The 455,748-nt window shown below is 59.3% G+C and carries 419 protein-coding genes, 5 tRNA genes, 15 pseudogenes and 3 riboswitches (2 of these 442 cut by a window edge); of the genes and pseudogenes, 240 read left to right on the top strand and 199 right to left on the bottom strand.

The genetic code is table 11. The annotated features are described in order from the left end of the window. The 3 genes from AC0V6U_RS11090 to AC0V6U_RS11080 form a co-directional block, all read right to left on the bottom strand. On the bottom strand, window positions 1-965 hold the 5' portion of the coding sequence (locus tag AC0V6U_RS11090) for a DUF4350 domain-containing protein (protein ID WP_472643228.1). 316 nt of this gene lie to the left of the window's left edge; 965 of the gene's 1,281 nt are visible here — the first part of the coding sequence; its start codon is at window positions 963-965; its stop codon lies beyond the left edge, outside the window. Next, window positions 962-1,735, bottom strand: a complete 774-nt coding sequence (locus AC0V6U_RS11085) for a hypothetical protein (protein ID WP_472643227.1) — start codon at window positions 1,733-1,735, stop codon at window positions 962-964. Before AC0V6U_RS11085 ends, AC0V6U_RS11090 begins: the two co-directional genes overlap by 4 nt. A gap of 100 nt (window positions 1,736-1,835) precedes the next feature. Further along, complete coding sequence (locus tag AC0V6U_RS11080) at window positions 1,836-2,735, bottom strand: prephenate dehydratase (protein WP_472643226.1); 900 nt, start codon at window positions 2,733-2,735, stop codon at window positions 1,836-1,838. Between the two features lie 167 nt (window positions 2,736-2,902). On the opposite strand from AC0V6U_RS11080, the gene AC0V6U_RS11075 reads away from it, so the two are divergent. After that, entirely contained in the window at window positions 2,903-3,553 is a 651-nt protein-coding gene (locus tag AC0V6U_RS11075; protein WP_472643225.1) for a c-type cytochrome, read from the top strand. Between the two features lie 50 nt (window positions 3,554-3,603). On the opposite strand, the gene AC0V6U_RS11070 is transcribed toward AC0V6U_RS11075, so the two are convergent. Both AC0V6U_RS11070 and AC0V6U_RS11065 read right to left on the bottom strand, forming a co-directional pair. Further along, a complete protein-coding gene (locus AC0V6U_RS11070) occupies window positions 3,604-4,278 on the bottom strand; it encodes an RlmE family RNA methyltransferase (RefSeq protein WP_472643224.1) in 675 nt (224 codons plus the stop codon). Window positions 4,279-4,281: 3 nt separating this feature from the next. Next, complete coding sequence (locus AC0V6U_RS11065; protein ID WP_472643223.1) at window positions 4,282-5,511, bottom strand: Ppx/GppA phosphatase family protein; 1,230 nt, start codon at window positions 5,509-5,511, stop codon at window positions 4,282-4,284. A 165-nt stretch (window positions 5,512-5,676) separates the two neighbouring features. On the opposite strand from AC0V6U_RS11065, the gene AC0V6U_RS11060 reads away from it, so the two are divergent. Then, window positions 5,677-6,549, top strand: a complete 873-nt coding sequence (locus AC0V6U_RS11060) for an LOG family protein (RefSeq protein WP_472643222.1) — start codon at window positions 5,677-5,679, stop codon at window positions 6,547-6,549. Window positions 6,550-6,575: 26 nt separating this feature from the next. On the opposite strand, the gene AC0V6U_RS11055 is transcribed toward AC0V6U_RS11060, so the two are convergent. From AC0V6U_RS11055 to glmM, 4 genes and pseudogenes are all read right to left on the bottom strand, one after another. Further along, window positions 6,576-7,472 carry an acyl-CoA desaturase gene (locus tag AC0V6U_RS11055; protein WP_472643221.1) on the bottom strand — a complete coding sequence of 299 codons (897 nt, stop codon included), beginning with the start codon at window positions 7,470-7,472 and terminating at the stop codon, window positions 6,576-6,578. Continuing rightward, a pseudogene (gene thiD, locus AC0V6U_RS11050) lies at window positions 7,469-8,286 on the bottom strand (bifunctional hydroxymethylpyrimidine kinase/phosphomethylpyrimidine kinase). The gene AC0V6U_RS11055 and the pseudogene thiD overlap by 4 nt, the downstream one beginning before the upstream one ends. Continuing rightward, window positions 8,283-8,507, bottom strand: a complete 225-nt coding sequence (locus tag AC0V6U_RS11045) for a DUF1272 domain-containing protein (protein ID WP_472643220.1) — start codon at window positions 8,505-8,507, stop codon at window positions 8,283-8,285. The pseudogene thiD and the gene AC0V6U_RS11045 overlap by 4 nt, the downstream one beginning before the upstream one ends. A 24-nt stretch (window positions 8,508-8,531) precedes the next feature. Then, window positions 8,532-9,869: a phosphoglucosamine mutase gene (glmM, locus tag AC0V6U_RS11040; protein WP_472643219.1), complete on the bottom strand. Its 1,338-nt coding sequence runs from the start codon at window positions 9,867-9,869 to the stop codon at window positions 8,532-8,534. 126 nt (window positions 9,870-9,995) lie between these two features. Here glmM and AC0V6U_RS11035 point away from each other — a divergent pair, with 126 nt between their 5' ends. After that, complete coding sequence (locus tag AC0V6U_RS11035; protein ID WP_472643218.1) at window positions 9,996-11,270, top strand: dicarboxylate/amino acid:cation symporter; 1,275 nt, start codon at window positions 9,996-9,998, stop codon at window positions 11,268-11,270. A gap of 12 nt (window positions 11,271-11,282) precedes the next feature. Here the strand turns inward: AC0V6U_RS11035 and AC0V6U_RS11030 are convergent, their stop codons facing one another. The 3 genes from AC0V6U_RS11030 to AC0V6U_RS11020 all read right to left on the bottom strand — a co-directional run bounded on the left by AC0V6U_RS11030 (window position 11,283) and on the right by AC0V6U_RS11020 (window position 13,416). Next, a complete protein-coding gene (locus tag AC0V6U_RS11030) occupies window positions 11,283-12,467 on the bottom strand; it encodes an AI-2E family transporter (protein WP_472643217.1) in 1,185 nt (394 codons plus the stop codon). Window positions 12,468-12,595: 128 nt separating this feature from the next. Continuing rightward, window positions 12,596-13,207 carry a sigma-70 family RNA polymerase sigma factor gene (locus AC0V6U_RS11025; RefSeq protein WP_472643216.1) on the bottom strand — a complete coding sequence of 204 codons (612 nt, stop codon included), beginning with the start codon at window positions 13,205-13,207 and terminating at the stop codon, window positions 12,596-12,598. Next, the gene (locus AC0V6U_RS11020) at window positions 13,207-13,416 is read right to left on the bottom strand and encodes a NepR family anti-sigma factor (protein ID WP_472643215.1); all 210 of its coding nucleotides are present in this window, start codon (window positions 13,414-13,416) and stop codon (window positions 13,207-13,209) included. The genes AC0V6U_RS11025 and AC0V6U_RS11020 overlap by 1 nt, the downstream gene beginning before the upstream one ends. A 139-nt stretch (window positions 13,417-13,555) precedes the next feature. Here AC0V6U_RS11020 and AC0V6U_RS11015 point away from each other — a divergent pair, with 139 nt between their 5' ends. Continuing rightward, a complete protein-coding gene (locus tag AC0V6U_RS11015) occupies window positions 13,556-15,085 on the top strand; it encodes an HWE histidine kinase domain-containing protein (protein ID WP_486169465.1) in 1,530 nt (509 codons plus the stop codon). A gap of 26 nt (window positions 15,086-15,111) precedes the next feature. Here AC0V6U_RS11015 and AC0V6U_RS11010 read toward each other — a convergent pair whose 3' ends face one another. From AC0V6U_RS11010 to AC0V6U_RS11000, 3 genes are all read right to left on the bottom strand, one after another. Next, the gene (locus tag AC0V6U_RS11010; protein WP_472643213.1) at window positions 15,112-15,906 is read right to left on the bottom strand and encodes a response regulator; all 795 of its coding nucleotides are present in this window, start codon (window positions 15,904-15,906) and stop codon (window positions 15,112-15,114) included. 351 nt (window positions 15,907-16,257) lie between these two features. After that, window positions 16,258-16,689, bottom strand: a complete 432-nt coding sequence (locus tag AC0V6U_RS11005; RefSeq protein WP_472643212.1) for a response regulator — start codon at window positions 16,687-16,689, stop codon at window positions 16,258-16,260. A 96-nt stretch (window positions 16,690-16,785) separates the two neighbouring features. After that, the gene (locus AC0V6U_RS11000; RefSeq protein WP_472643211.1) at window positions 16,786-17,946 is read right to left on the bottom strand and encodes an N-acetyltransferase; all 1,161 of its coding nucleotides are present in this window, start codon (window positions 17,944-17,946) and stop codon (window positions 16,786-16,788) included. A 151-nt stretch (window positions 17,947-18,097) separates the two neighbouring features. Here AC0V6U_RS11000 and AC0V6U_RS10995 point away from each other — a divergent pair, with 151 nt between their 5' ends. Further along, entirely contained in the window at window positions 18,098-19,189 is a 1,092-nt protein-coding gene (locus AC0V6U_RS10995; protein WP_472643210.1) for a fatty acid desaturase family protein, read from the top strand. 16 nt (window positions 19,190-19,205) lie between these two features. Here AC0V6U_RS10995 and AC0V6U_RS10990 read toward each other — a convergent pair whose 3' ends face one another. The 7 genes from AC0V6U_RS10990 to AC0V6U_RS10960 all read right to left on the bottom strand — a co-directional run bounded on the left by AC0V6U_RS10990 (window position 19,206) and on the right by AC0V6U_RS10960 (window position 24,399). Beyond that, window positions 19,206-19,553 carry a hypothetical protein gene (locus tag AC0V6U_RS10990; RefSeq protein WP_472643209.1) on the bottom strand — a complete coding sequence of 116 codons (348 nt, stop codon included), beginning with the start codon at window positions 19,551-19,553 and terminating at the stop codon, window positions 19,206-19,208. A gap of 110 nt (window positions 19,554-19,663) precedes the next feature. Then, window positions 19,664-20,182, bottom strand: a complete 519-nt coding sequence (locus AC0V6U_RS10985; protein WP_472643208.1) for a GNAT family N-acetyltransferase — start codon at window positions 20,180-20,182, stop codon at window positions 19,664-19,666. After that, window positions 20,179-21,276 (bottom strand): LPS export ABC transporter permease LptG, encoded by a 1,098-nt coding sequence (lptG, locus tag AC0V6U_RS10980; RefSeq protein ID WP_472643207.1) that lies wholly within the window; start codon window positions 21,274-21,276, stop codon window positions 20,179-20,181. The genes AC0V6U_RS10985 and lptG overlap by 4 nt, the downstream gene beginning before the upstream one ends. Before the next feature lie 18 nt (window positions 21,277-21,294). Next, entirely contained in the window at window positions 21,295-22,542 is a 1,248-nt protein-coding gene (gene lptF, locus AC0V6U_RS10975; RefSeq protein ID WP_472639719.1) for an LPS export ABC transporter permease LptF, read from the bottom strand. A 110-nt stretch (window positions 22,543-22,652) separates the two neighbouring features. Further along, window positions 22,653-23,246, bottom strand: coding sequence for a DUF427 domain-containing protein (locus tag AC0V6U_RS10970; protein WP_472643206.1), 594 nt, complete (start codon window positions 23,244-23,246; stop codon window positions 22,653-22,655). A gap of 39 nt (window positions 23,247-23,285) precedes the next feature. Continuing rightward, window positions 23,286-23,693 carry an ATP-dependent Clp protease adapter ClpS gene (clpS, locus tag AC0V6U_RS10965; RefSeq protein WP_472645754.1) on the bottom strand — a complete coding sequence of 136 codons (408 nt, stop codon included), beginning with the start codon at window positions 23,691-23,693 and terminating at the stop codon, window positions 23,286-23,288. Between the two features lie 265 nt (window positions 23,694-23,958). Further along, window positions 23,959-24,399, bottom strand: coding sequence for a phasin family protein (locus AC0V6U_RS10960; RefSeq protein WP_472643205.1), 441 nt, complete (start codon window positions 24,397-24,399; stop codon window positions 23,959-23,961). Here AC0V6U_RS10960 and AC0V6U_RS10955 point away from each other — a divergent pair. After that, window positions 24,398-24,898, top strand: a complete 501-nt coding sequence (locus AC0V6U_RS10955; RefSeq protein ID WP_472643204.1) for a hypothetical protein — start codon at window positions 24,398-24,400, stop codon at window positions 24,896-24,898. The two genes, AC0V6U_RS10960 and AC0V6U_RS10955, sit on opposite strands and share 2 nt — an antisense overlap. On the opposite strand, the gene AC0V6U_RS10950 is transcribed toward AC0V6U_RS10955, so the two are convergent. After that, on the bottom strand, window positions 24,895-26,838 hold the full coding sequence (locus AC0V6U_RS10950; protein ID WP_472643203.1) for a PHA/PHB synthase family protein: 1,944 nt from the start codon (window positions 26,836-26,838) through the stop codon (window positions 24,895-24,897). The two genes, AC0V6U_RS10955 and AC0V6U_RS10950, sit on opposite strands and share 4 nt — an antisense overlap. 157 nt (window positions 26,839-26,995) lie before the next feature. Between AC0V6U_RS10950 and AC0V6U_RS10945 the strand changes: the two genes are divergently transcribed. The 4 genes from AC0V6U_RS10945 to AC0V6U_RS10930 all read left to right on the top strand — a co-directional run bounded on the left by AC0V6U_RS10945 (window position 26,996) and on the right by AC0V6U_RS10930 (window position 30,422). Continuing rightward, complete coding sequence (locus AC0V6U_RS10945; RefSeq protein WP_472643202.1) at window positions 26,996-28,195, top strand: LL-diaminopimelate aminotransferase; 1,200 nt, start codon at window positions 26,996-26,998, stop codon at window positions 28,193-28,195. 99 nt (window positions 28,196-28,294) lie between these two features. Then, window positions 28,295-28,753, top strand: coding sequence for a helix-turn-helix transcriptional regulator (locus AC0V6U_RS10940; RefSeq protein ID WP_472643201.1), 459 nt, complete (start codon window positions 28,295-28,297; stop codon window positions 28,751-28,753). Between the two features lie 312 nt (window positions 28,754-29,065). Further along, window positions 29,066-29,515: a winged helix-turn-helix domain-containing protein gene (locus AC0V6U_RS10935; protein ID WP_472643200.1), complete on the top strand. Its 450-nt coding sequence runs from the start codon at window positions 29,066-29,068 to the stop codon at window positions 29,513-29,515. Between the two features lie 88 nt (window positions 29,516-29,603). After that, a complete protein-coding gene (locus AC0V6U_RS10930; RefSeq protein ID WP_472643199.1) occupies window positions 29,604-30,422 on the top strand; it encodes a crotonase/enoyl-CoA hydratase family protein in 819 nt (272 codons plus the stop codon). Window positions 30,423-30,541: 119 nt separating this feature from the next. Here the strand turns inward: AC0V6U_RS10930 and AC0V6U_RS10925 are convergent, their stop codons facing one another. Beyond that, the gene (locus tag AC0V6U_RS10925; RefSeq protein ID WP_472643198.1) at window positions 30,542-31,321 is read right to left on the bottom strand and encodes an acyl-CoA thioesterase; all 780 of its coding nucleotides are present in this window, start codon (window positions 31,319-31,321) and stop codon (window positions 30,542-30,544) included. Between the two features lie 149 nt (window positions 31,322-31,470). Between AC0V6U_RS10925 and AC0V6U_RS10920 the strand changes: the two genes are divergently transcribed. The 13 genes from AC0V6U_RS10920 to AC0V6U_RS10860 all read left to right on the top strand — a co-directional run bounded on the left by AC0V6U_RS10920 (window position 31,471) and on the right by AC0V6U_RS10860 (window position 50,104). Then, window positions 31,471-31,544 (top strand) — tRNA-Cys (locus AC0V6U_RS10920). Window positions 31,545-31,598: 54 nt separating this feature from the next. After that, window positions 31,599-31,674, top strand: a tRNA-Thr gene (locus tag AC0V6U_RS10915). A gap of 356 nt (window positions 31,675-32,030) precedes the next feature. Further along, complete coding sequence (locus tag AC0V6U_RS10910) at window positions 32,031-34,997, top strand: TonB-dependent receptor (RefSeq protein WP_472643197.1); 2,967 nt, start codon at window positions 32,031-32,033, stop codon at window positions 34,995-34,997. Window positions 34,998-35,278: 281 nt separating this feature from the next. Then, window positions 35,279-38,407 carry a TonB-dependent receptor gene (locus AC0V6U_RS10905; RefSeq protein ID WP_472643196.1) on the top strand — a complete coding sequence of 1,043 codons (3,129 nt, stop codon included), beginning with the start codon at window positions 35,279-35,281 and terminating at the stop codon, window positions 38,405-38,407. A 126-nt stretch (window positions 38,408-38,533) separates the two neighbouring features. Further along, a complete protein-coding gene (locus AC0V6U_RS10900; RefSeq protein WP_472643195.1) occupies window positions 38,534-39,274 on the top strand; it encodes a FadR/GntR family transcriptional regulator in 741 nt (246 codons plus the stop codon). 106 nt (window positions 39,275-39,380) lie between these two features. Further along, window positions 39,381-41,654, top strand: a complete 2,274-nt coding sequence (locus AC0V6U_RS10895; protein WP_472643194.1) for a polysaccharide lyase 6 family protein — start codon at window positions 39,381-39,383, stop codon at window positions 41,652-41,654. Next, window positions 41,651-43,849, top strand: a complete 2,199-nt coding sequence (locus AC0V6U_RS10890; RefSeq protein WP_472643193.1) for an alginate lyase family protein — start codon at window positions 41,651-41,653, stop codon at window positions 43,847-43,849. Before AC0V6U_RS10895 ends, AC0V6U_RS10890 begins: the two co-directional genes overlap by 4 nt. 14 nt (window positions 43,850-43,863) lie before the next feature. Then, window positions 43,864-44,214, top strand: a complete 351-nt coding sequence (locus AC0V6U_RS10885) for a cupin domain-containing protein (protein WP_472643192.1) — start codon at window positions 43,864-43,866, stop codon at window positions 44,212-44,214. 2 nt (window positions 44,215-44,216) lie between these two features. After that, complete coding sequence (locus tag AC0V6U_RS10880) at window positions 44,217-45,491, top strand: MFS transporter (protein ID WP_472643191.1); 1,275 nt, start codon at window positions 44,217-44,219, stop codon at window positions 45,489-45,491. Window positions 45,492-45,530: 39 nt separating this feature from the next. Next, window positions 45,531-46,283, top strand: a complete 753-nt coding sequence (locus tag AC0V6U_RS10875) for an SDR family NAD(P)-dependent oxidoreductase (RefSeq protein ID WP_472643190.1) — start codon at window positions 45,531-45,533, stop codon at window positions 46,281-46,283. A 43-nt stretch (window positions 46,284-46,326) separates the two neighbouring features. Beyond that, window positions 46,327-47,358 carry a PfkB family carbohydrate kinase gene (locus AC0V6U_RS10870; protein WP_472643189.1) on the top strand — a complete coding sequence of 344 codons (1,032 nt, stop codon included), beginning with the start codon at window positions 46,327-46,329 and terminating at the stop codon, window positions 47,356-47,358. A gap of 77 nt (window positions 47,359-47,435) precedes the next feature. Beyond that, a complete protein-coding gene (locus tag AC0V6U_RS10865) occupies window positions 47,436-48,407 on the top strand; it encodes an SDR family NAD(P)-dependent oxidoreductase (RefSeq protein ID WP_472643188.1) in 972 nt (323 codons plus the stop codon). Continuing rightward, window positions 48,404-50,104, top strand: coding sequence for a solute:sodium symporter family transporter (locus AC0V6U_RS10860; protein WP_472643187.1), 1,701 nt, complete (start codon window positions 48,404-48,406; stop codon window positions 50,102-50,104). Before AC0V6U_RS10865 ends, AC0V6U_RS10860 begins: the two co-directional genes overlap by 4 nt. On the opposite strand, the gene AC0V6U_RS10855 is transcribed toward AC0V6U_RS10860, so the two are convergent. From AC0V6U_RS10855 to AC0V6U_RS10835, 5 genes are read right to left on the bottom strand one after another with little or no spacing between them, the layout of a single operon-like run. Further along, window positions 50,101-50,826 (bottom strand): TauD/TfdA family dioxygenase, encoded by a 726-nt coding sequence (locus AC0V6U_RS10855; protein WP_486169464.1) that lies wholly within the window; start codon window positions 50,824-50,826, stop codon window positions 50,101-50,103. The two genes, AC0V6U_RS10860 and AC0V6U_RS10855, sit on opposite strands and share 4 nt — an antisense overlap. Further along, entirely contained in the window at window positions 50,762-51,019 is a 258-nt protein-coding gene (locus tag AC0V6U_RS10850; protein ID WP_472643185.1) for a hypothetical protein, read from the bottom strand. The genes AC0V6U_RS10855 and AC0V6U_RS10850 overlap by 65 nt, the downstream gene beginning before the upstream one ends. 8 nt (window positions 51,020-51,027) lie before the next feature. Continuing rightward, window positions 51,028-51,981: an aldo/keto reductase gene (locus tag AC0V6U_RS10845; protein ID WP_472643184.1), complete on the bottom strand. Its 954-nt coding sequence runs from the start codon at window positions 51,979-51,981 to the stop codon at window positions 51,028-51,030. 3 nt (window positions 51,982-51,984) lie between these two features. Next, window positions 51,985-53,064, bottom strand: coding sequence for a Gfo/Idh/MocA family protein (locus tag AC0V6U_RS10840; protein WP_472643183.1), 1,080 nt, complete (start codon window positions 53,062-53,064; stop codon window positions 51,985-51,987). 39 nt (window positions 53,065-53,103) lie between these two features. Beyond that, entirely contained in the window at window positions 53,104-55,008 is a 1,905-nt protein-coding gene (locus AC0V6U_RS10835; protein WP_472643182.1) for a beta-galactosidase, read from the bottom strand. A gap of 154 nt (window positions 55,009-55,162) precedes the next feature. On the opposite strand from AC0V6U_RS10835, the gene AC0V6U_RS10830 reads away from it, so the two are divergent. The 10 genes and pseudogenes from AC0V6U_RS10830 (at window position 55,163) to gcvPB (ending at window position 67,236) form a co-directional block, all read left to right on the top strand. Next, complete coding sequence (locus AC0V6U_RS10830; RefSeq protein ID WP_472643181.1) at window positions 55,163-56,149, top strand: ArsR/SmtB family transcription factor; 987 nt, start codon at window positions 55,163-55,165, stop codon at window positions 56,147-56,149. Window positions 56,150-56,166: 17 nt separating this feature from the next. Further along, window positions 56,167-57,075, top strand: coding sequence for a methylenetetrahydrofolate reductase [NAD(P)H] (gene metF, locus AC0V6U_RS10825; RefSeq protein WP_472645753.1), 909 nt, complete (start codon window positions 56,167-56,169; stop codon window positions 57,073-57,075). Then, entirely contained in the window at window positions 57,072-58,142 is a 1,071-nt protein-coding gene (locus AC0V6U_RS10820) for a homocysteine S-methyltransferase family protein (RefSeq protein WP_472643180.1), read from the top strand. The genes metF and AC0V6U_RS10820 overlap by 4 nt, the downstream gene beginning before the upstream one ends. Then, window positions 58,142-60,785: pseudogene (metH, locus tag AC0V6U_RS10815) on the top strand (methionine synthase). Before AC0V6U_RS10820 ends, metH begins: the two are co-directional and overlap by 1 nt. A 31-nt stretch (window positions 60,786-60,816) precedes the next feature. Next, on the top strand, window positions 60,817-62,028 hold the full coding sequence (locus tag AC0V6U_RS10810) for a serine hydrolase domain-containing protein (protein ID WP_472643179.1): 1,212 nt from the start codon (window positions 60,817-60,819) through the stop codon (window positions 62,026-62,028). 99 nt (window positions 62,029-62,127) lie between these two features. Beyond that, a riboswitch (glycine riboswitch) is annotated at window positions 62,128-62,237 on the top strand. Between the two features lie 2 nt (window positions 62,238-62,239). After that, window positions 62,240-62,345: riboswitch (glycine riboswitch) on the top strand. Between the two features lie 92 nt (window positions 62,346-62,437). Beyond that, window positions 62,438-63,562, top strand: a complete 1,125-nt coding sequence (gene gcvT / locus AC0V6U_RS10805; protein WP_472643178.1) for a glycine cleavage system aminomethyltransferase GcvT — start codon at window positions 62,438-62,440, stop codon at window positions 63,560-63,562. A 5-nt stretch (window positions 63,563-63,567) separates the two neighbouring features. Further along, on the top strand, window positions 63,568-63,939 hold the full coding sequence (gcvH, locus tag AC0V6U_RS10800) for a glycine cleavage system protein GcvH (RefSeq protein ID WP_472643177.1): 372 nt from the start codon (window positions 63,568-63,570) through the stop codon (window positions 63,937-63,939). Then, a complete protein-coding gene (locus tag AC0V6U_RS10795; RefSeq protein WP_486169463.1) occupies window positions 63,936-64,298 on the top strand; it encodes a hypothetical protein in 363 nt (120 codons plus the stop codon). Before gcvH ends, AC0V6U_RS10795 begins: the two co-directional genes overlap by 4 nt. A 5-nt stretch (window positions 64,299-64,303) precedes the next feature. Next, entirely contained in the window at window positions 64,304-65,668 is a 1,365-nt protein-coding gene (gene gcvPA / locus AC0V6U_RS10790) for an aminomethyl-transferring glycine dehydrogenase subunit GcvPA (protein ID WP_472643175.1), read from the top strand. After that, complete coding sequence (gene gcvPB, locus AC0V6U_RS10785; protein WP_472643174.1) at window positions 65,665-67,236, top strand: aminomethyl-transferring glycine dehydrogenase subunit GcvPB; 1,572 nt, start codon at window positions 65,665-65,667, stop codon at window positions 67,234-67,236. The genes gcvPA and gcvPB overlap by 4 nt, the downstream gene beginning before the upstream one ends. On the opposite strand, the gene AC0V6U_RS10780 is transcribed toward gcvPB, so the two are convergent. Further along, the gene (locus AC0V6U_RS10780; protein ID WP_472643173.1) at window positions 67,228-68,535 is read right to left on the bottom strand and encodes a lipopolysaccharide biosynthesis protein; all 1,308 of its coding nucleotides are present in this window, start codon (window positions 68,533-68,535) and stop codon (window positions 67,228-67,230) included. The genes gcvPB and AC0V6U_RS10780 overlap by 9 nt on opposite strands. Before the next feature lie 18 nt (window positions 68,536-68,553). Continuing rightward, window positions 68,554-69,294, bottom strand: a complete 741-nt coding sequence (locus AC0V6U_RS10775) for an NTP transferase domain-containing protein (protein WP_472643172.1) — start codon at window positions 69,292-69,294, stop codon at window positions 68,554-68,556. Window positions 69,295-69,451: 157 nt separating this feature from the next. On the opposite strand from AC0V6U_RS10775, the gene AC0V6U_RS10770 reads away from it, so the two are divergent. Further along, the gene (locus AC0V6U_RS10770) at window positions 69,452-70,189 is read left to right on the top strand and encodes an Nmad3 family putative nucleotide modification protein (RefSeq protein ID WP_472643171.1); all 738 of its coding nucleotides are present in this window, start codon (window positions 69,452-69,454) and stop codon (window positions 70,187-70,189) included. Here AC0V6U_RS10770 and mmsB read toward each other — a convergent pair. The 4 genes and pseudogenes from mmsB to AC0V6U_RS10750 all read right to left on the bottom strand — a co-directional run bounded on the left by mmsB (window position 70,164) and on the right by AC0V6U_RS10750 (window position 74,320). Beyond that, window positions 70,164-71,045: a 3-hydroxyisobutyrate dehydrogenase gene (gene mmsB, locus AC0V6U_RS10765; RefSeq protein ID WP_472643170.1), complete on the bottom strand. Its 882-nt coding sequence runs from the start codon at window positions 71,043-71,045 to the stop codon at window positions 70,164-70,166. The genes AC0V6U_RS10770 and mmsB overlap by 26 nt on opposite strands. 128 nt (window positions 71,046-71,173) lie before the next feature. Next, window positions 71,174-71,968, bottom strand: a complete 795-nt coding sequence (locus AC0V6U_RS10760) for an enoyl-CoA hydratase-related protein (protein ID WP_472643169.1) — start codon at window positions 71,966-71,968, stop codon at window positions 71,174-71,176. Between the two features lie 102 nt (window positions 71,969-72,070). Continuing rightward, a pseudogene (locus AC0V6U_RS10755) lies at window positions 72,071-73,146 on the bottom strand (enoyl-CoA hydratase/isomerase family protein). 28 nt (window positions 73,147-73,174) lie between these two features. After that, window positions 73,175-74,320, bottom strand: a complete 1,146-nt coding sequence (locus AC0V6U_RS10750; RefSeq protein ID WP_472643168.1) for an acyl-CoA dehydrogenase family protein — start codon at window positions 74,318-74,320, stop codon at window positions 73,175-73,177. 113 nt (window positions 74,321-74,433) lie between these two features. On the opposite strand from AC0V6U_RS10750, the gene AC0V6U_RS10745 reads away from it, so the two are divergent. Beyond that, window positions 74,434-74,826: a hypothetical protein gene (locus AC0V6U_RS10745; RefSeq protein ID WP_472643167.1), complete on the top strand. Its 393-nt coding sequence runs from the start codon at window positions 74,434-74,436 to the stop codon at window positions 74,824-74,826. On the opposite strand, the gene AC0V6U_RS10740 is transcribed toward AC0V6U_RS10745, so the two are convergent. From AC0V6U_RS10740 to AC0V6U_RS10715, 6 genes are all read right to left on the bottom strand, one after another. After that, on the bottom strand, window positions 74,823-75,206 hold the full coding sequence (locus AC0V6U_RS10740; RefSeq protein WP_472643166.1) for a RidA family protein: 384 nt from the start codon (window positions 75,204-75,206) through the stop codon (window positions 74,823-74,825). The genes AC0V6U_RS10745 and AC0V6U_RS10740 overlap by 4 nt on opposite strands. Continuing rightward, window positions 75,203-75,685: a DUF1254 domain-containing protein gene (locus AC0V6U_RS10735; protein ID WP_472643165.1), complete on the bottom strand. Its 483-nt coding sequence runs from the start codon at window positions 75,683-75,685 to the stop codon at window positions 75,203-75,205. Before AC0V6U_RS10735 ends, AC0V6U_RS10740 begins: the two co-directional genes overlap by 4 nt. After that, window positions 75,682-76,296, bottom strand: coding sequence for a DUF1214 domain-containing protein (locus AC0V6U_RS10730; protein WP_472643164.1), 615 nt, complete (start codon window positions 76,294-76,296; stop codon window positions 75,682-75,684). Before AC0V6U_RS10730 ends, AC0V6U_RS10735 begins: the two co-directional genes overlap by 4 nt. Next, window positions 76,293-77,183: a polysaccharide deacetylase family protein gene (locus tag AC0V6U_RS10725; RefSeq protein ID WP_486169462.1), complete on the bottom strand. Its 891-nt coding sequence runs from the start codon at window positions 77,181-77,183 to the stop codon at window positions 76,293-76,295. The genes AC0V6U_RS10730 and AC0V6U_RS10725 overlap by 4 nt, the downstream gene beginning before the upstream one ends. 110 nt (window positions 77,184-77,293) lie before the next feature. After that, the gene (locus AC0V6U_RS10720; RefSeq protein WP_472643162.1) at window positions 77,294-77,794 is read right to left on the bottom strand and encodes a hypothetical protein; all 501 of its coding nucleotides are present in this window, start codon (window positions 77,792-77,794) and stop codon (window positions 77,294-77,296) included. After that, window positions 77,772-79,268 carry a CoA-acylating methylmalonate-semialdehyde dehydrogenase gene (locus tag AC0V6U_RS10715; RefSeq protein WP_472643161.1) on the bottom strand — a complete coding sequence of 499 codons (1,497 nt, stop codon included), beginning with the start codon at window positions 79,266-79,268 and terminating at the stop codon, window positions 77,772-77,774. Before AC0V6U_RS10715 ends, AC0V6U_RS10720 begins: the two co-directional genes overlap by 23 nt. Before the next feature lie 162 nt (window positions 79,269-79,430). Here AC0V6U_RS10715 and AC0V6U_RS10710 point away from each other — a divergent pair, with 162 nt between their 5' ends. From AC0V6U_RS10710 to AC0V6U_RS10700, 3 genes are all read left to right on the top strand, one after another. Further along, window positions 79,431-80,069 carry a hypothetical protein gene (locus tag AC0V6U_RS10710; RefSeq protein WP_472643160.1) on the top strand — a complete coding sequence of 213 codons (639 nt, stop codon included), beginning with the start codon at window positions 79,431-79,433 and terminating at the stop codon, window positions 80,067-80,069. A gap of 134 nt (window positions 80,070-80,203) precedes the next feature. After that, a tRNA-Gly gene (locus AC0V6U_RS10705) sits at window positions 80,204-80,277 on the top strand. A 408-nt stretch (window positions 80,278-80,685) separates the two neighbouring features. Then, complete coding sequence (locus AC0V6U_RS10700) at window positions 80,686-80,799, top strand: enoyl-CoA hydratase (RefSeq protein ID WP_472640666.1); 114 nt, start codon at window positions 80,686-80,688, stop codon at window positions 80,797-80,799. An 88-nt stretch (window positions 80,800-80,887) separates the two neighbouring features. Here AC0V6U_RS10700 and AC0V6U_RS10695 read toward each other — a convergent pair whose 3' ends face one another. Beyond that, window positions 80,888-81,646 carry an enoyl-CoA hydratase gene (locus tag AC0V6U_RS10695; RefSeq protein ID WP_472643158.1) on the bottom strand — a complete coding sequence of 253 codons (759 nt, stop codon included), beginning with the start codon at window positions 81,644-81,646 and terminating at the stop codon, window positions 80,888-80,890. A 92-nt stretch (window positions 81,647-81,738) separates the two neighbouring features. After that, the gene (locus tag AC0V6U_RS10690) at window positions 81,739-82,533 is read right to left on the bottom strand and encodes an SDR family oxidoreductase (RefSeq protein ID WP_472643157.1); all 795 of its coding nucleotides are present in this window, start codon (window positions 82,531-82,533) and stop codon (window positions 81,739-81,741) included. Between the two features lie 113 nt (window positions 82,534-82,646). Here AC0V6U_RS10690 and AC0V6U_RS10685 point away from each other — a divergent pair, with 113 nt between their 5' ends. The 3 genes from AC0V6U_RS10685 to AC0V6U_RS10675 all read left to right on the top strand — a co-directional run bounded on the left by AC0V6U_RS10685 (window position 82,647) and on the right by AC0V6U_RS10675 (window position 84,473). Next, complete coding sequence (locus AC0V6U_RS10685; RefSeq protein WP_472643156.1) at window positions 82,647-83,210, top strand: TMEM165/GDT1 family protein; 564 nt, start codon at window positions 82,647-82,649, stop codon at window positions 83,208-83,210. 121 nt (window positions 83,211-83,331) lie between these two features. Next, window positions 83,332-83,979, top strand: coding sequence for a 6-phosphogluconolactonase (locus tag AC0V6U_RS10680; RefSeq protein ID WP_472643155.1), 648 nt, complete (start codon window positions 83,332-83,334; stop codon window positions 83,977-83,979). After that, window positions 83,976-84,473: an NUDIX domain-containing protein gene (locus tag AC0V6U_RS10675; protein WP_472643153.1), complete on the top strand. Its 498-nt coding sequence runs from the start codon at window positions 83,976-83,978 to the stop codon at window positions 84,471-84,473. Before AC0V6U_RS10680 ends, AC0V6U_RS10675 begins: the two co-directional genes overlap by 4 nt. On the opposite strand, the gene dinB is transcribed toward AC0V6U_RS10675, so the two are convergent. Then, window positions 84,470-85,594 (bottom strand): DNA polymerase IV, encoded by a 1,125-nt coding sequence (gene dinB / locus AC0V6U_RS10670; protein WP_472643152.1) that lies wholly within the window; start codon window positions 85,592-85,594, stop codon window positions 84,470-84,472. The two genes, AC0V6U_RS10675 and dinB, sit on opposite strands and share 4 nt — an antisense overlap. 113 nt (window positions 85,595-85,707) lie before the next feature. Here dinB and AC0V6U_RS10665 point away from each other — a divergent pair, with 113 nt between their 5' ends. Beyond that, entirely contained in the window at window positions 85,708-86,991 is a 1,284-nt protein-coding gene (locus tag AC0V6U_RS10665) for a multidrug effflux MFS transporter (RefSeq protein ID WP_472645752.1), read from the top strand. A 113-nt stretch (window positions 86,992-87,104) separates the two neighbouring features. Here the strand turns inward: AC0V6U_RS10665 and AC0V6U_RS10660 are convergent, their stop codons facing one another. The 7 genes and pseudogenes from AC0V6U_RS10660 to crtY form a co-directional block, all read right to left on the bottom strand. Beyond that, window positions 87,105-88,670, bottom strand: a complete 1,566-nt coding sequence (locus tag AC0V6U_RS10660) for an acyl-CoA carboxylase subunit beta (protein WP_472643151.1) — start codon at window positions 88,668-88,670, stop codon at window positions 87,105-87,107. A gap of 112 nt (window positions 88,671-88,782) precedes the next feature. After that, window positions 88,783-90,684: an acetyl/propionyl/methylcrotonyl-CoA carboxylase subunit alpha gene (locus AC0V6U_RS10655; RefSeq protein ID WP_472643150.1), complete on the bottom strand. Its 1,902-nt coding sequence runs from the start codon at window positions 90,682-90,684 to the stop codon at window positions 88,783-88,785. A 31-nt stretch (window positions 90,685-90,715) separates the two neighbouring features. After that, window positions 90,716-91,666 (bottom strand): phytoene/squalene synthase family protein, encoded by a 951-nt coding sequence (locus AC0V6U_RS10650; RefSeq protein WP_472643149.1) that lies wholly within the window; start codon window positions 91,664-91,666, stop codon window positions 90,716-90,718. A gap of 162 nt (window positions 91,667-91,828) precedes the next feature. Further along, a pseudogene (locus AC0V6U_RS10645) lies at window positions 91,829-92,411 on the bottom strand (LOG family protein). Next, window positions 92,408-92,689, bottom strand: a complete 282-nt coding sequence (locus tag AC0V6U_RS10640) for an endonuclease domain-containing protein (RefSeq protein WP_472643148.1) — start codon at window positions 92,687-92,689, stop codon at window positions 92,408-92,410. The pseudogene AC0V6U_RS10645 and the gene AC0V6U_RS10640 overlap by 4 nt, the downstream one beginning before the upstream one ends. Before the next feature lie 194 nt (window positions 92,690-92,883). After that, window positions 92,884-94,473, bottom strand: a complete 1,590-nt coding sequence (locus AC0V6U_RS10635; protein ID WP_472643147.1) for a phytoene desaturase — start codon at window positions 94,471-94,473, stop codon at window positions 92,884-92,886. Then, a complete protein-coding gene (gene crtY / locus AC0V6U_RS10630) occupies window positions 94,470-95,690 on the bottom strand; it encodes a lycopene beta-cyclase CrtY (RefSeq protein WP_472643145.1) in 1,221 nt (406 codons plus the stop codon). Before crtY ends, AC0V6U_RS10635 begins: the two co-directional genes overlap by 4 nt. 159 nt (window positions 95,691-95,849) lie before the next feature. Between crtY and AC0V6U_RS10625 the strand changes: the two genes are divergently transcribed. Both AC0V6U_RS10625 and AC0V6U_RS10620 read left to right on the top strand, forming a co-directional pair. After that, on the top strand, window positions 95,850-96,443 hold the full coding sequence (locus AC0V6U_RS10625; protein WP_472643144.1) for a DUF2585 family protein: 594 nt from the start codon (window positions 95,850-95,852) through the stop codon (window positions 96,441-96,443). A gap of 55 nt (window positions 96,444-96,498) precedes the next feature. Further along, entirely contained in the window at window positions 96,499-97,470 is a 972-nt protein-coding gene (locus tag AC0V6U_RS10620) for a MipA/OmpV family protein (RefSeq protein ID WP_472643142.1), read from the top strand. A 178-nt stretch (window positions 97,471-97,648) separates the two neighbouring features. Here AC0V6U_RS10620 and AC0V6U_RS10615 read toward each other — a convergent pair whose 3' ends face one another. Then, on the bottom strand, window positions 97,649-99,724 hold the full coding sequence (locus AC0V6U_RS10615) for a S9 family peptidase (protein WP_486169461.1): 2,076 nt from the start codon (window positions 99,722-99,724) through the stop codon (window positions 97,649-97,651). Window positions 99,725-99,879: 155 nt separating this feature from the next. On the opposite strand from AC0V6U_RS10615, the gene AC0V6U_RS10610 reads away from it, so the two are divergent. The 4 genes from AC0V6U_RS10610 (at window position 99,880) to AC0V6U_RS10595 (ending at window position 105,121) form a co-directional block, all read left to right on the top strand. Beyond that, window positions 99,880-101,172 (top strand): metal-dependent hydrolase family protein, encoded by a 1,293-nt coding sequence (locus AC0V6U_RS10610; protein WP_472645751.1) that lies wholly within the window; start codon window positions 99,880-99,882, stop codon window positions 101,170-101,172. 116 nt (window positions 101,173-101,288) lie between these two features. After that, window positions 101,289-103,112 carry a DUF885 domain-containing protein gene (locus tag AC0V6U_RS10605; protein ID WP_472643139.1) on the top strand — a complete coding sequence of 608 codons (1,824 nt, stop codon included), beginning with the start codon at window positions 101,289-101,291 and terminating at the stop codon, window positions 103,110-103,112. A 127-nt stretch (window positions 103,113-103,239) separates the two neighbouring features. After that, window positions 103,240-103,593, top strand: a complete 354-nt coding sequence (locus AC0V6U_RS10600) for a hypothetical protein (RefSeq protein ID WP_472643138.1) — start codon at window positions 103,240-103,242, stop codon at window positions 103,591-103,593. After that, a complete protein-coding gene (locus tag AC0V6U_RS10595) occupies window positions 103,583-105,121 on the top strand; it encodes an FAD-binding protein (protein WP_472643137.1) in 1,539 nt (512 codons plus the stop codon). Before AC0V6U_RS10600 ends, AC0V6U_RS10595 begins: the two co-directional genes overlap by 11 nt. 33 nt (window positions 105,122-105,154) lie before the next feature. Here the strand turns inward: AC0V6U_RS10595 and AC0V6U_RS10590 are convergent, their stop codons facing one another. Next, a complete protein-coding gene (locus AC0V6U_RS10590; RefSeq protein WP_486169460.1) occupies window positions 105,155-106,273 on the bottom strand; it encodes an NAD(P)H-dependent flavin oxidoreductase in 1,119 nt (372 codons plus the stop codon). A gap of 166 nt (window positions 106,274-106,439) precedes the next feature. Here AC0V6U_RS10590 and AC0V6U_RS10585 point away from each other — a divergent pair, with 166 nt between their 5' ends. After that, on the top strand, window positions 106,440-107,276 hold the full coding sequence (locus AC0V6U_RS10585; RefSeq protein WP_472643135.1) for an MBL fold metallo-hydrolase: 837 nt from the start codon (window positions 106,440-106,442) through the stop codon (window positions 107,274-107,276). Window positions 107,277-107,328: 52 nt separating this feature from the next. Here the strand turns inward: AC0V6U_RS10585 and AC0V6U_RS10580 are convergent, their stop codons facing one another. The 3 genes from AC0V6U_RS10580 to AC0V6U_RS10570 form a co-directional block, all read right to left on the bottom strand. Further along, window positions 107,329-108,675 (bottom strand): hypothetical protein, encoded by a 1,347-nt coding sequence (locus AC0V6U_RS10580; RefSeq protein ID WP_472643134.1) that lies wholly within the window; start codon window positions 108,673-108,675, stop codon window positions 107,329-107,331. A gap of 19 nt (window positions 108,676-108,694) precedes the next feature. Then, window positions 108,695-110,017, bottom strand: coding sequence for a DUF1036 domain-containing protein (locus AC0V6U_RS10575; protein ID WP_472643133.1), 1,323 nt, complete (start codon window positions 110,015-110,017; stop codon window positions 108,695-108,697). A 151-nt stretch (window positions 110,018-110,168) separates the two neighbouring features. Then, entirely contained in the window at window positions 110,169-110,870 is a 702-nt protein-coding gene (locus AC0V6U_RS10570; RefSeq protein ID WP_472643132.1) for an SOS response-associated peptidase family protein, read from the bottom strand. An 84-nt stretch (window positions 110,871-110,954) separates the two neighbouring features. Here AC0V6U_RS10570 and AC0V6U_RS10565 point away from each other — a divergent pair, with 84 nt between their 5' ends. The 4 genes from AC0V6U_RS10565 to AC0V6U_RS10550 all read left to right on the top strand — a co-directional run bounded on the left by AC0V6U_RS10565 (window position 110,955) and on the right by AC0V6U_RS10550 (window position 115,437). After that, window positions 110,955-111,554, top strand: coding sequence for a thiamine biosynthesis protein ThiC (locus AC0V6U_RS10565; protein WP_472643131.1), 600 nt, complete (start codon window positions 110,955-110,957; stop codon window positions 111,552-111,554). Between the two features lie 151 nt (window positions 111,555-111,705). Next, entirely contained in the window at window positions 111,706-112,836 is a 1,131-nt protein-coding gene (locus AC0V6U_RS10560; protein ID WP_472643130.1) for a glycoside hydrolase family 5 protein, read from the top strand. A 36-nt stretch (window positions 112,837-112,872) separates the two neighbouring features. Then, window positions 112,873-112,998: riboswitch (TPP riboswitch) on the top strand. 58 nt (window positions 112,999-113,056) lie between these two features. Then, complete coding sequence (gene thiC / locus AC0V6U_RS10555) at window positions 113,057-114,952, top strand: phosphomethylpyrimidine synthase ThiC (protein ID WP_472643129.1); 1,896 nt, start codon at window positions 113,057-113,059, stop codon at window positions 114,950-114,952. After that, window positions 114,949-115,437, top strand: coding sequence for a RidA family protein (locus tag AC0V6U_RS10550; RefSeq protein WP_472643128.1), 489 nt, complete (start codon window positions 114,949-114,951; stop codon window positions 115,435-115,437). Before thiC ends, AC0V6U_RS10550 begins: the two co-directional genes overlap by 4 nt. 277 nt (window positions 115,438-115,714) lie before the next feature. On the opposite strand, the gene AC0V6U_RS10545 is transcribed toward AC0V6U_RS10550, so the two are convergent. Continuing rightward, the gene (locus AC0V6U_RS10545; protein WP_486169542.1) at window positions 115,715-115,849 is read right to left on the bottom strand and encodes a hypothetical protein; all 135 of its coding nucleotides are present in this window, start codon (window positions 115,847-115,849) and stop codon (window positions 115,715-115,717) included. Between the two features lie 253 nt (window positions 115,850-116,102). Here AC0V6U_RS10545 and AC0V6U_RS10540 point away from each other — a divergent pair, with 253 nt between their 5' ends. The 3 genes from AC0V6U_RS10540 (at window position 116,103) to AC0V6U_RS10530 (ending at window position 116,863) form a co-directional block, all read left to right on the top strand. Further along, the gene (locus AC0V6U_RS10540) at window positions 116,103-116,360 is read left to right on the top strand and encodes a cold-shock protein (protein ID WP_472643127.1); all 258 of its coding nucleotides are present in this window, start codon (window positions 116,103-116,105) and stop codon (window positions 116,358-116,360) included. A gap of 84 nt (window positions 116,361-116,444) precedes the next feature. Then, window positions 116,445-116,648, top strand: a complete 204-nt coding sequence (locus tag AC0V6U_RS10535) for a hypothetical protein (protein ID WP_472643126.1) — start codon at window positions 116,445-116,447, stop codon at window positions 116,646-116,648. After that, on the top strand, window positions 116,645-116,863 hold the full coding sequence (locus tag AC0V6U_RS10530; RefSeq protein WP_472643125.1) for a hypothetical protein: 219 nt from the start codon (window positions 116,645-116,647) through the stop codon (window positions 116,861-116,863). Before AC0V6U_RS10535 ends, AC0V6U_RS10530 begins: the two co-directional genes overlap by 4 nt. Before the next feature lie 12 nt (window positions 116,864-116,875). Here the strand turns inward: AC0V6U_RS10530 and AC0V6U_RS10525 are convergent. Beyond that, a pseudogene (locus AC0V6U_RS10525) lies at window positions 116,876-117,443 on the bottom strand (YaiI/YqxD family protein). 464 nt (window positions 117,444-117,907) lie between these two features. On the opposite strand from AC0V6U_RS10525, the gene AC0V6U_RS10520 reads away from it, so the two are divergent. Both AC0V6U_RS10520 and AC0V6U_RS10515 read left to right on the top strand, forming a co-directional pair. Further along, window positions 117,908-118,270, top strand: a complete 363-nt coding sequence (locus AC0V6U_RS10520) for an HPF/RaiA family ribosome-associated protein (protein WP_472643124.1) — start codon at window positions 117,908-117,910, stop codon at window positions 118,268-118,270. 225 nt (window positions 118,271-118,495) lie between these two features. Beyond that, the gene (locus tag AC0V6U_RS10515) at window positions 118,496-118,795 is read left to right on the top strand and encodes a GIY-YIG nuclease family protein (RefSeq protein WP_472643123.1); all 300 of its coding nucleotides are present in this window, start codon (window positions 118,496-118,498) and stop codon (window positions 118,793-118,795) included. 29 nt (window positions 118,796-118,824) lie between these two features. On the opposite strand, the gene AC0V6U_RS10510 is transcribed toward AC0V6U_RS10515, so the two are convergent. Further along, window positions 118,825-119,409 (bottom strand): lipocalin family protein, encoded by a 585-nt coding sequence (locus AC0V6U_RS10510; RefSeq protein WP_472643122.1) that lies wholly within the window; start codon window positions 119,407-119,409, stop codon window positions 118,825-118,827. A 533-nt stretch (window positions 119,410-119,942) separates the two neighbouring features. Here AC0V6U_RS10510 and AC0V6U_RS10505 point away from each other — a divergent pair. The 3 genes from AC0V6U_RS10505 to AC0V6U_RS10495 all read left to right on the top strand — a co-directional run bounded on the left by AC0V6U_RS10505 (window position 119,943) and on the right by AC0V6U_RS10495 (window position 121,835). Continuing rightward, a complete protein-coding gene (locus tag AC0V6U_RS10505) occupies window positions 119,943-120,155 on the top strand; it encodes a cold-shock protein (RefSeq protein ID WP_472640701.1) in 213 nt (70 codons plus the stop codon). Between the two features lie 304 nt (window positions 120,156-120,459). Then, on the top strand, window positions 120,460-121,383 hold the full coding sequence (locus tag AC0V6U_RS10500) for a hypothetical protein (RefSeq protein WP_472643121.1): 924 nt from the start codon (window positions 120,460-120,462) through the stop codon (window positions 121,381-121,383). A 215-nt stretch (window positions 121,384-121,598) separates the two neighbouring features. Beyond that, window positions 121,599-121,835: a hypothetical protein gene (locus tag AC0V6U_RS10495; RefSeq protein ID WP_472643120.1), complete on the top strand. Its 237-nt coding sequence runs from the start codon at window positions 121,599-121,601 to the stop codon at window positions 121,833-121,835. 66 nt (window positions 121,836-121,901) lie between these two features. On the opposite strand, the gene AC0V6U_RS10490 is transcribed toward AC0V6U_RS10495, so the two are convergent. Both AC0V6U_RS10490 and AC0V6U_RS10485 read right to left on the bottom strand, forming a co-directional pair. Then, window positions 121,902-123,104, bottom strand: coding sequence for a hypothetical protein (locus tag AC0V6U_RS10490; protein ID WP_472643119.1), 1,203 nt, complete (start codon window positions 123,102-123,104; stop codon window positions 121,902-121,904). 85 nt (window positions 123,105-123,189) lie between these two features. Then, complete coding sequence (locus AC0V6U_RS10485; RefSeq protein ID WP_472643118.1) at window positions 123,190-124,407, bottom strand: FAD-binding domain-containing protein; 1,218 nt, start codon at window positions 124,405-124,407, stop codon at window positions 123,190-123,192. 211 nt (window positions 124,408-124,618) lie between these two features. Here AC0V6U_RS10485 and AC0V6U_RS10480 point away from each other — a divergent pair, with 211 nt between their 5' ends. The 5 genes from AC0V6U_RS10480 (at window position 124,619) to AC0V6U_RS10460 (ending at window position 127,949) form a co-directional block, all read left to right on the top strand. Beyond that, window positions 124,619-125,185, top strand: a complete 567-nt coding sequence (locus AC0V6U_RS10480; RefSeq protein WP_472643117.1) for a fasciclin domain-containing protein — start codon at window positions 124,619-124,621, stop codon at window positions 125,183-125,185. Window positions 125,186-125,372: 187 nt separating this feature from the next. Next, window positions 125,373-125,807 (top strand): COG3650 family protein, encoded by a 435-nt coding sequence (locus AC0V6U_RS10475; RefSeq protein ID WP_472643116.1) that lies wholly within the window; start codon window positions 125,373-125,375, stop codon window positions 125,805-125,807. Next, window positions 125,804-126,238, top strand: a complete 435-nt coding sequence (locus AC0V6U_RS10470; RefSeq protein ID WP_472643115.1) for a hypothetical protein — start codon at window positions 125,804-125,806, stop codon at window positions 126,236-126,238. The genes AC0V6U_RS10475 and AC0V6U_RS10470 overlap by 4 nt, the downstream gene beginning before the upstream one ends. A gap of 230 nt (window positions 126,239-126,468) precedes the next feature. Continuing rightward, window positions 126,469-127,551: a PAS domain-containing protein gene (locus AC0V6U_RS10465; RefSeq protein WP_472643114.1), complete on the top strand. Its 1,083-nt coding sequence runs from the start codon at window positions 126,469-126,471 to the stop codon at window positions 127,549-127,551. Next, a complete protein-coding gene (locus AC0V6U_RS10460; protein ID WP_472643113.1) occupies window positions 127,551-127,949 on the top strand; it encodes a response regulator in 399 nt (132 codons plus the stop codon). The genes AC0V6U_RS10465 and AC0V6U_RS10460 overlap by 1 nt, the downstream gene beginning before the upstream one ends. A gap of 27 nt (window positions 127,950-127,976) precedes the next feature. On the opposite strand, the gene AC0V6U_RS10455 is transcribed toward AC0V6U_RS10460, so the two are convergent. Next, a complete protein-coding gene (locus tag AC0V6U_RS10455; protein WP_472643112.1) occupies window positions 127,977-129,428 on the bottom strand; it encodes a S41 family peptidase in 1,452 nt (483 codons plus the stop codon). Between the two features lie 289 nt (window positions 129,429-129,717). Here AC0V6U_RS10455 and AC0V6U_RS10450 point away from each other — a divergent pair, with 289 nt between their 5' ends. Both AC0V6U_RS10450 and AC0V6U_RS10445 read left to right on the top strand, forming a co-directional pair. Beyond that, a complete protein-coding gene (locus AC0V6U_RS10450; protein ID WP_472643111.1) occupies window positions 129,718-130,308 on the top strand; it encodes a YbhB/YbcL family Raf kinase inhibitor-like protein in 591 nt (196 codons plus the stop codon). Between the two features lie 57 nt (window positions 130,309-130,365). Further along, window positions 130,366-130,617, top strand: a complete 252-nt coding sequence (locus AC0V6U_RS10445; RefSeq protein WP_472640715.1) for an SWIB/MDM2 domain-containing protein — start codon at window positions 130,366-130,368, stop codon at window positions 130,615-130,617. A gap of 29 nt (window positions 130,618-130,646) precedes the next feature. Here the strand turns inward: AC0V6U_RS10445 and AC0V6U_RS10440 are convergent, their stop codons facing one another. Next, window positions 130,647-131,024 (bottom strand): DoxX family protein, encoded by a 378-nt coding sequence (locus AC0V6U_RS10440; protein WP_472643110.1) that lies wholly within the window; start codon window positions 131,022-131,024, stop codon window positions 130,647-130,649. Window positions 131,025-131,214: 190 nt separating this feature from the next. On the opposite strand from AC0V6U_RS10440, the gene AC0V6U_RS10435 reads away from it, so the two are divergent. Next, complete coding sequence (locus AC0V6U_RS10435; protein WP_472643109.1) at window positions 131,215-132,441, top strand: dipeptidase; 1,227 nt, start codon at window positions 131,215-131,217, stop codon at window positions 132,439-132,441. A 108-nt stretch (window positions 132,442-132,549) separates the two neighbouring features. On the opposite strand, the gene AC0V6U_RS10430 is transcribed toward AC0V6U_RS10435, so the two are convergent. Both AC0V6U_RS10430 and dapD read right to left on the bottom strand, forming a co-directional pair. Further along, window positions 132,550-132,702, bottom strand: coding sequence for a hypothetical protein (locus tag AC0V6U_RS10430; protein ID WP_472643108.1), 153 nt, complete (start codon window positions 132,700-132,702; stop codon window positions 132,550-132,552). A gap of 87 nt (window positions 132,703-132,789) precedes the next feature. Beyond that, window positions 132,790-133,626 (bottom strand): 2,3,4,5-tetrahydropyridine-2,6-dicarboxylate N-succinyltransferase, encoded by an 837-nt coding sequence (gene dapD, locus AC0V6U_RS10425; protein WP_472643107.1) that lies wholly within the window; start codon window positions 133,624-133,626, stop codon window positions 132,790-132,792. 227 nt (window positions 133,627-133,853) lie between these two features. On the opposite strand from dapD, the gene AC0V6U_RS10420 reads away from it, so the two are divergent. Beyond that, the gene (locus AC0V6U_RS10420; protein ID WP_486169459.1) at window positions 133,854-136,247 is read left to right on the top strand and encodes a S8 family peptidase; all 2,394 of its coding nucleotides are present in this window, start codon (window positions 133,854-133,856) and stop codon (window positions 136,245-136,247) included. A 70-nt stretch (window positions 136,248-136,317) separates the two neighbouring features. Here AC0V6U_RS10420 and AC0V6U_RS10415 read toward each other — a convergent pair whose 3' ends face one another. From AC0V6U_RS10415 to AC0V6U_RS10400, 4 genes are all read right to left on the bottom strand, one after another. Next, the gene (locus AC0V6U_RS10415) at window positions 136,318-137,406 is read right to left on the bottom strand and encodes a phosphotransferase family protein (protein ID WP_472643105.1); all 1,089 of its coding nucleotides are present in this window, start codon (window positions 137,404-137,406) and stop codon (window positions 136,318-136,320) included. Continuing rightward, a complete protein-coding gene (locus tag AC0V6U_RS10410; RefSeq protein ID WP_472643104.1) occupies window positions 137,406-138,494 on the bottom strand; it encodes a Zn-dependent alcohol dehydrogenase in 1,089 nt (362 codons plus the stop codon). Before AC0V6U_RS10410 ends, AC0V6U_RS10415 begins: the two co-directional genes overlap by 1 nt. A 27-nt stretch (window positions 138,495-138,521) precedes the next feature. After that, entirely contained in the window at window positions 138,522-139,859 is a 1,338-nt protein-coding gene (locus AC0V6U_RS10405) for an acyl-CoA dehydrogenase family protein (RefSeq protein ID WP_472643103.1), read from the bottom strand. 93 nt (window positions 139,860-139,952) lie between these two features. Then, window positions 139,953-141,416, bottom strand: a complete 1,464-nt coding sequence (locus AC0V6U_RS10400) for an MFS transporter (RefSeq protein ID WP_472643102.1) — start codon at window positions 141,414-141,416, stop codon at window positions 139,953-139,955. 259 nt (window positions 141,417-141,675) lie between these two features. Here AC0V6U_RS10400 and AC0V6U_RS10395 point away from each other — a divergent pair, with 259 nt between their 5' ends. The 4 genes from AC0V6U_RS10395 (at window position 141,676) to AC0V6U_RS10380 (ending at window position 145,641) form a co-directional block, all read left to right on the top strand. Then, complete coding sequence (locus AC0V6U_RS10395) at window positions 141,676-142,854, top strand: acyl-CoA dehydrogenase family protein (RefSeq protein WP_472643101.1); 1,179 nt, start codon at window positions 141,676-141,678, stop codon at window positions 142,852-142,854. Window positions 142,855-142,936: 82 nt separating this feature from the next. Continuing rightward, window positions 142,937-144,076, top strand: coding sequence for an acyl-CoA dehydrogenase family protein (locus AC0V6U_RS10390; RefSeq protein WP_472643100.1), 1,140 nt, complete (start codon window positions 142,937-142,939; stop codon window positions 144,074-144,076). A 26-nt stretch (window positions 144,077-144,102) separates the two neighbouring features. Next, window positions 144,103-144,906, top strand: a complete 804-nt coding sequence (locus AC0V6U_RS10385) for an SDR family oxidoreductase (protein ID WP_472645749.1) — start codon at window positions 144,103-144,105, stop codon at window positions 144,904-144,906. A gap of 90 nt (window positions 144,907-144,996) precedes the next feature. Then, window positions 144,997-145,641, top strand: a complete 645-nt coding sequence (locus tag AC0V6U_RS10380) for a hypothetical protein (protein WP_472643099.1) — start codon at window positions 144,997-144,999, stop codon at window positions 145,639-145,641. A 323-nt stretch (window positions 145,642-145,964) separates the two neighbouring features. On the opposite strand, the gene gmk is transcribed toward AC0V6U_RS10380, so the two are convergent. The 3 genes from gmk to AC0V6U_RS10365 all read right to left on the bottom strand — a co-directional run bounded on the left by gmk (window position 145,965) and on the right by AC0V6U_RS10365 (window position 147,655). Continuing rightward, a complete protein-coding gene (gmk, locus tag AC0V6U_RS10375; RefSeq protein ID WP_472643098.1) occupies window positions 145,965-146,624 on the bottom strand; it encodes a guanylate kinase in 660 nt (219 codons plus the stop codon). A 66-nt stretch (window positions 146,625-146,690) separates the two neighbouring features. Beyond that, window positions 146,691-147,095: a hypothetical protein gene (locus AC0V6U_RS10370; RefSeq protein WP_486169458.1), complete on the bottom strand. Its 405-nt coding sequence runs from the start codon at window positions 147,093-147,095 to the stop codon at window positions 146,691-146,693. A gap of 56 nt (window positions 147,096-147,151) precedes the next feature. Then, window positions 147,152-147,655, bottom strand: coding sequence for an SspB family protein (locus tag AC0V6U_RS10365; RefSeq protein WP_472643096.1), 504 nt, complete (start codon window positions 147,653-147,655; stop codon window positions 147,152-147,154). A gap of 122 nt (window positions 147,656-147,777) precedes the next feature. Between AC0V6U_RS10365 and hisB the strand changes: the two genes are divergently transcribed. From hisB to pal, 15 genes are all read left to right on the top strand, one after another. After that, a complete protein-coding gene (hisB, locus tag AC0V6U_RS10360; protein WP_472643095.1) occupies window positions 147,778-148,383 on the top strand; it encodes an imidazoleglycerol-phosphate dehydratase HisB in 606 nt (201 codons plus the stop codon). Window positions 148,384-148,506: 123 nt separating this feature from the next. Beyond that, window positions 148,507-149,136, top strand: coding sequence for an imidazole glycerol phosphate synthase subunit HisH (gene hisH / locus AC0V6U_RS10355; RefSeq protein WP_472643094.1), 630 nt, complete (start codon window positions 148,507-148,509; stop codon window positions 149,134-149,136). 132 nt (window positions 149,137-149,268) lie between these two features. Next, complete coding sequence (gene hisA / locus AC0V6U_RS10350) at window positions 149,269-150,003, top strand: 1-(5-phosphoribosyl)-5-[(5-phosphoribosylamino)methylideneamino]imidazole-4-carboxamide isomerase (RefSeq protein WP_472643093.1); 735 nt, start codon at window positions 149,269-149,271, stop codon at window positions 150,001-150,003. Next, window positions 150,000-150,281: a hypothetical protein gene (locus AC0V6U_RS10345; RefSeq protein WP_472643092.1), complete on the top strand. Its 282-nt coding sequence runs from the start codon at window positions 150,000-150,002 to the stop codon at window positions 150,279-150,281. Before hisA ends, AC0V6U_RS10345 begins: the two co-directional genes overlap by 4 nt. Then, window positions 150,278-150,577: a hypothetical protein gene (locus tag AC0V6U_RS10340; RefSeq protein WP_472643091.1), complete on the top strand. Its 300-nt coding sequence runs from the start codon at window positions 150,278-150,280 to the stop codon at window positions 150,575-150,577. The genes AC0V6U_RS10345 and AC0V6U_RS10340 overlap by 4 nt, the downstream gene beginning before the upstream one ends. A gap of 115 nt (window positions 150,578-150,692) precedes the next feature. Further along, the gene (locus AC0V6U_RS10335) at window positions 150,693-150,872 is read left to right on the top strand and encodes a hypothetical protein (RefSeq protein WP_472643090.1); all 180 of its coding nucleotides are present in this window, start codon (window positions 150,693-150,695) and stop codon (window positions 150,870-150,872) included. Beyond that, window positions 150,869-151,651, top strand: coding sequence for an imidazole glycerol phosphate synthase subunit HisF (hisF, locus tag AC0V6U_RS10330; protein WP_472643089.1), 783 nt, complete (start codon window positions 150,869-150,871; stop codon window positions 151,649-151,651). Before AC0V6U_RS10335 ends, hisF begins: the two co-directional genes overlap by 4 nt. A 16-nt stretch (window positions 151,652-151,667) precedes the next feature. Next, the gene (locus tag AC0V6U_RS10325; protein WP_472643088.1) at window positions 151,668-151,988 is read left to right on the top strand and encodes a phosphoribosyl-ATP diphosphatase; all 321 of its coding nucleotides are present in this window, start codon (window positions 151,668-151,670) and stop codon (window positions 151,986-151,988) included. Between the two features lie 4 nt (window positions 151,989-151,992). Beyond that, window positions 151,993-152,370, top strand: a complete 378-nt coding sequence (locus tag AC0V6U_RS10320) for a histidine triad nucleotide-binding protein (protein ID WP_472643087.1) — start codon at window positions 151,993-151,995, stop codon at window positions 152,368-152,370. 100 nt (window positions 152,371-152,470) lie between these two features. After that, the gene (locus AC0V6U_RS10315; RefSeq protein ID WP_472643086.1) at window positions 152,471-152,938 is read left to right on the top strand and encodes a YbgC/FadM family acyl-CoA thioesterase; all 468 of its coding nucleotides are present in this window, start codon (window positions 152,471-152,473) and stop codon (window positions 152,936-152,938) included. Further along, window positions 152,935-153,645 (top strand): protein TolQ, encoded by a 711-nt coding sequence (gene tolQ / locus AC0V6U_RS10310; protein ID WP_472643085.1) that lies wholly within the window; start codon window positions 152,935-152,937, stop codon window positions 153,643-153,645. The genes AC0V6U_RS10315 and tolQ overlap by 4 nt, the downstream gene beginning before the upstream one ends. 146 nt (window positions 153,646-153,791) lie before the next feature. Then, window positions 153,792-154,235, top strand: coding sequence for an ExbD/TolR family protein (locus AC0V6U_RS10305; protein ID WP_472643084.1), 444 nt, complete (start codon window positions 153,792-153,794; stop codon window positions 154,233-154,235). A gap of 12 nt (window positions 154,236-154,247) precedes the next feature. Further along, window positions 154,248-155,057: an energy transducer TonB gene (locus AC0V6U_RS10300; protein ID WP_472643083.1), complete on the top strand. Its 810-nt coding sequence runs from the start codon at window positions 154,248-154,250 to the stop codon at window positions 155,055-155,057. Next, a complete protein-coding gene (gene tolB / locus AC0V6U_RS10295; RefSeq protein WP_472643082.1) occupies window positions 155,054-156,469 on the top strand; it encodes a Tol-Pal system beta propeller repeat protein TolB in 1,416 nt (471 codons plus the stop codon). Before AC0V6U_RS10300 ends, tolB begins: the two co-directional genes overlap by 4 nt. 60 nt (window positions 156,470-156,529) lie before the next feature. After that, window positions 156,530-157,057: a peptidoglycan-associated lipoprotein Pal gene (gene pal, locus AC0V6U_RS10290; RefSeq protein ID WP_472643081.1), complete on the top strand. Its 528-nt coding sequence runs from the start codon at window positions 156,530-156,532 to the stop codon at window positions 157,055-157,057. Window positions 157,058-157,109: 52 nt separating this feature from the next. On the opposite strand, the gene AC0V6U_RS10285 is transcribed toward pal, so the two are convergent. Beyond that, a complete protein-coding gene (locus AC0V6U_RS10285; RefSeq protein ID WP_472643080.1) occupies window positions 157,110-157,280 on the bottom strand; it encodes a hypothetical protein in 171 nt (56 codons plus the stop codon). Window positions 157,281-157,498: 218 nt separating this feature from the next. Between AC0V6U_RS10285 and AC0V6U_RS10280 the strand changes: the two genes are divergently transcribed. From AC0V6U_RS10280 to AC0V6U_RS10270, 3 genes are read left to right on the top strand one after another with little or no spacing between them, the layout of a single operon-like run. Continuing rightward, window positions 157,499-158,032 carry a J domain-containing protein gene (locus tag AC0V6U_RS10280; RefSeq protein ID WP_472643079.1) on the top strand — a complete coding sequence of 178 codons (534 nt, stop codon included), beginning with the start codon at window positions 157,499-157,501 and terminating at the stop codon, window positions 158,030-158,032. Between the two features lie 3 nt (window positions 158,033-158,035). Further along, a complete protein-coding gene (locus AC0V6U_RS10275; RefSeq protein WP_486169457.1) occupies window positions 158,036-159,118 on the top strand; it encodes a serine hydrolase domain-containing protein in 1,083 nt (360 codons plus the stop codon). Continuing rightward, window positions 159,087-159,734 carry a hypothetical protein gene (locus AC0V6U_RS10270; protein WP_472643077.1) on the top strand — a complete coding sequence of 216 codons (648 nt, stop codon included), beginning with the start codon at window positions 159,087-159,089 and terminating at the stop codon, window positions 159,732-159,734. Before AC0V6U_RS10275 ends, AC0V6U_RS10270 begins: the two co-directional genes overlap by 32 nt. Window positions 159,735-159,739: 5 nt before the next feature. On the opposite strand, the gene AC0V6U_RS10265 is transcribed toward AC0V6U_RS10270, so the two are convergent. Beyond that, window positions 159,740-160,534: an SDR family NAD(P)-dependent oxidoreductase gene (locus AC0V6U_RS10265; protein ID WP_472643076.1), complete on the bottom strand. Its 795-nt coding sequence runs from the start codon at window positions 160,532-160,534 to the stop codon at window positions 159,740-159,742. 13 nt (window positions 160,535-160,547) lie between these two features. Further along, a complete protein-coding gene (locus tag AC0V6U_RS10260; protein ID WP_472643075.1) occupies window positions 160,548-161,864 on the bottom strand; it encodes a cystathionine gamma-synthase family protein in 1,317 nt (438 codons plus the stop codon). Between the two features lie 965 nt (window positions 161,865-162,829). On the opposite strand from AC0V6U_RS10260, the gene AC0V6U_RS10255 reads away from it, so the two are divergent. Beyond that, window positions 162,830-163,510, top strand: coding sequence for a hypothetical protein (locus AC0V6U_RS10255; RefSeq protein ID WP_472643074.1), 681 nt, complete (start codon window positions 162,830-162,832; stop codon window positions 163,508-163,510). Window positions 163,511-163,639: 129 nt separating this feature from the next. Here the strand turns inward: AC0V6U_RS10255 and AC0V6U_RS10250 are convergent, their stop codons facing one another. The 3 genes from AC0V6U_RS10250 to pdeM form a co-directional block, all read right to left on the bottom strand. Next, entirely contained in the window at window positions 163,640-165,163 is a 1,524-nt protein-coding gene (locus AC0V6U_RS10250) for an SLC13 family permease (protein ID WP_472643073.1), read from the bottom strand. Window positions 165,164-165,360: 197 nt separating this feature from the next. Continuing rightward, window positions 165,361-165,879: a translation initiation factor IF-3 gene (gene infC, locus AC0V6U_RS10245; RefSeq protein WP_472643072.1), complete on the bottom strand. Its 519-nt coding sequence runs from the start codon at window positions 165,877-165,879 to the stop codon at window positions 165,361-165,363. 276 nt (window positions 165,880-166,155) lie between these two features. Further along, entirely contained in the window at window positions 166,156-166,878 is a 723-nt protein-coding gene (gene pdeM / locus AC0V6U_RS10240; RefSeq protein ID WP_472643071.1) for a ligase-associated DNA damage response endonuclease PdeM, read from the bottom strand. Between the two features lie 167 nt (window positions 166,879-167,045). On the opposite strand from pdeM, the pseudogene hemF reads away from it, so the two are divergent. Beyond that, window positions 167,046-167,901 (top strand): annotated as a pseudogene (hemF, locus tag AC0V6U_RS10235) (oxygen-dependent coproporphyrinogen oxidase). Here hemF and AC0V6U_RS10230 read toward each other — a convergent pair. Continuing rightward, window positions 167,902-168,480 carry a Crp/Fnr family transcriptional regulator gene (locus tag AC0V6U_RS10230; protein WP_472643070.1) on the bottom strand — a complete coding sequence of 193 codons (579 nt, stop codon included), beginning with the start codon at window positions 168,478-168,480 and terminating at the stop codon, window positions 167,902-167,904. Window positions 168,481-168,550: 70 nt separating this feature from the next. On the opposite strand from AC0V6U_RS10230, the gene AC0V6U_RS10225 reads away from it, so the two are divergent. After that, a complete protein-coding gene (locus AC0V6U_RS10225; RefSeq protein WP_472643069.1) occupies window positions 168,551-169,297 on the top strand; it encodes an SDR family oxidoreductase in 747 nt (248 codons plus the stop codon). 118 nt (window positions 169,298-169,415) lie between these two features. Further along, window positions 169,416-169,865 carry a hypothetical protein gene (locus AC0V6U_RS10220; RefSeq protein WP_472643068.1) on the top strand — a complete coding sequence of 150 codons (450 nt, stop codon included), beginning with the start codon at window positions 169,416-169,418 and terminating at the stop codon, window positions 169,863-169,865. Between the two features lie 56 nt (window positions 169,866-169,921). Here AC0V6U_RS10220 and AC0V6U_RS10215 read toward each other — a convergent pair whose 3' ends face one another. From AC0V6U_RS10215 to AC0V6U_RS10205, 3 genes are all read right to left on the bottom strand, one after another. Then, window positions 169,922-171,724 carry a PAS domain-containing hybrid sensor histidine kinase/response regulator gene (locus AC0V6U_RS10215; RefSeq protein ID WP_472643067.1) on the bottom strand — a complete coding sequence of 601 codons (1,803 nt, stop codon included), beginning with the start codon at window positions 171,722-171,724 and terminating at the stop codon, window positions 169,922-169,924. A gap of 150 nt (window positions 171,725-171,874) precedes the next feature. Beyond that, window positions 171,875-172,300 carry a hypothetical protein gene (locus tag AC0V6U_RS10210; protein WP_472643066.1) on the bottom strand — a complete coding sequence of 142 codons (426 nt, stop codon included), beginning with the start codon at window positions 172,298-172,300 and terminating at the stop codon, window positions 171,875-171,877. Then, window positions 172,297-173,280 carry a patatin-like phospholipase family protein gene (locus AC0V6U_RS10205; RefSeq protein ID WP_472643065.1) on the bottom strand — a complete coding sequence of 328 codons (984 nt, stop codon included), beginning with the start codon at window positions 173,278-173,280 and terminating at the stop codon, window positions 172,297-172,299. The genes AC0V6U_RS10210 and AC0V6U_RS10205 overlap by 4 nt, the downstream gene beginning before the upstream one ends. A gap of 123 nt (window positions 173,281-173,403) precedes the next feature. Between AC0V6U_RS10205 and AC0V6U_RS10200 the strand changes: the two are divergent. From AC0V6U_RS10200 to AC0V6U_RS10185, 4 genes and pseudogenes are all read left to right on the top strand, one after another. After that, window positions 173,404-175,495 (top strand): annotated as a pseudogene (locus AC0V6U_RS10200) (RelA/SpoT family protein). A 9-nt stretch (window positions 175,496-175,504) separates the two neighbouring features. Then, on the top strand, window positions 175,505-175,861 hold the full coding sequence (locus AC0V6U_RS10195; RefSeq protein WP_472643064.1) for a VOC family protein: 357 nt from the start codon (window positions 175,505-175,507) through the stop codon (window positions 175,859-175,861). 99 nt (window positions 175,862-175,960) lie between these two features. After that, a complete protein-coding gene (locus AC0V6U_RS10190; RefSeq protein ID WP_472643063.1) occupies window positions 175,961-177,814 on the top strand; it encodes a methyl-accepting chemotaxis protein in 1,854 nt (617 codons plus the stop codon). Between the two features lie 101 nt (window positions 177,815-177,915). Further along, the gene (locus AC0V6U_RS10185; protein ID WP_472643062.1) at window positions 177,916-179,718 is read left to right on the top strand and encodes a methyl-accepting chemotaxis protein; all 1,803 of its coding nucleotides are present in this window, start codon (window positions 177,916-177,918) and stop codon (window positions 179,716-179,718) included. A 39-nt stretch (window positions 179,719-179,757) separates the two neighbouring features. Here the strand turns inward: AC0V6U_RS10185 and AC0V6U_RS10180 are convergent, their stop codons facing one another. Beyond that, entirely contained in the window at window positions 179,758-180,078 is a 321-nt protein-coding gene (locus AC0V6U_RS10180; protein ID WP_472643061.1) for a DUF1905 domain-containing protein, read from the bottom strand. Continuing rightward, window positions 180,075-181,187 (bottom strand): peptidylprolyl isomerase, encoded by a 1,113-nt coding sequence (locus tag AC0V6U_RS10175; protein ID WP_472643060.1) that lies wholly within the window; start codon window positions 181,185-181,187, stop codon window positions 180,075-180,077. The genes AC0V6U_RS10180 and AC0V6U_RS10175 overlap by 4 nt, the downstream gene beginning before the upstream one ends. Before the next feature lie 82 nt (window positions 181,188-181,269). Here AC0V6U_RS10175 and AC0V6U_RS10170 point away from each other — a divergent pair. The 11 genes from AC0V6U_RS10170 (at window position 181,270) to AC0V6U_RS10120 (ending at window position 189,128) form a co-directional block, all read left to right on the top strand. After that, window positions 181,270-181,359 (top strand) — tRNA-Ser (locus AC0V6U_RS10170). A gap of 262 nt (window positions 181,360-181,621) precedes the next feature. Then, window positions 181,622-182,707 carry a zinc-dependent alcohol dehydrogenase gene (locus AC0V6U_RS10165; RefSeq protein WP_472643059.1) on the top strand — a complete coding sequence of 362 codons (1,086 nt, stop codon included), beginning with the start codon at window positions 181,622-181,624 and terminating at the stop codon, window positions 182,705-182,707. Between the two features lie 240 nt (window positions 182,708-182,947). After that, complete coding sequence (locus AC0V6U_RS10160) at window positions 182,948-183,910, top strand: quinone oxidoreductase family protein (RefSeq protein WP_472643058.1); 963 nt, start codon at window positions 182,948-182,950, stop codon at window positions 183,908-183,910. Window positions 183,911-184,073: 163 nt separating this feature from the next. Next, window positions 184,074-185,021, top strand: coding sequence for an alkene reductase (locus AC0V6U_RS10155; RefSeq protein WP_472643057.1), 948 nt, complete (start codon window positions 184,074-184,076; stop codon window positions 185,019-185,021). Further along, complete coding sequence (locus AC0V6U_RS10150; protein ID WP_486169456.1) at window positions 184,993-185,181, top strand: hypothetical protein; 189 nt, start codon at window positions 184,993-184,995, stop codon at window positions 185,179-185,181. The genes AC0V6U_RS10155 and AC0V6U_RS10150 overlap by 29 nt, the downstream gene beginning before the upstream one ends. A gap of 400 nt (window positions 185,182-185,581) precedes the next feature. Next, window positions 185,582-186,115 (top strand): TetR/AcrR family transcriptional regulator, encoded by a 534-nt coding sequence (locus tag AC0V6U_RS10145; protein ID WP_472643055.1) that lies wholly within the window; start codon window positions 185,582-185,584, stop codon window positions 186,113-186,115. Window positions 186,116-186,258: 143 nt separating this feature from the next. Then, window positions 186,259-186,669: a nuclear transport factor 2 family protein gene (locus AC0V6U_RS10140; RefSeq protein WP_472643054.1), complete on the top strand. Its 411-nt coding sequence runs from the start codon at window positions 186,259-186,261 to the stop codon at window positions 186,667-186,669. A gap of 46 nt (window positions 186,670-186,715) precedes the next feature. Next, on the top strand, window positions 186,716-187,282 hold the full coding sequence (locus AC0V6U_RS10135; protein WP_472643053.1) for a carboxymuconolactone decarboxylase family protein: 567 nt from the start codon (window positions 186,716-186,718) through the stop codon (window positions 187,280-187,282). Between the two features lie 149 nt (window positions 187,283-187,431). Further along, entirely contained in the window at window positions 187,432-187,866 is a 435-nt protein-coding gene (locus tag AC0V6U_RS10130) for a VOC family protein (RefSeq protein WP_472643052.1), read from the top strand. A 91-nt stretch (window positions 187,867-187,957) separates the two neighbouring features. Beyond that, the gene (locus tag AC0V6U_RS10125; protein ID WP_472643051.1) at window positions 187,958-188,584 is read left to right on the top strand and encodes a glutathione S-transferase family protein; all 627 of its coding nucleotides are present in this window, start codon (window positions 187,958-187,960) and stop codon (window positions 188,582-188,584) included. A 52-nt stretch (window positions 188,585-188,636) separates the two neighbouring features. Beyond that, window positions 188,637-189,128: a GNAT family N-acetyltransferase gene (locus AC0V6U_RS10120; protein ID WP_472643050.1), complete on the top strand. Its 492-nt coding sequence runs from the start codon at window positions 188,637-188,639 to the stop codon at window positions 189,126-189,128. Between the two features lie 187 nt (window positions 189,129-189,315). On the opposite strand, the gene AC0V6U_RS10115 is transcribed toward AC0V6U_RS10120, so the two are convergent. The 5 genes from AC0V6U_RS10115 to AC0V6U_RS10095 form a co-directional block, all read right to left on the bottom strand. After that, on the bottom strand, window positions 189,316-190,131 hold the full coding sequence (locus AC0V6U_RS10115; RefSeq protein ID WP_472643049.1) for a PAN domain-containing protein: 816 nt from the start codon (window positions 190,129-190,131) through the stop codon (window positions 189,316-189,318). 24 nt (window positions 190,132-190,155) lie between these two features. Beyond that, entirely contained in the window at window positions 190,156-190,602 is a 447-nt protein-coding gene (locus AC0V6U_RS10110) for a hypothetical protein (protein ID WP_472643048.1), read from the bottom strand. A 321-nt stretch (window positions 190,603-190,923) separates the two neighbouring features. Next, complete coding sequence (locus AC0V6U_RS10105; protein ID WP_486169455.1) at window positions 190,924-191,724, bottom strand: hypothetical protein; 801 nt, start codon at window positions 191,722-191,724, stop codon at window positions 190,924-190,926. An 81-nt stretch (window positions 191,725-191,805) separates the two neighbouring features. Beyond that, a complete protein-coding gene (locus AC0V6U_RS10100) occupies window positions 191,806-192,564 on the bottom strand; it encodes a hypothetical protein (protein ID WP_472643046.1) in 759 nt (252 codons plus the stop codon). Then, window positions 192,494-192,829, bottom strand: coding sequence for a hypothetical protein (locus tag AC0V6U_RS10095; RefSeq protein ID WP_472643045.1), 336 nt, complete (start codon window positions 192,827-192,829; stop codon window positions 192,494-192,496). Before AC0V6U_RS10095 ends, AC0V6U_RS10100 begins: the two co-directional genes overlap by 71 nt. A gap of 557 nt (window positions 192,830-193,386) precedes the next feature. Here AC0V6U_RS10095 and AC0V6U_RS10090 point away from each other — a divergent pair. The 4 genes from AC0V6U_RS10090 (at window position 193,387) to AC0V6U_RS10075 (ending at window position 198,485) form a co-directional block, all read left to right on the top strand. Further along, window positions 193,387-194,469, top strand: coding sequence for a lipase family protein (locus AC0V6U_RS10090; RefSeq protein WP_472643044.1), 1,083 nt, complete (start codon window positions 193,387-193,389; stop codon window positions 194,467-194,469). Continuing rightward, window positions 194,466-196,145, top strand: a complete 1,680-nt coding sequence (locus AC0V6U_RS10085; protein ID WP_472643043.1) for a bifunctional helix-turn-helix transcriptional regulator/alpha/beta hydrolase — start codon at window positions 194,466-194,468, stop codon at window positions 196,143-196,145. Before AC0V6U_RS10090 ends, AC0V6U_RS10085 begins: the two co-directional genes overlap by 4 nt. Window positions 196,146-196,356: 211 nt before the next feature. Further along, window positions 196,357-197,607 carry a methylaspartate ammonia-lyase gene (locus AC0V6U_RS10080; RefSeq protein ID WP_472643042.1) on the top strand — a complete coding sequence of 417 codons (1,251 nt, stop codon included), beginning with the start codon at window positions 196,357-196,359 and terminating at the stop codon, window positions 197,605-197,607. Between the two features lie 86 nt (window positions 197,608-197,693). Further along, window positions 197,694-198,485 carry an IclR family transcriptional regulator domain-containing protein gene (locus tag AC0V6U_RS10075; protein ID WP_472643041.1) on the top strand — a complete coding sequence of 264 codons (792 nt, stop codon included), beginning with the start codon at window positions 197,694-197,696 and terminating at the stop codon, window positions 198,483-198,485. A gap of 25 nt (window positions 198,486-198,510) precedes the next feature. On the opposite strand, the gene AC0V6U_RS10070 is transcribed toward AC0V6U_RS10075, so the two are convergent. Genes AC0V6U_RS10070 through AC0V6U_RS10055 form a run of 4 tightly spaced genes read right to left on the bottom strand, consistent with a single transcriptional unit; the run spans window position 198,511 to window position 201,906 of the window. Continuing rightward, the gene (locus AC0V6U_RS10070; protein WP_486169454.1) at window positions 198,511-198,798 is read right to left on the bottom strand and encodes an FAD-binding protein; all 288 of its coding nucleotides are present in this window, start codon (window positions 198,796-198,798) and stop codon (window positions 198,511-198,513) included. Continuing rightward, a complete protein-coding gene (locus AC0V6U_RS10065; protein ID WP_472643039.1) occupies window positions 198,779-199,921 on the bottom strand; it encodes an FAD-dependent oxidoreductase in 1,143 nt (380 codons plus the stop codon). The genes AC0V6U_RS10070 and AC0V6U_RS10065 overlap by 20 nt, the downstream gene beginning before the upstream one ends. Before the next feature lie 6 nt (window positions 199,922-199,927). Next, complete coding sequence (locus AC0V6U_RS10060; protein WP_472643038.1) at window positions 199,928-201,031, bottom strand: NAD(P)-dependent alcohol dehydrogenase; 1,104 nt, start codon at window positions 201,029-201,031, stop codon at window positions 199,928-199,930. Continuing rightward, complete coding sequence (locus tag AC0V6U_RS10055; protein WP_472643037.1) at window positions 201,031-201,906, bottom strand: isocitrate lyase/PEP mutase family protein; 876 nt, start codon at window positions 201,904-201,906, stop codon at window positions 201,031-201,033. Before AC0V6U_RS10055 ends, AC0V6U_RS10060 begins: the two co-directional genes overlap by 1 nt. 142 nt (window positions 201,907-202,048) lie before the next feature. Here AC0V6U_RS10055 and AC0V6U_RS10050 point away from each other — a divergent pair, with 142 nt between their 5' ends. Both AC0V6U_RS10050 and AC0V6U_RS10045 read left to right on the top strand, forming a co-directional pair. Next, a complete protein-coding gene (locus AC0V6U_RS10050; protein WP_472643036.1) occupies window positions 202,049-202,396 on the top strand; it encodes a hypothetical protein in 348 nt (115 codons plus the stop codon). Between the two features lie 4 nt (window positions 202,397-202,400). Then, window positions 202,401-203,498 carry a class I SAM-dependent methyltransferase gene (locus tag AC0V6U_RS10045; protein ID WP_486169453.1) on the top strand — a complete coding sequence of 366 codons (1,098 nt, stop codon included), beginning with the start codon at window positions 202,401-202,403 and terminating at the stop codon, window positions 203,496-203,498. A gap of 4 nt (window positions 203,499-203,502) precedes the next feature. On the opposite strand, the gene AC0V6U_RS10040 is transcribed toward AC0V6U_RS10045, so the two are convergent. From AC0V6U_RS10040 to AC0V6U_RS10030, 3 genes are read right to left on the bottom strand one after another with little or no spacing between them, the layout of a single operon-like run. Beyond that, the gene (locus AC0V6U_RS10040) at window positions 203,503-204,663 is read right to left on the bottom strand and encodes an FAD-dependent monooxygenase (protein ID WP_472643034.1); all 1,161 of its coding nucleotides are present in this window, start codon (window positions 204,661-204,663) and stop codon (window positions 203,503-203,505) included. Next, entirely contained in the window at window positions 204,660-205,022 is a 363-nt protein-coding gene (locus tag AC0V6U_RS10035) for an FAD-binding oxidoreductase (protein ID WP_472643033.1), read from the bottom strand. The genes AC0V6U_RS10040 and AC0V6U_RS10035 overlap by 4 nt, the downstream gene beginning before the upstream one ends. Window positions 205,023-205,026: 4 nt before the next feature. Next, entirely contained in the window at window positions 205,027-206,259 is a 1,233-nt protein-coding gene (locus AC0V6U_RS10030; protein ID WP_472643032.1) for an FAD-binding oxidoreductase, read from the bottom strand. Between the two features lie 119 nt (window positions 206,260-206,378). On the opposite strand from AC0V6U_RS10030, the gene AC0V6U_RS10025 reads away from it, so the two are divergent. From AC0V6U_RS10025 to AC0V6U_RS09975, 11 genes are all read left to right on the top strand, one after another. Beyond that, window positions 206,379-207,725, top strand: coding sequence for a spinster family MFS transporter (locus AC0V6U_RS10025; protein WP_472643031.1), 1,347 nt, complete (start codon window positions 206,379-206,381; stop codon window positions 207,723-207,725). Window positions 207,726-207,728: 3 nt separating this feature from the next. Then, on the top strand, window positions 207,729-209,207 hold the full coding sequence (locus tag AC0V6U_RS10020; RefSeq protein WP_472643030.1) for an aldehyde dehydrogenase family protein: 1,479 nt from the start codon (window positions 207,729-207,731) through the stop codon (window positions 209,205-209,207). Next, window positions 209,204-210,019 carry an alpha/beta fold hydrolase gene (locus tag AC0V6U_RS10015; protein ID WP_486169452.1) on the top strand — a complete coding sequence of 272 codons (816 nt, stop codon included), beginning with the start codon at window positions 209,204-209,206 and terminating at the stop codon, window positions 210,017-210,019. The genes AC0V6U_RS10020 and AC0V6U_RS10015 overlap by 4 nt, the downstream gene beginning before the upstream one ends. 10 nt (window positions 210,020-210,029) lie before the next feature. Beyond that, complete coding sequence (locus AC0V6U_RS10010; protein ID WP_472643028.1) at window positions 210,030-210,578, top strand: cupin domain-containing protein; 549 nt, start codon at window positions 210,030-210,032, stop codon at window positions 210,576-210,578. Further along, window positions 210,550-211,560: an ornithine cyclodeaminase family protein gene (locus AC0V6U_RS10005; protein ID WP_472643027.1), complete on the top strand. Its 1,011-nt coding sequence runs from the start codon at window positions 210,550-210,552 to the stop codon at window positions 211,558-211,560. The genes AC0V6U_RS10010 and AC0V6U_RS10005 overlap by 29 nt, the downstream gene beginning before the upstream one ends. Window positions 211,561-211,639: 79 nt before the next feature. After that, window positions 211,640-212,941: a serine hydrolase domain-containing protein gene (locus AC0V6U_RS10000; RefSeq protein ID WP_486169451.1), complete on the top strand. Its 1,302-nt coding sequence runs from the start codon at window positions 211,640-211,642 to the stop codon at window positions 212,939-212,941. After that, window positions 212,938-214,344: an MFS transporter gene (locus AC0V6U_RS09995; RefSeq protein WP_472643025.1), complete on the top strand. Its 1,407-nt coding sequence runs from the start codon at window positions 212,938-212,940 to the stop codon at window positions 214,342-214,344. The genes AC0V6U_RS10000 and AC0V6U_RS09995 overlap by 4 nt, the downstream gene beginning before the upstream one ends. Before the next feature lie 10 nt (window positions 214,345-214,354). Continuing rightward, entirely contained in the window at window positions 214,355-215,401 is a 1,047-nt protein-coding gene (locus tag AC0V6U_RS09990) for a class I SAM-dependent methyltransferase (protein ID WP_472643024.1), read from the top strand. Continuing rightward, window positions 215,398-215,679: a hypothetical protein gene (locus AC0V6U_RS09985; protein WP_472643023.1), complete on the top strand. Its 282-nt coding sequence runs from the start codon at window positions 215,398-215,400 to the stop codon at window positions 215,677-215,679. Before AC0V6U_RS09990 ends, AC0V6U_RS09985 begins: the two co-directional genes overlap by 4 nt. Before the next feature lie 9 nt (window positions 215,680-215,688). After that, complete coding sequence (locus AC0V6U_RS09980; RefSeq protein ID WP_486169450.1) at window positions 215,689-216,645, top strand: alpha/beta hydrolase family protein; 957 nt, start codon at window positions 215,689-215,691, stop codon at window positions 216,643-216,645. A gap of 247 nt (window positions 216,646-216,892) precedes the next feature. After that, window positions 216,893-217,837 carry a serine hydrolase domain-containing protein gene (locus AC0V6U_RS09975; RefSeq protein ID WP_472643021.1) on the top strand — a complete coding sequence of 315 codons (945 nt, stop codon included), beginning with the start codon at window positions 216,893-216,895 and terminating at the stop codon, window positions 217,835-217,837. Here the strand turns inward: AC0V6U_RS09975 and AC0V6U_RS09970 are convergent, their stop codons facing one another. Genes AC0V6U_RS09970 through AC0V6U_RS09955 form a run of 4 tightly spaced genes read right to left on the bottom strand, consistent with a single transcriptional unit; the run spans window position 217,838 to window position 220,280 of the window. Then, on the bottom strand, window positions 217,838-218,527 hold the full coding sequence (locus AC0V6U_RS09970; RefSeq protein WP_472643020.1) for a glutathione S-transferase family protein: 690 nt from the start codon (window positions 218,525-218,527) through the stop codon (window positions 217,838-217,840). Then, window positions 218,524-219,258, bottom strand: a complete 735-nt coding sequence (locus AC0V6U_RS09965) for a glutathione S-transferase family protein (protein WP_472643019.1) — start codon at window positions 219,256-219,258, stop codon at window positions 218,524-218,526. The genes AC0V6U_RS09970 and AC0V6U_RS09965 overlap by 4 nt, the downstream gene beginning before the upstream one ends. A gap of 40 nt (window positions 219,259-219,298) precedes the next feature. After that, a complete protein-coding gene (locus AC0V6U_RS09960; protein WP_472643018.1) occupies window positions 219,299-220,018 on the bottom strand; it encodes a phytanoyl-CoA dioxygenase family protein in 720 nt (239 codons plus the stop codon). Then, window positions 219,984-220,280 (bottom strand): hypothetical protein, encoded by a 297-nt coding sequence (locus tag AC0V6U_RS09955; RefSeq protein WP_472643017.1) that lies wholly within the window; start codon window positions 220,278-220,280, stop codon window positions 219,984-219,986. The genes AC0V6U_RS09960 and AC0V6U_RS09955 overlap by 35 nt, the downstream gene beginning before the upstream one ends. A 191-nt stretch (window positions 220,281-220,471) precedes the next feature. Between AC0V6U_RS09955 and AC0V6U_RS09950 the strand changes: the two genes are divergently transcribed. From AC0V6U_RS09950 to AC0V6U_RS09930, 5 genes are read left to right on the top strand one after another with little or no spacing between them, the layout of a single operon-like run. Next, the gene (locus AC0V6U_RS09950) at window positions 220,472-221,677 is read left to right on the top strand and encodes an FAD-dependent oxidoreductase (protein ID WP_472643016.1); all 1,206 of its coding nucleotides are present in this window, start codon (window positions 220,472-220,474) and stop codon (window positions 221,675-221,677) included. Next, on the top strand, window positions 221,677-222,447 hold the full coding sequence (locus AC0V6U_RS09945) for a maleate cis-trans isomerase family protein (RefSeq protein WP_472643015.1): 771 nt from the start codon (window positions 221,677-221,679) through the stop codon (window positions 222,445-222,447). The genes AC0V6U_RS09950 and AC0V6U_RS09945 overlap by 1 nt, the downstream gene beginning before the upstream one ends. 20 nt (window positions 222,448-222,467) lie before the next feature. After that, on the top strand, window positions 222,468-223,391 hold the full coding sequence (locus AC0V6U_RS09940; protein ID WP_472643014.1) for a polysaccharide deacetylase family protein: 924 nt from the start codon (window positions 222,468-222,470) through the stop codon (window positions 223,389-223,391). A gap of 7 nt (window positions 223,392-223,398) precedes the next feature. Continuing rightward, window positions 223,399-224,247 (top strand): alpha/beta fold hydrolase, encoded by an 849-nt coding sequence (locus tag AC0V6U_RS09935; RefSeq protein ID WP_472643013.1) that lies wholly within the window; start codon window positions 223,399-223,401, stop codon window positions 224,245-224,247. Beyond that, window positions 224,240-224,986, top strand: coding sequence for an SDR family NAD(P)-dependent oxidoreductase (locus AC0V6U_RS09930; protein WP_472643012.1), 747 nt, complete (start codon window positions 224,240-224,242; stop codon window positions 224,984-224,986). The genes AC0V6U_RS09935 and AC0V6U_RS09930 overlap by 8 nt, the downstream gene beginning before the upstream one ends. Before the next feature lie 25 nt (window positions 224,987-225,011). On the opposite strand, the gene AC0V6U_RS09925 is transcribed toward AC0V6U_RS09930, so the two are convergent. Further along, window positions 225,012-226,526, bottom strand: coding sequence for an aldehyde dehydrogenase family protein (locus tag AC0V6U_RS09925; protein ID WP_472643011.1), 1,515 nt, complete (start codon window positions 226,524-226,526; stop codon window positions 225,012-225,014). A gap of 242 nt (window positions 226,527-226,768) precedes the next feature. On the opposite strand from AC0V6U_RS09925, the gene AC0V6U_RS09920 reads away from it, so the two are divergent. Both AC0V6U_RS09920 and AC0V6U_RS09915 read left to right on the top strand, forming a co-directional pair. Continuing rightward, window positions 226,769-229,225, top strand: coding sequence for a TonB-dependent receptor (locus tag AC0V6U_RS09920; protein WP_472643010.1), 2,457 nt, complete (start codon window positions 226,769-226,771; stop codon window positions 229,223-229,225). Window positions 229,226-229,354: 129 nt separating this feature from the next. Continuing rightward, window positions 229,355-231,226: an AMP-binding protein gene (locus AC0V6U_RS09915; RefSeq protein ID WP_472643009.1), complete on the top strand. Its 1,872-nt coding sequence runs from the start codon at window positions 229,355-229,357 to the stop codon at window positions 231,224-231,226. Between the two features lie 5 nt (window positions 231,227-231,231). On the opposite strand, the gene AC0V6U_RS09910 is transcribed toward AC0V6U_RS09915, so the two are convergent. Together AC0V6U_RS09910 and AC0V6U_RS09905 are read right to left on the bottom strand one after the other, a co-directional pair. Next, complete coding sequence (locus AC0V6U_RS09910; RefSeq protein WP_472643008.1) at window positions 231,232-231,852, bottom strand: isochorismatase family protein; 621 nt, start codon at window positions 231,850-231,852, stop codon at window positions 231,232-231,234. Window positions 231,853-231,892: 40 nt separating this feature from the next. After that, a complete protein-coding gene (locus AC0V6U_RS09905; protein ID WP_472643007.1) occupies window positions 231,893-234,415 on the bottom strand; it encodes a TonB-dependent receptor in 2,523 nt (840 codons plus the stop codon). 156 nt (window positions 234,416-234,571) lie between these two features. Between AC0V6U_RS09905 and AC0V6U_RS09900 the strand changes: the two genes are divergently transcribed. The 8 genes from AC0V6U_RS09900 to AC0V6U_RS09865 all read left to right on the top strand — a co-directional run bounded on the left by AC0V6U_RS09900 (window position 234,572) and on the right by AC0V6U_RS09865 (window position 244,967). Beyond that, on the top strand, window positions 234,572-234,724 hold the full coding sequence (locus AC0V6U_RS09900) for a GntR family transcriptional regulator (protein ID WP_472643006.1): 153 nt from the start codon (window positions 234,572-234,574) through the stop codon (window positions 234,722-234,724). Between the two features lie 7 nt (window positions 234,725-234,731). Beyond that, window positions 234,732-235,253 carry a GntR family transcriptional regulator gene (locus AC0V6U_RS09895; RefSeq protein ID WP_472643005.1) on the top strand — a complete coding sequence of 174 codons (522 nt, stop codon included), beginning with the start codon at window positions 234,732-234,734 and terminating at the stop codon, window positions 235,251-235,253. 5 nt (window positions 235,254-235,258) lie between these two features. Next, on the top strand, window positions 235,259-236,191 hold the full coding sequence (locus AC0V6U_RS09890; RefSeq protein WP_472643004.1) for a hydroxymethylglutaryl-CoA lyase: 933 nt from the start codon (window positions 235,259-235,261) through the stop codon (window positions 236,189-236,191). Beyond that, entirely contained in the window at window positions 236,191-238,248 is a 2,058-nt protein-coding gene (locus AC0V6U_RS09885) for a hydantoinase/oxoprolinase family protein (RefSeq protein ID WP_472643003.1), read from the top strand. Before AC0V6U_RS09890 ends, AC0V6U_RS09885 begins: the two co-directional genes overlap by 1 nt. A 4-nt stretch (window positions 238,249-238,252) precedes the next feature. Beyond that, window positions 238,253-240,148 carry a hydantoinase B/oxoprolinase family protein gene (locus AC0V6U_RS09880; protein WP_472643002.1) on the top strand — a complete coding sequence of 632 codons (1,896 nt, stop codon included), beginning with the start codon at window positions 238,253-238,255 and terminating at the stop codon, window positions 240,146-240,148. Further along, on the top strand, window positions 240,145-241,344 hold the full coding sequence (locus AC0V6U_RS09875; RefSeq protein WP_472643001.1) for a CaiB/BaiF CoA transferase family protein: 1,200 nt from the start codon (window positions 240,145-240,147) through the stop codon (window positions 241,342-241,344). The genes AC0V6U_RS09880 and AC0V6U_RS09875 overlap by 4 nt, the downstream gene beginning before the upstream one ends. A gap of 106 nt (window positions 241,345-241,450) precedes the next feature. Then, complete coding sequence (locus AC0V6U_RS09870; RefSeq protein WP_472643000.1) at window positions 241,451-242,755, top strand: FecR family protein; 1,305 nt, start codon at window positions 241,451-241,453, stop codon at window positions 242,753-242,755. Window positions 242,756-242,786: 31 nt separating this feature from the next. Beyond that, window positions 242,787-244,967 carry a CHASE2 domain-containing protein gene (locus AC0V6U_RS09865; RefSeq protein ID WP_472642999.1) on the top strand — a complete coding sequence of 727 codons (2,181 nt, stop codon included), beginning with the start codon at window positions 242,787-242,789 and terminating at the stop codon, window positions 244,965-244,967. On the opposite strand, the gene AC0V6U_RS09860 is transcribed toward AC0V6U_RS09865, so the two are convergent. Further along, on the bottom strand, window positions 244,964-245,485 hold the full coding sequence (locus AC0V6U_RS09860; RefSeq protein WP_472642998.1) for a hypothetical protein: 522 nt from the start codon (window positions 245,483-245,485) through the stop codon (window positions 244,964-244,966). The two genes, AC0V6U_RS09865 and AC0V6U_RS09860, sit on opposite strands and share 4 nt — an antisense overlap. 3 nt (window positions 245,486-245,488) lie before the next feature. Next, a complete protein-coding gene (locus AC0V6U_RS09855) occupies window positions 245,489-246,193 on the bottom strand; it encodes a response regulator transcription factor (RefSeq protein WP_472642997.1) in 705 nt (234 codons plus the stop codon). Window positions 246,194-246,397: 204 nt separating this feature from the next. Here AC0V6U_RS09855 and phhA point away from each other — a divergent pair, with 204 nt between their 5' ends. The 6 genes from phhA (at window position 246,398) to AC0V6U_RS09825 (ending at window position 252,323) form a co-directional block, all read left to right on the top strand. Beyond that, on the top strand, window positions 246,398-247,225 hold the full coding sequence (phhA, locus tag AC0V6U_RS09850; protein WP_472642996.1) for a phenylalanine 4-monooxygenase: 828 nt from the start codon (window positions 246,398-246,400) through the stop codon (window positions 247,223-247,225). Next, the gene (locus tag AC0V6U_RS09845) at window positions 247,222-248,169 is read left to right on the top strand and encodes a tryptophan 2,3-dioxygenase (RefSeq protein WP_472642995.1); all 948 of its coding nucleotides are present in this window, start codon (window positions 247,222-247,224) and stop codon (window positions 248,167-248,169) included. The genes phhA and AC0V6U_RS09845 overlap by 4 nt, the downstream gene beginning before the upstream one ends. Beyond that, complete coding sequence (gene kynB / locus AC0V6U_RS09840; protein WP_472642994.1) at window positions 248,166-248,804, top strand: arylformamidase; 639 nt, start codon at window positions 248,166-248,168, stop codon at window positions 248,802-248,804. Before AC0V6U_RS09845 ends, kynB begins: the two co-directional genes overlap by 4 nt. Continuing rightward, window positions 248,801-250,036, top strand: a complete 1,236-nt coding sequence (gene kynU / locus AC0V6U_RS09835; protein WP_472642993.1) for a kynureninase — start codon at window positions 248,801-248,803, stop codon at window positions 250,034-250,036. Before kynB ends, kynU begins: the two co-directional genes overlap by 4 nt. A gap of 197 nt (window positions 250,037-250,233) precedes the next feature. Beyond that, the gene (gene yaaA, locus AC0V6U_RS09830) at window positions 250,234-251,019 is read left to right on the top strand and encodes a peroxide stress protein YaaA (RefSeq protein WP_472642992.1); all 786 of its coding nucleotides are present in this window, start codon (window positions 250,234-250,236) and stop codon (window positions 251,017-251,019) included. Window positions 251,020-251,186: 167 nt separating this feature from the next. Beyond that, on the top strand, window positions 251,187-252,323 hold the full coding sequence (locus tag AC0V6U_RS09825; protein WP_472642991.1) for a hypothetical protein: 1,137 nt from the start codon (window positions 251,187-251,189) through the stop codon (window positions 252,321-252,323). On the opposite strand, the gene AC0V6U_RS09820 is transcribed toward AC0V6U_RS09825, so the two are convergent. Then, window positions 252,320-253,972, bottom strand: a complete 1,653-nt coding sequence (locus AC0V6U_RS09820) for an acyl-CoA dehydrogenase family protein (protein ID WP_472642990.1) — start codon at window positions 253,970-253,972, stop codon at window positions 252,320-252,322. The genes AC0V6U_RS09825 and AC0V6U_RS09820 overlap by 4 nt on opposite strands. 184 nt (window positions 253,973-254,156) lie before the next feature. Between AC0V6U_RS09820 and AC0V6U_RS09815 the strand changes: the two genes are divergently transcribed. Genes AC0V6U_RS09815 through AC0V6U_RS09805 form a run of 3 tightly spaced genes read left to right on the top strand, consistent with a single transcriptional unit; the run spans window position 254,157 to window position 257,883 of the window. Beyond that, window positions 254,157-254,654: a cupin domain-containing protein gene (locus AC0V6U_RS09815; RefSeq protein ID WP_472642989.1), complete on the top strand. Its 498-nt coding sequence runs from the start codon at window positions 254,157-254,159 to the stop codon at window positions 254,652-254,654. A 6-nt stretch (window positions 254,655-254,660) separates the two neighbouring features. After that, window positions 254,661-256,511, top strand: coding sequence for a DUF5060 domain-containing protein (locus tag AC0V6U_RS09810; protein WP_472642988.1), 1,851 nt, complete (start codon window positions 254,661-254,663; stop codon window positions 256,509-256,511). A 22-nt stretch (window positions 256,512-256,533) separates the two neighbouring features. Beyond that, window positions 256,534-257,883 carry a GntP family permease gene (locus tag AC0V6U_RS09805; protein WP_472642987.1) on the top strand — a complete coding sequence of 450 codons (1,350 nt, stop codon included), beginning with the start codon at window positions 256,534-256,536 and terminating at the stop codon, window positions 257,881-257,883. On the opposite strand, the gene AC0V6U_RS09800 is transcribed toward AC0V6U_RS09805, so the two are convergent. From AC0V6U_RS09800 to AC0V6U_RS09790, 3 genes are read right to left on the bottom strand one after another with little or no spacing between them, the layout of a single operon-like run. Next, window positions 257,872-258,363, bottom strand: coding sequence for a gluconokinase (locus AC0V6U_RS09800; protein ID WP_472642986.1), 492 nt, complete (start codon window positions 258,361-258,363; stop codon window positions 257,872-257,874). The genes AC0V6U_RS09805 and AC0V6U_RS09800 overlap by 12 nt on opposite strands. 18 nt (window positions 258,364-258,381) lie before the next feature. Further along, a complete protein-coding gene (locus tag AC0V6U_RS09795) occupies window positions 258,382-259,197 on the bottom strand; it encodes a putative glycoside hydrolase (protein ID WP_472642985.1) in 816 nt (271 codons plus the stop codon). Window positions 259,198-259,201: 4 nt separating this feature from the next. Continuing rightward, entirely contained in the window at window positions 259,202-260,908 is a 1,707-nt protein-coding gene (locus AC0V6U_RS09790; protein ID WP_472642984.1) for a glycoside hydrolase family 3 protein, read from the bottom strand. A 130-nt stretch (window positions 260,909-261,038) separates the two neighbouring features. Here AC0V6U_RS09790 and AC0V6U_RS09785 point away from each other — a divergent pair, with 130 nt between their 5' ends. The 5 genes from AC0V6U_RS09785 to AC0V6U_RS09765 are packed head-to-tail and all read left to right on the top strand — an operon-like array spanning window position 261,039 to window position 265,621. Next, window positions 261,039-262,094 carry an SMP-30/gluconolactonase/LRE family protein gene (locus tag AC0V6U_RS09785; protein ID WP_472642983.1) on the top strand — a complete coding sequence of 352 codons (1,056 nt, stop codon included), beginning with the start codon at window positions 261,039-261,041 and terminating at the stop codon, window positions 262,092-262,094. A 1-nt stretch (window position 262,095) separates the two neighbouring features. Then, on the top strand, window positions 262,096-262,281 hold the full coding sequence (locus AC0V6U_RS09780; RefSeq protein ID WP_472642982.1) for a hypothetical protein: 186 nt from the start codon (window positions 262,096-262,098) through the stop codon (window positions 262,279-262,281). Beyond that, entirely contained in the window at window positions 262,274-263,488 is a 1,215-nt protein-coding gene (locus tag AC0V6U_RS09775; protein ID WP_472642981.1) for an MFS transporter, read from the top strand. Before AC0V6U_RS09780 ends, AC0V6U_RS09775 begins: the two co-directional genes overlap by 8 nt. An 11-nt stretch (window positions 263,489-263,499) precedes the next feature. Further along, window positions 263,500-264,552, top strand: a complete 1,053-nt coding sequence (locus tag AC0V6U_RS09770; RefSeq protein WP_472642980.1) for a LacI family DNA-binding transcriptional regulator — start codon at window positions 263,500-263,502, stop codon at window positions 264,550-264,552. A gap of 28 nt (window positions 264,553-264,580) precedes the next feature. Next, the gene (locus tag AC0V6U_RS09765; protein WP_472642979.1) at window positions 264,581-265,621 is read left to right on the top strand and encodes a glycoside hydrolase family 5 protein; all 1,041 of its coding nucleotides are present in this window, start codon (window positions 264,581-264,583) and stop codon (window positions 265,619-265,621) included. 124 nt (window positions 265,622-265,745) lie between these two features. On the opposite strand, the gene AC0V6U_RS09760 is transcribed toward AC0V6U_RS09765, so the two are convergent. The 6 genes from AC0V6U_RS09760 to AC0V6U_RS09735 are packed head-to-tail and all read right to left on the bottom strand — an operon-like array spanning window position 265,746 to window position 272,509. Then, the gene (locus AC0V6U_RS09760) at window positions 265,746-266,522 is read right to left on the bottom strand and encodes a sugar phosphate isomerase/epimerase family protein (protein ID WP_472642978.1); all 777 of its coding nucleotides are present in this window, start codon (window positions 266,520-266,522) and stop codon (window positions 265,746-265,748) included. Beyond that, window positions 266,522-268,231, bottom strand: coding sequence for a GMC oxidoreductase (locus tag AC0V6U_RS09755; protein WP_472642977.1), 1,710 nt, complete (start codon window positions 268,229-268,231; stop codon window positions 266,522-266,524). Before AC0V6U_RS09755 ends, AC0V6U_RS09760 begins: the two co-directional genes overlap by 1 nt. Window positions 268,232-268,258: 27 nt before the next feature. After that, window positions 268,259-268,822 (bottom strand): gluconate 2-dehydrogenase subunit 3 family protein, encoded by a 564-nt coding sequence (locus AC0V6U_RS09750; protein ID WP_472642976.1) that lies wholly within the window; start codon window positions 268,820-268,822, stop codon window positions 268,259-268,261. Then, a complete protein-coding gene (locus AC0V6U_RS09745; RefSeq protein ID WP_472642975.1) occupies window positions 268,819-270,231 on the bottom strand; it encodes an MFS transporter in 1,413 nt (470 codons plus the stop codon). Before AC0V6U_RS09745 ends, AC0V6U_RS09750 begins: the two co-directional genes overlap by 4 nt. 23 nt (window positions 270,232-270,254) lie before the next feature. Beyond that, window positions 270,255-271,313, bottom strand: a complete 1,059-nt coding sequence (locus tag AC0V6U_RS09740; RefSeq protein WP_472642974.1) for a sugar phosphate isomerase/epimerase family protein — start codon at window positions 271,311-271,313, stop codon at window positions 270,255-270,257. Next, window positions 271,310-272,509: a Gfo/Idh/MocA family protein gene (locus AC0V6U_RS09735; protein ID WP_472642973.1), complete on the bottom strand. Its 1,200-nt coding sequence runs from the start codon at window positions 272,507-272,509 to the stop codon at window positions 271,310-271,312. Before AC0V6U_RS09735 ends, AC0V6U_RS09740 begins: the two co-directional genes overlap by 4 nt. A 249-nt stretch (window positions 272,510-272,758) precedes the next feature. Between AC0V6U_RS09735 and AC0V6U_RS09730 the strand changes: the two genes are divergently transcribed. From AC0V6U_RS09730 to AC0V6U_RS09690, 9 genes and pseudogenes are all read left to right on the top strand, one after another. Continuing rightward, the gene (locus AC0V6U_RS09730) at window positions 272,759-274,216 is read left to right on the top strand and encodes a tryptophan halogenase family protein (RefSeq protein ID WP_472642972.1); all 1,458 of its coding nucleotides are present in this window, start codon (window positions 272,759-272,761) and stop codon (window positions 274,214-274,216) included. After that, on the top strand, window positions 274,213-275,259 hold the full coding sequence (locus tag AC0V6U_RS09725; RefSeq protein ID WP_472642971.1) for a tryptophan 7-halogenase: 1,047 nt from the start codon (window positions 274,213-274,215) through the stop codon (window positions 275,257-275,259). The genes AC0V6U_RS09730 and AC0V6U_RS09725 overlap by 4 nt, the downstream gene beginning before the upstream one ends. After that, complete coding sequence (locus AC0V6U_RS09720; protein ID WP_472642970.1) at window positions 275,256-276,788, top strand: tryptophan halogenase family protein; 1,533 nt, start codon at window positions 275,256-275,258, stop codon at window positions 276,786-276,788. The genes AC0V6U_RS09725 and AC0V6U_RS09720 overlap by 4 nt, the downstream gene beginning before the upstream one ends. Continuing rightward, window positions 276,785-278,302: a tryptophan halogenase family protein gene (locus tag AC0V6U_RS09715; RefSeq protein ID WP_472642969.1), complete on the top strand. Its 1,518-nt coding sequence runs from the start codon at window positions 276,785-276,787 to the stop codon at window positions 278,300-278,302. The genes AC0V6U_RS09720 and AC0V6U_RS09715 overlap by 4 nt, the downstream gene beginning before the upstream one ends. 234 nt (window positions 278,303-278,536) lie before the next feature. Then, window positions 278,537-279,499: a TonB-dependent receptor plug domain-containing protein gene (locus AC0V6U_RS09710; protein WP_472642968.1), complete on the top strand. Its 963-nt coding sequence runs from the start codon at window positions 278,537-278,539 to the stop codon at window positions 279,497-279,499. 31 nt (window positions 279,500-279,530) lie between these two features. Beyond that, a pseudogene (locus AC0V6U_RS09705) lies at window positions 279,531-281,606 on the top strand (TonB-dependent receptor); the annotation flags it as partial. Window positions 281,607-281,880: 274 nt separating this feature from the next. Further along, window positions 281,881-283,329 carry a sodium:solute symporter family transporter gene (locus AC0V6U_RS09700; RefSeq protein ID WP_472642967.1) on the top strand — a complete coding sequence of 483 codons (1,449 nt, stop codon included), beginning with the start codon at window positions 281,881-281,883 and terminating at the stop codon, window positions 283,327-283,329. A gap of 133 nt (window positions 283,330-283,462) precedes the next feature. Next, window positions 283,463-284,659, top strand: a complete 1,197-nt coding sequence (locus AC0V6U_RS09695) for an acyl-CoA dehydrogenase family protein (protein WP_472642966.1) — start codon at window positions 283,463-283,465, stop codon at window positions 284,657-284,659. 27 nt (window positions 284,660-284,686) lie between these two features. Next, window positions 284,687-285,823, top strand: coding sequence for an acyl-CoA dehydrogenase family protein (locus AC0V6U_RS09690; RefSeq protein WP_472642965.1), 1,137 nt, complete (start codon window positions 284,687-284,689; stop codon window positions 285,821-285,823). Window positions 285,824-285,903: 80 nt separating this feature from the next. Here the strand turns inward: AC0V6U_RS09690 and AC0V6U_RS09685 are convergent, their stop codons facing one another. The 3 genes from AC0V6U_RS09685 to AC0V6U_RS09675 are packed head-to-tail and all read right to left on the bottom strand — an operon-like array spanning window position 285,904 to window position 288,969. After that, a complete protein-coding gene (locus tag AC0V6U_RS09685) occupies window positions 285,904-287,127 on the bottom strand; it encodes a DUF1501 domain-containing protein (RefSeq protein ID WP_472645747.1) in 1,224 nt (407 codons plus the stop codon). After that, on the bottom strand, window positions 287,127-287,330 hold the full coding sequence (locus tag AC0V6U_RS09680) for a hypothetical protein (RefSeq protein WP_472642964.1): 204 nt from the start codon (window positions 287,328-287,330) through the stop codon (window positions 287,127-287,129). The genes AC0V6U_RS09685 and AC0V6U_RS09680 overlap by 1 nt, the downstream gene beginning before the upstream one ends. Window positions 287,331-287,340: 10 nt before the next feature. Then, window positions 287,341-288,969 (bottom strand): DUF1800 domain-containing protein, encoded by a 1,629-nt coding sequence (locus AC0V6U_RS09675; RefSeq protein WP_472642963.1) that lies wholly within the window; start codon window positions 288,967-288,969, stop codon window positions 287,341-287,343. 907 nt (window positions 288,970-289,876) lie between these two features. Between AC0V6U_RS09675 and AC0V6U_RS09670 the strand changes: the two genes are divergently transcribed. The 5 genes from AC0V6U_RS09670 to AC0V6U_RS09650 are packed head-to-tail and all read left to right on the top strand — an operon-like array spanning window position 289,877 to window position 310,037. After that, entirely contained in the window at window positions 289,877-303,982 is a 14,106-nt protein-coding gene (locus AC0V6U_RS09670) for an Ig-like domain-containing protein (RefSeq protein ID WP_472642962.1), read from the top strand. Between the two features lie 25 nt (window positions 303,983-304,007). Next, on the top strand, window positions 304,008-305,504 hold the full coding sequence (locus AC0V6U_RS09665; RefSeq protein ID WP_472642961.1) for a TolC family protein: 1,497 nt from the start codon (window positions 304,008-304,010) through the stop codon (window positions 305,502-305,504). Between the two features lie 3 nt (window positions 305,505-305,507). Next, window positions 305,508-306,509 (top strand): efflux RND transporter periplasmic adaptor subunit, encoded by a 1,002-nt coding sequence (locus AC0V6U_RS09660; protein ID WP_472642960.1) that lies wholly within the window; start codon window positions 305,508-305,510, stop codon window positions 306,507-306,509. Beyond that, window positions 306,490-307,881 (top strand): efflux RND transporter periplasmic adaptor subunit, encoded by a 1,392-nt coding sequence (locus tag AC0V6U_RS09655; RefSeq protein ID WP_472642959.1) that lies wholly within the window; start codon window positions 306,490-306,492, stop codon window positions 307,879-307,881. The genes AC0V6U_RS09660 and AC0V6U_RS09655 overlap by 20 nt, the downstream gene beginning before the upstream one ends. Before the next feature lie 32 nt (window positions 307,882-307,913). Next, on the top strand, window positions 307,914-310,037 hold the full coding sequence (locus AC0V6U_RS09650) for a site-2 protease family protein (protein ID WP_486169449.1): 2,124 nt from the start codon (window positions 307,914-307,916) through the stop codon (window positions 310,035-310,037). A 2-nt stretch (window positions 310,038-310,039) separates the two neighbouring features. Here the strand turns inward: AC0V6U_RS09650 and AC0V6U_RS09645 are convergent, their stop codons facing one another. Beyond that, window positions 310,040-311,098, bottom strand: coding sequence for a response regulator (locus AC0V6U_RS09645; protein ID WP_486169448.1), 1,059 nt, complete (start codon window positions 311,096-311,098; stop codon window positions 310,040-310,042). 224 nt (window positions 311,099-311,322) lie between these two features. Here AC0V6U_RS09645 and AC0V6U_RS09640 point away from each other — a divergent pair, with 224 nt between their 5' ends. From AC0V6U_RS09640 to AC0V6U_RS09580, 13 genes are read left to right on the top strand one after another with little or no spacing between them, the layout of a single operon-like run. Next, the gene (locus AC0V6U_RS09640) at window positions 311,323-313,173 is read left to right on the top strand and encodes a methyl-accepting chemotaxis protein (protein WP_472642956.1); all 1,851 of its coding nucleotides are present in this window, start codon (window positions 311,323-311,325) and stop codon (window positions 313,171-313,173) included. Between the two features lie 28 nt (window positions 313,174-313,201). Then, the gene (locus AC0V6U_RS09635) at window positions 313,202-313,477 is read left to right on the top strand and encodes an STAS domain-containing protein (RefSeq protein ID WP_472642955.1); all 276 of its coding nucleotides are present in this window, start codon (window positions 313,202-313,204) and stop codon (window positions 313,475-313,477) included. Further along, complete coding sequence (locus AC0V6U_RS09630; protein WP_472642954.1) at window positions 313,474-315,720, top strand: chemotaxis protein CheA; 2,247 nt, start codon at window positions 313,474-313,476, stop codon at window positions 315,718-315,720. Before AC0V6U_RS09635 ends, AC0V6U_RS09630 begins: the two co-directional genes overlap by 4 nt. Continuing rightward, window positions 315,717-316,601 (top strand): CheR family methyltransferase, encoded by an 885-nt coding sequence (locus AC0V6U_RS09625; RefSeq protein ID WP_472642953.1) that lies wholly within the window; start codon window positions 315,717-315,719, stop codon window positions 316,599-316,601. Before AC0V6U_RS09630 ends, AC0V6U_RS09625 begins: the two co-directional genes overlap by 4 nt. Then, complete coding sequence (locus tag AC0V6U_RS09620) at window positions 316,598-317,635, top strand: protein-glutamate methylesterase/protein-glutamine glutaminase (RefSeq protein WP_472642952.1); 1,038 nt, start codon at window positions 316,598-316,600, stop codon at window positions 317,633-317,635. The genes AC0V6U_RS09625 and AC0V6U_RS09620 overlap by 4 nt, the downstream gene beginning before the upstream one ends. Beyond that, window positions 317,632-318,201, top strand: coding sequence for a chemotaxis protein CheD (locus tag AC0V6U_RS09615; protein WP_472642951.1), 570 nt, complete (start codon window positions 317,632-317,634; stop codon window positions 318,199-318,201). The genes AC0V6U_RS09620 and AC0V6U_RS09615 overlap by 4 nt, the downstream gene beginning before the upstream one ends. 22 nt (window positions 318,202-318,223) lie before the next feature. Then, complete coding sequence (locus tag AC0V6U_RS09610) at window positions 318,224-318,595, top strand: response regulator (RefSeq protein ID WP_472642950.1); 372 nt, start codon at window positions 318,224-318,226, stop codon at window positions 318,593-318,595. A gap of 21 nt (window positions 318,596-318,616) precedes the next feature. After that, entirely contained in the window at window positions 318,617-319,057 is a 441-nt protein-coding gene (locus AC0V6U_RS09605; RefSeq protein ID WP_472642949.1) for a chemotaxis protein CheW, read from the top strand. After that, a complete protein-coding gene (locus tag AC0V6U_RS09600) occupies window positions 319,054-319,332 on the top strand; it encodes a hypothetical protein (protein WP_472642948.1) in 279 nt (92 codons plus the stop codon). Before AC0V6U_RS09605 ends, AC0V6U_RS09600 begins: the two co-directional genes overlap by 4 nt. A gap of 45 nt (window positions 319,333-319,377) precedes the next feature. Next, the gene (locus AC0V6U_RS09595) at window positions 319,378-320,499 is read left to right on the top strand and encodes an FAD-dependent oxidoreductase (protein ID WP_472642947.1); all 1,122 of its coding nucleotides are present in this window, start codon (window positions 319,378-319,380) and stop codon (window positions 320,497-320,499) included. Between the two features lie 46 nt (window positions 320,500-320,545). Beyond that, the gene (locus tag AC0V6U_RS09590; RefSeq protein ID WP_472642946.1) at window positions 320,546-322,687 is read left to right on the top strand and encodes an FAD-dependent oxidoreductase; all 2,142 of its coding nucleotides are present in this window, start codon (window positions 320,546-320,548) and stop codon (window positions 322,685-322,687) included. Between the two features lie 5 nt (window positions 322,688-322,692). Continuing rightward, on the top strand, window positions 322,693-323,973 hold the full coding sequence (locus AC0V6U_RS09585) for a NupC/NupG family nucleoside CNT transporter (RefSeq protein ID WP_472642944.1): 1,281 nt from the start codon (window positions 322,693-322,695) through the stop codon (window positions 323,971-323,973). Between the two features lie 12 nt (window positions 323,974-323,985). Continuing rightward, the gene (locus AC0V6U_RS09580) at window positions 323,986-324,591 is read left to right on the top strand and encodes a CDP-alcohol phosphatidyltransferase family protein (protein ID WP_472642943.1); all 606 of its coding nucleotides are present in this window, start codon (window positions 323,986-323,988) and stop codon (window positions 324,589-324,591) included. On the opposite strand, the gene AC0V6U_RS09575 is transcribed toward AC0V6U_RS09580, so the two are convergent. Then, on the bottom strand, window positions 324,581-325,378 hold the full coding sequence (locus tag AC0V6U_RS09575; RefSeq protein ID WP_472642942.1) for a DUF1499 domain-containing protein: 798 nt from the start codon (window positions 325,376-325,378) through the stop codon (window positions 324,581-324,583). The two genes, AC0V6U_RS09580 and AC0V6U_RS09575, sit on opposite strands and share 11 nt — an antisense overlap. Window positions 325,379-325,523: 145 nt before the next feature. On the opposite strand from AC0V6U_RS09575, the gene AC0V6U_RS09570 reads away from it, so the two are divergent. From AC0V6U_RS09570 to AC0V6U_RS09555, 4 genes are all read left to right on the top strand, one after another. After that, window positions 325,524-326,714 carry an FAD-dependent monooxygenase gene (locus AC0V6U_RS09570; protein ID WP_472642941.1) on the top strand — a complete coding sequence of 397 codons (1,191 nt, stop codon included), beginning with the start codon at window positions 325,524-325,526 and terminating at the stop codon, window positions 326,712-326,714. 139 nt (window positions 326,715-326,853) lie between these two features. Further along, the gene (eda, locus tag AC0V6U_RS09565) at window positions 326,854-327,486 is read left to right on the top strand and encodes a bifunctional 4-hydroxy-2-oxoglutarate aldolase/2-dehydro-3-deoxy-phosphogluconate aldolase (protein WP_472642940.1); all 633 of its coding nucleotides are present in this window, start codon (window positions 326,854-326,856) and stop codon (window positions 327,484-327,486) included. 70 nt (window positions 327,487-327,556) lie between these two features. After that, window positions 327,557-331,195, top strand: coding sequence for a hydantoinase B/oxoprolinase family protein (locus AC0V6U_RS09560; protein WP_472642939.1), 3,639 nt, complete (start codon window positions 327,557-327,559; stop codon window positions 331,193-331,195). Continuing rightward, window positions 331,192-332,421, top strand: coding sequence for an Nramp family divalent metal transporter (locus AC0V6U_RS09555; RefSeq protein WP_472642938.1), 1,230 nt, complete (start codon window positions 331,192-331,194; stop codon window positions 332,419-332,421). The genes AC0V6U_RS09560 and AC0V6U_RS09555 overlap by 4 nt, the downstream gene beginning before the upstream one ends. Before the next feature lie 65 nt (window positions 332,422-332,486). On the opposite strand, the gene AC0V6U_RS09550 is transcribed toward AC0V6U_RS09555, so the two are convergent. The 7 genes from AC0V6U_RS09550 to AC0V6U_RS09520 all read right to left on the bottom strand — a co-directional run bounded on the left by AC0V6U_RS09550 (window position 332,487) and on the right by AC0V6U_RS09520 (window position 339,384). After that, window positions 332,487-332,987 (bottom strand): nucleotidyltransferase family protein, encoded by a 501-nt coding sequence (locus tag AC0V6U_RS09550; RefSeq protein ID WP_486169447.1) that lies wholly within the window; start codon window positions 332,985-332,987, stop codon window positions 332,487-332,489. Between the two features lie 13 nt (window positions 332,988-333,000). Beyond that, the gene (locus AC0V6U_RS09545) at window positions 333,001-333,945 is read right to left on the bottom strand and encodes an XdhC family protein (RefSeq protein WP_472642936.1); all 945 of its coding nucleotides are present in this window, start codon (window positions 333,943-333,945) and stop codon (window positions 333,001-333,003) included. A gap of 9 nt (window positions 333,946-333,954) precedes the next feature. After that, window positions 333,955-334,131, bottom strand: a complete 177-nt coding sequence (locus AC0V6U_RS09540) for a hypothetical protein (RefSeq protein ID WP_472642935.1) — start codon at window positions 334,129-334,131, stop codon at window positions 333,955-333,957. Between the two features lie 22 nt (window positions 334,132-334,153). Further along, a complete protein-coding gene (locus tag AC0V6U_RS09535; RefSeq protein WP_472642933.1) occupies window positions 334,154-336,442 on the bottom strand; it encodes a xanthine dehydrogenase family protein molybdopterin-binding subunit in 2,289 nt (762 codons plus the stop codon). After that, window positions 336,439-336,936: a (2Fe-2S)-binding protein gene (locus AC0V6U_RS09530; protein ID WP_472642932.1), complete on the bottom strand. Its 498-nt coding sequence runs from the start codon at window positions 336,934-336,936 to the stop codon at window positions 336,439-336,441. Before AC0V6U_RS09530 ends, AC0V6U_RS09535 begins: the two co-directional genes overlap by 4 nt. A 127-nt stretch (window positions 336,937-337,063) precedes the next feature. Beyond that, window positions 337,064-338,581 carry a tryptophan halogenase family protein gene (locus AC0V6U_RS09525; RefSeq protein ID WP_472642931.1) on the bottom strand — a complete coding sequence of 506 codons (1,518 nt, stop codon included), beginning with the start codon at window positions 338,579-338,581 and terminating at the stop codon, window positions 337,064-337,066. Then, window positions 338,578-339,384 carry a DUF6445 family protein gene (locus AC0V6U_RS09520; protein WP_472642930.1) on the bottom strand — a complete coding sequence of 269 codons (807 nt, stop codon included), beginning with the start codon at window positions 339,382-339,384 and terminating at the stop codon, window positions 338,578-338,580. Before AC0V6U_RS09520 ends, AC0V6U_RS09525 begins: the two co-directional genes overlap by 4 nt. 405 nt (window positions 339,385-339,789) lie before the next feature. Between AC0V6U_RS09520 and AC0V6U_RS09515 the strand changes: the two genes are divergently transcribed. Next, window positions 339,790-342,564, top strand: coding sequence for a TonB-dependent receptor (locus AC0V6U_RS09515; protein ID WP_472642929.1), 2,775 nt, complete (start codon window positions 339,790-339,792; stop codon window positions 342,562-342,564). A 123-nt stretch (window positions 342,565-342,687) separates the two neighbouring features. Here the strand turns inward: AC0V6U_RS09515 and AC0V6U_RS09510 are convergent, their stop codons facing one another. The 5 genes from AC0V6U_RS09510 to AC0V6U_RS09490 all read right to left on the bottom strand — a co-directional run bounded on the left by AC0V6U_RS09510 (window position 342,688) and on the right by AC0V6U_RS09490 (window position 349,290). Further along, the gene (locus tag AC0V6U_RS09510; protein ID WP_472645746.1) at window positions 342,688-344,214 is read right to left on the bottom strand and encodes a tryptophan halogenase family protein; all 1,527 of its coding nucleotides are present in this window, start codon (window positions 344,212-344,214) and stop codon (window positions 342,688-342,690) included. Further along, window positions 344,211-345,242, bottom strand: coding sequence for a substrate-binding domain-containing protein (locus AC0V6U_RS09505; protein ID WP_472642927.1), 1,032 nt, complete (start codon window positions 345,240-345,242; stop codon window positions 344,211-344,213). Before AC0V6U_RS09505 ends, AC0V6U_RS09510 begins: the two co-directional genes overlap by 4 nt. Window positions 345,243-345,262: 20 nt before the next feature. Beyond that, on the bottom strand, window positions 345,263-346,915 hold the full coding sequence (locus AC0V6U_RS09500) for an alpha-glucosidase family protein (protein WP_472645745.1): 1,653 nt from the start codon (window positions 346,913-346,915) through the stop codon (window positions 345,263-345,265). A gap of 5 nt (window positions 346,916-346,920) precedes the next feature. After that, window positions 346,921-348,747 carry an alpha-amylase family glycosyl hydrolase gene (locus AC0V6U_RS09495; protein ID WP_472642925.1) on the bottom strand — a complete coding sequence of 609 codons (1,827 nt, stop codon included), beginning with the start codon at window positions 348,745-348,747 and terminating at the stop codon, window positions 346,921-346,923. A gap of 189 nt (window positions 348,748-348,936) precedes the next feature. Beyond that, the gene (locus tag AC0V6U_RS09490; RefSeq protein WP_472642924.1) at window positions 348,937-349,290 is read right to left on the bottom strand and encodes a hypothetical protein; all 354 of its coding nucleotides are present in this window, start codon (window positions 349,288-349,290) and stop codon (window positions 348,937-348,939) included. Between AC0V6U_RS09490 and AC0V6U_RS09485 the strand changes: the two genes are divergently transcribed. The 5 genes from AC0V6U_RS09485 to AC0V6U_RS09465 all read left to right on the top strand — a co-directional run bounded on the left by AC0V6U_RS09485 (window position 349,283) and on the right by AC0V6U_RS09465 (window position 354,883). Then, window positions 349,283-349,909 (top strand): hypothetical protein, encoded by a 627-nt coding sequence (locus AC0V6U_RS09485; protein WP_486169446.1) that lies wholly within the window; start codon window positions 349,283-349,285, stop codon window positions 349,907-349,909. The genes AC0V6U_RS09490 and AC0V6U_RS09485 overlap by 8 nt on opposite strands. Next, on the top strand, window positions 349,821-350,651 hold the full coding sequence (locus AC0V6U_RS09480; protein WP_472642922.1) for an MFS transporter: 831 nt from the start codon (window positions 349,821-349,823) through the stop codon (window positions 350,649-350,651). Before AC0V6U_RS09485 ends, AC0V6U_RS09480 begins: the two co-directional genes overlap by 89 nt. Then, window positions 350,648-352,042: an alpha-amylase family glycosyl hydrolase gene (locus AC0V6U_RS09475; protein ID WP_472642921.1), complete on the top strand. Its 1,395-nt coding sequence runs from the start codon at window positions 350,648-350,650 to the stop codon at window positions 352,040-352,042. The genes AC0V6U_RS09480 and AC0V6U_RS09475 overlap by 4 nt, the downstream gene beginning before the upstream one ends. Before the next feature lie 57 nt (window positions 352,043-352,099). Next, window positions 352,100-354,178, top strand: a complete 2,079-nt coding sequence (locus AC0V6U_RS09470) for a glycoside hydrolase family 97 protein (RefSeq protein ID WP_486169445.1) — start codon at window positions 352,100-352,102, stop codon at window positions 354,176-354,178. A gap of 210 nt (window positions 354,179-354,388) precedes the next feature. Continuing rightward, complete coding sequence (locus tag AC0V6U_RS09465) at window positions 354,389-354,883, top strand: c-type cytochrome (RefSeq protein WP_472642918.1); 495 nt, start codon at window positions 354,389-354,391, stop codon at window positions 354,881-354,883. A 222-nt stretch (window positions 354,884-355,105) separates the two neighbouring features. Here the strand turns inward: AC0V6U_RS09465 and hemA are convergent, their stop codons facing one another. The 16 genes from hemA to bchF are packed head-to-tail and all read right to left on the bottom strand — an operon-like array spanning window position 355,106 to window position 370,488. Then, window positions 355,106-356,326, bottom strand: coding sequence for a 5-aminolevulinate synthase (hemA, locus tag AC0V6U_RS09460; RefSeq protein ID WP_472642917.1), 1,221 nt, complete (start codon window positions 356,324-356,326; stop codon window positions 355,106-355,108). Continuing rightward, window positions 356,316-356,930 (bottom strand): putative photosynthetic complex assembly protein PuhE, encoded by a 615-nt coding sequence (gene puhE, locus AC0V6U_RS09455; RefSeq protein ID WP_472642916.1) that lies wholly within the window; start codon window positions 356,928-356,930, stop codon window positions 356,316-356,318. The genes hemA and puhE overlap by 11 nt, the downstream gene beginning before the upstream one ends. Before the next feature lie 8 nt (window positions 356,931-356,938). Then, the gene (locus AC0V6U_RS09450; RefSeq protein WP_472642915.1) at window positions 356,939-357,154 is read right to left on the bottom strand and encodes a DUF3623 family protein; all 216 of its coding nucleotides are present in this window, start codon (window positions 357,152-357,154) and stop codon (window positions 356,939-356,941) included. Beyond that, the gene (acsF, locus tag AC0V6U_RS09445) at window positions 357,148-358,209 is read right to left on the bottom strand and encodes a magnesium-protoporphyrin IX monomethyl ester (oxidative) cyclase (protein WP_472642914.1); all 1,062 of its coding nucleotides are present in this window, start codon (window positions 358,207-358,209) and stop codon (window positions 357,148-357,150) included. Before acsF ends, AC0V6U_RS09450 begins: the two co-directional genes overlap by 7 nt. Continuing rightward, complete coding sequence (locus AC0V6U_RS09440) at window positions 358,206-358,493, bottom strand: hypothetical protein (RefSeq protein ID WP_472642913.1); 288 nt, start codon at window positions 358,491-358,493, stop codon at window positions 358,206-358,208. Before AC0V6U_RS09440 ends, acsF begins: the two co-directional genes overlap by 4 nt. Continuing rightward, the gene (gene puhC / locus AC0V6U_RS09435) at window positions 358,493-358,978 is read right to left on the bottom strand and encodes a photosynthetic complex assembly protein PuhC (RefSeq protein WP_472642912.1); all 486 of its coding nucleotides are present in this window, start codon (window positions 358,976-358,978) and stop codon (window positions 358,493-358,495) included. The genes AC0V6U_RS09440 and puhC overlap by 1 nt, the downstream gene beginning before the upstream one ends. Next, window positions 358,975-359,619, bottom strand: coding sequence for a photosynthetic complex putative assembly protein PuhB (gene puhB / locus AC0V6U_RS09430; RefSeq protein ID WP_472642911.1), 645 nt, complete (start codon window positions 359,617-359,619; stop codon window positions 358,975-358,977). Before puhB ends, puhC begins: the two co-directional genes overlap by 4 nt. Next, window positions 359,616-360,401 carry a photosynthetic reaction center subunit H gene (puhA, locus tag AC0V6U_RS09425; protein ID WP_472642910.1) on the bottom strand — a complete coding sequence of 262 codons (786 nt, stop codon included), beginning with the start codon at window positions 360,399-360,401 and terminating at the stop codon, window positions 359,616-359,618. The genes puhB and puhA overlap by 4 nt, the downstream gene beginning before the upstream one ends. A gap of 22 nt (window positions 360,402-360,423) precedes the next feature. After that, window positions 360,424-361,851 carry a BCD family MFS transporter gene (locus AC0V6U_RS09420; RefSeq protein WP_472642909.1) on the bottom strand — a complete coding sequence of 476 codons (1,428 nt, stop codon included), beginning with the start codon at window positions 361,849-361,851 and terminating at the stop codon, window positions 360,424-360,426. Next, window positions 361,851-362,408, bottom strand: a complete 558-nt coding sequence (gene bchM / locus AC0V6U_RS09415; protein ID WP_472642908.1) for a magnesium protoporphyrin IX methyltransferase — start codon at window positions 362,406-362,408, stop codon at window positions 361,851-361,853. Before bchM ends, AC0V6U_RS09420 begins: the two co-directional genes overlap by 1 nt. Further along, window positions 362,311-362,556, bottom strand: coding sequence for a class I SAM-dependent methyltransferase (locus tag AC0V6U_RS09410; RefSeq protein ID WP_472645801.1), 246 nt, complete (start codon window positions 362,554-362,556; stop codon window positions 362,311-362,313). The genes bchM and AC0V6U_RS09410 overlap by 98 nt, the downstream gene beginning before the upstream one ends. Further along, window positions 362,553-363,449, bottom strand: a complete 897-nt coding sequence (gene bchL, locus AC0V6U_RS09405) for a ferredoxin:protochlorophyllide reductase (ATP-dependent) iron-sulfur ATP-binding protein (RefSeq protein WP_472645743.1) — start codon at window positions 363,447-363,449, stop codon at window positions 362,553-362,555. Before bchL ends, AC0V6U_RS09410 begins: the two co-directional genes overlap by 4 nt. A gap of 16 nt (window positions 363,450-363,465) precedes the next feature. After that, the gene (locus tag AC0V6U_RS09400) at window positions 363,466-367,080 is read right to left on the bottom strand and encodes a magnesium chelatase subunit H (protein ID WP_472642907.1); all 3,615 of its coding nucleotides are present in this window, start codon (window positions 367,078-367,080) and stop codon (window positions 363,466-363,468) included. Then, window positions 367,070-368,650, bottom strand: a complete 1,581-nt coding sequence (bchB, locus tag AC0V6U_RS09395) for a ferredoxin:protochlorophyllide reductase (ATP-dependent) subunit B (RefSeq protein WP_472642906.1) — start codon at window positions 368,648-368,650, stop codon at window positions 367,070-367,072. The genes AC0V6U_RS09400 and bchB overlap by 11 nt, the downstream gene beginning before the upstream one ends. A 3-nt stretch (window positions 368,651-368,653) precedes the next feature. Further along, window positions 368,654-369,949 carry a ferredoxin:protochlorophyllide reductase (ATP-dependent) subunit N gene (locus AC0V6U_RS09390; protein ID WP_472642905.1) on the bottom strand — a complete coding sequence of 432 codons (1,296 nt, stop codon included), beginning with the start codon at window positions 369,947-369,949 and terminating at the stop codon, window positions 368,654-368,656. Then, window positions 369,946-370,488: a 2-vinyl bacteriochlorophyllide hydratase gene (gene bchF / locus AC0V6U_RS09385; protein WP_472642904.1), complete on the bottom strand. Its 543-nt coding sequence runs from the start codon at window positions 370,486-370,488 to the stop codon at window positions 369,946-369,948. The genes AC0V6U_RS09390 and bchF overlap by 4 nt, the downstream gene beginning before the upstream one ends. Window positions 370,489-370,734: 246 nt before the next feature. Between bchF and AC0V6U_RS09380 the strand changes: the two genes are divergently transcribed. The 7 genes from AC0V6U_RS09380 to AC0V6U_RS09350 all read left to right on the top strand — a co-directional run bounded on the left by AC0V6U_RS09380 (window position 370,735) and on the right by AC0V6U_RS09350 (window position 377,343). Continuing rightward, window positions 370,735-371,631, top strand: a complete 897-nt coding sequence (locus tag AC0V6U_RS09380) for a cobalamin B12-binding domain-containing protein (protein ID WP_472642902.1) — start codon at window positions 370,735-370,737, stop codon at window positions 371,629-371,631. Window positions 371,632-371,643: 12 nt separating this feature from the next. After that, the gene (ppsR, locus tag AC0V6U_RS09375) at window positions 371,644-373,068 is read left to right on the top strand and encodes a transcriptional regulator PpsR (protein WP_472642901.1); all 1,425 of its coding nucleotides are present in this window, start codon (window positions 371,644-371,646) and stop codon (window positions 373,066-373,068) included. Between the two features lie 80 nt (window positions 373,069-373,148). Then, window positions 373,149-374,051 (top strand): chlorophyll synthase ChlG, encoded by a 903-nt coding sequence (gene chlG / locus AC0V6U_RS09370; protein ID WP_472642900.1) that lies wholly within the window; start codon window positions 373,149-373,151, stop codon window positions 374,049-374,051. Next, the gene (locus tag AC0V6U_RS09365; RefSeq protein ID WP_472642899.1) at window positions 374,051-375,394 is read left to right on the top strand and encodes a BCD family MFS transporter; all 1,344 of its coding nucleotides are present in this window, start codon (window positions 374,051-374,053) and stop codon (window positions 375,392-375,394) included. The genes chlG and AC0V6U_RS09365 overlap by 1 nt, the downstream gene beginning before the upstream one ends. Beyond that, window positions 375,391-376,584, top strand: coding sequence for a geranylgeranyl diphosphate reductase (locus AC0V6U_RS09360; protein WP_472642898.1), 1,194 nt, complete (start codon window positions 375,391-375,393; stop codon window positions 376,582-376,584). The genes AC0V6U_RS09365 and AC0V6U_RS09360 overlap by 4 nt, the downstream gene beginning before the upstream one ends. After that, entirely contained in the window at window positions 376,584-377,066 is a 483-nt protein-coding gene (locus AC0V6U_RS09355) for a TspO/MBR family protein (RefSeq protein ID WP_472642897.1), read from the top strand. Before AC0V6U_RS09360 ends, AC0V6U_RS09355 begins: the two co-directional genes overlap by 1 nt. After that, window positions 377,059-377,343 carry a hypothetical protein gene (locus AC0V6U_RS09350; protein ID WP_486169444.1) on the top strand — a complete coding sequence of 95 codons (285 nt, stop codon included), beginning with the start codon at window positions 377,059-377,061 and terminating at the stop codon, window positions 377,341-377,343. The genes AC0V6U_RS09355 and AC0V6U_RS09350 overlap by 8 nt, the downstream gene beginning before the upstream one ends. Window positions 377,344-377,509: 166 nt before the next feature. Here the strand turns inward: AC0V6U_RS09350 and pufM are convergent. From pufM to AC0V6U_RS09305, 9 genes and pseudogenes are all read right to left on the bottom strand, one after another. Continuing rightward, a pseudogene (gene pufM / locus AC0V6U_RS09345) lies at window positions 377,510-378,434 on the bottom strand (photosynthetic reaction center subunit M). Window positions 378,435-378,447: 13 nt separating this feature from the next. Further along, window positions 378,448-379,269, bottom strand: a complete 822-nt coding sequence (pufL, locus tag AC0V6U_RS09340; RefSeq protein WP_472642895.1) for a photosynthetic reaction center subunit L — start codon at window positions 379,267-379,269, stop codon at window positions 378,448-378,450. A gap of 94 nt (window positions 379,270-379,363) precedes the next feature. Continuing rightward, complete coding sequence (gene pufA / locus AC0V6U_RS09335) at window positions 379,364-379,552, bottom strand: light-harvesting antenna LH1, alpha subunit (RefSeq protein WP_472642894.1); 189 nt, start codon at window positions 379,550-379,552, stop codon at window positions 379,364-379,366. 23 nt (window positions 379,553-379,575) lie between these two features. After that, the gene (pufB, locus tag AC0V6U_RS09330; protein ID WP_472642893.1) at window positions 379,576-379,740 is read right to left on the bottom strand and encodes a light-harvesting antenna LH1, beta subunit; all 165 of its coding nucleotides are present in this window, start codon (window positions 379,738-379,740) and stop codon (window positions 379,576-379,578) included. Between the two features lie 133 nt (window positions 379,741-379,873). Continuing rightward, window positions 379,874-381,320: pseudogene (gene bchZ, locus AC0V6U_RS09325) on the bottom strand (chlorophyllide a reductase subunit Z). Next, the gene (gene bchY / locus AC0V6U_RS09320) at window positions 381,317-382,858 is read right to left on the bottom strand and encodes a chlorophyllide a reductase subunit Y (protein ID WP_472642892.1); all 1,542 of its coding nucleotides are present in this window, start codon (window positions 382,856-382,858) and stop codon (window positions 381,317-381,319) included. Before bchY ends, bchZ begins: the two are co-directional and overlap by 4 nt. After that, on the bottom strand, window positions 382,858-383,847 hold the full coding sequence (locus AC0V6U_RS09315) for a chlorophyllide a reductase iron protein subunit X (RefSeq protein WP_472642891.1): 990 nt from the start codon (window positions 383,845-383,847) through the stop codon (window positions 382,858-382,860). The genes bchY and AC0V6U_RS09315 overlap by 1 nt, the downstream gene beginning before the upstream one ends. Then, on the bottom strand, window positions 383,844-384,779 hold the full coding sequence (gene bchC, locus AC0V6U_RS09310; RefSeq protein ID WP_472642890.1) for a chlorophyll synthesis pathway protein BchC: 936 nt from the start codon (window positions 384,777-384,779) through the stop codon (window positions 383,844-383,846). The genes AC0V6U_RS09315 and bchC overlap by 4 nt, the downstream gene beginning before the upstream one ends. Before the next feature lie 114 nt (window positions 384,780-384,893). Then, window positions 384,894-386,015 carry a methyltransferase gene (locus AC0V6U_RS09305; protein ID WP_472642889.1) on the bottom strand — a complete coding sequence of 374 codons (1,122 nt, stop codon included), beginning with the start codon at window positions 386,013-386,015 and terminating at the stop codon, window positions 384,894-384,896. Between the two features lie 88 nt (window positions 386,016-386,103). Between AC0V6U_RS09305 and AC0V6U_RS09300 the strand changes: the two genes are divergently transcribed. After that, window positions 386,104-387,552, top strand: a complete 1,449-nt coding sequence (locus AC0V6U_RS09300) for a phytoene desaturase family protein (RefSeq protein ID WP_472642888.1) — start codon at window positions 386,104-386,106, stop codon at window positions 387,550-387,552. Then, entirely contained in the window at window positions 387,500-388,510 is a 1,011-nt protein-coding gene (locus tag AC0V6U_RS09295) for a hydroxyneurosporene dehydrogenase (RefSeq protein WP_472642886.1), read from the top strand. The genes AC0V6U_RS09300 and AC0V6U_RS09295 overlap by 53 nt, the downstream gene beginning before the upstream one ends. Here AC0V6U_RS09295 and AC0V6U_RS09290 read toward each other — a convergent pair. From AC0V6U_RS09290 to AC0V6U_RS09265, 6 genes are all read right to left on the bottom strand, one after another. After that, window positions 388,507-388,692 (bottom strand): hypothetical protein, encoded by a 186-nt coding sequence (locus AC0V6U_RS09290; protein WP_472642885.1) that lies wholly within the window; start codon window positions 388,690-388,692, stop codon window positions 388,507-388,509. The genes AC0V6U_RS09295 and AC0V6U_RS09290 overlap by 4 nt on opposite strands. 11 nt (window positions 388,693-388,703) lie before the next feature. Continuing rightward, on the bottom strand, window positions 388,704-389,594 hold the full coding sequence (gene bchO, locus AC0V6U_RS09285; protein ID WP_472642884.1) for an alpha/beta fold hydrolase BchO: 891 nt from the start codon (window positions 389,592-389,594) through the stop codon (window positions 388,704-388,706). Next, window positions 389,591-390,541: a VWA domain-containing protein gene (locus tag AC0V6U_RS09280; RefSeq protein ID WP_472642883.1), complete on the bottom strand. Its 951-nt coding sequence runs from the start codon at window positions 390,539-390,541 to the stop codon at window positions 389,591-389,593. The genes bchO and AC0V6U_RS09280 overlap by 4 nt, the downstream gene beginning before the upstream one ends. Beyond that, window positions 390,495-391,334 (bottom strand): hypothetical protein, encoded by an 840-nt coding sequence (locus AC0V6U_RS09275; RefSeq protein WP_472642882.1) that lies wholly within the window; start codon window positions 391,332-391,334, stop codon window positions 390,495-390,497. The genes AC0V6U_RS09280 and AC0V6U_RS09275 overlap by 47 nt, the downstream gene beginning before the upstream one ends. Next, on the bottom strand, window positions 391,331-392,332 hold the full coding sequence (bchI, locus tag AC0V6U_RS09270) for a magnesium chelatase ATPase subunit I (RefSeq protein ID WP_472642881.1): 1,002 nt from the start codon (window positions 392,330-392,332) through the stop codon (window positions 391,331-391,333). Before bchI ends, AC0V6U_RS09275 begins: the two co-directional genes overlap by 4 nt. Before the next feature lie 98 nt (window positions 392,333-392,430). Further along, a complete protein-coding gene (locus tag AC0V6U_RS09265) occupies window positions 392,431-394,104 on the bottom strand; it encodes an ABC transporter permease (RefSeq protein ID WP_472642880.1) in 1,674 nt (557 codons plus the stop codon). A 47-nt stretch (window positions 394,105-394,151) separates the two neighbouring features. On the opposite strand from AC0V6U_RS09265, the gene AC0V6U_RS09260 reads away from it, so the two are divergent. Together AC0V6U_RS09260 and AC0V6U_RS09255 are read left to right on the top strand one after the other, a co-directional pair. Continuing rightward, entirely contained in the window at window positions 394,152-395,201 is a 1,050-nt protein-coding gene (locus AC0V6U_RS09260; RefSeq protein WP_472642879.1) for an ABC transporter ATP-binding protein, read from the top strand. Between the two features lie 77 nt (window positions 395,202-395,278). After that, window positions 395,279-396,337, top strand: a complete 1,059-nt coding sequence (locus AC0V6U_RS09255) for a Fe(3+) ABC transporter substrate-binding protein (protein ID WP_472642878.1) — start codon at window positions 395,279-395,281, stop codon at window positions 396,335-396,337. A 28-nt stretch (window positions 396,338-396,365) separates the two neighbouring features. On the opposite strand, the gene AC0V6U_RS09250 is transcribed toward AC0V6U_RS09255, so the two are convergent. Next, window positions 396,366-396,926, bottom strand: coding sequence for a Fe2+-dependent dioxygenase (locus tag AC0V6U_RS09250; protein WP_486169443.1), 561 nt, complete (start codon window positions 396,924-396,926; stop codon window positions 396,366-396,368). A gap of 296 nt (window positions 396,927-397,222) precedes the next feature. On the opposite strand from AC0V6U_RS09250, the gene AC0V6U_RS09245 reads away from it, so the two are divergent. Both AC0V6U_RS09245 and AC0V6U_RS09240 read left to right on the top strand, forming a co-directional pair. Next, the gene (locus AC0V6U_RS09245) at window positions 397,223-397,930 is read left to right on the top strand and encodes a hypothetical protein (protein WP_472642876.1); all 708 of its coding nucleotides are present in this window, start codon (window positions 397,223-397,225) and stop codon (window positions 397,928-397,930) included. 174 nt (window positions 397,931-398,104) lie between these two features. After that, window positions 398,105-398,920, top strand: coding sequence for a ferredoxin--NADP reductase (locus AC0V6U_RS09240; protein ID WP_472642875.1), 816 nt, complete (start codon window positions 398,105-398,107; stop codon window positions 398,918-398,920). A 44-nt stretch (window positions 398,921-398,964) separates the two neighbouring features. Here the strand turns inward: AC0V6U_RS09240 and AC0V6U_RS09235 are convergent, their stop codons facing one another. Then, window positions 398,965-399,477 carry a flavin reductase family protein gene (locus AC0V6U_RS09235; RefSeq protein ID WP_472642874.1) on the bottom strand — a complete coding sequence of 171 codons (513 nt, stop codon included), beginning with the start codon at window positions 399,475-399,477 and terminating at the stop codon, window positions 398,965-398,967. Window positions 399,478-399,638: 161 nt separating this feature from the next. On the opposite strand from AC0V6U_RS09235, the gene AC0V6U_RS09230 reads away from it, so the two are divergent. The 3 genes from AC0V6U_RS09230 (at window position 399,639) to AC0V6U_RS09220 (ending at window position 402,343) form a co-directional block, all read left to right on the top strand. Further along, on the top strand, window positions 399,639-400,781 hold the full coding sequence (locus AC0V6U_RS09230; RefSeq protein WP_472642873.1) for an acyl-CoA dehydrogenase family protein: 1,143 nt from the start codon (window positions 399,639-399,641) through the stop codon (window positions 400,779-400,781). A gap of 13 nt (window positions 400,782-400,794) precedes the next feature. Then, on the top strand, window positions 400,795-401,535 hold the full coding sequence (locus AC0V6U_RS09225) for an SDR family NAD(P)-dependent oxidoreductase (protein WP_472642872.1): 741 nt from the start codon (window positions 400,795-400,797) through the stop codon (window positions 401,533-401,535). 133 nt (window positions 401,536-401,668) lie between these two features. Then, on the top strand, window positions 401,669-402,343 hold the full coding sequence (locus tag AC0V6U_RS09220; RefSeq protein ID WP_472642871.1) for a response regulator transcription factor: 675 nt from the start codon (window positions 401,669-401,671) through the stop codon (window positions 402,341-402,343). A gap of 106 nt (window positions 402,344-402,449) precedes the next feature. On the opposite strand, the gene AC0V6U_RS09215 is transcribed toward AC0V6U_RS09220, so the two are convergent. Continuing rightward, window positions 402,450-405,149 carry a TonB-dependent receptor domain-containing protein gene (locus tag AC0V6U_RS09215; protein ID WP_472642870.1) on the bottom strand — a complete coding sequence of 900 codons (2,700 nt, stop codon included), beginning with the start codon at window positions 405,147-405,149 and terminating at the stop codon, window positions 402,450-402,452. Between the two features lie 135 nt (window positions 405,150-405,284). Then, a complete protein-coding gene (locus AC0V6U_RS09210; protein WP_472642869.1) occupies window positions 405,285-406,424 on the bottom strand; it encodes a hypothetical protein in 1,140 nt (379 codons plus the stop codon). 731 nt (window positions 406,425-407,155) lie between these two features. Between AC0V6U_RS09210 and AC0V6U_RS09205 the strand changes: the two genes are divergently transcribed. The 11 genes and pseudogenes from AC0V6U_RS09205 (at window position 407,156) to AC0V6U_RS09155 (ending at window position 419,623) form a co-directional block, all read left to right on the top strand. Then, a complete protein-coding gene (locus AC0V6U_RS09205) occupies window positions 407,156-407,554 on the top strand; it encodes a hypothetical protein (protein WP_486169442.1) in 399 nt (132 codons plus the stop codon). Window positions 407,555-407,801: 247 nt separating this feature from the next. Continuing rightward, window positions 407,802-408,443: a lytic transglycosylase domain-containing protein gene (locus AC0V6U_RS09200; protein ID WP_472642866.1), complete on the top strand. Its 642-nt coding sequence runs from the start codon at window positions 407,802-407,804 to the stop codon at window positions 408,441-408,443. An 87-nt stretch (window positions 408,444-408,530) separates the two neighbouring features. After that, on the top strand, window positions 408,531-408,827 hold the full coding sequence (locus tag AC0V6U_RS09195) for a TrbC/VirB2 family protein (RefSeq protein WP_472645742.1): 297 nt from the start codon (window positions 408,531-408,533) through the stop codon (window positions 408,825-408,827). 9 nt (window positions 408,828-408,836) lie between these two features. Beyond that, the gene (locus AC0V6U_RS09190) at window positions 408,837-409,121 is read left to right on the top strand and encodes a VirB3 family type IV secretion system protein (protein ID WP_472638133.1); all 285 of its coding nucleotides are present in this window, start codon (window positions 408,837-408,839) and stop codon (window positions 409,119-409,121) included. 22 nt (window positions 409,122-409,143) lie between these two features. Next, window positions 409,144-411,601, top strand: a pseudogene (locus tag AC0V6U_RS09185) (VirB4 family type IV secretion/conjugal transfer ATPase). Continuing rightward, window positions 411,598-412,770, top strand: a complete 1,173-nt coding sequence (locus AC0V6U_RS09180; protein WP_472642865.1) for a TrbL/VirB6 family protein — start codon at window positions 411,598-411,600, stop codon at window positions 412,768-412,770. Before AC0V6U_RS09185 ends, AC0V6U_RS09180 begins: the two are co-directional and overlap by 4 nt. Further along, entirely contained in the window at window positions 412,767-413,606 is an 840-nt protein-coding gene (locus AC0V6U_RS09175; protein WP_472642864.1) for a TrbG/VirB9 family P-type conjugative transfer protein, read from the top strand. The genes AC0V6U_RS09180 and AC0V6U_RS09175 overlap by 4 nt, the downstream gene beginning before the upstream one ends. Then, window positions 413,606-414,763 (top strand): TraB/TrbI/VirB10 family type IV secretion system protein, encoded by a 1,158-nt coding sequence (locus AC0V6U_RS09170; protein ID WP_472642863.1) that lies wholly within the window; start codon window positions 413,606-413,608, stop codon window positions 414,761-414,763. Before AC0V6U_RS09175 ends, AC0V6U_RS09170 begins: the two co-directional genes overlap by 1 nt. 16 nt (window positions 414,764-414,779) lie before the next feature. Further along, entirely contained in the window at window positions 414,780-415,829 is a 1,050-nt protein-coding gene (virB11, locus tag AC0V6U_RS09165) for a P-type DNA transfer ATPase VirB11 (RefSeq protein WP_472642862.1), read from the top strand. A gap of 78 nt (window positions 415,830-415,907) precedes the next feature. Beyond that, complete coding sequence (locus AC0V6U_RS09160; protein ID WP_472645741.1) at window positions 415,908-418,088, top strand: RNA degradosome polyphosphate kinase; 2,181 nt, start codon at window positions 415,908-415,910, stop codon at window positions 418,086-418,088. Next, a complete protein-coding gene (locus tag AC0V6U_RS09155) occupies window positions 418,085-419,623 on the top strand; it encodes a Ppx/GppA phosphatase family protein (RefSeq protein WP_472642861.1) in 1,539 nt (512 codons plus the stop codon). The genes AC0V6U_RS09160 and AC0V6U_RS09155 overlap by 4 nt, the downstream gene beginning before the upstream one ends. Before the next feature lie 17 nt (window positions 419,624-419,640). On the opposite strand, the gene AC0V6U_RS09150 is transcribed toward AC0V6U_RS09155, so the two are convergent. Then, entirely contained in the window at window positions 419,641-420,480 is an 840-nt protein-coding gene (locus tag AC0V6U_RS09150) for a queuosine precursor transporter (RefSeq protein ID WP_472642860.1), read from the bottom strand. A gap of 74 nt (window positions 420,481-420,554) precedes the next feature. On the opposite strand from AC0V6U_RS09150, the gene AC0V6U_RS09145 reads away from it, so the two are divergent. Both AC0V6U_RS09145 and AC0V6U_RS09140 read left to right on the top strand, forming a co-directional pair. Continuing rightward, window positions 420,555-420,631: transfer RNA gene (locus AC0V6U_RS09145), tRNA-Arg, on the top strand. Between the two features lie 187 nt (window positions 420,632-420,818). Further along, window positions 420,819-421,163 (top strand): hypothetical protein, encoded by a 345-nt coding sequence (locus AC0V6U_RS09140; protein ID WP_472642859.1) that lies wholly within the window; start codon window positions 420,819-420,821, stop codon window positions 421,161-421,163. 46 nt (window positions 421,164-421,209) lie between these two features. Here the strand turns inward: AC0V6U_RS09140 and AC0V6U_RS09135 are convergent, their stop codons facing one another. The 11 genes and pseudogenes from AC0V6U_RS09135 to leuC all read right to left on the bottom strand — a co-directional run bounded on the left by AC0V6U_RS09135 (window position 421,210) and on the right by leuC (window position 429,154). After that, the gene (locus AC0V6U_RS09135) at window positions 421,210-421,992 is read right to left on the bottom strand and encodes an NUDIX hydrolase (RefSeq protein WP_472642858.1); all 783 of its coding nucleotides are present in this window, start codon (window positions 421,990-421,992) and stop codon (window positions 421,210-421,212) included. 418 nt (window positions 421,993-422,410) lie between these two features. Then, entirely contained in the window at window positions 422,411-422,746 is a 336-nt protein-coding gene (gene grxD / locus AC0V6U_RS09130; protein WP_472642857.1) for a Grx4 family monothiol glutaredoxin, read from the bottom strand. Between the two features lie 48 nt (window positions 422,747-422,794). Beyond that, the gene (locus AC0V6U_RS09125; RefSeq protein WP_472642856.1) at window positions 422,795-423,028 is read right to left on the bottom strand and encodes a BolA/IbaG family iron-sulfur metabolism protein; all 234 of its coding nucleotides are present in this window, start codon (window positions 423,026-423,028) and stop codon (window positions 422,795-422,797) included. Window positions 423,029-423,033: 5 nt separating this feature from the next. After that, window positions 423,034-423,357 carry a DUF1476 domain-containing protein gene (locus AC0V6U_RS09120; RefSeq protein ID WP_472642855.1) on the bottom strand — a complete coding sequence of 108 codons (324 nt, stop codon included), beginning with the start codon at window positions 423,355-423,357 and terminating at the stop codon, window positions 423,034-423,036. A 115-nt stretch (window positions 423,358-423,472) separates the two neighbouring features. Beyond that, window positions 423,473-424,472, bottom strand: a pseudogene (locus AC0V6U_RS09115) (NADPH:quinone oxidoreductase family protein). Then, window positions 424,469-425,074 (bottom strand): 3-isopropylmalate dehydratase small subunit, encoded by a 606-nt coding sequence (leuD, locus tag AC0V6U_RS09110; protein WP_472642854.1) that lies wholly within the window; start codon window positions 425,072-425,074, stop codon window positions 424,469-424,471. The pseudogene AC0V6U_RS09115 and the gene leuD overlap by 4 nt, the downstream one beginning before the upstream one ends. After that, the gene (locus AC0V6U_RS09105; protein WP_472642853.1) at window positions 425,074-425,910 is read right to left on the bottom strand and encodes an N-acyl homoserine lactonase family protein; all 837 of its coding nucleotides are present in this window, start codon (window positions 425,908-425,910) and stop codon (window positions 425,074-425,076) included. The genes leuD and AC0V6U_RS09105 overlap by 1 nt, the downstream gene beginning before the upstream one ends. A gap of 29 nt (window positions 425,911-425,939) precedes the next feature. After that, window positions 425,940-426,098, bottom strand: a complete 159-nt coding sequence (locus AC0V6U_RS09100) for an isopropylmalate isomerase (RefSeq protein ID WP_472642852.1) — start codon at window positions 426,096-426,098, stop codon at window positions 425,940-425,942. Window positions 426,099-426,178: 80 nt separating this feature from the next. Next, the gene (locus tag AC0V6U_RS09095) at window positions 426,179-427,243 is read right to left on the bottom strand and encodes a zinc ribbon domain-containing protein (RefSeq protein WP_472642851.1); all 1,065 of its coding nucleotides are present in this window, start codon (window positions 427,241-427,243) and stop codon (window positions 426,179-426,181) included. 76 nt (window positions 427,244-427,319) lie between these two features. Then, window positions 427,320-427,724 (bottom strand): GFA family protein, encoded by a 405-nt coding sequence (locus AC0V6U_RS09090; protein WP_486169539.1) that lies wholly within the window; start codon window positions 427,722-427,724, stop codon window positions 427,320-427,322. Continuing rightward, a complete protein-coding gene (gene leuC, locus AC0V6U_RS09085) occupies window positions 427,724-429,154 on the bottom strand; it encodes a 3-isopropylmalate dehydratase large subunit (protein ID WP_472642849.1) in 1,431 nt (476 codons plus the stop codon). Before leuC ends, AC0V6U_RS09090 begins: the two co-directional genes overlap by 1 nt. 102 nt (window positions 429,155-429,256) lie before the next feature. Here leuC and AC0V6U_RS09080 point away from each other — a divergent pair, with 102 nt between their 5' ends. Further along, on the top strand, window positions 429,257-429,658 hold the full coding sequence (locus AC0V6U_RS09080) for an acyl-CoA thioesterase (protein WP_472642848.1): 402 nt from the start codon (window positions 429,257-429,259) through the stop codon (window positions 429,656-429,658). On the opposite strand, the gene AC0V6U_RS09075 is transcribed toward AC0V6U_RS09080, so the two are convergent. Then, window positions 429,659-430,474 carry a M90 family metallopeptidase gene (locus AC0V6U_RS09075; RefSeq protein WP_486169441.1) on the bottom strand — a complete coding sequence of 272 codons (816 nt, stop codon included), beginning with the start codon at window positions 430,472-430,474 and terminating at the stop codon, window positions 429,659-429,661. Between the two features lie 170 nt (window positions 430,475-430,644). Here AC0V6U_RS09075 and AC0V6U_RS09070 point away from each other — a divergent pair, with 170 nt between their 5' ends. Continuing rightward, complete coding sequence (locus AC0V6U_RS09070) at window positions 430,645-431,403, top strand: fatty acid desaturase (protein ID WP_472642846.1); 759 nt, start codon at window positions 430,645-430,647, stop codon at window positions 431,401-431,403. Next, entirely contained in the window at window positions 431,400-431,900 is a 501-nt protein-coding gene (locus AC0V6U_RS09065) for a sterol desaturase family protein (protein ID WP_472642845.1), read from the top strand. Before AC0V6U_RS09070 ends, AC0V6U_RS09065 begins: the two co-directional genes overlap by 4 nt. 3 nt (window positions 431,901-431,903) lie before the next feature. On the opposite strand, the gene AC0V6U_RS09060 is transcribed toward AC0V6U_RS09065, so the two are convergent. The 13 genes and pseudogenes from AC0V6U_RS09060 to AC0V6U_RS09000 all read right to left on the bottom strand — a co-directional run bounded on the left by AC0V6U_RS09060 (window position 431,904) and on the right by AC0V6U_RS09000 (window position 437,851). Beyond that, window positions 431,904-432,311 carry a SufE family protein gene (locus tag AC0V6U_RS09060; protein ID WP_472642844.1) on the bottom strand — a complete coding sequence of 136 codons (408 nt, stop codon included), beginning with the start codon at window positions 432,309-432,311 and terminating at the stop codon, window positions 431,904-431,906. 45 nt (window positions 432,312-432,356) lie between these two features. Beyond that, window positions 432,357-433,625: a DUF3422 domain-containing protein gene (locus AC0V6U_RS09055; RefSeq protein ID WP_472642843.1), complete on the bottom strand. Its 1,269-nt coding sequence runs from the start codon at window positions 433,623-433,625 to the stop codon at window positions 432,357-432,359. A 107-nt stretch (window positions 433,626-433,732) separates the two neighbouring features. Continuing rightward, on the bottom strand, window positions 433,733-433,996 hold the full coding sequence (locus tag AC0V6U_RS09050; protein WP_472642842.1) for a hypothetical protein: 264 nt from the start codon (window positions 433,994-433,996) through the stop codon (window positions 433,733-433,735). After that, window positions 433,993-434,286, bottom strand: coding sequence for a hypothetical protein (locus AC0V6U_RS09045; protein WP_472642841.1), 294 nt, complete (start codon window positions 434,284-434,286; stop codon window positions 433,993-433,995). Before AC0V6U_RS09045 ends, AC0V6U_RS09050 begins: the two co-directional genes overlap by 4 nt. Continuing rightward, window positions 434,286-434,576, bottom strand: a complete 291-nt coding sequence (locus AC0V6U_RS09040) for a hypothetical protein (protein WP_472642840.1) — start codon at window positions 434,574-434,576, stop codon at window positions 434,286-434,288. Before AC0V6U_RS09040 ends, AC0V6U_RS09045 begins: the two co-directional genes overlap by 1 nt. Continuing rightward, a complete protein-coding gene (locus AC0V6U_RS09035; protein ID WP_472642839.1) occupies window positions 434,576-434,935 on the bottom strand; it encodes a hypothetical protein in 360 nt (119 codons plus the stop codon). The genes AC0V6U_RS09040 and AC0V6U_RS09035 overlap by 1 nt, the downstream gene beginning before the upstream one ends. Before the next feature lie 4 nt (window positions 434,936-434,939). Then, the gene (locus AC0V6U_RS09030) at window positions 434,940-435,251 is read right to left on the bottom strand and encodes a hypothetical protein (RefSeq protein WP_472642838.1); all 312 of its coding nucleotides are present in this window, start codon (window positions 435,249-435,251) and stop codon (window positions 434,940-434,942) included. Continuing rightward, complete coding sequence (locus AC0V6U_RS09025; RefSeq protein WP_472642837.1) at window positions 435,251-435,598, bottom strand: hypothetical protein; 348 nt, start codon at window positions 435,596-435,598, stop codon at window positions 435,251-435,253. The genes AC0V6U_RS09030 and AC0V6U_RS09025 overlap by 1 nt, the downstream gene beginning before the upstream one ends. Beyond that, window positions 435,598-435,858 (bottom strand): hypothetical protein, encoded by a 261-nt coding sequence (locus AC0V6U_RS09020; RefSeq protein ID WP_472645740.1) that lies wholly within the window; start codon window positions 435,856-435,858, stop codon window positions 435,598-435,600. Before AC0V6U_RS09020 ends, AC0V6U_RS09025 begins: the two co-directional genes overlap by 1 nt. 91 nt (window positions 435,859-435,949) lie before the next feature. Next, window positions 435,950-436,280 (bottom strand): annotated as a pseudogene (gene pspC, locus AC0V6U_RS09015) (envelope stress response membrane protein PspC). A 46-nt stretch (window positions 436,281-436,326) separates the two neighbouring features. Next, window positions 436,327-436,623, bottom strand: coding sequence for an envelope stress response membrane protein PspB (pspB, locus tag AC0V6U_RS09010; protein ID WP_472642836.1), 297 nt, complete (start codon window positions 436,621-436,623; stop codon window positions 436,327-436,329). A gap of 5 nt (window positions 436,624-436,628) precedes the next feature. Beyond that, window positions 436,629-437,606: a phage shock protein PspA gene (gene pspA / locus AC0V6U_RS09005; protein WP_472642835.1), complete on the bottom strand. Its 978-nt coding sequence runs from the start codon at window positions 437,604-437,606 to the stop codon at window positions 436,629-436,631. Next, a complete protein-coding gene (locus AC0V6U_RS09000) occupies window positions 437,603-437,851 on the bottom strand; it encodes a hypothetical protein (RefSeq protein WP_486169440.1) in 249 nt (82 codons plus the stop codon). The genes pspA and AC0V6U_RS09000 overlap by 4 nt, the downstream gene beginning before the upstream one ends. A gap of 86 nt (window positions 437,852-437,937) precedes the next feature. Here AC0V6U_RS09000 and pspF point away from each other — a divergent pair, with 86 nt between their 5' ends. The 12 genes and pseudogenes from pspF to AC0V6U_RS08940 all read left to right on the top strand — a co-directional run bounded on the left by pspF (window position 437,938) and on the right by AC0V6U_RS08940 (window position 448,310). Beyond that, a complete protein-coding gene (pspF, locus tag AC0V6U_RS08995; RefSeq protein WP_472642833.1) occupies window positions 437,938-438,999 on the top strand; it encodes a phage shock protein operon transcriptional activator in 1,062 nt (353 codons plus the stop codon). 213 nt (window positions 439,000-439,212) lie between these two features. Then, the gene (locus AC0V6U_RS08990) at window positions 439,213-439,416 is read left to right on the top strand and encodes an ArsR/SmtB family transcription factor (protein WP_472642832.1); all 204 of its coding nucleotides are present in this window, start codon (window positions 439,213-439,215) and stop codon (window positions 439,414-439,416) included. Then, entirely contained in the window at window positions 439,413-439,835 is a 423-nt protein-coding gene (locus AC0V6U_RS08985; RefSeq protein ID WP_472642831.1) for a VOC family protein, read from the top strand. Before AC0V6U_RS08990 ends, AC0V6U_RS08985 begins: the two co-directional genes overlap by 4 nt. A gap of 136 nt (window positions 439,836-439,971) precedes the next feature. After that, entirely contained in the window at window positions 439,972-440,373 is a 402-nt protein-coding gene (locus AC0V6U_RS08980) for a PilZ domain-containing protein (RefSeq protein WP_486169439.1), read from the top strand. A gap of 178 nt (window positions 440,374-440,551) precedes the next feature. Continuing rightward, window positions 440,552-441,112 (top strand): ribosome maturation protein RimP, encoded by a 561-nt coding sequence (gene rimP / locus AC0V6U_RS08975; protein ID WP_472642829.1) that lies wholly within the window; start codon window positions 440,552-440,554, stop codon window positions 441,110-441,112. Further along, window positions 441,112-442,774: pseudogene (gene nusA / locus AC0V6U_RS08970) on the top strand (transcription termination factor NusA). The gene rimP and the pseudogene nusA overlap by 1 nt, the downstream one beginning before the upstream one ends. Next, complete coding sequence (locus AC0V6U_RS08965) at window positions 442,755-443,648, top strand: DUF448 domain-containing protein (RefSeq protein WP_472642828.1); 894 nt, start codon at window positions 442,755-442,757, stop codon at window positions 443,646-443,648. Before nusA ends, AC0V6U_RS08965 begins: the two are co-directional and overlap by 20 nt. Before the next feature lie 9 nt (window positions 443,649-443,657). After that, window positions 443,658-446,194 (top strand): annotated as a pseudogene (gene infB, locus AC0V6U_RS08960) (translation initiation factor IF-2). A 20-nt stretch (window positions 446,195-446,214) separates the two neighbouring features. Then, entirely contained in the window at window positions 446,215-446,637 is a 423-nt protein-coding gene (locus tag AC0V6U_RS08955) for a PaaI family thioesterase (protein WP_472642827.1), read from the top strand. Beyond that, the gene (locus AC0V6U_RS08950) at window positions 446,637-447,182 is read left to right on the top strand and encodes a DUF1697 domain-containing protein (RefSeq protein WP_472642826.1); all 546 of its coding nucleotides are present in this window, start codon (window positions 446,637-446,639) and stop codon (window positions 447,180-447,182) included. The genes AC0V6U_RS08955 and AC0V6U_RS08950 overlap by 1 nt, the downstream gene beginning before the upstream one ends. A 4-nt stretch (window positions 447,183-447,186) precedes the next feature. Next, on the top strand, window positions 447,187-447,603 hold the full coding sequence (gene rbfA / locus AC0V6U_RS08945) for a 30S ribosome-binding factor RbfA (protein ID WP_472642825.1): 417 nt from the start codon (window positions 447,187-447,189) through the stop codon (window positions 447,601-447,603). After that, window positions 447,600-448,310, top strand: a complete 711-nt coding sequence (locus AC0V6U_RS08940) for a hypothetical protein (protein WP_472642824.1) — start codon at window positions 447,600-447,602, stop codon at window positions 448,308-448,310. Before rbfA ends, AC0V6U_RS08940 begins: the two co-directional genes overlap by 4 nt. A gap of 20 nt (window positions 448,311-448,330) precedes the next feature. Here the strand turns inward: AC0V6U_RS08940 and AC0V6U_RS08935 are convergent, their stop codons facing one another. Together AC0V6U_RS08935 and AC0V6U_RS08930 are read right to left on the bottom strand one after the other, a co-directional pair. Further along, a complete protein-coding gene (locus AC0V6U_RS08935) occupies window positions 448,331-448,918 on the bottom strand; it encodes a YceI family protein (RefSeq protein WP_472642823.1) in 588 nt (195 codons plus the stop codon). A 68-nt stretch (window positions 448,919-448,986) separates the two neighbouring features. Further along, window positions 448,987-450,594 (bottom strand): AbgT family transporter, encoded by a 1,608-nt coding sequence (locus AC0V6U_RS08930; protein ID WP_472642822.1) that lies wholly within the window; start codon window positions 450,592-450,594, stop codon window positions 448,987-448,989. 162 nt (window positions 450,595-450,756) lie between these two features. On the opposite strand from AC0V6U_RS08930, the gene AC0V6U_RS08925 reads away from it, so the two are divergent. Then, the gene (locus tag AC0V6U_RS08925; protein ID WP_472642821.1) at window positions 450,757-451,335 is read left to right on the top strand and encodes a thymidine kinase; all 579 of its coding nucleotides are present in this window, start codon (window positions 450,757-450,759) and stop codon (window positions 451,333-451,335) included. A gap of 24 nt (window positions 451,336-451,359) precedes the next feature. Then, window positions 451,360-452,043, top strand: coding sequence for a site-2 protease family protein (locus tag AC0V6U_RS08920; protein WP_472642820.1), 684 nt, complete (start codon window positions 451,360-451,362; stop codon window positions 452,041-452,043). A 1-nt stretch (window position 452,044) separates the two neighbouring features. On the opposite strand, the gene galK is transcribed toward AC0V6U_RS08920, so the two are convergent. The 4 genes in view from galK to AC0V6U_RS08900 are tightly spaced (at most 3 nt apart) and all read right to left on the bottom strand, a layout consistent with a single transcriptional unit that may run on beyond the window. After that, on the bottom strand, window positions 452,045-453,082 hold the full coding sequence (gene galK, locus AC0V6U_RS08915; protein WP_472642819.1) for a galactokinase: 1,038 nt from the start codon (window positions 453,080-453,082) through the stop codon (window positions 452,045-452,047). After that, window positions 453,075-454,166 carry a galactose-1-phosphate uridylyltransferase gene (locus AC0V6U_RS08910; protein ID WP_472642818.1) on the bottom strand — a complete coding sequence of 364 codons (1,092 nt, stop codon included), beginning with the start codon at window positions 454,164-454,166 and terminating at the stop codon, window positions 453,075-453,077. The genes galK and AC0V6U_RS08910 overlap by 8 nt, the downstream gene beginning before the upstream one ends. Beyond that, window positions 454,163-455,698, bottom strand: coding sequence for a glycerol-3-phosphate dehydrogenase (glpD, locus tag AC0V6U_RS08905; protein ID WP_472642817.1), 1,536 nt, complete (start codon window positions 455,696-455,698; stop codon window positions 454,163-454,165). Before glpD ends, AC0V6U_RS08910 begins: the two co-directional genes overlap by 4 nt. 3 nt (window positions 455,699-455,701) lie before the next feature. After that, window positions 455,702-455,748, bottom strand: partial view of an alpha-galactosidase gene (locus tag AC0V6U_RS08900; protein WP_472642816.1) — the final stretch only. 1,054 nt of this gene lie beyond the right edge of the window; the window shows 47 of its 1,101 coding nt (coding positions 1,055-1,101); the start codon falls outside the window, past its right edge — the gene reads right to left on this strand; the stop codon is at window positions 455,702-455,704.

The following is a 455,748-nucleotide window of genomic DNA, read 5'->3' as shown; positions in this document are numbered from 1 at the left end:
GGGCCGAAGCGTTTGAACGCGCGCCAACCGACGATCAGCATGGCCAGGATCAGACACAAGGTAGCGGCCAGAAACGGCGGGCGAAATGCCAAGGTTAAGAGGTTGGTCGAACCGCCAAAGCCATTGAGCGTGAGGTCAAAGACGATTGGATAGTCATAGCCATAGCTCGCCTCGTCAATCAGCGTGAGGGCGAGCGCCGCGCGGCTCGGGTCAGACAGGCCGTAATTGTTGACCAGATCAGGCTCAATAACAAAGACCACCTCTTCATTGTCGCCCGTGTTGCCATATTCGTCCTCGATTTGGAACGAGAGCGCGAGTGGCTCTCCGCTCTGGTTCACCACCAGAGACGCGCCATTGCCTTTGTCTGTCACCACAATGTTCGTGTCCGTTGGCAATGTGCCTTGCAGGCCAAGGCCGGCCCAGCTGTTCGCCCCGTCTTTCGTGTCCTTCAGCTTGGTCTCGATTGCATAATGATCGGGCAGGTTTTTACCCCAATTGAACGGGATCGCGCTCACCAGCTCGACCCAATCATCCTCAATATCCTGCTCCACGCGCTCTTTTGTGCGGTCGGGAAAAGGAGAGGCGAACCATTTGGGCAGGATCACCATGGTTGGCCCGACATAGGCGCGCTTTTGCAGGATCTCGCCGAGTTCTTCCTTGTCGAAATATTGCGGCAGAGCCAGCACCAGCAGGTCTGGCGTCTCCAGCCCGCTTGGCGAGCGTGAGGTGGAGACGTTTTCGCCCTCCAGCTTCAGCAGCTCGACCAAACCCGAATAGCCATTGAGGCCATTGGCCTCCGCGTGGGCGGCGCCATTGTTGCGGCTCCCCTGCGTGTCGCCCGCGCCGATGAAATAGAGCATGGTGATAAAGGCGAGGAAGCCGAACAGCACGAGGCCCAGCACCGTGCGGCGGCTGAAGCTGCTGCCGCCGCGCCGGTTGTTTGCCTGTTGCAGCGCGCCGCTCATGCGCTCGCCTCTGCTGCCGCGTCGCGGTCAATCAAATTGCGTTTCTGGCGGCTGCCTTCGATTTTGGCCAAGGCGAAATCGGCATAGGCTTTGCGGGCGGCCTCCCAATCACCGCCGTCGAGCGAGCGCAGGGCGAACAGGCTTCGCTCCACCCGCTCTGCAATCGTGCGAAAGGCGGCGCGGGCCGCGTCTGACAGGGCGGGTAATGCCGCCAGTTCACGCGCTGTGCTGGATGGGACGACCCAATCGGGCCGTGCCGAAGCAATCTGCCCAACACTGCGCTGCAGCAGCAGGCGCACCGCCTCATCATAATGTCCATCAGCGGCGAGCTTGTCGGCATCCTCTAACAGGGCGAGCGATTGCTCGCGGTCGGGCTGCCATTCAATTTCTTCTTCTGCCTCTGCTGCGCGCGCGGCTAGTCCTGTCAGCGGTCCAAACATCCGCCATAGGATGAACAGCACTGCCGCGACGAGCAGGGCCAGGAACACCCAGCGCAGGATTGGCCAAGCGCCGCCAAACATTCCGCCCAGCGGGGCAAAGAATTCGCCGAGAGATTGCATGACTTCGTCGAGCCAGCTCGGTTCACGCGGCGGAATCGGTGGCACTTCAATCTGTTCAAATTGGATATCATCATTGCCGCGCAATTCGCGCCAGCTGCCCGGCGCATCTGCATTGCTGATGGGATTAAGCGCCGCATTGTTCGCGCCAGCAGCAGAGCCATCGCCGGGGGCCTCCACTGGCCCTGAATTGGTCCCTGTTACGCTCGTCATGCGGGATTGTTGGTGGCACGGGGCGCATCAGGGCGCAACACCCGATCATTAAACAATTGGGTGAGTGCAGGTGTCCCGCGGCGCCAATTTAGCGAATCGCCTAAGTAATTTGGCGCGCGCGGCCCTGTTTATAGGTGCCCAAAATCCGCAATTCTTTGGAATGAAACGCAAGTTCTTCCAGTGCCCGGTCCACCGCCGGATCGCCCGGCGCGCCCAGAATATCGGCGTAAAAGGCGGTGGCGGAAAAGCTTGTGCCCTTTTGGTAGCTTTCCAGCTTGGTCATATTGACGCCGTTGGTCGCAAACCCGCCCATCGCTTTATACAGCGCAGCGGGGATGTTTTTGACCTCGAACACAAAGGTCGTGATCGCCTCGCTGCCCTCCAGCGCTTCGTCGATTTCCGGAGCCTCAGCGAGAATCACAAAGCGGGTCATATTGTCCGCGCTGTCTTCGACATTGTGCTGCGCGATTTCGAGACCGTAAAGCTCGGCTGCAATCGCCGGGGCAATCGCGCCCAGCTTGGGATCGCCGCGCTCTGAAACAAAGGCAGCCGCGCCTGCCGTGTCGGCATAGCTCAGCGGGACAATGCCGCGCTCACGCAGGAAAAAGCGTGATTGGCCAAGCGCTTGCGGGTGGCTGTAGGCGGCCTCAAACGGTCCGGTGCCAAGCCCCATCAGCGCGTGATTGATCGGCATGAAATACTCGCCAACAATCGACAGGCCGCTTTCCGGCAGCAGGAAATGAATGTCGGCCACGCGGCCATGCTGGGAGTTTTCAATCGGTATGATCGCGCGCGCAGCCCGCCCATCTTTCATCGCCTCCAGCGCATCTTCAAAGCTGAAACAGGGCAGCGGCAGATAGTCACCTGCTGCCTCGGTCGCGGCGCGGTGCGAATTGGCCCCCGGCGATCCTTGAAATGCGATTGCGCGCTCCGGCTGCTTGGCGGCGGCGGCGCGCATGGTTTCAACAATGGCGAGGGCAGGAGCGGGAAAACTGTGCATAGAGCCACGCTTGCTAAAGAGGGAGCGGCCCACTCGCAAGCTCGCTGTTGGGCCCGCTTGCATTTGCTGCAATGCGTAATGCTGCTATCACTCTTGCACCAACGGGGATCGGTCATTAGAGCGACCCCAACTTTGACAATAGCAAGATTACCGGATCTCAATTCACCATGGATGATCGTTTTAACACCGCCGCTGGCTGGGTGCTGTTTGCAGGCATTATCGCGCTGGGCTTCTCGATTCTGAGCGGGAAGTATTTCCACTCCGACAATCCGGAGCGTCCGGAGCAATTGGGCTATGAGATCGAAGGCGTGGTGGTCGAAGCCGCTGCGGCTGAGATGACCATGGCTGAAGCGCTCAACATGGCGGAGACCACTGTCGAAAAGGGCGCGCAAGTGTTCGCCAAATGCTCGGCCTGTCACACGGTTGACCAAGGCGGGGCAAACGGTGTTGGTCCGAATCTCTATGACATCATGGGTCAGCCAATCGGTAAGCACGTCCCTGGATTCGCGTACAGTGCTGCGCTGTCAGGCAAAGATGGCGTGTGGGATTGGGATACGATGGATGCCTGGCTGAAGAGCCCGCGGGGCTTTGCCGATGGCACCAAGATGAGCTTTGCTGGCCTGTCGAAGATTGAAGACCGCGCTGCTGTTGCGGTTTACATGAACTCGCTTGGTTCAGGCCTGCCGGTTCCAGCCTATGTCGAAGCGGTTGCTGAAGACAGCGGTGAAGACGCCGCCGAAGGTGAAGCAGGCGAAGTGGCAGAGGCGGAAGCTGAGCAAGACGCCGCTGCTGAAACTGAAGAAGCAGCCGCAGAATAAGCGCCTAGCGCAATGCCGGGCGGCGAGGTGCCGTCCTTTCTTATCAGACGTTAGTCGGCCTCCACGCCGGGCTTAAATCCCTGAGCCACCACATACCATTCCGATGACCCCTTGCGGCTCGCCGGGGGTTTGGCGTGCTTGACGCTCTTGAAATGCTTTTTGAGCAGGTTGAGCAAATCGGTGTCCGTGCCGCCTGCCAGCACCTTGGCAATGAAGGTGCCGCCTTCTTCCAGGTTCTCCGTGGCGAACCACGCCGCCGCCTCGACCAGGCCCATCGTGCGCAAATGGTCGGTCTGTTTATGACCCACCGTATTGGCGGCCATATCCGACATCACCAAATCGGGCTTCCCGTCGAGCTCCGCTTGCAAAGCAGCGGGCGCGTGATCGGCCATGAAATCCATCTCTAGGATCGCGACGCCCTCAATCGGTTCGGTTGGTAGCAGATCAATCCCGACGATCGCGGCGCGCGGGGCTTGCTTGCGCACCACCTGCGCCCAGCCGCCCGGCGCAATCCCCAAATCAACAACGCGCTTGGCGCCCCGGATCAAGCCAAAGCGCTCGTCGAGCTCAATCAGCTTATAGGCCGCGCGGCTGCGATAGCCGTCGGCCTTGGCCTTTTTGACATAAGGATCGTTCAGCTGACGTTCGAGCCAGCGGGTCGATGATGCGGTGCGCTTGCGCGATTTTCGGACCCGTTTTTCGGGGTCGCGGCCAGAGCGTGTCATCGCCTATTGCCCGCCGCTCTTGGCGTCGCCGCCAGCAGCAGGCGCCTCGCCCGCGCGCAGTTTTTGAAGCGCGCGCATACAGCGTTCTCCGTCGCGTTCGGCTGCCATCAGGCTGCGCAAAATGCCCTCGCGAATGCCCCGGTCCGCCACGCCAAGGCAGCTTGCCGGCCATAGGTCGAGGATCGATTCTAGGATCGCGCATCCCGCAACCACCAGATCGGCCCGGTCATTGCCGATACAGGGCAGCTCGCTGCGCTCCTCCGGCGACATGGTCGAAAGCCGGGTGCTGATGTCGCGCATAGAGCGTGATGGCACGATCAGCCCGTCGACCGCCTTGCGATCATAATGCGGCAGCTCAAGATGCAGGCTGGCGAGCGTCGTCACCGTGCCGCTGGTCCCGAGCAGGCGGATGTCCTCATGCGCGGCGGCCTCGCTGACGCGCTTGGCAAAGGGGGCGAAGCTTTCGGACACGCGGCGGCGCATTTCTGCATAGCGCTCGGCCCGGCCCTCGTCAGTGTTCGCGCCGCGCCCGACCGTATCGGTTAGCGAGACAACGCCCCAGGGCACGCTTTGCCAGTCAATGATGCGCGGGACTTTGCCGCCCGGCTCCAGCAGAACCAGTTCGGTAGACCCGCCGCCAATGTCGAAGATGACCGCGGGCCCGTGGCCTTGCTCCAGCAGGATATGGCAACCCAGCACCGCGAGCCGCGCCTCTTCTTCCGCACTGATAATGTCGAGCACGATACCGGTTTCCTGCCGCACGCGTTCGATGAAATCCGCACCATTGCGGGCCCTGCGGCAGGCCTCTGTCGCAACTGAGCGCGCAAGCCGCACCTTGCGGCGGCGCAGCTTGTCCGCGCAAATCGACAGAGCGCCCAGCGCGCGGTCCATCGCCTCATCAGATAAGCGGCCAGTGCTGGCGAGATCCTCGCCCAGTTTCACCACCCGGCTGAACGCGTCGATGACGGTGAAATCCTTGCCCGAAGGGCGCGCGATAAGTAGCCGGCAATTGTTGGTGCCAAGGTCGAGCGCCGCGTAGGCTTCATTGGGGCGATGCGAGCGTCCGCCCGCGTTTTTACCGCGTGAATGTGCACCCGGCCGACCATGGGCGGGGTGACTGCTTTCATTGGGCTGGTGGGCGCGTTTGTAGCGAAAATCGGCTACTTTACCGGACTTGCGTCCCCTTTTTCTGCCAGCCTTTTTAAAACCGTCCGGCGGAGACAGATCCGCCATACTCAACTCTTTCTTTTCCTCTCGCGCGCGTGTTCTCGCGAGGACCTGAAAAGAAAACTAACGGATAGCGCGCCTTAGAGCAAGCGGCGCGGCGCGAGGTGCATCACCCAAATCGGACCGGCGTTGTCCTTGCCCGCGCTTGGCTGTGCGCCTAAGGGCGTTGATATGACTGAAAAAGACCTCACAGATCGCAAGTTTTACCGCGCCGAGCAGGAAACCCGCTTCGCCGAAGAAGCGCCTGACCACACACCTCAGACCGAGCATCCCGCCTATAAGCTGGCGTTTCGCGACGTCGATTTCATGCTGCGCGATGAGCTGCGCCCGGTGCGTTTCCAGCTGGAACTCTTGAAGCCGGAAATGCTGCTGGACGAGGCGCGCGTTGGCTCCACTCTGGTGATGTACGGATCGGCCCGAATTCCTTCACCTGAAGAAGCGGATGCGAAGGTTGAGGCGGCCAAGAACGGCAGCGAATACGAGCAAAAGGTCGCTGCCAGCCTGGCGGCCAAGTCGAAATATTACACCGAGGCGCACAAGCTGGCAAAAATGGTCTCGGAAAAAGGGATCGTTGAAGACGGCAAGCGGCAGTTTGTCGTGTGCTCTGGCGGCGGCCCGTCGATTATGGAAGCGGCCAATCGCGGCGCTTCGGATGCCGGGGCCGAGTCGATCGGGCTGAATATCATTTTGCCGCATGAGCAAGCGCCCAATTCCTATGTGACGCCCTATCTCAGCCTCAATTTTCACTATTTCGCGCTGCGCAAAATGCACTTCTTGATGCGCGCGCGGGCGGTTGCGGTGTTCCCGGGCGGGTTCGGCACATTTGATGAGTTCTTTGAGCTGCTGACCCTGATCCAGACCGGCAAGATGCAGCCCATTCCGATCCTGCTGTTTGGCAAGGATTTCTGGAACCGGGTGGTCAATTTCGAAGCGATCGCCGAGGAAGGCACGATTTCGAAGAAAGACCTCGAGCTGTTCCACTGGTGCGAAACGGCCGATGAGGCGTGGTCGCATATCTCCGACTTTTACGAGCTTAAACGCTAGGGGTGTTGCTGCCTATAAGCAGCGCATCACACACTATTTCGTTCAACCAAGTCTTCGCGGCGGTCGTGCTCGCGCGGGGCTCCAACCTCATGGGCTAGGCCCAGGCGCTCCAAATTGGCGATCACCCACCAGCCTGGATCGGCCTGTCCCGGCTCAATACCGATCCGGGCGGACTCGGGAAAAGCGTGGTGATTGTTGTGCCAGCACTCGCCATAGGTAAGCAGGCCAAGGCCCGGCAGGTTGGAGGCTTGAATGCCCGCATCGCGCACCAGCCAGCGGCCCGGGCCGGGGTTGTGGCAGAAGTAGGTGATGGTCCAATGACCTGCCGTGCTCACAAACACGCGGGCGCATATGCCCCAGAGGAGGAAGGCCCAGCCGCCAATCCAATAGAGTGCGATGGCGAGCGGGATTTGGTGCAATCGCCATGTCGCATCGAGCATTTTGTAGAAGCGATCTTCAGCGATTTCCGGCTCAATTGTCACCTCGGGTGGGCGCTCAAATTCAAATTTGCAAAACAGGTTCCACGCGAGATCTTTTGCCAATGAGCGGCGATGCGCGAAGAAGTCGTGGCAGTGCGGCTCGCGCTGCGCCCAATCTCTGGTGTCATGAATACGGATGATCCCGGATGGGCCGGAAACGCCGACGATGGTGCCGATGTAGATCAACGTTCTGGCGAGCCATTTGGGCGCTCTGAATGTCCGGTGGATCATCATCCGATGCATACCGACGCTGTGACCGATCAGCAGCGTGAAATAGGTGAGCCCAAGGAACAGTGCGATTGCGGGTAGGCTTGCCATGAACAGCGCAGCCACGGTGCCACAAAGCATGCCAGCGTTCCAGAGAGCCTTTGGCCAATCAATCCGCACGTGGCCACGCAATGGGTCAGCGCCTTGGCCATCCACTCGGATGACCGGCTCCATCATAGGCTGCGCACCGCCTGATGGCCGAGCGGCCCATTGCCAAGGCCGTACCCTGGCGCGGCTTCGATTGCCTGCCTCACAAAGCTTTGGCCCAGTCGGACCGCGTTTTGGAGCGGCTGGCCGTGGCCCAGCAGCACCGCAATGGCGGATGACAAAGTGCAGCCTGTGCCATGCGTGTGGGGGTTTCGATCTTAGCTTGGGCAAAGTGTTTGGGCACTTCGCCAGAGCGCACCAGTATATCGATAATGCGCGCATCCTCTGTGTGCCCGCCTTTGGCCAGCACGTCGCAGCCATGGGCCCGGATCAGCTCTTCGGCTGCGCCTTCGATCAGGCGCGTATCGCCAAGATTGCGGCGAACCAGATGCTCAAGCTCCGGCAAGTTTGGAGTGATGATTGTCGCGCGCGGGAACAACCGCTCGCGCATGATCTCAATTGCCTCATCTGCGATCAGGGTCGCCCCGGAGGTTGCGACCATAACCGGGTCCAGCACCACGGGCACCAGGCTGTCGACCAGCTCCAGCGCGCCTGCCACATGGGCGATAATGTCGGCGTCATGCAGCATGCCGATCTTGATCGCATCGACGCCGATGTCGTTGATGCAGCTGGTGATCTGCTTGGCGACAAAGTCCCCAGACAGCGGCATGATCGCTTGCACACCCACGCTGTTTTGCGCGGTTGCGGCGGTAATCGCGGTCATCGCATAGCCGCCCAGCATGGTGATGGTTTTGATATCGGCCTGAATGCCCGCGCCGCCAGAGCAATCGGACCCGGCAATCGCCAAAATGCGCGGCGGGGCATGCGGTGCGTTCTCGCTCATCCTTTAAACTTGCGCTCCGTGCTGGGCGGATATTTCTCTTGCAGAGCCTTGGCGCGGGTGGGTCGGTCCATCAATTCGCCGCCGCAATTGGGGCATTGATCATCCTGCGCGTCCGCGCATTCCGCGCAGAACGTGCATTCAAAGCTGCAGATGAACGCACCGGGTGCTTCGGCAGGCAGATCGGTGCCGCATTTCTCGCAATCGGGGCGCATTTCCAGCATGGTCTTTTCCCTCTCAGCTGAGGCCTATGCGGCGGCGCGCACGGCGTCGCAAATGCGGTCCACCACGGCCTCGACTTGGGCGCTATCATCGCCCTCGGCCATCACGCGGATCACCGGCTCGGTGCCGGATGGGCGGATGACGAGGCGGCCTTTGCCCTCCAGCTCTGCTTCAGCCTCGCTGATCACCTGTTTGACGGCGTCGTTCTCAAGCGGCTTACCGCCAGAATAGCGCACATTCTTGAGCAATTGCGGAACCGGGTCGAACACATGCAGCAGCTCGCTGGCGGGCTTGTCCGCGCGCACCAGACTGGCGAGTACGCGCAGCGCGGCGACCGTACCATCGCCAGTGGTGGCGTGATCGAGCAAGATCATATGGCCCGATTGCTCACCGCCGACATTGAAGCCGCCCTGTTTCATGCGCTCCAGCACATAGCGATCACCAACCTTGGTCCGCTCCAGCGTGAGGCCGTGCGACCGGAGATGCCGCTCCAATCCCAGGTTGGACATAACGGTTGCGACCACGCCGCCGCCGGTCAGCGCGCCCTTTTCGTGCATGCGAGTTGCGATGAGAGCCATAATCTGGTCGCCATCGACCGCGCGGCCTTTCTCGTCCACGACAATCAGTCGGTCTGCATCGCCATCCAAAGCGATGCCAATATGGGCCTGCTCTTCAACGACTTTAGCCTGCAGTGCTTCAATCGCGGTGGAGCCGACGCCGTCATTGATATTGGTGCCATTGGGGTCAACGCCGACCGTGATGACTTGAGCGCCCAGCTCCCAAATCGCCGATGGAGCCACTTCATAGGCCGCGCCATTGGCGCAATCGACCACGACCTTCAGCCCGTCAAAGCTTACCGCGTCAGAGACCGATTGCTTGACCGCGTGGATATAGCGCCCGCGCGCATCCTCGATCCGCCGGGCGCGCCCAATTTGTGAGGCATCGACCAGCGCGGGCTCCATATCCAGCAGCTTCTCGATCTGCATTTCGTCCTCGTCAGACAGTTTAAAGCCGTCTGGGCCGAACAATTTGACGCCATTGTCTTCATAAGGGTTGTGGCTGGCAGAAATCATCACGCCCAGATCAGCGCGCATTTCGCGGGTCAGCAGCGCAATCGCCGGGGTCGGGATCGGGCCGGTCATGATCACGTCCATGCCGACACTGGTGAAGCCTGCGACCAGAGCGCTTTCAATCATATAGCCGGACAGGCGCGTATCCTTGCCGATCACAACCCGGTGGCGGTGCTTGCCGCGCATGAAGTGAGCGCCCGCTGCCTGTCCCACTTTCATCGCCATTTGCGATGTCATCACATCGCTGTTCGTGCGGCCACGGATGCCGTCTGTGCCAAAGAATTTGCGTGCCATGGCTGTTTCTGTTCTCTCCATGAAAGCGCCGCTGCGATTACGCGCGGGGCAAAAGCCGATTTGTCAGGCGCTTCTGGCGCGGTTATCGCACGAATGGAAGGGCGCAAGGCCCAAAGGGGACAGAATTTGAGCGAAGTTGAACGCCAAAGCGCGGCAGCCACGAGCGGGCAGCGTTATGAGCTGGCCTCTATCCGTCTGCCGGTGGCGCTGACATTTGCTGGGCTGGTCGCAGGCTTGCTGCTGGGTATGGTGCTGGCGGGCGGCGGGATCGCTGATTGGCTGCAGCAAATCATCGCGCTCATGGGAAGCCTGTGGCTGCGAGCGCTGCAAATGACGATCATCCCGCTGGTTGCGGCGCTGCTGGTGCTTGGCATTGCGCAAATGGCCGAGGCGGCGCGCGCGGGCGCGGCGGCGCGGCGGTTCTTGGCGCTTGTCTTTGCGGTGCTGATTGCGGGCGGATTGTTCACCGCCCTAATGATGCCGATTGTGCTTGGCGCCTTGCCTATCCCTGACAGCGCGAGCGGATTTTTGGCCGCTGTTCCGGATGGCGAGCAGCAAGTGCCCGGCGTGCTCGAGTTCCTCGCGTCTTTAATCGCGCCCAATATCATCGCAGCGGCGGCGGAAACGGCAATGCTGCCGCTCACCATATTCTTCGCTCTGTTTGCGGTCGCCGTCACACGCCTGCCCAAGGATCAGAGCGAGCGAATGCTCGGCCTTTTCCATGCGCTGGCCAACACTATGCTGATGATCATCGGCTGGGTGCTGTGGATCGCGCCGCTCGGCGTGTTTGCTCTCGCCTTTGGAGTGGGCCTCAAAAGCGGCGGCGGTGCCTTTGCGACGCTGGCGCATTACATTCTGGTCGTCTCCGCAATGGGTGGTTTCATTCTGGTGCTGGCCTATTTGATGGCGTGGGCGCTGGGCGGGATCAGCCCGCTGCGCTTTGCCAAGGCGGTGCTGCCTGCCCAGGCGGTCGCGGTCTCAACCCAAAGCTCGCTCGCCAGCCTGCCAGCCATGCTCGACAGCGCGGCGCGTCTGAACTTGCGGGAGGACACCAGCGAGTTTGTGCTACCGCTGGCGGTGGCGATTTTCCGAGCGACCAGCGTGGCGATGAATATGGCGGTCGCGCTCTATGTCGCCAGCCTTGCGGGGATCGAGGTGTCCTGGCCGCTGATGCTGATCGGTATTGGCGTGGCGGTGATCATCTCCATCGGCTCTGTCAGCCTGCCCGGATCGATCAGCTTTGTGGTGTCGATTGGCCCGATTGCGCTCGCTATGGGCGTGCCGATAGAGCCGCTGGCTTTGCTGGTAGCGGTGGAAATGCTGCCCGATATCATGCGCACTTTGGCCAATGTCACGATGAATGTGGCCGTCACCAGTACGGTCGACCGTTCGAAGGATTGAAGGCTTGTGAGGTTAGCCCGCTGGGTCGGCTTCCTCTTCAAGCCCGCGGTTGAACAGCTCGCTGCCAAACAGAGGTTCGCCAAACACAAAGCCGATCAGATTGGGGCGGCCGATATGGTCGAACAGAGCGGTGAGCGTCAGCAGAATTGGCACCGATAGCAGCGCGCCCGGCACGCCCCAGATCCACGTGAAATAGGACAGCGCGAGCAAGATCATCACCGGGTTCATGGTGAAGCGCGCGCCTAGGATTGATGGGGTGACGACATTCGCCTCAACCGTGTGCAGCACGATGTACGCGGTGACCGGGACCAGTCCGAGAAACACTGTGTCTGCCGTGCCGATGCCGAACATGCCAAGCAGAGCGGCCATGGCGATTGGCCCGATATAGGGCACGAAATTGAGGATCGCGGCGAGCCCTCCCCACATGATCGGCGCCTCCACACCCAGCGCCCATGCGCCGAGCGCGACCACCACACCGACACACGCGTTGATGAAGCCAACAGTGAGAATATAGGCGGCGACCCGGTCCTGCACCTCGCGCAGGACCCTCGCGGCCTTGACGCTGGAGCCGAAGTTGGAGCGATCAAACAGCAAATGCCGCCTCAGCCGCACGCGCGCCTCGATCATGAAGAAGGTCATCAACAAAGTGATCAAGACCTCGATCAGCACGCTGGGCGTCGACCAAGCGATCTGTTCGAGCAGGGTTGGGGTAGCGAGCACGACTTCGCGGGTGCCAGATTCGCCCAGCAATTCGCCCAGTTCGCGGTTGATGATGGCGAGCCATTCGAACTGATCGCGCAGCTCGGCAAAGCGCGCACCCACTTGCTCGGTAATGGCAGGCAGCGTGTCGAACAGGGCGAGGGCAGGCTGAAGCACCAGCGCGAGCGCGAGCAGCACGACGGCTAAGAACGCTAGTAATGAGCCCAAGGATGCAAGCACATTAGGCAGGCCGATCCGCGCCATTCTATCCGCCAGCGGCGACAGCAGGATGGTGAGCAAGATCGCTGTGACCAGCGGCAAGAACACCACCGAACCAATCGATAGAACAAATGGCAGGGCGAGGAACAGGCCAATCCCGATGAGCAAGACCAGCGCCGACACCAGACGCACTTCCTGCTCGGCAAAGGCCAGCCGCCTGCTGGACGCAGGGGTGGCGCTCGGCTCGCTCGCGTTTGGATCGGGTGTTTCGCTCGTCATTTCAGGCAATTCCAGCTGGTTGCTGGCCTTATTGCAGGACTGCAAAGCCGCGCCAAGCGCCGGATGTGCGAAGTTGAGATTTTAGGCCGTTAGCCGCGAGCGGGGCAGACGCAAACAATGCGCCGGAATTAGTCGATCTTCGCGGTCTCGCCATTGCCAGCGGCAACATCGTCCAGTTCTTCAAGGATGGCGCGGTGCGCGGTCTCATCCCCGATTGAGCGCTGCGGGATATTGCCCTCCGCCAACATGTCATTGAGCGTGGAGCGGGCGCGGCCCACGCGGCTCTTAATCGTGCCTACGGCGCATCCGCAGATTTGTGCCGCTTCCTCGTAAGAGAACCCGCCTGCGCCAACGAGCAGCAGAGCCTCGCGCCGTTCGGGCGGCAGCGTCAGCAGCGCGCGGTGCATGTCAGACAGGTGGATCGGTTCCTCCTGTCCGGCGGGCGCAGTCAAAATCCGTTCTGCCACCGTCTCATCATAATCGCCGCGAAAACGGTTGCGCCGCATATCGGTGAGATAGGCATTGCGCAGGATTACAAAGGTCCATGCGCGCATGGATGTGCCGGGCTCAAACCGCTCCTGCGCAGCCCATGCCTTCAGCAGAGTTTCCTGAACCAGATCATCGGCCATATCCGGACGGCCGCACAGGCCGCGCGCAAAGGCGCGCAAATGCGGCACAACCTCGGTTAGCTCGCGCTTAAAGTCGGCTTTCTCAGAGGCGCTGCGGGTCTCGACCGACATTAGCCATTCCCGTTCTGGTTGGCATCATCTGCGTCGGCGGCGTCCAGCTGAGACAACAGGTCCTTAAAGCTGTCAGGCAGCGGTTCTTCGACCACGGAATCGTACAGCTGTTTAAGCCCGTCGGCCCATTGCGGCTGGTCCGCAGCTTTCGCGCTTTTTGTGTTTTGCGCCGCTGCGTCAGTCGGCGATGTTTCTTTACCCGAGGCCATAATTGATCCTGATATACTCCACAGCAGGCGAAAGGCACCGGCATGTTCCGCCATATCGGCGGCATTACTACGTATCAATTTGGGAACGATACGGCCTATGTATTGTTCCCTTGCCACTGACACATAAGAGCTTGGACTGATGCACGCAAAGGCATCTAAACAAAAATACACGGTATCACTCGGAGGAATTCGGCAATGGCTGATTGCCTATCCGAGCGCCGTGCCCGCACTTATCTTCATCGCCATTTCTGCGATCACTTTGCTCAGCGTGTTCGCGATTGAAGCGAGCGCGCGTCACAGCGAGAGCTTGAAAACCCGCAAAATCGCATCGTCCATCGCCTCTGAACTGAGCCATGAGGCCAATATTGCCGTGTCTTACATGCACGCAGGCGCGGTGGTGCTGTCGAGCAGCGGCCAGGCCAAGCCCGACCTATTGCAGCAATTCAGCGCCGAGATGGAGGGTGATTTTGAAGTGCCTGGGGCAGGGCCAATGGACTGGATGCCTCTGACCGATGCTGGCGATGGCGATGAACAAGCAAGCCCTGCGCTGCAAGAAACTCTGGCGGCGGTCCAGGCCAGCGGCGCTCCTTCGGCTTCTGGCAGGTTGATGATCGCTGGCCCCGATGGCGGCGAGGTGCCAGCCTTCGTGATTGTCATGCCGGTCGGCGATGGGGATGCAGCCCAGCCGCAGAGCTTCGTCCACCGCGCGTTCAATGCGAATATGTTTCTGTCATCGGCGCTTGATTTGGCGGATGAGAACGATCTGGCCGTGCGCCTGTTTGACAGGATGGGGGATCAGGCCGCATTGCTCGCAGAGCGCACCTCCACCGCATCCAGCAAAGATGTGATGGAAAACCCGGTCCAGATTGCCAATCGCACCATGCGCTTGGAGGTGGCCGCGCCGACGCCTGCCTTGCTGACCCCATTGTCTGTGGTCACCCTGCTGCTCGGCCTATCGGTGGCCGCCTTGCTTGCCGCGCTCGCCCGAATCCTGACCCGGCAAATGGCGAAGGACAATGCGCGCCTTGAATTCTTCGAAGAGCAGCATTCGATCCGCAATTCGCTCACCCGTGAGCTTAACCACCGCGTGAAGAATACGCTCGCAAATGTCCTTTCACTGCTGTCGTTGACGCGGCGCCGAGCGGACAACCTCGATGATTTTGCGGAAGGGCTCGCTGGCCGGATCAGAGCTCTGTCCGCAACCCATGATTTGCTGACCAATTCGGAATGGGGAACCACGCCGATCGCCTCTGTTGTTAAAGCAGAGCTGGCGCACGTGAGCGCCGCGAGAGAGCACGAAATTGAGATCGAGGGGCCGGATGTGGAGCTTGCCCCCAATGATGCGCTGACGTTTGGTCAGGCGATCCACGAGCTTGCCACCAATGCGGCCAAATATGGCGCGCTGAGCGCTGATGCGGGCCGGGTGTCGATCATATGGTCATTGATAGAGCCGGACTTGGCCGAGGTGGAATGGCTGGAGGCGGGCGGACCAGAGGTGAGCGAGGCGCGCGGGCGCGGCTTTGGCACTGAGCTCATTCAAAAGATCGTCGCTCACGAATTGCGCCATCCAGTCGAGCTGCAATTCGACACCGCCGGGGTGCGCTGCGCCCTGCGCGTACCCGTGCGACCCGCAGGCGAGTTTCAATTGCGCGATCAACCAGAGGGCTGATTGCCTGCTCGCTGCCTTTTAGAAACTTAGTCGAGCGGTTTGCTGGAGCCGAAGAACAAAGCCTGGCTGACCGCTGCGCTAACGGTCCGTTCCTCAAATGGCTTGGTTACCAGATAGGTCGGCTCTGGCCGGTCGCCGGTCAGCAGGCGCTCGGGATAGGCAGTGATGAAGATCACCGGCACATCGCCAATCGCCAGAATGTCATCGACGGCATCAAGACCCGATGAGCCATCGGCCAATTGAATATCGGCCAGCACCAATCCCGGTGTTTTTTCCGCGATGATCTCGCGCGCTTGCGTGCGCGTGGCGGCTGTTCCGCAGATCGTATGGCCCAGCGATTTGACGAGATCCTCAAGCTGCATTGAGATCAGCGGCTCGTCTTCGATGATCAGCACGTCTGTGCTGGTCTCACGGTCAATTTCACTCACCGCCTCTTGCACCAGCTTTTCGACGTCGGCCGGTTCCAGCTCCATGATTTGAGCTGCTTGCGCAGGGGTGAAGTCTTCCAGAGTGGTCAGCAACAAGGCCTGACGATTGAGCGGAGTGATCGCATCCAGCCGCGCTTTGGCCGCTGCCTCATGCTCACCAGCGGGCGCTTCGTCATTGGCGACTTCCATGTAGGCGCTCGACCAGACCTTGTTGAAGGCTGCGTACAAAGCGACCCGGCCGCCTTCGAGCGACTTTTTCAGCGTCTCATCTGCCAGCGCCGCTTCCAATGTGGCGCGCACGAACGCATCGCCTGTGGCCTGCGCGCCGGTCAGCGCCCGGGCATAGCGCCGCAAGTAAGGAAGGTTGGTAGCAATGTCTTGGCCAAGTGGCATTGGTTCGCTTTCATTCGAGGATGTGCGCATCCCTATAACGATTTGGAGCGCCTATTCTATAGCTTGCTTACAGTTACGCGGCGCGCCTCTTCTTGGTTGCAACGGGCGTCATGCAGACGCAGTACATCTTGTCAGGGCAGCCTAAGCAAAGGCCAACCTCGGTTTGCTCCGATATGGAGTCAAATAATCGAAAAAATTTTGAAGTCAGCGGGAACCAGAACTTGGGCGGTGCATTTTGTCTGTATCACCGCCGAGACCCCCTCCCGTCCAAGCGGTTGGTGATACGATCCCAAGGCCTTCACTCACCCGAGTGGAGGCCTTTTTTCGTATCGGGCCAGAGCCTTGCTGGGATCAGCTCTTGCGGCGGAACCGATCAAACATACCTTTGCGCGGCGCCGTCTTCAGCATCGCGATGAGGTCATCAGGGCCATAGGGTTTGGTGAGGACAGGGCCGAGTTTCTGGATCGCAGGCGGGATTTCGGTGGGATCATCGGTTTGAAAAATGATCCGGGTCGCATCGCCGCCCACCGCATCGACCAGTTCTGCAATTTCCCAGCCCATGTCACTGTCGGCCAGATGCACATCGAGAATGATCGCATCGAACGATCCAGACCGCAGCCGCTCCAGCGAGCATGCGGTCGAGGGGCAAATATTCACCTCGTCCACGCCTTCGTGGATTAATGCTTCCTCCAACACGCGGCCATGCTCTGCATGATCTTCAACCACCAGAACGCGCCGGGGCAGGCGGGCTGGTGCGGTTTTGCCTTTGCTAAATGAGAGCATGCTTCACCCTTGGCTGAACGAGATAGCGACAAATGGTCTTACGAACAGATTGGCGCATCCGTTACAGTCTGCAAGGTGCAATGCGCCGGCTAGACCCTACACCAGCGGCTTTTCATAGATCGCATATTCGCGGTTGATCTGAGCCTGGATCGTGTCGGCGATCGCGACCATTCCCTGATTGTCTTCTAGGATCCAGCCGATCTCCGCCCGCTTGGAGGCAAAGGTGGTGTAGGCGCTTTCGCGGATCTCGTTGATCATCATAAACGCCAGCTGGCTCGCCAGCCGCGAGTTCTGCACCTCTTTTAGGACGCCCATTAGCGGCACCCGCATACCCGAGCCCCGCGGCCCGCGCAGCCAGCGCAGCATGTGGAACCAGCCAAACGGCAGCAGCTTGCCATCGATCTTGTCCAGCACATCATTGATGTCCGGAAAGGTCAGCATGAAGGCCACCGGCTTGCCCTCGACCTCGGCGATCATATTGAGCGGTTCAAAGATGATCGTCTTCAGCTTCTTGCCCGCATAGGCGACCTCTTCAGGAGTGAAGGGGGTGAAGCCCCAATTGTCTGACCAGGCATCATTGAGGATCGACAGCACGATCCCTGCGTCCCGGTCCCAATTGGATTTGTCGACGCGGCGAATGGTGATCCGCTCGTTGCGCTTGCCCGATTTCACGATCCGCTGCACCAGCGGTGGGAAGTCTTTCGTGATGTCGAGATCATAGGTGTAGAGCGTCTTGGCGCGGGTGTAGCCTGCGCCTTCGATCCAGCCTTGATAATGCGCGGGATGATGGCCCATCATGATCATCGGCGCATGGTCATGGCCGCTTACCAACAGTCCGGGCTCCTCCCACATGGCCATAGAGATGGGGCCGAGCACGCGCGTCATGCCTTGCTTCGCCAGCCAGCTTTGCGCCTTTTCCAGCAGCGCCGATCCCACCTGTTCGTCAGCCGCGTCGAAATATCCGAACATGCCGGTTCCCAGGCCAAACCCCTGCTCGGCGGGCATGGCCAACGCCAGCTCATCGATCTGCGCGGAAATGCGCCCGACCATTTTTCCATCGCGGTGGGCAATGAACAATTGCGCCTTACCGTGCTTGAAAAACGGGTTTTTGTCCGGATTGATCAGTTCCAGCAATTCGGAACGCAATTGCGGGACGTGGTGCGCTACAGATGCTGCAAATTCGCGTCCCAAATCAACGAATTGCGCCCGTCCGCGCTTGTCGGTTACCGCTTCGATGCTTATTTGCGTATTGGTCACGCAGATCGCCTTGTTCAGTCCATTGCCAAGGCGTCTGTTTGTCCCGGCAGCGGCCAACGCGCAAGAGAATCGATCACTCTTGCCAACAGGATGCGTTTGTCCTCGCCGGTAAGATCGCCTAAATGGCGGAATTGAAAGCACCGTTATGACGATGATTGAGCAACCTCTTGTCCCTGCTAAGGGCGCGCCTGGCGAGACCGCTGGTGTGCCCACGCGCGCGCAGTTCCAGACGAGCGATGACAAAGATATGCTGCGCGCGGCGCGCGATCTGACCAAGGATTTGGGCGAAGCGCGCGCTGGGGTTTACTGGCCTGATATGCTGATTTCGACCGGTGTCGGATATGCTGGCATCGCAGGCGCGATCCTGTCTGGCAATTTGGCGCTTTCAATCCTGTTCGGTCTGGTCGCGGCCTTGGCGCTTTACCGCTCGCTGATGTTCATTCACGAGCTCACCCATATCCACCGTGATGCGCTGCCGGGATTTCGCAAGGGCTGGAACCTGCTGGTCGGCATTCCGCTGCTGACCCCCAGCTTTATGTATGAGGGCGTGCACACGATCCACCACACCCGCACGCGCTATGGCACGATTGAAGATCCTGAATATCTTCCACTGGCGCTGATGAAGCCGTGGAGCTTGCCCGCCTTTGTGTTGGTCGCGTTTCTCGCGCCGATTGCTCTGATCGTGCGCGCGGCAATTCTGGTGCCATTGGGCGCGATTATCCCGCCGGTTCGCACCTTTGTGTGGGAGCGGTTTTCCGCGCTGTCGATCAATCCCGATTTCCGCCGCAAGCCGCCCAAGGGTGAGCTGTCTCGCCAGGTGAAATGGCAAGAGGCGGGCGTGTTCGTCTGGTCATGGGCGCTGCTCGCCAGCACACAGTTTCTCGGCTGGCGGCCGCTGCTGATCGCGCTGGCGATCCTGTCGCTGACGGCGGTACTCAACCAGCTGCGCACTTTGGTGGCGCATTTGTGGGAGAATGAGGGCGAGCCGATGACGGTGACCGCCCAGTTTCTCGACAGTGTGAATGTCCCGCCGCCCGGTCCAATTGCGGAGGTTTGGGCCCCTGTTGGCCTGCGCTATCACGCGCTGCACCACCTGATGCCGTCTATGCCCTATCACGACCTGCCAGAGGCGCACCGGCGCTTGGCGGCGGAGTTTGGCGCAGGCTCAACCTATTCCGGCGCCAACCATCCCGGCTTGCTGCCGCTAGTGGGCCGGATCGCGCGCAGCACTATGATGCGCTGAGCGGACTTGGCTCGGCTTACTGCGCTGGGTCGGCCTTGATCAATTTGGACGTATTGGGATCGATGGCTTGCGAGCTTTCGCCGCGGGTCATTGTGTCAGAACCGCTCGCTGCGTCCCCGCCGTAATCTGGCCCGCTGGTAATGTTGAGGCCTGATGCGGCGTCATCGCTACTGCCGCTCCCATCGCTGCCATCCACCGCATCCTCTGCGCTAGCGCCGAGGGCCATCTCTTCATCGGTGGGCGCATCGACATCCTCTAGCGGGATCAACTCGCGCGAGGCCTCAGCGGTTTCATCGCTGCGATTGCCGCAGGCTGACAGCAGCGCGGCCGCGCCCAATGCGCCGATAAGTTGAATGCACTTCATATTTGTCCTCCCAAGGCTTGGCGCGAAGCCTAGGCGGGAAGGCAGGCGTGTTCAAACCGGCTTGCGGCAGAGCGTTGCTGCGAGGGCGCATCCGCCGCCGCGCGGCCCGATCAATCGAGGAAATGGATCATTGCGCAGCGGCTCTCGGCAGGAATGCCCAAAGCGACGGCACCCTCAAGCGATTCAGCCAAATGCGGACGCCCTTCAAAGTTCTCTACCTCGACGAAACCATGCCGCGCGTAAAATGGCGCATTCCATGCAATTTCACGAAACGTATTGAGCGTGATCGCTCTGAAGCCGGAATTGCGAGCATCAATCTTCAAAGCGCCGAGCAGGGTTGCACCAATCCCTTTCCGTTGGTGTTTTCGCGATACGCTGAGCTCGTGCAAATGCAGTTCCCTGCGGACGGGGCCCGCCTCAGCAAAGCCGACAATCTCTTCCCCAGCCACCGCGGTGAGTGAGCGTCCATGCGCTATCGCTTTGATGTGGTGCTCGATGCTGGATGTAGGCGGGATCGGAATGCCCTCAAGCTCGGGCGCCTGTCTTAGCAGTTCCGCCGCATCGTCTTCGACACGAAAGAAGTGTTCAGCATCCTCTTTTCGCGAGAGGCGAATGGAAAACCCGCTCATTCCTCGGTCCGAATGAGGACAGTTTCACCCACAAGGAAGAACAGGAAAAACGGCGCCCATGCAGCGAGGAAGGGCGGATACCCGCCAAAGCTGCCCATCGCCAGTGCGGCATTGTCGACCACGAAATAGGCAAAGCCCAGACCCATGCCGATGATCGCGCGCACGAACAATTGCCCTGATCGGGCGAGGCCAAAGGCGGCGATTGCGCCCAGCAGCGGCATCAGAAACGCCGACAATGGCCCAGACAATTTGTGCCACCACTTGGCCTTCATTTCTGAGGTGCGCCGACCGGCTGCCTCATAGGCGTCGATTGTCTCGGACAGTTCAAAGAAAGACAGCGCCTCTGGATCGACCGATTCCAAACCAATCCGCTCAGGCGAGATACCTGTCCCGACGGTCAGGCTGTCGAGTGGCTGGCTGTCTGCGCTGCCGACTTCAAAACGAACAGGATTCTCCAGCTTCCAGCCCGGGCTGGCATAGACGGCGCGCGGGGCGCGGACCTGCTGGCGGATGATCCCGCCGGGCGCACGTTCATACCAAGTGACATTGGTCATGGTGATTTGCTCGCCCGTGCCGCTGAGGCTAGCGGCGGACAGTATGCTGGAGCCGTCGGTGAGGTAGACGTTGGCCTTCACGTTGGACGCCTCTGGGACCGGGCCATAATCGGCCGCCTCCCACGCTTTGAGAGTGGCGGTTGCGCGGGTCACGACGCGGTCGTGAAAGCCGAAGCTGATGACCGATACCAGTGCGGCTGTGAGCAGCAGGGGTGAGAGGACTTGGTGCGCAGACAGGCCAGCGGCTTTCATCGCCACGACCTCGCTGTTCTGGTTGAGCGTGACCAATGTGATCAGCGTCGCGAGCAGCACGGAATAGGGCAGGAAGCGCGAGATCAGCTGAGGAATGCGCAGGCTGGCATATTTCCAAACTTCGCTATCGCCATTGCCGGGCACCGCCAGAATGTCGCCGCTGTTCGACAGCAGGTCGAGCATCATCAGCACCAGCACCAGCATCACCAGGACCGCAAGGATTCGCACGATGAACATCTTCGCCAGATAGAGCGTGAGGGTGCGCGAGGGGAAAAAGTCGAGCTGCATAGTGAGGCTATACCCTGCCTATTCCGCTGGCGATGGTTGCGGGTCAGGATCGGGCCCGCGCAGCCGATGCGGCTTGCGCCGGTCAAACAGCTTGCGCAGTCCCTTGCCAATTTTGGCCGTGCCGGTTTCCAGCGCGCCAATCGCTTGCCCGCCGGGCACATGGGCAACGCGGTAATACATCCACAGGATCAGCGCGGCGAACACCACAAACGGGCCCCACAGGGCGATGATCGGATCAATCCGCCCCAATGTCGCGATGTCTTCGCCGTACTGATTGATCTTGTGATAGGCGACCACCATCACGATCGAGACGAACACGCCCAGCGCGCTGGTCGATCGTTTGGGCGGGATCGCCAATGCCACCGCCAGCAGCGGCATCAGGAACATCATCACCACCTCCACCAATCGGAAGTGAAAGCTCGCCTGGCTGGCGTCGCGGTCGAGCTCCGCGACATTGTCATCCGACCACCCGATCCTGAGCAATTCGGGCAGGATATATTCTCGCTCCGCATCGCCGCGCGCGCGAAATTCCTCAATCGCGGGCAGGTCTATCGGCAGGTCATGGCGGCTGAAGGATAGGACACGCGGGGTCTCGCTGCCTGTGTCTTGGACGATGGTGCCTTCCGACAGGCGCAGGATGATGGTGTTGGGATCATCGCTAGTCGCCAGAAATGCGCCTTCACGCGCGCTGATCGACAGAACTTGATCCTGCGAATTGGAGACGCGAGCAAAGATGCCGATCAAGCGCCGCCCTTCGTCTTCGCTTTCCTCAATTCGCAAGGCCATACGGTCGGCCAGAGTGTTGAATTCGCCAACCTTGATCGATGCGCCGAGCGCGCCAGAGCGCAGCTCAAATTCCATCTGCTCGTAATAATACCGGCTGATCGGCTGGACATAGAACACCAGCGCGACATTGATCGCCACCAGAACGCAAGTGATCGCATAGGGAACGCGCAGTAGCCGCCAATAGCTGAGGCCGACGGCGCGCATCACATCGAGCTCGCTAGAGGTCGCGAGCTTTCGGAAAGCGAGCAGAATGCCGAGCAGCAAGCCCAGTGGGATCGCAAGGCTGGCATATTCCGGGATCAGCGCGCCCAGCATCTTGAAAACAACGCCGATCGGGCCGCCTTCTACCGCGACGAAATCGAACAATCGCAGCATTTTGTCGAGCATCAGCAGCGAAGCGGCGAGGGCAAACACGCCCAGCATTGGAAACACCACCAGCCGGAAGATATATCGGTCAATACTGGGAAAAGCGTTGAGCACGGGAGCTTAGCTGGCTTTCACATCCAAAGGTTGCGCGGGGCGTTCGCGGGGGCAATCGCCCGGGCGAAGCGGTGTCTTATCAAGGCCCATAGCGAGGTTTTTGACCGGGGTCATCTGCCGTATGCGTAAGCGCGGTGGATGTATGGCTTCTGACTGACCAGGCGTGGCAGCGGGACCTGCTTTAGCGAAAGCACGCTCACCAGAAGCGGCTGCCGGGGATGCCTTTGAACGGGCTTGGCCTCATATTGGCTGATCCAGCCGCCATAAAATCCGCCGGGCTGCGGCGTGATCTGCTCGCCATCGACCAGGCACTGGTCGAAGAAGTCTGGATAGAAGGCGAGATAGCCCGCGATTGTCTCAAATGCGGGCGTGGGCGAAGGGTAGCACCATGCTGCCGCCTCCAGGCGCTCATCGCTGATGGTGACATCCCAATAGTTTGCCTGCCCCTTCCACTCGCATAGCGAGCGGCGCGGATTGGGGCTGAAATGCTCCATCGCAATGTCTGCTTGCGGCAGGTAATAGGTCGGCGGGTGGCTGGTCTCGAGCGTGCGGAAAGCCGCCGTCGTATCGGCCAATGTGACACCGCGGTGCATGATAGCGATCCGGCGGGTGGTCGGCTCCGCAATCGCCGGGCGCGGGTAATCCCACACGCTTTCCTGATTTTCACCGACGGGATTGGGCTGGGGATGGTGGGGCTGCCTCACCGGCTTAGCGGGCTGCGCGCTTAAAGGGCTTCGCTGAACTCACGCTTTTTCGAGCGTGCATTGCAGCGGATGCTGGTTCTGCTTGGCAAAATCCATCACCTGATTGACCTTTGTCTCGGCCACTTCATAGGGGAAGATACCGCACACGCCGACGCCCTTTTGATGCACATGCAGCATCACCCGCGTCGCTTGTTCCAAATCCATTGAGAAGAAGCGCTTCAGCACCATCACCACGAATTCCATCGGGGTGTAGTCATCGTTCAGCAGCAGCACTTTGTATTGGCTGGGTTTCTTCGGCTTTGTGCGGGTTTTGGTCGCGACACCAACTTCGCTATCCGACCCATCATCGCTATCATTGCCGCCTGCACCGTCATCGCCAGCCGACAATGGCGGGAGCCATAGAGGTGTGGTCGCATCGCTGAGGGTGAGAAGCAGAGTGTCAGTCATCATGGTGTGCAATATCGGAAAGGTTGGTCCATCTGCAAGGTGCCATACGCAACCTTAAGGTTTTACCAAGGCGATTTGCCTGATTACAGCGCAGTTTCGGCGCAATCGCAGCGCTGGCTTGCGCAATTTGTTGCCCAAAAACAAAGGGGCCGGACAAACCATGATGGTCTATCCGGCCCGGCGCTTTCGCGCGTTTTCGAGAGCCAGTTGGGAGAGTGGAGAGGCTGGCTCTGAAAAGCTCTTTGTTCAAATTCGAATATTCGAATTAGGCAGCCTTCGAGACTTTCTCAGCAGCTACGCTAACGCGGTTCGAAATTGGTGCGAATGCTTCGTTGTAGAGCTTCACCCATGCTTCGGTGCGCTTCGAGCCGTAAGAAACAACGGCGTCGAAGTTGCGGCGAGCGAGTTCGCCCTGCATCTGCATCAGTTCGGTTGGCGACTTAACGGAAGTCATCTTCTTCACGTCCTCGGTGACGGTTTCAACAACGGTCTTGCCGGTTTCAACTTGCTCGCGGCCCATGTCTTGCATGCCAGCAAACAGGATCTTGCCTGATTCAACGACGGCATCGACGTTCGCTTTGTTGAACTCGCCAACTTCGCTTGCGAGCTCAGTGCCCTTAGCAGCGGCGGTCTTCACGCGAGTTTGCACGTCAGCAGCCAGTTCTTTGGCGGTTGCGGTGATGTCGGTGTTCTTGGCAGTGGCCATGATGGTGTCCTTCAGTTTGATGACTGGATTGGTCTCTGTGGTCTTCGCTGCGGCTTTCGCTGGTGCCTTCTTGGCAGCCGGCTTCTTCGCAGCGGTCTTTTTAGCGGCGACCTTCTTAGGGGTTGCCTTGCGCGCCGCTGGCTTCTTCTTCGCAGCGGTTTTCTTGGCGGCTGCCTTCTTCTTGGCAGGTGCCTTTTTCGCGGCAGTCTTCTTAGCAGCAGGAGCTGCAACCGCTTTTTTCACGGTGGCTGCTTTTGCAGCAGGCTTCGGAGCGTCGGCGTCAACTGCCTTGGGGGCAGCCTTTTCGCTTACAGTTTTCTGTGCAGCAGCTTCGGCATATGCCTTCTCAGCAGCAGCATCAATCTTAGATGGGGCGTTAGTAGCCATAGTAACCTCACTTTATGTTGCACTGCACAAAATAGTGATTGCAACTGCGAAGTCAAGCATTTTTTGTGCACTGCACAATAACCGGATAAATGGCTTTAAAGCAGACGCTTAACGGGTTTTGACGTAGCGTCCAGGCGCATCTTCGATGACTGTGTCACCGCGCCCGCCGGGCTTGCGCTTGCCTTTTACGGGCACTTTTTCCGGCGCCTGCTGCTCCAGCCAGCTGAGCCAATGCGGCCACCAGCTGCCCGGATGCTCTTCAGCCCCTTCGACGAAGGCCTTGAGTGATCCGGCTTTGCTGTCGCCCAGCCAATATTGGTACTTGCCCGCCGCCGGGGGGTTCACCACGCCAGCGATGTGGCCGGAGCCCGCGAGCAGGAATTCGAGCGGACCGCTGAAATGCTCGGTCAGGCGCCACACGCTTTCCGCAGGCGCGATATGATCCTCTTTGCCGGCTTGAACAAAGCTGGGCGTTTTTACCTGCGTAAGGTCAATTGGCGTGCCGTCGGCTGACAGGGCATCGGGCACCACCAATTTGTTGTCGCGGTAAAGGTCGCGCAGATAATCATTGTGCCATTTGGACGGCAGATTGGTGACATCCCCGTTCCAATGCAGCAGGTCAAAGGCCGGGTAGTCCTCGCCCAGCAGGTAATTGTTGACCACGTAATTCCAGATCAGATCCTTGCCGCGCAGCGCGTTAAAGGTCGCGGCAAGATAGCGTCCATCGAGATAGCCCTTGGGTGAGAGCGTATCGATCATCTCCAAATGGCTCTCTTTGATGAAGTGCTTAAGCTCGCCGCTCTTCTCAAAGTCCACTTGCGCGGTGAAGAACGTCGCTGACTTGACCTTGTCCGCCTCGCCCCGGCGCTCCAGCAGCGCCAATGTCGCGGCCAGCGTCGTGCCAGCCACGCAGTAACCAATGGTGTGCACCGCGGGAACGGACAGGCGCTCTCTTACCAGATCAATCGCTGCAAGCTGCGAGCGGATGTAATCGTCCCAGACAACCTCGCCCATGCTCTCATCAGCAGACTTCCAGCTGACCACAAACACCGTGAGGCCCTGATCGACGGCCCATTTGATGAAGCTCTTTTTCGGCGTCAGATCGAGGATGTAGAACCGGTTGATCCACGGCGGGAAGATCACCAGCGGCACGTCATAGACGTCTTTCGTCGATGGGCTGTATTGGATCAGCTGAAACAGATCGGTTTCATGCACGACCTTGCCGGGGCTCGCCGCCAAATTCTCGCCCAGGGTAAAGGCGTTGGCGTCGGTATGGGTCAGCTGGCCGCGTTTGAGATCGGTGATGAGGTGCTTCATCCCGCGCACCAGATTTTGCCCGCGTGTCTCAACCGTGCGTTTCATCACAACCGGGTTGGTGAGGAGAAAATTGTCCGGGCTCATCGCCTCGGCCAAAGCGGTGACAGCGAATCCCAATTGGCGGCGTTTTTCCTTGTCGACGCCCTTCATCGATTTGACGGAAGCTTGGAAATGCTCCTCCAGCATCAGATAGGTCTGGTGCAGCAGAGCAAAGGCGGGATGCTCGCTCCACGCCGGATCGGCAAAGCGGCGGTCTTTGCGTGGTAGCTGCAGCTCGCCTTCAGACGCGGCCGCGCCGCCGCCTGTCATTGGGGCAACAAAGCGGCCGAGCACGCCCTGCCACAATTGCAGCGATTCCTGGGCTAGCTTGGCCGGAGCCACTAGCGGATTGGTAGGCGCTTGCTTCAGCAGGCTTTGCGTCATCAGCATCCACTGCGCCGGGTCCAGCGGATTGCTGCCTTGGGTTACCTTCTTGGCGGTTTCACTGGCTTGATGGGCGGCAAATTCGAGCCACATCTTTTGCAGCTTCGCACTGGCCTTGCCCCATTCGGCGAGCTCACCAGCGGAGGGCGCTTTGCTGAACAAGCCCCCGCCGTTATCGCCATCTGCGCCCGGCGCGCCGCCATCAGCCCCTTGCGAGAACATTTCTCGCATCGCCTCGCCCTGCATGTCGAAAAAGGCGCGGAATGGTTCACCGCCCCCTAGGAATGTGTTGGAGGGATCATCTTTTGACATGGCTGTTTATGCTCCGCTTTCCCCACCCAACATACGGGCTTTCCCGAGGTTCCCCAGCAGAATAGCGAAATTGCCTTCCCACTTCGACCGTTAATCGCCTAAACTGATTCGTGCGCCTGTTGCTATGATGATTGCGCGAAACTGGGTAGGTATCGCAATGAACGACCAATTTTACCGTATGAAGCGGCTTCCGCCGTACGTAATCGCCGAAGTTAACGCGATGCGTCACGAGGCGCGCTCGGCGGGTAAAGACATTATTGATTTAGGGATGGGCAATCCCGATCAGCCCCCTCCCCAGCACGTAATCGACAAATTGTGTGAAGTTGCCGCGAAGCCCAATGCGCATGGCTATTCGCAGTCCAAGGGTATTCCGGGCCTGCGTAAGGCTCAGGCGAATTATTATGGCCGCCGCTTTGGGGTCGATCTCGATCCTGAGAGCGAAGTCGTTGTCACCATGGGCTCTAAAGAGGGGCTGGGCAGTCTGGCCAATGCGATCACTGCGCCGGGCGATGTGGTGCTCGCGCCCAATCCATCCTATCCAATCCACACCTTTGGCTTCATTATTGCCGGGGCAACGATCCGAGCAATCCCGACGACGCCGGACGAGGATTATTGGCGCTCGCTCGAAAGCGCGATGAACTTCACCGTGCCGCGCCCCAGCGTGCTGGTGGTGAGCTATCCGTCAAACCCAACCGCTGAAGTTGTCGACCTGGCGTTTTACGAGCGGTTGGTCGCGTGGGCGCGCGAGAATAAGGTGTGGGTCTTGTCCGACCTTGCCTATTCAGAGCTGTATTATGACGACAACCCGACCCCGTCGATCATGCAAGTGAAGGGGGCGAAAGACGTCGCGGTAGAGTTTACCAGCATGTCCAAGACATACTCAATGGCTGGCTGGCGCATGGGCTTTGCGGTCGGCAACAAGCAGTTGATTGCCGCCCTGACCCGGGTGAAATCCTATCTTGATTATGGCGCGTTCACGCCGATCCAGGCGGCGGCTTGCGCTGCGCTCAATGGCCCGCAGGACATCGTCGAGAGCAACCGCAACCTTTATCGCAAACGCCGCGATGTGATGGTCGAGGCATTCGGCCGGGCTGGCTGGGACATCCCCTCGCCGTCCGCATCGATGTTCGCTTGGGCGCCTTTGCCGCCAGCGCTGGCGGAAATGGGCAGTCTTGAGTTCTCCAAGAAATTGCTGACCGAGGCAGAAGTCGCTGTCGCACCCGGTGTTGGTTACGGCGAGGAAGGCGAAGGCTTCGTTCGTATTGCGATGGTCGAAAATGAACAAAGGCTGCGGCAAGCGGCTCGAAACATTAAGAAATATTTTGCCTCTCTGGGGCTCAACACTGGCGCTTCGTAAAATGATGGTGGTTCGAAGCAGAATTGTTGAGTTTGGTTCGGAGCGAAATGGCTTGGCGAGCGTTGTTCGCAAAAGCACTGCCGAGTTAAGGAGAGGCATATGCCATCCGCCGACCCACGGCCATTAACCGACCGGCAGCGGGACGTTATCGAGCGGATTGATCGGCGCGTGCCGATTAAGGTTATCGCTCAGGAAATGGGGGTTTCCGAGACCCGCATCAACCAGCATATCCGGGCACTGAAAGACGTCTATGAAGCCGGCAGCCTGAACGAGCTGGTGGAGAAATATCGTGCGACCAAGCCAAAGAGCACTGAGCCGCGATCAGGTGAGAACAATTCAGAACCGAAGCCGTTCATCGGTCCGGTCCAATTCCCTGGGCAGATGGGTTTTCCCGGAGCCGGAGAACACAAGGTCTCGCTCGGCGTCTTTGATGGCCGCTACGGGGTCTTGGCCCGTCTGGCAGCGGTCGTGGCGATCGCCTTCGGCGTGCTGCTCGCTGTTATTTTGGCGCTTACGGCCGCGCAGGCGCTCAGCGATGTGATGGACGTTAGCGTGTAGGGTTCGATCACCAACTGGCCAATCACTTTTAATTTAGGTATCGCGCCCGCCCGCTCGGATGAGGATATTTTGCATTCTACATCTTTATAGTGAATAATACTGTACTCATATCTATATCCAAGCGATTGATAGATTTAGATTTTGAAGAATGCCAATTTAAAATTGGGAACGAATTCATTTCACACTATTTTTAGACGTACAACACTAAAGAAACCAGGAAATGGTCAATGGGGTTAGTATTTCGCCTTTCGCGCGCGATTACCGAAAGAAAAGTAACCGCGCGATACATCTTACTGCTTCGTGGAGGGGTCCGTGAGCTCGATTGCAGTCTACAATTTGGTGCCTGATGGCGATGCGCTAATCCCGCGATTTCGGGAGGCGGGCGACCTGACGCTGGACCTATTCCACCGCGATGGTCGTATCGAGGATCGCTGGCTCGGGCTGCATCCGCGCGAGTTTGAACTGCTATGGCGTCTCGCGGAAGAACCGCGGGTGACATTGTCGCGCGAGCAATTGCTCGCCGATGTTTGGCGCATCATGTACGAGCCAGAGACCAATAGCGTCGCCGTTCACGTCGCGCGTGTTCGGTCAAAATTGGCGGGTTTCGATCTGGCGCATATCTTGGTGACGGATGAAAATCGCGGCTATTTCCTCGATGTCCCGGCCGAGCCCGGCGTGTTTAAGTTCGCCAAACAGGCGCAGGAGCCTGATGAGGCAGAAGCCGAGAGCGAGGACGAAGGCAAAGTCAGCCACAAACGCTAAGGTGTGTCTGGACTCGGCGTGCGCCTTGCGGCAATCTTTTGACAGATGAGGCAGAATGCCCACGTCCAAGGCCTTGAGGGAAAAGACAATGTCCGAAGCTGCTGTGATGACTTCCAACGATCGCATTGCGATTGAGCTGGGTGCTGATGGAGTGGCGCAGGTGCGCTTTACCCGCGGCGATAAAATGAACGCGCTTGATCCGGAGATGTTTCAGCGGATCATTGAAGCCAGCAGCCAGTTGCAGCGGATGAAGGGCCTTCGCGCTGTCGTCCTCTCGGGCGAAGGACGCGCGTTTTGCGCGGGGCTCGACCTGTCGAATTTCTCGCGTCCGCCCAGCCCGGATGAGCCGGAGCTGACCGAGCGGACCTATGGCAATGCCAACAAGTTTCAGCAGGTGGCGATGCAATGGCGCAAGTTGCCTGTGCCGGTGATCGCGGCGGTCCACGGCGTGTGTTTTGGCGGCGGCCTGCAAATTGCTAGCGGTGCGGACATTCGCGTGGTCCATCCCGATACGCGCATGGCGATCATGGAGCTGAAATGGGGTCTTGTGCCGGATATGGGCGGCTATGCGCTGTGGCGCGGGTTGGTCCGTGACGATGTCCTGCGCGAGCTCATTTACACCAATCGCGAGTTTTCAGGGGCGGAGGCGCATGAGCTTGGCCTCGCCACCCACGTTGACGAAAATCCGGTCGCGCGCGCGTCTCTGATTGCGAGCGAGATTGCGGGTCGCAATCCCCATGCGATCCGTGCAGCTAAGCGTCTGCAAGCGGGTATGCTGGAGAATGACACCGATACCATCCTGATGGAGGAGAGCATTGAGCAGCACGGCATCATGCGCACTAAAAATCAGGTTGAGGCGGTGATGGCCGGCATGGAAAAACGCAAAGCCAATTTCGACGACGTTTGAGGCTTTATTTTGATGAACTAGCCGCCCACTCCCTCCACCCTTCCACCCGGAGCATGCCGGGGTATCATCCGGGTGGAAGGGTGGAGGGAGTGGGCGGCTAGGGTAACGCTGCCTAACCTCTAGCCAAACACGGCGACGCATTGCAGCCCGTCGAGCATCTGGCGGCCTTCGCTGTTCCACATCCGCAAGCGCTCTGAGGAATAGCCATTGTCGGCGTGCTGACTGGCGTTTTCGGCCAGATACCAACCATCGGGATTGCTCGCCTCAGGCTCCAGCACATTGAACGACCAGTTGATCGAACTGATCGGCCCCATGCGCTGCATAATCCGCATTGCGCCCGGCGGCATCACATCCCCCATCAGCACCAATTGGCTGACAGTGTCGAGGCTGTGGTCTTCGGTCAGCCGAGCCCAGCGGCGCACGGTCGCGCCGTGATCTTCGCCCTTCGCCTGGCCAAAGCGGACGTCGAAATTGTTCTGGATGAAGGCCGGTGCCTGCCCGGCCATGGCCTTAGCCGCTTCCTCTGGTACGCCTGGCCAATTGTCGGGCGGACTGGAGGGACGCTGCGCATTGGGATCGCGGCTAGTGCCGAACAGCCAGAACCCGGTAAGCGCAACCTTTCCGCCGCTCAGGATTTCGCTGCGCACCTGAGTGACATTGCGCCCCTCGCGGATGATTTCAGCCTTAAGCTCCACCTCTTCACCGATCGGCGCAACAAATCCGACTTGCGCGGCCCTTAGCGGCGGCAGATCAGGAAAAGCGCGCACCGCCATCGTGTATCCGACCAGCGCCGATGCGCCGCCATACAGGGTGCGCCCCTGCATCCAGTCGCTGGCATGTTCCAGACGGGCGGGGCCGGGCTTGCCGGTGATCGGTTCAAGAAGGCTGGCAATAGTCATGGCGTTCATCTCTGCCGCGCGAAAGCGCCTGCGTCCAGATTGCCCTTACGGAAAGTCGCTGGCTTCGCATTAGCGGCACAAGGCGCATTGCCTTTGCCGCCACGAATCGCTAGTGCGCGCGCTCCGCAGGTCGTAAGACCAAAAGGGTTGGCCCGATGGCGGAGTGGTGACGCAGCGGATTGCAAATCCGTGTACGCCGGTTCGATTCCGGCTCGGGCCTCCATCTTTCTCTTTGGAAGATGCACATTTGGGTGGTTCACCACTATCACCCACCGGCGCCGCTTTAGCTCAGGTGGTAGAGCACATCATTCGTAATGATGGGGTCAGAGGTTCGAGTCCTCTAAGCGGCACCACCACTTCAGTTTCATTGCAACTCAAGACGCTCGTTAAGCAGCGGCACTTCCGTTTGCCGCGTCTGGCGGAGGCGCATGAGTTCTGTGTCGGTTCTCCGAAATTGCCTCGCAAGCCAATTGAGGGCCGTGCTCATTGTCTAACCTTGCGCGCCGCGGGGCAGGACGTAGGACTAAGCCACCTTACTAAATTGGTATGACAGAAATTGATCAACAGGCTTGTCCAATAGGTTGACATCAGATCATGCCAATATACAAAGACGGCCAATAACCAAAAGAGTTCACGGGAGAGAGTTATGGGTTATCGGCTTACCGCTGAGGTGCAGTCTTCAAAAAAATCGCGGCTTTTTGCAGGGTTGATGGCTGGTTCAGCGATCATGGCCTTCGCGCCGAGCGCTGCGCTCGCGCAAGATTCGGCGGCGCCCGAATCTGCTGAAGAAGAAAATACAATTATCGTCACCGGCATTCGCAGCTCGCTGCAAAGCGCGCTCAATGAAAAGCGCAATGCGGACAGTCTGGTTGAGGTGATTCAGGCGGAAGACATTGGTAAGCTGCCTGACCAAAACCTTGCTGAGGTTCTTGAGAACGTCACTGGTGTTCAGATCACTCGGACCGCAGGTGTCGGTACCGGGGTTCAAATTCGCGGTACGAACGACAACCAGGTTCTGATCAACGGCGTTAAAACTGTTGCTGCGGGTACGGGCCGCGGCGGCATCAGCTTTGAAGATATCAACCCGGCGATCATCGCCTCGGTTGAAGTGATCAAAGCGCCAACCGCCGACACGATCGAGGGTTCTGTTGGCGGCACCGTTAACCTGCGGACCATTCGTCCGCTCGACATTTCTGACCGTATTTTGAGCTTCCGCGCGCAGGGAGAGTACAGCGAGCTGTCTGACAGCATTACGCCGCGTCTTTCCGGCAGCTTTGGCAATGTCTGGGACACCGGCGCTGGTGAAATCGGCATCGTTCTGAGCGCGAGTTACTCAGAGCAGGAGGCGACCTCTTTCCGTCCGCGTGTTGACCGCGATAACCTGATCAATGCAGGCCAAGCGGTGACCGCCGCTGGTGCACCGGGCCCGGATTTCCCATTCCTCAACATTCAGTTCCTCAATCAGGAGCGCGAGAATTTTGAGTTTGAGACGATCAACTTTGCAGGCTCGCTCGAATGGGCGCCGAGCGACAATTTGATGTTCTTCTTCGACACGATCTACAACGATCAAGAGCGGCGCCAGGACAGCTCGCGCATTCAGGCCTCCGGCGTGAGCGCGGTCGATACCGTTAACGTTCCGGATGGTTTTGAGACTGTCAATTTTGGCTCGCTTGACGGCGTGGCTCTCGGTAGCATCGAGGCTGCTTTGTTTGGCGTGATTGAACCGAATATTGCGCAAGACAGCAATGACCCGAATCTTCGTTTCTCGAGCGATACTGGCGCTCGTGTGACCAAAAGCGAACTCTATCGCTTTGGTACTGAGTTCGAAACCGGTCGCTTAGCGACGCGGGTTGAGTTTGCTCGCTCGACTTCAGATTCTTCAAATCCGAACCTGAGTACCACGCTCAACTTCATCAATCCCAACGCGGTTTTTGATCGGACAAGCAACGACAACCCAGTTCCGTTTATTTACGATCTTCGTGGCGGTGCCCTTACTTTTGGGATCAATTTCGACTCGCCGTTTGCACCGACCGTTGAGCAATTGCTTGACCCGGCCAACACGGTTCTCGACGCAGTTACAAACAGCAACAACCGAACGCAAAACAAGGAAGATGCCTTCCGCATCGATACTACGCTTGATCTGGAAGGTGCTCTTGGTTTTATCACATCGGTCGATGCGGGTTATCGCTACAACGATAGCTCCACTCAATTTGATCAGCTTCGGTCCACTTTTAGTACGGGCAACATCGACAATAGTCCAAGTGGGTCTACCTTTGCGGACCTGATCGTCCCGGGCCCGAGCAATTTTGGTGCATTTGACGGCCGAGCGCTGGCATTTCGCAATTTCGTATTGATTGATCCAAACCGTTCGTTCTCCGATCGGGAGGCAGTTTTTGCGCAGCTTCAGGCTGCGCTTGATGCAACGCCAGGTGGGCAAGCTGAGATCGCCGATGGTGACCGGTTGCTCAATGATCTGGATCCAAATGCTGCTGGAAATTTGGGTGCATCTTTCCGCATTGAGGAGCAAACTCACGCGCTGTATGCGCAAGCCAATTTTGAGGCGGGGCCGGTCCGCGGGAACATCGGGTTCCGCTGGGTCGACACGAGCATCGATTCATTCGGTAATTCGGTGGCGGCAGGGGTGGTTTCGCCAGTCACGTCGTCAGGGGGCTACAGCGAGTTTCTGCCACGCGTAAACGTAATCGCAGATCTTACGGATGATCTCGTGTTCCGTGCAAGCTACACGGAAGATATCAACCGTCCGAACTTCGACGATCTATCACTGTCGATTTCGTTCCCGACTGGCCCGAACAACGCTGTTGAGTTGGGCAATCCGAACCTTGCGCCAGAAACGGTGCAATCGTTCGATGCCTCGCTCTCATGGTACTTTGCGCCATCATCGCTGATCAGCATCGGCTTCTTCCACAAGGACCGCACGAACCTGTTCGTGACCCAAGTGGAAGACGCGGTTGAGGACGCAAATGGCTTCCGCGATATCACCGACCCATGTGAAGGCGGCGGTATCTTCAACCCGGTTCCGGATCGCAACGTTCTCTCGCCCGTGCCCGGCAATGGCCTGTGCGTGCCGCTGCAGACGATCATCAACGATACGGCGAACACCACGCAAACCGGTGTCGAAGTTGCGTTCCAATATGACCTCTCGCAATTTGAGGACACATTGGGCTTTGCGTCGGGCTTTGGCATCCTTGCGAACTACACCTACCAAGACTTTGGTGGCGGTGAGGCGACCAATGAAAACTCGGGCCGCGGGGGAGAAATTTTCCAAGCGATCAATCCGAATATCGTCCTACCAGTCACCGCGGTCCAGGGCCTGCTTGACTTCTCGGAGCATGCCTACAACGCAACGCTCTATTATGAGAAATACGGCATTTCGGCCCGTGCGCGTTACACTTGGCGCGATGCCTTCCGTACGCTGGATACAGCTGGCGGTGCATCGCTCAACTCGACGCTCGGCTTCCCAACTGTGACAGAGGCGAGGGGGCAGCTCAACGCCAGCATCACCTATGATGTGACCGATTATCTCAACATCGGGGTGGAAGGTGTGAACCTGACGAAGTCCAAGATTGAGCAGCGCTGCGTCAACGAAGGTGGGCTCCTATGCTTCCAAGGTCTGCCAGATCGACGGATCACATTTGGTGCGACGCTGAAGCTGTAAAGGCGAGGCTTACTATAGCTCCCTTGGCCGGATCGCAGATGCTATTCCTGATTGGCATTTGGTTCCAGCCAAGGAAGTCTCTTGCAGATCGCCCGTAAGCGGGCGGTCTAGGCACAACAGGCGTCACCGTCTCCCCGGTGGCGCCTGATTTGTATTATGTGACCTGCAGGCAACGCTAAAAATTGGTATGACAGAAAGCAATAAAATGGTCTGATCTAGCGGTTGACATCACGGTCCTGCCCTCTACCTTGCCTCAGACAGACCACCTTGGGAGGGGTATCATGGCATTTCGTGAGAATAGCTCACGCGGATCACTGCGTATTTCATTTTCAATTGCGGCATTGCTTGCGGGCACGGCTTTGGCTTCGGTTCCGGCAATCGCTCAGGACGCAGAAGAGCCTGAAAGTGTCGAAGAGGGTGACGGCGAGATTATCGTCTCTGGCATCCGGGCGACCATTCAGGGTTCGATCGCCGAAAAGCGCAACTCTATCGAAGTGTTCGACGCGCTCTCAGCGGATGAAATTGGCGATATTCCCGCGCTCTCCATCGGTGAGGCGCTTGAAACGCTGACCGGTGCTGGCTCTCACCGCGAGCAAGGCGGCGCGACCGAAATCTCGATCCGGGGCCTTGGTCCTTTCCTAAGCTCTACCGTTATCAATGGCCGCGTTGCCACCAATGGTAGCGGCGATCGCTCGGTGAATTTCAGCCAGTTCCCATCGGAATTGTTCAGCAAAGTCGGCATCTATAAGACGCAGGCCGCCAGCTACATTGAGGGCGGTGTTGCGGGCCAGATCGTGCTCGAGACGATCAAGCCGCTCGATTACGGCAAGCAGCGCATTCAGGGCGATTTCAAGCTCAACATCAACCCGGACAACCTCGATATTGATGCGGACCAGCGCTTCCAAAAGTTCGGCTATCGCGGCACGCTGAGCTATGTTGATCAATATCAGCTGGGCGACGGCGAACTTGGCATTTCGCTCGGGTTTTCGCGCAATGATACGACCAATCCTGAGCAAGAGGCCAATGTCTCAAACACCATCCGCGCCTGTGTGATTGACCCAAGCACGACCAGCGATGGTGTGTTTGATGATGGCAATTGCGACACCAGCGGCAGCACGATCGCTGGCCTGCGCGATGGGAGCGTCAACCTGCCGTTCCTGATTGCTCGCAACAGCTATGCGCTGCGGTCAAACATCACGGACGACACGCGCGATTCCTTCTTTGGCGCGATCCAGTACAAGCCAAGCCCGAATGTCGATATCAACGCCGACTTCCAATATTCCACCCGCCTTTTTCGTGAGCAGCGCAGCGATTTGAACTTTGCTGAAGGCCGCCGGATTGACGGACCGGGTGATCCGAACCGCCTCGACTTCGATCTGATTGTCACCGAAAGCGGGGCTCTGCGCCAGTTCACGAATGAGCAGCGCATTGAAGCGGTCAGCGAATATCTAGAGCGCGACGAGGAATATTACGGCGGCGGTCTGTCGATCGATGTTCAGGCAACCGACCGGCTGCGTTTTTCGCTAGATGGCTCTTATTCGCAAACACGCCGCGTTGAAGAGGCGGTACAAATTCGTTTTCGGACCGAAGACGGTGAAAGCATTTTTGGTGATGTGGATGCCGATGGTAACCCATTCTTCCCTGAGGCATTTGAAAGCGATCAAACGCCCAATGCTGATCGCACAAACGGGACGGATGACCGCGTCGAAACCGGGGTTTTGATCCGCCAGAACGGCTCGCAGGGTCTGAATTTCTTCACACAGAACTTCGACGTCACCGACTACACATTGTTTGCCAATGATCCCCGCCTGCGGGCCGATCTTGAGCAGGATCGCTTCAACAGCGTCTGGGCGATGCGAGGCGATGTCGAATATGAAATGGACGGCTTCTTCAGCTCGATTGAAGCAGGTTTACGCTACCAACAATTGGTCTACCGTGATGTCCCAGGTGCATCAAATGGGACTAGCAGACTGCAAATCAACTACGACGACACCGACGGCTCCGGTGCTCTGTTCGTAGCCAACCAGGAATGCCGCACGGCATTCCCGGAAACTGGCTTTCTCTCGTCAATTTCTGGTGGCAACCCGCTGATCACCAACGTCGATCTGGCTGGAAATGTCATCGGCACGTCGAACACATTCGCGACCTTTGATGCGCGCTGCATTGCGCGTGTGCTTGAGCGTGAAGATCCATCGGGTCTGGAGTTTGATGAGGACGGCAATGTCATCTTCTTGGATGGCAGTTTGCCATCAACTCAAAACAGTGATGTTGAGGAGCGTTCTTGGGCTGGATACATCCAGGCTAACTTTGATAGTGAATTTGGTTCGACCCCAGTCCGGGGCAATGTGGGCCTCCGGATCGTCAATACGAGCGTGTCTTCCATTGGTTTGCGGACATCATTCACGAGTGCACCAGGGGATGATCCGGGCTCAATCTTCCTAATTGAAGACCTCTCTAACTTCACCAGTGAAACGGCGCGGAATTCCTACACTGAATTCCTTCCTAGCGTGAATGTTGTCGCTGAATTTGCTCCTGATTTGCTGGGGCGTGCAGCGGTCTACCGCTCGCTTTCAAGGCCTGATCCTTCCGATATCGGCTTTGGGCGAAACTTTAACGCCACGGCTGATGATGACGATGGCGCTACGACAATTGCCGAGGCACTGGGCGTAGTGTCAGCGATTGGTAACCCGTTCACCGATCCGCTGTTGTCATGGAACGTTGATGCCGGTCTCGAATGGTATCCAAATGACGATACAATTCTTGCCTTTAATGCGTACTACAAGAGCTTCAATGGGGGTTTCGAAACCTTCGCGACCCAAGAAGCTTTCATCGTTGATGGGCAGCCATTTGTGGCTGCTGTCAGCAATATCCGAACAATCGATGACACCAGCACTATCTACGGTATCGAGGTTACTGCGGCTCACCGGTTCAGCTATCTGCCGGCACCGCTCGATGGGCTTGGTTTCAAGGTCAGCTATAATTATGCCGACTCAAATTTTGAGTTTGAGGACGATACGCTCGGCCGCGTCACCAATATCGATATCGATGGCAACAGCACGACCGTCCAGGGCCTGATCCCGCCGACCAACCTGTTTGGTTTTTCCAAGCACGTGCTTGCAGCTCAGGCCTATTACGAAATTGGCCCGTTCGACCTGCAAGGCGTCTACAAATATCGCAGCAGCTACTTCCAGCAGTTCATCTCAACACCGGGCCGGATCCGGACGGTTGATGATGTCAGCGTGTTTGAGGCTCGGATTTCCTATGAGCTTAACAACAATGTGAAGTTCACTCTGGAAGGCATCAACCTGTTCAACGAACCGCGCACCAATTTCCGCGGTGCGCCGGATGATTTTGGGGCGATCCAGGTTTACGGACCGCGCTATTTTGCGGGCGTTCGTTTCAAATTCTAAGCTTTGCTGGCCGCCGATAATTGGAGCAATAATTGGCGGCCAGCGACCTAACTGGAATTAGGAAGGCAAATCGACTAGGGAAATTGGTATAGAACTGTCCCGTCCATCGCGGAGTAACCAGCACCAATGAGCAGCAAGAGACTTTTTCAGGCCGTTGCGGAGCAAATCGCAGAGCTAATCGACCAAGGCGCTTACCCGCCGGGGACCCGGTTGCCTGGTGAACGCGAACTGGCTGAAAAGCTTGGTGTTAGCAGGGTGACCATCCGCGAGGCTGAGATCGCGCTGCAAGCGATTGGCAAGCTGGAAATCAAGACCGGCTCCGGCGTCTATGTCAGCGAAAATCCGCCAGCTTTGGGTGAGGCTTTGCCCAATGCCAGCGCCTTTGAGGTGACTGAAGCTCGCTTGCTCGTCGAATCCGAATCTGCCGCGCTCGCCGCGCACAATATCTCTGATGAAGGCATCGCCAAATTGGAGGTGCTGATCGAGCAAATGCGCCATGGCAGCGAAGAAGAAGCGAATGAGGCGGATGAGCAGTTTCACCTGACCATCGCAGAGGCTTCCAACAACGCCGCAATGGTCCACACGATCACATCCTTGTGGCGGATGCGTGAGGAAATTCCGGCAGTTAAATCGACCTATGAGGCCGTTTGTGTTCACGATGCGGAATCGCGCACCGAGGAACACCGCGCGGTGTTCGATGCGCTGAAAGACCGCGATCCAGCGGGTGCCCGCGCGGCGATGCGAGAGCACTTCCACCGCCTGCTTGAGGCGATGCTGGAGGCCACCGAAAGGCAGGCCTTGGAAGAGGTCCAGCAGCAGGCCAATCAGAGCCGCGAACGCTTTTTGGCATCAGCCAAAATCGGCTAAACCAATTGGTATTACAAAAAATCTAAATCTAACATGCCAGATTGATTGACAGGCGTTCGACTCTCCTTATAGTCACACCCAATAAGAGGACGGGAGAGTTTTGGGGATGTTGTCGAGGCTGTGCCTTGTGGTGTTTGCTGTGTGCCTGGGATCAGTCCCCGCACTCGCAGAAAACCACTTTGTCCGAAATCAAAACGAATATGCCCATGCGCTGAAAGATATTGAGGCGGGGGATGTTATCATCCTGGCCAATGGCGAATGGCGCGACTTTGAGCTGGTGATCACCGGCAAGGGTAAGCCCGGCAAGCCAATTACTGTTATCTCTGAAGAAGCGGGCAAGGTGTTCCTCACCGGCCAGTCCAGCCTGCGCATTGGCGGCGAGCATATTCTTGTAACTGGCCTTGTCTTCAAAGACGGCTACAGCCCGCGCGGCGAAGTGATCTCTTTCCGCCGCACGAAAAAGGACGTCTCGCGCAACAGCCGTGTCACCGAAGTGGTGATCGACAATTTCAGCAAGCCGGATCGTTACGAGTCCGATTACTGGGTCGGCATTTACGGTTCCAACAACCGCTTCGATCACAACCACATGGTCGGCAAGACCAACAAGGGCGTGACCCTGGCGGTGCGGCTCGACAGCGAGGAAAGCCGCGAGAACAACCACCGGATCGAATACAATTACTTCGGTCCGCGCCCGGTGCTCGGCTCGAACGGCGGCGAGACGCTGCGCATCGGGACCAGCAAATATTCGATGTTCAACTCAAACACATTGGTCGCTTACAATGTGTTTGACCGCACCGATGGCGAGGTGGAGATCATCTCATCCAAGTCGGGCGGCAATGTCTTTCGCGGCAATCTGTTCCTGCGCTCTCGCGGCACGCTCACCCTCAGGCATGGCGACAACAATGTCGTCGAGGGCAATGTCTTCATGGGGCACGGCAAGGATTACACCGGCGGTATCCGCGTGATCAATCGCGGCCAGACGGTGCGCGGCAATTACATGGAAGGGTTGCGCGGAACGGCATTTTCCAGCGCGCTCGCGATCATGAACGGCGTGCCCAATTCGCCGGTCAATCGCTATGTCGAGGTTGAGGGCGCCCGGATTGAGAACAACACGATCGTCGATAGCGCGCGGGTTGGCTTCAATGTCGGTGCGGATGAAGAGCGCTCGGCTCCGCCCAGCAATTCCACCTTTGCGAACAATCTGCTGAGCGGTCTTGAGGGCCAGTCATTCCTCGAAGTCTACGACGATATCTCCGGCATTGCGTTTAGCGGCAACCGCGTTGCCCAGGGCGAAGTCCAAGAAAAACTGGCCGCGAAATTAGATCGCGCCCCGGTTGAAATGAAGCGCGGCGAAAATGGCTTGCTCTACCCTGCTGATCCAGAGCTGAAGGCGCTGGGCGCGCCGCGCGACCTTAAGGTCGTCTCGCTCGATCAGGTTGGCGCGAAATGGTATCCAAAGCCAGGCGATGAGCTCGCCTTTGGCTCCTCTGGCCGCGTCATCAAAGTCCAGCCGGGCGAGGGCAGTCTCGCAGAGGCGGCAATGGCCGCCGAAGATGGCGATGTCTTGCAGCTGAGCAGCGGCGATTACACTGTCGATCGCTCCATCCCGCTTGGCAAAACAATCGCCATTCGCGGCGCGTTTGAGGAAGGCGCGGAGCCACCGCGTATCCTGTTCACGCGGCCATCTCTGATTGAGCTGCGCGAAGGCGGCAATCTGCAACTCAGCAACCTTGTGATTGATGGTGAGCTTGCGCCGGACTCGGTTGGTAACTCAGTCATCCGCACCACCACTTTCCCGATCCAGTCGAACATGCGGATTGAGATGGACGGCGTTTCTGTGCGCGGCCTGGTGGTGAACAAATCATTCAACGTCTTAACCCTTGGCAAGAGCGCGCTCGCAGACCGCGTGACGATCCGCAACAGCAATTTTGCGGACATCACGGGCACGGTTGTATCCGCCGCGGCAGAGACCGAAGATTTCGGACAGTACAATGTCGAATATCTCGACATCACGAACAGCAACTTTGCCAATGTGGGCGGCGCGATTGCCGATGTCTATCGCGGCGGCCGTGACGAGAGCACCTTTGGCCCGTTCGTTAATATCTCCGGCAACAATCTGGTGAACGTCGGCAAGGCCGTGACCAATGGCTCAGGCGCTGCGGTCAATTTGCACGGGGTGCAGATCGCCGATGTGGCGCGCAACGCGGTCGATGGTTCTGCCCCGTTCCGAGTGGTTCACACGGTTGGCACACCTAAGACCGCGATCACTGCAAACGCATTTTCGGACACGCCGCAATTGGTGCTGGAAGAGCTCAATTTTGAAGGCGATCACCGCGCCAAGCTGGCCGGGAATATCTTTGACGCGGGAGGCAGCGAATGAAGCGCGCCTTTTGCCTAGCCGCAGCCATTGCCTGCACTACGCTCACGCAGCCGGCCTATGCCGCTGCTCAAGACGAGACCGCCGCGCTTGGGGGAGCTGCGGCGGTCTCGGACTTGCCGCCGCTTTACAAGGCCGAACTGGACCGGGCGCGCAGCTTCGTTGATCAGATGATGGAGCAGGGCGTGGTCCTGCCTCAGCCGAAGGATCCCGGCGGCGGCTACACCCACGAACAGCATAAGCGCAATTACAAGGCGATCTATCTCGCCGGGCAATTGTTTCAGATCACGGGCGAGCAAGCCTATGCCGATTACGCCCGCGATATGTTGCTTGGTTATGCGGACCTGTACCCGACGCTTGGCGAGCACCCAGCGCGGAAAAATCAGGGCCCAGGCCGGATTTTCTGGCAAGTGCTCAACGACGCCGTGTGGCTGGTGCACTCTGTGCAGGGCTACGGCGATATCCGCGATACGCTGAGCGATGCCGACCGTGAGCGGATCGACAATGACGTGTTCCGCCGCGCGGCATATTTTCTCTCGGTTGAATCGCAAGCGACCTTTGACCGCATTCATAACCATGCGACCTGGGCGACCGCCGGCGTTGGTATGACCGGATATCTGCTCGGTGATCGAGACATGGTCGACCGCGCGCTTAAGGGCTCTGACAAGACCGGCAAGGTCGGCTTTCTGCGTCAGACAGAGCTGCTGTTCTCGCCTGAGGGCTATTACAATGAAGGGCCATATTATCAGCGCTATGCGCTGATGCCGTTTATGGTCTTTGCCGATGCGATTGAGCGCAATGACCCAGAGCAAGGCATCTGGGAGCACCGCGACGGCATCCTGCTGAAGGCGCTGCGCACCACTGTTCAGCTGAGCTATGGCGGGTTTTTCTTCCCGTTCAACGATGCGATCCGGGACAAGAGCCTGAAAACCGACGAGCTCTATCACGGCGTCGCCATCGCCTATGCGCAAACTGGCGATCCTTCGCTGCTGTCGATTGCCGAGTTTCAAGACCGCACAATCCTGAGCAAAAACGGGCGTCTGGTTGCGCGCGATTTGGCTGCCGGTAAGGCTGAGCCATTCCCGTTCCGCTCCATGCTGTTCGGTGATGGACCGGAGGGCGATGAGGGCGCTTTGGCGATCCTGCGCCAAGGGCCGATGAACGCCAATGGCGAGCCATCAACCGTTCTAATCGCGAAGAACACCTCGCAAGGTCTGGGGCACGGCCATTTCGACAAGCTCGGATGGCAGCTTTATGACAATGGCAACGAGGTGATCCGCGATTACGGCGCGGCACGCTTCCTCAATATTGAGGCGAAAGAGGGCGGGCGCTATCTGCCGGAAAACACCAGCTGGGCGAAGTCAACGGTCGCGCACAACACCATGGTGGTGGATGAGCGCAGCCATTTCGATGGCAAGGTGAAGATCGGCAATCAGAACGCCCCGACCCAGCTCTATTTCTCCGATGCAGCCGGCCTCCAGGTTAGCAGCGCCAGTATCGACACCGCCTATTACGGCGTTGCGCTGACCCGCACCATTGTGATGCCGGATATTCCCGGTCTCGAAGCTCCGATCGTGCTCGATCTGACGCGCGGCGAGAGTGACAAGCCGCATCTCTACGATCTGCCGCTGCATTACAGCGGGCACATCATAGAGCATGATCTGGCGGTGCAGAATTTCACCGCCGCGCGCCCGGTCTTGGGCGAAGCCAATGGCTATCAGCACATTTGGGCCGATGCGATTGCTCAGGAGAGCGATGGCAAGGGCGCGCTCACCTGGCTGCTCGATGGCCGGTTCTACACTTACCGGTTTGCTGCAGATGGAGCGCTCGACGTGGTGCTGGGCGAGAGCGGGGCGAATGATCCCAATTTCAATCTCCGGCGCGAGCCTCTGATTATGCTGCGCGCGAACCGCCCGACCGGCTCTGTGAGCATTGCGGCGCTGCTCGAAAGCCACGGCAGCTATGACGGTGCGGCGGAGCAGACCGTCTCCAGCCGCAGCCGCATTGCGGGCATGCAGCATGCCCATGTCGATGGGAAAGACCTGGTCGAGATCACCCTTAAAACCGGACAGCGTTTTGCGATCGCTGTCTCACACAACAAAGACGCGCAGGCGGCCCATTCGGTCGTACTTGAGGGAGAGACGATCGCATGGAGCGGCTTTGCCGCCGTGATCCCTCTCAAGGGGGAGGAAAGCTAGAGATGGCAAGTGTGATGAACGCGGCAAGTCCGCCCTTTGTGGTCGCAAAGGATACACCCAAAGAGGATCTGGGAGACGGGATTAGCCGCCAAATCCTGGGCTATGGCCCAGAGATCATGATCGTGCGGGTGTGGTTTGAGGAAGGCGCCGTGGGCCAGGTCCACGCGCACCGCCACAGCCAATCGAGCTATGTCGAAAGCGGCAAGTTCGAAGTGTTCATCGACGGTGAGAAACGCGTGCTTGGGGCGGGTGACTGCTTCTACATCGCGCCGCATCTTGATCACGGCGCAGTGTGTCTGGAGGCGGGCGTTTTGATCGACACCTTCAGCCCGCTGCGCGAAGATTTTTTGAGTGAGGGGGCCTGATCATGCTCAAAGGCAATTTGAGATATGTCATCGTTGTGCTCGTCGCTGTTGCGACGGTCATAAACTACATCGACCGGGGCGCCCTGGGCTTCTTGTGGCCCGAGATATCCAAAGAGCTCGAACTAACCGAGCTCGATTATGCGATCATCCTCAATGTCTTCACCTTTGCTTATGCGTTCGGGCAATCGATCTTCGGCAAGATTTTTGACTGGATCGGGACCCGTTTGGGCTTTGTCCTCTCGATCGTTGTCTGGTCGGCGGCAACCATGCTCCATGCGGTTGCCACGGGACTGACCAGCTTTGCGATTTTCCGCGCGCTGCTTGGCGTGTCGGAGGCGGGCAACTGGCCTGGCGCGACCAAAGCCAATGCCGAATGGTTCCCGATTAACGAGCGGGCACTCGCGCAGGGCATCTTCAACTCCGGCGCTGCGATTGGCGGCATTGTCTCGGCACCAATTATCGGGGTGTTGTTCGTCTGGCTCGGCAGCTGGCAGGCGACATTCGTCGCGATTGGCGCGCTTGGTTTCTTGTGGCTGGTGCCGTGGCTGATTATCTACAAAAGCGGCCCCGATGCGCACCCGTGGATCAGTGCCGAAGAACGAGAATACATCCTCACCGGACAGCGCAATGTCGAGACCAATGAGGTCGCAGACTACGCACCCGACACGGGCGAAATCCTCAGCCGCAAGGAAAGCTGGGGCGTGATCATGGCCTCGTTCTTCCTCGATCCGATCTGGTGGCTGTTCGTTGGTTGGCTGCCGATCTACCTCTTCAAAACCTACGGTTTCGGCGTGGAAGAAATCGCGGTCTATGCATGGATCCCATATTTCGGCGCGATGTTCGGCGCATGGTTTGGCGGCTTGCTCGCAGGCAATCGGATCAAGGCTGGCTGGACGGTCAATCGCACACGCAAAACCGTGATCGCGCTGGGCGGGGTGATTATGCTCCTGTCTCTGCTCGCGACCACTCAGGCCAGCACGCCGCTGTTCGCGGTGATGTTGATGGCGGTGATCCTGTTTGGCTTCCAAACGGCGGTTGGCAATATCCAAACCATGCCGAGCGATTTCTACAGCGGTAAGTCTGTGGGCTCGCTTGCCGGTTTCGCCGGGACAGCCGCGAAATTGGCTGTGGTTGGGCTCAACTTCCTGATCCCGGTCATCACAGTGAACAGTTACACGCCGGCCTTTGTGGTTGGCGCCGGGCTGGCGATCATGACCGTGCTCTCGGTGTTCATTTTGTGCCCAGACATCAAACCTCTCAAACCGAAGACGGCTTAAGCGCCGCTCTCTCCTCCCCAGAAATAGGACGAAAACACAATGAAATTTGCAGGCAAAGTTGCAGTGGTAACCGGGGGCAGCCGCGATATCGGACGCGCCATTTGTGTGAAGCTCGCCAGTGAAGGCGCGCATGTTGTTGTGAACTACAACAGCAATGAGAACGACGCGGATGCGACGCTTGCGGAGATTGAAACCGCTGGCGGTAAAGGCATCAAGGTGAAGGCGGACGTGACCAAGGCAGCCGATGTGGATGCTTTGATTGCAGCCACTCGTGAGGCATTTGGCGATGCGATCCATATTCTGGTGAACAATGCGGGCGGCCTGGTCGCGCGCAAGACGCTGGGCGAGATGGACGAAGAATTCTTCAACTTCGTCATGCAGCTCAACACCACCTCGACTTTCCTCGCTTGCAAAGCTGCCGTGCCGTTCATGGGTGAGGGCAGCGCAATCGTAAACCTGGCATCGCTCGCTGGTCGTGATGGCGGCGGCGGCGGCGCCATCGCTTATGCCACATCTAAGGGCGCGGTGATGACAATGACCCGCGGCCTTGCCAAAGAACTCGGTCCGCAAGGCATTCGCGTAAACGCGCTGTGCCCTGGCATGATCGCGACCACGTTCCACGACAAATTCACACCTGATGCGGCGCGCGAAAACGTGGCCAATTCCACGCCTCTGCGCCGTCAGGGCCGCGCGGAAGAGACCGCCGATGCGGTCGCCTATCTCGCCTCTGAGGATGCCTCGTTCATCACCGGCGCGAACATCGACATCAATGGCGGCCTCGCTTTCTCGTAAGCGAGCTGACCCTTAAATACCTTAGGATTTGGATCTTCTCCCCATGACGCAATTTCTATCATTTGGTGAGATCATGCTGCGGCTGAAAACGCCGGGGCATGAGCGCTTTTTCCAGTCGCCTGGCTTTGAGGCGACCTTTGGCGGCGGCGAAGCAAATGTCGCTGTGGCGCTGTCGAACTATGGCCTTGATGCCGGGTTCGTGAGCGCATTGCCGGACAATGATATCGGCGAAAATGCGATTATGGAGCTGCGCAAGTTCGGCGTCGATACCGCGCATATCAGCCGCTCTGGCGACCGGGTGGGGATCTATTTCCTGGAGACGGGTTCCAACCAGCGCCCCTCCAAAGTTGTCTATGACCGCGCAGGTTCTTCGATCTGCGATGCGGGCATGGATGAGTTTGATTGGCCGGTGATCTTCAAGGGCGCCAAGTGGCTCCACATCACCGGGATCACGCCTGCGCTCAGCCAGTCGGCGGCGGACCTTTCGATGGCCTGCGTGAAGGCTGCGAAGGAGGCGGGTGTTACCGTCTCTTGCGACTTCAACTTCCGCGGCAAGCTGTGGAAGTATGGCAAGACCGCGCCGGAGGTGATGCGCGAGCTCGTCAAATATGTCGACGTCGGCATTGCGAACGAGGAGGACTGCCAGAAATCGCTCGACATTACTGTCGATGTGGATGTCGAAAGCGGTGAGCTTGATACCAAGAAGTATGAAGCGCTGGGCCAGAAGGTGCTCGACATCTATCCCAATATGCACACGATCGCGATCACTCTGCGCGAGAGCCTGAGCGCGGATCGCAACAATTGGTCCGCCTGCCTGCGCACGCGCAATGACGGCTTCATGCTGTCGAAGAAATACGCGCTGACCGATATCGTCGACCGCGTCGGCGGCGGTGATAGCTTTGCCTCCGCGCTGATCTATGGCCTCAACGCTTACGAAGATCGCCAGCAAAGCCTGGAGTTTGCAGTTGCGGCATCCGCGCTTAAGCACACGATCATGGGCGACTTTAACCGCGTGACCGTGCCTGAGGTTGAGAAGCTGATGTCCGGTGACGGCTCCGGGCGCGTGGTGCGCTAAGCTTCAATCCGGGGGCAAACCCAGCTTACGCACAGCAGTGATTTGACCGTTGCGGGCTGCCTGATAGGGTCGTCAGCATGGATGGCCCTCCGCAAATGTGCCCTGAAAAGCGCGTGCTTGTCTTGGGCGCGAGCGGGACGATTGGCCGCGCGGTCGTGGCCGCCCTGTTGTCCGATGGGCATGAAGTGGTCGCGGCCCTGCGGCGCTCACCAGTGGCAGACGCTATCGTTCAAGAGCTCCAGCAAGCAGGCGCCGAGTGCCGCTTTGGCGACGTCACTGACCCTGCATCGATTGAGCGCGACCTTTTCCAAGGCGGTCCGTTCGATGCAGTCATCTCATGCCTCGCCTCTCGCAGCGGCACGGCGAAGGATGCCGAGGCCATTGACTATGGGGCCAATGCAAATGCCCTTGCGGCGGCGAAGGCTGCTGGCACGCGGCATTTCATCTTGCTGTCGGCCATCTGCGTGCAAAAGCCGCTGCTCGCATTTCAGCGCGCGAAGCTGAAGTTCGAGGCGGAGCTTGCCGCGTCGGGCCTCACCTATTCAATCGTTCGTCCAACCGCCTTCTTCAAGTCCCTTTCTGGGCAAGTCAAAGGCTTACAAAACGGCAAGCCATTCATGGTGTTCGGCAATGGTGAGCTGACCCGCTGCAAGCCGATCAGTGACGCGGACCTTGCGCGCTTTATCGCCGATTGCATCTCAGACACTGAGCGGCACAATCGTATTCTGCCAATTGGCGGGCCGGGCCCCGCAATTGGCCCGCTCGACCAAGCCGCCATGCTGAGCGACTTGCTCAGGCGTGAGGTTAAGGTGCGGCGGGTGCCGGTTGGCATGATGAGCGTGTTTGCAAGCCTTTTTGGCCTTGGCGAGCGGTGGTCGAGCTGGTGCGCAGAGAAAGCCGAATACGCCCGGATCGCGCGCTATTATGCGACGGAAAGCATGCTGGTGCTCGACGAGGAAACGGGCCAATATGATCCCGATATGACCCCTGAATTCGGCGAAGATACTTTGCGCGATCACTATGCCCAATTGCTGGAAACCGCCGAGTGAGCTCTGGAAATCTGCTCTTCACCGCGCTCAGCTGCGTGTTCTTTATGGCGCTGGTCGGCTGGATCAGCTGGCTGAAAACACGCGGGACGGCTGATACCAAAGACGGCTATTTCCTTGCAGGACGCGGGCTCGGCGCGACCTTTATCGCAGGCTCCCTGCTGCTCACCAACCTTTCCGCAGAGCAGCTGATCGGGCTGAATGGTTCCGCCTATGGCTACAACATGTCGAGCATGGGCTGGGAGGTAACGGCGGCCGTCGCGACGATTGCGATGGCGCTCATATTCCTGCCGATATATCTCGCGGGCGCCTTCACGACCCTGCCGCAATTCTTAAACGACCGCTTCGATCCAGTGGTCCGCCGCATGTCGGTGGTGCTGTTTATGCTCGGATACGGCCTGGTGACGATCCCTAGCGTTCTCTATTCCGGCTCGGTCGCGGTGCTGTTGTTGTTCGATATGCCCACACTCACTGGCCTCGCATACTTCCCGGCATTGGTGATGACGGTGATTGCGATCGGCGTTACTGGCGCGGTCTATGCAATATTTGGAGGGCTGCGCGCGGTCGCGATTTCCGATACGCTCAATGGCGTGGGCTTGCTCATCATCGGAGTGCTGGTGCCGGTGTTTGGTCTGATCGCGCTGGGAGGAGGCAGCTTTGGCGATGGCCTGACCCAGATCACCACGCAAAATCCGGAGAAACTGAACGCGATTGGCGCAGCGGATGATCCAACGCCGTTCGGCACGATCTTCACCGGTATGATCTTCGCCAACCTGTTTTACTGGTGCACCAATCAATATGTGATCCAGCGCACGCTGGGCGCGCAAAGCCTCGCCGAAGGGCAAAAGGGCGTGCTCTTTTCTGGCTTCTTCAAGATCCTGGTGCCATTCATGATGATGATCCCTGGCGTCATCGCGTTCCACCTTTATGGCCCCGGACTGGGCACGATTGACGAGGCCTATCCGCGGCTGATCCGCGACGTCTTGCCGGTCTATCTGTCTGGCTTCTTCCTTGCGGTGCTGCTGGGCGCGGTGTTCAGTTCTTTCAATTCGCTGCTCAATTCCGCCGCGACCCTGTTTGCCTTGGACGTCTATGCGCCCGCGCGTGGCGGGGAAGCGAGCGATGCAGAATTGGTGCGGGTCGCCAAGATCGCCAGCCTGGTGATCGCGCTGTTCTCTTTCGTGGTCGCGCCGCTGCTCTATTTCTCACCAGAGGGGCTGTGGCAGATCATCCGGGTCTTCACTGGTTTCTACAACATCCCGACCGTGGTGATCGTGATCGTCGGTCTGTTCACATCACGGGTGCCCGCGATGGGTGCGAAGCTGGTGATCATCTTCCATGTGGTCACCTACGGTCTCATCCGCTTCGTGTTTGATGATGTGATCACGCTGCATTTCATCCATCTCTATGCGGTGCTGTTCTGGATCGAGGTGGGCATCATGCTGGCCTGCGGCTGGCTGCGTCCGCGCGCAGAGGCGTGGCAATTCACCCGCAAAGAACAGGTCGATATGACGCCGTGGCGCTTTGCCAAGCCGCTGGCGGTGACGCTGTTCAGCTGCGTCGTGGCGACCTACCTGCTGTTCTCGCCGCTGGGGCTGGCGTCGATCGCGGGGCCGGGCGCGGTTTTCGGATTGCTGATCAGCGCTTTGGTGATCGCGAACCTTGGCGTGTGGGGAATGGCTGCGCGGCGAACCGCTTAGGCGATCAGCGAGGCCAGCACCCGGCGCTTGCCCGCGAATGGCCGCCGACCATGCATCACTTGGTAGTTGTCGAGCAAAGCCACATCGCCCGCCTGCCACACCAGATCATGGGTCAGCTCATCCGCAATACGGATCGCATCGGCCATGTCTTCCGGAGTGATCGGTTCTCCGCCGCCAAAGGTAATTGCGCGGTTGGGATCATTGCGGCTGTCAGCCCAGCCTCTGAACGCGGCGATCAGCTGGTTGAAGAAGCTGGTGCCGTCACCAGCGAGTTCGCGCACCGCAGGCAGAGCCGCCGTGGTGACGCGCAGGCTTTCATCCTCCAGCCATTCCCATGAATAGCCGAGCTCTGACAGCCGCGCCTCTGCGCCCGCCTGGTCGGCCACGCTCAAAGTGCTGCGCCAGCTGCGCCCTTGGCCAGAGTCAGCATCGTCGCGGCCCGGCATGACATTGGTGTAGCGCACGCCCTCGGCCTCGACGCGCGCGACGAATTCCGGATTGGCGGCGCGTAATTGATCGAGCACCCAGTCGGACCGGCACAGCGGCGTCGCCCCACCGCTCTGCGCCGCAATTTCGCAATAGAAGAACAGCTTTGCTGGATAGAGCGGGGTTTGAGCCATTTCGTGATGCAGGAAAATCTCGGTCTCTGGCGGGGCTTCATTGGCTGTGAAGACGCGCGGCGTCACATTGGTGCGCACTGCATTGGAGAGCGAGATCCTCATAGGTGAAGCCAGCCTCACCGTAGGCCTCAATCGCCGCATCGAAAGCGAGAGGATCTGGCACATCAAACCCCCGAAACAGCAGCGCGCCAGCATGGTCCAGCGCCGCATCGACCGCCGGCTTATTCGCGCCGATGAACGCGCTAAGATCGCCGCCGCCGGTGATGATCGCTGGGAATTCGGGGGTCTCACTCATCGCGCCGCTCAATCGTAAATCGGGTGGAAGGTGCCGAACGCGGCCTCTGCGAACATGCCCGGATCATTGAACCGGCGATCCTGATTGAGCGCGCTGATCGCGGCCATCTCAACTTGGCTCAGTTCAAAATCATCAATGCTCAGATTCTCGCGCATCCGCTCTGGCTTGGTTGTCTTTGGGATCACCGCCGTGCCGCGTTGCACGGCCCAGCGCAGCACCACTTGCGCCGCCGTTTTGCCATGTGCCTGAGCCGCCACCATGACAGGAGCAGAGCCGAGAACGCTTTCTTCCTTTTGTGCCATGTCGAGCTCGAAATAGCTTTGCGCGCCCAGCGGGGAAAAAGCGGTGACAGGAATGCCGTAAGCGCCCGCGCAGCGGATCAGCTTTTCCTGCGTCAGGAACGGATGCGATTCCACTTGCAGCATCGCTGGTGCGATCCGGGCATAGCTCATCAAATCATGGATCAGGCCCGTGTTGTAATTGCAAACGCCGATCTGCTTCACGAGACCTTTATCGACCAGAGCCTCCATCGCTGCCCAAGTCGCGTGCAGCGGAACCTTGGCGAGTTTCATGCCAGAGTTTGCGGCGGGATCATGCACCCATTCGGGCGGATAGCGGGTTTCAATCGGCACATATTCCAGCGCAATCGGGAAATGGATCAGATAGAGATCGAGCTGCTCGACGCCGAGGTCATCCTGCGACTTGCGGCAGGCCTCCTCGACATGTTCGGGCGCGTGGAATGTGTTCCACAGTTTTGAGGTGATCCACAGCTCATCGCGAGTCACCAGACCTTCAGAGATCGCCTGCGCGATGCCTTGGCCGGTTTCGATTTCATTGCCGTAATCCGCCGCGCTGTCGAAATGACGGTAGCCTGCGCGGATCGCCTCCAGGACGGTTGCGGCCGTGTCTTCGCGCGGGATTTTCCAAAGGCCAAAACCGATTGGGGGCATGATTTGCGGCATAGTCTAACCTTCGTCTGAGAAATTGAGTTCGACCGGCTGGCCGGTGGCGATGCTTTGCTGGGCTGCGGCGCCGATGACAACCGAGCGATAGCCATCGCGGGCCGTGATCAGCGGTTCGCCGCCGCTCACCAGAGCCGCATGAAAATCGCGCAGCTGATAATAGGTCGCCCCGTGATGATCACCAGCGGCGAGGGCATCGGCAGGGGTGTCGACAGTCTCGCGGTGCGGACCAGACTTGTCGCGCGGAGACCAGATCACTTGGCTACGCGGCAGCTTCACTTCCATCTTGCCGATGGGTCCGACCGCGCTGATTTCTTCCTGCTGCTCAGACCCTTCGGCGAACATGCACAGGTCCAGCACGGCGCGCGCGCCGCCTGCGAAATCCACCATGACAAAGGCATTGTCGATAATGTCTGGCGTCTCGCCGCCATATGTCTCATCGAGGTGGTTTACGTCCTGAGCGCCGCTGGCAAACACGCGCACGGGTTCATCGCGAAGGATGTGCCGCATTAGGTCGAAGAAGTGACAGCATTTCTCCACCAAAGTGCCGCCGGTGTTGCGGTTGAAACGGTTCCAATCGCCGACTTTTTCGAGGAAGGGAAAGCGGTGCTCGCGAATAGCCAGCATTTTGATATCGCCTGCTTCGCCAGAATGAACCCGCTCAATAAAGCGGGTGACCGGCGGCATATAGCGATATTCGAGGCCAACCCAGAAAAGCCCCTCGTAGTCGCGTTCGGCTTTGGCCAGCGCCTCCGCATCATCGACGCTGGTGCACATCGGCTTTTCCAGCAGCACTGCGCAGCCCGCGTCCATGACCGGCGCAACGACGTCGGAATGCGTGAAATTGGGCGATGCGATGATGACGGCATCGGGCTGCGCCTCGCGCAGCATGGCGGCGTTGTCATCATAGCAGGTAATGGTTTGGCCAAGCTTGCTCGCCAGAGCCTCGGCGCCGCTGCGTGATTCGGCATCGGGATCGGCAATTGCGACCAGCTCCGCGCCGGAAACCAGCGCGAGGTTTTGCATATGCTCGCGGCCCATCATGCCGCATCCGATGATCGCGTATCTGCGTGCGGTGCTCATGGCTGGCTCATGTCTGCACGGCGTCGGAATGGCAAGTCATCATGCGCGGCGAGCGATCGCATAGCCTGCGGGCGCAATCTCTTCGCCGGTTTCGGGCCAGACGACTGGCGTGCTGGAATAGTTGAACGCGAAGATGTGCGAGGCGCTGCGCCGGGTGCGCAAACCTTCGGGCAGGGCTGTAAGCGCAACACCGGCTTCGCTGGCCATGCGCGCGACCAGCTGATCGAGTAAAGCGCGATCAGGCCAGATGGAGACATAGCGGCGGCCACCTTGCTTGTAGACCACGCCGCAGCCATCAGCGTCGGCAAATTCAGGCTCTAAATCACTGGCAATATCCTCGCGCCAGCGCGTGATATTAAAGCCTTGACCTGGCTCGCTCACACCATCGCGGATGCTTTCGGTGCGTGTGACTTTGAGCGCGAACAGCTCCTGCAATGTGCCGGGCGCTAGATTGCCAGGAATGCAGAAGCTGCCCGTTTTGCTGCCGGAGCGGGGCCCGATCAGAACGGGGCACTCAAGCACCGCCAGCTTCTCCTCGAAGCCATCGGGCACAATCGGCAGGGTTGGGATGACGACCATTTGGTAATCCGTCAGGTCTGCGGCGGGCGAGACGATATCCACGTCCAAACCAGCGCGGCGCAGCGCGGAATAATGCTCGTACACCAGCTCCAGATAGCGGAAGCTCTTTCCTTGCGGCTGAATACCGCACACCCATGCCGCCTCGTAAGAGAACACCAGAGCGACAGGCGCCTGCGTGGTCTCTTGCGGGCCAATCTCCGCAATCACGCGCGCGGCCTCTCGCACTTCGTCGGCTGCTGGAGCTTCTTCGCTGTCGGGCCTCAGCAGGCCAGCGTGCATTTGCTCCTGTGCAAATGGGGCCTGCCGCCATCGGAAATAGCTGGTGAATTCTGCCCCATGCGCCATCGCCTCCAGCGTCCATAGCACCACCATTCCGGGCAGCGGCGCGGGGTTGAAACGCGCCCAGTTCACCGGGCCAGGTTGCTGCTCCATCACGCCCCAGCGCCCGCCGGTGCAGCCGCGATACAGATCGTGGTGAAAGGCGGCGATATCGGGATGGCCTTGACGCAGGAAGTCTCGCTTTTCGCCTTCGCTGAACCAGAATTGCTCTAGGAAACCAAGCGGGTAAGAATCCCACGTTGCGACGTCCAGATCCTGGCTGATGTCGTAGTGATCGAACTCGGTGAAGAACCCCATGAAATTGTGCGTGATGTCGCGGTTCGGCGTAGCGGCGCGCAGGATTTCGGTTTGCTCAAGGTTGAAGCTGGCGACCTCGTCTGATGCAAACCGGCGGTAGTCGAGCCAATGCGCTGGGTTTGCCTCGGTTACGGTAAGGTGCGGCGGATCGACCTCAGCAAAGGTGCGATATTCCATGCTCCAGAACACATTGCCCCACGCGGCATTCAGCGCATCGACATCGCAATAGCGCGCGGCGAGCCATTCGCGGAAACGCTCAGCGGCGGCCTTTGAGTAGCTCAAAACCGTGTCGTGGCAGCCATATTCATTGTCGGTTTGCCACATGGTTACAGCGGGATGTGCGCCATAGCGCTCTGCCATGGCTGCGGTGATCCGGCGGCTCTCGGCGCGGTATCCCATGTGTGAGAAGCAGTAATGTCGCCGCGAGCCAAAGCCGCGCGCACGGCCCTGCTCATCAATCGCGACCATGTCTGGCATTTGATCGACTAGCCATTTGGGCGGCGTCGCGGTTGGCGTGCCAAGGATGATTTTGAGGCCCGCGTCGGCGAGCGTCTCAATCGCCCGGTCTAGCCAATCCCACTCAAACTTGCCCGGTTGCGGTTCAATCCGGCTCCAGGCAAATTCGCCAATCCGCACCAGCGACAGGCCCATTTCGGCCATGCGCCGGGCATCATCGGCCCAGATATCCTCGGGCCAATGTTCAGGATAATAGCAGCAACCCAGCTTCATTTTGCGCGTCCTTTGACGTTTTCGAACGCGGGGTTTCGCGCCCGGCGGATCAGAATGCAAGTCCGCGCGTTGTTACTGCGAGAAGCTAAGGGCTAACTCCTATGGCCTTGGTGCATTTACAGATATAAAAATATCTTTATATGTCGTCCTCACGATGAATATCGACACAATCTTCCGCGCGCTGGCCGACCCCACTCGGCTGCGCATTATGCGCCTGCTTTCGGCGATGGAATTGGCCGTGGGCGAACTTGCGCAAGTGCTCGGACAGAGCCAGCCGCGCGTCTCTCGCCATGTGGGAATTTTGTGCGATGCGGGCCTGGCAGAGCGCCGGCGCGAGGGCAGCTGGGTATTCCTGCGGATGCAGGGCGGGGCCGAGCAAGCCTCTCCCGTGGTTGAGGCGGTTGCTCGCTTGCTCGCCATTGCCGAGGTGGAAGATCAGGACTTTGGCCAGGCGTGCGCTGAGGATATGCGCAAGCTGGCTGCGATCCGGACCGCCCGCGAAGAGGCCGCCGAGGGTTACTTTGCGCGCCATGCCGGCGAATGGGATGAGCTGCGCCGCTTGCACAGTTCAGACAGCGAGGTCGAGAAGGCTTTGACCCGCGCTTTGGGCGAAGCGCCGCTCGGCACGCTGCTCGATATCGGCACGGGAACAGGCCGCATGGCGGAATTGTTCGCAGGTAGCGCCGAGCGGATTGTAGCGCTGGATAAGAGTCTCGAGATGCTGCGGATCGCGCGGGCTAAGCTGCAACATCTGCCAACCGAGCAAATCGAACTGGTGCAGGGCGATCTCGGCGATCTGCCCCTTGCCGCCGCGAGCTTTGATACGATTGTGATCCACCAAGTGCTTCATTTCGTACAAGACCCTGCGCTTGCACTGCTCGAGGCGGCGCGGGTCACGCGGCCCGGCGGGCGCATCGCGATCGTCGATTTCGCTGCGCATAATCACGAAGAATTGCGCGATCGCCATGCCCACGCACGCCTCGGCTTTTCAGATGCGCAATTGCGCGATTTGCTGTTTGATGCAGGCTTTGAACCCGAAGCGCCGCAAGCGCTCGATGGTGAGCAGCTGACCGTAAAAATCTGGCTCGGCGAACGCCGCAGCAACCCTCTCTCAACCCCCGCTAAGGAACGCACAGCGTGAGCCCGACCCTCGATCAAATGCATGAAGCGCGCACGGCTTTGGATACGCCGCTTTTCTCCGGATTGCCCGGCGACATTGATATCAGCTTTGAATTCTTCCCGCCCAAATCGGAGAAGATGGCAGAGACCTTGTGGAGCAGTGTCGACACGCTCTCACCGCTGGGGCCGCGCTTTGTCTCGGTGACTTATGGTGCCGGTGGATCGACGCGAGAGCGGACCCATGAGCAAGTGGTGCGAATCCAGAACGAAGCGAATATTCCAGCTGCTGCGCACCTGACCTGCGTCAACGCGACCCGTGAAGAGGTCGATGCGGTGGCGCGGCATTATTGGGAAAGCGGCATCCGCCATATCGTTGCCTTGCGCGGAGACCCACCTGAGGATGCGGGCGGATACACGCCGCATCCCGGTGGATACGCCAATGCTGTCGAGCTGATCGCGGGTCTAAAGAAGGTCGCCGATTTTGAGATATCCGTTGCGGCCTATCCAGAGGTTCACCCGGATTCCCCGGATGCGCAGGCCGATATCGACAATCTGAAAGCGAAGTTTGAGGCCGGGGCAACCCGCGCCATCACTCAGTTCTTCTTCGAGCCAGAATGCTTCTTCCGCTTCCGCGACAAGGCGGCGGCGGCCGGGATCAATGGCGAGATTGTACCCGGCATCATGCCGGTGATGAGCTTTGCTGCGGTCCAGCGGATGTCCGGCATGTGCGGCACGGCGATACCGGGCTGGATGGAGGGCCTGTTTGACGGATTGGACGAACGCCCCGCGGCGCGCCAGCTGGTCTCAGCAACGATTGCCGCGGAGCTGTGCCGCAAGCTCTATGCCGGCGGTGTGCGCCAGTTCCATTTTTACACGCTCAACCGTGCAGAGCTCAGCTACGCGATTTGCCACATGCTCGGCAAACGTCCGGTGGGAGAAGCGGCATGACCCATTCGGCAAGCTCAGGGCAGGGCTCGCGGGAAGCGCTGCTGGCGGAAGCTGCAAAGCGCGTGCTGATCTTCGACGGCGCGTTCGGGACGCAAATCCAGGAGCGCAAGCTGACTGAAGAGGACTATGCTGGTGAGCTGGGGCTGAAGGCCGATCAAAAGGGCAATAACGATATTCTCGCCCTGACCCGGCCCGATGTGATTCAAGACATCACGCGCAGCTATTTGGATTCGGGATCGGACGTGATCTCCACCAACACATTCTCAGCCAACCGGATTAGCCAAGCGGATTACGCCGCCGAAGATCAAGTGGCCGCGATCAACATCGCCAGCGGCAAAATCGCCCGCGCATTGGCCGATGAATATGCGGCGAAAGATGGGCGTCCGCGCTTTGTTGCAGGCGCGATTGGCCCGACCAATAAGACTCTGTCGCTCAGCCCCGATGTCGAAGACCCTGGCTTTCGCGAAATCGACTTTGATGAGCTGACCGCCGTCTACAAGGAACAGGCGTCTGCTCTGATCGACGGCGGCTGCGATTTCATCCTGATCGAAACCGTGTTCGATACGCTGAATGCCAAGGCGGGCATCATGGCGGTAAAGCAGCTGGAGAGCGATCTGGGCCGCGAAGTCCCGGTGATGATCTCGATGACGCTCACCGATCTTTCTGGTCGCAATCTGTCAGGCCATACGGTCGAGGCATTTTGGTATGCGGTGCGCCACGCCAATCCGATCACCATCGGCCTCAATTGCAGCTTTGGCGCGGATCAGCTGCGCCCGCATGTTCAGGTTCTCTCAGGCATCGCAGACACTTTGCTGATGGCCTATCCCAATGCGGGCCTGCCCAATGAGCTGGGCGAATATGACGAAATGCCGGAGACCACGGCTGGCCTGGTCAAGCAATGGGCCGAACACGGCCAGGCGAATATTCTGGGCGGTTGCTGCGGCTCTTCACCTGAGCATATTCAGGCGATTGCCGATGCGGTTGCGGGCCTCGCCCCGCGCCAAGTGCCCACGCCCGAAACGGCCATGCGCCTTGCTGGTCTCGAACCCTTCACGGTGGCCGCCTGATGAACCAGCAGAATTCGACAGCGCGCTTCATCAATGTTGGTGAGCGCACCAATGTGACCGGCAGCGCCCGGTTCAAGAAACTCATCATGGCGGATGACTATGCCGCTGCCGTTGAAGTTGCGCGCCAGCAGGTGGAAAACGGCGCTCAGGTGATCGACGTCAATATGGACGAGGGGCTGCTCGATGCGGTTCACGCCATGACGACATTCCTTAAACTGATCGCGGCAGAGCCTGATATCGCCCGCGTCCCAGTGATGATCGACAGTTCCAAATGGGAGGTGATCGAGGCTGGTCTGAAATGCGTCTCTGGCAAACCGATCGTGAACTCAATTTCGATGAAGGAAGGCGAAGAGCCGTTCCTGGAGCAAGCGCGCAAATGCATGGCTTACGGCGCGGCTGTGGTGGTGATGGCGTTTGACGAGACGGGACAGGCGGACACCAAGGCGCGCAAGGTTGAGATTTGCAGCCGCGCTTACGAGCTACTCACCGGCATCGGCTTTCCGCCGGAAGATATCATCTTTGATCCCAACGTCTTTGCGGTCGCCACGGGAATCGAAGAGCATGATCGCTATGGCCTCGACTTCATTGAGGCCGTGCGCGAGATCAAGGCGGCGTGCCCGCATGTGAAGACCAGCGGCGGGCTGTCCAACCTCTCCTTCAGCTTTCGCGGGAATGAGACAGTGCGCCGCGCGATGCACTCCGTCTTCCTCTATCACGCTATCCCTGCGGGGCTCGACATGGCGATCGTGAATGCCGGGCAATTGGATGTCTATGACACGATTGACCCCGTGCTGCGCGATGCGTGCGAGGATGTGATCCTGATGCGCGCCGTGGATGGGGAAGACAGCGCGACCGAGCGGCTGATCAACCTGGCCGAAAGCTTCAAAGGTAAATCAAAAGAAGATGATAAGCAGGCGGCGGAATGGCGCGGCTGGGAAGTTCGCAAGCGGCTGGAGCATGCGTTGGTCAAAGGGATCGATGCGCATATCGTCGATGACACCGAAGAAATGCGCGAGCAAACCGCGAACGCTGGTGGCCGCCCGATCGAAGTGATCGAAGGCCCGCTGATGGACGGCATGAATGTCGTCGGCGATCTGTTTGGCAGCGGCAAAATGTTCCTGCCGCAAGTGGTGAAATCCGCCCGCGTAATGAAAAAGGCCGTCGCCCATCTTATCCCGTTTATCGAGGCGGAGAAAGACCTGCTGCCGGAGGCTGAGCGTAAGGCCAAAGGCAAGATCATCATGGCGACCGTAAAGGGCGACGTGCACGATATCGGCAAAAACATCGTCGGCGTTGTGCTGCAATGCAATGGCTATGAGGTGATCGACCTTGGCGTGATGGTGCCGTGGCCGAAGATCCTCGAAACGGCGAACGACAACAATGTCGATATGATCGGCCTGTCCGGCCTGATCACCCCCTCGCTTGATGAGATGGTGACCGTGGCCGAAGAAATGCAGCGCGCGGAGATGACGATGCCGCTGCTGATCGGCGGGGCGACAACTAGTAAGGTTCACACCGCGCTGAAGATCGATCCAGCCTACGAAGGCCCGGTGATCCATGTGCTCGATGCGAGCCGCGCGGTTGGCGTGGCGTCGAGAACTGCTGTCTGACACCCAGCGCGACGGCTTTGTCGGCGACACCGCCGGTGAATACACCAAGGTTCGCGAAGCGCGGGCGGGCAAAACGCCGAGCGTGCTGCTGTCCCTCGAGGATGCGCGGGCCAATTATTACGACGCCTACCTGAGCGATAAGCCTGCCCCGCCGCTCAATCCCGGCGTGCATGTCTTTGACGATTGGGATCTGGCGGATCTCAGGCAATATATCGATTGGACGCCGTTCTTCCGCGCTTGGGAGCTGCACGGCAATTATCCTGCGATCCTGACGGATGACGTGGTGGGCGAAACCGCTAGCCAGCTGTTCGACGATGCCAACGCCATGCTCGACCAGATCATTGCGGAAAAATGGCTGACCGCGCGCGGCGTTGCGGGTTTTTGGCCCTGCGCACGCGACGGCGATGATGTGACGATCCACCGCGTCCGGCGCGAGGAGCATGTGACCCTGTCCTTCCTGCGCCAGCAGGTGAAGAAATCGCGCGACCGGGCCAATATGTGCCTTGCGGACTTTATCGATCCCGATGGCGATTGGATCGGCGGCTTTGCGGTCGGCATTCACGGGATTGAGCCGCATTCGGCCCGCTTCCAGGCGGATAAGGATGACTATTCCGATATCTTGCTGAAAGCGCTGGCTGACCGATTTGCCGAGGCCTTTGCTGAGCGGCTGCACCTGCACACGCGCACCGATCTGTGGGGCTATGCGCCGGGCGAGCAACTGACCAATGAAGCGCTGATCAAAGAGCAATATCGCGGCATTCGCCCGGCACCGGGCTATCCCGCGTGTCCGGACCACTCGCTTAAGCCGATCCTGTTTGAGCTGCTCGAAGCAGAGAAGAATGTCGGCTTGGAGCTAACCGAGAGTTTTGCGATGTACCCGACGGCGGCGGTCTCTGGCTTCTACTTCGGGCACCCGGAATCGCAATATTTCGGCGTTGCGCGGGTTGGGCGCGATCAGTTGGAGGATTATGCAGCGCGGCGCGGGGTTGATATCGCGACCGCAGAGCGCTGGCTGCGTCCTAATTTGGATTGATTGTGCTGGGTTTAGCGGCAATGCTCGGGCCATGTATGCTCGATTGCTTGCTCCGCTGATCCTTGCCCTGCCGATGACATCGGCCTGCGCGACTATACCGGACATCGACGCCGGTCCGCGGCCCGCGACGGTGGTGGTGGCGTTCGACCGAGAGACGATCACGCCGCTGATTGTCGAGGGCGTGCGCAATCGGGAGCGGGGTGAGGCGGTCGAAGCCAATGACCCGGTGCGCATCGCCAGCATTTCAAAGCTGATCATGGCGCTGGCAACCCTGCGGTTGGTTGATGAGGGCAAGGTCGATCTGGATGCGGATGTGTCGGACTATTTGGGCTGGCAAGTTCGCTCGCCCAATTTCCCCGATGCCAAGGTGACTTTGGCGCAATTGCTGTCCCACCGATCCGGCCTGCGCGACAATGCGGGCTATGTGATCCCGCTCGGCGAAAGCCTGGAGGCGAAATTGGCTGAGCCAGAGGCGTGGTATGCCGACAGCCCGCCCGGAGAGGCTCCGTTTGAATACGCTAACCTTGGCTCGCCTGTTGTGGCGACCGTGCTCGAGGCCGCCACAGGTGAGCGATATGACCGCATTGTGGAGCGCACGGTGTTTGCTCCCTTGAATGTCAAAGCGTGCCTGAATTGGGTGGGCTGCGATGACGAAATGACCTCCCGCGCGGTCACGCTCTATCGCGACACGGGCGAGGTGGCCCGCGATGAGCCAAGCGATCTGCCGCCCAATTGCACTGTTCCCATTGCGGAGGGCACCGCATGCGACCTTGCGAGCTACGTTCCGGGCACCAATGCCTCGATCTTCTCGCCCCAAGGCGGCGTGCGGATCGGCATGATGGATCTGGCGAAGATCGGGCAGGAATTGACCAAACGCCATACCGACAGTTTCCTGTCATTTGACTCACTTGGCATGTTTATTTTTTCGATGATGCATAAACCTGAGCCAGGACAGGAGTTCTTTTGTGTTTACGGACTTGGCGTTCAAATGATTGAGGCCCCCCAAGAAACGTGTTCCGATGGGCTCTTCGATGACGGTTTGTCGCGCATTGGCCATGCAGGTGAAGCCTATGGTCTTCGTTCAGGGCTGTGGCTCGACGCAGTCGGTGGCACGGGAATAGCTTACTTCACCACCGCCGTTCCACCGCGCCAAGGGGCCGAAGACGAGGGCGGGTTCTCACAGCGCGAAAAAGACCTGATGAAGCGCGCTCAGGCGCTGCTCGCGGAGCAAACCTCCAACTGATCGCACGATTGTTTCGCGTTTTCCCGGATAATGCTTGGCGGAGATTGACGCACCCCTTCGCATGCGCAACATGACGGATGCCCGTCAGAAGTGATTCTGGCATCTTTCGCGGGAGAGATTTGGCCGATTTGCCCTCCAAGGCATTCGGACAAGGCGCCGAAGGAGCAACCGCCCCGGAAACTCTCAGGCAAACGGACCGCGCTGGAATGGGCACTCTGGAAAGCGCTCTTGCGAGCTTTCGCAAGGCCACCGAAGGGGAAGGCTCGCCGCGCCGCAAGGCTAGGCTGAGCTAAGCTCTCAGGTTTCCCGACAGAGGGGGCAGGATGAAACGGCGCTTCAATAGTGGAGCGTCGCACGCCTGTGCGGGGACTGATATTGAGCGACGATCAAATCACTGATGATATGGAAGATGGCGCGCCGGCTGACCGCGCAGCTGCCGCTGGATGCCTGGCACCGGGCACGCGGCGCGCGCATGGTGCCGTTCGCAGGCTATGAAATGCCGATCCAATATACGGGTGAGGGCGGCGGTATCGTCGCAGAGCACGAATGGACGCGGACCAGCGCCGGTTTGTTCGATGTGAGCCACATGGGGCAGGTCCTATTGTCAGGCGAAGGGCTCGACGAGGCCGTCGAAGCAATCTTGCCGATCGATCTTTCAACGTTAACACTCGGGCGTCAGCGCTATTCTCTGCTGCTCGATGAAAATGGCGGCGTGCTCGATGATCTGATGGTCTCGCGCTGGCCGGGTAATCTATACCTAGTGGTGAATGGCGCGACCAAATGGGATGACATCGGCCATCTGCGCGAACATCTACCCGATGCAATTACGCTGCACCACATGGACGAGCATGCTCTGCTCGCGCTGCAAGGACCCAAGGCTGTCGATGCGCTCGCGCGTCATGCGACGGGCGAATATGCTCTGTCCGATCTGACCTTCATGCGCTTTGGCCGGTTCGAGATTGCAGGGCATTTGGTGACGATTGCCCGTGCTGGCTACACTGGCGAGGACGGGTTTGAAATCTCGATTCCCGCAGAGGCGGCAGAAGAGATCGCGACCCTGCTGTGCGCGGAGCCAGAGGTTCGCCCGATTGGCCTCGGTGCGCGCGATAGCCTTCGTTTGGAAGCGGGCCTGCCGCTTTACGGTCATGATCTATCGCCGGAAATCAGCCCGATCGAAGCAGGGCTGATCTTTGGAATTAACAAGCGCCGTCGCAGCGAAGGCGGCTTTCTGGGCGCAGAGCGCGTCCAGAGCGAAATCGCGAATGGCCCTGCGAAAACGCGTATCGGCCTGAAAGTCGATGGCCGCTTGCCCGCACGCGAAGGGGCCAAGGTCTTTGCCGCTGACAAGGAAATCGGCGTTGTCACCAGTGGCGGTTTCTCGCCCACGCTTGGGGCTCCAATTGCTATGGCCTATGTCGATCCCGCCCATGCCGGCGAGGGCCAGGCACTAGAGATCGAAGTGCGCTCCAAGCGCCTCTCCGCCACCGTTTCACCTATGCCATTTGTACCCCATAATTATTACCGAGGGAGCTGATCACAATGCCGCGTTACTTCACCGATGAACATGAATGGATTGATGTCGAAGGCGAAACCGCCACGGTTGGCATCACCGATTATGCGCAGGAGCAATTGGGCGATATCGTGTTCGTCGAACTGCCCGATGTCGGCGCAATGGTCGACAAAGGCGGCGAGGCCGCTGTGGTCGAAAGTGTCAAGGCGGCAAGCGATGTCTACGCGCCGATCACTGGCGAAGTGACCGAGACCAATTCAGGCCTCGAAGATGAACCCGCATTGGTCAACACCTCGCCCGAGGAAGAGGGCTGGTTTTTCCGCCTGACCATCAGCGACACCGGCGAGCTTGAGGGCTTGATGGATGACAAAGCGTACAAGGCGTTTGTCGATAATCTGTGATGATGGGTATGCTTTTTCTTGCGGCTACGGCTTTGCTTCACCCAGCTCCGACTGAAGTTGCGTTCGGGGAGCTTGCTGAACGTGCTGAAGAGCTGGATGGACAAGAAATTGTCATCGAAGGCTACATTACAAAATGTGGTGAGACGAAATGCGTCTTGCGCATGAAAAAAGAAGGCCATGGCAATCGCTACTTGGCGATGTCGCAGAAATCACCGGCTTACAGGGACATCCTCGCGAATGCGCCGGGCAAGATCCGTGTGACGGCGCGCCTTGATGCAACCTGCATAATCAACCCCTGCATTGGCTCTGCAACCAACACCTTGTTGGTCTCAAATGTCGAGCGCCTGGAAGAAAGTTGAACTCAATGCGTTACCTGCCTCTCACCGACACTGATCGCGCCGATATGCTGGCGAAAATTGGTGCAAATTTGATTGATGATCTGTTCGTCGATGTGCCCGCCGTGGCGCAGCTTGATGGCCCGATCCGCGAGCTGCCGATGCATGCCTCCGAAATGGCGGTTGAGCGGCATATGAAAGCGCGCGCGAACAAGAACTTGGCCGCTGGCGATGCGCCATTCTTCCTGGGCGCAGGGGCGTATCGCCATCATGTTCCCGCCAGCGTCGATACGGTGATCCAGCGCGGCGAGTTCCTGACCGCGTACACGCCGTATCAGCCTGAGATTGCTCAAGGCACGCTGCAAATGCTGTTCGAATTTCAGAGCCAGGTCGCGCGGCTCTATGGCTGCGCGGTTGCCAACGCCTCCATGTATGACGGCTCGACGGCATGCTGGGAAGCGGTGGCCATGGCTGGCCGGGTCACCCGCCGCCACCGCGCGGTGTTATCCGGCGCGCTGCACCCGCATTACAGCCAAGTGGTTAAAACCATGGCGCAGTTTACCGGCGACACCATCGCCGATGCGATGCCTGCCATTCAAACCGAGCCAGACAATGCTGGCCTGATCAGCCGGATCGATGACGACACTGCCTGCGTTGTTGTGCAATATCCCGATATTCTTGGCCGCATCCCGGACCTCACCGAACTGGCCGACGCTGCGCACGCAAAGGGCGCTTTGCTGGTGGTGGTGAACACAGAGCCAGTGGCGCTGGGCGCGATCAAATCGCCGGGTGAAATGGGCGCGGATATCGTTGTGGGTGAAGGCCAGTCGATCGGCGTAGGCTTGCAATTCGGCGGACCATATCTCGGCCTGTTCGCCGTGCGCGATCCCAAGCATGTGCGGCAAATGCCAGGCCGGCTGTGCGGTGAGACCACAGATGCAGAGGGCAAGCGCGGTTTCGTACTGACGCTTTCCACGCGCGAGCAGCACATTCGCCGGGAAAAGGCGACCTCGAACATCTGCACCAATTCCGGCCTATGTGCGCTGGCGTTCAATGTTCACATGACCTTGCTCGGCGAAAAGGGCCTGCGCGAACTGGCGGCGGAGAACCACCGCTTGGCCTGCATTGCGGCGGACCGGCTGGAGAAAATCGCCGGTGTGAGCCTGCTCAACAGCGCTTTCTTCAACGAATTCACCCTGCAGCTCGGCGGCAATCCAGCGCGTGACGTTGTGCGCAGTCTGGCTGATCGCGGCGTTCTGGGCGGTGTTTCACTCGACCGGCTCTATCCCGGCGTTGCGGGGCTGGAGGATGCTCTGCTGGTTGCCGTTACCGAGACGACGACCGAGGAAGACATCGAAACACTGGCGAAAGAGCTGGAAGGAGTGCTGTCATGAACGCGCCCAATAAATCTGGCTGGAAGCCTGACATGCAAGTGAGCGAAGACGGCCTGCACAATGGCCCATCGACCACGACCGGCAACCGTGCTTTGATGCTCGAAGAGCCGCTGATCTTTGAGATTGGCCACGCGGAGACGACCGGCGTCGATCTGCCAGAGATTGATCCCGACGCGCCCAACCGGCTCGGCGGGTTTGAGCGGAGTGAGCCGATTGGCCTCGTTGGTCTGACGGAGCCAGAGACGGTTCGCCATTACACCCGGCTTAGCCGCCAAAATTACGGCATCGATCTGGGCTTTTTCCCGCTCGGCAGCTGCACGATGAAACACAATCCGCGCCTCAACGAGAAAGTCGCGCGGCTCCCCGGCTTTGCCGATATTCACCCGCTTGCGCCGCAACAATCGGTACAAGGTGCGCTGCAAGTGATCCACGAGCTGGGCGATTGGCTGATGAAGCTGACCGGCATGCCCGGCGTCGCGATGAGCCCGAAAGCGGGCGCGCATGGCGAGCTGTGCGGTATTCTGGCGATCCGCGCTGCGCACACCGCACGCGGCGATGCGCGGCAAGTCGTGCTGGTGCCGGAAAGCGCGCATGGCACCAACCCAGCGACCGCGGCCTTTGCGGGCTACAAGGTGGAGGATATTCCCGCCACCCCAGAGGGGCGCGTGGATCTGGAAGCGATCAAAGCCCGGCTCGCGCCCGATGTGGCGGCGGTGATGATCACCAATCCCAACACCTGCGGATTGTTCGAAAAGGACTTCCGCGAGATTGCCGATGCGGTCCATGCCGTGGGCGGATATGTCTATTGCGACGGCGCGAACTTCAACGCGATTGTCGGCCGGGTTCGCCCGGGCGATCTTGGCGTGGATGCGATGCACATCAACTTGCATAAGACATTCTCCACCCCGCATGGCGGCGGTGGTCCCGGCTCTGGCCCGGTGGTCTTTTCCGAGGCGCTTAAGGACTTTGCCCCGTTGCCGGTGGTGCGCAAAACCGCCGACGACAGCTATGAGCTGGTTGAAGAAGAAGGCCGCAAGCATCGCGGGCAGAGCTTTGGCCGGATGACGGCATTCCACGGCCAGATGGGCATGTTCACCCGCGCGCTCACCTATATGCTGAGTCACGGCGCCGACGGCCTCAAACAAGTCTCCGAAGACGCGGTGCTCAATGCAAATTACGTGCTGCGCAGCCTAGAAGACATCCTGCACGCGCCGTTCGCAGACAGCGGGCCGTGCATGCACGAGGCGCTGTTTGGCGACAAAGACTTTGGCGGCGGTCTCTCAACGCTCGATCTGGCGAAAGCGCTGATCGACGAGGGCTATCACCCGATGACCGTGTACTTCCCACTGGTGGTGCATGGCGCGATGCTGGTCGAGCCGACTGAGACGGAAAGCAAGGCGAGCATTGATCAGTTCATCACCGCGTTCCGCAGTGTGACAGAGCGAGCGCTCGCCGGTGATGAGACGATGAAACAAGCGCCATATTATGCGCCGCGCCGCAGGCTGGATGAGACGCAGGCCGCGCGCAAGCCGAAGCTGGCGTGGCAGGATCCTGAGCCCTCAGCTTAAGCGGTAGAGTCTAAAGGGCGGGGCGATCGGGCTTTTAAGCTCCGCCTCGCCATCGGGCGCGACGGCAATTTTGATCTCGCGCAGGTTCAGCACCACCACGAAGAAGCCAAGTACGGCGAGCGAGCTTGATCCGAGCATGGCAAAGGCTGCGCCTTTCGCGCCATCCCATTCGATCGCTGTGCTGAGCAGGAGCAGAGCGAGGATCGTCGGCACCGCGCGTACGAAAAATGCGGTGTGCGCCTTACCAGCGGAAACCAGCAGCGATTCCAGACTGGCCCCGACCAGCTCCACCGCGCCCGCGATGGATAGGATCACCATCGCCCAGTAAAAGCCGGAGAAATCATCCTCCGCGATGGTCGCGAGGCCCCAGCGTCCAAACAGCAGCGCCATGCCCACCGCCAGCCCGCCTGCGACAACCGCGATATTGGCCATGCGCCGCGCAATTTCGACTGCGTTTTCCTTGTCGTGCACCAGCTCTGGCAGGATCGCTTTCGATATGGTTTGCGCCAATGTGACCAGCGCCTGTCCTAACTGAGCCGCGACCCGGAAGCCGCCTGCCAGCGCCGCTCCGCCGAATGTGCCGACCAGCAGGATGATCACCTGCTTGCCCGCAATCGTGAGGCTGCCCGACATGTTGGTCGACCAGACAAAGCGCCATGCATCGCGGTGCTTGTTCGGAATATTGGTCAGGCTGACTTGCGACAGATCAATCGGCTCCTTGCGGGTGGCGACGATCCATAGGGTGACCGCCACGGCGACTTCTGCCGCCGCCCAGGCCATAATGAACCCAGCAACATTGGGCATGAACATCCAGGCAAGCACCGCGCCCGCCGCGCGGATCGCAGGCTGGACTGCCTCTGCGCCGGTTGCTGTGGCAAACTTGAACCTCAGCCGCAGCAAACCAGTGGGCGTGGTGCGGATCGACAGCAGCGAGACGATGCAATAGCCGAAGGTGAGCCACAGCAGTTCGCTCGGCAGCGGTAGCCACATTTGCGCCGTCCACACCACAAAGGCCGCGATCACCGCGCCCATCACCACCGACAGCAGATCAAGCGCGATGGCAAAGCCGGTTGCCTCTCCCGGGCCATCGCCGTTTGCGCCCCAGCGGATGATGAATTGCCAGGTTTGAAAATTTGCGAGGCCCGTAACGGTCTGGCCCAAAGCAACAATGATCGCAAAATGGCCGAAGCTCTCAATCCCCAGCGTGTGCGTCGCGAGGTAGAGATAGAGCAGGCTCATCGCTGCGTTGAAGCCGCGCCCTCCGAGGAGCCAACCAATATTTTTGAAGAGGCGCGTCATGGCGGCGTGTCCGTATGCTTAGCCGCGTTTGCCTTCGGTCTTGGCCAACAGCCGCTCGGTCACTTCAAAGGTCCGCTCATTATCGACGTCGATGGCATATTGCCCCTTCGACAGCACGATCGGCACCATTTTTAGCCCAAACCGGCGAGAGATTTGCGCGAACAATTTCTCTTTCGAGCCCCAGCCCATGCGGAACCGGATCAGGTTCATAAACCCGAACGCCTTGATGATGCGGCGCGGGAATTTCACAAATTGCCCGCCCTCGCGCATGATCTCTGCGGCTTTCAGTGCCTCAGCGCTGCCCATCCAATACATATTGCAATTGGAATAGCCGCCGTCCAGGAATTGGTAGAACTTCGATTGGCCTTCCGGATCGGCGGCCTGCACGTCTTCCTTGCGCGCTAGCCCAGCGGCGGCGCCAGCGTTTTCGGCCAAGGCCTTGTCGATGAATTCGCCATAACCTTCGGGCGTGACTAGGCAATTGTCAGCGGTGGTGATGAGCATGGGAAACTCCACGCCCTCTGCGCCTGAAAATACGCTGTCGACGATGTTGAACTTGCCTTCTGCAAAGCTCAGGCGTCCTTCTTCGAGCAGTTTTGCCACCACGGGCTGAGCGGCGATTTCGTCCGGCTCATGCGCGACGATGCGAATTTTTCCGACCCGGTCACACGCGGCGACCTGTTCGACCACGCGCGCGACCATCGGGGTGCCATTGACCGGGACAACGCATTTCTGCGCGACACCAGCGCGCTGAGCCAAGGGGTCGAGAACGCCGGAGCGTTTGCCTAGCCATGATGAGAGCTGTTGCTTTGATTGATCCGTCCATGCCCGCGCCTTTAGCGCTAATCGTGGGTACGCGCAAAGTGGTGTGCGATGAGTGTTGTGCAACACCCGTTTGCGCGCCATGGATCAGCGCATGCGAATTATCTTCTCTCGCAAAGGGTTTGACAGCGCGGCAGGCGGCGGAGCGTCTCCGATAATGGACGGCCGCCCGATCAGCCTCCCGATCCCAGCGGGCGCGGCCAGCCAAACGCGCTATGGCGATTTGGGGTTGGGGGATCTGGTATTTGCGGCGAGCAAGGGGAAGCTGGGCGCAGACGATCTGTGCCATCACGACCCAATGTTTCGGGAGGATGGCACATGCTGGTTCGGCCAATGCGGCGCGGCGCAAACCCATCTGGAGCGGCAGGGCGTTGGCCTGGGCGATGTATTCGTGTTCTTCGGGCTGTTTCGTGAGGAGCACGGAGACGGCACGCGCGGCGATCCACACCACCGGATTTTCGGATATTTGCGCGCTGAGGAGATGGTGGCGCTGACCGAAAGTGTCCCAAGCGAGCTGGCGCAAGAGGGGCATCCCCATGCGCTCGCGCTGCATGGTTCCAACGATGTGATCTGGCGCGGGGAAGGGCGCACCGCAAACCATGCGAGCGAGGCGCTGCGGCTGACGCTCCCCGGCGCTTCGCCGAGCGTTTGGCGCAGGCCGGATTGGCTAAGGCGCGGCGGGCTATCCTATCATGATCGGCCAGAACGCTGGGCCAAGCGTGGCCAATTGCAAAGCGTTGCGCGCGGCCAAGAATTCGTCGCCGATATCGGCCGCAGGCATGCCCCGCGCGAATGGCTGGAGCGGATTATCGCTGAGATAAATAGGTCTTGATGATGGCGGAGAAGTCCCTACCGCCGTTGCCCGCGCCGTCGAAGTCCTCATAAAGCGCGGCCGCGCGCGAGCCCATAGGAACGGCGCTATCCGAAGTGTCCGCCGCATCCATTGCAAGGCGCAAATCCTTCAACATCAATGCCGTGGCAAAGCCGCCTTCATAATCATTGTCAGACGGGCTTTGCGGGCCGACGCCGGGAACCGGGCAATAGCTGGTCATCGACCAGTTTTGGCCCGATGAAACCGAGGAGATATCGTAGAAAGTTTGCGGGTCTAACCCAAGCTTTTCAGCCATCGCAAAGGCTTCGCATGTGCCCGCCATATGCACCGCGAGCAGCATGTTGTTGCAGATCTTCGCCGCTTGGCCATTGCCGGCATCGCCTGCGTGGATCACCGCTTTACCCATCGCAGAAAGGACCGGTTCGGCGCGGTCAAACGCGGCCTTCGTGCCGCCGACCATGAAGGTCAGCGTACCGCCATTCGCCGCAGCAATCCCGCCGGATACTGGCGCATCGACCATGTCATAACCGGCCTCCGTGGCGAGTCCGATCACTTCGCGAGCGGTGGCAACATCGATAGTCGAACAATCGAGGAAGACGGCGCCAGCGGGCGCTGTGCCGATGACATCTGCGGTGAAAACCGATTTCACGATGGCGCCATTGGGCAGCATGGAAACAACCGCCTCGGCGCCGGTGCAGGCTTCAGATGCGCTAGTAAAGGTCGCGCAGCCCGCGTCCTTTGCAGCGGCCAAAGCGGCTTCGCTGAGGTCAAAAGCCCGCACATCATGGCCCGCCTTCACCAGGTTCGCGGCCATCCCGCCGCCCATATTGCCAAGGCCGATAAATGCGATTTTCATCTTACAATACTCCGTTCGTCATCGCGAGCGGCGTAGCCGCGCGGCGATCCATGAACCGGACAATGGCGGACCCGTCCCTCCATGGATTGCTTCGTCACTGCGTTCCTCGCAATGACAATATGTGAGGCTTACCGCCCCTTCCAAGTACCCTCACGCTTCTCGATAAACGCCGCCATGCCCTCGGCCTTGTCCTCGCTCGCGGTGAGGATCTGGAAGATCCGGCGTTCCACAATCAAGCCCTGATCCAGCGTCATTTCAAACGCGCTGTTCACCATTTCCTTATTCGCGATCGCGGCCATTGGCGGCATGCTTGCGATGGTGCTCGCGGATTTCAGCGCGTCGGCCAATAGGTCCGCTTGCGGCACGACCCGCACGATCAGGTTTGCACGCTCCGCCTCTTCCGCGCTCATCATTCGGCCGGTCAGGCACATTTCCATGCTCTTTGACTTGCCGATGGCGCGGGTGAGGCGCTGCGATCCGCCCATGCCGGGGGCCACGCCGAGCTTAATTTCAGGTTGGCCAAATTTTGCATTGTCGGACGCAATGATGAAGTCTGCCATCATCGCCAGCTCGCACCCGCCGCCCAGCGCGAAACCGTTAACCGCCGCGATCCACGGCTTGCGGGTCTTCTTCACGATCTCAGATGTCCAAGGCGAAAAGAAGTCGTCGAGATAGAAATCAGCCGCCGCCTTGTCCGACATTTCTTTGATGTCCGCACCAGCGGCAAAGGCTTTCTCGCCAGAACCGGTCAGAACTGCGCACAGCTGACTGTCATCGGCCTGATAGGCGGCGAAAGCATGGATCAGCTCGTCCAGCACTCTGGAGTTGAGCGCGTTCAGTGCCTTCGGGCGGTTGAGCGTCATCAAAGTGACGCCTTTGTTACCCTGCGCGTTGGTTTCGACGGTTAAGGTCTCGTAAGTCACAATCAATCTATCCTATCTCGTCATGCTGAACTCGTTTCAGCATAACCCTGTCAGCTATTCCCCATGCTTGTTATCCTGAAACAAGTTCAGGATGACGCGTACTTATTGAAGCGGCTGCCACTCCTCATCAGCTTCAGCAGCGGAGCAAAGATGCTCTCGATCAATTCGTCTGACACGCCCTCTGGCGTTGCCGGATCCCATTTGGGATCATTGGTTTTGTCGGTGATGACCGCGCGAACGCCCTCGGCAAAGTCGGGCCGGGTCAGCACGCGCGATGCGATGCGATATTCCATCCGCATATTGTCGGCAAAATCGGCCAGGCCTGCGCTGTCCGCCAATTGCCGCAGCGCCACTTTGCAGGTCTGCGGGCTCTTGGTGCCGAGAGTATCGCGCTCTTTCGCGGCCCAATCCGCGCCGCCATTCTCATCAGTCTCGATCGCAGCCTCCAGGCTGGCGAGGATCTCTTCATAGCTGTCGCTGGCGAAATGCTTGGCAATGCGCAGGGCGTTCTTCTCAATCCGCGCATCCGGCGGCGTGCCCACGGGTTCGGACAGAATGCCCGCGATCCGTCCGGGCCGCTCAATGATGCGCGCCTTCAGGTCTTCGAGCATGTCGCTCGGCACGTAGTGAGTTGCTAGCCCGGTCCACACGCATTCTGCCCCGTCGAGCCGCGCGCCGGTAAGCGCGAGGAACTGGCCGATCCGACCGCCGAGCCGCGAGAGATACCATCCGCCGCCAACATCAGGGAACAATCCGATTCCCGTTTCCGGCATGGCAAAGCGGGTGTTCTCCGTCGCCACGCGGAATTTCGCAGGCTGAGAAATACCGACCCCGCCGCCCATTGTGATCCCGTCCATGAAGGCCACAATCGGCTTTGCATAGGTGAACATCTGATGGTTGAGCTGGTATTCGTCGTGAAAGAACTTGCGGCCTGACGCGCCGCCATCATTCAGCGCAGAATCCCGCAGGAAGGCAATATCACCGCCCGCGCAAAACCCGCGCGTGCCCTCAACGTGGTCGAGGATGATGGCCTCAACCGCGTTATCATTGGCCCACTCGGTGAGAGCGGCGCTGATCGCGTGGCACATCTCCAGCGTCAGCGCGTGCAGCGCCTTGGGCCGGTTCAGCGAAATATGGCCGACAGCGCCGGTTTTGCGGGTGAGGACGTCTTGAGTCATTAGCAACTTTCTAAACGCGAAATTGGATTTATTGGCGCAGCAGATCGCGGCCCACGATCATGCGCATCACTTGATTGGTGCCTTCGAGGATCGAATGCACGCGCAGATCGCGCCAGAACCGCTCAATCGGGTAATCCTTGAGATAGCCGTAGCCGCCGAACAATTGCAGCGCATCGTTCACGACCTTGCTGCCGTTGTCGGTCGCCAGCCGTTTGGCCATCGCTGAAAAGCGTGACTTGTCCGGCGCATTGTCGGTGACCTTGGCTGCTGCGAGATAGAGCAGCGCGCGCGCCGCCTCCAGATCGGTGGCCATGTCGGCCAGCATGAACTGCGTATTTTGAAAGTCAGCAATCGGTGTATCGAATTGCTTGCGATCCTTGGTGTAGGCAATCGCCTCGTCGAGACAGCGCTGCGCCCCGCCAAGCGAACAGGCACCGATATTCAGGCGTCCGCCATCGAGCCCCATCATCGCAAAGCGGAAGCCTTCGCCTTCGTCGCCGACCCGGTTGGCTACGGGCACGCGCGCGTCTTCGAAGACGACTTGCGCGGTAGGGGAAGCGTTCCAGCCGAGCTTCTTCTCAGGCGCGCCGAACGAAACGCCCGGCGTGTCCTTGTCGATGACCAGGCAGGTGATGCCTTTGGTCTTGTGCTCTCCCGTGCGCACCATGGTGACATAGATATCGTTGACACCGCCGCCAGAAATGAACTGCTTCGTGCCGTTGAGGACGTAGTGGTCGCCGTCCAGCACAGCATTGGTTTTGAGGCCCGCCGCGTCCGACCCGCTGCCCGGCTCTGTCAGGCAATAGCTGGCAATCTTGTCCATCGTGACGAGGTCAGGGAGATAGCGCTCCTTGATCTCCGCCCCGCCGAACTGGTCAATCATCCAGGCGGCCATATTGTGGATCGAGATAAACGCGCTGGTGGTGGGGCAGCCGTAAGACATCGCCTCCATGATCAGCGCCGCCTCAAGTCGACCAAGCCCGATGCCGCCGCTTTCCTCAGAGACATAGATCGCGCCAAAGCCCAGCTCTGCCGTGCTCTTGATCACGTCTTTAGGGAAGTGATGTTTCTCGTCCCATTCGCCGGCAAATGGCGTGATGTTATCGGCGGTGAAACGCTGCGCCATTTCTTGGATGGCGAGCTGATCTTCGGTGAGTTGAAATTGTCCAGTCATGGGTCATCTCCTACCCCGCTTGTGGGCGCGAGAAAAGGCGTGATCGGCTGCGAATTTTTGCGGAGGCATGCAATTTTTTGTAACTATTTGCTCGCCCGCGCGTAACTATCGGTATGACCCAGACAAAGCCCAAGCTGTTGATCGTGTACAATGCCGATGGCGGCATCCTGAATGCGCTGGTCCATGCGGTGCACAAATCCGTCTTTCCCGCGACCTACCCATGCTCCCTATGCGCGGTGACATATGGCGCGGTGTCGATGCGCAAGGTTTGGCGGCAATTCCTGGATAGTCTGGATATGGAGAAGGTGTTTCATCACCGCGATGATTTCGCCGCCGACTATCCAGGGCACGATTTTGCCCTGCCTGCGATTCTTATCCGCGAGGGTGACGGACAGCCGGAGCTGCTGCTTGGCCCGGAGCAATTGGATCAAATGACCGATGTGGCAGAGCTGATCGCGGCGACGGAATTGGTTTTGTCTCAGCGTCAGAAGGCTGAGGCTGCTTAGTCGACGACCGCTTCGGCCTCGATTTCGACCTTCCAATCTTCCCGGCACAGCCAGGCGATACCGGCCATGGTTGCAGCGGGTGGGTTCGCGCCGAAAAAGCGCGCGTGCACTTCGCCAACCGCGCTTTGATCGGCGGGATCGGTCAGCAGCATCCGGGTGCGCACGACATCGTTCGCGCTTCCGCCCAAATCTTCAATCGCCTTGACGATCAGAGTGAGACACCGCTCGGCCTGCTCGGCGGCTCCGCCCGGTGTCGTCTCGCCATCGTCCTCGATCGGGCCGGTGCCCGCGACGATGATGCGATTGCCTTCGCGAACGGCGCGGCAAAAGCCGAATTGTGCTTCAAAGGGCGAACCAGATGATGTGCGCTGGCGTGTCATTGGACCTCGCAAATGTCGCTCTTCGCGATCTCTGCCACCTTCATGTAATCTTCCTCGGTCGGGGCCAGGCGGCGGATCAGAATGATACCCTTATTCGATGGGCTGTTTTCGTTGGTCAGTGTGACCTCCTGCGCCTCTCCATTCCCGCGGAGGGTCAGGAAATTGTTGGTCTGGGCGTCGAAGAAAGACAAGCTGGAATAGCCATCAAAGGCGGCCATCCGCACCAGCAGACCATCTGGCGCTTGGCTCAGATCGAACCGGCATCCGGAATAGGCGAGGTCGGGCGAGGGACGAACCACGCTCTGCGTATCGGGGCGCATTTGCGGCGATAGCTGGAACCCGTGCACCGGCGTGCCCCGCTCGCCAAGCATGGTGTAGGCGCGGTCCATGATGAATTGCGGCGCGAGATAGATGATCGCGGCATGCACTGCGATTCCGAGCACGGCAGCGACGAGAGCAGGGCCCAAAAAGCGCTTCATGCCGCCTCTCCCCCGCAATCAAGCCGCTCGACCGATGGCGCTTTGATCATGCTGGTTGGATCGCCAAGCACTCCCTCATCGGGCACGTACAATCTGAAGGTGAGATCGAAATTTCCGCCCGCTTTGCTGGAGAGCCAGGCGCTTGCGTCGTCAGGCCGCTCAGCGGAAATGGTCGCGGACCACTGGCCGTCCGCGCCATTTTGGGCCTCCGCGCGGCTGGCATCGAAACTCAACGCGCCGTCTGCATTATCGGGCAGGAAATTTTCGGAATTGTAGAGCGTCACCGACCACCAGCGGGCTGGCATCGCCCCGCCGCTCAATCGGTAATTGCACGCCTCGCTGAACGGGCGGCCATCGTCGTCGACGATGCTGGTGAAATAAATCGCCTCTGTATTGGCGAGGGCCAGCAGACCGTGTCGGGCAATCCTAGTGCGGAAATAGGGGCTGGCGTCTTCCGAGCCCATCGCCAGATCGCCGTACCAATTGCCAAGCACCACCGACCCCTGTGTGCGGCGATCACCGGGCAGCAGGCCTGACATTGCAAGCGCGGTGTATCCGCCAATGGCGATCCCGATCAAAGCGAACAGGATATAGGTCGCGGCGCGCTTCACTGTGCGGGCTCCTGTTGCAATTCGTCTTTGCCCAGAGCTTCGCGATTGAACCTCTCGCCAAGCTTGGCCGTGTCATTGCCGGGATACCAGCGCTGCGATTCGATCCCCTTATGCCATGCGGCGAGCTCCACCAGCGTGCCTTGCGCCGATGGGACATCAGGTGCGGTGAGGAACGCAGGATCAGCGAAGGCTTCATCGGCGGTGATAATCGTCCAGCCCTTCGCCTCTAACGCCGCGACCAAATCGCCAATGAACATCGCTGATAGGTCGGTCTCATGCAGCAGCATGTTGTGAGCAATCGGGCGGCCGTAGGTCTCGCGGGCAAGGCGCTCATAGAACTCAGCGGCCTCGACATGGCTCTCAACGAATATGCGGCCCGCCGCCGCCAAATCGAAGGGTTTGCCGCTGCGCTTGGCGCGGTTCAATTCGTTGTCAGTGAACCAGTCTGAGGCGTCCACAGTCGGGCTGGCATTGAGCAGCCCGCGCGTTTTCAGCGCCGCACGCACGGCGTCGCGCTTGGCGACATCATCGCGGCCCTCGTCGAGATAGGGATAGCGGAACCAAGCGCGGTATCCGGGACGGTCTTTAAGCCATGCGCCCGCGCGGTCGATCTCCGCGATGTACTCGGAGGTTTCCGTTTGTGAGAGGCGCGGGTGGTCCGCCGTATGGTTGGCGATCACGTGCCCAGCGGCAACGTAGGCGGCGATGCGCTTTTCCGCGCCAGGGCGCTCAGCGATCTTGGCTGGGTTTAGGAAGAATGCTGCCTGAGCAACGCCGGCATCGCGCAATTGTTTGACCAACCGCTCCGTGCGCTCGTCGTGATCGAAAAAGGCGCCGGGATGACGCGGTGTGTCATCGAATGTCAGCGCGATCCGTTTGTCGCTCATCGCTTGCACTTCGGGCGCTTCCTGCGCCGAATTCGGACTCGCACAACTGACGAGCAATAGGCCCAAGAGAGCCAGAAGGCCCGACTTCACGATCTGGGCCAAGCTCCCCGTCATTCGCAGCGCTTGCGCGGCATCGGCGTGCCCGCTTGCTCACCGTCAGCGTCAACTGGCGTTAGAATATCGCCGCCATCGGTTAGCGTCAGCCGCGTTCGCTCTGTCCAGCTCTCGCCTTCGCCAGACATGGACAGCTCAACCACTACTTGGTTGTCATTCTCCACCTCAACGCTCTCAACCTCGCCGACGCTTTCGTAGAACATCAGATCGCCAGCGGTGACTTCGAGGCGAAGGTCGGATTCGGGCGCGCAGCTGCCCTCGATATAGTCCCATACGCCGCGAAACCGCTCTGGGATTGCCGCGACGGCTGGAGCCGTGGGTGCTTGCGGGGCCGCTGCTGGCTCAGGTGATGCGGCAATAGGCGCAGCGGGCGCTTCGCCGTCCGCCGCCATGCTTCCCTCCGCGCTCTGGTCCATGCCGGCGAGCAGGCCGCCAGAACAAGAGCAGTGGATCCAATCAGCAGTCGCATCGGTTTTACCCCATGGTTGGAATGACAAAGGCGTTCGCACCATCCGGCGAGCCGTCAGGCCAGCGCTGGGTGACTTTCTTGACCTTCGTCCAGAACTTGAGGCCCTCCATGCCATATTGATCGGTGTCGCCAAAGCCGGAGCGCTTCCAGCCGCCAAAGCTGTGATAGCTGACCGGAACAGGGATCGGCACGTTGATGCCGACCATGCCGACATTGACGCGGCTAGCGAATTCGCGTGCGGCGTGGCCATTGCGGGTGAAGATTGCGACGCCATTGCCATATTGGTGGTCGCTCGGCAGGCGCACGGCCTCTTCAAAATCATTGGCGCGCACAATCTGCAGCACGGGGCCGAAGATTTCCTCTTGGTAGCTTTCCATTTGTGGTGTGACTCGGTCGATCAGAGTCGGGCCGATGAAGAAGCCTTTTTCATGGCCTTGCAGAGTGAAGCCGCGCCCATCGACCACGATTTCGCCGCCTTCGCGCTCTGCTGTATCGATCCAGCCCTCGACCCGCGCCTTATGCTCTGGCGTCACGACTGGGCCGTAATGTGCATCAGGATCGTTCGAGACGCCAATGTTGAGCGCATGGATCGCCGGGATCAGCTTCTCTTTGAGGCGCTCGGCAGTGTCTTCGCCCACTGGCACAACCACTGGCAATGCCATGCAGCGCTCGCCCGCTGAGCCAAAGGCTGCGCCCGAAAGGTCATTCACGACCTGATCAAGATCCGCATCCGGCATCACAATGCCGTGGTTCTTCGCGCCGCCCATGGCCTGCACGCGCTTACCGGCGGCCACGCCGCGCTTGTAGACGTAATGCGCGATGTCGGATGAACCGACAAAGCTGACCGCGCTGATATCTTCATGATCGAGGATCGCATCGACCATTTCCTTGTCGCCATGCACAACCTGCAGCAGGCCCTCTGGCGCGCCTGCCTCAACGAACAATTCGGCCAGGCGAACCGGCACAGATGGATCGCGCTCCGACGGCTTCAGGATAAATGCATTGCCAACCGCAATCGCTATGCCGAACATCCACATCGGGATCATCGCTGGGAAGTTGAACGGGGTGATCCCTGCGCCAATGCCCAGCGGCTGGCGCATGGAATAGACATCAATGCCTGGCCCTGCGCCCTGGGTGTATTCGCCCTTCAGGACCTGCGGAATGCCGCAGGCAAACTCGATCACTTCCAGCCCGCGCTGAACATCGCCCTTGGCATCGTCGATCACCTTGCCATGCTCGGAGGACAATAGCTCTGCCAGCTCCTGCATGTTCGCCTCGATCAGCTCTTTGAACTTGAACATCACTCGGGCGCGTTTTTGCGGATTGGTCGCCGCCCAGGCGGGCTGAACTTCCTTCGCGGTCGCCACGGCTTTTTCGAGCAGCGCGGCATCGCCCAGCGCAACCTCGGCCTGAATCTCGCCGGTTGATGGGTTCCACACTTGGTGCTTACGAGCGGCAGCGGTGTTTGGTCCGCCAACCATGAAGTGATCAATCTGACGCATGGGGTTGGATGCTCCTCTATTGACCGATCAATTGCAGCTCGCCGCGCGCCGCGCAAGCTTAGCAAGCCTCACAAAAACTGCTGAGAATTCTCGCCCCCAAATTGCGACACGATCTGTCTTGCGGTTGTACCTTTGTGAAATTTTGTGCACGCAGATTGCGCAATGCATCTGTTCGAAGCCCTTGTGGTGGTGCACGTCATCGCCGGTACGATTGGCCTGGTGGCCTTTTGGGTGCCGATTGCCGCGCGCAAGGGTGCCCGCCCGCATCGCAAATGGGGCCGCATCGCTTGCTATGGCTTTATCGGTGCGGGCGCACTGGCAATCGCGATGGCGCTGCTGTCGCTCTATGGCTCGGAAGAACGCATACCGACGATTACCGACCGGGAGCTGTTCGCAGGCCTGTTTGGCTGGATGATGCTCTACCTCGGGTGTCTGACGATCGGCTTTGCGGATTATGGACTGGCAACTGTGAAGCACAATCGCGACCGCACGCCGCTTAGGGGCCTGCGTTATCAAGTGGTGATGGCGGCAGTGGTTGTCTCGGCCCTGTGGTGCGGGTATTTCGGCTTTCGCGTCGGCCATCCGCTGATGGTGCTGGTCGCGGCTGTGGGGCTGATTGCCATGGTGATGCAAGAGCGATTTGTCTGGCGCAAAGAGGCCGCGCGCGGTGATTACGTTGGCGAGCATTTTCGCGCCCTGATCGGCATGGGAATTTCCGCCTACACCGCTTTTCTCTCGGTTGGTCTAATCCGTTTGGTGCCAGAGCAAGTGTTTAACCCCGCGATCTGGGCTAAGCCCTAGCGTGATCGGTGTGGGCCTGATCATCTACTTCACGCTGCAAGTGAACCGAAAGCAGGCCGCAAGGGGCTAGCGGTCACAGCGCGGGTACATGTTGACGGCCCAGTGATCCTGGTGTTTACCGCGCAGCGCTTAATGCGGGTGTAGCTCAATGGTAGAGCAGCAGCTTCCCAAGCTGACGACGAGGGTTCGATTCCCTTCACCCGCTCCATCCCCGTCACTCGCTGAATTCGCCCGTTCGCTGCACTCTTTAGGCGAGCGTTGGCTGGCGCGATGATGGCAGCATAAATAGCGATCCCAAGAGTTGGTGTCATTTCCCAATGATGCGCAAATCGTATTTATCTGCGGTTCATCTTCAAGTCTGAAACCCCCAGAACTCTGCCGTTTTTCAAGTTTGGCACGGCTCCTGCAAAGTTGTTTTCATCCAGCGGGATCGCCCCGCCAGATACGAAACAGACCCATAGGAGATTACAAAATGTTCGCTACCGAAACCAACAACGCCGTCCTCGCAGCCGTATTCTCGCTGACCATTTCTGCCGCTCTGTTCGCCACCGCGATCATCCCAGCTAGCCCGGCTCTCTTCGCTTAACAGCGCCAACTCATCCAAAGGAATTTAATCATGTATGCCGACGCCAACAGCACCACGATCCTCGCAGCCGTCCTCTCCGTCGCCATTTCAGCCGTTCTGTTCGCAGGCGCGATTGTTCCAGCCAGCCCCGGCCTGTTTGCTTAAGACGCCTGTTCGCATGATCCCGGCCCGATAAGGCCTCAAGCAAGCGCCCGGTCTCAATATTGGAGGCTGGGCGGTAAAGAAGCGGAGTTTACGGGTAAACCGCTGGACGCTTCGCCATCATAGCGGCCACGCTCTCGCCGAATTCACTCGATTTCAATTGCGCCGCGAAAATCTCACCCTCGACATTCATACATTCGGTGATCGCCTCGTTCTGAGTGCGCACCAGCGCCTTCGAATGCCGCATCGCATTCGGCGCAGCATTGGCAATTAATTGCGCCAGCGCCTGGGTTTCCGCTGCAAACATATCATCCTCAAACACGCGTGAGACCAGCCCCATTCGCAGCGACTCTTCAGACGTCAGCGTGCGCCCGGTCATGAACACATCGTTCGCCGCCGCCATGCCGATGATCGCTGGCAGCAGCATCGAAGACGCCGCCTCTGGCACCAGGCCCAGCTTTACAAATGGAGCGGCAAACGTCGCAGAGGTCGCGCAATAGACCAGATCGCAATGCAGCGTCAGCGTCAGGCCAACGCCAATCGCGGGGCCGTTGACTGCGGCAATCAGCGGCTTTGGACAATCCTTGATCGCATGGAGGAACTGCACAACCGGCGGCATGCCATCGCCGCGCGGCCCCGCGGCGAAATCTTGCAAGTCATTGCCTGAGGTGAAGCAATCGCCAATCCCGGTAAACATCAAAGCGCGCACGCCGTCGTCGCTGGCGTAATCGTTCACCGCATCGGCCATCGCCTGATACATATCCTGCGTGATCGCGTTCTTCTTTTCCGGGCGGTTGAAGGACACCGTCGTCAAACGGTCGGCGGTTTCAATGCGGATATGGTCGGTCATTGGGTCGTTTCCTGAATGCGGTTTCGGGTTCGTCCTTGGCGCAGGTTCTGCCCGCTCGCAAGCTCAGTCGGCCGGTCTCTGCTGGGTTAGACCTATTTCGGCGGCATACGGATTGCGCCGTCCAAGCGGAATTGGTGGCCATTGATATAAGTGTTGCGAGCGATCTCGACGATCAGCGACGCAAACTCCTCTGGCTCGCCCAGGCGCTTGGGGAAGGGGACGCTGGCGTTGAGCTGATCCCACATTTGCGGATTGCGATCCTTCATGCCCAGCATCAGAGGCGTCGCGAAAATGCCCGGCATGACCGAGTTCACCCGGATGCCCAGATCCATCAGATCGCGCGCCATGGGCAGGACCATGCCGTTCACGCCGGATTTGCACGAGCCATAGATCGTTTGACCGATCTGGCCGTCTTGCGCCGCGACGCTGGCGGTGAGGGTGATGGAGCCGCGTTCTCCATCGTCGTTCACGGGTTCGGCGTTCGCCATGCCCAGCGCAGAGATGCTCGCCACCCGGTAGCTCGCGACCAGAATGCCCTGCGCGCCGAACTCATAATCCTCGGTGGAGAGGCGCTTATATCCGCCCTTTTCCTTGTCCCAGCCGATGGTCTTGCCGCGCCGCGATGCCATCGCGCAATGCACGGTGACGCGCTCTTGGCCATTGGCTGCGCGCGCAGCGGCAAAGCCTGCCTCGACCGAGGCTTCATCCATGATGTCGACATGGTGGAAGGTGCCGCCAATCGCCTTTGCGTGCGCCTCACCGTCTTCGTCATTGATGTCGAAAATTGCTACCTTCAGCCCGGTCTGTGCCAAAGCCGCAGCGCTTGCTCGGCCCAAACCCGATGCGCCGCCGGTCACAACCGCGGCCATGCCTTGTGTCAGTTTCATATGCTCTCCCATGTTTCGTATTTGCTTAGACTTGTAAGCGAGCGACGCGCCCCTGCAAGCCTCAGCCGCAGGAGGCGCTGGCGAAACGGTATGAGCGAAGCTAGGACGGGGCGATGGACTCGTTTCTCTTTGCCATGCTGCTGGTGTTCGCGATTGCGCTGGGCGGGCGTGATCAGCTGATCATTGCGCAGTTTTCTGAAGTGCAGAAGCGCAATGTCGGCTTGCTGATCGCGGGCGCCGCCTGCGCCGTGATGAGCGCGGGCGTGATGGCCTATGCCGGGTCGACCATGGCCGCAATCCTGCCCCCACGCGCCGCCGATATGCTGGTTGCTTTCGCGCTTGCCATCGCGGCGTTCGAGCTGTGCTGGCGGGTCAAAGTCAAAACGATGAAGGAGCCGACCCGCTCCTACATTGCGATTGGCGCTGTGATATTGGCGCGCCAAATCGGGGATGCGGCGCGCTTTGCGATCTTCGCGCTCGCGGCGGAGGCGGTCTATCCGACCACGGCCTTTATCGGCGGGGCGATTGGCGGGATTGCGGCGATTGGTCTTGGCTGGACACTTGGCCTTGCGCAATTGCAACGATTTCCGCTGCGCACCATCCGGTTTGCACTGGCCATTTGTTTGATTGTTGCGGCTTTGCTGGTTGGTTTGAACGCTCGTTTCACGTTCCTGTGATCGGCGTCAAAAACTACAGAGCTGCCACTCGCTTTCCCCTGAAAACGGCGAATACGATTGCAAAAAACATCAATGGGCCGTTTCCGCTAGCCGGAGGCGGCCCTTTTGCTATGCGGGTGGAATGAAAGCACACATCATTGATGACGCTGCCCCTGAGGCAATCGCTGAATTTGTAGCCACCCAGCTCAGCGATGCATTGGACTCGCCATTAAATCGTGGAGGTGAATTGGGGTTCTTGCCTATTTCAATAACGGTGCCCGGTGGTTCCACTCCGTTCCCGATATTTGAAGCGCTGGTAAAGCATCCGCTCGATTGGTCGCGCATTATCGTGTGGCCCAATGACGACCGGATCGTGGCCGAGGATCATGCGGCCTCCAACACCGGCAAATTGCGCAGCATTTTTGAGCCCGTTGGTGCGAAAGTGGATGCTTTGCGTGATGTACATGAGACGCCGTATTTCGCGCTTACATGGCTCGGGATGGGGGCAGATGGCCACATTGCCTCGCTGTTCCCGAATACTGATCCGCAGACTGATGACGCGCAGCTGATCCGCCGCCTGACGCCCGATCCCTTGCCGCCAGAGGCTCCATTTGACCGGATCACGCTGACCATTCCTGCTCTGCTCAACAGCGGGCAGTTGATGTTTACGCTCGGCGGTTCGGCGTACAAGCGGAGCGTATTTGAGGCGGCCCTTGCCGGTGATCACAACCTTCCGGTTGCACGTTTGATTGGCGCAGCGGGCGAGCAGACGCTAACCTGTTTCGCATGAAGCTGACCGCACTTATCCCTGCTGGGCTCCACCGGGCGGCGCTGCCGCTGGCGCACAAGGTGCGGCATCGCTGGCGCGGGCTGACGAAACAGCCGCTGGCGGGCTGCTCTGTGATCATCACCGACTTCAATGGAAATTTGCTGCTGCTGCGGCACAGTTATGGCCCGCAAGGTTGGGCGCTGCCTGGCGGGGGCATGGGCAAGAGCGAAGACGCGGGCGAAGCGGCGCTGCGCGAGGTGCATGAGGAGCTGGGGCTGAAGCTCAATTCTGTCACCCTCATCGGAACAATTGACGAGGTCATGTCAGGCGCGCCGCACACGGCCTATCTCTTCACGGCGATTTGCGACGATCATCCGCAGCCGGATCAGCGCGAGGTGCTGGAGGCGCGGTTCTTCCCTCTGCATTCACTGCCAGAGCCGCTGAACGAGCGAACCCGTGCGCGGCTGGAGTTTTGGCGCGCGCAAAAGGGCGCTGGCAGCGCGAACGCTAGCTAAAGCAGCGACAATTGCGCCGTGTCCTTGGGCGGCGATTTGTCTTCTGTGCCCTCTAGATTGGACAAGGTCAGCCCCATCAATCGGATCGGCAGCCTTAGGGGCAAGGCCTCATCCAGCAGTTCCCTACCAATCTCTGCAAACTCTTCTTTACCGGCGACCCAATCGGGCAGAGACTTGGAACGCGTCATCGACTGAAAATCGGTGTATTTCATCTTAAGCGTCACCGTACGCCCGCGCGCCTTGGCGTTCTCAATCCGCTCCCACACGATGTCGGTGATATTGGCCAGGGTCTCGCGCAATTGCGCGCCGCTGGAGATATCCTCGCTAAAGGTCCGCTCTCCGCCAACCGATTTGCGTTCCCGGTGAGCGCGCACAGGGCGCAGGTCGATGCCGCGTGCCGCGCGGTAGAGATAATCGGCAAAGCTGCCAAAGTTCTCGCGCAGGAATGTTATGTCTTTCGCGGCCAGATCCGCGCCGGTCGCTATGCCAAAGCGCTTCATCTTCTCCTCCGCCTTTGGCCCGACCCCGTGGAACCGGCGGATCGGCAGGCCAGCGACAAAGTCCGCGCCTTCGCCCGGCCGGATCACGCACATGCCATCGGGCTTGTTCTGGTCGCTCGCGATCTTGGCGAGGAATTTGTTGTATGAAATACCCGCGCTCGCGGTCAGCTCGGTCTTGGCCTTGATCTCTTGCCGGATGAGCTGAGCGATGCGCGTGGCCGAGCCTATGCCGAGCCGATCCTCGGTCACATCCAGATAGGCCTCGTCCAGGCTAAGCGGTTCGACATGCGGCGTGTGATGCTCAAACACTTTGCGGATCGTCCGGCTGGCCTCTTTATAGGCATCAAAGCGGTGGCGCACGAAGATGAGATCGGGGCACAGGCGCTTGGCCGTGACCGATGGCATCGCGCTGCGCACGCCGAACTTGCGCGCTTCATAGCTGGCCGCTGCAACAACCCCGCGCCCGCCAGAGCCGCCCACAGCCACTGGTTTTCCGCGCAGTTCAGGATGATCGCGCTGCTCCACGCTGGCAAAAAACGCATCCATATCGACATGGATGATCTTGCGCAGACCAGCGGCTTCTTCGCCGTCATTAGGATCAGAGGATGCCGGATCGGACATGCGACGCAAAATAGCCGCTTGCCCTCATGAAAGAAACCAAATCTGCGTGATGCAGGAACATCACCGCTGGCCGAACATTGTGTGCAAATGCGAAAAGAACAGTGGCTATCAAGATGTCCGGCGGGCAAAGGGCGGGCATGATTCCAGCCGCGATCACTCCTGCCCCGACGAAACCGATTGGCGAGACCGAGCTTATCTGGCTGATGGCGCTCCTCATGGCCTTGCAGGCCTTTGGGATCGACGCGATGTTGCCGGCGCTTGATGAGATGGCGCTCGACCTCGGCGTGGAGGGAAATGACCGGCAATTTGTGATCGGCATTTACTTGCTGACGGCGGGTATTGGCGCGCTGGTGCCCGGCGCATTGGCCGACCGATATGGGCGGCGCCCCGTGCTGCTCACCGCAATTGTGATCTACATATTGCTCGCGGTCGCCTGCGCTATGGTCACTACATATGAGCAATTGCTGGCCGTGCGCGCGGCCGCCGGGTTCTTTGCCGCGGGCATTGTTGCGCTGCCCCCGGCGATCATTCGCGACCGGGTGGGCGGCGATAAGATGGCGCGCATGATGAGCCTGATTTTCGTGATCTTTCTGATGGTGCCAGCGATTGCGCCCAGCATTGGAGAGTTGATCCTGCAAGTCGGCGAATGGCGGATGATCTTTGCCGCGATGGCATTGCAGGGGATATTCATTGGCAGCTGGGTCTATTTCCGCCTGCCAGAAAGCCTCGCGCCTGAAAATCGCCAACCGATCCATGCGGCAACCATCGCGCGCAACATGGGCACTGCGCTTAGCGAGCGCTCCGTCATCGGCTATGTCATTGGCAGCACTTTGGTGTTCGGCGCTCTGTTCGGCTTCATCAATTCGTCGCAGCAATTGATCGGCGATGGGTTCGGGCGGCCAGACCTGTTCCCGATTGTTTTCGGCATTTGCGCAGGCACCATGGCGGTTGCCAGTTGGTCCAATTCGCGCATCGTTGAACGCTTCGGCGCGCGCCGGGTCAGCCATACGGCGATGTTCGCCTTTATCGCGGTCGTCGGCCTGCAAGTGGTGTTCGCCTTTGGCGGCGAGGAAAGCCTGTGGCAATTTGTCACATTGATGGCGATCAACATGGCGCTGCTTGGCTTTATCGGCAGCAATTTCGGATCCATCGCGATGAACCCGTTCTTCCATATCGCGGGCGCGGCCAGCTCTGCGCATGGCTTTGTCCGGATGACATCGGCGGCGATTTTGGGCGCGATGATCGGCTATGCGTTTGATGGGACCGCGCGGCCTCTGGCGCTGGCTCTGCTGGCGAGCGGGATCGCCTGTCTGCTGCTGGTGCTGTTCAGTGAAAAGGGCCGCTTGTTCACCCCGCCTCAGGCGCAGCAGCGCTACCCCTCTGGGATGCGGAGTTAGGTTTTTTGCCTAGAGCTCGCTAACGCTCGCGACCTAGCCACCCGCGCCCTCCACCCTTCCACCCGGATGGTATCCCGGCAGGCTCCGGGTGGAAGGGTGGAGGGCGCGGGTGGCTACGGCCTCTGAGGCCCCGCCTCAGCCGCCAACTTCCGCCAGGCCAGCTCTGCAAATTCGCATAGCAAGGGCCGGGTGTCGCGCGGGTCGATAATGTCCTCGACATTGAAGCGTTCAGCGCTGCGGAAGGGTGATGTAACCTTGTCCAGCCGCGCCTTGATCTCCTCTAGCATAGCGGCGGGATCATCAGCTGCCTCCAGCTCGGATTTGTAGGCGACCTCTAATCCGCCCGCGATGGGTAGGCTGCCCCAATCGCCCGAGGGCCAGCAATAGCGATATTGGAATTTGTCGGCATTGCTCATCGCGCTGCCCGCGATCCCATAGGCGCGGCGCATCACAATGCTGGCGAGCGGGACGCTGGCCTTATAGATCGCGTTCATCGCCTGCACGCCGTAGCGGATCGTGCCCGCCATTTCCGCCTCGCGCCCGATCATAAAGCCGGGGTTGTCGACGAGGTGCACGATCGGCAGGCGGAATTGATCGGCGAGTTTTACGAAGCGTTCGACTTTCTCGCTGGTCTTGGCCTCCCAGCTGCCGCCGAGATAGCTCGGATCGCTCGCCACCACGGCCACAGGATAGCCGTCCAGCCGGGCGAGCGCGGTGATCGCGGCGCGGCCCCAATTCTTGCCGATTTCAAACACCGTGCCCGTATCCAGGATTAGGTCCATCGCGCGGCGCATCGAGTAAACTTGTTTGTCATCGCGCGGCACCAGCGACAGCAGCGCTTCTTCGCGGCGGTCCACCGGATCGCTCGGCTGCGCGCGGCGCGCATGCTGGCCGACATGTTCGGGCATAAAGCTCAGGAAATGGCGCGCGCGGGCAAAGGCCTCGGCCTCGCTCGCGACCTCATCATCGACCACGCCATTGCGAGTGTGAATATCGACGCCGCCCAGGTCTTCCTTGGCTTGGCTGTGGTCGGTGGAGCCTTTGTAATTCTCGCCCAGCCCATCCACCACGGCGGGGCCAGCGGCGAACAATTGCGAGAGGCCGCGCACCATGATCGAGTAATGGCTGGCAACAATGCGCGCCGCGCCGAGGCCAGCCGTTGGACCAAGCGCCAGCGCGACAACGGGGACAGTGTCGAGATTTTCGACCACATCGCCCCAGCCAGGAACAGCGGGGATATAGGTCGCTCCGATTTGCTCCAGCGTTTTCACGCTGCCGCCGCCGCCAGTGCCGTCAATCATCTTGACGATCGGCAGCTTCAGCTCGTGAGCCATCTTCTCCGCCTGCACCATCTTGCGGGAAATGCCCGCGTCCGCTGCGCCGCCGCGAATGGTAAAATCATCGGCGGTGGCGACTATGGGGCGGCCATTGACGGTCGCCTTGCCGAACAGGAATGGGGCAGGGGTAACACCGGTCAGATCGCCGTTTTCATCGTAGCGCGCCGCGCCAGAGATCTTGCCGATTTCGCGGAAAGAGCCGGGATCGCACAGCGCCGCCAGCCGCGCGCGGGCGTCCATCTTGCCCCGGCCATGTTGGCGCGCGACTTTGTCTGGCCCGCCCATTTCCTCGGCCAGCGCCTCGCGTGCGCGCAGTTCTTCGAGTTCAGATTGCCAGGTCATAATTCCTCCCCAGAATGGGGAGGGGGACCAGACGCAGTCTGGTGGAGGGGGATATGGCGCGAGTTCCCCTCCGTCAGCGCTTCGCGCTGCCACCTCCCCGAAACGGGGAGGATCATTCTGTAGGCTCCACCACGCACAGCACAGCCTCGACCTGAACCTGCGCATCCTTGCTGGCGGAAAGCTCGGTGACGGTTCCATCAAACGGCGCAGTGAGCGCATGCTCCATCTTCATCGCCTCCAGCACCATCAGGCGGTCGCCCGCTTTGACTGTCTGGCCCTCACTTACATCCACCGCGATAACCTTGCCCGGCATGGGGGCAAGGATCGCGCCGTCAGCGGCGGAGGCGTGGCCGGTGCTTCGGAACCCGTGCTCAAACTCGAAGTACCCGCCGTCAGCAAATACAATGACCTTGTCAGTTGTGTGCCAACCAAAGCCACCCACGCCTGGAACTTTGTGCCGGTCAAGCTCCCTTGCTTCTCCGTTGTGGTCTAACCAAACAGTTTCTCGGCGTTCGGCATTCAGTCGGAAGCCAGCTGCGATTTCAAGTTTCTCGTCATCATCATCTTCCTCAAATTCCAGCATGAGGCGCGCTGCCAGGGCCCAATCGTCCTCGGAAGGCGTTTCATTGGGGATGAGTTCATCACCGAGCCGTTCGATAAAGCTTGTTGTGATTGCCCCGCTAACAAAGTCGTCATGCTCCACAGCCTTGTATAGAAAAGGGGCATTTGATCGGACTGGCCAGATTTCCAATAGGTGTAATTGGCCACTGAGGTCTTCCAGCGCCGTTTTCCTGTCCTCCGAGTGTACAACTAGCTTTGCGATCATCGGGTCATAAAAGGGGCTCACTGGGTCACCTTCCTCGACCCCCGCGTCGATGCGGATCGCACTTCGCGACCATATATCCTTGCAATCTTGATTGAGGTCGAGCCTGACTAACCGCCCCGTGCTCGGCAAAAACCCCTTAGCCGGGTCCTCCGCATAGAGCCGCGCTTCGATGGCATGGCCGTTGATGCTCAGCTCGTCCTGCTTCAGCGGGATGGGCTCGCCGCTCGCCACGCGCAGTTGCCATTCGACCAGATCTACACCTGTGATCTCTTCCGTAACCGGGTGCTCGACCTGAAGCCGCGTGTTCATCTCCATGAAGAAGATGCGGTCCGCGCGTAGGCCTTCGCTGGCGTCCGCAATAAACTCAATCGTGCCTGCGCCCTCGTAATCGACCGCTTTCGCAGCGCGCACGGCGGCGGCGCAGATTTGTGTCCGAGTGGCCTCATCCATGCCGGGGGCGGGGGCTTCCTCGATCACCTTTTGGTGGCGGCGTTGCAGCGAGCAATCGCGTTCAAACAGGTGGACGACATTGCCGTGGCTGTCGCCGAACACTTGCACCTCGATATGGCGGGGCGAGGTGATCCACTTCTCCAGCAGCACCTCATCATTGCCAAAGCTCGCCTTGGCCTCGCGCCTGCAGCTTTCGAGGTCAGCTGCGAAGTTCTCCGAAGCGTCGACCTTGCGCATGCCCTTGCCGCCGCCGCCCGCGACCGCCTTGATCAGAACAGGATATCCAATCGCGTCCGCTTCCTTGGACAGGCGCTCGACCGATTGATCTTCGCCGAGATAGCCCGGAGTGACGGGCACGCCCGCATCCATCATCAGCTGCTTGGCTGCATCTTTCAGGCCCATCGCGCGGATGCTGTCCGGCTTTGGCCCGACCCAGATCAGGCCCGCATCCAGCACGGCCTGCGCAAAGTCGGCGTTCTCTGACAGAAAGCCATAGCCAGGGTGGATCGCCTCGGCTCCGGTCTCCTTCGCCGCGGCAATGATCTTTTCGCCGATCAGATAGCTTTCGGCAGCGGGCGAGGGGCCGATATGCACCGCCTCATCGGCGCTGCGCACATGCAAAGCCTTGGCATCGGCATCAGAATAGACCGCCACCGTGGCGACCCCCATAGCCCGCGCGGTGCGGATGATGCGGCAGGCGATTTCGCCGCGATTGGCGATAAGAAGTTTGCTGATCATTCGGACGGGTTAGTCGCGTGCGCGGCCCGCTTCAAGCGTTTGGCCGGAAATCCTTGATGCCCCAGGTGATCGGGCCGTCGGGGTGTTTCTCCCGGTTGATCAATGCGGATAGAAATGCGCGCGCGCCGTAGAGCGCCTTTTCAGAGCGCGGCACGTACGTGCGCCTGTTCCATGCCTCGGTCCCGCGTGCGCGGACCTTGCGCCCGATTGCGCCGTAAATTCGCGCGGCGGACAGGACGGCCCAGCGGCTGCGGAAGGGCAGGCGGGCGGCGCCCACGCGGGCGGCGGCCTCGTGCTTTTGAACCAAGGCAACCAGCCGCGCGGCCATATCGGCGAGTTCCTCGCGGTGGTGCGGCTTGGTGTGCTGGCCGGGCTCGATATCTTCCTCGACCAGCCACTCCGCTGGCAGATAGCACCGGCCCGCTGCGTCATCCTCGACAATGTCGCGGGCAATGTTGGAGAGTTGAAAGGCGAGGCCAAGGTCGCAGGCCCGATCAAGCGTGTCCTCATCATCCGGGGCGACGCCCATGACCACCGCCATCATGACGCCAACCGCGCCCGCCACGTGATAGCAATAGCGCAGCATATCGGCCTCGGTGCGCGGTCGCCAATCCTGTGCATCGAGCGCAAAGCCTTCGATCACATCCTCGGCCATTTGCGCGGTCAGTCCGCATTCCTCCGCCACCACGCCCAGCGCGTCGAAGGCGGGGTCGCCGGTTGGCTCACCGCTTAGCGCTTTGCCTGTGAGCTTGCGGATCAGGGCCAAGCGTTCCTCGGCGCTCGATTGATCGCCCAGCGGGCCGCCCATGTCCTGATTATCGGCAATGTCATCGGCGCGGCGGCACCAGGCATAGAGCAGCCAGGCGCGCTCGCGGGTTTGCTGATCGAACAGTTTGGATGCGGCGGAGAAGCTTTGCGAGCCGTGCTTGATGGCGCTGCGTGAATGAGCGACGAGGACGGCCCTGCGTTCAGGATCAACCATTTGTTTGCGGCTCGCTAACGCTCGCGCCTGGCCAGCCCGCTCCCTCCACCCTTCCACCCGGATCGTAACCCGGTGTGATAATCCGGGTGGAAGGGTGGAGGGAGCGGGCTGGCCAGGCCAAGGCACGCACGGATGTGCGGGCCGTGCGCAACAAAGGCTCCATCACAGATCCTCAGCCTTCATCCGAAAGATCGGCGTATGCGGCTGGTATGCGGCCATTTTGTCCAGCAGATCGGGCATAGTGTCCGCGTAGATCAGGATGTTCTGATGCGCCGGGCGGACAAAGCCGACATCCGCCATTTTGGCGTTGAACGCGATCAAATCGTCATAGAAACCAAAGGCATTGAGGAGACCCACTGGGTCAGAGTGATAGCCAAGCTGTGCCCAGCTCATCGCTTCCCACAGCTCGTCCATTGTGCCGACCCCGCCGGGGATGGTCACAAAGCCATCGGAGAGATCGGTGAAACGCTGTTTGCGCTCGTGCATGCCGGTGACGGTGATCAGCTCGTCGCAATTGTGGTTGGCGACCTCGGAATTGACGAGCGCCTCTGGGATCACGCCAATCACCTCGCCGCCGGCTGTCTTTCGCGCCATTCGCCACCGCGCCCATCAGGCCGAGCCGTCCGCCGCCATAGACGACGCCAATGCCGCGCGCAGCAAGGCTTTGGCCGACTTCGCGAGCAAGTTCGATATAGCGGGGGTCTTCGGGCGTGGCCGATCCGCAATAGACAGCGAGACGTTTCATCGTTCCTCCCCGAAACGGGGAGGGGGACCAGCCGCAGGCTGGTGGAGGGGCGCGTTCGTCATATCTTCCAATCGTTCATCGCAAATCACAATTAGTCGCCTAACCACTGCGTCCAAATCTGCAAGTATGAGCTTGGCTGTTATGCGAGTTGAGGCAATGCCTTTCCGTCTGAGAAAGGCTGATCGTTTGGCGTCTCTTGCCGACGCTGCGGGGCTGTCGTGAGCCGTTCCATCCACTTCGACGTCCAGTTTTGCCTTGGCGCAATAGAAGTCGAGCACGAAAGGGCCGCATGGGGTGTTGCCGACGAAACTTGTGACCGCCGGGGCGTTTGCGAAGTTCCTGCCACAGCATGACTTCAGGGAGCGACATTTCCCGGCGCAGTTTTCGTGCTAGCTTTACGGTGTAAGCAGGGCCGCTGATCAAGCGCCTATCCCCTCCACCACGACGCGGTGCGCCGCGGTCCCCCTCCCCATCATGGAGAGGATACCTTTGCCAAATCCTCCAGCATCAAGCCTGCCGTTGCTTTTGCGCTGCCGACCACGCCGGGAATGCCTGCGCCCGGGTGGGTGCCTGCGCCGACGAGGTAGAAATTGTCGATCACATCGTCGCGGTTGTGTCCGCGCAGATAAGCGCTCTGCCACAGCACGGGCTCAAGGCTGAAGGCGCTGCCCAGATGCGCGTTGAGATCTTGTGAGAAGTCCTTTGGCGCATAGCTGAATTTTGTCACGATCCGGTCGTGAATGTCCGGGATCAGGCGGCGGCCGACCTCGTCCAGGATGGCCTTTTCCAGCTTCGGCCCTTCGACATCCCAGTCGATCGGCATCTTGCCCATGTGCGCGACCGGAACGAGCGCGTAAAACGTGCTCTTGCCCTTGGGCGCCATGCTGGGATCGGTAACGGTCGGGTGGTGCAGATAGATGCTGAAATCCTGCGGCAGCACGCCGTTTTTATAGATGTCGTCGAGCAGGCCCTTATAGCGCGGGCCGAACAGGATCATGTGATGCGGAATGCCGGGCCATGCGCCCTCCAGCCCGAAATGCACCACGAACAATGACGGGCTAAAGCTCTTGCGCGAGAGCGCTTTCGCCGCCTTCGGCCCGCGCGGAGAGCCGGAAAGCAGATCACGGTAGGAGTGCATGATATCTGCGTTGGAGGCGACCGCATCAAAGCGCTGTTTCCAGCCGCTTTCGGTCTCCACCTCGGTGGCGCGATTGCCGATCGTGTGGACCTGTTTCACCCCATCGCCGACGCGCATGGTGCCGCCGAGCCGCTCAAAATGGCGGATCATGCCCGCGATCAGGCGATTGGTGCCGCCGCGTGCCCACCACACGCCGCCGTCTTTTTCCAGCTTGTGTATGAGCGCATAGATCGCACTGGTGTTCATCGGATTGCCGCCAACCAGCAGCGAGTGGAACGAGAGCGCCTCACGCAGTTTCTCGTTCTTCACATAGCTGGAGACCATGGAATAGACGCTGCGCCAGGCCTGTTTCTTGACCAGCGCCGGGGCGGCTTTCAGCATGCTCTTGAAATCGAGGAACGGCTTGTGGCCGAGCTTGACATAGCCTTCTTCGTGCACGCCCGCGGAATATTCCAGAAAGCGCGCGTAGCCGACCACATCATCGGGATCGAGCTTGGCGATTTCGGCGTTGAGTTCCGCCTCGTCGTTTGAGTAATCGAAATTGGTGCCGTCGGGCCAGTTCAGCCGGTAAAACGGCATGACCTTCATCAGCTCAACATCTTCAGAGATATCGTGCCCGGTCAGCTGCCATAGCTCCTCAAGGCAAGGCGGATCGGTGATTACCGTGGGGCCAGCATCAAAGGTGAAGCCGTCTTTTTCCCAGAAATAGGCCCGGCCGCCCGGTTTGTCGCGCGCTTCCACCACAGTGGTCGCAATACCCGCCGATTGCAGCCGCATAGCGAGCGCCATGCCGCCAAATCCTGCGCCGACCACGCAGGCGGTGCGGCCCTCATATTTCTCTGCCAAGGCCGGGTTGATCCCCTGGCCAGTGGCGGGCGGAGAGGCAAGGTCCAGTCTGTCAGTCTGCGACACGGGGGCATTCATACCGATTTCTCCGATTGCGATTTGGTTGTCAGCGGCTCGCCGCGTTTGATCATGGCGGCGAGCGCGCGCGGGATAGTTACGGGCGGCTTGCCCCAAAGGACGCGCAGCTTATCACGCCGGGTGGAACGCGCGGCATAGAACCGCTCGATCAGGCCCTCGCGAAGGGTGTAGAAGCGCTGGAATATGTCGACCCGGCGGTGCGGCTTTGGCGCGAAGAACAGCATGCGCGCCAGCATCCGGTAATATCCGGTCTTGCGCCAATGCCGCGCGGCCCGCGTCTCAAACAGTGCGGCCAGCTGAGCGCCAGCAAGGTCTGCCTCGGCCGCGATAGTGAGTGCGTTTTCGACCGCGATCACCATGGTGTAGCTGGTGAGCGGATGGACAAATCCGCCACGCGCCCCGGCAATGGCGACCCCGGGAATGCGCACCTCGGCCTGGTAAGCGGCAAAATCGCCGCCGGTCAGCACGGGCAGCAGGCCTGCTTCACTGCCGACAATCGCGCCATCGGCCCAGCCATGCTGGCGGGCATAGGCATCAATGCGAGAGGACAAAGCGCTGCGGTCCATCTTTGGATCGTCGGCGTAATAGGTATCTTCGATAAACACATCATGCGCGCCCAGCGGCAATGTGTAGACAAAGCGGTAGGCTCCGCCATTGCCGTGCGGGGCGTGCTGATCAACGGCGGCGTCCATAATCACCGGTCGCTCCAGCCCGTGAGCCGTATCCAGCCGCATCTGACGGCCCATGAAAATCTGCCAGCCGCCGCGCAAATGCGGGCTGGGTGAGAAGCTGCGGCAGTCAATCACGGCGCGGGCGTTGATCCGCTCCCCATCGGCGAGTGTGACGCCGCGCGCATCGATCGCCTCCGCCGCGCAGCCAAGCCGCATCGCGCCCTCTGGCAGCAGCCGCACAAGACCTTCGTGAAAGTCGGCGCTCGCCATTGAGCGGTAGCCGGTCTTCAGCGTGCGGCGATATTTCGGAAAGGCAACGTCATAGCCGCTGTCCCATTCGGTCTGGCGGAAGGCGGCGAGCAGCTCGCGGCCAGCCTCCGACAAGTCGCTGTCAAACCAGCTCCAGCGGTGGTTGCCGCCAAAGCTCTTGCCGTTTTCGATGATGGAAAGCCGCAATTCGGGCCGCTCGCGGAAAAGCGCCAGCGCGATCAATCCGCCAGCCAGTCCGCCGCCAACAATGGCCACATCGATTGTGTTTCCGCTCATTCTGGCCCCGCCCTAGGGAAAGCGGGGAGGATCGGCAATGGCGCGTTGTAATAGCAGGCATATTGCCGCGCTGCCGCCCCATGCTTTGTGCTGCAATTATGGTTGCTTGCGGTGATCTTTGCTTGCAAGTGGGCGCGCGCTGATTCACACCCGTCGCCAATGGCAAAACTCATCCCCAATCGCACCACGATCCTTGTCTCTATCGGGATTGCAATCGTGGCCGTCGTGATCTTGCTCCTTATGGGCCGCCCGCCGATTTGCGAATGCGGCGATATCAAGCTGTGGCATGGCGATATCAATTCTTCCGGCAACAGCCAGCATATCGCCGATTGGTACACGCCCAGTCATATCATTCATGGCCCGATCTTTTATGCGCTGGGGTGGATGTTGTTTGTGAAATGGAAATTCGGCGGAGAGAGCGCGTTTCGCTGGGGATTGCCGCTCGCGGTGTTCCTTGAGGCGGCATGGGAAGTGCTCGAAAATACGCCCATGGTGATTGAGCGGTTCCGCTCGGTCACGGCCAATTGGGGCTATTCTGGCGACAGCGTGCTTAATTCCTTTGCCGATATCGGTTGGATGGCGTTTGGCTTCTGGCTCGCGATGAAGCTGCCGGTGAAAGTGACAGTCGTTCTTGCCGTGTTCATGGAAGTGCTCGCAGCATACGTGGTGCGCGATGGCTTGACGCTTACCGTCATCATGCTGCTGTTCCCGGTTGAGGCAATTGCCGAGTGGCAAGCGGCAGGTTCCGCTTAAGCCTTCGGGAACTGACCCGAAGGCGGTCGGTTTAATGGCTGAAACGGAGCTGGGAATGTCACGAAAAACAATCGCTTTGGCGCTGGTCGCTGCCGCTAGTTTCGCCAGCACGCCTGCTTATGCGAGCGGTGGTGATGCAGAGGGTGCGTCCCAGCCGGCCGAGCGCGATGTTGATGCTGGTAGCCAGGCCGAGCAACCAGAACGCCAAGGCCCGCCAAGCGGCGCAGGCGGTCCGCCGCCCGGTGTCTTGAACGGCGAGAACGTCTTTGATGAAACATGGGTGACGATCGGCATAGGCGCAGGGCTAGTGCCGAGCTATTCCGGGTCTGATGATTACAATGTCTTTCCGCTGCCGCTGATCGTGGGCCGTGTGGGCGGCGTCGGGATCAGCCCCAATGGCCCCGGTTTCGCCCTCGATCTGCTGTCACAGGCGCCGAGCGCTGCGCCATCTGAGACCAGCGTCTCCTTTGGGCCAGCCTTTCGCCTGCGCAATGACCGCGATGGAGACATCGAAGACCCTGTAGTTGCGCTGACCGAGGATTTGGACACCGCGTTTGAGCTCGGCGTGCAAGGCGGCGTGCGCATTCCCGGCGTGCTCAACCGCTTCGATGCGGTCACCTTCTCAACGCAGGTGCGCTGGGACATATTGGGCGCGCATGACGGGATGCTGATCGAGCCGAGCGTCGGCTATTTCACCCCGGTCGGACGCGGCGCAGTGGTGCAGGTGAGCGCGAGCGCGAGCTTCGTCGATGATAGCTTTGCCGATTATTACTACACCGTCACGCCTCAGCAGAGCGCAGACAGCGGCCTTGCGCAATTCACCGCCGATGGCGGGCTAAACAGCCTCGGCCTGACCGCGATTGTGACTTTTGATCTGGACGGCAATGCGCTCAACGGCGGGCTCAATATCTACGGCATTGGCGGGTACAGCCGCTTGGTCGGAGACGCGGCCGACACGCCGTTTACTTCCGTCCGAGGCAGCGCGGATCAATTCCTGGTCGGCGCAGGCGTGGGTTATACTTTTTAGTTTTTCGCACACTATCCAGCGTGCGGTACCCTCGCGGTTTGCGGACAAGTCCGCACCGCTGCGGGCGGCCGCTTGGCCTTGCGATCGCTGCGCGACCGATTGGTCCAGCGATTGCCAAAGCAAAAAGGGCCGCCGGTTAGGGCAGCCCTCTTCTTAAATGTAGCGCTGACTAAACAACTCAATCCTCGTTGTCGTCATCGTCCTTGGTTGACGGCTTCGCGCCTTTGGCGCCTTCGGCCAATTGCGGGCGCGGGGCGGGTAGGGCTGCTTTACGATCGCCGGTCATCAGATAGGTGTCGAACCATTCGAGCATCCGCAGGCTGTAATCATAGCGGCTGCCGGCGCGGCGGTTTCCGTGTGGCTCACCCGGATACAGCACAAAGCGTACTGGCGTCTCTGGCTTGCGGATTTTCAGCGAGCGATAGAGCTCAAACGATTGGCCCGGATCAACGCGGGTGTCGCTGTCGCCGTGCATGATCAGTATCGGTGTCTCGGCCTTGTCGACGTGGAAGATCGGAGAGACCTCCAGCATCGCCTGCCAATCATCCCATGGCCATTTGCGGCTGTGCACATTGTACATCTCGTATGGGATGTCGCCGGTGCCAAACTTGCTCACCTGATTGGAAATGCCGACGAACATTACGCTGGCGGCGTATTCCGCTGAGTGCGCGGTTGCGCCCCAGGCGCTGGCATAGCCGCCGTATGATCCGCCGGTGATTCCAGTGCGGTCCGCATCGGTGATGCTTTCTGCGACAAGCGCGCGTTTTGCATCGACAATATCGGTGAATTCCGGATCGGTGTAATTGCCCTGATGCTGCTTAGCGAAGGCAACGCCGTATCCGGTTGAGCCGCGATAGTTCGGCAGGAACACGGCATAGCCCTTACCAGCAGCCATTTGACCGGGCTTTGAATAGCCGGTTTGCCAGCCATTGCTTTCATGCGCTTCCGGCCCGCCATGAATGTTCATGATGGTCGGCGCGCCGCCTTCTGGAGCGCCGCCAACCGGCTCAATCAGAACGCCTTCAATCTCTTGGCCATCGCGCGCAGTGTAGGTGTAGGTGCGCTGATTGCCGAAGGAGATATCCGCCAGCCACGGATTGTGCGTGGTCCAGCGAGTGAAGTTGCTGCCGTTTACGGCAAACACTTCATTGGGGTGCTTTGGGCTGTTCGCGGCGACAACCAATTGTCCGCCAGCGGCCTCAACACGGGTCAGGATCAGCTCGCCCGGATCGGTTTCTTGGCGCACGGTGCCGTTAGAATTGTAGATCCGCAGCACGCTTTGCGCGCCAGTGTGAATGATGGTCGCTAGGCGTCCATTGGCGAGCCATTCCGCATCGACTGCGGCTTCCTCAGCGCCCGCATTGAGCGCGCGGTATGCGCCCGTTGCAGTGTCGACGAGGTGCAAAGTGGTCGCCGCCGGGTCGTTCATATCAACGCCCGCGATCAGCGAAAGCTGCGAGCCGTCTGGCGAGATTTCAACGTCGTCGATCTTGCCCGGTGTCTCTACGACAGCGCGGATATTACCAGTGCTGAGGTCAATGATATTGACCCGCTTCTTGGTGTAGCTGTCATCGACCAGCGGGGTCGGAGCGGTCTCAACGATGCCGAACGCACTGCCTGGGGCAATGTCGAATGCGCTGACGAAACCGGGCAGAGCAATCTCGCGCGGTTCCTCGTCCACTGTATCGCCAACCTTGGCGGCGAACATGCGCGCAGGCTTGAACTCTTCCTCGTAAACCCGCGCGTTAAAACCGGCCTTGCGCTGCTTGGTGCGCTGCTTGTCTTCCTCTGCATTGGCGAGCAGGAACAAGGTGCTGCCATCATCGCTCCAGCGGTAGCTGCGGACATTGGCATCTTCAATTTCGGCGAGCTTCTTATACGTGCCGCCGTCCACTGGAACGCCCCAAACGGCGCGTTTCTCGTCTTTCTTCGTCCATAGGAAGCTGACCATTTGGCCGTCGGGCGAAAATGCGACGCCGCCCGGCGATACATCATCGGGCAGGTAAGCGCGGGCATCACCCGGCGCGCTTGCCACTTTCAATTCTTGCGTGAACGATCCGTCCTTCTCGCCCTCGGTCACATCCGGCAGGCTGGAGGTCGTGAAGGCAATGCGCTCACCATCGGGCGAGACGGCCATCGCGCCGACGCTTTCCAGCTTGGCGACGTCTTCTGGCGTCATCGGGCGGGCATGGGCAGCCGCCGTCAATGAGACTGATGCGAACAGTGTGGCGGAAATTAACGAAAGCCTGTTCATGCGAAAATTGTCCCCTTTGAGTGGAAAATTACACGTCTCTCATAACGCTCAGAGCTCCTTTGGCAAATAGTGCGCGACTTCGTTTCTCACCTGGCGGGCTTGCGGCGCAGCTTAGAGCGAGCCTATCAGGGGCAAAACGTAAGAGAGGTGTAATGATGAAATTGCTATCCAAGCTCGCGGTTCCCGTGATCGCTGCTGTGACACTGCTGAGCGCGCCTGCGGCGGCTGAGACGATTGCGATCCGTGCCGGCAATGTGATTATCGACGCGAACAGCGAACCGACCGGGCCGGCCTTGGTGATCGTCAGAGATGGTAAAATCCTCGAGATTGAAGTGTTGGCCAACGCTCCTCCTCGGCCATTGAATGTTGACCGCGTTATCGACCTCTCTGACAAAACCGTCCTGCCCGGCATGATCGATCTGCACACGCATCTGTCCGGCGATCCCAGCGGCGAGTTCTGGCGCGCGGCCACCACGCCGCCAGAATATTACACGCTGATCGCGGCGAAGAACGCCCGCATCACCGCTCTGGCTGGGTTCACCACCGTGCGCGATCTTGGCTCGCGGACCGATCAGGTCACGCAAATGCTGCGCCGCGCCACGGCAGAGGGCATTGTGGCGGGGCCGCGTGTTGTCACATCCGCCCGCACAATCAGCATTGTTGGCGGACACGGCGACACCAATGGCTTTCACAAACATGTGAACGAAGTGCTCGATTCCGGGTTCACCTGCACCGGGCCGGTCGAATGTTCGGAGAAGGTGCGCGAGGCATCCAAATATGGCGCGGATCTGATCAAGATTACCGCCACTGGCGGCGTGCTCAGCCAGCAGGGCCGGGGGCTAGAGGCGCATTTCACCGACGCTGAAATGAAGTCGATTGTCGACACAGCGGAAACGCTCGGCCTGAAAGTCGCTGCTCACGCCCATGGTGCGCGCGGGATCGAAGCGGCGGCGCGCGCCGGCGTGCACACGATTGAGCATGGCACCTATATCGACAAGGCCGCAGCTGACGCGATGAAAGCAAACGGCACGACTTTGGTCCCCACGCTGATGGCGTTTGAAGGGATCAAAACCAACCTCGGCACCGGCTTTTACACCCCAGTGGTGGAGGACAAGATCCGCACAGTCGGCCAGTTTGCTGGCACGATTGTGGAGCGCGCGAACGAATACGGCGTAAAGATCGCGTTCGGCACCGATGCGGGCGTCTTCCCGCATGGTCAGAACGCTGGCGAGCTGGCTCTGATGCGCAAAGGCGGCATGTCAGACCGCGCGGTGCTGGCATCAGCCACCACGGTCGCAGCTGAAGTGCTGGGACTGGAAGATGAGATTGGCCGGATCGCGCCGGGCTTCTCAGCCGATATCATTGCCGTCGATGGCAATCCGCTGGCTGATGTCAGCGTGCTGGAGGATGTCGATTTCGTAATGGTTCGCGGCCGCGTGATCGAATGATTGCGGCCAATTGATCGAACAGGATTGAACGTTGGTCGGGCATGCGCTTGCCCTTGCATTGGGGCAGGGGTAGCGCGGGCTAAGCAATCAAATTTGGTTAAGGGGACTCCCGCATCATGCATATTCGTGCCGCACTTCTCGCCGCGACAGCCTTCGTTCTACCCGCTGCGCCAGCTCTGGCTGACAATCACAGCGCCGCGACGGAAGCCGCCGCTGAGCAGCCGCAGACGGAAGGCGAAAAGCTGTTTGCTCTGTTCGCCGATTCTGACCAGCGCCAGCTCGCGCTCAACCCGCTCTCACGACTGTTTCGCGGGGATGATAAGGACGCGGACAAGCTTGGCGATTTCCTTACTGATGCTCAGTTCCTCGCCGGTCGCACTGACACGCAATTGAACATGGCGCTGCTTGCGCAGATCGACCGGTCGAAACTCTCGGCCACCGATCAGCTCGCCTATGATGTGTTCAAATACAATCAGGAGCAATCGCTCAAAGCCAGCACGGACCGCATTCGCGCGCTGACCGAAGTGCGCCCGGTCAACCATTTCAGCGGCTTTCACACCTTCTACCCCAGCTTCGCCAGCGGTACCGGCGCGGCCCCATTCCGCACGATCGCCAATTACGAAGACAATCTGTCGCGCCATGATGATTACATCGCGATCAATGACCGCGCGATTGAGAAATTCCGCGACGGCATGGAAAGCGGCGTGGTGGAAACCAAGCTGACAATTGGCAATGTCATTTCTCAGCTCGACACGCAGATCGGCATTCCGATTGCGGATTCGCAATTTATGGGCCCAGTGAAAAACTTCCCAGAGGATTTCTCTGAGGAAGACAAAGCGCGCCTGACCGCGGCCTACGAAGCGAAGACCCAGGAAATTTATGCCGCGCACACCCTGATGCGCGATTTCCTGCGCGATGAATATCTCGCCGTTGCCCGCGACAGCGTTGGGCTAAGCCAGATGAAAGGCGGCGAGGAGCTTTATGCGCAGCTAATCGAGAGCACGACGACGCTGCCGCTCGATGCGAATACGATCCATGAGCTTGGCCTCAGAGAAGTCGCGCGGGTCAAATCGGACCTTGAAAAGGTCCAGGCTGAGGTTGGGTTTGAAGGCACGCTCAACGAGTTTTTCGACTATGTCCGCACCGATGAACAATTCAAGCCGGAGAGCCGCGAGGCGCTGACCCAGAGCTATTACGATCTCGGCAAAGAGGTCGATAAGAAGATCGGCGAATATTTCTCGCTGCTCCCTAAGTCGGAGCTGGTGATTAAGCCTTACGATCCCTCGATTGAGCAGTTCAGTGCGGGCGGTTCGTATCAGTCCGGCACCCCCGATGGATCGCGCCCCGGCACGTTCTATTTCAACGCCTATGACCTGCCGAGCCGTCTGACGACCGGCAATATGACGCTCTACCTGCACGAAGGCGCACCGGGCCATCACTTCCAGATCAGCCTGGCACAGGAAAACGAAGCTCTGCCCGCGTTCATGCGCTTTGGCGGGACGACTGCCTTTGTTGAGGGCTGGGCGCTTTATGCTGAGACTTTGGGCTATGAAATGGGCTTCTTTGAAGACCCGTGGAACCGCTATGGCACGCTGCAGGATGAGCAGCTGCGCGCGATGCGTCTGGTGGTCGACACCGGCCTGCACGCCAAGGGTTGGAGCCGGGAGAAGGCGATCGACTTCATGCTGGAAAACTCCGGCATGACCCGGACCGAAGTGGTCTCCGAGGTTGAGCGCTACATCGCTATTCCTTCGCAGGCGCTGGCCTACAAAATCGGCGCGCTGAAAATTCAGGAACTGCGCGCGCGGGCTGAAGAGCAACTGGGCGGAGACTTCGACATCAAGGAATTCCACGCTCAGGTGCTGAACACCGGCGGCCTGCCGCTGGCAGTTCTGGAAGCCAAAATCGACCGCTGGATCGCGGCGCAAAAGGGCGGGTAAACGCCCGCCCAGTTTAATACTGTAATGATTGCATTGCTTTACAGGCTGTGAGCCAAAATTGTCGCGTCGATACTATTGATCGCGGCCCATCGTGATATCCTTCTTTCATCTTTGAGAGGAGGGATTCGTGAATTCACTGCCCAAAGCCGCGTCAGTTCTTGTGCTTGCAGTGCTGGTGTCTGCGTGCAGCACAACCCACTTCTTTGTAGTACAAGAACCCGTGCGGGCTGGCGGACCGGAGCGCGCGAGTGCCGATAGTTTTGGCGGCGCAATCGAGAAGACGGAAGTGCTCGAATGCGAGAGCAATGCGGTGGCCGAAGTGCGCGTGAAGCGCGATTTCTTCAATTCGCTGATCGGCGCGATAACGCTGGGCGCATACCAGTCGACCTCCATCGAATATGTCTGCTCCAAGAGCGAAGATGACGAAGTGCCGGTGCTCGGCGGCTCTGAGCGAGGGGAAGGTGGCCAAGATGGCGACTGATCCCAAGCTTCATCGGCGCAGCTCAAATCGCTGGCAAAATTGGCATGAGACATACGCCGTTGACGCGGGGCGCCGATACGAATTGCATCCGGGGTCTGGCGGGCTTTCACCAGCGAAATTTCGCAAGTCGGCTGAGCTTGTGCTCGACCTGATCGAAGAAGCCAAAGCGGAAGCCAAAGTTCTGCGCGCAGTGGGCGGGACATGGTCCTTCTCGCAGGTGTCGGGCCAGCAGGATGCGTGGATACTCGACACAACTTACGCGAACAGAAAGGCTCGGCTGAGCGCCGGTGCGATGGACGCAGGCTTTGCTGGCGATGCCGACGGTCTACTGCTCGTCCAATGCGGCGTCTCCATTTTCGAGATCAACCGCTATCTTGAGAAGGAACGGGGCCGCTCACTTGCGACAAGCGGGGCCAGCAATGGCCAGACGTTCGTAGGCGCGATGTCCACCGGCACGCATGGTTCGGCAATCGATCACGGCGGCATTCAAAGCCAGGTTGTGGCCATCCAGCTGCTATCGGTTGGTGGCCAGAACCTGTGGATCGAACGCCCTTCAAAGCCGATTGCATCGGCCGCGTTTGTGCAGGATTTCGGTGCGGAGCTCAGGCGGGATGATGACCTGTTCGATGCCGCATTGGTTTCGCTTGGCTTGCTCGGTGTCGTCCATTCGGTGGTAATCGAAACCAGGCCAATCTTCTTGCTCAGCGCGTCTCAATTCGAGCACCCCTATGACGACCGCCTAAAGCAGGCGATGCGCACGCTCGATCTGGCAGGTATCGACATCCCGCCAGAGGTGCAGGTGCCTGCGGGTAACCCGCGACCCTATTTCTTTCAGGTGGTGGTCAACCCGCACAAGCAAGATACACCGACGCGGGTGAAGCTGATGTATGAAGAGCCGTTTCCGGCCACTCATCAGATCGATTATCGCCTGCAAGGAAAATATGGCGCGGGCTTCGACCTGCCGGGCCTCGTGGGCAAATTCCTCGATGCGGTCGATCCGCTCACACCTTTGCTCACCAGCAAACTATTCGACATGCAGCTAAAGCTGTTCGCGAATGAGAAGGGCACTTGGGGTGAAACATTTGATTTCACTACGCCGCGTTCGCAAACCGCTGGAGCATCGCTGGCGGTTCCGGCCGATCGCTGCATAGAAGCGCTCGACCTGGCAATCGAGGCGCATAAGCAATTTGGCCCTGCTCCGATCGTGTTTGCTTGCCGGTTTGTGCAGAAATCACCCGGCCATCTGGCTTTCACCCGGTTTGAGCCAAGCTGCGTGATCGACATGGACGGGCTGAACTCGATGAACACCCATTTGGTCATCGAGCGTGTGCGCAGCGCGCTGGATGCTGCGGGCATTGAATATGCGCAGCATTGGGGCAAATTTCATGATCTCACCGGCGGCCGATTGGCGGCATCTTACGGCGGCGACCTTGAGCGTTTCCGTACAGTGCGCAGTGCATTGCTGCCTACGCCGGAAGATCGCCGGACCTTCTCCCTCGCGGCGCAGGAAACGGTGATCGGGCTTTAGCGGAATGCGGCTCAGCTCGCCTGCTGCCCGCGACTATTCAAGCGCGCCAGCCAGCGCTTCATAGCCGCTGGCGAATTCCTGTTTGAAATCCTGCACCACGCCGCCTGCGCTGCGCACTTCGGTGACAAGGCCAACGCCTTGCCCGACGAAGTAAGAGCATAGCTCGCGTGCTTGTTCATTGCCATTCACCGCCGCCTTGTCGATCGCGCGCAGCACGGGCTCAGACAGCAGCATCATCAGCGGCATCGGCAGGGCGGGCATCCCCGCCTCTTCCCAGCGTGCGTGCCAGCCCGATCGCAGCTGGCGGCTGAATTTGCCGGTGCGGTGTTTGGAGCGGATCGTGTCGCGGCTGGAGGCTGCGATCATCTTCTCGCGGAAAACCTCATGCGTCTCGGCCTCCTGCGTGGCTAGCCACACGCTGCCGCACCATGCGCCTGCTGCGCCCATCGCCATCATCCCGGCCATCTGCCGCCCGTTCATGATCCCGCCTGCCGCGAGCACGGGAATATCCGCGCCAGCTCGCTCAATCGCCTCGATCACCTCCGGCACCAGCACGATCGTGCTGACCTCACCGCAATGCCCGCCGCCTTCACCGCCTTGGGCGATGATCAGATCAACGCCCGCCTCGATTTGCTTCATCGCGTGCTCTTTTGCGCCGACCAATGCGGCCACCGGAATGCCGTGCTTCTTGCCCGCTTCGATCATTGCGGGCGGGGCCGTGCCCAGCGCATTGGCGATCAGGCGGACGGGGTGATTGAAGCTGACCTCCAGCAATTCCTGGCCCAGCGAAGTATTGGGCGCCTGGCTGCCGCCGAGCGGCGCTGTGCCATCCAGGCTGACGCCCGCTTCTTGCAGGATTTTGGTGGTCATATCGCGGTATTCTGCCGGGATCGCGGCGACGATATCGTCAGCGCTCACCGAGTGATCGACCGCCTGCACCTCGGGGATCAACACGTCGATGCCATACGGCTTGCCCTCTACATTGTTGTCGATCCATTTGAGCTCTGTTTCGAGCTGTTCCGGGGTGAAACTGACCGCGCCAAGCACGCCAAATCCGCCAGCGCGGCTGACCGCGGCGACCACATCGCGGCAGTGCGAGAAGGCAAAGAGCGGGAATTCACATCCCACCATATCTGTCATGCGAAATGGCATTATCGGGTCTTTCGTAAGGTTTGCGGTGTGGCCTTAAGGATTGCGGCGCGCAGCGCGCGTGGTCAAGGCTTAGCGGCCTGATCCGATGGAAGTCGCGCCAACTGGACCTGCTGCGGATTGCGGCCTACCGTTTACGCGCGAACGGATGGATGGAAAAGGAATGGGTATGGCTTACGGTGCAGGTCTGACTGCGGCTTTGGGAGCATCTCTGTTGGCGGGGTGCTCCGCCGCACCCGCATCGGAGGCTCCGGCTGGTGAGAGCAGCCGCGTGGATGCCGTCACCTCGATCCTGAACGCCGGGGTCAGCGCGAATATGGGCGGTGCCAAATTTCTGTTTGACCCCTTGTATGACAATCATTTTGGCTCGCTCGCTGAAATGGGCGAGCCTCTGATCGAGGCGATTATCAATGGCAGCGCGCCTTACGATAATGTCGATGCGGTCTTCGTCAGCCACGCGCATGGTGACCATTTCTCCGCCGAATATCTCAACCGCCTGATGGCCGCGCAGCCGGGCGTGCAATTGATCGCGCCCGCTCAGGCTGAAGAGGCAATGCAAGGCCACGAACTGTGGCAGGATGGCTTTGCCGAGCGGATCACCAGCGTCACGCTCAGCAATGGTGAGGCGGCGGAACGGATCGAAGTGTCAGGGGCGGTGGTTGAGGCTCTGCGCACCCCGCATGCAGGCTGGCCAGAGCGGCATAGCGAGGTGCACAACATCACCTTCCGGGTCTCCGCCACCAATGCCGCAGGCGCGCCAATCCGCGTGATGCATATAGGCGATGCCGATCCCGCTGCGCAGCACTTCACCATGAATTCAAAGTTCTTTTGCTGCGCGCGGACGAATTTGGTGATGGTGCCGTTCTGGTTCTTCCAACAGGATGAGGCCGGGCTGCTGATCGACCGCACGCTCAACGCAGAAAAGGCCATTGGCGTGCATGTTCCCGTGCAGACACCCGCATTCCTCGAAGGCAGCGATTGGACCTATTTCACCAAGGCCGCATGAGGAAGTCGCCATCACTCCCATCGCCAAGCCGAGCGAGTGATCACTCCCGCAGCTATTCCCAAGCCGGGCTGTTTTTCTGAAGGTAGACTTTAAGCGGGCTGCCGCTCGCAGCTGCTGCCAAAGCTGACTTGTATTCGGCCGATACGGCGTCACAGGCCAATTCCTCCCAGCGCTGCATGATTTGCTCATTGCGCTCCGTGTCTTCGCTCGTTTCTCCTGCGAAGTGATTGCACAGCGACAAGCGGTCGATCATCGGCGAAACGCCAGGCGCGAGGCTCGGCAAGCGCTCTGCCAGCATATCGGGATTGGCTAGGAAATAGACGACCGGGTCCGAATGCGGCTGGCGTTTCATTGGCGTGTCGACGCCAACTGATCCGCTTGGCAATTGCCCCGCATCACTCGCGATAAAGCGCACCCGTTCTTCATCGACGAAGAAATCGAACCTTGCCTCCCCTGCTGAGCGTGAGAACAAGCCGCCGCGAAATTCCTTGCCAGCATCAGTCGGATTGCCGACAAAACGCAGGACCAGTTCGCCTGCTTCAAGCGAGATTGTGACCCCGTCATCATCGAGCATCGCCATGTAGACGATTTGGTCATTGTCGGTGCAATCGATCTGGCGATCATCGCCTGTGATGCTGGATAGGCCAGCGGTGGCGCTGGGCTGATCTGCCTCGCGCATGCCGGGCGCGATAAAGTTCATGGTCAGGAATTCACCGACGTTATCAGGGTTGCTGATTTTGTAGTGCCGCCCGCCTGCGCTTGCATCAACTTCGCCAATATTGATCGCCAGCGGCCCGTCTTCGGTGATGGCAAAGGCAGGTTCGTCGCCCACCGGCGGGTGGATGGCAAAGAAGCGTTTGCCATTGGTGGTGATGCAGACATTTTCAATCTCGAAATAGGTGGGCGGGGCGGACGGATCGGCGCCGTAGCCCGGTTTGACCTTCGCCCAATAACTGCCATTGCTGGCGATCTGCGTGACCGGATCTGACTTGCCTTCGGAGGCTGGGGCAGGGGGCCCCGTTCGCTCCAATTTGCATGTGCTTGACGGTATCGCCTCGGATTTTGCAGAGGCTTCTGTCCTGAAAATGGCCGTGTCACCCTTTTCGTGGAAACTGGTGATGTCGGAAGCGTATCTGACCCCGCTGCCGGTTTGCGTTGCGGGCAGCAATTGGAGCGCGGCCAAATTGTCGTTACGCCCCGTTGGGAATCCCACCTGCACGGCGCTTTCACCCAGCACTTGGAGCCTGGTCACCGTGATTTTGAAGCCGCCCTCGCAGGCATAAAGCTGCATCTCGCCGCGCTCAAAATCAGGTCCGCCCGGCCCGTGAGATGCTAGCGCTGGCGCAGGCAGAAGAGCGAGCGTTCCGGCTGCCAAAGCCATTGGAATTAAGGTCTTCATCGGTCTGTTCCTCCCAGCATTATTCAAACGGTATCGTGTTGTCGGTGTGAGGGCCGACCACATATCTTTGGCCGGTCATGACATCGCGCGAGTGGCATTTGATCGCTTCGGTTTTTGCAAAATGAAAGGCGCGGCCTGACGGTGCGCATAGCTCCATCCCGCTGCGCGCCTGCCAGCGATCCTCGCCGCTTCTTCCGACGACGAATATCTCGCCATAATAGGCGCTGCCATCGGCTTGATCAGGCAGGCCGACCCACGCACAGCGGCCCCTGTCAATTGTCCACCAGCCCACACTCGACCAATTGGAACGCGGCGAATAATAGCCCCAGTCATAATAGCCAAAAGCGACATGGACTGTTTCGCGTGTGCGGTTGCAGAATTGCACCTCGGTCTGTTGGTCGGCATATTCATATTGCGCGAGGCTGCCCGGTTGGGTTTGCACACGTTTGTAAACGTAAGGGGCCTTTTCTTCGCGCGGCGGAGCGATGTCGCCGCGAGGTGCGATGATGCTTCCAGTGTAGTTCGTGCGCCACACCTCTGTTTCATTGCGGACATAGGCGAAGTCACCGCCCAAGCCCGCTGTGACAGCCACCGTGAGGCCCTGATACGCGCCATCATAGCCGTACCATATGCCGATATCCTTGCCATAGGCTCCGCTGCCGCCATGCGCGGTTCCCGCGATGCCACCTGACCCGGGTTGGTTGCGACCTTTGAAGAACCCAACCACAATTCCGCTTCCGCCGCCTAGAGTCCCGAATTCAAGCGCCTTGGTGCGATAGCGCGAGGCAGGAAGTTGTCCCGCCGTATCGAACGCAAAGCCTTTGTCGAATTCTGCGCCAATCCCAATCCCGCCGCCGCTGACAAAGCCGATGGTGACGGTGCGGTAACCGGCTTCGTCGGCGAGCTGCATCGTCCCTTCGTAGCAATTGGAGGCGAGGATCTTGTCGTGGAAGGCTTTGCTGTGCGGGTTGGCCAAAATGTCTGCGGGAAAGCGGCAACTCGCCCAGGTCGTTGCAATCCTGGCGATCAGATCGGCGGATTGATCCGCTCTTGCCGCAGCCTTTGACAGGATGGATTTGGAGCCACCTGAGGCGCGAACGCAGTAACCGGCATTGGGATCAAGTGCGGTCCTGCTGCGCTCAACCAGACCCTTGTTGCAAGGACGACCAGGCCGCTCCCATACTTTGCAGGCGCGTTGACCGGCACCGCCGCAGGGTGTTCGCGCAGCAGCCGATGCGGCAAAACTGATGTGGCTTGTGGATGTGCTTGGCGCAGGCGATGCGAAAAACGCCAGCGCAGCGCTGATGGCTGAAACCACAATAGCAGACTTAGAAAAGCGCATGGCACTTCCCCCTAAGTGAACAGTCTGCGACCCATGTCTTTTGTTGTTGGTCAGTCTTTCTAATGCGCCGGGTTGAGCGGATCCTGAACGCGATTGTTGTCAAAGGTACAGGAAGATTGAAGGGCGCGAAAGGGCCGCGGACGGTGAGCGGTTAGTCAGGCTGATCTGAACCCAGTTCAACGAGCGGCGTAGGCTGGCTTTGCTCTGCGATGCTGCGCGCCGCGTCCCAGCCGCTGTGGAGCCAAGTTTGCCGCGCCGCCTCGCTATCGGGCACGATCACCGGCATGCTCTTGCATCCTGCATCTCTGGGCGCACCCGCCGCATCGCGGGTTAGGAGGGCGAAGGCGGGCACATCCTCGTCTTTCCAGACGCCCGCCATGGCGAAGATCCCGCCACCTTCCGGCGCGAACCAATGCTTGAGGCGCCGCCCCTCATAATCCGTACCGCTGCCCCACAGCATGACGCTGGTCAAGGGCACTAGGCAGCGGAACTCGCTGTTGCGCAGGTTTCCGATCCAGAACGGGCTGTCGAGATTGCGTACAGAAGCAATGCGCCGGGTCGGATCATCTGACTTGGGAGGGGGCAACACACCCCAAAGGCGCGGCGTCATGCGCGGGCTGAGGCGTCCGCCAGCGGGCCGCGGTCCAGCGATGAATTCGCGCCCTGCAGTGATGACTGGCGCAAAGTTGAGCGGGGCAATATAGCCGCCCGCCCACGGGTCCTCGCCTGGTGCTGCGCCAAATCGCCGCGCCACATCGGCGGCCTTTGCATCAAGGCGGTAGAGCTGGGTCAGGCGCCAGTCCCAGATGCACTGAAAGCGTGGGGCAGCGCGGCGTGATTGCTTAGGCTGCAAAAATTGTTCATCGGGGATGTAACCTTTCGCCTGCCTACTCCGAAGTCAGGCGGATACACCGCATCCATTAAGGGGTCCATTGCAATGGAACTTACACTGAAACGCACCGTCCAGGCCTTGGCCGGGCTGCTCATATTGTCAGCCATAACACAGGCGATCTACACGGGCCTTTACATGGCCGAAGTCGATGTCCCGCGCCAATTGATGTGGGGCGCCGAAGGGTTGATCTTCGTCCTGCTGGCGGCCTTTGCCGGGTCCGCTTTGGTGGATGCAAAGCGCTACAGCCTCGGCTTTTCCGCCATCCTGGTCGCGGGCACGCTCAATGTTGTTCAAGTCGGCGTTGGCCTCACCATGTTCGGTCCATTCTTTGAGGCAGCTGGTGAAGTCGAAGGATTGCAGCCAGCGGCTGGCGCGGTCGTTGCCTTCTCCTTCATGGTCTACAATGCGGCGAAGATCCTGCTGGGTCTCGCGGCGATTGTTTTCGGCATGGCCAAGATGAACGGCGGCGCGAAAGCGCTGGGCGGGCTCACTGCGGTGATTGGCGCGATAGCCATGATCGCGAACACTCTATCCATGGCGCTCGGCCGTGACTTCTCGGGCAGCTTGCCGCTAGCTGGCGGCTCTGGCGTTCTTGCCACGCTGCTGCTCGCGCTCTGCCTGTCGGTCGCGGTCAAAGACGACTGATACTAGCCATCGAAGCGCGGCCGCATTCCGCCAACCTAGCTCGAGGCGGTTGCTCGTTTCGCCTTCCCTGTCGCAGCAGTGGTCGCAACCTGTCTTGAAGGACATACGAAAGGAGTGACAACGTTGACAGTGGTAAGGTCGGGGAGAAGCGATGATGGGTATGGCATCGGGTTGGCGCAGGCATTGGCATAGCGGAGCCGCGATTGCGGTCTTGGCCATGGTGACCGGTCTTACAGGGTGTGGCGGGGGTTCTGGCAGCAGCAACGGACCGGCCGTTACACCGACGCCGACACCCACTGCAACGCCGACACCAACACCGACTGCAACACCCGTTCCCCCGAGCCCCGGCGCACAGCTCACTCAGGCCGACGCGCGGATTGGCGCATGCATCAACATGTCGAACCAGCTGGAGGGCAATCCCACCGAAGGCAGTTGGGGACGCCCGATTGCCGATGATGACTTCGCGCAAATCAGAGCGCAGGGGTTTGAAACCGTGCGCATGCCGGTGCGCTGGTCGACCCATGCGCTCGCCGCTCCGCCTTACACGGTAGATGCGGCCTGGATGGACCGGGTGGAAGAGGTCGTCAATCTGGCCCGCGCATCTGACCTGCGTGTGATCCTGAACGTTCATCATTATGATGAGATTTTCGCCGACCCGGATGGCCATAAGGATCGCTTTGCAGCCTTCTGGTTGCAGATTGCCGATCGGTTTCAGAATGCCGATGACATGGTCTGGTTCGAATTGCTGAATGAGCCGCACAATCAGATCACCGATGCCAATCTGCTCTCGATCCTGGAGCCTGCGCTGGCCAATGTGCGAGCGACGAACCCAACGCGCCCCGTGGTGATTGGGGGAGAAAATTTCAGCGGGATCAATTCGCTGGCGACGCTGCCATTGCCCGATGATCCCTATCTGATCGCCACATTCCACTATTACGATCCGTTTGATTTTACCCATCAGGGCGCCAGCTTTCTGGCCAGTCCGCCGCCCTTTGGCCGCGTGTTCGGCACGCCGCAGGATTTAAGCGAGGTCGATAACAGCGTCGCAAAGGTGCAGGACTTTATGAACCGCACGGGCCGCCCAGTGTTCATGGGCGAATATGGCGCGATCCAAACCATCCCCTCGGCCAATCGCGCGCTCTATTACCAGACTGTGACCGATGCGTTCCGCGCTGCCGATGTAGATCGCTGCGTCTGGGGATACATCAGCTCGTTCAACTTCCGCGAAGATGCCATCGGCGGGGCATGGGATAGCGCGATGTTAAACGCTATCGGCCTTTAGCGCACTGGACGCAGGCCGCTGCGTAGCGTAATTGTGCTTCCATCCCCGGGGAGCCAGCGAGTCTGATTATCAGGCGCAGGCTGAGAGGGGCGCATCGCAGCGCTCGACCCGTTGAACCTGAACCTGTTAATACAGGCGGAGGGAAGGGCTCTTCACCCGCTCATCCTGAGCTCGTCGAAGGGCCGAAGTCCTATCCGCCATTCTTGGAGACTTCGCAGCCATGGCAGACATCAACTCACCAGTCGAAATTGGGGTCACCACCGGGCCCATCCGTGGCAGCCGCAAGGTCCATATCGGCGCGCGCACGGGCAGCGGCATTCAGGTCGCCATGCGCGAGATTGATCTGGAAGGCGGGGAAGAACCGGTGCGCGTCTATGACACCTCCGGCCCCTACACCGACACGAACGTCAACATCGACATCAATGCCGGCCTCGCCGCGAAACGCCGTGACTGGATAATGGCGCGCGGCGATGTCGAGGAATATGACGCCCGCGAGGTGAAGCCAGAGGATAACGGCCAGCTCGGCCCAGACCGCAGCGGCGGCGTCCCGCAATTCCCCAATGCCGTAAAGCGTCCGCTGCGCGCGAAGGCTGGCATGAACGTCAGCCAGATGCACTATGCCCGCAAAGGCATCATCACGCCGGAGATGGAATATGTTGCCGAGCGCGAGAATTTGGGCCGCGAGATTGCCGCTGATCTGGTGCGCGATGGCGAGAGCTGGGGCGCGGAAATCCCAACGGTGATCACCCCGGAATTCGTCCGCGATGAGGTCGCCCGCGGCCGCGCGATCATTCCCAACAACATCAACCACCCGGAAACCGAGCCGATGGCGATCGGTCGCAATTTCCTGGTCAAGATCAACGCCAATATCGGCAATTCCGCCGTCGCATCAGACGTCGCCAATGAAGTTGACAAGATGGTGTGGGCCACTCGCTGGGGCGCGGATACGATCATGGATCTGTCCACCGGCCGCAACATTCACGACACCCGCGAATGGATCATCCGCAATTCCGCCGTACCGGTGGGCACCGTGCCGATTTACCAGGCGCTGGAGAAGGTCGGCGGGGTCGCAGAAGACCTCACCTGGGACATTTTCCGCGACACTCTGATCGAGCAGGCCGAGCAAGGCGTCGACTATTTCACCATCCACGCCGGGGTCCGCCTGGCCTATGTGCCGATGGCCGCGAACCGCGTGACCGGCATTGTGTCGCGCGGCGGCTCTATCATGGCGAAATGGTGCCTCGCGCATCACAAGGAAAGCTTCCTCTACGAACATTTCGACGACATCACCGAGATCATGAAGGCCTATGACATCGCCTATTCACTCGGCGATGGCCTGCGCCCAGGCTCCATCGCGGATGCCAATGACGAGGCGCAATTCGCCGAGCTTTACACCCTGGGCGAGCTGACCCACCGCGCGTGGAAGCATGACGTGCAGGTGATGATCGAGGGGCCGGGCCACGTGCCCATGCACAAGATCAAAGAGAACATGGAAAAACAGCTGCAGGTTTGCGGCGAGGCGCCGTTCTACACCCTCGGCCCGCTCGTCACCGATATCGCGCCGGGATATGATCACATCACCAGCGGCATCGGCGCGGCGCAGATCGGTTGGTACGGCACGGCGATGCTTTGTTACGTCACGCCGAAGGAACACCTTGGCCTGCCCGACCGCGACGATGTGAAAGTCGGGGTTGTGACCTATAAGCTCGCCGCGCACGCAGCCGACCTGGCAAAGGGTCACCCAGCGGCAAAGGTGCGCGATGATGCCCTGTCAAAGGCGCGCTTTGAATTCCGCTGGAGGGATCAGTTTAACCTGTCGCTCGACCCGGAAACGGCCGAGCAATATCACGATCAGACCCTGCCCGCAGAGGGCGCGAAGACAGCGCATTTCTGCTCCATGTGCGGGCCAAAATTCTGCTCGATGCAGATCAGCCAAGAAGTGCGCGATTTCGCCGCAAAGCAAAACGAAAGCCCCGAGACGTTCCTCGCCGCAGAAAAACTGGGCGCGGACACCGCCGAGGCCAGCAAGCAAGCTGCGCTCAAAGGCATGGAAGAAATGAGCGAGAAATATAAGGATATGGGGCAGAAGCTGTATCTGCCGGAGGAAGGCGCATGAAGGCCCTGATCAAATCCATCGCAGTCGCGGGCGCACTTTGCCTCGCGGGTACCGCCGCGCAGGCGGACGATCACTCAGAAGCTTCTTCGAAGAAGCAAACACTCATGCCCGAAGCGGAAGGTCCGCGCGCCTTTATGGAACAGTTCGGTTTTTCCGAAGCGGTAATCCATGGCAACACCGTCTATCTGTCCGGCGTGATCGTCGGCGGGGGACAGGACGGCACATTGAGCGAAGAGGGGCTTGAGAGCACGTTTGAATATCTCGGCAGCGTGCTGGAGCGCGCAGGCTCAAGCTGGGACGATGTGATCGATCTCACCACCTACCACACCGATATCGAAGCCTCGATGCCCGCATTCAGCGCTGTAAAGAACCGCTATATCAAAGCGCCCTTTCCAGCATGGACCGCGATTGACGTGGACCGGCTGTTCTCGCCAGGCGGCGTGATCGAGATCAAGATCACCGCGCGGGTTACGCCTAAGGAGTGAGGCCAGCAAGCAAGCTGCGCTTAAAGGCATGGAAGAAATGAGCGAGAAGCAGTCGAAAAACTGGCACCGAGATTGGAAGTTCAATTTGATCGAGGAAAGCAATCTCGATTGGATTGATCTGGGCGTCGAGTTGGGCTTGCGAGAGTGAATATGCGCAGTCGTTCGTTGTCCTGAAACAAGTTCAGGATGACGTGCGGGGGGGCATGATGACGGAGGGGGCGTGAGGGACGACAGCGCCAAGCGGGATCAGGCTGGGGCCCAATCCCCCTTCGACGGATCAACCGTTCTTCATATTCTCCAGCCCCTTGATCGCTCCGGGCTTTTGGCTCGGCTGCGAGGCGTTGGTTTTGACTTTTTCCTTTTTGGGCTTGCGGGCTTCGCGGCTCTTCTTTTGTTGACCTTTGGCCATCACATTTTCCAATCTCAGCGGAATGCTGAGTGTGAGCTTTTAACAGCGAATATGAAGTTTGCCCAAAATAAAATATTTAATACGAATCAAATTTCAAAGTATTGAAAAATAATATTTTGATCCCACCTAAATAATACTAGCAGTCGAAATTGACGACATATAGTATTTATCAGTATTTCTGTCTTTCTTTTCAGCCTCTTAGTGCATGCACAAGTGGTCGCTTCTGATCGCCTGCGTGGAATAAGGAGACGACCTCATGGCTCACTCAGGAAAAATCAAATCATACGATGTCGCTAAAGGCAGCGGCCTCATCACTCCCGTAAAAGGGGGCGATGCGTTGCCGTTCAACAAGGCTGATCTGCAACAGCAAGCGCAAGAGCCTCGCTCAGGCCAAGACTATGGCTACGAGACGCGCCAAGTGAACGGTGGCGCCACCTATGCAACCAATATGACGCATGGGACAGCTCAGCCAGAACAGAGCCAAGGCGAACAGGCCAGCAAGCAACAAGGCTAAGCCGAAACTTGGCCGGGGGCGTTTTCCAGCGTCTCCGGCTTGGTCCTTGGCTAGGTCTCGACTATCTCAGAAAGGAGCTGGGCCATGGATCTCAATGAACTGCTGCACGCACATCAGCTTGCCGCGATGAAGGCGCGTAAGGCCGACAATGTCGATGAACGCCAGAACCAATTCGACTTGATCACGCTATATGCCAAGCGCATTCGGCTGCTGCGCAAGAGCGACGGATTGCCCCACAACGAGACCCCCTTCGTTTATGGCGAGCCGCCGCGCCCGGACCTGTCATGACACGGCCCGTCGGACCGGGCGAGACCGCGGACAAATTGGCCGAGTGGGACAATGAAGGCGGGGCGCAGAGCGCTTTTGGCAATGCTTTGCCCGGCGGGATTACGACGCGCCTTGTTCGCGAATTTATGGTCGGCCCGTATTGCTACACTGACCTTCAACTCGCGATTGCAGAGAGAGAGCGGCAAAACGCGGCTCCGGGTCCTGGAGCTAAGTAGCCAAAGAGGTCCCTAACCCCGTCCCAGCTTCACCAACACCCGGTCCAGCTCTTGCAGGAAACGCGAGCGGTCTGCCTTTGAAAATGGCGGTGGGCCGCCACCGATGCCGTCCATCCCGGCGCGCAGGTCTTCCATAATTGCGCGGGTTGCGATGGCGCTGCCGATGCTGGCGGCATCGAATGGTTTGCCATTGTGAGACAGCACCGCCGCGCCTGCCTTTAGGCACCGCTCGGCCAGCAGAATATCGGCGGTGATCACCACGCTGCGCGCATTCGCATTTTCCGCGATCCAATCATCCGCCGCGTCATATTTTGGGCCCTCATACGCCGGGCGGTGGGCATCCGCCCACCTTGGCTGCGGCCTAACCGGCCTAGCGCGCGGTCGCGCTTGCGGACGGCTGGTCGCCGTCCGAATATCCATCGACGACAATCCGCTTTATGCGCGGGTGATCGGGGATGCGGAACGGCGAATTGCTGACGATGCGCACCTCAGCCTTAAACCGCTCTGCGACGCGGTAGACCTCTTCCTTCACTGGGCAGGCATCGGCATCGACCAGGATTGTGATGGGGGTTTGTGACATAAGTGGTTGGTAGCTGTGGGAGCGCCTTGGGGCTAGCGGGAGTTTTTTGTTTACACCCTCAGGCGCCGGAGTCTTTGTGTTCCGCATCGCATCCGCGATGCGATATCCTCGCTCACGCGATCATAGATCGCATCGCTGCGGGCGGGCGGGCGCCCTTGCGGTCGCGACGCGACCGTGCTCCGCGACCAAGCCAGCGGAAGCGCACCAAGTATCTTGGAACAACATCCATGACCTGGAATGGCTCGGCGAGCGACCAGCGAGCCGCAAGCGCGACCGCGCGCCTAGCCGGTTAGGCCGAAAGCCAAGCGAACGGATGTGAGCGCCCGGCGTTTGAGGGCGCAAACAAAAAATCGTGCTCCGCGACCAAGCCGCGAAACTCCCACTCCGAAATCCCTCGAAATTCCCGCGCGGCTTCCCATATCCATTACCACAACAAACCCCCTAAGAGAGGAGCGTCGCCCCCGATGCCAAACACCGAAACCATGCAGTTCCAGTTCAACTCTGACAGCAGCGTTATGGGCACTGAAAACGTCGCAGAGCGGATTGAAAACGCCGTGCGGCACAAGCTTGCCCGGTTTGAAAATCGCCTCACCCGGCTCGAGGTTCACGTGCGCGATGACAATGCGCGCAAGGGCGGCGATGACGACAAAGCCTGTATGATCGAAGCGCGCCCGCGCGGGGACAAGCCGATTGGCGTCACCGAACATGCGGGCGATGTGGACACGGCGGCTCGCAAGGCGGCCAACACCATGGCCCAGCGGCTGGAACGCGTGCTGGGCAAGCAAGAAAAGCACAAACACGACCCGCGGCCTGATAAGGAGATGTGAGGGAGCTTTTTTGTTTGCGCCCTCAAACGCCGGGCGCTCACATCCGTTCGCTTGGCTTCCGCGCCATAAGGCGCGACGCCCGTGCGGGCTTGCGGCTCACTGGTCGTTCGCCGAACCATTCCAGGCCGACCACAATCCCTCGTCATCCTGAACTTGTTTCAGGATAACCGCCTCAAAGATGCTTCACTTGTTATGCTGGTGTGAATTCAGCATGACGGTGGGCATATGGCCAAACAACCTTGCGTCTATATCCTAGCGAGCGGCCGCCGCGGCTACATCTATATCGGCGTCACTTCCAATCTCGCTCAGCGCGTGTGGCAACATCGCACTGGCGCAATCGAAGGGTTTGCCAAAAGGCGAAATTGCAAACGTCTCGTCAGGATTGAGATGTTTGAGAGCATGTATGACGCGATCTCGCGCGAGAAGCAGCTGAAGCATTGGCACCGAGAGTGGAAGATCAATTTGGTGGAGGCGGAGAACCCCGATTGGATTGATCTGAGTCTGGAGCTGCGTTTGCGAGAGTGAGGCTTGTGGCTTGTTATCCTGAAACAAGTTCAGGATGACGGGGTGGTGGGCGCTTGCTCGGTAATTCTCACCAAATCCCAGTCATAGCCGAGCTCGCGCACGCGGGCTTCCAGCGCGGCGCGCAGTTCTGCGCTGGGTTGGGCCTCGCGGGTGAGCATCCATAAATAGCGCCCTGATGGCTCACCGACGATCGACCACGGATATTGTCCCTCGGCGTTTGGCTCGCCGCGGTCCAGCACCCAATAATCGCCGTAGAACGGGCCAAAGAAGCTGACTTTCAGCTTGGCGCCGTCTGATCCTTCGACCACTTTGGCGCGGCCCTTGGCTTCGCTGAGTTTGCCATCAAGCCCGCCTTTGCGGCAGGAATTGAGCACCGCGATCTTGCCGTCATCGCGCTCTGAATAGGTTGCGGTGACGCCTTCGCAGCCTTTTTGAAACGGAGCCTCATAGCGGGCATATTCGTGCCAGGTGCCAAGGTAGGATGCGAGCGCGACCGGCTTTGCGGGCTCTGGCACGGCGGTGTTACCGACAGGGCCAGGGGAGCCAGCGCATGCGGCGAGCGTGGCTGCGGCGAGTAGGGGGAAAACCGCGCGCGGGGCGTGTTTGAAGGTCATGCGCTTGGCTGTGCCACAGCGCGGGCGGGAATGCTATTTTGCGGCGGTGAGATGGTCTGCGTAAGGGCTCAGGCTTTCCTACTCATGGGCGCGGCGTTTAGACCATGCGGATGGCCAATTGCCCAGCCCATTGCCGCGATCTCGCGCGCTGTCTTCAATCGATTTTTTCGATCAATAGGCGTGTCTGTGATCGGATGGTTTTTGGCTCTAGACTGTGTTCCAGCTGTTCCAAGCGCCCTGTGCGTGCGGCGAGTGGAGGAATGGGGCCCGTGAGCGCGCGAAAAGCGACCTCACATGGCGGCGCAGAAATTGCGGCTAACTCCTTCAAATTAGGTGATTGCCCAAATGTCTGCTAGTTGCACCTTGCTGACGTCGAGATTTGCGACGGACTTCGAGATTTGCCTTCCGCCGTTTGGCCCCTGTGGCCCCCGGCGTAAACCAGACGACGACTTCCTTTCATTTGACGATTTGACGCACAACCATGCCTCGCATTGGGGCATGGCAATTACCGTTTCGCTTGAAAGGAAACGACTATGTCTAAGACTGGAACCGTAAAGTTCTTCAACACTGACAAGGGCTATGGCTTCATTCAGCCTGACGATGGCTCGAATGACAGCTTCGTCCACATCAGCGCAGTGCAAGCCGCTGGCATGCAATCGCTTGATAAGGACCAACGCGTCAACTTCGACCTCGAAGAAGGCCGCAATGGCAAAGAAAGCGCTGTGAACTTGTCAGCTGCTGACTAAGCGATCCGTGGCGGGGCGGGGCTGTGATGGCTCTGCCCCGCTGCAATCCCCCTGCGCGGGACAATGCGCAAATGGGCTCGGGCACTTTGAGTCAAGAAATGAAGCGCTGATGACGCTGGCTACGGCCGCCACAGCGCTTTCCTACTCGCACTGACCGTGGTTAGAAGCGAGAGAATGAACCACAGTAACCTCCGTATTAACCCTATGGTAGCCATGCACGGTTAACGCGCTGGAAGACTTTCGCTGCATGACAGCGGGGCTGGCCGTTTGCGTCAGTACGGATCGTTACTAAGGGGTTTTGAAAATGCATCAGCTGCAGGAAGTCTTCGCGACTGCCGAAGGGGAAAAGGCTTTTGAGGCGCGCTTGCATGCGCTGTTTGCCGCCTCGGATTTCGATGCCGCTGAGGCAATCCTTGCAGAGCATATCGCGACGATGGACACCCCGGTGGCTGAGCTGTGCCGTCAGCTGGATCATGATGCGATTGAGATCAACGGCCTCGAAGATGTGTATGATTGCGTCGATGGGCTGGAAGGTGAGCCGGTCAGCACGGTGATCATCGTTGCGGCGAATCCGCCAGATCTCGCCTTTGAAAAGGGCAAGACGCATGAGCCCTTCCTCGCGGCCATGCTCTACACCGACGAGGACTATGCCTTCTCCGACAAGCCCGCTGACCAGATTATCGCGGAATGCGGCAATGAAGAGGGTCCGGCCTGGGCTGGCAAAGAAGAGGACATTGAGCTCTATCTTGAGATTGAGGGTTTTGGCCCGCTCAACACTGCGCTGCTATTCCACAAACAGCGCCACTTCTTCCGTGATGACAATCCGCCGCAAGCGCCTTTGCGCTATGTTGAGTACGTAGTTGGCTGTTGGTGGCGCGCGCTTAGGTGTCAGCAGGCCATTGCAGCGTGTGTGAAAAAGCACCTGCATCCCATCGGCATCGGCGCGGTTGTTGCGGTTGAGGACATGCGCCCTGAACTGATCAGCGTGCTTGCGAAGCCCGCGACTGAGCAGGTGGCGGAACGCCGTCCGGCGGCCGAGCTGGCATCGATCGAAGCGGAGACCTTCATTCAGCGCAAAGTCGTTGAAGAAGAGAAGGAATTCTCCGGTGCAGATCTACGCCGGAAGGTCGATGAGATCATGGAAGAGGCGCCTGAGCCGGAGCCAAAGAAGCGTGGTTTCTTCAGCCGCTTGTTCGGACGCGGTCGCTCGGTCGACAAGGCTGCCTAGCCAAACCGGGTGAGCATGGGCGCTGCAGAGCGTGAGTGCTTGCGCGCGCGTTTACCAAGAAAGCCGCGCAAATTAGGTGTTTGCGCATAAATCTGCTAACCTATCGGTCTATCCAAAGAATCTGGCGCCGCTGCGCTTTGCGGGCGGCACGACAGGCCAAGTGCTTGCACGCACTCTGACCCCTGCTGAGCCGGAGCATAAAGAGAGACCATTGCATGGCCCAAACATACGAATTCTACAGCGAACGCGCCGACGAAGCCGCGGCGCAAGCAGAAAAGTCTGATCTCGCCAATGTGCGTGAGCGGCATCTGCGGGCTGAGAAAACCTGGCGTGGTTTGGCTGAGCAGGCTCGCAAGACTGTGCAAGACCGCGCTCGCGCCGATGAAGAGCGCGCTGCACGCCGTGCGGCAGAAGCTGAAGCAGCAGAAGCGGCTGAAGCAGCCAGCGCCTAAAAACGCCTATCTAACGCATTGTGATGAAGTCTCTCAGCCTATGCTGAGGGGCAAAATGCTTGCGCGCTAAATGCCTTTTCGGCCAAACACTTTGGCGCGCAAGCCTTTGCCGCTCAGGCTCGGCATGCCCGGATTGCTAGGCGTTGGCTGGCTGACCTGGGCGGACTTTGGTGTGTCTGGATCAGGGGGCGGTGCACCGCCGTCTCCAATCGCGCGAACTTCAAACCTCCCGCCAATACCCTCGGCCATGGCGCGTTTCTCGGCCCATTCATTGGCAAGCTCGACCTTGGCGTCTTGTTCTTCAGGCATCAGGCCAGCGGGAAAGGACCGGTCGTTGATGGCGTTTTCATCGGGAACGTGGTCGTCGGCCAGAAAACCATGCTCTACGTGCTTGAGCGGAGTGAGCTCATAAAACGCTAAGCCAGCCTCGCCATCTTCCGGGTCAGCATCGCGCCAGTTCACTCGGTATGACAGGCTGCGGTCTTCCGGCCCGAACGTATCGCCATCCGGGATGACATAGCCGTTCTCCACCAGGCTCACATTCATGAAGCTGAGGATAGTTTCAAAATTGGCAGCCCAAGGCAGCACGTTGGGCTTGATCAGGATTTCTCGGCCCAGCCAGTGGCGCGCACCATAGGTGCGAATGCCGAGCTGTTGATCTTCGCCGGGGCCTGCCTGTGGTCCGAACAAATACGGGTGGATATGAAGCGGGCTCGGCGCATCCGTCGCGGCGAAGCTATCAAACATCTCGCCAGAGATCAGCTGATCAGACTGCGTCCAATGGACCGCGGATGGGCTGGCATGGTCAGTGATAATTCGGCTCATCAAGGCCAAAATTTGGAGCCGCCGGTCAAATTGTTCCCGCGTCGCGCCCGCTTGTTTGACGCCGATCTGCTGAAACATCTCGGCGATTTTGGGATCGTCTTCGACACCGCCCATAACGCCATGCGACACTTCCAGCAGGATGTGGCTGCGCGAGCGAGCGATGCGTTCGCGAATGTCTGGGCATAGAAGGCCAGTGACTGTCGATGACAATGCGGCGGTGAATACGTCAGGATTGGCTGGAGCATCGATATATTCAAAGGTCAGCATCAGTTCTTCTGAACCGTTGAATAGCCGGTAGAATTTGCCCGGATTGGCCTCAGGCACGTTGAAAATCGCGCCCGATTTCATCTCTTCGATCCGAGCGAAATCGCGCACCGCCGCCTCTAGAATGTCGTGCGGATGGTCGAACAGCAAAGCGGTTTGCAAACGGTTCGGATATCTCATCGTCTTGGGTCCCGGTTTCCAATTCCGGGACGGTAAGGCAGCAGGCGTAAGTTTCCGGTTAACTATGCACTGCAGGCGGTTTGCATCAGCCTATGCCGAGCTCTCCCAATATGCCCTCGATCTGCTTTTTGACGCCAAAGAAACCAGCCTTAGCATGCGGCCAAGTGGCCCGATCAAGTTCTGGCAGCAGAGTGACGAGATTGCCCGCTGCCTCCAACTCGGCCAGCTCCGGCCACAGCGCATCGCGCGTCCAGCCAATGGGCAAATACGGCGTCACGACCCGCGTGACCCCGGCATCTGAAAGCAGGTCAGCAAGGCTTTGCTCGCTGTCCCAAACGGTGGATTTGCAGCCAAACGCATCGGCCGCCTTGCTGAGCGAATCTGCGACGGCTTCTTCAGCGAAGCTTAGCGCTTTGTCGCCCACCTCGCGCGGTGAGCGCGCGGCGGGACGGGCTGCGCCAATGACCAGGCTTGGCACCTTTGGCAGCGTCAGCGGCGCGTGGCTCGCCGCTTCATCATGCAGCAGCAGAGCGAATGGCTCTGCAAACGCGTGGTCGCTGGGAAGATCGGGCAGGGATAATGGCTGCCTCGAATGGTCATGGGGTTCTTCAAGGGCAGGCGCTTCGGTCGCCAAACCTTCAGCCGGCAGCGGGCCGTCTGGATGATTGACCGTGTAGGTGGCGATATTATCTGGGCGAGCGAGATAGGTCTTGCCCTTGGTGTGTAGACCCGCGACCCAGCGCCAACTTAGCGTATTGGAGGCCGCATCGCCGTCGATCAGGTTCCTTAAGAAAAAGTCCGCGCCAAGCTGCCAATCGAGCTTAAGCGTGAAGATCCAAATGCTGGCGAACCACATGCGGGCGTGATTGTGCAGATAGCCCGTCTCCACGAGCTCGCGCGCCCACACATCGAACGCTTCGATCCCGGTGCGTCCGTCGATCGCCTCGCTATAGGCTTTTTGGATACCGCTGTTGCTACCCAGCCGGGCAAAGGCCGCCTCTCGATCCTCGCAAAACTGCTTCCAGATGCTAGGGCGCTGTTCGAGGTACCCTTTGAAATAGATCCGCCAGAACACCTCGGCGATGAATTTCTCTGATTTTTGCTGGCTGTGCTGCGCCAGCACAGAGGTGCAGATTTCGGTCTCGTTCAGCAGTCCTGCGTGCAGCCACGGAGACAGCAGCGAGACATTGCTGCGCCCTGTTCCATCATCAAAATTGCGCGCATCGGCATAGCGCCGTCCGGCTTTGGGCAGAAAGTTCGCAAATTGCTCAAGGCCAGCGGCGCGAGTGGGTGTCCATTGCATAGAGAGGACAACAAGAGGCGCGCGCGCGGGTTCCAACAAATTGCGCGGTGCAGACCCTGAACTGTGTAATTTTCGTGCTCAAACGCACAATAAATTTCGGAACATCTATTCCGGCGGCTCGTTCGTAACTCTGAGCGAGCAAGCAAAACGGCTTGTTCCCATTCCCCCGCGGATGACACCAAATTTTGTAAAGATTACAAGGATGATCCCTATGAACACCCTTAAAATGGCCTTGGCCTCAACCATCGCTCTGTCGATTGCTGCCTGTTCACCAGAAGCGGCGACCGATGATGTCGCAACCGAAGATGCAATGGCGGTAGAAGAAGCCGCACCGGGCACGATTGTTGACGTCGCCGTTGGCGATGACAACTTCTCGACCCTGGTGGCTGCAGTGACCGCTGCTGAGCTGGGTGAGACCCTGTCGGGCGATGGTCCGTTCACTGTGTTTGCGCCAACCAATGATGCGTTTGCGAAACTGCCAGAAGGCACGGTTGAAACGCTCACCACCGACGACACCGAGACGCTCGGCACGATCCTGACCTACCACGTTGTTGCACAGGCCGTGGATGCGGCCTCACTGATCGGTGCGATTGAAGGCGCGGGCGAGGGCGGATATGAAATCCCAACCGTAAACGGCGGCACGCTGACCGCAAACGTGGTCGACGGCGCCGTAGTGCTGACTGATGCAGCTGGCGGAACGGCGACTGTGACCGCGACCGATGTGGAAGCGTCAAACGGTATGATCCACGTGATCGATTCGGTTCTGATGCCGCAGTAACTCGCGCATCTTTGAACGAAGCTTAGAAAAGGGCGGGTCCTGCGAAGGGCTCGCCTTTTTTCTGTTAGAGCACGCCTAGTTGCCGCACCGCAAAAGAACTTGTCGACTGTGTTCAGACAGATAGTGACGCTCAGAGCGGTTGTCCGTATTGTTAGCCAGAAGCAGGTGGCACAAAGGTGGATGTGTGATGATTGGCGTAAGACGGACTGGCCTAGTGGTGCTGGGGGCATTGAGCCTCGTCGCTTGCACCGCCAGCGGGGACAACCGCGCTGACACGCCTCAGAACTTTACCGGCATTGCTGACGATGAAACGATCACCTTAAGCGGTACCGAGCCATTCTGGAGCATGGCAATCGAAGGCACCAAGCTGACGTATTCCAGCCCGGAAAACCTTGAAGGCGAGGTCGCCGAAGTGCGCCGGTTTGCTGGCAACAATGGCCTTGGCTTCTCAGGCGAGCTTGCCGGTGAGAATCTGCAAATCGCCGTTACGCCGGGCGAATGCAGCGACGGCATGAGCGATTTTGAGTACCCATTCACGGCCACTGTCAATTTGGGTGATGCGACGCTGCTTGGATGCGGCTACACCGACAGCAACCCAATCACTGGAGAAGAATCCGAATGAGCGATGCGCATGATGTCTTGGTGGGCGAGGATCAGGCCACAACCGAGGGTGAAGGCGCTGGCATGGCGAGCGCGTATTCGGTCTCGCGCTATTGGCGGATGTTCTTCTGGGCGGCGGCGGTCTTCAACTTGATCATTGGCCTTGCTGGCATGCTCAGCCCAGAGGCGACGATCGACGCCCGGATCATCGGTCTGTTCATTTTCAGCTTTGGCATCGTCTATTTCCATGTCGCGCGCGAGCCGATGCGCTTTGGCCCAATTTTGTGGGCCGGTATCCTGAGCAAGATTGGCATTTTGGCGCTGCTCGCACCTCAGGTGTTCGGGGCGGCGACCGTTGATCCCATGGTGGCCAGCGGACTGGTGGCAGACGGGATCTTTGCGGTTGGCTTTCTGGTGTTTTTGATGAGCGTGATCGACGATTACGAGATTTGATTTCGGTGCCCCGCAGCACCTCTCTGAGCCCCAAAACCGTAGCTTGCCGCGGCGTTAGACCGAAAAACGGCGGCGTGTGCTCAGCTAAAATCCCTATAGTGCAATAGCTTACCAATCAGCAGATCTTAATCGGCTGAATTTCTCGGAACGCACACGCCTGATTGTCGTTAGGATGGCAACAAACAGATATTGCCGCGGCATCAATTCTTGCCTCGGGAAAGCGGACTACAGTGAGCACCGACGAAGAACGCGATCCTAAGCGATCCGAACAAGCAACTTTGAGTTTTGATGACGCGCCCGACCGGTTTCGGGCGGGGCACAAGGGCGACCAGTTTTCTGGCGCATCAGGCGTCTTGTTTGAGCAAGCCATGGCGCAGACCCGCATGGCGATTTGCCTGTGCGATCCGCATCAGCCTGAGCTGCCTATCGTCTTTGCCAACCGGGCGTTTCGCCGCCTGACCGGTTATGGCGAGGATGAAATCTTAGGTCGCTCGTGCCGGTTCCTGCAGGGCCCTGACACTGATCCAGAGCCGGTCGCTCGGATTCGCGAAGCTCTGGCCAATGAAGATGTGGTGGTGGTTGAGCTGCTCAACTACCGCAAGAACGGGACCACTTTCTGGAACGCTCTGCATCTTGGCCCGATCTACAACAGCGAGGGCGAGCTGGTCTATTTCTTCGGTAGCCAATGGGATGTCTCCGACGTGCGCGCTGCGCGTTCTGAAGGACGCCATGCCAAAGAAATGGCGCGCGAGCTCTCGCACCGCATGAAGAATATGTTCGCAGTGATCTCCGGCATCGTGAATGTCACCGGACGCGTGCGCGGCATTCGCGCCGAGGCGGATGAGATCAACTCGCGCATCCAAGCGCTTGGCCGCGCTTATGAAACAACTTTGGATGATGCCTCGTCCGGCAGCATCGAAATCGGTCAGGCAATCAAGGCTGTCTTATTGCCATACGACCGCGACGAAGAGCGCATGATCTTGCTGGGCAATGGCGTGCGCATGCCGTTCACGATTATCTCCATTGTCGGCCTTATCCTCCACGAACTCGCCGCCAATGCGACCAAGCATGGGGCATGGGCCACCGAAGAAGGCAAGGTCACTGTCAGCTGGATGCCAGCTAAGGACAAAGAAGGCCTCGTTATCGCATGGACGGAAGAAGGCGGGCCGGTTGTCGACCCTGATCAATTTGAAGCGGGGACGGGCACAGCAATTGTCGACCGATTGCTCGCTACGACTGACGGGACGATCGAGCGCAATTGGAACGAAACTGGCCTGAAAGCCGTTATCACATTGCCGGTAAGGAGCGTGTGATGGCTAAGAGCTACACTATATTGCTGCTCGAAGATGAACCTCTGATCCTGATGGATATGGAGTTTGCCGCCGAGGATCTCGGCTGTGAAGTTCTGACCGCAACAAATTGCGATGCCGCAAACCGGCATATTCAATCCCTCGGGCGCAAAATTGATCTGGCAATATTGGACGTCTCGCTTGGCAATGGGCTGACATGCTTCCCAGTTGCGCATGAGCTTGAGCGACTGGACATTCCCTACATCCTGCACTCGGGCGATCTCGATCGCCATAATGAACGCATCCGCGAACTGGACGCGCAGCTGATTGCGAAACCAGCCTCAGCCGACAAGGTTATCGCGGCCGCGATTGCGCATTCACAAGGCGCGGACGCCAGGTCCGTTCACGTCACTGCAGAGTAGTCTCTCCGGGCCCGTGAGCAGCCTGCCTTAAAACAGCCCTGGGATCTCGTACTGCGCCGCATTCGGGCGACTAGGTTGCAGCATCGTTTGCCGCCCAGAGCCCTGAGCTTGCTGGATACCGGCTGCGCCAATGGCGGTGCAGGTACGCCCGCCCAGAAAATCCAGAGCCGCCGCGATAGAGGCCTCGTTCGGATCGCCAAATGGCGTGAAGATGTCATCGTCCGCTCGGCAGGTGTTGGGAACCTCGCTCGCGAGCCCAGTGAAATATTCGCCATTCCCATCGGCATTATTGGTCTGGAACGTCACGGCGCGAACCCTGAGATCGCAGGCCGCGAGGTCAAAGCCAAATTGCCCCACTGGCTTGCCCGAGGTGTCATCCCCGACCAGCGCCAGATTGTTGCCCAAATAGGGGATCATCGAATTGATCACGAGTTCACTGGCAGAGGCGGTGCTTCTGCGGCCGATGAAGGCAATCTTGGTTGGCTGGATCGCATTCGCTTCCGTTTGGAACAGTTCGGTCGAATTCTCAGCGGATTTTGACGGCCGAAGAACGGTCTCGCTGAAAACCTGACCGGTGCGGCCTTGACCCAAAAGGTCGCCGAGCAAATCCGCGACATCGACCAGACCGCCGCCATTATAGCGGAAGTCGATGATGAGTTCGGTCACACCTTCGCTCTGGAACAGAGCAAAGGCATCGCGTAGCTCGTCAGAGGCGCTGGCAACGATGAAGGTGCGCAGGTTGAGATAGCCAACCTTCTTACCAGCATCATCGAGGATCAACGCGCCATATCGATCAGACACTGGATCAAGCGCGAAATCAGCTTTTGTAATGCTCGATTCGCTGGTCGTGTTGGTCGCCGTGCGGAATTGAATCACCCGGGCCGTGCCAGCGGTCGATGGGCCAAGCGCATCGATCACTGCTTGCGGCCCGCCCGATGACATTAGTGAAGAGACGTTCTGCAAATTGCCGCTGCTGGTGCCAATCGCCAGCAATTCGGTGCCGCGATCGATCCCGGCATCAAATCCGGGCGCATTCTCAAAGGCTTCAAGCACGAACACGCGATTATTGACTGTGTCATAGGCGAGCCTGATTCCAAAACCAGCGTTGGAGCCAGAGTTAATCAGCGCGTTCTCTTCGGCGATGGATGTTGCGAAGGTAAAGCCGCGGTCGCGCTGCTGCGCCCGGGCAGGGGCGACCAATGCATCCAGGTAACCCTGAAGGTCGGTAAAGTTGCTAGCCACAACCGTGTTGTCGACGAGATTCGGGAACAGATACCATTCGTCGATCACGTCCTTGGCGAAATCTTGCTGATCAGCGAGCGTGCATCCTGCGGTGCCTCCACCGCCGCCGCCGGTTCCTCCTCCAGTCCCGCCGCCTGCGGTACCACCGCCAGCAGTTTGACCTGATCCTCCACCGCCGCCGCAAGCGGCCAATGAGATTGCGAGGAGGGTAGAAAGGGTAATGCGACCAATGGTCATGCGGTGCGACTCCGACTTACAAAAGCGTCTTTGATGGGTGTTTTCTATACAATCAGCATGGCTGATGAACCCCTAGTGAGCAAGATTACTGTGTTGTTAATGAGCGAATGTCAGGCACGCCTGCTCGCAATGTGCATCTACGAAAGGCGAGAATTCTGCCATTTGGATACAACTTTTCACAAATTTGGATGAGTTTTCCTCAGAAACCGGGGCAAAGCTCAGCTAAAACTCTCGTCTTGGCGATCCGATGCGCCTAGTTTGCATAGAGATTTAGGAGGAAATTGCTTCGATGACTGGTTTGCCTGATTGGCTTAGAACTGCACTGCCTGCGTCCGCGCAGCATGCGGGCTTGGCGATTGCGCAATTGGGCAGCGAACGCAATTTTGCCCGCGGCGGTTTCAAATTGACCAGCCCGGCATTTGGCCCCGGTGAAGAGCTCGATCCTTGCTTCAGCGCTGAAGAAGAGGACGCTGTTGCGCCGCCACTCGAGTGGAATGCGCCGCCTCCAGGCACGCAAGAATTGGTCCTGATCGCGGAAGACGCGACCAGTACCGGGGATGAGCCAGATTGCCATTGGTTGGTCTGGGGGCTGAAAGGCCAAAAAGGCATGCTGCTAGAAGGCGAGACGCCGCCGCGTGCTGGAAAGAATTCAAAAGGCAATTCGGAATGGCTGCTGCCTAATCCGCCAGAGGGCGAGACGCGGCAATATGTGTTCCAATTGTTTGCAACGGAATTGCCGCTGACTTTGATGCCCGGGGCGACCCGCGCGGATTTGTTGGCGACATTAGAAGGGTCGATAGTCGCCAGCACATTGTTGGTCGCCCCATTTACTGGTTCTGCCGCTGAGGATGAAGGCGACTGGGCCGAAGACGATATTTGAAGTTGAATACGTGACTTTGATTTTTTGAAACCTGCCACCACTGAGAAGGAGAGGATCATGGCTGGAAAGACTAATGCACTGCAGAAACCGGTGCAGCTTTCGTCTGAACTTGAAGCTGTCATCGGCAAAGGCCCGATGACGCGCGCACAAGTGACGTCGAAGATTTGGGAGTACATTAAGGGCAACAGCCTGCAAGACAGCAAAGACAAGCGTCAGATCAATCCTGATGGCAAGCTCAGCGCTGTGATCGGTAAAGATCAGATCTCAATGTTCAAAATGACGGCTGCGGTGTCTAAGCACCTCACCTAAGAGTGATCACTGGCGGCGTTGCGCAAACATTACGCGCGGCGCCGCCAGCCCACTTCTCCAGCGAACAGCGCCAACCAGATCAGTATCGGTTGCGCGATCATTCGCGGAATATGATAGCCAAGCCCGAGACCGCCATCGGAGCTCGCCATGTCCATGGCAAAATGGTTGATATTGGCGGGCCATACACACAGCGCATAAAGAGCAAGGCCGATGCCGCCCGCCTGTCTTAGTGGCTTGGAAATGGGCTGAAGCAAGGCGATTGCCCCGGCGATTTCGGCAATTCCCGTCCAATAGACAACCGCTTCTGGTGCCGGCACGAAGCTCGGCATGATCGCCAGAAATGGCCCCGGCGTGGCGATATGGGCATAGCCAGCATAGCCGTAAAACGCGGCCAAAATCACCCGCAAGACCGCACGGCTCCAACGCTTTACGCTGCTTTCCTGCTGGCCCGCAGCGATGGTTTCGCCTTGGCGCTGCTCAATTGAATTGTCGATTGGTCATTCCCCGCCGCTTTGCAGAAAGCCGCTTCCCTTCGCCCTACTGCTTGCTAAGACAAGGCATAGTCGATCTGGACCATGCTTAGGAGCTGTTTTTGCCATGAAATATGCCGCCGCCTTGCTGGCCGCTTCCCTGCTGACATCGCCGCTTGCTGCGCAAGAGGCAGGCGGCGAAGCAGCCGCGCCAGATCCCGCAGAGGCGCTTGTTGCGGCCGCGCTTGAGGCCGCGCCAGTATTTGACGGCCATAACGATGTGCCGATCCAGCTGCGCTCGCGGTTCGACAATCAGATCAACGATTTCGACTTTGTGGATACGACGGGCACGGGCGCGACGCATCCTCAGGGCCGGGCGATGCATTCTGATCTGACCCGTTTGGCGCAGGGTAAAGTCGGCGCGCAATATTGGTCAGTATATGTGCCGACTAATATCAGCGAGCCGGAAGCAGTGCAGATGACGATGGAGCAGATCGACGTGATGAAGCGTCTGATCGCGCGCTACCCAGAGCAATTGCAGCTGACGCTAACCGCTGATCAGGCGGAAAGCGCGATGGCAGAGGGGCGGATCGCTTCGTTCCTGGGAATGGAAGGCGGCCACTCCATCGGCTCCAGCCTTGCGGTCCTGCGGCAAATGTACGCGCTGGGCGCGCGTTATATGACGATCACCCATTCCAGGAATACGCCATGGGCCGACAGCGCGACTGACACGCCTGAGCACGGTGGTTTGACCGATTTCGGCAAAGACTTGATCCGCGAGATGAACCGCATTGGGATGCTGGTCGACCTCAGCCATGTCAGCGAAGACACTATGATGGATGCGCTTGATACGACTCGCGCGCCGGTGATCTTCAGCCACTCTGGCGCGCGTGCAATCAATGGCCATGCGCGCAATGTGCCCGACTCGGTGCTCGAAAGATTGCCTCAAAATGGCGGTATTGTGATGGTCGTTGGTTTGCCCGGTTTCCTCAATGAAGAACGCCGCCAGTGGTTCAGCCAGCGCGCAGCGGAATTGGCCCGGCAGGAATCGCTCTATCAAGGTCAGCCAAGCATTGTTGAGACGGCCCTGGAAGAATGGGATGCGGCCAATCCAGAGCCTCAGACCCCAGTGAGCCAGATGGCCGACCATATCGATCACATCCGCTCTGTCGCAGGCGTTGAGTATATCGGGATTGGGGCGGATTTCGACGGAATGCCAACCGGGCCGATCGGCATGGAAGACAGCGCAGGGTACCCTGCGCTCTTCACCGAGCTTGCCCGGCGCGGCTATTCGCAAACTGAAGCTCGAGCTGATCTCGAGCCTCAATGCGATGCGCGTTCTGCGCGCAGCTGAGCGCTATTCGAGCAGCGTGTCAGGGATGGCGCCAATCGAGACGCTGATTGAGCCTGCCGAGTAACGCCGAAACGCGCCCGCCAGGCTCGAATTGAAAAAAGCCGCGCTTTAGCCGTAAAGCGCAGGAATGACCCAGACGAGGGTCATCGCAATGACCGCTGCTGCTAGGCTGATGCCTAGCACCCAGCGCATCGCGCCAGTTTTTACCGCAGCCGTAGCGTCATCATCTTCGATGTGAATTTCGTCGCCTTCTTTATGCATAAAGCCCTCCGCTAGCTTGGGTTATAGGTAATTTAACGGAGAGCGCCAGCAATCGTTCCACGGCTGCTGGCTTGCTCAGTATGCTGATCAGTCGCGCAGCAGCTCGTTAATGCCTGTTTTAGAGCGAGTTTGCGCATCCACAGTCTTCACGATCACCGCGCAATAGAGCGACGGTCCGGGGCTGCCATCAGCCAAGGGCTTGCCTGGCTGCGCGCCAGGCACGACCACTGCATAGGGCGGAACTTCGCCGCGGTGGACCTCGCCCGTGGCGCGGTCGACGATCTTGGTCGATGCGCCGAGGTAGACCCCCATTGATAGAACAGCGCCTTCGCCAACGCGCACGCCCTCTGCCACTTCACTGCGCGCGCCAATGAATGCGCCGTCGCCAATGATCACGGGTTCTGCCTGCAAAGGCTCCAACACGCCGCCAATGCCAGCGCCGCCTGAGATATGAACATTCTTGCCGATCTGCGCGCACGAACCGACGGTTGCCCAAGTGTCGATCATGGTGCCTTCGTCAACAAATGCGCCGATGTTCACAAAGCTGGGCATCAGGACAACGCCTTTGCCAATATGGCTGCCGCGGCGAACGATTGCGCCCGGGACTACGCGGAAACCTGCATCATTGAAGCGGTTTTCACCCCAGCCAGCAAACTTGGTTGGGACCTTGTCATAGGCTGCCTCGCCGGCGGAGGCCCCTTCCATCACGTGATTGTCGCTGAGGCGGAAAGAGAGCAGCACCGCTTTCTTCAGCCATTGGTTGACGCGCCACCCACCATCGCCATCAGGCTCCGCCACCCGCGCCTGGCCGCTGTCGAGCAAAGCCAGAGCATCGTTCACAGCGTGGCGTACATCGCTACCTGGAGTGATGTCGGCGCGCGCTTCCCATGCAGCTTCGATTTGGGTGATCAACTCTTCAGACATGTTTTCTCCAAAATGACTGCTCTTGAATTTGCCTTCAGCCGGAAAATTCGCCGCAATGCTCTTTCGTTTTTACAAGGTTGATGTGCTGCTAGCCCGCTCGGATCATAGTCACAAGTGCCCGCGGCATTGCTGATGCAATTCGGCGTTTGCCCAAGCAAACGGCTTGCGTTGTTATTAACCTTGGACTTAAGCTTTGTCCTTAGAGGGGCACACGAAGGACGGTCTTGATGAATAAGAAGCCCAATTGCCCGGTCAACTGGAAAATTGTTGTCGCTGCAACTGCTTGCGCAGCGCTTGGTGCGTGCGGCGGGAGCCCAGGCGGTGCTGGTGGAGGCGGGCCAATATCCGCGCCGCCGCCTCCTCCCCCGCCGCCGCCACCTCCTCCTCCTCCGCCCCCACCGCCGCCTCCACCCACGACCAATTTTAACACGGCAGAGTTCCGCCGTTCGGACGGGCCTGAGTTTCATGGCGCTGTCTCAGCTTGGGAGCAGGGGTTCACCGGTGCCGGGGAGATCATAGCGGTGATCGACACGGGTCTGGATACGGACAGTCCTGAATTTGCTGGCCGAGTGAATGCCAACTCTGCGGATGTCGTCGGCAATCGCGGCGTCGATCCAGAAGATGATCATGGCACAAACGTGGCTTTGGTCGCCGCCGGCGGGCGCGACGGGATCGGTGTTCTGGGAATCGCGTTTGACGCGGACATCCTCGCGGTCCGGGCCGACAATATCGGCTCCTGCGGTGTAGACACGCCGTCTGATCCTTCGCTTGGATGCTTGTTTAGCGACAGAAACATCGCCGATGGCATCGATCTCGCGATCAGTTCAGGCGCGAGCGTGGTCAATATAAGCCTCGGCGGCGGTTTCGCATCGCGCGGCCTGCTTGATGCGGTGGAACGGGCCGCCAATGCGGGACTGGTTATTGTCGTGTCGGCTGGCAATTCTGGCGACGGTTCGGATCCGGGTGTTGATCCTGACCAACCCGATCTTTTGGCCTCTAGCCTTCAGCAGGCAGGCAATGGCAATGTGATTATCGTCGGCTCGGTCGATGAAAACGGTGCAATTTCCGATTTTTCAAACCGCGCCGGTGACTTTGCCAGCTCCTATATCAATGCGCGCGGCGAGACCATTTGCTGTGTCTATGACAATGGCGAGCTGTTCGTTGAGAACATCAATGGGGACGAATTCGTCACATTGTTTTCCGGCACCAGCTTCGCAGCGCCTCAAGTGTCGGGCGCGGTGGCTTTGCTGTCGCAGGCTTTCCCGAATTTAACGGGGCAAGAGATCGTGCAGATCCTGCTCGACAGCGCGCGGGATGCTGGCGCGACCGGTCTTGATGCCGTCTTCGGCTCGGGCATCCTCGATATTCAGGCTGCGTTTGCGCCCGCAGGCACCACGACGCTGGGCGGAACCCAGACGAGGCTGGCGCTGGCCGATGACGTCGTGATTGGGTCGGCGGCGATGGGCGATGCTTTGAGCGGCACCAGCCTAACGGCAGTGGTGACTGACAGCTATGACCGAGCATACACCTATGATCTGGGCACGCGCACACGCAATTCTGCGCAGGTTCAGCGGCTTCGCGGCGTGGTCGAGCGCAATGGTATCAGCAAAGGCGGAACGACCGGCGCACTATCGATGGCTTTCACCATCGGAGATAGGGCGCGCACCGGCGAGCTTGCTTGGGCTCAGCAATTGCAGCTTACCCCAGAGGAGGCTCAAGGCGCGCGGGTTCTGGCGGCGCGTGTTGCGGCCAAAATCGCGCCTGACGTCCAGTTAGGCTTTGCGCTCTCACAAGGGGCCGGCGGTCTCGTCGCGCAAATGCAAGGCACAGATCGCCCCGCATTCCGCATCGCGCCGCAAGCGAGCGGTGATGATGGATTTTTCCAAAGCAGCGAGTTTTCACTGGCCGCGCGCCACCAGCTTGGCCCTTGGGGACTGACTGTCTCCGCTGACCGCGGCGATGTGCTGCTGGGCGCGGACAGGCAGGCGGAAGACGTTCTGACCGGCGTGCGCGAAGAGCGGCCGACGCAAAGCTTTGGCCTTGCTGCGGATCGCTCCATCGCGGGCGTGGACGCGATTGTCTCGCTCACATGGATGCAGGAAACGGACACGCTGCTGGGCGCGCATTTCCACGATGCGCTTAGTATCGGCGGGGCGGACACGATGTTTCTGGACGCCGAATTGGGTCATGAATTTGCTCGCGGTTGGCGAGTGGGCGGGGCCTACCGTCAAGGGATCACTCGCCCGCGCGGCGGCTCGCTCCTTGGTGACGGCTCACAATTGCTGAGCGAGGCTTGGTCCTTTGATGTGACGCGCTATGGCGTGCTGACCAACAGCGACAGTCTTGGCCTTCGCTTTAGCCAGCCACTGCGGGTCAGCGGCGGCGGGCTGAACCTCGATCTGCCGGTGGCCTATGACTACGCGACTGAGAGCGCGATCTTTGGAACGCAGCGGCTCTCGCTTTCTCCGGAAGGGCGCGAAGTGATGGGCGAGCTTGCTTGGCAAGGGCCTTTCATGTTCGGATATGCCTCGGCGAGCCTGTTCTATCGCGGCGATCCGGGGCACTTCGCGGCGTCGCGCGACGATGCGGGCGCAGTGGTGAGCTTTAGCGCGGAGTTCTGAGCGCGCTCAGTTAAGAGCTTAGTCGAGCAGGGGGAGGCGACATCGATGCCTCCACCCTGCAAATCTAGACCTATTCTGGCATTCCCGCTTCGACAGCGAATTGATAGGCGCGGGCGACCAGCGGGGCGACCCGGTCGCTCATCGATTTCGCATGAGCGGACGAGGCGGTGCCATCAATCACGCGCTTCTTAATGCCCTGCATAATCCCTGCGAGCCGGAACAGGTTATAGGCAAAGTACCATTCCATTGGCGGCACAGGATAGCCGGTGCGCGCGACATAGCGCTCAACCGCTTCCTTGACTGTCGGAATGCCGAGTTCGCCAAGGTCCAGCCCAAGCAAGCCAGCGCGGCCGTCAGCGGGCTGGAACCAGTTGAGCATCAGATAGCTGAAATCCGCAATCGGATCACCGAGCGTTGAGAGCTCCCAATCGAGCACCGCAATCACGCGGTTCTCTGTCTTGTGAAAGATCACATTGTCGAGCCGGTAATCGCCATGCACCACTGAGCTTTCGTGCTGCGGCGGGATCGTCTTGGGCAGCCATTCAATCAGCCGCTCCATTTGCGGCATATGCTCTGTTTCAGACAGCTTATATTGCTTCGACCAGCGGCTGATTTGACGCGCGCAATAATCATTGGGCTTGCCATAATCCCCAAGCCCAATTTCGGACGGTGTCTTAAGGTGCATGTCCGCGATCGTATCGATCAGCGCATTGTAGAGCTCGCGGCGCTCGTCTGGCGAGCATCCAGGCAAGGCACCATTCCACAGGCTGCGCCCATCAGCCATGCTCATCACGAAGAATTTTGAGCCTAGAACCTCAGGATCTTCACACAGACCATAGGTGCGCGGCACCGGAAAGCCGGTTGGGTAAAGCCCTGTCATTGCCGCATATTCGCGGTCGACCGCGTGTGCGCTTGGCAGCAGTTTGCCAAACGGCTGGCGGCGCAGGACGTAATTCGCGCCAGGCGTCTCAATCTTATAGGTCGGGTTGGACTGCCCGCCTTTGAATTTGGTGTAGCTGATCGGTCCGGCGAAGCCTTCGACATTGGCTTCAAACCACGCCGTCAGCTTATCCATGTCGAGTTTGTCAGCGTCCGCCACTTCGACTGTGCCGACCATTTCCTTGTCGAAATCGATTTGCGGAGCAGAATTGTCAGTCATCAGTCAAACACCACTACACTGCGCGCGGAATTGCTGGCGCGCATCTTGTCAAAGCCAGCATTAATATCATCTAGCGCGATCCGCTCTGCGATAATCGTATCGAGATCGAGCAGACCGCGAAGGTAGAAATCGACGAGGCGGGGAAGATCAACCGGGAAATGGTTCATGCCCATGATTGCGCCCATCAGCTTCTTACCGCCGAGCAGATCCATCGCGCCTAGCCCGACTTTGCAATCGAGTGGCATCATGCCGAGGATCACAGCCGTGCCGCCGCGCCGCAAGGATGCAACCGCGAGGTCGGCGGAGGCCTGACGCCCAACCGCTTCAATGCCAAAGTCGACGCCGCCGTTCGAGATCGCCGTGATCTGCTTGGCTGCATCATCTGCCATGGCGTCAATCGTATGCGTCGCTCCCAAAGCTTCGGCCAAAGCGCGTTTTTCTGGAAGCGGATCAGCGGCGATGATCTGGCCAGCGCCTGCAATCTTGGCCGCATTCACAACCGCAAGACCAACCCCGCCGCAGCCGATAACCGCGACGGTCTGGCCAGGTGTCAGCTTGCAAGCATTGAAAATCGTGCCCGCACCGGTCGTAACCGCGCAGCCAATGATCGCGGCCCGATCAAGCGGCATGTCTTTGTCGATCGAAACGCAGGCATTTTCATGGATCAGCATCTGCTCAGAGAACGCCGACAGGTTGAGCATCTGATTGACAGGTTCGCCGCCATTGCGGGTGATGCGCAATGCATCGCCCTTGCCCCGGCGCGTGTTCCCGCCAAGGCAAAGAGCCATCCGCCCGGTCACACAGAATTCGCAAGTCCCGCAGAAGGCACTGAGGCAAGATACGACGTGATCGCCGGGTTTGACGGAGCGCACTTCGCTGCCCACGGCGCGGACAATGCCCGCTGCCTCATGCCCCGGAATCGCGGGAAGAGGATGCGGATAGGCGCCATCGATAAAGTGGAGATCTGAATGGCACAGGCCGCAGGCCTTGGTGTCAATCAGCACTTCGTGCGGCGCTGGATCAGCCAGTTCAACCTCGCCAATGACGAGACCTTCACCTGGCGTCTCCAGAATTGCTGCCTTTGCCATAACTGGCCTCTCCCCTTTTGCCCCCGCTTAGCGGGTGGCGCCCATGTCGCCTGAGCTGAGCCCGCCAGCATCGTTGGCGGCATTGCCGCTGCGGCCGCGCAGGGCATTTGCGGTTGGCCCTGCTTCTGGAACGTGCTTGCCAAATTCCATCCGGGCGATGGAGCGTGCGTGCACTTCATCGGGACCATCGGCGAGACGCAAAGTGCGCTGATGCGCATAAGCGTTGGCGAGGCCGTAGTCGTTCGACACACCGCCGCCGCCGTGGGCTTGGATCGCATCGTCAATGATCTTCAGAGCCATGTTCGGCGCCTGAACCTTGATCATCGCGATTTCCTGCTTGGCCGATTTGTTGCCGACCTTGTCCATCATGTCAGCAGCCTTGAGGCACAGCAGACGGGTCATGTCGATGTCGATCCGGGCACGCGCGACGCGTTCTTCCCAAACGGAGTGCTTGTAAATTGGCTTACCGAAGGCTTCGCGTTCTTGCAGACGCTTGCACATCTTCGCCAGCGCCTCTTCAGCCACGCCAATGGTGCGCATGCAGTGGTGGATGCGGCCTGGGCCGAGGCGCCCTTGAGCGATCTCGAACCCGCGACCTTCGCCCAGCAGCATGTTGCTGACGGGCACGCGAACGTCCTTCATTTCCACTTCCATATGGCCGTGCGGCGCATCGTCATAACCGAATACAGGCAGGTGACGGATGATGTTCACGCCGGGCGCATCGTTCGGCATGAGCAGCATGGATTGCTGTGCGTGACGGCCCGCGGTTGGGTCAGTTTTACCCATCACAATGGAGACCTTACAGCGCGGATCGCCCAGACCCGACGACCACCACTTGCGGCCATTGATCACATATTCATCGCCGTCGCGTTCAATCCGGGTTTCGATATTGGTCGCGTCAGACGAAGCGGTGAAGGGCTCTGTCATCAGGAAGGCGGAGCGGATTTCACCGTTCATGATCGGCCGCAGCCATTGTTCCTTTTGCTCAATCGTACCGTAGCGGTGGAACACTTCCATGTTGCCGGTGTCAGGTGCAGAACAGTTGAACACTTCCGACGCCCAGCCAATACGGCCCATTTCTTCTGCGCAAAGAGCGTATTCGAGGTTCGTCAGGCCTGGGCCTTCAAATTCGAATGTCTCTTCGACGTGATGGTGGCCGTCATTGCGCGGCGGCATGAAGAGGTTCCAGATACCAGCTTCCTTCGCCAGCTTCTTCTTGTCTTCGATGATCTGGATCACTTTCCAACGATCGCCCTCGGCATCCTGCGCCTTATAGGTGTCCATGTTGGGGCGGACATGCGCCTCGATAAAGTCGCGCACGCGGTCGCGCCAATAGACCTGACGTTCGGTTGGCTGAAAATCCATGGGAAATATCCTCGTTCTAACTTTGAAAGTTTGATTCTGAATTGGTTTGACCGTGGCAGAGGCGGAGGCCTGCGCCAAGTTGTCTTTTTGTGATTATTCGAGTGCTCGGCTGTCTTGAACGACGGTTTTTTGAGCGTTCATTGCCGCCACGCGCGCCTCGTGATCGGCGCGGTTGATCGGAAAACGTCCAAGCCAAAATGCAGCGATCAGAGCCAATACTGCGGTGATCGCTCCGAAGTAGATGACGATGTCGGTGATCACCGTTTCGGGCACTGTGCTCGGGTCAGCCGATGGCGACAATTGCGCGGCTGAAAGGATTTGCCCGCTGATGAATATGCCAAAGCCGGTGGCGCATTTCTGGACCAGCCAATTGCCGGAATAGAACGCTCCCTCAGCCCGCTTGCCAGTGCGTTCCTGATACGCCTCAACGATTTCTGCAATCATTGACGACGCGGAGATCATCACGACGACTGCCAGTGCATTGCCCGGGACCAGCAGCAGATAGAGCCAGCCCGCCGATGCGAGAGTACCGGGCTGAGGCCAGAAGCCTAAGACCAATGCGGCGTATGGGAACAGCAGGATGCACAGGCTGGCAATAGCGCTTAGTGCTGCGCTTTTCGGTTTGCCCAATTTGTCGTGCATCGGCCCAACTATGAAGAACATCACGATCACGGAGAGGAACAGCGCGAACGGATAGAAATTGAGCGCCGTTGCCCCTTCCGAGATGAACGGCAAAGGTGTCGCATCGAGCCGCCAGACGAACACATTGAGATAGTTTGAGAGCGAGAAGCTCATGCCTTGGCTGACATAGGCGGCGAGCCCGCCAGCGGCGAATATCAGGAAGGCCTTTTCGCTGAACGCGTGGGTAATTTCAGAGAAGCACGCCTTGAGGCTGAACGGCTCCGGCTTGGTCGTCGGCAAGTGCGCAACCAATTTGTGCTGCCCAAAGGCCGATCCCAAGACCGAGATGGCCATTAATATCCCACCGAATATTCCAAACCCGACATAGCCATCTTGTTGCAGCAGGCCGTTCTCACCGCCCAGAAACACGGTGTAGGCAAGGACCATCATGAACAATCCGCCGAGCCAGCCTGAAAGATAGCGGTAGCGGAATAGAGTTGTTCGCTCGACATAGTCTGAGGTGATCTCTGGCAAGAGCGAGATTGAAGGCACTTCGCACGCCGAAAGCAGGATGCGCACGACAACCGCGATCCCGACAAGGCCAAGGAACGTTGGTGCTTCGCCGCCCGGCGGTGACCACATCAGCACCCAAGCAAAGGCGAGCGGGATCGGCGCGGCATAGAGCCACGGCAGGCGCCAGCCCCACTTTGTGTAGGTCCGGTCAGAGAGATTGCCGAGGATCGGATCGATAACCGCATCGACCAGCAAGGCGATCAGCAAAGCGGCGCTGACGAGCCCCGCGTCCATGCCCAAGACTTGGTTGTAAAACAGCAATAGAAAGAACGAGAAGCCGGTGTCTTTGACGCCGAAAGCCACCGCGCCAAAGCCGTGGATCAGTTTCAGCCGCAAGGGTAGCGGCCCCTGTACAAGGCTCACGCAGACACCTCGCTGCGGCGGCTATTTCTGGCGAATCTTTGCATTGCAGCTCTCCCAAGCTCTTTACGCAAACGTAAGCGAAGCAGGCGGCGCGTCAATGCAAAGCTGGGGTTTTGGCGTGGGGTCAGTGACTTGACGTTACGGCATTCGTGATTGGTGCTGTGTTCCTTTAAAGCCTAGCATTTGAGCGCTTGCAGCGGACGCGCAAATGACCATAACGTAAGCGTCAAGTGGGAGCGATTAGAGGAGAGTCGGCACCATGCCTGATCTAGATACATTCCGCCAAGAAACCCGCGCGTGGCTGGAGGCAAACTGCCCGGCCGAAATGCGCGAACCTGTCCGCGATGAAGGCGACATCTACTGGGGCGGCCGCCGGGCGACCTTCAAGAACGACGCGCAAAAGGCTTGGTTCGATGCGTGCCTTGCCAAGGGCTACACAGTACCCGCATGGCCGAAGGAATATGGCGGCGCAGGTCTAGCGCCTGAAGAAGCCAAGGTGCTGCGGCAGGAAATGAGCCGCATCAATGCGCGCCCGCCGCTTTCTAGCTTTGGCATTTGGATGCTTGGCCCAGCGCTGCTGCACTTCGGTACGGAAGAGCAAAAGAAGCATTTCCTGGGCGAGATTGCGCGCGGCGAAATCCGCTGGTGCCAGGGCTATTCAGAGCCGGGTTCAGGCAGCGATTTGGTCAGCCTGCAAACCTTTGGCGAGGACAAAGGCGATCACTGGATTGTCAACGGCCAGAAGGTTTGGACCAGCTATGCTGACCAAGCCGACTGGATTTTCTGCCTGGTGCGCACTGACAAAGAGAACAAGTATCAAGGCATTACCTTCATGCTGTTCGACATGGAAAGCGAAGGCTGCTCGACCAAGCCGATCAAGCTGATCAGCGGCAACTCGCCGTTCTGCGAAACCTTCATGGACAATGTGAAGGTGCCAAAGAGCTATGGCGAAGGTCTGCCAGCGCAAGTGGGTGAAGTGAACCGCGGCTGGGACGTGGCGAAATATCTGCTCGGCCACGAGCGTGAGATGATTTCCGGCGCCGACGGCGGCAACACCGGCACGATTGGCGCGGCGATGAAGCGCCACGCTGGCGAGCTGGACCCGGTCCTGCGCGCAGAGCTGGCGATGTTCGACGTTGATGCCTTGGCTTACGGTGCGATGGGCGAGAAATTCCTCGACGAAATCAAGGTTGGCAAGGCGCATCCCGCCCAGCCGAACATGATGAAATATGCGGGAACTGAGCTCAACAAGCGCCGCCACGAGCTGATGATGTCCGCGGGCGGCTCGCGCAGTCTCGAATGGGAAAGCGAAGAAACGAGCGGCGGCAAGCCATCTCGCAACTGGCTGCGGACCAAGGCGAACTCGATCGAGGGCGGCACATCGGAAGTCATGCTCAATGTGATTTCCAAGCGCATTCTCGACCTGCCCGGTTCTTAACCGAGGGCTCAAGCACACTTGGCCGCCCCGCAAATCGCGCGGGCGGCCCGCACGAATAAACGTATGAGAGGATCAAGGGACAATGCCCCTTTACCACAATGACGACCAGGCCATGCTGGCCGACAGCGCCCGCCAATTTATGGCCGAAGAAGGCAATATTGCTAAGCAATTGCGCCATTACCGCGATGGCAATTGCCCCGATGGATTTGGCCATAGGCTGTGGGAGCAGTTTGGCGAAATGGGCTTCACTGGCATCCTAGTTGGCGAAGAAGATGGCGGGCTTGGCATGGGCCATGTCGAGGCTGGCATTGTTCTGGAAGAGATCGGTCGCAACCTGTCGCCTTCGCCGTTCCTGACCAGCTCAGTCTTGGCAGCGACGGCTTTGGGCCACGGTTCCAGCGATCTGCGCGGTCGCTATCTGCCCGGCCTGATCGAAGGCAAAAGCGTGTTTGCCGTGGCGATTGATGAAGGCGCAAAGCACCGCCCTGAGCGTATCAAGATGCGCGCTGAAAAGTCAGGCAATGGCTTCAAGCTCTCCGGCCAGAAAGATTTCGTCATCCACGGCGCAAGCTCTGACATGATCGTTGTCGCGGCTCGCACCAGCGGCAGCGATGATGATGAAGACGGTATCACTCTGTTCGCGGTGCCTAAGGATGCGGCGAATATGAGCCACGATGCGGTTCGCCTGGTCGACAGCTCCGTCGCAACCCACACCACATTTGACGGCGTAGAGCTGGATGGCGACGCGGTCATTGGCGAGGTTGACGGCGGACGCGAAGTGCTGAACGCCATGCTCAAAGCAGGCCGGGTTGGCGCGGCGGCAGAGGGAGTTGGCGTGGCCAGCGGCGCGATGGATATGACCGTGGAATATCTCAAGCAGCGAAAGCAATTCGGCAAGCTAATCGGCGAGTTTCAAGCGCTGCAACACCGCGCAAGCCACCTCTATTCCGAGGTGGAGATCGCGCGCGCTTCTGTGATCAAGGCGCAGCAATTGCTGGATGGTGACAGCGAAAAGGCTGACCTGATGGCTTCCGTTGCCAAGGCGAAGGTTTCGCAAACCGCTGGCCTCGCCGTGCGTGAAGGTGTGCAAATGCACGGCGGCATTGGCATGACCGACGAATATGACATCGGCCTCTATATGAAGCGCGACCGCGCGCTCAGCGAATTCCTTGGCGATGCCTATTACCATGCTGGCCGTGTGGCCGAGATGAGCGGCTACTAAGCCTTCCAATTGGAGCAAGAATTATGATGGATATGAACGCCCTGTTTGGCCTTAACGGCCGCGTTGCTCTGGTGACCGGCGGCAGCCGCGGCATTGGCAAGATGTTTGTCGAGGGCCTGCTGTCCGCGGGCTGCGCACGGGTTTACATCTCGGCGCGCAAGGTTGAGCAAATGCAGGAAACCATCGCCGAGTTTGGCGAAGACAAAGTGATTGGTATTCCTGCGGACCTCAGCCAGATGGATGGCATCCAAAGCCTCGCCGATGAGATGGCAAAGCGCGAGGACAAGCTTGATATTCTGATCAACAACGCTGGCGCGGCTTGGGGCCAGCCTTATTTGGAGTTTAGCGAAGCAGGCTGGCACCGCACGATGGATTTGAACGTCAAAACGCCGTTCTTCCTCACGCAAAAGCTGCATGATCTGCTGGTTGCAGGCGGCAAAGGCGATCACCCAGCAAAGGTGATCCACGTCTCGTCCATTGATGGCCAGCGCATCAACCCGTGGGAAACATATCCGTATCAGGCATCAAAAGCGGCCGTTATTCAGCTGACCAAGCGGATGGCTGCGCGTCTGATCCAAGACAACATTATTGTCACTTCGATTGCGCCCGGCGCCTTCCCAAGTGAGATGAACAAGGCGGCCAAAAACGCGCCTGACGCATCGGCTGCTATGATCCCGTCCAAGCGTGTCGGGACAAAGGAAGACATGGCCGCTGCTGCCATCTACCTGTGCAGCCGCGCCGGCGATTATGTGGTCGGCGACACAGTGACGGTCGATGGCGGGGTGGTGAATGCGTCGCTGCCGAGCATGTTCAACGATCCTGCTGGCTAGTCACAGCCTTTACGGCCTCAAGACTTGTAACCTTCGGCGCGCGCCCCTCGAACTGAGATGTAAGAGACGCGCCTGCCGGAGGATTATACCATGGCCAAACACAAACGACGCTATCAGCTCATCCAGGCGGCATCGCTTGCGATCTTCCTAGGGCTGGGCATTGCTGCGGCGCCCTATGCCGATGCGCAGGACGCGGAACCGGGCCCCGATTTTAGCGAACCCGCGCCTGAAAATGGCGAGACGCCTGAGGCAACTCCAGAGGTTAGCGAAGAGCTCAAGGCCGTGCTTGACCAGATGGATGAGGTGATCGGCGCGCTCGATGGCGACGCGCAGCGCACCGGCAATTCTTGGCAGTTTACACTGCAGGAGCGCAGCATTCTGGTGGTCACTGATACCAGCCAAGGCCGTATGCGAGTGATTACCCCGATCGCCGCCGTTTCCGATTTGCCAGAGGGTGCGATGGAGCGCCTGATGCAGGCGAATTTCGATACCGCTCTTGATGCGCGCTACGCGGTGGCGCAAAATCTGGTGTGGGGCGCCTATATCCATCCGCTCGACACGCTGACCACGCGCGATTTCGCCTCAGGCGTGCTGCAAACTCACGCTCTTGCCGAAACCTTCGGCACCACTTTTTCAAGCGGCGCGCTGAATTACGGCGGCGGGGACAGCGGTGCAATTCTCGGCGAACAGCTGAGGGAACTGCTGGAGCAATTGGAAGACCGCAATACGATTTAGGGTTGGTGTTTTAGAGCTTAGCGTTTGTCGTTTTCGTGAGTTCGCCACGTTAGGATGCAGAGTGCTGCGAAGTATATGCATGTGCTTAGCAAAATCAGTGGCTGAACCATCGATGACAATCCGGCTTGGAACGCGGCGAATGCCCAAAAGGCAACCCAAATCATTGTAGCTATAATGCCAGACCCGATCGCGCGACGCTTGGCAGGTAAGAGGCGACCGACAGTGAAATAGATCAAGGCTAGCATCAGCGCTGCCTGCATGAACGCGATCATGGCGATGCCAAGGATACTACCGGCGTTCAGAAGTAGCGCATCCATAGTTTGCTACCCCATCAGTTCGCGCACAAACGGGATAAGACCCGTCTGCCGCGTGCGGCGCATACGTTCTGCGTCCAGGATTTCGCGGACCTTGGCGAAGCACGCATCGACATCATCATTGATCACGACATAGTCATATTCGGCCCAGTGGCTGATCTCACCGCGCGCGCGCTCCATCCGGCCATCGATCACATCGCCGCTATCGGTGGCGCGTTCTTCCAGGCGGCGGCGCAGTTCTTCTAGACTTGGCGGCAGGATGAACACGCTGACGACGTCCTGTTGGTCCTTTTGATAGAGCTGCTGAGTGCCTTGCCAATCAATGTCGAACAGGAAATCCTGCCCCTCTTTCAAGGCGTTGCGGATCAAACCTTTGGGCGTTCCATAACGGTGATCGAACACCGGGGCCCATTCGTAAAAATCGTCCTCTTCGACCATTTGGTCAAACTTGGCGTCTGAGACGAAATGATAATGCACGCCGTCGATTTCGCCTTTTCGCGGCGGACGCGTGGTGGCTGAGACGGACAAAGCGATTTCGGGATCCGCCTCCAGCAGCATGCGTGACAAAGTCGTCTTGCCTGCGCCCGATGGCGAGGAAAGAATGAACATCAATCCGCGGCGATTAAGATGGCCGGGATCATCATTTGTATGCTGTGGTGTATCGCCCATGCGGCCCGATGCCGCAAACTGGGCGGTTAAATCAAGTCTTGTGACCGCGCGCGGGCAAGATTGGACTCAGTCCAAAGGCTCGCTGGCAGGCTTTTTTGAACGCGCGCTGCGCCGAAGTTCTATCGATTTGCCACGATCATACAGCGTCTTGGCCAGCAATCCGCCCGCCACAATCGCAAGGCCAGGGACAGAGCGCGTAGCCAGCTTGCTCGCGCCGTATAGCGCCAGAGTGGTCAGGATCCCGCGCCCATCCAGCATATCGCGCGCGCCTTGCTCGTCTTGGCTGGTGCTGACGATGCCTTTTTCCGCTTGCTTGCGAAACAGGCTGGAGGCCCCGCGCAGCACAATGTCCGCGATCAGCAGGTTCGTCGCCGGGTTGGTGCTGGGGCCGAGCACGCGCACTTCGCCGCTCTCGTCATCAGATGCCGAGACGGGGACCAAGCCCTGCGATGGTTTTTTCAAGCTGCTCATCATTCACTCAATGCACGGCGCGCGCCATTGATCCGCATTGCCTTTCGGCAGGGCGGCTATTTCTTACGCCCGAAATCCACTGTGACCACGTTCGAGCCATCATCAGCGCCCTCGGCCGGATCTTCGCCGCCGCTTTCGATGAGGTCGTTTTCCGCGTCCTCATGCTCTTCGGGAGCCATATCGGCGACGGTCGCCTGAAACTGCAGGCCGAAATCCACCGCTGGATCGACAAATGCGGTGATCGCAGCAAAAGGTATGGAAAGCTTTGCCGGGATCTGATTGAACGACAGACCGACGGAGAAACCTTCGTCGGTGACCTCCAAATCCCAGAACTTGTTTTGCAGCACGATGGTCATTTCATCAGGGAACCGCTCGCGCAAATGCGGAGGGATCGAGACCCCTGTCGCCTCGGTTTTGAAGGTGATGTAGAAATGATGCGTGCCGGGCAGCTCGCTGCCCCCGGCGACGATTTCGCCAAGCACGCGGCCAACCACGGCGCGCAGTGCCTCTTGGACGATCTCATCATAAGGGATCAGGCTATCGGGGGTGTCTTCGGTCATTATGCTTAAAGGGTGGCGAGCCGCGCCGCGCTGGTCAAGCAAATTGGTAACTTATGTTCGCACTTACGCCCGGCGGCGTGCGAGTGCTTGCGTCAATTTGCGGTGCGCCTATAGCGCGCTTTATGCAAAAAACAGCTCGCACAGGCACGATAGAGCGCAAAACGGCGGAAACCGAGATTGCCATTACGGTGAATCTCGATGGCACTGGCGCTTATGACATCTCCACCGGGATTGGATTTCTCGATCACATGGTCGAGCAATTTTCCAAGCATTCCCTGATCGATGTTTCGATGAAGGTGGTGGGCGATCTGCATGTGGATCAGCACCACACGACCGAAGACAGCGCGATTGCGCTGGGCCAGGCACTATCCGATGCACTCGGCGATAAGGCTGGGATTGGCCGCTATGGGAGCGCCTATTCTCCGATGGACGAGACATTGGCGCGCGTTGCGCTCGACATCTCTGGGCGACCTTATTGCGTATGGAATGCGCAATTCTCGCAAGAGAAGTTGGGCGAATGGGACACTGAGCTGATCCGCCATTGGTTTGAATCAATTGCGCAATCTGCAGGGATCACACTGCACATTGAGCTGCTGTATGGTGAAAACAATCACCACATTTGCGAGGCGATCTACAAGGGCTTTGCCCGCGCAATGCGGACCGCAGTGGAGCAAGACCAACGAAAAGCCGGCGCAATCCCCAGCACCAAGGGACAGCTCGGTGGGTAAAGGCGGGGTTTCGGCTGCGAAGCAACCGCAAGGGCGCCCGCCCGCCCGCAGCGACGCGATTTTCAATCGCATGAGCGAGGATATCGCGCGCCGGATGGCGTGCGGAATTAGGGAGGCATCCTGATGCCGACCGAAAAAGTCGCGCTGATAGACTATGGCGCGGGCAATCTTCATTCCGTCCACAATGCTTTGAAGGCGGTTGGCGCCGCAGTCGATGTGACGGCGGACACAAACACCGTTCGCGCTGCTGACCGGATCGTTCTGCCCGGTGTCGGCTCGTTCAAAGCCTGCGCTGAGGGCCTCCGAGCAATTCCAGGCATGGTTGAGGCTATGACGGAGCGCGTGCAAGTGGGCGGCGCGCCGTTCCTCGGCATTTGTGTGGGCATGCAGTTGCTTTGCACTCGCGGGCTGGAGCACGGTGAGACCGCTGGGCTTGGCTGGATTCCGGGTGAAGTGCGGCTGATCGAACCTACTGACCCGGCAATCAAAGTGCCGCATATGGGCTGGAACGATGTCGCATTGCTGCCGCATGCGCGCGGCCATCATGTTGTTGAAGAGGGCGAGGCCTATTTCCTCCATTCTTACCACTTCGCCGCCGAAGACCCGCAGCACATTGCCGCTCTGACCGACCACGGTGAGGGGCTTGTCGCGGCGGTTGCCAAAGACAATCTGCTCGGCGTGCAATTCCACCCGGAAAAGAGCCAGTCTTATGGGCTGGAAACGCTAGAGAGGTTCTTGCGATGGCGGCCGTGATATCCTCCCCGGAACGGGGAGGGGGACCATGCGCAGCATGGTGGGGGGACTTGCCTTTGTCCCTGCGTTTGAGGGGATTCCCCTCCGTCAGCCGCTTGCAGCGACTGCCACCTCCCCGTACCGGGGAGGATTATGAGCATGATTATCTTTCCTGCCATCGATCTGAAGAACGGCGAAGTCGTGCGCCTGGCTGAGGGCGATATGGACCGCGCGACCGTCTATGGCGACAACCCTGCTGCGCAGGCGCAATTGTTTGCCGAGGCGGGCGCGCAGCACCTGCATGTGGTCGATCTTGACGGCAGTTTTGCCGGCCGGACCGAGAACCGCGAGGCTGTAGAAGCCATCATCGCTGCCTTTCCCGGCCATGTGCAATTGGGCGGGGGCATCCGCGATGCAGCTGGCGTTGAGGGCTGGTTTAAGCTCGGTGTATCGCGAGTGGTGATGGGCTCTGCTGCGCTCAAGAACCCTGAATTCGTAAAAGAGATGGCGCGGGAATGGGAAGGCGGCATTGTCGTGGCGGTCGACGCGAAAGACGGCATGGTCGCGACCGAGGGCTGGTCCGATGTTTCGGATGTGCCGGTGGTCGATCTCGCTCGCCGCTTTGAAGATGCTGGCGTCGCAAGTCTGCTGTTCACCGACATTGGCCGCGATGGCTTGCTGAAAGGCGCGAATATCGATGCGACGTTGGAGCTCGCACGGCAGGTCGACATTCCCGTGATCGCCAGCGGCGGTGTGAAGGGCTTGGACGACATTCACGTGCTCAGCCTGCACGCAAAAGAGGGCATCGAAGGCGTGATTACGGGCCGCGCTTTGTACGAAGGGAAGCTCGATCTCGCGGCGGCAATTGCGATTGGGGCGAAGGCGTGAGCGCGCAAAGAAAGATCAACTCTCCCCTGATCGAGAACACTTCCAGATTTGCTGCTGTAGGAACTTTCCTAGTTGCTCTTTTTGTCGATGCGCGATTTCAGCCGCTCGCCGTCGCCTTCGTTGGAATATGGGTAGCCTTGCATCACTGGCGGAGCCAAGGGACGGGCCTGATAACGCGAGATGGCGATCCCCATCTCTTCTGGTTCGCGATGGTCTTGTTCGCCTCAATGACCATTCTGGCGCTATGGCTGTTCGCAGAAGCGATAACCGTCCAATGAAACTAATGGGCGTCCTCTTCTTGTGCCTCACATTCCTTGCAGGGATCACGGTTGGCACAATTGAGTATGCGCTGATCAATGTCGTCGTGTTTCTCGCACTGGCTTTGGCTGTTGCCAAATTTATCGAGCCGCGCTTAGGGCAGAACGGCTTAGTTTACGGCATGGCGGGCGCGTTTTTCGCAAGCTTCCTGTGGCCTTACGGCTTGATCGCCTTCAAGTCGGGCGAGGATTGTGTCGGCGATGAGTGCCTCGAAATGGGTGTTTTTCTTGCGACTCCTGCGGAGAGCACCCAATGACCGCCCGTATTCGAGTGACCCTCAGCCTGACTAGGTCAAGGTGTGCTAATTCTGTGAGGTTTAAGTGGTCTTGAACTTGCTACTCATCCTACTCTTGGTGGTGCTCGGATTGTGCATGTTTTGGCTGGTCGTCAAAGGCTGGCGAAGTGGCGAGATCGGTTGGGGGCCGAACATCGCTCTAAAAAACCGCTCAGACCAGCCTGTAGGTTTCGCAATTATGCTGATTTTGAACACCGTTCTGGGCGCATACTTCATTTGGCTTTCTTTGATGTTTGCCGGAATGGTTGCACCATGACCGTCCGCATCCGCGTCATCCCTTGCCTCGACGTCGCTGATGGCCGCGTTGTCAAAGGCGTCAATTTTGTCGATCTTAAAGACGCTGGCGATCCCGTTGAGCAAGCGCGCGCCTATGACGCGGCAGGTGCGGATGAGCTTTGCTTTCTAGACATCTCCGCCAGCCACGAAGGGCGCGGGACGCTGCTCGATATGGTGCGTCGCACAGCGGAGGTTTGCTTTATGCCGCTAACCGTGGGCGGCGGGGTACGCAGCGTTGAGGATGCGCGCGAGTTGCTGCTCGCAGGTGCCGACAAGGTTGCGATCAATTCTGCCGCCGTTGCTCGGCCAGAGCTGGTGAGCGAAATCGCCGCGAAGTTTGGCAGCCAGTGCGTTGTCGCCAGCGTGGATGCGCGTCGAGTGATCCTGCCGATTGGTGAGGCGGTTCCGCAGTGGGAGATTTTCATTCATGGCGGGCGCAAGCCAACAGGCATCGATGCCGTCGAATATGCCCAGAAAGTCGCCGATCTGGGCGCAGGCGAACTGCTGGTCACCAGCATGGACGGCGACGGGACCAAGGCCGGATATGATCTGGAATTGATCCGCACAATCGCCGACAAAGTCAGCGTGCCCGTGATCGCAAGCGGCGGGGTGGGCACTCTCGATCATCTGGTCGAGGGCGTCACAAAGGGTCATGCGAGCGCCGTTTTGGCTGCCTCAATCTTCCACTTTGGCGAGCACACCGTCTCTGAAGCGCATGAGGCGCTGAGAGCCGCTGGCTTGCCCGCACGCGGCGTTTAGGCAAAAGGATAGCGTTATGGATACGCCGAGCACTCTTGACCGCCTGGAGCAGACGATCGCCGCGCGCGCGGATGCCGTGCCGGATGCGAGCTATGTCGCCAGCCTCAATGCCAAGGGGCTGGGCAAAATCGCGCAAAAGCTGGGCGAGGAGGCAACCGAGACGATCATTGCTGCGCTCAGCGAAGGCGATGATGCGCTGGTTGGCGAGGCCGCCGATCTGCTGTTCCACCTAATGGTCCTGCTGGGTCATAAGGGCATTGCGATTGGCGATGTGATGGCCGAGCTCGACCGGCGCGAAGGTGTCTCTGGCCTCGATGAAAAAGCCTCTCGGGAGTAGCAACATGCCGATTGATGCAACTTTGCCGTATGATGATGCGAACATCTTCGCCAAAATCCTGCGCGGCGAAATTCCCTCGACTAGAGTCTATGAGGATGAGTGGGCCTTTGCCTTTGAAGACATCAATCCGCAGGCAGAAATCCACACGCTGGTGATCCCCAAGGGCCGCTACGTCAGCTGGGATGATTTTTCGGCCTCGGCATCGGACGCGGAGATTGGCGGATTTGTCCGCGCGGTTGGCGCGGTGGCGCGGGCCAAGGGGCTGGTTGAGCCGGGTTACCGCTTGCTCGCCAATATCGGCGCGCATGGCGGGCAAGAGGTGCCGCATCTGCATGTGCACATTTTTGGCGGCCAGCCGCTTGGCCGAATGATCAGCGCGTAATCGATCTTATCGCAGATAAGACTCGTTTCACCGCCATTCATCACCGAGCGTGAAAAGCCCACTTCCCAGCGAATCCCCGCTGCGTTAGACGGTTTGCACCATGGTTAACCCCAATCCGCAGTCTTTGAATTTTCCGGGCGGCGCCTTCGATGGGCCGCGCCACTTTTATGCGGTGCGCGTCTATTACGAAGACACGGACCTTTCGGGGATCACCTATCACGCGAACTATCTGCGCTGGTTTGAGCGTGCGCGTTCTGACCTGCTGCGTATGCTTGAAATCGATCAGCGTGCCGCGATTGAAGCGGATGAGGGCGCCTATGCGGTGTCTGAGATCAACCTGAAATATCTGCGACCGGCCAAGCTTGATGATGATGTGGTGATTGTGACCACCTGCACAGAGCTGGGCGCGGCGAGTTGCCGCATGCATCAGATCGCAAAGCGCGGCGACGAAACCCTGTGCGAGGCGCATTTGCGCGTCGGCTTTATCTCTCTCGAAGGTCGCCCAAAACGCCAGCCTGGCGCTTGGCGAGCGGCCTTTCAGAACTTCATGGACCAAGAGGTTAAATGACGATTTTTTCATCGCTTGCGGCGAGCGCCGCTGCTGCTGCGCCGACCCGGCTCGACCCGGTAGAGCTGTTTTTGGACGCCGACATTGTTGTGCAATTGGTGATGGCTGGCCTGATCCTAGCCAGCATCTGGGTGTGGATGATCATTGTCTCCTTCAGCCTGCGGATCGGCGGGATGGAGCGCAAGGCGCGCGGCTATGAAGAGGATTTCTTCGAGACCAGCGACCATGAGGCGGTGCTAGGCAAGCGAACGCAGAAAGAGGTCGCCTCTGCGCGGGTTGCGGCCAAGGGCCTGCGCGAATGGAAAATGTCGACCCAATCCTCCAGTGTTGACCGGGATGCTGCGCGCCAGCGGATCGGCGCGGCGATGGAGAGCCAGGTCGCTTTTGAAGCGGATGAGCTGGCCGCGCGGCTGAACTTTCTTGCCACGACCGGATCGGTGGCCCCATTTGTCGGACTGTTCGGCACGGTCTGGGGCATTATGAACAGCTTCTTCCAAATCGGCGCTCAGGAAAGCTCCTCGCTGGCCGTGGTCGCGCCGGGTATCTCAGAGGCGCTGTTTGCAACCGCGATTGGCCTGTTCGCCGCTATCCCTGCAGTTATCGCCTACAACCGCTTTAGCAATCGGGTGAACCGGTTTGAGGCGCGACTGCAGCGCTTTGCAGACCGTTTCCACGCTGGCCTGAGTAGGGAACTGGACAAGGCATGACCCAATTTTTGTCTCATGCACACCCATCCGGGTGTGCGATTTCCTCGCTCATGCGACCTGAAGGTCGCGTCGCTGCGGGCGGGCATGCGCCCTTGCGGCTGCTGCGCAGCCGATTGGCACTTCCCCGTTTGAGAAGGTTCTGAACTTTGGGCGCTTCCCTATCCACGTCAGGCAAATCACGCCGTTCGCGCCGTGCGCCAATGGCGGAAATCAATGTCACGCCGTTTGTCGACGTTATGCTGGTGCTGCTCATCATCTTTATGGTCACAGCGCCGCTGCTTGCCTCTGGCGTGCCAATTGAGCTGCCGGAAAGCCGTGCCAATCCGATTGATCAGACGCCGGAGCAGGTAACGATCTCGGTCGATGGCGCAGGCGTGATCTACATTGACGATGCAGCGGTTGAACCGGGCGGCTTCCCTGAGGCTTTGGCGCGGATTGATCGCGGCGGTGACGGCCAGCGGCCCGCGATTGTGCTGCGCGGCGACCGAACGCTGGATTACGGCAGAGTGATGGCTGTGATGGGTGAGTTGAACCGCGCAGGCTTTTCTTCGATCTCGCTGGTCACCAGCGGTTCAGTTTCGCCGCCATAGCCCGGTGCAGTGATGAGCGAGCAGACCATGCAGCCAGCGCAATTTAGCAGCGAGGAACGGATCGGCCTTCTGGTCGCTCTGGCGTTGCACGTGGGCGTTGTTGCGGTGATGCTGCTGCAGCCAGTGCGCGATGATACAATGCCGATCCCGGAGCGGATGACGGTGAGCCTGGCCAGCGAAGTGAGCCTGGAATCCACCGCGCCTGATCCCGTTGCGGAAAGCCGCGCAGCGATCGCGCCGACCCTCGCCGATGACCCCGCGCCGACAACGGCTGAAGAGCTGCCCAGCGAGGCGCAAAGCGACCCTGAACCGACACGGACGTCCGTGCAGCCGACAACCCGTCCGACCACGCGCCCAACGACCCGCGCGACACAAACACCGCGCACGCCGCCCTCGGCCACTGCGACCCCGCGCGGCGGCAGCCGCATTGGCAGCGATTTCTTGCCCGGTTCAGGCGGCTCAACGACCACGGACGACACCCGCATTCCAGCGTCACAGATTGGCGCGAGTGCCAAGGCATCGCTGAATCAAGCGTTGATTAGGCAAATTAGGCCTCACTGGACCGCTCCGAATGGCGTCGATGTTGATCAACTTGTTACCATTCTGGCCTTCAACCTTGATGAACAGGGACGGCTAAAAGGAAGGCCCAGAGTAATTGGCCATACTGGCGTTAACGCGTCAAATCGCGCACAGTCTGCACTTCATAAGGAGCGTGCCATTCGTGCCGTTCAGCTTGCCGCACCATTCGACCTTCCCGACGAGTATTACAACGCATGGAAGTCGATCCGTGGGGCACGTTTCGATAGGAACCTATCTCGATGAAAACTGATATCTTTGCTCTCATGCTATTTGCTGCCGCTATTCCCAGCGCAGCGTCCGCGCAAAACCAAGATCTGGGTGAACCGGTTGGCGAAGGTGGCTCGGTCGAAACGACCACTACCCAGGCTTCTGGTGAGGAGGCTGAGGGCGGTTTGAGCTTCACTGTCACCGATGAAAGCGATTGGCAGGATCTCGGCATCGCCATCCCGGCCTTTGCCACGGACCGAGAACGTTCGACCCCGGCCAATGCCAGCGGCACGGGCGCGCTGGGCGGAGAGATCGCGCGCGTGATCACCTCTAATCTGCGCAATAATGGCATTTTTAAGCCGACTGGTCCCGACGCTTTGCCCAAGCCGAGCTTTGCTCAGATCACCGCGCCATCATGGGGCAGTTGGAGCGGACGCGGCGCAGAGATGTTGGTGAAGGGCTATGTGAGGGCGCGTGATGATGGCCGCTTGGTCGTCGGCTGCTACCTCTACGACGTTGCCCTACAGGACGAGCTGATCCGTGAAGGTTGGGTCGTAAGGCCAGCGGATTGGCGCCGCGCCGCGCACAAATGCTCTGACCTCATCTATGCCCGGCTGACCGGGGAGAGCCCGTTCTTTGACAGCCGCATCGCCTACATCGCGGAGACCGGCCCCAAGGATAAGCGGGTCAAGCGGCTCGCGATTATGGACAGCGACGGCGCGAACCACCGTTTCCTGACCTTGGGCAGTGCAACCGCGCTCACACCGCGTTATTCGCCGGATTATTCTCAGCTGCTCTATCTGTCCTATGTCGACGGCAATCCGCGTATTTATGTCTATGATATTGGGTCCGGAAAGCAGAAACTGGTGGCGGATACGGGCAATCCCACGCTCGCGCCCCGCTGGTCGCCTGATGGCCGCTCGATCCTCTATTCGATGGCGGTGAACGGCAACACGGATATCTACCGCGTATCGGCCAATGGTGGGCGCAGCGTACGGCTCACCAATACGCCGGGCATTGATGTGGGCGGATCCTATTCCCCCGACGGGCAAAAGATCGTGTTTGAGAGCGATCGTTCCGGTTCTCAGCAATGCTATGTCATGAATGCTGATGGCTCCAATCAACGGCGCATCACCTTCTTTGGCGGGCGCTGCGCCACGCCGGAATGGAGCCCGCGCGGTGATCAGATCGCCTTCACCCGCATTGCCGGGGACTTTAATATTGCCGTCATGACGCCTGCTGGGCGTAACCTTCGGGTGCTGACCAACGGATGGCAAGATGAGGCACCAACTTGGGCACCCAATGGCCGCATCATCCAATTCTTCCGCACGGCGCGCAATTCGGGCCGGTCGGGACTGCATCAGGTTGACTTGACCGGACGCAATGAACGCCGCCTGCCGACCCCGGTTGACGCCTCAGACCCCGCTTGGGGACCCATTCGTCCCTGAGCTATGTTATTCACTATCCGCCGGGCTCCCCGACCCGCCGGCAACCAGAGAGGATTTGCCATGACTATCCCTAATACTCGTATCATCGCGATCGCTGTGCTTTCATCGACTGCCTTGCTCGGCGCCTGCGCCAAAAAGGCACCAGAGGAACTGCCCCCGACGCCGCAAGCAACAGCTACACCAACCACGAGCGATCCCTCGACCACTCCATCCGGCCCAGGTGTTGGAACACAGGGGCATTTCGAACAGGCCGTTGGCAGCAATGCTGTGGTGTACTTCGACACAGACCGCTTCAACATCGACAGCACTGATGCCGCAGCGCTTCAAACACAGGCGCAATATCTTGGTCAGTACGCGCAAGTGACCATCACGATTGAAGGTCATGCGGATGAGCGCGGCACGCGTGAATACAACGTCGCTCTGGGCGAACGCCGGGCCAATTCAGCCAAGAACTATCTGGTCAGCCTGGGCATTGCCGCCAATCGGATCAGCACGGTCAGCTATGGCAAGGAGCGCCCGGTTGCGCTGGGCTCCAATGCAGAGGCATGGGCGCAGAACCGCCGCGCGGCCAGCGTCGTCATCAACTAGACTAAGAATTGCATAGAGGTTTCTGGCCCGGCTTCGCGCCGGGTCAGCGCCTTCATGGCAGCAAGTAATCCGCAGTAGGCAGGTCGAGCGAAGGCATGTCAGCCTGGACCGGCATGAAGGCCGCATCAGACGCGCTGCTGATATTGCCGCCCGCCGACAAGACGCACAGCGCAGCCATCGCGAAGGTGGCGAATGTGCTTGAGATGGCGAGTTGTGGGCTCATGGCGGTCTTGGGTCTCTTACTTACGGTTGATCTTCGGCTGCGCTCTAACGCTCACATATGAACGATTTATTGCAATGCAACATTGCAATCCGCAACTGGTTCCAAAATTTTCCTTCATAAGCAATCTACTGGCTTTGCTTTGTGCGCCAGCGCGCCTAGGTTAAGCGGATAATGGCATCGACAAACAACATTAATCGCGCCGCTGCGGGGCAGCCGGCATGAGCGGCAAAGGACGATCAAACGACTGGGGTTTTCCGCGCTGGAGGTCGTACGATTCCTCGCGTGAGGCGGTGACTCAGCGTGAATGCGATCGCCACGGCTGCGGCGAGCCGGGCCTGTGCCCCGCGCCAAAATCGCCCAACAGTCCGGACCGCTGGCACTTTTGCCAAAAGCACGCGGCGGAATACAATAGGGGTTGGGACTATTTTGAAGGTCTCGACAAAGAGGAAAAGGCCAAGCGCGCCAAGGATGAGCGGCGCGAAAACTCCGGCTATGCTGAGGCGAGCCATTATGGCTGGACCGGCTCTGGCGATGGCAGCCGCAGCGATGACGAAATGCGCGCGCTGGAAGTGTTGGGGCTAGAGGCGGATGCCGATTTCGCGGCGATCAAGAAGGCCTACCGGGCCAAAGCGAAACTGGTCCATCCCGATGTGATGCCGGGCGACGAAGAAGCCGCGCAGCAATTCCAAGCGATCCAGGTTTCCTACGAAGTGCTGCGTCAGGCAGAAGAACGCCGAGAGTGGAAGGGGTAGAATATGCGGTTTATCGGGTGGGTGCTTTGCGGACTGATTGTGACGAGCTTGCACCTCGGTTTATCTCCGAGCGCTCTAGCGCAAGAGGTTGCAGATCCCACAGCGAAAGGTGAAGCGGCCCGGGAATTGCTCGCGAAGTGGGACGATCCTGAAAGCCCTGGTTTGGCAGTGGCTATCGTAGCCAACGGCCAGACAGTCTTTCAAAGGGGATATGGCGCGGCTGATCTAGAGCATGGCATTCCAATCTCTGACCAGACCGCGTTTCACGCCGCCTCTTTGTCAAAGCAGTTTACCGCATTTGCGATTTCAATGCTCATTGATGAGGGCAAGCTGAGCCTCGAAGATGACGTCCGCGAGATATTGCCAGAGCTAAGCGCACTCCCGGAAAAGATCTCGGTCGCACAATTGCTGGATCACACGAGCGGCCTGCGAGAAGTCGGTACATTGCTGTTGATGGCTGGCTGGCTCGAAGACGATATCGTCACCCAGGGTCAGCAATATTCGATGATTGCGCGTCAGCGGGGCCTTAACTTTTCGCCTTCTGAGCAGATCGAATACAGTAATACGGGCTATGCCCTGCTCGCGAAGATCGTTGAGCAGGTGTCGGATCAAGCGTTCGATGCCTATTTGCAGCAGACGATATTCGCGCCGCTTGGCATGGAAAATACATTCGTCCAGAGCAATCGCTCCGCTCTGATACCGAACGTCGCCCAGTCCTATAATGTGTCGCGCCGCGGGACGGCCAAGAGCATTCTCAACCGGGAGATTGTTGGCTCAACAGGGGTGATCACGACGGTCGCCGATCTGATGAAATGGTCTGCAAACTTCAAGCTGATGACTGTCGGTAATGAGCGCGTTTTCGCGCTGATGGAGCAGCGCGGCGTAACCTTAGATGGAGAGGTATCGCTGCTTTCGCACGGGCAAGAATCGCGGATGTATGGCGGGCTTGAAACATGGTCACACGGCGGGCGGATTGCTGGATTTCGGTCGTTCCTTTTGCGAGTGCCTGAGGCGAACTTCACAGTCGTTTTGCTCAGCAACCGCGGTGATTTCGATGCGGCTAAGCACTGCTTTTGCGCTCGCTGATATCTATTTGGCCGGTAATGCCAACTTTGAGAAAGCAGCGAAGCCGGAATGGAGCGAGGCAACGCAGAGCGAGCTCGATAGCTATGCAGGCCAATATGAGCTCTTTCCCGGCGCGGTGTTCGATATCTCAAACGCAGAAGGCAAATTGCAGTTCTCCCCCTATGGGACCGGTCAGCAATTGGCGCTCGCCCAATCGGGCAAAGGCGAATTTGTCTTGAATTCAGCGAGCCAGCTTTCGATCAGGTTCGACAATGAGCCGGGCGAGCAAGCACAAGAGCTCAAATATGTGGTCGGATTGAACGGTGAACTGACGGCTCGCAAAACAGTCATAACACCGGTCGATCCGGAGACGCTGAACCTAGAGGAATTCACTGGGGTTTTCTTCAGCGAAGAATTGCAGACGCGCTATGAATTGCGCGTCGTCGACGGCACGCTCACCGCCTTTCATTTGCGTCTCCATCCGATTGCCATGTCAGCATTCACCGTGGACACCTTCACAGGCCCTGGATCGGGCCTTCAGGAGGTCGTCTTTCAGCGCAACAGCGAAGGTAACGTAACCGGCGCTTTGGTGTCCGCAGCGCTGGCGGAGGGCGTTGTTTTCGAGAAGCTGCGCTAAGCCGCTCACTTCCGATCAATCGCCGCAATCGGATTGTCGTTCCACCACGCGGTGTCGGTCCAGGACCGCGCATCAATCTCATGCGTCCAGCAGTTCTTGGGCTGCTGAGCAAGGTGCCAATAGGTCTCCGCCAGCGCGCCAGGATCGATCACTCCGTCTTCGCCTTTTGATGCTTTATAGGCCTCAAACTTGTCGCCCAGCAGCTTGCCCAGAGTGTCGGGCGCATCGACTGAGCCATCGACCACGATGTGCGCCACGTGCACGCCTTGCGGGCCGAACTCTGCATTGAGCGTTTGGCACAGAATCCGGCGCCCACCCATCGCCGCAGCATGGCTGTGCTGTCCCGCATTGCCGCGCACGGCGGCGGTCGCAGAGGTGACGAGCAGCGTGCCTTTTCCGCGCACAGCCATCGCGGGCAGCACCGCATGGGCGAGCCGGAACAGGCCGTATGTGCCGAGCCTCCAGCCAAGCTCAAAGGCGCGGTGCGGCGTATCGGCCAGCGAGCGATTGCCGATTTGCGCGCCGAGATTGTAGAGCGCGGTGTCGACCGCGCCGATGTCGCGCTCGGTGCGCTCTACCAGTTCCTCAATCGATCCATCCTCGGCGGCGTTGAGCAAGGCGCCGCTCGCTGATCCGCCCGCGTCCTCGATCTGGCTGACCAGCTTTGCAAGACCTTCCTCATCGCTGCGCCGCGCAAGCACGGTGTGATAACCATCAGCGGCAAAGCGCATCGCCGTATGCCCGCCGATCCCAGCGCCTGCTCCGATCACGAGGCATACGGGTTTGCGGGTTTCTGTCATCGGCGGTTTCCCCTCACACGTGCTCCAACGCTTGCTCGAAGTCAGCGATCAGATCGTCCGCATCCTCGATACCGATGCTGATCCGCACCAGGTTGTCTGTGATGCCCAGCGCCGCCTTGCGTTCCGGCGGGACGGACAGGTGCGTCATCGCCGCGGGATGGCTCGCCAGCGTCTCTGTGCCGCCCAGGCTGACCGCGAGTTTCGCGATTGTCAGATTGTCGAGGAAGCGGAAGCTCTCTGCCTCGCCGCCCTTGATGAAGACGCTGAACGTGCTGCCTGCGCCCTTGCAGTGGCGATCATAGATGTCCTGTTGGCGCGGATCGTCGATGAAGCCGAGATAGCCGAGCCCTTCCACCTTGGGATGCGCTTTCAGGAAGGCGCAGACCTTCGCCGCGTTCTCGCCCGCCCGCTGCATCCGCAGTTCAACAGTCTCCAGTGACCGCAGCAGCATCCATGCGGTGTTCGGATCGACAATCCCGCCCATCGTGTTGCGCAGGGCGCGCACCGGATCCATCCACTTCTTCGCGCCGGCAATCGAGCCTGCGACGAGGTCAGAATGGCCGCCGACATACTTGGTCAGCGAGTAGACCACGATGTCTGCGCCGTGATCGAGCGGGCGTTGCCACAGCGGCCCCAGGAAGGTGTTGTCGATCGCGATCGGACAGTCCCATTTGAGATTCGCATCGCGCGCGTCCTTCACCGCCTCGATATCGACCAGAGCATTGGTCGGGTTGGCCGGGCTTTCGAGGTAGATCATCGCCACCTTGCCGCCGCCTGCATTGGCTTGGGCTTTGGCGCGCTTCAGCACCTCGTCCAGCTCCTCGCGGCTCGCACCGGCGGGGAAGTCCACGTAGGTCACGCCGAACTTCGCCAGCACCTTGGCGACGAAGCCCTCCGATGCGGCATAGAGCGGGCCGGAGTGCACGATCACATCGCCTTGGCTCACGCTCGCCAGCATCAGGATGCAGATCGCGGTCATCCCGCTGGAGAAGGTGAGCGCATCCTCCGCCCCGTCCCAGATCGCCAGCCGGTCTTCCAAGATTTCCTGATTGGGCCCGTTGAAGCGCGAATAGACCAGGCCCTCTGCGCCGCCGGGGCGTTGGCCCGTGATGCCTTCGAAATGCCGCTTGCCCGCCGCTGCGTTCTCAAACGCGAAGGTGGAGGTGAGGAAGATCGGCGCCTTCAGCGATCCTTCCGACAGGGCCGGGTCAAAGCCGTAGCCCATCATCTGGGTCGCAGGCTTCATCTCGCGTCCGCCGATCATGGTCTTAGGCTGTTTGGGCTTGCGCCGCGGGGTCGGAGTGTTGGTTGGGTCGATAACGTCGGTCATGATGGTCAGCATCCTTCCTTGATCACGCTCCCAGGAAGGCAGGAGCTGGTCTGATCAGTCCGAGCAGCCCCCGTTCCTAACCTCCGCAGGAACGCCTCTCCACTCGGCCCATGCAATACGCTCTGACTATCGCGCGATGGTTGCACTTGCAACCGGTTCGGAGTCCCAGTTTGTGGACCGTAGCCACCCGCACCCTCCGCCCTTCCACCCGGATGGTATCCCGGTAGGTTCCGGGCGGAAGGGCGGAGGGTGCGGGTGGCTACGGCAGGGTGAACGATCTCACTCAACTCACCGCTGGTGAAGCACGCTTGGAACGGCTGGAACACAGTCTTGGGCCAAAAATCCATTCGATCAAAATGCGCCGTACGATCGATTTTTCCGATTAAGGGGGAGGGGGCTGGCATGGCCTCGTGATAGCCTGCTTGGGGCGAGTAGGAAATGCGATCTGCGCATTGGCCGATTGGGAAAGTCCGGTCCTGCTTCTTCCGCTCCAAACCCTCAATAGCCCCACCGTCATCCTGAACTCGTTTCAGGATAACCCTAGCAGCTCGCACGAGGCCGAGAGTGTTATCCCGGATCAAGTCCGGGATGACGATTGAGGCGGGCTGCTTGCCCTAGAAATGCCAGGTCATTACCCACATCACCCTGAACTTGGTTCAGGGTCCATCCCCAGCGCGACATACTTGGAGTTGGACTAACGATGGATGCTGAACTGAATTCAGCATGAAGAGTTTTTGTGGCTATCTGTCACCCCAGCGAAGGCTGGGGTCTAGGGCCACTCAGTACAGTGTATGGCTGCATGAGACCCCAGCCCTTCGACAGGCTAAGGAGAATGCCTTTCGCCGGGATGACGTTGGATGCGCAAACACCCAAACGAAACGGTAAGACAACACACGTATCGAGAATGTCCGCGAGTGCTGGAGGCAGCGTTTGTCAAAAGCTGGTAGCGCGTAAGGGGTTGGAAGATGTTTTGGTTCATTGGGATTGCTTTGGCGTTTGTTGGTTTGCTCTTCTGGCTTGCCAGAGACACCTCGATCACTGACCGGTACAAGATGATTGTCGTGGTCGATACGCCCGAGGGTGTCCGCAGCGGCTTTGCTGTTCGCGAAGTCAAGGTTGCGAAGCCTGCTACCTGGTTCCCTTTAGGCGAGAGCCGGGGAACGCATTATTACCTAAAGGGCGAAGCTGTCACGGTTGACTTGCCGTCAGGCAAAACCCTGTTTGCCCTGCTTAGCGGGGCCAAGGGCGATGTGGACTATGCGAGCAGCATCTTAACTCTCGCTATAGGCTCGAAGGAGGAGCGGCAGGGGAAACGTGATGCAGTTGAGCTTTGGCCGGACGCGCCACCCAATCCAAAGTTCGAGCACGCCAGTGCGGTCCCCATGCTGGTTACGTTCGGTGATTTGGATGACCCGGCGAGTGTTCAGTTGGTTGATCAGGATGACTTGTCGGCGACATTTGGTGAGGGCGTTACCCTCAAACGCATCACCGTGCGGGTCACCGATGATCTTGTGACTACGGGGATTGAAGGGCGGCTCGGTTGGTTGGAGGAGTCTATTGGATCAATTGTCAAGCGACCGCGAGATGTTCCAATTGGAGAAATGCCAATCGAGCATCGGGTCAACAAGAGTGATTTCCGAAGGTAAGGTGTGCGATGAAACGCGAACTCTGTCCCATCTCTTCTTTTACTCAATGCCCACAATAGAGGATACGGTTAGCGCATCAAAATTTGTTTTAGGGCGATAAATTCGACCACACAGCAACGCGCCCTAGCGTCAAACCAACCACGCAATTCCCCACACCATCCCGACAATCAGAAATATCCCCGCGACATCGAGCACCAGGCCTGCGCCGACCATTCGCTCGATCTTGATCCGTCCGGTGGACCACGCAATCGCGTTTGGCCCGGTTCCGGCGGGCAGCATAAAGCCCCAGCTGGCCGCCAGCGCGGCAGGCATTGCGAGCAGCAGTGGGTCTGCGCCCAGCGCCACCACCAGCGCCGCGATCACCGGGATGATGCCGGTTGCGGTCGCGACATTGCTGGCGAATTCGGTGATCACCACGATCATCGCCACCACGCACAGCGCGACTACGATCAGCGGCAGATTTTCCAGCGGCAACAACGCCTCGCCCAGCCATGTCGCTAGCCCCGAGGCCTGCATCCCGCCGGCCAGCGCCAATCCGCCGCCAAACATCATGATCACGCCCCACGGCGCGCGGTCGGCCTCTTTCCAATTCAGCAGCGCGCGCCCCGTGCCATCGGGCAGCAGGAACAGCGCAAAGCTGGCCAGGATCGCGATGGTGCCATTGGTCCATGACCCGTCCGGCAAATACGGTTTGACCAGCGGCAATGTCATCCACGCGAGGAAGGTGAGGACGGCGACCGGGATCAGCCGTTTTTCCGGCGTGGTCCAGGCCGTGCCCGTCTCAATCGCATCGCGCGCGGCGGCGACGTCAAACGGGTGCTGCGAGACCTTTTGAAACTTGGCGATGATCAGCGCGGCGAGCGGCACGCCAACGATCACAATCGGCAGGCCAAACAGGGTCCACTGCGCAAAACTGATCTCCACCCCGATCATCGTGTCGAGCAGGCCGACGGCAATCGCATTGGTGGGCGATCCGACAATGGTGCCAAGCCCGCCAATGCTGGCGGCAAAGGCAATACCCATCGGGAGCGCGCCGGAGAGGCCGTTTTTATCTAGCGATGTTTCCACGCCACCCGCGCCCTCCACCCTTCCACCCGGAATATTTTCGGATACGATCCGGGTGGAAGGGTGGAGGGCGCGGGTGGCTCCGGCATCCATAGAGGAATCCCGCGCGCCCAACTCACCCCCAGCCAAAACCGCGAGCGCCATGGGCATCATAATCAGGCTGGTCGAGGTGTTGGAAATCAACATTGAGAGCAGCGCGGCAGAGATCATGAATGCGAGCAGCAATTGCGTCTGCCCGCCGCCTTTGCCAACCACGCGCAGGATCGCCAGGCTCAGGCGCTTGTGCAGGCCGGTGCGCTCAATCGCCAGCGCCAGAAACGCGCCGCCCAGGATCAGAAACAGGATCGGTGAATAATACGTGCTGGCCGTCTCGCGCGCGGTCGACACCCCGCTAAAAGGCAGGATCACAAACGGCAGCAGCGCCGTGACCGTCAGCGGCACCGCCTCGGTCATCCACCAGGCCGCCATCCACACGACCAGGCCCGCGACCAGCCACGCTTCGCCCGGCATCCCGGCGGGCGGGGCGGTGATCGCGGTGATGGCAAAGACCAGCGGGCCAAGGATCAGGCCAATCATGCGCGCGCTCATACTGGCTATCGGTCCCTGTACTGCGGCCGCGCGCTGGAATGCTCGCGGCGGTCTCGCATTACTCGCGCGCATCGCCCGCAAGTGCAAGCGGGATCAGAGAAATGCGGTGCGCCGCGGGGTATGACACGCTGGAAAAGCAAAAGGCGAGCGCTCTTTCGAGGGCCCGCCTTTGCGTGTCTTGTCTCGAGTGTTCGCGCCTATTTTGGGGCGAGCACCATCAGCATTTGCCGGCCTTCGAGGCGCGGGAATGCTTCGACCTTGGCGATTTCATCGACGTCAGCCTGCACCTTTTTGAGCAAGTCCATGCCCAGATGCTGGTGCGCCATTTCACGCCCGCGAAAACGCAAAGTGACCTTCACCTTGTCGCCGTTCTCGATGAATTTGTTCACATTGCGCATCTTCACATCATAATCATGCGTGTCGATGTTGGGGCGCATTTTGACTTCTTTAATGTCCTGCGTTTTCTGGGTCTTACGCGCAGCATTGGCCTTCTTCTGGGCCTCATACCGATACTTGCCGACATCCAGGAATTTGCACACGGGCGGGTCTGCATTGGGCGAAACCTCAACCAGGTTGAGACCAACTTCATTGGCCTGCTCGGTGGCTTCAGCCGTGATCATAACGCCGAGATTCTCGCCGTTTTCGTCGATCACGCGGACCTTGGGAACTTGAATGAAATTATCGTAGCGAGGGCCGCTTTTGATTGGCGGGGCCATCGAACGCCGAGGTGGACGGGCTATGTGTGTTCTCCTGTAATAGCCAAAGTGTGCAGCGCGCTATGTAAGGACAAACGCGCAGGATTGCCAGATGAGATTGGATTTAGATTCTTGCGTTTCGCACTCGCATCCGCGAGCGCGATTTCCACGCAGCTTGCGGACAAGTCCGCGCTGCTGCGGGCGGCCGCAAGGGCCTTGCGGTCGCTGGCGCGACCGTGCTCCGCCACCAAGCCATTGGGAAGCGCTGGTTCGACGCCGCAGGTGGCTCAAAGCTCGTCACGCCGCTTCCCTGAATAGCGCAAAGCTCACCAATTTCCCCTTCGCCGGAAGCACAGCGTCAATCTGGCTCGCGGGTTTCAGCGCGTCCAAAATCACCGGATCGTCTGCGTCCATGCCGCCTGTGTAGGCGCCAAAGGCAGGCAGGATCATCCGGTCCGCGCGCGCTTCCCCGCGGCTCACCACGCCGCACGGGCGGGCGATATGGCGGCCTCGCACCCTTAGGCGCATCTTGGGGTGATAATGCCCGGACAGCTCCGGCTGCGTCTCGCCTGCCTTTGCCTCATGCCTGAGCACAATTCCGCCGATCTCCAGCTCCTCGGTCAGCTGCGCGCCGAAAGAGCGCTGCATATTCTCATCATGATTGCCGGTGATCCAAACCCAATCGAGCGCGCGGGTCAGCGATTCCAGCATGCCAGCGGCATAGGGATCGAGCCGGTGCGTGCCGTCATCATCGTGGAAATTGTCGCCCAGAGTGATCACCCGCCGCGCGCCTGTCGCCTTGACGCTATCGGCCAACCGTTCCAGCGTCTCGCGGCTGTCATAGGGCGGCAGCATCTGCCCGTGCTGCGCATAAAAGCTGCCCTTTTCCAGGTGCAGATCCGCGACCAGCAAGGCGCTCTCTCGCGGCCAATACAGCGCATTGTTTTTCAGCAGCACCATTTCCTCGCCCGCAAATTGCATTGCGGCAAAATCAGACGGTGCGAACGAAAGGTGAACCATGGGGTCTCGATGGACGATCCTTGTTTTCGAGGCAACTCAAATTTCCGTCTGCGCTGAACCCTTCGACAGGCTCAGGAGAGCCTTGTCGAAGCGCTGTACTTTCTTCTAGAGCTTCGTGCAGAGTGAAGGACAATCCTTCGACAAGCTCAGGATGAACGGGGATTTGAATGGATCGGACGAATAGCACTGCGCGGGCAAAAGCCTGGTTCGAAAGCCTGCGCGATCAGATCTGCGCCGAGTTCGAGGCGATCGAGCGTGAGGCCGGATCCGATGCAAGCTTTCAATACACCCCGTGGGAGCGGGAGGAAGAAGGCAATTCTGATCCCGGCGGCGGCACCCAAGGCCTGATGAAGGGCAAGGTGTTTGAGAAAGTTGGCGTCAATGTCTCCACCGTGCGCGGCAGCTTCAGCAAGGAATTTGCTTAGCCAAGTGAACGGCGCGAGCGCGGAGAACCCGGGATTTTCCGCAACCGGCATTTCGCTGGTGGCGCATATGACGAACCCGCGCGTGCCCGCCGTGCATATGAACACGCGCTTCCTCACCACGGGCAAGGCCTGGTTTGGCGGCGGGGCGGATCTCAACCCGCCGATCCCTTATGAGGAAGACACAGAGGCTTTCCACGCCAGCCTGCGCGCGGCCTGCATGGCCCACAATCCGACCTATTATGAGAAATACAAGAAATGGGCGGACGACTATTTCTACATCCCCCACCGCGAGAAACATCGCGGCGTTGGCGGGATTTTCTACGACCATCTGGAATGCGAGGACGAGGCCGCGTTTGATCGCAATTTCGCCTTCACACAGGATGTCGGCAAAGCCTTCCTAGACATCTATCCCAAGCTGGTGCGCGCCCGAATGAACAGCGAGTTTAGCGAAGAGGACGTCGCCCAGCAGCTCGAATATCGCGGGCTCTATGCCGAGTTTAACCTCGTCTATGATCGCGGAACACTGTTCGGCCTAAAGACCGGCGGGAATATCGATGCGATCCTGATGAGCCTGCCGCCACGAGCAACCTGGAGCTGATCAGGCTGGGATCTTGCGATCCTGCTTCAGCCGTTTTCTAATCCGGCTCAGCGCAACCGGCGTCACGCGCAGGAACGATGCGATCTCACGCTGTTCCAGGCGCTGGGCGAGTTCCGGCTCGCTGTTCAAGAAGTTCAAATAGCGATCTTCTGCGGACAGGCAGAGCAGGTCTTCTTCGCGTTTGCGCTTGCGCTCAAACAGCCAGTTCTGGAAATCGCTCAAGGCGCCCGAAAGCTGCTCGTCTTGCTGCAATTTCTGGCCCAACCAAGCGAGTGAAATTTGCCCAATCGCGCAATCTTCCAGTGCGCTCGCACCAAATTGTGTGACCTGCGCGCTTGCGGAAGTTGGGCCGAATACGCCCGCATCGATGATGTAGCTTTTTGTCCACTGATCGCCCTCAGCCACCAGATAATAAAGCTTTACCAGACCACTTTTGAGAACGCAGACCGGCGGCGTTTCCGATTGCGGCGCGAAGATGTCCGCCCCGAACGCAAATTCGCGCAATCGCCACTCACCCGCCTCGATCGCGCGGGCTTCCAGTAATGCGGCAAGGCGCGTTCCAGGATTTTTCTGTTCCAATAAACCTCGATCAATCGGTTTGTACAAAAAGCCTGCCAAAGGTTACGCGGCTTGGAAAGAGGAAGAACCGATGAACTTTCAAAATCGAACCATTTGCGTGACTGGCGCTAGCCGAGGGATTGGCCGGGCGCTGTGTGACCAGCTGGCCGAGCGGGGCGCGGCGGCGATCATCTGCGCGGGGCGTTCTCGCGGGGATTTGCCAGACCAGATTGGCGATACGCTGATTAGCTTCGTCGAATGCGATCTGTCGCATTCTGGCGGCGCGGCGCAATTGGCGCAGATTTTGATCGCTGAGCATCCAGAATGCTCGGTGCTGATCAACAATGCCGGAACGCAGGTGATGAATGATTGCGTCGCGCCCGATGCTGGTGAGCATGCCGATATTATCGCGCGCGAGATTGAGCTCAATTTTGCCAGTCCCATTCTGCTTGGATTGCATGTCATGCCAATGCTGCTTCGTCACAAGGAGGCGGCGATCTGCAATGTTACATCCGGCCTTGCACTTGCGCCGAAACAATCTGCGCCGGTCTATTGCGCGACCAAGGCAGGATTGGGCTCGTTCTCGCGTGCGCTGCGCTATCAGGCGGCAGCTCGCGCAAAGAACCTAAAGATATTCGAAGCGCTGCCGCCGCTGGTCGACACCGCCATGACGGAGGGGCGCGGGAGCGGCAAGTTGAGCGCGCGCGAATGTGCGGCACAGATCATCACCGGGATGGAGCGCGGCAAACCGGTGATCGATGTTGGCAAGACCCGTATTTTGCGGGCGATCATGCGGCTGTCACCGTCGCTCGGCTACCGGATTTTGAGCCGTGGGTGAGCGGACGCGCAAGCCGCTCGCTTTGAGAATTGGGCAGTGGGCAGCGCAGCGAGCCCACAAACCTTGGCTCCCACCAGCCGTTTCGGCTTTTCCTGCAGCGGATTTCCTTATCCCGGTCATGCCGAACCAATTGCTGCTTGCTGGATTGTCAATGCTGGCCGCAGCGCGTTGGTGGATATTCACCCTTGTCTTTGCCGTTGGTGCGGCTGTGGGTGCCGGGGCTGTCACCTTGGCGCTGCAAAGCCTGGGAGTGGATCAGAGCCTGTTTCTTGGCGGTGATGAGGCAGGTGGGTCCCTGGCGCAGGCGACCGAGCAATTCCGGCGATATGGCCTGTGGTTCCTGGCCGGAATGGCCATGCTGCCGTGGACGCCGCGCTTAACAGTGGTGGCTTGCGCGCTGCTCGGCTTTGGTCCTCTGGCGGTGCTCGCCGTGGTGTTCACGGCCAGGCTGGTTCCGTGCACTGCACTGGCGTTGATTGGGGCATACGGTCTGCCGCTGGCCGCGCGCATCCCCCTGATCGGCAGATTCAGGGATCGGATCGGAGCGGCATTTGGAGCGCGCGACTAGGGTCAGCTTTTGCCCGAACCAGCGGCGTTCACCTTCGCCTCGTCAGATGAGATCACTCACTGACCGAGGCTCGCCTCATCCTTCTCAGGCAGCCAGCGCTCCAAGGCATCGCGCAAGGTGTCGATGGAAATCGGCTTGGATAGATGCTCCTGCATGCCGCACTCCAGACAAGCCTCAACGTCATCGGCAAAGGCATTGGCGGTGAGCGCAAGGATCGGCAGGGTCGATGGGTCAAAGCCGTCTTTGCGTAAAGTGGCGGTCGCTTGCAAACCGTCCATATTCGGCATGCGAATATCCATCAGCACCAACTCATAGGGTTGATCATCATGGCTCGCATCGCGCACCATCTCGACCGCGTTGGCGCCATCTTTCGCCGCGCTTAGTTCCACGCCCAGGCGCTTAGCCATGTCGGCAAACAGCTCGCGGTTGATATCAAAATCCTCGGCCAGCAAGATGCGTCTTCCGGCCAGGCGTTGTTCGGCTTCGATCATCTTGGAATAGCTTGGCTCCGGCTGCGCTTTGCTGGCCGCCAGCAATGGCAGGGTCAGCGTAAAGGCAGAGCCTCGGCCTGGTTCGCTGTGGACGGATACTGTGCCAGACATCAGCTCGGCCAATTGCTGGCAAATGGCCAGGCCAAGCCCGGTTCCCGCGCGCTCTGTTTGAGAGGATTGATCGACCTGAGCGAAGGCGGCGAAGACATTCTGTTGCATGTCTTGCGAAATGCCGATCCCAGTATCGGCGACGGTGAATTCCAATTGTCCGCCAACATTCAAGGCTGAGAGGCGGATTTTGCCCTGGTCGGTGAAGCGCACGGCATTGTGCATCAGGTTGGTGAGGATTTGACGCAGACGCATGCCATCCACCAGCACAAGCCGCGGCAATGCGGAATCGACGACCCGTTCAACCCTCAGCGCCTTCTCTCCCGCCAGCGGTTCAATCAATTGCGCGACCTGTTGAACCACATCGCCGATATCGGTTGGTTCGGGGGTGATCGACATGTGCCCGGCCTCAATTTTGGTCAGGTCGAGAATATCGTTGAGCAGGGTTTGCAAAGAGCGACCGCATTCGACGATCAGATCGACATGCCGCCTTTGATTCTTGTCCAGCGGGCTGGTCTGCAGCAGCTCGGCGAATCCCAGCACGCCGTTCATCGGAGTGCGGATTTCGTGGCTCATCTTGGCCAGAAACGCGCTTTTTGCGCTGGCCATTGCCTGCGCCTCATCGCGGGCTTTGCGCAGTTCTTGCTGCATTTGTTCTTCGTCGGTGCGGTCGCGGAACACACCGAACAGAGCGGCTGGCTTGCCCGCCTCATCAAATTCGACCCGGGCGATGCTTTGCGTGTGGCGGATTTCGCCATCGCCGCGGATCAGGCGAGCTTGGAAAGTGTAGGGCTTACCCGTCTGCCGCGATTGCTCCACTGATGTCGCAACGAGATCGCGATCATCTTCGTGAAAAAAATTGATGGCATCCTCAAGCCTCGGCAAGTTACCCGGGGCGAGGCCATGAATGGCAAAAGTTTCAGCCGACCATTCCAGCTGATCGGTCTTCAGATCGAGGCGCCAATGGCCGACATGGGCAGAGGCCTCGGTAAGGTTGAGCAGGCGGTTCTTCTCCTCAACCACCTTCATCTGCTCGCGCAGCTCATGCGTTCGGCGGGCGTGATGAAGGTTCGAACTGAACTCGCGCAGGCCAATCGTCAGCAGCAATGCCGCAATGGTCGCCTCTGCGAAATAGAGCTCAGTTTCATTGCCTAGCAATCCAGCGATCAGGACGATGACAGCCGCAAAAGCCGCGGCAAGCGTGACCAAACCGGTTGCGGCGGCAACCCGTTCTTTGGGCGAGGGAGCTGAAAAAGGCATCGCCGAGATGTTAGCGCGGATCGCCTCACATTCTCCTTAGGCCAGGATATGTAAAACCCTCCGGTTTCATGGCTAATATCCCAGCTGCTCCAAGCCCTCTGTGATTGGCCAGGCGAAAGGCCTGGGCCGACGGGTTTATGAGCTTATGGCTTAGCTTTTGCCCCAGCCCGCGGCGCTCACCTTCTCCTCACCGTAAGAGATGAGGCAGCGCATATAGCGTTTGTGGAACTCGATCGGGTCGTCGGTTTCGATATCGACCTGTTGCCATTCGGGGCAGGTCAAGAACTCTTCAAACCCGCCGCCTGCTGGCATGCCATAGACGAATTCGTTCACGTCCGGCTCGATCCGCAGGAAGTTGAAACAGCCCGCTTCCTCGCAGGAATCGGCTTCGACGGCGAGGGCAGAGAAGCGGTATACCTCGTTCACGAGAATGTGTTCAGCATCGAGCGCGAGTTCGAGGATATTCCAATCCTTATGCGCGCCGTCCCTGCCGCCCAGCGGCTTTTCATCGGTGCACAGAGATTTGTCGGCCTTGGGGCAGGGGCGCTTGGGCAGTTCCAGAGTGCCGTCAATCACGGCATAGACCACCGGCGCGAGCGATTGGAGGGGTAGGGGGCATTGTCCTCGGCGTCTGGATCGGTGAGTTCTTCCAGCTCATAGGCGTCCGTCATCCCGTTTTGCCGGCGAAAGAACGCCTCGAACACAGAATCGGCAAACAGGCCAAAGCGCAGGCCGCCATCGACATACATCGTGTTGTCAATGAAGGCGGGCGGGGCAGCGATCGGCGACGATGAGCTGGCGATGATTGCGCTGATGTAGCAATCCTTGAGGGTCTCTTTGCCCTCATCATCGGGCGCAGTGTTCACATAGCGCGTGGCCATATCGCCCAGATCAAACGCCACCGCATCGCCGCTATCGGCGTCGGTTGCCCCCACATACAGCCGCGCGCCAGCGGCATAGCGATCCGCCACCGTTTGCATGACGTCATCGGAGATGAATGTGTGCAGCCGCGCGCGCAGCGGCTCGAGATTGCCGAACGAGCCATGCTCGATCAGCGTCAGGTAATTGGCGAAGTCCGGCTTGCCGTCCTTTGGCTTGGCATAGACGTTGATCAAATCGCTTTCAGAATTGATCGTATAGCCTTCGACCGCGCCCGCCGCGTCATTCACAAAGGCGAAGGTGGCGAGGATGGAGCCGGTGCTGATCCCGGTGACGACTTGGAAGTCTGGCAGGTCGCCTGTGCCGCCCCACCCGGCGAGAATACCTGCGCCATATGCGCCGTGCTCGCTGCCGCCGGAGAGGGAGAGCAGGCTGGCCTTCTCGCCCGATTGCAGCCGGTCATGCGCGCGCAGGCTGGTCTCAATCTCTGCCGCGAGCGCCGACGGTATGCGCTCACGCAGATCGGCTGGACGAGACACGGGCACGCCCACATTCATGCGGATCGTCTTGAAATCGCACATCCGGTTTTCCGGTGTGATCGGCGCTTTCTGACAGCCAGCGGCGGCCAGCGCGCCCAATGTCAGCGCCGCCGCGCTCAGTTTTACCGTAATACTCATGTGCGAATTCCCTCGGTCCACCCCGTATGCTGAAGCCTTATGGTCTCAAGAGTTTGATATTTGATTGCCCAAGTGCCGAATTGCTTTGCAATATTGGGCGTTTTCACCGCATCATAGGAACCTATGCTGAGGCAATATGAACTGGTGGAACGGGTCAAGGAATATGACCCCAATGCGGATGAGGCAGCGCTCAACCGTGCCTATGTCTACACCGTTCAGAAACACGGCACGCAAAAGCGCGCCAGCGGCGATCCCTATTTCTCGCACCCGGTCGAGGTTGCTGAGCTTGATGACTGATCTGCAGCTGGATCAGGAAACGATCATCACCGCACTGCTGCATGATACCGTTGAAGACACGCTAGCAACGATTGACGATATAGAGCAGAATTTCGGGGCTGATGTGGCGCGGCTGGTCGATGGCGTGACCAAGCTGTCAAAGATCGAGGCCATGCCTGAGAACGAGCGGGCGGCGGAGAACTTGCGCAAATTCCTGCTCGCAATGAGCGAGGATATCCGCGTCCTGCTGGTAAAGCTGGCGGACCGGCTGCACAATATGCGCACTCTGCACTTCATCAAGAAGCCAGAGAAGCGCCGCCGGATCGCGCGCGAGACGATGGATATCTATGCCCCGCTGGCAGAGCGGATCGGCATGTATGAATATATGCGCGAGATGCAGGCGCTGGCCTTTGAGCAATTGGAGCCAGAGGCCTTTGCGACCATCACCAACCGGCTGGAGCAATTGCGCAGCCAGGATGGCGGGCAGGTCGATGCAATCGCGCTGAAGGTGAAGCAGGTGCTGGCCGAGGCAGGGCTTCAGGTTGAGGTGATGGGGCGCGAGAAGCACCCCTATTCAATCTGGAAAAAGATGGCGGAGCGCCACGTCAGCTTTGAGCAAGTCACGGACATCATGGCGTTTCGCGTCATTTGTGAGAGCGAGACTGATTGCTATGCCGCGATGGGTGTGCTGCACACCACGTGGCAATTCCTGCCGGGCCGGTTCAAGGATTACATCTCGACGCCCAAGTCGAACGGGTACCGGTCGCTCCACACCTCGCTGATGTATGAGAATTCCATGCGGGTGGAAGTGCAAATCCGCACCCGCGAAATGCACAGCCGCAACGAATTCGGGTTGGCGGCGCATTGGGCTTATAAACAAAGCGATTCCGCCGATGGCCAAGTCGCCTGGCTGCGTGATCTGATCGAGATTGTCGATGCCAGCCACGATGCAGAGGAGCTGCTCGAACACACCCGCATGGCGATCTATCAAGACCGGATTTTCGCCTTCACGCCCAAGGGGGCTTTGTTCCAGCTGCCCAAGGGCGCAAGCTCGGTCGATTTCGCCTTTGCCGTGCATACGGATCTCGGCGCGCAGACGGTCGGCGCGAAGATCAATGGCCGCCACATGCCGCTGCGCACTCCGCTGAACAATGGCGATGTGGTCGAGATCATCAAAGGCAAGAATGCCGAGCCGCAGCTGTCCTGGCTGGGCTTTGTGGTGACGGGCAAGGCGCGCGCTTCCATTCGCCGCTCTGTGCGCCTCAAAGAACGTGCAGAGGTTGCCTCAATAGGCAGCAAATTGTTCGATGAGATCGCCGCAAAAGTGCCCGCGCGGATCGGCAAGAAGGCCATTCGCGAAGCGCTCAAGCGGCTCGAAATGGACGAGCCGGAAGACCTGATGTTCGCGATTGGTGCGGCCAAAATCACCGACCGCGAAGTGATGGAGGCTTTGGTCCCCGGATCAACCGCTGATTTTGAAGATGACGCGGAATGGTCCAAGCGTGAGCGGGTGATCTCGATCCGCGGGTTAACGCCAGAGGTCGGCTATACGCTGGCGACCTGCTGTCACCCGGTGCCCGGCGACCGGATTGTGGGCCTGCGCCGCAAGGATGAACGGGTCGAAGTGCACGCGATTGATTGTCTGGAGCTGGCCAGCGGGATCGATGCCGATTGGCTCGATCTGTCTTGGGGCAAGCGGTCCATCGGCGCGGTCGGCCGCCTCAGGGTGACGCTCTACGACCGTCCCGGAACTCTGGCGGAAATGGCCGGGATTTTTGCGCAGAACAAGACGAACGTGACCAGCCTCAATCAGGTCCAGCTCGACCACCCATTCACCACCTATGAAATCGATTCAGAGGTGCAAGATCTCGCCCACCTCACGCGGATATTGAGCGCGCTGCGCGCCAGCGACGCGGTGGCTCAGGCAGAGCGGATTTAGTGGCAATAATTGGCATTGATCACGTTCAGCTGGCCATTCCAGCCGCACGGCGAGGATCAGGCACGGGCGTTTTTTGTTGGACTGCTGGGCATGCTTGAGGTGCCAAAACCTGCCAATCTCTCGAGCAGCGGATGCTGGTTTGAGGCAGGCGGAGTGAGCCTGCACATTGGGATTGATCCAGATTTCTCTCCGGCGCGCAAAGCTCACCCGGCGTTGCTGGTCGATGACCTTGCAGGCCTGCGCGCGAAATTGCTGGCAGCGGGCATTGAGACGCGCGACGACAAGCCAGTTGAGGGATATTCCCGTTTCTTTACCAGCGACCCTTTCGGCAACCGCATTGAGCTTATGCAGCGCACCCCAAGTTGATGGTTAAACAGGCGTTTACCACTCCTTAAACCCGTCCTCGTATTGCTCCTCATGTAAGAAACCACACGCGCCCGTAAGCGGCGGTATGAGGATACTATTTTGAGCTATTCAGCGCATGATTTTGTGCCCGCCTCTGATGAGGATTTGGACACCAACGACGCGAATCTGAGCGGCGGCGAGGAACGCCGTAAGCGCTGGCTCGAACGCTTTTCTCTGGTCGGCAATCTGCGCATCGCAATTTTCAGCAATGCGGCGATGGTGCTGGTGGTTGCCTTCATCATCCTCAGCGGCTTTGCCTACATCGGCAATCAAGGCGAACGGCAAACCGTGCTCGCCTCTGCCGAAGTGCGCAGCGGCCATGCCGCATTGGCGCTGGGCGATGCCTATGTCTCGCTGCGCGATGTGACGGAACGCGGCGAGCAGGCCGGATATGAGCGCGCCTCTGACAAGCTTGAGGATGCGGCTGAAGATATCAGAACGGCGCTGAACTATGGCGGCGAAATGATGCCAAGCGACATTCGCTCTTCGCTTGAGAAGTACCTTGGGCGGATCGAGGATGCCGATGCCCGCATTGATGCGATTGCGCCCGGCGCTGGCGCCGATACGTCTGCTGTGCGCGAAATCGAACAAGAGGTAGGTTCGCTCTATTCCGAGATGCGCGTTTATGTTGACGATCTGCATGTGTTTGTGAGCGGCAAGGCCGGCGATCTGCTGAACACGGTCGGCAAGACAATCCTGGGCTTTATGGCGCTGCTCGCAGTGACCGTGATCGCTTCCTTCTTTGGCGGCCGCGTGATCATTCGCAATGTCGTGCGCATGATCCGCAGCATCACCGATGCGATGGAGCGCATTGCAAACGGCGAGGATCAGACTGAAATTCTCCATGCAGAGCGTGAGGATGAAATTGGCGATATGGCCCGCGCGCTCGCGGTGTTCCGCCAGGATGCTCTGGAGCTTAGCCAGCTGACCGCTGAACGCGCCAGCGCGGCGGAACGCGAGCTTGCTCAGCAGCAAATCCTCGCGCAGGAATCGAACCGTCTACGCACCGATAAAGGCGAGCTGTTAGAGCGGCTTGCTGGCGGTTTTGAAGTTTCAATCGGGGAAGTGATCGACGCCGTTGGCGCAGCCTCTGCGCAGCTTAAAGAAACCTCTGAGAGCATGGTGAAGCTTGCTGAAAGCTCCGCTCAGCAATCTCAAGAGGCCTCGACTTCCATGCAGGCAACCACCCGCAATGTCACGGCAGCAGCCGCGGCGACGGATGAGTTTGCCTTGTCGATCACAGAGATCAGCAAGCAGGCCAGCGCATCGGCCGCTCTGGCGCGCGAGGCCAGCGAGCTGGTGACCGCCGCGAACAACAAGATGACCAATCTCTCCAGCGCGGCTGATGAAATTGGCAGCATTGTCGAGATGATCCAAACCATCGCTCAGCGCACCAATCTGCTGGCGCTCAACGCCTCGATTGAGGCGGCGCGCGGCGGTGAGGCGGGACGCGGGTTTGCCGTTGTTGCCTCTGAAGTCAAAGAGCTGGCAACCCAGACCAGCAATGCCACCAATAGCGTGACTGAGAAGATCAGCGCGATGCAAAGCTCCACCCAGTCGAGCGTGGCGGACCTCAATTCCATGGTGACGCAGATCGATGAGCTTGAACGCGCCTCTGTCGTCATCGCGACCGCTGTTGATCAGCAGTCAATCTCTGGCGAAGATCTGGCGCGGAATATCGACACGGTTGCCAGTGGCACCTCGCAAGTGGATGCGCAGCTCGGCAAATTGCGCGAGGCATCGCTCGCCACCGGCTCTGCCTCGTCGCAAGTTCTGGCCTCTGCCAGCGAGCTCGATCTTCACGCTGATGCTCTGCGCGAGAAAGCGACAAGCTTCCTCAGCGATGTGCGCCGCAGCGCGAGCGAGCTGGATTCAGCCGATAGCGAATTACTGGCCAAGGCACAGGCTGCCTAAAGCGGCACGTAGTAGGCTTGGTTAAGGGGCCATTTACCCCTCTTTAATGGCGTTCTCGTAAGCACTTAGTTCACAAAGGTTCCGCGCGGAGTACGCATCAAATGGACATGGCGAACAACAATTTCGAACCAGCTGAGACTGGTGCGCATGTTGATGCGCAGTTCTCTGATGCAGCCGATAGCTGGCTCGATAACTACACGGTTGTCGCCAAAATCCGTGCGGCGATTTTTGGCAATATTGTGATTATTATCACTTTGCTAGCGCTTGTTATTGGCTCTGCTTCTTACCTCGGCAGCGAGGCCATTGCGCAAGGTGACAAGGCGTCGACTAGCGAACTGATGTCAGATGCAAATACTGCCCTCAGCGAGGCGCGTTTTCATCTCAATGGGTTTGTGGAGAGCCGTGATCTGGCGGATTTTGCAAGCGCGCAGACCGAGTTGGATCGGGCGTTTACCAATTATGGTTTGTTGACAGAGGATGACCATCCGTTCTCGGACATTATACAGGCAGGAAACACCGCGCGGCTTGAGGAAATTGGCGCAATTCGAGATTCGCTGTCCAATCTGGACGCGCCGGTGACGAATATTTCTGCAGTCGCTGCATTGCAGCAGCGCACCGCTAGTGTTCTGCAATCATCGCGTTCTGAATTTGATAAGGTCGTCGAAGTTGTTGCCGTGGAATTTGCTGATCTGATCGGCGAAATCACTGTCTTGGTCTGGTTTGTAGCGATCTCTGGAGTTGTTCTTCTGGCGGGCGCTATCTGGGGCGGGCGGCAAGTTACGAGCAATATCATTGGCATGATCGGATCGGTTACCAGTGCTACGAAGCGCATCGCTAGCGGCCATTCAGAGACCTGGATACCGGGACAGCAGCGTGGCGACGAATTGGGTGATATGGCGCGTGCACTTGTCGTGTTCCGTGATGCGTCGCAAGAATTGCAGCAGCTCAATGATCAAAGAGCACAGGCAGCGGAACGAGAGCTTATTCAGCAACAGGTGCTGGCCGGGCAATCGAAGCAAATGCAGGTTGAAAAGACCGAACTTCTGCATGGCTTGGCGGACGGCTTTGAAGTGTCAAACGGGGCTGTCATTGCGGAAGTGGGCGCCGCGGCTGAGCAGCTCAAGACAACTTCACAAAGCATGGTAGCCCTTGCAGAAAGCTCGTCGCAGCAATCCTTGGAAGCATCCGATGCGATGCTGGAGGCGACCAAGAATGTGAGCGCTGCCGCAGCAGCGACGGATCAATTCGCTTTATCTATTGCGGAGGTCAGCACCCAGGCAACGAAATCCGCCTCTCTGGCGCGCGACGCCAGCGAGCTGGTGGTGAATGCCAACAGCAAGATGACCGACCTTTCCAGCGCGGCTGATGAGATTGGCGAGATTGCCGAACTGATCCAGAGCATTGCCCAGCGCACCAATCTGCTCGCGCTTAACGCCTCAATTGAGGCGGCGCGCGGCGGCGAGGCGGGACGCGGCTTTGCGGTTGTCGCCTCAGAAGTGAAAGAGCTCGCCAGCCAGACCAGCAATGCGACCAGCAGCGTGGCGGCCAAGATCACCGCGATGCAAAACTCCACCGGCTCCAGCGTCAGCGACCTTACCTCGATTGTTGCGCAGATTGACGAGCTGGAGCAATCCTCAACCATGATCGCAGAGGCCGTGGGGCAGCAGTCCCGTGCAGCTAGCGAACTTGCGCGCAATATCGACAGTGTGGCCTACAGCACGTCCAATGTTGAAGGGCAGTTAGAACAGTTGCACAAGGCATCGTTGATGACCGGAACAGCCTCGACCCAGGTGCAGACATCGGCTGAAGAATTGGGTGCGCATGCAGTTGCAATGCGTGAGAAGGCGGACGAATTTCTCAAAACGGTGCGCAGCAATGCGAGCGATTTGAACACCAAAGATTGAGAGCTGAACGCGAAGGGCAAAGCATTGCTTACTCGGCGTCTAAATCAGCGTCAGGGTGACCCGAACTTCGTCGCCTTCCGCCAATCCCTCAGCTTTGCGAACCGGGGCCTTCACCGGCAGCAACCAGGCGCCATCATCGCTAGGAAAGCACGAGGTTGACCACCGCGTATCGCCGATCTTGGCCTCGACCTTTTGCGAGCGAAAGCCGCGTTTGCGGCCCAGCTCTAACCGCCGCATTGCCTCATAGGCCGCAATGGTCTCACCCGCCTCGCCATCAATCGTGATAAAGTGCCAGCTGACCCCATTGGAGGCGGTCCACAGCCACAGCGGGCCTGTTTGCGTGAGCTGCGCCTCGCTCATTCGCCAGCGGAGACGGGCCGCACCGGGACCGGGATGTTGCAGATATCCGCTCCGCCAGAGGGCACGATAAAGAACGGATCGCGGCGGTTCGCGCGCGCCTCGGCATACCGCGCGAAGCTCTCGCTTTCGGTGGAGAGATACTCGAAATTGGGACGCTCACTGTCCGGCAGATCGGATGCGACGCGAACCGACAGGATCGGCGTGCGTTTGTCTGCTTCCTCTGCGGTGTAGAAGCCCAGAGCGCCGCTGCCGCGCGGCAACGAGGAGAGATGCTCCATGCCGGAAATGATCCGTCCTACGAGAGCAATGTTGCGATCAAGGTGACGCGGCGCATGGCCGATCACGGTGTAGAGCTCCGCACCTGAGCCAGTGTCGGGTGAGTACCCGCGTCCCACGCCGACCATGCTGTAGCAGTGGATGGGCCAGAAACGGTTGCCACTTTGGTCCGTCTCACCGGTAATTGGCCAACCCATCACCACGGACGCCAGAGAGCCGTAATTGTCGCCGATGTCCGGCTTGTGCTCACGCATAGCCTCAAGTTGCTCCTCGGTGGGGACACCTTCAGCGGGGATAGGAAATTCGTCACCCGACGAGATCATGGCATTCCTGACCATCATAGCGCCAAGTGTGTAGTTGATCCGCGGGCGGCCGCGCGGATCGGGAATCGAGAGGATATCCGTCGCTGCGTACTCCTCCTCCCCCATCACGTTCAGCCCCTCGGGCAGCGGCTTTGCCTCGCCTTCGCCTTCGGGATTGTCATAATTGGGATCGCCCCATTGCACGACGTAATTGTCCTGCACGCGGTTGACGGTAATATCGTCATACCACTTCGCGCGGGCGAGCTTGCGGATATTTCCGACCCAGCCTTGGGAAAATGGCGCAGGCATCAGCTGGATCACCACCTCGCGCGCGGTCCCTTGCGCGTCCGGGGCGAGCGTCATCACCAGCAAATCCTCAGGGGCAATCGTCACCCATTCAGCCTGCGGCGCAGCATTAACAATCTGATTGGGGGAGGGCGCACCTTCCGGCTCTTCGGGCGCTTCGGTTTGCGCGTGAGCGGGCAGAGAGAGCGCAAAGGCGCAGGCGGCGGTCAGCAGCAGTTTTTTCATGGGCGATAGCCTGCCATCTTCAAGCGGCTTGCGAAAGGGCAAGCTTGCGTCTATCCGCGCCCTTTCCCGGATATGGGAATGCGGAGACGTGGCCGAGTGGTCGAAGGCGCACGCCTGGAAAGTGTGTAAAGGGGCAACTCTTTCGTGGGTTCGAATCCCACCGTCTCCGCCATTTCAATCTGAATTTCTAAAAATTTTGAGAACTGCTCTTGGGTTCCACCTTGGTGTGTGCCTCTGACTTTGCATGCATTAATGCATAAAAAATAGATGGTTATCGACTTTTTGCAAGCCTCTTCAAAATATCTATTGATATATAGATAGGTAAGGCCTAGATGCTTCGGCGAGGCAGCGGTTGCTGTCTAATTTTAGATTCGGAAGCTCGCAGATTTGGCCTGCAATTCAGGTACGGGCTTCAAACTGAAGGATTAAAAACGATGTTAGGCACTTATTATCACGATCGCGGGCAAGTCAGAGTTGGCAACATCCCTGAACCGCAATTGATTCAAGACAATGACGCAATCGTTCGCGTAACTCTCGCCGGTATTTGCGGCGCTGACTTGGATTTCGTGAACAACGGTCCAGAAGCTGGCGTGGAGCAGGGTATGCGCCTTGGTCATGAATTTGTCGGCGTTGTCGAGGCGGTCGGCAAAGACGTCACCAATGTGAAGGTCGGTGACCGCGTAGTTGCATCAGCAATGTTCGTTGATGGCGAGTGCCACTTCTGCAAGCGCGACTTTAACTCATCGTGTGAACATGGCGGTCTGTTTGGTTCACCCATGTTTGTCGAGCATGGCGGCAGTGACATTCAGGGCGGTCAGTCTGAATATGTCCGCGTCCCTTACGCAAACTCCACATTGTTCACCCTGCCAGAGGGCCTGGCAACCGGCGCAGAAGATGCCCGCGCATTGCCACTCGCAGACAATTTCGCAACCGGATATCACGGTGCATTGAACGCCAATATCCAGGAAGGCGGCACAGTTGTCGTGATTGGTGATGGCGCAGTTGGTCAAAGCGCGGTTCTGGCCAGCAGCAAGCTGTTCAATCCAGAGCAAGTCATCCACGTTGGCCGCCACGATGGGCGCCTCGACTTCAGCCGCAACAAGGCCGGCGCGACCCACACCGTCAATGGCAAGACCGGCGATCCGGTTGAATTCGTCAAGGAATTGACCGGCGGGTATGGCGCGCTCTCGATCATTGATACGGTTGGCAATCAAGCCTCGCTCCAGCAAACACTCGACATGGCGCAGGCTGGCGGCAAGATCAGCGTGCTTGGCTTTGGCCACTTGTTTGCGCCGGTTGATCAGCCTTACTCAGCCTCGCTGTTCCGCAATCTCACCATCCACACCGGCGTTGTGAATGTGCCCGCGTACATGCGCACTCTGCTGCCTCTGGTAGAGGCCGGTAAGATTGATCCGAGCGTTATCTTCACTGACATTCTGCCGCTGGCAGATGCGGCCGAAGGTTACGACCGGATGCTGAAGCGTACCGATGGCACCATCAAGGTGGCTCTGAAGAACTAACGCTTTGCATTGATCCGGCACCAGTGTTCGGGGCGGCTCATCCGCCGCTCATCCTCCCTGCCGCCGTCTTCCCCTGCCTCACTCCCTGAGGCGGCGGGTGGGCGCTGGTGCCGGCATCATCCCAGTTCGATACCATCCGAATAGATCGCGGCGCGCCAGTGTGAAGCCCGCGCTCACAGGAAAGCTGCGCCCATAGCGTTCGCGCTTTCCTGGCCACTTAAAGACTAAGGAACCCAAGCCATGCGTGCCATTGTAGCTGACAGCTTCGGAAGCGCCGAGGTGCTGAACTTGCAAGACATTGCCAAGCCTCAGCCCGGTGTTGGTGAGGTCTTGGTCAAAGTATCCGCCGCAGGTGTGAACCCGATCGATATCCAGACCCGCAGAGGCGATTACTCCGACTATGTCACTGGCCCTTATCAATTGGGCGTTGAGCTATCCGGAGTGATCGAAGCGCTGGGCGAAGGCGTCGACAATTTCGAGATCGGCGATGAAGTTTTCTACAGCGAGCGCGTGCTCGATAACGAAGGTGGATACGCTGAATACCACACAGAAAAAGCCGAATTGCTGGCGCGCAAACCCGCAAAACTCTCCTTCGAAGAGGCAGCTGCCATGCCCATCGCGGCCAGCACAGCATGGGTTTGCCTTGTTGAGCGTGGACGGATCCAGGCTGGAGACCTTGTCCTAGTGCTCGGCGGGTCCGGCGGGGTTGGTCTGTTTGCCCTGCAGATCGCTCGCCTTTCTGGCGCAAGTGCCGTCACCACCAGCAGCAGCGATGCGGCGGGACTTGTAACCGCAAACGGCGCAGACACAGCCATTGATTACCGCGCAGACGACGCGTGGGATTCGCTCAAAGAGGCTTACCAAGGCGGCTTTGATATTATCCTTGATTTGGTTGGTGGCGATTCAATCGAACGCTCCCTGCCATTGCTTGCGCCCGGCGGACGGATGGTCAGTATTGTGGACCAAGACACTCCGCAGAACCTGATGGCTGGTTGGGATTTCAACGCCGAAATCCACCTTGTGTTTCTCCAGCCCAGCGCAGAGCGTCTCACGCGACTTGCTGCTCTTGCTGAGGAGGGCCTGCTAACCGCTAATATCGAGGCGAGCCTGCCGCTGGAGGACGCCGCCAAGGCGCATCAGATGATCGAGGCTGGCGGGCGGAGCGGCAAGATCGTTCTGACAATGAACCAGGATCAGACTTAGCCAAGTTTGCGTCGGAAGGCCTGCCTCCTGCGCTATTTCCAACAAATCTAAAGCTACCAAATCACTGCAAATCCAAAAGACGTTGTACTCACAATTTCAATACCTATCTACATATAGATATTTTTATTCACTCCCAAACCAAGCGAAGAAAGTACCCCCTATTATGACCAATCTTTTTGAACACGGAACCCTTGGCGACATCCAGGTCAAGAACCGCATTTTCATGGCTCCTCTCACCCGCAACCGCGCGCACGGCGATGGTACCCCGCACGAAATGGCGATCAAATATTACACGCAGCGCGCAGGCGCAGGCTTGATCATCACCGAGGGCGCACAAATCAGCCCAATGGGTCAAGGCTATATCAACACGCCGGGCATCTATAACGAACAGCAAAGGGACGCTTGGGCGAAGATCACCCGGTCGGTCCATGCAAATGGCGGCAAGATGGTTGTGCAGCTCTGGCATGTTGGCCGGATCAGCCACACCTCGCTGCTGCCAGGCGGCGCGCAGCCCGTTGCACCATCAGCAATTCAGGCGGCGGCTGACACCTTCACCGAAAACGGCGTAGAAAACGCATCACTGCCAAAGGCTCTGGATATACAAGGGATCAAAGACGTGATTGCCGACTATGTTCATGCAGCGCGCACCGCAATCGATGCGGGCTTTGACGGTGTCGAAGTGCACGCCGCCAATGGCTATTTGCTCAACCAGTTCATCTCTGCCCACACCAATCAGCGCGAAGATGAATATGGCGGCAGCCCCGAAAATCGCGCCCGCCTGTTCCTCGAAGTGGTCGATGCTGTGTCCGCAGAGATCGGTGCTGGCCGGGTAGGTGCACGTGTCTCTCCAACCGGCAAATTCAACGATTTTGCCGATCCAGATGCGGCAGAAAACTATGGCTATATCTATGATGAGCTGGAGCGCCGCAATCTCGCTTACCTGCACGTGGTCGAAGGCTTTCCAGGCCATCCGGTGTCCGAAAGCGAAGACAAATTGCTGAGCGACCTTCGCCGTAATTTCAGCGGCAATTACATCGCCAATGGCAATTACGACAGCGCGGCCGCTTCAGAAGCGATTGCGGGTGACGCCTTCGCTGTCTCTTTCGGCTAAGCCCTATATTGCCAATCCCGATTTGACCGAGCGGTTCAGGGATAATTCCGTCCTGAACGAGGTCGATGAGACGACGCTCTATGACGGGGATGAGAAGGGCTATTCCGACTATCCAACGCAGGACGAAATCTACGTCCGCACTCTCGCTGAGGTTATCTAGCTCTCCGCAATAAGAGAAACTCTTCCAAACAAACCCGGCTGGGTGAACGAGCGATCTAGCAAGCAAGGCGCTCGTTCACCCTCCCAGATTGCCGCAAGGACGGCGCAGGAATTTCACTATGTCACATCACCGCGAAGCGCTGGTTTTCGCACTTCTTGGGTTCATTGTAACGATGACCCTATCGGTGCCACCCATTATCGCTGCACACATCGAAAAGGCTGACAGGATCGAGGCTTATGAGCGCTCGTTTGCTGGCCCGACTGAACCAAGTTCTGACTTCATCAGTTGAAGCTAATAGGTCGCTGTTAGCAAGTCGGTTTTCTATAAAATCTGCACATGTAAGGGCTTGACTCTCAACGCTGAAAGTTTATCTATATACATATAGATTAGAATGAGCATTATGACTGATACAAAGACAAAAATTCTCGACCTTGCAGAAAGCCTTACCCAGACGCGCGGGTTCAACGGCTTTAGCTATATCGATTTGGCAAATGAGATCGGCATTAAGACGGCCAGCATCCATTACCATTTCAAGCTGAAGGATGATCTCGCTGCGGCCTTGGTGGAGCGCCTTCGCGAACAGCATGCGTTAGGTTTTGCCGCAATGGAAGCTGCGAACGAGACGCCGGAAGGGCGCCTGCAGGCTGCCATCGATTACTTCAAAGGCTATCTCGCCAAGGAAGAGTTTTGCATGTGCGGCATGATGGCGGCTGAGCTGCAATCGGTCAGCCCGCGTGTCGCCAGCCTGGTCAAGGCCTATTTCCGCGATTTCGAAGCCTGGCTCCGCAAGCAATTTGAACTCGCAGGTCGAGAAAACGCTGACGAGCTCGCCATCGGCTTTCTCAGCACACTGGAAGGATCGCTCCTCATCGCCCGCCTTACCGGCGATGCCGACGTAATTTCGAAGGCCCTCAAAGGGTATCTCAAAGAATGAGAACCTTTTTCTTCATGGTGACTATTTATATATAGATAGACGCTCTTTACTAAGCTCCATAGAGTTTCTCGGCGCCTCAGGTGCCGCGCGGCTCACCATCCCCCCAGAGGCATCAACGCTTCATTATTGAAAGACCCCAGATCATGTCCAACGCCCCAGCACCTAAAGTCACCAACCCAGAAGAAATCGCTAGCTTTGCGGATTACGAAGCCGTCGCTACTGCGCTGCTGCCCTATATCAAAGCGGCCAAAACAGGTGACGGCGAACTCAGCCGTTCGGCCTTCTACGACCATGCCAATATCGTCGGCTCCATTGGCGGCGAATTTTCGACACCAGATGCCGATGCCTTTGCCGCAGAAGTATCCAAAATCGGCGCATCGCCAGACGTGCAGAGCCGGATCGCATGGATCGATATCTCTGGCCCAGCGGCAGCGGCAAAGGTTGAATTCATCAACTGGGTCGGCCTGCGCTTCACCGACTTTTTCGTCCTCTACAAGCGTGACGATCAGTGGAAGATCAGCGGCAAAGTCTACGATTCCCACTCCAACAACTAACCTCCTTCCCCCTGAAGAAAGCCCCTCAAAAAGGAAACTGAATACAATGACTAACTTTACACAGCACACTCAAGAAACCGCTCCAGAAGGCAGCAAGGAATTGCTCGCTGGCGCTCAGAAAACATATGGCTTTGTGCCCAATCTGATGGCCACTTTGGCCGAGGCACCAACGGCGGTTGATGCCTACATCACGCTGGGCAGAATTTTCGACAAGAGCGATCTCACGCCAACCGAACAGCAGGTCATCCTGATGACGAACAACCGCCTCAACGGCTGCGAATATTGCATGGCGGCTCACACCACCATTTCCTCGATGCAGGGCGTTTCTGCTGATGTGATCGAAGCCCTGCGTGACGGCACCGAACTGGCTGATCCTAAGCTTGAGGCTCTGCGTGTTTTCGCAGCGCAAGTGAACACTCAGCGCGGCTATCTTGAAGATGCGCAGATCGAAGCGTTCCTCGCCGCTGGTTACACCAAGGGCAACCTTCTGGAAGTGATTGTCGGCACCAGCCTCAAGGTGATTTCGAACTACACCAACCATGTGGCTCACACCCCGGTTGACGCGGCTTTCCAGGCCAACACCTGGACCGCTGAGCAACGCGCAGCTGCATAACGACGATAGGCCCGCCGCTTTCCCCTTAGAGCGGCGGGCCTTGCTTTGCGGTTGCTAGCTAGCAAGCACAATCCGTCCCCGTTTTTTCGTGCTCTTTGTTCACGTGTGATGGGGGCAAACCAAAATCCCCGATCACTGAGGAAATACCTTTGACTACTGCAATTGAGCCCTCCGTGGCCCCAAATCGAATTCTGTTCTCAATGCTGCGCGTCAGCGACCTTGAGCGGTCAGTAGCCTTCTATTGCAATCTTTTGGGCATGACCGAACTGGAGCGTGAAACGTTTCCCGATGCCAAATTTACGATCGCCTTGCTCGGATATGGCGACAGAGATCGGCACACCGCCATGGAGTTGACCTGGAACTGGGACAACCAGGGCTACGAGCACGGCACGGCTTATGGGAACATCACCTTGGGGGTAAAAGACGTCTACGCTCTGGAGGCCTTCCTCAAAAAACAGGGCGTCAAAATCCTGCGGCCAGCCGGTGAGATGTCGATGGTTTCAGCTGAAATTGGTCGGACATACACCTTCGCTCATATCGAGGATCCGGATGGGTACCGTGTTGAATTGATGCAAATGCCGTAGTCGCCTCGCGCGAGACTTGGCGGTCTGGCGCGCTCTGTCTTCCGCCAAAGAGCTGGGCTCTTTGGCTCACATTATTTGGAAGCATTTTCTTATGATTGAACTCTACACTTGGGGAACCCCAAACGGTTTCAAGGTCTCGGTTGCCCTTGAAGAAATGGGCTTGGATTACACCGTCAAACCGGTGAACATCGGCGCGGACGAGCAGAAACTGCCTGAGTACCTCTCGATCAATCCGAACGGGCGCATCCCGGCAATTGTTGACCGCGACAATGACGGTTTCGCCGTGTTCGAATCCGGCGCAATCCTGATCTACCTGGCTGAGAAGAGCGGCAAGCTGCTGCCGACAGATGCCAAGGGCCGGTCGGAGGTTCTGCAATGGCTGATGTGGCAAATGGCAGGGCTCGGACCGATGCAGGGTCAAGCCGTCACCTTCCTCAAGTTTTTCCTAGAGCGCATCGAACCAGCGATTGAGCGCTATCAGGCCGAAACGCTGCGGCTGTACGGCGTGCTCGATCAGCACCTTGCGACCCGCGAGTTTCTAGCAGGCGATTATTCCATTGCTGACATCGCCAATTGGTGCTGGGTTCGCTATCACGAATATGCCGAAGTTGAGCTCGATCAATTCCCCAATCTGATCCGCTGGCGTGACCAGATCGAGGCCCGGCCAGCCTCTGCCAAAGGCCTGGCGGTGCCAAATATGGCGGAACCGTCTAAGTAGCGGTGTGCTAGCGTTTTGATGCCTTTGTTTGAAGCTGATCTGAGACTGAGCGATGCCGCCACGGACGTGGAATTTTGAGCCTATAAGCGATGATGATCTGGGCGAAGTGCTTGAGCTTAATCAGCTGTATCAAAAGCAGCTTTCGCCGCTCACAATGGTGCAGCTGCGCGCTCTTCGAGACAGGAGTTCCTACCACCGCAGTGTCGAGGGCGGTAAAGCCTTCATCATCGCTCTCGACGACCAGTCCGCCCACGATGGCGAGAATTTCCGCTGGTTCAAACAGCGCTATGACAGCTTCGTCTATATCGACCGCATTGTCATTGGTGAAAGCCTGCAAAGGCGCGGGCTAGCGGCTGTGCTCTATGAAGACCTCGAGGCCGAGGCGCGTAGCACCGACCGCCAGTATCTTTGCGCAGAGGTAGGCCTAGAGCCGCCCAACGAGGCATCGCTCCAGTTCCACGACCGCCTTGGCTTCGAACGCGTCGGCACCGGCCAAGCGGGCGGCAAGACGGTCCAATACTTTGCAAAAATTATCTCGATTTGAGCCCCAACTAGTTACCTTTGCCTAATCAAAGAATGGCAAGGTGCGAGCAGCGTTCCGATAAGGGAGCTAGTGTTTTCTCATGCCCTTACACATCCGGAGCAATTCTGAATTTGGCTGGCAAACTAAAAGGGGACCCCTTGGAGCCCCCTGATATTGTCTAAGCCAGTTTGCCCCCAAGTCTGTTCGATTACTTGGATTCAGGCTCAAGCATTTCGCCTGGGAACTGCGCATCATCGTCGTCACTCTGAGATGGGTTTTCGTCAGGTGTTTGATCTGGGATTGTGATGGTCTGGCCGCCTGGTCTTTGGAGCACAGGGCGCGGCTTCGGCGTCAAAGTGGCGCGAGGCCTGGGCGCTGTATTGAAGCGCGTTGGCAGACGCGATCCGCGCGGCACGCTAAGCGGGGTTTTGCTGCCCGACAAATAGCCCACCTGCGTATTTGCGGTCAGTGTGCCGTTCTTCGAGAACAGGGTGCACATAGCAGGACCCGACTTGGGCAGAACAGTACGCGGCTTGTGAGTGTAGCCGGTGCAATTGCCATCACGATAACATGCGTCCGAACACGCGATTGGATCTTCATTGAGCACTTTGAAGCTTCTGAGCTTCACCCCGCCTTGAATGGCCCGGCTCGGATAAGGGGTGATTTCATGCACATCGCGCAGAAGGCTTAATTTGGTGCCCGCAACGACTTTGGTGAAGCCATGATCGCGCCGAGCCTGATGGGGAAGCGAAAGCATCCGCAAATAGCAGATTGGCTTACGGTTGGGCGCTTCCTGAAGATACAGATAGGCGTTGCAATTGCTGTCCGCGTCGCATTCTTTTCGGCATGTTGCCGCATCTTGGCCGCGATTGCTCATCGTAATCGTCTTGATGATATTGCCTGGTCGGTAGAGATTGCCCTCTTCGATATAGCCGTTTGAAACGCTGCCGATGGTCTGCGCGACAACTGTGCCGCCTAGGCCGATGCCAATAAGCGCCAGGCAAATTGTGAATAACTTACGCATGATTTCCTCCCTTTGAGGTGAGATTTATTGCTTTGTGATTTGAACGTTTGTGTCGCCGGTCATCTGTGCTTGAGCGACAATCCGGCATTCGCCTTGATCGCCGAGCGTGAGCTGAATTTCGGCGAAGCCCGGAGGGCCGCTAGCGTCAGCGCTGCCGCTGCGCGTCTCCGCCGCAGCCGTGTAAAATGCAGCGACCTGTTCGGGCGTGCTGGCAGTCGTGAAGGTCTTTCCTTCGACATTCATCGGCTGCGCGCTGCTGGCATCGGGGAGCGCAGGCAGATCGCACGGCATGTCGCCGTATTGCGATGCCGCCTCGCGCAATTCCGAGGAGAGCTCTGTTGACGCCTGTTCAATACCCGCCGCCATGTTAGAGGCGTCGTTGATCATGTTCTCTGCCGAAGGTTCGCTTTCGGTGCAGGCGGCAAGGGCGGCAGCGAGCAGCGCGACGGCCGTAATGGCGCGCGCACTCATTGCACGAACCTCACGGTGCCCTTGATGGTCAGACTATCTTGGCTGTAGCCTCGTGCTTGTCCTAGGTTGATTTGGTATCGTGCATTGCTCCCTGAAGTGGCAACCAATTCCATTGAGCCGCCATTCGTGAAGTTGATTGCCTTATCAGTCCCAGCCGAGCTTGGGAGATCACCGACGTAGAAATGAAAGCTCTTATATCCGAATACTTCGTCGCGACTTACCGGATCTTTCTCTTTAAGATTTGTTTGAACTTGCACTTTGATGCGCGACCTCGGGTCATTTAGGCATGCTTGGTCGAGCGGAAAGTCGCGAAGAGCATTGTCACCTAACAATGCAGGTGCTCCTCTGTAGCCAGCCAAAGGTCTGTTTCTCGGTCTGTCGAAAATGCGCGCCGAGCAGCCTCCCAAAAGAGTTCAAAGCACGAGAGCCACTTTGTGTTTCGCAGTATGCATAGATGCCCATCACGCCATAAACGACCGTATCTGCGGTATAGGTTGATCTGATAGTATTGACCGAGACGCGGAACTGACCAGGTTCAAAAGCCGCCGGATAGTCCAACAACTTTGGAAAGCGCCGAGCGAGTGGGTTTCGCTCAGCTTGTCGCTCAGATGCTGCAACTATCCGAGACGTCGACTGTGTCGCCGGCGTCGAACTGCCGGAGTAAAGCGAGCTCGCCCACTTTTGATACTTCGCATTCTGAGTACCCATGAAAGTGCCGATATTACCGTTGCCGCGATAGATGGTGAGGCTTGGTTTAGCAGCGCTTTTTCGCTTACCAGTCCATTGTGTGCCGCTAGTGTTCCAGCTTGGCAGAGCCTGATTGAGCTTTCTCCAGCGGCCGTTGAAGCTCGCGGTTCCGGTCAAGCGCCATTCGAAGTAACCTGAGGTGCCGTCGTCATTGCGGCGATAGACACCGCGCATAGTTTTTCCATCGTCGCTTTTCAGGCCTTCGACGGTGCCCCAACTGCCGTAGTCACCATAGACATATTTGCCGGATTCGTTGAGTTTGACCTCACCATATCTGGTGTCCCATGTGCCCTGCCACTGGGCAAAGGCGCTGGTGCTAGTCATCAATGCCGCGCCGAAGGCAGCGGTCTTCATTATCGTGCGTGCAAGTGTCATCGGATCATCTCCGTTTGATGTTTGTGTTCAGGTTTTTGTGAGAAGGCCCGCAATTCGCCATTGCCGAGCCGCATGCCTCAATCAGTTACCTGAGGGTTCAAGCATTTCGCCGGGGAATTGCTGATCTGCGCCAGGGTCTTCGCCGCCTTGATTATAGTCCTCGTAAACGACCTCTGGCGGGTCACAACTGTCGTAATAGTCGCTGCCCAGAACCCAGCGCCGCTGGCTGTCATCGATGGTGCTCCACATATCGGCAAAGCCCATTTCATTGGCGCGGACATAGACATCCTCGCGCACTTTGGAGTTGGAGCGCGCGCCGCTCCAGTTCACTTTGGAGCTGGATGAAGGAACTCCGCTCTTGGTCCAGGTCCAGGTGCCTTGGAACCCGTCGCCATCGCTGCGAAATTCGACAAAGCCGTGATTGCGGCGCGGGCTGAAATATTGGAACGTCCCGCGCATAGTGGTGCCGCCATCGTGGACGCAGCCTTCAAAATACCCGCGCTTGGCATATTCGCCGAACACACGGCGACCATCCTGGATCAGGCGGATTTCGCCGTAATTCGTATTGAAGGTTCCGGTCCATTCATCGCCGGCAATGCTGAAGCCCGGGCCAAAACCAGTGTCGCCCTCAGTTTCGAAAGCGACGGATTGCGACGGGGTGACGCCTTCAAATGCCCAGCGCGAGGCAGGGCCGTCTTTGACATCCCAGAAATCAGCCCAATAGTTCGCGCGGCCTACCGCATAGACGAGGTTTGGAATTTCCGCAGCTTTAAGAGAACCGCTCCAATTGCCGCGAGTGTAAGAGACAGGTCCATCGCTCGGCCCAGCTCCATCCGCCATCGAAACTGTCTCCGCTGCGGACGAACTCGATATAGCCATTCCGATTGCGGCGAGAATTGTATTGGAAGGTGCCGCGCAGGCGGTTGCCATCGTCTGACACGCGCCCTTCGAAATAGCCGCGCTTGGCGTAGTCGCCATAGACCCGCTCACCCTCTTGGATAAGGCGTAGCTCGCCGTGTTGGCTATCCCACGTGCCGGTCCAGTTGGCATGGGCGACCCCAGTGGTCGACATTAAGATGCCAACGAAAGCGGTAAATTTATACATGGCTCGCATGGTTTATGTCTCCTGTTTAACTGGAACGGAGAGATAGAATCGGCGAGAAAGCGCGTCATACGTCAAATGGTGTATGCGCTTAATTTTGTTGTTGTTTAGTCTGTGATTACAGATCGCAAATCAGGAGCAAAGAAGTGAAACTGCCTTTTCGCATCATGCAAATTTTCGCCCTTGTCGCGGCCAGCCTCATGTCGAGCGCGGCTATGGCGCAGTGGCAGGGCACGTGGGACACTAGATATGGCGATGTGAAACTGCATCAAACCAAAAATCACGTCTACGGTGACTATGGCAGTTGGGGCACAATCGAAGGGCTCGTAAGCAAGGACCGTCGGACGGTTCGCGGAGTTTACCGCCGCAATGATGACGGTTCCTCGGGCTATTTTGAATGGCGGATTGTCACCGCGAAAGGCTTCTCCGGCCGCTGGGCCAGCCCGCAAAAAGCACTACCGGTTTGGAACAAGAGCGGCACAAATTGGACAGGCACGCGTAAGAGCGCTGCCAAACCACGTCTAAGTGTCTATCGCGGGAATGGCAGCATAGGCGATTTTATGGGCGCGCAGCAGGTTAAATACCAGCGCTGGGCACGCGCGCTTTTCAGCGATGATGATAAGCCCGCGCCCTCGCCAGCACGAGCAGTGCCATCACTCCCGGCTGGGTATGACCCAGCTCCTGCCTTCACTCCGAGTAAACTGAAGACTGCATTCGAATTGCAACGGCATGTCCAGGCGATCTCGAAAAAGAACGCAAACGGCAAGACCGGCGAACAGAATGCAAGAGAAGCCTATCAGAGGTTGGGCTGGGAGTTGCTTGGCGGCGGCATTATCAATGAGACAGGTGCAGACAGGTCTAAGCTTCGCGCCGCAGTTGCAAAGAAAGGCAATGCGATCGTTGTCGCTTTTCGCGGCACAGGCGGTGACAACAAATGGGAGTCGTTCAAGACCGGCGTCTTGGTGGATGCGAGGATCAAGTTGGTCTCGCCTTTGCTCATCCCGCAGGATCGCCGCAATAATGCCAAAGTGCACAAAGGCTTCCTGACAGCTTACCAGCAATTACGGCCGCAAATTCTCAATGCTCTCAATGGCCAAAAAGGCCAGCATTTGTTCGTGACCGGACACAGTCTGGGCGGCGCAATGGCGCAGTTGATGGCATGGGATATGGCGGTGAACCACCGCCGAGACTTCAAGACAATAACAAATATCACGTCGGGCGCACCGCGGGTTGGTGATGCGGCGTTCAAACGTGCTTATGAATCCTCAGTCACGGACAACCTTCGGATCATCGTCAACCGTGATCCAGTTCCGACGATCCCTTGGAAAGACGGCGCTTATGTGCATGCCGGCAAAGCGTTGATCATCGGCCTGACAGATGGTGTGTTGCTGCAGCACAAGGATCATCAAGTCCGCGCTTCGTACGCTGGTTTTGGAGACTATCACGACAATGTCGGATATTATCACGCTGTACGCATGCTCTCAGATCGTGCACCCAACAACAGTCGGCTTAGTCCCAATGGAGGACGATGGGCCCGTGACGCGGCGCAAAGCTGGTACGACCTGAGCAAAGAGAAACCCAGCCGCGTTCGTGAACGGGCAAAGGGTGCCGCTAAGAAAATCAAAGGGATTTTCGACAGATGACCGAGCCGCGCAATTCCGATCCGCTTGATACGACCAGCATTCGTATCATTGAGGCAGGGTATCGTAGCATCAATGATCCAACCGCATTTGACGATTTGGTCAGTGCTTGGAAATCGCGCATCGATGCGGTGCGGGATGGGTCAGCAAATCGGCTATTGACACCGGCTCTTGAGCGGCACTGCGATGAGCTGATCAGACTGCTCGATACCTTTCAAAACACCCTTCACTTTAACGAGCACGATACGTTCGTCAGGCAAGCGCTTGGCCCTGCCTTTGTAGTAAGCGCGAGCGGCACGATCATTGCCCTTAACGAAGACGCAGCGACGCATTTCGGCCTTGCAGTCGGTCAACGATCGGACTTCGGCTTTCTGGCACACGAATCCGAAGCGGCGCTCCGATCGATGCGGGACGCCTGCACCAACAGAGGCAATGCTCGGCGAGCGATCTTGCGGACAGAGGGCGATGATGAGCGCCTTCTGCTGCTCGATGCGCAAATGATCTCGGCCGCCAGCAGCAGCGATCCAGCCATCGGCCTGAAGCTGATTGGATTTGATTGGAGTGATGCGGTTCATGATCTGATGATGCTGGCCTTCGACCTCAGTGACGCCGAAGCGCAAGTGGTTGGAATGCTATACAAGCACGCTGATCTATCCTCGGTTGCGAAGGCCCGCGGAACGAGCGTTCGCACAGTCCGCACACAGTTGCATCAGGTGTTCGAAAAGACCGGCGTGAGCGGACAAGTCGAACTGGTGCGAATGGTCTCATTGATCTGCGCGCAGGAAAACAGTCGCAATTCGCCGCTCGCTTCATGGCGCGATCCATTGGACCGCGAGCAGTTCTTTCTCGACAAATCAGGGCGCAAGGTTTGCTGGACGTGGATGGGGGCCGAGGACGGCGAGTCTGCATTGCTGTGCCACGGCCCGCTCACAGGACACATCCTGCTGCCCGAAATTCAGCGCGACTTGGCGGCTGCTGGGATCAAACTCTATGCTATCGTGCGTCCGGGGTTTGGCCACAGCGATCCCGGAGAAAATGACGCAGCGCATCTCGACGGCGCTGACGCCATTATCGCACTGGTCCAACATCTCGGCCTTCGAGGCGTCACGGCCGTGGGATTGGTCAATGGGATCATTCCCCTGCTCTTTGCCAAGCGGCAGGAACCGGGACTGTTTAAGAACCTACTGTGCATCGGATCGAGTACACCGATTGCTGCGCTCAATCAGGAAAGCTTGCCGAAGCTGCAAAGCACAATCTTTCGGCTCGCCAGCTCTTCAAACGAAGCATTCGAAGCCTTTGTGCGCACCGGTTACCGGGCCGTGATGGCAGGCGGCCCGGAATACTTCCTATCGCGCATGTATGATGGTTCTCCGGCGGATCAGCGCATTTTGCAGGATCAGGATGTCTTCGCTCTGTTGAAGGCCTCAACCGCAATGGTCGCGACGCAGGGCCACCGCGCCTTCTACAGCGATATGATCATGTCGATGCTAGATTTTGGCGATTTGATGCAGAATTCCGGTGGCCTCACAATGCTGGCGGGCACTGCAGATCCGGTCTACGAATTTACTTCGGTTAAGGCCTTCGGCCACAGTGCGGGCATCAATGTCGCCCCCATTGAAGGCGCTAAGCCAAACCGTTTGCCACAGCCACCCAGCCCAGACCGCTCAGGCTATTATTGACGCTGTGCAGCGGCGATAGACGATACTTCCTTGCCGAAGGCGGCTTTTTTGGGAATCATTCCCTCGATTATTAGAAATTGGCTTTGACATTGTTCGAAACCACTAACCGACAAGCGAACAGTGCTCCCTCGCTCGCTTTGCTTTGCGGCTGTGTGCTGCGACGCGCGCTGGGTGATGCAATCCGCTGGCCAGCAAGGAGCTTTGAGCGCGCATGTCCCAGATCGTCGATGCTATTTTGGCGCCAGCGTCAGGTTCTTATTTTTACGATGATCAGGCGGCGATCCGTTCGGGGCTGACGCATGATGGCTTTGCTTATGATGGCGCGCCGCTCACGCCTGGTTTTGACAAGGTGCGGATCCCCTCAGCCGCGCTGGGAATTGGTCTGGTGCTGGATGATGGCGCGGTCGTGTGGGGCGATATGGTCAGCGTGCAATATTCCGGCGCCGCGGGGCGCGATCCCTTGTTCGACCGCGATGCCATCGCCGAGATGTGCCGCGAGGTGATCATCCCGCAATTGATCGGCCGGGATAGCGCCGATGTTGCCGGCAATTGCGAGGCCTGTTTTGCGCGGGAAGATGGCGCGCCGGTTCCGATGGCGATCCGTTACGGCGTGAGCCAAGCGCTGATCAGCGCGGCAGCGCATGCGAAGAAATGCACCATGGCCGAGGTGATTTGCGGCGTGTTCGGCGAGCCTTTGCCGAGTGAGCCGATCCCGATTTTCTCGCAAAGCGGGGACGAGCGAAAGCTCAATGTCGACAAGATGATCTTAAAAGAGGTCGATATTCTGCCGCATGGCCTGATCAATTCGCGCGAGAAATTTGGGCAGGATGGTGCGGTGTTCCTCGATTACATCCGCTGGGTCGCGGCGCGCACTCAGGAGCTGGGACAGCCGGGATACAAGCCCAAATTGCACTTTGATCTTTACGGCTGGATCGGGTTGGGGATCAGCAAAGACCCGGTCGAGGTGGCCGCCTTTATGGCGCGCTGCGCCGAGGCGGTGCCGGGCTATGAGCTGCTGATCGAAAGCCCGGTTGATTATGGCGACCGCGCCGAGCAAATCGGGAAATATGCGGAATTGGTGACTGAGCTCGACCGGATCGGCACGCCAGCGCAGGTCGTTGCTGATGAGCATTGCAACAATTTGGCCGATGTGCTCGATTTTTGCGATGCGCGCGCGGCGCATGTGATCCAGGTCAAAACCCCCGACGTTGGCAGCTTGCTCGATACGGCGCGGGCGATTGCCTATGCCAAGGACAGCGGCATTGGCGCCTATTGCGGGGGCACCAGCGCGGAGACGGATTTGTCTGCGCGGATTTGCGTCCATGTCGCGCTGGCGATGCAGGCGACCATGATGCTGGCGAAGCCGGGTATGGGCGTGGACGAAGGCATTTGCATCGTTGGCAATGAGCAGAACCGGGCGCTGGCTCAGCTGCGCCATAAGGCGGCCCAAGCGCAGCGCTGACGCTTCCCGGCGCCGCTCCCAACACAGCTATTGTCTCATTCGCCCAGACGTTCTATCCGCATAGCGGTTAGATTTGGGAGGCATGGATGGAGCGGGGCGTACCAGTCAGAGCGATCAGCCGGGGATTTGCGGTGTTGTCCGCGATCAGCCGCGATGGCCCGATCACATTAATGGGGGTCTCACGCAGCGCCGAGGTGCCCTATGCGACCGCTTGCCGGATCGTTCAGACCTTACTGCACGAAGGGCTGATTGAGCGCGAGCCGGGGCGCAAACGCTACCGGGTTACTGCTCTCGTTCAATCGCTGGCGACGGGCTTCCAACAAGAGGATTTGCTGGCGGCAGTTGCGCGGCCATTCCTTGAGGAATTCTGCCGCGATGTCGGCTGGCCGATCTCCATCGCGACGCGGGTGGGCACGCGGATGATGGTGCGCGAATCGACGCATAAGATGACCTCGCTGACCTTCACCAATTACTATCCCGGCTTCACCCTGCCGATTGCGGAATGCGCGACGGGCAAGGCCTATCTCGCCAATTGCGAGGCGGATGAGCGCGAGATGGTGAAAGATGCGCTGGAGGCGACGGATAACGAATCTGCGCAAACCGGCCTGTTGCTGCTGTCCGACGGGGTGGCTTTGCAGAACATTCGTGAGGCGGGCTATGCGCTGCAGGCGCGCAACCTGTATAATTTTGAGCCGGGCAAGACGTCGTCTCTGGCGGTGCCACTGCGCGATATTGAAGGCCGCCTGATCGGCTCGATGGCGCTGATTTACTTCGCCTCTGCGATCAAGCCGAACGAGGCGATTGAGCAGTTCCTAAGCGGAATGCAGGCGACGGCCAAACAAATCAGCCAAGCGGTTGGCGTGGGCGAGCTCGCTTAAGTCATCAAGCCAACGCCGCCGCGCTCTATTTCTGAGTGATCACCTGCGCGGCGTGTTCGCCTGCAAGCCGCCCCAGCGTGGTCGCGGTCATCAAGCCATTGCCAGCCAGATAGCCATCGGCGCCGGGGCCAGAGATGCCGCGTGCGGCGCCGCCGCCAGCATAGAGGTTGGGGAAGGGGGAGCGGTCGGCGCGCAGCACGCGGGCGTGCTCGTCCACTTCCAACCCGCCTTGTGTGTGGAACAAGGCGCCGGTGACTTTCACCGCGTAAAATGGCGCGGACAGTTTCACTTTGCTAGGCAAAGCTGCGGCCAAATTGGTCGCGCTCCTCGCTGTCGACCAGCCCCCATGTTTCCTCGACCGTTTCGACTAGGCCTGCGGCGTCTATGCCTGCTTTTTCGGCCAATTCCTCAAGCGTGTTTGCAGTGATCAGGCACCCGGCTGATTTGGCCTGCTGATAATCGTCAAACTGCTCCATTATCTCGTGGCGGGCGGCATCGTAAATGCTCCATGCGACGTGGCCCTCTTGCTGGAGGACTTCGACGGCCTGCTCTGAATAACCGGAGGCTTCATTGGCAAAGCGCTTGCCCGCGCGGTTCACTTGGACGCCGCCTTCCGCGATCAGCGGCCACAGGATTGGGATGCCGTAACCGGCGGCGAGCCCGGCGTGCCCTTGATAGGATGACAGATCGGCCATGGCCGCGCCCAAATCGCGGCCCCAGGCAATTGCGTGGCCTTTGTTGCCCGGATGGCCGTGGAAGGTCGCGTGCTCCAGCTCCGGGATCAGCTCGCTGACCATGTCCTGATTGCCTGCAAAGCCGCAGCAAGCGAGGATCAGCGCCTCGCAGCCGATCGTGTCCTCAGAGCCATCAGGGCGGGTACAACCAACCGCTATGATCCGGTCATCTTTGTTCACATAGAGCTTGTCGACGGTGCTTTCGGTGAAGATGTCGACCCCCGCGTCTTCGCAGGCGGAGGACAGCGCACCCATCAATTCACCGCCAGAGCGGCTGGGCATGCCGTGCATGCGGCGCACAGAATGGCCGGGATATGTGAAGCCTTCGACCAAGCTCAGGCCCAGCTTGTGCTTGCCTGCCAGCCAGTCGATTGTCGCGGCGGATGCTTCGGCCAGATGCGTCACCAGCTCGCTATCCACCTGCCCCTTGGTCTTGCCGACAATGTCGCTTGCGAACAGTTCGGGCGTGTCCTCGACCCCGGCGGCGCGCTGGATCGCGCTGCCTGCGGCGGGGATCAGGCCGGTCGACATGGAGGTGGTGCCCAGCGGCTGGCGGTCGCGTTCGACAACCAGCACATCAATGCCCGCATCGCGCACGGCCAGAGCCGCGCACAGGCCGGTGCCGCCGCCTCCCACCACCACGACGGGGATGTCCATAATCGTGTCGGCGTCGTCAGTGCGGATGATTTCGATGGCGCTCATAATGTGTCAGGCTCCAAAGGTAAGGACCGGTTTGATAACGCTTTTATCGCGCATCGCCGCAAAGGCATCGGCGATGTTTTCAAACGGGAATGTCTCAATCAGGCGGTCAAACGGCATCTGACCATTTTGAAAATAATCGATCAAGCGGGGCAGGAATTCATGCGGGACCGCGTCCCCTTCGATCACGCCGACGATCCGTGTGGTGAGGAAGGATATGCCGCCGGGATGCTGGATCGGGTCTTCAAATCCGCCAGGCAAAGTGAGCGTGCCGAGTGTTCCTCCGGGCCGCAAAGCGTGGACCGATTGCTCAAAGGTGTGCTGCGTGCCTGCCGCATCCAGCACGCCCGCTGCGCCCACTGCGGTGATCTGTTTGATCGCGCCGGACAGGTCCGTGATGCTGCCATCCAGAGTGTGCGTCGCGCCCAGCTCCTTGGCGAGTGTCAGCCGGTCTTCCTCCAGGTCAACGCCGATGATCGGATCGCAGCCGATGATCTTTGCCGCCATGATGGCCGCGAGCCCAACCGTGCCGCAGCCGATGATGACGATGGGTTCGCCGGCCTTTACATCGAGCTGGTTGAACACTGCGCCAGCCCCGGTCTGAATGCCGCACCCCAGCGGCGCGGCGGCGACAAAATCGAGAGTGTCCGGAATTTTCACGGCATTGCGTTTTGTCACCAAAGCATGGCTGGCAAAGCAGCTCTGCTGGAAGAACGCGCCGCCAACAGCGCTCCCGTCTGGCCGGGTGAAGACGGGGCGCTGGCAATCGCGCTTCCCCTCTACATTCAGCGCGATTCCATCGACGCAATAGGCTGGCCGTCCGGCGGTGCAGACCGGGCAAGTCCCGCAATAGCCAAAGGTCGCCGCCACTCGGTCGCCAATCGCAAAATCGCTTACGTCCCTGCCGAGCGCGATGACTGTGCCAGCGCCTTCATGCCCGAAAACGCGCGGTTCATTGGACCATTCCGCAATGCCCAGATCAGTGTGGCAAATGCCAGCGGCGGCAACTTTGATCACCATTTCATCGGGCGCGGGATCATCGAGGAGCAGGGTCTCTATGCGCGGCGGCGCACCGCCTCCTTCACACACGGCTGCTTTGATCTCACGCGGCATTACGGGGCTCCGTGGCGATCCTGAAATGCGACCACATCATCCATCCCTAGCAAGCGCGACATTTCTTTAAAGTCGAACATGTCGCTGTGCTCAGTGTTGGGATTGCCAGCGGCGAGGTTCTGATAAAATTGCAGCGCTGCCTGCGCCGCGCTGAGCGGAGCGCCAGCGGGATAGATCACCAATTTGACGCCGAGCTCCTGATAGCGCGCTGGCGAGAGGATCGGGGTGAAGCCGCCATGCGCCGCGTTGAGCAGCAGAGGTTTGTCCACCGCGGCGGCTGCGGCCGCGATTTCTTCTTCGGACTGAGGCGCTTCCAGGAACAGGATATCCGCTCCAGCTGCTGAGTAAGCGTGCAGCCGGTCAATCGCTGCCTCCAGCCCTTCGGTCCTGCGCGCGTCTGTCCGAGCGATCACCAGCATGTCGCCATCGCCGCGCGCCTCAACCGCGACGCGCACGCGCCGCTGCATCTCTTGGGTTGCGACCGATTCCGCCCGCCCGACATGGCCGCAAATCTTGGGAAAGCCTTGATCCTCCAGCTGCATCGCGGCGATCCCGGCGCGCTGATAGGCTGCCACGGCGCGGTCGAGATTGGTGAGGCTGCCAAAGCCTGTGTCGGCATCCGCGATCACGGGAATGCCCGCCTTTTGCGCGAACCGGCCAAAGATTGAGAGAAAGTCGCTCGCCCCGGCGATACCTACATCGGGCTCACCCAAGGCAGAGGCCGTGCCCCAATAGCCGGAGGCATAGACTGCGCTGAAACCCGCCTGTTTCGCCATCAACAGGCTCATATGATCGTAAATGCCCGGCGCGACCACAATGTCGCCGCTCGCCAGCTGGCTGCGCAGGTCGTTCGTCTGGGATTGCTGTGTGCTCATACGAAAGGCTCTTGCGCCAGTGCGGTATCAAATGGGATATTCTGAACGTTGGTATCCATCATGCGGATGAATGGGCGATCTGAGTGGCGTTTCGAACCCGCCCCGGCCAGTGATTTGCATGACACAAAAGGAATGAGCGCAAATGGAAGAACAGCTTCGCGAAACTGAAGTCCCGATCGAGCTCGGAGAAGAGATCACTGGGCGCGGGCGGATCTATTTTGACAATGTCGTGACCGACAATATTCTCGATGCTCTGCTGGAGCTGTCGGCGGCGGTGTGGACCAACCAGGACCGCGTGCTGGTGCTGGAAAAAATCCTTGAGGAAAAGGGCATTTCCGTCTCAGCAGAGATCGAGGCGCATATGCCCGATCAGGAAGAGATCGCCCGCCGCGCAGAAGCGCGCGATGCCTTTGTCGATCAGGTTTTCGGAGCGTTCTTGCGGCGTCCGACCCACAATATTGCCCAAGCGGCTGACACTGAACAGGAGTGAGATGATGGATCGCGGTACAATAGGAGTTTTGCCTCGTCCGACCACTTTGGCCGATGAGAGCTATCTGGAATTCGTCACGTCATTCCGGAAATTCGCCATTCAGCGCGGATTTCCGGTGATGGCGGCTAATGGGGAGGCGGCTCTTAACGAGGCGCTGGAGAAGGGCGAAGTTGCAAAGCCCGCCAATGATGGCGAAGTGCCGCTGAGCGAGATCAAGCGCGTCTTCAAAGAAGTGCCGTTCACGCCGACCTGGCAGCGTTTTGTCCGCTCTCAGCAGGAAATGATGTGGCGCGGCACGCGCAAATCCTTCCTGCGCAAGGCCGACCAGCTGCTCGAAGATATGGATGCCGCTGAGAAGTCTAATCCCGGCAACATTCATTACGATCCGAGTTTTGAGCCGCCCAAATACACTCGCTGCGAAATTCACTGCCAGCCGGGCGGCTATACCGACGATCCGCTGGGCGGGGCGGTCTATCACTACGGCACGAAGATTTTCTACGAAGGCTTCAACGACCAGGATGAGCTGCACATTGAGCTGGCGGAGAAGACCACCAAGCCTGCTGATGGCAAGATTGAGAATGTCCTCGATATTGGTTGCTCCATTGGTCAAGCGACCATGGTTCTTAAAGACCTCTATCCTGATGCAGAAGTTTGGGGCCTCGACGTTGGCCTGCCGCTGATCCGCTATGCGCATATGCTGGCGACAGAGCGCGGCAAGGACGTGCATTTCAAGCAGGCGCTCGCTGAAGACAGCGGCTTTGCTGATGATCAGTTCGACATGATCCTGTCCTACATCCTCTTCCACGAAGTGCCGGTGAAGAAGATGAAGGAAATCCTCGCTGAAATGTTCCGCGTTTTGCGGCCGGGCGGGGTGTTCTCGATCTACGAATTCCCGAACAACAATGACAAAGTTCAGGTGCCAGCAGGCCACCGGTTCATGATCGACAATGACAGCCGTGACAATTGCGAGCCGTACTCGCCTGCCTTCGTCGCGAGCGATTTTAAGGGAATTCTGGAAGATACTGGCTTTGTGATCGAAGAAGGTCCGGCGGTCTCTAACGCCTTCCTGCAATCGCTGATCGCGCGCAAGCCAGAGGCCTAAACCCTCAGGCGCGTGTCAGCGCGACAGTCGCCGGATCATAGGCGAAGATGCCCAGCGCATCTTCGTCCTTGATCGGGGTGTCGCGGAACATGTCCGGGTCGATCGCTTGCAGGCGCTCTCCGCCTAGATTGCTTTCACGCTGCAAGGTTGATGCTCGCTCAATGCGGCTGGCGACATAGCACTCGAGCGCGCTGTCCACGTCTGGGCATTCGGCAAATGCCCGGCCCAGAACCACGCCATCTTCAATCGCGCAGGATGCGCCCTGGCCCATGTATGGCAGCATTGGGTGCGCTGCATCGCCGAGCAAGACCGTACGGCCGGAGCGCCAGTTCTCCAGCGGCTCACGGATGAACAGGCCCCAGCAGAACAGCTCCTCCTCCGGCACCTTCTCCAACACATCGCGCACATAAGGTGCAAAGCCTTCATATTTGGCGAGCAATTGCGCTTTGTCGGCCTTTACTGACCAGCCTTCATCAACCCAGCCATCCGCTTTTGACAGAGCGACAACATTGACCAGCTCCCCTTTGCGAACGGGATAGGTGACCATATTGCGGCCCAGCGCGAGGTGATTGATGTTGAGCGGTTCGGCCGAACGCGCACTGAGCTCGCTGGCGGGAATGAGGCCGCGGTAGGCGATATGCCCGCTAAATTCTGGCGGCTTGGAATCGAACAGTGCATCGCGCACGACCGAGCGCAGACCATCGGCAGCGATCACGGCGTCTGCCTCCGCCACTGCGCCATTTTCGAACGTCAGCGTGACGCCGTCTTCGCGCGAGGCGATGCTTTCCAGCCCATGATCCATCACGCAGTTTTCAGCGCCAAAGGCCTGGATCAATGCCTCCAGCAAGTCTGCCCGGTGCAGCTGCAAATAGGGCGCGCCATAGGTCTCGCGGGTCTTACGGCGGTCAATCGGTTGCAGCAATTCGCCGGTCTCGCCGTGGCAAAGCTGCTGCTCAATCGGCTCGTTAGAATTGCTGTCCAGAAACTCACCCAGGCCCAGCGACCTTAGGCCGTGGACCGCATTGGGCGACATAGAGATGCCTGCGCCCACTTCGCCAAACTCAGGCGCTTTTTCATAAATGCGGACCTGAAACCCGGCCTTTTTGAGAGCAATCCCCGCGGTCAAGCCGCCAATACCCGCACCGATGATGGCGATTTGCGTCATAGTCCAAGGGCTCCAGGATTGATGATATTATCTGGATCAAGCCGGTGTTTCAGATCTTTGAGCAGAGTGGCTTCACCGTCTTTCTTGGCGCTGAGGCAGGGGTAGAGCCGCCCGATCTGGAAGTGACTGCTGCCGTGCTCGCGCATCAGGCTGACGATAGCGGCGATGATCTCTTCGACCAGAGCGCGTGCTTGCGGGTTGGCGGGATAGTCCTGCAATTTGCCGTCCAGATCATCGGGCGTCATTCTTGCGTGATAGCCATATCGCTCATCCGGCCAGTAAAATACGGGTTCGTAGAGCATGCCGATACCGGCGATGGAGGCGAAGAATTCCGCGATCGTGACGCCCGCGGCTTCCATACGCTCAGCAAAGCGGTCTTTCAGCGCTAAATAATCGCGGTGAAATGAGCCAAGAGCAGGGGTGGGGAAGATGCCGTGGATCGGCAGCATCCATGCGGCCATCGGGATGGGTTACTGGCAGGTCGGGGAAGGGCTCTGCCCGCGTCATCAGCGGGACGGTGTTGACGATCTCATCGCCGCCCTTGGCAAAGCTGCGAATGGCCTTGATCCGGCTACCCAGCGCCGCCTTATCGCGCGCCTCAACCACGAAATGCGCGGTGTAATGCGCTTTCTCCATAAACCGCCGCCCGCCCAGCGCGACGCTGGCCATCCGGCTGACTGCGGACAGGGGATTGCCAGCGGACGCGCCGATCCTAAACATCGCCTTCATATCGGACATCAGATCAGGCTGGCCAGCATTTTGCCGCGCAACTTCGGCGTCCATTGCGATCATCTCGCTGGAGAGACGCCGCGCAGTCACCTCGTGGAACATGCGAGCCATGGCATCAAAATCATCGAACGCAAATGACAGGCCGGAGACGACTTCGGCTCGCGGCTCTGTTTCGAGCGTGACGGCGGTTTTGATCCCCATTGCTCCGGCATCATTGGCGAAGATGCCGGTGAGGTCGGGGCCATAGTTGCGATTGTGGGCCGTGGTCGCATGGTGAGCATCAGAGCCGGTGTTCAGCACTTCGCCCGTGCCCGTCACAATCTCAAAGCTTTTGACGGCATTGGCCGATGCGCCGGTGTGGCCCGAGCCGAAGGTGACGGTGCCCTGGCTCATCGATCCGCCTAGCGTCGCTCTGACGCCTGACATCGGTCCCCAAAAGCGCGCGCGGAGGCCGTGCTTTGCGAGCGCCTCATCAAGCTTTGCCCAGGTGCAGCCGGATCCTGCGGTGACATGGCCGGAGGCGGGATCAATCGGCGCAATCTGATCGAGCCGCGAGCTGTCGAGCAGGACAGAGCGGCAGCCGCGCGGCTGAAACGCTTCCGTGTAAGACATTCCTCCACCACGCGGATAAATCGCGATGCCATTTTTGCGGCAGAGTGTCACCAGCTGCGCGACTTCGTCCGTCGTTCTTGGCCGGACAACCGCCAATGGCAGCTCGCCTTGGAAGAACAGGTCTTCGCTGTAGAAACGCCGGTCGCTTTCCTCGGTAAGTGCGCCTTCTTCCCCGCAAATCGCGATGATCGAGGCGACAAAACCATCGGCCTCAGATGCGGCTAGGGGCGGATTTTCTGTTTCAAGCGTTTCCATTCACAGCTCCCTTCCAAAAAGCGGGCAATTCAACGAGGGATGCGACGCGGCTTATCCGATGGTCGGAGATTAAAATGACATCCAGTGCCGACAGAACACCAAATCCATAAGGGAGGCAAATGGCGAGCATACCACTGACCAAGCCGGAAAAGGCGCGATACTCCGATGCACGGGCGTGGTTCACTGTGGCGGTTCTCTCGCTGGCAGCCATTGTCGCTTACATTGATCGCCAAATTATCACTCTGCTGGTGGAACCGATCAAAGCCGATCTGGGCGTGTCGGATGTGCAAATGGGTTTGCTTATGGGCATTTCTTTTGCGCTGTTTTACGCGGTGCTCGCAATCCCGATCGCTTGGGTGGCGGACCGGCACAATCGCAAGTTTGTGATCCTGGTGGGCTTGGTCTGCTGGTCAGCGGCGACTTTCGCCAGCGGACTGGCCGGTGTGTTTATGGCCTTGTTCATCGCGCGCATGTTTATCGGCGTGGGGGAGGCGACCTTATCGCCTGCGGGCTTCTCCATCATCAGCGACTACTTCGCGAAGAATAAGCTGCCCGGCCCGATCAGCGTCTTTACCGGCTCTGGCTTTGTCGGATCGGGCATTGCGCTGATCCTGGGCGGGTATCTCTATGCGACACTCGCTGAGATGGGGCCAACGACGCTGCCATTTGGCACATTTCAGCCGTGGCAATTGACCTTCATGTGCGTGGCCTTGCTGAGCATTCCGCTGTTCTTCCTGATGCTGCTGATCCGAGAGCCCGTTCGCCGGGATAGCGTACCCGCCGCCGTCCAAGCCGAAGCGCCGCCAGCGTTTGAAGTTGCGAGTTTCGTGGGCAAGCATGCGGGTGTTTTCCTGCCGCTGTTCCTCGGCTTTTCATGCCTTGCGGCCGCGCAATATGGCCTGGGCGCCTGGGCGCCGAGCTATTTCATCCGCGTGCATGATTGGACCCAGTTAGAGGTCGGGCAAATGTTTGGCCCGGTCCTGATGATCGCCGGGCCGCTCGGCGTCATTTCTGGCGGCTTTGCGGCAGAGCGGATGCTCGCGCGCGGAATGGGTGATGCGACTTTACGCTTGCCGATGATCGCGGCGCTCGCGGCCTTGCCCTTTGCCATCGCATTTCCTCTGGTAAGCTCGCCGTTTATGGCGCTAGCCTTGCTCGGAGTGGTGACTGTGCTGGGCACCATCCCTTTCGGTGCTGGGGTTGCGACCTTCCCGCTGATCACGCCCAACCGGATGCGCGCGCAGGTGATGGCGGTCTATCTGCTGATCGCCAATCTGATCAGCTATTCGGTAAGCCCGCTGCTGATCGGATGGCTGACCGACGAAGTGTTCGGCGATGAAAAAGCCATCAACCTATCCCTCGCAGTTGCGCCCCCCGTCACGATTGCGGCGGGCGCGCTGCTCATCCTTCTTGCCATGCGTCCCTATCGCAAAATGGCCAATGCCCAATCCAATGGAGAAATTTGAACCATGCCTCTTACTGAACTGATTGCCGACACCTCCTCGTTCCTCGCCAAGGATAAGAAGATCCTGATTGGCGGCACCTGGTATGATGCGGGCAGCGACGCTCAAATCGATGTCGTGAACCCCAGCGACGGCGCCCGGCTGAGCGGCATTGCCGATGCCAGCGAAGCGGATGTGGACCGCGCGGTAGCGGCTGCTCGCAAGGCGTTTGACGAAGGACCATGGCCGAGCATGAAGCCGGGTGAACGCGCCGCGATGATCCATGCCTGCGCTGACAAGATGGCGGCGCATCACGAAGAGCTGGCTCAGCTGGAAACGCTAGACACCGGTAAGCCGATCAATTCTGCACGCGGAGAGATTTTCGCCGCGATTGGCGCCATGCGGTATTATGCGGGCTGGGCGGACAAGATCACCGGCACCACGCACAATATCAACATGCCCGGCGATCACCATGTCTACACGCTGAAAGAGCCTGTAGGTGTGGCCGCTCTGGTGGTGCCGTGGAACTATCCCATCGTGATGGCTGCGATGAAGCTCGGGCCATGCTTGGCGGCGGGCTGCACCGCCGTGCTGAAACCAGCTGAAGACACCTCGCTCACCGCGCTGCGCCTGGGTGAGATTTTCCTTGAGGCTGGCCTACCAGAAGGCGTGCTCAACATCGTCACCGGTTACGGCGCGACCACAGGCAATGCGCTGATCCATCACAAGGCTATCGACAAGATCGCCTTCACCGGCTCCACCGTGACTGGCAAAGTCATCGCCCATGCCGCAGCAGAGGGCCTCAAGAAAGTCAGCCTGGAGCTGGGCGGCAAATCGCCCAACATCATCATGCCGGATGCCGATCTGGAAAAGGCGATCCCTGCCTCTGCCATGAGCATTTTCTGGAACACCGGCCAGACCTGTACGGCGGCATCGCGCCTCTATGTGCATGAGGACATCAAGGATGAAGTGATCGCTGGCGTTGCGGCGGTGGGCAAGTCTCTGAAACTGGGAGCGGGTCTGGATGAGGAAACCCAGATCGGGCCGATCGTTTCAGAAAAACAGTTCGACAAGGTTCAGGATTACATCGAATTGGGCGCGAGCGAAGGCGCTGAAATCGCCAGCGGCGGACAGCGGCACGGCAATAGCGGGTTCTTCATTGAGCCGACTGTCATCGCCAACACAACCAATGATATGCGGGTCGTTCGCGAGGAGATCTTTGGCCCGGTCCTCGTCACCCAGACGTTCAAAACCGAAGACGAAGCCATCGCGCTCGCGAATGACAGCGATTATGGCCTCGCGGGCTCTGTCTGGACTGGCGATGTCGCCACCGCGCACCGCATGGCGCGCCGCATTCGTTCCGGCATTATCGGGATCAACAACGCCTCTGGCGCGGATTGGGATGTGCCGCTGGGCGGCTACAAACAGTCCGGCGTGGGCCGCGAAAACGGGCGCGATGGGTTGGAGCTTTACCTCCAGACGAAATCGGTCTTCACGACGCTATGAGCGAAGTGACAATTCCCACTGAAGTCCAACGCATCGACGTTGGCGATGCGGAGATCCATGTCGAGGTGACCGGCAGCGGGCCAGACCTGCTGCTGGTCGCCGGACTTGGTGGGCGCGGCGCGTTCTGGGCCAATCAGGTTCAGGAATTTGCCCAGCATTTCCGCGTGATCACTTTCGATCATCGCGGCTGCGGCGACAGCACGCCGGATAAGGTGGTCTATGGCGCGGAGCACATGGCGCAGGATGTCCTCGCCATGATGGACGCGATGGGGATCAAGCAGGCGAGCCTGGTGGGCCACTCCACTGGCGGGGCAATTGGCCAGCATATCGCGCTGGAACAGCCAGAGCGGCTCAGCAAACTGGTGCTGTCGTGCAGCTGGGCCGGGCCTGACACCTATCTCACCGAGCTGTTTCGCACCCGGCGCGAGATCCTGATCAGCTGCGGCCCGCTCGCTTACCTTACGATGGGCACATATCTGGCCATGCCGAGCAGTATTTTGCAGCCGCAAATGTCATCGGCGCGCAAGTTTATGGAGGAGCGGCTGGCGGCGTTTCCGGGGCTCGAGGTGGAGCTGTCGCGGATCAACGCGGTCTACACTCACGACCTGCGCAGCCGCCTGCATCACATCAAAGTGCCGACCTTGTGCATTGGTTCGTCCGACGATCAGATCACGCCGCCTGGATTTACGCAGGAAATGGGCGAGCTGATCGAGGGCGCGCAGACCCATTTGCTGGCGCGCGGCGGGCATTTTGCACCGATTGCCGCCACCGCCGATTACAATCCGCGTGTTCTTGAATTTCTAACCGCCTGAGGAAATCGCCATGTCTGTTCATCCACCCGTGGGGCATATCACCAAAGGAAAATCGGTTGTCGTCGGCCCGGACGAGGGGCGATCCCTGTGGCAGCCAATGCCCAGCCGCGGCTATGTGAATGTCAATCTGACGCCGGACAACATGCCTTATGACACCTGGTCCAGCGGCACCCAATTGCTGCCGCCCGGATGCATGGTGCGCGAGCATGGGCACAAGCAAAATCATGAACTTGTATTCGTTTATGAAGGCTCAGGCGTGGTCGATATTGATGGCGAGGAAACCGAATTTGGCCCCGGCACCACGATCCTGTTTGCGCGCAATTGCACCCATTGGATCAAGAACACGGGCACGGAAGACATGAAGATGTTCTGGGTCTTCTTCCCGCCGGGGCTGGAGGATTGGTTCTATGCCATCGGCAAAGACCGCAAGCCGGGTGATCCCATGCCCGAACCATTCGACCGGCCCGATCACGTGCAAGACGTGATGGACAAAATGCGCTTCCTCCCCCACGCAGCGCAGGATAAACAATATGCGAATTATTCCTCAATCAGACGTTGAGCGTCTGCTGCCCGTTGGCGCGTGCGTCGATGTGATGCGCGATGCGATGATCGCCACCTCTGCAGGCGATGTGACCCTGCCGATCAGGCAGTTTATGCCAGTGCCGGGCGCGCCCGGTAAAATGGCGATCATGCCCGGCTCGCTGGGCACGGCGGGCGAGGCAGAGCAAGCCTGCTTCGGGATCAAACTGGTGTGCAAATATGACCGCCCGCTGATCGATGGCAAGCCCGATCCGCTAGGCACGCATGTCGGCATGGTCATGCTGTTTGACAGTGTTAAGGGCGTGCCGCTGGCGATGATCGAAGGGTCTTCGCTGACGGCCATCCGCACCTCTGCGGCGAGCGCGCTGGCGACCCAATTGATGGCGCGCGAAGATGCATCGCGCCTCGCAATTATCGGCAATGGAGAGCAGGCCGCGCGGCATGTCGATGCGATGATGGCCGTGCGCCCGATCAGCGAAATTCATATCTGGGGCCGAGATCTGGCGCGCGCATCGGAGTTTGCTGAGGCAACCGCTGAGCGCACTGGCCTGCCCGCGGCTGCACATGCCAGCCCTGAAGACGCAGCGGCAAATGCCGACATTATCTGCACCACGACATCGGCGAAAGAGCCGGTTTTGCCCGGCTCAGCTCTAAAGCCTGGCCAGCATATCAATCTGGTCGGTGCGGCCATCCCAACCAGCGCAGAGGTCGATAGCGAGGCGGTGGCGCGCAGCCGCTTTGTGGTCGATTACCGCCCTGCAGCGATGGCCGCAGCAGGTGAGCTGCTGAATGCGATTGAGGCGGGTGTGGTCAGTGAAGGCCATATCGCCGGCGAAATTGGCGAGGTCGCAGGCGGCAAGGTTGCAGGTCGAACCAGCGCCGACGAGATCACCATGTACAAATCGCTCGGCGTCGCGGCTCAGGACTTGGCGGCGGCCCAGGCCATATGGGCCGCTGCCGAGGCGGAAGGGGGCGGACAAGAGGTCGACCTGCTAAGCTAACGGGCCCTGTCCAACAGGCGGGTAATCAAGTCCAATCTCGACGCAATGGCGCAAGTGCGCTCTAGTGTTAGGAATGATGTTGAGGACATTGCAGATCCTGCTCAAAGACCGGATGGCGCACGGTGCCAACGCCGCTCTATGCGCTCTCGCGCTGGCAGGTTGCGCCTCAACAGGGCCTGCAGAAATTGCCCCAACTTCAACCAGTTATACAGCCGAGGATGAGGCGCTCTATATGGAGCGGTTCAATCGTTTGGCTGAAGGGGGAAGCGGCGGCGCGGGGCTGGGTGCATACGATACGCTGGAGCCTGTGAGCGGCTCTGAGAAGGTCGAGCCTCTGCCCAATCGCGCCGCTGCAACCCTTTCTCCCGCCGCGCTGGATCAAGCGCGCGGTTATGCCGAGGCGCGCAACAGCTCCGCTTTGCTGGTCTGGCGCGATGGTGCGCTGGAGGCAGAGCATTATTTTGGCGAATTTGCGCAGGACAGCCTGCTGGTCTCAAAATCGCTGGCCAAACCGATCACCGCGATCCTTATCGGGCGGGCTTTGCAGCAGGGTCATATCCAATCGCTCGATCAACCGGTCGCCGATTTCATCACCGAATGGCAGGGCGATCCCAAACGCAGCAAAATCCTTATTCGTCACCTGCTCGACATGCGCACCGGGTTTAAGCCGCAAGGGTTCGCGCCTGATCCCGCCGATGTGCTAAATCGCGCCTATCTCCACCCGCGTCATGACGAAGTGATCATCAATGATTACCCGCTGACCCATGAGCCCGGCACGCGCTATGAATATGCCAATGCGACCTCTGAAATGGTCGCGCCTCTGCTCGAGCGGGCAACGGGCATGCGCTATGGCGATTATCTGACCGAGGCCTTGCTGAAGCCGCTGGGTGCGGCAGGCGGTCAGATCTGGGTGAACCGCCCGGGCGGGACCGCGCATTCCGGCTGCTGCGTTCTGCTGCCCGCGCAGACATTCCTGCGCTTTGGTGTGCTGTTGCTGCAAGATGGCGAATGGGAGGGCATGCGCCTGCTGCCAGAGGGCTATGTCGCGGAAATGCGTCAAGGGACGGAAGAGAACCCCTATTATGGCCTCGGTGTCTGGTTGCCGCACACTTTTCTGGAGCGGCGCGGTTTTGCCCATCCGTCGGTTGAATTTGGCAAGGTGCTCCATTCCGAGCCCTATGCCGACAAGGACATTTTCCTGTTCGATGGCAATGGCAATCAGACGGTCTACATCATCCCCTCCACCAATTCGGTGGTCCTGCGGATGGGCGGCCGTCCGCCGCAAGACGCCGAATGGGACAACACTTTCCTCCCCAATCTGCTGATCCGTGACGCTTACCGCGCCTCAGCTGACGCAATGCCGGAGCCTCAACCACAATGAACGCCACCATCGCCAGCGAGGCGGCTCCGACAGACGGAAAGCCGCAAGGGGAATTGCCGTTTGGCCTGAAATTCGGCTGGTCGACCGGTGCCTTTGGCGTCGCTCTGCTGATGAACGGGATTGCAGGGGTCATCCTGCTGTTCGCGGTCAGCATTCTTGGGATTGATCCCTGGCTCGCGGGCGCGGTGATCACGGTCAGCAAACTGTTTGACGTGGTGACCGATCCCATCGTTGGCATGTGGAGCGACCGGCATCGTTCGCCCAAAGGCCGACGCCGACCTTTCCTGCCTTGGGGCGCGTTCCTGAGCGCCGCCAGTTTCGCCGCCGTTTTCACAGCGCCCGAGTTTGACAATCAGTACATCACCGCGCTCTATCTGTTCGGCGCGCTGTGCGTCTATGCGTTCGGCTATACGCTCTACAATATCCCCTATCTCTCCATGCCTGCCGAGATGACCGACAGCTATCATGAGCGCTCCTCGATCCACGCGTTTCGTATGGTGTTCATCGCGCTGGGCGGGATGGTTGCCGGGGCCGGGGTGAAGTTCCTGCTCGATTACCTTGGCACGAATGAGCCGAGCAGTTGGGCGACCGTTGGCGTGATCGGCGGGGTGATGATCTTCATCTCGATGATGGCCGCCTATTTCACCACCGCGAAGGCCCGTTTTACGGCTCCTGAGGAAGCCAGTGAGAAGAACAAATTTGAGCAATTGAGCGAGGAATTCGGCGCGGTTGTTGGCAACACGCATTTCCTGCGCCTGATCGGGGTGAAGTTCTCGCAATTGATGGGCGTGCAAACGATGGGCGCCGCAATGGCCTATTTCTTTGTGCAATATCTGATGCGCGACTTCACTGCATTGGGCACATTCTTTGTGGTCGTCTCGATTTCGACGATTGTGTTCTCGCCGGTGCTGGTGGCTTTCTCAAAACGCTATGGAAAGAAGGCGGCCTATTACGTCGCAGCGGGCGTCAATATTCTCTACGCGCTCAGCTGGTCTCTCACCGGACCAGACGAACCGATGTGGTCGATCCTGATGCGCGCCGCAGTGGTCGGCATCGCCTTTGGCGGCAATGTGATCATGGCGATGAGCATGCTTACAGATATCATCAATGAAGACGCCAATCGCACAGGCGTTCGCCGCGAAGGCGCCTTCACAGCGCTCTACAGCTTTGTCGAAAAGCTCACCGGGGCGATTGGCCCGCTGATCGTCGGCATTGCACTCAGCTGGGTGGGTTTCAACAAGGACTTACCGCTGGATGCACCGCAAGGCGACGGGGTAAACACAGCTCTGCTTCTCGCCGTGTCCTGGCTGCCTGCGGTGTTCTATATGATCGGCGTTGTGCTGCTTTCGGGCTACAAATTGACCGAAGAAGACCTAAGTCCTCAACCGAAGAATGAAATGTGAAGAGTAACGCATGATGAAACAGGCCCTTGATGATCCGAACCTTCGCCAGCGCGGCCGCGCCTCGGTAGAGTTTATGGTCCAAATGCTGGTTGCCTCGGGCAGTCTGCGCGATGCGGTGAATGCCGATATCGAGGCGGCGGTTCCTGATGCGGACGCTCTGCCGGATGATCTTGACGCGCGTCAGGCGTATATGGACGAGAAGCTGGCAGACAGCGCGGCGTTCGCAACGCAGCAGCTGGTCGGCGATTGGCATGGCCGCAATCACGGCAAGGTCGCAGCTGCAGCGTTCGACGAGATTAAGGGCGATCTCGAGCCAGTGTTTGAGCGCACCGCCAAGGGTGCAGCCACGCTCACTCTCGATCCGAACCTGGTCGCGCCAGACTATTGGGACGGGGTTGATTTTCACCGCACAACCGGCGGCTGGGATAGGCATCCTAACCAAGGCTTCATCCACGGCGAGCTGATCCACCGCAAGATGGTTGCGCGCTTCTTCCCGGGCGGCATTTTTCAGCAGCGCCGTAATGTCGCAGCGATGGCGCCAAAGGATCACTACGAGAAAATTCTCGATATGGGCTGCTCCAGCGGACACTTCACCGTCGCGCTGCAAGAAACCTATCCGGAAGCGAAGGTGTACGGTGTGGAGCTGGCCGCGGAGATGCTCGACCACGCGTGGCGCACGGCCAACGACAATGGCTGGGATTGGCAGCTGTTCCAGCGCTCTGCCGAAGACACAGGTTTTGAAGCGGACAGCTTTGACCTCGTGAGCAGCTATATCCTGCTGCACGAATTGCCAGAGCACGCGATCAAGAACGTGTTTGCCGAGGCATTCCGCGTCTGCAAGCCGGGCGGCGACATGATCATGTCTGATGTCACCCGCTATGCCGATCTCGACAAGCTGTCGGCCTGGAAGGCGGACCGCGGCGCATCCTATGGCGGAGAGCCGCATTGGCGCGCATCGGCCAGTCTCGATCTGGCAGAGATCGCGCGCGCAGCGGGCTTTGTCGATGTGAAGGCAGAGGGCATGTACCCGCATGTTGTGCAGGGCCGCAAACCGTGAGCGGGAAAGACCCAAAGGACTTTAACCTTCCTCAGGCCGATTTTCTAAAGCCTGAGCAGATCGATAATGTCGGCCGCGCGCTGATTTCTTTGATGCGCGAAGTTGCGGTGCTGAATGACCGCGTGCTGGTGCTCGAAGAGCTGCTGGAGCGCGGCGATGGGGTGACGCACGAGGCGGTCGATAGCTTCGTACCAGACGAGGCCTTTACCGCGCGCTCTGAGGCCTCGATGCAGCAGACCATCGAAGGCGTGCTGACCGCGCTGCGCGGCGACGCGTAGATCGTCAGAATGCGGCGATCTCTGCTTCTCGCCGTTCTGACCTCTCTTAGTGCTTGTTCGGCCGGTTCGATTGAAGAGCCGGCTAACCCTGTGCCCGTGTCGGAACCGCCCGATTGCGCCAGCGAGCTTACGGGCAAGAACGGCCTATTTGAGACAAGCATTTTGGCCGATGCAGACCGCGCGGTCCCGATGACGGTGCTGCATCCTGACGCTCCGGGCAAATACCCGCTGATCGCCTTTTCGCACGGAGCGTTTGCTGCGCCTGACCGCTATCTCAAAATGCTCGGTCCGCTGGCAACGGCGGGCAATATTGTGGTTGCTCCGATGCATATTGATAGCGAGGAATTTGGCCGATCAGAGCCCGCCAGCCCGGATGAGGTTTGGCGCACGCGCAATGAGGATATGAAGCTGGCGCTTAGCGAGCTCGGCGGAATCGAAGACAGCCTCGCGCAAAATGGCCTTTCCATCGACCGTACCAAGGTAACCGCGATGGGGCACAGCTATGGTGCGCTGATGGCGCAGCTGGCCGGAGGCGCGCGGGCGATTGAGGATGATGGCAGCACACCCGATCGTCGCGTTCCGGCAGTGGATGCGGTGGTCGCCTGGTCGCCGCCGGGTGTTTTGCCGGGGCGCATGACACAGCAAAGTTGGGGCACTTTGGCCGCGCCTTCGCTGACGATCACGGGCACAGCGGATGTCCTGCCCGGCTTCATCGACAATTGGGAAGACCACACAGCAAGCTATGACAATGCTCCTGCTGGCAGTGCAGAACTGTGGGTGGGCGAGGGCGTGAACCACTATTTCGGCGGTATGTTTGGCCGCGAAAAGCCCGCTGATGAAGCATCAAAAGAGCTGTTTCAGCTCGCCCTCGAACGCACCCTTGCATTTGTGCAGAGGAAAACCGCTGCCCCAGAGGCATGCTTTCCGCAAACGCTATCCGATGGAGAGGTCTATGAATTCCGTTAGATGGTCAAAAGCCGTTTTGGCGATAATAGCGGTTGGCTTACCGCTGATGGCCTGTGCACCGGTTAAGGAAGTTGCCGGGGCCAGCGCATCACATGCCGGATTTGCGCCACTCCTCTTTGCCGATAGCCCGACGACATTGGAGGACATGTCGTCGGCGACCACGCTTCAAACTGAGAAATATCGCCCTCAACGTGTCCTACCCGCTTGTAGCCCGCGCGCGTTGCCCGCGTCGGAGCCAACGCCTAGAATGCGCGATGCTCTGGCACAGGCGCAAGCCTATTCGGATGAGCAGCAGGGCTTTGGCTTGATCGTGTTAAAGGATGGGGCGGTAATCCATCGCGGGTTTGACCCCGGCGTAACCGGAGCGACCAAGACAGTCTCTGCCTCCATGATGAAATCGGTTGTGGCGGTTCTGATCGGTATCGCGATCGATCGCGGCTTCATCGGATCAGTCGACGACCCTGCGGAATTCTACTTGCCGGAATGGCGCGGACAGCCTCGCGGTAAGGTCACTGTGCGCCAATTGCTCACGATGTCGAGCGGGCTGGAGCCAGTGGGGTTTGCCGATCTATTGTTCGCGCCTGACGCAAATAAGGTCGCGCTTGATGCGACACTGACGGGCCAGCCTGATGCGCGGTTCTACTATTCCAACAGCACAAGTCAGGTGCTGGGCGCGATCCTTGATCGGCAGGTGAAACAGCAGGGATATGATGGTTTCGCTGAATTCCTGCATCGCGATTTGTGGTGCCCATTGGGCAATGGTGAGGCACTGCTTTGGACCGATGAGACCGGCATGCCGCGCGCTTATGCCGGGCTGCATGCAGGTTTGGAGGATTGGGCGCGGATTGGCGAATTGATCCGCAATTCAGGCAGAGTTGGTGATCAGCAAATCGTCTCGTCCGATTGGATTGCGGCGATGACGCAGGCTTCCCCAAGCAATTCTCAATTTGGATTTCATATCTGGCGGGCTGGGGACTGGACGGCCAATCGCGCTTACAATCCAGACAATCCCATCGGCATCCCGCATAGGGAGCCGTTTGCTGCCGACGACGTGGTATTCTTCGACGGGTTCGGCGGACAGCGCGTCTATATTATCCCATCTGAGGGACTGACGATTGCCCGCGTGGGCTCTGTCAATTTGGAATATGACGACGCGATAGTACCAAACCTGCTTATTCGGGCCGTAGAGTGATTAAGCCCGGTTGAAGAACGCCTTCTTGGTTTCTTCGGTTGGATTTCCGACTTTCATCGAATCCTTGAGGATGGACATGCCGAGCTGGACGCCGGGGCGAGCTTCGACCCGGTCTATCCATGCCGCAACATTGGGGAAATTGGCGATGTCGACGCCGTGCAATTCTTGTTGGCGCGCATCCATCCACGGATAAGTCGCCATATCGACAATGCCAAAATCACTGCCCGGAGCGATCCAATCGCGCGTCGCAAGCTGGCGGTCGACTAGTCCGTAAAGCCGCTGAACTTCGCCGGAATAACGATTGATCGCATAGGGCACTTGCTCATCGGCATAGCCGCGAAAATGCCCGCATTGCCCGAACATCGGGCCGATATTGGCGCATTGGAAAAACAGCCATTGGCGGATGTTTGATTGCTCCACCGGGTCTTCTGACCAGAACTTTCCAGTCTTCTCACACAGATAAAGCAGGATCGCGCCGCTTTCGAACACGGTGTGCGGCGCGCCGCCCGGTCCATCATGGTCGACAATTGCGGGCACGCGGTTGTTGGGGCTGATCGCGAGGAAGTCCTCTGCGTGCTGTTCGCCTTTGAGGATATTGATCGATTTGACCGTGTAATCGAGCCCGAACTCTTCCAGCGCGATTGAGATTTTGTGCCCATTGGGCGTCGGCCAAAAGTAGAAATCGATCATGCCTTGTTCGCCTTTTGCAGCGCGAGCACTTCCGCAACGGAGGCCTGAAGCCTCGCTGCGCCGGTGTCTCCGGTGAAATCTTTGTTGTAATGCGATTGCACCGAGGGCCGCTGGACAGCCTCATCGTACCAATCGGACAGCGCTGGACGGCCATCACGCCAATCGAAATTAGGGTAGATCGGGTCTTTCGCTTCGTAAAATTCCGCGCGGAAGCCGAGATAGCTGATCGCGTGCAGCATCGCAGCGTGCCCGATGTCAAACCGGTCCCACCCCTTTGCGGCTTCGGCATCAAACCAATCGAGCGCGCGGATGAACTTGGGCCACATGCGCTCGAACACAAACATGTTCCATTGCTCTGGCGCCTGCCATTGCTCCGCGACCATTTGCACCGTGCCTTCAAACACGGTGTCGGCCGTCGCCAGGCGGGTGACCGCATCCCAGCGCGCTGGCCCAGCCTCCGGATACATGCGGTTCGCCTTGGAATGCGCATCGAGATATTCGCACACGGCCTGGCTGCCAAAGATCACTTGGCCGGTATCAGTCGCGAGAGTTGGCACTTTGCTTAGAGGGTTGATCGCCTCGATCGAGTACGCCTCGCCCTGGTCTTCACCGTCCAAATTCTTGAACGGGAAGGTCGCGATAAAGTCGATATCATCCCACAATCCGCATTCATGCGCGGTCACCAGAACCTTGTGAATGAACGTGTGAAACGGCGAATAGAACAGTTTCATGGGGCTTTCTCCCTTTGCGCGTTAGAGGCTCAGGTCTGGCTCAATGCGCGCCGACTTTCTTGTGGTCGGGCGATTTGTCTTTGGCTGACAATTCGCCTGCGTCTTCTTTCATCTTCATTTTCTTGAAGGTGTCGTATTCGTTGACGCCGCCCATATCCCGCTTTGGCCAGCGGGTCGCAAAACCGCGTGGGTAGCGGCTGTCATCGTCCTTACGGCCATCCTCAGACCAGAGCAGCGGGAACAGGTCGCCCTCCGGCTTTTCTCCGTCGAGCATTTCGTCAAAGCTGACGCCTGCGATGTTGAGGCAATCGGGGCGCGGGGCCCATCGAATGTCATCGCCGAACACGCGCTGAGACACCGCAACGCGCCAATCGTCGGTCGGATTGCCGACGGAATAATGCAGCACCCATGGGTTCACTACCAGGATATCGCCCGGATCCATTTCCCATTGCAGGAAGCGCAGGCCCTCTTCGCCGCGGCGGCTCTCAATTTCCGGGTGCGGCACGCGGTCATCAGGCTTGATCATCTTGCGCGCGTTCGGGCTGAACAACCAATAAGGCACATCGTCATGCTGCGTTCCGGCGAGCACTTCGAGGCAGTTTTCCTTCACAATCGGGGTCAGCGGGATCCACAGGGATGGCACCATCTTGCCCTCAACCGGGAACGCCATCCGGTCGCAATGCCACAGGGTCGCCGCATCTGATTGCGGCGGCTTGGCGAAGAATTCATCGAAGAAGAACCGGATTTCCTTCGATTGCATCACCTTGCTGCGCGGCCTCAGCAATCGGGCCTTCGAACACCATCTTGCGATATTCCGGGATACAGCGCGCCATATAACGGCCCGGGATCGTGGGCAGCAGGCCAACGTCTTTCTTGTCGACGATGACATCGCGCGCAATCGGCAGCAGCATGTCGATCCAGTCCTGATGCAGCACCTTTCTTAGGCACACCGCACCGTCACGATTGTAAGTGTCGATGTCTTCCTGCGTAATGTCGCGCAGCGGGCTGGTGTTCAGTGGCATGATTGCGTTCCTATCTAACTGCCTTCGAATTATGCGATCTCGATCTTGCGCATAAGCTAGCCCGAACTTCGTAACCACCGGTTGGATACTTTGCACTGCACTTACCGCAGAGCGGACATTTGACCCAATCGCCAGAGCCGTGGGCCGCGCGATACCTATTGTTCAGCTTGCTAAACGGAGCGGAGCATAAAATGCGGGAATACAGAACGAAGATCGTCGTGGTAGGCGCAGGGCCCGTTGGTAGCGTTGCTGCTTATCTGCTTGCGGAACAGGGGATTGATGTCCTGCTGATCGAGGCGCAGGAAGATTGTGCACTGGATTTGCGCGCGTCGACATTCCACCCACCAACACTGGAGATGCTGGATGATTTCGGCATCACGGAAAAGCTGATCAAGATGGGGCTTAAGGCCCCTGTTTATCATTTCCGGGAGCGCCAGACCGGCGAAGTCATCGACTTTGACATGTCGGAGATTGCCGACCGGACGCGCTTTCCGTTCCGCGTGCAATGCGAACAATATCACCTCTCGCGCATGTTATCTGATGCGGTGGATGGGGCGCAGAACGCAGAGGTTCTGTTCAATCACCGGGTCGTAGGCTTTACGCAGAACAGCCAGGGCGTGGAGGTCTTTGCAGAGACCCCGCATGATGTGGTCAAGATCAATGCTGATTTCCTGATCGGCGCGGATGGCTCCAACAGTATGGTCAGGAAATGGCTCGACACCGGATTTGACGGTTTCACCTATCCTGAGAAATTCCTGTGCTTCACCACCACAACCCCGCTCGAGGATCACCTGCCGAACCTGTGCCACGTCAATTACGTGTCTGATCCGGAGGAATGGATGGTTCTGCTGCGTGTGCCTTCGCTGTGGCGCGTTCTGGTGCCTGCAAAGGAGCACCAATCCGATGAAGAACTGCTGGCGGATGCAAAGAAGAATGACGTCTTTGACCGCTTGGTCGGGTCCGGTGAGAGCGTGGAGACCGCGCACCGCACGATTTACCGTGTGCACCAGAGGGTTGCGAAAACCTTCTGCAGGGGCCGTGTGTCAGTGATCGGCGATGCTGCTCACCTCAACAATCCGATTGGCGGATTTGGCATGAACAGCGGCATCCATGATGCCTTTAACCTGTGCGAGAAGCTGGTTGGCATTTACAAACATGGCCGGGATGCGGACACCGAGCTCGCCCGCTTCGACAGACAGCGCCGCACCACCACGCATGATTTCATTCAGGCCCAGACGATCAAGAACATGGAATATCTCTCCGAGGGGCAGTCTGAGGTGCACGCCAAGCGCAAGCAGGCGATGCTTGAGACGCAGCAGGATCCGGTCAAACGCCGCCAATTCCTGATTCGTCAGTCGATGATCGAATGTCTGGAAGAGGAGCGCGAAGTCGCCTGATGCCGATAAAGCCGCGTCCAAATCCTGATGCCCAGGGCTCTCGCAGGCTGTTTGGCGTTTTGGGGCCATCGACCAATACGATCGTGCAGCCGGACTTTGACGATTTGCGTGTGCCGGGTGTGACCAACCATTACAGCCGGATTGTGGTCGAGGACGCTCAGGCGATCTCGGACGAGACCTTTATGGCGGGCACGCTGGAAATTTCGCGCAACACCATTGAGGCGGTGCGCGGCGTGCTGACCTGCAATCCCGACTATCTCGTGATGGGCATGTCAGCCGTGACATTTTACGGCGGCGCAGAGGGCGCGCAGCAATGGCGCGACAATATCGAGAGCGAAGCGGGCTTGAAGCTGTGCACCGGATCGCAATCGCTGATTGAGGCGTTCAAGGCCTATGGCGGCAACATTAAGAAGATCGCGGTTCTCTCGCCATATTTCCCATCGGCCAATGCGCATGTTGCCCATTTCATGAGCGATCACGGGATTGAGGTGATGCGCGACACATGCCTGCGCTGCCCCAGTTGGACCGCAATTGCGCAAGTGCCAACCGAGACGCTTCGCGATGAGCTAAAGGCGCTGGACGGCGATGATATTGATGCTTTGGTGCAGGTCGGCACGAACCTGTCGATGACCCGGCTGGCCGCGGCGGCAGAAATGTATCTTGGCAAGCCGGTGATCGCGATCAACACCGCGACGTACTGGAATGCGCTGCGCCAGAACAATATCACCGACAAGGTGTATGGCTTTGGCCGATTGATGGAAGAATTTTAGGGTAATCCCAGGGGTAAACGATGTTCCAATATGATTACGTCCCGCTGTCACAGCGCAAGCCATTGCGTTGGCCAGGCGGCGCGAAGGTCGCGCTTATGATGACGATCAATCTGGAGACATGGGATCTGGTGAAGGACACGGATCAGCCCTATTATGCGGGCGGTCCGGCGCTGCTGCCTAATGCCCTGGCTGGGCGCATTCCTGATTACCCCAACTACAGCTGGCGCGAATATGGTCAGCGCGTTGGCGTGTGGCGGATGTTCGACATGTTTGACGAGATGGGCGTGAAGCCAGCCTGCACCGTCAACGCCGTCACTTTTGAACGGCGCAAGGCGATGGCCGATGCCTGCCTTGAGCGCGGCGGGGAACTGATCGCGCACAATTATGAGCAAGGCGAATTGCTCACCGATTTTCACGACGACATTGATGCAGAGCGCGACATCATCCGCCGCTCAGTCGCAATGTATGAAGAGCATACAGGCCGCAAACCGAAGGTCTGGCTGTCCTCCTCGCTGCGCGGCACGCTCAACACGCCGACCATCCTGGTGGAGGAAGGGTTCAAGGCGTACTGCGACATCATGAATGATGACCAGCCCTATATGATCCGCACCGATGCGGGGCCGATTGTCGCAACGCCATACTCCAATGTCATCAATGATTTCACCATCCTGACGCGCAACAATCGCACCACAGATGAGTACCGCGATCTGCTGATCGAAGAGCTCACCGTGCTCCATAAGGAAGGTGAGAAAACCGGCCGGATCATGAATGTCGGCCTGCATCCGCATGTCTCGGGCCGTGCCTACACCATCCGTGCGCTGCGCGAATTCATCGAATATGCGCAGAGTTTGGACGGTGTGTGGTGGGCGACGCGCGAGGAAATCGCGGATTGGTACGCCGAAAACCACGAAGATCACATTCCCGGCCAGCTGACGCAAAGCTGATCCGCGGATGCGCGCGATCGAAAAGGCCTATGCCGCGATAGCTGAGGGGCAGGTCCATCTGCACCAAGCGGTGGGTTCAGGTGGGTCGGCAGAAGCAGGCGGCTTGCCGCTGGTGATGCTGCATGCTTCGCCGGCTTCCTCCACATCGCTGCTGCCATTGATGCGCGCCATGTCCAGCGGCCGCTCGCTCATTGCCTTTGACACGCCTTGCAATGGTCAATCCTGTGCACCTGAAGGTGATGATCCGGAGATTGGCGAGTTTGCCGATATGCTGGACCGGGCGTGCGATGCGCTCGGCCTGGATGAGGTCGCGCTCTATGGCACGCATACGGGCGCGCATATTGCGACCGCTTGGGCGCTGGCGCGGCCTGACCGTGTGAAAGCGCTGGCGCTGGACGGTGTCGCGCTGCTCGATGCAGAGCTTCGCCAAGAGATGCTGGCCGAATATGCGCCGCCCAAACAGCCTGATGACAGCGGCAGCCAGTTCCATTGGGCCTGGCAATATATTCGCGATCAGATGATCTTCTTCCCGCATTATCGCAAAGATGCCGAGCATCGCCGCGCGGGCGGGGTGTTCGATGCCCGCCTGCTGCATGAGCTGGTGCTCGATGTGCTCAATAATCTTGAGAGCTATCACATGCCCTACCGCGCCGTGTTTCGGCACGAAGTGCGCACTGATCTGAAGCGGCTGGCGCTGCCGACATTGGTGCTGCGCGATGGGGGCGGGCCGCTCGACCCGGCAGCGGAGGAGCTGCCCACCTTGATCGCTCATGCCCAGCTGGCCAGCGATTGCGCTGAGCCTGCGGCCAAGGCGGCGGCAATCGAGGCCTTTTTGTCGGAGTTTGAAAATGAGTGAAGCCGTCTATCTCGTCGCCGGTGCCAGCTCTGGCATGGGGCGCGCGGCCGCTTTGCATCTCGGGAAAATGGGCGGGCGCGTGGTTGTTGCGGCGCGGCGCAAGGCGGCTTGCGCGGAGGTTGCGGATCAGATCGATGCCGACGGCGGATCAGCCTTCGTGCAGCAGTTCGATGGCACAGACCCGCAAAGCGTGGCGAACCTCATCAAGTGGATCCGCGAGGAATTCGGGCGGCTCGACGGTGCGTTCAACAACCTCGGTGATACGGTTGGCGAGGGGCCTTTGCACGAGATGACGCAGGACCGCTGGCGCGCGAGCCTGGCGGTCAATCTCGATTCCGTCTTTCATCTGATGCGCGCGGAGATCCCGCTGATGCTGGAGAATGGCGGCGGGGCAATCGTCAACAACAGCTCGACCGGGGGCCTTCGCGGTACGCGGGGCCTATCGGATTATTCCGCGGCGAAATGGGGGCTGATCGGCCTCACCAAATCGGCCGCGATTGAATATGCGGCGCAGGGCCTCAGGATCAATGCAATCGCGCCGGGCATCACCGAAACCGAGAAATTCAAAGAGTTTCAGCAGAATATGCCAGAGCTGTTTGAAGCGCTTAAGACAGAAATCCCCATCGATCGGTTTGGTGCGATGGAGGAAATCGCTGAGACGGTTGGCTGGTTGATGCACAAGGCACCCGGCTATCTCAACGGGACGGTGATCCCGATTGATGGCGCGCGCACGGCGTAAACGCCCCAGTGCAATCGGTGCGGGATCAGTGGATCGCGCAGACCGTCTTTAGCTCCAGGTAGTTTTCAAGCGCCGCCTGCCCGCTGTCGCGGCCCCAGCCTGATTGCTTCATCCCGCCAATCGGCAGCGAAGCGTCATACATGGCGTGGCCATTGATCCACACGGTCCCGGCGCGCAGCGCATTGGCAAAGCGCAGGCCGTTAGAGAGCGACTCGCTCCACACACCAGCGGCGAGGCCATATTCACTGTCATTGGCGGCGCTGATGACTTCATCCGCATCATCAAAGGCGCTCGCGACGAGCACAGGGCCGAACACTTCCTCGCGCACGATCTGCATGTTGGCCTTCACATCGGTCAGCACGGTTGGCGCGACGAATGTGCCATTCGGGCCAGCCGCATCGCCGCCGCACAGAATGCTCGCGCCGTCGCCTTTCCCGCTGTCGATATATTCGCACACTTTGCTGGAGTGCTCACGCGAGACCAGCGGGCCCATTTGGGTGGCTTGATCGAGGCCATGGCCCATTTTGATGCCTTGCGCGATCTCGGCAATGCCCTGCGTCACTCGGTCGAACAAAGAGCTGTGACAATATAGCCGCGAGCCCGCGATGCAGACCTGTCCGCCGTTAAAGAAGATTGCATTGGCCGCGCCCTGGATCGCGGCATCGACGTCGGCATCATCCATAATGATGACCGGCGACTTACCGCCCAGCTCCAAGGTGACCTTTTTTAGGTTGCCCTGCGCTGCATTTAGAATGCGGCGCCCGGTGGCGGTTGAGCCGGTGAAGGCGATCTTGTCGACTTGGCTGTGCTCGGCCAGCGCCTGGCCAGCTTCTGCGCCATAGCCGCAAACCAGATTGATCACGCCATCGGGCAGGCCAGCCTCAGCCATAAGCTCGACCAGCCTAACCGCGGTTAAAGAGGTGTTCTCCGCAGGCTTTAGAACCAGCGTGCAACCAGCGGCCAGCGCCGGGGCCAATTTCATCGCGGTCAAAACCAGCGGTGAGTTCCACGGCACAATCGCGCCGACCACGCCGATCGGTTCCTTTTGCGTGTAGGCGAAGACCTCTTTGCCTTCCGGCTGATAATTGATCGAGGTCGGGATCGTTGACCCTTCGATCTTGGTCGCGAGGCCAGAGAAATAACGGAACTGATTGACCGCGCCCGGAATCTCGGCCCAGCGGCCAACATACAGCGCCTTACCTTGGTCGAGCGTTTCCAGCTCGGCGAGCTCGTCAATGTTCTCTTCAATAAGATCCGCAATCCGCCACAGGATCTTGGAGCGCTCCATCGGGATCATCTTTGACCAGCGCCCATCATCAAATGCCGCTCGCGCTGCTGCCACCGCTTGATCAACGTCCGCCTTGTTTGAACGGGGCAGCAGTCCGATGCATTCGCCGGTTGCCGGGTCCAATGTCTCAAACGTTTCGCCCGATTGGCTGGCTTGCCATGCGCCGCCCACAAAGTTGCGGTGTTCGCGCCGATCCAGAAACGCCTGAGCGGGCTGGTTTGGTTTGGGTGTCTCAAATGCAAGATCAGTCATATCGGATCATCGGTCCCTGTGCGCGCTAATGGTGATGCCTAGATAGGTGAGCGTCATTTCTTTGCGCGATCTATCTGGGCATTTTTCACCGATCTGTGGATAGCACAAAGTTAGCCAACCGGAATCCGGGGCTGTTTACCCGCCAATCGGATAAAAGGGTAAAGCCCCTACGTCGGGTTAACGCGCCGCGTAAATCAGAACCTAGATTGCGAAAACCACAATTGTCAGGGGAGTTCTTCCGCATGTCCAAGGCTTCATTCCAAACCCGTACCATCCGCCGCGTGCTTTCGACCTCCGGTCTTTGCGCTGTCTTTATGGCGGCTGCCACTTCCGGAGCGGCTTCGGCGCAATCGGCAGATGAGGCTGCTGCTGAAGACGCCGATCAAGGCAATGTCATCATCGTTACCGCGCGTAGCCGGGCGGAGGACATTCAGGATGTTCCACTGGCGATCACCGCCTTCACCGAAGAAGATATCGAGCGCCGCGGCCTGCAAGAACTGGACGATGTCGCTCGCTTCACACCTGGCTTTAGTTTTGAGGATTTCTCCGGCGGTTTTGCCCAGCCGGTTATTCGCGGCCAAGCAACCTCGCGTGTGACCGCGCTCGAATCGAACGTTTCGACCTTCTTTGACGGCGTCTATATCCCGCGCTCTTGGGCGGTGGATGTTGGTACAGCGAGCTTGCAGCGGGTTGAAATCGTCAAAGGTCCGCAAAGCGCGCGTTACGGCCGCAACGCTTTTTCTGGCGCGATCAATTATGTTCCCCGCAAAGCCTCGATTGAAGACGGCATCTCAGGCGAGATCGAAGGTACCGTCGGCATCGATGAGCGCTATGATGCGAGCTTCTTCCTCAACTTCTCGGTCAATGAGTGGTTTGCTCTGGCTGGCTCCTACAGCCGCTCTTCCTATGATGGCTCATGGGAAAACTCGCACCCCTTCGCTGACCTCGACATCGATGGGCCAAGCACCGAAGGCAATATTGGCGGCTGGGACAACGAGTCGATCTCTGTCTCGGCGCTGGTTGAGATTACCCCGTCAATCAGCATTGAGGCATCATACAATTATTTCGACGTGCAGAATGAAGCACGCGCCTCACGCTACATTGCTGACAGTGTAGGCGGCATTCTCGATCCAAATGACGTCAGCGCAACCGATAATGGTCTGCGCGCCATCACCAATTGCGGTGCCACAAGGTTCTTTTCATTCAGCCCGCTGATCTGCGGCGAATTCCCAGAGCCAGCGGAGACTGCGATTGTTGACCCGCGCAGCTTCGCAACCGACGCGCAAACTGGCATTTTCCGCGCTGCGATCAATGCAGAAGTCACCGATAATCTCGACTTCAGCTATGTCTTCGCTAACATTAATGGCGACGTAAATATCGGCACCAGCGGCGAGCCGGATCCGATCAATTGCGGTACGCTGGTTGGACCAGCCGGCGGCTTTGCGCCGCTGTGCAACTTCCAGCAAACCCCGGTTGGCGACATTGACTATGACACGCATGAAGCGCGTCTGACCTTTGACAATGGCACGATCCGCGCGGCTGTGGGCGGGTTCTTGTCCGACGGCTTGGACCGCAACCGGTTCTCCAGCCTCAACATTGCGCCGATCACTGATGCTGGCAATGTTGCTCCTCTGATCGGTACGCCGGTACCAAACTTCAGCCGCGATCCAGGCCCGTTCAACATCCTGCTTGCAAACGAGGAAACCGAGACAGAAGTTATCTCGGTGTTTGGTGAGCTATACTGGACCTCCAGCGATGGCCGCCTGACCGTGGGTGCAGAAGGGCGCTATTCAGAGACTGAGATCACCGCGACCGACAATCGCCGCGGAGTAACGCTCAATGAGACGTTCAAGGAGTTCACCCCGCGCTTCACAGTCGACTATGAACTGAACCCAGACGTGCTGCTGTTCGGTACGGTCGCTCGCGGTGCGAAAGCGGGTGGTTTCAACGTTACCGCTGGCCGGGTCGAGGACACGGTTTTTGATCCAGAGGAAAATTGGACCTACGAGCTTGGCGTGAAGAGCAGCCTGATGAATGGCGATCTGACGCTCAACGCTTCGATCTTCTACACCGATTGGTCCGATATTCAGATCAACGCGGCGGATGAGGATCCCAACGATCCGAACAACCCGAACGTGCCATCGATTACGCTCAACCTGGGTAATGCCGAGGTCTACGGTATCGAGCTTGCTGCGCGCTATCAGGCAACTGATAACCTGAGCCTGGATGCAACCTTCTCGCACAGCGAAGGCACGTACGGTGATGGCGTATTCGACAGCCGCTTTAGCCGAGGTGCGCCGGGGCTGACGGCACCGTGCGACAACGTGGTTTGCAGCACCGATGGCGACATCAGCGGCAATGAGATCGAGCGCGCTGCGCCGACTCAGGCTTCGGTTGGCGTCCAGTGGGAAGGCGAGTTTGGTGACAACAACGGATATTACATCCGCACCGACGCCAGCTGGCAGAGCGATTTCTTCGCAGACAGCGCCAATCTGGCGATCATTCCAAGCCGCTTCCTGCTCAACGGCAGCGCTGGAGTGAACTTCGATGATATCTCGGTTCGCCTCTGGGTCCGCAATGTGCTGGATAAGCGCTACGTCTCAAACGCGTTTGCGGTCTTGCTGCCGTTCGGCAACACCTACGGCACGTTCTTTGGTGAGCGCCGCTCTGCTGGTGTGACTGCGTCGGTCGAATTTTAATCGGCCCCAATCATCTGGCGGATGGACATGCGCAATATGCTGGTGTCCGTCTGCAACCTTTGAAATAGGTTATGTCGGGAGGGGCGAGGAGCTCCTCCCGATTGTTTTTGTCTCAAGCGGATGATCCCGATGCGCTACGAAGAAGCTTACCGCCAAAGCATACAAGACCCTGACGCATTCTGGCTGGATGCCGCACAGGCGCTCGATTGGGACACGTCTCCGCCGCAGGGACTGGGCGAGGATGGCAGCAGCTGGTTCGCTGGTGGGCATCTCAATCTGTGCCATAACGCTGTGGACCGGCACGTAGAGGCCGGGCGCGGAGATGCTGCTGCGCTGATCTATGAAAGCCCCGTCACCGGCACCAGTCAGACCTACAGCTTTGCGGAACTGCAAAGCGAAATTGCCCGCACTGCCGGAATGCTCGCAGCTGAGGGGGCAAAGACCGCTGACCGCGTCATCATCTACATGCCGATGATCCCGCAAGCGGTCTTCGCCATGCTCGCCTGCGCGCGTTTGGGCCTGGTGCATTCGGTCGTGTTCGGCGGTTTCTCTGCGGCAGAGCTCGCCAAGCGGATCGATGATTGCGAACCGGTGATCGTGCTCACCGCATCGTGCGGCATCGAGGGCAGCAAGGTCATCCCTTACAAGCCGATCGTCGACGATGCACTCAGCCAGGCCTCTGCCAGGGTCTCCGCCGTGACCGTGTGGCAGCGCGAGCAATGCGCAGCAGATCTGACATCACCATGCGACAAGCATTGGCAGGCGGAGCTCGCCAAGGCTGAGCCAGCAGACTGCGTCTCGCTGCCTTCCGATCATCCGCTCTATATCCTCTACACCTCTGGCACGACCGGTAAGCCAAAGGGCGTCGTGCGTGAGACCGCCGGATACGGCGTTGCGCTCGCATGGAGCATGCCGAATATTTACGGCGTCAAGCCGGGCGAGACCTATTGGGCGGCCTCTGACATCGGCTGGGTCGTGGGCCATAGCTATATCGTTTACGGCCCGCTGATAAACGGCAATGCGACCGTCCTGTTTGAGGGCAAGCCAGTGGGCACGCCGGATGCAGGCATCTTCTGGCGTCTGGTGGCGAAGCATCAGGTGTCGATCCTGTTCACCGCGCCCACCGCCATTCGCGCCATCCGCGGCGCGGACCCGGCAGGTGAGCTTCTGGCTGAGGCGCAGCCCGATTGTTTGCGCGCGCTGTTCCTCGCGGGTGAGCGCGCCGATCCCGATACGGTTGAATGGGTTGGCGAGCAGCTGGGCAAGCCAGTGATTGACCATTGGTGGCAGACGGAGCTCGGCTGGCCAGCGCTGGCAACCTGCGCCGGGCTCGGCACAGCGCCTGCTCCGGTCGGCTCTGCGGGCTATCCTGTACCCGGCTTTGCGTTCCATGTGCTTGATGAAAACGGTGTGCCTGTGGACGCGGATGTGACAGGCAACCTCGCGATTGCAGAACCTCTTCCGCCGGGCAGCTTCCGCAGCCTGTGGCAAAATGAAGAAGGCTTTCGCGGCTATTTCACCGCGTTCGATGGCTTCTACGCCACCGGCGATGCGGGCGTGATGGGCAGCGACGGCGCGTACCGCGTGATGGGGCGCACAGACGACATTATCAATGTCGCTGGGCACCGCCTGTCCACTGGCCAGATCGAGGAAGTTGTCGCGTCCTGCCCCAGCGTGGTCGAATGCGCCGTCATCGGCGGCTCCGATGATTTGAAGGGCGAGGTGCCGGTCGTGTTCTTTGTCGGCGCCAGCGGTGCCGGTGGTGAGGCCGCAGTGACCGGCGAGATCGTCGGTTCCGTGCGTGAGCAGATCAGCCCGATTGCTGCGCCGCGCGATGTCGTTTCTGTCGCGGCTCTGCCTAAAACACGCTCAGGCAAGATCCTGCGCAATCTGCTGCGCGCGGTGGTGAACGGCGGAGAGATCGTGATCCCGCAGACGATTGAAAATCCCGATGTGGTGCAAGCGACGATCGACCGCTTTGAGGCCTTCAAGAAGGGCTAGCGGACCTAAAGGCTTTGCAGATGAGCGATGATATCCGCTTCGCTGACCACGTCGGCATATTTCGCCTCCATGTCGAACAGATTGGCCTCGTGCGGGTCTTCATGGCGATCGCCGACAGCCTCGCGCACCACGGTGGTGATGAAGCCATGCGACATGGAATCGACGCAGGATGCGCGGATACAGCCGCTGGTCGTGAGGCCGGTCAGGATGACATTGTCGATGCCTAAGCTGGTCAGCGTCGCGGCCAGCGACGTGCCAAAGAAAGCGCTGGGATATTGCTTGGAGATGATCAGCTCGCTGTCCGTCGGCACCAGACCCTTGGGCCATGCACCCATCGGACTGCCTTGGAGGAAGTAACGCAGCGGACGCGCCTTTTCATAAAAGCGCCCGCCGTCGATCGCCGATGGGTGATAGACCACATTGGTCAGAATCACCGGAATGCCCGCCGCATGGGCCGCCTCTCGCACGCGCAGGGCCGAGGCCAAAGTGTCCTCGACCCCTGCGTAAAGATCGCATTCTGGGTCAAAATACCCCTCGACAAAATCCACCAGCACCAGTGCGGGCTTTTTCCCAAACCCTGCCTTTTGGCCGTAAGCCTTGGCGTAATTGTCGCTGAGCTGCGTCATGATGCGGCCTTTGCCAGATGCGGGAAGCTGAGCGGCATCCTTAGAACTTGAAGCCAACCTCAACGCCGACCAGACGGCGCGCGCCTGGTGAGATGAAGGATCCGCCAAATTCGATCGCCGGGATCACCTCGTTAAGATATTCGCGGTTCAGCGCATTATTGGCAAAGATCGCGGCGGTGATATTGCCGGTCTCAATCCCAGCGCGCAGGTTCAGCACGCCAAAGGCATCGCGCCGCGCCACGCCGTAATTCGCATTGCCGACAAAATCAGGCAGAGCGAGGGCAGAGATCGGCAGCAGGCCAGAGAAGAGCGTTGGCGCCTCTTGGTTCTGGAAAGAGTGGAACCAGGTTGGGCCCGTGATCCGGTAATCAGCGCGCACGATCAGATCGACGCTGCTGCTCATCGGAACGTCAATCTCTGTGCCCAGATTGATCGTGTAATCAGCGGTGTAGGGCGACTTGTTACCAACCGTTGAAGGGCGCGAGCTGTTGGCTTTGATCTCGCTCTCGGTTACATTGACCGAGCCGAAGAAAGTCCAGCCCTCAACCACTTCGGCAGAGGTGTTGAACTCGATCCCGTAGACATCGACCTCGTCAATGTTGGACACGACCCGGAGCAGGCCGAACGAGCCAACGAAGAACTCGAAGAACTGCATGTCTTCGATGTCGGTGTAATAGGCCGCGAGGTCGAAGGTGATCGCGCCGCCCGCAATCTCACCTTTTACGCCCGCTTCAAACGCGGAGGAGACCTCTTTGTCATATTGGTCTTCGATGGATACATCCGCGCCGATAAACTGTACGAAATTGGCATCGATGATCGCGGCGGAGCCTTGGTTGTTAAAGCCGCCGGACTTAAATCCGATGCCCCAGTTGGCATAGAAATTAAGGTCAGGATTGGGCTGCCAGCTGAGGCTGACTTTCGGCTGCAGCTGCTTGAAGGTCGCATCGACCGGCGCGAAGGCTCCAAAGGCGAGGCCGGGGTTAATCGGACCGCCGGTGAAGGGATCGAGCGCGCCTGCTGGCACAAGCGATTCTGACGAGCGGTCTTCGATGTCATAGCGCAGGGCGAGGCCAGCGGTGAAATCGCCGAACTGATATTCCGCATTGCCGAACACGGCATAGACGCTGGTGTCGAATGTATCATTGAGCAACAGCGAGGTTGGGTTGGCGCTGCCCGGTGCGTTGAACAGCTCGCGGCTGACGCCTGCGCCCGTGTCGCCGCCAATGCTGACGCCGGTTTCGCGGTCAATATTGAGGAAATATGCGCCAATCTGCCAGCTCAGCGCATCGCCGCCGTTAGAGGCCAAGCGGATCTCGCCGCTGATGTCGGATTGCTTGCGGATCTGCAGCTGAGTGCCGTCGCATGTGCTCGGGCTGTAGGCGCCAAAGGTGGAACCATTGACGGGATCAAAGATGAAGGGAACCGGCAGAGCGCCAACAAAGCCAGGCTGGTTGACCGGGAAGCCGGTGAGGTTCGCGGTGGAGGAGAAGCAGCTGTCGACCACATTTTGCGCGGCGGGGTCCGCCGCTGCGATGAAGCGGGCAAAGTCCGCCGAGGTGCCATCGGCGGTCAGCAATTGATCGACATCGGAATAGAGCGCCCATGCGGTTAGTGTGATGTCGCCAAAATCATGCTCGATCTTGGCTGAGAGATCCAAGCTGTCCTGCTCGTTGGTGGGTCGGATATTGCCATAATAGCGGAACGGATGGTCGTTCACATCTTCGTTAAACGCCGGGTTCACGCCCGCGAAATTCGGCAGGTGGAACGAGGAATTGAAGTTGATCGACGCGCCGCGTAACTGCGAATAGCGCGCCTTGATATCGAGCTCTGTTGCATCGCCCAAGTTCGCGACCAAGCGCCCGTCCACGCTCCACACTTCTTGGTCATCGACCACATCGCGGTCGAGAAATTCATTGCGGAAAAACCCGTCGGTGCTGCGGTAATAGCCGGACAGGACGAAGCCGAGATTATCGCCGAGCGGCCCAGCCACATGGCCAGTCGCCTGAATGGTGTTCTCATTCGCGTAAGACGCCTTCACTCCGCCTTCGAAGAAATCGGAGGGCTTCAGCGTTTGGAGAACAATCGCACCGGCCGCAGCGTTGCGGCCATAAAGCGCACCTTGTGGGCCTTTCAGGATTTCGACCTGGCGCAATGTGCCTTGGGTTTGGTTCAATTGCGCGGTGTTGGTTTTGAGGATGCCATCAACCACCAGCGCGACGGAGCTTTCCGCATCGCGCGCGCCGTTGATCCCGCGAATGTTGATCTGAGTGTCGCCCGCCTCAGCCGTGCCGGTCACGATGGTGACCCCGGGGGTCAGCTGAACGAAGTCCTCCGCATTGTCGGCGCCGGTGCGCTCCAAAGCCTGGGCGGTGAGGACAGAAACCGATGCGGGGACGTCTTGCAGGCGCTCGTTCTGGCGCCGCGCGGTGACGATGATCGCATTGTCTTCTTCATCCGCATCGACCGAGCTAGGGACTTCCGCATCTTGCGCGTGGGCAGGCATCGCAAGGGCGGGAGCAAATGCCGCAGTGGCGAACAGCAGAGCTTTGGTTGAACGCTTCATAATTCGACTTCCCCAAATGTGTTGTTGTCCGGTTATCGATCGGACTTGGTCGGTGCGGCCGCGATTTTCAGAAAATCGCACAGCGATTAAACAGTCATTGCAGTCGGCGTTCCTTATTGTATACAAAATCGGCCCGTCAAGCTTTTAGAGGATTCTATGTCGCGCGCATCGGACAAGGCGTACTCGCAAATCCGCGAGCTCATCATCTCGGGCGATCTCGCGCCGGGTGAAGCCTTGGGGGAAGAGGCGCTGGCTGAGATGTGCGGCGTATCGCGAACGCCAATCCGCGAGGCTTTGCGCCAAGCTTGAGGCGGATATGCTGATCCGCAAAACAGAATCGCAGCGCAGCTACGTCTCTGACTGGTCGCTGGACGATGTGCATGATGTGTTTGAGCTGCGCGCCATGCTGGAGGGATATGCCGCCCGCAGAGCCGCCGAGCTGATGGATGATGCGGTCCTCAAGGCGCTCAAAATGCACAATTCCGGTCTTGGAGAGGCGGTGTCGAGCGATCCGCCGAATGTCGAGGAATTCCTTGCGCGCAACCGCGAATTTCACGCGCTGATCCTGCGCACTGCCGCATCTCCGCGGCTCGAAATTCTGCTGCAAACCTTGATCGAGCAGCCCGTGATTTGGCGCACGGCGCACCACTATGAACTCAGCGAATTGGTCCGTTCGCATCAGGAGCATGACGAACTGATCGCGGCTTTTGAGCGCGGCGATGGTCCATGGGCGGAGGCGATCATGACCGGCCATATCCGCCGCGCTTTTCATGCCTATTCAGATGCGCACCGGGAAATGATGGCGGCGGAAGCGGATCAGAATAAGAAGCGAGCCTAGATTAAATGTATACAGAAACCATCGAAATTGTTGAGGTGAGCCCGCGCGACGGTTTGCAAAATGAGAAGCAGCCGATCTCTACCGAAGACAAGCTGACGCTGATTAATCGGGCGATCGATGCAGGGGCTCGGCGCATTGAAGTGACCAGTTTCGTCAATCCCAAGGCGGTGCCGCAAATGGCTGATGCCGATGCGGTATGCGCTGGCCTGCCAGAACGTGATGATGTGACTTACATAGGTCTTGTCATGAACCTGCGCGGGGCTGAGCGGGCGATTGCCACGGGCCGCATCGATCAGCTCGGCGCGGTCGCGGTCGCCACCGACACCTTTGCCATGCGCAATCAAGGTCAGACGAGTGACGGCTCGGTCGATGCTGCCCGCGCCATTATCAAGCGAGCGAAGGAAGCGGGTCTCACCGCGCAGGCTACCATTGGCGCAAGCTTCGGCTGTCCGTTCGAAGGTGAAGTCAGCGAGGATCACGTTGTCGCCATGGCCAAAGCCATTGCCGAGGCGGGCCCAGTCGAGATCGCGCTGGCCGACACAATCGGCGTCGGCAACCCCGCACATGTTGCCCGGCTGGTGGAGCGCGTTCGCGAAGCCATCAGTCCGCTACCGGTGCGCGTGCACTTTCACAACACGCGCGGAACGGGCCTCGCCAATGTCTGGGCGGCCATCAGCGCAGGCGCGCAAACGGTCGATGCATCGATTGGCGGGCTGGGCGGATGCCCCTTCGCGCCGGGCGCTGCGGGCAATGTCGCGACCGACGATGTTCTCTACATGTTGGATAGAGCGAAGATTTCTACGGGCCTTTCGCTCGATGCCATTATCGAGACAAACCACTGGCTTGCCGGTGTGATGGACAAAGAACTGCCGGCGATGGTCGGCAAAGCAGGCGGGTTTCCAAACCCGGCCGATGATAAAGAAAGGAATGCTGCCTAATGGGCTATCGCCTTGGAGTGGATGTTGGGGGCACGTTTACCGACCTCTTGCTGTTCAATGATGAGACCGGAGCATTCTGGCGTCACAAAACCCCCTCGACCCCGCATGACAGCTCAGAAGGAATTCTGACCGGCGTCGAAGCGATCACAAAGGAAGCCGATGTCGCGCCGAGCGAGATCGAATATTTCCTGCACGGCACCACCGTTGCGACCAATGCGGTGCTGGAGGGCAAAGGCGCGAAAGTCGGCCTGATCGTGACCGAGGGTTACCGCGACGTGATGCAGATCGCGCGCAGTTTTGTACCCGGCGGCCTCGCTGCTTGGATCGTCTGGCCTAAGCCTCAACCGCTCGCGCATCTGGAGGACACGATTGACGTGCCGGGCCGGATGGGCGCCGATGGCAAGGAAGTGCGGCCACTCGACGAAGATGCAGTGCGGGCCGCAATGCGCAAGCTGAAGGGGCAAGGCATTGAGGCGCTGACCGTCAGCCTGATCAACGCCTATGTGAACGGCACGCATGAGCAGCGCATTGGCGAGATCGCAGCCGAAGAATTGCCCGGACTGCCCGTGTCTCTGAGCCATGAAGTGCTGCCAGAGATGCAGGAATATGAGCGCACGCTCTCCACCGTTGCCAATGCGGCGGTGCGCCCGGTGGTCGGCAAATATGTCTCCAACCTGCGCAACCGGCTTGAGCAAGAGGGCCTCAAAGGCAAGCTCTCATTGCTGCGGTCTGACGGCGGCTTGATGAGCAGCCAGAAGGCTGAAGAGCATCCGGTCAACATTCTGATGTCTGGCCCAGCTGGCGGCGTGACCGGCGCATTGTGGGTCGGCAAGAACGCTGGCCTCAGCAATATCCTGACGCTGGATGTCGGCGGTACATCGACCGATGTGGCGCTGATCGAAGGGCTGGAGGCGCGCCGGGTGCGCACCACCGAAGTCGGCCACTTGTCAGTCCGCGCATCGGCGCTTGATGTGAAGACGGTGGGCGCAGGCGGCGGCTCAATCGCTCACGTGCCAGAGCTGACCGGAGCGCTGCGGGTTGGCCCGGAAAGCGCGGGCGCGGTGCCTGGCCCGGTGGCTTACGGCAAGGGCGGCGAAGTGCCGACAGTGACCGATGCCAATGTCGTGCTGGGCTATCTGCCAGAGGATCTGCTCGGCGGGGCGTTCCAGCTCGACCGAGAAGGCGCAAAGAAAGCGGTTCAGACGGTTGCGGATGCACTGGGCGTTGGCCTGATGGAGGCGGCGCGCGGCATCATCGACATCGTCAATGAAAACATGTTCGGCGCATTGCGTATGATCAGCGTTCAGCAGGGCTATGACCCTCGCGAGTTCGCGGTGATGGGCTTTGGCGGTGCAGGGCCGCTGCATGTGAATGCTGTGGCGAAACTGATGGGCAGCTGGCCTGCGGTCAGCCCGGTCTCCCCCGGCGTGCTTTGCGCACTAGGCGATGCGACCACACGGATGCGGACCGAAACCGCCCGCAGCTTCAGCAAGCTGGCGCGCGACACAAACAAGGCGGAACTCGCACATGTCCTTACCGAAATGGAGCAACAGACGCGGGCGGAACTGCTCGCAGACGGTGTTCCTGAAGGCGCGATCACCAGCGCGTTTGAAGTGGATGTGCGTTATGCTGGCCAAGCCTTCGAAGTGCCGCTGACCATCGATCAGGAACTGCTCACCAAGGACGGCATCGACGGCATTCTGGCGCGCTTTGACGAGGAGCATTTGCGCCTCTTCACTTTCAACATGGATACCCCGCACGAGATCGTGAATCTGCGCGCGGTTGCGCTGGGTGAAGCGCCCGATCTGCCCGCCAATGAGCTGGAGAAGGGCGACGGCGATCCGTCGGCTGCGAGGATCCGCGATCACACTCTATGGATGGACGGCGAAGAACGCGCCGCTGTGATCTATGACCGCGCGAAATTGCGTCAGGGTGACATCATCCCTGGCCCAGCGATCATCACCGAAATGGACTCGACCACTCTGGTTGAAAATGGCTGCACCGCCACGGTCGATGCGGTCGGCAATATCCTTATCAATTTGAACGAGAAGGGCTGAGACGATGCCTGCACAAATCATTCAATCGAACACCACCCCGTTTGAAAAACTCGATATCGATCCGGTTACGCTCGACATTATCGAGAACGCTTTGCGCAATGCGCGGATCGAGATGGATGCGACGCTGGTGCGTACCGCCATGTCGCCCGGCATTCGCGAGCAAGGCGACGCCTTTCCGCTGATCGCTGCGCCCAGCGGCGAGATGATCGTCGGCCAATTCGGCAGCTATATCGGCCCGTTCCTAGAAGGGTATGACGGCACGGTTGAGGAAGGCGATATGATCTTCCTCTCCGACCCATACTCCGTTGGCGGCGCGATCAGCCACTCCAACGACTGGCTGGTTCTGCTGCCAGTGTTCAAGGACGGCCGCTTGGTCGCCTACACCTCAATGTTCGGCCACCAGTCTGACATTGGCGGCATGGTGCCCGGCTCTATGCCGATCGGCGCGACCTCGATCTTTCAAGAAGGCGTGCGTATTCCTCCGGTAAAGATCTGGAAGAACGGCGAATACAACGAAGACCTGATGAAGCTGGTGATGCACCAGACGCGCACGCCGGATTGGTGTCAGGCCGATCTCAATGCGCTGATCGCCAGTTGCCGGGTCGCCTCAAACCGCGTGATCGAAATGTGCGAGCGGTTCGGCGATGATGTCTATTACTCTGCCACCAAAGAGCTGCTGGCGCGCAACCACCGCGCTATGAAGGCGCTCATTTCTCAGGCGATCCCGACCGAGAAGGCGAGCTTTGAGGATTACATTTGCGATGATGGCAAGGGCTATGGCCCTTACAAGATCAAATGCACGATGTGGCGTGAGGGTGATAAGGTCATTCTCGACTTTGACGGCACCGATCCGCAATCCGCCGCCTCGATCAACTTCTTCCTCAATGAGAATATGTTCAAGATGTTCTTCGGCATCTACATGATCATGGTGTTTGACCCGCAGATCCTGTTCAACGACGGGTTCTACGATTTGATCGAGGTCCGCATTCCAGAGGGATCTTTACTGAAGCCGCATTTCCCCGCCGCTCTTTCTGGGCGCACCCATGCTCTGGGCCGGATCTTCGACATTCTCGGCGGTCTGCTGGGTCAGGGTACGCCAGAATTCCTCAACGCTGCTGGCTTCAGCTCTTCGCCGCACCTGTTCTATTCCGGTTGGGACAACCGAGAGGGCAAAGATCGCGATTGGTTCCAGCTGTTCCAGATCGGCTTTGGCGGGATTCCGGGACGGCCTCTGGGCGATGGTCCCGATGGGCATTCGCTGTGGCCGGGCTTCACCAATGTGCCGAACGAGTTTCTGGAGCGCTATTTCCCGCTGCGGATTGAACGCTATGCGACCGAGCCAGACAGCGGCGGAGCGGGCCTGCACCGCGGCGGCAATGGCATCCACATGACGTACCGTTTCCTCGCCGATGGTGAGATCGCAATCCATGATGACCGCTGGTTCGTGCCGCCGTGGGGCGTGAATGGCGGGCATCCGGGAATGCGCGCGAAGAAAGTGCTCGAACGCGCGGATGGTTCTACGGAAATCGTTGGTAACAAGATCGAGGACGTATCCGTCAAAGAAGGCGAATTGCTGCACTTCATTACCTGGGGCGGCGGCGGCTGGGGTGACCCGCTGGAGCGTGATCCTGAGCTGGTGGGTCTCGAAATCCGTCAGGGCCTCGTCACGCCTGAAGGCGCGGCCAATTATGGCGTTGTGGCCGATGGCGAGGGCGTGGTCGACACCGCTGCGACCGAAGCTTTGCGCGGCAAAATGCGGGCCGAACGCGGCGAGCTATCGCTGTTCGACTACGGTCCTGGAATCGAGACTCTGCGCGCCAATTGCGAGAGCGAAACCGGCCTGCCAGCGCCGATCCGACCGGTGTGGCATGATCAGGACGTTGCTGAGGCGGCCGAATGACGGAGCCGCAAAACAATGGCGCGCTTGCCGGACTGCGCGTGGTCGAAATGGGGCAGCTGCTGGCTGGCCCATTTTGCGGCCAATTGCTCGGCGATATGGGCGCGGATGTCATTAAAATCGAGGCGCCGGGCAAAGGCGATCCGATGCGCGTCTGGGGCCTGGGCGAGGAAAAGGTGCAATGGGAGGTCATTGCCCGCAATAAACGTTCTGTGACCTGCAATTTGCGCGTGCCAGAAGGCCAGGCGATCGCGGCTGAGCTGATCAAGAAAGCCGATGTGCTGGTTGAGAATTTCAAGCCCGGAACGCTTGAGAAATGGGGCCTTTCGCCCGAAGAGCTACACAAGCACAATCCCGGCCTGATCATCGCGCGCATGTCTGGCTATGGCCAGACCGGGCCCTATTCAAAGCGCGCCGGATTTGGCGGCATTGGCGAGGCGATGGGCGGCTGGCGCTATATAGTGGGTGAGCCGGACCGCGCGCCATCACGTATGGGCGTCTCGATTGGCGACACTCTGTGCGCGACTTACGGCACCATGGGTGTGCTCGCCGCGCTGCATCACCGCGAGAAAACCGGAGAGGGTCAGGTTATCGACACCGCTCTCTATGAGGCGGTGCTACAAGTCATGGAAGGGCTGGTCCCCGAATATGATTACAATGGCGTGATCCGTGAGCGCTCTGGGTCGATCCTGCCCGGTATTGCCCCCTCGAATGTCTATTCCTGCAAGGATGGCCCATTCATGATCGGCGGCAATAACGACGCGATCTTCGCTCGGCTAGCGCAGGCGATGGGCCAGCCGGAGCTTGCCGAAAGCCCGAAATACGCGACCCATTTGGCGCGGGGTGAAAACCAGACAGAGCTCGACAATCTGATCAATAAGTGGACGGCCACTCTGACCATGGACGAGGTTGATGCGCTGATGATCGAATATTCGATCCCAGCGGGCCGGGTCTACACCGCGAAAGACATGCTGGAGGATCCGCATTTCAAGGAGCGCGAGGCGATCATTGAGGTGGAAACCGAGGGACGCGGCAAGCTCAAGATGCAAAACGCCTTCCCGCGCTTTTCCAAATCGCAATCGGGTTTTCGCAAGTCGGCGCCAACCCATCCGGGACAGCACAATGCGGAAATTTTCGGCGAGCTGCTGGGCTGGGACGAGCAGGAATTGGCCAAACATCAAGCTGAGGGCTTTGTTTAAGGCGCGCCTCTGCAGCTCTGAAAACATGTAAAATTTGATTGCGGCAAGCCAATACTGGTTTCGCGGCCCTCCAAGGTGTTATACCTAAAGCATCGGAGGATTTTGCATGAAGCAAGCTGCGCTGAAAATATTGATTGCGGGGGCGTTTTTCGCCTCAGCGACGACCCAAGCCGTTGCCGCGCCCGAGGGCGAGATCCGCTATGTCGTGAAGCCGTCGGACACTTTGTACGAGCTAACCAAGCGCTATCTGGTGAACCCAGCCGCACTGGAGCGGGTGCGCCGCGCCAATGGGGTGCGCAACCCGCGCCTGATGCAGGTCGGCCAGACCCTCAAAATACCGCGCAGCCTGCTGAAATATCGCCCGGTGCCGCTAACCCTGCAGAGCTTTTCAGGCAGCGTCAGCCTGACCGCGCGCGGCCGCAATGTGACGCCCCGCGTTGGCTTGTCTGTGCGTGAAGGCGCAGAGATCACCACCCGCGCAAACAGCTTTGCCGCGTTTTCCGGCGACGGCAATTCGCGCTTGTCGATCCCCTCCAATTCGCGCGTGCGCATCATCGATGCGCGACGCTATCTCATCAACGGCCAGATCGATGTTCAAATAAGAGTTCTAAAGGGCCGGAGCGAAGTCGTCGCGCCCAAGGTGAACGGTCAGGGCCGTTATCGAATTGGCACGCCTCTATCTGTGACGGCAGTGCGCGGCACCGAATTCCGCGTCGGGTTTGAGCCGGATGGGGAGGTCAGCCTGACCGAAGTTCTTGAAGGCGAGGTTGCGGTGAGCGCGGGCGAAAGCGAAGCGGCGACCGCTGCTGGTTTCGGTGTTGCCTCGGCCAAGGATCAATTGGGCGCGCAGGAGCGGCTGCTTACTGCACCAGAGCTGGTCGATCCGGGCCGCATCCAAACTGCCGAAATGGTAGAGTTTGCGATCAATGAGCTGAGCGGGGCGGCGGGCTACCGAACGCAAATCGCCAAGGATGCTGGCTTTGTCGAGACAGTGACGGAGCGGATCAGCGATGCGCCACTTGCCAGTTTCGACGGCCTCGAAGATGGCCGGTATTTCGTACGCTCCCGCGCGATCTCCGCCTCAGGGCTGGAGGGTCTGTCGCGGACATTCTCTTTCCGCCGCAAGCGTGCCGGTGTGGAGGGCGGGGTTGAGCCATCGCCATTCGACGATGCGTTCAAATTCGCTTGGCGCACGCAGGGCAGCGAAGACAGCCTAAGCGCCTTCCAGCTGTGGAATGCAAAGACGCCAGGCCAATTGCTGGTCGATGAAGTCGCGCTCGAAAATTCTGCCATCATCATCTCCAACCTAGAAAGCGGAGATTATCGTTGGCGCGTCGCGACCTTCGAAATTGACGAAGGCGACGTCATCAAAGTGTGGAGCCCGACGCAAGAGCTGTCCGTAACCGAGTGAGTCAGCCCTTGCCGCACAATCGAGCGTCCGCATGAAGAATTTCCGTCTGTTCGGCGAATGGCTGCTGCTGTTTGGCGCGACCATTGTGCTCGTGCTGACCGCATGGCAGCAGGAATGGACGCACCGGATCGACTACAGCCTGCTCGATTTTGCCTCGCAATACCGCATGGCAGAGCCATCGGACGAGATCGTCATTGTCGAAATTGATGACCGCGCTTTGTCAGAGATTGGCAATTGGCCGTGGGACCGGGCGCGCCATGCCGAGCTGATCGATCAATTGTCGACTTATGGCCCGAAGCTGACCGTGGTCGATATTCTGTTTGTCGACCCGACCCAGCCAGAAAGCGATGCGCAATTGAGCCGCTCTGTGGCGGAGGCTGGCAATGTGATCCTGGCCCATGCCTTTGCGCGGCCATTGGGTGCATCTAACGACCCGGTTCCGGTTTTTCCCATCCCTGAGCTGGCCAATGCAGCGCAGGATGTGGGGCATGTGTCCGTTGGCGCCGATAGCGACGGCGTGGTCCGCCGCTTCGCGCTCGAATTCGAAGCGAGCGGCCAGCAATATGACCATCTGACCAAGGTCGCCGCGCTGAGTGCAGATGCGGAAACTGTGGAATTGCCGCAGGACACCGCTGAGCCGATTGTGCCTATGCACCCCTATGGCTCATTCGTCAGCTATTCGGCGGGCGATGTGGTCGCTGGCCAGGCGTCTCGCGAGTTTCTGTCTGGCAAAATCGTGCTGATCGGATCGACCGCGCAAGGGCTCGGGGACCGTTACACCGTTGCAGATCATGCCGGGCGGATCATGAGCGGGGTCGAAATGCAGGCGAACCTCTTAAGCGCGATCCTGCAAAATGAGCTGATCGCGGACCTTGACGATTGGATCGTTGGTGCTGCTTTGGTCGCGGCGATTGCGCTGCTGTTTCTCACCTTCTGGCAATTCCCACCCGTGTGGGGATTGCGATTATCGCTTGCGCTGATCGCGGCACTGGTGGCGCTATCCACCGCGCTGGTGGTGTCGGGCCATTGGATGCCTGTGTTCCCCGCGATCCTAGGCGTGGTGGTGGCCTATCCGCTGTGGGGCTGGCGGCGGCTTAGCGCGGTCAGCCGGTTCCTAGAGGTTGAAGCGCAGGCACTGATGCCGCGCGCGGGCAAAGAGGTCGCCGATGGCAGCTCCGGCTTTGACACGGTCGCGCGTCAGGTTTCCTTGATGCGCAATCTGATCGGAGCCACGCGTGAGCGGCTGGCGTTCCTACGCAAGACGCTGTCCGCCTCACCCGACCCGATGATGGTGTTCGATGCAGAGGACCGCGCGATCCTGATGAACGAACAGGCGATGGTCATGTTTGGCGAGGAGAGCGATTGGTCGGGGCTGACGCTGTTCCAATTGCTCGCCGAAAACCGCGCGCAGTTCGACACCAAGATGGAAGAGATAACATCCGCGGATGGCCGCGAGTTTCTGGTCGCATCCTCTGAGGTGGAGATCGACGAGCAGATCAAGATCATCACCATGCGCGACATCACTAAGATCCGCGAAAGCGAGCAGCAGCGCCGCGAAATGCTGGAGTTTCTGTCGCACGATATGCGCTCTCCGCAGGCGGCAATCGTCGGTCTGGTTGGAGCGGCGGGTAAAAACCTGCCCGAACAGGAGCGCATGGAGCGAATTGAGAGCCAAGCGCGCCGCACGCTCAAGCTGACCGATGATTTCGTGCAGATCGCCCGGCTGGAATATGAAGGCATTGAGCCGATTGAGACCGATATTGGCGCTTTGCTGCACGAGGCCACCGATCGGGCCTATCCGCTCGCAAAACGCAAGCATATCAAGCTGGAGACCAGCCTGCCGATGGAGCCGGTGTTCTGCATGGTGGAAGCCTATTCGCTCTCGCGCGCGATCGACAATCTGATCGGCAACGCGCTCAAGTTCTCGTCCAAAGGCGAAACCGTCAAAGTCGCCTTGAAGGGCGGCGAGAACAGCGCGCCGGTGATCGAGGTTGTCGACGAAGGCCCCGGCCTGCCGCCTGAACGCGTGAGCAATCCGTTTGCTCGCTTTGGCGCGCGCACCAAAGGCGCAGGGCCCAGCGCGGGCTTAGGTCTGGCTTATGTGAAAAAGGTCGTCGACGAACACGAGGCAGAGATCAGGGTACGCACCAAATCGGATGGCGGCACCTCGTTTGAGATCATTCTAAACTGTGAGCAGATGATCAGCGATTAATTGCTGGCGAGCTCGCTCACCAGAATTTCCGCGAACTCATCCATCGGTGGCTCTTTGCCTTCGCAAATGGTGCCTTGTGCTTTGCTCTGCTGCACCGGCCTGCCGCTCGCACGGTCGAATAAGGCAAGGCTCGCTACCACTGTCACTGCTTCGCACAGGTCGAGCAACCGTGCTTTGCGAGGCTCAGTAACAGGGCGCGGCGGCTCTTTGTTCTCTCCAGCCTCACTGGCGAACACGCCGAGGCTCGCTGCTCGCTGAGACAGGGCCAACTCGGCCACGACATCCGCGTCCTCCGCGACGGTAATACCTTTGGCGGCCAGGCTTTGCTTGAGGGCTGAATGCAGCGCCAACAGCTGCACCTGATCCTTGTCCGGTTTCAGCAGATGGACCGATTGCGCGCTGGGAGCCGCACCCGTGCTGGAGCTGATCTGCGGCGGCATGGTCACCGCGCAAGCGGTGGCTAGGCTGCAAGATGCCGCTAGGATTGCGCTGCTGAGGAACCGTTGATTGCGGATCATATCTCACTCTTCATCGGACGGCTCATCATTATACGCATCCATCCGATATCCAAATCCAAAAACGGTGCTGATCACAAAGCCATTGGCAGGCTCCAGCTTCAGCTTGGCGCGAAGCCGCGAGATGTGAACATCGACCGTGCGCGTTTCGAGGTCGGCATTGCCGCCCCAAACCTTGGATAGCAGATAGCCGCGTGAAAGTGGCCGGTCAAAGTTCTGGAAGAACAGATCGATCAAATCGAACTCGCGCGAGGTCACTTGCACATCTTCGCCGTCAACGGTGATCGCTTTCGCTTTGCGGTCGAGCGAATATTTGCCGTAACTCGCGTGGACGTCGGGCTTTGAGGTTTCGTTGCGGCGCGCGGCTGCTTCCATACGCGCTTTGATCACTTCGTCGGATTCCGGCTTGATAATGTAATCTACCGCGCCCGCTTCCAGGCCGTGAACCACGTCTTCTTTCGCCGCGCGGCTGGTCATCACGATAAACGGCGGCGGCGTGTCCATATTCTCAGACGCCCAGCTGACCACCTCTGGCCCGGTCATGCCCGGCATGTTCCAATCGAGCAGCACTATGTCATACGTCTCGCGTTGCAGCGCCCGTTGCAGCGCGGACCCATCGAGGAATGTCTCCACCTCATGTCCGGCCCCCACCACGATGGCAGAAACCTGTTCGAGCAGTTCCTTTTCGTCATCTGCTAGAGCCACGCGCATATGCCAGTTCCCCTCTCAAACTATTGGCTTCAATGACTTGCTATCACACGATTTGCGTAATCCATAGGCCTTGTGATGATTGGAGGCGGCTGAGCGCAGGGCAGTCTCCGCCCGAAACCCCGTTTCTGCCGGTTTCGGGGTAAACGCACTGAGATTGGTTTCTTGGCCGGAACGGCTTATTGAAGGGTCATGGAACAGCTTCGCATGACTGAAAAACCGCCACAGGGCGCGGCGGATGATTGGACCATTCCGCAGGATTGGGCGCAGTTTTCTGAGCAGGATCACGCGCGCTGGCGCGATCTCGTCACCCGGCAATCGGCCGGGTTGCAGGGGCTGGCGTCTGCGGCTTTCCTGGATGGGCTCGCGGCCCTGCAGCTCGCCGAAAATGGCATTCCGGACTACGCCGAGTTCAACCCGCGTTTTCTCGCGGCGACTGGATGGCAAGCGGTTGCTGTCCCCGGCGTGATCCCGACAGATGTGTTCTTTAAGCACTTGTCGCAGCGCCGTTTTCCGGTTTCAAACTTTCTGCGCCAGCATTCCTCGCTCGATTACAATGATGAGCCGGACATGTTTCACGATGTCTTTGGCCATTTGCCAATGTTCGTCGACCGTACCTTTGGCGATTTCATGGCTGCCTATGGCCGCGCGGGACTACGCGCGAAAAACAAGGGCGTGTCTGATCTGCTTGGCCGACTCTATCTGCACACGGTCGAATTTGGCCTGATCCATGAGGGCGCCGGAGTGAAAGCTTACGGCGCGGGTCTGCTCTCCAGCTATGCCGAGACGGTGCATGCGGTTAGCGGCGACAGCGCGCGGCGGTTGCGGTTCAATCTGCCGCGTATGATGCGCACGGATTATCGGTTTGACACGTTTCAGCCGACTTATTTTGTGATTGAGAGCTTTGCAGCCCTGCTCGAAGAAATGGAGACGACCAGCCTTGGCGCCGTCTATGACGAGCTGAAGGATCTGAAAGTCCTAGCGCCCGGCAAAGGCGATCCGAGCGATATTGAGTTTAAGGTGGGCGGGGAATGAGCGACAAGAAACCAAGCGGCGAGCTGCCTGAAGGCTCGCCGATCACGCGCCGGATCGAGGACGGCGTGGAGACCTTCGAAGCGGTGATCCAAGGCGAGACGATCCAGTGGGACAAGGGCCTCACCTACGGCCGCCATTTGCAAACCGATCAATTGCTTAGCAGCCAGATCCCGGTCTCGGACAAGCCCGACGAAATGCTGTTCATCATCATGCATCAGACCATGGAGCTGTGGATCAAGCTAATGCTGCATGAGGTGCGCGAGGCGATTGCTGCCTTGCGCGCAGACGAGCTGGGCAGGGCGGGTAAGACGCTCGACCGGACGGCCACCATCATGCGCCATATGATCCACAGTTGGGAGGTGCTGGCGACGCTGAGCCCGCATGATTTCCTGACCTTTCGCGGATTCCTGCGAAAGGCATCGGGTTTCCAATCGCACCAATATCGCGAGCTGGAATTCCTGCTGGGCCTGAAACGCCCGGACCTCATTTTGGTCCACCATGACAATGGCGAGGCGACAGAGCAGCTGACGCAGGTTCTACAAGAACCCTCGCTCTATGACGAAGTGCTAGCGGCACTGGCGCGCGGCGGGCTCGATATCCCTGCGCGTAAGCTAAAGCGCGACTGGAGCGAGCCCTATGAGCCCAGCGATGCGGTCGAAGACGCATGGCTCGCGATCTACACCAATCCTGATCAGCATTGGGAGCTTTACACGCTTGGCGAGAAGGTCACGGCGCTCGAATATTACTTCCAGGAATGGCGTTTCAAGCACATGAAAACTGTCTCGCGTGTGATCGGACACAAGCACGGGACCGGCGGTTCATCTGGCGTCAATTACCTCGTGAAAGCGCTCGATCTCAATTTCTTCCCAGAGCTGTGGTCGATGCGCACCCGCATGAACGCGCCCAAAGAAGGCGGCGATTATTCACAGTGTCCCGTTTCATGAGCGCGCCCCGGATCTGGGACATTTCCCAGCGTATTCATGCGGGTATCCCGCTGTGGCCGGGCGAGCCGCCGGTTGTGATCAAGCGCAATGTCGAAATCGGGCCAGATTGCCCGGTCAATATCGGGGAACTGTCGCTGCCGCTGCACACTGGCACGCATGGCGATGCGCCGCTGCATTATGACCCGGCTGGCATTGCGAGCGATGAATGCGATCTTGAGCCCTATCTTGGCCTCTGCCTAGTAATCGACGCGCGCCATGCCGTTGGCAGCGTGCAGGAGGGCGATCTCGACTGGCAGACAATTGCAGGCGAAAGCCGCGTGATTATTCGCACTTATGAGCGCTTTCCGCATAAAGTCTGGGATTCCAATTTCACCGCGGTTGATGCGCGCGTGATTGCGCGATTGCGTGAGGGCGGTGTGCGCCTGATCGGCACTGACGCGCCGTCGCTTGACCCGGAAACATCCAAGACGATGGACGCCCATCACGAAGTGTGCGCGGGCGATATGCGGATTTTGGAAGGCCTGGTGCTCGATGATGTGCCGCCCGGCCAATATGAGCTGATCGCATTGCCACTGGCGATTGCCGGGGCCGATGCAAGCCCGGTGCGCGCGATTTTAAGGGAGCTGGCGGCATGACATCATTGGCAGACCAAGTGGCAGCGCTCGATGCGAATGATCCTTTGCGCGAGTTTCGTGATCGATTCCAGCTGCGCGATGGGCTGATTTACCTCGATGGCAACTCGCTTGGTGCTCTGCCCAAGGCGACGATGGCGGCCATGCAGGATGCGGTTGGCGAGCAATGGGGCGAGGGCCTTATCACCTCATGGTTGGGCGCGGATTGGGTGAATTCGCCGCGCCGGATTGGCGATAAGATTGCCGCCTTGATCGGCGCAAATCCGGGCGAAGTGATTGCTGCGGACAGCACGTCGGTGAATATCTTCAAGGCTTTGGGTGCGGCGTTGTCCTTGCAGTCAGGGCGCTCGCTGATCCTGACTGAGGAAGGCAATTTCCCGACCGACCATTACATGATGCAGGGGCTGGAGCGGCTCAGCGGGGGCACAGTGCGCTCGCTCGCGGTGCCTGCGAGCGACGTGCTTGGCCGCTTGGATGACGACGTTGCCGTCCTGCTGCTGACGCAGGTGCATTATAAGACCGGCGCAATGCGCGACATGGCGGCGGTCAACGCGGCTGCGCATGAGCACGGCGTTCTGGTGATCTGGGATCTTAGCCATTCGACCGGCGCGATTGAGGTTGATCTCAACGGCTCGGGCGCGGATTTCGCGATTGGCTGCGGTTATAAGTTCCTCAACGGCGGGCCGGGCGCGCCCGCTTACATGTATGTCGCGCAGCGTCACCAGCACGCCGATGCAGTGCTGGCCGGATGGTTTGGCCACGCGCGCCCCTTCGCCTTTGAAGAGCAATATGATGCGGCGAGCGGGATCGAGCGCTTTCTGTGCGGCACCCCGCCAGTGCTGGGAATGGTCGCATTAGAGGCGGGTGTGGACCTGATCGCGAAGGCGGATATGGGCGATGTGCGGGCGAAATCGGTGAAGCTGGCAGAGCTCTTGATCGCGCAGATGCAGCCGCTGTGCGCGCAATATGGCTTTGAGTTGGTGAGCCCGCAAAACCGAGCGGAAAGCGGCAGCCACGTCTCTTTCGCGCATCCCAACGCCTATGCGATCGCGCAGGCCCTAAAGACCCGCGATGTGATCGGCGATTTCCGCGCGCCAGATGTGCTGCGTCTGGGCCTGACCCCGCTGTATTTGCGCTATGCAGACATTGTCGAGGCGGTCCAGCGGCTCAGCGAGATTTGCGAGACGCGCAGCTGGGACAGGCCAGAGTTCCACGCCATGTCAGCGGTGACATAAACCGCGCTTCGACCCCGGCGCGCAGCCAATTAAGCGAAGCAATCGATCTGTGTGGCCGCAATTTTGCCGATGATTGCCGCGCATCACCGCTTGCCATCAGCCGTTTAAAGCTGTTTCATCCTCCCCATATTCCACACGCATTCCAGCCTTTGTTTGCGCGCATTCCCGCCGCCAGTGCTGATAGGACATGACGACCGATGATCACCTTGCTTTCGCCTGCCAAGAAGCTGAACTTTGATCCGCTGGAGACTAGCCTAGAGATCACGCAGCCGCGCCTGGCCAAGGACACGCGCGAGATTGCTGGCGTTGCAAAGCAGCAATCCGCCGCCGATCTCAAACGCTTGATGCACATCTCGGACAAGCTGGCTGAGCTTAATGAAGAGCGCTTTCGCGTGTTCGATCTGGAGGGGCGCAGCAATTCCGCCAAACCAGCGGGTTTGACTTTTGACGGCGATGTCTATTGGGGGCTGGAGGCGAGCAGCATGGATGAGACTTCGCTCAGCTATGCTCAGGAGCATTTGCGTATTCTTTCCGGCCTATATGGTCTGCTCCGTCCGATGGATGTTATCCAGCCATATCGCCTGGAAATGGGCACGAAGATGGCCAATGATCGCGGCAAGTCGCTGTATGATTTCTGGGGCAGCCGGATCGCCGAAACGCTGAAAAGCGATCTGGCGGATCATGGCGATCAGACGGTCGTCAATCTGGCGTCGAACGAATACTTCAAAGCCGTCGATCAGAGCGCGCTGGATGCGCCGGTGCTCACCGCGAGCTTCCTCAACGTGAAGGATGGTGAGGCGCGGCGGCTCATGTATCACGTCAAATTCGCGCGCGGGCTCATGGCGCGCTGGATCATGGACAATCGGATCGACCGGGCGGAGGGTCTGAAGGACTTCAACGCGGAAGGTTATGCCTATGATGCGGCGGCCTCCAGCGAGAGCGAGCTGGTGTTCACGCGCAAGCAGCCGCCAGTGAAGAAATAGCGCGTAGCACACGGGCAATGCGGGCAATTTTGGCATTGCGCACTCTCATGATAGGCTGACACCATCACACGAATTTTGCGCAGGTTTGGGGCATGCGCAAAGCCAGATGGAGCCTTAGCCTATGCGCCTCATAATTGCTTGCCCACTTGCCCTGTTTGCCGCCGCGCTTGGAACGTCGATCAGCGCGCCTAGCCGCCTTGGCCAATCCCGCTGCGGTCGCCCCGGCCGGTTGGGAACGCTCCGAAAGCCGCGGGCTGATTGTCTATCGCTCTCCCTCCGGCCGGGAGGTGATGGTGTTCCGCGTAGTGGCAGGCGTGACTGACCCCGCCGCCGCTCTCGCTGACCTTGCGACGACCATGACCAATGGCGCGGATCAAATCACTGTCTCCTCGCCCAGCAGCGCCGGATCGCTGGCGGTGCATGATGTGGAGTACAGCAAACGCGGCGCGGAGATGCGGGGCAAGGTCATCGGCGTGCGCCAGAGCAATGGCGAGTTTCTAACTGTCACGCATCTGGCCCCTAAAACAGAGCCGGGTTTGAGCGCGCGCATGACGGCGAGCGTCCAGAAAATGGCGGCGCTTTCTGGCGGCAGTGGCTCGGCCAGCGCCGCAACCGCTGCTGGATCGCCCGCGCAGTCTCGGCCAGCCGCAACGCCAGTTTCTGCGCCAAAGGGGCGCGGGCCAGAGGTTGCCTCTGTGCTGTTTGAACTAAGCTATAAATATGGGGTCGGCGGTGCGGCCTATCCGAATTACGAATTGGTGGCTCTGATGAAGAACGGCTCTGCGGCGAAGCTGGGCGGATATGCGTTGGATAGCGTTGATCTGGCGGCGATCCGGCGGCAGAAGTCAGCCAATGTCGGCACGTGGCAGCGCGCCGGAGCGAATTACCGCGTGCGTTGGGGTGACGGTGATACATCAGATCTCAAACCCACGGTCGGTCCGCCGCGCGCTTTGCCCGGTAAGAGCCAGCTGGTCGGCAGATATCAAGCGATTGGCGGCGGCGGCAATGTGGCGCTGGGCGGCGGGACCATTACGGCGCAGGTGAAGCAGTTCAATTTTCGCAATGACGGCACGTTTTCGCACAGCTCTAAAAAGACCGCTAGCTCGGGCGCTGGCGTGGGCCGCGCGAGCTCTAGCACCTCGGGTCGTTGGGATTTGTCGGGACCAAATCTGACCCTGCGATATGGCAATGGCCGGGTTGTGCGCACCACCGTGTTTTACAGCGGTTCGCGCAAAAGCAGCGCCAATTTTGGCCGCTACGGCGTGCTGTGGATCGGCGGAGAAGACTATAAGCGCGTGCGCTAGGCTTTGATGTGAGCCGCGGTGAGGCCGCGCCCGATGACATGGGCCTGGATCTCGCCAGCGCCTTCGAAAATGTTGAGAATGCGCGCATCGCACAGCACCCGGCTGATCGGATATTCCAGCGCATAGCCATTGCCTCCGTGCACTTGCAGCGCATTGTCCGCATTGGCCCAGGCAACGCGGGCGGCGAGCAGTTTCGCCATGCCCGCCTCGATATCGCAGCGCTCGCCCTGGTCCTTGTGCCGGGCGGCGGCATAGGTGAGTTCGCGCGCCATCACCGTCTCTGCCGCCATCATCGCCAGCTTGTCTGAGACGCGCGGAAAGGCGGTGAGGTTCTTGCCAAATTGCTTGCGTTCCAGCGCATAGCCAAGTGCGAGGTCGAAGGCGTTCCAAGCAACGCCAATGGCGCGGGCGGCGGTTTGAATGCGCGCGCCTTCGAAGGTGCGCATCAATTGCTTGAAGCCTTGGCCCTCTGCCCCGCCGAGCAGGCCGGTTTCAGCCACGGGAAAATCGTCAAAGCCGAGCGCATATTCCTTCATCCCGCGATAGCCGAGCACTTCGATCTCGCTGCCGTCGAGGCCTGTATCGGGGAAAGGCTCCGCGTCCGTGCCCCGCGCCTTGTGCGCGAGCAGCATGGAAAGCCCGCCATAGCCGGGTTCGTCGGGGTTTGTGCGGCAAAGGACCGTCATCAGGTCAGCGCGCGCGGCATGGGTGATCCAGGTTTTCGCCCCGTGAATGCGCCAGCTTCCATCTGCCTGCTGGGCCGCGCGGGTGCGAACGGAGGCGAGGTCTGATCCAGTGTCAGGCTCTGTGAAAACGGCGGTTGGCAAGATGCTGCCGTCGGCGATTTTCGGCAGCAGCTCCGCCTTTTGCGAGTCTGTGCCATTCTCTCCGATCAGCTCGCCCGCAATTTCTGACCTTGTGCCAAGCGATCCCGCACAGATCCAGCCGCGCGAAAGCTCTTCAGAGACAAGCGACATCGCCAGTTTGCCGAGGCCTAGCCCGCCATATTCCTCGGCAATGCACACGCCAAAGACGCCGAGTTCCGCCATCTCGTCGATGACCTCCAGCGGGATCAGATCATCGGCCAAATGCCAGGCGTGGGCATGCGGCGTGATCCGGTCAGCGGTGAAGGCGCGAAATTGTGTGCGGATCATGTCGAGCGTTTCATCGCCGAGCCCCTCATAGGGACGCTCGCCTTGGCTCAATCGCCCGGTCAGTTCAGCGCGGGTCTCCACCGTGCTGCCTTGCGCAATCAGCTGAGCGATGGCGGGATCGGCCGCGAAGGCCAGCGCCGCATCCTCCAGAGCAAATTCACACGGACGGATCACTTCATTGGCGCTCATTACAATCCCGCTCGCCAATTGCGCGCAATATTCGCCGAAGCCTATCCGTAGGACTAGCTCGTCGACGGTCTGGAACGCACCCGCACTTTGCGCAGATTTCGCCCACTCAGCGGTCGCCTCCAGCGCCTCAATTGTGGTGGCTATCCAGGCAAAGCCGTGGGTCAGGCGCTGCTCGCGCTCGGCCAATGCGGCATCGACCCGGCCGCTCGGCGCAATCACGCTGGCGGTCTTGTCTGCGACCGCTGCGCTGTAGGCGCGCGCTACCTGCGCGGCTTCTTCAGCCAAGGAAACCCAGTCCATCGTCATTCGGCCAATCCCATTTGCCCCGTCCCCGCCTCTTATGCGCGCTAGCCAATGTGCTAGTCGAAGCGGCCCTGTAAGTCAGCCAGTGAATTGTGGATGCGCCCCAGATGTTTGGCTGCGCGCAGCAGGTGATCTTGCGCGCACTGATTGACAACGTTATCAGTATTCTCAAATTGAGGAGGGATTGATGAAATTTCACGCAGCAATGCTCGGCTTGGCGGCTTGCGCTCTAACCGCTTGCGGCGGCCCGCAGGCCAGCGAGCCGGATGCCGAGGCTCCGGCGGCAGCGGATGGACCCGCATTGGCCACCGCCGTTTTGACCAGCGAAACCGCCAAATCCACTGAAGAGGAATGGGGCACCTTTGCCGAATTCTTCGCCGGGACGACGGCGGGCACGCGCGACCTGTTGTCTGGCACCGCGACGATCAAGCCGGGCCTCGAAATTCATCCCCCGCATCGCCACGCCGAGGAGGAATTCCTGATGGTGCTGGAGGGGCAGGGCGAATGGACCGTGGGTGAGGAGGTCTTCACCGCGAACAAGGGTGATATGCTCTACGCCGCGCCGTGGGATGTGCACGGGGTGAAGAACACCGGCGATACGCCGCTGACCTTCGTGTTCTGGAAATGGAATTCCAACGGGCTGCCAACGCCGCCAGATCCGCTGGAGGCGGCAGGCGAAGAATAGGTGAGAATGCGCAGCACTTGGGCCGCATGCGCTGCCGCACTCGCGGCGGGCCTACTGGTGCTGTCTGGCTGCGCTGTGCCGTCGCCGCTTGGAAATGCACCTGTTGTCTCTGCTGAGCCGGAAGCGCTCAATGTGTATCAGCAATGGCAGCCAGTGACGCTGGATTTTACCGGGCCTCAGCTGAGCGAGACCGGCGCGCTTAACCCGTTCACAGACACACGCCTGCTGGTCACCTACACCAAGGGCACACGCGCAGTTTCGACGCGCGGGTTCTTCGCCGCCGATGGCAATGCGGGCGAGACGGGCGCGAATAGCGGGAACGTCTGGCGCGCGCGGTTTATGCCGGATGAGCCGGGCGAATGGCAATATTACGCCCGGCTGGAGCAGGGGCCGGATATCGCATTGAAGTCTGCGGCGCAGGCTACGCCTAAAAGCGTGGGCGAATGGCAAGGAAAGTTTGCTGTAGCGCCGCCAGAGCGGGATGCGACGGGATTCTATGCCGCCGGAAAACTCGCCCAAGATGGCCAGTATTTCCGCACCGCGCAAACCGGGAAGACTTGGCTAAAGGGCGGGGCGAACAGCCCGGAAAACCTGCTAGCCTTCGCCGACTTCGATGGCACTTACCGCATGTCTGACAATGCCCGCGACGGCGAGGCGGATGCGGGCGGAGAGATTCACACTTTCGCTCCGCATGTGCGCGACTGGCGCGAGGGCGACCCGACTTGGCAGGGCGGCAAAGGCAAAGGCCTGATCGGGGCGATAAACTACCTCGCCGATCAGGGCATGAACGCGGTCTATTTCCTGACCTACAATGTTGAGGGCGACGGCAAGGACGTGTGGCCGTGGGCCTCACCCGACGACCCAACACGGTTCGATGTCAGCAAGCTGGCGCAATGGGAGACAGTGTTTGCGCACATGCAGGCGCGCGGGGTTGCGCTGCATATTGTGCTGCAAGAAACCGAGAACGAACTGCTGCTGGATGGCGGTGACACGGGGCCATTGCGGCAGCTTTATTTTAATGAGCTGATCGCGCGATTTGCGCATCACCCGGCGCTGTTTTGGAACCTGGGCGAGGAAAATGGCCCGGTGCATTGGCGGCCCGAGGGGCAAACCGACGCGCAGCGCAAGGCGATGGCGGAGCATTTTGCCGCGAACGATCCCTATGAGCATCCCGTCCTGCTCCACACCCATTCAGAAGGCGCGGATAAGGACGCGATCCTGACGCCGCTGCTTGGCGAACGACCCTTAAGCGGTCTGTCGTTTCAGGTGAGCGAGCGCGAGACGGTGAATGCTGAAATGCGCAAATGGATCGCGGCCTCGCGCGCGGCGGGCCGTCCGTGGGCGATCACTATGGACGAGATCGGCAAATGGCAGGTCGGGGCGCGGGCGGACAAGGATGATCCGACGCATGACAGCCTGCGGCGGCATGCACTGTGGGGCACTTTGCTGGGCGGCGGTGCGGGCGTTGAATGGTATTTCGGCGCGCATCAGGACGGCAATGATCTGACCACAGAGGATTGGCGCAGCCGCGCTGAGCTGTGGCGGCAGACGCGAGTGGCGCTCGATTTCTTTGAAGAGAACCTTGAGTATTGGGCGATGCGGCCGTGCGCGGGCGAGGCCTATTGCCTGACTGACGCAGAGGGCAACTATGCGATCTATTGGAGCGATGCGACGCCTAAGCCGGATGCGGACACGGTGAAGCCGGGCGCTTACCGTGTGCGGTGGTTCGATCCGATTGCGGGACAGTTAGGGGCTGCGCAGAACGCAGAACTCACTGGATCAGATGAGCTTCAAGCTCTCGCCGAGGCATCTGGCATCGGAGACCGGGTGTTCTTGCTCGGCCGAGCTGAGCAATGATGCGCGGGAAGGCGATTAAAGCATGAGCGATTTTGTAGCATTTCTGGCCGAATGGCGGCCCTTAATCGCAACGGCTATTGGTGTTGCTGGATTACTGATCCTGATCTTGGTGCGGCGGGTGAACGCCTTTGCAGCGCTGCTCGTCGCGGCTTTGGCAACCGGTCTGATGGCGGGCCTTGCGCCGGACGCCGTGATCGAGGCGGTGCAAAACGGTTTTGCAGGTGTGCTCGGTTTCATCGCCGTGATCGTGGGACTGGGCGCATTGCTGGGCGTCTATCTTGAGGCAAGCGGCGGCGCAGCAGCGCTCGCGCGCTCGCTCATCGGCAATCGCCCTGCCGGGCCTGCGGGCATTGCGATGGGCTTTGTCGGACTGGTGATCGCGATCCCGGTGTTCTTCGATGTAGGCCTGATCCTGCTGTTCCCGCTGGTGCAAGCGCTGGCAATGCGGGCGGGCAAACCGGCGTTGTTCTTCGGATTGCCGCTGCTCGCTGGACTGGCGACTGCGCATGCCTTCATCCCGCCAACGCCCGGCCCGGTTGCCGTGGCGGAGATCCTTTCGGCTGATCTAGGATTGGTGATCATCTGCGGACTAGCGGCGGGCATTCCAGCCATGCTGATCGCGGGGCCGTATTATGCGCGCTTTGCCGATGCACGCGGCTGGCTGCCGATGAGCGATGCTGGGGACGGGGCTGAAGAAGAGAGCGCCGCGAACACGGGCCTTGCGATGCGTGCGGCCTTGGTTGTGGCGCTGCCGATTGCGCTGATCGTGGCCGCTGCGCTCGCCGGTCAGTTTGGCATTGATAGCTCGATCCTGGCTTTCCTCGGCCACCCGTTCACCGCGCTCTTGATCGGCTGCGCAGCCGCCGCCTTGGCGCTAAGCGCGGATGATGAGGCGGGTGCCGTGCGGCTCAAAGACGGGCTGTCGCGCGCGTTTGAACCGACCGCCGTGATCCTGCTGGTGACCGGGGCAGGCGGCGCCTTCAAACAGGTCTTGGTCGATACAGGCGCTGGCAAGATGCTGGCAGAGAGCTTTGCGGGCCTCGGCATTGGCCCGATTGTCGCAGGTTTCGTGCTCGCGGCGATTGTGCGGGTGGCGCAGGGCTCAGCGACGGTTGCGATGCTGACGGCGGCGGGACTGTGCGCACCATTGGCACTGGCCGCCGGGCTGGAGGGCTGGGATCTCGCGCGCATGGTGATCGCCATCGCCGCCGGGGCCAGCGTGGTCAGCCATGTGAACGACAGCGGCTTCTGGCTGGTGTCGCGCTATTTCAGGCTCACCGAGCGCGAGACGTTGAGGACGTGGACGGTTGCCTCGACGCTGGTGGGTCTTGTCGGCTTTGCGATGGTGCTCGCGCTGGGCCTAGTGCTCTAGAGCGGTGGCGATTTGCTGGACAATTGCGCTGACGGGTTGTTCCGCGTCGACGCGGATCGCGCCCGCTGGAGTTTCGAGCGCTTCAAGCTGGCTGTCGAGCAGGCTGACCGGCATGAAGTGACCCTGGCGGCTTGTCATTCTCGCGGCCAATGTATCACGCGGCGCATCAAGCAAAACGAAGCAGGTTTCGCGGCCTGGGACCGCTCTTAGTCGATCCTGAACATACCGGGTCAGTGCCGAGCATGCGAGCACCACCAGCGGCTCTTCGCGCTCAGCAATCGCGCCGAGCATAGCATCAATCCAGCCCGCGCGGTCGCCATCGGTTAGCGGTTCGCCAGCTGTCATCTTGGCGCGGTTTGCAGGCGGATGGAAATCGTCACCCTCCAGCATTGGGGCCGCCATCGCCTTCGCCAATGCGCCCGCAATCCGCGATTTGCCGCAGCCGCTTGGCCCCATGATGATGACGAGGCGAGCGGTCATGTCACAGCGCGGCTTGGCTCAAAATTCGCAAGTTCGGGTCGCGTCAATATCTGGCTCCAGCCGGATGTCTGACAGGCCGATCGACGCCGGGCCATCAGAGCGAATGATCATGCCGGTGCTCAGCGCCCCGAGGTCAGCGCCAAGGTCCGCAAAACAGGCCAGCGACAAGCGCACTTCGCGCCATTCGCTCGACGTCACATTCACCGGCAAGCCTTGGCCGCAGGTGCTGTCGTCAACACAGCCCATGGCGACCCGCAGGCTAGCGGGCGCAGTGCCCGTGTTGCGCACGAAGAAGGCAAGCTCCATCGCGCCGTTTGACTGGCGCGTGAAGTCGACAGGAGCGTTTGTACCGATGCGAACATAAGGCTTTGCAGAGGCCCAGGTGATCTTCAGGGAATCCTCCTGCGCCAAGCGATCAAGCCCGGTGAAGGACAATGCGCCGCCGTCCCAGACGCTGGAATTGAGGCGCGTCTGTTGGCCGCCCACGATTCCATAGAGCGACCACGGATTGGGCGCGCGTCCGCCAGCATACAGAACATCGCCAACCGCAGAGCCGCTGGTGTTGATGCCCGAACGCTCAGACAGCTGCGCGAGATTGCCATTGCTGGCATAGGACAGGCCATAGCCATAGGCGAACAGCGGATCATAGCCCTTATCGCCGACGTTCAGCTCCGATTGGCTCGCCAGCTTGGGCCAGGAAAACGAGAGCTTGCCGGTGAAATCATAGGCGGGATCGGTGCGGAACAAGAGGTCGCTGACCCCGGCGCCTTCGCTGCCCGGAAGCCATGCGGCGACAAAGGCATCGGAGGCGTTGATCTCTGGATTGACCCACATTGGCTTAGCCAGAAAGGAAGACCGAGACAACCGGCGTGCCCGCCGCCTGATAGCCAGCGAGCAGGTTCGTATCGAAGCTATCGACCGCAAAATCGAGATGCGGACGATCGCCTTGGAACTCGGCATAGGCATCCTCGCCGTACACCGCGATCACGACGTCGGCGGCATGATTGCCGGTGCCATCTTCGTCAAAGATCACCGTGCCGCCTGCTGCGCCAACGGCCTCTTGAATGCCGCTCAGGATCGATTGGCCATTGGGGAATTCGTCATTGGTGTGCGCGCCGCCCTGCCATGACAGGGTCCAGCCGCCGGATGCCTTGGCGATGCTGTCTGCGCCATCACCCACGACCAGAACAGTCTTGCCCGGATCAAGCGGCAGCAGCGACTCGTTATTCTTCAGCAGAACCAGCGATTTGCGAACCGCCTCGCGGGCGAGCGCGCGATGCTCTGAATTGGCCAGAAGGCTCACATCGCCAGCATCCTGCCGACTGCTCGGTGCGCCGCGATCAAACAGGCCATATTGCAGCTTCACCCGCAAAATCCGGCGAACCGCGTCGTCCAATCGCTCCATCGGAATGCGTCCCGACTTCGCATGGGCCAGCGTGCTTTCATAAAGGCCGCGCCAGCTGTCTGGCGCCATGAACATATCGATGCCGGCGTTGAACGCCTCTGGGCAATCGGTGTTGGAACAACCCGGAATTTGTCCGTGCGCGTTCCAGTCGCTCACCACGAAGCCATTGAAGTTCAGGCGGTCTTTAAGGACATCTGTGATCAGCGCCTTGTTACCCGTCATCTTGACGTTCTGCCAGCTGGAGAACGAGACCATGACGGTCTGCACCTGCGCTTTGAGCGCGGGGAGATAGCCGACGGCGTGAATATCGCGCAGCTCCTCTTCGCTAATGCTGGCATCGCCTTGATCGCGGCCATAATCGGTCGCGCCGTCGCCAATATAGTGCTTGGCCGCGGACAGGATCTTACCCGGCGCCATGAAGTCAGCCTCGCCATAGGTGCCTTGCAGGCCCTCTACGATGCGGTCGGAATAGGAAACGACGATTTCTGGGTCTTCTGAAAAGCCCTCATAGCCGCGGCCCCAATTGTCATTGCGCGGCACGGCCAAGGTTGGTGCAAAGGTCCAATCGTGGCCGGATACGACCAGCTCGCGTGCGGTTGCAGCCATGATCCGCTCAATCAGGTCAGGGTCGCGCGCCGCGCCAAGGCCGACATTGTGCGGGAAAATTGTCGCACCCAGCAGGTTGGCGTGGCCGTGGACCGCATCAATGCCCCAGATCACCGGGATAGCGACCTCAACGCCTTCAGGATCGGTCGAGGCTTCCCAATATTTGTCGGCCATTTCCAGCCAGCTGGCCGTATCGGCATAGGGCAGAGGACCAGGCGCGGAATTGCCCCCGCTCAGCACGGAGCCGAGGCGGTATTTCTTTACATCTTCTGGCGTGACAGAGGCGGAATCGGCCTGCATCGTCTGGCCGACCTTTTGCTCCAAAGTCATCTTGGCCATAATCGCATCAATGCGCGCTTCAATCGCCGGATCGAGCGGAGTGGCGGGTAGCTCAGGCCAAATCTCTGGGTTGATGACGCCTTGCGCCTTCGCCTCCTCAGTCGAGGCGACCTGAACCTGATTACCAGAGGCACAGCTAACCGCGACAAGACTAAGCCCCAGCGCGAAGGCTGGCTTCATTGATTTCAACTGCATTCCCGCTCTCCCCCGCCCGCGCTGCCTTGCGCAGGCGAATCCCTATTCGTCAATCTTGTCCTACTAGCAGCGTTTTTTGACAAGGTTGTCAATATTGGAATATCAGGGCCCTAGGAGGGATTGATTCACTATGGAGCTTACGCGTCGGACAACATTGCTGGGCCTCTCGGCTAGCGCGCTTGCGGCTTGCGCTGGTGATCGCGGTGGCGGATTAAATGCTGCTGGCGGGTCTCAGGCCGATGCTGTTGTCACCTTTGAGCGTTTCGAAACTGGCTTTGCCGATCTTGTCGACACGGGCGCGCAAGCGCGGCTGCTCTCCGTTGGCTATCAGTGGTCTGAAGGCCCGGCCTGGGACGCGGCGCGCCAAAGGCTCTATTTCACGGATGTCCCGCAAAACCGCGCCTTTTCGTGGAGCGAGGCGGACGGCATCTCTGTCTTTCTCGATCCCTCAGGCGTCGCGCCCGCGCAAGCAGGCGGCATGCGAGAGCCGGGTGCCAATGGCCTGCTGATGGGCAAAAGCGGCGAACTGCTGATTTGCAATCACGGCAAGCGCGGTGTCGAAGCGCGCGATATGGCCACTGGCCAGCGCCGAACTTTGGTGAGCGAATACAATGGCAAGCGCTTCAACAGCCCGAACGATCTGATCGAGGCGAGCGACGGAACCATCTTTTTCACCGATCCGCCCTACGGGCTGGAAGGGCTCAATGCCTCACCGATGAAAGAGCAGGACGCCAATGGCGTTTATCGCTTGGGCAGCGATGGCGCGCTTTCGCGACTTGTGGACGATATGACCTTTCCCAATGGCATTGTGTTGTCTCCGGACGAGAGCTCTTTGTATGTGAGCCAATCCGATCCAGAAGCTCCGCTGATCCGCCGGTTTGATACTCCCGCGCAGGGCGAGGGCCCGATCGGCGGGGGAGAGATATGGTTCGATGCAAAGCCGTTCATGCACGAGGCCGGGGGACTGCCCGATGGAATGGCGGTTGCCACCAGCGGTCACATCTTCCTTGGCGGGCCGGGCGGCGTGCTGGTGATCGATCCCCAGGCGCGCTGTCTGGGCCGGATTGGAACCGGGCGAGCGACGGCCAATTGCGCCTTTGGCGAGGATGGGCGCACCTTGTTCATCACAGCCGCCGATCGTTTGGTCGCGGTGCGCACCAAAGTCGCCGGAGTAGGGCGTTTTTGAATTGTCCTTCGCCGCGTCAAACACCGCTGCACCTGGGCCGCGCGAGCTGATGATCGGCGGTAAACCTGTGCGCCTTGCGGGCTATGGCATTGGCGATTTTGGGCTCAATATTTACTGGCACAGCCTCTCGCTGATCCTGGTCTTTTGGTACGCAGAGGTGGTTGGGCTAGATCCAAAACTTGCTTAGCTGGATCTATGCGCTTGGCCTGTTGTGGGATGCGATCTCTGATCCGCTAGTGGCCAGTTTTGCCGCAGCCAATCGCAGCAAACATGGCGTGTACCGCCCCTTCATTTTGTTCGGCAGCTTCGGGTTGGGTGCTTCTTTCTGCCTATTGTTTTGGGCCCCTCCGCTGGAGGGTTGGCTGCTGTTCGCGGCGCTCTTGGCCTCAGCGATCATTTTCCGAACCTGCTACACCATCGTGGCTGTGCCCTACTCGGCGCTGTCTGCTCGGCTAACCTTCAGCTCGGTTGAGAGGGCGGAGCTTTCTGGAGTGCGCATGTTCTTCGCCTTTTGCGGCATGCTGTGCGTCACCAGCTTCTTTTTCCCGCTCAGCCGTGCATTGGAAACGCAGGGCGAATTTGCCGGGCAGGGCTCTTTCTTCGCCGCTTTGCTCGGCGCTGTTGTCGCAACATTCGCGCTGATCGCGTGCTTCTTCCTCACCCGTGAAAAGCCACCTCTGGGCGGCGATGATTTGCCGACCGGGTGGAGCATGCGGTCCTTCCTCGATGCCTTCTCGCAAAATGATGCGCTGCGCATGCTCTTGCTGGTGTTGCTGCTGAATTCAGCCGCTGGCGCGAGCATCAGCATACCGATGGCATTCTATATTGAAGCGAATGCAGGCGCCTTTGCTAATAAGGAAGTGATCCTCTCATCCTATGCATTCGCCACGCTTGCCGGGACGCCAATCTGGACGTTGATCGCGCGCTCGCTGGGCAAGAAGAAATGCTGGTATGCTGGGACATTGGTGACTGCTTTTTCTGGCATTTGGCTGTTCGCATTTGGGCCGTATTTGGTTAGCGGCGTGCCGGTCCAGCTAATCCTGTACGGCTTTGCTGGCTCTTCCTTTGCGATCATCATTTGGGCACTCATTCCGGACACCGTCGAATATGGCCGCTACAATTATGGGCGGCGCGACGAAGGCGCTGTGTTTGGCTCGAGCCTGTTCGTGCAAAAGGCGTCTGGCGCGCTGACTGGATTGGGCGTTGGCTATCTGCTGTCAGGCATCGGCTATGAGCCAGAGCGCGAGGTTCAAACCGCTGAAACGGCGACATCACTCGGCCTGTATATTGCGATCGCGCCGGTCCTCTTTTTAGTAGCCGCTTCAATTACGCTTGTCCTTATGCCACTGAGCCGCGGACTGCATGCTCGTATCGTTGACGAGCTGTCGCAGTGACAGGGGGGCGAATGGCAAAAACAAGATCAGAAAACTCGGCCAAAATGAAGGACGTGGCCGAACTAGCGGGCGTTTCAATTAAGACGGTATCGCGTGTGCTCAACAACGAGCCACACGTGCAAGAAAAGCTGCGCCGCAAGGTGCGCGAGGCGGCCGAGGCGCTCGATTATGTCCCCAGCCAATCGGCGCGTTCGCTGCGCGGTAGCCGGTCGTATGACATCAATTTGGTCTGCCACAATGCGGGCAGCGTCTATGTGAATTCGATCCAGTTCGGCGCTGTGATTGCCTGCCAAGAGTTGGGCTATCAATTGTCGATTAGCCTCATTGAGAACCTCGACCAAATGGCAATGGCGGATATCCGCCACGCTTTCGAAACGATAACGCGCCGCCGCCGCCCCGATGGCGTGGTGTTGCTTGCGCCCTATGCCAATGATGAGAAAATCGCCTTCGTGCTCGATGAGATGGGTATCCCCGTCGTGCGCGTGGGACCGGTTGATCTGCAGAACCAGGGAATGCTGGTTGAGATCGACGACTACAAGGCGTCGATAGAAGTCGTCCGGCATTTGACAGACCTTGGCCACAAACGGATCGGCTTTATTCGCGGGAGCGAAAATCAGCGTTCCTCACACGTCCGGTTTTCTGGTTTTTCAGTGGCGATGGAGGCTGCGGGGCTGGAAATTGATCCGGATTTCGTCCGGCCCGGTGCGTTTGATTTTCAAGCGGGCTATGATGCGGGGCAGTTCTTTCTAGAGCACGCCAATCCGCCCACCGCCGTCTTCTCATCGAATGATGATATGGCCGCCGGTCTCGTCGCCGCTTTGAGCGAAGCGGGCCTCAAAGTGCCAGAAGATATGTCCGTCGTCGGGTTCGATGACGCCGATATCGCGACCCGAATGCGGCCTTTCCTCACCACAGTGCGGCAACCGCTAAGCGACCTCGGCAGCACCGCGGTAAGCGAGCTGGTGAAGGGGCTTAGCGACAGCAAGAAGGCAGGGCCGCACCGCATCGTGCTGGATCATGAATTTGTCCTGAGGGGGACAACCGCGCCGCCAAAGCGCGATTAAAAATCACGCAAAAGAGAGGGATCTGAACGTGACACATTGGAAATACTCGAAACTAGCGATTGCGACCGCCTTGGGTCTTTCCATGTCGCTCCCCGTGCACGCTCAAGACGCTCCTGAAGCAGCAGCAGAAGCAGCACCAAGCGGGCCAGTGGCGGCGGGTTTCGAGATGAAGCGCTGCGTTAATATGGGCAATGCTCTGGAGGCCCCGAACGGTGCGCCTTGGGGTAAGAACTATGCCAAGGCGGACTATCAGAAGATCGCAGCTGCTGGCTTTGACACGGTTCGCATCCCGGTGCGCTGGAGCGATTACACAGGTCCCGCGCCGGATTATCAAATCCATCCGGAATTTGCCGGTCTGGTCGACAACAATCTTAAATGGGCGCTCACCAGCGGCCTCAATGTGATCGTGAATGTCCATCACTTTGATGAGATGATGGAAAACCCAGCTGAGCAGATGGAGCGATTCCGCGCGATCTGGGATCAGGTATCGCTGCGCTATTCCAGACTGCCGGGCAATGTCTGGTTTGAAGTTCTAAACGAGCCGAACAAGAAGCTCGAAGGCAAGCTCATGCGCCAGGCGCAGGCGCTCTCGCTGGCGACCATTCGCCGCGACAATCCAGACCGCATTGTCATCTTTGGCGGAGAAGAGTGGTCCGGCATCCGCTCGCTTGCGACGAACCTAGCCACTGATGATCCCAATGTGGTCTACACCTTCCACTATTATGACCCGTTCAGCTTCACGCACCAGGAAGCGACTTGGCTGGGTGAGAACATGCCCAAGGGCAAGCGCGGCTGGGGCTCGGCGGAAGACAAGGCAGAGCTCGCCAATGCGATTGAGATCGCCAGTGCCTTTCGAGACGCGGTGAAGCGGCCCGTGTTCCTTGGCGAGTTCGGAGTGAACGACCCGGTCAATAACAAGCAGCGGGTGAAATGGGTCGGCGCCGTCAAAACAGCGATGGAAGGGGCAGACATTCCATGGTGCCTATGGGCTTACGGCAATACCTTCGCGCTCCATTCTGAAGAGAATGGCTGGGACGAGGATATGCTGGCCGTATTGACCGCGGACTAATCGAAAGCTGAGGGGGTGCGGGCGCGTGGTCGCCCGCATTTCTCGCTATTGATTGAGATATTCGAAGCTCGCCTTGGCAAAGCCTTCCGCATCTTCCGTGTCATCATTCTCGACGTAGAAGTGCTCAAGGCCAGCGGTTTCCGCCTGCTCCATGATGGCTGTAAAATTGATCAAGCCATCGCCGATATTGACCATACGGCCATAAGCGGACAGAATCCTTGATATGGCAGGCTGAGAAGCGGCCCGGCGCTTTTGCAAACAGCTCCAGCGGGTCAACATTGGCTTTGTGTGTCCAGAAGAAGTCGAGCTCCATCGTGACCTTGTCTGCCTCGGTGCGCTCGAGCAGCAGGTCGTAGGGCACCTCGCCGTCCACCGTTTCAAACTCGAACTCATGGTTGTGATAGCCAACCATCATGCCAGCCTCTTTCGCAGGTCCGGCACGCTCATTGAGCAGATCCGCAATCGCTCTGTAGCCGTCTAGAGTGCGCTCTTCCGGGGCGAGCCATGGAATGATCAGCTTGCTTTGTCCCATCAATGCTGCGCGCTCGACCACCGCATCGAAATTGTCCCGCATATCGGCGAGCTGCACATGGGTTGAATTGCTGACCAGTCCGAGGTCATCCATCCGAGCCTTAATCGCGGCTGCGTCATGTTCGAAGTAACCGGCGAACTCTAAGTCCTTATAGCCGATCTCAGCCAGAGTGGTGAGAACGCCGTCATAGTCCTGCTCAAACTGTTCACGGAACGTGTAAAGCTGAATGCCAAGTTTGCCCACATAGGGCTTTGTGTTGGCTGCATCTTGCCTCGGAACCGCGCCATTGCACGCCGCCAGCAATCCGATGCTGCCGATCAATCCGCCCTTTAAGACATCGCGGCGGCCAAGTGATTGAATTGCGTTCATCAGATCAAATCCTGTTTCATTTGCGTGGCGGCATAATCGGCTGCACGCGCGGTCAATGCCATGAATGTGAGTGATGGGTTCTGGCATGCGACCGAGGAGAAGGACGAGCCATCAGTGATGAACACATTGGGCACATCATGGCACTGGTTGCGCCCATTCACGACGGAGGTTGCCGCGTCATAGCCCATGCGGGCACCGCCCATTTCGTGGATGCAATGCCCCGGTACAGGCTCCTGCTCGAAGGTCTGGATGTCGGTGCAACCTGCCGCCTCCAGCATCGCCACCGCATCGCGCTTCATCGCGACGCGCATCTTGCGCTCGTTTTCAGACCAGGTCACATCCAAGTGGATTTGCGGGATGCCATTGGCATCGGTCTTGGTTGGATGCAGCACCGCCTTGTTCTCTTCGCGCGGCAGCATTTCACCAAAGGCCTGCAAGCGAATGCGCCAGCTGTCGTCTGGTTGTCTGAGCTGGTTCTTCAGATCCTCGCCAAAGCCCTGGCCGCCCAAGGCGCGGGTCCAAGAGGACCGCGAGCTTTGGCCCTGATAGCCATAGCCGCGCAAGAACTCGCCATCGGTTTCATTGCCGAGATTGGCAAAGCGCGGCACGTAAATGCCATTGGGCCTGCGCCCGGCAAAATAGCTGTCCTCAAAACCGGGATAGGACGCCTCTGCGCCGATGCGGGTGTGGTGATCCATCAGATATTTGCCCAGCGTCCCGCTGTTATTGGCAAATCCGTTTTGGAAGGTTTCTGAGGTGGAATTGAGCAGCACCTGGACTGTGCCCAGCGTCGATGCGCACATGAAGATCACCTTGGCCTGGTAATCCTGACGCTCTTTGGTGGTGCGATTGACGGTCCGTACGCCAGTCGCTTTGCCGCTCTTCTCGTCATAGAGAATGCGCTCAACGACGGTGTCGGGCAGTAGGGTCATATTCCCGGTGTTCTTCGCCGCTGGCAAAGTGGCCGAGACGCTGGAGAAATAGCCGCCAAACGAGCATCCACGCTCGCATTGGTTTCGGTATTGGCAAGAGCCGCGGCCCAGCGCCAATTGCTCTTCGGTTGGCTTGGTCAAATGCGCTGCGCGGCCAGGGATCATTTTGCGGCCCGGAAAGGCTGCCTCGATCTTCGCCTTTGCGTCTTTCTCCACGCAGGTCAGGTCCATGGCTGGCTGGAACACGCTATCGGGCAGCTGATCGAGGCCCTCTTCAGACCCGCTGATACCGACGAACTTCTCGACATAGTCGTACCACGGCGCAACATCGGCGTAGCGGATCGGCCAATCGGTGCCGTACCCATCTGCCTTGTTGGCGGCGAAATCCATCTCGCTCCAACGATAACTTTGGCGCGCCCACATCATTGACTTGCCGCCAACCTGATCGCCGCGCAACCAGGCAAAGGTCTTGCCATCCTCTACCGAGTAGGGATTTTCCTTGTCGTTGATGAAATAGTGCCGCGTGCTCTCGCGAAAGGCATAGCAGGTCTGCTGAACCGGATATTCCGCATCGGCCAGCTTCGGGTCAACGCGGTCGCGGTGTTTCATATCCCACGGGTTTTGGTTTTCCGTGACATAGCCTTTGCTATGCTCGTTCTGCTTGCCGCGCTCCAGCACCAGGGTCTTGAACCCTTTTTCGCTGAATTCCTTCGCGGCCCAGCCGCCGGACATTCCGGACCCAACAACAATTACATCGAAAGGGGTGTTCTCAGACATTCTCTTGATACTCGCTTTCGATTCCACTCAGACGCCGCGGTTCAACCAGGCCCGGCCGACTTCTTCCAAGGGCGCGCAGGCGTCATAACGGCCGGGGATTTCTTCAAATTTCAGTTCCTCGGTGGCTTGTTCCGAGGTGTAAAAGCCGAAGATCGTCATATCGCGCAGCTGCTGCCAGGTCGCTTTGCCGGTCATATCGCCGGGCCCTGTGTCGAGCTCAGTCAGGATCGCGCTCTGCTGCCCCGCCGATGCGCTGGTAAAACTGTCCGCGCCAGCCTGCTTTGCCATGTCGTCAAAGACAGACAGGCCATCGGCGAAATCATCTTGCTGCTCGGTGGTGAAGTGGTCGGTAAAGACCGCCTCGATATAGGCAGGCACTCCGGCAAGGCGCGCGCCGGGCGTATCGGTTTGCGGGATCACCAGATCGCTGACCGCATCGATCAGCTCCAGCCTTCCAGCAAGGCTGCCGCCTGCGCCGCTGGAACAGCCGGCGAGGCCGCCCATCGCGGGCAAGACAATCGCCGCGCCTGCGACAGTGATGGAGCCGCGCAGCATGGAGCGGCGGTTCATTGAAAGGGTATCTGTCGTCATGACTGAGTAGCCTCTGCTGTGTTTTCGAGCTGTTTCCGGGCGAGGTAGAGCAAGGCGAAGATCCCGATCAGCACCACTGGGAAATAGACCAGTTGAGAGAGCGCTCCTTGCCCCGCTGCCACTTCAACAGCCGTGCCATCGAGCCCGCTCGCCTCAGCACTGGCCCTTGCGCTGTCGATCCACCCTCCGATGATCGGGTTCCAAATCGTCAATGCAAACATGCCTGCGGCCCCGACGAGGCTCATGCCCAGAGCGCCAGAGCGCGGTACATATTGCGCTGTCACGCCGATCATCGTTGGCCAGAAATAGCACACGCCAACCGCAAAAATGATGGCCGATACATAGACCATTGCCCCGCTTGCCGACGACATCAGAAACAGCCCCAGCGTTGTCAGTATGGCGCTCATCAACAAGACGCCAAGAGGGTTGAGTGCGTGAATGAGCGGCCCGGCAAAATAGCGGCCGACCGCCATGATACCTGTCACCATGCCGAGCACGATCATGGCCTGGCCGGGAAGATTCCCGAGCTGCGCACCAAGGATGCGATCAACCCATTGCTGAGTTCCGAGCTCTGAAGTGGCTGTGATGCTCATGATCGACATAAGTACAATCAAGAGCAACGCATCGCGCGTGCGTCCTGCACGCCACAGCATCATCACAAAAGTCAGGCCGAGCACCAGAAGCAGCGGCAAGACAAACGTCCCTGGCAGACCCGCGATCAGGTTGTTTGGTGTGCCGATAAGGATCAGCAGGCCGAGGATCGCACTCATCAACAGCACGCCTTTTGCGTCCAGATCGATGGTCCTTTCGCTTTCGGGTACGTCCGGGAAGCGCGTGGTGAAAATCATGGCGCCATAGATCACTGTGGGAAATAGCATCACTGCGATTTGGGGCTGCCAGCCGATTCCCGCATTGGTCATGACGTAAGAGACAACCGCACCGATCACGATTCCCCCAGGGAACCAAACATGGAAGCGGTTCAGCCACTTTGTTTTTTCGTCTTTATACAGGTCTGCGACCAAGGGATTGCACGCAGCTTCCACTGACCCATTGGCGAAACCGATGAAGAATGTGGAGATCAGCAAGCCCAAGAACCCATCAGCAAAAATGGTGAGGACAAGGCCGAGTAGATGGCCGAAAAAGGCCAGGATCATGATCAGGCGCGGGCCAAGCTTGTTGTAGAGGAAACCGAACACCACCATCGCTAAGGGAAAGCCCAAAAAGGCCATGCTGTTCACCCAGCCAAGTTGAGTATCGCTCAGCGCGAATTCATCCGACAGCTGAGTCAAAATCCCTGCGCGTATCGCGAAGGTCATAGCGGTCACGATCAGCGAGATACAGCTTAGCCAGAACAGCCGGTTCCGATCTATTCCGGGCTCTGCTCGCGCGCCCATTGCTACGGCTTCCATGAATTTCCCTCTCCAAATCGCATCTAGCTATCGATGCCCAGCGCGCGTTTAGTCTTGGCCTCATCCACATCACCGCCCGCGAAATCGTCAAACGCGTATTCGGTTGGCCGGATGATATGATCAGTAATGAATGGCGCGCCTTCAGCGGCGCCTTGTTCGGGATGCTTGTAGCAGCATTCCCATTCCAGCACCGCCCAGCCATCAAAACCGTAATGGGTCAGCTTGCTGAAGATCTGGCGGAAATCGACCTGCCCATCGCCAAGTGAACGGAACCGGCCCGCCCGGTCTTGCCAGCCTTGATAGCCGCCATAGACTCCGGTGCGCCCGTTGGGCCGGAATTCAGCGTCCTTCACATGGAAGGCCTTGATCCGCTCATGATAGCGGTCGATAAAATCGAGATAGTCGAGCTGTTGCAGCACGAAATGGCTCGGGTCGAACAGGATGTTGGCGCGCGGATGATTGTCCACCGCCTCGAGGAATGCCTCAAAGGTTGCGCCATCGTGCAGGTCTTCACCCGGGTGGATTTCAAACGCGACATCGACGCCGTTGTCTTCGTAGACATCCAGAATAGGCTTCCAGCGTTTGGCGAGCTCGGCAAAGCCAGCCTCCACCAATCCAGCTGGGCGTTGAGGCCAGGGATAGACCAGGTGCCACATCAGCGCGCCAGAGAAACTCGCGCAGGCTTTCAGGCCCAACCTACGCGAGGCGACCGCGCATTTCTTCATCTGATCGACCGCCCATTCCTGCCGCTCAGCAGGCTTGCCGTGCAGCGCTTCTGGGGCAAAGGCATCGAACATTTCATCATAGGCTGGATGCACGGCGACCAGCTGCCCTTGCAGGTGGGTCGACAGTTCCGTGATGGTCAGGCCATGCTCGGCGCAGCGACCGGCGAGTTCGTCGCAGTAGTCCTGGCTCTCCGCTGCCAGATCAAGGTCCATGCAGCGCGGATCGTTGGAGGGAATTTGCACGCCCTTATAACCCAGGCCCGCGACCCATTCCGCAATCGTATCAAGCGAATTGAACGGCGCGGTGTCGCTCATGAACTGGGCGAGGAAAATGGCCGGGCCACGAAGTTCTTTCACGCGAGGAGACCTTTCAGATCAGGGCCCACCGAGGGCGCTTTGATATCGTGCCATGCGCCATTGGCGACATTGCTGGCGACGGCTGCCTCTAGGAAGGCCATGCCGCGCAAGGCCTCGGCAATGCCGGGGACGCCAAGCGATGACGGCGCCGTTCCAGCGCGCAAAGCCTGAGCAAAATGGCGGTAGAGATTGGCGAAGGCTTCAAGATATCCCTCGGGATGGCCGGAGGGCAGGCGGCATCGCTCAAGCGCTTCATCGCAAAGCGGCTTGTCTACGCCAGCGCGGTGGATCACGCTTTGCCCGCTCGCAAGCCTTTGGGTGAGAGTATTCGGCTCCATTTGCCGCCATTCCAGGCTGGCATGTTCTCCGTAAATGCGGATCGTCAGATCGTTCTCATCGCCGGCACAAATCTGGCTGGAGACAAGCTGTCCGGTGGCGCCGTTTTCCAGCGAGAAGCTGATCTCGCCATCATCGTCGAGCGCGCGCGTTGGATAGTGGCTGCGCAGCCGCGCGGACAGCCGGGCCATGCGCGAATTGGCGATAAACTCAGCCAGGCTATGGGCATGGCTGCCAATATCGCCCAGCGCGCCTGCAGGGCCAGACCGTTCCGGATCGACTCGCCATTCCGCTTGCTTGCTGCCGCTGCTTTCCGTCTCGCTGGCGAGCCAGCCTTGAGTGTAATTGACCAACACTTTGCGGATCGGGCCAAAGTCCGGTTGAGCCGCCAAATGCCGTGCCTGCCACACCATAGGATAGCCAAGATATGTGTGTGTCAGCCCGTAATGCGCGCCGGTCGCTTGCAGCGTCTCGGCCAACGCCTCGATCTCCGCCAGGCTCACGCCTGCTGGCTTATCCGACATGATGTGAAAGCCTGCGTCTGCCGCCTGCTTTGCCATGGGCGCATGGGTGTTGTTGGGGGTGACAATCGACAGGAATTCCATCGGATCACGCTCGCCAGTGCCGCCGCTCGCAACCTGCGCTTCGCAAGCGAGCATGGTGGCGACGTCTTGATAACAGCGCTTTTCAGCGAGCCCTAGCGCTTTGCCAGTTGCCAAACTGTTGGCGAAATCGCGGCTGAATGCTCCGCAGACCAGATCAATCTGGCCATCCAGCGCAGCCGCCATGCGGTGGACGCCGCCAATAAAGGCGCCTTGGCCGCCGTCGGCCATTCCCATCCGCACGCGCGAAGAACTCACTGAACCCCTCCCCAAGGTTGCTATTGTCTTACGTTGTCAATTAGTATTACTGTTTCGGCAGAGGCGTCAAGTGATTGTGCGTATTGGTGTCCTCAGCTGGGCAGCGTGAATGTTGCAATGCTTGCGATTGACAGCGGGCGAGCAAATGCGATCTTGGCGGTGGGATGGAGGAGCGGCCTGTGGGCGCGAATGAGGGCAAGCAAGCGATAAACCGCGTGGTTGTGGTCGGCGGGGGAACCATGCGGCTGGATGACTGCGGCTGGACTTGCCAGCATGCTAGGCCCAACCGGCCTTGAGATCACGCTGATCGAATCCGAGGCGATTGGTGTTGTCGGCGTGGGCGAGGCCACCCTGCCGCATATCAAGAATTTCAACGACACCATCGGTGTTAATGAAGCGGAGTTCATGGCCGCAACCTCGGCGACCTTTAAGCTCGGCATTGAGTTTGTGAACTGGGGCCGCAAGGGCGACAGTTACATCCACCCGTTCGGCGAATTTGGCCTGCCTAATGCGGGCGTCGCCTTCCACCAATATTGGCGCAAGTTTGCAGGCCAGCCGGGCGTTGGCGCGCTTGATGAATATTCGCTGCCCGTCATCGCCTCGCGCATGGGAAAGTTTCAGCCGCCGAGCGAAGACCCGCGCTCGGTCATGTCGACCTATCGCTACGCCTATCAATTCGATGCGCTGCAATATGCGCCGTTCATGCGCTCCCATGCCGAGGCGCGCGGGGTTACCCGGATGGAAGGCAAGGTAGTCGACGTCGCGCTGGAACCTGAAAGCGGGCGAGTGAGTGCTCTGACCATGGACGACGGCCGGATTGTCGAGGGCGATCTGTTTGTCGATTGCACCGGCTTTTTCGGTCTCCTGATCGAAAAAGCACTGAGCGCTGGTTATGATGATTGGAGCGAATGGCTACCCGCGGACCGCGCGGTGGCGGTGCCATGTGAAAGCGCTGGCCCGCTGCTGCCATACACGCGAGCAACGGCGCATGAGGCCGGGTGGAGCTGGCGCATTCCGCTGCAACATCGCACCGGAAATGGCCATGTCTATTCCAGCCAGTTCCTAAGCGATGATGCCGCATGTGACACCTTGCTTGGCGGGCTGGAGGGGGAACGATTGGCGGACCCACGGTTCCTGCGCTTTGTCACCGGCAAGCGGCGCAAATTGTGGAGCCGCAACGTCGTTGCGATTGGTCTGTCCGGCGGTTTCCTGGAGCCGCTGGAATCGACCAGCATCTATCTGATCCAGGAAGGCATCACTAAGCTGCTGGAGTTGTTTCCTGCCGATCAGGACTACGATATTGAAGTGGCAGAATACAATCGCTGGATGGACCTGCAATTTGAGCGGGTGCGCGATTTTCTGATCCTGCATTACCACGCGACAGAGCGCGACGATTCCGATTTCTGGAACCACATGCGCACGATGACAGTGCCGGATAGTTTGGCCGAGCGGCTGGAGCTGTTCACTGCGCATGGCCACGTCAGCGCCTATGATCACGGCCTGTTTCTGGTGCCAAGCTGGGTCGCGGTGCTGATCGGCCAGCGTGTGCTGCCCAGCAGTGTCGATGACCGTGTTTCGGGTCAGGCGGATGCGGAGGTTCTGCGCCATCTGGCTGGGCTTAAAGGCCATATGGAAAAGGCCGCCGGATCGATGGAAGATCACGCGGCCTATCTTGCGCGGAACAATATGATGCGGGCGGCGGCATGAGCAGCGAGCGCATCCTTGTTCGCGGATCGCCGGTGCAGGCAGGGGTTGTTGGCGCGTATCTCGCCAGCCGTTGGCTCGGCCCGGGGCGCGCTTTGGAGCTAGCAGTTGGCCTCGAGGAGAACACTACCGATCCCTTTGTGACGCGGCCTAGTGTCCACCGTTTTCACGGGGAGATGGGTCTTCCGATTGATCAGCTTTTCTCTCGGTGCGGGGGCTCTCCCGTTTTGGCAGCCGAGGCTCAGACTGCCGATGGTACATCAGTGCAGCTACCGTTTTCCGCCTTTGGCGTGCCGCGCGGCGGGGTGGAGTTTCACCAATATTGGCTACGCGCTAACCGCCTGTCTGAGCAAGCTGATCTCACCGAATTTTCTCTGTCCCTGGCGCTGCAAAATGCAGCACATAAGCCGCCGTTGGCGCAATTGGCGCAGCTGCCGGTGGAGTTCGGAATTGCCTTTGACCGCGCCGCTTATGGCAATGCGCTATTGTCTTTTGCGAAAGCGGGCGGAGCGAGCGTAGTTGAGAGCGGCAATGAGCAAACGCAGGACGCAGAATTGATGATCCAGTGTTCGCCGGATGCAGGCGATCCCAAGTGGGACGGGCAAGAGCTAACCATTGCGACTGAACGCGATATTCCCGGTCTCGAATGGCACCATTTGAGCAGCGCGGTGCGGCGCTTTGCAAATCTCGCAGCGCCCTTGTCCGACTGCGCGCCAGAGCAGGCCGAATGGACCCGGCTGGCGCTCGCTGAGCAAGAACGTGTGGCGGATATGCGCGAGCTGCTGAGCGTTGATGACCCGCTTAAGAGTTCGCGGCCTGCTTTGCAGCGCAAGGCAGAGGTCTTTGCCGCCTGCGGGCGGATCCCAACCGAGGATTATGAAGTGTTCACTCCGCCAGAATGGCTCGCGGCGCTGTGGGTGCGCGGTGTTCGTCCGCGCCGGTCTGACCGCATGGCAGAGCGCCTGCCGGATGCGCATCTATTGGATTGGCTGGATCAATTGCGCGGGCAAATCGCCAGCCTAACGCGGCAGGTGCAGGCAGCATGACAGAGCAGCAAATCAAACGCGTCGTAATCGCGGGCGGGGGCACCGCTGGCTGGATGACAGCGGCGGCGCTTGCAAAAATGGTGATGCCCGCCGGTGTCTCCGTCACTCTGGTCGAATCCGAAGCAATCGGGACAGTCGGCGTGGGCGAGGCGACCATCCCGCCGATCACAAAGTTCAACACTCAGCTGGGCATTGATGAGCACACCTTTGTGCGCGAGACGCAGGCGACCTTTAAGCTCGGCATTGAATTTGCCGATTGGGGCGGTTTGGGTGAAAGCTATTTCCACCCGTTCGGCCGATATGGCTTTGATCTGGAGGGGGTCGAATTTCACCAATATTGGTCGCGGCTCAAAAGCCTGGGCGATGCGCATGGTCTGGCGGATTATTCGCTCAACACCCTCGCTGCCTATACAGGTAAATTCCTGCGGCCAGAGCCTGACCACGGCGCCGTGATTGGCCAGCTCGGTTATGCCTATCACTTTGACGCCGGGCTTTATGCAGCATTCCTGCGGCGTTTCGCCGAAGACCTCGGAGTGACCCGGATCGAAGGGCGCATTGAAGAGGTCGAGCAAGACAGCGGCAGCGGCCTGATCACGGCGCTGTCACTTGACCATGATCGCCGCATCGAAGGCGATCTGTTTATCGATTGCACAGGTTTTCGCGGGCTCCTGATCGACGGAGCCATGGCTTCTGCGCATAAAGATTGGAGCCATTGGCTGCCCTGCAACCGCGCTGTCGCCGTGGCCTGTGAGAAGCAAGGCGAACCGCTGCCGTACACTCGCTCAACTGCGCGCGAGGCGGGATGGCAATGGCGCATCCCGCTGCAGCATCGCATCGGCAATGGTTACGTCTATTGCGACCAGCATTTGAGCGCCGAGCAGGCCGAGGAGACCTTGCTCGGCAGCCTTGATGGCGCGCCGGTTTCTTCGCCCAATCATCTGCGCTTTCGCACCGGGCACCGTGAAGAATTCTGGGCTGGAAATTGCGTGGCGATTGGGCTCTCTTCCGGCTTTTTGGAGCCGCTGGAATCGACCAGTATCCACCTTATCCATATGGGCATAGCCAAGCTAGTCTCGCTGTTCCCCCGCAGCGCCGATGCTCCTGTCGAAAGGGCGGAATACAACCGGCTGATGACCGATGATTTTACTCATGTGCGCGACTTTCTGATCCTGCATTACAAAGCGACCAAGCGCGACGACGCGCCGTTCTGGGATTATGTGCGGGAAATGGACATTCCAGACAGCCTAGCGGGCAAGTTGGAACTGCTAAAATCGCAAGGGCGCTTCTTCAAATATGATGCCGAATTGTTTGACGTGACCAGCTGGCTCGCGGTCGCTGAGGGGCAGGGGTGGGGGCCGCAAGGCTTCAACCCCATCGCCAGCGGATTGTCAGAGGCGAACCTCAAAGGGAGCCTCGCCAACATGCGCACCAGCTATGCCAAGGCGGCTCAGGCCATGCCCACCCACCAAGCCTATATCGACCGCTTTTGTAAGGCGGCGCCCATCTCATTTGCGACGGAACCTGCATGAACCCTCATTTGCTCGACCGTGTTGTTATTGTTGGCGGCGGGACCGCTGGCTGGATGACGGCTGCGGCGCTAGGCCACCTGCTCGAAGGCTCGCCGACCAAAGTAACGCTGATCGAATCTGAGGCCATCGGAACCGTAGGCGTGGGCGAGGCAACCATTCCGCCGATCATCGCCTTCAACACGATGCTGGGTATTGATGAGAACGAGTTCGTTCGCGAAACGAATGCGACGTTCAAGCTCGGCATCGAGTTCGTCGACTGGTTCAAAAAGGGTGAGAGCTACATCCACCCGTTTGGCGATTTTGGCCGCGATTTTGATGCGATCCCGTTCTACCAATATTGGCTGCACCGCAACCTTGCCGGGCACAAAGACGATCTGTTCTCCTACTCGCTGATGGTCGAGGCGTGTCGGCGCGAGAAGTTCATGCGGGCAACACCGGAGCGGCCGCAATCCGCCTTTGCCGGGATCAATTACGCATTTCAGTTTGATGCCTCGCTTTATGCTGCGTTTCTGCGGCGCTTTGCGGAAGGGAAAGGCGTTGAACGGATCGAAGGACGGATCAGCAATGTTGCGCAAGACGGCGAGAGCGGCCATGTGCGTTCGCTCGAACTGGAATCCGGCCAGTCCGTTAGCGGCGATTTCTTCGTGGATTGCTCTGGCTTTCGCGGGCTGCTTATCGAACAGACGCTTAAGACCGGCTATGAGGATTGGCGCAAATGGCTGCCTTGTGACCGGGCGGTGGCGATCCCTTGCACCCGCGATGAATTCCCAATCCCCTACACCAGGGCCACGGCGCGCGAGGCCGGGTGGCAATGGCGCATCCCGCTTCAACATCGCACCGGCAATGGCTATGTCTATTGCAGCGAGTATCTCGCCGATGACACTGCCGAGCTGGCGCTGCTGAGCAATCTCGATGGCGAACCACTGGCGGAGCCCAATCGGCTGCGCTTTGTCACGGGGCATCGCAAGCAATTCTGGAACGGCAATGTTCTCGCGCTCGGACTGGCGGCTGGGTTTATGGAGCCGCTGGAATCCACCAGCATACATTTGGTCCAGACCAGCATCGCCCGGCTGCTGACGCATTTCCCGGATAAGCGCTTTAGCCAGCCGGATATCGACGCCTTTAATGCGCGCACTTTGAGGGAATATATCCGGGTGCGCGATTTTCTGGTGCTGCATTACACTGCGACCCAGCGCGATGACACGCCATTCTGGCGGCATTGCCAGACGATCGAACAACCCGAAGAGCTGCGCCGCCGCATCGCGCAATTCGAACAGGGCGGGCGGATTTTTGAAGAGCCGAACGACATTTTCGGCACCGCCAGCTGGCTCGCTGTGATGTACGGCCAAGGGGTCGAGCCGCAGGCCAGCAATCCGTTAATTGCCAAGCTGCCGATGGAGCGGATCGATTCGATCCTGCAGAAGGTCCGGACAACAATTGATAACGCGGCCAACGATATGCCGACGCACCGTGCATTTATCGAAGAAAATTGCGCTTCAAATACAATGCTTTAAATTTCTGAGTGACGCGGAGGCCACGCCTTCCACAAGAATTGACAATCTCAGTTGACAAGGTTGTCAATTTGGGATTGAATTAAGGAATAAGTTAGGGTGACCTCCGTATAGTGGAGGCTCTTAGGGGAGGAAAATCAGTGAAACAGTTTAGCGCTCGCGCCGCAGGTGGCGCCGTGTCCAAAACACTCATGGCGGGTGTTTCGTCCTTGGGGCTGCTGGCGGCTGCGCTCAGCAATGGCTCAGGATGAAGCTGCGCAAGAGGAGGCTCCGCAAGAAGGAGCTGAAGCGGCCAGCGAAGACGATGGTCTTATCATCGTAACCGGCATCCGCGCCTCGCTTGAAAGCGCGCAAGGGATCAAGCGCAACGCGGATACCTTTGTTGATGTGATTACCTCTTCCGATATTGGTGCACTGCCGGATCGCTCTGTTTCAGAAGCGCTCCAGCGTGTTCCAGGTGTCAGCGTCCTTCGTTTTGCTGGTCCTAACGATCCTGATCACTTTGCGGTTGAAGGCAGCGGCGTTGTTATCCGCGGTCTCCCGTTTGTGCGTTCGGAACTCAACGGCCGTGATGCGCTTGGTGCGAGCTCCAGCGGTGTGCTTGGCTTTGAAGACGTGTCGCCAGAGCTGCTGGGCAGCGTTGTTGTCTTCAAGAACTCATCTGCTGACCTGATTGAAGGCGGCGCAGCCGGTACCATCGATCTGCGCACGCGCCTACCATTCGACAAGGGTGGTCAAGTGATTGCGCTGAGCGTTGAAGGTCAGCTGACCGACCTCGCTGATGAGGTGACGCCCGGTGCTTCGTTCCTTTATTCCAACACTTGGGATGTAGGTGGCGGCACCTTTGGTCTGCTTGGTAACATCTCCTACAATCGCCTGAAGACACGCGGCGATGGCACGGGGCTTGCTGACTTCCGTGACAACGATCCGGGTGGCAACCTCGGTGACCCATCGGACGATTCCAATTTCATCACCGATGCTGCTGGAAATCCGCTTTACATTCCAGCTGGCGGCAGTGTTCGCACACAGCAATTTGATCGCGAGCGCCTGTCGATTGCGGCAGCCGCTCAATATGAAAGCGAAGACGGTCGCTGGCTTGCAACGGCCCAGTTCTTCCGTTCCGACTCCGAGCTAGTTTGGGGTGAGAATGTGATTGAGACGGCCGCGGATGGTGCGGCACGTAGCCTAGCCAGGTCTTGATCGTTCGGATTTCACATTTGATGATGATGGCGTCTTCACCAGCGGCACGATCACCGACAACTCACAATGGCGTGGTCCAAATGGTGCGGCGTCAATCCTCTCGCCAACTGGCGGTCAACAACTCAACCTGTTCCGCGAGCGGTCCGAGGAAGACACAACGACCGATTATGGTTTCAATCTGAAATTTTCAGCGACCGACAGTTTGCGTTTCAATTTTGATGCGCAATACATCGATTCAACATCTGACGTCTTCGATGTGACGGTCCACAATAGCTTTTTCTCACCGGTCAGCATTGATCGTGATCGAGGTGGAGTTGCGTTCGTGGGCTTCGAGCCATCTCAGAACTTCATTCGTTCAGCGATGGATCACACGACGCAGAACGACGCGGAAGCATTGGCGTTTCGCGGCGACGTTGAATATGACTTCTCTGGTGATGGTTGGCTGAAATCGGTGCGTGCTGGTGCACGCTATTCCGATGAGGAAGTCGTCATCCGCGAATCCGATTTCAACTGGGGTAACATCTCAGAAGTGTGGACCGGTCAGTCCCCTCAAGGTCTGCCTGACACCCCGCTGATTCTGCCAAATGGCAACCAAAACCCTGCTCTTGAAGCAATCGTTGCTCCGCTTTTTGGAACCTTTGCGTTCCCTAATTATCAGCGCGGAATTGGTGTTGGATTTACTGGCACGGTGCCAAGTTATGTCGGCCCTGCTGCGGCTGACTTCCAGGGCTTCCAAGACACCTTCAATTCGATAATTGATACCGCATACGGTGTTGGTTCTAATAGCCCATCAGGTTGGCGTCCGCTTTCCTCGCGCGGTGGCGTGATAGCTGGAACACCGTTCCTTCCGAGCGAGATTGGCTCGGTTACGCGTGAGAACATTGCCGCCTACGTCCGTCTTGATTTTGGGTCTGACAACTTCCTTGGTGGTGAGCTGACGGGCAATGTGGGTCTGCGCTATGCTCGCACCGATCGCTCGGTTGACACAAGCACGACCGTGGACAGCTTCAATGATCTGTTTCCGAACATTATCCCGGGCGATCCCACCACCGACCAATGTGATCCAGCCTTCCCGGGCGCATCGGATCCGACATTCTCCATTCCTGCGGCCTGTGCCAATCGTGATCAGCTGATTGCCCAATTTGGCGATGGCCAGATTATTCAAGAACGGGTTGATGTCAGCTACGATGAGTTTCTGCCAAGCTTGAACCTCAAGCTAGAGTTTGATGGCGGACACCTGTTCCGATTTGCTGCTTCGCGAACGATGACGCGGCCTGGGGTCACTCAGCTCAACGAACGAGTGAGGGTGCAAGTTCTCCCGGATACCTCTGCGGGCGCGGGACAGCCCAATACCTTCGGTGGTTTTAGCTCAAATGCGACAGGTAACGCGTCATTGACGCCGCAATTGTCGACAAACCTTGACCTATCATGGGAATGGTATTTTGGACGCAGCAGTTCGCTGACGCTCACAGGTTTCTACAAAGAAATCGATGATTTCATCGCCTTCTCTCCAGTGGAAATTCCGGCTCAGATCGATGGTTTGACGTTGCTTCGTAACACCGAGGTAAACGTTGAAGAGAACGCATCAGTTAAGGGTGTGGAAATTGCCTATCAGCAATTCTTCGATTTCCTGCCAGGCGCACTCAGCGGTCTCGGTTTGCAAGCAACCTACACTTACATCGATGCTGAGGGCGTCGCCAACGAGCTTGATCCAAACCTAAACAGTGATGATCCGCCAACAGCGCGATTTGCTATTGACGCTGATGTCTTCCCGCGGATTTCGGAGCACAACTTCAATATCATCGGTCTTTACGAAAAGGGCGGTGTGCAGGCGCGTGTTGCGTACAACTGGCGCAGTGACTTCCAACTGACGCCGCGCGATGTGATCTTCCCGTTTGCATCGATCTATCAGCAGTCAACAGGACAGCTTGATGCGTCGATCTTCTACGACATCAACGAGAACCTGAAGATTGGTGTTCAAGGCGTGAACTTGCTTGATGACATCACTGTCACCGAGCAAACGATCAACGACGCCGGACTGCGCGCACCGCGCAACTTCTTCCGCAATGACACGCGCTACAGCTTCATATTGCGGCTTAATTACTGAACGGAGGCGCAAGCTTCTTAGTAGGATCTCCCGAGACCCCCGGATGGCCATGCTGTCCGGGGGTCTTTGGGTTTAGGTGATGGATATGGTCCCAGAAACACGGCATGGACGCCTTGGGATCAATGGGGAGACATTTTTGTGACGCTTGAGACGATCGATATTGTGATCATTGTTGGGTATGCGGTGGCGTTGCTGGGGATCGCTTTGGCGGTGAGCCGCGAGCCTAAGGGGCGCGATAAGAACACTGAGGATTACTTTTTGGCTAAGCCGCGCTTTGCCGTGGTGGGCGATTGGTGCCTCGCTGATTGCATCGAACATTTCAGCCGAACAGATCATCGGGCAGTCGGGCCAGGGCTTTGCCGTGGGCATGGCGATCGCGGCCTATGAATGGCAGGCGGCTTTGGTCCTGATCATCGTTGCGAAATACTTCCTACCGATCTTTTTGAAGCGGCGCATTTATACGATGCCGCAATTCCTGGAGCAGCGCTATGGCAGCGGCGTGAAGACGCTGATGAGCGTGTTCTGGGTCGCGTTGTATACGGCGGTCAACCTCACCACCGTGCTGTGGCTGGGCGGCCTTGCGGTGGAGAGCCTGACCGGCTGGGGCGTGCTCACGTCGATGGCGGCGCTGGCGGCGTTTGCCGCGCTCTACTCGCTCTATGGCGGGCTGAAGGCGGTTGCGCTGACGGATATCATCCAGGTTGTGATCCTGATCCTGGGCGGCTTTGCGATCACCTGGTTTGCGCTTGATGCGCTACCAGCGGACGGCGCGCTGGGCGGGCTGAGCTATCTCGCGGGCGAGATGCCGGGCCACTTTGAGATGATCCTCGATAATGATCATCCGGCCTATAATGATCTTCCCGGCATCTGGACGCTGCTCGGCGGACTGTGGGTGCTGCACTTCAGCTATTGGGGCTTTAACCAGTACATCATCCAGCGCGCGCTTGGCGCAGAGAGCCTGGGCGAGGCGCAAAAGGGCTTAGCCTTTGCTGCGTTCCTGAAACTGGTTGTGCCGTTTATCGTGGTGATCCCGGGCATTGCGGCGGTCATTCTGGCTCAGCAAGGCGCGCTTGATGGCGCGGCTCTGGCTGAGCGTTCAGACCGCACTTACGGCGAGCTGATGGGCTTTGCGCCCGCTGGCCTGCGCGGTCTGGTGTTTGCAGCCTTGATCGCAGCGGTGGTGAGCTCGCTCGCCTCGATGATGAACTCGATCTCGACCATCTTCACCATGGACCTCTATCGCAGCGTGAAGCCCGATGAGACCGAGCAGCATTATGTGACCGTTGGCCGCGTGGCAGCCTTCACCGCAATGGCGCTGGCGCTGGTTCTGGCCCGGCCGTTCCTCGGCGGCTTTGAAAGCGCGTTCCAGACGGTTCAGGAATACACCGGCTATATCGCGCCGGGCGTGGTGATCGTGTTCTTGCTGGGCTTCTTTGACAAGCGGGCCAATGCGGCCGGTGCCTTTACCGCGCTGATCGGGTCGGTTGCGCTCAACTTCATCGTCAATGCGGTTCTGCCTGACCTACCGTTTGTGGTGCGGATCTGGATCGTGTTCCTGGTTGGCTTGGTTGCAGCAGCCATCGTCTCGCGCATGACGGCGGCGCCTGATGAAGAGCAGACGGTGAAGCTGGGCGACATCGCCTTTGCCACTAGCGCGCTGTTCAACACACTCGCAACCATCACCATCGCGATCCTGGTCGGTCTCTACGCATACCTCTGGTAGAGGGGGCTTACATTCGGAGCTTGCGCTCTTCCGGGCAAAAATAAATCGCTCGGTTGCCGCAACGTCACCCCTTTTCAGTCCCTCGCAGTGATGCCACTGTCACTTGTGTGGGACCGATCAGGAGTGAGAGAGCATGAATCTGGAGTTTAGCCCCGAAGAGCTGGCATTTCGCGAAGAAGTGCGCGCCTTCATCGAAGAGAATTATCCCAAGCACGTCTCGCCGGACGGCCTGCGTGATGACCTTGATCCAGAGGACATGGTTGCTTGGCACAAAATCCTCGGTGAAAAGGGCTGGTCTGTTCCGGCTTGGCCGGTCGAATATGGCGGCACCGGTTGGACCCCGACGCAGTGTTACATCTGGTCGGAAGAGAACGCGCGGGTGAATGCGATCATGCCGCTGCCATTTGGCGTGTCGATGGTTGGCCCCGTGATCTATTCCTTCGGCAATGACGAACAAAAGGCTCAGCACCTGCCGGGCATTCGCAGCGGCGATGTGTGGTGGTGCCAAGGCTATTCAGAGCCGGGCGCAGGTTCGGACCTTGCCTCGCTCAAAACCACCGCTGTGCGCGATGGCGATCATTATGTGATCAACGGTCAGAAAACCTGGACGACCCTGGCTCAGCACGCAGATTGGGGCTTCTTCCTGTGCCGCACCGATCCCGATGCCGCCAAACCGCAGCAAGGCATCAGCTTTATTCTGGTCGATATGAAATCGCCTGGTATCGAAGTTCGCCCGATCAAGCTGATCGACGGCGGATATGAGGTCAATGAAACCTGGCTCACAGACGTCCGTGTGCCGGTCGAGAACCTCGTTGGGCAAGAGAACATGGGCTGGACCTATGCCAAATTCCTGCTCGCGCATGAGCGAAGCGGAATTGCCGGTGTGGCCCGCTCCAAACGCGGTGTTGAGCAGCTGCGGGATATTGCCAAGTCAGAGCAGATGGACGGCGCTCCGCTGATGAGTGATTTCGATTTCGCGCGCAAAGTCAGCCAGCTGGAGATTGACCTTTCTGCGCTGGAGATCACCGAGCTGCGCACGCTGGCTGGTGAACAGGCGGGCAAGGGCCCAGGGCCGGAAAGCTCGATCCTCAAGATCAAGGGCACCGAGATCCAGCAGCGCCTGACCGAACTCACCCTCGAGGCGGTTGGCCATTACGGCACACCGTTTTATCCGAGCGTGTCCGATGCCGGATCGAACGAATATCCGGTTGGCCCCGCCTATGCGGAGCATTCCGCTGCGAGCTATTTCAATATGCGCAAAACCTCGATCTACGGGGGATCGAACGAGATCCAGCGCAACATTATCACCAAGATGATCCTGGGCCTTTAGGGGCTCAGGACACGCGGGAGACATTACGTGGATTTCAACTTCACTGAAGAACAAGACATGGTGCGTGACAGCCTGACCCGGCTGGTACGTGAAAATTATGCGTGGGAAGCGCGCATGGAGGCGATCAATAGCGAAAGCGGTTGGCAGCCAGCGATCTGGGCGCAGCTGGCTGAGCTGGGCCTGCTTGGTATGCCATTTTCTGAGGCCGATGGCGGCTTTGGCGGCGGCGCGGTCGATGCCATGATCGTTATGGAGGAATTCGGCAAAGGCCTGGTGGTGGAGCCGTTTGTGCCAACCGTGGTGTGCGCGGGCGGCTTCCTGAAGCACGCGGGCACCGATGCGCAAAAGGAAGAGCATATTGGCGGGATCGTCGATGGCAGCCGCATCTTCGCCTTTGCCTATGCAGAACCGCGCGGCCGCTATGACTATGCGAACCTAGAGACGACGGCGAAGAAGGATGGCTCTGGCTATGTCCTCAACGGCCACAAAGCGGTTGTGATCGGCGCGCCTTGGGCGACGCATCTGGTCGTCACTGCGCGCACTTCAGGCGAGCGGACCGACCGTGAGGGCGTGTCCGTCTTTGTAATCGACAAGAACGCCGCGGGCGTGGTCACGCGTGACTATGCCACGGTTGATGGCCGCCGCGCATCGGAGGTGTTCTTTGAGAACGCCAGCATTCCAGCCGAGGCTTTGATCGGCGAAGAAGGCAATGGCTTGCCGCTGATCGAACTCGTTACCGACGAAGCGATTGCTGCGCAGTCCGCCGAAATATGCGGCGCGATGAAAGTCGCGCACACCATGACCGTCGATTACTCACGCGAACGCAAGCAATTCGGCGTGCCAATCGGATCATTCCAAGTGCTGCAGCACCGCATGGTCGATATGTACACAGAGTATGAGCAAGCCGTCTCTATGACGTACCTTGCGACCCTCAACCTCGATGCCGATGAGCGGGAGCGCAAGCTCGCCGTATCAGCGGCCAAGGTGCGGATCGGCCAAGCGGCCCATCACATCGGCCAAGAAGCGATCCAGATCCACGGCGGCAATGGTATGACCGATGAATATGCGATCGGGCATTATTTCAAGCGTCTGACGATGTACGACAATGAGTTTGGCAATGTCGATCATCATATGAAGCGGCATATCGCGCTGGCGAACGCCTAAAGCGCGCTGCCACAGCCGACAAAGAAAAAGGGGCTCTACGCAGCAGCGCAGAGCCCCTTTTCGTTTGGTTTAGGTTTCTCTTAGCCCATAAAGCCGAGGTCAGGCTGAGCAAACCGGCCAATGTTCGGCGCGATCGAAGGCAGCTCTGAATTGTCGACGCCAAACCAGCGCGCTAGGGTTGAGGAATATTCATCAACCGAGACAGTCGGCAGCAATCGGCCTTGACCGACCTGATCATCGCTTTCAACAGATACTTGAGGTGCAGTGCCGTAGAAGCGTCCGCCATTGACCCCGCCACCAACGATAAAGTGGTGGCTGCCCCAACCATGATCTGACCCGTCGCCATTAGAGGCGAGCGTTCGGCCAAAGTCGGATGCGGTGAAAGTCGTTACTTGGTCCTGAATGCCGAGATCGACAGTTGCTTGGTAGAATGCATCAAGCGCGAAATCGACTTGACTGAGCAGACCTTCATGATTGCCGATGAGGCCATCGTGATTGTCAAATCCGCCCATACCGACCATGAATACCTGACGCGTCACGCCCAGCCTGTTGCGCGCAGCGATCAGCCGGGCCACGACGGACAATTGCGATGCGAGACGGTTGTTTTCGCCAAAATCGGTTGTCACATTGGTGTTTTCCAATGCCTCGGCGATAAAGCCGCCATATTCAATCGAACGCGCATTCACCATGGAATAATCCGCTTCAAGGACATTGCCATTACTGCTTTTCAGGATGCTATCCAAAGCCGCCGAGGCCGATTGCGAACGGTAGACCCGGCCGCGTTCCAGCCCGCGGAACTGGGTCGCGCCATTGTTCCCGATCTTATACGGCACGGCGTCTTCGCCGGTCATAAACACCGCGTTGTCTGTAGCATTGATGAGTGTGAACATGGAATTGGTGTTGGTGGACTGAGCAAGGTCGCCCATTTTTCCGCCCCAGCCAGATGTCGAGCCTTCGGGCTGTGAGCTTTGCCAGGTTGATTGCTGGTCATTGTGGGAGAACAGCTTAGCTGGTCTTGGAAACTGCGAGTTATTGTCGCTTTCGAACTGGGCCTTCGTCAATGGAACGACCAGCGGGCCGACGTTGAGCAATGGTGCCATCGCGCCTTGGTCAAAACGGGCCTTGAGGCGCGGCATAGACGGCGCCAGCGCATATTGAATGTCGTCTGTCAGCGTTTGATTGTTTGCCGGGTTGAGGACTGTCTGAGCCAAACTACCGCGCGCCAGAGCAATCCCGCCGCCTTCATCTCCTTGACCGCCCCTAATGGCAGCATAGCGATTGTAGTTCGCCTGATCGTAAGGGATCAGGGTGTTGCCATGATCATTGCCGCCATAGAGGAAGACGCAGACAAGCGCTTTGTAACCATGCCGGCGGACGAGAACGCTGCGGCCTCGCCAATTCCAGCAAGCCCAAGTGCGTAGGATGATGCCACACCTGCGCCTGCAAGCTGGCCAGAGCGGCGCATGAAGGCGCGGCGTGAAAGTTCATTTCCTTTGCCAATATACATGATGCTGCCCTTATTTCTGAATGAGGTAATCGTTCGACGCCATGATCAGCAGGACAGCGAGATGGATCCGGCTGAGCTTGGTCTCGTTATCGCTGGTCGCGGTAACGTCGATTTCGTCGAGGACGGGAAGGATCAAGGAGCGCGTGTTGTCGCTCAGCTGACCTGCGGTTAGCAGCAGATCGAGCCGGTCGAGCAGAGCGGTGCTGTCCTCTGCAATCGCCAGCTCGTCAGTGTATTGCGGCTGGATATCGCGCGACCAGAACACAGAGCCATCGATCACCCGCTCCATCTGGTTGACGTAGCCTGCGACCGAGGTCTCGTTGACCAGCTGAAACTCTGGGGCGAGCAAATTGCGCTCTGCCGCCTGCGATCCCGCTGGCACGTATCCCGGGCGGAAGAAGTTAAACACCGATGGTGATCTCAGCGGTGATTGGCCGATCCGGTTCGATGTATCGGATGTGTTGCCCAGATCGTAATTGCCTGAGGCCGATTGCGCGCCGAATGTGCGTGCCCACTGCGTGTAGCGCAGCATGGGCTCGCGCAACTTACCGAAATTGGCATTGGTGACGTTGGCGGTGTTTAGCGCTTCGTCATCGAGCAGGATCGCTTTGAACACAGCGCGAAGATCGCCGCGGGTGCCGCTGCCATTGTCGTTAAAGACTGATGCGACCCGATCAACATAGGCTGGCGTTGGATTGCTGGTCACCAGGCGCTGGATCATCTGCTTGCCAAAGAACGGCCCCACATTGGGGTGGTTGAACAGAGTATCGAGCGCGACGCGCAGGGATTCTTCAGCGCTGGTGTTTGGCGCAATCGTGGTGCCCAGGAAGGTTTTTTCCGCGTCCGAATGAAAAGACTCGTTCTTTGGAAAGCGCCACTTTGTCTGGTCCGCCGTCATCGGCTGGCGGGTGTAGTCCGGATCAGGAATATCGAAATTTCCGCCTTGCGCGTCAGGCGTGAAACCGATCCCGGTGTAATCGTAATCATAGCCGGTGAAGACCTTTGAGATGCCGGTCACATCGTCGTTGGTATAGGTCTCAATCGGTTCGCCGCCATTGGTGCGAACGGTGCCATCATTGTTGAGTTCGAACAGACCAATCGTAAACAATTGCATGATTTCACGGCCGAAGTTCTCATCAGGAACGCGTCCTGATTTCGGATCGGCTTTGCGATTGCCGAGCGTATTGAGGAAATTCCCCATGGACGGGTTGAGCGTGATCTCCTCGAGCAGCTCGCGGAAATTGCCGAAAGCGTTGCGGTTGAGAATGTCCCAATACTCGCCGATCGCCATGGCGCGCCAGGTGTTGTTGATCCCATTGTAAGAGACGACGAAGAACTCTGACAGGGCCAGCGCTACGCGTTTGCGAACCGCGCTGCCACCTTGGAGCAATTGGCTCCAGATCATGTTGTCGCCGATACCTGAATTGAAATAATACCGCTCGGTGGTGACCTGATCATAACCCTGGCTGGTGAAGAACTGCCGCGCGGTTTGATCATTGTTGCGGTTCATTTGGCGGTCGAGCCACGGCTCAAAGCCATCAGAACGCAGGGACGATATCTCAGCGGTAGAAGCTGAAAGAGATGCCTGCAGCAGGAAGCGCGCGGCCTCTTGGTCTGTTTGCGGAGTGACCACTGCCACAGGAGGGGCGTGCCGCCGCCGGTCGGAGGAGTGCCGCCAGCGGTCGAACCGCCGCCGCTTCCGCCACCGCCGCCACATGCGGCCGTTGCGATAGCAAGCGCTGACACCGCCGCACCTTTAGAGATCGCGGGACTAAGGCTGGCCTCGCCCGCTTCAGGTGCCGACGGACTGGCTGTCTCCACTTCAGGGCGCACGGGCGCCTCAAGCAGCTCATCACTCATACTGGAATCCCTCCCAAAAACCGCCGAGATGGCGGGTAATATTGCAACTGGCCGCACCGCTAACATGAGCGATGAAACCAGTTCCTAATCATAAAGGCTAACGCGGTTTTCATGACTTCGGACGTGAAGCTTTACGCAAGATGTCCGAACAAACCGTAACTTGTCACTAGGCCCAAAGTTCGCCTCATCCCGCTTGCTGCACCATATGGCTGATCAAACGGGTGGTCCGTTAAGCATCTGGCAGCAAATGAGTTTTTTGGCGGCGCGGTCGCTTTGTGAGGTGTTTTGACTAACCTGAGACTAACGCAATCTGGCGCGAGACGAGCTGAGTTTTGGTCGCGTTCCGTTAGCCGGTTGGACGGGAGGCCTCGGGGTGACTGGAGGCGCTCCTGAAGGGGTCTGCGAGGCTCTCATCCGCCTCCCATTGAAAATGCAGGCTGAGTTGCAGTGGCGGTGCTCAGTATTCGCACTAACGAGTGACTAACGCGCATCGCTAGTGCTTGATTGTATTAAGACTTTTGCAACCAGAAATCCCCGGCTTAACGTAAATTTACAACTTCTCACCCCTGTTTGCTGGTGCCAAACCTGTTTCACTATGATACTGTTTTGGCTATAAAGTAATAATTGCATCATATCCCTTGGCTGCGAATTTGGGATGGAGCTGCGAATATGGGGTCAGGTCGCGCATGACAAAAAAACAGGCTGCAAGTCGTCACATTCTGGCGCTTGAACCACGGATGATGTTTGATGGAGCGGGGGTGGTCACCGCTATCACCGCAGACATTGGCCCGATGGCTGTTGCTCCGGGTGAATACACCTTTAACGAAGCCAGCGTTGCGCCTGTAAAATTCGACATACGCAGCGATATTTCCTCACGGATCGGCGATGACACCGGCTCTGGCCTGTCCGCTCAGCCGGTTGGTTTCCTGTCTGGCAATCGGTCTGAGGGCCGCGACACGCTGCATCCGCAAATCCAGCTCAATGATGAAATGCGCGAGGGCAGCACGCCGCGCGCTATTATTGATGCAATGCGCGATGACCGGGCGGCGGCCATGTACGGCATGGAGCGCGCGCTGGCCGATGGCTTTTTTGCAGAGCCTTCTGATGATGCGGTTGTCGCGCAGTCTGGCGAGGTGCCTAACGACTTCATCTTCATTGACACCAGTGTCGACAATTACGAGCAGCTTGCCGAGATCTGGGAAGGTCGCGGCACGATTGTGTTTGTGGATGCAAATAGCGACGGCGTTGATCAGGTTCTCACCGCACTTGCCGGTGCGAGCGACATTGGCGCAATCCATTTCGTCAGCCACGGCGAAGATGGCATGTTCTGGCTGGGTGACACCCGGATCGATAGCGCAGCACTGACCGGAGAGCTGGCATCCGCCTTTGCCTCGATTGGCTCAAAGCTGTCGGCGGATGGCGATATTCTGATTTACGGCTGTGATGTTGGCAATGACGCCGAGGGTCAGGCTCTGCTTAACAATCTCGCGGCCATCACCGGCGCGGATATTGCTGCATCAATCGACGACACGGGTAGCATCGCTCGCGGCGGCGATTGGACGCTCGAGAACCGCCTGGGCATGGTCGAAACCGCGTCCCTCGTGGCGCGTGAATGGGATGGTTTGCTGGCGCCGACTAACATTTCGGCTCCCGCAAACTCGCTCACCGTGCGTGATGACAGTGGCAATATAATCGCGCAAGGGGCGACTGGTTTCGGTACCTTTGGTCGCTTTTCTGATGCCGTTCCGGAAGGCGGAACAGCAACGTGGGCCAATGTTGGTACTCTCAATGGTCAATCAATAAGTATTCGGGCGACTGTCGTCAGCGTTAGTGACGGCGATTCTGTGCGATTTGAGCGACCAGGTGCAGTTAGCGATGATCCAACAATTCTGCTTGGATCAGGAGGTCCGGCTGGCGAAGTCGCGACGGTGGAGCTTCGGTGGGATGTATTTTTCACTAATACAGGTGCACCGGCGGAAATCGATGTTCAATACACCGTGGCAGACATTGACGGCATTGGCAATTTGCCGCGCAGCCGTGAATTCGTAACTGTCGACACTGATACATTGTCGTCTTTCGAATCTGCCGATGGTTCCCGTGTGCTATTTGACACTTCGATACCGGGCGAGGTGACTGCATCGGGGACGGCTGACGAGAACAGTGGAGTTCCTTCTGCTGCCCGCTTCAACTGGCTCAATACCAGCAGCTGGAACATCACATACAATCTAGCGCCAAATGCTATTACTGGTTTTGCTGCTTTCAGCCATGATGGCGATGCCGACTTCAATCTCGGCAATGGCGGTACGACTGTTTCAATCCCGCGGCTTGACTTGGATGGCAATGACAGCACGGTCGGTGGGTCGGCTTACACCAACACTTACGTCGAGAACGGCGCTGGTGTGTCGATCGTCGACAACGATGTTGATGTGCAAAACCCAGATGGGTCGGTCACCGGCGCGACCATCACTTTGACCAATGCTCTCACTGGCGATGAGTTGCTCGTCAATGGCTCGAATGCCGCCTCTGGTTCCTTGGGTGGCGGGCTAAGCTACACCCGCACTGCGACCGAAATCATCATTACCGGAAATGGCAGCTCAAACGCTTACGAGAACGCGCTGCAGGCGATCACATTCCTGACGGCGGGTGAGCGTCCGAACGAAACGCCCCGCACGATTGACATCAGTTTTGAAAATGCGTCGTTGAGCTCGAATGTGGCGACCGCGACCATCAATGTACTTGAGGTCAATGATCCGCCAACGGCGGTTGACGATGCACAGATCACGACCGACGAAGATACCTCGGTCAACAACATTGACGTGTTGGGGAATGATTTTGACGGCGACGGCGATGCGCTGAGTGTAATTAACGCCAATGCGACCAATGGCACGGTTACAATCAACGCTGATGGCACGCTGAACTACACGCCGAACGCAGAATTTAATGGAACGGACACTATCACATACACGATCAGCGATGGCCGTGGCGGCACGTCCACCGCGACCGTTCCGATTGTGATCGATCCGGTTAATGACAATCCGACCATCAATGGCAATTTGCCATCGCAAACCAATTTTGATGCTGACGCGGGCGTTTCAGTTGCGACCTCTGGCGGCTTTGCTGATGTAGAGGATGCAGGCCTGACCTACAGCGCGACTGGCCTGCCTCCCGGCCTTTCGATTGATAGCGTTACTGGTGAAATTACGGGTACAATTGATAATTCTGCGAGCCAAGGCGGAGCGGCTGGAATCTATTCAGTCGTGGTCACCGGTACCGACTCCGGCGGCTTGTCTGCGACACAGAGTTTCAGTTGGACGGTCACTAATCCTGGCCCTGATGCGCTTGATGATACTGCATCAACAACCGAAGATACGCCTGTTGATATCACAGTTTTGGGTAATGATTCTGACCCTGATGGCGATGATATCAACGTTGTTTCGGCAAGCGCGCCCAATGGCACCGTTGTCGTCAATGGCGATGGCACGCTGACTTACACGCCGAATGCGGACTTCAACGGCACTGACACGATCACTTACACGATCAGCGATGGCGAGGGTGGTACAGATACAGCCCAAGTCACGGTTGCGATCACTTCAGAGAATGACGCACCTACTGCCGTCGGTTCATTACCGCCGCAAGTGAACGATGATGCCGATGCCGGGATCAGCGTGGACACATCGGGCGGCTTTGCCGACATTGATGATGCAGCGTTGACCTATTCGGCAACCGGCCTGCCGCCGGGTCTCAGCATCAATGCCATGACCGGTGAGATCACCGGCACGATCGACAATTCAGCCAGCCAAGGCGGCACGGCGGGTATCTATGATGTTGTGGTCACTGCGACTGATTCTGGCGGTTTGACGGCAAGTCAGAACTTCAGCTGGACGGTCAGCAACCCTGCGCCGACTGCCGCCAATGACACCGCGACCACCGACGAAGACACCCCGGTCGATATTCCGGTTCTGGCCAATGATAATGATCCCGATGGCGATGATCTGAGCGTTGTTTCGGCCACCGCGCCCAACGGCACGCTTGTGGTCAACGCGGATGGCACCATCACCTACACGCCGAACGCCGATTTCAATGGCACGGACACTATCACTTACACAATTAGTGATGGCGAAGGCGGCACCTCGCAAGCGACCGTTATGGTCACCGTGGGCGCGGTCAACGATCCGCCTGTACCTGTTGGTACTTTGCCAGCGCAGACCAATTTGGACGCCGATGGCGGGATCTCTGTCGCGACTGCTGGCGGCTTTGCTGACAGCGACGATGCGGCGCTCACCTACAGCGCGGCTGGTCTGCCACCGGGCCTGACAATTGATAGCGCCACGGGTGAGATTACTGGCACGATTGACAATTCTGCGAGCACTGGCGGAACGGGCGGCGTTTACAATGTCACCGTGACCGCGACCGACCCATCAGGCGAAAGCGCGGATCAGGACTTCACCTGGACTGTCACCAACCCTGCGCCAATCGCAGTTGATGACACCGCCAGCACCACGGAAGATACGCCTGTTCTGATCGATGTCTTGCCGAATGACAGCGATCCTGACGGCGATGTTCTGACGGTTATTTCTGCATTCTCTTCGGTCGGTCAGGCCACTTTGGTCGGCAATCAGATCAACTTTGTCCCGCCTGCCAATTTTAATGGCACGGCGACCATCACCTACACTATCAGTGATGGTGAGGGCGGCACTTCTGAGGCGACCGTTACGGTTACGGTTGCGCCAGAAAATGACGATCCGGATTCGACCCCAATCCCGCCTGTTGATGCGCTCGACGGCGATACAGTTTCTGTCCCCGTTGCGGACGCATTCAGCGACGTTGACGGCGACACGCTCACCTTTAGCGCGACTGACCTGCCGCCGGGTCTCACGATTGACCCTGATACAGGCGTTATCTCTGGCACGATCACGCCAGATGCGAGCCAAACGAATGGCGGCGTCTACACTGCGACCATCACTGTTGACGATGGCAATGGCGGCACGACAACCGAGACGATCACCTTCAATGTTGGGAACCCTCCACCAGAGGCGGTGAACGACAACGCCTCGACCGATGAGGACGTGGCGGTCACCATCGATGTGCTGGGCAATGACAGTGATCCAGACGGCGACCCGCTGACAGTGACGTCGGCAGATGCGCAAAACGGCACCACAGTCATCAACGCTGATGGCACGGTCACCTACACGCCAAATCCGGGCTTTAACGGCACGGACACGATCACTTACGAGATTTCCGACGGCAATGGAGGCACGTCGATTGCGACCGTTACGGTCGTGGTCAATGACATCAATGATACGCCAGAGATCAGCGGTTCGATCGGTGATCAGACCAACCTTGATGCGCAAGACATCAACCTGCCAGTTGCGGGCGCATTCAGCGATCCGGATGGCGATTTGCTCACCTTTACGGCAACGGGCCTGCCCGCAGGTCTGACGATTGATCCTGATACGGGCGTTATCTCTGGCACGATTGATAACAGCGCGAGCCAGGTGAACGGCGGCAGCTACAGCATCACGGTGACAGCCGATGATGGACGCGGCGGGACCATTTCACAGGACTTCACCTGGACCGTTGCCAACCCAGCGCCGATAGCGGCGAATGATGCGGTGACGACCGACGAGGACACGCCGGTCAATGTTCCGGTGCTCGCCAATGATGTCGATCCGGACGGCGATGATCTGACCGTGATTGAGGCTGAGGCCGGTAATGGCACAGTCACGATCAATGCTGACGGCACGTTGGTTTACACGCCGAACCCAGATTTCAACGGCACGGACACCATCGTCTACACCATCGACGATGGCGAAGGCGGGACCTCATCGGCGAGCGTCGATGTGACCGTCACTCCGGTCAATGATGGGCCGACAACAATCGGGCTTCCAAACCAAAGCGGCGAAGACAGCCAGACTGTGTCTATCCCAACCGCCAGCGCGTTTAGCGACGTTGATGGCGATGCCTTGACCTTCAGCGCCGAAGGCTTGCCAGATGCGCTGACGATTGATCCCGTTACGGGCGTGATTTCTGGTACTTTGGCCTCAGACAGCTCGCAAAATGGGCCGTTCGTGGTGACAGTGACTGCGACTGATCCGTCGGGTGAAGAGGTCAGCACGACCTTTATTTATTCGGTGCAAAACCTGCCGCCGATCGCGCAGAATGACGCCGCGACCACGCCGGAAGATACGCCAGTTACCGTGGCGGTTCTGTCGAATGACAGCGACCCTGATGGCGATGCGCTGACCATTACCAGCGCGAGCGCGGATAATGGCACAGTTGTCGTCAATGCAGACGGCACGGTTACATTCACGCCGGACCCCGATTTCAACGGTGAGGCGAACGTCACCTACACCGTCAGTGATGGCCAAGGCGGCGTTGCCACAGCGACGCTGACGGTTACGGTCACTGCCGAAAACGACGCGCCAGTGGCAGTCGATATTCCTGACGTCACCAATGAAGACAATCAGTCGGTTTCCTTCGCAACTGAGAGCTTCTTTAGTGACGTCGACGGCGATGATCTGACGATCACGGCCGCTGGCCTGCCACCGGGTCTCTCGATTGATCCGGCGACCGGCATCATTTCTGGCACGCTCGACATCGATGCGAGCCAGGGCAGCCCATACACCGTCACGCTGACTGCAGATGACGGCAATGGCGGCACAGTCTCGCAAGACTTCGTCTGGACCGTCACAAACCCGGCGCCAACTGCCGTCAACGATAACGCCAGCGTTGATGAAGACAGCAGCGTCAATGTCGATGTGCTCGGCAATGACAATGATCCCGATGGCGATCCGCTGACCGTGACCAGCGCGAGCGCGCCCAATGGCACCGTGGTGATCGAGGCCGATGGCACGCTGACTTACACGCCGAACCCTGACTTCAATGGCGAAGACACGATCACTTACACGATCGATGATGGCAATGGCGGCACATCGACCGCTGCGGTTATCGTCACCGTGAATCCGATCAATGATGATCCGGTGGCTGTCGATGATGCGGTGACCACCGATGAAGACACGCCGGTTACCATTGGCGTGCTGGGCAATGACAGCGATATTGATGGCGATGATCTGACCGTCACGACCGCGACCTCGCCTGATGGCACGGTTACGATCAATCCGGACGGCACGCTGGAATTCACACCTAATCCGAACTTCAACGGCACGACCACGATCTCTTACGAGATTTCGGACGGCAATGGCGGCACGGCCACTGCGACGGTTACCGTTACGGTCAACCCGATCAACGATCCGCCGGTTGCGAACCCTGATGCGGCGACCACCGATGAAGACACGCCGGTCAATGTACCGCTAATCGGTAATGACACCGATGCCGATGGAGATGCGCTGACAGTGACCGCTGCCACAGCGGCCAATGGCACGGTTGTTATCAACCCGGATGGCAGTGTTGATTACACGCCTAACCCGGACTTTAACGGCACGGATACAATCACTTACACCATCAGTGATGGCAATGGCGGGTTCTCAACCTCGACCGCAACCATCACGGTGAACCCGGTCAATGATGATCCGGTTGCGGCCCCAATCGCGCCGCAAACCAACGATGACAGCACCCCTGTCACGCTCGATGTCAGCGGCAATTTCTCTGATGTTGATGGCGATGATCTGACGTTCAGCGCCACCGGTCTGCCACCCGGCCTCAGCATTGATGCCGATGGCAATATCACCGGCACGCTTGATCCAGACGCCTCGCAAGGCGGCCCAGCGGGCGACGGTGTTTATGAAGTCACTGTGACCGCTGATGACGGCAATGGCGGCACGGTCGATACGACCTTTGTCTGGACGGTGAATAATCCGCCGCCAGAGGCCGTGGATGACACCGCGACGACCGATGAAGACACACCGGTCAACATTCCTGTGCTCGCTAATGATAGCGATCCGGACGGCGATCCGCTGACCGTGACGGCTGCGGATGCGGCGAATGGCACGGTTGTGATCGAGGCTGATGGCACGGTCACTTACACACCGAACCCGGACTTCAACGGCACTGATACGATCACTTACACCATCAGCGATGGCAATGGTGGCACCTCCACCGCAACCGTGACCGTCACGGTTGATCCGGTGAATGATGATCCGGTTGTCACGCCGATTGCGCCGCAAGATAACGTCGACAGCGCGGATGTCTCGCTGCCGACAGCGGGCAATTTCAGCGATGTTGATGGCGATACGCTCACCTTTAGCGCCACTGGCCTGCCAGCGGGCCTCTCGATTGATCCTGATACGGGTGAGATCACTGGCACGATTGACGCAGATGCCAGCCAAGGCGGCCCGGCGGGTGATGGGATCTACTCCGTCACCGTCACGGCTGACGATGGCAATGGCGGTACGGTCGAGACGACCTTCGCATGGACCGTCACCAACCCGCCACCAGAGGCAGTGGACGACGCAGCGACGACTGACGAGGACACGCCGGTCAACATTCCGGTGCTCGCCAATGACAATGACCCAGATGGCGATCCGCTGACGGTCACCTCGGCCACCGCGCCGAATGGCACGGTTGTGATCGAGGCTGATGGCACGGTCACCTATACGCCGAACGCGGACTTTAACGGCACCGACACGATCACCTACACGATCAGTGACGGCAATGGCGGCACATCGACCGCGAGCGTCACAGTAACGGTTGATCCGGTGAATGATGATCCGGTGGCGGATACGCCGCTGTCCAATCTTGCCAATATCGACAGTGCGACCGTCAATGTTCCGGTGGCCGGTAACTTCAGCGATGTCGACGGCGATGGGCTGACGTTTAGCGCGACAGGCCTGCCTCCAGGTCTCAGCATCGATGCGGCTGGCAACATCACCGGCACGATTGACCCTGATGCCTCGCAAGGCGGACCATCCGGCGATGGCATCTACACCGTCACCGTTACAGCGGATGACGGCAATGGCGGCACGGTGACCAGCAGCTTTGCCTGGACGATCACCAACCCGCCGCCAGAGGCGACCGATGACGTTGCAACCACGCCGGAAGATACGCCGGTCAACATCCCTGTGCTCGCGAACGACAATGATCCAGACGGTGATGCGCTCAGCGTAACCGCTGCCACAGCTACAAACGGTACGGTCGTGATCGAAGCCGATGGTACGGTCACTTACACGCCGAATGAAGACTTCAACGGCACGGACACGATCACCTATACGATCAGCGATGGAGAGGGCGGCACTTCACAAGCTACCGTCACCGTCACAGTTGATCCGGTGAATGATGATCCGGTCGCCGATCCTCAGCTGACCAATCAGACCGATGATGACGCTGATGTCATCTCGCTCGATGTGTCTGGCAATTTCAGCGATGTTGATGGTGATACGCTCACCTTCACCGCCACTGGCCTGCCGGGCGGGCTGTCGATTGACGCCAATGGTGTGATCACTGGCACGCTGGATGCGGATGCATCGCAGGGCGGGCCGAATGGCGATGGCCTCTACACTGTCACGGTCACCGCCGATGATGGCGCTGGCGGAACGACAACTTCGATCTTTGTGTGGACCGTGAACAATCCGCCGCCACTCGCGGCACCGGATACGGCCACCACAACAGAAGATACGCCGGTCAATGTTCCGGTTCTGGCCAATGACAATGATCCAGACGGCGATGCTCTGACCGTGACAGAGGCGAATGCCGCTAATGGCACGGTGCTGATCAATGCCGATGGCACGATCACCTACACGCCAGATGCGAATTTCAACGGCACCGACACGGTGATCTACACGATCAGCGATGGCGAGGGCGGCACCTCGACATCAACCGTGACGATCACTGTTGGCGCGGTGAATGATGATCCGGAGACCATTGGTCTGCCCGATCTCACCGATGGCAATAACGAGGCGATCAACGTGCCTCTGGCCCCTGCGTTTAGCGACGCAGAAGGCGACACGCTCACCTTCTCCGCCATGGGCCTGCCAGACGGTCTGTCGATTGATCCGGCCACCGGTGCAGTCACTGGCACCACCACCGGCACAGCCTCAAGCGGTGGACCACTTAATGATGGCGTCTATACGGTCACGATCACTGCTGATGATGGCAATGGCGGGACGGTCAGCACGACCTTCACCTGGACGATCAATAACGAGCCACCGACGGCAATCGACGATAACTTCGTCGGTACCGAAGACACTCCGCAAGTGCTCGACGTGCTGGCGAATGATATTGATCCCGATGCCGATCCTACCACGCCAATCGTCATCATCGATGCGCAGGCGACCAATGGCACAGCCGTGGTCAATGCGGACGGTACGATCACCTTTACGCCGGACCCCGATTTCAACGGTACGGCAACGGTCACTTACACAATTGAGGATGCCAACGGCGATCCGGCGACCGCGATTGCGACCATCGTTATCGCGCCAGAAAACGATGCGCCTGATGCGACGCCTCTGCCTGATCGCGGCGATGAAGACGGCGATGCTGTCTCGATCGATGCCGGCGTATTGTTCTCAGACATCGAAGGCGACACGCTGACGTTCAGCGCGACGGATCTGCCAGCTGGTCTGACGATTGATCCTGCCTCTGGCGTTATCAGCGGGACGATTGATCCCGATGCGAGCCAAGTAAACAATGGCATCTATCAGACCACCATTACCGCCGATGATGGCAATGGCGGCACCACGGATGTGACCTTCGTTTGGACCGTGACCAATCCTGGCCCGACAGCCGCAGATGACACGGCTTCGACCACTGAAGACACGCCGATCCCGTCGATTGATGTGCTGGGCAATGATAATGACCCGGATGGCGATACGCTGACCGTGGTTTCTGCCAGCGCGCCAAACGGTTCGGTTTCGATCAACGCCGATGGCACCTTGGCCTACACGCCGGATCCGAACTTCAACGGCACGGACACGATCACCTATCAGATCACTGATGGCCAGGGCGGCACGTCCACAGCCATCGTTACAGTAACTGTCGGCGCTGAGAATGACGATCCAACCGCGCCGGTTCTGCCAGCGGTTCTGAATGATGACGCAGATGTCATTGCTCTGGACTTGGCGCCGGGCTTTGCTGATCCAGATGGCGATCCGCTGACCTTTACAGCGACCGGCTTGCCTGCTGGCCTCACCATTGATGCCGCTGGCAATGTCACCGGCACCATTGATCCGGATGCTTCGCAAGGCGGGCCGAACGGTGACGGCGTCTATACCGTCACAGTTACTGCCGATGACGGCAATGGCGGCACCGTGGATTCGGTCTTCACCTGGACCGTTGCCAACCCAGCGCCGCTGGCGGTGGATGACACGGCGACGACCGACGAAGACACGCCGGTTAACATTCCGGTGCTGGGCAATGACAATGATCCAGACGGCGATCCGCTGACTGTCACCTCGGCCAGCGCGCCGAATGGCACGGTTGTGATCGAAGCCGATGGCACGGTCACTTACACGCCGAATGAAGACTTCAACGGCACCGACACGATTACTTACGAGATTTCGGATGGCAATGGCGGCACATCGACGGCGATAGTCACCGTTACCGTTAATCCGATCAATGATGATCCGGATGTAACGCCGCTCGCCCCGCGCGAGAATGTCGATAGCGCAGTCGTCAGCGTGCCGACCGCTGGCAATTTCAGCGATGTCGATGGCGACACTCTGACATTCGATGCTGCTGGCCTGCCAACGGGCCTCACGATTGATCCGGCCACGGGCGTGATCTCTGGTACGATCGATCCATCTGCTTCGATTGGCGGACCAAACGGTGATGGCGTCTACGAAGTTACCGTGACGGCTGATGATGGCAATGGCGGCACAACGTCCACCACCTTTAGCTGGACAGTGACCAATCCAGTGCCAGTGGCGATGAACGACACCGCGACCACCACGGAAGATACAGCGACCAACATCGATGTGCTCGCCAATGACAGCGATCCCGATGGCGATCCGCTGACCGTGGTCACGGCCTCTGCTGCGAACGGCACGGTCACGATCCTGCCCGATGGCACGATTGATTACACGCCGAACCCGGATTTCAACGGTACGGACACGATCTCTTACACGATCAGCGATGGCAATGGCGGCACGGCTTCGGCTCTCGTCACCGTTACGGTTGATCCAGAGAATGATCCGCCAGTGGCCGTCAATGACACCGCCACCACCGATGAAGACACTCCGGTCACGATCCCGCTGCTAGGTAATGACACAGACGTGGACGGCGATGATCTGACGGTGACCGATGCGACCGCGCCAAACGGCACGGTTACGATCAACCCAGATGGCACGGTGACTTACACGCCGGATCCCGATTTCAACGGTACGGACACGATCACCTACACCATTGATGACGGCAATGGCGGCACAGACACTGCGACGATCACCGTTGTGGTTGCGCCGGTCAATGATGCGCCGATTGCGACGCCTGACACTGCAGACACGGATGAGGACACACCGGTCACCATCCCAGTGCTTGCCAATGACAGCGATGTTGACGGTGATCCGCTGACGGTCACTGATGCGACCTCGCCAGACGGCACGGTTACCATCAATCCAGACGGCACGATCACTTTTGAGCCTGATCCAGACTTCAACGGGCTTACCACGATCACCTACACCATTGATGATGGCATGGGCGGCACAGCAACCTCCACCGTTACGGTCAATGTTGCGCCGGTCAACGATCCGCCTGTTGCGCAGGATGATGCGGTAACAACCGATGAAGACACGCCGGTTACCGTCCCTGTGCTCACCAATGATAGCGACGCTGATGGCGATCCGCTGACCATTACGGAGGCGACCGCGCCGAACGGTACGGTTGTGATCAACCCGGATGGCACGGTCACTTACACGCCGGATGAGAACTTCAACGGCACCGACGTGATCACCTACACCATCTCTGATGGCAATGGCGGGTTTGATACGGCCACGCTGACGGTCACGGTTGATCCAGTGAACGACGTGCCGGTGGCCCAGGATGACACGGCAACCGGAACGGAAGACGAGCCGGTCACCATCCCAGTGCTCGCCAATGACAGCGATGCAGATGGCGATCCGCTAACCGTGACAACGGCGACCTCGCCAGATGGCACGGTTACGATCAATCCGGATGGCACCATCACCTTTGTGCCGAACCCGGACTTCAACGGGCCAACCACCATCACCTACACGATCGATGATGGCATGGGCGGCACAGCGACGGCGACAGTCACGGTCGATATTGTCGCCGTGAACGATCCGCCTGTGGGTGAGCCGGATACGGCTGTCACGGATGAAGACACGCCTATCACCATTCCGGTGCTCGCGAATGACAATGACCCGGATGGCGATCCGCTGACAGTCGTGTCGGCCAATGCGCCGAATGGTACGGTTACGATCAACCCGGATGGCACGATCACGTACACGCCCAACCCGGACTTCAACGGCACCGATACGATCACCTATCAGGTGAGCGACGGCATGGGCGGCTTTGACACGGTGACGGCAACCGTCACGGTCAATCCCGTCAATGATCCGCCGGTTGCGGTGAATGACGTCACCAGCGTGAATGAGGACAGCCAAGTCACCATTCCGGTGCTGGTCAACGACACTGATGCCGATGGCGATCCGCTGACGGTGACAGCCGCAGCCGCCACCAATGGTACGGTCACGATCAATCCAGATGGCACGATCACTTATGTGCCAAACCCCGATTTCTTCGGCCAGGATACGATCACCTACACCATCACGGACGGCAATGGCGGCACCTCCACAGCGACCGTCGCGGTAGAGGTGATCAACACCAACGAGCCGCCGGTTGATGAACCAGAAGCGGTGACCGTGATTGGCGGCACCGACACGATTATCAACGTGCTCGACAATGCCACTGATCCAGATGGCGATCCGCTCGAAGTGGTGATCGCGCTCGTCGATGTTGGCGAAGTGGTGATCAATCCTGACGGCACGCTCACATATTCTGCGCCGCCAGACTTCTTCGGCGAAGTGACGATCCGTTACTTCATCTCTGATGGTCAAGGCGGTTTTGTGGAGAGCTTTGCAACGATCACCGTGGTTGAGGCAGCGGCTGATATCAGCTTCCTGCTCGGCAATGAGCCTGATCCAGGCATTCCTGATGCCTATCCGGTTGACCGAGTGCTGGATCAGAGCGACGCCTTTATCAGCACGCCGCTGATCATCCTCGATACGGTCAATGATTTCCGCTCGCTTGGCGGCATGGGCACGCTCAACGTCGACCAGCCATTACTGAACGCTGTGAACGGCCTGCGCTCCTTGAACGGCATTGGCGGCTTTGATGCCAATGGCAGCCCGATTGACGATGTGGTCGGCTATATCGATCACATTCGCGATCTGCGCTTTGGTGTGGACCGTCTGTTCGATCCGCGCTTTGGCGACTTCCTGCCAGAGGCGTTGACCGGCTTCTCCGTGCGGCAACTCGATACCGGCAGCGATCAGGTTATGATTGAGAGCATTTCGCGCGACCGTGTGGTCTACGTCGAAATGCGCGATATTGGCGCGGACGATGCCCCTCGGATCACTGAATATCAGCTGGTGACGCGCGATGGCGCGCCGCTGCCTGACTGGATCCGGATGGATGCTCGCGGTCTGGCGATCATTGAATGTCCGGTCGATGCAGAGACAATCAGACTGGTTGTTCGCGCAATCCGGGCTGATGGTGAAGTGATTGAGATCCCTGTTGTTATTCAGGGCGCAACCGGTGAAATACAGCTGGATGAGGCGATTGCAGACGCAATAGCCAAGGCTGAAACACTTGATACGATGATGGCACGCGCCAGTGGCGAAGCCGATGACGAAGCAAGCAAACTGCTTGCAGCTTTTAGTTGAAAATAGAACGGATGAAGGTGAGCCAATGAATAAGGGACTTGCACTGGTAAGCGCATCGACACTCTTCCTGGGTGCCTGCGCAACTGTACCCGAGCCGTTCACGGCGGCGGAATTGAACGAGACAGCGACCAGCAATTTTGAGCGGGTTGATGTGGATCAGGAGCCGGTGACGGCGCCGATTGATCTCTATGAGGCGATGGCCCGTTCGCTGAAATACAATCTCGACTACAAGGTTGAGCTCATGGAGATTGCGCTGCGCGACCGCGAGCTTGATCTTCAGCGCTACGATATGCTGCCGCAATTGGTTGCCAGTGCTGGCTATGCCGGGCGCAACAACTTCTCTGGCGCGAGCTCGCTCTCGCTGATCACCCGGCGGCAATCGCTGGAGCCATCAACCTCGCAGGAACGCGACCTGTTCACCGCTGACCTTGCGCTCAGCTGGGACGTGCTCGATTTCGGCCTGTCTTATGTCCGGGCCAAACAAGGCGCGGATGAAGTGCTGATCGCGCAGGAGCGCCGCCGCAAGGTTGCCAACCGCGTGATCGAAGACGTGCGCTCTTCCTATTGGCGCGCGGTTAGCGCCGAACGCCTGCTGACCAAGCTGCAAGAACTGGAAAATTCGGTCACCACGACGCTGCAGAACTCAGAACGTTTGGCCGAACGCCGCCTGTCTGCTCCGCTAACCGCGCTGACCTATCAGCGTGAATTGCTGGAAATTCAGGCGCAAATTCGCAAGCTTCAGCGCGAGCTGGTGGTTGCAAAGGCGCAATTGGCCGCGCTCATGAACCTGCGCCCCGGCACTGAGTTCTCGCTCGCTTTGCCAGATCGCACCAACACTTTGCCTGCGGTCAATTACCAAGGCGAAGACATGATGATGACAGCGCTGCTCAATCGTCCAGAGCTGCGCGAAGTTAGCTATCGCCAACGGATCAATTCGCGTGAATTGGATGCGGCATTGCTTTCAGCCCTGCCGAGCTTCCGCGGTGTCCTGGGCGTCAATGTCGATTCCAACGACTTCCTGTTTAACAATGACTGGATGAACTACGGCGCCCGCGCCAGCTGGAACGTCCTCAACCTGTTCCGCCTGCCAGCGCATAAGAAGGCCGTGCGCGCTCAGGAAGATCTGCTGGAGCAGCGCGAATTGGCGCTGACCATGGCGGTGATGACACAGGTCCACGTCTCGCGTGCGCGCTTCAGCCATTTGAGCGAAGAGCTCGATACGGCATCACGCCAGATGAAGGTGCAGGACAAGATCCTCGATCAAATCCGTTCTGGCCATAAGGCTGGCGCAATGAGCCGTCAGACGCTGCTGCGAGAGGAGATGAACACGCTCGCCGCGGAGGTCAAATATGACATCGCTTATGCAGAGGCGCAAAATGCCTATGCCGGTCTGTTTGCCTCCATGGGCATCGACGAGTTTAGTCCAAACGTGACCGGACGCGAAGATGTCGCTACTCTGCGCGCATCACTGGAGCAAATGTGGCAGGACCGCGAAGCTGCGGTAAAGCTGTCTGGAAGTTAAAACATGAGTGACATTGAGCAGGTGGACGAGGGATCACCGCCCGCAGAAGATGGCAACCGCAAGCTGTGGATTGGCGGCGGCGTGCTTGCTGTGGCGGCGGCCATAGCGGGGGTCGTCTACGCAAATAGCGGCGACACGCAGTGGTCGGATAATGCGACTGTGGCCTCAGCAGAGCAGGCGGAACTGGCAGCGGGTGAGGGCGGTGAAGTCGCCGCAGAGCCTGAGCCAGAACCGGTTCTGGAGGCGCGCGGTGTGATCGCGGCGAAGAACGAGAGCACAGTGGCCTCGCGCATGACCGCGCGGATCACCTCTATGCCGTACCGCGAGGGGCGCAGCTTTGGCAAAGGCGCGCTGCTCGCCCGGTTTGATTGCTCGACCATTCAGGCCGAACTGAACGCGGCCCGCGCCGCAACCGCCGCCTATCAAAAGACTTATGAGACCAATGTTGAGCTCGACAGCTATGAGGCTGTTGGCAAAAACGAAGTGGCGGTCTCGCGCGCCAATCTTGGTCGGGCTCAGGCTGAGGCCAATGCGGTCTCGGCTCAGCTGCGCGATTGCGCGGTCTATGCGCCATTCGCCGGCACTGTGGTCGAAGAGATTGCAAGTCGCGGCGAAGTGGCCGCCAGCGGTCAGCCGCTGCTGCGCATTCAAAGCGGCGGCGATCTGGAGGCAGACCTGATCGTTCCCAGCAATTGGCTGACCTGGCTTCAGCCGGGGGCGAAGTTTGACTTCGTGATTGATGAGACAGGCGCGAGCATCACCGGCGTCGTCACTCGGCTGGGCGCATCGGTTGATCCGGTCAGCAAGACGATCCGCATCGGCGCCAATATTGATCGCGGCGATGCGCTGGTCCTGCCCGGAATGAGCGGCACAGCGACCTTTGAAGAACCGAGCGAGGCACCTGCGGAAGCAGAGGCAGCCGGTGAGGGCGAAGGCGCCGCAGACAGCGAAGCGAGCGGAGCGGCCACGGAAGGGGCTGAAGCCGATGGCAGCCAGCCAAGCTGATCCGATTGAGGCCGCTGCGCCCAAGGTCAGCTCTCTGGCCCCCAAAGGCGCGGCACCAGATGCGGCCAAGCTCGCCGCGCTGCTGCAATTCGAGGCGGAAATTCGCCGTCAGGAAACCGTCGAAGAACTGCAATATCTTGTCGCCAATGAAACGCGGCAGGTCTTGCCTTACGGCCAGATGTTCGTGCTGCGCCAAGCGCGGATCGGGCAGGGGTTTGAGGTGCAATGCGCCTCCTCCTTGGCGACTGTCGACCGCAATGCGCCGCTGATCCACGCGCTGGAAAAGGCGATTGAACGCCTCGCGCAGGATCACGGGCTGGAGCAGCCCAACGCCTTTGACGCCGCCAGCCTACGCGCGGATGAGGCCTTTGACCAATATCCCTATTCCCAGCTGCATTGGCAGCCGCTGCTCGGCAAAGACGGCGAAGTCTTCGGCGGTCTGCTGTTTGCCCGCGATGAGCCATTGCGCGAGGGCGAGAAATACCGCGCGGCCCGCATCGCCGAGACGGCGGCGCATTCCTGGCTGGCGCTGAGCGGCGGCAAGCCTGTGCGCCGCCTGCCTGTGATCGATAGCAAGAAGAAGAAATGGATCGCGGCCGCCATCGCGGTGATCCTGCTGTTCCCAGTGCGCCTCACGGCTCTGGCCCCGGCTGAGATCGTTGCTGAGCGGCCCTACATTGTAGCGGCGCCATTTTCAGGCCGGATTGCCTCGATTGAAGTCACACCGAATGCTCCGGTGAAGGCGGGCCAAGTGCTGCTGCGCTTTGACGATGTGCGGCTCGATAACGAGCTGGAGCTGGCCGAGGAAAGGCTCGCTGTTGCTCGCTCGCGGCTCGAACGCTCCACCAGCTCCGCTTTCAGTGACGAGGACGAAACCTCTGACATTGCAATTATGCGGGCCGAGGTCGAGGTCGCGCAGGCCGAATACGACTATGCGAAAGAGCTCGCCGGACAATCCGCCATCACCGCTCAGCGCGACGGCATGGCACTGTTCAGCGACCGCCGCGACTGGGAAGGGCGCGCAGTCAATGTCGGCGATCCAATCATGCAGGTCGTCAATCCAGATGAGGTGATGATCCGCATTGACTTGCCCGCGGCCGAGCAGATGTCGCTGGAAAAGGGCGCGAAGATCAAGATGTGGCTCGATTCCCAACCTTTGTGGGCGATCGACGGCCTGCTGGAAACCGCGAGCTATCAGGCCCGCCAGACGCCCGATGGCACGCTCGCCTTTGCGCTCACCGCGCGTCTGGATGGCGATAATCCTCGAATTGGATCGCGCGGCACGGCGCAGGTCTATGGCCGCTGGGTGCCGTTTGTTTATTCGCTGCTGCGCTGGCCGATTGCTGCCCTGCGCCAATTTGTCGGACTATGAGCTCAGCGGCGATCCCCATTGATCTGCCGGAGATGCCAAAGCCGCCTCCGCTGCCCGCGTTGCGGCAGGAATTGCGGATCGAACCAGGCGCGCCGCTGGTCAATGGAGCGCCGAGCTGGAACCTGTTTGACCCGGTCCGCCATGCGTTCTTTCAGCTGGGTCAGATCGAATTTGTGATCTTTTCGCATTGGGCGAGCGGCAATCTGGCCCGAATCGGTGATGATCTGGAGCAGCGCGGCCTCACCAGCGACGAAGCCAATGAAGCGTTCAATGCCGTCGTAGAATTCGCTGCGACCAATGGTCTTACCGTCGGCCCCGTGGGGCGGGACAGCGTCTCCGCCTTTATGGAGCAGCGCGCCAGCAATAAGAAAGCGGCGTGGAAGTGGTTGCTCGACAATTATCTCTTCATCCGCATTCCTTTGGTTAAACCTGCGCGTTTTCTAGAGCGCACGATTGAGCATGTCCGCCCGCTGTGGTCGCTCTACAGCCTGGTGTTCTTCGCTGCGCTCGCGCTCACCAGCCTGTTTCTGGTTTCGCGCCAGTGGGATGCCTTCATGGCGTCGTTTCTCTATTTCTTCAGCTGGCAGGGCCTGATCGCATACGGCGCAGGCTTGTTCTTTGTGAAGATCCTGCACGAGCTAGGCCATGCCTACACCGCGACCCGCTATGGCTGCCGCGTGCCGACAATGGGGGTCAGCTTTCTGGTGATGATGCCCGTGCTCTACACCGATACGACTGCGGCCTGGCGGCTGACATCGCGCAAGAAACGCCTGGCAATTGATTGCGCAGGGGTGGCCGCAGAGCTGATGGTGGCCAGCATTGCGACGATGCTGTGGGTGATCCTGCCCGATGGCACCGCGCGCAGCGTCGCCTTTATCCTGGCGACAACCAGCTGGATTATGAGCCTCGCGATCAATCTCAATCCGTTCATGCGCTTCGATGGCTATTACGTGCTGTCGGACTTTCTCAACGTGCCCAATTTACAGCCGCGCGCCTTTGCTCTGGGCAAGTGGAAGATGCGCGAAATCCTCTTCGGACTAGGCGTCGATGCCCCGGAGGAAGTGCCGCGCAAGCTGAGGCGCGGGATGATCATCTATGCCTATGCGACATGGATTTACCGCCTGTTCCTGTTCACCGGGATTGCGATCCTGGTCTACAATTTGTTTTTTCAACCGCTCGGCCTGATCCTGGCGATTGTGGAGCTCGCGGTGTTTATCGGCCGCCCGGTGTTTGCCGAAATGCGAGAGTGGGCTGGCCTTCGCAAATCGATCACCAGCACCCGCCGGGGTAAGGCGTGGTTTTGGATATTGGGCGGGCTGCTGCTGGCTGCGTTCCTGCCGCTGGACCGGCATGTGACCGGCTATGCTGTCCTGACCCCGGTTGGCGCTGCGCCGATTGTTTCAGGAGAGCCAGCACGCGTGGTCAAAGTGATTGCGCAAAACGGCCAGACAGTCACCGCTGGCGATCCGATCATAGAGCTCGACGCGCCAGAACTCGCAGCAGATGCCGCTTCCACCAAAGTGCGGATTGCTCAGCTTGAGCTGCAAATGGGCCGATCCATGGCCGACAGCCGGGACCGGTCCAATCGCGCTGTGTTGGAGCGCGAACTGGCGAGGGAGCGCGGCAAGCTGGCTGGACTGGAACGACGGGCTGACAAGCTGATCCTGCGCGCTCCCGGGCCGGGTACGGTCTCCGGACTGATGCCGGATATGCATCCCGGGCGCTGGATCGGCGGGGAAGAAGTGATCGCCCATGTGGTAACGCCGAGCGATTACGACGTTCAGGCCTATGTGCCAGAGGACGAAATTTGGCGCCTTAGCGATGGTGCGCTCGGCACATTTGTAGCCTCCGACGCAGGCGGGCCGTCGCGCTCTGCCAAGCTGGTTGAGATGTCTTCCAGCGCGATTGCGCGGTTAGAACAGCCGATCCTCGCCTCGACCAATGGCGGGCCGATTGCGGTCGATAAGGATGGCGAGGAGCTGGCCCCGAGGGAGGCGCTTTACCGTATTCGGATGATCGCGGAAAAGGGTGCGCTGAGCGGCGCGGATTATCAGATCCAGCTGGTGCCGGGATCGGTTCAAATCCGCACCGAAGGGCGCTCTTTTGCGGAGTGGGCGGCGACCGAACTCGCGCGCATGTTCCGCCGCATTTTCTGAACCTAGGCTGCGAGCTGATCTGCACCGGCTGACTTGCTGGTGAGTTCGAGCGCCTTTGCGGCCAATTCTTCAACGCCGAGATAATGCGTGCCCGCACTGGCTCTGCGCGCGGCATCAATCCGTTCGCCATTACCAGCCACAGTGGCCTGTTGCAGCAGGGTTTCCTTGCCCGCATCGCGCAGCATCGCCAGTCCTTTGGCGCCGTCGCTGCCGGGTCCTTCTAGCAGGCCGCCGACACATTCGACGCCTGCGCGCGACAATGCGCCAAACAGCAGGTCCGCCGAAGGACGCACACCGCCGACCGGATCACGGTCTACCAAGCGCAGAACGGGTGGCGGCCCTGCCTCGATCATTGCATGATAATCGCTGTCATAGGCGATGTAGACCGTGCCTTGCTCCATCACGGCGCCATTGCTGGCCTTGGCCAAGGTGCAGGCCACAGAAGAGGATAGCTTCGCCATGAAGTCTTGCGCATCGCCTTCATCGCAATCGAGCGTGATCAGCGTGGGCGGGCAATTGGCGGGCAGGGCGGCCAAAATCTGCCTTAGCGGACCAAGGCTGGTGTTGCCGCCCGACAAAGCGAGCACTTTACCATCCCAATCATAGCCTGCCGCGGCTTCATCTGCGCCGCCGCCAGCAGTCTCGCCGCCGCTCTTAAGTTCACCATTCACCGCATCGAGCACAATCTTGCCCAGCTCAGCGACGGCGGCTTTAAAGTTCTCTTGTGAGGTGTTCACCGGCTTTGGAAAGCACGCCACCGCGCCCAGATCGAGCGCGCGTTGAGCTGTGCCCGTGCCGCTTTGCGTAATGCTCGAGAGCATCACCACGGGCAGCGGGTTTTCCTCCATGATTTCTTGCAGAAAATCGATCCCGCTCATCCCCGGCATCTCAACATCCAGGGTGATGATATTGGGTTTGAGCTCTTCTATCTGATCGCGCGCATCGTCGGCGTTTCGGGCGGTGCCGATCACTTCAACATTGCGGGATTGTTCAAGAATATCGCAAAACAGTGCGCGCATTGCGGCTGAATCATCGACGACTAAAACTCGAGCTTCTTTCATTGGAAGAGGTGTTCCCATGCGTTGTGTTTAACCAAAGGCGCGCGCGGCTGTGCCCCACGCAAAGCATCTCTGCTGTGAAACCGTGTTTACTGAATGGATGCTAAAGAGCTCGGCGATAGCCCTTCCGTATTCGTCCCTAGACCCCCGGCAATTCTCCCTTGATGCCCGCTGGCTACACCCTGTCTCAGCAATCAACGCAGACCAGCCAGACATAGGGGCTATCCATGACAATTCAGAAGCTGACCCGCATTGGAGGGGCGGCCATTCTTGGCATTATCGTCGTGTCACTACTTGTGATGACATATTCGCTTAACAAGATTCGCATTGGCAGTGATCTCTATGCGCAAAACCAACTTACGGATGAGCTGATCGCCGATATTATGCCTCCGCCGCAATTTTTGGTGGAAGCGCTTCTTGAAGCGAACTTGCTCGATGAAAAGCCAGAGTATTTTGACAAGTACACCACCTATTTGGCGCGGCTTGAAAAAGAGTGGGGTGAGCGCCGCGAATATTGGGCCGCGTCTGCTCTGCCAGATAATATCAAGGCCGCACTTGAAGAAACCGCGGCAAACGATGGTGAGGCCTTCTGGAAAGAGGTCAATACGGGACTGATCCCAGCTGTTCGGCGCGGTGACGGCGACGCTGCTGATGCCTCGTTGGATCGGTTGCTGCCGATATTCGAATCCCATCAGGCTAAGATCGACGCGATTGTCGAAAGCTCTTTTGCGCTAAAGGATCAAACCACTGCGAGCACTGAAACAACGGTTTTTTGGACTTCGGTCTCGATAGCCGTGATGGGGCTGTTGCTGTTGGGATCAATGATAACGGGTCTTGCGCTGCTCAAACGCCGGGTTCTCAATGCCCTGACGGCGACATCTGAGACCATGACTGCAATGGCGCAGGGTGATCTGGACGCTGGCAAAACCTCTGAACATCGCCCTGACGAAATTGGTGAGATGACCAAGGCGATCGAGGTGTTCCGCGATGCGTCGAAAGCGCAGGCAAACAGTGCCGATCAACAACGCGAGGTGGTCGAGCAATTGACCACGGCGCTCGACAGGTTGGCTGATGGTGATCTTGCTTATCGGATCGAGACGAAACTCGATCCTGAGTATGAGGCGCTGCGCACCAGCTACAACAACTCGGTCGACCGCTTGGGCACATTGATGCAGCAGGTCAGCGAAACGGTGACCAGTGTTAACACTGGTGCTTCGGAAATCCGGGCTGCGTCTGATGATCTGGCATCGCGCAATGAAATGCAGGCTGCTCGCCTGGAAGAGACCGCAGCGGCGATGAGCCAGGTCACCGAATTGGTCAGAACATCCGCCAAGAAAGCGGCAGAATCGCAGCAGTCGATCTCTGGCACCCATTCGGTCGCACATGATGGCGGAGCCGTGGTCAAACGCGCCGTGGATGCAATGGCTTCGATTGAGAAATCGGCCAATGAAATCACGCAAATAATTGACGTGATTGATGGAATTGCGTTCCAGACCAACCTCTTAGCCTTGAACGCTGGCGTGGAGGCCGCCCGTGCGGGCGACGCAGGCAAAGGCTTTGCAGTGGTTGCGAATGAGGTTCGCGCTCTCGCTCAGCGCAGCGCCGATGCAGCGCGTGACATTAAAGAGCTGATCACGACGTCGACGGAACAGGTGGGTGAAGGCGTGGAGCTGGTCGGTGAAACCGGCAATCTGCTGGAAAACATCGTGGAACGCATTGCGACGGTAAATGAGCAGGTGACAGATATCGCCGATGCTTCTCAGTCACAGGCGGAGAATCTGGAGCAGGTCAACGTGTCTGTCGGCGAGATGGACCGCATGACGCAGCAGAACGCAGCCATGGTGGAGGAATCCACCGCGGCCGCCCGCAGCCTGGCCGATGAAGCGCGCGAGCTTGGCGGTTTGGTTGGTCAGTTCAGAGTGGGCGATGATGCCTCTCAAGCTGCGCAATCGCCAAAGACTGTCGTCGCCGTGCGGCAGGACACCAAGAGAGCTGCACCGGCTCAAAAGGCTCCGCCCGTATCCGGCAATCTCGCACTCGCGGCTGATGTGAGTGACGACGACTGGAGCGAGTTCTGATCGCGATTGGGTCCAGTGGAGAACTGCCATGACAAAGCTGAAATTGCCTGCGGTGTGTAATCGCGCCGCGACCGAAATCCTGCGCGACGATCTGGTCGATGCGGTCGGTTCTGAAGCGATGGATGGACCTTATCCCGTGGATGCGGGTGAGGTCGAGCAGATGAGCCATGCGGCGCTTCAACTGCTTGTCTCGGCGGCCAAAACTGGTCCCGGTGTGCAAATTGATCCGGCCTCCGACGCGTTTCGCAATGCTGTCAAACTGGCTGGGCTCGGGCATGTGTTTTGGGAGGCGAGTGAGACATGAACCTAGATGATATCCAAAATGTCTTCTTCGTCGAATGCGAAGAATCGCTGGAGGCAGCAGAGGCGGGTCTAGAGACCTGCAAGGCCGGAGAGCACGACACCGAAACGATCAATGCGATCTTTCGCGGCGTGCATTCCATCAAGGGCGGTGCGGGCGCATTTGGCCACGCTCCGCTGCAGGCCTTCACGCATTGCTTTGAGACTTTGCTGGCCGATGTCCGCGAAGATGCGGTTGAGCTGACACCAGAGCTGGTCGATCTGTTCTTGCATGCGCTTGATTGCTTGCGTGATCATGTCGATGCGGCGCGTGAAGGGCAAGATCCGCCTGACGACACAAATCTGATCAAGCAATTGACCGATGCGCAGGCTGCAAATGCAGGCGCTGCCGATGCTGCGGGCGATGAAAGCGCCGCCGCAGAACCAGCAGCTGAGCAAGCGCCTGCTGGCGCCGATGATGGCCTTGATCTCGATGCGCTGCTTGATGACCTCGAAACAGGACCGGCAGCAGTTGAAGACACCGCAGAGGCAGAGACCAAGCAGGGACCTGCGGCAAAGCCGATCCACGTCCATTTCCGCCCGCATGCCCCGTCCATGACCAATGGCGGCGATCCGCTGCTGTGGCTGCGCGAGCTTGAGCTGCTGGGCGGCAAGGTGAGCGAATGCGATATATCGTCCGTCCCGCAGCTTGATAATTTTGACCCCGCCACTGGCTATTTGGGCTGGAGCTTCGAAGTGCCTGAAGAGGCCGGTGAAGACGCAGTCAATGACATTTTCGATTTTGCCGGCGATGGCTGTTCTCTGACCATTGGCGAAGGCGCGGCTATTCCTGAGCCGCAGCTTGGCAAAGCGCAAAGCGACGCTGCTGATGCGGCGGACGCGGATGCCAAACAGGCTGAGCCGGGCAGCAAAGCCGCACAGCCGAGCGAAACCTCGGCCGAGAAAGCGGACGCAGACAAAGCGGATATTCCGGCCAAAGCCGCACCCACGCCAGCAGCAAAGCCTGCGGCGGCGGCCTCTGCCAATCAGGCTGCGCGGCAATCGCGTGAAGGGCAATCGATCCGGATTGATCTGGCAAAGCTGGACCGCCTGATCGACGGCGTCAGCGAGCTGGTGATCGCGCAGGCGATGCTGGCCCAGCGTCTCAGCGCGGATGACATGTCGCATTGCGAAGAGCTGACCATGCTCGACGGCCTGATCCGCGATATGCAGGAGCGCGCCATGGCCATTCGCGCGCAGCCGATTGGCACAGTCTTCAACCGCATCCCGCGCGTCCTGCGCGAGCTTGCGAATTCGACCGGCAAACACGTCAAATTGGAGCTGGTGGGCGAATCCACAGAGCTCGACAAGACCGTTATCGAAATGCTCAGCGAGCCGATGACACACCTGATCCGCAATGCGGTGGATCACGGCATTGAACCAGCCGAAGAGCGCCTTGCGGCTGGCAAATCTGCCGATGGCACGCTGCTGCTTCAGGCGGAGCACCGCGGCGGGCGGATCGTCATTCGCATCGAAGACGATGGGCGCGGTATCAACCGCGAGGTTGTGTTCGCCAAAGCGCTGGAAAAAGGCGTTGTGACCGAAGATCAGCAATTGTCGGACGAGGAAATCGACAACCTGATCTTTGCGCCGGGTTTCTCAACCGCTCAGCAGGTTTCCAATATCTCGGGCCGCGGTGTCGGCATGGATGTGGTGCGCCAGCATGTGAAAGAGCTGGGCGGACGGATCACGATTGAATCGCAGCCGGGCAAAGGCACAGCCTTCATCCTGGCCCTGCCGCTGACCCTGGCGATTTCTGATGGCATGATTGTCCAGGTGGCTGGCCAATCGCTGGTGATCCCGCTGGCGCATGTGGTTGAAAGCCTGCGCCCGACGGCGGATCAGATCAAAGGCATGGGCACAGACCGGCAAATGCTGAATGTGCGCGAGACATTCGTGCCGATCATGCCTCTGGCTGGTTTTGTCGGCTCGGGCACCGGTCCGGCTGAGCCGACCGATGGCGTTTTGGTGATTGTTGAGACTGAGAATTGCGGGCAAGCCGCGCTGCTGGTCGATGAAATCACCGACCAACGCCAATTTGTGATCAAGAGCCTCGATACCCATTATCGTTCGATCGAAGGCGTGGCGGGCGCTACAATTCTTGGCAATGGCCAGGTCGCGCTGATCGTCGATGTCGACCGCCTGGTTCAAGAGGCCGCATCGCCCACTTCTTTGCCAAACACCCCGGCTGAGGCAGTGGCGGCATGAGCCTGATGCTGACCCCTTCTGGCAAGATGGACGACAGCATTGTGCCTGGCGTTAGCCCGCAGGTGTTCAGCCGTGCGGATTTCGCCAAAGTTGCTGATTTTACGCATCGCAAATCCGGCATCGTGTTGTCGGAAGGCAAGATGATGCTCGTCTATTCGCGGCTTGCCCCGCTGCTGCGCCGCTGCAAGTGCACGACCTTTGCCGAATATCTTGCGCTGATTGAAGAGGATCAAAATCAGGCCATCGCAACCGTCGCGGCGCTGACCACCAATCACACCTATTTCAACCGCGAAGAGCATCACTTTGAGCATTTCGCAAAGCATGTGCGCGGCGATCTGGTGGCGAAGGCGCTGTCAAAACAGCCCGTGCGCATCTGGTCAGCGGGCTGTTCCAGCGGCGAAGAAATCTGGACCCTGATGCTAACCTTGCTTGGTCCGGATCGGATTGAAGGAAAACAGATTGCCAAGAGCAAGTTGGTCGCCTTGGCGAGCGATCTGGCGGAGCATGCGGTAAGCGCGGCCGATGCTGCGACTTACCAAAAAGACGCCATGAAAGAGATATCGCAGGCCTTGCTAGACAATTGGTGCAAGGCTGACGGCGACACCTTGAAAATCGGGCCAGAGGCGCACGGCCTGGTGCGCTTTCGCCAGCTCAATTTGCTGGGCGATTGGCCGATCAAGAACACTTTTGATGTGATCTTTTGCCGCAATGTGATGATCTATTTCGATCATCCGACAAAGGAGCGTTTGGTGTGGCGTTTGGCCAACCAAGTGCGCCCTGGCGGATACCTCTACATCGGTCATTCCGAGCGTGTTTCCGGGCAAGCAGCCGAGCTGCTCGAGCCGGTTGGCCCCACCATTTATCGAAGGAGAGGCGCATGACTATTCGTGTTCTTATCGTCGACGATTCCATGACGATGCGTAAACTGTTGCAAGAACGCCTGTCGCGTGACCCAAGCATCGAGGTGGTCGGAAATGCCTGCGACGCTAGCCAAGCGCGGGCGTTAATGAAATCGCTCAACCCGGATGTTGTGACGCTCGATATCGAGATGCCGGGCATGGATGGCCTATCGTTCCTGCAGAAGATCATGGAATTGCGCCCGACGCCGGTGATCATCGTGTCTGGATCGACGCAGGAAGGCAATTCCACCACAGCGCAGGCGATGGCTTTGGGCGCGGTCAGTTGCTATGCGAAAACCGATCGACACGGCGGCTTGCCATTGGATGATGGCGGCCGGCTATGCGCCTTGGTGCATGAGGCATCGCAGGTGAAATTCGTAAAAGTCGCAGCAAAGGATCCTGTCCAGCCTAGCGGCGAAGCCAACGCAGGCGGCGCAAAGCCGAAACTGATCACAATTGGCTCATCAACGGGCGGCATTGAAGCACTGCGAACCGTGCTTGCTGGTTTTACCAAAACCTGCCCGCCGACCATGATCGTTCAGCACGTCAATGCCCGCTTCGCGCCAGCCATTGCGCAAACATTGGATGCCGTGTGCGAGGCGAGGGTCGTGATTGCAGAAAACGAAGTCCCATTGAAGGAAGGGCACGTCTATTTCGCGCCAGGCGGCGACAGGCATATGACCGTTGCGGGCAGCAATCCCGACAATTTGCGTTCCGTCCTGCGCGCTGGCGATCCTGTTTCCGGGCATATCCCCAGCGTCGACATGTTGTTTGCCTCAGCCGCCAAGGTTGGCGGGCCCAATGCGCTCGGCGTCTTGTTGACCGGCATGGGCGAAGATGGCGCCAAGGGTCTGCTCAAAATGGTTGAGGCAGGCGCGGATACGATTGCCCAAGATGAGGCGTCCTGCGTGGTGTTTGGCATGCCGCGCGCGGCGATTGCGCTTGGGGCTGCGAGTTCGGTGCTGCCCCTCAAAGACATCGCAAAGCGCCTCACAAGCTGGAGGCAATACGCATGAGCGCATCACTCTCCAAACCAGCCGATATCAGCCGTCCAAACCGAAAGATTACGGTCATGCAGGGCGATGCCTGTGCCAGCGCTGACCCAACGGTCGAATACACCACCATTCTGGGCAGCTGCGTTGCGACGGCATTGTATGATCCGGTCGCAAAGATCGGCGGGCTCAATCACTTTCTGCTGGCTGAGCCTGCGGTTGGTCAAAACAAGACCGAGGTGGATGAGCATTTCGGCGTCTATCTGATGGAGCTTTTGATCAATGAAATGCTGGCTCTGGGCGCGAAGAAATCCCGTTTGAAAGCGCGCCTTTATGGCGGCGCGAACATGCACGTTCAGCTGAAACGGATCGGTTCGGATAATGCCGCCTTTGCCCGCGCATTTCTGGCCCGTGAAGGGATCGCTTTGGTCCACGAAGATCTTGAGGGCCAAAACGCGCGGCGGATCAATTTTAAGCCTGCCTCGGGCCAGGTCCGTTGCACCACCACACAAGCCGCAGCTGCTCCGCCAGTTGCTCCCGTCACTCAGACACAGTCTCGCGAAACGCGCGGCGATGTCGAACTCTTTTAAAAGGTTGGAAAGGAGCTTAGCCATGAGCCGAAACATTCGCATACTTACAGTCGATGACAGCCCCAGCATGCGCGCTTTGCTGCGCCATTCTCTGACCGAACAAGGGTTTGAGGTGGAACAGGCCGAGGATGGCGAGATTGCGCTGTCGTGGCTGGCTTCGAACGAGGTCGATTTGGTGATCACCGATATCAACATGCCGAACCTCGATGGATTTGGCCTGATTGAGGAGCTGCGCGCAAGCGCCCGCCATGCAGAGCGGCCCATTCTGGTGCTCAGCACCGAAAGCTCAGCGGAAAAGAAGCAGCGCGCTCGCAATGCCGGGGCGACCGGTTGGATTGTGAAACCGTTTGACGCTGAGAAACTGGCGGTCGCCGTGCGCCGCGTGATCCATTGAGCGAAGGAAAAGAGAGAAACGATGCAACGCGAACTCATTACATTTGAAGTCGCAGGCCAATTGTTTGGTCTCGACATTATGGCGATCCTGGAAATCCGTGCGTGGTCGCCGGTTACTCTGCTGCCGCAGGTGCCGGATTATGTCTCTGGCGTGGTGAACCTGCGCGGAACGGTGGTGCCGGTGCTGGACCTGTCTGTGCGGCTCGGCTGGGAGGCGACCGAGGCGACCTCTCGCAATCCGATCATCGTCAGCGATTGGGACGGGCAAGCGCGCGGCCTGATCGTCGACAGCGTAAATGACATCGTCTCCTTCGATGCCGACAGCCTGCAAAAGCCAGATGCGATCGCCAATGACAAGGTCGCTGGTTTTATTGAAGGGCTCGCGCCGATTGGCGACAATATGGTGATGATCCTCAATCTCGCGAAACTGATGAACGATGAAGAGCTCTCGCTGGCGGCATGACAAAACAAGTGATCCCCTCAGAGCTGCTCGGTAATATATCGGGTGAGCTCATTCAGCTGGCCGAGATTGTCGAAGGCCTCGGCGAGGCATTGTGCGGCGACGAACAGGTGCTTTCCAAGCATTTGTCGCAATTGCAATCGGTCGATCTGGTGTCGCAGTCGCTGCGCTGTCAGGCGGGCCTGCTGGCGTCCGATAATGCCATTGCCGATATCGAAAAGGTCAGCCTGCAGGATTTGCAGGACCGCTTATCCAAAGGACTTGAGTGCCTGAGATAGCGCGCATTCTTTGACATCGGCGGGCGGGCGCGCAAATGGGCAGTGATGACTGCCCGCGCGCCCTTTGAGATTCTGCTGATCGGCGGCGGACATGCGCATCTTGCGGTGCTGGCGGACTGGATCCGTAACGGCTTGCCAGCAAAGCGCGCAGCCGTGCTCACTCCCTCGCGGTTTTTGCGATATTCCGGCACCGTGCCTGGCTGGATCGCTGGCGAATATTCGCCGGAGGATGGCCTGGTCGATGTCGAGGCTTTGGCGAAGCGCGCGGGCGCTGAATTCATAACGGACCGCTGCATCGCAATCGACCCAGAGGCGCGCTCTGTCATGACGATGAGCAGCGGGTTGGTTGCCTTCGAGACATGCTCGATCGACACTGGCGGGGTGGGCAGAGCCGCGCGCGTCCTGGGCGATGATCCGCGCATTGCCGATGTCCGCCCGATTGGTGCCTTCGCTGAGCGCGTGCGCGAATGGAGCCAAACGGCGGACGCTCGGCGCGTTGCCGTGATCGGTGGCGGGGCAGGCGGGACCGAGCTTGCTTTTGGCCTGCGCAATATGCGCGGCGGAAACTCAAAACCTGAAGTCACACTGATCACTGGATCAGATGGCCTTCTGCCGGGCTTCGCAGCGAGAGCGCGCAGCCTCGTCCAATCTGAGCTCACCAACCAAGGGATCAAAATCGCAACAGAAGACGCCCGCATCGAAAGCGGCCAATTGCTCGCCGGTTCGCATTCCCTAGAGCCCGCCGATCTCATCATCGCCGCCATCGGCAGCGGCGCGCCCGATTGGCCCGCAGCGGGTGGGTTAGCGACCGATACGCAAGGCTTTATCGCCGTCGATGCGCAGCAGCGCAGCCTCTCCCACCCGCATATCTTTGCCGCCGGAGACGTCGCCAGCCGTCAAGACCGGCATGTTCCGCGATCCGGCGTCCATGCGGTCCATACCGGCCCTGTGCTCGCGGCCAATATTCGCGCCGCTGCGGTCGGCCGAGAGCCCAGCGGCACCTACTATCCGCGCCCGGCCAGCCTTTACCTGATCTCCACCGGCAATGGCTCGGCTATCGCGGTCTATGGAGAGCTGGCGGCACGCGGGCGCTGGGCGGCAAAACTCAAACGCTGGATCGACAAACGCTGGCTCGCCTCCTACGCGAGGCTGACGGGCAAACAGTAACCGCTTAGCCTGCCCACGCGAACTAAGGGTCAGCACAGGGAAACCCATGAAGAAGATCGTCATCATAATCGCGCTGATTGCGCTGATTGCCGCCTATTTCATCTTTGATCTGGGCCAATATCTCTCGATTGCCAGCGTGAAAGAGCAAGCCGCCGACATCGATGGCTTCTACCAAGAGAACCCTGCTTTGGTGATCGGGATATTCTTCTTGGTCTATGTTGCGGTCACCGCTGCCTCACTACCCGGTGCGGCGATTATGACGGTTGCTGCTGGCGCGTTCTTTGGCCTGGTTGTCGGCACGATTGTCGTCTCTTTCGCCTCGACCATTGGTGCAACGTTGGCATTCCTTGCCTCGCGCTATGTCCTGCGTGACAGCATAGAGGCACGCTTTGGCGACCGGTTAAAGGCAGTGAACAATGGTCTGGAGCGTGACGGCGCGTTCTACCTGTTCACCATTCGCATGATCCCGGCGATCCCGTTCTTCGTCGTCAATCTGGTCATGGGCCTTACCCGGATCAAAACTTTCACTTTTGCTTGGGTCAGTCAGATCGGCATGCTGCTCGCCACGGCCGTGTTCGTGAATGCGGGTACGCAGCTTGCTCAGATCGACAGTCTTGAGGGCATTTTGTCGCCCGCGCTGATCGGCTCTTTCGTGCTGCTGGCAATCGTCCCGTGGCTGGCCAAGCTGATCATCGGCTGGATCAAGCGGCGCAAAGTCTATGCTGGCTTTACCAAGCCCAAATCCTTCGACCGTAATATGGTGGTGATTGGTGCAGGCTCAGCCGGGCTGGTCTCCGCGCTTATCGCCTCCACGGTGAAAGCCAAGGTGACACTGGTTGAAGCAAACAAGATGGGCGGCGATTGCCTCAACACGGGTTGCGTGCCGTCAAAGGCGCTGATCAAGAGCGGCAAGGTCGCCGCGATGATCCGCAATGCCGACAAATATGGCCTTACCGCAGCCGAGCCGGAGGTGCCGTTTAAACAGACGATTGCCCGCGTTATGGGCGCGGTGAAAGCGATTGAGCCGCACGACAGTGTGGAGCGCTACACCGGACTCGGCGTCGATGTGATCGAAGGCTATGCGAAGGTGATCGATCCGTGGACGGTGGAGATCGCGCGCAATGATGGCGGGACAGATCGCTTGACCACGCGCAGCATCGTGATCGCAGCGGGCGCAGAGCCGTTCGTCCCGCCGCTCGATGGGTTGGAAGACAGCGGCTATCTCACCTCCGATACTATGTGGGATGCCTTCGCCGAAATGGAAAAGGCGCCCGCGCGCGTCGCGGTGCTGGGCGGCGGACCGATTGGTTGCGAAATCAGCCAGGCCCTTGCGCGTCTCGGCTCCAATGTGACCCAGATCGAAATGGCGGACCGAGTGCTGGGCCGCGAGGATGAAGAGGTCTCTGCACTGGCGCAGCAATCGCTGGAGGAAGCGGGCGTAACTGTTCTGACCGATCACAAAGCGGTGCGCGCAGAAAGCGGCGCGATTGTGGTTGAGCACGCAGGCAGTGAGAGCGCGATCCCCTATGATGCGCTGATCATTGCCGTCGGTCGCAAGGCGCGTCTGACCGGATATGGTCTGGAAGAAATTGGCGTCGACACCAGCCGCACGGTTGTGACCGACGAATTCCTCGCCACGAAATTCCCTAACATCTACGCCGCTGGCGATGTTGCTGGCCCTTATCAATTCACCCACACCGCCAGCCATCAGGCCTGGTTCGCCAGCGTCAATGCGTTGTTCGGCCAGTTCAAACGGTTCAAGGCGGATTACCGCGTGATCCCGGCGGTGACTTTCCTAGATCCAGAGGTTGCCCGCGTTGGTCTCAACGAGATTGAGGCGAGGGAGCAGGGCGTCGCCTATGAGGTCACCCGCTATGATCTCGACGATCTCGACCGCGCAATCGCCGAAAGCGAGACCAAGGGCTTCGTCAAAGTGCTGACCCCGCCGGGCGGCAAAGACACCATTCTGGGCGCGACCATTGTCGGCGCGCATGCAGGCGAATTATTGGCCGAATACACGCTGGCGATGAAACACAAGCTGGGCCTCAACAAGATCCTGGGCACGGTGCATCCCTATCCAACCATGGCCGAGGCGAACAAATTTGCTGCTGGCAATTGGAAGAAAGCGCACAAGCCGGAAAAACTGCTCGCCTTGGTTGAGAAATATCACACCTGGCGGCGCGGTTGAGCGGCTTGGAACTCTTCGATCAGTTTCGCGGCATCATTGGCCTTGCGCTGCTGGTGCTGATCGCATGGGGCCTGTCTGAAAATCGCGGCGGGCGGCCCAGCTGGGCTTGGATCGCAGGGGCGCTGGTGATGCAGGGCGCGCTCGCGCTGATCATCGTGCGCGTGCCATTTGTGTGGGCCGCAATGGAATATGCCAATGCCGGTGTGGCCGCGATTGAGCGGGCGACGCTCGATGGCTCATCCTACATGTTCGGTTATCTCGGCGGTGCGCCGCTCCCGTTTGAGCTGAAAGAGGGCGTGGATGCGCCGCTGATCGTGGCGTTTCAGATATTGCCGTTGGTGATTGTGCTTTCCGCCATTGCTGCCCTGCTGTGGCATTGGGGCGTGCTGCGCTGGCTGGTTGCCGGTCTATCCTACATGCTGCGCCGTACGCTGAAAGTCAGCGGCGTCGTGGGGCTCGCGGGCGGCTCCAACATGTTTCTCGGCGTGGTGGAAAGCCCGCTGGTGATCCGCGCCTATTTTGCGAAAATGAGCCGGGCAGAGCTGTTTCAGGTGATGGTGCTGGCCATGTCTACCATCAGCGGCGCTGTGCTCGTGCTATACGCCTCCACCCTGTCAGAAACGGTGCCCAATGCGGTGGGCCATATGATTTCCGCCTCGCTCGTCTCGCTGCCTGCAGCCTTGCTGATCGCGAAATTGATGGTGCCGGGTGACGCGGATAAGGACATCGCGACAGAGATCGACCGCGAAGATCCGGGCCTCAAATACGAAGGCAGCATCGACGCCATCGTCAAAGGCACAATGGACGGGATGCAGCTGTTTCTGGCCGTAGTGGCGGTGATCATCGTCGTCTTCGCGCTGGTTTCTCTGACCGACCAGGCGCTGTCCCTGCTGCCCTTGGTCGGCGGGGAGGCGCTCACATTAGGACGCATTTTCGGCTGGCTGTTCTCCCCGCTGATGTGGGTGATCGGCGTGCCGTGGGATCAGGCGCAGGATGCGGGCGGATTGATGGGGACGAAGGCGATCCTCAATGAATATGTTGCCTTTCTGGAGCTATCGGCCCTGCCAGAAGGCACATTTGATCCGCGTAGCCTGCTGATTGTGACTTATGCTTTGTGCGGCTTTGCGAACCTCGCCAGCATTGGCCTGTTGGTCTCGACCATTGGCACTTTATGCCCGGAACGCCGGGCAGAGGCCGCTGGGCTAGGCATCAAGAGCTGGATTGCAGGCAATATCGCCACCGCCATGACGGGCGCGTGGATTGGCCTCGTGACATTTGGGACGTAAAGCCCAGACACAATGCTCGACGCTAAACTCCGCCCTCTAATTGATCCGCCGCTCAACCGGATGGGCGCCGCACTGGCGCGTATCGGGGTGAGCGCGAATATGTTGACCTTTGGCGGGTTGGTCTTGGGATTGGCCGGGGCGGCGGCGATTGCCTTTGGCGAATTGTGGTTGGGCCTCGCGCTGATTATCGCCAACCGCTTGGCTGATGGATTGGACGGTGCGGTGGCGCGCGCGACGCAGCCGAGCGACCTTGGCGGCTATTTCGACATTGTTGCCGATTTTGCCTTCTACGTCTCGATCCCGCTCGGCTTTGGCTTGCTTGATCCGGCGAACGCTTTGCCTGCACTGGTGCTGGTCGCCGCGTTCGTTTTAACCGGCACCAGTTTCCTCGCCTTTGCGGTTATCGCGAGCAAGCGCGGTGAACAGACAGACGCCCACGGGAAAAAGAGCTTCTTTTACTCGACCGGCCTAGCGGAAGGCGCTGAAACCATTGCGGTTTTCATCGCAATGTGCGTGTTTCCGGCATGGTTCGCCTTCATCGCATACGCGTATGCGGGTCTGTGCGTCATAACCGTTTTTCAGCGCAGCGCCTTGGCCGCAATTCAGTTTAAGGATTGAGCCGCTTTTCGACGTTCGCACGCAGCTCTTCGATCCGCGCGGCATTGGCGCCTAGATCGCTCACCCCGACCCGGCTGATCGAACGGAAATCAATCTGATTTTCCGCGATACGAGCGGTCACATCATCCTTGAAGCCGAACCAGAATGTTTCTGCCAGACCGTCAACTCTGCCAGCTTCGGTATCGGCTACGACATTGTCAAAACCCATGTCTTCCATCGCCGCGGCAACTGCGGCCACGGCGTCCGCTTGACTGGTGCTGCCGAGCGGCAAAGGCGCGAGATCCGCATAGGCTGATGTGATCAGCTGGGCGTGGGATTTGCCGGCGATCTCAGGATCGCTTTCTTTCCACATGTCGATTTGGCCGAGCGGGGTCTGATAATCATTGATCGGGTTCGCGCCGCTTTCATCGCGCGCGGCCAGCGCCGCTGCAGAAAGGCCGGGAGGGTTCGCGGTGTCGGTCGCAATATCGTGGATCGGCGGGATCGCGCCAGCCTGGGCGCGGACCATCGCCAGCGCGCCAAAAGCGGTCGCGGGGATCGCGATTGCGAGCAAGGCCAAGAGCCAGCCCTTGCGGGGTTTTCTGAATATGCAGACCACAAAGGAAACCAATGCCGCCAGCGCCACGCCGCCAAGCAACAGCGGCCCGACCTTGGCGATCAGAGTGCCAAGGCCTGTCTGCCAGCTCCACAATCCAAACTTGGTGCCCAGAGCTGAACCGGCGAAATAGACCGGCAAAAGCAAGGCGAGGACGAAAACGAAGCGGCTGTGCCAAGGTGTTGTTTGCATGTCCGCACCTCTAGCGAGGCAGCCCAAAGCTGCAAAGCCCCAACATCGCCCATGCGACAGCGGGTGTTGATAGAATTCGCTGCGCCCGCGATAGGGGGCGCTCGAGACGCCGCCCGGCGGCGCAAGCGGATAGGCACGAGTTTTCATGAAGGCGATCATTGTCGGCGGCGGAATTGGCGGTCTGTGTGCGGCGCTCTGCCTTGATCACTTTGGCTGGCAGGTCGAGGTTTTGGAGCAGGCCGAAAAGCTGAGCGAAGTCGGTGCCGGCATTCAAGTCAGTCCCAATGGCGTAAAGGTGCTGCGCGCACTTGGCGTGGAGACGGCATTGGAGGAACGCGCCTTCGCCCCGGAGGAAGCGCAGTTTCGCATCGGCACCTCCGGCAAGCTTATCGGGCGCACCCGCTGGGGCGCAGCGATGGAACAACGCCACGGCGCGCCATACTGGCATGTGCACCGCGCGGACCTCGCCGAAGTGCTTGCAGACGCATTGGAAACGCGCAGTCCGGGCGCATTGCGAACTGGCGTTACCGTAACTGGTTATGGTCAGGATGAAGGCTCTGCTTGGGCCAATCTCGCCGACGGATCGCGAGTGCAGGGGGACATCGTGATCGGCGGAGATGGCATCAAATCGGTCATTCGTCAGCAGATGCTCGGCCCCTCCAAACCGCGCTTCACCGGCAATGTCGCATGGCGTGCGGTAGTGCCCATGGACCAGCTGGGCGAGCATGCTCCGCCGCCCGCCGCCTGTATTTGGATGGGGGAGGGCAAACACGCCGTCACCTACCGGCTGCGCGGAGGAGCACTGGCCAATTTTGTAGGCGTGGTGGAACGCGATGACTGGCAGGTCGAAAGCTGGAGCGAGCGCGGCACCAAGGAACAGGCCTCTGCAGATTTTGCAGGTTGGCATCCGGTGATCACTCGGATGATTGAGCGGGCCGGTGCGCATTATCGCTGGGCCCTTTTTGACCGCGAGCCAATCGACCAATGGAGCGACGGGTGTGTCACCCTGCTCGGCGATGCCTGCCACCCTATGCTGCCATTTATGGCGCAGGGCGCGGTGATGGCGATTGAGGATGGCTGGGTGCTTGCGCGCGCATTGTCTGAGGCCGCCAATGTGCCAGACGCGCTTGCCCGTTACGAGGCGCAGCGTCAGCCGCGCACCGCGCGCGTTCAGCGCCGCGCGACCGGCAATATGGGCATATTCCACTGTCGCAGCGCGCCGGCAAAGCTCGCGACCTATGGGCCGATCTGGCTCGCCAGCCGCCTCGTTCCCAGAGCATTGGATGCGCAATTCGACTGGATCTATGGCCATGATGTGACCACGCACACCGCCTAAATCATGGTGCGCCGCGCATACGTTTGCTCCGCCGTGGCGCAGCGTTTTCACTGGTGCATCCGGCGCAATAAGGGTTAGAGACGAGCCTCTTTCAAAAGCGCCCGGCAAGCGGCGCAATGGGGCACGGAGGCATACCCACATGACCAGCGATCTTTCATCCCGGCTCAGCGCAGCGCCCGTGGTTCCCCTGATCGGCGAGAATGACGCTGCACTCGCGGTGAAGACCGCCAATGCCCTAAGCGCCGACGGCCTGTCGGTCATTGAGGTTGTGATGCGCAGCGATGCGGCGCAAGCGGGGATGGAGGCGATCATCGCCGAAACCGAGGGCTTGATCGTGGGCGCAGGCACTGTCCTGACACTCGACCAAGCCAAATCTGTCCGCGCGAGCGGCGCGGAGTTTATCGTGTCTCCCGGCCTGGTCGACGAGATCGCCGTCTATTGTCTCGATGAAGGCATCCCCTTCTTCCCAGGCACCATGACCGCTGGCGAAGTTCAGCGCGCCTATGCACTGGGCCTGCGCGATGTGAAGTTCTTCCCGGCCAGCCTTGCGGGCGGCGTGCCGATGCTCAAGGCCTTGGGTTCCGTGTTTCGCGAAATGCGCTTCATGCCCACGGGCGGCGTTTCGGCGAGCAATCTGGCAGAGTTTCTGGCGCTTGATCATGTGCTGGCCTGCGGTGGCAGCTGGCTGACACCGCGCGATGCGGTGGAAAGCGGCGACTTTGCGCGCGTCACTCAGCTCGCGAGCGAAGCTGTGGCGATTGCCAAGGGCTAGCTTGCCATCACCGCCCGGCTCGACCACAGCTTGGATTGTGATGAGTTCTTTGGGTGCGTGTTGAGGCGAGATGGACGGGGACACCGGCTGGCAGTTTTGGATTGATCGCGGCGGCACCTTTACCGATATCGTCGCCCGCGATCCGGCTGGTGCGCTGACCACTCACAAATTCCTATCGGAAAACCCTGAGCATTATGAGGATGCCGCGCTGCATGGCATTCGCCTGATCTTGGGCCTGGACGGTGATGCGCCGATCCCGCTGGATCAGATATCTGCGATCAAAATGGGCACGACCATTGCCACCAATGCTTTGCTGGAGCGGGAGGGTGAGGACACCCTGTTCCTGACCACTCGCGGGCTCGGCGATGTGATCGAGATTGGCTATCAATCGCGGCCAGACACCTTTGCGCTCAACATTGAAAAGGCGCATTTGCTCTACCGCGAAGTGGCCGAAATTGATGAGCGGGTGCTTGCGGATGGAACGGTCGAGCTGCCGCTGGATCAGGCGCAGGTGCGCGGCGTTTTGCAAGCGGCCTATGACGCGGGCATTCGCTGCCTCGCGGCGGCCTTGATGCATGCTTACAAGTTTCCGCAGCACGAACAGCAAGTGGCGAAAATCGCGCGCGAAATTGGTTTTACGCAAATCTCGGTGAGCCATGATGTCAGCCCGCTCAGCAAGATTGTGCCGCGCGGTGAGACGACCATTGTCGATGCCTATTTGACGCCTATTTTGAGGCGCTATGTCGACCGGGTGGCGGGCGCCATTAGCGAGGTGCATGAGCCGGGACAGCTGCTGTTTATGCAAAGCTCTGGCGGACTCGTGGATGCGGCGCAGTTTCGCGGGCGCGACGCGATCCTGTCTGGTCCGGCGGGCGGGATTGTCGGCTGCGTCCACACCGCAAAGCTGGCCGGGTTCGACCGGGTGATCGGCTTTGACATGGGCGGGACGTCGACCGATGTGTCGCATTACGCGGGCGAGTTTGAGAAGGTCTATGAGACCAAGGTCGCGGGCGTGCAGATGCGCGTGCCGATGCTCAACATTCACACCGTGGCCGCCGGAGGCGGATCGGTGCTGCGCTATGAGGATGGGCGGCTGAGGGTGGGGCCGGGATCGGCGGGCGCAGACCCCGGCCCGGCGAGTTACCGGCGCGGTGGTCCGCTGACGGTCACGGATATCAATGTCGTGCTGGGCAAATTGCAGCCGGAGCATTTCCCGAAGATTTTCGGCGCTAATCAAAATGAGCCGCTGGGCGTGGAGGCGGCGCGCGCGGGCTTTGAAGCGGTCGCGAGCGAAATCGCCGACGGGCGCAGCGCGGAACAAGTGGCGGAGGGATTCCTCGAAATCGCGGTCGAGCACATGGCCCAGGCGATCAAGAAAATCTCGATTGCGCGCGGCTATGACGTGCAGAATTATGCGCTCAATTGTTTTGGCGGAGCGGGGGGACAGCATGCCTGCCTGGTCGCGGAACGGCTCGGCATTCGCTCGATCTTGCTGCATCCCTTTGCCGGGGTGCTGTCGGCCTATGGCATGGGGTTGGCCGCGATCGAGACCGAGCGGCAGCGGGTCGTGGACGATGAGCTCAGCGGAGCAGTACTGGCGCATGTTGATGCCGTCATCACTGAGCTTGAGGCAGAGAATGCCCGCGAATTGGCGGGGCAAAGCGCGGACGAAGACACCCTCGAACATCGCGGGTCCGCTCTGCTGCGTTATCGCGGGACGGACACGGTGATCCGCGTCGCCATCGGCAGCGCAGCGGCAATGCGCGCCGCCTTTGAAGCGGATCATACGCGGCAATTCGGCTTTCTCGCGCCGGGCAAGGCTGTATTGCTGGACACTCTGGTGGTCGAAACCCGCTCGGTGGGCGAGACGCCGGTAGAAGCGGTGGTGGAAGGGCGCAGCGGTGCTGAGCCAGCCCCCATCGACGAAGTGCGAATGTTCACCAAAGGCGCGCATCACACGGCGCCGATCTATGACATCGCCTCGCTGATACCCGGAGCCATTATCCAAGGCCCCGCCATCATCACTGAGCCGACCGGCACGATCATTGTTGAGCCGGACTGGAGCGCTGCCCTAAACGCCTATGGGCACCTCATACTGACGGCAGCAGAGACCGAAAGACTTGCTGCGGCGGACACTCAGGCATCTGAACAAAGCGACCCAGTCACGCTCGAGATCTTCAACAATCTCTTCATGTCGATCGCCGAGCAAATGGGCATTGTCCTGCGCAACACTTCGCAATCGGTGAATGTGAAGGAGCGGCTCGACTTTTCCTGCGCCATTTTCGATGCGGACGGCAATCTGGTCGCAAATGCGCCGCATGTGCCCGTCCATCTCGGATCAATGGACGCCAGCGTAAAGACCATCATCGAGAGCGGTCAGTCGATCCAGCCCGGCGATGCCTTCGTGCATAACAATCCGCATAAGGGCGGCTCGCATCTCCCTGATATCACTGTGGTTACCCCGGTGTTTGACGAGACGGAAGGGCAGCTCATGTTCTTCACCGCCTCGCGCGCGCATCACGAGGATATTGGCGGCATCGCACCTGGATCCATGTCGCCGCTGGGCCGCACGATCCATGAAGAGGGCGTGCTGCTCGACAATATCAAGCTGGTCGAGAGCGGCGAATTTCAAACCGCGCGATTGGAGGAAGTGCTCAGCAGCGGGCCTTATCCGGCGCGCAATCCGGCTCAGAATATCGCCGATCTGATGGCTCAGGTTGCCGCGAATAAAGCAGGCGCGAATGAACTGGCCAAGCTGGTGCGCAGCTATGGGCTGGGGCAAGTGCGCGCCTATATGGGCTTTATCCAAGACAGCGCGGAGGCGGCGGTCAAACGCGCGATCCAGACGCTTGAAGATGGCGAATTTGCGCTTGAGCTAGACAGTGGAGCGGTGATCAAAGTCGCCATCCGCGCCGACAAGCAGGCGGGCCGCGCGGTCGTCGATTTCACTGGCACGTCTGCCCAGATGGACAACGCTTTCAACGCCCCGCGCGCCATCACCCATGCTGCGATCCTCTATGTCTTTCGCTGCCTCGTCGGTGATGACATTCCGCTCAACGCTGGCTGCATGAAGCCGCTCGACGTGATCATCCCAGAAGGCTGCTTGCTCAATCCCGCGTTCCCAGCGGCAGTGGTCGCGGGCAATGTCGAGACCAGCCAAGCGGTCACCGATGCTCTGTTCGCGGCGCTCGGGCGGCTTGGCACGGGGCAGGGGACCATGAACAACCTCACCTTTGGCAATGCCCGCGTCCAATATTACGAGACGATCTGCTCAGGCGCGCCCGCTGGCCCGGGCTTTGACGGGGCATCCGGCGTCCATACCCATATGACCAACACCCGCATGACCGATCCCGAAGTGCTGGAGCAGCGCTACCCCGTGGTGCTCGACGAGTTTCGCATAGAGCGCGGATCGGGCGGCAAGGGCCAATGGAACGCGGGCGACGGGGCGCGCCGAGTGATCCGCTTTCGAGAGGATATGGAATGCTCCATCCTGTCAGAGCGGCGGCGCGTGCCAGCCCCCGGCATAATGGGCGGCGAGAATGGCCGAGTGGGCCGCAATCTGGCCGAGCGCGCGGGCGGCACGAGCGACAACCTTGGCGGCTGCGCGCAAACCCATATGGCGGCGGGCGACCGGATTGTGATTGAAACACCCACCGGCGGCGGGTTCGGCCCACTTGCCAAGCGAAGTACGCAAGGAAGCAAAGCATGATCAGCCGCATTCGCAATATCGGCCCCGGCGCGCTCGTCACCGCCGCGTTCATTGGTCCGGGCACCGTCACCGCCTGCACCATCGCGGGCGCGAGCTTTGGCTTTGCGCTGCTGTGGGCCTTGGTGTTTGCGACGCTGGCCACGATCATCTTGCAGGAAATGTCGGCGCGGCTCGGGGTGGTGACACAGCGCGGGCTGGGGGAGACTTTGGCGGACCTGCTGCAAGCATCCGTCTTCAAATGGCCGCTGATCCTGCTCGTGGGCCTCGCGCTTTACCTCGGCAATGCCGCCTATGAGGCGGGCAATCTGTCTGGCGCGGCTCTGGGGATTGCGGCGATTGCGGGTGAGGGGGATGCGGCCTTCAAGGTCGCGGTGATCGTGATAGCGGTGCTGGCCGCCGCGCTGCTGCTCGCCGGATCGTACAAGCAGATTGAGCGCGTTCTGCTCGCTTTGGTCGCGATTATGGCGCTCGCCTTTGCGGCAACATTTGCCATCGTTCGCCCTGATTTCGGCGCAATGTTTGCCGGCATGTTTGTGCCTAAGATCCCGCCGGAAGCGCTGCTGACCGTCATCGCGCTGATCGGCACTACGGTGGTTCCTTACAATCTATTTTTGCACGCCTCAGCTGCCAAGGCGCGTTGGAGCAACACCGAAAATACCGATGCCAATTTGAGCGAGGCGCGCGCTGATACCAGCATTGCCATCGGCATTGGCGGCCTGATCGCGATCCTGATCGCATCAACCGCCGCGGCGAGCCTGTTTGCTGCCGGGATCAATGTCACCAGCGCGGCGGAAATGGCGAGTCAGTTCGAACCCTTGTTTGGTTCGAGCTCTAAATATCTGCTTGGTATTGGTTTGTTCGCCGCAGGCTTGACCAGCTCGATCACCGCGCCGCTTGCCACCGCCTTTGCGATGACGGAGATTTTGCGGCTGAAAGGTGGTCAGAAATCGCTCGCCTTTAAGGGGATTGCGCTCAGCGTGATTGTGATTGGTGCGGGCATATCGCTCGCAGGCATCCGGCCAATTGAGGTGATTGTCACCGCGCAATTTGCCAATGGCTTGCTGCTGCCGATTGTCGCGGCGTTCCTGCTTTATGTGATGAACCAGAAGGCGGTGCTGGGGCGCTATGCCAATGGCACGCTTGCAAATGTGCTGGGCTTTGGCGTGGTGTTGATTGCGGCAGGACTGGGTCTGAGGCTGGTGCTGCGCGCAGTGGGCCTGATGTAGGCGAGGTCTAACGCGTCAGCCGCTTCAGATCGTCCAGAGTGTCGATGTCCGCCAGTTGATCGGGCCTAGCAGGAAATGATCTCAGCTTCAGACAGCAACGCGCCAGCGCCGCGATGCCCAGTTGCCTGCATTAGGGCCGCAAAATGCTCTTCGCCAAAGGCCGCGGGCGGCGTGCGGGCCTCGCCATTATGCGAGGCGGCGATGGTGCTGGTGGTGGCTTGCGCTGCGAGCGCGCGGAAATGGGCAAGCGGCACAAAGGGCATGTCGGCCAGCGCGATGAGTAGCGTCTTTGCCTTTGCTTCAACGGCCAGTTTTGCGGCGAGCGCGACCGATGTGCCCATGCCCTGAGCGGCATCTGGATTGATAGCGATTTCAAAGCCCGCTGCGCGCCAGCCACCTGCGCACGCATGCTCATCGCTGGATGCAATGACGATGCGGTGATCGGCGGGCAAGGCGGCAAGCGTCTCGCTCGCGCGAAGGCCCAGCATTGTGCCGTTCAAATCCGCAGAAAGCTTGTCCGCCGTGCCAAAGCGCTGAGACTGTCCCGCCGCGAGCAGGGCGATCATAAGGCCGCTCTGGCTATGCGTCATGGCCCGCAAAATCCGCCGATTGATAGGCGCGCACGATTTCGCTCAGGGCGGATAGCGCCAGAGTTTCTGGATCGCGTGAGGAATGAAATAGGCCAAGCGGCGCGTTGATCGAGGCGACCGCATCGGCGGGTACACCGCTAGCCAGCAGCGCTTCGCTGCGCCCGCCATGCGCTTTGCGGCTGCCCATCGCTCCGCAGTAGAAATGCGGCAGTTCCAGCGCGCGGGCGAGCAGCTTCACTTCCCAATCGTGATCGTGGAACAGGAAGACGAAGGCTGTCCAGGGATCGCTGCTGAGCAGATGGGTGTCGCTGGTGCGGGTGAGCAGCTGAGCCGGGGTGCCGAGGGCAGTGAGGCGCTCGCAGATGTCTGGGTCTGGCGATAGAACATCGCTGCCAATGTCCATCGCGCTTGCGAGCTTGGCGAGCGCCTCAACGCTCGCCCCGTGCCCTATGATGCAGAGGCGAGGCTGTGGCAAATGGCCGAACGTGCCGATGCTGGATGCGATATCGACCGTGGGTTCTTGCGAGCCATCGAGGCATGCGACCTCGCCGCCGCCGATTTGCACCGTGAAGGGCTTTCGCGCGGTGATCGCGGCATTGCACTGCTCGGCAAATTCTTGGTTCGCCAACGGCTGGAAATGCACATCAATGCCGCCGCCGCAGGGCAGGGTGATATCGATGTAGCGAGAGCCTGCGCCAAAGCGAACGGCGCGCGGCTTTCCCTCGCGCAGAGCCTCTTGCGCTTCCGTAACCACGGCATTCTCGATGCACCCACCAGAGAGTGATCCGGCAAATTGGCCGTCGTCGCAAACCACCATATGCGTGCCGGGATTGCGGATGGAGGAACCCTCCACCGCCATCACTGTCACAAGCGCGCAGGCGCGTCCCTCGCGCTGCCGATCGCTCAGAAAGGCAAAAACCCGATCGCGGTCCATCAAGTGCTTCTATTCAGCAGGCTGTTCGGGTTCGGCGGGAGCCGCTTGTTCAGGTGCCGCTGCGCTGGCCGCTTCGCCCGGCTTAGCGACGATGATTTGCTCGACGGGTTCTTGAACCTCTGACCCGCCGCATGCGGCGATTAAGAGCGTACCGAGAGCGGCCATGCTTGCGGTGAATTTGCGCATAGTGTGCCTCCTTGCTGCGCGCTTACGCAAATTGTTTTGCGAACGGCATGTCGCGCAGGCGTTTACCGCTGGCGGCAAAGATCGCATTGGCCAAGGCCGGCGCTGCGGGCGGTGTGCCCGGCTCGCCCGCACCGCCAACCGGCACGGTGCCGCTGTTGATGATTGCGACCTCAATCGCCGGTGTCTCATCCATCCGCAGCATTTGATAATCGTGGAAATTGCTCTGCTTGACCGCGCCGTCCTCCAGTTCAATTTCGCCGTACATCGCCGCGGTCAGGCCGAACACGATCCCGCCCTCGATCTGGTTGCGGAAGCCGTCCGGGTTCATGACATAGCCCGCGTCCATCGCGGCCCAGACATTGAGCATTTTGGGGCGGCCTGAGTTCATATCGACCTCAATCACCTCTGCTCCGACGGTGCCGAAGCTTTCAACGATGGCAACGCCCAGGCCAATGCCTTCGCCGCGCGGAGCGCTCCAATTGCTCATCTCAGCGACCTTTTTGAGCACGCCCTTGTGCCGCGCGGTGTTCGCGCCGAGCATGTTGAGGCGGTATTCGAGCGGGTCCGCGCCAGCGGCAATAGCGGCCTCATCAATGAAGCTCTCAATAAAGAAACCTTGCTGCGAGTGGTCGACCGAACGCCATGCGGAAAATGGCAGGTGCAACGGTGCCTCTGCGACGCGCACGGAGGTGTTGGCGATTTCGTAAATACCCGGCACGCTGGCTTCTGCCGGGTCGTGTCGCTGGGTGAAGATGTTGTTGTAAGCGACCAGTCTTCCGCCCGCATCCAGCCCGCCTTTAAAGCGGCTCACATCTGCCGGGCGGTAAAGCGCCTTTTGCGTGTCTTCCTCGCGCGACCAGATCATCTTGATCGGATAGCCAGTGGCCTTCGCCACCCGCGCCGCCATCGTCACATAGTCATTCTCTAACCGCCGTCCGAATGCCCCGCCCAGGAACGGGTGGTGCACGGTGATGTCCTCATCATTCATGCCGAGCGCGCCAGCGGCCGCGCTGCGCGCCATCAGCGGCACCTGAGTGCTGGTCCAGATGTCGCACTTCGCTCCATCATCGGTGTCGCGCACCCATGCGGTGCAATTGACCGGTTCCATCGGAGCATGGGCGAGAAACGGGGCGCTGTATTCCGCCTCCAGCTTGGTTGCCGCATCGGCAAAGGCGCTGGCCGCATCGCCTTTGGAGGCGGCTTGCTCCCCGCCATCATCGCCTGCCGCATCAATCGCGTCTCTAAACGCCGCAAATTGATCAGCGGTTGTCTTGATCGGGCTTTCCGAAGCGCTGTATTGCGCCGTGATCGTATTCAGCGCCTGCTGCGCGTTCCAATAGCCATCGGCCACCACTGCGATGAAACTGCCCATGTTGAGGATCTGCTGCACGCCCGGCATGCCTTTGGCCGCCTCTGCGTCCATGCTCGTCACCTCGGTCCCAGGCACCGGAGGGCGGCGCACCGCGGCATAGGACAGATCGGCCAGCTCAACGCCCGGAATATTCGCGTCGATCCCGAAGTCCGCCTTGCCCATCACCTTTGCGGGAATGTCGGTCCGGCGCTTGCTCTTGCCCATCAGGCGGTAATCTTTGGGATCTTTCAGCGCAGGCGAGCTGTCCATTGGCTGATCAGCCGCTGCTGCGGCAAAATCAGAATAGGGCGCAGACTTGCCGCTGCCGCTGTGGATTAGCGTGCTGTCACGCGTCGTAATCTCGCTGGCTGGCACGCCCCATTCATCTGCCGCCGCCCCGATTAGCATCTTGCGCGCTGCCGCGCCTGCGATCCGCATCTGATATTGGCCCGTGGTGCGAATGGAGGAGCTGCCGCCGGTGATCATCGCATCGGCCAAGCGCCCGATCTGCGTGAACAGGCCGTCCCATGTCGGCTCAATCCAATCGGCCGCATTCATAGTGAAGGGCGCGACAAACATGCGCGCGGTGTCGCTGACGATATAGCTGCCGTCTGCTGGCGCCTGCATCACTTCGACCTTGGCCCAATCGGCATCGAGCTCATCAGCCAGCATTTGCGCGAGCACGGAATGCGCGCCCTGGCCCATTTCGCAGTGAGGGATGATCGCGGTCACGATATTGTCGGCCCCGATTTTCACCCAGCTGTTGACCAGCTCCTCGCCCGCTCCGCCCGCAACTGTCGCTTTCAGCTTGCCAACTGGATTGCCGGGCCGAACGCCAACCCCGATCAGCAATGCGCCGCCAGCGAGCACGCCAGCGCCAATAAACCCGCGGCGGCTCCACTTGGCCGCTGTGCTGCGCTCTTTTTTCGCGGCGGCTGTGCCTGTGTCTTGCTCGCTCATGCTGCGCTCTCCTGCGCTTCGTCTTCGGATTGTGCGGTCTCAAGACCGGCGGCAACCTTGATGGCTTGGCGAATGCGTTTGTAGGTGCCGCAGCGGCAGATGTTGCCGCTCATCGCGGCGTCAATGTCGTCATCGCTCGGCGCAGGATTGTCGCGCAGCAGCGCCGTTGCCGACATGATCTGCCCCGATTGGCAATATCCGCATTGCGGCACTTGCTCGCTGATCCAGGCCTGCTGAACCGCACTCAGCTCGCCGCCTTCACCCGATACGCCCTCAATCGTAGTGATCGCTCGGCCTTCAGCCGCTGACAGCGGGGTGGAGCAACTGCGCACAGGCTCGCCATCCAGATGCACGGTGCAGGCCCCGCAGGCGGCAATCCCGCAGCCAAACTTGGTCCCGGTCATGCCCAGCTTCTCACGCACAACCCACAGGATCGGCATATTGGGATCGGCATCTAGGCTGGTGGCTTGGCCGTTGATGGTGAACTCGATCATTCGTTTGGCTCCATTGGGGCGGGGGTTTGCGCGCGCTACGCGGTACGTTTCAAAACACTACCAAATCTTAAGCGCCAACGAAAGCCGCTCTGCGCAGATGCTGATAATGCTGAATGCTAGGCGGGACCTAAGACGTCATTGGCGGCGCGGCGCAATTTTTGGCGATATAGTCCTGATGCGTGGAGAGACCGCCAACCGCGCGCTCGATAATGGTCCTGAGATTGCCCAAAAATTCGCTCAGTTGAGCATCGCTGATCGCATCGGCCATCGGATCGTGGCCGTCTGGCGTGATGCCCTGGCCCAGCATCACCTGAACCCAGCTTGCCTCGCGGAACAGATCATCGACATCGCGGCCCAGGCGGCCGCTAGAGGCAAACAATTCGCGCTTGTGGGTTAGACTGACCGGCACTTCCATATTCTTGCAATAACGCCAGAATTCGGAGTCCTCGCGGTCCGTCTGATGATAATGCAGAATCAGAAAGTCTCTGATTTGTTCAAATTCTGCGGCGCAGCGGCGATTGTATTCGGCGCGCTCGGCATCGGCGTTCGCGCTTTGTGGGAAAAGCTGGATCAGACGGCTGACATGCGATTGGATCAAATGGATGCTGGTCGATTCCAGCGGCTCCAGAAATCCGCTCGACAGGCCGATGGCCGCGCAATTGTGAGACCAGAACTGCTCGCGCCGCCCGGTCGTAAAGCGGATTGGGCGCGGATCAGCCAGGGCCTTTGTCTCCAGCCCCGCCATCAACACATCATGCGCCGCATCGTCAGTGGTAAAACCGCTGGAATAGACATGGCCATTGCCCGTGCGATGTTGCAGCGGGATGCGCCATTGCCATCCCGCGTCCTTGGCGGTCGCGCGGGTATAGGGCGGCAGGCTGTCCAGCCTTTCGCTTGGCACCGCCTGCGCGCGGTCACACGGTAGCCATTTTGACCAGTCCTGATAGCCAATGCCCAATTCTTGCCCCATCAACAGCGCACGAAAGCCGGTACAATCGATGAAGAAATCGCCATGGATCTGGGCCCCGCCTTCCAGCGTGATCGAGGTGATATCGCCGCTTTCGCCGTCCCGCTGAACCGCGCTCACAATCCCTTCATGCCGGGTTACGCCGCGCGCCTCGGAATATTTGCGCAGATATTTGGCATAAAGGCTGGCGTCGAAATGATAGGCATAGGCGAGGCCGGTCATCGCCGTATTGCCGACCCGGTCGAGCTTGGAAAAGCGCCCTTGTGCAGCCGCCAGCTGGTGCAGGGAATAATGCCACAGGTCTTTGGCATCAGCGCCGGATTGGGATGCCCGGTGCCAATAATGATGGAAGGGCACATTGGCGAGGTTCAGTCCTGCATCGCCAAAAGTGTGCAAATAACGATCGCCCTTCTTGCCCCAGTCGACAAACTCTATGCCGAGTTTGAACGTGCCATAGGTTTGCTTCAGGAAATCGTTCTCATCAAAGCCCAGGATCGTATTGAGGCGGATGATCTGCGGGATGGTCGCCTCGCCCACGCCGACGGTGCCAATCGCATCGGATTCCACCAGATGGATCGACAGGCTGGGCCCGAGCAGGCGCGCAAATGCCGCTGCCGTTATCCAGCCCGCGGTTCCGCCACCGACGATCACCAATTTGCGCTGTGTCTGCTTACTCATGGCGTTTTACTCTTTGGCGGCCCGGCGCGGTTTGAAAGAAGGGGCTGCGTTTGTGACAGGCTATAGTGTGCGCTCATCCTTGGGGAGCCTCTCGGCGCAAAAAGGCATTGATAGTCAGTGCAGCCGGTTTTGGGGTCCGCTGGCAGTGGGTCTGAATTGCTGATCACGCCGCTGTGCAGGATATTGCCGCGATAGAGCACGGCCTGATTGAATGTGCCGGGCGCGGCATGGGTGCGTTCAAAGTGTGGCTCTCCGCTTGTTGTGTAGGCGGCGGGAGGCAGGCCGCTGCGCTTCACATCTTGCTGCAAGGCGGCGGCATAGCGCGGGTAACTGTCCTGTGTGAGCGCCTCGAGCCCAGTGGATTTGTGACGGAAGAACGCCGTGCCGCCATGCTGCGTGGTGTGCAGATAGAGCATCAGCGCGATTTGATCAGGATCTGTGCCATCGATGTGCGGTAGGCGCTGGATCGGCTGCAATTGCTCTGGCGGGGTGGTGACGATGGAATACCACCCCTGCATTGCCCAGTGCACTTTGCCTCCGTTTGGTGAGGCGGGCTGCGTGGGCGGGAAGGTTTTCTCGAGCAGAGGTGAGAGCTGCTCCAACCACGCCTCACAGACGTCTTGCGGCAGCGGCGAGCGGACCCCAGGATATTGCGGAGTGATTTCTGCAAATTTTTGCAAAAAAGTATTCTTAATGACGGCGCTTGGGTGTTCTAGAAATTCATCGATCTTCACAAGATCATGTTTTTGTGATGAAAAATGCGATGTTTGCAAATTTGCAAGTGATATCGACCAGTTGTTCATCGCGGATTGAGGCCTTGCTAATGATCGGAAAATTCTGCGTTGAGGCTATCAAATCGCGCGTAAAGCACCAATTGAAATAACTTAAAGCACTGAAAATAAACATTTATAACGAATTTCGGACATGGAGGTATGCGAGTCGAGGGGTTTGTAAGAACCTGCTACGTTCCTCGGTGCCAACTTGGGTCTGAACAAGTGTGACAGGCTTGCCACAGCCTGTTGAAACTTGTGGCAATGTTACATTCAAAAGGCACACTTATTCTCGATAAACATCGCAAAAACAGATATTTGTGGAATTTCAAAACGTGAAATGCGTTCCAAACATTGGGCGTTTACGTCTCTCAAAACATTCGCTATGAAAAAAGATGCAAACGCCGGATCGATAATTGGCGTTAGGGGAGAGAGACAATGGTTTTTAAGCGTAACTCAGCAAACGCGCGCCTGCTTTGTGGTGCAGCGACCGGCCTCGCGATGATCGCGGCGGCTATGCCTGCGGCGGCTCAGGATGCCGAACCAGAGACAGAAAGCGGCGTAGAGGACGAGGGTATCGTCGTCACAGGGATCCGCAGCGCGATCGAAAGCTCGCTTGAGGCAAAGCGCGAAAGCACCAGCATCGTCGAAGTGATCTCAGCAGAAGATGTTGGTAAGCTGCCTGACCTTTCCATTGCTGATGCGCTTGCGCGACTGCCAGGCGTCACCGCTCAGCGTGTGCGCGGCCGCTCTCAGCAGATTTCGATCCGCGGTCTCGGCCCGGACTTCTCGCTGGCGCTCTTGAACGGCCGTGAGGTTGTCTCCGCCGGTAACAATCGCGGGATTGAGTTCGACCAATTCCCATCAGAGCTGATCGCGCAAGGCGTTGTCTATAAGACCGCTGAGGCGAGCCTGGCTGCAACCGGGATCGCTGGCGCGGTTGATCTGCGCACGATCCGTCCGCTCGATTTCAAGGATACGAAGCTCAACGTGTCCGCGCGCTATGTCGTGAATGACAGCGGCGAACTGAACCCAGATTTCAGCAACCAAGGCTACCGCTTCTTTGGATCGTACATTGGTCAGAATGATGCCGGCACCGTTGGTTGGTCGATTGGTGTCACGCATCAATCCAACCCGACACAGTTCCTCTCGCGCGAATTGAAGACCAACCAGAACCAGGTCTCTACCGACGCGAATGGCCTGATCTATCCGTCGGACAACCCGCGCCAAGGCGCTGTTTCACGCGACTTTGAGCGCACGTCGATTGCTGGCGCGTTGCAGTTCGAGCCATCCGACAATTTCTCGCTCGCGCTCGATGCGTTCTACACCGACACGCAAGATTCCGGCATTTTCCGCGGTACGGAAACTCCGATTGCCTCATGGAGTGGCGCAAGCTTTGACGGTGCAACCGGCAATGGACCTTTCGCCGATACCGCAACCTACTCAGCAGTTGTGCCAATCGTTCGCACAGACACCGAAGGCAACGAGGCCCAGATTTTCGCGGCAGGTGCAAACCTCGTTTGGGGCGTGACCGACAACCTCTCGCTTGAGCTTGATTACGGTTACTCGACGCTCGACCGGAACGACATTGATTACGAAAGCTACGCTGGCACTGGATTTGCTCGCGGCGGCCCGCAGGATACGATCACATTTACCTTCCCGCAAAGCGGCCGTTATAGCGTCGACACTCAGCTTGATTACACCGATCCAGGCACGGTTCTGCTCACCGATCCAGGTGGCTGGGGCCAGGTTGGCTTCATCAAAGAGCCAGAGATCAACGACGAATTGCATCAGCTGCGCGCGGAGGCCGAATATGCCTTTGATGGCGGTTTCCTCGACAGCATTACGGTTGGCTGGATTTACACAGACCGCGAGAAAGACTTCGATTCAAACGAAGCTTTCCTGCGTCAATCGGCCGCCTTCACCGATGGCGCACTGGCTATCCCAGCGGGCTCAATTCTGGGCAGCACCGACACCGGCGGCTTGAATTTTGATGTGATCGCTTATGATCCATCAAGCTTCCTTACCGACGGCACTTACGTTGTTGAGAAGGCGACCTTCGACACCGAATGGGTCGTTTCTGAGGAAATTCACAGCTTCTACGCTCAGGCCAATATCGACACTCTGCTTGGCTCGGTTCCGCTGCGCGGCAATATCGGCCTCAAATATGTCGACACCACGCAAAGCTCGACCGGCACGATCGGCGGCGGCTTGGCCAACACGGTCAGCGAAAGCTACGATGACTGGCTGCCAAGTGCGAACCTCAGCTTTGAAGTCGCTGATGACTTCTTCATCAAGCTGGCCTTTGCGAAAACGATCACTCGCGCAAGGCTCGACCAATTGGCAGCCAATCAGAGCATCTCAGTGAACCCGCTCAGCTGCACGGATACAGATGGCGATCAAGTGCCGGATACGGTCATCGCGTTTAACCCGCCGCAGCTGGTTTGCTTCAACCTTAGTGGCGGTAACCCCGCGCTTCAGCCTTACTCATCGACCTCTTACGACATCTCGTTCGAGAAATACTTCTCGCGCGGTACGGCCTTGGTGGTTGCGGTGTTCCACAAGGATCTGTCGGATTGGGTGATTGACTTCAATGACACGATCGATGTTGAGCAGCAGATCGTCAACGCTGGTTTCGGCTCAATCCTGACCAACGCACCAGAACTCGGCACTGGCGCATTCAGCGGTCCGGTTAACTTTGGCGATGGCTCGATCACCGGCATTGAAGGCACCTTGCGGGTTGACTTCGTTGACCTTGCAGAGAGCCTTGATGGCTTCGGCGGCAGCTTCAGCTTCACCTATGCTGACGCAGAAGTCGAAGACACCACAATGACTGCGCTGGACATTCCCGGCTATTCGGAAACGGTATGGTCCGGCGATATGTTCTATGAAAAGAACGGTTTCCAAGCCAAACTCAGCGCCCGTCACCGCAGCGGCTTCTTGTCAGAGGTTCAAAACTTTGACGGCAGCCTCAGCGGCGCGCAGGCTCGCAGTGAGACCATTCTTGACGGTCAAATCGGCTACACCTTCGAAGAAGCCGATGGTTTCCTCAATGGTCTTGGTTTCCAGTTTGAGGTGTTCAACATCACCAATGAGCCGTTCGTTACCGAGAACGATCTGTTCGATGGTGCGGGCAATCAGATCGGTACCTTCCCAAGCCGTCACGAGCTCTATGGCCGGACCTACAACTTCACGATCAAGAAGGAATTCTAGATCGTAACTCAACCCTCTCTTGGGGTCGCAAAATGGAAGAGGGCCTGCCGAGCAGCGGCGGGCCCTTTTTCTTTGGCGATCGTGTGATTGAGCGATCGCCTGCGAAACCAGCGCTGCGAGCGGTTACGCGTGCGGAGAGGGGCAGTGCTGCGCGAGAAATTCCGAATGGCTCGGCATGGCTGCAACCGCGCCGTCCATCGCCGCTGAGATTGCGCTCATCCGATCAGCCACCGGCACCGCGCCGCTGCGCATGGCCGCAAGGGCGGGTGCGCGCTCAGGCACTATGTCTTGCCCCAGATAAACCGCGATCCAACTGGGATTCTTGAACAGCTCGCGTTCGTCGGAAACCAGCAGTCCATAATTGCGGAAGTGATCGATCTTATATTGCAGGCTGTCCGGGGTCGCCATGCTGGAGCAATAGCGCCACAGCTCCGCATCATCGCGCGAGGTCGCCTTGTAATGCAGGATCAAGAAGTCGCGTATCCGCTCATATTCTGCCGCCGTTTGAGCATTGTATTCTTGGGCCAGCAGCGGCGACATTTCCTTGTCCGGAAACAGCGCGAGCAAGCGTAAGATGCCATATTGGATGAGGTGCAGGCTGGTCGATTCCAGAGGCTCCATAAATCCAGCAGACAGACCAATCGCAACGCAGTTCTTGTGCCAGAACTTGCGCCGCCGCCCGGTCACAAAGCGCAGCATTCGCGGCTCTACCAGAGCCTCGCCTTCGAGCGAGCTCAATAGCGTTTCGGTCGCTTCGTCTTCGCTCACAAATTCGCCGCAATGGACATAGCCATTGCCGGTGCGATGCTGCAGCGGGATGCGCCATTGCCAGCCCGCCGCCTTGGCGGTCGAGCGCGTATAAGGCGCGATGTCGGTCTGTTTCGGACTGGGCGCAGCAACGGCGCGATCACAAGGAAGCCATTGCTGCCAATTGTCATAGCCTGCCTCCAGCGCGCCCTCGATTAGAAGCCCGCGAAAGCCGCTGCAATCAACGAAGAACTCTGCCTTGTGGGTCTCGCCGTTTTCCAGCTGGACGCTTTCAATTGCGCCGCTTGTCGCATTGAGCGCAGCATCGACGACTTTGCCTTCGATCCGCTTGACCCCGCGCGCCTCGGCATATTTGCGCAGGAACGCGGCATAAAGCACCGCGTCAAAGTGGTAGGCGTAGTCATAGGTTGACTGGATTTGCCGCCGGTCGGGCAGGGGATGCGCGAACTTGCCCGCCTTCGCCATGGCCCAGCCCATGGAGAAGTTGTCGATTGGCCCGTTGACCCGGCCAGCAAGGCTTTCCTGCATCCAGAAATGGTAGAACGGCACACTGTCAAATTCGGCGCCATGTTGGCCAAACGGGTGGAAATAGCTGTGGCCTAGCCGGGCCCAATCGACGAATTCGATCCCGAGTTTATAGGAGCCTCCGGTCTCTTTGACGAAGGTCGCCTCGTCGATCCCGAGCCGCTGATTGAAATGGCGGATTGGCGGAATGGTCGCCTCGCCAACGCCCACGGTGCCGATTGCCTCGGATTCGACGACCGTGATCTCGCAGCTTTTGCCCAGCGTGTTTGCGAGCGCCGCCGCCGTCATCCACCCCGCGCTGCCGCCGCCGACAATGATGATGCTTTCTAGGGGGAGAACGCGCTGGCCATTGTCTATCCGCCGCAGCTGTCTCTGATGGTCAGGCTGGTTTCGAGCCGATCAGACGTGGCCCGCCCGCCCTTGGTATCGATCAATTTCGAGACGAGCATGCGCCCCGCGAGATTGGCGTCTTGATCAATTGTGGTGAGGCGCGGCGTGACCAGGCGCGCAGCCGGGATGTTGTCATATCCGACCACCGACACATCCTCTGGGATGCTGCGCCCGGCGCGAGTCAGCGCCCGCATTGCGCCGATAGCGATCAGGTCACTGGCGGCGAACACGCCGTCGAACTGGATGCCTTGATCGATCGCAGAGCGGGTCACAGCCTCGCCAGAATGGACGTCGAAATGGGCGGGCATCAGCAGCTCATCACGCACATCAATTCCAGCGCTTTCGAGCGCCTGGCGATAACCGCGATAGCGCTGCTCTGCTTCGGGAGCTTCGGTGTCGCCGAGGAACAAGATCCGTTGGCGACCCAAGCGCGTGAGGTGCGAGGTTGCGCGCCTGCCGCCCGCCATATTGTCTGAGCCAACCGAACAATAGGCAGCATCGGCAAATTCAGCGCCCCAGACGACAAACCGGCTGTCGCGCTGCGACAGATCATTGAAGGCAGCATGCAGCGAGCTTTGCCCGATGAAGATCACGCCGGTCGCTCTACTGGTGTTCATGGCGAACTCAAGGTCTTCAGCCGAGCTTGGACTCAAATGGCTGATGACGAGGTCGGCGTTTCGCACTCTGGCCGCCTCGGCAACGCCGGCGAGCAGTTCAAGAAAGAACGGGTCGGCAACGCGGCTTTCGCGGGCTTGCGGGGCGGGGACCACGACTGCGATTGTCGCCTCTGCACCGATGGGCGCGTTGGGCATGGTGCTGCGAAAGTCATAATCATGCGCGCGGGCAATCTTCCAGATCGCCTGCTTGGTGCGCCGTTTGACCGCTGGATTGTCATTGAGCGCGCGCGATACGGTCGAGATCGATACTCCAGCCTCGCGGGCGATGTCTTCGAGCCGGGCCGATTTCGCGTTCTTCTGGTCCTGCTCTTCACTCATCCCGTCTGCCCGTGTGCCCCCTATTGCCCGGTCGTCATGGCCCAATAGCCCGACCAGCCTTCCATAGTGGCAGTGATGGGGTCAGGTGAACCCACTTGTCGCTGGTTAGCAACCGTTTTCGCTTGCGCGAATTCTGCGGGCGGCGCCCAATCGCAAGGGTTGTCGGATAGGTTGAAGGCGCACAAGACCCGGCTCGCACCGTCGGTGCGAATGAAGGCCAGCACATTTTCAGGCGTTTCCAGCAGCTCCAAATCACCGGAGACGACAGCAGTCAGCGCCTGCCTTTGCGCGAGCAGATCGCGGGTGTAGCTCGCCATGGAAGTAGGGTCTTCACGCTGGCAATCAATCGCCAGATCAGCGTGGGTTTGATCGAGTTTCAGCCAAGTGCGGTTCGCGTTCGAGAAGCCCGCCTGCGGCGCCTTCGCCTCCCAAGGCATTGGTGTGCGCGCCCCATCGCGGCCCAAAGTGTGCGGCCAATTGGTGATCGCCTCGGGATCCTGCAGATCTTCGAATGCGACATGGCCCTGCGGGAGGCCCAATTCCTCGCCCTGGTATATGATCGGATTGCCGCGCAGCGCCATCAGCAGCAGCATGGAAAGCCGCGCGATTTGACCATGGCTGGCATCGCCAGAAACCCAGCGCGTAACGGCGCGCGGTGCATCATGGTTTGAGAATGCCCAACTCGGCCAGCCTTCACCAGTGTCTCCAGGCCACTGCATCAGCGACCGCCGCACTGCGGGTGCGGTCAGTTTGGGCGCGTAGAGGAAGTCAAAATTATAGGCAGAATCGAGCCGCTTCCCATCGGCAGTGAACGCTTTCATCTCCTCCAATGGTTCGGGCCCGCCAACCTCGGCCACGGTAAAACGGCCTGGATATTGGTCAATCGTCTGGCGGATGCGCTCAATGAACAGCGGGATATCTTCATGCGACTGGTTGAACTGCTTGATCTGCATATCAAATGGCCGTGTCACCGCGTCTATGGGTGCATGCGAAGGCGGATTGTCGCGAAATTCCGGATCATGCATCGCAAAGTTCAACGCATCGATGCGGAAGCCATCAACGCCGCGGTCGAGCCAGAATTTCGTGACCTCCAACAGCGCGTCCTGAACCTCAGGATTGTGGACGTTCAGATCCGGCTGAGAGGCGAGGAAATTGTGCAGGTAATATTGCTTGCGCGGGCCGTCCCATTGCCAGGCTGATCCGCCGAACACGGACTGCCAATTGGACGGCGGAGAGCCATCGGACTTCGCATCGGCCCAGACGTACCAATCGGCCTTGGAATTGCTGCGATCCTTGCGGCTTGCCGCGAACCAATCATGTTCGTCCGAGGTGTGCGAATAGACCTGATCAATGATCACCTTCAGGCCCAGTTTATGCGCCTTGTCGATGATCCGGTCGAAGTCATCGAAATCGCCAAAGCTTGGATCGATCCCGCAATAATCGGACACATCGTATCCGAAGTCTTTCATCGGCGAGGTGAAGAAGGGCGAGATCCAAATCCCGTCCACTCCCAATGAGGCGACGTAATCGAGCCCATCGGCAATGCCGCGCAAATCGCCGATCCCATCGCCATTGGTATCGCGAAAGCTGCGCGGGTAGATCTGATAGATCACCGCGCCGCGCCACCATTCATCGGCTGTCGTGCTTAGGTCTTTGCCGTTCACAGGTCGCATCTCATTCATTGGGCGGTCTCTGAAACTTTTGCTATGCACCATCCCAGCGCGGGCAGCTCCACTGTCACGCTTCCCGGCGCGGACACGGTATCTGCGCAAGCGCCGCTCAGCGTTTCCAGCTTACGCGCCTCATAGCCGATGGTGGATTGCTGCTTAAGCGGCTTTGCCGAAGTGTTGAAGGCAAGAAGATATTCCGTGCCTTCCTCAGGATCAAAGCGCGAGAAGCTGACGAGGCCAGGGGCCGTGTCGTTGTAACTGCGATTGATCTGCTTGCCACGCCGCAGCGCTGAATGCTCAGCGCGAACGGCGGCCAGTTCTGCGATCAAGCTGTAGAGCGGATGCGCTGTGTCGAAGTTTGCCTCAGCGGTTGTCGCATCGGTCCCGATCAGATCGTTGTCGTTGTAGCTGGCGGTCTTGCTGGCAAACATGTCTTCGCGCGCGGCCTGATCATTGCCGTCGCCGACAAAGCCTTGCTCATCGCCGGAATAGATCACTGGCGATCCGCGTAGGCTCATCAGCATCGCATGGCCAAGCTTCACGCGGGCGAGCAGTTCGTCTTGGGAGATGCCGGGATTGTCCGCTTTGATCAGCGTGGAAAATCGGCCCATATCGTGATTGCCCAGGAAGGTTGGCATGGTGCGGGCCGCCTCTTCTCCGCCTTCATAATTCACATCGCCATCAAACATTTCGACCATGACGCCAGCAGGCAAATTTCGGGCTAGCGCATCACGAACTGCTGCCTGAAATGCGAAATCGAGCACTGCCGGAAAACCGTCGCGCCGAGTAAACCGAGCAAGGAAGCCGCTATCGCGACTTTCCGAATATACTTCGCCGAATATATGGAAATTGCTCAGGCCTTCAGCCTCGGCCGTTTCCAACATGGCAGGCACAAATGCCTGCCAGAACTCTGGATTGACGTGTTTGGCGGTGTCGATGCGAAAGCCATCAATGCCGAAGCGCGTGATCCAGCTCTGATAGATCTCGATCATGCCGGACAGCACTCGGGGATGTTCGGTGTAGAGATCATCAAGACCGGCAAAATCGCCGTATAAGCTGCTTTCCCCACTAAAGGTCGAGCTGCCGCGATTGTGATAATAGATCGGATCGTTGAGCCACGCGGGCACCTTCACTTCGCGTTCGGCCTCGGGCACAATCGGGGTGTAGGCGAAATCCGGAGCTGTGAGACGCGCGAAATTCTCCGCCGTTTGCACATGATCGCCCAGGAACCCCTCGTTGATCGCTTCGCCATCTGCGCCGCCGCGCCGGGAATAGGGGTAATCCGCCAGGCTGCGGTATGCATAGCCGGTTGCCTTGCCTTCCGTATAGTCGATCACGTCGGCGGTGTGGTTGGTGATGATGTCCATATAGACCTTCATCCCGCGCGCATGCGCTGCGTCGACGAAGGCTTTAAATTCGTCATTGCTGCCAAAGTGGGGGTCGATGCTGGTGAAATCGGTCACCCAATAGCCGTGATAACCGGCGCTTTCCTTACCGGTTTCGCCTTGAACGGGCTTGTTCTTGAAAACCGGTGCGAACCAGATTGCGGTCACGCCCATGCCCTGAATGTAATCGAGCCTTTCGGTCAGACCCTTGAGGTCTCCTCCGTGGTAGAAGCCCTTGTGAGCGGGGTCGAAGCCATGATCGAGCGGGCCTCCGCCGATGCCGCCGCGATCATTGCTGGTGTCGCCATTTTCAAACCGGTCAGGCAGGACGAAATAGACCACCTCATCTTCCGGCGGACGCTCCTGCGGCGATACAGACGCAGTTTGCGCCAGGGCAGGCACACTGGCCGCGCCAATTGCAGCGAGAATCAGGCTAAGGTATGGTCTCATTATCAGGCCCCTCCAATCGCTTGGATGCCATCAATTTTCTGATTTTGCAAATCTTTGTATTTTATCAAATGCCATTGATATTTGACCATCATATATCTGAAATAAAGCAATTTACTGAAGTTCAAACAAGAATTATCAGCAGAAAATTTTGAGAAAAAAGAAAGTTTCTTGCAAAAATTTGCAATTTTGTCAGACTGGCGTGACGGCGAGTTTGCGGAAAAATGTGCCTTCTGTGCATTTCTGCGGCTCGCAAAGCCTAAGGTTTGGGCGCTGATTGGCGCTACAAAAGGCCGGGGCGGGTGAGGGTGAGAGGCATTTATCATGAGTAATCCGGCCACTGCCACGGGGCAGAAGCCAGCGCTTAATCCAGCGCAGATCTGGAATATGAGCTTTGGCTTCCTGGGTATTCAGATCGGTTTCGATCTGCAAAACGGAAACGTCAGCCGGATTTTCCAAACGCTGGGTGCTGAGGTTAATGAGCTCGCGATCCTTTGGATTGCGGCGCCGATGACCGGTCTGATCGTTCAGCCGATTGTTGGCCATCTGTCGGACAACACCTGGGGCCGTTTCGGCCGCCGTGCGGCCCTATTTCCTGCTCGGCGCTATCCTCGCCAGCTTTGCTTTGTTCGTCATGCCCAATTCGCCGACCCTGTGGGTGGCGGCGGGCATGCTTTGGATCATGGACGCCTCGCTCAACATCACGATGGAGCCGTTCCGAGCCTTTGTCGGCGATAACCTGCCCGATCGGCAGCGGACGAAGGGCTATGCGATGCAAAGTTTCTTTATCGGGGTCGGTGCCGTTGTGGCGGGGGCCTTGCCGTGGATGATGACCAATTGGATGGGGCTCAGCAACACCGCTCCTGCGGGCGAAATCCCTGAGACTGTCCAATGGGCGTTCTACATTGGCGGAGCGGCTCTGCTAGCGGCGGTTGCTTGGACGGTCTTCAAGATGAAGGAATACAGCCCAGATCAGCTCGCAGCATTCGAAGCCGCGCGGCAGGCAGAGCTTGGCACAGCGACCGCTGAAGATTCCGGAGTGCTCCGCAGCGCTGGCCAATTCAACGCCGCATGGGTTGATCTGGTTGTTCGTCGGATTGGCCTTTGCCGCGTTCCTGTTTTTCGCCCGGCAAGACCCTCGTCCGTCGTTTTTGGGCGAGATTGAGATTGCGCAAGAGCTCTATGTCCTCGCTGGGCTGATTGCAGCCTTTGGTGTCATCCAATTGGTGGCCGGAATGCTGCGCAGCGGAGGCCGCGATGAAAACGGATTTATGGAGGTGGTCAACGATCTGTTCGCCATGCCCAAGACCATGCGGCAGCTTGCGGTGGTGCAGTTCTTCAGTTGGTTCGCGATGTTCGCCATGTGGATTTATGGCACCCCTGCGGTGGCGGAATTTCACTACAGCGCGCCTGACCCTGCGACGCGCGGCTATCAGGACGCAGCCGATTGGTGGAGCCTGCTTGGCTCTGTCCGCAACGGGATTGCAGCGGCGGCGGCGCTTGGGTTCATCTGGATCGCGTCCAAGATCGATCGCAAACGCTTGCACAGCGCCAATCTCGCCATAGGCGCGGTCGGCTTTGCAGCGATGCTGATGATCACAGATCCCGGATTGCTGTGGCTTCCCATGGTCGGGGTCGGCATCGCCTGGGCGTCGATTGTCTCGCTGCCTTACGCGATCCTCGCTGGCTCGGTTCCGGCGAATAAGATGGGCATTTACATGGGCATCTTTAATATCTTCATCGTCGTGCCTCAGCTGATCGCGGCGACATTGCTGGGCTTTATGCTGACGGTCATTTTCGATGGTGCGCCGATTTATGCGATGGTGATTGCGGCGGTGTCCTTTGCTTTGGCGGCGATCGCGACGCTGTTTGTGCAAGACAGTGACGTGCCGGGAGCAGAGGCATGATCCGCCGTTCGTACATCGCGGTTGCCGCGCTGATCTCGCTTGCTGCATGCGATGATATGCCAGCGGCTCCTGCGACCAAATACGAGCCGCAGGATTACGTCCAATTCGAGAACGCTGAGTGGACCCGCGATGCGGTGATCTATCAGCTCAACACCCGGCAATTCACAAATGCGGGCACATTTGCCGCCGCGCAGGAGCATCTCCCAAGGCTCGCGGATATGGGTGTCGATATCATCTGGCTGATGCCAATCCACCCGATTGGAGAGGTCAATCGCAAGGGCGAATTGGGCAGCCCCTATGCGGTGAAGGATTACCGCGCGGTCAATCCTGAGCTTGGCACTGAGGAGGAATTTCGCGCCTTTGTGGATGCGGCGCATGAAAATGGCCTCAAGGTCATTCTCGACTGGGTTGCGAACCATTCCGCTTGGGACAACCCGCTGACCGAGCAGCATCCGGAATGGTACAGCCGCACGCCTGAAGGCGATTTGATGCCGCCGCAGGGGACCGATTGGGCGGACACGGTCGATTTCGATTATGCGCAGAGTGGACTGCGCGAGTACATGACGCAGAGCCTTGTCTATTGGGTGCGCGAGTTCGACATTGATGGCTACCGCGCTGATGTTGCTGGATATGTCCCGCTCGACTTCTGGGAGACCGCGCGCGGCGAGCTCAACCAGATCAAGCCGGTCTTCATGCTCGCCGAATGGCAGACCCGCGACCTGCATCGCAAAGCGTTCGATGCGACCTATGCCTGGGGCTGGAAAGAAGCCATGCAGGAAACCGTCTCAGACGGTGGCGGCGCAGCGGCCATCCGGGGCTATTACGACAGCCAGCAAACCACCTGGCCGTCGGACGCCTACCGCATGGTCTACACCGACAATCACGATCAAAACTCGTGGGATGGGGTCGCCTCTGACATCTATGGCCCAGCCTATGAGGCGGCCATTGCTCTGTCCTTTGTTGGTTCGGGAATTCCACTAATTTACAACGGTCAAGAGGCTGATCTTGATCGTCAATTGGAGTTCTTTGAAAAGGACGAGATTGAGTGGCGCGAGGGCCGATATGACGCGCTCTTCCGCTCCCTGATCGCGCTCAAGACCGAGAACATAGCGCTGTGGAATGGCCGCTATGGCGCGCCCATGGTCGAGGTGCCGAGCAGCGCGCGCGAGCAAGTGCTCAGCTTCGTACGCGGCGAAAAGGGAAGCCGCGTTTTCGCCGTCTTCAACCTATCCGGCGAGGCGCAAACCGCCGAATTCTTGCTCGAGCGCCACACTGGCAATTACGTTGATGCTCTGTTCGCTGAGCCGGTTTCCTTCGGCGAAGGTGAGGGCGAAACCTCTGGACTTACGCTGCCGCCATGGGGCTACAAGATCCATCGCGAAGTGCCCTGAACGCGGGGCCAACCACAAGACACCAGCATTTCTCTTTGAATGGAATTGGGACGCAACATGCTAAAACGGATTGCCGCAATTGTCGCTTTTCTCACAGCCTCTTTGGCCTTGGCGCTTCCGCTGCGCGCGGAAACACTCACGGTGACTTCGCCTGATGGCGCGATCACTTTGACGGTCAGCGATGATGGCGGGCTGGCGACCTATGCGGTTAGCCACGGAGAGGAGAGCGTCATTGCGCCCTCTAAGCTCGGCATGTTGTTCCGCGATCATCACGGCTTTGACCGTGAGCTCGCAATCACCGGATCGCAAACGGCCACGCATGATGCGACCTGGGAGCAGCCATGGGGCGAGCGCCGGTTTGTCCGCGATCATCACAATGAGCTGTCAGTAACCTTCTCCGCTCAGACGGGCCCAGCGCGCTCCATCACTGTGCGGTTTCGCGTGTTCGATACGGGCCTCGGCTTTCGCTATGAGCTGGCAGAGCAAGAAGCCTTCACCGGCGAGGTCAACATCATGGACGAACTCACCCAGTTCGGCGTCGGTGCGGAAAGCAAGGCTTGGTACACGCCCAGCGATGAGTTCAACCGCTATGAATATATCTATCGCACCGGCCGCGCTGGTGACGTCGACGATGCGCATACGCCGGTAACATTCCGTAACCCGGCCGGCGTGCATATCAGTATCCATGAAGCCGCTCTGGTCAATTATTCCGGCATGTCGCTGGAGGCTTTGCGGCAGGGCAATTTTGAAGCGCGCTTGCGCCCGGGATCAGACGGCATCCGGGTGAAAACCAGCGCGCCTTTCAAGACGCCGTGGCGCACCATTCAGATTGCTCCCGATGCCGCTGGCCTGATCAATTCCGACATCATCCTGAACCTCAACGAGCCGAACAAGCTTGGCGATGTCTCCTGGGTGGAGCCAGGCAAATATATCGGCATCTGGTGGGCGATGCACATCAATGAGCGCACCTGGGGCAATGATGGGATCCACGGCGCGACCAATGAAGAAACCAGACGCTATATCGACTTTGCCGCAGAGCATGGTTTTGCAGGCGTGCTGGTGGAGGGTTGGAACATCGGCTGGGACGGCGATTGGTTCAACAATGGCGCACTGTTCAATTTCACCCAAGCCTATCCCGATTTCGATCTGGAGGAGCTGGGCCGTTATGCGCGATCGAAAGGCGTGCGGATTATCGGGCACCATGAAACATCCGGCGATGTCTCCAATTACGAAAGTCAGATGGAGGCCGCTTACGACCTCTATCAATCCGTCGGCGTGGCGCAGGTGAAGACCGGTTATGTCGCCGATGCGGGCGATATTTCGCGCGTCGATGAAAATGGCGTCACAAAATTTGAATGGCACGACAGCCAATTCATGGTTGGCCACCATTTGCGCGCAGTGAAAGCGGCGGCAAAGCGGCAGATTTCGATCAATGCGCATGAGCCGGTGAAGGACACAGGGCTACGCCGGACCTATCCCAATTGGATGACGCGCGAGGGCGCGCGCGGCATGGAATTTAACGCCTGGGGCACGCCGCCCAATCCCACCTCGCATATTTCCACGCTGGCATTCACGCGGATGCTCGCTGGCCCAATGGACTTCACGCCGGGTATCTTCGATCTAAAGCCGAACGAGCGCATGCCTGTGCGCGAAGATATGCCGCGCGGCGACCCATCCAACCGTCCTCAAGCGACGCTGGCCAAGCAATTGGCGTTGTATGTGGTGCTCTATTCGCCGCTACAAATGGCGGCCGACCTGCCGGAGAATTACGAGCGGCGGATGGACGCCTTTCAGTTTATCAAAGATGTGCCCGCCGATTGGGAGGAAAGCATCGCGCTGGCGGGGGAAGTCGGCGAATATGTCGCAATTGCGCGGCAAGAGCGAGACGGGGACGAGTGGTTCCTGGGCGCGGTCACAGATGGCACGCCGCGCACGGTCGAAGTGCCCACGGATTTCCTCGAAGCAGGCAAGAGTTACACCGCGCAATTCTATGTGGATGGGGCGGACGCGCATTGGGACACGAACCCCTATGACATCGTCATCGAGAGCCGCACAGTAACCGGCGGCGAGAGGCTATTACTCCGCCTCGCTTCCTCTGGCGGAGCCGCGATCCGGTTCATTCCTGTCAGCGAGTAAACGCGCCGCGACTCAGGGGGCTCAGAGGGTGCGAATTTGGACGAAGCGCGCGCGGTTTGGTTGAGGCAAATGCAAGTGATCGGCATGAAACCCGCGATAAAGCGGGAAAAACCACCTAAATGGCTGGGATAGCTAGGCAATGTCGCGATTCTCGTCTAAGCCGACTCTCATTGGGATCGAAGCAATCTGAATTGTAGAGGATGTTCGAATATGAAGCGTAATGCATTGCTGGGCACATTGGCCCTGGTAAGCCTTGTCTCTGTTTCGGCCTGTGGTGGCCGCACCGATGAAGCAAGCACGCCTCCTGCAGAAGCAGAAACCGCAGCAGTAGAGGCCGCCGTTGAGGCGCCAGCAGAAGCAGTTGAAGCAGCCGCAGGTGCAGCCTTTGCTGACCTGACAGCCGACGCTGCAGCTGGCGAAAAAGTCTTCGCGCTTTGCCGTTCGTGCCACGTGCTTGAAGAAGGCGTGAACCGCGTTGGACCATCGCTGCACAACATTGTTGGCCGCGTGTCCGGCTCGGTCGAAGGCTTCAACTACACCGAAGCAAACGCAAACAGCGGCATCACCTGGACCCCTGAAGAGCTCTTCACTTATCTCGAAGATCCACAGGGCGTTATTCCTGGCACACGCATGGCGTTTCCAGGGGTGAAAGATCCGCAGGATCGCGCTGACTTGATCGCGTATCTGCAAACCAACGGCGAGTAATCGCCAAGCGCGGCGGGCGGTAAGCCCGCCGACGGCAAAACAGGCGGTGTGGTTTCCCACGCCGCCTTTTTTGTGTCTGCGATTGGTTTGGTTTGGGGCCGCTGCGGCGCGCGTGCTCGGAGGTGCTAAGGCTAGGCTTCAGGCACGCATCTTAAAACGCACACCTACAAATGGCGCGCGCGGCGCTCTCGTTCGAGAAAGCCGGGTTGCTCGGCTATGCGCTCAAGCGGCGGATGCCATCCGGGCCAATTCGCATTGCGACCAAATCTCGCTCAGCGCCTCGACCAGGCGGTCGATATCATCATCGCTATGCACGGGTGATGGGGTGATGCGCAGGCGCTCCGTCCCGACCGGAACTGTCGGATAATTGATCGGCTGAACATAAATGCCGTGATTATCCATCAGCCAGTCGCTGATCATTTTGCACTTCTTCGCATCGCCGACCATCACGGGGATGATGTGGCTGGGATTACTGAGATGGGGAATGCCCATGCCATCGAGCCTACGGCGCACATTGGCAACGCGGTCACGCTGCGCCTCGCGCTCTTCACTGCTTTGCTTCAGATGCCGGATGCTGGCCGCCGCGCCCGCAGCAACTGCTGGGGGCAGGGCGGTGCTGAAGATGAAACCGCTGGCAAAGCTACGCACATAGTCAACGAGATTGCGGCTGGCGGCGATATATCCGCCCATCACGCCATATGCTTTGCCGAGTGTGCCCTCGATCACATCGATCCGGTCCATCAGGCCCTCGCGTTCAGCAATGCCGCCGCCGCGCGGACCATAGAGGCCAACTGCGTGAACCTCGTCGATATAGGTCATGGCGCCGTGCTTCTCGCACACGTCCAGGATCTCTGCGATTGGGGCGATGTCGCCGTCCATGGAATAGACGCTTTCAAACGCGACCAGCTTGGGCACATCTGGGCCATAATCGCTCAGCAACCGGTCGAGGTCTTCCGGATCATTATGCTGCCAGATTTTGTAGGGCGCGCGGCTGTGGCGAATGCCCTCGATCATGCTCGCATGGTTGAGCGCGTCGGAGAAGACGACGCAGCCAGGAATGCGGCTCGCCAAGGTGCCAAGGCCCGCCCAGTTGGAAACATATCCGCTGGTGAACAGCAGCGCGGCTTCTTTTCCGTGAAGGTCTGCCAGCTCTTGCTCGAGCAGCACGTGGTGGTGATTGGTGCCAGAGATATTGCGCGTGCCGCCCGCGCCCGCGCCGCATTCTTCCAGCGTGTCATGCATGGCGTCGATTACGGTCTGGTGCTGCCCCATGCCGAGGTAATCGTTGGAGCACCATACGGTAACGGGCTGCGTTTCTTCGCCGACAAAGCGCGTTGCATGGGGGAATGAGCCGCGATGCCGCTTGATGTCGGTAAACACCCGGTAGCGGCCCTCTTCGCGAACGCTGTCTAGCTCGTCCTTGAAATAGGCTTCATAATCCATGGGCTGATCCCTCTGTCTTGATTGTGCTTTGATCGTGATTGGTAGTGGCAACGGCGGCGCCGCGGCGGGGCAAGGCCCAGCCCCACAGGGCGCCATCGCGGAATGGCAATGCCAGAAAAACGTGCTCAAGCGCGCCGAGCAGGCACAGCGCGAACAGCAGGCTAGCGCCGACCATTTCTGCGCTGCCAACGGGCGCGGCGGCGGCCAATGCGCCGAACCAAGCGGCCACCGCGACTATCGCTATTGTGGATAGGACGAGCATGGCGTTGAGGCGGTTCGGGCCGAAATAGCTCTTAAGATAGTCGAGGTGCGGCGGCAGGATTTCCAGGCTGGTGTTGGGCACGCCGACATACATGTTGAGCTTGGTCGACAGCCGCATGAAGAACAGCAGAGCAAACACCGTCGCGCCGATTTGATTGGCTGCGCTCCAGCTCAGCGAAATCAACATTAGTGCGGTCAGCGCCAGCGCAATCTCATGATGGAGCACAGTGGCGCTCGCTTGCGTAAAGCGGGCGAGACCGCGCGCATCCTTGGGGCAGGCCTCTCGCCGTGGGCCAGCAACCGCGCCGGTGAGAAAACCGACCTCGTGCCATGCCCAAACCATCAGCGCGCCTAGGCAAAGGCGAGATAGACCCCGCCGACGCTGGCGGTCTGCGCGGAGATCAGGATCGCGATCAAGCCCGCGATTCCCACTGCGCCCGCGATCATCAGGCTGGTGAAGAATGTCTCGCGGCCGCGATTATCCGCCCAGGCAATCAGCCCGGTTGCGAAAAACCAGATCGCAATCGTCACCGCGATGGGGACAATATGTCCGCTCCAACTTACCACGCAGGCTGTAGCCGGATGGTCTGAGGCAGCTCGTTCGATTTGGTACGACGGAAATACATCTTGGCAAAGTTCCAGCCAGCGCCCGCGACGCCGCTGAGCCGCTTGGCCAGACCGCCAATGCCGCCTTGCGCTTTGCCATCTTCGATCCGCAAAGCCGCCTGACGCAGCGCCTCCATATTGGCGCGGAATTTCGGATCATCAATGTCGAGCTCAACCGGGAAAACCTGGCGGCTGATCTGATTGCAGACCTTGAAGACCTCGTAATCATATTCGGTCGGGTCAACGCCCAGCGCCTTGTGGAACACAGGGCGCGCGTGGTCGCGCACATACATGGTCGCATAGACGGACAGCAGGAAGAAGCGGATCCACAGCTTGTTATAGCCCTTCAGCAGCTTCGGATCGGCATGCATCAGCATCGCAAAGGCTTCGCCGTGGCGAAACTCATCATTGCACCATTCCTCGAACCAATCGAAAATCGGATGAAACTTCTTTTCCGGATTGGCGGCGAGATGCCGGTAAATTGTGATGTAGCGCGCGTAGCCGATCTTTTCGGACAGATAGACCGCGTACCAAATGAACTTCGGTTTGAAGTAGGTGTACTTCTTGGTCTTGGTTAGGAAGCTAAGATCTACTCCGATCCCTGCATCTTTGAGGCTTTCGTTGATGAAACCTGCATGGCGGCTCTCATCACGGGCCAGCAGTTTAAACAGCTGCTTCACATCGGGGTTTTTCGTGCGCCGAGCGATCTCGGCATAGAGGATGCAGCCGGAGAACTCAGACGTCATCGAGCTCACCAGAAAGTCGGTGAATTCCGCGCGCAGTTCCGGCTCTAGGTTTTCGATCACACCGGCGAAACTATCGTTGTGTTTGAAGTGCGTCTTGTTGGGATCTCCCACCATATCGGCGATCAGCTGGTCCCACTCCTCGCGCACCAGAGACACATCAATCGCGTCCAAAGCGTCAAAATCCGTGGTGTAAAACCGCGGGGTCAAAATGGTGTCCTGGGTCGCGATCTCCATCGCGTCTTCGCTGGTTATCGGGGCGTGCGCGTTCATTTGATCCTCCCTGGATTGAAGCTGACTTCGTAAAGTTCTTTGAGATCGAAATAGGCCGCGAGGCGCGTGATCGCCCGGTCAAATGGGCTGGCGCGCGTCACGGTCGCGGCGCGTTCGTATACGGCGCTGTGGCCAAAGGGGATCTGGATCGGGTCGCCATGCACGCGCACTTTGTCGCCGGGTTCAATCGCAAGATTGCCCTCCAGCTCGACATGGGCGTGAAAATGATCTGAGCTTTGCTCGACCGATATTCGGCACGGCGTCTCGAACGTACGTGTTGGCATTAGCTTTGATCCCTCTTTAGCAATGCTGCGAAAACGGCGCGATTGGTCGCGCCAAATGAACCGAGTTCCACACTCTTTCCGGTGGTGTCATCGCGCAGTGAGAGCGAGTTGTTCTCCCACAGGGTGAGCGCGAATGGTGCCTCTGCCCCGATCCCGCGAATGCGGCGTGAATGCGCGAGGCTGCGAACGGTGGAGCGCACAAAGCCGCCAGTGCCCGGCTCAAAGCGAGCAATCGCCTCGCCAGTGGCGGCGTCTTCGATCCGCACGGCGCCGGTTTCTTCGTCAAAGAACCTCAGCGCGCGCTCTGATACGGCGGCCGTGCCTTGCGCCGCGCGCGCTTCGCTGGGCACGGACAGCTTGTCGACAAAGCCGAGGCTGACCGAGGCGGCAAGCGCGACGGTGACCAGAGCGACCACAGCCATCGCGATCACCGGGGCCTTGTGCACCTCACCGTGCTCATGATCATATTCGTAATGAGCGCTCATGCGCTGGCTCCGGCAAGGCCAGCGCTTGATGCGGTTTGGGCGCCCGCTGTCCCTGCTTCAAAATCACCGCGTTCAATCGCATTGAACTGAGCGCTGGCACTCGCGAGATGCTGTGCCACGGCCTGTGCATCTGGCAGGGCGCGCAGCATCGGCTGGGGATGAGAGATGTGCCACGGGCGGGCATGCGGCCACAGCAGCAGGTAACCAAGCACAGTCTTATCGCCGAGCTCCAAGGCGATGTCGCCGTAGCCTTTGCCGCGATCCGCAAAATGTGCTGCGGTCACTTTCTTCAGCGGGACATTGATCCGCTTGTCCACGGCCATGCCGACCCGCATGATCAGGCGCGCATCGGTAAGGATGTAGAGCGTGTTGCGCACGGTCAGCCATGCGGCTGCATAGAAGAGCGCGATGACGCCCGCGCCAAACACAGCCACAAATGTCGCCGCATCATAGCGGCCCAGAGCCACCGCGAGCGCAGCCAACGCCGCAAAATAGATCGCCATTGAGTAGGTGTGGAAAGCGGTGCGGGCCAGCACAGCCGTATTAGGCCGTCCTTGCCACAGCACCGTTTCATCATCCGCAGGCGTACCGAGCGGATCGCCTTGCGCATCAGGAAATTGCGGAGCGTCTTCCTGTGTCATAGCACCGGTTCCTGACGTTCTGGCGTAGCGTAGAGATAGCCGCCGCCAAAGTAAGCCATCACGCGCTCTTCTTCATCGCGGGTGATTTGGCCCGGCGTCGCAAGCTGAGGCACATCCTCAAACTGCTCTGCCGTGATCGCATCAATATCGATCAGCGGGGTCTTATCGCCGAGCAAGCCTGGTGTCTGAACCTTTGCCATGAACATTGGCGCCAGCACTTTCTTACCGGAATTGGTCGTCACCTCGAGATAGCGGATGATGTGCTCTGACTGGTCAACCCAGACATCGCTGATCTTGCCCGCCAGTTTCTTATTGGCGTCATAGACCGGCAGACCCACAGGGTCGGCGTCGTTCGGCGCGATTTCGATCTCGTGGCTGTCGCCAATCGGAACGATGCGCGGGCGGCCATCGATGGTCAGATCTGGATTGGTTGAACGTTTCGCATATGCGCCCGGACCCATGCCGGATTTCATGGCATCGCCTTCGGGCACATAGGGTGCGCCAGCGGCGCCAAAGGTGCGTTTTGCTGGCACATCAACTGGATCGCGCGGCACGTCTTCTGGGATGTATTCGCCTTGACCGTGCGGGAGCTTGAAGACCTTCTTGTCGCCATCAGTGAGCGGCGTGCCCACCACTTTGCCGGTCCACTCATCTTCCAGCGGATAGCCTTCGCGGCGGCTTTCGCGGTTTAGATAAATGACCAGACCGATGAAAAAGAGCACGAAGAGCAGGAAGACCAGTTCCGCCACGTCAAACGTGCCTACTATGTATGTTGCGTTCATCTCACACTCCTCTCATTCACACTCAGGTTGGGAACTCGCGCAGTCCAAAGGGGACTGGTGCTTCGTCGTTCCCAGATTTGCGATGGCGGCCCACCAACGGGCCGAGGGCGATCAAGCCCGCCAGCAAAAGTACTATCTCGATGCAGTAAACTGTGGTGTATCCGCTCGCTCTGGTGGCCAGACCCGGGGCCAGGTCACCGGCCATGGCAACGCTAGACACGCCGTCACGAATGACGCCGCCCAGCGCAATGGCGAGGCCCGCGCAGCTTGCCTGAACCGCGCCCCATACGCCGAGCGCCAGCCCAGCGGTTTCGCGCTTGGCGATGCTCATCGCCTCAATCAATGTGCCGACCGAGAACAGGCCTAGGCCAAGCCCGATTGCGGTTGCGCCGCCAAACAGCATGGCGACCGAACCAAATGGGGCCGCAAACAGGATCAGCAGAAATGCGGTGACCCCGGCGACCAAACCCATGCCGGCAATGCGCAAAGGATCGCCGCCTTTGGTAAGCGAGCGGCCAGACAGCAGGAAGCCAAGCAATGCGCCCGCGGCCCACGCGCCGGTAAGGCCCGTGGTCGCGCCAACAGAAAGGCCAAGAATTTCGCCGCCATATGGCTCCAGCAAAGCATCTTGCATCGCAAAACCTGCTGCACCGATACCGATTGCGGTGAGAAGCCGGGCGTTGCGGCCATCATTGATAAAGGCGCGCCACAGCGTTCCAAAGGCAGGTGTCTCGCGGTTTGGCGCGGTCAGCTCTTTGTTTCGCGCTTCCTGCTTCCACAAAGCGATGACATTGAGCACAAGGGTAAGCGCAGCCGCGCCTTGGATGACCTGCACAAGCCGGGTTGCAGTAAAGTCGATCAAGAAGCCGCCGATCGCAAAGGCGGAGAACATCATGCCGATCAGCAGCATGACATAGAGCAGAGCGACTGCGCGCGGACGCTTGTCCTCCGGCGCAAGGTCGGTTGCCAAGGCAAGGCCAGCGGTTTGCGTCGTATGAATGCCGCCGCCGGTCAGCAGGAATGCGGCCGCTGAGCTGATGATGCCAAGCGTAAAGGTGTCTTCCCGCCCGAGCAGTAGCAGCGCAAATGGCATGATCGCAAGACCGCCGAACTGCATCATGGTGCCAAACCAGATGTAGGGCACGCGCCGCCAGCCAAGGACCGAGCGGTGGGTGTCAGACCGGTGGCCGATAAGCGCGCGGAATGGCGCGATCAGCAATGGCACCGCGATCAACACAGCGATCAGCCATGCGGGTGCATTCAGCTCCACGATTAGCACCCGGTTTAGCGTGCCATTGAGCAAGACCATCGCCATGCCGACGCTCACCTGAAACAGCGCGAGGCGCAGCAGGCGGGGTAGCGGCAGGTCTGCGCTCGCCGCATCTGCAAACGGAAGCCACCCAGCGGCGGCTTGAATCCATTTGACAGAAGGGGCGGAATTGCTGGCCATTATGCCTTGACGAGCTCCATTGCTTGCGAGGTGTAGAAGCCGGAGGAAACCCTGCGCGTGCGACCGACATGCCAGCCATTAAGGCGGCTCAGGCTGGCACGCAGTTCCTCTTCGTTGATCGGGACAATCGACGGTGAGCGGTCGCTCTTGGGGAAGAACTTGCCCGCCTTGTGCATCACGCCGAGCAGCGGCGTGTGCGGGGCGAATGTGAAGAGCAGCGAGGTGCCGCATTGCTCGCCCAGCTGCTCCAGCGCTGAGACAAGATCACCCAGAGGATAGTGGATCAGAGAATCCATCGCGACGGTATGGGCAAATTCGCCAAGCGCCGGGTCGAGCATATCGCCAGAACGCCAGCGGATGCGGCCATGGCCGATGAAGGATGGCGTGCGCTCGCGCGCGACCTCTACCAGACCTGCGGCGACATCAATTCCGGTCACTTCTGCTCCGCGGCAAGCGGCATCAATGCTGAGCGCGCCTGTGCCGCAGCCCGCGTCTAACACAGCTGTGCGGCGCAGATCCGTGCGGCAGCCAGCTGAGCAGAGTGGCGCGCATTTCATCGCGTCCCGCTCTCACGGTCGCGCGAATGCCGCTGACCTTTGCGTCAGAGGTGAGGTCGATCCAAGCCTTGCGCGCGGTGCTGTCGAAATAAGTCGCCAACTGGTCGCGCTGCGCATCGTAGGAAGTGGGTGAGCGTGTTGCCATCATTCAAACCCCAAAAAGTCAAAGATATCGCGGTCTTTCATCGGCTGAGCCGTGGATGGCTCAACCCCGGCCCACAGCATCGCAGCAAGGCGCATATATTCGTCTTGAGCCTGCTTAACCTCAGGGCTGTCCTCCATCTCAAACAGAGTGCATTTCTTGAGGCGCGAACGGCGGATCGCATCGACATCGCGGAAGTGGGCAAGCCGTTCCATGCCGATCTGGTCGCAGAACCTGTCAATCTCGTCGGTCTCGCGGCTGCGGTTGGCGATCACGCCGGCGAGCCGCACGTCGTAATTCTTCGATTTGGCGGCGATGGCGGCGACAATCCGGTTCATCGCAAAGATGCTGTCGAAATCGTTGGCGGCGACCACCACGGCTCGCTCTGCATGTTGCAGCGGCGCGGCAAATCCGCCGCACACCACATCGCCCAGAACATCAAAGATCACCACGTCGGTGTCTTCGAGCAAATGGTGCTGTTTGAGCAGTTTAACGGTTTGGCCAACGACATAGCCGCCGCAGCCTGTGCCCGCTGGCGGTCCGCCTGCCTCAACGCACATCACGCCGTTATAGCCCTCGAACATATAGTCGTCGGGCCGTAATTCTTCGGAGTGAAATTCGACTGTCTCCAGCACGTCGATGACGGTCGGCATCAGCTTCTTGGTCAGAGTGAACGTACTGTCATGCTTGGGGTCACAACCGATTTGCAGCACCCGGTGCCCGAGCTTTGAAAAGGCTGCCGACAGGTTGGAGGAGGTCGTCGATTTGCCGATCCCGCCCTTGCCATAGACCGCAAACACTTTCGCGCCCTTGATCTGGTCTTGCGGGTCAAGCGCCACCTGCACAGAGCCTTCGCCATCGGGTGCGCTGAAACGGGTCTTTGGATCCATCAGGTTCATAGCGTTCTCTTCCTCATCATTCCGCCGCGAAAACGCCTTCGAGACGGTCTTCGAGTTCATCACTGGCCTCGCGCAGAGCGGCGAGGGTCGCATCATCGGGTGTCCAAAGCTCGCGGTCGCACGCTTCAAGTAAGCGGCCTGCAACGCGCGCGGAGCTTTTGGGATTGAGCTCGGAAAGACGCCTGCGCATCTCTTCATCGAGCACGAATGTTTCGCTGATTTTCTGGTAGACCCACGGGGCAACCTGTCCGGTTGTGGCGGACCAGCCCATCGTGTTGGTCACATGGCCTTCGATGTGGCGCACGCCCTCATAACCGTGGTCGAGCATGCCCTCATACCATTTGGGGTTGAGCGTGCGGCTGCGGGTCTCAAGGTCAATCTGTTCGGACAGAGTGCGGACCTTCGCATTGCCGCGCGTCGCATCGAGAATATAGACCGGAGCGTCCGCGCCCTTGGCTTTGGCAACCGAACGGCTGACCCCGCCGAGCCCGTCGACATATTGGTCGAGGTCGGTCACGCCAACTTCGACGCTTTCGAGATTTTGATAGGTGAACTCGACCTTAGCGAGCGCACTTTGCAGCAATTCACGCTGCTGAACCGGCGCGCCATTGACGCCGTAGGCATAGCCCTTGTGCGTCTCAAAAGCGTTGGCGAGCTCATCCGGATCGGCCCAAACGCCGCCTTCGATCAGCTGATTGACGTTGGCGCCATACGCGCCCTCGGCATTGGAGAAGACGCGCAGTGCGGCTGTTTCCAGATCGCATCCATGCGCCTCTTGATGGGCGAGGCTGTGTTTGCGCACGAAGTTTGCCTCGACCGGCTCGTCCGCCTGAGAAGCCAGCAGCGCGGCCTCTGCCAGCATCCGCGTTTGCAGCGGCAAGAGATCGCGGAAAATACCCGACAGAGTGGCGACTACGTCGATCCGAGGACGGCCCAATTCTTCGAGCGAAATGAGCTCCGCACCGCACAAACGGCCATAGCCGTCGCGCCGAGGCTTGGCCCCGATCAGTGTCATCGCCTGGGCGATCTGGACGCCTTCGCTCTTCATATTGTCAGTGCCCCACAGCACCATGGCGAGGCTTTCAGGGAAGGGCTCGCCGCCGTTTACATGGCGTGCAATCAGTTCCTCTGCCTGCACGCGGCCTTGCTCACAGGCAAAGGCGCTGGGGATGCGGAATGGGTCAAAGCCGTGGATGTTGCGCCCTGTCGGCAGCACATCTGGGTTCGCTAAAACGTCGCCGCCGGGGGCGGGCTTCACATAGCCGCCATCAAGCGCATGGATGAGTGATGTTAGCTCATCGCAGCCATCCAGCTTTTCAGCGAGTTCATCGCGGCTCGTTTCAAGATCGCTGCTATCGGCAGCATCCACCATCGCATCGAGCATTTCCTCGCGGGCGCTGCCAACTGGCGGCTGGCCCAGCACATGGAGACCGTGCGGGATCAAAGTGCGTTCCAGCTCATAAAGCTGGCTGGCGAGCTCGCTTATGTCGCTGCATTCGATATCCAGCGCATCGCACTGATCATGGATCAGCGTTTCAAGATCAGCGCGCTCATCGCCATCGGCGCTGCTGCGCCAGCGCTCAACGCTCTGTTTCAGCTCAGCAAAGCCTTTGTAAAGGCCAGCCTGCGCAAGCGGCGGGGTCAGATAGCTGATCAAGGTTGCGGCCGAGCGGCGCTTTGCAAGAATGCCTTCGGATGGATTGTTGGCGGCGTAGAGATAGTAATTCGGCAGGTCGCCAATCAGCCGCTCCGGCCAGCAATCGCCAGTCATGCCCGCTTGCTTGCCTGGCATGAATTCCAGCGCGCCGTGGGTGCCGAAATGCAAGACGCTGTGCGCGCCAAAATCTTCGCGGATCCAGCGGTAGAATGCGCTGAAAGCATGGGTTGGCGCAAAATTGCCTTCAAACAGCAGGCGCATGGGATCGCCTTCATATCCAAAGGCTGGCTGAACCCCGACAAAGACATTGCCGAAATGCGCGCCGAGCACTTGAATGTTGGCGCCGTCGCTCTGCGCTTTGCCAGGGGCTGGGCCCCATTGGGCCTCAATCTCGGCAAGGTGAGGCTCGCGCCGCACATGCTCATCGGCGGGGATGCGTGCGGCGACATTGGCATCGCTGCCAAACCGCTCTGAATTGCCGTTGATGATTGCTTCGCGCAGGGCATCAACGGTCTCTGGCACCTCGACCTGATAGCCCTCATCAGACAGCCGCTGAAGCGTCGCATGGAGCGAGGCGAAAACGGAGAGGAAGGCGGCGGTTCCGGTAGCGCCTGCGTTTGGCGGGAAGTTGAACAGCACGACCGCAAGCTTGCGCTCGGCGCGCTGTGCACGGCGCAATTCGATCAGCTTGAGCGTCTTGTCGGCCAAAGCTTCGGCGCGCTCTGGGCAGCCCATCATCGCCCGCACATTCTCGGTCTTGGGCTGTTCGCATTTGCGCTCGCAGCCATTGCAGACCTCGCCCGGGCCAGACCGGCCACCAAAAACGCTGGGGCAGATTGACCCGTCGAGCTCTGGCAGAGCGACCATCATGGTCGTCTCTAGCGGCAGCAGGCCTTGATCGCGCGCGCGCCATTCTTCCAGAGTTTGGAACTCAATTGCGTGGGCGGCGAGATAGGGAACATCGAGATCGGCCAGTGTCTCCGCCGCAGCTTCTGCGTCATTATAGGCAGGGCCGCCAACCAGCGAAAAGCCGGTCAGGTTGACGATCGCATCGACCGTGGGCTTGCCGCGTTCCACGAAGAATTTTTCAATCGCCGGGCGCGCATCGAGTCCGCTGGCAAAGGCTGGGATGACCTTAAGGCCAGCAGCCTCGAATGCGGCGATCGCGGCATCGTAATGGCCGGTGTCGCGGCCAAGCAGATAAGAGCGCAGCAGCAGCAAGCCGACGGTTCCGTTTTTGCCAGCCTTTGCGGGCAGCAGCCGGGCGCCTTCTGAAATGCGCTGTTTGGTGCGCGGGTGATAAACCCCAACCTCTGGATATTCGAGCGGCGGCTCAGCTGCGGTCTCGCCGCGTAGGGCAATCCGCTCGCCATCGGCATAACGGTCAATCAGGCCGCGAACCATGGCGATGACGTTCTCTTCCGAACCCGCGAGCCAATATTGCAGCGTGAGGAAATAGGCCCGCACGTCTTGCGCTGTACCAGGAATAAAGCGCAAAATCTTGGGCAGGCGCCGCAGCATTTTCATCTGGCCCGCGCCAGAGCTCGCGTTTTTCTTGGGCGATCCGCGCAGCTTCTTAAGCAGAGCCAGCGGGCCCTTCGCCGGGGCGTCCATGCGGTATCCGCCAAGCCGAGTGAGCTTCACGATATCGCCAGCGGACATCAGGCCGAGCATTGCGTCACATTCTTCGCGCCGTGCCTCTAGGCTGGGCAGGATCGCGCGGACGTGATCATCAAGGAACAGCATCGTCGCGATGACGATATCGGCCTCGGCGATGGCAGCCTTGGTCCGCTCTAGCGCGTCGCCATTGCGGTCCCAATCAGCGGCCGCGTGCAGGCTCAGCGAGATATTCTCTTGGCGTAGCTCGGCATTGGCGCGGTCGGCTGCGCCTTTGAGGTGATTGTCGAGCGTGACAATCACGACCCGCACGTGCGGGCGCGCCGTGGCGGGAGAGGCGGGGGCGCTACCGTGCATAATGCGCCTTCGCATCATACAAAGTGTCTAGGTCGATCTCGGAACGGCCTTGGTCAGCAGCGAAATTCTCTGTGTTGCGGCGAGCCTTACCGCGCACGAAGAACGGGATTTTTTTAAGCTCTCGCTCTGCCTCTGCGGTCCAGATTGTATCATTTACCGCTTCGACTGGAGTTACAGCGGGCGCAGGCGCTTCTGGTTCTGCCGATTGGAGGGCTGTGCTTGTTTGCGGCATTTTTGGGGCATGGGCCGCGTGATGCGATGGCCCGGCCTCGTCGGAAAATTCAAAATCATCGCGGAACATGGTGAGCAAATGCTCCTCCAGCCCCATCACCAGCGGGTGGACCCAAGTGTCGAAGATGACATTGGCGCCTTCAAAGCCCATTTGCGGGGAATGGCGTGCCGGGAAATCCTGCACGTGAACCGGTGAGGAAATCACCGCGCATGGCATACCGAGCCGCTTGGCAATGTGCCGCTCCATTTGCGTGCCGAGCACCAGCTCTGGCTGGGCCGCCATAATCGCGTCTTCAACCTCCATGTGATCATCGGTGATCAGCGGTTCGACATCGTAAAGCTTGGCGGCGGCGCGAATGTCGCGGGCAAATTCGCGGTTGTAACAGCCGAGGCCGCAGACCTTAAAGCCGAGCTCTTCGTGAGCGATTTTCGCGGCGGCAACCGCATGGGTCGCATCGCCGAAGATAAACACGCGCTTGCCGGTGAGATAATTGGAATCGACCGAGCGGCTCCACCATGGCATCCGGGCGGAATCGTCGCCGAGCGCAGAAGTGGGATCAACCTCTGCTAACTCGGCGACTTCCGCGATAAACGCGCGCGTTGCGCTGACGCCTATCGGGACCGTGCGAACGGCTGGCTGGCCAAACTCTCGTTCGAGCCAACGTGCCGCTTCATCTCCAATTTCGGGGTAAAGAACGATATTGAAATCGGCCGCGCCGATTTGTGTGATGTCCTGCGGGCTGGCGCCCAATGGCGCCTCCAGGTGGATGTCTACGCCCAGCGCATCCAGAATCTTGCGGATCTCGACCAGATCATCGCGGTGGCGAAAGCCGAGCGCGGTAGGACCTAGCAGATTGACCAGCGGGCGGCGGCCTTCGCGCGGTGCGCGCTCCACCTTGCGATCGGCGAGCGTGCGGACGATTTGGTAGAAGCTTTCTGCAGCGCCCCAGTTTTCCTTGCGCTGATAGCTTGGCAGCTCCAGCGGAATGACGGGGCAGGGCAGGTCCATAGCCTCTGACAGGCCGGCGGGATCATCCTGGATCAATTCCGCGGTGCAAGAGGCCCCGACCATCATCGCCTGCGGCTGAAACCGGGCGGCGGCATCGCGTGCGGCGTCTTGAAACAGCTGCGCTGTGTCTTTGCCCAGATCGCGCGCTTCGAATGTCGTGTAGGTTACCGGCGGACGCTTCCCGCGCCGCTCGATCATCGTGAACAGCAGATCGGCATAGGTGTCGCCTTGCGGGGCGTGCAGCAAATAGTGCATGCCCTCCATCGCGGTGGCGACCCGCATGGCCCCAACATGGGGCGGTCCTTCATAGGTCCAGACGGATAGCTGCATCGCCTAAACCCTCAACACATCGCGGCGCCGAAGCGGCCGGGCAAAGAGTTCAGCAAGATCGCCAGCCTGCTCAAACCCGTGAATGGGTGAGAAGACGAGCTCAATCGCCCATTTGGTCGCAAAGCCTTCCGCTTCCAGAGGATTGGCGAGGCCGAGGCCGCATACCGTGAGATCAGGCTTGTCTTCGCGCACTCGGTCGAGCTGGCGATCAACGTGCTGCCCTTCGCTCAGACGAGCGGATTGCGGCAACAATTCCAGCTCGCGCGCAAGATGCGTGCGGTGCAGATAGGGCGTGCCAATCTCAACCGGCTCCATCCCAAGCTCTTGATTGAGGAAGCGCGCCAACGGCACCTCCAGCTGCGAGTCTGGCAGGAAGCTGATGCGTTTGCCGTTTAGTTGCGCCGCGCTGTGCTCAATCGCCCGTTTGGCGCGTTCACGCGGGCCAGCGATCACGCTGTTGAAGTGCATTTCATCAATGCCAAATTCGCGCGCAGCGGCTTGCAGCCAAGCGGTCGTACCTTCCGCGCCAAATGGGAACAGAGCATCGAGACGCTGCGCCCCGCGCGCTTCCAAAGCCATGGCGGTTTCTGCCAAGAATGGTTGAGCCAAAAGATAGCGGGTTTGCGGGCCGAGATTGGGCAGATCGCTCGCTTGGCGTGCGGGCAAAGCGCCAACACGCTTGATCCCGATCTGGTCAAACAGGCGCATGAATTGGTCTTCGACAATATCGGGCAGCGAGCCGACGATCAGCAGCTCTTTTTCGCCGTTTGGATCGCCCGCTGGCATCTCTGGCACAAGCGAGGCGAGGCAGGCGTCTTCGCCTTGCGTGAAGGTCGTCTCAATCCCGCTGCCGGAATAGTTCAGAATGCGCACGCTGGGGTTGTATTTTGTGCCCAGACGCTCGGCCGCTTTTGCTAGGTCGAGTTTGATCACTTCTGACGGGCAAGAGCCAACCAGAAACAGCGTTTTGATATCGGGGCGGCGCGCCAGCAGCTTGGTGACAACGCGGTCGAGCTCATCCTGCGCATCGACCATGCCGGCCAGATCGCGCTCTTCCATGATCGCGGTGGCAAAGCGCGGCTCGGCAAAAATCATCACGCCAGCGGCGGATTGCAGCAGGTGAGCGCAAGTGCGCGAGCCAACCACCAAGAAGAACGCATCCTGCATCTTGCGGTGCAGCCAGATGATCCCGGTCAGGCCGCAAAACACCTCGCGTTGGCCGCGCTCGCGCAGGACCGGCGCACGCTCCAGCGTCGCAAGCTCTGGCGCGCAGCCCGATGCTGGTGGAAGCGCGTTCATGCCGCCACCGTATTGTTAGGAGCCGCTTGAAGCCGCGCAGCGCGCAGCTTTAAGAGGAATTGCCCAGCGTTGATGACATAGGCTGCATAGGCCGCCAACGCGACTATCATGCGCGCCTCGACCGAGCCAAAGCCGCCGAACAGCATCACGAGATAGAGCGTGTGCAAGGCCAGAACGAGCATTGAGAACACGTCTTCCCAAAAGAACGCCGGCGCAAACAGCCAGCGATCAAACACAACCTTCTCCCATACGGAGCCGGTGATCATGATCGTGTAGAGCGTGAGCGTTTTGATAACGACAGAGATATCAGCCGCGCCTGCGCCTTCGCCGCTCATTAAGAAACGAATCACCAAAACCAGGCTGATCAGGAAGACGAGAAACTGAAGCGGGGCGAGTACGCCTTGGATGGTGGTCCATACCGACTCGTCGCGTCTGCGGCGCTCTTCCGCGGTGTAGAGCGCCCCTGAGCTTGTCCCTCTTGCGCCGCCTTCGCGGGCCAGTTGGGCCGTGCCATCGAGTCTTGGGTTATCCCATCCCATGTATGCGAAATACCTCCGCTTTCAATTCATGGCTTACGCCCTCTTTTACACGTGTGTCAATCTAGCTTGACGACAATTTAAATGGACAGTGTCTCGCGGGGCTGATTTGCCAGCCTGTCAAAAAAGGCGTACAGTCCAATGTGTTGGTGGGATTGGATTCGTTTTGTCCGCTCGCCCCCATTGGCATTGACGCGATCCGCGCCGCATCCAGACCTTGGCTGGTTTGGCAGACCGGGAGAGTCTGTAATGGCATCAGTGATTGGGGCTGGCTCAGCCGCCTTACGCAAAGTGATCAGCGAACCCTTGGCAAGGCGGAAGCGCAAAGCGCACGTTTTGAGCGATGGTGAGCAAGCCTCGCTCGCAAGCGACTCGATCGACGCGATTATCGAAAGCGAAATTTTGCCGCGCCTGCTGATGGCGCATTCATCGGGCGGCGCAGCGCCGGGGGGCGGAAGCGCTCACGAGATTGATGCATTGGATGCAAGCCGATTTGCCTCGATGCCGCTCCATTCCGAAGCCGCCGAATTGTTGGAAGAGGTCGACGCTTATCTTGCGGAAGGCGTTAGCGTTGAGGCGATCTATATTGATCTGCTCGCGCCCGCTGCGCGCAAACTGGGCAGTCTTTGGGAAGCCGACGAGTGCGATTTCGTTGATGTCACAATGGGACTTTGGCGCTTGCAAGAAGTGATGCGCGAGATTGCCGTGCGCTCGCCGCCAGTTGTGAAAGCGCTGTCTGCACCGCGCTCGATATTGATTGCTCCAATTCCCGGCGATCAGCACAGTTTTGGAGCGATTATGCTCGATGACTTGTTTGTTCGGGCCGGTTGGAAAAGCGAAGTTTTGGTCGAACCAGGACGCCGCGAATTGCTCAGCCGCGCTGGGCAAAAACCGTTCGATGTGGTGGGATTGACCATATCTCGTGATTGCCCTAGCGCCGCGATCACCCACATGATCAACGCCTTGCGAAGCGTTGCCGCGAACCCTCATATGCGAGTGCTCATTGGCGGACGTGTGGTCAATGAAAACCCTGATCTGGTCGCAGAGGTCGGAGCCGATGGCACAGCGCTTGATGCCCGAGCAGCTGTTGAAATAGCTGAACAATTGGTTCGGGAAGCGATTACGAGTGTGCATCAAACGCAATAGACTAGATTGCGCATGTTAACCCGCAAACATAGCATCGAGGGCAAGAGCCCTTTCGGCGATGCAGCGGAGCTGTTTGATTCGCTGGATGCCGATGCCGCCATGAAATTGGCGATGGTGGCGGGGGATATCACGCTCGTTCTTGATGATACCGGCACCATTCTGGATGCCGCTTACGATCCTGAACATTATCCGGGGCTGGAAAACCTCACCGGGAGCAATTGGATTGATACGGTGACGGTTGAGAGCCGCCCGAAGATCATGGAAATGCTGGCCGCCGCGCGCCGGGGCGAGGTTCAGCACTGGCGCCAAGTGAACCACACGGTCCGAGATGGCGACGTGCCGATCCGCTATGTTGTGGTCAGCGTAAATGGCGGCGAGCACCGGATTGCCTTTGGCCGCGACCTGCGCGAGGCAGCGAAGCTTCAGCAGCGTCTCCTCCAAGTTCAACAATCGCTAGAGCGTGATTACCTGCGGATGCGTCAGGTAGAGACGCGTTACCGCATGCTGTTCGATATCTCTGGCGAACCGGTTGTTATCGTCGAAGCCGCCTCGCAGCGCGTGCGAGAGGCCAATCCGGCTGCGCATGACCTGCTTGGCGCGCGGGCAGGCTCTTTGGTTGGCAAGAAACTGCTTTCCCTGTTTGATCGCAATTCGCGTGACGATGTTTTGGCGCTAACCGGCTCTGCGCTGGTCTCGGACAGCGTGTCTCCGGTTGAGGTTGCCCTGTCAAAAGGCAGCACACCTGCGATTTTGGCGGCCTCGGGCTTCACTCAGGACCGCGTGCAATATCTGCTGCTGCGCCTGAATCCAGTCGCGCGGGATGAGGTGGCCGCTGAGGCTACGCCGGTGCAGAACATTGTGGATCAGATGCCCGATGCCTTTGTGGTGGCTGATCGCGATATGCACCTGGTCAGCGCCAATCTCGCCTTTGTTGAGCTGGTGCAGGCGGCGAGCGTTGATCAGCTGCGCGGTCGCCATTTGTCCGAATGGATTGGCCGACCGGGCATAGATCTGGAACTGATTACGGGACAGATCGACCAGCACGGATCAGCCCGCAATGTCAGCACCGTTCTGCGCGCGAGCAGCGAAGATGCTGGCGAGCCGGTGGAGCTGTCGGCCGTCGTCAGCGGCGATGATGAAGCGCATTTCGGCTTCGTAATCCGCCCGATTGGTCGCCGACTGCGCGATTTGCCACCTGGCTCTGAAGATTTGCCGCGCTCGGTTGATCAACTCACTGATCTGGTTGGCCGCATGCCGCTTAAAGATATTGTCCGCGAAAGCACCGATCTGATCGAGCGATTGTGCATCGAGGCGGCGCTGTCATACACTTCGGACAATCGCGCATCCGCCGCCGAGATCCTCGGCCTTTCCCGCCAGAGCCTCTATTCCAAGTTGCACCGCCATGGATTGGGCAATTTAGCGGCTGAAAACGACTAGTTCTTTGCAAAGTTTGCAAGCGACTGGCAAAAGTGTCAAAATAATTTGACGCATTGAAGTGTCAGGCATAGCCTGCACTTATGCAGCGATCTGCGACCTCGACTCACCATGCACCGATTCCGGCGCTTCGTGATGTTGTTCAGCTTCTAAAGCCGATTACCTGGTTCCCCCCGATGTGGGCCTTTATGTGCGGCGCGGTGTCTTCTGGCGCGAGCATGGATGGACGCTGGCTGTTTGTGGCAGCCGGTATCATCCTCGCAGGGCCATTGGTTTGCGGGACCAGCCAGGCGGTGAACGATTGGTTTGATCGTCATGTCGATGCCATTAACGAACCAGACCGGCCCATTCCATCTGGGCGCATTGCGGGCCGCTGGGGTCTGTATGTGGCGATTGCTGGCACTGTTTTATCGGCGATAGTTTCGGGGCTGCTCGGCCCGTGGGTCTTGGTCGCCGGGCTTGTTGGCCTCGGCCTTGCCTGGGCATACAGCGCGCCGCCATTCCGCCTCAAATCCAGCGGCTGGGCGGGCCCCGCCGTGGTTGGCCTGACCTATGAAGGGCTCAGCTGGTTCACCGGGGCGAGCGTGATGACAGGCGCTTTGCCATCCGCGCAGGTGCTTATCGTGCTGGCGCTCTACAGCGTGGGCGCACACGGCATCATGACGCTTAACGACTTTAAAGCGGTGGAGGGGGATCGTCAGACGGGACTTAAGTCTCTGCCTGTCATTCTGGGCGTCAAGAATGCGGCGCGATTGGCCTGCGTTGTAATGGCGGCGGCGCAAGCCATTGTTATCGCGCTGCTCGCGTATTGGGGCCTGACGGTTTCGGCCATTGCCGTTGCTGTCCTGCTGCTCGCGCAATTGGCCGCGATGCCGCGCCTGCTTAGCAACCCTGCGAAATACGCGCCTTGGTATAACGCTGTTGGCGTGCTGCTTTATGTGCTTGGCATGTTGGCCGCAGCGCTGGGGCTGGGGAGCTACATCTGATGGACGGCGGCGCATCATCTGCACGCGGCCTTAGCTGGTTTGCGATTGCCAGAATCGGCGTGGTTCAAGCTAGTATTGGCGCGATCGTGATGCTGGCCACCTCGCTGCTCAATCGCGTGATGGTGGTGGAATATTCGCTTTCTGCGGCCATTCCTGCCGGGCTCGTAGCTTGGCATTACGCTGTGCAATTGGGGCGCCCTTTGTTCGGCCACGGATCGGACAAGGGGCGCAAGCGCACGCCTTGGATATTGGGCGGCATCATAGTGCTCGCCGCTGGCGCGATGCTGGCGATCAATGCCACTGTGATGATGGACAGCAACCGCGGCTTCGCGATTGGGCTGGCCATTTTGGGCTTCACTCTGATTGGTGCGGGCGTTGGTGCGAGCGGAACTTCGGCCCTGGCGCTGCTGGCCTCTGGCGTTGCTCCGGGACGGCGCGCGGCCGCTGCGGCGACCACATGGATCATGATGGTGGCCGGGATTGTTATTTCCGCTGCCACCGCTGGGACATTGCTGAAGCCCGCTTTTCCTGATGAGCCGTTTTCGCCAGATCGCTTGGTCAGTGTGGCGAGCGGCGTGGCTATCGCTGCGGTCATTGCAACGGCGCTGGCAGTTATCCGGCTGGAGCCTGCGCGCCAAACCTTTGCCGAGACGGTCAAGGACGAACCGACCCCGGATTTTCGCGCCGCACTGGCAGAGATCTATGCTGAACCCGCCGCGCGCCGCTTCACCGTGTTCATCTTCGTCTCAATGCTGGCCTACAGCATGCAGGACCTGATCCTCGAGCCGTTTGCTGGCCTCGTTTTTGATATGTCACCCGGCGCATCGACCCAGCTTTCCAGCATGCAGCATGGCGGCGTTCTGCTCGGCATGATCCTCGCTGGCATTGGCGGCAGTGCCTTTGCTGGGCGCATGCCAGTCGACCTCAAAATCTGGATTGTCACTGGCTGTATAGGGTCCGCCATTGCTCTGGCGGGACTTGCCATGGCCGCCGTCTATGGGCCGGGCTGGCCGCTGGCCGCCAATGTCTTCGCGCTTGGGTTTTGCAACGGAGTGTTCGCGGTTGCGGCCATCGGCGCAATGATGGGCCTAGCTGGATCGGGTGAGAAAACCCGCGAAGGCGTGCGCATGGGCGTGTGGGGCGCAAGCCAGGCCATCGCCTTTGGTTTGGGCGGCCTTCTCGGTGCGCTCGGTGTCGATTTCGCCCGCCGCGCCAATCAGGGCGATGGCGATGCCTTCCAACTGATTTTCGCGCTCGAAGCCGGGCTCTTCATCATCGCTGCTGGGCTGGCGCTGCGCGCCACTCGCCGCATTCATTCCTCGCAAAAACAGGTGTTCGCATGACTGAGATGATCTATGATGCTGTCATTGTTGGTGGCGGCCCTTCTGGGGCAACAGCAGCTGATGATCTGGCGCGGGCCGGGCATTCGGTGCTACTGATGGAGCGGGGCGGACGGATCAAGCCATGCGGCGGTGCGGTGCCGCCGCGCTTGATGGAAGATTTCGAGATTCCGCAGAGTTTGCTAGTTGCGCGGGCACGCTCAGCGCGCATGATCGCGCCTTCGAACCGCGCTGTCGATATGCCGGTTGGCGAGATTGGCTATGTCGGCATGGTCGACCGCGAAGAGTTTGACGAATGGCTACGCGAGCGCGCGGTGAAAAGCGGCGCAGAGCGGCTGCAAGCGACCTTTGAGCGGATTGAGCGCGATGAGGAAGAAGGCACAATCGTGCGCTTTCGCCGGGAGCGCGGCGGCGAAATTGAGCAAGTGCGCGCGCGGCTCGTGATTGGCGCGGATGGTGCTCGCTCAGCGGTGGCCAAACAAAGTATTCCGGGCGCTGAAAAGATCCCTTGCGTGTTCGCCTATCACGAGATCATTCAATCCCCTGAGCACGCGAATGATGCTTATGATCCGGCACGCTGCGACGTATTTTACCAGGGCAAACTCTCGCCCGATTTCTACGCTTGGGTGTTCCCGCATGGCAAAACCGCGAGCATCGGCGTGGGCAGCGCAAACAAGGGCTTTTCCCTGCGCGGCGCGGTGACAACCATGCGCGACGAGCTCGATCTGGCTAAGTGCGAGACGGTTCGCCGCGAAGGCGCACCGATTCCGCTGAAACCGCTCAAACGCTGGGACAATGGCCGCGATGTGATCGTCGCGGGCGATGCGGCGGGCATTGTTGCCCCGGCATCGGGCGAGGGCATTTATTACGCCATGATCGGCGGACGCTATGTGGCGGAAGCTGCGCAAGCATTTCTGGCGACCGGAGAGGTCAAAGCCCTGCGTCAGGCGCGCAAACAGTTTATGAAAGAGCACGGCAAAGTGTTCTGGGTGCTCGGGATTATGCAATATTTCTGGTATTCCAGCGACAAGCGGCGTGAGCGGTTTGTGACTATGTGCGCCGATAAAGACGTGCAGCAGCTGACCTGGCAGGCCTATATGAACAAGCGTCTGGTTCGCTCCAAACCGATGGCGCATGTCCGAATATTCCTGAAGGATTGCGCGCATCTGCTGGGGCTGAAGGCGGCTGCTTAATGGGTAAAGTCTGGGTTTTACCGGTCGTCATCGCCAGCATTGCTGCGATTGCGGTGGCGATGCTGGGCGCGACGATCACCGATCTTGGCCCGTGGTATCAGTCGCTTGAAAAGCCAAGCTGGAACCCGCCTGATCAGCTGTTCCCAATCGCCTGGACGATTATCTTCGCCTTTGTGACCGCATCGGCCGTTTCCGCTTGGTTGGCCGCGCCGACGCGCCGAGTATCGGACGTACTGATTTGCTTGTTCTCGCTCAATGCGTTCCTCAACATAAGCTGGAGCCTGATCTTCTTCAGGATCCAGCGACCAGACCTGGCTTTCATCGAGCTGTTGCTGCTGTGGTTGTCGATCCTCGCGCTCATTGTCTATTCGTACCGATATTCAAAGGCAGCAAGCCTGCTGTTGGTGCCCTATCTGATCTGGGTAACGATTGCCGGGGCGCTCAATTGGCAAGTGATTGAGCTCAACGGGCCATTTGGCTGACCTTCCATCCATGATGAGCGGTTTCTTCCAGTCCGGACACGCCGCCGATCTGGTGCTGGCGGTGCTGGCGTGCGAGGCGCTGTGGTTGAAGTCGCGCGGTTGGGCATGGGGCGGTATCTTCGCTCTGCTCGGACCGGCGGTGTTTCTAGTGCTTGGGGTTAGAGCCGCTCTGGTGGGAGCCGCGTGGTACTGGGTGGCATTGCCGCTGGCGCTTTCGCTGCCACTGCATCTGATTGATCTGCGCGCCAGGTTCGCCGCCCGCTCTGGCCAAGATTAGATACCTAACGACCGGCCGCGAGCGCGCCGCAATCCACGATCTTTCCAGACAATGAAAAACCCGGCCCCTGATCAGAAACAGGAGCCGGGTTCCCTTTTTAGCGAGCTCTACCCGTCGGGAGAGGAGGCAGGGGCCCGCTCGGGCCGCGCTAGGCCTGACTACTCGGTTATTCTGGTGCGTAATGATGTTCCTGTGCCCACAGGTACCAATTGTCGACCACTGTGCCGGTCAGCAGGATGCCGATACCGCCAGTGAAGGTCGTTAGTACTGCGAACCACCAAGCCCAGCGGTGGATCGATTCCATCGTGGCGTTGAAGCCCATCGTCCAGCGCCAGAACAGGCCGGCACGCTCTGATGCTGTGCCGCGATCGGTGATCTGCTCGATCTCGCGCTCACCGCCATAGCGGCCAACCGCCAGGATCGTCGCGCCGTGCATGGCGAACAGCAGAGCTGAGCCATAGAGGAACACGATCGATAGTGCGTGGAACGGATTGTAGAACAGGTTCCCGTAAATCAGCGAGAAATTGTTGGTCCAATCAAGGTGCGAGAAAATGCCGTATGGCACAGCCTCGGCCCAGCTGCCCATCAGTAACGGACGGATAAAGCCGAGTACCAGGAACAGCCAGATCGCGCTCGCAAAGGCCCATGGAATGTGCATGCCCATGCCCAGTGCTTTCGCTCTGGTGTAGGTCCGCGCCCACCAACACAATACTGAGATGGTCAGGAAAGCGCCGGTCAAGATGAACCAGCCGCCTTCATTCAGCGGCACAATTGGACTGAAGCCATATTCCGGACCGGGAGGATCAAGCGAGAGCCAAAAGAGTTCGCGCATGAAGCCTTGCGGACTCCAATTGACCTGTGCCCAGAAATTCAGGCCGATGATCATGATCGCCGCACCGCCAAAAGCGAGCGCGATCATGCCCAGCCAGCCGAGATAGAACGGCCCAATCTGAGCCTGTCCGATCTTGCCCGCCCAATAGCTGTAGAAGGTGTCGTTGATACGATCTTCGTTTCCAGCTCAGCAGAGGAACGCCCATTTCAGGGGCCGCTTTGACCTGGATTTGAGTGAAGATATTTTGATAGCGTAGCATTATCAGGTTCTCCTCAAGACCAGATCGGGATGGCTTTCCAGAAATCCCAGAATTCGACCCAGCTGCCGACGTACAATGGACCAGCGATCACGATGCAGGCCGCGCTCCAGAACCCAGCGTTTAACGCCAGGATCAGACCGACCCGGTGAATGCCCAAAGTGCCGACCGAATAGCCGATGAAATCACGGAAATAGGTGTCTTCATATTCTGGTGATTTCACCTCAGTGCCCTTTTCAGGGTTCACCGCTGAGAGCACCAGCGAGCCGTGCAAAGCCAGCGCGAGACACGTCGTAAAGAAGAACGTGATCGCGATCATATGCAGCGGGTTGTAGTGGAAGTTCACATACTGGTAGCCGACGTTAGAGACCCAATCCAAGTGGGTCCAAATCCCGTATGGGAAACCGTGGCCCCATGCGCCCATCAAGACGGGGCGAATAACCACCAGGGTCACGTAAGCGAGCACGGCAAAGCTGAATGCGAACGGGACGTGCAGCCCCATGCCCAGCTTGCGCGATATCTCAACTTGCCTCAGCGCCCACGACCCAAAGGCCACGATCGCGCAGGCTGTAATGACTTGCCAATAGCCGCCCTCATTGAGCGGCATCAGTTTAAGACCGGCTTCAATAGCTGGAGGATCGATTGAGATCAGCCACGGGTTCAGGGTTGGCCCCTGAGCCGCAGAGGCAAAGATCAACATGGTCCCCAGCAGCGCACTGATCGCCGCTGTCACCCCGAAAAATCCGACGTAAAATGGCCCTACCCAGAAATCGAAGAGATCCCCTCCGATCAAGGTACCACCACGCACACGGTATTTGCGCTCGAAACTAAGGAGCATAAATCCATCCTCCCCACCAAGACGGCAGGTTCTTCTCGTGTTCGTTAAGTTGTTGGAGGCAGGCGAACCTGCCTCCACACTTGTGAAAGCTCGACTAGCCGGAGGCTTCCGAGCTTTCGATCACTGCAGCTGCTTGTGACGCCCCCGAACTGGGCCCATCGAGCCAGTTGTAGCGGTCCGTGCTAAGCAGAATGAAGTGGATGCTAAAGGCCAGCACAGCCAAGCCCACATGCAGGGCAACAAGCACCCGGCGAACATCAAATTGATGCCAAATTCTCCACATAGGTAATTCCTATCTTTTGATTATTAGGGGATCGGAAGCCAAGGCTTGTTAATCCAAAGCAAAAGGTGAGCGACGACAGCAATGCCGACGTAAAGAGCGAAGGTGCCCATAAATGCTTTATGGATCTCCTTGGCTTCTTCGTCGGTCAGATACGTGCCAACGCTCGGGCGATCAGCCGGATCGTTCATCGGTATTCTCCGTATTCAGTTGTTGGAGTGAGGGCATAACTGCCCCCGACGATATCCCCGCGTGATCCCCCACGTGGATTTGTGAGCCTGTTTCCAGGCAAACTTGTAAAATGGTTGGTCCGCTTGGCGCTCATCATGCGCTTTCTCCTTCGAGAAGAGCGTCCGCGAGACAATCTGCGGTGACGATGGCGTTGCCGCGGCTGCGCGCTGCCCGTTCGGCGGCATCGCGCAGGCGCTTTGCGGCGGAAATGCGGATCAGGACCGGCTGCGCTTCAACCAGCTCATCCAGCTTGGTTTTGGCGGCATCGTCCCACGTCAGTTCGGTCAGCTCGCGCGCCGGCTGTTGCAGGCACTTTGTCCATCTCGGTGCCGAGCGGCAGGATGTGGAACAGCGCATCAAACAGCGCATTGCAGACCTCTTGAACGAGATATGTCGCGCCCGAATAGCCCATGAACGGTGTACCAGTGTGGCGGCGGATGGCCGCCCCCGGGAAGCTCGCAGGAATGTAGATCCCGCGCGCGCCGCATTCGGCCATATACATCCGCTCATTGTAGCTGCCGAACACCACCAGCGGCGGGTTGGCGGCGATCGCTGCGCGCACATCTTCGTTCTTGGGTTTTACCCCGGCACTGCGCGAAAAGGCGAAGGCACAAGGCAGGCCCATGTCGTCATCAAGGAAATGCTGGATGCCGCGTGCATAGGTCTCGTTGGCTACAATTCCGAAGTTTGCAGTACCAAAGAAGTCTTGGGTGACCGAGCGCCACAGATCCCACAATGGCTTGATTGTGGTGTGCTTTTCACGCTCGATAAAGGGCTCTGGATCGAGGCCCAACTCCGCAGCCAAGGCGCGCAGGAATTTGGTGGTTGAGGATAGCCCGACCGGCGCTTGGAAATAGGGCCGCTCCAGCGTCTCGCACAGATTGCGGCCGAACTCGCGGTACATGCAAACATTGGCGTCTGACATGCCAAGCTGGCGAATATCGGCGAGGTGGCTGCCGAGCGGAAAGACCATACCAACTTCTGCGCCGATCCCCTCGATCAGGCGCCGGATTTCGGCAAGATCAGAGGGCATGTTGAACATGCCATAGGACGGGCCGATGATGTTGACGCGCGGCTTCTCGCCTTCTTTGCGAACGCGCGGTTTGGGCGTCTTCTTCGGCCCAAATTCGGTCCACAGCCAAGTGAGTGCGCGGTCGGCGCTTTCCCACTGGTCTTCATCGATTGTGCGCGGCAGAAACCGCTTGATATTGGTGCCTTCCGGCGTCACGCCGCCGCCAATCATCTCAGCGATGGAGCCGGTGACAACAACCGCAGGCAGTTCTGGATCGAGCGTTTCCCAAGCGCGCTTCATCGCGCCTTCGGTGCCCGTTTTACCCAGCTCTTCTTCGCCCAGACCCGTGACCACGATGGGTAGTTCATGCGGGGGCAGGGCATCGGTGTAATGCAGCACGGATGTGACCGGCAGGTTTTCACACCCGACCGGGCCATCGATGATGACTTGCAGGCCTTTGACCGCCGTAAAGACGTAAGTGGCGCCCCAATATCCGCCAGCGCGATCATGATCGAGAACGAGGGTCATGTGCCCACCGCCTCGGCCGCCTTGCGGGCCGCTTCGTTGAGTGCCGCGTATTTTTTGCGGAATTTCGGACGATCAATTGGCGTGTCTTCCCAAACGCCCGCTGCGTGCTCTGTGCCGACCCCTTCGAAGAAGTCGCGCATCTTATCGAACCTGGCCTTGTTGCCCATCGCCGCATTGATGACTTGAGCGAGGCTGCCCGCACCCGCCGGACCCATTAGGGGCCGCGCAGAGATGAGGTTGGTGAAGTAGAGCGAGGGAATCGCCTTTGCCTTAGCGTGTTGGACCACCGGAGTGGTGCCAATCGCAAGATCGGGGCGGAATTCGGAAATCGCCGCAATGTCTTCTTCAAGGCTTGCGCGGAAGTTTACCCGCACACCGTGCGCCTCCAGCCATTCGCGGTCCGGATCGGACCAGCGCGTTTGCGGGCATGCACTGCCGACATAGGGCACGTCCGCGCCGCTTTCGATCAGCAGGCGGGCAACGAGCAGTTCAGACCCTTCATAGCCGGACACTGTGATGCGGCCGTTGATGGGCGCAGAGGCCAATGCGCCTTTGATTGCGCCGACCATTGTATCTTTGACGCCGTCGACCTTGCTTTGCGCCAGGCCCAAGGTCTGACCCAAGGAATCGAGCCATGCGGCGGTGCCGTCTGCGCCGACAGGGGCGGAGCCGATGATCGGGCGGCCAGCCTTTTCAAATTCGCGGATGCTGGCGGTGTAGAACGGGTGGATTGCGGCAACGACCGCGCAATCTAGCGCGGAGTAGAGCTCGCGCCATTCGCGCGTTGGCACAACCGGGCCAGCGGCCAATCCCAGCGGCTCCAGCATTTGTCCGATGCCAACAGGATCAGCCGGGAACATCTCGCCCAGCAAGGTAACGCTCGGCTTGTCAGTCCGCTCTGCGGGCGCAGCAACCGGGCCAGCGGCCACTTCCTCGCGCGCATATTGCAGCATCGCGCCAGCGAGGACGTCTTTCGCCTCGGCATGGGTGGGAATGCCAAAGCCAGGCACATCAATGCCGACAATGCGTACACCATTGATCTGCTTTTTCAGCAGCCGCAGCGGCACACCGCTCGCGGTGGGAACGCACAGATTGGTGACGATAATCGTGTCATATTGCTCAGGATCGGCGAGGCCTTCGACCGCTTCCTTGATGTCCTCAAACAGCTTGCCTGTGACCAGCGTCTCGCTGCTGAACGGGACATAGCCCACCGTCCGCCGCGCACCGTAAAAGTGTGAGGTGAAGGTGAGGCCGTAAACACAGCAGGCCGAGCCTGAAAGCACGGTTGCTGTGCGGCGCATGCGAAGGCCCACTCGGAGCGACCCGAAGGCTGGGCACATGCTTTGCGGTTGGTCATGCGGGCCGACTGGATAATCGGCTTCGTATTGATCGAGAATATCGCTCTTGCCAGCAGCGCGCGCGGCCTCGCGCATGGTCTCGCCGCTGGAGCACGCGCCACCTTCGGGCGCTGGCGCAGCCAGGTCGAGCGTGTCGCGATTGCGGCCCATATCAGGGTTCGAGGCGGGAGCGTCTGTCATCAGATTTCGTCGTAAACGACCTCGAGCGATGGTTTTTCTTCGAACACGCCGCCGCGCATATCGGCCTGAGTGGCGGGGACGAGCGTGATATTTCCGCCCGTTTCTTCGGGCGAAAACAGCCCCAAAAGACCGTCTTGATCGAGCGGGCTTGGCTGCAGCGGAGGAGCGGTCTCGACATTGCTTGCCAGCGTCTCAAACAGGCTGCCCCATTCGCCATCAGGCTTGCCAATGATCTGATAATTGGCGGATTTGCGCCTGATGTCCTCATCAGCTGGAATGGCTGTCAGAACCGGGATGCCGACCGCCTCAGCGAAAGCGTGTGCTTCACCGGTGCCATCATCCTTGTTCACGATCATGCCGGCCACACCGACATTGCCGCCCATTTTGCGGAAATACTCAACCGCATGGCAGACGTTGTTGGCGACATAGAGGGATTGCATGTCGTTCGAGCCGACCACGATCACCTTTTGACACATGTCCCGCGCAATCGGCAGGCCGAAGCCGCCGCATACGACGTCCCCGAGGAAGTCGAGCAGGACATAGTCAAAGCCCCATTCGTGGAAGCCGAGTTTTTCAAGCAGTTCAAAGCCGTGAATAATGCCGCGTCCGCCGCAGCCCCGGCCAACCTCTGGCCCGCCAAGTTCCATCGCGAACACGCCGTCACGCTGGAAACAGACATCCTCGATGTTCACTTCTTCACCGGCGAGCTTCTTCTTCGATGAGGTTTCAATGATCGTCGGGCAGCTCTTGCCGCCGAACAGCAGGCTGGTCGTATCCGATTTCGGATCGCAGCCGATCAGCAGAACGCGTTTTCCCTGCTGCGCCATCATGTAGCTGAGGTTAGAAAGCGCAAAACTCTTGCCCGAACCGCCTTTGCCGTAAATCGCGATGACCTGCGTTTCGCTGGTCACTTCGCCGGTGTGAACGGGATCGGGCTCTTGGTCAGCCTCTTCACGCAGTGCTTCAGCCTGTGTTTCGAGCATTGTCATGCGCAGCCCCTCCAATCGAGAACCATTTTTAGGCAGTCGGGATCGCCGAATGCGCGTGGGTAAGCCTCTGATGCGTCGGCGGCAGAGCTCCGGTCGCTGATCAATCCGGTTAAGTTGAGCTTGCCGCTTTCGATCAGCGCGCAAGTTTGCGTGAGATCATCAGGCTGCCATTCAGCGGCGATGCGCAGGCGCGCTTCGGCCATGAAGGCGGGGGCAAATTCAAAGCTCAAACGCTTGGAGTAAAAACCGGCGAGTGTGATCTCTCCGCCCTTGGCAAGGCGCGTGATCAGCGTGTCGAGCAGCTTTTCATCGCCGCTCGCATCATAGATCGATGCATAGTCGCGCCGCTCATCCTGATCGGGTGCAATCACGTTGTAACCTGATCCGCCTTCGCGGCGACCGGCGTGGGTTTCCCAAACTGTCGGGGCGGAATGGCCGAGCGCGATTGTTAGACGCGCCAGTAAACGGCCAAGCACGCCGTGGCCTATAATAAGCTCGGGCGGTGTGCCGCCATTGATCGCGTGCAGCGCGGTTGCGGCGAGTGCATGCAGCACGCCTGCATCGCCCAGCGACTCGGAAACGGTGAAGGCGCGGGTGGATGAGACAACCAGACGCTGCGATGTTCCGCCGAACAATCCGCGCGCCTCAGTGTAGCAATTGGCCCCTGGCGCAAACACCCAATCGCCGATTCGCGATTTGGCCTCTGCGCCCGCATCAACAATGCGGCCAACCGATTCGTACCCAGGCACCAGCGGGTAACCCATCCCTGGAAATTCAGGCATTTGCCCGTTCCAGAGCAGCTTTTCAGTGCCGCCGCTAATGCCGCTAAATGCTGTTTCTACGAGGACGTCGGAAGGCTTTTGTGCGGTCAGCTCAAGCGTCCGGAGCGCTAAGCGCTCTGGTCCCTCAAGTGTGACAGCCAATGCTTCCATCTGGTCCTCTTCCCCTTTGTCGCAATGTCTACGATCAGCAGTGGAGGGGTGCTTCCCCTGACTGTCAGGTAGGCCGAACAATCCATAGTGTCAAATAAACAAGACAGTTAGTTGTCAGGCTGTCGCGACGATGGCGCCGGATACAACTGGCTGGGGTGTTGAAATGACGCGTGAGCTGGAAAAACCAGCCGCGCTCAGCATGATGCGGATTTCCGACGCGCTGCGCGGACGGCCAGATCCCATTGCCCATAGATAAAGCCCGAAAAACGCATCTCCCATGCCCTTTGCGCCGCGCACACCGGCCATGGGCTCGGCAATCAACAGGCGTTTTCCAGGCTGCAATGCTGCACGAATGTTGCGCAGCAATTTTAGCGCTGGTTCGTCATCATGATCGTGCAAAATGCGGCTGAGCGTGATGAGATCGTAGCCTTTGGGTATCGTGTCTTCAAAGAAGTTGCCGCCATGTGCAGTCACGCGCTCCGCGCCCAATTCCCGCGTTAGCGAGTCGCGCGCTGCATCGGCCACTTCAGGCAGGTCGAACAAGCCGAGTCGCGGCTCTGGGTGCGCGGCTCCGATAGCTTTTAGAAAGGCGCCATTTCCGCCGCCCACATCAAGTAGTGATGCAATCCCGCTAAACGAGAAGGCGCAGAGGACCTGTTCGGCAACAAAGTGCTGAGATGTGGCCATAAGCTCAGAATATTCGGCGGTCTCATCGCCGCGCTCTGCATGGCCGTGCAATGCGCCCGCATAAGACCAATATTGCGACAGCTCTGTGGGCTCGCTGCGGTTCTTGCGCAGCAGGTCAAGCGGGTCGGTCAGGTCGCGGTACAATAGGCGGTGGTGACGGATCATCGCCTTGGCCCCAGCATTGCTTTGGAGCGCCGCCCCTTGCTCACCCAGCATCCAGCGGTCGGGAGCCACTTCCTCCGTCAGCTCTAGTGCTGCCGCCGCGCGCAGCAATCGCTCTGCAGCAAAGGGTTCAAGCTCGGCAAAGCGGGCAATCTCGCTGAGCTCGCTCGCGCCTTTTGCAAGGTGGTCGATCAGACCGCTCTCGACCATCGCAAACAAGATTTTGGAATAAGCAAAGCCTGCGATGAGATCGAACATGCCCGCCGCCCGCTTGCGAGCGACGCCGCGCATGAACGGAATGCGCGCGGTCCAATGCTGAAAACTGGGATTGCCGATCATGGCATTGCGGCGCGCCGCCCAACGCTCACGCAGCGTCACAGACGCCATTAGTTTTTGATCCAATTGAGCAACATCTGTCCAAAAGGTTGGACATATTGAGTGTAAAGGTCAATCATATTGCACAGGAGAGATGCCTTTGAGCGCGCGAGTCGTGATAATCGGTGCAGGAATTGGCGGGCTGGTGAGTGCCGCGCTCCTCGCTGCGCGCGGACACGATGTAACGGTGCTTGAAAAAGAGGCCTGGGCTGGCGGGAAGGCTCGCCGGGTCGAGGTGGATGGCCAGCCTATCGACGCGGGCCCAACCGTTTTCACCATGCGCGATGTGTTTGACGAGGTTTTCCGCGCTTGCGGGGCCCGGCTGGAAGATCACGTGAAAATCCAGCAGGCAGAGGTGCTGGCTCGCCACGCCTGGGACAATGATACGCACCTCGATCTGTTTGCCGACCCATTGCGCAGCGAGCAGGCGATCGGCGATTTCGCGGGCGCCGATGCGGCGGCGGGTTACCGCGCCTTCAGAACGGAAGCCGCGCGGATCTACAACGTCCTCGACGAGCCATTTATGCGCGGGGCCAAGGCGAGCACGCCTCTGCCGATGATGTGGCGAATTGGCCTGCGCCGTCTGCCAGAGATGGCAGCTATGAAGCCGTTCGAAAGCCTGTGGAGTGCGCTGGGCAAGCATTTTAAGGATCAACGCCTGCGGCAATTGTTTGCGCGCTATTCGACCTATTGCGGTTCCTCGCCTTACCTCGCGCCTGCGACTCTAATGCTGATCGCGCATGTTGAGGCGAAGGGCGTTTGGCTGATCGATGGCGGTATGAACGCGCTCGCCAACGCATTGCGCAAGATCGCCGAGAGCAAAGGCGCGCGCTTCCGGTTTGAAACACCGGTGGCAGAGGTGTTGACGGACCGCGGCGCGGTGAGCGGGGTCAGGCTGGTATCCGGCGAGCATATCGCGGCGGATCGGATCATCTGCAATGCCGACCCTGCCGCACTTTCATCCGGTAAGTTCGGCCATGATGCGGCGCGCGCTGTGCACCAGCTGCCGCCGCAAAAGCGCTCGCTTTCCGCCTGCGTCTGGTTTGCCCATGCCAAGACGTCTGGCTTTGCGCTGCAGCATCACAATGTCTTTTTCTCGCCTGACTACCGCCGCGAGTTTGACGAGATTGCGAGCGGCCAGGTTCCAAGCGACCCGACCGTTTATGTCTGCGCCCAAGATCGCAGCGCCAAGGCGCATGCGGGCGGCGCGGCCAATGACCAGCGCGAGCGGATTCAAATCATCGTCAACGCACCCGCCAATGGCGACACCCACACCTACACACAGCAGGAGATCGAACGATGCACCGAGCAGATGAGGGCAAGCCTGATGCGCTGCGGTCTCGAGCTGGAGGAGGCCATGCCGAGCTCCTTGGCGACGCCGCAGACCTGGGCGAAGCTGTTCCCGTCGACGGGGGAGCGCTGTACGGCCGGGCGTCGCACGGCTGGGCGGCATCGTTCCAGAGGCAAGGGCCAAAGACCAAGATCCCCGGGCTCTATTGCACGGGCGGGGCGACCCATCCCGGAGCGGGCGTGCCTATGGCCGCCTTAAGCGGGCGACTGGCTGCCAACACGGTGAGCTCGGACCTCGCTTCGATGCGCCGGTTCCATCGGGCGGCTATTCCTGGTGGTACATCGACGCGATCAGCGACGACGGAAAGCACGGCCTGACGATCATTGCCTTTTTGGGCAGTGTCTTCTCGCCCTATTACAAGGCGAGTGGGCGCGGGCATCCAGAAGATCACGCCTCGCTGAATGTCGCGCTGTATGGGCCTCAGGCGCGCTGGACGATGACGGAGCGCCCGGCAGACAATGTATCACGCGACGCCAAGATGCTGAGCATCGGGCCGAGCAGCGTGCGCTGGACCGGCGATGCGCTGGAGATTGATATTGTGGAGCGTGACAAGCGGCTGGGCATACCCTGGCGCAGGCCCGTGCGTGGGCGTGTTCGCGTGGTGCCGGAAATGCTCAACCCGGTCGGCTTTGCGCTCGACCCAGAGGAGAGGCACATCTGGCAATGTCTCGCCCCGCGCGCCCGGATCGTGGTGGAAATGAACGATCCCGATATCTCATGGAGTGGCAGCGGATATATTGATCACAATCGCGGGACGGAATCGCTCGAAGAGGGGTTTCGGTCCTGGCATTGGTCACGCGCGCATCTGTCTGATGGGGCGGTGGTTTGCTACGAAGGCGAGCGCGCCGATGGCTCGCGCTTTGCCAGTGCCTTGCGATTTGATCAGCACGGCGTGCCCGCTCAGGACGAACTGCCAATGATGGCGGATTTGCCCAACAGCAAATGGCAGGTCCAGCGCCGAACGCGCGCAGACAAGGGCGAGGCGAAGGTCGACAAAACCTGGGAAGACACCCCGTTTTATGCGCGTTCAACCGTTTCATCGCGGGTCTACGGCGAACCGGTGATTGCGGTTCAGGAAAGCCTCGATCTGCGGCGTTACGCATCGCCAATTGTGCAATTTATGCTGCCGTTCCGGATGCCGCGCCGCAAGTTTTAGTCGGCATTATCGCTGCTGCTGTCAGCTTCTTTGGCTGCAGCTTCCTCAGCCTCGCGTTGACGGCGCTTGGCGCGGTCTTCTTCGAGTGATTTGCTGACCGACCAATATTGCCATCCGGCAAAGCCAAGTGCGATCCCGTAAAAGAAGACGATTTCGATCCAGCCGTAATTGTGGCCCTCCATCCGCGTTCTCCTTACCGCTGATCGCCAACGCCATGAAGCTCAGCAAAGGCTGCAATCAGGCGCGCGGCGTTCTTGGGGTCTTCTTCATGCGCCAGATGGCCGAGCGCGGGCAGTTCCTCAAGCCGCGCATTGGGCAGCACTTCTGCCGCTTCGCGAGCAGCCGAAACCGGCACCGCATTGTCGCGCTCTGAATGCACCAACAGGACTGGATTGCTAACCTGCGGAAGGCGCGATTGCAGCGCGGGCAAATCCCAATTGGCCATCATTGAAAGCGCGCCTTTGGTGTGCCGGCTGTTGCGCAGCAAGGCGGCGTAACAAGCCATCCCTTCAGCATCGATTTTGGACTGAGTAGCCCGCGTCAAGAACCGCTCTGCATCCTCGGCGCGCGCAACGCTTTTGGAAAACAATCGTGGCACCAGAGGATTGACGAACAGCAGTTTTGCAAAGGCTGGAAAGAGCTGCGCCGCGAGACCCGGAAACGGGCGCAGCGCTGCGTTGAGTCCCACGACTGGCACGCCAAGCCCCCGGTCCAATGCCAGTTGCAGGGCCAAGGCTGCTCCCGCTGAGTGGCCGACGATTAGGTCCGGCTCGATCTCCAGCTCGCTCAGCAGGCTGGACAGAGCGCGCGCCATGCTTGGCAGCGCCATCACCTCTGGCGGATGGCCGGTGGTGAAGGCGTGGCGCGGCAGATCTGGCGCGATCACATTGTGCGTCTTGGCAAGTGGCGGCATGACGCCGCGCCAGGAATGGCACGATGCGCCGGTCCCATGCAGCAGCAGGATAACCGGGCCTTTGCCCATGCGCTGAACATGCCAGCGGGTTCGCCCGATGCTGACAAACTCGCTCGCCTCGCGGTGCGGCCAGATCAGCCCATCGCGCTCCCATTCGAGTGGTCGGCTCATGCCGCCGTCTTGGTGTTTTGCGCGCTGGCTGTGGTCGCGGCTGATATTGCCTTGTGCAGCATCTTTGCGTCCGCCATCGGCAGGGCGAGAAAACGCGCGCCCATGGCTTTTGCGAGCTCCGGCGCGTGCGGGCCTGGGCGGGCGGCAATATCGATCACCAGCCCTTCATAGCCCGCTGAATGAATGGCTTTCGCCGCAGCCTTCGCATCCTCACTCGCTTGCGCCCTGCCCGGCGAGCCATCGGCGGCGATATTGCCCCGGCCATCGGTCAGCACCACAAGGCTGGGCGTGCGGCCGCGCGCAGCGATCATATCGGCGAGCTCGCGCGCGATATTGAGCCCGCTGGCAAGAGGCGTGCCGCCGCCGCCGGGCAATTCCGCCAGAGCGCGCCGCGCCCGGGTCAGCGAGCGAGTTGGCGGCAGCAGCAATTCTGCGCTTTCTCCGCGAAAGGCGACCAAAGCGACTTCGCTGCGGGTGACATAGACTTGAGCCAGCATCAGTTCGACCGCGCCCTTGGCCTCCGCCAGACGCGCGGCCGCTGCTGAGCCAGAGGCATCGACGCAGAAAATGGTGACCTTGCCCATACGTTCTTCAAAGCGTTTCACGCGCAAATCGCCCTTACGCATGATGATCGCGCCGCTGTCTTCGCCGCCAGCGCCTGCTCGTTCGCGCCTCCGCAGGGGTTGCCATGGGACGGCTGCTCTCAGGCTGTCGACTAAGGCTAGGCGCGCGCCGCCGCGGGGTAGGCCGGGGCGGGTGCCCAAGGGTTTACCGCGCAGCGCGGATTTGCGCTTTTGCCCGGCGCCGCTGCCTTGTGCCTGACGCTTTGCCTTGCCGCTGGTCAGCTGAGCCAAAAGGTCGGCTGGAATCGCTGCTTGCGCGGCCTCAACCAGAATGTCATCAAGATCGCGCTCGCCGGGGTCCGAATTGTCCATGCGGCTCGTCATTTTGCGTGTGATCCTCGGGAGTCTGCGGCGGAGGCTCTGGTTCGTCCTCGCTCATTTGCGGCAATTGCAGCGCGCGCGGCGCCAGGACCAGACGAACGGCGGCTTTGAGGTCCTGCTCGCTTGTCTCGCTGCGCCCAAACAGGCTGGCATGGGTGCGGGCGGTGTTCTGCGCGAACAGCAAAGGTCGCATGGTGTGGATGCCAAATGCGGCCGCCGTTTGCGTGAGCGCCGTGAGTGCTTCCTCCCTCGGCGTGCCCACTTGCGAAAGCGGGATCGCTTTTGACACAGGCGGCAGAACGGCCGTGCCGTGAAATTGCGACTGGGACAGGTCGACCTGAAAGGCTAGGCGCTCGGTCAGAGAAGGCGGCGGTGCTTCCTCTGGATCAATCCCATCATCGAGTAAGATGAGGCCATTGGGAGCGCTCTCTTTGGCGCAATCGAAAACCTGCGATAGCTTGCCAGCCAGCGCATCAGGCATGCGCTCCGCCATCGGAACCAGCAAAGCGGCGCGTGCGCGGGCTGCTTCGGTCAGAATGCCGGTTTGCGAGACGGCCTTTCCAGCGGCCAGGCTGGCGGCGATATCCACTCCGCCCAGCAATCGCTCATCATCTACATGGGATGGCAATCTGCGCATGGTGAGACCAGCGTTTTCGATCGCCGCAAGCAATGCATCACGAGCAGGGCCGCCGCCGCGCAATGTCATTCCGCCCAGCGCGGCTGGAGCGATTAGGAACAGGCGGGCAGCGAGCAGCGCATCGGCAAGCGGATCATCAGCTGCCGGCGTCTCGCTCATCCGAACAATTCGTCAATCGCGCGAGCAATCCGCACGGTCGAGCCGGTTTCATCAAGCACATCGCGGCGCAGCCTGTGACGCAAGGCAGATGGCGCGACCGCAATCAAATGCTCGCGGCGGACCGATTTTGCGCCGGCCAATGCTGCCTGAGCGCGGGCCGCCCGCATCAGCGTCAATTCTCCGCGCAGGCCATCTGCGCCCACTGCCATGCACAGCTCAGCGGCGTCCTGCATGATCGCATCCGGGGTTTCCATCTTGGCGATCTTGGTCTTGCCGCGCGCAACCTGGCGCAGGATCTTTTCCTCTTCCTTGGCCCATTGCTCGGCAAAGCCCTCTGGATCGCGTTCCTGATCGCCGCAGCGGCGCATGATTTCCACCCGCTGATCAAGTTCGGTCGGGGCGCGAACTTCGACGGATAGACCAAACCGATCGAGCAATTGCGGGCGCAGCTCGCCTTCTTCTGGATTGCCGCTGCCGATGAGCACGAACTTGGCGCGGTGGCGGACGGATAGCCCTTCGCGCTCGACCACATTTTCGCCCGATGCCGCGACATCCAGCAGCAGATCGACCAGATGATCTTCGAGCAGGTTGATCTCGTCGATATAGAGAAAACCACGATGCGCCTTCGCCAGCAATCCGGGTTCAAAACTCTTCTCGCCCGCGCGCAGCGCCTTTTCCAGATCGAGCGCGCCAATTACGCGGTCTTCGGTTGCGCCAAGCGGCAGATCAACGAAGGGGACCGCGCGTTTTCGTACCCGGCCCGATGTGCATGGATCAGGGCACGTGCCGCGCTGATCGCCCAAGCAATTGTAGCGGCAATCCTCCACCGAGGAGATTGGCGGGAGCAGGCTGGCGAGCGCACGCGCAGCGGTCGATTTGCCGGTGCCGCGATCGCCAAACACCATAACGCCGCCGATTGCTGGCTCAATCGCCGCGATCAGCAAAGCTTGCTTCATCTCGTCTTGGCCGACGATGGCGGAGAAAGGAAAACGAGCCATATCATTGGCTTTGTGGACGAGTGCGCGGCGCGGGACAAGTCCCCATGACAGTTTGGTTTGACAGGCTTGGCTGACAGAAAGGCGGCGTGCGTTTGTGCTTAGGCCTTGGCTGCGCGGTTCAGCATCAGCACTGGGATAAGGCCTGCGGCAAGGATCAGAAGGCTGGCGGTGGATGCCTCGGCCAGCTTTTCATCGCTGGCGAGCCGGTAAACCCGCGTGGCCAGAGTTTCGAGATTGAAGGGCCGCAAGATCAGTGTCGCGGGAAGTTCTCGCAGGGTGTCGATGAACACCAGCGCGGCCGCCGCCGCGAGGCTAGGTGTGAGCAGCGGGATATGGATTCGCCGCATCACCTCTCCCGGTCCCGCGCCCAGCGAGCGGGCGGCGGCGTCCAGAGATGGCGGGACTTTTTCAAACCCGCCGCTGACCGAGTTGAACGCGACGGTTAGAAACCGCACAGATAAAGCATAGATCAATATCGCGCTGGTGCCCGCGAGCAGCAGCCCGTGCGTAAAACCAAAGGTATCGCGTGAGAAGCGGGTGATAGCTTGGTCGAATACGCCCAAGGGAGCGAGCAATCCCACCGCCAGCAGCGCGCCCGGCAGGGCATAGCCCAATGTTGCCACCCGGATGGCGAAACGCGTGATGCTGCTGTTCGAGCGGCGCTGAGCAAAGGCCAGGACGACTGCCGCAATGGTGCAAACCAGCGCCGCGCTGAGGCCTAGGGTCAGGCTATCGCGGGCGTAGCTCCACAGGGTTGCGGCGTTCATTTGATCGCCCGTTTCCAGCGCCAGAACCACCAGATGTGCGGCGGGGATGCCAAAGCCGAGCAGTACGGGTAGGGCGCAGAAAATGACCGCCAGCGCCTGCTGCCATCCGTTTAGCGCAACCAAAGCTTCATCGGATCGGGCGGCATCCCGGCTATCGGTGCGTCCGCGCCAGCTGCTTGCCTCAAACACCACCAGCGCGATCACGAACACCAGCATGAATGCCGCCAGCTTGAGCGCCAATTGCTTGTCACCCATCGCTAGCCAGCTGCGGAAAATACCGGTGCTGAAGGTCGGGATTGCGAAATATTCTGCGACGCCAAAATCGGCTAACGTCTCCATCAGGACGAGCGCGAGGCCGCCAGCAATGGCGGGCCGCGCGGCGGGCAAAGCGACACGGGTAAAGGCGCGCAGCGGCGCTGCGCCCAAGCTGCGTGCGGCGCGAAACTGCCCCAGGCTTTGCGCGGAAAAGGCAGCGCGGGCGAGCAGATAGACGTAAGGATAGAGCACCAGGCCCAAGATGAGAGCCGCACCGGGAAGCGAGCGGATCTGAGGAAAGCTGTATTCTCCCAGGCCCCAACCGGTTGCTGCGCGCAGCATGCTTTGCACAGGGCCGGTGAACGATAGCAGGTCAGCATAGATATAGGCCGCAATATAGGCGGGCACGGCGAGCGGCAGCACCAAGGCCCAGGCCAGTATTCGCCTGCCGGGAAAGCGTGCCGCGCTGATCAGCCATGCGGTGCCGACGCCGATCGCGCCCGCAACCAAAGCAGTGAGCAGCATCAGCGCGCTGGTGTTGATCAGATAATCGGAGAGGATGGTGGAGGCGAGCTCGACAAGGCTATCGATCCCGCCGCTCGGTGCGGAAACCACAATGGTAAGGATCGGAATTGCCGCCAAGGCCGCAATGATCCAAGCGCCTAGCGACCAGCGGTCGAGCGCCCTAAGGCCTGACGATGCGGCGGTCGAGAGCTCCGCACCATCATCCTTCGCGGTTGCGCGCGGCAAAGCATTGAGCCTAAGGCGGCTCAACGCAACTGGCCCGGAATGAAGATTTGAGCCTCGAATTTCGCCATATCGCCCATGCTTACGGTAACACTAGGGCGTTAAAAGACATCAGCTTCACAGCGCCCCAAGGAGAGATCACGTGTCTGCTTGGATCGTCGGGCTGTGGCAAGTCAACTTTGCTAAATCTCACCGCCGGATTGCTGCCCGTGCAGCACGGCAGCGTGTATATTGACGGCGAATTGCTGGCCGATGAGGGCCATTCGCCGCCGCCGGAAAAGCGCCCCGTTGGGCTGGTGTTTCAGGATGGCGCACTGTTTCCGCATATGACGATCGCGCAAAATGTCGCCTTTGGCTTGCCCAAATCGCGTAATAGCAGCGATGTGATCGAAGAATGGCTGGAACTGGTTGGTCTGGCCGGGCTGGGCGGCCGTTATCCGCATGAGCTGTCTGGCGGGCAGCAGCAGCGCGCGGCGCTGGCCCGGGCGATGGCGCCAGAGCCGCAAGTGCTGCTAATGGATGAGCCCTTCGCAAGCGTCGATATTGTCCTGCGCAAAAGCCTGCGGCGTGAATGCCGCGCTTTGCTGCGTCAGCGAGGTGCGACGGTGATCATGGTCACGCATGATCCGGAAGAGGCGCTGGATATTGGCGATCAAATCGCGGTGATGGACCGCGGGCGGATTGCGCAATTTGGCACCCCGCACGAGCTTTATGATACGCCCAGGAGTGCGCAAGTGGGCGCGATCTTCGGCGGCGCTCAGGTGATTGCCGGTGAACGCGTGGAAGGCGGAATTGCGACCGCATTTGGCACTTGGCCGCTGTCCGCATTGGTGGGTGATGCCCCGGACAGCCTTCACTTAGAGCTGCTGCTGCGCGCCGATGGCTTTGAAGTGACCATCGCGCATGAGGGACACGGATTGGTGGTTCGCGACATTCGCCGCACGAGTGCGCGCGCGCAAATTGTCCTTGCGAACGATGGCGGGGAAGAGCTTGCGATTGAGCTTGCGGGCGGTGATGTGCCTGCGACTGGTGCGCGAATGACGGTGCAGCCGCGCGCGGCGAGCGTACTGGCGTTTGCGACCGCACCAACAGCGGATTGATCACCGCCAAGCCATCAAGGCTTGCGGAATTAAATTATAATGCTAATCAATCGCAATAAGGCATTCAAGGAAGCATAATGGCTAAGCGATTTTGGGGCGGTGCGCTCACAGCAATTTTGGCTGGCGCGCTCGCGGCGTGCTCTGGGGCAAGCGGTGACAGCGAAACGTCCGAAGGCGTCGAGATCACCGGCGAGGTGAACCTCTATTCCTCGCGTCACTACGACACCGACCTGGCCCTGTATGAGGATTTCACCCGCGAAACTGGCATTCGCGTAAACCGTATCGAAGCAGGCGCAGATGCGCTAATCGAGCGGATTGTCAGCGAAGGCGAATTTTCACCAGCGGATCTGTTGGTCACTGTCGATGCGGGCCGCCTGTGGCGGGCCGAGGAAGCGGGCATATTGTCTGCCGCTCAGTCTGATGTGCTGACCGAGCGCCTGCCGGAATATTTGCGGCATCCCGATGGCTTGTGGTTTGGCCTTTCCACCCGTGCCCGCGTGATCATCTACAATAAGGCGGCGGGCGAGCTGGAAGGCTTGGCGAACTACGAAGACCTGACTGACCCAGCCTACAAGGGCGCGATCTGCGTCCGCTCTTCCTCCAACATTTACAACATCTCGCTGCTCTCCAGCATGATCGCCAACAATGGTGAGGACGCCGCACGGGACTGGGCCAGCGGCGTGGTCGCCAATTTTGCTCGCCCGCCGCAGGGCAATGACAGCGCCAATATCGAAGCAGTCGCCTCTGGCGAATGCCGCATCTCGATCGTCAATTCCTATTACCTCGCGCGCTATGCGGCGCAGGACGCGGAAAATCCCGAGGTGCTGGAGGCCATCGGGGTGATCTTTCCCAATCAGGAAACCACCGGCACACACATTAATATCAGCGGCGCTGGCGTGCTAAAACACGCGCCCAACCGCGAGAATGCGCTCCGCTTCCTTGAGTATTTAACCGAGGAAAGTGCGCAGCAATATTTTGCCAATGGCAACAATGAATATCCGGCGGTCTTGGATGTTGCCGCCTCATCTGCGGTCGAGGGGCTGGGCGAGTTTAAGCCGGATACGCTGAACGCGGCGGAGATTGGCAAGGGACAAGCGCAAGCGGTGCGGATTTACGACCAAGCCGGTTGGAATTGATCTGGGGCGTGACGGCGCGCTTAAGCGTCTAAGGCTGCGCCCACATCCGGGTCAGATTGGCGATGCTCTTATCGAGCGTCAGTGACAGCGCCGGATCGATGTTATCCGCCGCACGCAGGCTGGCGCGCAGATTGTCGAGATCGAACAAGAGCTCGCGCTGAGGCCCATCGGCGATCAGGCTCTCGATCCAACCGACGCAGACATGCCGCGTGCCCGAGGTGACCGGGCGCACTTCGTGAATGCTGGTCGACGGGTACAATACCAGCTGACCCGCCTCACCAGCAATCTCTTGCGTCGCGCCGGCATTGTGGATCGCCAGCTCACCGCCCTCATATTGATCGCGCGGGGTCAGGAACAGAGTGAAGGAGAGGTCGCTGCGCATCCGGCCTTCGCCTTTGCCCATCAGCGCATTGTCGATATGCGCGCCGTAGTGGCCGCCGTTCTCCGTCTTGCTGACGATGAAATGCGAGAACCGCCGAGGCCGCGCGCCCGCCAGCAGAACCGGGTTGTCAACGATATGCGGCAGCAGCGTTTGGCGCAGGGCTTGGCCAGCGTCATTGTTCATCACCGCTTGCTGATTGACCTTCACCGCGCTTGCTTTTTTCCCGCCGTGGCTCGCCCATCTTGCCAGGTCAGCTCGCTCAATTGAGTGGTGATGGTGTCCAGAATTTGCTGGTCTGTAATCGCGGATATCGACAGGATCATTGAGAATTTGGCCCGATAGTGTGTTGCACAAGCGCAAGGTGTGGCTAGGATTTGAAGCATAGAATTGCGCGAAAGGCGAGACAATGAATTCCAAGCTGAAATTGTGGACTGGATTGGGCGTGGCGACCGCGCTGATGGGCAGCGGGCTGGCCGGATGCGCTGGCGAAGGCGGCGAGGGCGGTGAAGGCGGAGAAGCGGCACAAACCGGAGAAGCTGGCACCGGCGGCGAGGCTGGCGAAGGCGGCGAAGCGGCTGGCGGTGAAGGAGAGGGCGGCGAAGCGGGCGCGGACAGCCGGCGCGCTGGAACTGCCCAATCGCCTCGCCTTTATGTCTGGCCATGTCGCAGCGGGTCTTGCTCTCTACCGGGCTGGCGACGCAGAGGCCGCTGCCCCGCATTTGCTCCACCCGGTTTCCGAAACGCACGCCTCTGAGCGGGCAGGCCTAGAGGAACTGGGGTTTGATCCAGCACCGTTTGAGGCGGTGTCAGCCGCGCTTGAAGCGGGCAAGCCAGCGGCAGAGATTGAGCCGCAATTGGCAGCCGCTGAGGCGAACCTTCGCGAGGTGCGCGGCAAGGCTGGCGGCGATGCGGTCGAGGTCATTCGCTTCCTGATGGACACAGCCGTCGCTGAATACAGCGTCGCGGTTTCTGACGGGAAAGTCACCGATCCAGCTGAGTATCAGGACGCATGGGGCTTCACCCGCGTGGCTTGGCAAATGGCGGCAGATTTGGATACGCCGCGCGCAGAGGATGTGCGCACGCAGCTCACCGCTATGCTCGCGCTATGGCCAGAGGAAGGGCCGATCCCGCCAGCTGATCCGGCGCCTGCCGGGCAAGTTTCTGCGCTTGCATCAAAGGTTGCTTTAGCGCTGCCTCAGCCTGCCTCTTAAGGCGGCTGGCCGGGCGATCGTCCCAAGGCTGACTTTCAGGAGTGAACGCTAAACTCACTTGAAGAGCGCTGACCAAACCGCCAAATGCGCCGCGAAGACACATCCGGCGCATCGTGCGCCAAGGCCGCGCCGCTGATGGCGATTGGCCGTTTATTTGATTTATCGAGGCCCTAATTGACCGAGCTCATTTTAGATCGCGATCAGTTCACCGAAAGCGGCGCGCTTTCCGTTGAGACCGTCACCTATGTCCATCACTGGACAGATAGCCTGTTCACTTTGCGGATCACGCGGCCCGCGGCTTTCCGCTTTCGGTCGGGCGAGTTTATCATGATTGGCCTGCCGGGCGATAATGGTAAACCGCTGCTGCGCGCCTATTCGATGGCCAGCCCGAGCTATGAGGAAGAGATCGAATTCCTCTCGATCAAAGTGCAAGACGGCCCGCTGACCTCGCGGCTTCAGCATATCAAGGTTGGCGATCCGATTTACCTTGGTAAGAAGCCAACTGGCACGCTGGTGACGGACGCTCTGCTGCCCGGCAAGCGGCTGTTCATGCTGTCGACCGGCACGGGCCTTGCGCCATTTATGAGCCTCGCCCGTGATCCAGAGATCTACAATCTTTATGATGAGATTTTCGTCGTCCACTCGGTGCGCCAAGTGAACGAGCTGGCTTATCGCGAATTGCTGGAAAGCCAGCTTGAAGGCGATCCTTTGCTCGAAGACGAAGATCGCAAACGCTTCCATTACATCCCAACGGTGACGCGTGAGGACTTCCACACGACCGGCCGGATCGGAACGCTGATTGACAGCGGTAAACTGTTTGAAAAAAGTAATGGTCCCAAGCATTTCGTGCCTGAGGAAGACCGCGTGATGCTGTGCGGCAGCATGGCGATGATTAAGGATCACGCCGCCGATCTGGAAGAGCGCGGCTTTACCGAAGGCAGCAATTCGCAGCCAAACCAGTTTGTGATTGAACGCGCATTTGTCGGCTAATTGGCGGCTTCGCGCCGCTTAGTGACGCCTTTCAGGCCTGCTGATCAGTCGACCAGCAAGCTGCGATATTGACCGCCATAATAGAGCAGCGGCTCATGCTCCCGCGTGAAGCGCACGCGTGTGATTTCCCCGATCAGGATCAGGTGGTCACCGCCATCATGCACGGCGTGCTTGCGGCATTCAAAGTTCGCCAGCGCATCGTGGATGATCGGCACCCCGTGGTCGCAAGTATCAAAGGTGATTTCGGAAAAGCGGTCTGTGCCCTTCGTCGCGAACAGGGTGGATATGTGCCGCTGATCCGCGCGTAGGACATTGATCGCAAAGTGATCGCTAGCCTCTAGCGCGCTGGTGGTCGACGCGCTGCGCGCAGGGCAAACCAGCAGCAAAGGCGGATCAAGGCTGACCGAGGTGAAGCTGTTGGCGGTGAGCCCCACAGGCTCTCCATTATCGCCCAGCGAAGTGACCACAGTGACGCCGGTTGCAAACGTGCCAAGCGCATCGCGCAAGATGCGCGGATCAGAGCCAGAGCGATATTCGGTGTGGGAGGGCGATTTCATGTGTCAGCGCATGTGCGTCTGCCCCACTCATTTTGCAAGCGCGCACTGGCATTCATGCGAATTTCGCAAGGCAATTATGGCCTTGCGGCCTTTACAAAACCCGTGCGTGCGGCATGAATTGCAACCAGCAACTTAAATGACAATCGGGAAGAGAAACACCAATGCTCAACGTCGCTCACCGCACGGCCTATAACGAAGATCACGAGGCGTTTCGCGATACGGTTCGCAAGGTCTTCGCTGAGCATATGGAGCCTTACCTCGACCAGCATGAGGAAGAGGGCGTTGTACCACGTTCTGCGTGGAAAGCGCTGGGCGAGGCGGGCTTGCTATGTCCCACGGTTGCAGAGGAGCATGGCGGGCTGGGCCTCGATTTTGGGTTCAACTGCGTGCTCGCCGAAGAACTTAGCTACATGGGCTCGTCCGCCGGTTTCACGCTGCAAAACGACATCACGGTCAATTATTTTGAGCGGCTGGGCAGCGATGAGCAAAAGGCGAAGTACCTTCCCGGCATGATCTCCGGCGATGTCATTACTGCCATTGCGATGACCGAACCGGGCGCGGGTAGCGATCTTCAAGGGATCAAGACCACCGCGGTTGAGGATGGCAATCACCTCGTTATCAATGGCTCCAAAACCTACATCACCAATGGCCAGAACGCCGATGTCGTGATCTTGGTGGCCAAGACGGACCCGAGTGCAGGCGCGAGAGGAACCTCGCTAATCCTGGTCGATGCCGACACGCCGGGCTTTGAACGCGGGCGCAATCTCGACAAGATCGGACAGCATTCTGCTGACACTTCCGAACTGTTCTTCGCCGATGTGCGTGTGCCCAAAACTAACATTCTGGGCGGTGAAAATCGCGGCTTCATCCATTTGATGGAGGAGCTCCCGCAAGAGCGACTTTCGATCGCCGTTTCCGCCATGGGCGGGTCGCAGCGCGCATTTGACGAAGCGGTGAACTTCACCAAGGATCGCAAAGCCTTTGGCTCCACCGTGTTCGAGTTTCAGAACACCAAATTCACGCTCGCGGACCTGCAGGCAAAGCTGCAAGTGGGCTGGGCGCATCTCGACTGGGCGATCGCCCGCCACCTACGCGGCGAGCTGACCACAGGGGAGGCCAGTGCTGCAAAGCTGTGGCACACGGAAATGCAATGGGAGATGGTCGATGCTGCGCTGCAACTGCATGGCGGCGCAGGCTATATGAACGAATACCCCATCGCCCGGCTTTGGCGCGATGCGCGCGTGCAGCGCATCTATGGCGGCACCAGCGAGATCATGAAGGAAGTCGTGAGCCGCGAAATTTAAGGAGCGATCGACCATGACTGACCCACTCGATTTCAGCGGTAAACTTGTCCTCGTGATCGGCGGATCGGGCGGGATCGGCAATGGCATTGCGCAAGGCTTTCGAGCGCGCGGGGCCGAAGTGCATGTCACCGGCACGCGGCCTGATGCGGGCGATTATCTTGAGGCGGAAGACAGCGATTTTACAGGGCTTACCTATCATCAGCTTGATGTGAAGCAGCGCGGTGCCGTTAATGACCTACCCAGTGTTATTGGTAAGGTTGACATCTTGGTACTGAGCCAAGGTGTTATCCGCTATGGCCGCAAAGAATTCGAGCGCGAGGGTTGGGACGAGGTGATCGATGTCAATCTCAACTCTGTTGCGGATTGCGCTCGGGCCTTTTACCCTGCGCTGGCTGATGATGGCGGATCACTGATTGTGATTAGCTCTGTGGCTGCGTTCAGGTCTACCTTGGGGACACCAGCCTATGCAGCCTCGAAAGCTGGTGCGGCGGGCCTTGTAAAGACATTGGGGGAGGCTTGGGCCCGCGATGGCATTCGCGTCAATGGGATCGCACCCGGTTTCGTTCCAACCAAACTGACCTCGATTACGACGGAACATCCGGAGCGCCGCGAGAGTGCCTTGAAGTCTATTCCCTTGCGGCGGATGGGCACGCCAGAAGATATGGCAGGCGCGGCGCTGTTCCTGGCCTCGCCTTTATCGAGCTACATGACGGGCCAGACCTTGATCGTTGATGGCGGGCTGACTTTATCCTGACTTTTGCAAGTTTATGCACGCAATTGCCCCCTAGTTCTCCGAATGTGACAAGATCGCTTTAGTGGTCAAAAACACGTCATGAATGCGTCATAAGTCGCCGCCATCCCATGCTTTCATGTGAAGCGGGGTGGTCGTGGACGTCATCAACATTTTTCTGACCAGCGATCTGGCTGAAAACCAGGACGACTTTGTCTATGGTGACCGCCAATTCACCTTTGACCGGCTCTATTCCGATGGCCCGCGCCGCTTGGTGGAAGGGCCAATGTGGGCCTTTGTCGACTGGGTCATGGACGATCTGGCAGGCCTGGAGATGTGCCGCCGATTGCGCGCCGATCCGCGCACCAAAGAGGCACATGTGACGATGGTGCTTGAGCAAGACGACCATGATGACCGCCGCCGCGCCTTAAAGGCCGGGGCACATGACTATATGGTCGGACCGATTGACCGCACCAAGGTGCTCGACCGAGTGCTGGCGCTGCAATCGCGCCCGAATGATCGGCACGCGGCCCGCCTGTTCGAGGTCGGCGATCTCTCAATCGATATGGCCGCTTTGCAGGCACGCTGGGACGGGAAGGTGATCTCCCTTCGCCCCAATGAATTTCGCCTGCTGCGCTTTCTGGCGGAAAACCCCAACCGCGTGCTCACCCGTGATGATTTGATCAATGGGCTGGGCAAGCGTGAGCCGCCCATTGATGAGCGCACGGTCGATGTTTGGATTGGCCGGTTGCGGCGCGCGATTAAGCAGGCGGGCGGCGGCAATCCGCTGCGCACAGTGCGCTCGCGCGGATATGTGTTCGATCTACCCTGATCGCTTACTGCCCCTGCAAAACGTAAGTAAAAAGGCCGCTCTGGTTTCCCAAAGCGGCCTTTCGCGTGTCTGAGCAATCCCGGGAGAGGTGGGGCGCTCAGTACGCTTAGAATTCGGTTTTGATCCCGATTGAGAACGATGTGCCGACATCGTAGCTGTTGATGGCGATCCTGTTGTTCGAGTTTTCCTGAAACTCCAGATTGTCGCGGCCAAAGATGTTGCGCACCTCCAGCTCAAGCTCGAACGGCTGACCGAACATGCCCACCTCTGAGCGCGCGACGATATCGACGGTCAGGCCGGGATCCTCGACGATGTCAGGGCGCTGGAAGCCGCGCGTGGTCACTCGATCGCTCGCGTAGTTGAACAGAACGGTGAATTGCTGAACCTTCTCTGTGTCCTCAATCCCGATCGAGAAGTTGGCGATGTGATCGGATTGTCCGACCAGCGGATCGCCATCATCAAACAGGAGCGACGCGTTAGTTTCGCCGCCCGGAGGCACGAAGGTGACGTCGCTCGGATCGACCGAGATTTGCGACTGGGTGTAGGTGTAGTTGGCAAGAAACAGCAATTGCTTGGTTTCAAAGAAGCTGCCGCCCCAATTGTAGAGATCGATCCCGTAGACCAGATCGATCTCTGCGCCGTAAAGCTCCGCCGTGGGCGCATTGGCAAAGCTGGTCACAAAGTCGCCAGCGGTTGAGAAGATGAAAGCCTCAATCGGATTGTCGATTTCCTTGTAGAAGCCCGCGATGCTGACCCGGTCAGAGCCGCTGACGTAATATTCGGCGCGCGCCTCAAGGTTGAACAGCTCGCTATCGGTCAGGAAGGGGTTGCCGCGAAATTCGCGGTTCGATTCTGGGTCGAAATAGGTCTGCTCCACGAGCTCGCGGAACTGCGGCCGGGCAATGGTTTTGGAGGCCGCGAGGCGCAGCTGTAGATCCTCGATCGGTTCCCAAGTGATCGTGGTGGCTGGCAGGAAGTAATCCTCCGCCAGATTGGTCGGTGTTGCGCCGACGATAGGCGTGGTGAAGATGGTCTGATCAAGCGCGACCGTTTGCGTTGCGTCCTCATAACGAACGCCAAATTCCATCGTTAGCGTGTCGGTCAGCAGATAGCGGACGATGCCGTACCCGGCCTGCGTTTCGAGCGCGGCGTCAAAGACCGGAAACGGGCTGGTCTCGTCGAGACGGACGTTGAAGCCTGCGAGTGTCGCTCCGTTGATGAGATCACCCGGACGGCGCAGGCCGAGGATCGGGACCAGGCTGTCATCCAGCACATCGCCTTCGATCAGCGGGCTGAACTCGCGGCTGGAGGAGCGGCGGTCGGTATCGCTGTAGGCATATCCTGCGGTCAGCTGGAGTGTGTCGGTAACCTCGTAAGAGATGTCGATACTACCAAACAGCAACTCTTCCTGCAGATCATCAAAGGCGATGGTCGTGAGGCCAGTGTCGGACAGACGATTGAGGTAGGCCACGAAAAATTCTCCAAGGGGATCCTCGGCAAAATTTGTACGGGTGTAGCGGACATTGGCGTTGAACGGCGCCTCGCGGTCAGTTCGGGCGTAGCCAGCGCGCACATCAAAGTCGAAACGGTCAAAATCAAACTCGCCGACAAATTGTGTGTCGATCAGCTGCCGCTCAAACCAGGCGGTTTGCTGATTGGCAAAGTCAAACCCGGTCTCGCCAAAGATGAAGTTTGTGCCTTGCTCCAGCCGAGCCGTTTTCAGCGTGTCTCGGATGTAGAGGTTGGTCCAGCGCAAGGTGTGCGGGCCGAGATCGAGGCCGAAGCTCAGCAGGCCGTTCACCAGCACATTGTTGTCGGTGATGAAGGTCGTGAAGTCTTCGGTCACCGTGGCCAGATCAGGCGTTGCAAACTGGCTGCGCACATTGCGATTGCGCCAATTGTTCTTGATCGACGCAGTGGCGATAATGCCGAGGTAATTGTCACCGCCCAGTTCAATCGATGTGCCGCCGGTTATCAATGCGGAAAAGTTCGCGGGCAGAGTGTCATTGCGCTGCAAAGTGACGAGATTGGTCGGCAGGATTTGCCCAGCGACCCCTTCTTGAACCTCAATCGAGGTGTCTTCGATCCGGTCACCGCTCGCAAAGAAAGTGGCAAGATTGGATGGGATATCGCGGTTGCCATTGTCGAAACCGAACGGGTCGAGATCAGAGCCGAAATAAGTCAGCCCATCCTGAAAAGTGGTCTCAGTGTCGCCGCCTGTGCTGAAGCTAAAGCTGAGGAAGTCCTCTGCTGGTACGGCGCGTGTGGTGAGGTTGATCACACCGCCGCCAAATTCACCGGGGAAGTTCGCGGAATAGGTTTTCTGCACCAAAGAGGACGCGACCACGCTGGTCGGGAAGATATCAAGCGGGACCACGCGGCTGAGCGGCTCCGGACTCGGCAGGGGCAAGCCATTGAGCAGAGCAAGCGAATAGCGATCGCCCAGACCGCGCACAAACACTCGGCCATCACCGACCAGCGACAGGCCGGTTACTCGGCCTAAAGCGCCAGCAATATCGCTCTCGCCAGTGCGCGCGATGTCTTCTTCTGACAATACGCTCAGCACTTGGGTCGAGGCGCGCTGCGGATCGCGGTTGCGGCGGCCGGTGACGATAATCCCGCCGCCCGGCACGGAGACGTCCGGCTGCTGCTCTTGCGCCTCTTGTACTTCCTCGCTCTCGACTGTCTCGTCAGCTGCTTCTTCCGTCACTGGGGGCTGCTCAGCCTCCTGCGCAGCGGCGAAGGCTGGAAACGTCAGTGCGGTGGTGAAGAGCAGCGTGCTGGCGAGGCGCTTGCCAATTGGCATGATATTAGACCCCCTCATGAAATCAGGTCTGAAACTGTGATGAGCCGGCAGTTCGGCTCGTAGATTGTGAGAAGGGAGGCGCCGGAGATCTTGGCCAGATCACAACGCCTCCCTCTTCGCATTGTGAGCGTCCGATCAGTAGACCGGCAGCGAGGTGCAAGACCCGGTGGTGCTGCCGAAATCGAGCGTGCCGGAATTGCAGGTCCAATTGCCGAAGCGGGTATCCGCAGCATCTGGAACCGCGCCGACAAAGGTCTCGGCGGTAAAGAAGCTGGAGAGGGCGGTTGGATCGAACGCAGCCACGCCGGTTTCATTGGCGCCATTGGCGATCCCGGTCAGCGAGATGGTGAAGGCGACATTGTTGTTCGTGCCGCCATCGACCAGCGCCTGAACTTCAGCGTCAGTCACGCCAGAATCGCCGCGAACAGGGCGCGTCGCATCGCAATCGCCGACCACTGAGTTGAAGCTCGGCGGGACATCGCGGGTGAAGGTCTCGTCGATGCGCAGGCAAGTCTCATCATTGGTGTCGATCACGCCATTGGCGAGGTTTAGCGCTGCGCCGCCGCGCGCGCGGATTGCTTGCGAGTTTGAACCTGAGCGTTCGAGGAAGGTGAAGTTCGCCACCTGAAGCAAGGTGCGTGGGCGAGCGTTGACGGAGAAGTCAGCATCAGGCGAGTCGAGCTCGATCAGGCTGTCCCCGCCTGAGGTGCGCTGCGCCACGACCACAAACTGTAGATTGGCCTGAGCGCCAGTATCGACGTCGATTGAGTCGTCATCTGCGCCGACGGCCACAACGTTGCTCATGTTCACCGAACCGCCGAAGAATTCCATGCCATCGTCGGAGCTGTTGAAAGACATGAAGTTGGCGAGCGTCGTGCCGCTGCCAATGCCGCCAGTGGTTAGCGATTGCAGCTCATCACCCGGCGCCAGACTGAAGCCGGAGAAGCGGATCTGATTGTAGTTCATCTCGCCCGAGCTGTCGGCACTGTCGCCGCCGCCAAAGTTGGTGGCCACCGTCGTGCCTTCGAGCGATTGCTCGCATGTCGGATTGGCGTTCGGATTGGCGTCGGTGTTGAACACGCCGGTTGCGCAGTCAGATACTGGCGCGCGGCCGAGGAGGACAATGCCGCCCCACTGACCGGTTGAGTTGTCGTCGCTAAGACCAAGCACGTTGTCGCGGCTGGTCCAGACAATCGGACGCTCAGCCGTTCCGACGGAGTTCAATGCGTTGCCGCGATTGACGACGAGGAAGGAGCGACCGGTGGAGCCGAACACGATAACGCCGTCAGCAACGGTCAGCGTTACGTCCGTGCCGGTGCTCGCAAAGCCCTGGTCCGTGCCGACATCGACGCGGCCGGGCAGGGCATAAAGCAGGCCGTCGACGAACGGCAGCGTGTCATTCGCATCAATCAGCGCCGGAAGCTCGCAGACGCGATATTCGCCGGTTGGGCCCGTGATCGTACCCGCATCGGTAAGCCCACCAGTTGAATTGATCGTTGGGCACCCAGCCGCCGGGGTGACCGTTCCGCCGCTGCGGCTGGCGGTGTGGTGGTGGGCGTAGCAGTGGGGGCAGGGTTATTAATGATGATGTCGCCCGATGTGCCCGGGGAGACAATTTCGTCGCCACCGCAGGCAGCCAATGCAGCGAGGCTGCAACCAAGAACGAGAGTACGAGAGATGTTTTTCACAGCGAGCGGTCCCCTTAAAAAACCGAAGAATCGATTGAGCGCACAGGGTGCGTCCGGGGACTCCGCTAGGCAGCGATCATGACGGAATTGCTTCGAATATGACGCTTCGGTTTCTTTGACCGAAATATGACAAAAAAAAGATATTTGTGTCATTTCTGACAGATTATGCGTCACATCGAAGTGTGAGAAGCCAGCAGAAATATCTTTTAAAAACAGATCAAAAGTGAATCGCGTTACAGAAAAATGACAATTTGACATTTTTATTGCAGTTTGCGGTGCGGCGGCGCATCTTTTTCTCCATTCGAGAAGGAGAGAGCCGTGTTCATCACTTCAGCATTGGTAGCTGCGTCTTTGACAGCAAGTCCTGTCACATCTGAAGCAATTGCAAGACAGGCCGAGCCTGATTTGCAAGCCGCACATTTGGTTGCTGGCCGCAATGCCGATGCGATTGCTGAATTGGAAGCGGTCCGCTCTCACGATCCCGCGCAGCTTATCAATCTCGGCATTGCTTATGCCCGACAGGGTGATGAAGAGCGCGCGCGTGCTTTGTTTAGGGCCGCGGCTGCCAGCAATGATCGCATCGAAATCGGCACAGCGAATGGCAGCGAAACCGATTCGCGGCGGCTTGCTCGCAAAGCGCTGCGAATGCTGGAAAATGACGAATTTGCGCCCGTATCGAGCGAACGCTTCGCCAATCGCGTCTCTTTGAAAGAGTGACCGACTTAGGCGGCCTTGTCGTCTAGGCCGTAATTCCAACACTTCATCGCACAAAACGAGGCAATTGGGCGGGTTCGGTAGGCCTCCCAATTGCTTTCGTGTTTGCAACCGGTCCAATCTATCGCTTAATCATAGGCGTTAACTTTAATTGCTACGCAATACTTTGCCTTGATAAGGGTATGGACTGCGTAAATGTCACTTGCTTGTCATGTAGCATGAGCAAGGGGGCGTGATTGGAGGGTTTTGGATGATTCTCGCTCGTTTGGGCATGGCCAGCGCCGCTGCTGCGCTTGCCCTTACAACTGCACCCGCTCAGGCGGATGTGCTTCAAATCGATGCTGACGGTGCCCGCTGGGTCACTGGAGCGCGGGCGGTGGCGATCACCCAAAATCCTGAATTTTCTAACCTTAGCGATGCTGCTGACCTCGACGCTATGATCGTGCCAGACAGCATTATTGCCGATCCATCGCGCCATGCTTTGGGTGTGCCGGTGATGTATGCCGACACCATTCAAAGTCTGTCTGTGCGGTTCGATCTCAGCCCATCATTGCTAGAGGCGTTGGTTTGGCAGGAAAGCCGCTGGCGTCCCAATGCGGTGTCTCATGCGGGCGCGCGGGGCCTTGCGCAATTGATGCCGGGCACTGCCAAATATCTGGGCGTGGACCCTGATGATCCGTTCCAGAACCTGGAGGGCGGGGCGCGCTATCTGCGCGAGCAGCTCGACCGTTTTGACGGCGATCTCGAAAAAGCACTGGCCGCCTATAACGCTGGACCCGGGCGGGTAGAGCGCGCTGGCGGCGTTCCGAATATTCGCGAGACGAAACTGTATGTCGCGGCCATCATGGGCCGTCTGGCGTCGCACTCGCGCGCCGACATGCAACCTTATTAACCATAATGCCGTAAACACGGCACTTAAGGACAAAGCAGAACACGAATGGGAACATCAATGTCGTCACTTATTCGCATGCCAGCCGTGATGATGGCCCGGATTGCGGCCTTTATCGCTCTGATGATGGCGCCTGTTGCTGCGCATGCTCAGCAGGTGGCTGATCCTCAGGGTTCCGGCCCGATTGTTGCGGCGCTGGGCTGGCTGCAAGGCACGCTGCTGGGCAATGTGGCCACCGCAATTGCGGTGATGGCTGTCGCTGCGGTCGGCTTTATGATGCTGACTGGCCGGATGAACTGGCGCTTTGGCGCGACCGTTATCATCGGCGTGTTCATCCTGTTCGGCGCATCGACCATTGTCGCTGGCATCCAAAGCGCGGCAGCCTGAGGCGAACATATGACCAATCTCGTCCGCCATCCGGTTCACCGCGCTCTTACCCGCCCGCAAATGTTTGCCGGCGTGACGATGAACTTTTTCATCATCAATCTGATGGTGACGACGATTGCGTTTTTGATCCTCAAAAACTGGTGGATCATGATTGTGCCGGTGGTCGTGCACGTGATCGGCTATTTTTCTTCGCTTCGCGAACCGCGCATTTTCGACCTTTGGATCACCAAGGTTTCAAAATGTCCGCGGGTCAAGAATTACAAGCGGTGGGGCTGTAACAGCTACGCGGCTTAAGGCCTGATAAGGAGGGCCTGCTATGGTGAAATGGATTGGACCGGCAAGCTGGAGCGCCAAAGAGGCGCTGGCTGGCGATCGTCTGCCCTATGCGCGGCTGATCGATGAAAACACCGTGCTGCTGCGCGATGGATCGGTGATGACCGCGATCCAAGTGCCTGGCCTGCTGTTTGAAACCGAGGATTCCGACGCGCTCAATGCTCATGCGGCAACGCGCGAGGTGATGCTGCGCTCCACTTTGGATGCGCGCTTTGCGCTCTACCACCACGTCATTCGCCGTCAGGTTGAGGTCGATTTGGATGCGCAATTTGCCGATCCATTGTCGCGCCATATTGACCAGCGCTGGAAAGAGCGGCTGGCGGGCGGTTCGCTGTTTATCAATGACCAGTTTATCACGCTGATCCGCCGCCCTGCACGCGGCAAAGCGGGCCTTGTAGAGCGGTTTTCCCGGATGTGGAGCCGCACGGGCCAAAGCGAGCTCGAAGCCGACATCAAAGACGTGCGCAGCCTGAAATCAGCCGCCACTGGTCTCGTCGCATCGCTTTCTGCCTACGGCGCGAGTGTGCTGGCCGATTATTCCGTGCCTGGCAGTGACGGTACCAATTCAGAAATGCTTGAACTGCTCTCTGCGCTCTACAATGGCGAGATGCGCCCTGTGCGCCGCCCGGATGAAGACACTGATATTGGCCATATGCTGCCCTATCGCCGCGCCAGCTTTGGTCTGGATGCGATGGAGCAACGCGGCTCTGGTCAACCGGATTTCTCTGCGATCCTGGGCCTGAAAGACTATCCCGAGGCGACATCACCGGGTCTGCTCGATGGCTTGCTGCGTCTGCCATACGAAATGATCGTGACCGAGAGCTATGCGCCCAATGAGCGCACCACCGCGCGGGAGCGGATTGATCTGGCGCTGCGGCGCTTGCGCTCGGTTGACGAAGAAGCGGCGGCAGAGCGCAATGATATGCTGGCGGCGCGCGATGCGCTGGGCAATGGCGCGGTCGGCTTTGGCGATCACCACCTCACCGTTCTGGTGCGGGAGCGCAGCCTAGACCGCTTGGACGACGCCACGGCGGCCTGCGCGGCAGCATTGGCGGACACCGGCGCAATTGCGGTACGCGAAGACACCAATCTTGAGCCTGCGTTCTGGGCGCAATTCCCGGGCAACGAGGAATATATCGTCCGGCGCGCGCTCATTTCCTCGGCCAATATGGCGAGCTTTGGCAGCTTCCACGGCTTCGCCTTGGGCCAGGCGAGTGGCAATCACTGGGGCGATGCGGTCACTCTGCTGGAAACCACCAGCGCGACCCCGTTCTTCTTCAATTTCCACCACGGTGACCTGGGCAATTTCTCGGTGATCGGGCCATCGGGCTCAGGCAAGACCGTGGTGATGAACTTCCTCGCCGCGCAAGCGCAAAAGTTCAGTCCCCGTACCATTCTGTTTGACAAGGATCGCGGCGCGGAGCTGTTTGTGCGCGGGATTGGTGGGCGCTATGACCGGATCAGCGCAGGTGAGCCGACAGGGTTCAACCCTTTGTCTTTGCCGGACACGCCGACCAATAAGGCGTTTCTGCGCGATTGGCTGGCGGTGCTGCTCGATGCAGACGGTCCAGAGGAATTCGCAACGATCAGCGCGGCTGTCGATGCGGCCTATGCCAATGATGCGGGCCTGCGCCGTCTGCGCCACTTCAAGGAGCTGCTGGCGGGGGCAAAGCGCCCTGAGCCCGGCGATCTGGCCGACCGCTTGTCGGCATGGATCGGCTCCAACGATGCGCCGGAAGACGCAGAGGGCGGCGAGCATGCTTGGCTGTTCGACAATGAGCAGGACAAGCTTGATCTCGACCAGCGCGTGCTTGGTTTTGACATGACGGCGCTGCTCGAAAATCCGCGCTTGCGCACGCCGACCATGATGTATTTGTTCCACCGGGTCGACGAACGGCTCGATGGTCAGCCGACCATGATCCTGATCGACGAGGGGTGGAAAGCGCTCGATGATGAGGTGTTCGCCGCGCGCATTCGCGATTGGCTGAAGACTTTGCGTAAGCGCAATGCTCTGGTCGGATTTGCCACACAATCCGCCGCCGATGCGCTGGAAAGCCGCATTTCGACCGCTTTGGTCGAGCAGACCGCGACCATGGTATTTATGCCAAACAGCAGAGCGCGCGCTGAGGATTATTGCGAGGGCTTTGGCCTGACCGAGCATGAGTTGGCGCTGATCCGCACGTTGCTCGGCCCATTCGCGCTGTTTCCTTGTGCGCCAGCCCGATGCGAGCGTGGTTGTCCGGCTCGATCTGTCTGGTGCGCCCGAGGTGCTCACCGTTCTCTCTGGCCGCGAAAGCTCCGTGCGCAGACTTGATCTGCTGCGCGAGGCGGTCGGCGATAAGCCTGAGGATTGGTATCCGGCGCTTACCAATCATGCCTGGCCTGATGGGCCGAGCCTCGATTCCGATGACGCACAAGCCATGCGATTGGCGGCCGAATGACGGCCAATTGCGACACTGTTGCCGAGAACATGGGCACTGGCGTTGCCGCCGCTTTGACGGCGGTGGACTGCATCGCCAGTGAAGTGACGGGCGATGCCTTTGGGCGCCTGTTTGCCTCGGGCGGGTCGCTGGCGACGGTGCTGACGATCCTGCTGACGCTGTATGTCGCATTCTTTGGGATCAGCCTGCTGATTGGCCGGTCCAACCTTAGCATTCGTGCGCTCACCCCGCGTATCCTTACCATTGGCCTTGTTCTGACTTTTGTGACCAGCTGGGTCGCCTATCAAAGTGTGGTTTGGAACATTGCGGTGGGCGGGCCGGATTGGCTGGCGGGCATTCTGACCGACAGTGATGGCTCCGCAACGCAGACCTTCGCGACCAAGCTCGATATCGTATTCCTGGCCGTGCAAGACGCGAGCACAGGGGAAGTCGACATCAGCGCATTTTCGCCGCCCGGCATGATGTGGCTCGGCGCTATGCTGCTGCTGCTCGGTACGGTTGGTCTGCTTGTGACCGCCCGCATTGGCCTCGCTCTGCTCGTGGCGCTTGGGCCGATCTTCGTGGTGATGGCGCTGTTCAATGGCACGCGAGGGCTGTTTGTTGGCTGGCTGAAGGGCGTGGTGATGCTCGCGCTGACCCCGCTGTTCGCGGTGCTGGGCGGTTCCATCATGTTGGAGCTTGCCGTGCCTATCCTAGCCGCTTTGGTGGCTGTACCGGGCGAAATTGACCAGCAAGCCGCTATGGCCTTCTTCCTAGTTGGCGCGGTCCATGTGGCGCTGATGATCATGACGATCAAAGTTACCTCGACCATGGTCGCCGGATGGCAGGTGTTCGGCTTTGCTCAGAATGTTGAGGTTGAGAAGGGCCGCGACATGACTAGCTCGCCGCCTCAGCCGCAAGTGACCGTCGCTGACAATCGCACTGCACCAACCGCACCTGTGGGTGCGACCGGCCAACGCCGGATCGATATGCCCACGATCACAACCATCACCGCCGCCAATGACACGGGCACGGCCGACGGCGCGAGTGTTCGCGAGACCCGCGTGTTCGCCACCAGTTCAGGCGGAGGCGTGCAGAACGCTCCGCTCAATCCATCCACGTCACGCACCCACGGGATAGGCAATCGCTTCCGTCCCGCACATTCGCGTAAACCGGAGACGACAAAATGATCCGCGCGCCGAAATTCCGGCTTCCGCTTGCTGCCCTCGCTTTGGGCCTCATGCCTATCGCCGCCGCGCCTGCCGCCGCGCAGGACTCGCGCCTTGTCACCATGGTCTATGATGAGACCCAGGTGGTGCGCATTTCTGGCAAGCCCAAGGTGCAGGCAACGATCAAGTTTCGCGATGACGAGACGATCGAGAACGTTGCGATTGGCGACAGCCAAGCCTGGCAGGTCACGCCCAATAAACGCGCGAGCTTGCTGTTCGTGAAGCCGCTCTCAGCCAATGCCAGCACCAATATGACCGTGGTGACGACCAAGCGTACATATCTGTTCGATTTGGTTGCAAGCCCTCGCAATAAGCCGCTCTATGTCTTGCAGTTTAGCTATCCAGAGGCTGAGGCCGCTGAGGAAGCGGAGCGGCTCGCACGGCTGGAGCGGGAAGAGCGTGAACGCGCCAGCGCAGCGGAACTGGCGGCAGCCAATGATCCGTTCGCAGTAAGCGATCCGTCGCGGCTAAATTTTGAATGGGCGAGTGAAGGCGACAAGGAATTGCTCCCGACCCGCACATATGACGATGGCGACACCACGTTCCTGACCTGGGCGGAGGGTTCGACCATTCCGGCGATCCTGACGACCAACCACAAGGGCGATGAAGGCCCGGTCAATTTCACCGTTCGCGGGGACACTGTGATCGTGGAAGGCGTGCCGACCCAGATCATTTTGCGCTCTGGCGAAGACAGCGCAGTTTTGACCAACACCGGGCCGATCCGCTCGGTCGATCTCGGGGCGCTCAGCGACAATGCTGGGCTGGCCCGGCTTAGCACCAACACGGAGGTGAAGTGATGCGCCTTGCCATGCGAATGCCGCCCAAGAAGGGGCAAAACGGCGCGGATGCGAATTCCGACGCCAATGTTGATCCGCGTGACGGCGAGTCGGCAGAGATCATTGATCTCGCCAGCCGCAATGGCTTTCCCGCCGTCACCGAGCGCGCCTCGAAATCTGACGGATTGGGTCTGGCTTTGGGGGCTGTTATCGTCCTTGGCCTCGGCGCAGTTACGTTGTGGAGCATGGATGCCGCGCGTACCGGCACCGCCGAAACTGCGCCTGCGGCCGCGGCCAGCGCGCCGCCTCCGGCCAGAGCGCCTGGAGCTGCCGCTCCGGTGAATGTCGCTCAAGTTGCACCCGCCAGAGCGCCGCGCAGCGACCCTGCGCCATCGCCCGTGTTTTCGAACAATCCCAACCGCGTGCTTGGCCCAGCGACCAATCCTTATGCGACGCCGACCATGGTGTTTGACGCCAGCGCTGCGGCTAGTTCCGCGCGTCTTGGCGAAGCCCTCGCACCCGCTCCCATGGCGGCGACAGCTGGCGCTACCTCCGCACCGGGTGGTGCGGTCGGCTCTGCGAGCGAATTTGCCAGCCGTATCGGCGGCGTAGGCGGCGCGCCTGCTCAAGCGCAGCCGATGGCTAATCCCACTACCACGGTTACCCAAGGCACTTTGATCCCTGCGATCCTCGAGACCGCTATCGACACCGATGTTCCGGGCTTTGTCCGGGCCGTCGTCAGCCAGGATGTGCGCAGCTTTGACGGCACAAAAGTGCTGGTCCCGCGCAGCTCGCGCCTGGTTGGGCAATATCAGTCCGGCGTCCAGCAGGGACAGAAGCGCGCTTATGTGATCTGGACCCGCTTGATCCGGCCCGATGGCGTGTCGGTCAACATTGCCTCACCGGCGGTCGCCTTTGATGGCACCACGGGTCTGCAAGGCGATGTGAACAACCACTTCTTCCGCCGGTTTGGCTCTGCCATGTTGCTCTCAGTAGTCGGCGGGCTCTCAGCCATCGGCAGCGGCGGCGCATCGGTCGTCCTCGGCGGAGCAGGGCAGGGCGCGGCCAGCATCGCTGCTCAGCAAGACGGCGCGATTAGCCCGACGATCCGCGTGAAGATGGGTGAGCCGATCCGGGTCTTCACTGCGCGCGATCTCGATTTCAGCACGGTCAACTGAGCCAGCCGGTCCCCGTATGAGCGCAGAGATCCATCCTTTGGCCAATGACACTGGCACGGCGGCAGCGGCAGGCAGCGAGCAGGCTGTGCCCGCACCGGGCGCAGCCATTATCGGCGAGCGCAGCGTCTATCTCGACGCGTATCTTGCGCCGTTTCGCCGTTGGCTGGACCGCGACACCGTAACCGAGATTATGGTCAACCAACCGGGCGAGGTTTGGGTCGAAGACGCCTCTGACCCCGGTTTTAAGCGGATCGACGCACCCGATATCGATGACCGCCTGGTTCAGCGCCTTGCGGAGCAAGTTGCCCGCGTCAGCCACCAAGGGATCAACCGCGAGCATCCGCTGCTCGGGGCGACTTTGCCAGACGGGGCGCGGATCCAATTTTGCGGTCCGCCTGCCTCACGCAAGCATTGGGTGATGGCCATCCGCCGCCACCGCCGGCTTGATCTGCCGCTCGATGCCTATGACGCCGGGCCGCTCACCAGCGCGCCAGAAACGCCAATGCCGGACTCGCAGAAAGAACCGATCGCATATTTGCGCGAAGCGATCCGCAATCGCCGCACGATCCTGATCTCTGGCGGCACCAGCACAGGTAAAACCACGTTCCTCAACGCTATGCTGGGTGAGATTCCGCAGGCGGAACGGGTGGTGATGGTGGAAGACACGCCGGAGCTTAAGTTTCCCGGCGAAAACTCGGTTGGTCTGGTCGCTGTGAAAGGTGAGCTAGGCGAGGCCAAGGTCACCGCCAATGAGCTGCTGCAAGCGGCGCTGCGTCTGCGGCCAGACCGCATTGTGCTGGGCGAATTGCGCGGCGCGGAGAGCGTTTCCTTCCTGCGTGCGATCAACACGGGCCATCCGGGCAGCTTTTCAACCATCCACGCCAACAGCCTGACCGGCGCGCTTGAGCAATTGTCGCTGATGGTGATGCAGACCGGTATTGGCCTCTCTCGCACGGACACCATCGCCTATGCAGCTAGCGTCATCGATGTAATCGTCCAGCTGGGACGGGATGCCAATGGCAAGCGCGGGATCACACAAATCGCGGATTGCCGATCATTGGTGTGACAAGTTTGAGCGCTTGATTTACATCGCGGATATGTCCGGTACGTCAGCAGCATTTAAACTCTCAAAGACGGGGCGATGATGGGCAGTCAGCCAATCTCCAGCACTGATGATGCGCCTGCGGACGTCGGCCCAGATGGCGCCATTTCGCAGCATCCCGGCGAGGCCTATTTTAACCGCGAGCTGTCTTGGTTGAGCTTCAACGAGCGCGTGTTGGCGGAGGCTGACAACACCAAATACCCGCTGCTGGAGCGGCTGCGCTTTCTTTCGATCTCTGGCACCAATCTCGATGAGTTTATGATGATCCGCGTGGCGGGCTTGGTCGGTCAGGTTCAGCGCGGCATCGCCCGCCCAGCGATCGATGGCCGCACCCCATCACAGCAGCTGTCCGCCATTCGCGAACGGTTGGAAGTGATATCGGATAACCAACAGAGCAGCTGGCGTGAGCTGCATCATTTGCTCAGCGATGCGGGCATTTCGGTCGATGAGGATCACCGCCTGAGTGATGAGGCAAAGGATTGGCTCCAGAGCTATTTCCGCGACGAAATTCTGCCGGTCATCACGCCGCAAGCGCTCGATCCGGCGCACCCCTTTCCCTTCATTGCCAATGAGGGAACCGGCGTGCTCTTCACACTAAACCGTGATGCCGATGCGGAGCAGATCATCGAGATGATCTTGATCCCCAGCGGGTTGCCGCGCTTTATTCGGGTGCCCGGGGAAGAGGCGATCTATGTCTCAATTTCCAGCCTGATCCAGCGCTATGCCAGCATGCTCTTCCCGGGCTTTACGATTGAAGGCGATGGCCAGTTCCGCGTCCTGCGCGACAGCGATATCGAAGTTGAGGAAGAGGCCGAAGACCTGGTGCGCTATTTTCGCAGCGCGATCCAGCGCCGCCGCCGGGGCCGCGTGATCCAGCTGGAGATTGAGGAGGATTTCGATCCGCGCGCGGAGCAAATACTGCTCGAGCAGCTTGGCATTCATGAAGCTGCGGTGATCAAAACCGATGGCATTATCGGCATCGACGGGCTGGCTGAAATAGTCGAGGAAGACCGGCCAGACCTCAAATTCGACAGCTATAGCCCGCGCTATCCAGAGCGTATTCGCGAGCATGATGGCGACGCATTTTCCGCCATTCGCGAAAAAGATATCATCATTCACCACCCTTACGAGAGCTTCGAAGTGGTGGTCGACTTTGTCCGGCAGGCGGCGGCTGATCCCGATGTCGTGGCGATCAAACAAACGCTCTACCGCGCAGGCTCGCAATCTGCCGTCATCAATGGCCTGATCGCAGCGGCGGAGGCGGGCAAATCCGTGACCGCAGTCGTCGAGCTGAAGGCGCGGTTTGACGAAGAGCAAAACCTGATGTGGGCGAGCAAGCTGGAGCGCGCCGGGGTTCAGGTGATCTACGGTTTCGTCGATTGGAAAACCCATGCGAAGGTGGCGATGGTTGTGCGCCGCGAGGAAGAGGGGCTGCGCACCTATTGCCACTTTGGCACGGGCAATTACCATCCGATCACAGCCAAGATTTACACCGATCTGTCCTTCTTCACCGCCGATCCTCAGCTGGTCCGTGATGCGACGAAAATGTTCAACTTCATCACTGGCTATGTCGAGCCGGACGAGTTGGAGGCTCTGAAGATCGCGCCGATCAATCTGCGCGATGAGATTGGCAAAAGGATCGACACCGAAATCGCTAATGCAAAAGCGGGCAGGCCCGCGGCGATCTGGATCAAGTGCAATCAGATCACTGATCAGGGGATCATCGACCGCCTGTATGAAGCGAGCGGGGCCGGGGTTATGGTTGAGCTGATCGTGCGCGGCATATGTTGCTTGCGGCCTGGCATTCCCGGCCTAAGCGAGAACATCCGCGTTAAATCAATCATCGGGCGCTTTCTGGAGCACAGCCGGATTTACGCCTTCGCCAATGGTGCGCCCATGCCCGGCGAAGAGGCGAGGATCTACATTGCTTCTGCCGACCTGATGGAGCGCAATCTCGATCGCCGGGTCGAAACCCTAATCCCGATCACCAATCGCACCGTGCACGATCAAGTGCTGCAGCAGGTGCTGCTCGCCAATATGCTCGACACAGAGCAAAGCTGGTGGTTGCAGTCCGATGGCTCCTATGAACGCGTCATCACTGATGCTAAGCCATTTAATTGTCACCGTTATTTTATGACAAACCCATCGCTGTCTGGGCGTGGGGGCGCATTGGAGGCGGGCGCTGTGCCGAAATTGTCGCTGCGAAGGGGCGGAACTGGATGACATTGAGAGCCAAGCGAGCGGATCGCGAGGGGGCGTTCTCTGGGAACAAGGCCGAACGCGCGATCATCGATGTGGGTTCGAACACGGTTCGTTTGGTGGTCTATGGCGGGACGATGCGAGCGCCGACTGTCCTGTTCAATGAAAAGGTAACGGCGCGGCTGGGGCGCGAAATCTCCGAAACCGGCAGGCTAGCCGATGAAGCGGTTGAGCTCGCTATGCGGGGCCTCAAGCGCTTTGTGCTGCTGCTCGATGGCTTAGGGATTGAAGATATCGAGACGGTCGCCACCGCCGCTGTGCGCGATGCCGAGAATGGCCCGAAATTCGTGGAAGACGTCCGCGCGCTGGGGCTGGATTTGCAAGTCATCTCTGGCGAAGAAGAGGCACGGCTGAGCGCGAACGGCGTGATTGGCGCATTCCCTCGCGCCAAAGGGGTTGTGGCCGATCTTGGCGGCGGCAGTCTGGAGCTGGTGACCATCGCCGGTGGAGATACGGGAGAGGCGACCTCATTGCCGCTCGGCACCCTGAGGTTGCCTGAATATCACGCTGACAAGCAATCCGACATGCGCAAGGCGCTGCAAAAGCGGCTCAAGAAGGCCGGGTGGGGCGAGCCGATTGAGACGCCGCTCTATCTGGTTGGCGGCACTTGGCGGGCGATGGCGGTTTATGCGATGCAAGAGCGCGGCCATCCGCTAAGCGATCCGCACGCGTTTGAGCTCTCAAAGAAAGAGGCGGTAGCGCTCGCCAGAGGGCTAGCCGATCAGTCGCCAGAAGACCTGAAATCAATCGACCGGATTTCGACCATGCGCTCGGAAAAGCTGCCCGATGCGGCGGTCCTGCTGCAGGCGATGCTGGAGCAGCTAGAGCCGGAGCGGGTGGTGTTTTCCTCTTGGGGCCTGCGCGAAGGTCAATTGTTCGATGCCCTGCCGATGCACGGCAAAGACCAGGATCCGCTACTTGCCGGTGTTGCGGTGTTTGCAGCTCAGCGCGGCGCGCCGCCGACCTTGGCAACGCAGATCGCAGGCTGGACGGCCGATGCCGCGCCGCTGGGCGAGCACGGGTCAGAGCGGCTGCGTCTTTCTGCGACCATGTTGGCGCTTGCTAGCATGCAGATTGAGCCGAACCTGCGCCATCCGCTGGCGGTGGATTGGGCGATGCACAAGCGCTGGCTGGCGATTGATGGGCAGGGGCGGGCGATGCTGGCCGCGGCGAGCATGGCCAATGGCAATCACTGTGATCTGCCGGATGAACTGCATGCGCTGGCCAGCAAGAACGCTCTGGAAGAGGCGGTGTGCTGGGGCCTTGCAATTCGCTTGGCCCGGCGGATCGGCGGGCGCTCTAGGCGTTCGCTGCAGGTCAGCCGACTGATGCTGGGCGAGAATGGTCTGGTCCTGCGGTTAGAACACAGCCACCGCGATCTGTTTGGCATTCCGACGGAGAAGGATTTGAAATTGCTCTCGGACCGCCTCGGCGTCGATTTCACCGTCGAGATCGTCGAGGATGGTGCATTGCACCTCCCCGTTGGAAATCAAGAATAGCTCCGGCGTAGGAGCCGCTAGGCCTGCTGTTTCTCACTCGCAAAGGGGGAGAAATTGGTTTCGGTGTCGAACAGATCGACGCCTTCCGCCTTCTTTAGCTTGCCGACCACCGCATAGGTCACCGGCGTCAGCAGAGCCTCCCACAGCACCTTAAGCAGCCAATTGGTGATCATCACGGTGATCACCGCCTCAGTGCTCCAAATGCCGTAAAAGGCGATGGGGTAGAAGATCAGGCTGTCGACCCCTTGGCCGACCACGGTCGAGCCGATCGTGCGGGTCCACAGCGCCTTGCCTTTCGTCCAGACCTTCATCTTGGCCATGACGTAGGAATTGACGAATTCACCAGCCCAAAAGGCGATGATTGAGGCCATGACGATCCGCCATGTGCTGCCAAAGACGGATTCGTAGGTTTGCTGGCATATCTCGCCGGGGATCGAGTCGCTGTCGCCTGTGAATTGTAGCGAGGAACTCGCCGCGCATTCCCATCCGGCAAAGGCGGGCAGCCCGACCACCACATAGCTCATAAAGGCGAGGAAGATCATCGCTGCAAAACCGGTCCAGATCACCCGGCGCGCCTTTGCGAAGCCATAGATCTCGGTCAGAATGTCGCCGATGACATAGCCGAGCGGGAAGAACAGGATCCCGGCGCCATAAATGAATATCCCATCGGGTGCGGGCCACATGCCATCGGGCCAAAACGGCACCTCAAGAAAGGTCAGCTTTGCCGCGCCGATAATGTTGGAAAGCAGCAGGATCGCCACAAAGGCGGCCATCACCAGGTCGTAATAGCGGAAAGTTCGCGGCGCTGTGCTGGTCGCAATTGGCCCGCTGGCCGCATTGTTATCTGGGTTATTCATAGCCGAAGTGCCTAACGCGATTTTACACCGCCGCAAAGCGCGCTATTGGGCGAATGTGCTCGCAAAGAGCGTGCGCGCCCGTAGCTCATCTGGATAGAGCGCGAGACTTCTAATCTTGAGGCAGCAGGTTCGAGTCCTGCCGGGCGCGCCATTTTTCATCCTGTCTTTTGGGACATGATTCAAACTCCCGCATGTGACGGGTCTTGCAATTCGTCGCTCATTCCGCACATCTGGTGCGGCGCATCGCCCTTGGCGCGATCACAGCGCCCATTTCGACACCTGCGGTTCATGTGCTGAGCGACACTTTGTGCGCATTAATCACCGATAGGAGACATCCGATGACCCGTATGATTCTTGCCTCAATCGCCCTTGCCGGGACCCTGATCGCGGCTCCCGCCGCGGCCCACCAAAAAGGGATTGTGGTCGACGGCTACCGCGCGCCTCTCTCACCCAACAATGACAGCAACAAATGGTGGCTCGATTATCGGACCGATATCAGTGAGGCCAAACGCGAGCTGGCGAGTGACCTGCGCCGGGCGACCGATGAAGAAGATCGCCGCGATGCCTATGAGGAATATCGCCAGGAGCTTCGCGATGCGCGCCATGACTATCGCAAGGAAATGGTCGAGCGCGGCTATCGCGTTGCCAATTTCAAAGAGAACAACCGTGCGGCTAGCGCGTAGATAAGTGGAAGGGTGCGGGTGGAAATGGCCCGCAATCCAGAACCCGCTACCCGCGTTGAACCGTTTCCAGCAATTCTGCTGTGATCGGATAGCCAGCGTCTTCCATAATCCGGAGCATCGGCTGATCGTTGCTGTCGTCGATCCTGGGAATGATGGTTTTGACCGGAATAGCCTCGGCCTGCGCGCGCGCTTCTTCATAGCTTGCGAACAGGGCGAGGCGTTCCAAATTGCGGCGGGTCGGGAAGATCAGCTTGATCTCGCCGTTCTCCGCCATGTCGAGCGCGCCTTGCGCACTGACCCAGAACAATCGCGTGTTTTCTGATTGGTCAGCGGCGATCTCGACCTCGCCGGTGCCCAGATTGGCGAGGTAAAACCGCGTGTCATAGACCCGGCTGATGTTCTCATTCTTGGGAAACCAGCGCGCGAACGGCGTGATCTGATCAAGGTCGAGCGACCAATTGAATGCCTCAAGCACGGGCGCGAGCTCGCCCGTCTCCAGCAGCATCGCCCGCGCGTCGGCCGCCTTTGCCGCATCAACATCACCCGCAATGCCCAGCGCCAGACCGGTTTCTTCGATGGTCTCACGCACCGCCGCGATCTGATGCGCTAGCTCGGCAATATTGAGCGGCGATGTCAGCGTGCGGGCCAGCGCAAAGTCCGCGTCATCGACCCGTCCGCCGGGGAACACTGCCATGCCGCCCGCAAATGCCATATTGCGCGAGCGGACCGTCATCAGGATTTCAGGGGCGCCGCCGTCGCTGCTCTTGCGGAAAATAACGATGGTCGCGGCAGGGATGCCTTCGGGTGATTGCTGTGTTTGATTGGCCATTGCCTGCAGTGATGCCGAGGGTAGGGCGACTTGCCAAGCGTATTTGCAGCTTTGCTTGTCGGTATCTTTTACATTTGGCCCTATGGTTAACCCGAAGAAACCATTTAACTGACTGAAAATACTAGCGCCCGCATTTTTGGCACGGTGGATGCATAGTATTGTGTGCCCCTAGTGGTCTTCGATAAAGAGGTGAGGTCTTTTTTGGTCTCTTGGTTTCACCTCCCCGAAATTAGAAAACCCGCCTCGTTTGGTTCACGAGGCGGGTTTTTCGTTTTTGGGGTGTTTGTTTGGTTTTAGGCGCAGGTCAGTGAGAACTCGGCGCCGAAGGCGTCGCAAGGGCGACTGCCCGTCCGCAGCGATGCGGTCTTCAGGTCGCGTGAGCGAGGAAATCGCGCTCGTGGATGCGAGTGCGCGGACCTTAAGAAGCTTCGGCCTTCGCGACTGCTTTTTCTTCCATCAGCTGTTGCAGTTCGCCGGCTTCAAACATTTCCATCATGATGTCGCTGCCGCCCAGGAATTCGCCCTTAACATAGAGCTGAGGGATGGTTGGCCAGTCGGAATAGGCCTTGATGCCTTGGCGCACTTCCATGTCTTGCAGCACGTCGACGCTTTCATAGGCGACGCCGCAATGATCGAGGATAGCGATGGCCCGGCTAGAAAATCCGCATTGCGGGAACAGCGGGGTGCCCTTCATGAACAGGACGACATCGTTTTCGCTAACGATGCTGGCGATGCGGGCGTTTGTGTCGGACATAATGGCCTAGACCTTTGAAAATTGAATCATGGAAAAATCGTATGAGGATTAGGTGGGAACAACCGTGGTGACTTGCAAGGCGTGCAGTTCGCCGCCCATGCGCTCACCCAGCGCCGCATAGACCATCTTGTGCTGCTGAACCCGGTTCTTGCCCATAAATTGCGGCGCAGTAACGGTTGCAGCCCAGTGGTCATTGTCTCCAGCCAGATCGCGCATCTCCACTACGGCGCCAGGCAGTGCCGCCGTGATAAGCGCCTCGATATCGGCCGCTGCCATAGGCATGCCGCTTAGCTCTCGCTCATGAATTGACGCTTTGCCTCGATGGCTTTTTCTTCCAGCTTGGCGCGAATGTCATCTTCGCTGACGTCGCATTCCGCCGCGGTGAGATCGCCGAGCAGCTTGCGGATCACATCCTCATCGCCGGCTTCCTCAAAGTCCGCCTGCACGACGGCCTTTTTATAGGCGTCGGTCTCTTCTTCGGTGAGGTTCATCAGGCCAGCGGCCCATTCACCCAGCAAGCGGTTGCGACGCGCCGCCACTTTAAAGGCGGTTTCTTCGTCCATTGCGAATTTGGCTTCTTCGGCGCGTTCGCGATCTTTGAAATCAGTCATATTAGTCCCCTCGGCCGGTGGCCCAAGTATTTAAAGTATGCCCATACAAAATAGGAGGCCGGGCGGCCTGCGGCAAGCGCGGATCGCGCGGCGCCTCCAAGTAAGCGTGCAGGCGCTAGTCCATCGTCACCACTAGCTTGCCCACTGCCTCGCGGCTTTCCAGCTTGGCGATGGCCTCGCCTGCGCGCTCCAATGGGAAAGTTTCAGAGACCAGCGGATCGATCTTGCCCGCCTTCATGAGTTCGAACAGCTCCTTGACCTGTTCAACGAATTTGGCCGGTTCGCGCGCCGTGAATGCGCCCCAGAACACGCCGCAAATATCGCAGGATTTCAGGAGAGTCAGGTTCAATGGCATTTTCGCAATGCCCGCTGGGAAGCCGACCACCAGAAAGCGGCCCTCCCAAGCGATTGAGCGCAAGGCGGGCTCAGAATATTGGCCGCCGACAATGTCATAGACGATGTTCGCGCCTTCAGGTCCGCAGGCGGCTTTGAATGCGCTCGGCAAGCTCTTTGGAGGCTGCCTTGTCCATCTCATCGCGCGGGTAGATGACGACTTCGTCCGCGCCCGCGTTCTTGGCGACTTCGCCCTTCGCTGGGCTGGAGACGGCGGCGACGACGCGCGCGCCATATGCCTTGGCCAGCTCAATAGCGGACAGGCCAACGCCGCCCGCCGCACCCAGGATCAGGACTGTGTCGCCTGCTTTGATATGGCCGCGGTCTTTAAGCCCGTGGATCGTGGTGCCATATGTGAGCAGCAGCGATGCCGCCTTCTCGTAAGGCACACCGTCCGGGACAGGGAACATGCGAGCGGCAGGAACAATGACCTTTTCCGACAGACCGCCATTGCCGATCCCGGCCATGACCTTGTCGCCGACTTTGTAGCCTTCCACGCCTTCGCCAACGGCCTCGATCACGCCTGCGATCTCGCCGCCGGGGGCATAGGGGCGCTGCGGCTTGAATTGATAGAGGTCGCGGATCATCAGCGTGTCGGGGAAGTTGATCGCGCACGCTTTTACGTCGACCAAAACCTCGCCTTTGCCCGGCGCTGGCACCTCAATTTCGTCGAGCTTCAGCGTTTCCGGTCCGCCAATCTCGTGTGTGCGTAGCGCTCTCATGCGTGTATCTCCGTTCCCTGTGTCAGCCAGCTTTGCCCGTCGGCGCGCTGGTTCTCATATGATTGAATGGCGTCTTTGCGCTCTAGCGTGAGCGCGACCTCGTCTAGTCCGTTCAGCAGGCAATGCTTGCGGAACGGATCGATATCGAATGCGAAGCGATCTTGAAACGGCGTTGTAACCGTTTGCGTTTCCAGATCGATGTCGATTGGCTCGCCCGCGCGTGCGACCTCCAGCAAGCGGTCAATCGCCGCCTGAGGCAGGACGATCGGCAAGATGCCGTTCTTCACCGCATTGCCCGAGAAAATGTCGGAATAGCTCGGCGCCAAGACCGCGCGGATGCCCAGATCGAGCAGCGCCCAGGCGGCGTGTTCCCGGCTGGAGCCGCAGCCAAAATTATCGCCAGCGATCAGGATTTGCGATCCGGCATAGGCAGGATCGTCAAACACATTGCCCTCGATCTCGCGGATCGATTCAAACGCGCCAGCGCCCAATCCTTCGCGGCTGATCGTCTTCAGCCATTTGGAGGGGACGATAATATCGGTGTCGATATTTTTGGCGCCAAAGGGGATCGCTTGCCCCGATACACGTTGAATAGCGTCCATTATTTTGCTGATCCTGGAAATGTTGGAAGGCGGCCGAGATGGCGTGGGTCATGCTGTATCAGCACCGTCGCATCCAGCGACTTTGCGATGGCATTGAAGCGTTCGAACGAGGCGAGGGTGTCCGCGCGGTTGGTGTTAAACGATGGCACCCCGCGGTTCTCGACCTGCTCCTCGAAATGATAGAGATCCCCGGTCAGCAAGATGTTGCCGGTTTCGGGCAGGCGCACCAGCAGGCTGGTGTGGCCAGGGGTATGGCCGGGCATGGCCTTCATGACAACGGAACCATCGCCAAACACGTCGTGATCGCCCGGTATCGCAATCACTGCTGCGGCGTCCTCACCCAGCCACGGGGCGAACGGGCGCGGATCGACCAGCGGATTGGGTTCAGTTGTTTCTTTCACCACATCCCAATCGCCTGCGCCGATTAGCAAGGTCGAAGCGGAAAAATCACTGAGCTGGCCGGTGTGGTCAAAATGATAGTGGCTTACGCCAGCAAAGGTCACTTGATCGGTGGTCACGCCAATATCGCTGAGCTGATCGGCAATCGAGCGTTCAAGCGAAAGGGTGGTGCCGCCTTGCGAGAGACCGGCGCCGATAAGGCCGGAGGGCAGGCCCGCATCCCACAGCAGATAGCGCGAGCCATTGCGCAATAGGTAGCAGCTGGCCACCAAAGTGCGTGCTTTCCCGTCATACAAATGGGCGTCTGAAAATGCCGCAGAATCGCTAAAGGCAATCGTGCTGCAATCAAGCCGCCAAATCTCCAGATCGGGCTCGTCCTGAGCCTGGAGCGGAGACGCCAATGCGAGCACGGCAAGCGCCGCTGCGAAGAATTTCATGAGCCTTTCTCCCCTTGGTATCGCGGTGATCAGTCTGTTTCCGGGTTTTCGCCAGAGGGCACTTTGGGGGCTTCTGGCTTCTTGTCTTTGCTCTTGCGCTTGTTGGCATAGAGCAGCGCCGCGGCAATAGCGGCAGAGCCGATTGCACCGGCGGCGATGGCAGCTTTGCTTTTGGTGTTTTTCGTCATGATATCCTCATGGGAGCGGGAGGGCGGGCTTGCAAGGGATTGCGCGCAATATGTTCTCAGCTTCGGCTAGGTTGCTGTCCTTAAGTCGCTGGCGCGGGTTTGTCCGCCTCGGTCTCGGCGGTGGTTCCGCAGGCCATGCAAAAGCGGAAGAACGCCATTTTGCGGGTCTCGCAGCTGATGCAGCGATCGAACAAGGTCATGCCGCAATGGACGCAGAAATTGCTCTCGGTCCCTTCCATCTTGGCGATTGGCCGGTCACAGCCGGGGCACACGCTGGAGGACATTTTCTTGAATGCCTCATCGTGGGAGACGAGCTTGCGCCGCTCTTCCTCGGCCTTTTGCTCAACCTCCTGCCGCTGGGCGAGATATTGCCGCATATTCTTGATCAAGAAATGGCCCGCCGCAAAGGTCAGGATGATGCCCACCGTGTAGCGAACATATCCGCCATAGCTCGGCAGATAGGGCACCAGCTCGACGAAAAAGACAAACACCGAGGCGAGCACAAACCCGCGTGAGATCGGCCAATATTCGCCCTTGCGGCGCTTCACGATCAGCCATGCGGCGATCCCGAGCATGGGCAGGGTGATGAGCAGTCTCAGCCCGAACACCTGCAGCTCTTGCCAGAAATAGGCCCGTTCATAAGCGGGTACGCCCGCATCTTCGGCATCGTACAGCTGCTCTGAAATCACGCTGCGACGCTGGCTCAATTCGGTTGCTTCGGTGTCGAGCGCGTTGATCGAGCTGCTGATCGAGCGCTCGTTTTGCTGCAATTGTTCCAGAGCGCGGGTGCGCGCGATCACCTCGGGATCTTGCGTTGGGTCGGTGGTCGCAGAGCGGGTTTTGATCCACGCCTCAAATGTCTCGGTCGCGGATTGCTTCTCTTCGGCTGCCTGACGCTGCTGAATGTAAAGCAGCTCGCGCCGGTCATCCAAAGCGGATCGCTCTTCATCAAGCGCGCTTATCTGGCCGCGCAGCTGCTTAACCTCAGCGGTTTCGACATATTGATCGCGGTTGAGCTCAGCCTGGACCTGAGGCAGGTCGCCAATGATGAGATTGCCGAGGCCCACCAGAAAAGCGGCAAAGACAATCGAAACCAGCCACAGCACGCCCTTGTAGAGCCGCTCTGGAACCCGAATTCCCTTCATCACATCCATCGCTTGCTAACCCTCCTGTTGCCAAGCCAATGGCCCGCGAAACCCAATCAAGCAATCGCTTTGCTGCTCACAAAAAGACATCGCTACCCAGTTTACCCGGAGATCGGCGATGTTCAGCCTCAGTTTCGCCAAACCAATTGCGCCCATCAAGCGTGCGCGCTTCAATTCCTTCGACCTCTTCTGGCGCGAAAAGTCGCATGTTCACGCCCATGCGGTCGCCTTCCAAATGCTCTGTCAGGACCCAGTGGGTCGTCGCCCCGCATTCTCCGCAGAATTGCATCTCGACCGCAGGTTTTTTGTAATCCTTACGGCGATAGGCGCGGGTTGATCCATCCACCTCGACGTCGCTCTGGGAGAAATATCCCCACGCACCGCCAGACTTCAGGCACAGCGAGCAATCGCACAGGTTGATGTAGTCTGGCTGCCTCGCGATGGTCACGCTCACGTTCCCGCAATGGCAGCTGCCTTGCATCACTTTAACGTGCGAACATCGGTCAACCGCCCGGTTACAGCCGCCGCCGCAGCCATCGCTGGCGAGAGCAAATGCGTGCGCGCGCCGGGGCCTTGGCGGCCTACGAAATTGCGGTTGGAGGTTGAGGCGCAGCGTTCCCCGGTTGGAACCTTATCCGGGTTCATTCCCAGACAGGCGGAGCAGCCTGGCTCGCGCCACTCAAATCCGGCCTCGGTAAAGATGTGGTCGAGGCCTTCCTCTTCCGCCTGGCGTTTCACCAGGCCGGATCCCGGCACGACGATGGCCCATTTCACATTGTCGGCCTTGCGGCGGCCATTCAGCACTTCGGCGGCGGCGCGCAGGTCTTCGATCCGGCTGTTGGTGCAGCTGCCGATGAAGATGTTCTCAACCGGAATGTCGCTCATCGCGGTGCCCGGCGTCAGGCCCATATAGTCGAGACTTTTTTGCGCGGCCTCTTGCTTGTCTTTGTCAGCGAAGCTCTCTGGCGAGGGGACTGTGCCGCCGATGGCGATCACGTCTTCAGGGCTGGTGCCCCAGCTGACCGTGGGTTCGACATCGCTGGCGTCAATCACTACGCTTTTGTCGAACTCCGCGCCGGGATCGCTGACGAGCGAGCGCCAATATTGCACTGCCTCGTCCCAGGCCGCGCCCGTGGGCGCCATCGGGCGTCCTTTCAGATAGTCAAATACGACATCATCCGCCGCGATCAGGCCCGCCCGCGCGCCTGCCTCAATGCTCATATTGCACACGGTCAGACGCTGCTCGACGCTCATCTGCTCAAACACTTGGCCGCGATATTCGATCACATAGCCAGATCCGCCAGCCGCGCCAATTTGCCCAATGATATGCAAAATCAGATCCTTGGCAGTTATACCTGCGGAGAGTTCTCCTTCAACGCGAAGTTCCATCGTCTTTGATTTCTGGAGCAGCAAGGTCTGCGTTGCGAGCACGTGCTCCACTTCGCTGGTGCCTATGCCGAATGCGAGTGCGCCCAATCCGCCATGAGAGGCTGTGTGCGAATCCCCGCAAACAATCGTGGTCCCGGGCAGGGAAAAGCCTTGCTCTGGGCCAACGACATGGACGATGCCTTGCGCGTCATCCGCATCACCAATGTAGCGAATGCCAAATTCCGGCGCGTTCTTCTCCAGCGCTTCGAGCTGAGCGCGGCTTTGCGGATCGGCAATCGGGATCTTTCCGCCGCTCGCATCGCGCCGCGCGGTCGTTGGCAGGTTGTGATCCGGCACGGCCAGGGTCAATTCCGGGCGGCGCACCGGGCGCCCTGCCAGTCGCAAGGCTTCGAACGCTTGCGGACTCGTCACCTCGTGAACCAGATGCCGATCAATGTAGATCAGCGATGTCCCATCCTCGCGCGTCTCAACAATGTGCGCGTCCCAGATCTTCTCGTACAATGTGCGTGGTTTGCTAGCCATGAGAAGTGGATTAGCGGCCTTGATGCAACACTTGCAACCCGCTCCGTGCTCGGCAGGCGGATAGTCATGGAAAAGACACCTTTGTGTGTTTAACTTACAATCATGTCAGCAGCGTCCTTTGCCTTTCCGATTAAAGTCCTTCCCGAAGACATCGATTTCATGGGGCACGTGAACAATGCGCGCTATCTGAACTGGGTGCAGGACGCGGTGCTCGCGCATTGGAACAACCTTGCCCCGGCAGAAGAAATTGCTTCCAAAGCCTGGGTCGCTCTCAAGCATGAGATCACCTATCGCCGTCCGGCATTCCTAGAAGATGATGTGATCGCGAACACGGTGCTGGAACGATATAATGGCGCGCGGGCATTCTATCGCACGGTCATCTCGCGCGGTGAGGAAGTGCTGGCCGAGGTGCAATCAAGCTGGTGCTGCATCGACTCGGTCACTTTGCGCCCGGCGCGGATTGGCGAGCATATGCGTGAGTTCTTTTTCCCTGACGGCGATTGATTAACCCCACTTCGCTGGGTCTAGCGCCAGCAATTCCGCCAGTTGCGTGTAAAGCGCGGGAAGATCTCGCTGTAATGCCTGCGGTTTTTCGAAGAATGTGACGATGGTTTCCGCGAAGAACTCTTCGTGATTGGTCGCGCCATATGGGTCGATCAAGGTTCTGTATCCATTTTGAACCCGCTCCACATGGTCGTTGTACGCATCCAGCATGGCCTTCTCCCAACCTTCATAGGCCTGGCCTTTGCTGAGCAGTGGGATGCCATTGGTGTGGCCGGTTAGACTGTCCAATTGGTGCGCGAATTCGTGGATCACGACATTGTGGCCGTCATGGGCGTCAAGACCGCCTTTGAGCGCATGGTCCCAAGACAAAACCACTGGCCCGCGGGCCCAGCTCTCGCCGAGCATGGTGAGGTCTCGTTCTTGGACGACATAGCCGTCATGCGTGTTGCGGCGGGTGCGGAAGGCAGATGGGTAGATGAGCACAGTCCTGAGCGTGTCATACCAGGCGTCCGTGTTGACAATGAGCAGGCAGGCCTGAGCAGCGATGGAGAGCTTCATCGCCTCATTCACTTCAAGCTCGTTTTGGCCGTGAAATGTGATCTGATCGAGGAAAAGACTGATCTTCCCCTCCAGCTTTGGGCGCAAGGGCTGGGGTAGCTGGCGTGTGATCGGCACCAGCTGCCGAACGATTTCGCGCTGCTCAGGGGTGAGAGGGGCGGCGAGAAGCTGCTTGCGCTTCTTCTGCCGTGAATACCGGCGGTGCCAGAAGAACGCGGCGATGAGCAAAGCGGCGGCGAGAAATGGCACAAACGACATTGTGCAAAGATAAGTCAGCAGTGTCCGATTTGTAGGGTAGGGGCGCGATTGAGGTACGAGCGCTGCCCGCGCCTCCTAGTCGCGCGGTGCCGCCGGGCGCCTGCGCAATTGCGCTAAACGGCGGAAATTGTATACGAAGCCGTAATGGTGTCGCCTGCGTATCTTATTTCATGAGCGCTGATCTCTCTTTGCTGGCCAAGCCGCGCCAGGCCGTGATTGGCCTTGTCTCGGCGGCTGCGATCGCTGGCGGCTGGCTAGGTCTGCACGCTTACGGCATGTTTGTGTTTGAGCTGACGTGGTCGAATTGGCCGCTCGCGCTCGCATTGGCGGCGGTGCAATGCTGGCTTTCCGTCGGCGTCTTCATCATTAGCCATGATGCGATGCACGGCACATTGGCGCCGGGGCATAAGCGCGTAAACTCGGCTGTCGGGGCTGTGCTTCTGGCCCTTTATGCAGGCTTTGCCTGGCGGCGGATGCGCGATGCCCATTTTGAGCATCACAAGCTGGCAGGGCGCCAGGGCGACCCCGATTTTGACGAGCATCATCCGACCAGTTTTCTGCGTTGGTACTGGACCTTTTTCACCCGCTATTTCAGCTGGCAATCCTTAGTATTCGTGCACACAGTCGTGGCGATCTATCTGTTTGTGCTGGATATTCCATTCATGCAGATATTCCTGCTGTATGGTCTGCCCGCGCTCGCATCTTCGCTGCAGCTTTTCTATTTCGGGACCTATCGGCCTCATCGCCACGGGGTGGGCGCGTTTCCCGATGATCACAACGCGCGGAGCGACCATTTCGGCACGTTGGCGAGTCTCGCCAGCTGTTTCCATTTCGGCTATCATCTGGAGCATCACCGCCGCCCGGATGTGCCATGGTGGGCGCTGCCGATTGCGAAGCGGGCGGGAATTGGTGCAGGAGCGACCGCATGAGCTGGCTCGAAATTGTCCTGGTTGTGATGGCCGCGCTGATCGGCATGGAGCTGTTCGCCTGGTACGCGCACAAATATATCATGCACGGCTGGGGCTGGGCATGGCACCGCGACCACCACGAACCGCATGACAATGTGCTGGAAAAGAACGACCTGTTCGCGGTTGTATTCGGCACGATCAACGCCGCGATGTATATCTATGGCTCGCTCTATTGGGACGCGCTGTGGTGGTTCGCCGTCGGCATCACCCTCTACGGCGTGATCTACACGCTGGTGCATGACGGCCTAGTCCATCAGCGCTATTTCAAATGGGTCCCGAAGAAAGGCTATGCCAAGCGGCTGGTGCAGGCGCACAAGCTGCACCATGCGACCATCGGCAAAGAAGGCGGGGTCAGCTTTGGCTTTGTCTTCGCGCGCGATCCGGCAAAGCTAAAGGCGGAACTCAAAGAGCAAACGGCAGCCGGGATCGCAGTGGTGCGGGACAGCGCTGGGGCCTGAAGCTTACGCCGCAGCCAATCTCGCTGCGTGTTCCTGAACCAGAGCAATCATATTGGGCACGCCCTGCGTCCGGTTGGATGATAGCTGGCTCTTCAAATCAAATGGGGCCAGCGCCTCGGCAACATCCATGCCCGCAACTTCGCCCGCCGGTTTGTCCTGCACAGCGGCGATCACCAGAGCGACGATACCCTTGGTAATCGCGGCATTGCTGTCCGCGAGGAAGTGTAGCGTCTCTGTCTGCTCCGTTGGATAGACCCACACCGCCGCTGAGCATCCGCGCACTAATGTCGCGTCTGTTTTGAGCGCATCGGGCATGTCATCAAGCTCGCGGCCAAGCTCGATCAGCAAGCGGTAACGCTCATCGCCTTCAAGGAATTCATATTCTTCGAGAATGTCAGAAAGAGTTCGCATGAACCGCTATGTAGGGGCGCTCGCGCCCATGTCTATCGCCGATCTCTATTCCGGCTTTTTCAGCAGGCGTTTTTTCGCCGATTGCACGAAGGAATAGATGCCAACTACCACGGGGATGACGAGTATGCCGAGCACCAGATCCTTGTCGAACATCGGCCATACTGATTTGAGGCCCACCAGCGCGTAGCTGATGATGGCGAGCGCGTAGTAGCTGGCGGCGACGATCGAGAGGCCTTCGACCAATTGCTGCAAGCGCAATTGCATGCCCGCGTTCCGGTCCATCGAGCGCAGCAGCTGAGCATTCTGGTTCTCAATCCGCGTTTCGATCCGCGCGCGCAGCAAGGTTGCCAGTTGTCCAGCACGCTCAGCAAGTTCGCCCTGGCGCTTTGTCACAGCGGCGCAAAACCGCACAGCCGGGGCAAAGCGGCGCTGGGTGAAATAGTTGAGCGAGGCGAAGCCTTCTATCCGCCGGGTCTCAAGCTCTCGCAGCCGCTCCGAGACGAGGCTGCCATAGGCCGCCGTGGCGCTCATTCGGAAGCTCGCCTCGGTGATACCCGCATTGAGATCCACCGACAGTTCGGAAATCTCACGCATCAGCGCGTCATCCGTGTCCGCACCTTCGGCGATGCGGTGAGCAATCTCGGTCAGCAGCTCTTCTGCCTGGTTGAGGCTGGGCCAGACTTTCTGCGCAATAGGCAGGCCGAGCAGCGCGCGATTGCGATAATTGCCGAGCTCTTGCAGGCGCTGGACCAGCCGGGTGAGATCGGCGGGCTGCGTTCCGTTCGAGGCAATCACGATTGCGCCAAAACCATCGGGCTTCACCCGGAAATCGGACCAGATGCGCGCCGATTTGCCAATATGGCAAGACACGAGCTCGTGCATCTCAAACCCGGTTTTGGTGACGACAGCAGCGGCCTCTTTTTCTTTGTCGACCACCAGCCCGCGGGTCGCGCGCAGCACTGCGCCGGGCAGGCTCTCGACCCAATCAATCGCAGCTGCGATGTCAGCATGATCTCTAGGCTTTAAGAATTCATCCGGCTTACATTTCTCAACGAACAGGCTGATCGTGGTGCCTTCGCTGTGGCGCTCCCACGTGAAGCCGATCCGCTCGCTTAACCGGCCAGATCGGTGGGTGGTGTTGCCAGAGCCGTTGAGCGAGCCAAATCGCGCTTCAATAGCGGCATATTCCGCATCGCGCTCATCCGGCTCAACCAGAACCACCCATTGCATGTAGAGACACGGTACGCACAGCATCTCCCACCGGCGAAGATGCATTTCCTTGACGACTTGGGTGCGAAGTTCGTGTTGGCGCATAGTGTCCTTACGGTTGGACTACATGCTGGGTTCCCTAGGGTATTCTAAGGCTTAGCGCAAATTGAGGGGATTTGCTTAAAGCGCGCGGGCGTGGTTGGGGAGGGAGCTTAGAGCTCCACTCCGTTCGCAATCGCCTCAAGTTTCTTGATGCGCTCTTTAAGGTCAGCCATTTCAATCCGGGCGGCGCCGATGGAGGCATTGCCTTCCACTTCGCGCGGGCCCGTGCCCAGTTGCTCTAGCTGGTCCAGCTCAGAACGCTTCAGCTCCAGCCATCCCTGCCAGCCTTTCAGCAGGGCAAAGGCGACCACGCAAAGACCCACAAGGCAGGCTCCGGCAATGACGAGGTAGGGGTCGAAAACTGCATCGATCATTCGCTCATATCCTCCGTAGTCTTAGTGCGCGGCTTATTCTCGCTCAGGCGCAGGTTTTCAATTTCATGGGCCAGCTGCTGGGTTTTCTTGGCATCTGGCGTGTTTTCATCGGTGACAATGCGTTCGAGCACTTGCACCCGCTCGCGCAGCTCATCGCGTTCACGCTGAGCCTCGAGCAAGGCATCGCGGTCTTCACTGTCGATCTCGACATGGCGGTTGTGCTGCTTGTTAAACTGCAACACACCCCAAACCACGATTGCGACGATGGCGATCAGGACCCAGCCGCCCATTACGCATTCTCCTTCGATACGGCAGAGCTTGGCAGTTCGCGCAATTGCTCGATCTCGTCGGCGAGCAGATGGCCGCGATCCGTCGCGAGCCGTTCCAGCACTCTCACCCGGTCTTCTAACTTGGCGATTGTCTCAGCCTGCTCGACACTGCCGCTGCTGCTGTGCGCGCGGTTGAGGGCGTTCTTGCGCTCTTTGTATTCGATGTCCCGCTTGTGGAACACCAATCCAGCGCCAAGCCCTATGCAGGCGATGATCAGGATAAAGCCAAAGATGATAAACAAGGGGTGCATTATGCGTTGCCTTTGTCCGTGCGATCTTCGAGTGCCCGTTCCCGCAGAGCGTCAATCTCGCTGCCGAGCGCGTAGCCGCCATCGGTCACGATCCGCTCGACATTGATCAGCCGATCTTTGACTGCGCCCAGCTCAGCGCGTAGCTCGGCATTTTCCTGAGTTAATAGGCTGATGCGCTGCTTGGCCTCTTCGCCGGTTCCTGGCTTTAGGCTTTGGCCCCACATCCCTTCCAGCGGGTAGCCATGCTTGATCTTTAGTCGGGTGGTGTGGATCCAGCCAAACACTCCGGCCGCGCCGATCGCAAGGCCTGCGCCAATTACCCAAGGGAGGTGGGGAACAATAATCGCTGCTGCGTCCATGGTCTTAGGCTTTCGTGTTTGTGTTCATATTAAGCTGCACGCCATTGTCGCGGGCCGCTATGCTTGGCGCATCTCGCAGCGCCTCAATTTCCTCAGACAGAGTGTATCCTCGGTCCGTAATGATCCGTTCGAGCACGCGAACTCTGTCTTCCAGAGCCGACTTTTCAGTCGCGATCTTTGCGGTCTGATTGGCTCCGCTTTCCTTAGCGAGCGCAATCCGCAAAGAGTTGATCTTGTGCCGCACCGCGTAGAACCCTCCGCCAAGAACGGCGGAGATTGGAACCGCGACGAGCAAGAACTCAAACAGATCGCCCATCAGGCTTTCTCCTGCGACTTGATATCGAGCGGTACGCCGCTGTCGCTAGTGGTTTTGCTGGGCGTATCGCGCAGCGCTTCGATTTCGTCGGAAAGAGTATAGCCGCGGTCGGTCACGATTTTTTCCAGCACGATCATGCGATCCTGCATCAGGTCGAGCTTCTCATTCAGTTCGCTGTTTTCAGCGCGCAGACGCTTGGTCTCGGCGGTGTCAGTCTTCTTCGACTTGCCGCCCCATTCGTCCTCTAGCTCATAGCCATGCTTCGCGCGGATCCAATTGTTGATCAGCCACGCGCCATACGAAACGGCAATGATCGTGATAACAAATCCAGGCCCACCCCAGTCCATTATACTTTCTCCTGATTGCTCACATTCAGCGGCACGCCGCTATCGGATTGTTCGACGTCGCGGACATCGCGCAGCGCCTCGATTTGAGTGGCCACATCATAGCCGCGGTCGGTCACAATGCGCTCCAGCACTTGGACGCGGTCTTCCAGTTTTTGCACCTGGCTTGAATATTGCGCGGCCTTTTCAGCGGTCGCGGCGGCGGTCGTGTTGACCTGCATCGCTGCGACCTTCTCTTTGTGTTTCGCCCAAATCGCGACCATCGGAATGGTGCAGCCGAATATGATGGCGATGATCGGTATCAGTTCACCGGGCAAGTTATCCTCCTTGTTGGCTCAGGCGCTTGGCGGTGGCTTAGCGCAGGCTCTCGATTTCAGCCGTCAGGCTGGTGTTGCTGGTGACGTAATGCGTCTCGACAGCGGCGAGGCGGCGATCAACATCGCGGAATTTGGCGCGGATTTCGCGGGCGGTCCGCTTCGGGCTTTGTCGCACGCCCTGCCAGTACTTCTGCTCTTCCTGGTCAACATAGAGATGTGGCGGCTTCTTGTTCAGCAACAATCCGGCAATGAAATAACCTGGGATTGTTACGCTTAGCCAAACCAGCAAGGGTCAACGCCACGAAGCCGATCCGAACCCAGAAGACATTTGTCCCGGTGTAATCTGCAATCCCTGAGCAGACGCCCATCAGCTTTGCATTGTGCTTATCGCGATAGAGAGTTGTGCGGGGGAGTTCACTGCGGGGTTCCTTTCTTCTCAGCCATCATGCGATCAAGTTCGCGGAGTTGCTGGTTGTCAGTTTCTTGATTGTGGAGCAGGCGCTTGGGCTCAAAGGTAGCATCATCGGTTGCAACTAGGCGCTCAACCGTGTCCATCCGCTCATCCAAGCGTTTGGCGAGGGAATACAATTCTTCGAGCAGAACTTCGTCGTCAGTCGTGATGGTCGCCGCTGTTTTCCACTTCGTCACGTAGTGCAGGATGACCCACGGTAGCCCGATGAAAATGGCTGGAATAACGATGATTTCTTCCATCGGTCTTAGCTCCCTTTCTTGGCGCTATCTTTGCCAAGCGCTTTCTTCATTTGTTCAAGCTCATCGTCGATCGCATCCGCTCCTTCGAGCGCGGCAATCTCATCGGATAGCGATGGTGTGCCGTTCTGATCAGCAATGCTCAGCGCCTCTGCGCGGCCTTCAGCGTAATCAACCCGGCGTTCCATCTGGTCGAATTTCGACAGCGCCTCGTCAGTGCGTTCGCTGCTCATCAGCGTGCGCAGTTTCACGCGGTTTTCCGCGCTTTCGAGGCGGGCGGCGATTTGCGTCTGGCGACTGCGCGCCTCACGCAGCCGATGCTGCAGCTTTTGAATGTCTTCTTCATAAGCGCGCAAGGCATCATCCAGCACGCCGATCTCTGCCCGCAGCTGGCCGCCCATATCGGCCGCCTTTTTCTTCTCTACCAGAGCGGCGCGGGCCAGGTCTTCGCGATCTTTCGACAGCGCCAGTTGAGCTTTCTCGCCCCAATCCGCCTCAAGCCGTTCCAGCTTGATGACGTGGCGGTTCATTTCTTTCTGATCCGCAATGGTGCGCGCCGCGCTTGCCCGCACTTCGACCAATGTCTCCTCCATTTCGAGGATAATCATGCGGATCATTTTTGACGGATCATCCGCCTGATCCAGCATGTCATTAAAATTGGCTGCGATGATATCGCGGGTGCGGCTGAAAATGCCCATGAAGGCTACTCCATCTAAAAACGAATTGTCGCGTTTGGTTGACGCGCTCGTATTGTTGTCTGTCCCGTATGTTTGCCCAGTGTCGGGCCCTGTGCGCAAGCGCTGAATCTCAGCATCAAGCCGTGATACCCGATTGCCGGGCGGAATTTCACCCAATTTTGGCGAAGCGGGGTGGGCCGGAGTGTCGCTCGCAGGTGCCAGGGCATCTGCAGGGGTATCCGCATTGGGGGGACTGCCAATGTCGTTTGAGCGCTCCGGCCCTAGAGAAGACTTGCTTGGGCGGTTCATGCGATTTCGATCAAATGCGTGCTGGCATAAGGCGCAGCGGCCATCAAAGGATCAGCCTGCATCTGCGTGGACAGCGCGATCAGCGCGGTCATTGCGGCGATGCTTGCAAGCGCTGCTTGGCCCAATTTGCTCTGGAAGAAGCTGCGGTTGTACATGAGATCGTTTCCTTCGGTCTGTGTCGTTTGTGACTGGGTCACGGTGTTGTTCATGTAATAGCAAGCGGTGTGCCAAAGTGCGTAAGTCACTGATATATATTTGAATTAGGCGCATCCCAAAATTTGTTAATGGTGGCTATTGCCAATCATTGGGAATTTTCACTATACGTTGGCACGTGGAACGGGAAAATCAGTTTATAGGGCAATCTGGGGCATTCCTCGATGCGGTCGAGCGGGCCAGTCGTGCCGCCCCGATGAGCCAGCCCGTTTTGGTCATTGGCGAACGCGGAACCGGCAAGGAGCTGATTGCGGAGCGTCTGCACCGCCTGTCCTCTCGCTGGGGTGAGCCGCTGGTCACCATGAACTGCGCCGCTTTGCCCGAAACCCTGATCGAAGCAGAATTGTTCGGCCACGAGGCGGGCGCGTTCACAGGCGCTACCAAAGCGCGCGCCGGAAGGTTTGAAGAAGCCGACAAGGGCACTCTATTTCTCGACGAACTGGGCACTTTGTCGATGGGCGCGCAAGAACGCCTGCTGCGCGCGGTCGAATATGGTGAGGTCACGCGGATTGGCGCTTCGCGCCCTGTGCGGGTTGATGTGCGGATCGTGGCGGCAACCAATGATGATTTGCCGCATCTGGCCAAAACCGGAGATTTTCGCGCCGATTTGCTCGACCGCCTTAGCTTTGAAGTGATCACTCTGCCGCCGCTCAGGGTGCGCGATGGCGATATCGCTGTTCTGGCCGAATATTTTGGGCGGCGGATGGCGGCAGAGCTGGATTGGCATGGCTGGCCCGGTTTTTCCGAGCACGTCATGCGCGAGATGGAAAACTATGCCTGGCCGGGTAATGTGCGTGAATTGCGCAATGTGGTGGAGCGGGGGGTGTACCGCTGGGACGATGTCGAGACGCCAATCTCTCACGTGCAGTTCGACCCATTCGACAGCCCGTGGAAACCGGCCGCGCCGCCGCATCGGCGCGATGACAGCTCGGCCGCCGGGGCAGGGCGCGGTGCAGCGCCAACTGCTGGCGATGCCGCACCTTCCGCGCCGAGCGAAATCGACAATATTGATGACCTGCGCCTTGCCGTGGATCAGCATGAGCGCACGATTGTGGAGCATGCGCTGGGCAAGCATCGCTGGAACCAGCGGCAAACCGCCAAAGCGCTGGGCCTATCCTATGACCAGCTGCGCCATTGCATCAAAAAGCATGGCCTGATGGAAGAGCAGGCCGACGGTTAGTGAGCTGAGCCAGCGCAGCGCATGGCTTGACAAATCAGAATCATTTCCATAATTCTAGAAATATGGAAATGATAAACACCCCAACACCGGATGCAGCCGTTGAAATACTCGCTGCCCTCGCTCAACCGAGCCGCCTTGCTGTTTTCCGCGAGCTTGTCACGGCGGGCAGCACGGGTCTCGCCGCTGGCGCGATTGCGAAACGGGTGGGCGTGCTTGGCGAGCTCGCTCTCGTTTCATCTCACCAACCTAAAGCAAGCCGGGCTAGTTGCCGAGCGCCGTGAAGGACGCTCGATCATCTACACTGTGCGGTTTGAAACGATGCGCAGCCTGATGGCCTATTTGCTTGAAAATTGCTGCGCCGAAGAAGGCTCTGGCGCAGCCATCGCCAGTTTAATCAATGAAGGAGAGCGGGCATGAAGCGGTTGCACATGAATTTGCGGGTCAGCGACCTTGAGGCATCGACCCAGTTCTACACCAAGCTGTTCGGCGCTCAGCCGAGCGTAGATGAGCCCGCTTATAAAAAGTGGATGCTCGATGATCCCTTCGTGAATATCTCGATAGAGCCAGAATGCGGCGAAGTTGGCATTGCCCATGTCGGTCTGCAGGCTTCGAATGATGAGGAATTGCAGGACATCTATCGCAATATCGAGGCCTCTGGCGCTGACACGTTCGAAGAGGGCGAGACGCAGTGCTGCTACGCGCATTCCTATAAGACCTGGACCCGCGACCCTGATGGCCTCGTGTGGGAGGCGTTCTTCACTGACGGCCAGCGCCAAGACTATGGCCAAATGCCAGACATCAAGGGTGTGTTGGGAGGCGATGCGGGCAATGCCTAGGCAACGTCAGGCGCCTGCTATTGCCCCTTGACGCGCTTGTCCTGAGCCTCGCGGCCTCGCATCTTCGACCTAGCCAATAACCCTTAGGCCGCGCTTCAAGCTGCAGCGACCATTGCCCTCTAGAAGCGTGCCCACCGTGCGGCATGCGCTATCCAAACCAGGCTCAGCCTCCCATTTCGATCCGTTCGTCAAAACCGGTCGGCGCGGGGCTGCGCGTTTGCGATTGGCGATTCCGGCTCGGCTTATTTCGCTCTATTCGACCCAGCGCTGCGTCTTGCTTGATGTGTCACGAACAGGGGCAAAAATTGCTCTAAAGAAGCCACTCGACTTAGGTGAAGGGGCATTGCTTCAAGTCCACACGCTCGATCAATTCGCCTCCGCAGTCCGGTGCGAAAATGGCCGCAATGGCCTAGAGTTTGAGGCACCTTTGAGCGATGAGCTGGTGATCCAAATGCGCTGGTTCGGTGAACAGATTGAAGAGCAGGAAAAGCGCGATCTGCGTGAGGCGGTGCGGGCCTGGGTGAATGGCGATCATTAGGGCGCTGCTGCATTCTCTCGCGGAGGCGCATTCTCCTGCGCATAAGGCTCTTGCCAAGCGGATCGAACGCGCTTAGTTAGCGCTCATCACGACATTGTCGAGACAGTCTGAGTTTGGCGCCTCCGGGGGCCGGACCCAAACGGGTTTGTCTATCGCGCGGTGTCTTTACGGAGTTACGATGGCCGATCTGGCGCGCCTTTATGAAGTAATCGAACCTGAAGCCGCTGCGCTCGGGTTTGAGCTGGTGCGCGTAAAGATGATGCCGTCAGAGGCCGGTGATGGCGGCGAAGCGCTGCAGATCATGGCTGAAGACCCGGCCACTGGGCAGCTGATCATTGAGCAATGCGCTGAGCTCAGCCGCCGAGTGTCCAGCGCTATGGATGCATGCGAAGAGGCGGGCGAGGTTCTGATCGAAGGCGCCTATCACCTCGAAGTGTCATCTCCGGGCATTGACCGCCCACTGACCCGGGCCAAGGATTTTGCCAATTGGGCCGGGCACGAGGCAAAGATTTCCATGGTCAAAGGGTTTGACGGCCAGCGCACGCTTCGCGGCTCGCTAAGCGGGATCGATGGTGATACAGTCATCATCGAAGACGCGAAGGCTGGCGAAACCCGCGTACCGCGAGGGTCAATTCATTCGGCAAAACTCATCCTGACAGATGAACTCATTGCCGCTACACAGCCGCTCGACACGAGTGGTGCAGACGAAATTCTAGAACAAGAGAAGGCAGACGACTGATGGCCAGTGCCATTTCCGCCAACAAGGCTGAATTGCTCGCAATCGCAAATGCGGTCGCATCTGAAAAGATGATCGACAAAAACATCGTCATTGAGGCGATGGAAGAGGCGATCCAGAAAAGCGCTCGCAACCGTTACGGTGCCGAGAACGACATCCGTGCAAAGCTCGATCCGCAAACCGGCGACTTGACGCTTTGGCGCGTTGTTGAAGTGGTTGAAGAGGTCGAAGACTACTTCAAGCAGGTTGATCTGGCCCAGGGCCAAAAGCTGCAAGAGGGCGCGAGCGTTGGTGACTTTATCGTCGACCCGCTGCCTCCGGTTGATCTGGGCCGCATCGATGCGCAATCCGCCAAGCAGGTGATCTTTCAAAAGGTCCGCGATGCAGAGCGGGAACGGCAGTTTGAAGAGTTCAAAGACCGCGCTGATGAAGTCATCACCGGCGTCATCAAGTCGGTCGAGTTTGGCCATGTGATTGTGAACCTGGGCCGCGCCGAAGGCGTAATTCGCCGCGATCAGCAAATCCCGCGTGAAGCCGCCCGTACTGGTGAGCGCGTGCGCGCGCTGATCACCAAGGTGGAGCGCAACAATCGCGGCCCGCAAATCTTCCTCAGCCGCAGCGCGCCTGATTTTATGCGCAAGCTGTTCGCGCAGGAAGTGCCAGAGATTTACGACGGCATCATCGAGATCAAAGCCGCTGCACGCGATCCAGGCAGCCGCGCGAAGATCGGCGTGATCAGCCACGACAGCTCGATCGATCCGGTCGGTGCCTGTGTTGGTATGAAGGGTAGCCGCGTTCAGGCCGTCGTGCAGGAATTGCAGGGCGAGAAGATCGACATCATTCCATGGAGCGATGACATTGCGACCTTCGTCGTGAACGCGCTTCAGCCGCGCGACCGTCGCCCGCGTTGTTCTGGACGAGGAAGAGGGGCGCATCGAAGTCGTTGTGCCTGACGATCAATTGAGCCTGGCGATTGGTCGCCGCGGCCAAAACGTGCGTCTCGCCAGTCAGCTGACCGGTCACCAGATCGACATCATGACTGAGGAAGAGGCAAGCGAGAAGCGTTCGAAAGAATTCGCTGAGCGCTCCAAGATGTTCGAAGAAGAGCTCGACGTTGACGAGACCCTGTCGCAGCTGCTGGTTGCAGAGGGCTTTGCGGAGCTCGAAGAGGTCGCATATGTGCCGCTGGAAGAGCTGGCCGCGATTGAAGGCTTTGACGAAGAGCTCGGCGAAGAGCTGCAAAACCGCGCGAAAGAAGCGCTGGAGCGTCAGGAAGAAGCACACCGCGCGGTCCGCCGCGAGCTGGGCGTCGAAGATGCGCTGGCTGATATGCCGCACCTCTCCGAGGCGATGCTGGTTGTGCTGGGCAAGGGCGGCATCAAGACGCTCGATGATCTGGCCGACCTCGCAACTGACGAGCTGATCGCCAAGAAGCGCGAAGCACCGCGCCGCCGCAACAATGCTGATGGTCCGCCAACGCGGCGTCCGCCTCAGCGTCAGGAAGACAAAGGCGGCGTGCTGGGTGAGTTTGGCCTGAGCGAAGAGCAGGGCAACGAGATCATCATGGCTGCGCGTGCGCACTGGTTTGAAGACGAAGACGGGGCAGCAGACGCTGCAACCGAAGCGACAACACAGGAGGCCGCGAATGCGGACTCCGACAAATGAGCGCGTAGCGTCCGACATCGTTGATGCTGGCGGGAAAGCCAGCGAGGGTCAGAACATCGCTTCTGGCTCCCAAGAAGGCTACGCCAAGTCCGCATCCAAGCCGGAGAGCAAATCTGGCCACCGGGGCGGAGGGTCAGGCAAGTCCAAGAACCGCCGCCGCAATGCGAATAAGGGCAAGGAAGCGCCAGAGCGCCGCTGTATCCTGACCGGCGATCATGCTGGTCAAGATGAGTTGCTGAGGCTGGCGATTTCGCCCGATGGTGACGTTTTGCCCGATCCATCGGCCAAGGCGCCGGGACGCGGAGCGTGGATCACGCTGGACAAGGCGGCACTTGAAGCGGCTATGGCCAATGGCCAGCTTAAAGGGGCGCTGGCGCGCGGATTTAAGGGCGTCAAACTTTCCTACAGCGACGATTTGCCGCAGCAGATCGAATCTGCACTGCGCAAATCACTGATGGACCGTTTGGGATTGGAGCTGCGCGCAGGGCAATTGGTGCTCGGCTCTGGACGGATTGAGGACCAAGCGCGCGCAGGCACGCTGCACATGTTGCTGCACGCCAGCGACAGCAGCGAAGACGGGCGCAAGAAATTGGATCAGGCCTGGCGCGTTGGGCGCGAGGCAGAGGGAACCGGAGAGCGCGGCGAGGTCTTGCCACTGGACCGCGCGGCTCTGTCTGTGGCATTGGGCCGCGAGAATGTCGTTCATCTTGCTCTTCGCGGAGCAAGCGGGGCGGATCGCATGAGGCGGGCACTATCCCGGCTCATGGCGTTTTCGGGGGCTGTCATGGCTGGCTGCGGCGGCAGCACAAAACGATCGACGGACGGGGCGGATCAGCCGCGCCCGAACGACATAGAAGAATACACGAAGGACTAACGAGCTAGCATGAGCGACGACGACAACAACAAACGGACCCGTAAACCACTTGGCCTCAAACGGCCGCGCTGGTGACGGTGAGGTCAAACAGACCTTCAGCCACGGCCGCACCAATAAGGTGGCGGTTGAGGTTAAGCGCCGCCGCAAGCTCTTGAAGCCGGGTGAAACCCCGCCGCCAGAGGCTGCACCCGCGCCCGCTCCTGCGCCAGAACCGGTCGCGGAAGCCCCGGCGCCTGAGCCGAAGAAAGCGCCTGCGAAGAAGGCCGCGCCATCAGAAACTCCTCAAGAGCGCGTAAAGCGGCTTGAGCGCGAGGCAGAAGAACAGCGCCTCCAGCTCGCCGAAGACGCGCGCAAGCGTGACGATCAGAAAGCGAAGAAGGCCGCTGAAGACGAGAAGAAGCGCGCTGAAGACAATCGCAAAGCTGACGAGGAAGCTGAAAAGCAAGCCGCCGCCGATGCGAAAGCCGCTGAGCAGGCAGCCACCGCTGAGGCCGAAGCACCTGCTGCGGCCGCCGCTGAAGCGCCAGCAGCCAAGAAGGAAGCAGCATCTGCGCCAAGCGGGCGCAAGTTTACCCCGGTTGCGCGGCCCGAGCCGAAGCGTCCCGAAAAGAAAAAGGGCCGCGAGGACAAGCGCAGCTCGCCCGGTGCAGACAAGCGCCGTTCGGGCAAGCTCACTGTTACCAAAGCGCTGAACGAGGACGAGGGTCGCCGCGCGCGTTCACTCGCCGCGCTCAAGCGTGCGCGTGAGAAAGAACGCCGCGCTCAAGGCGGACCGTCCAAGCCGCGTGAGAAGCAAGTTCGCGACGTTATCGTGCCAGAGGCGATCACCGTTGGCGAACTCGCCAAACGGATGGGCGAGAAGGGCGCGGACCTCGTCAAAGAGCTGTTCAATCTCGACATGATGGTCACCGTCAATCAGACGATCGACCAGGACACTGCCGAGCTGCTCGTGGAGCAGTTTGGCCATAATATCGAGAAGGTCTCTGAAGCCGATATCGATATTGTCGCTGAGGAAGACAAAGATCCCGAAGAGACGCTGAAAGAGCGTCCGCCGGTCGTGACCATTATGGGCCACGTCGATCACGGTAAGACCTCACTGCTCGATGCTTTGCGCGGGACCGATGTGACCAAAGGCGAAGCTGGCGGGATTACCCAGCACATCGGCGCCTATCAGATCGAGACCAAGAACAAGCAGAAGATCACCTTCCTCGATACACCGGGCCACGCCGCATTCACCGAAATGCGTCAACGCGGCGCGAATGTGACCGATATTGTGGTGCTGGTGGTGGCTGCCGATGATGGCATTATGCCGCAAACCATTGAGGCGATTAAGCACACGAAAGCGGCTAAGCGTGCCGATGATCGTGGCGATCAACAAGATCGATAAGCCAGAAGGCAATGCCGACAATGTCCGCACCCGTCTGCTCGAACACGAAGTGATCGTGGAGAAGATGTCGGGCGATGTGCAGGATGTGGAAGTTTCCGCAACCAAGGGAACCGGGCTTGATGATCTGATCGAGGCGATCACTTTGCAGGCGGAACTGCTGGAGCTTAAAGCACGGCCAGACCGCCATGCCGATGCGACCGTGGTTGAGGCCAAGCTGGATAAGGGCCGCGGCCCGGTTGCCACTGTGCTGGTGACGCGCGGCACTCTGAAACGCGGCGACACCTTTGTGGTTGGCACCGAGAGCGGACGTGTCCGCGCGCTCGTCAATGACAAGGGTAAGCAGATCAAGGAAGCAGGACCAAGCTTCCCGATCGAAGTGCTTGGCCTGGGCGGTGTGCCATCGGCTGGTGACGTTCTGACCGTTGTCGAAAACGAACAGCGCGCCCGCGAAGTGGCCGAATATCGCCGTGAGAAGAAGACGGAGCAGCGCACCGCGCTCGCCCCGACCAACTTTGACACGATGTTCAACAACCTTGCCTCTGACGTGGTCGAATTCCCCGTTCTGGTGAAGGCTGATGTTCAGGGCTCGGTTGAGGCGATCAATACCGCGCTGCACAACCTGTCCAATGATCTCATCAAGGTCCGCGTGCTGCACGCTGGCGTTGGCGCGATCACGGAAAGCGATGTGACCTTGGCGGCGGCGTCAAACGCGCCGATCCTCGGCTTTAACGTGCGTCCGAATGCGAAAGCGCGCGACCTGGTGAAGCGCGAAGGCGTGCGGATGATGTATTACGATGTGATCTATCATCTGACCGACGAAATCGCGAAGGAAATGGCCGGCGAGCTTGGTCCGGAAAAGATCGAGCACGTTGTTGGCCGCGCGGATGTTCAAGAAGTCTTCAAGTCCGGCAAGAAGGACAAGGCGGCGGGTCTGCTCGTCACCGAAGGCTCCATTCGCAAAGGCCTGCACGCGCGTCTTACCCGCGAGGATGTCATCGTTTCGGCGACCACCATCGCGTCGCTGCGCCGCTTCAAAGACGATGTCGACGAAGTGCGCTCTGGCCTCGAATGCGGTGTGGTTCTGGAAGATACGAACGACATCCAACCGGGCGACAGCCTCGAAGTCTTCGAGGTTGAGGAGCGTGAACGGACGCTGTGATCAGCGTCTGACGCAGGCGAATGGGCAAGATTTACGAATCCAAGCGCTCCCCATCGGCTGAGCTGATGGGGAGCGAGTTCGTCTCGTTCGATGCCGACAAAGGCGAGCTGACCACGCGCTTCACCCCGCCGCCAAGCTTCGCCTCGCCAAGGGGCGCGGTGCAGGGCGGGCTGATCGCAGGTTTCCTTGATGAGGTGATGGGCGGCGCTTTGCTGGCGGTCACAGAGGGCAGCGAGCACGGCACAAAACTCCCACTCAATCTCGATATGAACCTGACCTTCGTGTCGATGGTTCCGCTCGCGCCAATCATCGCGAAGGGCCGCGTGGTCAAGCATGGCCGCCGGGTCGCTTTCCTCGAGGGCGAGCTCTTCGATGAGGCGGGTAATCTGCTGACCCGGGCCACTTCCACTGCCTTGCCAACCGATATTCCCGAAGGCTTCTGATGGCGCGCCTTCTCGCTCTGCTAGGCAGCATCAATATCGGCGGCAACCGGGTGAAGATGGTCGATCTGAAGGCTGCCTTTGCGAAAGAAGGCCTCAAAGACCTCGTCACCGTCGCGGCGAGCGGCAATTTGATCCTGTCCGATGACCGCGCGCCGGTGGAGATAGAGGCGCATCTTGAGCGCATTCTCGCCGATCAGTTCGGCTTTAAGAGCTGCGTCATGGTGCGCACCAAGGCGGAGGTGCAATCAGCCGTTGAGGACAATCCGTTCCACGGCACCGGGCCAGAGCATGGCTCTGACAAGATGGTGCATTCGATATTTCTCAGTCAGAAGCCTGACCAAACCCGCTTTGAAGCGCTGAAGCAGGAGCACAGTTCAAAGGGCAGCGAGCGGCTCGCGCTGGGGGACCGCGTGCTCTATCTCGACTATGTCCACGGGGTCGGCGTGTCTGACCTTTCCAGCAAATTTCTTGAGCGGCGGCTTGATTGTCGCGGCACAGCGCGCAACATGAACTCCCTCAAGAACATAATTTCAAAGATGGATTAAGCCGATGGCTCGCCAACAATTCACCGCTGAACAGCAATCGGTCCGCGTCCTGAAAGTGGGCGAGCGGGTGCGCCACATCCTGTCGGAATTGCTGGCGCGGGGCGAAGTGCATGATGATGTGGTGAGCGCCTCTAACATCGCGGTGACAGAAGTTCGCATGACGCCGGACCTGCGCAATGCGACCGTTTACGTGAAACCGCTGCTCGGCTCTGAAGAGGACGAGGTGGTGAAGGCTTTGCGGCAGAACACCGCCTTTCTTCAGCGTGAGGTCGCCAAAAGGCTGGGGCTGAAATTCGCGCCGAAGCTGAAGTTTCGGGCCGATGAGAGCTTCGATGAGGCAGACCGGATTGAGAGTCTGCTGCGCGATCCCAAGGTGGCGCGTGATCTGGCTGATGATGGCGAAGAGGACGGCGCACCATGATTTCCATTCTGGCGGCGGCGGCGCTGGCTGGCGGGGCGACTGATGCGCCTGCAGGCGCTCAGGCTGAGCCTGGAGTGTCCATGCCCGTTTGGGAGAGTGAAACCTCCTATCGCGATATCAACTTCGTTCCGCGCGGCTGGCGATTGTTCGACAAGGCAGAGGGCGATCTCGACGGTGATGGCCGCACCGACAGCGTGCTGATCATTCAGGAAAATGACCCGGCCAAAATGCGGAGAAATCTCGATGGCTTTGGCATGGATTTTTACGATGCCAATCCGCGGATCGTGCTTGTCATTCTGCAAGATTACCCAGGGCAATATCGGCTAGTCGCCAAGGGCAATGCGATTATCCCTGATCACGACCGCCCAACGATCAGCGACCCTTATGAAGATATGCGGATCGAGGGCGGTTCGCTGCATCTCCACATCGCATTCTTCGCAAACGCGGGCAGCTGGAGCATGTCGAACCGCCAGTTTCAGTTTCGCTGGGACGGTAAAGCCATGGCGCTAATCGGGTTTGAGTATACACATGTGCGGCGCAACACTGGCGAAATGCGCCAGACCAGCGTCAATTACCTCACTGGCAAGCGCAATGATGCGTCAGGCAACATCGAAGATGATGCGGCCAATTGGGTCTGGAGCGACGTACCAAAGGGCACCCAGACGACGCTGAGCACCATCGGCAACGGTTTTGAATTTGAAGGGTGAACGCGCTGCCTCAGCCGGGCCTAGCGCGGGATCATCTTCGCCTTCAGGCTGATCGTCACAGTCTTGCCGACGATCAAATTGAACGATGTCATACCGTAGTTTTTCCGATTGATCTTCATCGTCCCGGTGAGGTTTATCGCCTTGCCGACATTGCTGGCTGGCGGCTGATCAAAGGTGACAAACAGAGTTTCATCGCGGGTCACGCCGCGCGCGGTCAGCGTGCCGGTGATCTTGCCAGTGCGCCCGCTGGTCATGACGAGGTTAGAGCCGCGAAAGCGCGCGGTTGGATACTTATTGACCCAGAAGAACTTTTCAGAGCGCAGCCGCTTCAGCGTCACCGAATCCGACGCTTTGATGTCCTGCGTGTTGATCGTCACATCGACTGTCGCATCGCGCGGGCGATCGGGGACGAAGGTGACCGCGCCGCTGATCGAGTTGAAGGTCGCCGTGCGGCTGCCAATGCCAAGGAACGGCACCTTCGCAGCAATTGAGCTCGCCTTAGTGTCGAGCGTGTAGGTCTGCGATGCATTGCCTAGCAGCAATGCTGCGAGCATCGGGACGGCGACGATTTTGAACTTGCCGGTCAGGGACTGAGGTAGGCGTGACATAAACTCTCCTATGGTAAGATGTTCGCGCTAGCCCTGCGAAAAGTTTCACTTTGAGAAAATTTGAGGCCCTATCCCCCGCCTGCATTGGCCGCTGTCGGGATATCGATGAACACGCTCGCGCCCGGCCCAAGCGGCAGATCGAGCACGACCCAGCCGATCGTGAGCGCAAGGCCAGAGACCATCAATCCGATCGAGAACGGCAGCATGATCGCCGCCAGACTGCCAATGCCAAAGCCCTTATCCCAGCGCTGGCAGAAGATCAGAATGAGCGGGAAATAGACCATCAGCGGGGTGATGATATTGGTCGCCCCGTCACCCACGCGGTAGGCCGCCGTCGCCATCTCAGGCGAGATACCGAGCAGCATCAGCATCGGCACCATGACTGGCGAGAGCAGCGCCCATTTCGCGCTTGCGGAGCCAACGAACAGGTTGAGCAGGCCAGAGACCAGAATGATCGCGGTGAGCAGCGCCCAGGCTGGCAATCCGGTTGAGCCGAGGAAATCCGCTCCTTGAACGGCCAAGATCAGGCCGAGGTTCGACCAGCTGAACATCGCAACAAAATGCGCGGCCGCAAAAGCGAGCACGAGGTAATAGGCGAGGTCCTCCATCGAACCGGACATCATCTTCACGAGGTCGCGGTGATTGGTGATCGTCCCTGCGCCCTTACCATAGGCCCATGCAGCGAGCAGAAAGAGCAGGAAGAAGCCGCCGACGAGGCTCTGATAGAACGGATTGAGCTGAGCCTCTGGCGATGCGGTCTCATCAATCAGAGGCGTGCCGGGGCCAAAGGTAAAACCGAGCCACAGCGCGATCACGCCCAGCACGGCAAGGCCAGCGTAACGCAGGCCAGCGCGCTCGCCGTCAGTCAGCGGCTTGTCGCCTTGCTCGTCTTCAGCTGGACGGCCCGCATTGGCGGGGTTCCACGTGCCCAGGCGCGGCTCAATCACCTTGTCGGTCACAAACCAGATCACCGGCAGAAAGACGAATGTCATCGCCGCGATGAAATACCAATTGCCCGCGATGTTCGCGGTGTAATCGCCGAATACGGTCTCAACCGCCGCCTCTGTAATACCGAACAGCAGGGCATCGAGTTGCCCCGGAAAGAGGTTCGCTGAAAAACCGCCAGAAACGCCCGCAAATGTCGCGGCGATCCCGGCCACCGGGTGCCTGCCAGCGGCGTGGAAGATGATACCCGCCAGTGGGATCAGTACCACATATGCCGCGTCTGCGGCGAGGTTGCCGAGCATCCCGACCAGCACAACAATCGGGGTCAGCAGAGCCTTTGGCGCATTGCGAACGCCTGCGCGCATTGCGGTGCCAAACAGGCCAGCCCGCTCGGCCACGCCCGCGCCCAGCATCACCACCAGAACATAGCCCAGCGGGTGAAAGTGCGTGAAGGTTTTGGGCATATCCACCCACAAACGCAGGATATTTTCCGCGCTGAACAGGCTGGCGGCGGTGATGATCCGCGCATTGCCAGTTTCCGGATCAATCTCTGTCGGGTGCGCTGCGGATAGGTCCACCGCGCTGGCAATCACAGAGATCAGCACGAGGATCGCGATCAGCCAGAAGAACAGGAACACCGGATCGGGCAGCTTATTGCCGCTGCGTTCAATCCAGCCCAAAATCCCGCCCATGCCTTGGCTCTGATCGGGTGTCGGCGCTGCGCTTGCCATAGGATAAAGCCCCTCAACTCATGCTGTGTGTCTAGACGTGACGCTAACATTGCGTCTGATGCCTGTCTGCCCTGTGAATGGGTCTGCACACAAGTAAAGCCTGTGTATGGTCACATGTTCCCGGCTGGCCCAAATGCGAACGCTGGCTTAGGCTGCGCCGCCATGGCTAAGCTCTATTTCTATTTTGCGAGCATGAATGCGGGCAAGAGCACCACGCTCTTGCAAACCGCGTTCAACTACCGCGAGCAGGGGATGCGGGTGTGCCTGTGGACGGCGGCGATTGATGACCGGCCCGGATTTGGCGCGATCAGCAGCCGGATTGGCCTATCCAGCGATGCGCGCCGGTTCGATCCTGCGACGGACATTGAGCGCTTCGTGCTCGATGATCATGCAGAGGCACCGATTGATTGCGTGCTGCTGGACGAGGCGCAATTCTTGACGAAGGACCAAGTGTGGCAGTTGGCGCAGCTGGCCGATGTGCATGGCATTCCGGTGCTGTGTTACGGACTGCGCACGGATTTTCAGGGCGAATTGTTCCCCGGCTCAGCGGCGCTGCTGGGCATTGCCGATGCGCTGATCGAGCAAAAGGCGGTGTGCCATTGCGGGCGCAAAGCGACGATGAACCTGCGCGTCGATGAAAGCGGCAAAGCAGTTAAGGAAGGCGCGCAAACCGAGATCGGCGGAAACGATCGCTATCTCGCGCTGTGCCGCAAGCATTTCAGCGAAGCTCTGGCGGGTTAGGCCCCGCGCGCCTACCTATCACAGATGTCCGAGACACTTTCCCTTGCCCTCATCCTGATCCCGTGCCTGATTGTCGCGATTGTTTTTCACGAGGTCGCGCATGGATATGCCGCAAAACTGCTCGGCGATCCGACCGCGCAGGAGCAAAAGCGGCTGAGCCTCAACCCGATCCGCCATGTTGATCCGGTTGGCACTTTACTGGTGCCGGGAGCGCTGGCTCTGGCGGGCGCGCCCGTGTTTGGCTGGGCCAAGCCGGTGCCGGTTCAACCATGGCGTTTGAACAATCCGCGCTTTGGCATGATGGCCGTGGCGGCGGCGGGTCCGGGGACGAATTTTGTGCTCGCTCTGTTGGGCGCGATAGCCTTGGGCATAGCCGCGGGCAATATGGACCCGTCCTCAAACCCCGATGATCCCGGCATGTTGGTGCAGGGTCTGGGGTATTTCATCCTAATCAATGTGTTTCTGGGTGTGTTCAACCTGCTCCCGATCCCGCCATTTGATGGCTCGCACATTGTCGAGGGATTGCTGCCGCGCAAGCTGGTCAAATACTATGCGAAGCTGCGGCCGTTTGGAATGCTGCTGTTCTTTGGCCTGGTCGCGCTGACGTGGTTTGCGCCGCAATGGGGCGTGCTGGAAAACACCATTGGCCCGGCGGTCGGCTGGGTGATGGATCAGTACCGGTCAATTGCGGTGGCTGTCGCGGGCTGAGTTAAGCCCCGACCGCGTCGATAAAGCGCGCCTGCGGATGGCGCGCGAGCAATTGTTCCAGCCAAGCCTCGCGGGTGTCCTTTGCAACGCAGGCGACGATGCAACCGCCAAAGCCCCCGCCTGTCAGCCGCGACCCTGCCGCGCCCAGCTCTTGTGCGCTCGCGACCAGAGCATCGATCTCTGGCAGGGACATTTCGAACAGATCGCGCATTGAAACATGGCTCTCATTCATCGCTTGGCCCAGCGCGGCAATATCGCCCGCCTTTAGCGCATCAATCGCGGACCAGACGCGCGCCTGCTCAGTCGCGCAGTGCATGGCGCGGCGCTTGACGACCGGGTCCAGTTCCGCCTGCTCGATTTGCTCGACCTGCAAGAGGCACAGATCATTGGTGCCGAAATGCGCTTTGGCGGCGTCGCATTCGACTTTGCGCGCAGCGTAGCGGCCATCGGTCAGCTTGCGGGTTAGGCCAGAGTGGATGACCACCATCTCGTGGCTGTCGGGCAGGGTGACGAGATCGTATTCGAGATGCTTGGTGTCGAGCGCCATGGCGGTTCCGGGGGTGGCGAGCGCGACCGCCATCTGGTCCATAATACCGCAGGGAACGCCCATATATTCGTTCTCAACCCGGCGCGCTGCCACGGCCAATTCAACATCGCTTTGCGTGCCCCCGCCAGCGGCGCGCGCGGCTTTGAGGATCGAGACGATCAGAGCCGCGCTGGAGGAAAGACCAGAGCCCTCTGGAATGGTCGATTGAACCTCCAGTGTCACGCCGCCGCTCAGCAGGCCCAGATCATTGGCGACCCGGATCGCGCCGACGCAGGGGTCGGACCATTCGCCCACCGCATCATCGGACAGATTGCGGATTTCCGGCGCTTCATAATCGCCAGAGCTGACCGCGACCGTGTCGTCATCGCGCGGCGCGAGCGTCACGTCCAGGCCGATGGAGAGTGCGGCGGGCAGCACCATGCCGCCATTGTAATCGGTGTGCTCCCCGATCAGGTTCACGCGGCCCGGCGCGTGCGCAGTAAAATCAGTCATTTGCCCCCACCTTACGCAGTGCCTCGACCGCGCTTTCGGGCATCACATCGACGGTGAATGTCCCGGTGTGTTGTTCAACCGAGGCGAGATATTTGACCCGGCCCTTGGCGCGCAGCAGCGGGTAGAATTGCACGGTGAAGTGATAGCCTTCGCTGCCCGATTTGGGCGCGGCGTGAAACGCCATCATGGTCGCCGCAGGCCCGTCAAACAAAACGTCATAGCGGCGCGTCATCTCGCCAAGCCAATAGGCAACGGCGTCCAGCTCGGCATCGCTGCATTCCCATGGGCCAGCGCGGCGCGCAGTGGGCGCGATCCATGCCTCATAGGGGAAGCGGGCGAAGCGCGGCACGAAGGCGGCGATCCCGTCTTTCTCGCCCAAGCCGTAATCCGGCATGGCGGCCTGTATCTCGGCGGCGAGGTCATAGCCGCCCGCAAAGGCGTCTATTGCCCGCTGCTGTATCTCGGGCACGCGCTGAAACCCGTAAATCTGGCCATGCGGGTGGTGCAAAGTCACGCCGACTTCATCGCCGCGGTTTTCAAACGGCAGCACATATTCGCAGCCCGCATCAAACATCGCCTGATAGCGGTCGAGCAGAGCGGTGATCAGGACGCGCCGGCGGTCTTGGCCGATGGTGTGCAGACTGCCGCTGGCCTTGGGTGAATAGACCACCACTTCGCATGCGCCCTTGGCCGGTTCAGCCGCGATCCCAGCAATCGCGCTCGCATCAGAGGCACTGGGGTGAAAGGCGGCAAATTTGTTTTCAAACACCGCGAGTTCGAAATCTTCAAACGGGATTTCTGTTTCCGGGCCGCCCACGCGGGTTGGGGCGAGGGGGTCATCGGAGGCCGCAGGCTTGAAGGTGCGGTTCTGCCGGTGCGCGGCATAGACGTTCCATTCGTCCCGCATGGGATGGTGACGGATCTCGCCGCCTTGCGCGATTGGGTCTGCGCTTTCGGATTGCAGCGCCAGTTCGTGCGGCGTGTGGCCGTACAATTGCAGCAATCGCCCATCGGCCTTGCGATGCTCCCTGCGATAGACAGTCTTGCCGCCAATCTCGCGGTCTAGCGCTATGTTCTCGCTCATAGCGCGGCAGCTTTCGCGGACGCATGCTCACCTTCGAACCAATCCTTCACGCGCGCGCGCTCTTCCTTGCTGAGGTGAAGGCCCAGCTTGCTGCGCCGCCACAGAGCATCATCGGCGCTGCGCACGAATTCGTGTTCGATCAGATATTCAAGCTCGCGCGCAAACAGATCGCCGCCCAAATGCGCGCCCATGTCATTGAGGCCTTGCGCGCCGCCAATCAGCGCCTCGGCCCGCGTTCCGTAGGCGCGGGCAAGCCGCAGCGCCGCCCCATTAGGCAGCCACGGATAGCGCATGGCAAGGTCGGTCACAAAGGCATCAAAGCGCATCGGATCAATCTCGCCGCCGGGCAGATGCGCATCAATCGTCCAACTGGTGTCGCCTTGGCCCAGTCGTTTCAGCGCGTGTTCGGCAAGCTTGCGATAGGTTGTGATCTTGCCGCCAAAGATCGACAGGATTGGCGCGGCCTTCGCGCCGTTTTCATCGGTGTCTTCCAGCTCAAACACATAATCGCGCGTCACCGTGGAATTGCTGGCGGCCTTGTCGTCATACAGAGGCCGGACCCCGGCATAGCTGGACACGGCCTGATCCGGCGAAATGTCCGTGCGCAAATATTCATTGGCGGCATCGCAAATGTACTCGGCTTCTTCCGGCGAGATATCGATGCCCGATGGATCGCCCTCAAAGCCCTGGTCGGTGGTGCCAACCAGAGTGAAGTCGCGCTCATAGGGGATCGCAAAGATGATCCGGTCATCCTTGTTTTGAAAGATGTAGCAATGATCGCCGTCGAACAGCTTCGGGAAGATCAAATGGCTTCCCTTAACCAGTCGCAGGTTCTCATGGTTTTCGCGCGGGATTGCCCGGCCCAGCACTTTGTCGACCCATGGGCCAGCCGCGTTCACCACTTGGCGGGCCTGTACATGCGCCTCGCCATCGGGGCCGCTAAGGACCGCGTTCCAATGCTGGCCATCGCGGGCAAGGCCGGTGCATTCCGTGCGGGTACGGATGTCCGCACCGCGTTCTTTTGCATCGACACAGTTGAGCGCGACCAGGCGCGAATCCTCAACCCAGCAATCGGAATATTCAAACCCTTTGACCAGCCGGTCTTCGAGGAAGCTCCCATGCGGAGCCTCGCGCAGGTTCACCGTGCGGGTCGGGGGCAGCAGTTTGCGCCCGCCCATGTGGTCATACATGAACAGGCCGAGCCGCAGCAGCCAGCTGGGGCGCAAGCCCTTGTCATGCGGCAATACAAATCTGAGCGGCCACACGATATGCGGCGCGATTTTCAGCAGGCGCTCCCGCTCGATCAGGCTTTCGCGGACCAAGCGGAATTCCAAATGCTCCAGATAACGCAGGCCGCCGTGGACCAGCTTGGTCGAAGCGCTGGAGGTGTGGCTGGCGAGGTCGTCTTTCTCCACCAGGCACACTTTGAGGCCGCGCCCTGCTGCATCGCGGGCAATCCCGGCGCCATTGATGCCGCCGCCAATCACCAAGAGATCAAGCATCTCTTCGCTGTGCTGTGCAGTCTGGCTCATGTTCTAGTCGGTCGCTTCCAAATGATAGATCAGGCAGGTGTCGGGGAATG

This window comes from Erythrobacter sp. W36 (assembly GCF_057364935.1).
The sequence above is the reverse complement of the archived record's forward strand: the minus strand, read 5'-3'. Positions and strand labels throughout refer to the sequence as shown.

Bases quoted from the DNA above. Each gene is read 5' to 3' on its own strand.
- AC0V6U_RS09400 (WP_472642907.1), bottom strand. From the start codon at position 367,080: ATGCACGGTAGCGCCCCCGCCTCTCCCGCCACGGCGCGCCCGCACGTG.
- AC0V6U_RS09080 (WP_472642848.1), top strand. From the start codon at position 429,257: ATGTCAGCAGCGTCCTTTGCCTTTCCGATTAAAGTCCTTCCCGAAGAC.
- AC0V6U_RS10155 (WP_472643057.1), top strand. From the start codon at position 184,074: ATGACCAATCTTTTTGAACACGGAACCCTTGGCGACATCCAGGTCAAG.
- AC0V6U_RS09645 (WP_486169448.1), bottom strand. From the start codon at position 311,098: ATGAAAGAAGCTCGAGTTTTAGTCGTCGATGATTCAGCCGCAATGCGC.
- AC0V6U_RS10185 (WP_472643062.1), top strand. From the start codon at position 177,916: ATGGACATGGCGAACAACAATTTCGAACCAGCTGAGACTGGTGCGCAT.
- AC0V6U_RS10735 (WP_472643165.1), bottom strand. From the start codon at position 75,685: ATGAAGCGCTTTTTGGGCCCTGCTCTCGTCGCTGCCGTGCTCGGAATC.
- AC0V6U_RS09030 (WP_472642838.1), bottom strand. From the start codon at position 435,251: ATGGGCGATCTGTTTGAGTTCTTGCTCGTCGCGGTTCCAATCTCCGCC.
- AC0V6U_RS09135 (WP_472642858.1), bottom strand. From the start codon at position 421,992: ATGGCCAATCAAACACAGCAATCACCCGAAGGCATCCCTGCCGCGACC.
- AC0V6U_RS08930 (WP_472642822.1), bottom strand. From the start codon at position 450,594: ATGGCAAGCGCAGCGCCGACACCCGATCAGAGCCAAGGCATGGGCGGG.
- AC0V6U_RS10080 (WP_472643042.1), top strand. From the start codon at position 196,357: ATGTCCCAGATCGTCGATGCTATTTTGGCGCCAGCGTCAGGTTCTTAT.
- AC0V6U_RS09100 (WP_472642852.1), bottom strand. From the start codon at position 426,098: ATGACGAAAAACACCAAAAGCAAAGCTGCCATCGCCGCCGGTGCAATC.
- AC0V6U_RS09360 (WP_472642898.1), top strand. From the start codon at position 375,391: ATGACTGAGATGATCTATGATGCTGTCATTGTTGGTGGCGGCCCTTCT.
- AC0V6U_RS10990 (WP_472643209.1), bottom strand. From the start codon at position 19,553: ATGAAGTGCATTCAACTTATCGGCGCATTGGGCGCGGCCGCGCTGCTG.
- AC0V6U_RS10495 (WP_472643120.1), top strand. From the start codon at position 121,599: ATGGCCCAAACATACGAATTCTACAGCGAACGCGCCGACGAAGCCGCG.
- AC0V6U_RS09580 (WP_472642943.1), top strand. From the start codon at position 323,986: ATGCTCGACGCTAAACTCCGCCCTCTAATTGATCCGCCGCTCAACCGG.
- bchO (WP_472642884.1), bottom strand. From the start codon at position 389,594: ATGAGCCGACCACTCGAATGGGAGCGCGATGGGCTGATCTGGCCGCAC.
- AC0V6U_RS10550 (WP_472643128.1), top strand. From the start codon at position 114,949: ATGAAGGCCCTGATCAAATCCATCGCAGTCGCGGGCGCACTTTGCCTC.
- AC0V6U_RS10950 (WP_472643203.1), bottom strand. From the start codon at position 26,838: ATGTCAAAAGATGATCCCTCCAACACATTCCTAGGGGGCGGTGAACCA.
- AC0V6U_RS09915 (WP_472643009.1), top strand. From the start codon at position 229,355: ATGCGCTACGAAGAAGCTTACCGCCAAAGCATACAAGACCCTGACGCA.
- AC0V6U_RS10770 (WP_472643171.1), top strand. From the start codon at position 69,452: ATGCGAATTATCTTCTCTCGCAAAGGGTTTGACAGCGCGGCAGGCGGC.
- AC0V6U_RS09095 (WP_472642851.1), bottom strand. From the start codon at position 427,243: ATGAAGGGAATTCGGGTTCCAGAGCGGCTCTACAAGGGCGTGCTGTGG.
- AC0V6U_RS09525 (WP_472642931.1), bottom strand. From the start codon at position 338,581: ATGAGTAAGCAGACACAGCGCAAATTGGTGATCGTCGGTGGCGGAACC.
- AC0V6U_RS10135 (WP_472643053.1), top strand. From the start codon at position 186,716: ATGACTAACTTTACACAGCACACTCAAGAAACCGCTCCAGAAGGCAGC.
- AC0V6U_RS09895 (WP_472643005.1), top strand. From the start codon at position 234,732: ATGCTGATCCGCAAAACAGAATCGCAGCGCAGCTACGTCTCTGACTGG.
- AC0V6U_RS10435 (WP_472643109.1), top strand. From the start codon at position 131,215: ATGAAATATGCCGCCGCCTTGCTGGCCGCTTCCCTGCTGACATCGCCG.
- AC0V6U_RS10055 (WP_472643037.1), bottom strand. From the start codon at position 201,906: ATGAGCACACAGCAATCCCAGACGAACGACCTGCGCAGCCAGCTGGCG.
- AC0V6U_RS10500 (WP_472643121.1), top strand. From the start codon at position 120,460: ATGCATCAGCTGCAGGAAGTCTTCGCGACTGCCGAAGGGGAAAAGGCT.
- AC0V6U_RS10035 (WP_472643033.1), bottom strand. From the start codon at position 205,022: ATGGAAGCCGCGGGCGTCACGATCGCGGAATTCTTCGCCTCCATCGCC.
- AC0V6U_RS09500 (WP_472645745.1), bottom strand. From the start codon at position 346,915: ATGCGACCTGTGAACGGCAAAGACCTAAGCACGACAGCCGATGAATGG.
- AC0V6U_RS10850 (WP_472643185.1), bottom strand. From the start codon at position 51,019: ATGAGTGAGACCCCCGAATTCCCAGCGATCATCACCGGCGGCGGCGAT.
- AC0V6U_RS09805 (WP_472642987.1), top strand. From the start codon at position 256,534: ATGAGCGATTTTGTAGCATTTCTGGCCGAATGGCGGCCCTTAATCGCA.
- AC0V6U_RS09355 (WP_472642897.1), top strand. From the start codon at position 376,584: ATGGGTAAAGTCTGGGTTTTACCGGTCGTCATCGCCAGCATTGCTGCG.
- AC0V6U_RS10005 (WP_472643027.1), top strand. From the start codon at position 210,550: ATGCGAATTATTCCTCAATCAGACGTTGAGCGTCTGCTGCCCGTTGGC.
- AC0V6U_RS09980 (WP_486169450.1), top strand. From the start codon at position 215,689: ATGCGGCGATCTCTGCTTCTCGCCGTTCTGACCTCTCTTAGTGCTTGT.
- AC0V6U_RS09570 (WP_472642941.1), top strand. From the start codon at position 325,524: ATGAAGGCGATCATTGTCGGCGGCGGAATTGGCGGTCTGTGTGCGGCG.
- AC0V6U_RS09665 (WP_472642961.1), top strand. From the start codon at position 304,008: ATGAATAAGGGACTTGCACTGGTAAGCGCATCGACACTCTTCCTGGGT.
- AC0V6U_RS10025 (WP_472643031.1), top strand. From the start codon at position 206,379: ATGGCGAGCATACCACTGACCAAGCCGGAAAAGGCGCGATACTCCGAT.
- AC0V6U_RS09215 (WP_472642870.1), bottom strand. From the start codon at position 405,149: ATGCCAATTGGCAAGCGCCTCGCCAGCACGCTGCTCTTCACCACCGCA.
- virB11 (WP_472642862.1), top strand. From the start codon at position 414,780: ATGAGCGCAGAGATCCATCCTTTGGCCAATGACACTGGCACGGCGGCA.
- AC0V6U_RS09065 (WP_472642845.1), top strand. From the start codon at position 431,400: ATGAGCTGGCTCGAAATTGTCCTGGTTGTGATGGCCGCGCTGATCGGC.
- AC0V6U_RS10615 (WP_486169461.1), bottom strand. From the start codon at position 99,724: ATGAACAGGCTTTCGTTAATTTCCGCCACACTGTTCGCATCAGTCTCA.
- AC0V6U_RS10680 (WP_472643155.1), top strand. From the start codon at position 83,332: ATGAAAGCACACATCATTGATGACGCTGCCCCTGAGGCAATCGCTGAA.
- AC0V6U_RS10890 (WP_472643193.1), top strand. From the start codon at position 41,651: ATGAAGCGCGCCTTTTGCCTAGCCGCAGCCATTGCCTGCACTACGCTC.
- bchI (WP_472642881.1), bottom strand. From the start codon at position 392,332: ATGGCTCGTTTTCCTTTCTCCGCCATCGTCGGCCAAGACGAGATGAAG.
- leuD (WP_472642854.1), bottom strand. From the start codon at position 425,074: ATGGACGCTATTCAACGTGTATCGGGGCAAGCGATCCCCTTTGGCGCC.
- hisA (WP_472643093.1), top strand. From the start codon at position 149,269: ATGAGCATGATTATCTTTCCTGCCATCGATCTGAAGAACGGCGAAGTC.
- AC0V6U_RS09925 (WP_472643011.1), bottom strand. From the start codon at position 226,526: ATGACTGATCTTGCATTTGAGACACCCAAACCAAACCAGCCCGCTCAG.
- AC0V6U_RS09470 (WP_486169445.1), top strand. From the start codon at position 352,100: ATGCTAAAACGGATTGCCGCAATTGTCGCTTTTCTCACAGCCTCTTTG.
- AC0V6U_RS10960 (WP_472643205.1), bottom strand. From the start codon at position 24,399: ATGGCCACTGCCAAGAACACCGACATCACCGCAACCGCCAAAGAACTG.
- AC0V6U_RS09710 (WP_472642968.1), top strand. From the start codon at position 278,537: ATGGCTCAGGATGAAGCTGCGCAAGAGGAGGCTCCGCAAGAAGGAGCT.
- AC0V6U_RS09315 (WP_472642891.1), bottom strand. From the start codon at position 383,847: ATGACAATGCTCGAAACACAGGCTGAAGCACTGCGTGAAGAGGCTGAC.
- AC0V6U_RS10895 (WP_472643194.1), top strand. From the start codon at position 39,381: ATGTTGTCGAGGCTGTGCCTTGTGGTGTTTGCTGTGTGCCTGGGATCA.
- AC0V6U_RS09680 (WP_472642964.1), bottom strand. From the start codon at position 287,330: ATGTATATTGGCAAAGGAAATGAACTTTCACGCCGCGCCTTCATGCGC.
- AC0V6U_RS10110 (WP_472643048.1), bottom strand. From the start codon at position 190,602: ATGAGTGCGCGCGCCATTACGGCCGTCGCGCTGCTCGCTGCCGCCCTT.
- AC0V6U_RS10260 (WP_472643075.1), bottom strand. From the start codon at position 161,864: ATGACCGACGTTATCGACCCAACCAACACTCCGACCCCGCGGCGCAAG.
- AC0V6U_RS10535 (WP_472643126.1), top strand. From the start codon at position 116,445: ATGGATCTCAATGAACTGCTGCACGCACATCAGCTTGCCGCGATGAAG.
- AC0V6U_RS10690 (WP_472643157.1), bottom strand. From the start codon at position 82,533: ATGAAACTGACACAAGGCATGGCCGCGGTTGTGACCGGCGGCGCATCG.
- AC0V6U_RS09820 (WP_472642990.1), bottom strand. From the start codon at position 253,972: ATGACGATGGACTGGGTTTCCTTGGCTGAAGAAGCCGCGCAGGTAGCG.
- AC0V6U_RS10485 (WP_472643118.1), bottom strand. From the start codon at position 124,407: ATGCAATGGACACCCACTCGCGCCGCTGGCCTTGAGCAATTTGCGAAC.
- AC0V6U_RS09365 (WP_472642899.1), top strand. From the start codon at position 374,051: ATGGACGGCGGCGCATCATCTGCACGCGGCCTTAGCTGGTTTGCGATT.
- AC0V6U_RS09170 (WP_472642863.1), top strand. From the start codon at position 413,606: ATGCGCCTTGCCATGCGAATGCCGCCCAAGAAGGGGCAAAACGGCGCG.
- AC0V6U_RS08955 (WP_472642827.1), top strand. From the start codon at position 446,215: ATGGGCAAGATTTACGAATCCAAGCGCTCCCCATCGGCTGAGCTGATG.
- AC0V6U_RS10470 (WP_472643115.1), top strand. From the start codon at position 125,804: ATGAGCGATGCGCATGATGTCTTGGTGGGCGAGGATCAGGCCACAACC.
- AC0V6U_RS09885 (WP_472643003.1), top strand. From the start codon at position 236,191: ATGGGCTATCGCCTTGGAGTGGATGTTGGGGGCACGTTTACCGACCTC.
- AC0V6U_RS10515 (WP_472643123.1), top strand. From the start codon at position 118,496: ATGGCCAAACAACCTTGCGTCTATATCCTAGCGAGCGGCCGCCGCGGC.
- AC0V6U_RS10380 (WP_472643099.1), top strand. From the start codon at position 144,997: ATGGCCAAACACAAACGACGCTATCAGCTCATCCAGGCGGCATCGCTT.
- AC0V6U_RS09760 (WP_472642978.1), bottom strand. From the start codon at position 266,522: ATGAACGCAATTCAATCACTTGGCCGCCGCGATGTCTTAAAGGGCGGA.
- puhC (WP_472642912.1), bottom strand. From the start codon at position 358,978: ATGAGCGCTCATTACGAATATGATCATGAGCACGGTGAGGTGCACAAG.
- AC0V6U_RS09175 (WP_472642864.1), top strand. From the start codon at position 412,767: ATGATCCGCGCGCCGAAATTCCGGCTTCCGCTTGCTGCCCTCGCTTTG.
- AC0V6U_RS10985 (WP_472643208.1), bottom strand. From the start codon at position 20,182: ATGAGCGGGTTTTCCATTCGCCTCTCGCGAAAAGAGGATGCTGAACAC.
- AC0V6U_RS10045 (WP_486169453.1), top strand. From the start codon at position 202,401: ATGGATCGCGGTACAATAGGAGTTTTGCCTCGTCCGACCACTTTGGCC.
- AC0V6U_RS10885 (WP_472643192.1), top strand. From the start codon at position 43,864: ATGAACGCGGCAAGTCCGCCCTTTGTGGTCGCAAAGGATACACCCAAA.
- rimP (WP_472642829.1), top strand. From the start codon at position 440,552: ATGGCCGATCTGGCGCGCCTTTATGAAGTAATCGAACCTGAAGCCGCT.
- AC0V6U_RS10710 (WP_472643160.1), top strand. From the start codon at position 79,431: ATGCATCTGTTCGAAGCCCTTGTGGTGGTGCACGTCATCGCCGGTACG.
- AC0V6U_RS09035 (WP_472642839.1), bottom strand. From the start codon at position 434,935: ATGGACGCAGCAGCGATTATTGTTCCCCACCTCCCTTGGGTAATTGGC.
- AC0V6U_RS10900 (WP_472643195.1), top strand. From the start codon at position 38,534: ATGAGCAGCAAGAGACTTTTTCAGGCCGTTGCGGAGCAAATCGCAGAG.
- AC0V6U_RS09855 (WP_472642997.1), bottom strand. From the start codon at position 246,193: ATGCGCGTGGCTCTAGCAGATGACGAAAAGGAACTGCTCGAACAGGTT.
- AC0V6U_RS10575 (WP_472643133.1), bottom strand. From the start codon at position 110,017: ATGCGCTTTTCTAAGTCTGCTATTGTGGTTTCAGCCATCAGCGCTGCG.
- AC0V6U_RS11025 (WP_472643216.1), bottom strand. From the start codon at position 13,207: ATGTCGGTCGAGACCCGCAGCGCCTCTGAGAAAGCCGACTTTAAGCGC.
- AC0V6U_RS10320 (WP_472643087.1), top strand. From the start codon at position 151,993: ATGCCGATTGATGCAACTTTGCCGTATGATGATGCGAACATCTTCGCC.
- AC0V6U_RS10655 (WP_472643150.1), bottom strand. From the start codon at position 90,684: ATGATCAGCAAACTTCTTATCGCCAATCGCGGCGAAATCGCCTGCCGC.
- pufB (WP_472642893.1), bottom strand. From the start codon at position 379,740: ATGAACGATCCGGCTGATCGCCCGAGCGTTGGCACGTATCTGACCGAC.
- AC0V6U_RS09535 (WP_472642933.1), bottom strand. From the start codon at position 336,442: ATGAGCGAGCAAGACACAGGCACAGCCGCCGCGAAAAAAGAGCGCAGC.
- AC0V6U_RS09635 (WP_472642955.1), top strand. From the start codon at position 313,202: ATGACAAAGCTGAAATTGCCTGCGGTGTGTAATCGCGCCGCGACCGAA.
- gcvPA (WP_472643175.1), top strand. From the start codon at position 64,304: ATGCGTTACCTGCCTCTCACCGACACTGATCGCGCCGATATGCTGGCG.
- mmsB (WP_472643170.1), bottom strand. From the start codon at position 71,045: ATGAAAATCGCATTTATCGGCCTTGGCAATATGGGCGGCGGGATGGCC.
- AC0V6U_RS09970 (WP_472643020.1), bottom strand. From the start codon at position 218,527: ATGATCGATTTCTACTTTTGGCCGACGCCCAATGGGCACAAAATCTCA.
- AC0V6U_RS10635 (WP_472643147.1), bottom strand. From the start codon at position 94,473: ATGAATGCCCCCGTGTCGCAGACTGACAGACTGGACCTTGCCTCTCCG.
- AC0V6U_RS09875 (WP_472643001.1), top strand. From the start codon at position 240,145: ATGACGGAGCCGCAAAACAATGGCGCGCTTGCCGGACTGCGCGTGGTC.
- AC0V6U_RS09920 (WP_472643010.1), top strand. From the start codon at position 226,769: ATGTCCAAGGCTTCATTCCAAACCCGTACCATCCGCCGCGTGCTTTCG.
- AC0V6U_RS09550 (WP_486169447.1), bottom strand. From the start codon at position 332,987: ATGATCGCCCTGCTCGCGGCGGGACAGTCTCAGCGCTTTGGCACGGCG.
- AC0V6U_RS09420 (WP_472642909.1), bottom strand. From the start codon at position 361,851: ATGGCCAGCAATTCCGCCCCTTCTGTCAAATGGATTCAAGCCGCCGCT.
- AC0V6U_RS09155 (WP_472642861.1), top strand. From the start codon at position 418,085: ATGACATTGAGAGCCAAGCGAGCGGATCGCGAGGGGGCGTTCTCTGGG.
- pal (WP_472643081.1), top strand. From the start codon at position 156,530: ATGACTATCCCTAATACTCGTATCATCGCGATCGCTGTGCTTTCATCG.
- AC0V6U_RS10700 (WP_472640666.1), top strand. From the start codon at position 80,686: ATGTATGCCGACGCCAACAGCACCACGATCCTCGCAGCCGTCCTCTCC.
- AC0V6U_RS09545 (WP_472642936.1), bottom strand. From the start codon at position 333,945: ATGGACCGCGATCGGGTTTTTGCCTTTCTGAGCGATCGGCAGCGCGAG.
- AC0V6U_RS10875 (WP_472643190.1), top strand. From the start codon at position 45,531: ATGAAATTTGCAGGCAAAGTTGCAGTGGTAACCGGGGGCAGCCGCGAT.
- AC0V6U_RS11015 (WP_486169465.1), top strand. From the start codon at position 13,556: ATGCACGCAAAGGCATCTAAACAAAAATACACGGTATCACTCGGAGGA.
- AC0V6U_RS09490 (WP_472642924.1), bottom strand. From the start codon at position 349,290: ATGGCCAACAATCGGCTGAACGATCAGACCGGTCATCGGCGCCGCAAT.
- AC0V6U_RS11060 (WP_472643222.1), top strand. From the start codon at position 5,677: ATGACTGAAAAAGACCTCACAGATCGCAAGTTTTACCGCGCCGAGCAG.
- AC0V6U_RS08950 (WP_472642826.1), top strand. From the start codon at position 446,637: ATGGCGCGCCTTCTCGCTCTGCTAGGCAGCATCAATATCGGCGGCAAC.
- AC0V6U_RS10165 (WP_472643059.1), top strand. From the start codon at position 181,622: ATGTTAGGCACTTATTATCACGATCGCGGGCAAGTCAGAGTTGGCAAC.
- AC0V6U_RS09965 (WP_472643019.1), bottom strand. From the start codon at position 219,258: ATGAAACTGTTCTATTCGCCGTTTCACACGTTCATTCACAAGGTTCTG.
- AC0V6U_RS09810 (WP_472642988.1), top strand. From the start codon at position 254,661: ATGCGCAGCACTTGGGCCGCATGCGCTGCCGCACTCGCGGCGGGCCTA.
- pspB (WP_472642836.1), bottom strand. From the start codon at position 436,623: ATGGAAGAAATCATCGTTATTCCAGCCATTTTCATCGGGCTACCGTGG.
- AC0V6U_RS09045 (WP_472642841.1), bottom strand. From the start codon at position 434,286: ATGGGCGGCTGGGTCCTGATCGCCATCGTCGCAATCGTGGTTTGGGGT.
- AC0V6U_RS09070 (WP_472642846.1), top strand. From the start codon at position 430,645: ATGAGCGCTGATCTCTCTTTGCTGGCCAAGCCGCGCCAGGCCGTGATT.
- pspA (WP_472642835.1), bottom strand. From the start codon at position 437,606: ATGAACCGCCCAAGCAAGTCTTCTCTAGGGCCGGAGCGCTCAAACGAC.
- AC0V6U_RS09465 (WP_472642918.1), top strand. From the start codon at position 354,389: ATGAAGCGTAATGCATTGCTGGGCACATTGGCCCTGGTAAGCCTTGTC.
- AC0V6U_RS09620 (WP_472642952.1), top strand. From the start codon at position 316,598: ATGACTATTCGTGTTCTTATCGTCGACGATTCCATGACGATGCGTAAA.
- pufL (WP_472642895.1), bottom strand. From the start codon at position 379,269: ATGCTCCTTAGTTTCGAGCGCAAATACCGTGTGCGTGGTGGTACCTTG.
- AC0V6U_RS09230 (WP_472642873.1), top strand. From the start codon at position 399,639: ATGCTCAACGTCGCTCACCGCACGGCCTATAACGAAGATCACGAGGCG.
- AC0V6U_RS10270 (WP_472643077.1), top strand. From the start codon at position 159,087: ATGCGGCTAAGCACTGCTTTTGCGCTCGCTGATATCTATTTGGCCGGT.
- AC0V6U_RS09670 (WP_472642962.1), top strand. From the start codon at position 289,877: ATGACAAAAAAACAGGCTGCAAGTCGTCACATTCTGGCGCTTGAACCA.
- AC0V6U_RS09020 (WP_472645740.1), bottom strand. From the start codon at position 435,858: ATGGTCGCGATTTGGGCGAAACACAAAGAGAAGGTCGCAGCGATGCAG.
- AC0V6U_RS09860 (WP_472642998.1), bottom strand. From the start codon at position 245,485: ATGATCCGCAATCAACGGTTCCTCAGCAGCGCAATCCTAGCGGCATCT.
- AC0V6U_RS10565 (WP_472643131.1), top strand. From the start codon at position 110,955: ATGGAACTTACACTGAAACGCACCGTCCAGGCCTTGGCCGGGCTGCTC.
- AC0V6U_RS10460 (WP_472643113.1), top strand. From the start codon at position 127,551: ATGGCTAAGAGCTACACTATATTGCTGCTCGAAGATGAACCTCTGATC.
- AC0V6U_RS10140 (WP_472643054.1), top strand. From the start codon at position 186,259: ATGTCCAACGCCCCAGCACCTAAAGTCACCAACCCAGAAGAAATCGCT.
- AC0V6U_RS10780 (WP_472643173.1), bottom strand. From the start codon at position 68,535: ATGACGCGCCTCTTCAAAAATATTGGTTGGCTCCTCGGAGGGCGCGGC.
- AC0V6U_RS11055 (WP_472643221.1), bottom strand. From the start codon at position 7,472: ATGATGGAGCCGGTCATCCGAGTGGATGGCCAAGGCGCTGACCCATTG.
- AC0V6U_RS09105 (WP_472642853.1), bottom strand. From the start codon at position 425,910: ATGAAATTCTTCGCAGCGGCGCTTGCCGTGCTCGCATTGGCGTCTCCG.
- AC0V6U_RS09630 (WP_472642954.1), top strand. From the start codon at position 313,474: ATGAACCTAGATGATATCCAAAATGTCTTCTTCGTCGAATGCGAAGAA.
- AC0V6U_RS10390 (WP_472643100.1), top strand. From the start codon at position 142,937: ATGCCCCTTTACCACAATGACGACCAGGCCATGCTGGCCGACAGCGCC.
- AC0V6U_RS10505 (WP_472640701.1), top strand. From the start codon at position 119,943: ATGTCTAAGACTGGAACCGTAAAGTTCTTCAACACTGACAAGGGCTAT.
- AC0V6U_RS10420 (WP_486169459.1), top strand. From the start codon at position 133,854: ATGAATAAGAAGCCCAATTGCCCGGTCAACTGGAAAATTGTTGTCGCT.
- bchM (WP_472642908.1), bottom strand. From the start codon at position 362,408: ATGAAATGCGCGCCACTCTGCTCAGCTGGCTGCCGCACGGATCTGCGC.
- AC0V6U_RS10475 (WP_472643116.1), top strand. From the start codon at position 125,373: ATGATTGGCGTAAGACGGACTGGCCTAGTGGTGCTGGGGGCATTGAGC.
- gmk (WP_472643098.1), bottom strand. From the start codon at position 146,624: ATGGGCGATACACCACAGCATACAAATGATGATCCCGGCCATCTTAAT.
- puhE (WP_472642916.1), bottom strand. From the start codon at position 356,930: ATGGTTTGGGCATGGCACGAGGTCGGTTTTCTCACCGGCGCGGTTGCT.
- AC0V6U_RS10840 (WP_472643183.1), bottom strand. From the start codon at position 53,064: ATGAGCACCGCACGCAGATACGCGATCATCGGATGCGGCATGATGGGC.
- AC0V6U_RS09530 (WP_472642932.1), bottom strand. From the start codon at position 336,936: ATGATCGAGTTCACCATCAACGGCCAAGCCACCAGCCTAGATGCCGAT.
- AC0V6U_RS11005 (WP_472643212.1), bottom strand. From the start codon at position 16,689: ATGCTCTCATTTAGCAAAGGCAAAACCGCACCAGCCCGCCTGCCCCGG.
- AC0V6U_RS09800 (WP_472642986.1), bottom strand. From the start codon at position 258,363: ATGACCGCTCGCCTCGTCATCATCATGGGGCCAAGCGGCTGCGGCAAA.
- AC0V6U_RS10105 (WP_486169455.1), bottom strand. From the start codon at position 191,724: ATGACACTTGCACGCACGATAATGAAGACCGCTGCCTTCGGCGCGGCA.
- AC0V6U_RS08920 (WP_472642820.1), top strand. From the start codon at position 451,360: ATGTCCGAGACACTTTCCCTTGCCCTCATCCTGATCCCGTGCCTGATT.
- AC0V6U_RS09890 (WP_472643004.1), top strand. From the start codon at position 235,259: ATGTATACAGAAACCATCGAAATTGTTGAGGTGAGCCCGCGCGACGGT.
- AC0V6U_RS10280 (WP_472643079.1), top strand. From the start codon at position 157,499: ATGAGCGGCAAAGGACGATCAAACGACTGGGGTTTTCCGCGCTGGAGG.
- AC0V6U_RS09225 (WP_472642872.1), top strand. From the start codon at position 400,795: ATGACTGACCCACTCGATTTCAGCGGTAAACTTGTCCTCGTGATCGGC.
- AC0V6U_RS10215 (WP_472643067.1), bottom strand. From the start codon at position 171,724: ATGCCTTTTTCAGCTCCCTCGCCCAAAGAACGGGTTGCCGCCGCAACC.
- hisH (WP_472643094.1), top strand. From the start codon at position 148,507: ATGCCGACCGAAAAAGTCGCGCTGATAGACTATGGCGCGGGCAATCTT.
- puhB (WP_472642911.1), bottom strand. From the start codon at position 359,619: ATGACACAGGAAGACGCTCCGCAATTTCCTGATGCGCAAGGCGATCCG.
- AC0V6U_RS10870 (WP_472643189.1), top strand. From the start codon at position 46,327: ATGACGCAATTTCTATCATTTGGTGAGATCATGCTGCGGCTGAAAACG.
- AC0V6U_RS09090 (WP_486169539.1), bottom strand. From the start codon at position 427,724: ATGCAAGGCAGCTGCCATTGCGGGAACGTGAGCGTGACCATCGCGAGG.
- AC0V6U_RS11085 (WP_472643227.1), bottom strand. From the start codon at position 1,735: ATGACGAGCGTAACAGGGACCAATTCAGGGCCAGTGGAGGCCCCCGGC.
- tolB (WP_472643082.1), top strand. From the start codon at position 155,054: ATGAAAACTGATATCTTTGCTCTCATGCTATTTGCTGCCGCTATTCCC.
- dapD (WP_472643107.1), bottom strand. From the start codon at position 133,626: ATGTCTGAAGAGTTGATCACCCAAATCGAAGCTGCATGGGAAGCGCGC.
- AC0V6U_RS10385 (WP_472645749.1), top strand. From the start codon at position 144,103: ATGGATATGAACGCCCTGTTTGGCCTTAACGGCCGCGTTGCTCTGGTG.
- AC0V6U_RS09755 (WP_472642977.1), bottom strand. From the start codon at position 268,231: ATGTCTGAGAACACCCCTTTCGATGTAATTGTTGTTGGGTCCGGAATG.
- AC0V6U_RS10590 (WP_486169460.1), bottom strand. From the start codon at position 106,273: ATGCCATTTCGCATGACAGATATGGTGGGATGTGAATTCCCGCTCTTT.
- AC0V6U_RS10205 (WP_472643065.1), bottom strand. From the start codon at position 173,280: ATGAGTATTACGGTAAAACTGAGCGCGGCGGCGCTGACATTGGGCGCG.
- AC0V6U_RS09590 (WP_472642946.1), top strand. From the start codon at position 320,546: ATGAAGAAGATCGTCATCATAATCGCGCTGATTGCGCTGATTGCCGCC.
- AC0V6U_RS09280 (WP_472642883.1), bottom strand. From the start codon at position 390,541: ATGACGAGCCGCATGGACAATTCGGACCCCGGCGAGCGCGATCTTGAT.
- AC0V6U_RS10820 (WP_472643180.1), top strand. From the start codon at position 57,072: ATGACCCATTCGGCAAGCTCAGGGCAGGGCTCGCGGGAAGCGCTGCTG.
- AC0V6U_RS10405 (WP_472643103.1), bottom strand. From the start codon at position 139,859: ATGGATTTTCAGCCAACCGAACGTCAGGTCTATTGGCGCGACCGCGTG.
- AC0V6U_RS10625 (WP_472643144.1), top strand. From the start codon at position 95,850: ATGGCAAAACTCATCCCCAATCGCACCACGATCCTTGTCTCTATCGGG.
- AC0V6U_RS11070 (WP_472643224.1), bottom strand. From the start codon at position 4,278: ATGACACGCTCTGGCCGCGACCCCGAAAAACGGGTCCGAAAATCGCGC.
- AC0V6U_RS10880 (WP_472643191.1), top strand. From the start codon at position 44,217: ATGCTCAAAGGCAATTTGAGATATGTCATCGTTGTGCTCGTCGCTGTT.
- galK (WP_472642819.1), bottom strand. From the start codon at position 453,082: ATGACTGATTTTACTGCGCACGCGCCGGGCCGCGTGAACCTGATCGGG.
- AC0V6U_RS11045 (WP_472643220.1), bottom strand. From the start codon at position 8,507: ATGCTGGAAATGCGCCCCGATTGCGAGAAATGCGGCACCGATCTGCCT.
- AC0V6U_RS09815 (WP_472642989.1), top strand. From the start codon at position 254,157: ATGAAATTTCACGCAGCAATGCTCGGCTTGGCGGCTTGCGCTCTAACC.
- AC0V6U_RS09795 (WP_472642985.1), bottom strand. From the start codon at position 259,197: ATGTGGGTCAATCCAGAGATCAACGCCTCCGATGCCTTTGTCGCCGCA.
- AC0V6U_RS10410 (WP_472643104.1), bottom strand. From the start codon at position 138,494: ATGGCAAAGGCAGCAATTCTGGAGACGCCAGGTGAAGGTCTCGTCATT.
- leuC (WP_472642849.1), bottom strand. From the start codon at position 429,154: ATGGCTAGCAAACCACGCACATTGTACGAGAAGATCTGGGACGCGCAC.
- AC0V6U_RS10395 (WP_472643101.1), top strand. From the start codon at position 141,676: ATGCCTGATCTAGATACATTCCGCCAAGAAACCCGCGCGTGGCTGGAG.
- AC0V6U_RS09785 (WP_472642983.1), top strand. From the start codon at position 261,039: ATGGAGCTTACGCGTCGGACAACATTGCTGGGCCTCTCGGCTAGCGCG.
- AC0V6U_RS09195 (WP_472645742.1), top strand. From the start codon at position 408,531: ATGATGGCCCGGATTGCGGCCTTTATCGCTCTGATGATGGCGCCTGTT.
- AC0V6U_RS09975 (WP_472643021.1), top strand. From the start codon at position 216,893: ATGCGCGATGCTCTGGCACAGGCGCAAGCCTATTCGGATGAGCAGCAG.
- AC0V6U_RS09715 (WP_472642969.1), top strand. From the start codon at position 276,785: ATGAACCCTCATTTGCTCGACCGTGTTGTTATTGTTGGCGGCGGGACC.
- AC0V6U_RS11030 (WP_472643217.1), bottom strand. From the start codon at position 12,467: ATGACGAGCGAAACACCCGATCCAAACGCGAGCGAGCCGAGCGCCACC.
- AC0V6U_RS09995 (WP_472643025.1), top strand. From the start codon at position 212,938: ATGAACGCCACCATCGCCAGCGAGGCGGCTCCGACAGACGGAAAGCCG.
- puhA (WP_472642910.1), bottom strand. From the start codon at position 360,401: ATGAACGCAACATACATAGTAGGCACGTTTGACGTGGCGGAACTGGTC.
- AC0V6U_RS09720 (WP_472642970.1), top strand. From the start codon at position 275,256: ATGACAGAGCAGCAAATCAAACGCGTCGTAATCGCGGGCGGGGGCACC.
- AC0V6U_RS09600 (WP_472642948.1), top strand. From the start codon at position 319,054: ATGACAAAACAAGTGATCCCCTCAGAGCTGCTCGGTAATATATCGGGT.
- AC0V6U_RS10480 (WP_472643117.1), top strand. From the start codon at position 124,619: ATGAACACCCTTAAAATGGCCTTGGCCTCAACCATCGCTCTGTCGATT.
- AC0V6U_RS10695 (WP_472643158.1), bottom strand. From the start codon at position 81,646: ATGACCGACCATATCCGCATTGAAACCGCCGACCGTTTGACGACGGTG.
- AC0V6U_RS09440 (WP_472642913.1), bottom strand. From the start codon at position 358,493: ATGCCAACACGTACGTTCGAGACGCCGTGCCGAATATCGGTCGAGCAA.
- lptG (WP_472643207.1), bottom strand. From the start codon at position 21,276: ATGCAGCTCGACTTTTTCCCCTCGCGCACCCTCACGCTCTATCTGGCG.
- rbfA (WP_472642825.1), top strand. From the start codon at position 447,187: ATGGCTCGCCAACAATTCACCGCTGAACAGCAATCGGTCCGCGTCCTG.
- AC0V6U_RS10540 (WP_472643127.1), top strand. From the start codon at position 116,103: ATGGCTCACTCAGGAAAAATCAAATCATACGATGTCGCTAAAGGCAGC.
- AC0V6U_RS11065 (WP_472643223.1), bottom strand. From the start codon at position 5,511: ATGGCGGATCTGTCTCCGCCGGACGGTTTTAAAAAGGCTGGCAGAAAA.
- AC0V6U_RS09695 (WP_472642966.1), top strand. From the start codon at position 283,463: ATGAATCTGGAGTTTAGCCCCGAAGAGCTGGCATTTCGCGAAGAAGTG.
- AC0V6U_RS09905 (WP_472643007.1), bottom strand. From the start codon at position 234,415: ATGAAGCGTTCAACCAAAGCTCTGCTGTTCGCCACTGCGGCATTTGCT.
- crtY (WP_472643145.1), bottom strand. From the start codon at position 95,690: ATGAGCGGAAACACAATCGATGTGGCCATTGTTGGCGGCGGACTGGCT.
- AC0V6U_RS09125 (WP_472642856.1), bottom strand. From the start codon at position 423,028: ATGCCTATGGCAGCGGCCGATATCGAGGCGCTTATCACGGCGGCACTG.
- AC0V6U_RS10225 (WP_472643069.1), top strand. From the start codon at position 168,551: ATGAACTTTCAAAATCGAACCATTTGCGTGACTGGCGCTAGCCGAGGG.
- AC0V6U_RS10065 (WP_472643039.1), bottom strand. From the start codon at position 199,921: ATGAGCGCCATCGAAATCATCCGCACTGACGACGCCGACACGATTATG.
- gcvPB (WP_472643174.1), top strand. From the start codon at position 65,665: ATGAACGCGCCCAATAAATCTGGCTGGAAGCCTGACATGCAAGTGAGC.
- AC0V6U_RS10665 (WP_472645752.1), top strand. From the start codon at position 85,708: ATGTCCGGCGGGCAAAGGGCGGGCATGATTCCAGCCGCGATCACTCCT.
- bchY (WP_472642892.1), bottom strand. From the start codon at position 382,858: ATGACAGACGCTCCCGCCTCGAACCCTGATATGGGCCGCAATCGCGAC.
- AC0V6U_RS10740 (WP_472643166.1), bottom strand. From the start codon at position 75,206: ATGACACGCCAGCGCACATCATCTGGTTCGCCCTTTGAAGCACAATTC.
- AC0V6U_RS10095 (WP_472643045.1), bottom strand. From the start codon at position 192,829: ATGTATAAATTTACCGCTTTCGTTGGCATCTTAATGTCGACCACTGGG.
- AC0V6U_RS09140 (WP_472642859.1), top strand. From the start codon at position 420,819: ATGACCCGTATGATTCTTGCCTCAATCGCCCTTGCCGGGACCCTGATC.
- AC0V6U_RS09390 (WP_472642905.1), bottom strand. From the start codon at position 369,949: ATGAACGCGCTTCCACCAGCATCGGGCTGCGCGCCAGAGCTTGCGACG.
- AC0V6U_RS10725 (WP_486169462.1), bottom strand. From the start codon at position 77,183: ATGAGCGACAAACGGATCGCGCTGACATTCGATGACACACCGCGTCAT.
- AC0V6U_RS09180 (WP_472642865.1), top strand. From the start codon at position 411,598: ATGACGGCCAATTGCGACACTGTTGCCGAGAACATGGGCACTGGCGTT.
- AC0V6U_RS10180 (WP_472643061.1), bottom strand. From the start codon at position 180,078: ATGAGCGAGGCGCAGCTCACGCAAACAGGCCCGCTGTGGCTGTGGACC.
- AC0V6U_RS09495 (WP_472642925.1), bottom strand. From the start codon at position 348,747: ATGAGACCATACCTTAGCCTGATTCTCGCTGCAATTGGCGCGGCCAGT.
- AC0V6U_RS10315 (WP_472643086.1), top strand. From the start codon at position 152,471: ATGGTTAACCCCAATCCGCAGTCTTTGAATTTTCCGGGCGGCGCCTTC.
- AC0V6U_RS09120 (WP_472642855.1), bottom strand. From the start codon at position 423,357: ATGACTGATTTCAAAGATCGCGAACGCGCCGAAGAAGCCAAATTCGCA.
- AC0V6U_RS10060 (WP_472643038.1), bottom strand. From the start codon at position 201,031: ATGCCGCGTGAGATCAAAGCAGCCGTGTGTGAAGGAGGCGGTGCGCCG.
- AC0V6U_RS10285 (WP_472643080.1), bottom strand. From the start codon at position 157,280: ATGAGCCCACAACTCGCCATCTCAAGCACATTCGCCACCTTCGCGATG.
- AC0V6U_RS09380 (WP_472642902.1), top strand. From the start codon at position 370,735: ATGGCATCAGTGATTGGGGCTGGCTCAGCCGCCTTACGCAAAGTGATC.
- AC0V6U_RS10050 (WP_472643036.1), top strand. From the start codon at position 202,049: ATGGAAGAACAGCTTCGCGAAACTGAAGTCCCGATCGAGCTCGGAGAA.
- AC0V6U_RS08910 (WP_472642818.1), bottom strand. From the start codon at position 454,166: ATGAGCGAGAACATAGCGCTAGACCGCGAGATTGGCGGCAAGACTGTC.
- AC0V6U_RS10300 (WP_472643083.1), top strand. From the start codon at position 154,248: ATGAGCGAGCAGACCATGCAGCCAGCGCAATTTAGCAGCGAGGAACGG.
- AC0V6U_RS09650 (WP_486169449.1), top strand. From the start codon at position 307,914: ATGCCAAAGCCGCCTCCGCTGCCCGCGTTGCGGCAGGAATTGCGGATC.
- chlG (WP_472642900.1), top strand. From the start codon at position 373,149: ATGCAGCGATCTGCGACCTCGACTCACCATGCACCGATTCCGGCGCTT.
- AC0V6U_RS09520 (WP_472642930.1), bottom strand. From the start codon at position 339,384: ATGAACAACTGGTCGATATCACTTGCAAATTTGCAAACATCGCATTTT.
- AC0V6U_RS08985 (WP_472642831.1), top strand. From the start codon at position 439,413: ATGAAGCGGTTGCACATGAATTTGCGGGTCAGCGACCTTGAGGCATCG.
- AC0V6U_RS09790 (WP_472642984.1), bottom strand. From the start codon at position 260,908: ATGCAGTTGAAATCAATGAAGCCAGCCTTCGCGCTGGGGCTTAGTCTT.
- AC0V6U_RS09960 (WP_472643018.1), bottom strand. From the start codon at position 220,018: ATGCAATCGAAGGAAATCCGGTTCTTCTTCGATGAATTCTTCGCCAAG.
- AC0V6U_RS10520 (WP_472643124.1), top strand. From the start codon at position 117,908: ATGCCAAACACCGAAACCATGCAGTTCCAGTTCAACTCTGACAGCAGC.
- glpD (WP_472642817.1), bottom strand. From the start codon at position 455,698: ATGAGCCAGACTGCACAGCACAGCGAAGAGATGCTTGATCTCTTGGTG.
- AC0V6U_RS10175 (WP_472643060.1), bottom strand. From the start codon at position 181,187: ATGAAAAAACTGCTGCTGACCGCCGCCTGCGCCTTTGCGCTCTCTCTG.
- pufA (WP_472642894.1), bottom strand. From the start codon at position 379,552: ATGTGGAGAATTTGGCATCAATTTGATGTTCGCCGGGTGCTTGTTGCC.
- glmM (WP_472643219.1), bottom strand. From the start codon at position 9,869: ATGGCACGCAAATTCTTTGGCACAGACGGCATCCGTGGCCGCACGAAC.
- AC0V6U_RS09575 (WP_472642942.1), bottom strand. From the start codon at position 325,378: ATGCAAACAACACCTTGGCACAGCCGCTTCGTTTTCGTCCTCGCCTTG.
- AC0V6U_RS09910 (WP_472643008.1), bottom strand. From the start codon at position 231,852: ATGACGCAGCTCAGCGACAATTACGCCAAGGCTTACGGCCAAAAGGCA.
- AC0V6U_RS09075 (WP_486169441.1), bottom strand. From the start codon at position 430,474: ATGTCGTTTGTGCCATTTCTCGCCGCCGCTTTGCTCATCGCCGCGTTC.
- phhA (WP_472642996.1), top strand. From the start codon at position 246,398: ATGACTGAAAAACCGCCACAGGGCGCGGCGGATGATTGGACCATTCCG.
- AC0V6U_RS09200 (WP_472642866.1), top strand. From the start codon at position 407,802: ATGATTCTCGCTCGTTTGGGCATGGCCAGCGCCGCTGCTGCGCTTGCC.
- AC0V6U_RS10510 (WP_472643122.1), bottom strand. From the start codon at position 119,409: ATGACCTTCAAACACGCCCCGCGCGCGGTTTTCCCCCTACTCGCCGCA.
- hisB (WP_472643095.1), top strand. From the start codon at position 147,778: ATGCAAAAAACAGCTCGCACAGGCACGATAGAGCGCAAAACGGCGGAA.
- AC0V6U_RS09745 (WP_472642975.1), bottom strand. From the start codon at position 270,231: ATGGAAGCCGTAGCAATGGGCGCGCGAGCAGAGCCCGGAATAGATCGG.
- AC0V6U_RS09725 (WP_472642971.1), top strand. From the start codon at position 274,213: ATGAGCAGCGAGCGCATCCTTGTTCGCGGATCGCCGGTGCAGGCAGGG.
- AC0V6U_RS10530 (WP_472643125.1), top strand. From the start codon at position 116,645: ATGACACGGCCCGTCGGACCGGGCGAGACCGCGGACAAATTGGCCGAG.
- AC0V6U_RS09940 (WP_472643014.1), top strand. From the start codon at position 222,468: ATGTTCCAATATGATTACGTCCCGCTGTCACAGCGCAAGCCATTGCGT.
- AC0V6U_RS10220 (WP_472643068.1), top strand. From the start codon at position 169,416: ATGCCGAACCAATTGCTGCTTGCTGGATTGTCAATGCTGGCCGCAGCG.
- bchL (WP_472645743.1), bottom strand. From the start codon at position 363,449: ATGAACCTGATGGATCCAAAGACCCGTTTCAGCGCACCCGATGGCGAA.
- AC0V6U_RS09275 (WP_472642882.1), bottom strand. From the start codon at position 391,334: ATGAGCGAGACGCCGGCAGCTGATGATCCGCTTGCCGATGCGCTGCTC.
- AC0V6U_RS09900 (WP_472643006.1), top strand. From the start codon at position 234,572: ATGTCGCGCGCATCGGACAAGGCGTACTCGCAAATCCGCGAGCTCATC.
- AC0V6U_RS10835 (WP_472643182.1), bottom strand. From the start codon at position 55,008: ATGAAGCTGGGTTGCTGCTATTATCCTGAACATTGGCCCGAGGATATC.
- AC0V6U_RS09290 (WP_472642885.1), bottom strand. From the start codon at position 388,692: ATGGAGGGCCACAATTACGGCTGGATCGAAATCGTCTTCTTTTACGGG.
- AC0V6U_RS10865 (WP_472643188.1), top strand. From the start codon at position 47,436: ATGGATGGCCCTCCGCAAATGTGCCCTGAAAAGCGCGTGCTTGTCTTG.
- AC0V6U_RS09625 (WP_472642953.1), top strand. From the start codon at position 315,717: ATGAGCCTGATGCTGACCCCTTCTGGCAAGATGGACGACAGCATTGTG.
- AC0V6U_RS09025 (WP_472642837.1), bottom strand. From the start codon at position 435,598: ATGGACTGGGGTGGGCCTGGATTTGTTATCACGATCATTGCCGTTTCG.
- AC0V6U_RS09055 (WP_472642843.1), bottom strand. From the start codon at position 433,625: ATGCGCCAACACGAACTTCGCACCCAAGTCGTCAAGGAAATGCATCTT.
- AC0V6U_RS09040 (WP_472642840.1), bottom strand. From the start codon at position 434,576: ATGCACCCCTTGTTTATCATCTTTGGCTTTATCCTGATCATCGCCTGC.
- AC0V6U_RS10745 (WP_472643167.1), top strand. From the start codon at position 74,434: ATGACCCAGACAAAGCCCAAGCTGTTGATCGTGTACAATGCCGATGGC.
- AC0V6U_RS10335 (WP_472643090.1), top strand. From the start codon at position 150,693: ATGTTTTGGCTGGTCGTCAAAGGCTGGCGAAGTGGCGAGATCGGTTGG.
- AC0V6U_RS10845 (WP_472643184.1), bottom strand. From the start codon at position 51,981: ATGCCGCAAATCATGCCCCCAATCGGTTTTGGCCTTTGGAAAATCCCG.
- clpS (WP_472645754.1), bottom strand. From the start codon at position 23,693: ATGACTGACACTCTGCTTCTCACCCTCAGCGATGCGACCACACCTCTA.
- AC0V6U_RS10145 (WP_472643055.1), top strand. From the start codon at position 185,582: ATGACTGATACAAAGACAAAAATTCTCGACCTTGCAGAAAGCCTTACC.
- AC0V6U_RS10250 (WP_472643073.1), bottom strand. From the start codon at position 165,163: ATGAGCGCGCGCATGATTGGCCTGATCCTTGGCCCGCTGGTCTTTGCC.
- AC0V6U_RS10085 (WP_472643043.1), top strand. From the start codon at position 194,466: ATGACCGAGCCGCGCAATTCCGATCCGCTTGATACGACCAGCATTCGT.
- AC0V6U_RS09880 (WP_472643002.1), top strand. From the start codon at position 238,253: ATGCCTGCACAAATCATTCAATCGAACACCACCCCGTTTGAAAAACTC.
- AC0V6U_RS10940 (WP_472643201.1), top strand. From the start codon at position 28,295: ATGCCATCCGCCGACCCACGGCCATTAACCGACCGGCAGCGGGACGTT.
- AC0V6U_RS11075 (WP_472643225.1), top strand. From the start codon at position 2,903: ATGGATGATCGTTTTAACACCGCCGCTGGCTGGGTGCTGTTTGCAGGC.
- AC0V6U_RS10995 (WP_472643210.1), top strand. From the start codon at position 18,098: ATGATTGAGCAACCTCTTGTCCCTGCTAAGGGCGCGCCTGGCGAGACC.
- AC0V6U_RS11010 (WP_472643213.1), bottom strand. From the start codon at position 15,906: ATGCCACTTGGCCAAGACATTGCTACCAACCTTCCTTACTTGCGGCGC.
- AC0V6U_RS09730 (WP_472642972.1), top strand. From the start codon at position 272,759: ATGACTGCGGCTGGACTTGCCAGCATGCTAGGCCCAACCGGCCTTGAG.
- AC0V6U_RS10075 (WP_472643041.1), top strand. From the start codon at position 197,694: ATGGAGCGGGGCGTACCAGTCAGAGCGATCAGCCGGGGATTTGCGGTG.
- AC0V6U_RS09595 (WP_472642947.1), top strand. From the start codon at position 319,378: ATGACTGCCCGCGCGCCCTTTGAGATTCTGCTGATCGGCGGCGGACAT.
- AC0V6U_RS10955 (WP_472643204.1), top strand. From the start codon at position 24,398: ATGATGGTGTCCTTCAGTTTGATGACTGGATTGGTCTCTGTGGTCTTC.
- AC0V6U_RS10580 (WP_472643134.1), bottom strand. From the start codon at position 108,675: ATGAAGACCTTAATTCCAATGGCTTTGGCAGCCGGAACGCTCGCTCTT.
- AC0V6U_RS10415 (WP_472643105.1), bottom strand. From the start codon at position 137,406: ATGACTGACAATTCTGCTCCGCAAATCGATTTCGACAAGGAAATGGTC.
- AC0V6U_RS10275 (WP_486169457.1), top strand. From the start codon at position 158,036: ATGCGGTTTATCGGGTGGGTGCTTTGCGGACTGATTGTGACGAGCTTG.
- gcvH (WP_472643177.1), top strand. From the start codon at position 63,568: ATGCCGCGTTACTTCACCGATGAACATGAATGGATTGATGTCGAAGGC.
- AC0V6U_RS09865 (WP_472642999.1), top strand. From the start codon at position 242,787: ATGAAGAATTTCCGTCTGTTCGGCGAATGGCTGCTGCTGTTTGGCGCG.
- AC0V6U_RS08935 (WP_472642823.1), bottom strand. From the start codon at position 448,918: ATGTCACGCCTACCTCAGTCCCTGACCGGCAAGTTCAAAATCGTCGCC.
- AC0V6U_RS09640 (WP_472642956.1), top strand. From the start codon at position 311,323: ATGACAATTCAGAAGCTGACCCGCATTGGAGGGGCGGCCATTCTTGGC.
- AC0V6U_RS10160 (WP_472643058.1), top strand. From the start codon at position 182,948: ATGCGTGCCATTGTAGCTGACAGCTTCGGAAGCGCCGAGGTGCTGAAC.
- dinB (WP_472643152.1), bottom strand. From the start codon at position 85,594: ATGTCCGATCCGGCATCCTCTGATCCTAATGACGGCGAAGAAGCCGCT.
- AC0V6U_RS10115 (WP_472643049.1), bottom strand. From the start codon at position 190,131: ATGCGTAAGTTATTCACAATTTGCCTGGCGCTTATTGGCATCGGCCTA.
- AC0V6U_RS09945 (WP_472643015.1), top strand. From the start codon at position 221,677: ATGCCGATAAAGCCGCGTCCAAATCCTGATGCCCAGGGCTCTCGCAGG.
- AC0V6U_RS08940 (WP_472642824.1), top strand. From the start codon at position 447,600: ATGATTTCCATTCTGGCGGCGGCGGCGCTGGCTGGCGGGGCGACTGAT.
- yaaA (WP_472642992.1), top strand. From the start codon at position 250,234: ATGATCACCTTGCTTTCGCCTGCCAAGAAGCTGAACTTTGATCCGCTG.
- metF (WP_472645753.1), top strand. From the start codon at position 56,167: ATGCATGAAGCGCGCACGGCTTTGGATACGCCGCTTTTCTCCGGATTG.
- AC0V6U_RS09060 (WP_472642844.1), bottom strand. From the start codon at position 432,311: ATGCGAACTCTTTCTGACATTCTCGAAGAATATGAATTCCTTGAAGGC.
- AC0V6U_RS09560 (WP_472642939.1), top strand. From the start codon at position 327,557: ATGGACGGGGACACCGGCTGGCAGTTTTGGATTGATCGCGGCGGCACC.
- bchB (WP_472642906.1), bottom strand. From the start codon at position 368,650: ATGCAGCTATCCGTCTGGACCTATGAAGGACCGCCCCATGTTGGGGCC.
- hisF (WP_472643089.1), top strand. From the start codon at position 150,869: ATGACCGTCCGCATCCGCGTCATCCCTTGCCTCGACGTCGCTGATGGC.
- AC0V6U_RS10265 (WP_472643076.1), bottom strand. From the start codon at position 160,534: ATGACAGAAACCCGCAAACCCGTATGCCTCGTGATCGGAGCAGGCGCT.
- AC0V6U_RS09930 (WP_472643012.1), top strand. From the start codon at position 224,240: ATGAGTGAAGCCGTCTATCTCGTCGCCGGTGCCAGCTCTGGCATGGGG.
- AC0V6U_RS09750 (WP_472642976.1), bottom strand. From the start codon at position 268,822: ATGACGACAGATACCCTTTCAATGAACCGCCGCTCCATGCTGCGCGGC.
- bchC (WP_472642890.1), bottom strand. From the start codon at position 384,779: ATGGAAGCATTGGCTGTCACACTTGAGGGACCAGAGCGCTTAGCGCTC.
- AC0V6U_RS09050 (WP_472642842.1), bottom strand. From the start codon at position 433,996: ATGATCGATGCAGTTTTCGACCCCTACCTCGTCATTGCCGGAGCCTGC.
- AC0V6U_RS10830 (WP_472643181.1), top strand. From the start codon at position 55,163: ATGAATATCGACACAATCTTCCGCGCGCTGGCCGACCCCACTCGGCTG.
- AC0V6U_RS10490 (WP_472643119.1), bottom strand. From the start codon at position 123,104: ATGAGATATCCGAACCGTTTGCAAACCGCTTTGCTGTTCGACCATCCG.
- AC0V6U_RS10675 (WP_472643153.1), top strand. From the start codon at position 83,976: ATGAAGCTGACCGCACTTATCCCTGCTGGGCTCCACCGGGCGGCGCTG.
- AC0V6U_RS10605 (WP_472643139.1), top strand. From the start codon at position 101,289: ATGCATATTCGTGCCGCACTTCTCGCCGCGACAGCCTTCGTTCTACCC.
- AC0V6U_RS10910 (WP_472643197.1), top strand. From the start codon at position 32,031: ATGGCTGGTTCAGCGATCATGGCCTTCGCGCCGAGCGCTGCGCTCGCG.
- AC0V6U_RS10945 (WP_472643202.1), top strand. From the start codon at position 26,996: ATGAACGACCAATTTTACCGTATGAAGCGGCTTCCGCCGTACGTAATC.
- AC0V6U_RS10040 (WP_472643034.1), bottom strand. From the start codon at position 204,663: ATGACGCAAATCGCCATCATCGGTGCGGGTATTGGCGGCTTGACCGCG.
- AC0V6U_RS09540 (WP_472642935.1), bottom strand. From the start codon at position 334,131: ATGCGCAAATTCACCGCAAGCATGGCCGCTCTCGGTACGCTCTTAATC.
- AC0V6U_RS11020 (WP_472643215.1), bottom strand. From the start codon at position 13,416: ATGGCCTCGGGTAAAGAAACATCGCCGACTGACGCAGCGGCGCAAAAC.
- AC0V6U_RS10120 (WP_472643050.1), top strand. From the start codon at position 188,637: ATGCCGCCACGGACGTGGAATTTTGAGCCTATAAGCGATGATGATCTG.
- AC0V6U_RS10445 (WP_472640715.1), top strand. From the start codon at position 130,366: ATGGCTGGAAAGACTAATGCACTGCAGAAACCGGTGCAGCTTTCGTCT.
- AC0V6U_RS10365 (WP_472643096.1), bottom strand. From the start codon at position 147,655: ATGACCGAAGACACCCCCGATAGCCTGATCCCTTATGATGAGATCGTC.
- AC0V6U_RS09605 (WP_472642949.1), top strand. From the start codon at position 318,617: ATGCAACGCGAACTCATTACATTTGAAGTCGCAGGCCAATTGTTTGGT.
- AC0V6U_RS09235 (WP_472642874.1), bottom strand. From the start codon at position 399,477: ATGAAATCGCCCTCCCACACCGAATATCGCTCTGGCTCTGATCCGCGC.
- AC0V6U_RS08965 (WP_472642828.1), top strand. From the start codon at position 442,755: ATGCGGACTCCGACAAATGAGCGCGTAGCGTCCGACATCGTTGATGCT.
- AC0V6U_RS10660 (WP_472643151.1), bottom strand. From the start codon at position 88,670: ATGACCTGGCAATCTGAACTCGAAGAACTGCGCGCACGCGAGGCGCTG.
- AC0V6U_RS10685 (WP_472643156.1), top strand. From the start codon at position 82,647: ATGGACTCGTTTCTCTTTGCCATGCTGCTGGTGTTCGCGATTGCGCTG.
- pdeM (WP_472643071.1), bottom strand. From the start codon at position 166,878: ATGGTTCACCTTTCGTTCGCACCGTCTGATTTTGCCGCAATGCAATTT.
- kynU (WP_472642993.1), top strand. From the start codon at position 248,801: ATGACATCATTGGCAGACCAAGTGGCAGCGCTCGATGCGAATGATCCT.
- AC0V6U_RS09955 (WP_472643017.1), bottom strand. From the start codon at position 220,280: ATGCCACTGAACACCAGCCCGCTGCGCGACATTACGCAGGAAGACATC.
- AC0V6U_RS10255 (WP_472643074.1), top strand. From the start codon at position 162,830: ATGTTTTGGTTCATTGGGATTGCTTTGGCGTTTGTTGGTTTGCTCTTC.
- AC0V6U_RS10015 (WP_486169452.1), top strand. From the start codon at position 209,204: ATGAGCGAAGTGACAATTCCCACTGAAGTCCAACGCATCGACGTTGGC.
- AC0V6U_RS09660 (WP_472642960.1), top strand. From the start codon at position 305,508: ATGAGTGACATTGAGCAGGTGGACGAGGGATCACCGCCCGCAGAAGAT.
- AC0V6U_RS10585 (WP_472643135.1), top strand. From the start codon at position 106,440: ATGGCTTACGGTGCAGGTCTGACTGCGGCTTTGGGAGCATCTCTGTTG.
- AC0V6U_RS10340 (WP_472643091.1), top strand. From the start codon at position 150,278: ATGAAACTAATGGGCGTCCTCTTCTTGTGCCTCACATTCCTTGCAGGG.
- AC0V6U_RS10855 (WP_486169464.1), bottom strand. From the start codon at position 50,826: ATGAGGATCTCGCTCTCCAATGCAGTGCGCACCAATGTGACGCCGCGC.
- gcvT (WP_472643178.1), top strand. From the start codon at position 62,438: ATGGCGCGCCGGCTGACCGCGCAGCTGCCGCTGGATGCCTGGCACCGG.
- AC0V6U_RS10930 (WP_472643199.1), top strand. From the start codon at position 29,604: ATGTCCGAAGCTGCTGTGATGACTTCCAACGATCGCATTGCGATTGAG.
- AC0V6U_RS10610 (WP_472645751.1), top strand. From the start codon at position 99,880: ATGAAATTGCTATCCAAGCTCGCGGTTCCCGTGATCGCTGCTGTGACA.
- grxD (WP_472642857.1), bottom strand. From the start codon at position 422,746: ATGTCCGACACAAACGCCCGCATCGCCAGCATCGTTAGCGAAAACGAT.
- infC (WP_472643072.1), bottom strand. From the start codon at position 165,879: ATGGCCCCGCCAATCAAAAGCGGCCCTCGCTACGATAATTTCATTCAA.
- AC0V6U_RS10030 (WP_472643032.1), bottom strand. From the start codon at position 206,259: ATGGAAACGCTTGAAACAGAAAATCCGCCCCTAGCCGCATCTGAGGCC.
- AC0V6U_RS10455 (WP_472643112.1), bottom strand. From the start codon at position 129,428: ATGACCATTGGTCGCATTACCCTTTCTACCCTCCTCGCAATCTCATTG.
- AC0V6U_RS09610 (WP_472642950.1), top strand. From the start codon at position 318,224: ATGAGCCGAAACATTCGCATACTTACAGTCGATGACAGCCCCAGCATG.
- AC0V6U_RS10325 (WP_472643088.1), top strand. From the start codon at position 151,668: ATGGATACGCCGAGCACTCTTGACCGCCTGGAGCAGACGATCGCCGCG.
- AC0V6U_RS10125 (WP_472643051.1), top strand. From the start codon at position 187,958: ATGATTGAACTCTACACTTGGGGAACCCCAAACGGTTTCAAGGTCTCG.
- AC0V6U_RS10020 (WP_472643030.1), top strand. From the start codon at position 207,729: ATGCCTCTTACTGAACTGATTGCCGACACCTCCTCGTTCCTCGCCAAG.
- AC0V6U_RS09160 (WP_472645741.1), top strand. From the start codon at position 415,908: ATGGGCAGTCAGCCAATCTCCAGCACTGATGATGCGCCTGCGGACGTC.
- AC0V6U_RS09870 (WP_472643000.1), top strand. From the start codon at position 241,451: ATGAAGCAAGCTGCGCTGAAAATATTGATTGCGGGGGCGTTTTTCGCC.
- AC0V6U_RS10100 (WP_472643046.1), bottom strand. From the start codon at position 192,564: ATGGCGGATGGAGCTGGGCCGAGCGATGGACCTGTCTCTTACACTCGC.
- AC0V6U_RS09305 (WP_472642889.1), bottom strand. From the start codon at position 386,015: ATGGCGTCTGTGACGCTGCGTGAGCGTTGGGCGGCGCGCCGCAATGCC.
- AC0V6U_RS10010 (WP_472643028.1), top strand. From the start codon at position 210,030: ATGTCTGTTCATCCACCCGTGGGGCATATCACCAAAGGAAAATCGGTT.
- AC0V6U_RS09770 (WP_472642980.1), top strand. From the start codon at position 263,500: ATGGCAAAAACAAGATCAGAAAACTCGGCCAAAATGAAGGACGTGGCC.
- AC0V6U_RS10715 (WP_472643161.1), bottom strand. From the start codon at position 79,268: ATGCGTCAGATTGATCACTTCATGGTTGGCGGACCAAACACCGCTGCC.
- AC0V6U_RS10090 (WP_472643044.1), top strand. From the start codon at position 193,387: ATGGGCGCGCAGCAGGTTAAATACCAGCGCTGGGCACGCGCGCTTTTC.
- AC0V6U_RS09410 (WP_472645801.1), bottom strand. From the start codon at position 362,556: ATGATGGCAACACGCTCACCCACTTCCTACGATGCGCAGCGCGACCAG.
- AC0V6U_RS09990 (WP_472643024.1), top strand. From the start codon at position 214,355: ATGATGAAACAGGCCCTTGATGATCCGAACCTTCGCCAGCGCGGCCGC.
- AC0V6U_RS10650 (WP_472643149.1), bottom strand. From the start codon at position 91,666: ATGGTTGATCCTGAACGCAGGGCCGTCCTCGTCGCTCATTCACGCAGC.
- AC0V6U_RS09190 (WP_472638133.1), top strand. From the start codon at position 408,837: ATGACCAATCTCGTCCGCCATCCGGTTCACCGCGCTCTTACCCGCCCG.
- AC0V6U_RS09505 (WP_472642927.1), bottom strand. From the start codon at position 345,242: ATGAGTGAAGAGCAGGACCAGAAGAACGCGAAATCGGCCCGGCTCGAA.
- AC0V6U_RS09615 (WP_472642951.1), top strand. From the start codon at position 317,632: ATGAGCGCATCACTCTCCAAACCAGCCGATATCAGCCGTCCAAACCGA.
- AC0V6U_RS10750 (WP_472643168.1), bottom strand. From the start codon at position 74,320: ATGACTGGACAATTTCAACTCACCGAAGATCAGCTCGCCATCCAAGAA.
- AC0V6U_RS10560 (WP_472643130.1), top strand. From the start codon at position 111,706: ATGATGGGTATGGCATCGGGTTGGCGCAGGCATTGGCATAGCGGAGCC.
- eda (WP_472642940.1), top strand. From the start codon at position 326,854: ATGACCAGCGATCTTTCATCCCGGCTCAGCGCAGCGCCCGTGGTTCCC.
- AC0V6U_RS09515 (WP_472642929.1), top strand. From the start codon at position 339,790: ATGGTTTTTAAGCGTAACTCAGCAAACGCGCGCCTGCTTTGTGGTGCA.
- hemA (WP_472642917.1), bottom strand. From the start codon at position 356,326: ATGGATTATGAAGCCTATTTCAAGGACGAGCTAGACAGCGTTCGCGAA.
- AC0V6U_RS10370 (WP_486169458.1), bottom strand. From the start codon at position 147,095: ATGAGCAGCTTGAAAAAACCATCGCAGGGCTTGGTCCCCGTCTCGGCA.
- AC0V6U_RS10450 (WP_472643111.1), top strand. From the start codon at position 129,718: ATGACTGGTTTGCCTGATTGGCTTAGAACTGCACTGCCTGCGTCCGCG.
- bchF (WP_472642904.1), bottom strand. From the start codon at position 370,488: ATGGGATGGGATAACCCAAGACTCGATGGCACGGCCCAACTGGCCCGC.
- thiC (WP_472643129.1), top strand. From the start codon at position 113,057: ATGGCAGACATCAACTCACCAGTCGAAATTGGGGTCACCACCGGGCCC.
- tolQ (WP_472643085.1), top strand. From the start codon at position 152,935: ATGACGATTTTTTCATCGCTTGCGGCGAGCGCCGCTGCTGCTGCGCCG.
- AC0V6U_RS09950 (WP_472643016.1), top strand. From the start codon at position 220,472: ATGCGGGAATACAGAACGAAGATCGTCGTGGTAGGCGCAGGGCCCGTT.
- AC0V6U_RS09845 (WP_472642995.1), top strand. From the start codon at position 247,222: ATGAGCGACAAGAAACCAAGCGGCGAGCTGCCTGAAGGCTCGCCGATC.
- AC0V6U_RS11080 (WP_472643226.1), bottom strand. From the start codon at position 2,735: ATGCACAGTTTTCCCGCTCCTGCCCTCGCCATTGTTGAAACCATGCGC.
- AC0V6U_RS09255 (WP_472642878.1), top strand. From the start codon at position 395,279: ATGGCTAAGCGATTTTGGGGCGGTGCGCTCACAGCAATTTTGGCTGGC.
- AC0V6U_RS09935 (WP_472643013.1), top strand. From the start codon at position 223,399: ATGCGCGCGATCGAAAAGGCCTATGCCGCGATAGCTGAGGGGCAGGTC.
- AC0V6U_RS09555 (WP_472642938.1), top strand. From the start codon at position 331,192: ATGATCAGCCGCATTCGCAATATCGGCCCCGGCGCGCTCGTCACCGCC.
- AC0V6U_RS09150 (WP_472642860.1), bottom strand. From the start codon at position 420,480: ATGAATAACCCAGATAACAATGCGGCCAGCGGGCCAATTGCGACCAGC.
- kynB (WP_472642994.1), top strand. From the start codon at position 248,166: ATGAGCGCGCCCCGGATCTGGGACATTTCCCAGCGTATTCATGCGGGT.
- acsF (WP_472642914.1), bottom strand. From the start codon at position 358,209: ATGAACGCGCACGCCCCGATAACCAGCGAAGACGCGATGGAGATCGCG.
- AC0V6U_RS10595 (WP_472643137.1), top strand. From the start codon at position 103,583: ATGGCGACTGATCCCAAGCTTCATCGGCGCAGCTCAAATCGCTGGCAA.
- AC0V6U_RS10925 (WP_472643198.1), bottom strand. From the start codon at position 31,321: ATGACTATTGCCAGCCTTCTTGAACCGATCACCGGCAAGCCCGGCCCC.
- AC0V6U_RS10905 (WP_472643196.1), top strand. From the start codon at position 35,279: ATGGCATTTCGTGAGAATAGCTCACGCGGATCACTGCGTATTTCATTT.
- AC0V6U_RS09475 (WP_472642921.1), top strand. From the start codon at position 350,648: ATGATCCGCCGTTCGTACATCGCGGTTGCCGCGCTGATCTCGCTTGCT.
- AC0V6U_RS10620 (WP_472643142.1), top strand. From the start codon at position 96,499: ATGTCACGAAAAACAATCGCTTTGGCGCTGGTCGCTGCCGCTAGTTTC.
- ppsR (WP_472642901.1), top strand. From the start codon at position 371,644: ATGTTAACCCGCAAACATAGCATCGAGGGCAAGAGCCCTTTCGGCGAT.
- AC0V6U_RS08925 (WP_472642821.1), top strand. From the start codon at position 450,757: ATGGCTAAGCTCTATTTCTATTTTGCGAGCATGAATGCGGGCAAGAGC.
- AC0V6U_RS10810 (WP_472643179.1), top strand. From the start codon at position 60,817: ATGTATGCTCGATTGCTTGCTCCGCTGATCCTTGCCCTGCCGATGACA.
- AC0V6U_RS09655 (WP_472642959.1), top strand. From the start codon at position 306,490: ATGGCAGCCAGCCAAGCTGATCCGATTGAGGCCGCTGCGCCCAAGGTC.
- AC0V6U_RS10430 (WP_472643108.1), bottom strand. From the start codon at position 132,702: ATGCATAAAGAAGGCGACGAAATTCACATCGAAGATGATGACGCTACG.